The organism is Actinoplanes sp. CA-051413, assembly GCF_050955795.1.
GTDB lineage: Bacteria > Actinomycetota > Actinomycetes > Mycobacteriales > Micromonosporaceae > Actinoplanes.
Genome location: NZ_CP192100.1, coordinates 9,087,766 through 9,541,326 on the forward strand (window position 1 = coordinate 9,087,766; position 453,561 = coordinate 9,541,326).

General features: G+C 71.2%; 413 protein-coding genes, 3 tRNA genes, 3 pseudogenes and 1 riboswitch (2 of these 420 cut by a window edge). Of the genes and pseudogenes, 171 read left to right on the forward strand and 248 right to left on the reverse strand.

Annotated elements, in window-relative coordinates; all coding sequences use genetic code 11:
- The 4 genes in view from ACQP2Y_RS42920 to ACQP2Y_RS42935 are tightly spaced (at most 27 nt apart) and all read left to right on the forward strand, a layout consistent with a single transcriptional unit that may run on beyond the window.
- Positions 1-1,326: the 3' portion of a hypothetical protein gene (locus ACQP2Y_RS42920; protein WP_433722161.1), read on the forward strand. 96 nt of this gene lie to the left of the window's left edge; the window shows 1,326 of its 1,422 coding nt (coding positions 97-1,422); its start codon lies beyond the left edge, outside the window; its stop codon occupies positions 1,324-1,326.
- Positions 1,323-2,435: a type VII secretion-associated serine protease mycosin gene (mycP, locus tag ACQP2Y_RS42925; protein ID WP_433722163.1), complete on the forward strand. Its 1,113-nt coding sequence runs from the start codon at positions 1,323-1,325 to the stop codon at positions 2,433-2,435. The genes ACQP2Y_RS42920 and mycP overlap by 4 nt, the downstream gene beginning before the upstream one ends.
- A 27-nt stretch (positions 2,436-2,462) precedes the next feature.
- Positions 2,463-3,083, forward strand: coding sequence for a Maf family protein (locus tag ACQP2Y_RS42930; protein WP_360814875.1), 621 nt, complete (start codon positions 2,463-2,465; stop codon positions 3,081-3,083).
- The gene (locus tag ACQP2Y_RS42935) at positions 3,080-3,736 is read left to right on the forward strand and encodes an O-methyltransferase (protein WP_433722166.1); all 657 of its coding nucleotides are present in this window, start codon (positions 3,080-3,082) and stop codon (positions 3,734-3,736) included. Before ACQP2Y_RS42930 ends, ACQP2Y_RS42935 begins: the two co-directional genes overlap by 4 nt.
- Before the next feature lie 25 nt (positions 3,737-3,761).
- Here the strand turns inward: ACQP2Y_RS42935 and ACQP2Y_RS42940 are convergent, their stop codons facing one another.
- From ACQP2Y_RS42940 to ACQP2Y_RS42950, 3 genes are all read right to left on the reverse strand, one after another.
- Positions 3,762-4,517 carry an ABC transporter permease gene (locus ACQP2Y_RS42940; RefSeq protein WP_360814881.1) on the reverse strand — a complete coding sequence of 252 codons (756 nt, stop codon included), beginning with the start codon at positions 4,515-4,517 and terminating at the stop codon, positions 3,762-3,764.
- 3 nt (positions 4,518-4,520) lie between these two features.
- Positions 4,521-5,471: an ATP-binding cassette domain-containing protein gene (locus ACQP2Y_RS42945; RefSeq protein ID WP_433722168.1), complete on the reverse strand. Its 951-nt coding sequence runs from the start codon at positions 5,469-5,471 to the stop codon at positions 4,521-4,523.
- Between the two features lie 84 nt (positions 5,472-5,555).
- Positions 5,556-6,128 carry a PadR family transcriptional regulator gene (locus ACQP2Y_RS42950; RefSeq protein ID WP_433722170.1) on the reverse strand — a complete coding sequence of 191 codons (573 nt, stop codon included), beginning with the start codon at positions 6,126-6,128 and terminating at the stop codon, positions 5,556-5,558.
- A 66-nt stretch (positions 6,129-6,194) separates the two neighbouring features.
- On the opposite strand from ACQP2Y_RS42950, the gene ACQP2Y_RS42955 reads away from it, so the two are divergent.
- Positions 6,195-7,934, forward strand: a complete 1,740-nt coding sequence (locus tag ACQP2Y_RS42955) for an acetyl/propionyl/methylcrotonyl-CoA carboxylase subunit alpha (protein ID WP_433722172.1) — start codon at positions 6,195-6,197, stop codon at positions 7,932-7,934.
- 40 nt (positions 7,935-7,974) lie between these two features.
- Here the strand turns inward: ACQP2Y_RS42955 and ACQP2Y_RS42960 are convergent, their stop codons facing one another.
- The gene (locus ACQP2Y_RS42960) at positions 7,975-8,556 is read right to left on the reverse strand and encodes a TetR/AcrR family transcriptional regulator (RefSeq protein ID WP_433722174.1); all 582 of its coding nucleotides are present in this window, start codon (positions 8,554-8,556) and stop codon (positions 7,975-7,977) included.
- A gap of 56 nt (positions 8,557-8,612) precedes the next feature.
- Between ACQP2Y_RS42960 and ACQP2Y_RS42965 the strand changes: the two genes are divergently transcribed.
- Positions 8,613-9,056 carry a DoxX family protein gene (locus ACQP2Y_RS42965; RefSeq protein WP_433722176.1) on the forward strand — a complete coding sequence of 148 codons (444 nt, stop codon included), beginning with the start codon at positions 8,613-8,615 and terminating at the stop codon, positions 9,054-9,056.
- Between the two features lie 245 nt (positions 9,057-9,301).
- Here the strand turns inward: ACQP2Y_RS42965 and ACQP2Y_RS42970 are convergent, their stop codons facing one another.
- From ACQP2Y_RS42970 to ACQP2Y_RS42980, 3 genes are read right to left on the reverse strand one after another with little or no spacing between them, the layout of a single operon-like run.
- Entirely contained in the window at positions 9,302-10,174 is an 873-nt protein-coding gene (locus ACQP2Y_RS42970; RefSeq protein WP_433722178.1) for a transglutaminase family protein, read from the reverse strand.
- Positions 10,171-11,112, reverse strand: a complete 942-nt coding sequence (locus ACQP2Y_RS42975) for an alpha-E domain-containing protein (protein ID WP_360545372.1) — start codon at positions 11,110-11,112, stop codon at positions 10,171-10,173. Before ACQP2Y_RS42975 ends, ACQP2Y_RS42970 begins: the two co-directional genes overlap by 4 nt.
- Positions 11,106-12,695 (reverse strand): circularly permuted type 2 ATP-grasp protein, encoded by a 1,590-nt coding sequence (locus ACQP2Y_RS42980; RefSeq protein WP_433722181.1) that lies wholly within the window; start codon positions 12,693-12,695, stop codon positions 11,106-11,108. Before ACQP2Y_RS42980 ends, ACQP2Y_RS42975 begins: the two co-directional genes overlap by 7 nt.
- 428 nt (positions 12,696-13,123) lie before the next feature.
- On the opposite strand from ACQP2Y_RS42980, the gene ACQP2Y_RS42985 reads away from it, so the two are divergent.
- Positions 13,124-13,888 carry a DedA family protein gene (locus ACQP2Y_RS42985; protein WP_433722183.1) on the forward strand — a complete coding sequence of 255 codons (765 nt, stop codon included), beginning with the start codon at positions 13,124-13,126 and terminating at the stop codon, positions 13,886-13,888.
- A 138-nt stretch (positions 13,889-14,026) separates the two neighbouring features.
- Here the strand turns inward: ACQP2Y_RS42985 and ACQP2Y_RS42990 are convergent, their stop codons facing one another.
- On the reverse strand, positions 14,027-15,427 hold the full coding sequence (locus ACQP2Y_RS42990) for an NAD(P)H-quinone dehydrogenase (protein WP_433722185.1): 1,401 nt from the start codon (positions 15,425-15,427) through the stop codon (positions 14,027-14,029).
- A 107-nt stretch (positions 15,428-15,534) separates the two neighbouring features.
- Between ACQP2Y_RS42990 and ACQP2Y_RS42995 the strand changes: the two genes are divergently transcribed.
- Positions 15,535-15,996 (forward strand): gamma-glutamylcyclotransferase, encoded by a 462-nt coding sequence (locus ACQP2Y_RS42995; protein WP_212994286.1) that lies wholly within the window; start codon positions 15,535-15,537, stop codon positions 15,994-15,996.
- A gap of 3 nt (positions 15,997-15,999) precedes the next feature.
- Here the strand turns inward: ACQP2Y_RS42995 and ACQP2Y_RS43000 are convergent, their stop codons facing one another.
- Genes ACQP2Y_RS43000 through ACQP2Y_RS43015 form a run of 4 tightly spaced genes read right to left on the reverse strand, consistent with a single transcriptional unit; the run spans position 16,000 to position 19,375 of the window.
- Complete coding sequence (locus tag ACQP2Y_RS43000; RefSeq protein WP_433722188.1) at positions 16,000-16,950, reverse strand: GNAT family N-acetyltransferase; 951 nt, start codon at positions 16,948-16,950, stop codon at positions 16,000-16,002.
- A gap of 40 nt (positions 16,951-16,990) precedes the next feature.
- Complete coding sequence (locus tag ACQP2Y_RS43005) at positions 16,991-17,728, reverse strand: SCO6745 family protein (protein ID WP_433722190.1); 738 nt, start codon at positions 17,726-17,728, stop codon at positions 16,991-16,993.
- Between the two features lie 41 nt (positions 17,729-17,769).
- Complete coding sequence (locus ACQP2Y_RS43010) at positions 17,770-18,738, reverse strand: hypothetical protein (RefSeq protein WP_433722192.1); 969 nt, start codon at positions 18,736-18,738, stop codon at positions 17,770-17,772.
- 1 nt (position 18,739) lies between these two features.
- Complete coding sequence (locus tag ACQP2Y_RS43015) at positions 18,740-19,375, reverse strand: MBL fold metallo-hydrolase (RefSeq protein WP_433722194.1); 636 nt, start codon at positions 19,373-19,375, stop codon at positions 18,740-18,742.
- Positions 19,376-19,484: 109 nt separating this feature from the next.
- On the opposite strand from ACQP2Y_RS43015, the gene ACQP2Y_RS43020 reads away from it, so the two are divergent.
- Positions 19,485-20,588, forward strand: a complete 1,104-nt coding sequence (locus ACQP2Y_RS43020) for a DUF4349 domain-containing protein (protein WP_433722196.1) — start codon at positions 19,485-19,487, stop codon at positions 20,586-20,588.
- A gap of 133 nt (positions 20,589-20,721) precedes the next feature.
- Here ACQP2Y_RS43020 and ACQP2Y_RS43025 read toward each other — a convergent pair whose 3' ends face one another.
- Together ACQP2Y_RS43025 and ACQP2Y_RS43030 are read right to left on the reverse strand one after the other, a co-directional pair.
- Positions 20,722-21,981 (reverse strand): amidohydrolase, encoded by a 1,260-nt coding sequence (locus ACQP2Y_RS43025; RefSeq protein ID WP_433722198.1) that lies wholly within the window; start codon positions 21,979-21,981, stop codon positions 20,722-20,724.
- Between the two features lie 190 nt (positions 21,982-22,171).
- Positions 22,172-23,743 (reverse strand): acyl-CoA mutase large subunit family protein, encoded by a 1,572-nt coding sequence (locus tag ACQP2Y_RS43030; protein ID WP_433722200.1) that lies wholly within the window; start codon positions 23,741-23,743, stop codon positions 22,172-22,174.
- Positions 23,744-23,971: 228 nt separating this feature from the next.
- Here ACQP2Y_RS43030 and ACQP2Y_RS43035 point away from each other — a divergent pair, with 228 nt between their 5' ends.
- The gene (locus tag ACQP2Y_RS43035) at positions 23,972-25,924 is read left to right on the forward strand and encodes a protein kinase domain-containing protein (protein WP_433722202.1); all 1,953 of its coding nucleotides are present in this window, start codon (positions 23,972-23,974) and stop codon (positions 25,922-25,924) included.
- 27 nt (positions 25,925-25,951) lie between these two features.
- Positions 25,952-27,601 carry a phospho-sugar mutase gene (locus ACQP2Y_RS43040; protein ID WP_433722204.1) on the forward strand — a complete coding sequence of 550 codons (1,650 nt, stop codon included), beginning with the start codon at positions 25,952-25,954 and terminating at the stop codon, positions 27,599-27,601.
- 36 nt (positions 27,602-27,637) lie between these two features.
- Here ACQP2Y_RS43040 and ACQP2Y_RS43045 read toward each other — a convergent pair whose 3' ends face one another.
- The 3 genes from ACQP2Y_RS43045 to ACQP2Y_RS43055 are packed head-to-tail and all read right to left on the reverse strand — an operon-like array spanning position 27,638 to position 33,847.
- Positions 27,638-28,318, reverse strand: coding sequence for a GOLPH3/VPS74 family protein (locus ACQP2Y_RS43045; protein ID WP_433722206.1), 681 nt, complete (start codon positions 28,316-28,318; stop codon positions 27,638-27,640).
- The gene (locus ACQP2Y_RS43050; protein ID WP_433722208.1) at positions 28,315-31,749 is read right to left on the reverse strand and encodes a CDP-glycerol glycerophosphotransferase family protein; all 3,435 of its coding nucleotides are present in this window, start codon (positions 31,747-31,749) and stop codon (positions 28,315-28,317) included. The genes ACQP2Y_RS43045 and ACQP2Y_RS43050 overlap by 4 nt, the downstream gene beginning before the upstream one ends.
- Positions 31,742-33,847 (reverse strand): bifunctional glycosyltransferase/CDP-glycerol:glycerophosphate glycerophosphotransferase, encoded by a 2,106-nt coding sequence (locus ACQP2Y_RS43055; protein ID WP_433722210.1) that lies wholly within the window; start codon positions 33,845-33,847, stop codon positions 31,742-31,744. Before ACQP2Y_RS43055 ends, ACQP2Y_RS43050 begins: the two co-directional genes overlap by 8 nt.
- A 121-nt stretch (positions 33,848-33,968) precedes the next feature.
- On the opposite strand from ACQP2Y_RS43055, the gene ACQP2Y_RS43060 reads away from it, so the two are divergent.
- Positions 33,969-34,514, forward strand: coding sequence for an acyltransferase (locus ACQP2Y_RS43060; RefSeq protein WP_360817296.1), 546 nt, complete (start codon positions 33,969-33,971; stop codon positions 34,512-34,514).
- A 48-nt stretch (positions 34,515-34,562) separates the two neighbouring features.
- Here ACQP2Y_RS43060 and ACQP2Y_RS43065 read toward each other — a convergent pair whose 3' ends face one another.
- The 3 genes from ACQP2Y_RS43065 to ACQP2Y_RS43075 form a co-directional block, all read right to left on the reverse strand.
- Entirely contained in the window at positions 34,563-35,846 is a 1,284-nt protein-coding gene (locus ACQP2Y_RS43065) for a nucleotide sugar dehydrogenase (RefSeq protein ID WP_360817299.1), read from the reverse strand.
- Positions 35,847-35,873: 27 nt separating this feature from the next.
- Positions 35,874-37,448 carry a glycosyltransferase family 2 protein gene (locus ACQP2Y_RS43070; RefSeq protein ID WP_433722213.1) on the reverse strand — a complete coding sequence of 525 codons (1,575 nt, stop codon included), beginning with the start codon at positions 37,446-37,448 and terminating at the stop codon, positions 35,874-35,876.
- Positions 37,449-37,565: 117 nt separating this feature from the next.
- Entirely contained in the window at positions 37,566-39,680 is a 2,115-nt protein-coding gene (locus ACQP2Y_RS43075; RefSeq protein ID WP_433722215.1) for a glycosyltransferase family 4 protein, read from the reverse strand.
- A 100-nt stretch (positions 39,681-39,780) separates the two neighbouring features.
- Between ACQP2Y_RS43075 and ACQP2Y_RS43080 the strand changes: the two genes are divergently transcribed.
- From ACQP2Y_RS43080 to wecB, 3 genes are all read left to right on the forward strand, one after another.
- The gene (locus ACQP2Y_RS43080) at positions 39,781-40,422 is read left to right on the forward strand and encodes a class I SAM-dependent methyltransferase (RefSeq protein ID WP_433722217.1); all 642 of its coding nucleotides are present in this window, start codon (positions 39,781-39,783) and stop codon (positions 40,420-40,422) included.
- Between the two features lie 14 nt (positions 40,423-40,436).
- Positions 40,437-41,123, forward strand: coding sequence for a hypothetical protein (locus ACQP2Y_RS43085; protein ID WP_433722219.1), 687 nt, complete (start codon positions 40,437-40,439; stop codon positions 41,121-41,123).
- Positions 41,124-41,272: 149 nt separating this feature from the next.
- Positions 41,273-42,364: a non-hydrolyzing UDP-N-acetylglucosamine 2-epimerase gene (gene wecB / locus ACQP2Y_RS43090; protein WP_433722221.1), complete on the forward strand. Its 1,092-nt coding sequence runs from the start codon at positions 41,273-41,275 to the stop codon at positions 42,362-42,364.
- Positions 42,365-42,412: 48 nt separating this feature from the next.
- Here the strand turns inward: wecB and ACQP2Y_RS43095 are convergent, their stop codons facing one another.
- The 7 genes from ACQP2Y_RS43095 to upp form a co-directional block, all read right to left on the reverse strand.
- Positions 42,413-43,003, reverse strand: a complete 591-nt coding sequence (locus ACQP2Y_RS43095) for a hypothetical protein (RefSeq protein WP_433722223.1) — start codon at positions 43,001-43,003, stop codon at positions 42,413-42,415.
- Positions 43,000-44,376: a glycosyltransferase gene (locus ACQP2Y_RS43100; protein WP_433722225.1), complete on the reverse strand. Its 1,377-nt coding sequence runs from the start codon at positions 44,374-44,376 to the stop codon at positions 43,000-43,002. The genes ACQP2Y_RS43095 and ACQP2Y_RS43100 overlap by 4 nt, the downstream gene beginning before the upstream one ends.
- Positions 44,373-44,924, reverse strand: coding sequence for a hypothetical protein (locus ACQP2Y_RS43105; RefSeq protein WP_433722226.1), 552 nt, complete (start codon positions 44,922-44,924; stop codon positions 44,373-44,375). The genes ACQP2Y_RS43100 and ACQP2Y_RS43105 overlap by 4 nt, the downstream gene beginning before the upstream one ends.
- A 32-nt stretch (positions 44,925-44,956) precedes the next feature.
- Positions 44,957-46,153, reverse strand: a complete 1,197-nt coding sequence (locus tag ACQP2Y_RS43110) for a glycosyltransferase family 4 protein (protein ID WP_433722227.1) — start codon at positions 46,151-46,153, stop codon at positions 44,957-44,959.
- The gene (locus ACQP2Y_RS43115; protein ID WP_360822632.1) at positions 46,153-47,160 is read right to left on the reverse strand and encodes a Gfo/Idh/MocA family protein; all 1,008 of its coding nucleotides are present in this window, start codon (positions 47,158-47,160) and stop codon (positions 46,153-46,155) included. The genes ACQP2Y_RS43110 and ACQP2Y_RS43115 overlap by 1 nt, the downstream gene beginning before the upstream one ends.
- On the reverse strand, positions 47,157-48,263 hold the full coding sequence (locus ACQP2Y_RS43120) for a DegT/DnrJ/EryC1/StrS family aminotransferase (RefSeq protein ID WP_433722229.1): 1,107 nt from the start codon (positions 48,261-48,263) through the stop codon (positions 47,157-47,159). The genes ACQP2Y_RS43115 and ACQP2Y_RS43120 overlap by 4 nt, the downstream gene beginning before the upstream one ends.
- Before the next feature lie 302 nt (positions 48,264-48,565).
- On the reverse strand, positions 48,566-49,198 hold the full coding sequence (gene upp, locus ACQP2Y_RS43125; RefSeq protein WP_433722231.1) for a uracil phosphoribosyltransferase: 633 nt from the start codon (positions 49,196-49,198) through the stop codon (positions 48,566-48,568).
- 62 nt (positions 49,199-49,260) lie between these two features.
- Here upp and deoC point away from each other — a divergent pair, with 62 nt between their 5' ends.
- The 5 genes from deoC to ACQP2Y_RS43150 all read left to right on the forward strand — a co-directional run bounded on the left by deoC (position 49,261) and on the right by ACQP2Y_RS43150 (position 55,915).
- The gene (gene deoC, locus ACQP2Y_RS43130) at positions 49,261-50,211 is read left to right on the forward strand and encodes a deoxyribose-phosphate aldolase (RefSeq protein ID WP_360822638.1); all 951 of its coding nucleotides are present in this window, start codon (positions 49,261-49,263) and stop codon (positions 50,209-50,211) included.
- A 4-nt stretch (positions 50,212-50,215) separates the two neighbouring features.
- A complete protein-coding gene (locus ACQP2Y_RS43135; protein WP_433722233.1) occupies positions 50,216-51,649 on the forward strand; it encodes an aldehyde dehydrogenase family protein in 1,434 nt (477 codons plus the stop codon).
- A gap of 37 nt (positions 51,650-51,686) precedes the next feature.
- Entirely contained in the window at positions 51,687-52,538 is an 852-nt protein-coding gene (locus ACQP2Y_RS43140; protein WP_433732319.1) for an aldehyde dehydrogenase family protein, read from the forward strand.
- A 92-nt stretch (positions 52,539-52,630) separates the two neighbouring features.
- A complete protein-coding gene (locus ACQP2Y_RS43145) occupies positions 52,631-53,551 on the forward strand; it encodes a DNA primase (RefSeq protein WP_433722235.1) in 921 nt (306 codons plus the stop codon).
- Between the two features lie 24 nt (positions 53,552-53,575).
- Positions 53,576-55,915 carry a transposase gene (locus tag ACQP2Y_RS43150; RefSeq protein ID WP_433722237.1) on the forward strand — a complete coding sequence of 780 codons (2,340 nt, stop codon included), beginning with the start codon at positions 53,576-53,578 and terminating at the stop codon, positions 55,913-55,915.
- A gap of 749 nt (positions 55,916-56,664) precedes the next feature.
- On the opposite strand, the gene ACQP2Y_RS43155 is transcribed toward ACQP2Y_RS43150, so the two are convergent.
- The 5 genes from ACQP2Y_RS43155 to ACQP2Y_RS43175 all read right to left on the reverse strand — a co-directional run bounded on the left by ACQP2Y_RS43155 (position 56,665) and on the right by ACQP2Y_RS43175 (position 63,341).
- A complete protein-coding gene (locus ACQP2Y_RS43155) occupies positions 56,665-57,252 on the reverse strand; it encodes a GTP-binding protein (RefSeq protein ID WP_433732321.1) in 588 nt (195 codons plus the stop codon).
- 1 nt (position 57,253) lies between these two features.
- Positions 57,254-57,628, reverse strand: a complete 375-nt coding sequence (locus tag ACQP2Y_RS43160) for a DUF742 domain-containing protein (protein ID WP_184998576.1) — start codon at positions 57,626-57,628, stop codon at positions 57,254-57,256.
- A gap of 92 nt (positions 57,629-57,720) precedes the next feature.
- Entirely contained in the window at positions 57,721-58,125 is a 405-nt protein-coding gene (locus tag ACQP2Y_RS43165; protein ID WP_014447580.1) for a roadblock/LC7 domain-containing protein, read from the reverse strand.
- Positions 58,122-61,826, reverse strand: a complete 3,705-nt coding sequence (locus tag ACQP2Y_RS43170; RefSeq protein ID WP_433722241.1) for a sensor histidine kinase — start codon at positions 61,824-61,826, stop codon at positions 58,122-58,124. The genes ACQP2Y_RS43165 and ACQP2Y_RS43170 overlap by 4 nt, the downstream gene beginning before the upstream one ends.
- Positions 61,827-62,273: 447 nt before the next feature.
- Positions 62,274-63,341: an adenosine deaminase gene (locus ACQP2Y_RS43175; protein ID WP_433722243.1), complete on the reverse strand. Its 1,068-nt coding sequence runs from the start codon at positions 63,339-63,341 to the stop codon at positions 62,274-62,276.
- A gap of 26 nt (positions 63,342-63,367) precedes the next feature.
- Between ACQP2Y_RS43175 and ACQP2Y_RS43180 the strand changes: the two genes are divergently transcribed.
- The gene (locus ACQP2Y_RS43180) at positions 63,368-64,177 is read left to right on the forward strand and encodes a putative RNA methyltransferase (RefSeq protein ID WP_433722245.1); all 810 of its coding nucleotides are present in this window, start codon (positions 63,368-63,370) and stop codon (positions 64,175-64,177) included.
- A gap of 6 nt (positions 64,178-64,183) precedes the next feature.
- Here ACQP2Y_RS43180 and ACQP2Y_RS43185 read toward each other — a convergent pair whose 3' ends face one another.
- The 12 genes from ACQP2Y_RS43185 to trpS form a co-directional block, all read right to left on the reverse strand.
- Positions 64,184-64,861 (reverse strand): DUF4272 domain-containing protein, encoded by a 678-nt coding sequence (locus ACQP2Y_RS43185; protein WP_433722247.1) that lies wholly within the window; start codon positions 64,859-64,861, stop codon positions 64,184-64,186.
- Between the two features lie 6 nt (positions 64,862-64,867).
- Positions 64,868-66,145, reverse strand: coding sequence for a thymidine phosphorylase (locus ACQP2Y_RS43190; RefSeq protein ID WP_433722249.1), 1,278 nt, complete (start codon positions 66,143-66,145; stop codon positions 64,868-64,870).
- Complete coding sequence (locus tag ACQP2Y_RS43195; RefSeq protein WP_433722251.1) at positions 66,142-66,855, reverse strand: cytidine deaminase; 714 nt, start codon at positions 66,853-66,855, stop codon at positions 66,142-66,144. Before ACQP2Y_RS43195 ends, ACQP2Y_RS43190 begins: the two co-directional genes overlap by 4 nt.
- A 57-nt stretch (positions 66,856-66,912) precedes the next feature.
- Positions 66,913-68,181, reverse strand: a complete 1,269-nt coding sequence (locus ACQP2Y_RS43200; RefSeq protein ID WP_433722253.1) for an ABC transporter permease — start codon at positions 68,179-68,181, stop codon at positions 66,913-66,915.
- Between the two features lie 5 nt (positions 68,182-68,186).
- Entirely contained in the window at positions 68,187-69,389 is a 1,203-nt protein-coding gene (locus tag ACQP2Y_RS43205; RefSeq protein WP_433732324.1) for an ABC transporter permease, read from the reverse strand.
- A gap of 131 nt (positions 69,390-69,520) precedes the next feature.
- On the reverse strand, positions 69,521-71,062 hold the full coding sequence (locus ACQP2Y_RS43210; RefSeq protein WP_433722255.1) for an ABC transporter ATP-binding protein: 1,542 nt from the start codon (positions 71,060-71,062) through the stop codon (positions 69,521-69,523).
- A gap of 191 nt (positions 71,063-71,253) precedes the next feature.
- Positions 71,254-72,348, reverse strand: coding sequence for a BMP family lipoprotein (locus tag ACQP2Y_RS43215; protein ID WP_433722257.1), 1,095 nt, complete (start codon positions 72,346-72,348; stop codon positions 71,254-71,256).
- A 195-nt stretch (positions 72,349-72,543) separates the two neighbouring features.
- A complete protein-coding gene (locus ACQP2Y_RS43220) occupies positions 72,544-72,825 on the reverse strand; it encodes an SCO4848 family membrane protein (protein WP_433722259.1) in 282 nt (93 codons plus the stop codon).
- A gap of 36 nt (positions 72,826-72,861) precedes the next feature.
- The gene (locus ACQP2Y_RS43225) at positions 72,862-73,251 is read right to left on the reverse strand and encodes a hypothetical protein (protein WP_433722261.1); all 390 of its coding nucleotides are present in this window, start codon (positions 73,249-73,251) and stop codon (positions 72,862-72,864) included.
- A 7-nt stretch (positions 73,252-73,258) separates the two neighbouring features.
- The gene (locus tag ACQP2Y_RS43230; protein WP_433722263.1) at positions 73,259-74,179 is read right to left on the reverse strand and encodes a YihY/virulence factor BrkB family protein; all 921 of its coding nucleotides are present in this window, start codon (positions 74,177-74,179) and stop codon (positions 73,259-73,261) included.
- A 73-nt stretch (positions 74,180-74,252) separates the two neighbouring features.
- Complete coding sequence (locus tag ACQP2Y_RS43235; RefSeq protein ID WP_433732327.1) at positions 74,253-74,795, reverse strand: 2'-5' RNA ligase family protein; 543 nt, start codon at positions 74,793-74,795, stop codon at positions 74,253-74,255.
- Positions 74,792-75,817 carry a tryptophan--tRNA ligase gene (trpS, locus tag ACQP2Y_RS43240; RefSeq protein ID WP_433722265.1) on the reverse strand — a complete coding sequence of 342 codons (1,026 nt, stop codon included), beginning with the start codon at positions 75,815-75,817 and terminating at the stop codon, positions 74,792-74,794. The genes ACQP2Y_RS43235 and trpS overlap by 4 nt, the downstream gene beginning before the upstream one ends.
- A 152-nt stretch (positions 75,818-75,969) precedes the next feature.
- Here trpS and galE point away from each other — a divergent pair, with 152 nt between their 5' ends.
- From galE to ACQP2Y_RS43255, 3 genes are read left to right on the forward strand one after another with little or no spacing between them, the layout of a single operon-like run.
- Entirely contained in the window at positions 75,970-76,947 is a 978-nt protein-coding gene (gene galE, locus ACQP2Y_RS43245) for a UDP-glucose 4-epimerase GalE (protein ID WP_433722267.1), read from the forward strand.
- A gap of 13 nt (positions 76,948-76,960) precedes the next feature.
- Positions 76,961-78,106 carry a galactokinase gene (galK, locus tag ACQP2Y_RS43250; protein ID WP_433722269.1) on the forward strand — a complete coding sequence of 382 codons (1,146 nt, stop codon included), beginning with the start codon at positions 76,961-76,963 and terminating at the stop codon, positions 78,104-78,106.
- Positions 78,107-78,150: 44 nt separating this feature from the next.
- On the forward strand, positions 78,151-78,348 hold the full coding sequence (locus tag ACQP2Y_RS43255; protein WP_433722271.1) for a hypothetical protein: 198 nt from the start codon (positions 78,151-78,153) through the stop codon (positions 78,346-78,348).
- A gap of 42 nt (positions 78,349-78,390) precedes the next feature.
- Here the strand turns inward: ACQP2Y_RS43255 and ACQP2Y_RS43260 are convergent, their stop codons facing one another.
- From ACQP2Y_RS43260 to ACQP2Y_RS43340, 17 genes and pseudogenes are all read right to left on the reverse strand, one after another.
- On the reverse strand, positions 78,391-79,383 hold the full coding sequence (locus ACQP2Y_RS43260) for a glycoside hydrolase family 43 protein (protein ID WP_433722273.1): 993 nt from the start codon (positions 79,381-79,383) through the stop codon (positions 78,391-78,393).
- The gene (locus ACQP2Y_RS43265) at positions 79,377-81,527 is read right to left on the reverse strand and encodes a family 43 glycosylhydrolase (protein WP_433722275.1); all 2,151 of its coding nucleotides are present in this window, start codon (positions 81,525-81,527) and stop codon (positions 79,377-79,379) included. The genes ACQP2Y_RS43260 and ACQP2Y_RS43265 overlap by 7 nt, the downstream gene beginning before the upstream one ends.
- Positions 81,528-81,531: 4 nt before the next feature.
- On the reverse strand, positions 81,532-82,359 hold the full coding sequence (locus ACQP2Y_RS43270) for a carbohydrate ABC transporter permease (protein WP_433722277.1): 828 nt from the start codon (positions 82,357-82,359) through the stop codon (positions 81,532-81,534).
- A 3-nt stretch (positions 82,360-82,362) separates the two neighbouring features.
- Positions 82,363-83,301, reverse strand: a complete 939-nt coding sequence (locus tag ACQP2Y_RS43275) for a carbohydrate ABC transporter permease (protein WP_433722279.1) — start codon at positions 83,299-83,301, stop codon at positions 82,363-82,365.
- 5 nt (positions 83,302-83,306) lie between these two features.
- Complete coding sequence (locus ACQP2Y_RS43280) at positions 83,307-84,641, reverse strand: ABC transporter substrate-binding protein (protein WP_433722281.1); 1,335 nt, start codon at positions 84,639-84,641, stop codon at positions 83,307-83,309.
- On the reverse strand, positions 84,638-86,149 hold the full coding sequence (locus ACQP2Y_RS43285) for an alpha-N-arabinofuranosidase (RefSeq protein WP_433722283.1): 1,512 nt from the start codon (positions 86,147-86,149) through the stop codon (positions 84,638-84,640). Before ACQP2Y_RS43285 ends, ACQP2Y_RS43280 begins: the two co-directional genes overlap by 4 nt.
- Positions 86,150-86,265: 116 nt before the next feature.
- Positions 86,266-87,270: a LacI family DNA-binding transcriptional regulator gene (locus tag ACQP2Y_RS43290; RefSeq protein ID WP_433722285.1), complete on the reverse strand. Its 1,005-nt coding sequence runs from the start codon at positions 87,268-87,270 to the stop codon at positions 86,266-86,268.
- 127 nt (positions 87,271-87,397) lie between these two features.
- Entirely contained in the window at positions 87,398-88,696 is a 1,299-nt protein-coding gene (gene cysN / locus ACQP2Y_RS43295) for a sulfate adenylyltransferase subunit CysN (RefSeq protein WP_433722287.1), read from the reverse strand.
- Positions 88,696-89,607 carry a sulfate adenylyltransferase subunit CysD gene (gene cysD / locus ACQP2Y_RS43300; RefSeq protein WP_433722289.1) on the reverse strand — a complete coding sequence of 304 codons (912 nt, stop codon included), beginning with the start codon at positions 89,605-89,607 and terminating at the stop codon, positions 88,696-88,698. Before cysD ends, cysN begins: the two co-directional genes overlap by 1 nt.
- Before the next feature lie 45 nt (positions 89,608-89,652).
- Positions 89,653-90,540 (reverse strand): 3'(2'),5'-bisphosphate nucleotidase CysQ, encoded by an 888-nt coding sequence (locus ACQP2Y_RS43305; protein ID WP_433722291.1) that lies wholly within the window; start codon positions 90,538-90,540, stop codon positions 89,653-89,655.
- 19 nt (positions 90,541-90,559) lie between these two features.
- A complete protein-coding gene (locus ACQP2Y_RS43310; RefSeq protein ID WP_433732329.1) occupies positions 90,560-91,960 on the reverse strand; it encodes a sugar transferase in 1,401 nt (466 codons plus the stop codon).
- A 539-nt stretch (positions 91,961-92,499) separates the two neighbouring features.
- Positions 92,500-93,087, reverse strand: a complete 588-nt coding sequence (pth, locus tag ACQP2Y_RS43315) for an aminoacyl-tRNA hydrolase (protein WP_433722293.1) — start codon at positions 93,085-93,087, stop codon at positions 92,500-92,502.
- Between the two features lie 76 nt (positions 93,088-93,163).
- Positions 93,164-93,799 carry a 50S ribosomal protein L25/general stress protein Ctc gene (locus tag ACQP2Y_RS43320; RefSeq protein ID WP_433722295.1) on the reverse strand — a complete coding sequence of 212 codons (636 nt, stop codon included), beginning with the start codon at positions 93,797-93,799 and terminating at the stop codon, positions 93,164-93,166.
- Between the two features lie 322 nt (positions 93,800-94,121).
- On the reverse strand, positions 94,122-95,102 hold the full coding sequence (locus tag ACQP2Y_RS43325; RefSeq protein WP_360545503.1) for a ribose-phosphate diphosphokinase: 981 nt from the start codon (positions 95,100-95,102) through the stop codon (positions 94,122-94,124).
- Positions 95,103-95,135: 33 nt separating this feature from the next.
- Positions 95,136-96,610, reverse strand: a pseudogene (gene glmU, locus ACQP2Y_RS43330) (bifunctional UDP-N-acetylglucosamine diphosphorylase/glucosamine-1-phosphate N-acetyltransferase GlmU); the annotation flags it as partial.
- Between the two features lie 121 nt (positions 96,611-96,731).
- A tRNA-Gln gene (locus ACQP2Y_RS43335) sits at positions 96,732-96,802 on the reverse strand.
- Between the two features lie 38 nt (positions 96,803-96,840).
- Positions 96,841-97,716: a helix-turn-helix domain-containing protein gene (locus tag ACQP2Y_RS43340; RefSeq protein ID WP_433722297.1), complete on the reverse strand. Its 876-nt coding sequence runs from the start codon at positions 97,714-97,716 to the stop codon at positions 96,841-96,843.
- 104 nt (positions 97,717-97,820) lie between these two features.
- On the opposite strand from ACQP2Y_RS43340, the gene ACQP2Y_RS43345 reads away from it, so the two are divergent.
- Positions 97,821-98,513, forward strand: a complete 693-nt coding sequence (locus ACQP2Y_RS43345; RefSeq protein ID WP_433722299.1) for a TetR family transcriptional regulator — start codon at positions 97,821-97,823, stop codon at positions 98,511-98,513.
- A gap of 4 nt (positions 98,514-98,517) precedes the next feature.
- Here ACQP2Y_RS43345 and ACQP2Y_RS43350 read toward each other — a convergent pair whose 3' ends face one another.
- From ACQP2Y_RS43350 to rsmA, 5 genes are all read right to left on the reverse strand, one after another.
- Positions 98,518-98,985: a DUF4383 domain-containing protein gene (locus tag ACQP2Y_RS43350; protein ID WP_433732331.1), complete on the reverse strand. Its 468-nt coding sequence runs from the start codon at positions 98,983-98,985 to the stop codon at positions 98,518-98,520.
- Between the two features lie 102 nt (positions 98,986-99,087).
- The gene (locus ACQP2Y_RS43355; RefSeq protein WP_433722301.1) at positions 99,088-100,890 is read right to left on the reverse strand and encodes an ABC-F family ATP-binding cassette domain-containing protein; all 1,803 of its coding nucleotides are present in this window, start codon (positions 100,888-100,890) and stop codon (positions 99,088-99,090) included.
- Positions 100,891-100,897: 7 nt separating this feature from the next.
- The gene (locus tag ACQP2Y_RS43360; protein WP_433722303.1) at positions 100,898-101,845 is read right to left on the reverse strand and encodes a 4-(cytidine 5'-diphospho)-2-C-methyl-D-erythritol kinase; all 948 of its coding nucleotides are present in this window, start codon (positions 101,843-101,845) and stop codon (positions 100,898-100,900) included.
- Complete coding sequence (locus tag ACQP2Y_RS43365) at positions 101,842-102,414, reverse strand: Uma2 family endonuclease (RefSeq protein WP_433722305.1); 573 nt, start codon at positions 102,412-102,414, stop codon at positions 101,842-101,844. Before ACQP2Y_RS43365 ends, ACQP2Y_RS43360 begins: the two co-directional genes overlap by 4 nt.
- Positions 102,411-103,310, reverse strand: coding sequence for a 16S rRNA (adenine(1518)-N(6)/adenine(1519)-N(6))-dimethyltransferase RsmA (gene rsmA / locus ACQP2Y_RS43370; protein WP_433722307.1), 900 nt, complete (start codon positions 103,308-103,310; stop codon positions 102,411-102,413). Before rsmA ends, ACQP2Y_RS43365 begins: the two co-directional genes overlap by 4 nt.
- An 81-nt stretch (positions 103,311-103,391) precedes the next feature.
- On the opposite strand from rsmA, the gene ACQP2Y_RS43375 reads away from it, so the two are divergent.
- Entirely contained in the window at positions 103,392-103,811 is a 420-nt protein-coding gene (locus ACQP2Y_RS43375; protein ID WP_433722309.1) for a hypothetical protein, read from the forward strand.
- Here the strand turns inward: ACQP2Y_RS43375 and ACQP2Y_RS43380 are convergent, their stop codons facing one another.
- Positions 103,812-104,723, reverse strand: coding sequence for a TatD family hydrolase (locus tag ACQP2Y_RS43380; protein WP_433722311.1), 912 nt, complete (start codon positions 104,721-104,723; stop codon positions 103,812-103,814).
- A gap of 77 nt (positions 104,724-104,800) precedes the next feature.
- Between ACQP2Y_RS43380 and ACQP2Y_RS43385 the strand changes: the two genes are divergently transcribed.
- Positions 104,801-105,835 (forward strand): hypothetical protein, encoded by a 1,035-nt coding sequence (locus ACQP2Y_RS43385; RefSeq protein WP_433722313.1) that lies wholly within the window; start codon positions 104,801-104,803, stop codon positions 105,833-105,835.
- A 31-nt stretch (positions 105,836-105,866) separates the two neighbouring features.
- On the opposite strand, the gene ACQP2Y_RS43390 is transcribed toward ACQP2Y_RS43385, so the two are convergent.
- Both ACQP2Y_RS43390 and metG read right to left on the reverse strand, forming a co-directional pair.
- Entirely contained in the window at positions 105,867-107,069 is a 1,203-nt protein-coding gene (locus tag ACQP2Y_RS43390) for a PKD domain-containing protein (protein ID WP_433722315.1), read from the reverse strand.
- A 155-nt stretch (positions 107,070-107,224) separates the two neighbouring features.
- Positions 107,225-109,021, reverse strand: a complete 1,797-nt coding sequence (gene metG, locus ACQP2Y_RS43395; protein WP_433722317.1) for a methionine--tRNA ligase — start codon at positions 109,019-109,021, stop codon at positions 107,225-107,227.
- A gap of 109 nt (positions 109,022-109,130) precedes the next feature.
- Between metG and ACQP2Y_RS43400 the strand changes: the two genes are divergently transcribed.
- A complete protein-coding gene (locus ACQP2Y_RS43400) occupies positions 109,131-110,504 on the forward strand; it encodes a hypothetical protein (RefSeq protein WP_433722319.1) in 1,374 nt (457 codons plus the stop codon).
- On the opposite strand, the gene rsmI is transcribed toward ACQP2Y_RS43400, so the two are convergent.
- Positions 110,494-111,339: a 16S rRNA (cytidine(1402)-2'-O)-methyltransferase gene (gene rsmI / locus ACQP2Y_RS43405; protein ID WP_433732333.1), complete on the reverse strand. Its 846-nt coding sequence runs from the start codon at positions 111,337-111,339 to the stop codon at positions 110,494-110,496. The genes ACQP2Y_RS43400 and rsmI overlap by 11 nt on opposite strands.
- Positions 111,340-111,364: 25 nt before the next feature.
- On the opposite strand from rsmI, the gene ACQP2Y_RS43410 reads away from it, so the two are divergent.
- The 3 genes from ACQP2Y_RS43410 (at position 111,365) to ACQP2Y_RS43420 (ending at position 117,050) form a co-directional block, all read left to right on the forward strand.
- Positions 111,365-113,011, forward strand: a complete 1,647-nt coding sequence (locus ACQP2Y_RS43410) for a dolichyl-phosphate-mannose--protein mannosyltransferase (RefSeq protein WP_433722321.1) — start codon at positions 111,365-111,367, stop codon at positions 113,009-113,011.
- A gap of 704 nt (positions 113,012-113,715) precedes the next feature.
- Positions 113,716-114,618, forward strand: a complete 903-nt coding sequence (locus ACQP2Y_RS43415) for a hypothetical protein (protein WP_433722323.1) — start codon at positions 113,716-113,718, stop codon at positions 114,616-114,618.
- The gene (locus ACQP2Y_RS43420) at positions 114,615-117,050 is read left to right on the forward strand and encodes a bifunctional polysaccharide deacetylase/glycosyltransferase family 2 protein (RefSeq protein ID WP_433722325.1); all 2,436 of its coding nucleotides are present in this window, start codon (positions 114,615-114,617) and stop codon (positions 117,048-117,050) included. The genes ACQP2Y_RS43415 and ACQP2Y_RS43420 overlap by 4 nt, the downstream gene beginning before the upstream one ends.
- A 92-nt stretch (positions 117,051-117,142) precedes the next feature.
- Here ACQP2Y_RS43420 and ACQP2Y_RS43425 read toward each other — a convergent pair whose 3' ends face one another.
- The 4 genes from ACQP2Y_RS43425 to ACQP2Y_RS43440 all read right to left on the reverse strand — a co-directional run bounded on the left by ACQP2Y_RS43425 (position 117,143) and on the right by ACQP2Y_RS43440 (position 120,095).
- Positions 117,143-118,366, reverse strand: a complete 1,224-nt coding sequence (locus ACQP2Y_RS43425) for a GAF domain-containing sensor histidine kinase (RefSeq protein ID WP_433722327.1) — start codon at positions 118,364-118,366, stop codon at positions 117,143-117,145.
- A gap of 141 nt (positions 118,367-118,507) precedes the next feature.
- Positions 118,508-118,873, reverse strand: a complete 366-nt coding sequence (locus ACQP2Y_RS43430; RefSeq protein ID WP_360545537.1) for a VOC family protein — start codon at positions 118,871-118,873, stop codon at positions 118,508-118,510.
- A gap of 78 nt (positions 118,874-118,951) precedes the next feature.
- Complete coding sequence (locus ACQP2Y_RS43435; protein ID WP_433722330.1) at positions 118,952-119,713, reverse strand: phosphodiesterase; 762 nt, start codon at positions 119,711-119,713, stop codon at positions 118,952-118,954.
- Positions 119,714-119,792: 79 nt separating this feature from the next.
- Entirely contained in the window at positions 119,793-120,095 is a 303-nt protein-coding gene (locus ACQP2Y_RS43440) for a GNAT family N-acetyltransferase (RefSeq protein WP_433722332.1), read from the reverse strand.
- Positions 120,096-120,212: 117 nt separating this feature from the next.
- On the opposite strand from ACQP2Y_RS43440, the gene ACQP2Y_RS43445 reads away from it, so the two are divergent.
- The 3 genes from ACQP2Y_RS43445 to ACQP2Y_RS43455 all read left to right on the forward strand — a co-directional run bounded on the left by ACQP2Y_RS43445 (position 120,213) and on the right by ACQP2Y_RS43455 (position 126,530).
- A complete protein-coding gene (locus ACQP2Y_RS43445) occupies positions 120,213-121,181 on the forward strand; it encodes an aldo/keto reductase (protein ID WP_433722334.1) in 969 nt (322 codons plus the stop codon).
- A 232-nt stretch (positions 121,182-121,413) separates the two neighbouring features.
- Complete coding sequence (locus ACQP2Y_RS43450; protein ID WP_433722336.1) at positions 121,414-123,957, forward strand: hypothetical protein; 2,544 nt, start codon at positions 121,414-121,416, stop codon at positions 123,955-123,957.
- Positions 123,957-126,530 (forward strand): FG-GAP-like repeat-containing protein, encoded by a 2,574-nt coding sequence (locus ACQP2Y_RS43455; RefSeq protein WP_433722338.1) that lies wholly within the window; start codon positions 123,957-123,959, stop codon positions 126,528-126,530. Before ACQP2Y_RS43450 ends, ACQP2Y_RS43455 begins: the two co-directional genes overlap by 1 nt.
- 58 nt (positions 126,531-126,588) lie before the next feature.
- Here the strand turns inward: ACQP2Y_RS43455 and ACQP2Y_RS43460 are convergent, their stop codons facing one another.
- The 9 genes from ACQP2Y_RS43460 to ACQP2Y_RS43500 all read right to left on the reverse strand — a co-directional run bounded on the left by ACQP2Y_RS43460 (position 126,589) and on the right by ACQP2Y_RS43500 (position 147,451).
- Complete coding sequence (locus ACQP2Y_RS43460; protein ID WP_433722340.1) at positions 126,589-128,211, reverse strand: glycosyltransferase family 39 protein; 1,623 nt, start codon at positions 128,209-128,211, stop codon at positions 126,589-126,591.
- Positions 128,212-128,770: 559 nt separating this feature from the next.
- Positions 128,771-130,441: an RICIN domain-containing protein gene (locus ACQP2Y_RS43465; protein ID WP_433722342.1), complete on the reverse strand. Its 1,671-nt coding sequence runs from the start codon at positions 130,439-130,441 to the stop codon at positions 128,771-128,773.
- Between the two features lie 588 nt (positions 130,442-131,029).
- Entirely contained in the window at positions 131,030-140,908 is a 9,879-nt protein-coding gene (locus ACQP2Y_RS43470) for an RHS repeat-associated core domain-containing protein (RefSeq protein ID WP_433722344.1), read from the reverse strand.
- Between the two features lie 435 nt (positions 140,909-141,343).
- Positions 141,344-141,417, reverse strand: a tRNA-Ala gene (locus tag ACQP2Y_RS43475).
- Between the two features lie 79 nt (positions 141,418-141,496).
- A complete protein-coding gene (gene sepX / locus ACQP2Y_RS43480; protein ID WP_433722346.1) occupies positions 141,497-142,267 on the reverse strand; it encodes a divisome protein SepX/GlpR in 771 nt (256 codons plus the stop codon).
- Positions 142,268-142,419: 152 nt separating this feature from the next.
- Positions 142,420-143,061, reverse strand: a complete 642-nt coding sequence (locus tag ACQP2Y_RS43485) for a GNAT family N-acetyltransferase (protein ID WP_433722348.1) — start codon at positions 143,059-143,061, stop codon at positions 142,420-142,422.
- Positions 143,058-144,368, reverse strand: coding sequence for a molybdopterin molybdotransferase MoeA (locus tag ACQP2Y_RS43490; protein WP_360545551.1), 1,311 nt, complete (start codon positions 144,366-144,368; stop codon positions 143,058-143,060). The genes ACQP2Y_RS43485 and ACQP2Y_RS43490 overlap by 4 nt, the downstream gene beginning before the upstream one ends.
- Entirely contained in the window at positions 144,365-145,279 is a 915-nt protein-coding gene (locus ACQP2Y_RS43495; protein WP_433722351.1) for a UTP--glucose-1-phosphate uridylyltransferase, read from the reverse strand. The genes ACQP2Y_RS43490 and ACQP2Y_RS43495 overlap by 4 nt, the downstream gene beginning before the upstream one ends.
- A gap of 51 nt (positions 145,280-145,330) precedes the next feature.
- Complete coding sequence (locus ACQP2Y_RS43500; protein WP_433722353.1) at positions 145,331-147,451, reverse strand: diguanylate cyclase; 2,121 nt, start codon at positions 147,449-147,451, stop codon at positions 145,331-145,333.
- An 81-nt stretch (positions 147,452-147,532) separates the two neighbouring features.
- Here ACQP2Y_RS43500 and ACQP2Y_RS43505 point away from each other — a divergent pair, with 81 nt between their 5' ends.
- The 3 genes from ACQP2Y_RS43505 to ACQP2Y_RS43515 all read left to right on the forward strand — a co-directional run bounded on the left by ACQP2Y_RS43505 (position 147,533) and on the right by ACQP2Y_RS43515 (position 149,464).
- Positions 147,533-148,138, forward strand: coding sequence for a 5-formyltetrahydrofolate cyclo-ligase (locus ACQP2Y_RS43505; protein ID WP_433722355.1), 606 nt, complete (start codon positions 147,533-147,535; stop codon positions 148,136-148,138).
- A gap of 68 nt (positions 148,139-148,206) precedes the next feature.
- Entirely contained in the window at positions 148,207-148,611 is a 405-nt protein-coding gene (locus tag ACQP2Y_RS43510) for an FmdB family zinc ribbon protein (RefSeq protein ID WP_433722357.1), read from the forward strand.
- A gap of 397 nt (positions 148,612-149,008) precedes the next feature.
- Positions 149,009-149,464 (forward strand): hypothetical protein, encoded by a 456-nt coding sequence (locus ACQP2Y_RS43515; RefSeq protein ID WP_433722359.1) that lies wholly within the window; start codon positions 149,009-149,011, stop codon positions 149,462-149,464.
- 171 nt (positions 149,465-149,635) lie between these two features.
- Here the strand turns inward: ACQP2Y_RS43515 and ACQP2Y_RS43520 are convergent, their stop codons facing one another.
- Positions 149,636-149,818 carry a hypothetical protein gene (locus ACQP2Y_RS43520; protein WP_433722361.1) on the reverse strand — a complete coding sequence of 61 codons (183 nt, stop codon included), beginning with the start codon at positions 149,816-149,818 and terminating at the stop codon, positions 149,636-149,638.
- Between the two features lie 56 nt (positions 149,819-149,874).
- On the opposite strand from ACQP2Y_RS43520, the gene ACQP2Y_RS43525 reads away from it, so the two are divergent.
- Positions 149,875-150,207 carry a translation initiation factor 2 gene (locus ACQP2Y_RS43525; protein WP_360545565.1) on the forward strand — a complete coding sequence of 111 codons (333 nt, stop codon included), beginning with the start codon at positions 149,875-149,877 and terminating at the stop codon, positions 150,205-150,207.
- A 160-nt stretch (positions 150,208-150,367) separates the two neighbouring features.
- Here the strand turns inward: ACQP2Y_RS43525 and ACQP2Y_RS43530 are convergent, their stop codons facing one another.
- Complete coding sequence (locus ACQP2Y_RS43530; RefSeq protein WP_433722363.1) at positions 150,368-150,847, reverse strand: DUF2231 domain-containing protein; 480 nt, start codon at positions 150,845-150,847, stop codon at positions 150,368-150,370.
- Between the two features lie 203 nt (positions 150,848-151,050).
- On the opposite strand from ACQP2Y_RS43530, the gene ACQP2Y_RS43535 reads away from it, so the two are divergent.
- Entirely contained in the window at positions 151,051-151,473 is a 423-nt protein-coding gene (locus tag ACQP2Y_RS43535) for a Fur family transcriptional regulator (protein ID WP_433722365.1), read from the forward strand.
- A 39-nt stretch (positions 151,474-151,512) separates the two neighbouring features.
- Positions 151,513-152,373 carry an oxygenase MpaB family protein gene (locus tag ACQP2Y_RS43540; protein WP_433722367.1) on the forward strand — a complete coding sequence of 287 codons (861 nt, stop codon included), beginning with the start codon at positions 151,513-151,515 and terminating at the stop codon, positions 152,371-152,373.
- Here the strand turns inward: ACQP2Y_RS43540 and ACQP2Y_RS43545 are convergent.
- The 7 genes from ACQP2Y_RS43545 to ACQP2Y_RS43575 form a co-directional block, all read right to left on the reverse strand.
- Complete coding sequence (locus ACQP2Y_RS43545) at positions 152,365-153,198, reverse strand: RecB family exonuclease (RefSeq protein ID WP_433732335.1); 834 nt, start codon at positions 153,196-153,198, stop codon at positions 152,365-152,367. The genes ACQP2Y_RS43540 and ACQP2Y_RS43545 overlap by 9 nt on opposite strands.
- 89 nt (positions 153,199-153,287) lie before the next feature.
- On the reverse strand, positions 153,288-153,905 hold the full coding sequence (locus ACQP2Y_RS43550) for a MarC family protein (protein WP_360545573.1): 618 nt from the start codon (positions 153,903-153,905) through the stop codon (positions 153,288-153,290).
- Between the two features lie 51 nt (positions 153,906-153,956).
- On the reverse strand, positions 153,957-154,823 hold the full coding sequence (locus ACQP2Y_RS43555) for a PHP domain-containing protein (RefSeq protein ID WP_433722370.1): 867 nt from the start codon (positions 154,821-154,823) through the stop codon (positions 153,957-153,959).
- A 43-nt stretch (positions 154,824-154,866) separates the two neighbouring features.
- Positions 154,867-155,730, reverse strand: coding sequence for a PH domain-containing protein (locus tag ACQP2Y_RS43560; protein ID WP_433722372.1), 864 nt, complete (start codon positions 155,728-155,730; stop codon positions 154,867-154,869).
- Positions 155,731-155,739: 9 nt separating this feature from the next.
- Complete coding sequence (locus tag ACQP2Y_RS43565; protein WP_015625668.1) at positions 155,740-155,898, reverse strand: hypothetical protein; 159 nt, start codon at positions 155,896-155,898, stop codon at positions 155,740-155,742.
- A gap of 129 nt (positions 155,899-156,027) precedes the next feature.
- Positions 156,028-156,651: a DUF6758 family protein gene (locus tag ACQP2Y_RS43570; RefSeq protein ID WP_433722374.1), complete on the reverse strand. Its 624-nt coding sequence runs from the start codon at positions 156,649-156,651 to the stop codon at positions 156,028-156,030.
- Positions 156,652-156,796: 145 nt separating this feature from the next.
- Complete coding sequence (locus ACQP2Y_RS43575) at positions 156,797-157,534, reverse strand: TrmH family RNA methyltransferase (RefSeq protein ID WP_433722376.1); 738 nt, start codon at positions 157,532-157,534, stop codon at positions 156,797-156,799.
- A 464-nt stretch (positions 157,535-157,998) separates the two neighbouring features.
- On the opposite strand from ACQP2Y_RS43575, the gene trxA reads away from it, so the two are divergent.
- From trxA to ACQP2Y_RS43595, 4 genes are all read left to right on the forward strand, one after another.
- Positions 157,999-158,361, forward strand: a complete 363-nt coding sequence (gene trxA, locus ACQP2Y_RS43580; RefSeq protein ID WP_212986446.1) for a thioredoxin — start codon at positions 157,999-158,001, stop codon at positions 158,359-158,361.
- A 127-nt stretch (positions 158,362-158,488) separates the two neighbouring features.
- Entirely contained in the window at positions 158,489-160,453 is a 1,965-nt protein-coding gene (locus ACQP2Y_RS43585) for an intein-containing Rv2578c family radical SAM protein (RefSeq protein ID WP_433722378.1), read from the forward strand.
- Positions 160,454-160,482: 29 nt separating this feature from the next.
- A complete protein-coding gene (locus ACQP2Y_RS43590) occupies positions 160,483-160,890 on the forward strand; it encodes a CoA-binding protein (RefSeq protein ID WP_433722380.1) in 408 nt (135 codons plus the stop codon).
- Between the two features lie 89 nt (positions 160,891-160,979).
- Positions 160,980-161,489: a DUF4190 domain-containing protein gene (locus ACQP2Y_RS43595; protein WP_433722382.1), complete on the forward strand. Its 510-nt coding sequence runs from the start codon at positions 160,980-160,982 to the stop codon at positions 161,487-161,489.
- Positions 161,490-161,536: 47 nt separating this feature from the next.
- Here ACQP2Y_RS43595 and ACQP2Y_RS43600 read toward each other — a convergent pair whose 3' ends face one another.
- On the reverse strand, positions 161,537-162,484 hold the full coding sequence (locus tag ACQP2Y_RS43600) for an SDR family NAD(P)-dependent oxidoreductase (protein WP_433722384.1): 948 nt from the start codon (positions 162,482-162,484) through the stop codon (positions 161,537-161,539).
- A 159-nt stretch (positions 162,485-162,643) separates the two neighbouring features.
- On the opposite strand from ACQP2Y_RS43600, the gene ACQP2Y_RS43605 reads away from it, so the two are divergent.
- A complete protein-coding gene (locus ACQP2Y_RS43605; protein WP_433722386.1) occupies positions 162,644-163,132 on the forward strand; it encodes a DUF4190 domain-containing protein in 489 nt (162 codons plus the stop codon).
- A gap of 44 nt (positions 163,133-163,176) precedes the next feature.
- On the opposite strand, the gene ACQP2Y_RS43610 is transcribed toward ACQP2Y_RS43605, so the two are convergent.
- Positions 163,177-163,812 carry a hypothetical protein gene (locus ACQP2Y_RS43610; RefSeq protein ID WP_433722388.1) on the reverse strand — a complete coding sequence of 212 codons (636 nt, stop codon included), beginning with the start codon at positions 163,810-163,812 and terminating at the stop codon, positions 163,177-163,179.
- A gap of 63 nt (positions 163,813-163,875) precedes the next feature.
- Complete coding sequence (locus ACQP2Y_RS43615) at positions 163,876-164,811, reverse strand: DMT family transporter (RefSeq protein ID WP_433722390.1); 936 nt, start codon at positions 164,809-164,811, stop codon at positions 163,876-163,878.
- Positions 164,812-164,943: 132 nt separating this feature from the next.
- Here ACQP2Y_RS43615 and ACQP2Y_RS43620 point away from each other — a divergent pair, with 132 nt between their 5' ends.
- Positions 164,944-165,642: an HAD family hydrolase gene (locus tag ACQP2Y_RS43620; protein WP_360545595.1), complete on the forward strand. Its 699-nt coding sequence runs from the start codon at positions 164,944-164,946 to the stop codon at positions 165,640-165,642.
- Between the two features lie 72 nt (positions 165,643-165,714).
- A complete protein-coding gene (locus ACQP2Y_RS43625) occupies positions 165,715-166,212 on the forward strand; it encodes a hypothetical protein (RefSeq protein WP_433722393.1) in 498 nt (165 codons plus the stop codon).
- Between the two features lie 160 nt (positions 166,213-166,372).
- On the opposite strand, the gene ACQP2Y_RS43630 is transcribed toward ACQP2Y_RS43625, so the two are convergent.
- The gene (locus ACQP2Y_RS43630; RefSeq protein ID WP_433722395.1) at positions 166,373-167,245 is read right to left on the reverse strand and encodes a PhzF family phenazine biosynthesis protein; all 873 of its coding nucleotides are present in this window, start codon (positions 167,243-167,245) and stop codon (positions 166,373-166,375) included.
- 33 nt (positions 167,246-167,278) lie between these two features.
- On the opposite strand from ACQP2Y_RS43630, the gene ACQP2Y_RS43635 reads away from it, so the two are divergent.
- The 3 genes from ACQP2Y_RS43635 to ACQP2Y_RS43645 are packed head-to-tail and all read left to right on the forward strand — an operon-like array spanning position 167,279 to position 170,277.
- Positions 167,279-168,586 carry a magnesium transporter MgtE N-terminal domain-containing protein gene (locus tag ACQP2Y_RS43635; protein ID WP_433732337.1) on the forward strand — a complete coding sequence of 436 codons (1,308 nt, stop codon included), beginning with the start codon at positions 167,279-167,281 and terminating at the stop codon, positions 168,584-168,586.
- On the forward strand, positions 168,583-169,107 hold the full coding sequence (locus ACQP2Y_RS43640; protein WP_360822910.1) for a DUF1003 domain-containing protein: 525 nt from the start codon (positions 168,583-168,585) through the stop codon (positions 169,105-169,107). Before ACQP2Y_RS43635 ends, ACQP2Y_RS43640 begins: the two co-directional genes overlap by 4 nt.
- Positions 169,108-169,128: 21 nt before the next feature.
- Positions 169,129-170,277: an Mrp/NBP35 family ATP-binding protein gene (locus tag ACQP2Y_RS43645; protein WP_433722397.1), complete on the forward strand. Its 1,149-nt coding sequence runs from the start codon at positions 169,129-169,131 to the stop codon at positions 170,275-170,277.
- 3 nt (positions 170,278-170,280) lie between these two features.
- Here ACQP2Y_RS43645 and ACQP2Y_RS43650 read toward each other — a convergent pair whose 3' ends face one another.
- Positions 170,281-170,694, reverse strand: a complete 414-nt coding sequence (locus ACQP2Y_RS43650; protein WP_433722399.1) for a preprotein translocase subunit TatB — start codon at positions 170,692-170,694, stop codon at positions 170,281-170,283.
- Positions 170,695-170,773: 79 nt separating this feature from the next.
- On the reverse strand, positions 170,774-172,039 hold the full coding sequence (locus ACQP2Y_RS43655) for a S1C family serine protease (protein WP_360822919.1): 1,266 nt from the start codon (positions 172,037-172,039) through the stop codon (positions 170,774-170,776).
- Positions 172,040-172,299: 260 nt separating this feature from the next.
- Between ACQP2Y_RS43655 and ACQP2Y_RS43660 the strand changes: the two genes are divergently transcribed.
- The gene (locus tag ACQP2Y_RS43660; RefSeq protein ID WP_360822922.1) at positions 172,300-172,908 is read left to right on the forward strand and encodes an O-methyltransferase; all 609 of its coding nucleotides are present in this window, start codon (positions 172,300-172,302) and stop codon (positions 172,906-172,908) included.
- On the opposite strand, the gene ACQP2Y_RS43665 is transcribed toward ACQP2Y_RS43660, so the two are convergent.
- Both ACQP2Y_RS43665 and ACQP2Y_RS43670 read right to left on the reverse strand, forming a co-directional pair.
- Complete coding sequence (locus tag ACQP2Y_RS43665) at positions 172,898-174,334, reverse strand: leucyl aminopeptidase family protein (RefSeq protein WP_433722402.1); 1,437 nt, start codon at positions 174,332-174,334, stop codon at positions 172,898-172,900. The two genes, ACQP2Y_RS43660 and ACQP2Y_RS43665, sit on opposite strands and share 11 nt — an antisense overlap.
- A gap of 76 nt (positions 174,335-174,410) precedes the next feature.
- Entirely contained in the window at positions 174,411-174,578 is a 168-nt protein-coding gene (locus ACQP2Y_RS43670) for a DUF3117 domain-containing protein (protein ID WP_015625691.1), read from the reverse strand.
- 292 nt (positions 174,579-174,870) lie between these two features.
- Here ACQP2Y_RS43670 and ACQP2Y_RS43675 point away from each other — a divergent pair, with 292 nt between their 5' ends.
- From ACQP2Y_RS43675 to ACQP2Y_RS43685, 3 genes are all read left to right on the forward strand, one after another.
- Complete coding sequence (locus ACQP2Y_RS43675; protein WP_433722405.1) at positions 174,871-175,683, forward strand: PaaX family transcriptional regulator; 813 nt, start codon at positions 174,871-174,873, stop codon at positions 175,681-175,683.
- Positions 175,680-176,468 carry an enoyl-CoA hydratase-related protein gene (locus ACQP2Y_RS43680; protein ID WP_433722407.1) on the forward strand — a complete coding sequence of 263 codons (789 nt, stop codon included), beginning with the start codon at positions 175,680-175,682 and terminating at the stop codon, positions 176,466-176,468. Before ACQP2Y_RS43675 ends, ACQP2Y_RS43680 begins: the two co-directional genes overlap by 4 nt.
- Before the next feature lie 128 nt (positions 176,469-176,596).
- On the forward strand, positions 176,597-177,394 hold the full coding sequence (locus ACQP2Y_RS43685; protein ID WP_433722409.1) for a S1 family peptidase: 798 nt from the start codon (positions 176,597-176,599) through the stop codon (positions 177,392-177,394).
- Positions 177,395-177,461: 67 nt separating this feature from the next.
- Here ACQP2Y_RS43685 and ACQP2Y_RS43690 read toward each other — a convergent pair whose 3' ends face one another.
- The 5 genes from ACQP2Y_RS43690 to ndhC form a co-directional block, all read right to left on the reverse strand.
- The gene (locus tag ACQP2Y_RS43690; protein WP_433722411.1) at positions 177,462-178,019 is read right to left on the reverse strand and encodes a hypothetical protein; all 558 of its coding nucleotides are present in this window, start codon (positions 178,017-178,019) and stop codon (positions 177,462-177,464) included.
- A 340-nt stretch (positions 178,020-178,359) separates the two neighbouring features.
- Positions 178,360-178,950 carry a DNA-3-methyladenine glycosylase I gene (locus ACQP2Y_RS43695; RefSeq protein WP_433722413.1) on the reverse strand — a complete coding sequence of 197 codons (591 nt, stop codon included), beginning with the start codon at positions 178,948-178,950 and terminating at the stop codon, positions 178,360-178,362.
- Positions 178,951-178,984: 34 nt separating this feature from the next.
- A complete protein-coding gene (locus ACQP2Y_RS43700; protein ID WP_433722415.1) occupies positions 178,985-179,482 on the reverse strand; it encodes an SRPBCC family protein in 498 nt (165 codons plus the stop codon).
- Complete coding sequence (locus tag ACQP2Y_RS43705; RefSeq protein WP_433722417.1) at positions 179,479-179,997, reverse strand: DivIVA domain-containing protein; 519 nt, start codon at positions 179,995-179,997, stop codon at positions 179,479-179,481. Before ACQP2Y_RS43705 ends, ACQP2Y_RS43700 begins: the two co-directional genes overlap by 4 nt.
- Positions 179,998-180,080: 83 nt before the next feature.
- On the reverse strand, positions 180,081-180,458 hold the full coding sequence (gene ndhC, locus ACQP2Y_RS43710) for an NADH-quinone oxidoreductase subunit A (RefSeq protein ID WP_360545627.1): 378 nt from the start codon (positions 180,456-180,458) through the stop codon (positions 180,081-180,083).
- 274 nt (positions 180,459-180,732) lie between these two features.
- On the opposite strand from ndhC, the gene ACQP2Y_RS43715 reads away from it, so the two are divergent.
- Both ACQP2Y_RS43715 and ACQP2Y_RS43720 read left to right on the forward strand, forming a co-directional pair.
- Positions 180,733-182,511, forward strand: a complete 1,779-nt coding sequence (locus tag ACQP2Y_RS43715) for a 2-oxoacid:acceptor oxidoreductase subunit alpha (RefSeq protein ID WP_433732339.1) — start codon at positions 180,733-180,735, stop codon at positions 182,509-182,511.
- Positions 182,504-183,550, forward strand: coding sequence for a 2-oxoacid:ferredoxin oxidoreductase subunit beta (locus tag ACQP2Y_RS43720; protein WP_433722419.1), 1,047 nt, complete (start codon positions 182,504-182,506; stop codon positions 183,548-183,550). The genes ACQP2Y_RS43715 and ACQP2Y_RS43720 overlap by 8 nt, the downstream gene beginning before the upstream one ends.
- Positions 183,551-183,699: 149 nt before the next feature.
- Here ACQP2Y_RS43720 and ACQP2Y_RS43725 read toward each other — a convergent pair whose 3' ends face one another.
- On the reverse strand, positions 183,700-184,905 hold the full coding sequence (locus tag ACQP2Y_RS43725) for an IS110 family transposase (RefSeq protein ID WP_433722421.1): 1,206 nt from the start codon (positions 184,903-184,905) through the stop codon (positions 183,700-183,702).
- A gap of 353 nt (positions 184,906-185,258) precedes the next feature.
- Positions 185,259-186,275, reverse strand: a complete 1,017-nt coding sequence (locus ACQP2Y_RS43730) for a potassium channel family protein (RefSeq protein ID WP_433722423.1) — start codon at positions 186,273-186,275, stop codon at positions 185,259-185,261.
- 187 nt (positions 186,276-186,462) lie between these two features.
- Here ACQP2Y_RS43730 and ACQP2Y_RS43735 point away from each other — a divergent pair, with 187 nt between their 5' ends.
- Positions 186,463-186,966, forward strand: coding sequence for a phospholipase (locus ACQP2Y_RS43735; RefSeq protein ID WP_433722425.1), 504 nt, complete (start codon positions 186,463-186,465; stop codon positions 186,964-186,966).
- 94 nt (positions 186,967-187,060) lie between these two features.
- On the opposite strand, the gene ACQP2Y_RS43740 is transcribed toward ACQP2Y_RS43735, so the two are convergent.
- Both ACQP2Y_RS43740 and ACQP2Y_RS43745 read right to left on the reverse strand, forming a co-directional pair.
- Positions 187,061-189,763 (reverse strand): adenylate/guanylate cyclase domain-containing protein, encoded by a 2,703-nt coding sequence (locus ACQP2Y_RS43740; protein WP_433722427.1) that lies wholly within the window; start codon positions 189,761-189,763, stop codon positions 187,061-187,063.
- 1,462 nt (positions 189,764-191,225) lie between these two features.
- Positions 191,226-191,447 carry an FmdB family zinc ribbon protein gene (locus ACQP2Y_RS43745; RefSeq protein WP_433722429.1) on the reverse strand — a complete coding sequence of 74 codons (222 nt, stop codon included), beginning with the start codon at positions 191,445-191,447 and terminating at the stop codon, positions 191,226-191,228.
- Positions 191,448-191,797: 350 nt separating this feature from the next.
- Here ACQP2Y_RS43745 and ACQP2Y_RS43750 point away from each other — a divergent pair, with 350 nt between their 5' ends.
- The 3 genes and pseudogenes from ACQP2Y_RS43750 to ACQP2Y_RS43760 all read left to right on the forward strand — a co-directional run.
- Complete coding sequence (locus ACQP2Y_RS43750; protein ID WP_433722431.1) at positions 191,798-193,603, forward strand: lytic murein transglycosylase; 1,806 nt, start codon at positions 191,798-191,800, stop codon at positions 193,601-193,603.
- Positions 193,604-193,663: 60 nt separating this feature from the next.
- Positions 193,664-194,707: a GNAT family N-acetyltransferase gene (locus ACQP2Y_RS43755; protein ID WP_433722433.1), complete on the forward strand. Its 1,044-nt coding sequence runs from the start codon at positions 193,664-193,666 to the stop codon at positions 194,705-194,707.
- 92 nt (positions 194,708-194,799) lie between these two features.
- Positions 194,800-197,142: pseudogene (locus tag ACQP2Y_RS43760) on the forward strand (lamin tail domain-containing protein); the annotation flags it as partial.
- 12 nt (positions 197,143-197,154) lie between these two features.
- On the opposite strand, the gene hemB reads toward ACQP2Y_RS43760, so the two are convergent.
- From hemB to ACQP2Y_RS43800, 8 genes are all read right to left on the reverse strand, one after another.
- On the reverse strand, positions 197,155-198,144 hold the full coding sequence (gene hemB / locus ACQP2Y_RS43765) for a porphobilinogen synthase (protein WP_433722435.1): 990 nt from the start codon (positions 198,142-198,144) through the stop codon (positions 197,155-197,157).
- A 260-nt stretch (positions 198,145-198,404) separates the two neighbouring features.
- A complete protein-coding gene (locus ACQP2Y_RS43770; RefSeq protein WP_212986481.1) occupies positions 198,405-199,991 on the reverse strand; it encodes a uroporphyrinogen-III synthase in 1,587 nt (528 codons plus the stop codon).
- Positions 199,988-200,917 carry a hydroxymethylbilane synthase gene (hemC, locus tag ACQP2Y_RS43775; protein ID WP_433722438.1) on the reverse strand — a complete coding sequence of 310 codons (930 nt, stop codon included), beginning with the start codon at positions 200,915-200,917 and terminating at the stop codon, positions 199,988-199,990. The genes ACQP2Y_RS43770 and hemC overlap by 4 nt, the downstream gene beginning before the upstream one ends.
- Entirely contained in the window at positions 200,914-202,209 is a 1,296-nt protein-coding gene (locus ACQP2Y_RS43780; RefSeq protein WP_433722440.1) for a glutamyl-tRNA reductase, read from the reverse strand. The genes hemC and ACQP2Y_RS43780 overlap by 4 nt, the downstream gene beginning before the upstream one ends.
- Complete coding sequence (locus ACQP2Y_RS43785; protein WP_212986484.1) at positions 202,206-202,946, reverse strand: redox-sensing transcriptional repressor Rex; 741 nt, start codon at positions 202,944-202,946, stop codon at positions 202,206-202,208. The genes ACQP2Y_RS43780 and ACQP2Y_RS43785 overlap by 4 nt, the downstream gene beginning before the upstream one ends.
- A gap of 257 nt (positions 202,947-203,203) precedes the next feature.
- A complete protein-coding gene (locus ACQP2Y_RS43790; protein WP_433722442.1) occupies positions 203,204-203,845 on the reverse strand; it encodes an HAD family hydrolase in 642 nt (213 codons plus the stop codon).
- 9 nt (positions 203,846-203,854) lie between these two features.
- Positions 203,855-204,103 (reverse strand): glutaredoxin family protein, encoded by a 249-nt coding sequence (locus ACQP2Y_RS43795; RefSeq protein WP_433722444.1) that lies wholly within the window; start codon positions 204,101-204,103, stop codon positions 203,855-203,857.
- A complete protein-coding gene (locus tag ACQP2Y_RS43800; RefSeq protein ID WP_433722446.1) occupies positions 204,100-205,611 on the reverse strand; it encodes an AMP-binding protein in 1,512 nt (503 codons plus the stop codon). The genes ACQP2Y_RS43795 and ACQP2Y_RS43800 overlap by 4 nt, the downstream gene beginning before the upstream one ends.
- Before the next feature lie 308 nt (positions 205,612-205,919).
- On the opposite strand from ACQP2Y_RS43800, the gene ACQP2Y_RS43805 reads away from it, so the two are divergent.
- Together ACQP2Y_RS43805 and ACQP2Y_RS43810 are read left to right on the forward strand one after the other, a co-directional pair.
- Positions 205,920-206,867 carry an ECF subfamily RNA polymerase sigma factor, BldN family gene (locus ACQP2Y_RS43805; protein ID WP_212986488.1) on the forward strand — a complete coding sequence of 316 codons (948 nt, stop codon included), beginning with the start codon at positions 205,920-205,922 and terminating at the stop codon, positions 206,865-206,867.
- A 181-nt stretch (positions 206,868-207,048) separates the two neighbouring features.
- Positions 207,049-208,203, forward strand: coding sequence for a DUF5667 domain-containing protein (locus ACQP2Y_RS43810; RefSeq protein WP_433722449.1), 1,155 nt, complete (start codon positions 207,049-207,051; stop codon positions 208,201-208,203).
- A gap of 81 nt (positions 208,204-208,284) precedes the next feature.
- On the opposite strand, the gene ACQP2Y_RS43815 is transcribed toward ACQP2Y_RS43810, so the two are convergent.
- The 5 genes from ACQP2Y_RS43815 to ACQP2Y_RS43835 form a co-directional block, all read right to left on the reverse strand.
- Complete coding sequence (locus tag ACQP2Y_RS43815) at positions 208,285-209,313, reverse strand: lysophospholipid acyltransferase family protein (protein ID WP_433722451.1); 1,029 nt, start codon at positions 209,311-209,313, stop codon at positions 208,285-208,287.
- Positions 209,310-210,398 carry an NAD-dependent epimerase/dehydratase family protein gene (locus tag ACQP2Y_RS43820; protein WP_433722453.1) on the reverse strand — a complete coding sequence of 363 codons (1,089 nt, stop codon included), beginning with the start codon at positions 210,396-210,398 and terminating at the stop codon, positions 209,310-209,312. Before ACQP2Y_RS43820 ends, ACQP2Y_RS43815 begins: the two co-directional genes overlap by 4 nt.
- Before the next feature lie 69 nt (positions 210,399-210,467).
- Complete coding sequence (locus ACQP2Y_RS43825; RefSeq protein WP_007465623.1) at positions 210,468-210,569, reverse strand: 30S ribosomal protein bS22; 102 nt, start codon at positions 210,567-210,569, stop codon at positions 210,468-210,470.
- A 177-nt stretch (positions 210,570-210,746) separates the two neighbouring features.
- A complete protein-coding gene (locus ACQP2Y_RS43830; protein ID WP_125803603.1) occupies positions 210,747-210,959 on the reverse strand; it encodes a helix-turn-helix domain-containing protein in 213 nt (70 codons plus the stop codon).
- A 187-nt stretch (positions 210,960-211,146) separates the two neighbouring features.
- Positions 211,147-212,067 carry a proline dehydrogenase family protein gene (locus ACQP2Y_RS43835; RefSeq protein ID WP_360545662.1) on the reverse strand — a complete coding sequence of 307 codons (921 nt, stop codon included), beginning with the start codon at positions 212,065-212,067 and terminating at the stop codon, positions 211,147-211,149.
- A 79-nt stretch (positions 212,068-212,146) separates the two neighbouring features.
- On the opposite strand from ACQP2Y_RS43835, the gene ACQP2Y_RS43840 reads away from it, so the two are divergent.
- A complete protein-coding gene (locus ACQP2Y_RS43840) occupies positions 212,147-212,683 on the forward strand; it encodes a CGNR zinc finger domain-containing protein (protein ID WP_433722457.1) in 537 nt (178 codons plus the stop codon).
- Here the strand turns inward: ACQP2Y_RS43840 and ACQP2Y_RS43845 are convergent.
- Positions 212,670-213,491 carry a sugar phosphate isomerase/epimerase family protein gene (locus ACQP2Y_RS43845; RefSeq protein WP_433722459.1) on the reverse strand — a complete coding sequence of 274 codons (822 nt, stop codon included), beginning with the start codon at positions 213,489-213,491 and terminating at the stop codon, positions 212,670-212,672. The two genes, ACQP2Y_RS43840 and ACQP2Y_RS43845, sit on opposite strands and share 14 nt — an antisense overlap.
- A 141-nt stretch (positions 213,492-213,632) precedes the next feature.
- Between ACQP2Y_RS43845 and ACQP2Y_RS43850 the strand changes: the two genes are divergently transcribed.
- Positions 213,633-214,478: a hypothetical protein gene (locus ACQP2Y_RS43850; RefSeq protein ID WP_360547075.1), complete on the forward strand. Its 846-nt coding sequence runs from the start codon at positions 213,633-213,635 to the stop codon at positions 214,476-214,478.
- A 38-nt stretch (positions 214,479-214,516) separates the two neighbouring features.
- The gene (locus ACQP2Y_RS43855) at positions 214,517-215,962 is read left to right on the forward strand and encodes a cellulose binding domain-containing protein (protein WP_433722461.1); all 1,446 of its coding nucleotides are present in this window, start codon (positions 214,517-214,519) and stop codon (positions 215,960-215,962) included.
- 39 nt (positions 215,963-216,001) lie between these two features.
- Here the strand turns inward: ACQP2Y_RS43855 and ACQP2Y_RS43860 are convergent, their stop codons facing one another.
- From ACQP2Y_RS43860 to ACQP2Y_RS43870, 3 genes are all read right to left on the reverse strand, one after another.
- Positions 216,002-216,409, reverse strand: a complete 408-nt coding sequence (locus tag ACQP2Y_RS43860) for a hypothetical protein (protein WP_433722463.1) — start codon at positions 216,407-216,409, stop codon at positions 216,002-216,004.
- A gap of 101 nt (positions 216,410-216,510) precedes the next feature.
- Entirely contained in the window at positions 216,511-217,194 is a 684-nt protein-coding gene (locus ACQP2Y_RS43865; protein ID WP_212986497.1) for a response regulator transcription factor, read from the reverse strand.
- A 30-nt stretch (positions 217,195-217,224) separates the two neighbouring features.
- A complete protein-coding gene (locus tag ACQP2Y_RS43870) occupies positions 217,225-218,526 on the reverse strand; it encodes a sensor histidine kinase (protein ID WP_433732341.1) in 1,302 nt (433 codons plus the stop codon).
- Between the two features lie 216 nt (positions 218,527-218,742).
- On the opposite strand from ACQP2Y_RS43870, the gene phoU reads away from it, so the two are divergent.
- Positions 218,743-219,390 carry a phosphate signaling complex protein PhoU gene (gene phoU, locus ACQP2Y_RS43875; protein WP_360545673.1) on the forward strand — a complete coding sequence of 216 codons (648 nt, stop codon included), beginning with the start codon at positions 218,743-218,745 and terminating at the stop codon, positions 219,388-219,390.
- A 69-nt stretch (positions 219,391-219,459) separates the two neighbouring features.
- Here the strand turns inward: phoU and ACQP2Y_RS43880 are convergent, their stop codons facing one another.
- Entirely contained in the window at positions 219,460-220,218 is a 759-nt protein-coding gene (locus ACQP2Y_RS43880) for a phosphoglyceromutase (protein WP_360545675.1), read from the reverse strand.
- A gap of 133 nt (positions 220,219-220,351) precedes the next feature.
- Here ACQP2Y_RS43880 and ACQP2Y_RS43885 point away from each other — a divergent pair, with 133 nt between their 5' ends.
- Positions 220,352-221,776 (forward strand): MDR family MFS transporter, encoded by a 1,425-nt coding sequence (locus ACQP2Y_RS43885; protein WP_433722466.1) that lies wholly within the window; start codon positions 220,352-220,354, stop codon positions 221,774-221,776.
- A 223-nt stretch (positions 221,777-221,999) separates the two neighbouring features.
- Positions 222,000-222,710, forward strand: coding sequence for an SAP domain-containing protein (locus ACQP2Y_RS43890; RefSeq protein ID WP_433722468.1), 711 nt, complete (start codon positions 222,000-222,002; stop codon positions 222,708-222,710).
- A 264-nt stretch (positions 222,711-222,974) separates the two neighbouring features.
- Here ACQP2Y_RS43890 and ACQP2Y_RS43895 read toward each other — a convergent pair whose 3' ends face one another.
- From ACQP2Y_RS43895 to mshA, 3 genes are read right to left on the reverse strand one after another with little or no spacing between them, the layout of a single operon-like run.
- Positions 222,975-224,246 (reverse strand): MFS transporter, encoded by a 1,272-nt coding sequence (locus ACQP2Y_RS43895; protein ID WP_433722470.1) that lies wholly within the window; start codon positions 224,244-224,246, stop codon positions 222,975-222,977.
- Positions 224,247-224,278: 32 nt separating this feature from the next.
- Positions 224,279-224,776, reverse strand: coding sequence for a YbjN domain-containing protein (locus ACQP2Y_RS43900; protein WP_433722472.1), 498 nt, complete (start codon positions 224,774-224,776; stop codon positions 224,279-224,281).
- On the reverse strand, positions 224,770-226,074 hold the full coding sequence (gene mshA, locus ACQP2Y_RS43905) for a D-inositol-3-phosphate glycosyltransferase (RefSeq protein ID WP_433722474.1): 1,305 nt from the start codon (positions 226,072-226,074) through the stop codon (positions 224,770-224,772). Before mshA ends, ACQP2Y_RS43900 begins: the two co-directional genes overlap by 7 nt.
- A gap of 143 nt (positions 226,075-226,217) precedes the next feature.
- On the opposite strand from mshA, the gene ACQP2Y_RS43910 reads away from it, so the two are divergent.
- Positions 226,218-226,979: an SDR family oxidoreductase gene (locus ACQP2Y_RS43910; protein WP_433722476.1), complete on the forward strand. Its 762-nt coding sequence runs from the start codon at positions 226,218-226,220 to the stop codon at positions 226,977-226,979.
- 4 nt (positions 226,980-226,983) lie between these two features.
- Complete coding sequence (locus ACQP2Y_RS43915) at positions 226,984-227,778, forward strand: class I SAM-dependent methyltransferase (protein ID WP_433722478.1); 795 nt, start codon at positions 226,984-226,986, stop codon at positions 227,776-227,778.
- A gap of 6 nt (positions 227,779-227,784) precedes the next feature.
- Here the strand turns inward: ACQP2Y_RS43915 and ACQP2Y_RS43920 are convergent, their stop codons facing one another.
- The 3 genes from ACQP2Y_RS43920 to ACQP2Y_RS43930 all read right to left on the reverse strand — a co-directional run bounded on the left by ACQP2Y_RS43920 (position 227,785) and on the right by ACQP2Y_RS43930 (position 231,866).
- Positions 227,785-229,458 carry a DNRLRE domain-containing protein gene (locus ACQP2Y_RS43920; RefSeq protein WP_433722480.1) on the reverse strand — a complete coding sequence of 558 codons (1,674 nt, stop codon included), beginning with the start codon at positions 229,456-229,458 and terminating at the stop codon, positions 227,785-227,787.
- Positions 229,459-229,694: 236 nt separating this feature from the next.
- Positions 229,695-230,096, reverse strand: coding sequence for a response regulator (locus tag ACQP2Y_RS43925; protein ID WP_433722482.1), 402 nt, complete (start codon positions 230,094-230,096; stop codon positions 229,695-229,697).
- 72 nt (positions 230,097-230,168) lie between these two features.
- A complete protein-coding gene (locus ACQP2Y_RS43930) occupies positions 230,169-231,866 on the reverse strand; it encodes a S8 family serine peptidase (protein ID WP_433722484.1) in 1,698 nt (565 codons plus the stop codon).
- Positions 231,867-232,097: 231 nt separating this feature from the next.
- Here ACQP2Y_RS43930 and ACQP2Y_RS43935 point away from each other — a divergent pair, with 231 nt between their 5' ends.
- Together ACQP2Y_RS43935 and ACQP2Y_RS43940 are read left to right on the forward strand one after the other, a co-directional pair.
- Positions 232,098-232,322, forward strand: a complete 225-nt coding sequence (locus ACQP2Y_RS43935) for a DUF7455 domain-containing protein (protein WP_360833109.1) — start codon at positions 232,098-232,100, stop codon at positions 232,320-232,322.
- Between the two features lie 79 nt (positions 232,323-232,401).
- Complete coding sequence (locus ACQP2Y_RS43940) at positions 232,402-234,213, forward strand: PAS domain-containing sensor histidine kinase (RefSeq protein ID WP_433722487.1); 1,812 nt, start codon at positions 232,402-232,404, stop codon at positions 234,211-234,213.
- Between the two features lie 7 nt (positions 234,214-234,220).
- On the opposite strand, the gene ACQP2Y_RS43945 is transcribed toward ACQP2Y_RS43940, so the two are convergent.
- The 3 genes from ACQP2Y_RS43945 to ACQP2Y_RS43955 all read right to left on the reverse strand — a co-directional run bounded on the left by ACQP2Y_RS43945 (position 234,221) and on the right by ACQP2Y_RS43955 (position 237,503).
- Positions 234,221-235,003, reverse strand: a complete 783-nt coding sequence (locus ACQP2Y_RS43945) for an SRPBCC family protein (RefSeq protein ID WP_433722489.1) — start codon at positions 235,001-235,003, stop codon at positions 234,221-234,223.
- Positions 235,004-235,077: 74 nt separating this feature from the next.
- A complete protein-coding gene (locus tag ACQP2Y_RS43950) occupies positions 235,078-235,830 on the reverse strand; it encodes a hydrolase (protein ID WP_433722491.1) in 753 nt (250 codons plus the stop codon).
- A gap of 113 nt (positions 235,831-235,943) precedes the next feature.
- Entirely contained in the window at positions 235,944-237,503 is a 1,560-nt protein-coding gene (locus ACQP2Y_RS43955; RefSeq protein ID WP_433722493.1) for a methyl-accepting chemotaxis protein, read from the reverse strand.
- A 211-nt stretch (positions 237,504-237,714) separates the two neighbouring features.
- Between ACQP2Y_RS43955 and ACQP2Y_RS43960 the strand changes: the two genes are divergently transcribed.
- Positions 237,715-238,563, forward strand: coding sequence for a peptidoglycan DD-metalloendopeptidase family protein (locus ACQP2Y_RS43960; RefSeq protein ID WP_433722495.1), 849 nt, complete (start codon positions 237,715-237,717; stop codon positions 238,561-238,563).
- A gap of 137 nt (positions 238,564-238,700) precedes the next feature.
- On the opposite strand, the gene csrA is transcribed toward ACQP2Y_RS43960, so the two are convergent.
- The 5 genes from csrA to flgN are packed head-to-tail and all read right to left on the reverse strand — an operon-like array spanning position 238,701 to position 242,258.
- Complete coding sequence (csrA, locus tag ACQP2Y_RS43965; RefSeq protein WP_433722497.1) at positions 238,701-238,952, reverse strand: carbon storage regulator CsrA; 252 nt, start codon at positions 238,950-238,952, stop codon at positions 238,701-238,703.
- A 48-nt stretch (positions 238,953-239,000) separates the two neighbouring features.
- A complete protein-coding gene (gene fliW / locus ACQP2Y_RS43970) occupies positions 239,001-239,399 on the reverse strand; it encodes a flagellar assembly protein FliW (protein WP_433722499.1) in 399 nt (132 codons plus the stop codon).
- A 41-nt stretch (positions 239,400-239,440) separates the two neighbouring features.
- Positions 239,441-240,373: a flagellin gene (locus ACQP2Y_RS43975; protein WP_433722501.1), complete on the reverse strand. Its 933-nt coding sequence runs from the start codon at positions 240,371-240,373 to the stop codon at positions 239,441-239,443.
- A gap of 8 nt (positions 240,374-240,381) precedes the next feature.
- Complete coding sequence (gene flgK / locus ACQP2Y_RS43980) at positions 240,382-241,773, reverse strand: flagellar hook-associated protein FlgK (RefSeq protein WP_433722503.1); 1,392 nt, start codon at positions 241,771-241,773, stop codon at positions 240,382-240,384.
- Complete coding sequence (gene flgN / locus ACQP2Y_RS43985) at positions 241,773-242,258, reverse strand: flagellar export chaperone FlgN (protein WP_360545721.1); 486 nt, start codon at positions 242,256-242,258, stop codon at positions 241,773-241,775. The genes flgK and flgN overlap by 1 nt, the downstream gene beginning before the upstream one ends.
- A 249-nt stretch (positions 242,259-242,507) precedes the next feature.
- On the opposite strand from flgN, the gene ACQP2Y_RS43990 reads away from it, so the two are divergent.
- The 30 genes from ACQP2Y_RS43990 (at position 242,508) to ACQP2Y_RS44135 (ending at position 270,323) form a co-directional block, all read left to right on the forward strand.
- Positions 242,508-243,635, forward strand: a complete 1,128-nt coding sequence (locus ACQP2Y_RS43990) for a flagellin (protein WP_433722505.1) — start codon at positions 242,508-242,510, stop codon at positions 243,633-243,635.
- A 144-nt stretch (positions 243,636-243,779) separates the two neighbouring features.
- Positions 243,780-245,246 (forward strand): flagellar filament capping protein FliD, encoded by a 1,467-nt coding sequence (gene fliD, locus ACQP2Y_RS43995; protein ID WP_433722507.1) that lies wholly within the window; start codon positions 243,780-243,782, stop codon positions 245,244-245,246.
- 14 nt (positions 245,247-245,260) lie between these two features.
- Positions 245,261-245,653, forward strand: a complete 393-nt coding sequence (gene fliS / locus ACQP2Y_RS44000; RefSeq protein ID WP_433722509.1) for a flagellar export chaperone FliS — start codon at positions 245,261-245,263, stop codon at positions 245,651-245,653.
- 5 nt (positions 245,654-245,658) lie between these two features.
- Entirely contained in the window at positions 245,659-245,982 is a 324-nt protein-coding gene (locus tag ACQP2Y_RS44005) for a hypothetical protein (protein ID WP_360817874.1), read from the forward strand.
- Positions 245,983-246,167: 185 nt separating this feature from the next.
- Entirely contained in the window at positions 246,168-246,515 is a 348-nt protein-coding gene (flgB, locus tag ACQP2Y_RS44010) for a flagellar basal body rod protein FlgB (protein WP_360545731.1), read from the forward strand.
- 5 nt (positions 246,516-246,520) lie between these two features.
- On the forward strand, positions 246,521-246,916 hold the full coding sequence (locus ACQP2Y_RS44015; protein ID WP_360545733.1) for a flagellar basal body rod protein FlgC: 396 nt from the start codon (positions 246,521-246,523) through the stop codon (positions 246,914-246,916).
- A gap of 2 nt (positions 246,917-246,918) precedes the next feature.
- Entirely contained in the window at positions 246,919-247,254 is a 336-nt protein-coding gene (gene fliE, locus ACQP2Y_RS44020; protein ID WP_433722512.1) for a flagellar hook-basal body complex protein FliE, read from the forward strand.
- Position 247,255: 1 nt separating this feature from the next.
- Positions 247,256-248,857: a flagellar basal-body MS-ring/collar protein FliF gene (gene fliF / locus ACQP2Y_RS44025; protein ID WP_433722514.1), complete on the forward strand. Its 1,602-nt coding sequence runs from the start codon at positions 247,256-247,258 to the stop codon at positions 248,855-248,857.
- Positions 248,858-248,899: 42 nt separating this feature from the next.
- Positions 248,900-249,925 (forward strand): flagellar motor switch protein FliG, encoded by a 1,026-nt coding sequence (fliG, locus tag ACQP2Y_RS44030; RefSeq protein WP_360545739.1) that lies wholly within the window; start codon positions 248,900-248,902, stop codon positions 249,923-249,925.
- Positions 249,909-250,583 (forward strand): FliH/SctL family protein, encoded by a 675-nt coding sequence (locus tag ACQP2Y_RS44035; RefSeq protein ID WP_433722517.1) that lies wholly within the window; start codon positions 249,909-249,911, stop codon positions 250,581-250,583. Before fliG ends, ACQP2Y_RS44035 begins: the two co-directional genes overlap by 17 nt.
- 13 nt (positions 250,584-250,596) lie before the next feature.
- The gene (locus ACQP2Y_RS44040) at positions 250,597-251,904 is read left to right on the forward strand and encodes a FliI/YscN family ATPase (RefSeq protein WP_433722519.1); all 1,308 of its coding nucleotides are present in this window, start codon (positions 250,597-250,599) and stop codon (positions 251,902-251,904) included.
- A 90-nt stretch (positions 251,905-251,994) separates the two neighbouring features.
- Positions 251,995-252,669 (forward strand): flagellar export protein FliJ, encoded by a 675-nt coding sequence (locus tag ACQP2Y_RS44045; RefSeq protein ID WP_433722521.1) that lies wholly within the window; start codon positions 251,995-251,997, stop codon positions 252,667-252,669.
- The gene (locus tag ACQP2Y_RS44050; RefSeq protein ID WP_433722523.1) at positions 252,666-253,619 is read left to right on the forward strand and encodes a transglycosylase SLT domain-containing protein; all 954 of its coding nucleotides are present in this window, start codon (positions 252,666-252,668) and stop codon (positions 253,617-253,619) included. Before ACQP2Y_RS44045 ends, ACQP2Y_RS44050 begins: the two co-directional genes overlap by 4 nt.
- Positions 253,620-253,646: 27 nt before the next feature.
- Positions 253,647-255,671 carry a flagellar hook-length control protein FliK gene (locus ACQP2Y_RS44055; RefSeq protein WP_433722525.1) on the forward strand — a complete coding sequence of 675 codons (2,025 nt, stop codon included), beginning with the start codon at positions 253,647-253,649 and terminating at the stop codon, positions 255,669-255,671.
- Between the two features lie 83 nt (positions 255,672-255,754).
- Positions 255,755-256,246, forward strand: coding sequence for a flagellar hook assembly protein FlgD (locus ACQP2Y_RS44060; protein WP_433722527.1), 492 nt, complete (start codon positions 255,755-255,757; stop codon positions 256,244-256,246).
- A gap of 3 nt (positions 256,247-256,249) precedes the next feature.
- On the forward strand, positions 256,250-257,449 hold the full coding sequence (locus ACQP2Y_RS44065) for a flagellar hook protein FlgE (protein WP_433722529.1): 1,200 nt from the start codon (positions 256,250-256,252) through the stop codon (positions 257,447-257,449).
- A 284-nt stretch (positions 257,450-257,733) separates the two neighbouring features.
- Positions 257,734-258,027, forward strand: coding sequence for a flagellar FlbD family protein (locus ACQP2Y_RS44070; protein WP_433722531.1), 294 nt, complete (start codon positions 257,734-257,736; stop codon positions 258,025-258,027).
- The gene (locus ACQP2Y_RS44075; protein ID WP_433722533.1) at positions 258,027-258,815 is read left to right on the forward strand and encodes a flagellar motor protein; all 789 of its coding nucleotides are present in this window, start codon (positions 258,027-258,029) and stop codon (positions 258,813-258,815) included. The genes ACQP2Y_RS44070 and ACQP2Y_RS44075 overlap by 1 nt, the downstream gene beginning before the upstream one ends.
- Positions 258,816-258,817: 2 nt before the next feature.
- Positions 258,818-259,834 carry a flagellar motor protein MotB gene (locus tag ACQP2Y_RS44080; RefSeq protein ID WP_433722535.1) on the forward strand — a complete coding sequence of 339 codons (1,017 nt, stop codon included), beginning with the start codon at positions 258,818-258,820 and terminating at the stop codon, positions 259,832-259,834.
- A gap of 20 nt (positions 259,835-259,854) precedes the next feature.
- A complete protein-coding gene (locus ACQP2Y_RS44085) occupies positions 259,855-260,322 on the forward strand; it encodes a flagellar basal body-associated FliL family protein (protein WP_433722537.1) in 468 nt (155 codons plus the stop codon).
- 109 nt (positions 260,323-260,431) lie between these two features.
- The gene (locus tag ACQP2Y_RS44090; RefSeq protein WP_433722539.1) at positions 260,432-261,364 is read left to right on the forward strand and encodes a flagellar motor switch protein FliM; all 933 of its coding nucleotides are present in this window, start codon (positions 260,432-260,434) and stop codon (positions 261,362-261,364) included.
- A complete protein-coding gene (fliN, locus tag ACQP2Y_RS44095; RefSeq protein ID WP_433722541.1) occupies positions 261,361-262,113 on the forward strand; it encodes a flagellar motor switch protein FliN in 753 nt (250 codons plus the stop codon). Before ACQP2Y_RS44090 ends, fliN begins: the two co-directional genes overlap by 4 nt.
- Positions 262,114-262,116: 3 nt before the next feature.
- Positions 262,117-262,539, forward strand: a complete 423-nt coding sequence (gene fliO / locus ACQP2Y_RS44100) for a flagellar biosynthetic protein FliO (protein ID WP_433722543.1) — start codon at positions 262,117-262,119, stop codon at positions 262,537-262,539.
- Position 262,540: 1 nt separating this feature from the next.
- On the forward strand, positions 262,541-263,392 hold the full coding sequence (gene fliP, locus ACQP2Y_RS44105; protein ID WP_433722545.1) for a flagellar type III secretion system pore protein FliP: 852 nt from the start codon (positions 262,541-262,543) through the stop codon (positions 263,390-263,392).
- Complete coding sequence (locus ACQP2Y_RS44110; RefSeq protein ID WP_433722547.1) at positions 263,389-264,153, forward strand: flagellar biosynthetic protein FliR; 765 nt, start codon at positions 263,389-263,391, stop codon at positions 264,151-264,153. The genes fliP and ACQP2Y_RS44110 overlap by 4 nt, the downstream gene beginning before the upstream one ends.
- Positions 264,154-264,156: 3 nt before the next feature.
- Entirely contained in the window at positions 264,157-265,248 is a 1,092-nt protein-coding gene (locus ACQP2Y_RS44115) for an EscU/YscU/HrcU family type III secretion system export apparatus switch protein (RefSeq protein ID WP_433722549.1), read from the forward strand.
- 77 nt (positions 265,249-265,325) lie between these two features.
- Positions 265,326-267,368: a flagellar biosynthesis protein FlhA gene (flhA, locus tag ACQP2Y_RS44120; protein ID WP_433722551.1), complete on the forward strand. Its 2,043-nt coding sequence runs from the start codon at positions 265,326-265,328 to the stop codon at positions 267,366-267,368.
- Positions 267,346-268,941, forward strand: coding sequence for a hypothetical protein (locus ACQP2Y_RS44125; protein ID WP_433722553.1), 1,596 nt, complete (start codon positions 267,346-267,348; stop codon positions 268,939-268,941). Before flhA ends, ACQP2Y_RS44125 begins: the two co-directional genes overlap by 23 nt.
- A 3-nt stretch (positions 268,942-268,944) precedes the next feature.
- Entirely contained in the window at positions 268,945-269,202 is a 258-nt protein-coding gene (locus tag ACQP2Y_RS44130; RefSeq protein WP_433722555.1) for a hypothetical protein, read from the forward strand.
- A gap of 71 nt (positions 269,203-269,273) precedes the next feature.
- Positions 269,274-270,323: a sulfotransferase family protein gene (locus tag ACQP2Y_RS44135; protein WP_433722557.1), complete on the forward strand. Its 1,050-nt coding sequence runs from the start codon at positions 269,274-269,276 to the stop codon at positions 270,321-270,323.
- Here ACQP2Y_RS44135 and ACQP2Y_RS44140 read toward each other — a convergent pair.
- The 12 genes from ACQP2Y_RS44140 to ACQP2Y_RS44195 all read right to left on the reverse strand — a co-directional run bounded on the left by ACQP2Y_RS44140 (position 270,276) and on the right by ACQP2Y_RS44195 (position 279,328).
- Positions 270,276-270,674, reverse strand: coding sequence for a DNA glycosylase AlkZ-like family protein (locus ACQP2Y_RS44140; protein ID WP_433722559.1), 399 nt, complete (start codon positions 270,672-270,674; stop codon positions 270,276-270,278). The two genes, ACQP2Y_RS44135 and ACQP2Y_RS44140, sit on opposite strands and share 48 nt — an antisense overlap.
- Positions 270,671-270,871, reverse strand: coding sequence for a DNA glycosylase AlkZ-like family protein (locus ACQP2Y_RS44145; protein WP_433722561.1), 201 nt, complete (start codon positions 270,869-270,871; stop codon positions 270,671-270,673). The genes ACQP2Y_RS44140 and ACQP2Y_RS44145 overlap by 4 nt, the downstream gene beginning before the upstream one ends.
- A 252-nt stretch (positions 270,872-271,123) precedes the next feature.
- Complete coding sequence (locus ACQP2Y_RS44150; protein ID WP_433722563.1) at positions 271,124-271,609, reverse strand: hypothetical protein; 486 nt, start codon at positions 271,607-271,609, stop codon at positions 271,124-271,126.
- Between the two features lie 7 nt (positions 271,610-271,616).
- A complete protein-coding gene (locus ACQP2Y_RS44155) occupies positions 271,617-271,979 on the reverse strand; it encodes a response regulator (RefSeq protein ID WP_433722565.1) in 363 nt (120 codons plus the stop codon).
- Positions 271,976-272,452, reverse strand: coding sequence for a chemotaxis protein CheX (locus ACQP2Y_RS44160; RefSeq protein WP_433722567.1), 477 nt, complete (start codon positions 272,450-272,452; stop codon positions 271,976-271,978). Before ACQP2Y_RS44160 ends, ACQP2Y_RS44155 begins: the two co-directional genes overlap by 4 nt.
- Entirely contained in the window at positions 272,449-272,826 is a 378-nt protein-coding gene (locus tag ACQP2Y_RS44165) for a response regulator (protein ID WP_433722569.1), read from the reverse strand. The genes ACQP2Y_RS44160 and ACQP2Y_RS44165 overlap by 4 nt, the downstream gene beginning before the upstream one ends.
- A 15-nt stretch (positions 272,827-272,841) precedes the next feature.
- Complete coding sequence (locus tag ACQP2Y_RS44170) at positions 272,842-273,687, reverse strand: CheR family methyltransferase (protein WP_433722571.1); 846 nt, start codon at positions 273,685-273,687, stop codon at positions 272,842-272,844.
- The gene (locus ACQP2Y_RS44175) at positions 273,684-274,874 is read right to left on the reverse strand and encodes a protein-glutamate methylesterase/protein-glutamine glutaminase (RefSeq protein WP_433722573.1); all 1,191 of its coding nucleotides are present in this window, start codon (positions 274,872-274,874) and stop codon (positions 273,684-273,686) included. The genes ACQP2Y_RS44170 and ACQP2Y_RS44175 overlap by 4 nt, the downstream gene beginning before the upstream one ends.
- A gap of 16 nt (positions 274,875-274,890) precedes the next feature.
- The gene (locus ACQP2Y_RS44180) at positions 274,891-275,763 is read right to left on the reverse strand and encodes a hypothetical protein (RefSeq protein WP_433722575.1); all 873 of its coding nucleotides are present in this window, start codon (positions 275,761-275,763) and stop codon (positions 274,891-274,893) included.
- Positions 275,763-276,200: a chemotaxis protein CheW gene (locus tag ACQP2Y_RS44185; RefSeq protein ID WP_125812421.1), complete on the reverse strand. Its 438-nt coding sequence runs from the start codon at positions 276,198-276,200 to the stop codon at positions 275,763-275,765. The genes ACQP2Y_RS44180 and ACQP2Y_RS44185 overlap by 1 nt, the downstream gene beginning before the upstream one ends.
- A gap of 1 nt (position 276,201) precedes the next feature.
- Positions 276,202-278,544: a chemotaxis protein CheA gene (locus ACQP2Y_RS44190; RefSeq protein ID WP_433722578.1), complete on the reverse strand. Its 2,343-nt coding sequence runs from the start codon at positions 278,542-278,544 to the stop codon at positions 276,202-276,204.
- An 85-nt stretch (positions 278,545-278,629) separates the two neighbouring features.
- Positions 278,630-279,328 carry a response regulator transcription factor gene (locus ACQP2Y_RS44195; protein ID WP_360545800.1) on the reverse strand — a complete coding sequence of 233 codons (699 nt, stop codon included), beginning with the start codon at positions 279,326-279,328 and terminating at the stop codon, positions 278,630-278,632.
- A gap of 223 nt (positions 279,329-279,551) precedes the next feature.
- On the opposite strand from ACQP2Y_RS44195, the gene ACQP2Y_RS44200 reads away from it, so the two are divergent.
- Together ACQP2Y_RS44200 and ACQP2Y_RS44205 are read left to right on the forward strand one after the other, a co-directional pair.
- A complete protein-coding gene (locus ACQP2Y_RS44200) occupies positions 279,552-280,265 on the forward strand; it encodes a sensor histidine kinase (RefSeq protein WP_433722580.1) in 714 nt (237 codons plus the stop codon).
- 119 nt (positions 280,266-280,384) lie between these two features.
- Positions 280,385-280,897 (forward strand): CAP domain-containing protein, encoded by a 513-nt coding sequence (locus tag ACQP2Y_RS44205; RefSeq protein WP_433722582.1) that lies wholly within the window; start codon positions 280,385-280,387, stop codon positions 280,895-280,897.
- A 4-nt stretch (positions 280,898-280,901) separates the two neighbouring features.
- Here ACQP2Y_RS44205 and ACQP2Y_RS44210 read toward each other — a convergent pair whose 3' ends face one another.
- Positions 280,902-281,987: a UDP-N-acetylmuramate dehydrogenase gene (locus tag ACQP2Y_RS44210; RefSeq protein ID WP_433722584.1), complete on the reverse strand. Its 1,086-nt coding sequence runs from the start codon at positions 281,985-281,987 to the stop codon at positions 280,902-280,904.
- Between the two features lie 66 nt (positions 281,988-282,053).
- Between ACQP2Y_RS44210 and ACQP2Y_RS44215 the strand changes: the two genes are divergently transcribed.
- The 3 genes from ACQP2Y_RS44215 (at position 282,054) to ACQP2Y_RS44225 (ending at position 285,444) form a co-directional block, all read left to right on the forward strand.
- The gene (locus ACQP2Y_RS44215; RefSeq protein WP_360545808.1) at positions 282,054-282,815 is read left to right on the forward strand and encodes a maleylpyruvate isomerase family mycothiol-dependent enzyme; all 762 of its coding nucleotides are present in this window, start codon (positions 282,054-282,056) and stop codon (positions 282,813-282,815) included.
- Positions 282,816-282,995: 180 nt separating this feature from the next.
- Positions 282,996-284,423 (forward strand): GH1 family beta-glucosidase, encoded by a 1,428-nt coding sequence (locus ACQP2Y_RS44220; protein WP_433722587.1) that lies wholly within the window; start codon positions 282,996-282,998, stop codon positions 284,421-284,423.
- Positions 284,424-284,427: 4 nt separating this feature from the next.
- On the forward strand, positions 284,428-285,444 hold the full coding sequence (locus tag ACQP2Y_RS44225) for a LacI family DNA-binding transcriptional regulator (protein ID WP_433722589.1): 1,017 nt from the start codon (positions 284,428-284,430) through the stop codon (positions 285,442-285,444).
- Positions 285,445-285,450: 6 nt separating this feature from the next.
- Here ACQP2Y_RS44225 and ACQP2Y_RS44230 read toward each other — a convergent pair whose 3' ends face one another.
- A complete protein-coding gene (locus ACQP2Y_RS44230; protein ID WP_433722591.1) occupies positions 285,451-286,260 on the reverse strand; it encodes an EI24 domain-containing protein in 810 nt (269 codons plus the stop codon).
- Positions 286,261-286,271: 11 nt separating this feature from the next.
- A complete protein-coding gene (locus tag ACQP2Y_RS44235; protein ID WP_433722593.1) occupies positions 286,272-286,733 on the reverse strand; it encodes a hypothetical protein in 462 nt (153 codons plus the stop codon).
- Between the two features lie 152 nt (positions 286,734-286,885).
- Between ACQP2Y_RS44235 and ACQP2Y_RS44240 the strand changes: the two genes are divergently transcribed.
- Positions 286,886-287,920 (forward strand): PKD domain-containing protein, encoded by a 1,035-nt coding sequence (locus tag ACQP2Y_RS44240; protein WP_433722595.1) that lies wholly within the window; start codon positions 286,886-286,888, stop codon positions 287,918-287,920.
- Between the two features lies 1 nt (position 287,921).
- Here ACQP2Y_RS44240 and ACQP2Y_RS44245 read toward each other — a convergent pair whose 3' ends face one another.
- From ACQP2Y_RS44245 to ACQP2Y_RS44280, 8 genes are all read right to left on the reverse strand, one after another.
- Positions 287,922-288,812, reverse strand: coding sequence for an alpha/beta fold hydrolase (locus ACQP2Y_RS44245; protein ID WP_433722597.1), 891 nt, complete (start codon positions 288,810-288,812; stop codon positions 287,922-287,924).
- Positions 288,809-289,132: a DUF2516 family protein gene (locus tag ACQP2Y_RS44250; RefSeq protein WP_360545822.1), complete on the reverse strand. Its 324-nt coding sequence runs from the start codon at positions 289,130-289,132 to the stop codon at positions 288,809-288,811. The genes ACQP2Y_RS44245 and ACQP2Y_RS44250 overlap by 4 nt, the downstream gene beginning before the upstream one ends.
- Before the next feature lie 86 nt (positions 289,133-289,218).
- Positions 289,219-289,665 carry a hypothetical protein gene (locus ACQP2Y_RS44255; RefSeq protein WP_433722599.1) on the reverse strand — a complete coding sequence of 149 codons (447 nt, stop codon included), beginning with the start codon at positions 289,663-289,665 and terminating at the stop codon, positions 289,219-289,221.
- On the reverse strand, positions 289,662-290,192 hold the full coding sequence (locus ACQP2Y_RS44260) for a helix-turn-helix domain-containing protein (protein WP_433722601.1): 531 nt from the start codon (positions 290,190-290,192) through the stop codon (positions 289,662-289,664). The genes ACQP2Y_RS44255 and ACQP2Y_RS44260 overlap by 4 nt, the downstream gene beginning before the upstream one ends.
- Before the next feature lie 69 nt (positions 290,193-290,261).
- Positions 290,262-291,197, reverse strand: coding sequence for an asparaginase (locus ACQP2Y_RS44265; protein ID WP_433722603.1), 936 nt, complete (start codon positions 291,195-291,197; stop codon positions 290,262-290,264).
- Complete coding sequence (locus tag ACQP2Y_RS44270) at positions 291,194-292,027, reverse strand: 3-keto-5-aminohexanoate cleavage protein (protein WP_433722605.1); 834 nt, start codon at positions 292,025-292,027, stop codon at positions 291,194-291,196. The genes ACQP2Y_RS44265 and ACQP2Y_RS44270 overlap by 4 nt, the downstream gene beginning before the upstream one ends.
- Positions 292,028-292,054: 27 nt before the next feature.
- Complete coding sequence (locus ACQP2Y_RS44275) at positions 292,055-293,116, reverse strand: YgfZ/GcvT domain-containing protein (protein WP_433722607.1); 1,062 nt, start codon at positions 293,114-293,116, stop codon at positions 292,055-292,057.
- Entirely contained in the window at positions 293,113-293,511 is a 399-nt protein-coding gene (locus ACQP2Y_RS44280) for a Fur family transcriptional regulator (protein WP_360547078.1), read from the reverse strand. Before ACQP2Y_RS44280 ends, ACQP2Y_RS44275 begins: the two co-directional genes overlap by 4 nt.
- A 62-nt stretch (positions 293,512-293,573) precedes the next feature.
- On the opposite strand from ACQP2Y_RS44280, the gene ACQP2Y_RS44285 reads away from it, so the two are divergent.
- On the forward strand, positions 293,574-294,365 hold the full coding sequence (locus ACQP2Y_RS44285; RefSeq protein ID WP_433722609.1) for an aminotransferase class IV: 792 nt from the start codon (positions 293,574-293,576) through the stop codon (positions 294,363-294,365).
- An 88-nt stretch (positions 294,366-294,453) separates the two neighbouring features.
- On the opposite strand, the gene ACQP2Y_RS44290 is transcribed toward ACQP2Y_RS44285, so the two are convergent.
- The gene (locus tag ACQP2Y_RS44290) at positions 294,454-295,053 is read right to left on the reverse strand and encodes an FABP family protein (protein ID WP_433722611.1); all 600 of its coding nucleotides are present in this window, start codon (positions 295,051-295,053) and stop codon (positions 294,454-294,456) included.
- The gene (gene mtfM / locus ACQP2Y_RS44295) at positions 295,050-295,154 is read right to left on the reverse strand and encodes a small membrane protein MtfM (protein WP_281420991.1); all 105 of its coding nucleotides are present in this window, start codon (positions 295,152-295,154) and stop codon (positions 295,050-295,052) included. The genes ACQP2Y_RS44290 and mtfM overlap by 4 nt, the downstream gene beginning before the upstream one ends.
- A gap of 14 nt (positions 295,155-295,168) precedes the next feature.
- Here mtfM and ACQP2Y_RS44300 point away from each other — a divergent pair, with 14 nt between their 5' ends.
- The 3 genes from ACQP2Y_RS44300 to ACQP2Y_RS44310 are packed head-to-tail and all read left to right on the forward strand — an operon-like array spanning position 295,169 to position 296,699.
- Positions 295,169-295,543, forward strand: a complete 375-nt coding sequence (locus tag ACQP2Y_RS44300; protein WP_360545838.1) for a DsrE family protein — start codon at positions 295,169-295,171, stop codon at positions 295,541-295,543.
- Positions 295,544-295,585: 42 nt separating this feature from the next.
- A complete protein-coding gene (locus ACQP2Y_RS44305) occupies positions 295,586-296,101 on the forward strand; it encodes a SigE family RNA polymerase sigma factor (protein WP_433722614.1) in 516 nt (171 codons plus the stop codon).
- A complete protein-coding gene (locus ACQP2Y_RS44310; protein ID WP_433722616.1) occupies positions 296,082-296,699 on the forward strand; it encodes a LytR C-terminal domain-containing protein in 618 nt (205 codons plus the stop codon). The genes ACQP2Y_RS44305 and ACQP2Y_RS44310 overlap by 20 nt, the downstream gene beginning before the upstream one ends.
- Here the strand turns inward: ACQP2Y_RS44310 and ACQP2Y_RS44315 are convergent.
- From ACQP2Y_RS44315 to ACQP2Y_RS44345, 7 genes are all read right to left on the reverse strand, one after another.
- Positions 296,696-299,518 (reverse strand): RICIN domain-containing protein, encoded by a 2,823-nt coding sequence (locus ACQP2Y_RS44315; protein ID WP_433722618.1) that lies wholly within the window; start codon positions 299,516-299,518, stop codon positions 296,696-296,698. The two genes, ACQP2Y_RS44310 and ACQP2Y_RS44315, sit on opposite strands and share 4 nt — an antisense overlap.
- A gap of 124 nt (positions 299,519-299,642) precedes the next feature.
- Positions 299,643-300,506 carry a hypothetical protein gene (locus ACQP2Y_RS44320; protein WP_433722620.1) on the reverse strand — a complete coding sequence of 288 codons (864 nt, stop codon included), beginning with the start codon at positions 300,504-300,506 and terminating at the stop codon, positions 299,643-299,645.
- A 69-nt stretch (positions 300,507-300,575) separates the two neighbouring features.
- Positions 300,576-300,905, reverse strand: a complete 330-nt coding sequence (locus tag ACQP2Y_RS44325) for a DUF1416 domain-containing protein (protein WP_360814592.1) — start codon at positions 300,903-300,905, stop codon at positions 300,576-300,578.
- A gap of 2 nt (positions 300,906-300,907) precedes the next feature.
- Positions 300,908-301,756 (reverse strand): sulfurtransferase, encoded by an 849-nt coding sequence (locus tag ACQP2Y_RS44330; protein WP_433722622.1) that lies wholly within the window; start codon positions 301,754-301,756, stop codon positions 300,908-300,910.
- 172 nt (positions 301,757-301,928) lie between these two features.
- Positions 301,929-302,057, reverse strand: a complete 129-nt coding sequence (locus tag ACQP2Y_RS44335; protein WP_360545852.1) for an Ms5788A family Cys-rich leader peptide — start codon at positions 302,055-302,057, stop codon at positions 301,929-301,931.
- Between the two features lie 18 nt (positions 302,058-302,075).
- Positions 302,076-302,864 (reverse strand): LmeA family phospholipid-binding protein, encoded by a 789-nt coding sequence (locus ACQP2Y_RS44340; RefSeq protein WP_433722625.1) that lies wholly within the window; start codon positions 302,862-302,864, stop codon positions 302,076-302,078.
- A gap of 65 nt (positions 302,865-302,929) precedes the next feature.
- A complete protein-coding gene (locus tag ACQP2Y_RS44345; protein ID WP_433722627.1) occupies positions 302,930-303,949 on the reverse strand; it encodes a hypothetical protein in 1,020 nt (339 codons plus the stop codon).
- A 322-nt stretch (positions 303,950-304,271) separates the two neighbouring features.
- Between ACQP2Y_RS44345 and ACQP2Y_RS44350 the strand changes: the two genes are divergently transcribed.
- A complete protein-coding gene (locus ACQP2Y_RS44350; protein WP_203770153.1) occupies positions 304,272-304,994 on the forward strand; it encodes a winged helix-turn-helix transcriptional regulator in 723 nt (240 codons plus the stop codon).
- Positions 304,991-305,857 (forward strand): mycothiol synthase, encoded by an 867-nt coding sequence (gene mshD, locus ACQP2Y_RS44355; RefSeq protein WP_433722630.1) that lies wholly within the window; start codon positions 304,991-304,993, stop codon positions 305,855-305,857. Before ACQP2Y_RS44350 ends, mshD begins: the two co-directional genes overlap by 4 nt.
- Before the next feature lie 10 nt (positions 305,858-305,867).
- On the opposite strand, the gene ACQP2Y_RS44360 is transcribed toward mshD, so the two are convergent.
- Complete coding sequence (locus ACQP2Y_RS44360) at positions 305,868-306,323, reverse strand: universal stress protein (protein WP_433722632.1); 456 nt, start codon at positions 306,321-306,323, stop codon at positions 305,868-305,870.
- Positions 306,324-306,327: 4 nt separating this feature from the next.
- On the reverse strand, positions 306,328-308,034 hold the full coding sequence (locus tag ACQP2Y_RS44365) for an MFS transporter (RefSeq protein WP_433722634.1): 1,707 nt from the start codon (positions 308,032-308,034) through the stop codon (positions 306,328-306,330).
- A gap of 349 nt (positions 308,035-308,383) precedes the next feature.
- Here ACQP2Y_RS44365 and pstS point away from each other — a divergent pair, with 349 nt between their 5' ends.
- From pstS to pstB, 4 genes are read left to right on the forward strand one after another with little or no spacing between them, the layout of a single operon-like run.
- Complete coding sequence (pstS, locus tag ACQP2Y_RS44370) at positions 308,384-309,475, forward strand: phosphate ABC transporter substrate-binding protein PstS (RefSeq protein ID WP_433722636.1); 1,092 nt, start codon at positions 308,384-308,386, stop codon at positions 309,473-309,475.
- A 47-nt stretch (positions 309,476-309,522) separates the two neighbouring features.
- Positions 309,523-310,608: a phosphate ABC transporter permease subunit PstC gene (pstC, locus tag ACQP2Y_RS44375; RefSeq protein WP_433722638.1), complete on the forward strand. Its 1,086-nt coding sequence runs from the start codon at positions 309,523-309,525 to the stop codon at positions 310,606-310,608.
- A gap of 32 nt (positions 310,609-310,640) precedes the next feature.
- Entirely contained in the window at positions 310,641-311,687 is a 1,047-nt protein-coding gene (pstA, locus tag ACQP2Y_RS44380) for a phosphate ABC transporter permease PstA (protein ID WP_433732344.1), read from the forward strand.
- 16 nt (positions 311,688-311,703) lie between these two features.
- The gene (pstB, locus tag ACQP2Y_RS44385; protein ID WP_433722640.1) at positions 311,704-312,480 is read left to right on the forward strand and encodes a phosphate ABC transporter ATP-binding protein PstB; all 777 of its coding nucleotides are present in this window, start codon (positions 311,704-311,706) and stop codon (positions 312,478-312,480) included.
- Here the strand turns inward: pstB and ACQP2Y_RS44390 are convergent, their stop codons facing one another.
- Positions 312,481-313,242, reverse strand: a complete 762-nt coding sequence (locus tag ACQP2Y_RS44390; RefSeq protein WP_433732346.1) for an NUDIX hydrolase — start codon at positions 313,240-313,242, stop codon at positions 312,481-312,483. It lies immediately after the preceding gene.
- A 102-nt stretch (positions 313,243-313,344) separates the two neighbouring features.
- Between ACQP2Y_RS44390 and ACQP2Y_RS44395 the strand changes: the two genes are divergently transcribed.
- Complete coding sequence (locus ACQP2Y_RS44395) at positions 313,345-314,334, forward strand: Gfo/Idh/MocA family protein (RefSeq protein ID WP_433722642.1); 990 nt, start codon at positions 313,345-313,347, stop codon at positions 314,332-314,334.
- Here ACQP2Y_RS44395 and ACQP2Y_RS44400 read toward each other — a convergent pair.
- The 5 genes from ACQP2Y_RS44400 to ACQP2Y_RS44420 all read right to left on the reverse strand — a co-directional run bounded on the left by ACQP2Y_RS44400 (position 314,324) and on the right by ACQP2Y_RS44420 (position 318,624).
- Positions 314,324-315,202, reverse strand: a complete 879-nt coding sequence (locus ACQP2Y_RS44400; RefSeq protein WP_433722644.1) for an RNA polymerase sigma-70 factor — start codon at positions 315,200-315,202, stop codon at positions 314,324-314,326. The two genes, ACQP2Y_RS44395 and ACQP2Y_RS44400, sit on opposite strands and share 11 nt — an antisense overlap.
- The gene (locus ACQP2Y_RS44405; protein WP_433722646.1) at positions 315,199-315,789 is read right to left on the reverse strand and encodes a carboxymuconolactone decarboxylase family protein; all 591 of its coding nucleotides are present in this window, start codon (positions 315,787-315,789) and stop codon (positions 315,199-315,201) included. Before ACQP2Y_RS44405 ends, ACQP2Y_RS44400 begins: the two co-directional genes overlap by 4 nt.
- 72 nt (positions 315,790-315,861) lie before the next feature.
- The gene (locus ACQP2Y_RS44410) at positions 315,862-316,869 is read right to left on the reverse strand and encodes an anion permease (RefSeq protein ID WP_433722648.1); all 1,008 of its coding nucleotides are present in this window, start codon (positions 316,867-316,869) and stop codon (positions 315,862-315,864) included.
- Between the two features lie 3 nt (positions 316,870-316,872).
- Positions 316,873-317,499 (reverse strand): DUF47 domain-containing protein, encoded by a 627-nt coding sequence (locus tag ACQP2Y_RS44415; protein WP_360545882.1) that lies wholly within the window; start codon positions 317,497-317,499, stop codon positions 316,873-316,875.
- A gap of 156 nt (positions 317,500-317,655) precedes the next feature.
- Positions 317,656-318,624 (reverse strand): hypothetical protein, encoded by a 969-nt coding sequence (locus ACQP2Y_RS44420; protein WP_433722650.1) that lies wholly within the window; start codon positions 318,622-318,624, stop codon positions 317,656-317,658.
- A gap of 111 nt (positions 318,625-318,735) precedes the next feature.
- Between ACQP2Y_RS44420 and sigJ the strand changes: the two genes are divergently transcribed.
- Positions 318,736-319,620, forward strand: coding sequence for an RNA polymerase sigma factor SigJ (sigJ, locus tag ACQP2Y_RS44425; RefSeq protein ID WP_433722652.1), 885 nt, complete (start codon positions 318,736-318,738; stop codon positions 319,618-319,620).
- Here sigJ and ACQP2Y_RS44430 read toward each other — a convergent pair.
- A complete protein-coding gene (locus ACQP2Y_RS44430) occupies positions 319,603-320,109 on the reverse strand; it encodes a DUF402 domain-containing protein (RefSeq protein WP_433722654.1) in 507 nt (168 codons plus the stop codon). The genes sigJ and ACQP2Y_RS44430 overlap by 18 nt on opposite strands.
- A gap of 20 nt (positions 320,110-320,129) precedes the next feature.
- Between ACQP2Y_RS44430 and ACQP2Y_RS44435 the strand changes: the two genes are divergently transcribed.
- Both ACQP2Y_RS44435 and ACQP2Y_RS44440 read left to right on the forward strand, forming a co-directional pair.
- Positions 320,130-322,199: an ATP-dependent DNA helicase gene (locus ACQP2Y_RS44435; RefSeq protein ID WP_433722656.1), complete on the forward strand. Its 2,070-nt coding sequence runs from the start codon at positions 320,130-320,132 to the stop codon at positions 322,197-322,199.
- Between the two features lie 114 nt (positions 322,200-322,313).
- Positions 322,314-325,061, forward strand: coding sequence for a transglycosylase domain-containing protein (locus tag ACQP2Y_RS44440; protein WP_433722658.1), 2,748 nt, complete (start codon positions 322,314-322,316; stop codon positions 325,059-325,061).
- A gap of 6 nt (positions 325,062-325,067) precedes the next feature.
- Here the strand turns inward: ACQP2Y_RS44440 and ACQP2Y_RS44445 are convergent, their stop codons facing one another.
- Positions 325,068-326,408, reverse strand: a complete 1,341-nt coding sequence (locus tag ACQP2Y_RS44445) for an AI-2E family transporter (RefSeq protein WP_433722660.1) — start codon at positions 326,406-326,408, stop codon at positions 325,068-325,070.
- Positions 326,409-326,524: 116 nt separating this feature from the next.
- On the opposite strand from ACQP2Y_RS44445, the gene ACQP2Y_RS44450 reads away from it, so the two are divergent.
- Entirely contained in the window at positions 326,525-326,821 is a 297-nt protein-coding gene (locus tag ACQP2Y_RS44450) for a GroES family chaperonin (RefSeq protein WP_433732348.1), read from the forward strand.
- Between the two features lie 18 nt (positions 326,822-326,839).
- Here the strand turns inward: ACQP2Y_RS44450 and ACQP2Y_RS44455 are convergent, their stop codons facing one another.
- Together ACQP2Y_RS44455 and ACQP2Y_RS44460 are read right to left on the reverse strand one after the other, a co-directional pair.
- Positions 326,840-329,314 (reverse strand): PrsW family glutamic-type intramembrane protease, encoded by a 2,475-nt coding sequence (locus tag ACQP2Y_RS44455; protein ID WP_433722662.1) that lies wholly within the window; start codon positions 329,312-329,314, stop codon positions 326,840-326,842.
- Between the two features lie 84 nt (positions 329,315-329,398).
- Positions 329,399-330,607, reverse strand: a complete 1,209-nt coding sequence (locus ACQP2Y_RS44460; RefSeq protein ID WP_433722664.1) for an FUSC family protein — start codon at positions 330,605-330,607, stop codon at positions 329,399-329,401.
- Between the two features lie 31 nt (positions 330,608-330,638).
- Between ACQP2Y_RS44460 and ACQP2Y_RS44465 the strand changes: the two genes are divergently transcribed.
- Positions 330,639-331,286 carry an HD domain-containing protein gene (locus tag ACQP2Y_RS44465; RefSeq protein ID WP_433722666.1) on the forward strand — a complete coding sequence of 216 codons (648 nt, stop codon included), beginning with the start codon at positions 330,639-330,641 and terminating at the stop codon, positions 331,284-331,286.
- On the opposite strand, the gene ACQP2Y_RS44470 is transcribed toward ACQP2Y_RS44465, so the two are convergent.
- The 3 genes from ACQP2Y_RS44470 to ACQP2Y_RS44480 form a co-directional block, all read right to left on the reverse strand.
- Positions 331,270-331,539 (reverse strand): DUF4031 domain-containing protein, encoded by a 270-nt coding sequence (locus ACQP2Y_RS44470; protein WP_433722668.1) that lies wholly within the window; start codon positions 331,537-331,539, stop codon positions 331,270-331,272. The two genes, ACQP2Y_RS44465 and ACQP2Y_RS44470, sit on opposite strands and share 17 nt — an antisense overlap.
- Positions 331,536-333,335 (reverse strand): glycerol-3-phosphate dehydrogenase/oxidase, encoded by a 1,800-nt coding sequence (locus tag ACQP2Y_RS44475; protein ID WP_433722670.1) that lies wholly within the window; start codon positions 333,333-333,335, stop codon positions 331,536-331,538. Before ACQP2Y_RS44475 ends, ACQP2Y_RS44470 begins: the two co-directional genes overlap by 4 nt.
- A 148-nt stretch (positions 333,336-333,483) precedes the next feature.
- A complete protein-coding gene (locus tag ACQP2Y_RS44480) occupies positions 333,484-334,320 on the reverse strand; it encodes a winged helix-turn-helix transcriptional regulator (protein ID WP_433722672.1) in 837 nt (278 codons plus the stop codon).
- A 25-nt stretch (positions 334,321-334,345) separates the two neighbouring features.
- On the opposite strand from ACQP2Y_RS44480, the gene ACQP2Y_RS44485 reads away from it, so the two are divergent.
- A complete protein-coding gene (locus ACQP2Y_RS44485) occupies positions 334,346-335,608 on the forward strand; it encodes an MFS transporter (protein WP_433722674.1) in 1,263 nt (420 codons plus the stop codon).
- A gap of 11 nt (positions 335,609-335,619) precedes the next feature.
- Entirely contained in the window at positions 335,620-336,621 is a 1,002-nt protein-coding gene (locus ACQP2Y_RS44490; protein ID WP_433722676.1) for a GNAT family N-acetyltransferase, read from the forward strand.
- A 1,002-nt stretch (positions 336,622-337,623) separates the two neighbouring features.
- On the opposite strand, the gene groL is transcribed toward ACQP2Y_RS44490, so the two are convergent.
- Positions 337,624-339,246: a chaperonin GroEL gene (gene groL, locus ACQP2Y_RS44495; protein WP_433722678.1), complete on the reverse strand. Its 1,623-nt coding sequence runs from the start codon at positions 339,244-339,246 to the stop codon at positions 337,624-337,626.
- Positions 339,247-339,587: 341 nt separating this feature from the next.
- On the opposite strand from groL, the gene ACQP2Y_RS44500 reads away from it, so the two are divergent.
- Both ACQP2Y_RS44500 and ACQP2Y_RS44505 read left to right on the forward strand, forming a co-directional pair.
- Positions 339,588-340,106, forward strand: coding sequence for an N-acetyltransferase family protein (locus ACQP2Y_RS44500; protein WP_433722680.1), 519 nt, complete (start codon positions 339,588-339,590; stop codon positions 340,104-340,106).
- A complete protein-coding gene (locus ACQP2Y_RS44505) occupies positions 340,106-340,597 on the forward strand; it encodes a hypothetical protein (protein ID WP_433722682.1) in 492 nt (163 codons plus the stop codon). The genes ACQP2Y_RS44500 and ACQP2Y_RS44505 overlap by 1 nt, the downstream gene beginning before the upstream one ends.
- Here the strand turns inward: ACQP2Y_RS44505 and ACQP2Y_RS44510 are convergent.
- Both ACQP2Y_RS44510 and thrC read right to left on the reverse strand, forming a co-directional pair.
- Positions 340,536-341,480: a GNAT family N-acetyltransferase gene (locus ACQP2Y_RS44510; protein WP_433722684.1), complete on the reverse strand. Its 945-nt coding sequence runs from the start codon at positions 341,478-341,480 to the stop codon at positions 340,536-340,538. The two genes, ACQP2Y_RS44505 and ACQP2Y_RS44510, sit on opposite strands and share 62 nt — an antisense overlap.
- Before the next feature lie 239 nt (positions 341,481-341,719).
- Positions 341,720-343,000, reverse strand: a complete 1,281-nt coding sequence (thrC, locus tag ACQP2Y_RS44515; RefSeq protein ID WP_433722686.1) for a threonine synthase — start codon at positions 342,998-343,000, stop codon at positions 341,720-341,722.
- Between the two features lie 11 nt (positions 343,001-343,011).
- Positions 343,012-343,151, reverse strand: a riboswitch (SAM riboswitch).
- 202 nt (positions 343,152-343,353) lie between these two features.
- On the opposite strand from thrC, the gene ACQP2Y_RS44520 reads away from it, so the two are divergent.
- The 6 genes from ACQP2Y_RS44520 to ACQP2Y_RS44545 all read left to right on the forward strand — a co-directional run bounded on the left by ACQP2Y_RS44520 (position 343,354) and on the right by ACQP2Y_RS44545 (position 348,980).
- The gene (locus ACQP2Y_RS44520) at positions 343,354-343,932 is read left to right on the forward strand and encodes a DUF4956 domain-containing protein (protein WP_433722688.1); all 579 of its coding nucleotides are present in this window, start codon (positions 343,354-343,356) and stop codon (positions 343,930-343,932) included.
- A complete protein-coding gene (locus tag ACQP2Y_RS44525) occupies positions 343,929-344,786 on the forward strand; it encodes a polyphosphate polymerase domain-containing protein (RefSeq protein ID WP_433722690.1) in 858 nt (285 codons plus the stop codon). The genes ACQP2Y_RS44520 and ACQP2Y_RS44525 overlap by 4 nt, the downstream gene beginning before the upstream one ends.
- Positions 344,765-346,468 (forward strand): carbohydrate-binding domain-containing protein, encoded by a 1,704-nt coding sequence (locus tag ACQP2Y_RS44530; RefSeq protein ID WP_433722692.1) that lies wholly within the window; start codon positions 344,765-344,767, stop codon positions 346,466-346,468. Before ACQP2Y_RS44525 ends, ACQP2Y_RS44530 begins: the two co-directional genes overlap by 22 nt.
- Positions 346,469-346,567: 99 nt before the next feature.
- On the forward strand, positions 346,568-347,557 hold the full coding sequence (locus tag ACQP2Y_RS44535) for an ATP-binding cassette domain-containing protein (protein WP_433722694.1): 990 nt from the start codon (positions 346,568-346,570) through the stop codon (positions 347,555-347,557).
- Positions 347,554-348,561: an ABC transporter permease subunit gene (locus ACQP2Y_RS44540; protein WP_433722696.1), complete on the forward strand. Its 1,008-nt coding sequence runs from the start codon at positions 347,554-347,556 to the stop codon at positions 348,559-348,561. Before ACQP2Y_RS44535 ends, ACQP2Y_RS44540 begins: the two co-directional genes overlap by 4 nt.
- Positions 348,562-348,599: 38 nt before the next feature.
- A complete protein-coding gene (locus tag ACQP2Y_RS44545; protein ID WP_433732350.1) occupies positions 348,600-348,980 on the forward strand; it encodes a DUF3263 domain-containing protein in 381 nt (126 codons plus the stop codon).
- Here ACQP2Y_RS44545 and ACQP2Y_RS44550 read toward each other — a convergent pair.
- Complete coding sequence (locus ACQP2Y_RS44550; RefSeq protein WP_433722698.1) at positions 348,977-351,190, reverse strand: AAA family ATPase; 2,214 nt, start codon at positions 351,188-351,190, stop codon at positions 348,977-348,979. The genes ACQP2Y_RS44545 and ACQP2Y_RS44550 overlap by 4 nt on opposite strands.
- Positions 351,191-351,268: 78 nt before the next feature.
- Between ACQP2Y_RS44550 and ACQP2Y_RS44555 the strand changes: the two genes are divergently transcribed.
- Genes ACQP2Y_RS44555 through ACQP2Y_RS44565 form a run of 3 tightly spaced genes read left to right on the forward strand, consistent with a single transcriptional unit; the run spans position 351,269 to position 355,667 of the window.
- On the forward strand, positions 351,269-351,973 hold the full coding sequence (locus ACQP2Y_RS44555) for a hypothetical protein (RefSeq protein ID WP_433722700.1): 705 nt from the start codon (positions 351,269-351,271) through the stop codon (positions 351,971-351,973).
- 47 nt (positions 351,974-352,020) lie between these two features.
- Positions 352,021-354,816, forward strand: a complete 2,796-nt coding sequence (locus ACQP2Y_RS44560; RefSeq protein ID WP_433722702.1) for an alpha/beta fold hydrolase — start codon at positions 352,021-352,023, stop codon at positions 354,814-354,816.
- The gene (locus ACQP2Y_RS44565) at positions 354,813-355,667 is read left to right on the forward strand and encodes an ABC transporter permease (protein WP_433722704.1); all 855 of its coding nucleotides are present in this window, start codon (positions 354,813-354,815) and stop codon (positions 355,665-355,667) included. The genes ACQP2Y_RS44560 and ACQP2Y_RS44565 overlap by 4 nt, the downstream gene beginning before the upstream one ends.
- Before the next feature lie 54 nt (positions 355,668-355,721).
- Here the strand turns inward: ACQP2Y_RS44565 and ACQP2Y_RS44570 are convergent, their stop codons facing one another.
- The 4 genes from ACQP2Y_RS44570 to ACQP2Y_RS44585 all read right to left on the reverse strand — a co-directional run bounded on the left by ACQP2Y_RS44570 (position 355,722) and on the right by ACQP2Y_RS44585 (position 359,199).
- Entirely contained in the window at positions 355,722-356,279 is a 558-nt protein-coding gene (locus tag ACQP2Y_RS44570) for a DUF305 domain-containing protein (protein WP_433732352.1), read from the reverse strand.
- Positions 356,280-356,302: 23 nt separating this feature from the next.
- Positions 356,303-357,094 carry a lytic polysaccharide monooxygenase gene (locus ACQP2Y_RS44575; RefSeq protein WP_433722706.1) on the reverse strand — a complete coding sequence of 264 codons (792 nt, stop codon included), beginning with the start codon at positions 357,092-357,094 and terminating at the stop codon, positions 356,303-356,305.
- A gap of 90 nt (positions 357,095-357,184) precedes the next feature.
- Complete coding sequence (locus ACQP2Y_RS44580; protein ID WP_433722708.1) at positions 357,185-358,516, reverse strand: sensor histidine kinase; 1,332 nt, start codon at positions 358,514-358,516, stop codon at positions 357,185-357,187.
- Positions 358,513-359,199, reverse strand: a complete 687-nt coding sequence (locus ACQP2Y_RS44585) for a response regulator transcription factor (protein WP_433722710.1) — start codon at positions 359,197-359,199, stop codon at positions 358,513-358,515. The genes ACQP2Y_RS44580 and ACQP2Y_RS44585 overlap by 4 nt, the downstream gene beginning before the upstream one ends.
- 110 nt (positions 359,200-359,309) lie before the next feature.
- Between ACQP2Y_RS44585 and ACQP2Y_RS44590 the strand changes: the two genes are divergently transcribed.
- Positions 359,310-359,840, forward strand: coding sequence for a DNA mismatch repair protein MutL (locus tag ACQP2Y_RS44590; protein ID WP_433732354.1), 531 nt, complete (start codon positions 359,310-359,312; stop codon positions 359,838-359,840).
- A gap of 4 nt (positions 359,841-359,844) precedes the next feature.
- Here the strand turns inward: ACQP2Y_RS44590 and ACQP2Y_RS44595 are convergent, their stop codons facing one another.
- Positions 359,845-360,630 carry a DeoR/GlpR family DNA-binding transcription regulator gene (locus ACQP2Y_RS44595; protein WP_433722712.1) on the reverse strand — a complete coding sequence of 262 codons (786 nt, stop codon included), beginning with the start codon at positions 360,628-360,630 and terminating at the stop codon, positions 359,845-359,847.
- 188 nt (positions 360,631-360,818) lie between these two features.
- On the opposite strand from ACQP2Y_RS44595, the gene ACQP2Y_RS44600 reads away from it, so the two are divergent.
- From ACQP2Y_RS44600 to nagA, 3 genes are all read left to right on the forward strand, one after another.
- On the forward strand, positions 360,819-361,742 hold the full coding sequence (locus tag ACQP2Y_RS44600) for an SIS domain-containing protein (RefSeq protein WP_433722714.1): 924 nt from the start codon (positions 360,819-360,821) through the stop codon (positions 361,740-361,742).
- Between the two features lie 81 nt (positions 361,743-361,823).
- A complete protein-coding gene (locus ACQP2Y_RS44605) occupies positions 361,824-362,705 on the forward strand; it encodes an ROK family protein (protein WP_433732356.1) in 882 nt (293 codons plus the stop codon).
- Positions 362,705-363,799 (forward strand): N-acetylglucosamine-6-phosphate deacetylase, encoded by a 1,095-nt coding sequence (nagA, locus tag ACQP2Y_RS44610; protein ID WP_433722716.1) that lies wholly within the window; start codon positions 362,705-362,707, stop codon positions 363,797-363,799. Before ACQP2Y_RS44605 ends, nagA begins: the two co-directional genes overlap by 1 nt.
- 6 nt (positions 363,800-363,805) lie before the next feature.
- Here nagA and ACQP2Y_RS44615 read toward each other — a convergent pair whose 3' ends face one another.
- The 3 genes from ACQP2Y_RS44615 to ACQP2Y_RS44625 all read right to left on the reverse strand — a co-directional run bounded on the left by ACQP2Y_RS44615 (position 363,806) and on the right by ACQP2Y_RS44625 (position 367,013).
- Complete coding sequence (locus ACQP2Y_RS44615) at positions 363,806-364,756, reverse strand: hypothetical protein (protein WP_433722718.1); 951 nt, start codon at positions 364,754-364,756, stop codon at positions 363,806-363,808.
- Between the two features lie 94 nt (positions 364,757-364,850).
- Positions 364,851-365,594: a phosphatase PAP2 family protein gene (locus tag ACQP2Y_RS44620; RefSeq protein WP_433722720.1), complete on the reverse strand. Its 744-nt coding sequence runs from the start codon at positions 365,592-365,594 to the stop codon at positions 364,851-364,853.
- Between the two features lie 15 nt (positions 365,595-365,609).
- Positions 365,610-367,013, reverse strand: coding sequence for a trypsin-like serine peptidase (locus ACQP2Y_RS44625; protein ID WP_433722722.1), 1,404 nt, complete (start codon positions 367,011-367,013; stop codon positions 365,610-365,612).
- A 112-nt stretch (positions 367,014-367,125) separates the two neighbouring features.
- Here ACQP2Y_RS44625 and ACQP2Y_RS44630 point away from each other — a divergent pair, with 112 nt between their 5' ends.
- Entirely contained in the window at positions 367,126-368,379 is a 1,254-nt protein-coding gene (locus ACQP2Y_RS44630; RefSeq protein ID WP_433722724.1) for a DUF4032 domain-containing protein, read from the forward strand.
- A 9-nt stretch (positions 368,380-368,388) separates the two neighbouring features.
- Here the strand turns inward: ACQP2Y_RS44630 and ACQP2Y_RS44635 are convergent, their stop codons facing one another.
- Positions 368,389-370,173, reverse strand: a complete 1,785-nt coding sequence (locus ACQP2Y_RS44635) for a potassium channel family protein (protein WP_433722726.1) — start codon at positions 370,171-370,173, stop codon at positions 368,389-368,391.
- 118 nt (positions 370,174-370,291) lie between these two features.
- Between ACQP2Y_RS44635 and ACQP2Y_RS44640 the strand changes: the two genes are divergently transcribed.
- The gene (locus tag ACQP2Y_RS44640) at positions 370,292-371,230 is read left to right on the forward strand and encodes a hypothetical protein (protein ID WP_433722728.1); all 939 of its coding nucleotides are present in this window, start codon (positions 370,292-370,294) and stop codon (positions 371,228-371,230) included.
- 65 nt (positions 371,231-371,295) lie between these two features.
- Here ACQP2Y_RS44640 and ACQP2Y_RS44645 read toward each other — a convergent pair whose 3' ends face one another.
- Positions 371,296-374,577: a S8 family serine peptidase gene (locus tag ACQP2Y_RS44645; RefSeq protein WP_433722730.1), complete on the reverse strand. Its 3,282-nt coding sequence runs from the start codon at positions 374,575-374,577 to the stop codon at positions 371,296-371,298.
- Positions 374,578-374,805: 228 nt separating this feature from the next.
- On the opposite strand from ACQP2Y_RS44645, the gene ACQP2Y_RS44650 reads away from it, so the two are divergent.
- Complete coding sequence (locus tag ACQP2Y_RS44650) at positions 374,806-375,285, forward strand: MSMEG_6728 family protein (protein ID WP_433722732.1); 480 nt, start codon at positions 374,806-374,808, stop codon at positions 375,283-375,285.
- On the opposite strand, the gene ACQP2Y_RS44655 is transcribed toward ACQP2Y_RS44650, so the two are convergent.
- The 3 genes from ACQP2Y_RS44655 to ACQP2Y_RS44665 form a co-directional block, all read right to left on the reverse strand.
- Positions 375,282-376,469, reverse strand: a complete 1,188-nt coding sequence (locus ACQP2Y_RS44655; RefSeq protein ID WP_433722734.1) for a low temperature requirement protein A — start codon at positions 376,467-376,469, stop codon at positions 375,282-375,284. The two genes, ACQP2Y_RS44650 and ACQP2Y_RS44655, sit on opposite strands and share 4 nt — an antisense overlap.
- On the reverse strand, positions 376,466-376,894 hold the full coding sequence (locus ACQP2Y_RS44660) for a GNAT family N-acetyltransferase (RefSeq protein WP_433722736.1): 429 nt from the start codon (positions 376,892-376,894) through the stop codon (positions 376,466-376,468). The genes ACQP2Y_RS44655 and ACQP2Y_RS44660 overlap by 4 nt, the downstream gene beginning before the upstream one ends.
- A 14-nt stretch (positions 376,895-376,908) precedes the next feature.
- A tRNA-Thr gene (locus tag ACQP2Y_RS44665) sits at positions 376,909-376,982 on the reverse strand.
- A 174-nt stretch (positions 376,983-377,156) separates the two neighbouring features.
- Here ACQP2Y_RS44665 and ACQP2Y_RS44670 point away from each other — a divergent pair.
- Positions 377,157-378,239, forward strand: a complete 1,083-nt coding sequence (locus ACQP2Y_RS44670; RefSeq protein WP_433722738.1) for an ABC transporter ATP-binding protein — start codon at positions 377,157-377,159, stop codon at positions 378,237-378,239.
- Positions 378,240-378,287: 48 nt separating this feature from the next.
- Here the strand turns inward: ACQP2Y_RS44670 and ACQP2Y_RS44675 are convergent, their stop codons facing one another.
- The 5 genes from ACQP2Y_RS44675 to ACQP2Y_RS44695 all read right to left on the reverse strand — a co-directional run bounded on the left by ACQP2Y_RS44675 (position 378,288) and on the right by ACQP2Y_RS44695 (position 388,553).
- Positions 378,288-381,443 (reverse strand): Hsp70 family protein, encoded by a 3,156-nt coding sequence (locus ACQP2Y_RS44675; RefSeq protein WP_433722740.1) that lies wholly within the window; start codon positions 381,441-381,443, stop codon positions 378,288-378,290.
- A 57-nt stretch (positions 381,444-381,500) separates the two neighbouring features.
- Complete coding sequence (rlmB, locus tag ACQP2Y_RS44680) at positions 381,501-382,628, reverse strand: 23S rRNA (guanosine(2251)-2'-O)-methyltransferase RlmB (protein WP_433722742.1); 1,128 nt, start codon at positions 382,626-382,628, stop codon at positions 381,501-381,503.
- The gene (gene cysS, locus ACQP2Y_RS44685) at positions 382,628-384,043 is read right to left on the reverse strand and encodes a cysteine--tRNA ligase (protein ID WP_433722744.1); all 1,416 of its coding nucleotides are present in this window, start codon (positions 384,041-384,043) and stop codon (positions 382,628-382,630) included. Before cysS ends, rlmB begins: the two co-directional genes overlap by 1 nt.
- An 89-nt stretch (positions 384,044-384,132) precedes the next feature.
- The gene (locus tag ACQP2Y_RS44690; RefSeq protein WP_433732358.1) at positions 384,133-385,488 is read right to left on the reverse strand and encodes a class II fumarate hydratase; all 1,356 of its coding nucleotides are present in this window, start codon (positions 385,486-385,488) and stop codon (positions 384,133-384,135) included.
- 41 nt (positions 385,489-385,529) lie between these two features.
- Positions 385,530-388,553, reverse strand: a complete 3,024-nt coding sequence (locus ACQP2Y_RS44695) for a BTAD domain-containing putative transcriptional regulator (protein ID WP_433722746.1) — start codon at positions 388,551-388,553, stop codon at positions 385,530-385,532.
- A 379-nt stretch (positions 388,554-388,932) separates the two neighbouring features.
- Here ACQP2Y_RS44695 and ACQP2Y_RS44700 point away from each other — a divergent pair, with 379 nt between their 5' ends.
- Positions 388,933-389,454: a hypothetical protein gene (locus ACQP2Y_RS44700; RefSeq protein ID WP_360820954.1), complete on the forward strand. Its 522-nt coding sequence runs from the start codon at positions 388,933-388,935 to the stop codon at positions 389,452-389,454.
- A gap of 23 nt (positions 389,455-389,477) precedes the next feature.
- Here the strand turns inward: ACQP2Y_RS44700 and ACQP2Y_RS44705 are convergent, their stop codons facing one another.
- From ACQP2Y_RS44705 to ACQP2Y_RS44715, 3 genes are all read right to left on the reverse strand, one after another.
- Positions 389,478-391,145: a fumarate hydratase gene (locus ACQP2Y_RS44705; protein ID WP_360820956.1), complete on the reverse strand. Its 1,668-nt coding sequence runs from the start codon at positions 391,143-391,145 to the stop codon at positions 389,478-389,480.
- 59 nt (positions 391,146-391,204) lie between these two features.
- Entirely contained in the window at positions 391,205-392,521 is a 1,317-nt protein-coding gene (locus tag ACQP2Y_RS44710) for a hypothetical protein (protein WP_433722749.1), read from the reverse strand.
- Positions 392,522-392,584: 63 nt separating this feature from the next.
- Positions 392,585-393,070 (reverse strand): Lrp/AsnC family transcriptional regulator, encoded by a 486-nt coding sequence (locus tag ACQP2Y_RS44715; protein WP_360820962.1) that lies wholly within the window; start codon positions 393,068-393,070, stop codon positions 392,585-392,587.
- An 88-nt stretch (positions 393,071-393,158) separates the two neighbouring features.
- Between ACQP2Y_RS44715 and hppD the strand changes: the two genes are divergently transcribed.
- The 4 genes from hppD (at position 393,159) to hisC (ending at position 397,471) form a co-directional block, all read left to right on the forward strand.
- Positions 393,159-394,313 (forward strand): 4-hydroxyphenylpyruvate dioxygenase, encoded by a 1,155-nt coding sequence (hppD, locus tag ACQP2Y_RS44720; protein WP_433722752.1) that lies wholly within the window; start codon positions 393,159-393,161, stop codon positions 394,311-394,313.
- A 10-nt stretch (positions 394,314-394,323) separates the two neighbouring features.
- Positions 394,324-395,010: an RDD family protein gene (locus ACQP2Y_RS44725; RefSeq protein WP_433722754.1), complete on the forward strand. Its 687-nt coding sequence runs from the start codon at positions 394,324-394,326 to the stop codon at positions 395,008-395,010.
- Between the two features lie 794 nt (positions 395,011-395,804).
- Entirely contained in the window at positions 395,805-396,398 is a 594-nt protein-coding gene (locus ACQP2Y_RS44730) for an RDD family protein (protein ID WP_433722756.1), read from the forward strand.
- Entirely contained in the window at positions 396,395-397,471 is a 1,077-nt protein-coding gene (hisC, locus tag ACQP2Y_RS44735) for a histidinol-phosphate transaminase (RefSeq protein ID WP_433722758.1), read from the forward strand. The genes ACQP2Y_RS44730 and hisC overlap by 4 nt, the downstream gene beginning before the upstream one ends.
- A gap of 5 nt (positions 397,472-397,476) precedes the next feature.
- Here hisC and ACQP2Y_RS44740 read toward each other — a convergent pair whose 3' ends face one another.
- Together ACQP2Y_RS44740 and ACQP2Y_RS44745 are read right to left on the reverse strand one after the other, a co-directional pair.
- A complete protein-coding gene (locus ACQP2Y_RS44740) occupies positions 397,477-399,723 on the reverse strand; it encodes an ABC transporter permease (RefSeq protein ID WP_433722760.1) in 2,247 nt (748 codons plus the stop codon).
- Positions 399,717-400,442: an ABC transporter ATP-binding protein gene (locus ACQP2Y_RS44745; RefSeq protein ID WP_433722762.1), complete on the reverse strand. Its 726-nt coding sequence runs from the start codon at positions 400,440-400,442 to the stop codon at positions 399,717-399,719. The genes ACQP2Y_RS44740 and ACQP2Y_RS44745 overlap by 7 nt, the downstream gene beginning before the upstream one ends.
- A gap of 155 nt (positions 400,443-400,597) precedes the next feature.
- On the opposite strand from ACQP2Y_RS44745, the gene ACQP2Y_RS44750 reads away from it, so the two are divergent.
- Complete coding sequence (locus tag ACQP2Y_RS44750; RefSeq protein ID WP_433722764.1) at positions 400,598-401,746, forward strand: sensor histidine kinase; 1,149 nt, start codon at positions 400,598-400,600, stop codon at positions 401,744-401,746.
- 72 nt (positions 401,747-401,818) lie between these two features.
- Positions 401,819-402,574 carry a response regulator gene (locus tag ACQP2Y_RS44755; RefSeq protein WP_433722766.1) on the forward strand — a complete coding sequence of 252 codons (756 nt, stop codon included), beginning with the start codon at positions 401,819-401,821 and terminating at the stop codon, positions 402,572-402,574.
- Here ACQP2Y_RS44755 and ACQP2Y_RS44760 read toward each other — a convergent pair.
- Positions 402,483-403,685 (reverse strand): MFS transporter, encoded by a 1,203-nt coding sequence (locus ACQP2Y_RS44760; RefSeq protein WP_433722768.1) that lies wholly within the window; start codon positions 403,683-403,685, stop codon positions 402,483-402,485. The genes ACQP2Y_RS44755 and ACQP2Y_RS44760 overlap by 92 nt on opposite strands.
- Positions 403,686-403,733: 48 nt before the next feature.
- Between ACQP2Y_RS44760 and ACQP2Y_RS44765 the strand changes: the two genes are divergently transcribed.
- Entirely contained in the window at positions 403,734-404,846 is a 1,113-nt protein-coding gene (locus ACQP2Y_RS44765; RefSeq protein WP_360546013.1) for an ROK family protein, read from the forward strand.
- 75 nt (positions 404,847-404,921) lie between these two features.
- On the opposite strand, the gene ACQP2Y_RS44770 is transcribed toward ACQP2Y_RS44765, so the two are convergent.
- From ACQP2Y_RS44770 to ACQP2Y_RS44790, 5 genes are read right to left on the reverse strand one after another with little or no spacing between them, the layout of a single operon-like run.
- Positions 404,922-405,707, reverse strand: a complete 786-nt coding sequence (locus tag ACQP2Y_RS44770) for an SMP-30/gluconolactonase/LRE family protein (protein WP_433722770.1) — start codon at positions 405,705-405,707, stop codon at positions 404,922-404,924.
- Positions 405,708-405,717: 10 nt separating this feature from the next.
- The gene (locus ACQP2Y_RS44775; protein ID WP_433722772.1) at positions 405,718-406,842 is read right to left on the reverse strand and encodes a PQQ-binding-like beta-propeller repeat protein; all 1,125 of its coding nucleotides are present in this window, start codon (positions 406,840-406,842) and stop codon (positions 405,718-405,720) included.
- Between the two features lie 15 nt (positions 406,843-406,857).
- On the reverse strand, positions 406,858-407,316 hold the full coding sequence (locus ACQP2Y_RS44780; RefSeq protein ID WP_433722774.1) for an SRPBCC family protein: 459 nt from the start codon (positions 407,314-407,316) through the stop codon (positions 406,858-406,860).
- 38 nt (positions 407,317-407,354) lie between these two features.
- Positions 407,355-408,479, reverse strand: coding sequence for a fumarylacetoacetase (gene fahA, locus ACQP2Y_RS44785; RefSeq protein WP_433722776.1), 1,125 nt, complete (start codon positions 408,477-408,479; stop codon positions 407,355-407,357).
- Positions 408,476-409,321: a hypothetical protein gene (locus ACQP2Y_RS44790; protein WP_433722778.1), complete on the reverse strand. Its 846-nt coding sequence runs from the start codon at positions 409,319-409,321 to the stop codon at positions 408,476-408,478. Before ACQP2Y_RS44790 ends, fahA begins: the two co-directional genes overlap by 4 nt.
- A 77-nt stretch (positions 409,322-409,398) precedes the next feature.
- Between ACQP2Y_RS44790 and ACQP2Y_RS44795 the strand changes: the two genes are divergently transcribed.
- Positions 409,399-410,553: a homogentisate 1,2-dioxygenase gene (locus ACQP2Y_RS44795; protein WP_433722780.1), complete on the forward strand. Its 1,155-nt coding sequence runs from the start codon at positions 409,399-409,401 to the stop codon at positions 410,551-410,553.
- 55 nt (positions 410,554-410,608) lie between these two features.
- Here the strand turns inward: ACQP2Y_RS44795 and ACQP2Y_RS44800 are convergent, their stop codons facing one another.
- Positions 410,609-411,853, reverse strand: coding sequence for a chitosanase (locus tag ACQP2Y_RS44800; RefSeq protein WP_433722782.1), 1,245 nt, complete (start codon positions 411,851-411,853; stop codon positions 410,609-410,611).
- A 285-nt stretch (positions 411,854-412,138) separates the two neighbouring features.
- Here ACQP2Y_RS44800 and ACQP2Y_RS44805 point away from each other — a divergent pair, with 285 nt between their 5' ends.
- From ACQP2Y_RS44805 to ACQP2Y_RS44830, 6 genes are read left to right on the forward strand one after another with little or no spacing between them, the layout of a single operon-like run.
- On the forward strand, positions 412,139-413,326 hold the full coding sequence (locus ACQP2Y_RS44805; RefSeq protein WP_433722784.1) for an ROK family protein: 1,188 nt from the start codon (positions 412,139-412,141) through the stop codon (positions 413,324-413,326).
- A gap of 37 nt (positions 413,327-413,363) precedes the next feature.
- Positions 413,364-414,689, forward strand: a complete 1,326-nt coding sequence (locus tag ACQP2Y_RS44810; protein ID WP_433722786.1) for an ABC transporter substrate-binding protein — start codon at positions 413,364-413,366, stop codon at positions 414,687-414,689.
- A gap of 3 nt (positions 414,690-414,692) precedes the next feature.
- Positions 414,693-415,610 carry a carbohydrate ABC transporter permease gene (locus ACQP2Y_RS44815; protein ID WP_360821231.1) on the forward strand — a complete coding sequence of 306 codons (918 nt, stop codon included), beginning with the start codon at positions 414,693-414,695 and terminating at the stop codon, positions 415,608-415,610.
- Entirely contained in the window at positions 415,607-416,488 is an 882-nt protein-coding gene (locus ACQP2Y_RS44820; RefSeq protein WP_433722788.1) for a carbohydrate ABC transporter permease, read from the forward strand. The genes ACQP2Y_RS44815 and ACQP2Y_RS44820 overlap by 4 nt, the downstream gene beginning before the upstream one ends.
- The gene (locus ACQP2Y_RS44825; protein WP_433722790.1) at positions 416,485-417,741 is read left to right on the forward strand and encodes a 6-phospho-beta-glucosidase; all 1,257 of its coding nucleotides are present in this window, start codon (positions 416,485-416,487) and stop codon (positions 417,739-417,741) included. The genes ACQP2Y_RS44820 and ACQP2Y_RS44825 overlap by 4 nt, the downstream gene beginning before the upstream one ends.
- A complete protein-coding gene (locus tag ACQP2Y_RS44830) occupies positions 417,738-418,751 on the forward strand; it encodes an N-acetylglucosamine kinase (RefSeq protein ID WP_433722792.1) in 1,014 nt (337 codons plus the stop codon). The genes ACQP2Y_RS44825 and ACQP2Y_RS44830 overlap by 4 nt, the downstream gene beginning before the upstream one ends.
- A 287-nt stretch (positions 418,752-419,038) precedes the next feature.
- On the opposite strand, the gene ACQP2Y_RS44835 is transcribed toward ACQP2Y_RS44830, so the two are convergent.
- The 5 genes and pseudogenes from ACQP2Y_RS44835 to ACQP2Y_RS44855 form a co-directional block, all read right to left on the reverse strand.
- Positions 419,039-420,130 carry a hypothetical protein gene (locus tag ACQP2Y_RS44835; protein WP_433722794.1) on the reverse strand — a complete coding sequence of 364 codons (1,092 nt, stop codon included), beginning with the start codon at positions 420,128-420,130 and terminating at the stop codon, positions 419,039-419,041.
- Between the two features lie 49 nt (positions 420,131-420,179).
- On the reverse strand, positions 420,180-420,659 hold the full coding sequence (gene ispF / locus ACQP2Y_RS44840; RefSeq protein WP_433732360.1) for a 2-C-methyl-D-erythritol 2,4-cyclodiphosphate synthase: 480 nt from the start codon (positions 420,657-420,659) through the stop codon (positions 420,180-420,182).
- A 13-nt stretch (positions 420,660-420,672) separates the two neighbouring features.
- A complete protein-coding gene (locus ACQP2Y_RS44845; RefSeq protein ID WP_433732362.1) occupies positions 420,673-421,389 on the reverse strand; it encodes an IspD/TarI family cytidylyltransferase in 717 nt (238 codons plus the stop codon).
- A pseudogene (locus tag ACQP2Y_RS44850) lies at positions 421,366-421,812 on the reverse strand (IspD/TarI family cytidylyltransferase); the annotation flags it as partial. The gene ACQP2Y_RS44845 and the pseudogene ACQP2Y_RS44850, both read right to left, overlap by 24 nt.
- Positions 421,813-421,870: 58 nt before the next feature.
- Positions 421,871-422,356, reverse strand: a complete 486-nt coding sequence (locus ACQP2Y_RS44855) for a CarD family transcriptional regulator (RefSeq protein ID WP_026206027.1) — start codon at positions 422,354-422,356, stop codon at positions 421,871-421,873.
- A 341-nt stretch (positions 422,357-422,697) separates the two neighbouring features.
- On the opposite strand from ACQP2Y_RS44855, the gene ACQP2Y_RS44860 reads away from it, so the two are divergent.
- Positions 422,698-423,462: a hypothetical protein gene (locus tag ACQP2Y_RS44860; protein WP_433722797.1), complete on the forward strand. Its 765-nt coding sequence runs from the start codon at positions 422,698-422,700 to the stop codon at positions 423,460-423,462.
- Positions 423,463-423,797: 335 nt separating this feature from the next.
- Here ACQP2Y_RS44860 and ACQP2Y_RS44865 read toward each other — a convergent pair whose 3' ends face one another.
- The 4 genes from ACQP2Y_RS44865 to ACQP2Y_RS44880 all read right to left on the reverse strand — a co-directional run bounded on the left by ACQP2Y_RS44865 (position 423,798) and on the right by ACQP2Y_RS44880 (position 427,264).
- The gene (locus ACQP2Y_RS44865; RefSeq protein WP_433722799.1) at positions 423,798-424,256 is read right to left on the reverse strand and encodes a DUF6023 family protein; all 459 of its coding nucleotides are present in this window, start codon (positions 424,254-424,256) and stop codon (positions 423,798-423,800) included.
- Positions 424,257-424,265: 9 nt separating this feature from the next.
- Positions 424,266-425,318, reverse strand: coding sequence for a type III polyketide synthase (locus tag ACQP2Y_RS44870; protein ID WP_433732364.1), 1,053 nt, complete (start codon positions 425,316-425,318; stop codon positions 424,266-424,268).
- Positions 425,319-425,381: 63 nt separating this feature from the next.
- Entirely contained in the window at positions 425,382-426,542 is a 1,161-nt protein-coding gene (locus ACQP2Y_RS44875) for an acyl-CoA dehydrogenase family protein (protein WP_433722801.1), read from the reverse strand.
- Positions 426,539-427,264: a methyltransferase domain-containing protein gene (locus tag ACQP2Y_RS44880; protein ID WP_433722803.1), complete on the reverse strand. Its 726-nt coding sequence runs from the start codon at positions 427,262-427,264 to the stop codon at positions 426,539-426,541. Before ACQP2Y_RS44880 ends, ACQP2Y_RS44875 begins: the two co-directional genes overlap by 4 nt.
- A 46-nt stretch (positions 427,265-427,310) precedes the next feature.
- On the opposite strand from ACQP2Y_RS44880, the gene ACQP2Y_RS44885 reads away from it, so the two are divergent.
- From ACQP2Y_RS44885 to ACQP2Y_RS44910, 6 genes are all read left to right on the forward strand, one after another.
- Complete coding sequence (locus ACQP2Y_RS44885) at positions 427,311-428,147, forward strand: UbiA family prenyltransferase (protein ID WP_433722805.1); 837 nt, start codon at positions 427,311-427,313, stop codon at positions 428,145-428,147.
- Between the two features lie 81 nt (positions 428,148-428,228).
- Entirely contained in the window at positions 428,229-428,996 is a 768-nt protein-coding gene (locus ACQP2Y_RS44890; protein ID WP_433722807.1) for a hypothetical protein, read from the forward strand.
- A gap of 39 nt (positions 428,997-429,035) precedes the next feature.
- On the forward strand, positions 429,036-430,457 hold the full coding sequence (gene radA, locus ACQP2Y_RS44895) for a DNA repair protein RadA (RefSeq protein WP_433722809.1): 1,422 nt from the start codon (positions 429,036-429,038) through the stop codon (positions 430,455-430,457).
- Between the two features lie 100 nt (positions 430,458-430,557).
- The gene (disA, locus tag ACQP2Y_RS44900) at positions 430,558-431,742 is read left to right on the forward strand and encodes a DNA integrity scanning diadenylate cyclase DisA (protein ID WP_433722811.1); all 1,185 of its coding nucleotides are present in this window, start codon (positions 430,558-430,560) and stop codon (positions 431,740-431,742) included.
- A gap of 13 nt (positions 431,743-431,755) precedes the next feature.
- Positions 431,756-432,187 (forward strand): DUF6924 domain-containing protein, encoded by a 432-nt coding sequence (locus ACQP2Y_RS44905; RefSeq protein ID WP_433722813.1) that lies wholly within the window; start codon positions 431,756-431,758, stop codon positions 432,185-432,187.
- Entirely contained in the window at positions 432,184-432,711 is a 528-nt protein-coding gene (locus tag ACQP2Y_RS44910; protein WP_433722815.1) for a GNAT family N-acetyltransferase, read from the forward strand. The genes ACQP2Y_RS44905 and ACQP2Y_RS44910 overlap by 4 nt, the downstream gene beginning before the upstream one ends.
- 6 nt (positions 432,712-432,717) lie before the next feature.
- Here the strand turns inward: ACQP2Y_RS44910 and ACQP2Y_RS44915 are convergent, their stop codons facing one another.
- The 3 genes from ACQP2Y_RS44915 to ACQP2Y_RS44925 form a co-directional block, all read right to left on the reverse strand.
- Positions 432,718-433,503 (reverse strand): adhesin, encoded by a 786-nt coding sequence (locus ACQP2Y_RS44915; RefSeq protein WP_433722817.1) that lies wholly within the window; start codon positions 433,501-433,503, stop codon positions 432,718-432,720.
- Positions 433,504-433,584: 81 nt separating this feature from the next.
- Positions 433,585-434,136 carry a peptide deformylase gene (locus ACQP2Y_RS44920; RefSeq protein ID WP_360825718.1) on the reverse strand — a complete coding sequence of 184 codons (552 nt, stop codon included), beginning with the start codon at positions 434,134-434,136 and terminating at the stop codon, positions 433,585-433,587.
- The gene (locus ACQP2Y_RS44925) at positions 434,133-434,636 is read right to left on the reverse strand and encodes a glycine cleavage system protein R (RefSeq protein WP_360546064.1); all 504 of its coding nucleotides are present in this window, start codon (positions 434,634-434,636) and stop codon (positions 434,133-434,135) included. Before ACQP2Y_RS44925 ends, ACQP2Y_RS44920 begins: the two co-directional genes overlap by 4 nt.
- 18 nt (positions 434,637-434,654) lie before the next feature.
- Here ACQP2Y_RS44925 and ACQP2Y_RS44930 point away from each other — a divergent pair, with 18 nt between their 5' ends.
- Complete coding sequence (locus ACQP2Y_RS44930; protein WP_360546066.1) at positions 434,655-435,557, forward strand: A/G-specific adenine glycosylase; 903 nt, start codon at positions 434,655-434,657, stop codon at positions 435,555-435,557.
- On the opposite strand, the gene ACQP2Y_RS44935 is transcribed toward ACQP2Y_RS44930, so the two are convergent.
- The 12 genes from ACQP2Y_RS44935 to ACQP2Y_RS44990 form a co-directional block, all read right to left on the reverse strand.
- A complete protein-coding gene (locus ACQP2Y_RS44935; RefSeq protein WP_433731979.1) occupies positions 435,554-436,468 on the reverse strand; it encodes an IS5 family transposase in 915 nt (304 codons plus the stop codon). The two genes, ACQP2Y_RS44930 and ACQP2Y_RS44935, sit on opposite strands and share 4 nt — an antisense overlap.
- 200 nt (positions 436,469-436,668) lie before the next feature.
- Complete coding sequence (locus ACQP2Y_RS44940) at positions 436,669-437,241, reverse strand: DUF4291 domain-containing protein (RefSeq protein ID WP_433722820.1); 573 nt, start codon at positions 437,239-437,241, stop codon at positions 436,669-436,671.
- A gap of 97 nt (positions 437,242-437,338) precedes the next feature.
- On the reverse strand, positions 437,339-439,861 hold the full coding sequence (locus ACQP2Y_RS44945; protein WP_433722822.1) for an ATP-dependent Clp protease ATP-binding subunit: 2,523 nt from the start codon (positions 439,859-439,861) through the stop codon (positions 437,339-437,341).
- A 355-nt stretch (positions 439,862-440,216) separates the two neighbouring features.
- Positions 440,217-440,570 (reverse strand): histone-like nucleoid-structuring protein Lsr2, encoded by a 354-nt coding sequence (locus tag ACQP2Y_RS44950; protein ID WP_433722824.1) that lies wholly within the window; start codon positions 440,568-440,570, stop codon positions 440,217-440,219.
- Positions 440,571-440,703: 133 nt separating this feature from the next.
- Positions 440,704-442,215: a lysine--tRNA ligase gene (lysS, locus tag ACQP2Y_RS44955; protein ID WP_433722826.1), complete on the reverse strand. Its 1,512-nt coding sequence runs from the start codon at positions 442,213-442,215 to the stop codon at positions 440,704-440,706.
- A 52-nt stretch (positions 442,216-442,267) separates the two neighbouring features.
- A complete protein-coding gene (locus ACQP2Y_RS44960) occupies positions 442,268-443,026 on the reverse strand; it encodes a type III pantothenate kinase (RefSeq protein WP_212987869.1) in 759 nt (252 codons plus the stop codon).
- Positions 443,027-443,143: 117 nt separating this feature from the next.
- Positions 443,144-443,995 (reverse strand): carboxylating nicotinate-nucleotide diphosphorylase, encoded by an 852-nt coding sequence (nadC, locus tag ACQP2Y_RS44965; RefSeq protein ID WP_360819432.1) that lies wholly within the window; start codon positions 443,993-443,995, stop codon positions 443,144-443,146.
- Positions 443,992-445,638 (reverse strand): L-aspartate oxidase, encoded by a 1,647-nt coding sequence (locus ACQP2Y_RS44970; protein ID WP_433722829.1) that lies wholly within the window; start codon positions 445,636-445,638, stop codon positions 443,992-443,994. The genes nadC and ACQP2Y_RS44970 overlap by 4 nt, the downstream gene beginning before the upstream one ends.
- A 62-nt stretch (positions 445,639-445,700) precedes the next feature.
- Positions 445,701-446,636 carry a septum formation family protein gene (locus ACQP2Y_RS44975; protein WP_433722831.1) on the reverse strand — a complete coding sequence of 312 codons (936 nt, stop codon included), beginning with the start codon at positions 446,634-446,636 and terminating at the stop codon, positions 445,701-445,703.
- A 92-nt stretch (positions 446,637-446,728) separates the two neighbouring features.
- Positions 446,729-447,157, reverse strand: a complete 429-nt coding sequence (panD, locus tag ACQP2Y_RS44980) for an aspartate 1-decarboxylase (protein ID WP_433722833.1) — start codon at positions 447,155-447,157, stop codon at positions 446,729-446,731.
- Positions 447,154-447,990 (reverse strand): pantoate--beta-alanine ligase, encoded by an 837-nt coding sequence (gene panC, locus ACQP2Y_RS44985; protein ID WP_433722835.1) that lies wholly within the window; start codon positions 447,988-447,990, stop codon positions 447,154-447,156. Before panC ends, panD begins: the two co-directional genes overlap by 4 nt.
- Positions 447,987-448,874 (reverse strand): Rossmann-like and DUF2520 domain-containing protein, encoded by an 888-nt coding sequence (locus tag ACQP2Y_RS44990; protein WP_433722837.1) that lies wholly within the window; start codon positions 448,872-448,874, stop codon positions 447,987-447,989. Before ACQP2Y_RS44990 ends, panC begins: the two co-directional genes overlap by 4 nt.
- Positions 448,875-449,021: 147 nt before the next feature.
- On the opposite strand from ACQP2Y_RS44990, the gene ACQP2Y_RS44995 reads away from it, so the two are divergent.
- A complete protein-coding gene (locus ACQP2Y_RS44995) occupies positions 449,022-449,999 on the forward strand; it encodes an SAM-dependent methyltransferase (protein ID WP_433732366.1) in 978 nt (325 codons plus the stop codon).
- Complete coding sequence (locus tag ACQP2Y_RS45000) at positions 449,996-451,138, forward strand: NADH-quinone oxidoreductase subunit D (RefSeq protein WP_433722839.1); 1,143 nt, start codon at positions 449,996-449,998, stop codon at positions 451,136-451,138. Before ACQP2Y_RS44995 ends, ACQP2Y_RS45000 begins: the two co-directional genes overlap by 4 nt.
- Positions 451,139-451,141: 3 nt before the next feature.
- Here ACQP2Y_RS45000 and ACQP2Y_RS45005 read toward each other — a convergent pair whose 3' ends face one another.
- Both ACQP2Y_RS45005 and ACQP2Y_RS45010 read right to left on the reverse strand, forming a co-directional pair.
- Positions 451,142-453,229, reverse strand: coding sequence for a hypothetical protein (locus tag ACQP2Y_RS45005; protein WP_433722841.1), 2,088 nt, complete (start codon positions 453,227-453,229; stop codon positions 451,142-451,144).
- A gap of 123 nt (positions 453,230-453,352) precedes the next feature.
- A protein-coding gene (locus ACQP2Y_RS45010) for a glycine betaine ABC transporter substrate-binding protein (protein ID WP_433722843.1) crosses the window boundary here: on the reverse strand, positions 453,353-453,561 show its final stretch. The gene runs 790 nt beyond the window's last position; the window shows 209 of its 999 coding nt (coding positions 791-999); its start codon lies off the right edge, out of view; the stop codon is at positions 453,353-453,355.

Consider the following 453,561-nt stretch of genomic DNA (forward strand, 5'->3'; position numbering starts at 1 on the left):
GAGGCGCACTATCAGGTGGTCGGCGGCTGGAGCAAGACGGCTGATCTGACGCTCGCTCACCTCGCTCAGGTCCGGGTGTACCGCGACAATCTGGCGAGCGTGTGGCCGCCGTCGAAAAGCCCGGCCGCGGCGGCTTATATCGCCCGCCTCGACAAGCTGATGGCTGATCTCCAGGCGACTCATGACGCGGCGTCGGCAAATTACACGGCTTTTTCGACGGTGACGCTGACGCTGAGTTTGGCCCGGCAGAAGCTTGAGGCGCTGTACGACAAGTACGAGAGCAACGCCAAGCAGAATTTTGTCTGGCAGCAAAAGCGGGATGCTGCGGCGGCATCGCCTAAGCCGTCGCCTACGCCGACGCCTTCGCCGTCTCCGGGGCCGTCGCCTACGGCTCAGACTCCGCCGGTGTCGGCGGCGGCGCAGGAGGAGCTGAACCGGCAGGCTCGGGTCATCATGTACGACCTGAGCAGCACGGTGTTGAGTGGGCAGGCGGCCCTCCAGAAGCCAAAGCCTTATCGTCCTGGCCAAGACGGATACGGCGAGGACAATAACGGCCAAACTATGGATGGAGGCGGCGGCGGCTTCGCCACTCCACCGATCATTCCGCCGCCCGGCGGAAGTGGTGGCGGATCCTCAGGGGGATCAGCCATTCCCAATACGTCATCCCACGTCACCCCGGTGTCGCCGACACCGCACACTCCGGTGGGTAGTGGCCCTGTTACCGGCGGCGTCGGCGCCGGCGCCGGCCCGATCCTGGGCGGAGTCGGTAATCCGCCGGTCATCACGCCGCCCAATCCGGGCCTCCAGCCTCCGGTTCCGACACCCACTCCTCCCGGGCCTGGCCCAGTGCCAGGACTCATTGGAACTCCAGGTGCGAGTGGCCTCCTACCGACCAGCGGGCCGCTGCCGAACGGCACGGGAGCGCCACGAACAGGCCTCGTCAAGCCGGGAATGCCTGGCGGCGCCGGCCGCATGACGATGCCGTCGGGAGGCGTCATCGGCGCCAACCCGGGCAGCGGGATGATCGGGCAGATGCCGACCGGCGCTCAGGGCGGTCGTCCGCCCGGCGCGGGTCGAGTGAATCCCGTCGGTGGAGTCATCGGCCAGCAGGGTGGCGCTCCGCAGGGCCGGGGCGGTACACCAGCCCACGGTATGCCGATGCAGAACGGGCAGGGACGCCCGTGGGGTCGACGCCAGGAAGGCGAGCAGGAGCGCTGGGATCCGGACAATCCGTGGTCGACCGAGGAAGGCGTCGATCCGGTCGTTCTTCCGCCGGACGATTTCGGCCCTATTGATCCGGGTCCCGCTATCGGTTATCCGAGATGAGACGACAACTAATCGCTTTGTTTGCGGCGGCGCTGGCGGGAGCTGGCGCCGCCGCTTACGGGACGCCCGCATTCGCGGACGTCCGGAACGACCAATGGCATCTGAGCTATCTGCATATAGATCAAGCGCATCGCATCAGTACCGGAAAAGGCGTCACTGTCGCCGTCATTGACTCGGGTGTGGCGAAGCACCCCGACCTCACCGGCGTTGTAAGTGGCACGGACATGCTGAAGCCCGGGGGTGACGGGCGGACAGATGCGACAGGACACGGCACCAGCATGGCTGGCCTTATTGCCGCCCATGGCAACAGCCGTCAGCGCGCGCTGGGCATCGCTCCCGACGCAAAGATCCTGCCGATACGCGTGCTTGGTCAAGGCAAGACCATCATCAGCCTCGGCCCTGCTATCCGGTATGCAATTTCACACGGCGCCAAGGTCATCAACTTGTCCCTTGGTGGCCAACTCGACCCGGACGACCTGGCAGGCGTCAACGAAGCTGAGGAAGCCGACGTAGTAGTCATCGCGTCGGCTGGCAATAAACCCGATGCCGTTTCCATCTCAGCACCGGCCTTTCTTGAAAGCGTGGTCGCTGTAGGTGCGGTAAACCGCAGCGGCAAGCAGGCGAAGATTTCGGTCTCGGGAAGTGCACTCGACCTCGTCGCGCCCGGGGAAGACATCACGAGCACCAATCGCGAAGGCGGCTACAACGTCCGCCAAGAGGGCACATCCCATGCCGCGGCCATCGTCTCCGGGGCGGCCGCGCTGATTCGTAGCAAGTACCCGAACATGAGCGCCGCGGAGGTCGTTGAGCGGCTTGAGTCCACAGCCGTCGACAAGGGTGCGCCCGGCGTTGACCCCGACTACGGCCACGGCATCATCGACATCGTCGCCGCGCTCAAGGGTCCCGCCTCCTCCACCCCACCGTCATCCGCCGCTCCCGCCCCCACGACAACCACCGCCGCACCAGCCCCGACCCCCGCCCCCCAGGCAGAACCCGAGCCGGCCAGCAGCAACACCCCGCTCATCATCAGCGGCGTAGCCGTCCTCATCGCCTTGGGCGGCTTAGCCGCCTTCCTCCTAGCGCGCCGTCGCTCCCACCCGCGCTCCTGATCATCCGGGCTTGTAGCGTTGACTCCCGTGCAGACCGACATCGCCCCTCGCTTGGTGCTTGCTTCCGCCAGCCCGGCCCGGCGCGCCCTGCTCGCCGCCGCCGGGATTGACGCGACCGTGCAGGTCAGTGGCGTTGATGAGTCCGTAGTAGAGGCTGACAACGCCGCGGATCTCTGTCTTGCGCTTGCTCGGATGAAGGCGCGGGCTGTCGCCGCCACGCTGCCCGCCGATCCTGACGTTCTGGTGCTCGGCTGTGATTCCGTGCTGGCCTTCGACGGGGAGATTCTCGGGAAGCCGCACAGTCCGGCCGAGGCCACCCGGCGCTGGCATGCCATGCGGGGGCGGTCCGGTGTGCTGCACACCGGGCATCACCTCACCGACCTGGTCAGTGGCAAACAGGCCGAGGAAGTCGGCGCGACCGTGGTGCATTTTGCCGATGTCACCGATGATGAGATCTTGGCCTACGTCGCCTCGGGCGAACCCCTGCATGTTGCCGGGGCGTTCACCCTGGACGGCAAGGGTGGTGCGTTCGTCGAGCGGATCGAAGGGGATGCCGGCAATGTCATCGGTTTGTCGCTGCCGCTGCTCCGGCGGTTGCTCATGAGCTTCGGGCTCACCGTTCCCCAGCTGTGGAGGGCGCAGCCGTGAGTTTCAAGGAGCTTCCGCTCACCCCTGAGCTGCATGACTACCTGCTGAGTCACAGCACGCCGGCCGACGAGGTCACCACTGATCTCATCGCCGAGACGCGGGCTGTGGTGGCCGGGCATGCCAGCATGCAGGTCGCGCCCGAGCAGGCCGCGTTTCTGCGGTTGCTGACGTCGCTTCTCGGCGTACGGAATGCGGTTGAAGTGGGCACCTTCACCGGGCTGTCCGCGCTTTCCATCGCGCGGGGTCTCGCCGAAGGCGGGAAGTTGGTCTGTTTCGACATCTCCGAGCAGTTCACCCGGCTGGCGCACCGCTACTGGGAGCGGGCCGGAGTCGACGACCGGATCGATCTTCGGATCGGGCGGGCCACCGAGCGGCTCAAGGAGCTGCCCGAGGAGCCCTATCTCGATCTGGTCTTCATCGACGCCGACAAGGGCGGCTACATCACGTACTGGAACGAGCTGGTCCCCCGGGTGCGGCCCGGCGGCGTCATCCTGGTCGACAACACGCTGTGGTCGGGCCGGGTCGTCGACCCGCGCAGCGAGTCGGACCGGTTCATCACCGGCTTCAACGACGTGGCCCGCAACGACCCGCGCGTCGAGCTGGTCATCCTCCCGATCGCCGACGGCCTGACCATGGCCCGTCGGCTCCCCTGAGGAAGCCGGCGAGCCCAGAGAACGGTCAGCGCACGCTGCGCGCGAACAGCCGAGCTGCCCAGGTCAAAGCCAGCGCGGCGAGGGCGGCCATGATCAGCAACCCCTGCCAGACGGCCGGGGCGCCCAGGTTGCCCAGGAACAGAGCCCGGACCCCGTTGACCGCCCACGAGAACGGGTTCCAGTCCGCGACCGCCTGCAACCAGCCAGGGGCGAAGGTCAACGGCAGCAAGATCCCGGACAACAGCAGTACGGGCTGAGCCACCGTGTTCATCAGCGGCGCCAGCGCATCCTCGCTCTTGACCGCCAGCGCCACCCCGTACGACAGCGCCGAGGTCATCAGCGAGATCAGGGCCAGCATCAGGTACGCCAGCAGCAGGTTGCCGATGAACACCCGCAGGTCGAAGGCGAGCGCCAGCAGCGTGATGATCACCGCCTGGGCCAGCAGGGACACGGTGTCGCGCAGTGACCGTCCCAGCAGCAGGGCGAACCGGCTGACCGGGGTGACCCGGGAGCGCTCGATCACCCCCGCGCGCAGCTCGGCGATCAGGCCGAAGCCCTGGAACAGACCACCGAAGATGGCCAGCAGCACCAGCAGGCCGGGCACGAAGATCTCGTACGCCTCGGCGTTGGTCCGCACGCCCAGCGCCGGCTTGAGCAGCGGCGCGAACAGCAGCAGGTACATCACCGGCTGGAAGATGCCGACGAGGATCCAGACCGGGTTGCGCAGCAGCAGCTGCATCTGCCGCTGGAAGATCAGTGAGGTGTCGCGTACCAGTTTCACAGCTCAGCTCTCCCGCAGCGATCGGCCGGTCTTGGTCAGGAACACGTCGTCGAGGCTGGGCCGGTGCAGCTCGATCGTGCCCAGCGGCACCGAGGCGCCGTCCAGCGCGCGCAGGATCAGCGGGATCGCGGTCGCGCCCTCGTCGACGTAGAGCCGGACGCTGTCCTCGTGGGTCTCCAGCTTGTTGACGAAGTCGGCCGAGCCCAGCACTTCGGCCGCCCGCGCCGGTGACGCCACCCCGACCCGGACCACGTCGCCGGAGATCTCCCGCTTGAGCGCGGCCGGCGTGCCCGAGGCGACGATCTCGCCGTTGTCCATGATCGAGATGCGGTCGCAGAGCGCGTCCGCCTCGTCCAGGTAGTGCGTGGTGATGAAGACGGTCATGCCCTCGGCGCGCAACCGGCGGATCTCGTCCCACATGTGGGCGCGGCTCTGCGGGTCGAGGCCGGTGGTCGGCTCGTCGAGGAAAACCACCTTCGGCTCGTGGATGATGCCGAGCGCGATGTCGACCCGGCGGCGCTGGCCCCCGGAGTAGGTCTTGCACTTGCGGTCGGCGTACTCGCTGAGCTGGAAGCCCTCCAGCACGCGGGCGGCCCGTTCGGTGGCGACTGACTTCGAGATGCCGTAGAGGCGGGCCTGCAGGACCAGCTCCTCCCGGGCGGTGGAGTCGTCCCAGGTGCTGCCGCCCTGGGCCACGTACCCGATGCGGCGCCGGACCTCGCCCGGGTCCGTGCGCAGGTCGGCGCCCGCGATGGTGGCCTCGCCGCCGTCGGGCTGGATGAGGGTGGCGAGCATGCGCAGCGTCGTGGTCTTGCCGGCGCCGTTCGGGCCGAGGAAGCCGAAGATCTCGCCCTCGTCGACGGTCAGGTCGACGCCCCGGACGGCGTCGACGGTTTTCTTCTCGCGGCCCTGGCGGGACGTGAAGGACTTCCGTAGCCCCCGCGTTTCGATCATGGTGACCCCCAGTCGTAGGCAGGCGGACGCCCGCCACCGGTCGTCAGGCAGCGTAGGACCGGTCCACGCAGTAGTCAAACTTGATTAATCAGTGATCACCGCCGAGCCGGGAAAATACGGCTCGTCCTTCTCGATCCGTTTCGCGGTGCGCTCACACCAGCGGATCTCCGCCTCGGCCCGCTCGATCTGCAGCTCCCACATCCAGCTCACGTAGACCGGCTTGTTGTCGGCCCAGTCGGCGCCGATGAGGGCCTGCAACTGCGTGATGCCCGCGCCGAGCTGGACCGCGCGGTTGCGCAGGGCTGCCGCGGCCTCGGTGCGCGGGAGGGCGGGCAGGAACGAGAAGGCGGCCATGAACGGATCCGGCGGCGTGGCGAGGGACCACCAGTTGCCGCGCAGCAGCGACTGGAACTCGGCGATGCCCTTCTCGGTGATCTCGTACGTCGTGCGGGCCGGCCGCGCCCCGACCTGCTCGGTCGCCACCTCGCGCAGCAGCTCCTCCTCGGCCAGCTTGCGCAGCGCGTGATAGATCGAGCCGGGCTGGACGTTGGCCCACTTGTCGGCGCTCCAGCTCAGCAGCTCACGGCGTACGTCGTAGCCGTGCACGGGCTGCATCCACTGGACCAGACCGAGGATCATCATGCGGGTCGCCGACATATCTCACAGGTTAATAGCCAAACTTGACTGAGCGGCCCGCCGGTCCCGGACGATAGGCTCAGCCCCGTGCGCAAGGTACTGATCGCCAATCGCGGCGAGATCGCCGTCCGTGTCATCCGGGCCTGCAAGGACGCGGGCCTGACCAGCGTCGCCGTCTACGCGGACGCCGATCGCGACGCGCTGCCCGCGCGACTCGCCGACGAGGCGTGGGCGTTGGAGGGCGAGACCGCGGCAGAGACCTATCTGCGCATCGACAAGCTGCTCGACGTCGCCGCCCGCAGTGGCGCCGACGCGATCCACCCCGGCTACGGTTTCCTGTCGGAGAACGCCGACTTCGCTCAGGCCGTACAGGATGCGGGTCTGACCTGGATCGGACCGACGCCGCAGGCGATCCGCGACCTGGGCGACAAGGTCACCGCGCGGCACATCGCGCAGCGGGCCGGCGCGCCGCTGGTGCCGGGCACGCCCGAGCCGGTCAAGCACGCCGACGAGATCATCGAGTTCGCCCGTGAGCACGGCCTGCCGGTCGCCATCAAGGCGGCGTTCGGCGGCGGCGGCCGCGGCCTCAAGGTCGCCCGCACGGCCGAGGAGATCCCGGCGCTGTTCGAGTCGGCGACGCGCGAGGCGGTCGCCGCGTTCGGCCGCGGCGAGTGCTTCGTGGAGCGTTACCTGGACCGCCCCCGGCACGTGGAGGCGCAGGTCCTGGCGGACACCCACGGCAATGTGATCGTGGTCGGCACCCGCGACTGCTCCCTGCAGCGCCGCCACCAGAAGCTCGTCGAGGAGGCCCCGGCGCCGTTCCTCAGCGACGACCAGCGCGAACGGATCCACACCAGCGCCAAGGCGATCTGCCGCGAGGCCGGCTACCACGGCGCCGGCACGGTCGAATACCTCGTCGGCCAGGACGGCACCATCTCGTTCCTCGAGGTCAACACGCGGCTGCAGGTCGAGCACCCGGTCAGCGAGGAGACCACCGGCCTCGACCTGGTGCGCGAGCAGTTCCGCATCGCCGACGGCGCGCGGCTGCCGTTCACCGAGGACCCGGTCCCGCGGGGGCACTCGATCGAGTTCCGGATCAACGGCGAGGACGCCGGCCGCAACTTCCTGCCGGCCCCGGGCCAGGTCACGAGCCTGACCTGGCCGTCCGGCCCGGGCGTGCGGGTCGACGCGGGCGTCGAGGCCGGCAGCGTCATCGGCGGCAACTTCGACTCCCTGCTCGCCAAGATCATCGTGACCGGCGCCGACCGCACCGAGGCACTGCAACGCGCCCGCCGCGTGCTCGACGAGACGGTCATCGAGGGCATGGCCACGGTGCTGCCGTTCCACCGCCTGGTCGTGCGCGACCCGGCCTTCGTGGACTTCACCGTGCACACCAACTGGATCGAGACCGAATGGGCGGGCGGCGTCCCCGCCTTCACCCCGGTCCCGGTGCCCGACCAGGATCAAGAGAGAGAAACCGTCGTGGTCGAGGTCGGCGGCAAGCGCCTGGAAGTGCGCCTCCCGGCCAACCTTTCCGGTACGCGCACAGTCACCCCAGCCCGCCCCCATGCTCGCCGCTCGGGGTCCGGAGCCCAGGCCGCAGGCGCAGGCGGCGCGGCCGCGCTGGCCGCCCCGATGCAGGGCACGATCGTGAAGGTCGCAGCCCAGAACGGCGACACCGTCTCGGAGGGCGACGTGATCGTGGTCGTCGAGGCGATGAAGATGGAACAGCCGCTGCAGGCTCACCGGGCCGGGACGGTCTCGGGTCTGTCCGTCGAGGTGGGCGCCACCGTGACAGCCGGCACGACGATCTGCGAGATCGCCTGACCGGCTCACCCGGCGCGGTCACGCGAACCCCTTCATCGGCTCAGCCGGCGGGGGTCAGGTGTCGGAGCACGGCGCGGGCTGCTTCGTCGGGCAGTTCCGGCATGTCCGGCAGGGCGCCGCTGAGCCACAGCGTCGCGAAGCCGTGCGCGAGCGACCACGCCGCCAGCCCGGTCTCCCGCACGTCCGCGCCGGCCTGACCATCCGGCAGGTCAGCGACCCCTGAGTAGAGCGCAGCGCTCGACCTGTCCCGCGCGGCCAGCAGCGCCGGGTCCTCCGCGTGGTAAAGATCCGGGCGCCACATCACCTCGAAGTGCGCCCGATGCGTCGTCGCGAACCGCACGTAGGTGACGCCGAGCTCGAGGAAGCTGCCCGTCGCCGCCCGGGTCTCCCGCAGCGCCGCCGCGAGCAGGTCGAAGCCCTCCGCCGCCAGCGCCGTGAGCAGCCCACGCTTGTCGCCGAAGTGATGAGCCGGCGCGGCATGCGAGACACCGGCCCGCCGGGCGAGGTCACGCAGGCTCAGCGCCGCCGGACCCTCCTCGGCGATCGATTCAGCAGCGGCGGCCAGCAGCGCGCGCCGCAGATCCCCGTGGTGGTAGCTCATGTCACCAGCATAACTTTCCATTGACAAGATGCGAGCGGTCGAGAAATCTTGGCAGCGACAAGTTTGGAGGACATGCGATGGCACCCCTGTTCACTCTGTTCGCCGGCACGCTGCTGGCCCGTCTGCTCGGCCTGCTCGGCGTGGACGCGCTCGACGGCTGGCTGCCCGCGCTGCGGGTGGGGCTGGCCCTGATGTTCGTGCTGACCGGCCTCGCCCACTTCGGCCTCGGCCGGCGCGCGAGCCTGGTCGCCATGGTCCCGCCGCGCCTGCCCCGGCCGGAGCTGCTGGTCACGGTCACCGGAGTCCTGGAGCTGGCCGGCGCCGCCGGGCTGCTGCTGCCAGCGACCTACCGGCTGGCGGCTGGATGCCTGGCGCTGCTGATGCTGGGGATGTTCCCGGCCAACGTGTACGCGGCCCGGCACCACGTCGAGCTGGCCGGCAAGCCCGCCACGCCGCTGCCGCTGCGCACCGCCTTGCAAGCGATCTTCGTAGCCGCCGCGCTCACCGTGGCTCTGGCCTGAGCGCCGGGCCTGGGCCGAGCCGCGCCGGGCTTGAGCCGAGCCGCGCCGGACCTGATCCGGGTCGCGTCTGGGCCGGGCCTGAACCGGGCCGCGTCTGGGCCGGGGCCTAAGCCGGGCCGCGCCTAACCGAGCCGCGCCGGGCCGCGCCGGGCCGGGCCGGGCCGGGCCGGGCCGGGCCGGGCCGGGCCGGGCCGGGCCGGGCCGGGCCGGGCCGGGCCGGGCCGGGTCAGCGGAGCCGGGCCGGGTCAGCGGAGCCGAGTAATAGTCACCTCGACGGCCTGACCCGTACTGGCCGGCCCCGCGTACACGCCCTTGAGTGGCGGCACATCGCCGTACTCCCGGCCCCGCCCGACCACGACATGGCGCTCCCCCACCGGCACCCCGTTGGTCGGGTCGAAGGCCGTCCACCGGCCCACCCACCACTCCACCCACGCGTGACTCTGACCGACCACACTGTCCCCGATCGCCGCCGACGGCTTCGGGTGCAGGTAGCCGGAGACGTAACGGGCCGGCAGCCCCATCTCGCGCAGCAGCCCGACGGTCAGGTGGCTGATGTCCTGGCAGACACCTTTCCGCTGCTCCCAAGCGTGCAATGCGTCGCTCTGCACGCCCGTGGCACCGGGCTGATAGGTGACCTCACCGCGCACAAATTCACAGACCGCCAGCGCGGCAGCATGCGGTGTCGCGTGCGCAGCGCGGATGTCCGCCGCGATCCCGGTCAGCTCGTCGTTCAGGCCGGTGCGCTTGGTGCCCAGCAGCAGCTCGTACCAGCGGTCGACGTTCTCCGGCACCGCCAGCTCGTCCCAGGCCGCGCCTTCGCCCTGCTCGATCAGGTCGCCCGGCGGCAGCGTCTCCACCGTGGACGTCGCCGTGACGGTCAGCGCTTCGTGCTTGGCGTGCACGTCGAAGGCCGTGACCACCGTGCCCCAGTAGTCCTCGTAGCGGTACGTGCGCGCCGGCGGCCACACCTCGACCCGAGCGTCCAGCACCGCCTGGTGGGTTTCGTTGCGCGGCCACATCCGGGCCTCGTTGTAGGACGACGACACCGGCCCGGCGTAGTCGAACCCGCTGCGGTGCTGGATCTTCAGCCGCCAGCTGTCCACCAACGGGATGCTCACGCGACCACCGCTCCCCGGACCCAGTTGACCGCCGTCGTCTGGCGGAAGTAGCGCCGCGAGACGGCCTCGTTGACCTGCGAACATGTCTTCTCCAGGCTGGCCAGCACCGGCCCGAGGTCGTCGATCAGCTCGTCCGCGCCGCGGAACTCCAGGTTGGTGCGGGCCCGGCCGACGATCCGCTGCGCGTCCGTCGCCACGCCGGCCCGGCCGGGGTCCGGCTCCAGGTCGGCCAGGCAACCCTCGGCGGTGGACAGGGCGGCGAAGACCGAACGCGGAAAAAGCCGGTCCAGCAGCAAAAATTCCGCCGCGTGGCGGTCGTCCAGCGATCCCCGGTACGTCCGCAGAAACGTTTCCCAGGCCCCGCTGGACCGCAGCAGCGTCAGCCAGGACGGAATGCTCCCGCCGGCGCGCTCGTGCGTACGCAGCAGCCGCGCGGTCATGTCCACCCGTTCCACGCTGCGGCCCAGCACCAGGAACAGCCAGCCCTCGTCGCGGCTCATGGTGGCGTCGGTCAGGCCGGTCATCACCGCGCACCGCTCCCGCACCCAGCGGAAGAACGAGTGCACCCCCTGCTGCTCCACCCGGCGGCGCGCGTTGGGCAGGCCGTGCCAGGTCGAGTTGAGGCACTCCCACATCTCCGAGGAGACCGTCTCGCGGGCGCCTCGGGCGTTCTCCCGGGCCGCGGCCAGCGCGCCGACCACCGAGCTGGGGCTGCGCTCGTCCAGGCCGAGCAGGCCGACCACCCGGGCCGCGGTGAACGGCTCGTCCTCCATCGGCATGCCCATCACCGCGAGCAACGACCGGCAGGCCTGGTCCTCGCTGGTCCACGGGTCGGCCAGGATGCGCTGCAGGTGCACGTCCAGGATCCGGGCGGTGTCCTCGGCGCGCTCGACGTAGCGGCCGATCCAGTAGAGCGACTCGGCGATCCGGCTCAGCATCGCGGCCCTCCCTGCTGTTGTTGCTGCTGTTGCTGCTGCTGCTGCTGGGAGTCGGCGGCGCCGGCGCCCGGGCCGGGCTCGGGGCTGGACGCCGAGGGCAGCGGCGCCGGGTCGGCCGCCAGGTGCGGCACCTCGAACGGTGAGGTGTCGTCGGCGTCGGCCAGCACCCAGGTGTCCTTGGAACCGCCGCCCTGGCTGGAGTTCACGACCAGAGCGCCCTCGGGCAGCGCCACCCGGGTCAGGCCGCCGGGCAGCACCCAGATCTTCTCGCCGTCGTTGACCGCGAACGGCCGCAGGTCGACGTGCCGGCCGCGCAGCCGGTTGCCGATCAGCGTCGGCACCATCGACAGCTTCACCTCGCGCTGGGCGATCCAGCCCCGCGGATCGGCGACGATCTTCGCGGTGACCTCGGCCAGCTCGGCCGCCGTGGCCTGCGAGCCGATCACGATGCCCGCGCCGCCGGCCCCGTCGACCGGCTTGAGGACCAGCTCACCGACGCGCGGCAGCACCTCCTCCAGCACCCCGGGTTCGTCCAGCCGGTACGTGTCCACGTTGGGCAGCAACGGCTCTTCGTCCAGGTAGTAGCGGATCAGGTCGGGCACGTACGTGTAGAGCAGCTTGTCGTCGGCGACGCCGTTGCCGACCGCGTTGGCGATGGTGACCCGCCCGGCCCGGGCCGCGTTGAGCAGGCCGGCCACGCCGATCACCGAGTCGGCCCGGAAATGCACCGGGTCGAGGAAGTCGTCGTCGATCCGCCGGTAGATGACGTCGACGCGCTGCTCGCCCGCAGTGGTCCGCATGGCCACGTCGTTGCCGACGCACACCAGGTCGCGGCCCTCGACGAGCTCGACGCCCATCTCCCGGGCGATCAGGGCGTGCTCGAAGTAGGCCGAGTTGTAGACGCCCGGGCTCAGCACGACCACCGTGGGATCGGTGACGCCGACCGGGGCAGCGGCGCGCAGGGCCCGCAGCAGCATGCTCGGGTACGACTCCACCGGCAGGATCCGGGTGGCGGCGAAGACCTCGGGCAGCACCTGGGCCATCGCCCGGCGGTTCTCCATCACGTAACTGACCCCGGACGGGATCCGTACGTTGTCCTCCAGCACCCGGAAGGCGCCCTGCTCGTCGCGGATCAGGTCGACCCCGGCGACGTGGATCCGTACGCCGTTGGGCGGGTTGATCCCGGCCGCCGCCCGCAGGAAGTGCGCGCTGGTGGCGATGATCCGCCGCGGCACCACGCCGTCCGCGAGCACCTGGCCGGCGCCGTACACGTCGGCGAGGAACGCCTCCAGCGCGCGGATCCGCTGCGCGACGCCCAGCTCGACCGTGCGCCACTCGGCGGCCGCGATGATCCGCGGGACGATGTCGAGGGGAAAGGGTCGTTCGACGCCCTTGAGCGCGAACGTGATGCCCTGGTCCAGGAAGGCCCGGGCCAGCACCTCGGCACGAACGCCCAGCTCAGCGCTCGACAGCGGCTGCAGCGTGGCGTGCAGGGCCTCGTAGGTCTCGCGAGGCATGCCGAGCTCGCCGAACATCTCGTCCCAGCCGGGGCCGAGGCGGTACTCCTCGAAAAGATCCGCCATGGCCTGACCCTACGGGCGACTCGTTGCGCGGGGGTAACAGTGGTCACGCCCACTTCACGGGCGGCCGGCGGAGACATGTGGGGCGGGCCGCCGGTACGGGACCTACCGACGGCCCTGGCGCAGTCAGCCCGCGTGCAGCCGGGCCGGCGCCGCTCGCCCGAGACACCGAGAACGGGGGACCCGGCGTATCGGGGACTGCACCAAGGCTACGCGTGCGCGGCCCGCACCAGAAGCGGCTATCCGTACCTAGAACGCCAGAGATTGGCAGAAATGCCTCGCGTCACGGACCACACCGGCAACGTCCAGCCCGTACCGTGGCGGGCATCACCCTTAGCCGGGCCTGATCAGGGAGCATCCTGTACTCAGCTCATTCTCAGGGGCGCCCACGGAGAATGCCGTGAGCCCTGGAGCCGCGAGGTGGCCGACCGATGACCGATTTGTTGACCGTGATGGCAACACCGGCATGGGCGTACCTTGCGCTTTTCGGATTCCTCGCCGTCGATGCGATGGTCCCGGTGGTGCCGATCCAGGCCATCATGATCACGTCCGGCGCGCTCACCGTGTACGGCAACCTGAGCCTCCCGCTGGTCATCGCGGTCGGCGCCCTGGGCATGTTCACCGGCGACACGATCGCGTTCGTGCTGGGGCGCACCGCCGGGCACGTCGGCGGCCACTGGCTCAGCGGACGGCTGAGTGCTTTACGACAACGCTTCGCGCCCCGTAACGAGCACGCGGAGAAGCCGGAGTCGAAGACCCGCCGGGCCGCCGAGCGCTTCACCCGCGGCCTGCGCAAGCCCGGCCCGCTGGTGCTGCTGCTCTGCCGGTTCGTCCCCGGCGGCCGGATGGCGGCGGGTTACCACGCCGGCCGCAGCGGCTATCCGATCAAGCTCTTCGTGATCTACGACGGCGGGGCGGCACTCTGCTGGGCCACCTACGGCGGCCTGGTCGGCCACGTCGGCGGCACCGCGATCACCCAGTCGGCCTGGCGGCTGTTCGCGATCGCCGCGTGTGCCGCACTGATCTTCGGGACGGCGGGGTGGATCCTGGCCCTCTTCGGCGGCCGCAAGGACAACGCCGAAGAGATCAGCGAGGACGAGCCAGCCGACGACGACGCGGCGCCGAGCCCGGACGACGAGCGGGCGAGCACCGGGGACGCGTCGCCGCCGGACCGCCCGGTCCACCTGCGGCACTAACCGCACCCCCGGCCACCAAGCCCGCGGCCACCCAAGCCCGGCCGCCAACCTCCCGGCCGCCCAAGCCCGGCCCGCCCAAGCCCGGCCGCGGGCCCCGGGCCGCCCTGGCCAGCGGCCGGAACGCCCCGGCCGCGGCGCCTACTGCAGCTCGTGCAGCATCAGCTGGCGGGCCGCCTCGGCGATCGACCCGGACAGCGACGGGTAGATCGTGATCGTGTGGGCCAGCTGGTCCACCGTCAGGTTGTTCTCGATCGCCATCGTGATCGGCAGGATCAGTTCGCTGGCCTTGGGCGCCACCACCACGCCGCCGACGATCTGGCCGGTGGCCGGGCGGCAGAAGAGCTTCACGAAGCCGTCCTTGAGGCCGGCCATCTTGGCCCGGGCGTTGCCGGTCAGCGGGAGCATGACCTGGCGGGCGGGCACCTTGCCGGCGTCGACGTCGTTCTGCGAGACGCCGACCGTGGCCAGCTCGGGGTCGGTGAAGACGTTGGCCGAGACCGTCCGCAGGCGCAGCGGCGCCACGGCCTCGCCCATGGCGTGCCAGACCGCGATCCGGCCCTGCATGGCGGCCACGCTGGCCAGGGGCAGCACGCCGGTGCAGTCGCCGGCGGCGTAGATGCCGGGGACGTTGGTGCGCGACACCCGGTCGACGGTCACGTAACCGCCGTTGGCCACGTCCACGCCGTACTCGCGCAGGCCCAGGTCGGCGGTGTTGGGCACGGCGCCGACGGCCATCAGGGCGTGCGAGCCCTCGACCGTACGGCCGTCGGAGAGCGTGACCAGCACGCCGTCGCCGGTGTTGACCACCGTGTCGGCGCGGGACTGGTTGAGGATGGTCATGCCGCGCTCGCGGAAGACCCGTTCGATGGCCATGGCGGCGTCGGCGTCCTCGTGCGGCATCACCCGCTCGCGGCTGGAGACCAGCGTGACCTGCACCCCCATGGCCAGGTAGGCGCTGGCGAACTCGGCCCCGGTGACACCCGAGCCGATCACCACCAGGTGGCTGGGGAGCTCGTCGAGGTCGTAGACCTGGCGCCAGTCGAGGACGCGCTCGCCGTCGGGCACCGCGGTGGGCAGCACCCGCGGGGTGGCGCCGGTGGCGATCAGCACCGTCGTGGCGTCGACGGCGTATTCCGTGCCGCCGGCCGGGGTGATCAGGACCTGGTGGGTGTGACCCAGCGTGTCCTCGCCCATCCGGGCCCGGCCGGTCACCACGTCCACGCCGGCCTTGATCAGCTTGGCCTGGATGTCGCCGGACTGGGCCAGCGCGAGCCGCTTCACCCGGTCGTTGACCGCCTTGGCGTCGACCGTGACGCCCTCCAGGCCGGCCGAGCGGATGCCGAAGCGCTCGTTGTGCCGGTAGCCCGTCACCACCTCCGAGCTGGCGATGAAGGTCTTCGACGGCACACAGTCGGAGAGCACGCAAGCGCCGCCGGCCCCGTCGGCCTCGACGAGGGTGACGTCCGCGTCGAGTTGTGCGGCGACGAGCGCCGCCTCGTACCCGCCCGGCCCACCGCCGATGATCACGATCCGGCTCACGATAGTCCGACCTCCATTGCAGTGTTTTGTCGTTTTCGTGCCGCAGATGTGCCGACACGCACACCTCGTATTCTCCACCACCGGCCGTCCGGGCTATCGTCATCGCCGTGGGTCACTACGCCGCGTACGGTTCCAACCTCGATCCTGCCCGGATGCGGGCCTACTGCCCGCACTCGCCCATGGTCGGCGTCGGGTGGGTGGAGGGCTGGCGCCTGACTTTCGCCGGCGAGGGCGACATGGGCTGGGAGGGCGCGGTCACCACGATCGTGGAGTCTCCGGGCGACCGGGTCTTCGTGTCGCTCTACGACGTGCACCCGTGGGACGCCGCCCAGCTCGACGAGGTCGAGGGGGTGACCGCGGGTGCGTACCAGAAGCTCACCGTGCGTGTCTCCACGCTCGAGGGCGAGTTCAGCGCCTGGGTCTACGTCTTCGACGGCTACGAGGGCGGCATGCCGACGGCCTGGTATCTCTCCGAGATCGCCAACGCGGCCGAGAAGGCCGGCGCGCCGGACGACTACGTGGCCGAGCTGCGCCAGCGGCCCACCCGCACCGCCTCGCCGGAGCTGTAGGCCCTACACCGTCCGCTGGTAGATGTTGGCCTCGTAGAGGGGCCACATCCCGACCGCGCGGTACAGCCGCGCGGCCTCGGTCGGGTTGGCCAGATCAACCCCCAGGCCGGCCGTCGTGCGCCCCTTGGCCGCATAGGCCGCGAAAGCCCGGTGCAGCAGAGCCGCACCCACACCCCGCCGACGGTACGGCCGCAGCACCGCCAGCGACCGCACCCATCCGCCGTTGTCCTCGGCGCTGGAATCGGACGACTGGAGCACCCCGGCCCACTGACCGTCGACCTCACCGACGAACCACTCGTCCCAGGCGACGCTCGCCTCGCCGGCCACCTGCTGCCGCCAGGTGTCGTAGCCGGTGGCGTCGTGGTCGCTGTCGCGGAACGCCTCCTCGATGGTGGCGTGGAACCGGCGCAGCTCGGCCTCGTCGTCGTGGCGCAGCGGCCGGACGGCGACACCGGGCGCAGGCTGTGACACGGTGACCGGGCCTTCCAGCGCCATGGACATCCGCGCGTGCTGCTTGACGAAGGCAAAACCGGCGTCGGTGAGCGCCGAGATCCACGGCAGCTCGGTCGGGACCGCGCCCGCCCGGACCGCGTACGGGTCATGCCCGAACTCCCGGCCCCGCTCGACGACCCGGTCGAGCAGCAGGGCGAGCAGCGGGCGCAGGGCGGGCACCCCACGCTCGGGCCACACGTAGACCTCGATGAACTCGCGCGCGCCACCCGAGGGGTTGTCCGGGTACGCCCAGCCGACGATCTCGCCGGCGGCGTCCAGCGCCACCCAGCAGTCCCGGGCCGGATCGGTGTGCGGCATGGTCAGCGCCGCGCGCACCTCCTCGGCGGTGTAGTCCGGCTCACCGACCGCGGCGATGTCGCTCGCGTGGGTCAGCCGGAGAAGCTCCGGCACGTCGTCCAGGGTCGGCCGGCGGGTACGCCAGCCCTCGGGCAGTTCCGTCACCCGGAAATCTGAGCACAGCGGCGCGGCGCCACCAACCGTTTTACCGGCTCAGCCGGTGCGACAGCGAGGTCAGCAGGCCGATCAGCTCGATCCGCTCGGCCCGGTCGAGGCGCGCGTACGCCTGCCCGGCCAGCGAGTCGGCCACCGACTCGGCCCACATGAGCCGCCGCACGATCGGCCCCGGCGACGGGTACGGCGGCTGCCAGCCGAACGCCACCGCGTCCGTCTCACCGTCCGGGCCCGCGATGATCGCCTCCAGTGGGGTGAGCCCGCTGGCCCGGACCGCCACCACGTGCACGCCCAGCCGGTGCTCCTGCAGCAGGTGGAGCATCACCGCGGCCTGGGCACCCGCCGTGGCGTCCGGCACCGGCATCGCCCGCCACGCCGCGAACAGGGTCAGGCCCGCGGCGTCCACCGCCTCCACGACCCGCTTGGCCAGCTCCAGCAGCCTGGCCAACCGCGGGAAGCCACCGAGCTCGTCCACACCCCACCGGCACAGCTCGTGCAGGTGCCAGGTGGCCACCTCCACCGGTGGCGTCGTCTTGGCCGCGGCCTCCCAGCCGTCGGTCACCGCCTCGGGGGCGATGAAGCCGATCGCCGCGGCGACCGTCTCCGGGCGTACGTCGCCGAGCGCGCCGGCCCGGGCCGACACGTGGTACGCCCACCCGGACAACCCCATCAACCGCGCACGGCGCAGCGTCTGCGGGGACTCGGCGAACGCCCCGACGAGGTTGGCGAGTCCCGGCTTGGCGTTGGCGGCTGCCTGTTCGGGGGTCACCTGAGCGATTCTGCTCCCCCTGACCGGTTCGTGAAAATGGCCTACTGATCCGGTTCATCCGCGTCGAGATCCTCCAGGGCCGCCTCGACGTCCCCGACCTCACGCCGCGCGGCCGACGCGTCCCGCTCCGCCGAGCGCCGCGCCAGCTTGCGCCGGGACACCTCGGCCTGCGCCACGATCCGCTGTCGTTCCAGCTCAGCGAGCTGTTCCTCGATCTCGTCGACGGCGTGGGCGGCCTCCTGCTCGGCCGTCTCGGCGCGTTCCAGGCGGGTGCGGGTCTTGGCCTCGGCGGCCCGGGCGGTGGTCAGCCGGCGTTTGAGTTCGCGGCGCCGTTCCGCCCGTTCCTGCCGGGCTTTCTCGGCCGCGCGGCGTTTGCGCTCCTCCAGCGCCGTGGGCCGGGCGGTCCGTTCGGGCTCGGCGGCGACAGCGAACGGGTTCGGCGGCGCCTCGTCGTCCTCGTCCTCGTCGTCCTCTTCCTGCTCGTCCGGCTCGTCGGCGGTGACCAGGCGCAACCGCGGGCGGGGCACCTCACCGAAGCCGGCGTACGTGGCCGCCTTGACCAACCGTCCACTGCGTACCTGCTCGGCGATGTCCGGCTCGGCCAGGGCCGCGGTCAGCGTCGCCTCGACCTCGGCCATCGGCAACTTCACCGTACGCAGCCCCGGGTCGTCCTCCACAGCGAGCTTCTGCGCGGCGTTGACCAGGGCGGACACCACCTGCCGGCGTTGCGTGGAGAGCTCGCGCAACTGCTCACCCTGCAAGCTGCGCTGAGCCGAACGCAGCGCGGTGGACAGCTCCACCAGTTCGTCGATCAACTCCGGGCGGCGCAGGGCGAGCAGGTTGACCAGCCAGGCCGCCACGGTCGGCTTGCGCAGCGCGGCCAGCCGCTTGGCGGTCTCCTTGTCGCCGGCCCGCTTCGCCTCGTCGATCGCGGCGGCCCGGCCCGCGACGAATCCCTCCGGCGGCGCCTCGTAGAGCGCCCGGATCACGTCCTCGGTGCTGGTCGGCACGTCAGTCCAGCGTCGTGCCGGGCGCGACGCGGGCGTACCGGGTGCCGCCGAGGCGTTCGAGGTGGCCGTCGGAAACTTTCGCGCCGGTCTCGGTGAGCAGCGAGTCGTGCAGCGCGAACGCCCGGCCCGGCTTGACCGCGCGGACGAACTCGATCGCCTCGCTCAGCTTGAGCCAGGGCGCGTTGAGCGGCACGAACAGCGTGTCGACGTGCTCGTCGGGCGCGGTGAACGAGTCGCCGGGGGTGTAGAGCGAGCCGGAGTCGTCGGTGATCAGGAAGCCCAGGTTCGCGATCCGGGGGATCTCGGGGTGGATCACGGCGTGCTGCCCGCCGTACGCCCGGACGGTGAAGCCCGCCGCGGTGAACTCGGTGCCCGCCTCGACCGGGGTGACCACGTCGGCGAAGGCGGTCAGCTTGGGCAGCACGTCCGGGTGGGCGTAGACCCGCAGGTCAGGCCGTTGGGCCACGGCATCGGCGAGGCCGTCGACGTCGAGATGGTCGAAGTGCTCGTGGGTGATCAGGACAGCGTCGGCGCCGGTCAGCGCCGACCGTTCGCTGAACGCCCCCGGGTCGACGACCAGGACGGCGTCGCCACCCTCGAGACGTAGACAGGAATGCGTGAACTTCGTGACGCGCACGTGAGCCCTCCGGTGCCGAATCGTGACCGCTCATCTCGCAGTCTGCCGGAACCGGCCCCCGCGCGCCGCACGTCCCAGGGGGCAGACCTCAACGGGGAACGGAGTATCCATGCGTGCTCGACGAAGGATCACCGCGGCGCTCAGCGCTGCCGGACTGGCCGTGACACTGGCTCTCGCCGGTTGCAGCGGCGACGGCGCGGACGACAGCGCCTCGTCGGCAGGCAGTGCCCCTCAGCTCGGCGAGCCGGCACCGGCCGAGGCTCCCGCGAAGGGCGAAGCGGACACCGCCGAGCGCGGTAAGGATCAGGCAGCCGAGGCGCCCGACCTGCGCGTGGACCAGCGCTCGATCGTCTACACCGGCGCCATCACGGTCCGCGTCGAGGACGTGAACATCGCCGCAGCCCGCGCCGCCGGCATCGCGACCGGGGCCGGCGGCTTCATCAGCGGCGACAAACGCAACAGCGGCTCCGGCTCGCAGGACGCCACCCTCGAGCTGCGCGTACCGGCCGAGAAGTTCAACCCTGTGGTAACCCAGCTGGCCGAGCTGGGCCACGAGGAGCAGCGCGGCATCAACACCGAGGACGTCACCGAGCAGACGATCGACCTGGACGCCCGGATCGCCACCCAGCAGGCCCGGGTGGACAGCGGCCGCAAACTGCTGGCCCAGGCCAAGTCGCTCAACGACCTGGTGATGCTGGAACGGGAGGTGGCGACCCGCGAGGCGGACCTGGCCTCCCTGCAAGCGAAGAAGCGCCGCCTGGCCGACCTGACCGCGCTGTCGACGATCACGTTGGTCCTGCTCGACCCCGACGCCGTGGCAGCCGAAGAGGAAGAGGGCGCGCCCGGCTTCCTCGCCGGTCTCCAGAACGGCTGGAAGGGCCTGCTGGCGTCGCTGGGGGTCGTCCTGACCGTGCTGGGCTGGCTGCTGCCCTGGCTGATCGTGCTGGCCCTGCCGGCCTGGGGAATCATCTGGCTCTACCGCCGCAACCGCGCCCGCCGCCCGGCCCGCACCCCACTGCCCCCGCAAGGCATGCCGGCCTACGCAATGGCCGGCCCGGCGCCGACCTACCCACCCCGCACCCAACCGGCCCAAACGCAGCCGGCCCAGCCCGCCCAGACCCAGCCGGCCCAGCCCCAGCAGCCGTCCTCCACCAGCAAGGACGCCCTGCCCAAGGACGCCCCGCCCAAGGGTGAGGAGAAGTCCGGGGAGTAAGGCCGGAAAAAGCACGGACCTGGCAGGGTGAGGGTGGCCGTCCATGAGCCGCTAGGCGATTGGCCACCCTCGCCCGGTCCCCGCGGGAGCGACGGTCAGTTATCCGCACGGACCGTGGCAATGAAGTTGGATCTTAAAAAGCGCCCGTCGACAAGGCTGCCAACGCGGTGTGGACCATCACGCGCACCCCGTAGCCGATGCACTTCTCGTCGACGTCGAAGTTCGAGGTGTGCAGGTCGTATTTGACCTCGGAGCCCGGCGTGCCCGTGCCGAGCCGGATCATCGCGCCCGGGACGTTGTCCAGGTAGAAGGCGAAGTCTTCGCCGCCCATGCTGATCTCGGCCTCGACCACGCGGTCCGCGCCCAGCGCCGCGCCGGCCGCGCCCGCGATCACCGCGGCCGCCATCCGATCGTTGATCACCGGCGGCACGCCGCGGTTGTATTTGACCTCGACCTCGGCGCCGGTCGGGGCGACCACGTCGCGGATCAGCTTGGTGATCAGCTCGGGGGCTTCGCGCCAGGCTTCGCGGTTGAGGATGCGGACGGTGCCGCGGACGTAGCCCTCGCCGGGGATCGCGTTGAACGCCTCGCCGGCCTGCACCGCGCCCCACACCATGGAGACGCCCGCGCGGGGGTCGACGCGCCGGTCCAGCAGGGCGGGCACGTCGACGATGACCCGGCCCAGCGCGTGCACCAGGTCGGCGGTCAGGTGCGGCCGGGCGGTGTGCCCGCCGGGGCCGGTGAGGCGCACTTCGACGGTGTCGGCGGCCGCCGTGAACGGGCCGGAGCGGACCCCGACCAGGCCGGCCGGCAGCTGCGGGTAGCAGTGCAGCGCGAAGATCCCGACGACGTCCTTGAGCGCGCCGGAGGCGATCACCTCGGGGGCGCCGGAGGGCACGTACTCCTCGGCGGGCTGGAAGATCAGCCGCACCCGGCCGGGCAGCTCGCCCTGCTCGTTGAGCTGGGCCAGGGCCAGACCGAGTCCGAGCAGGACGGTGGTGTGCACGTCGTGACCGCAGGCGTGGGCGACCTTGGCGACCGTCGAGCGGTACGGCACGTCCTTGGTGTCCTGCAGCGGCAGGGCGTCCAGGTCCGCGCGGAAGGCGATCACCCGGTCGCCCTCGCCGATGTCGCAGATCAGGCCGTTGCCCTTGGGCAGCAGCTGCGGGGTGAGGCCGGCGACAGCCAGCTCACGCGCGATCAGGGCGGCGGTCTCGAACTCGGCGTTCGACGGCTCCGGGTGCGCGTGGATGTGCCGCCGGATGGCCACGAGCTCGGCGCCCCGGGCGGCCAGCCAGCGGTCCAGCTGGCCGGGCAGCGGGTCGGCGCCGGGCAGGGGCCCCGGGAAAGGGGCCTGGGGTGAGCTGTCGGGCACGGTCAATGCACTCGTCACGTCGGATTCTCTATCGCTCTCGTCATTTGAACCGGTTTCCGCAACGCGCGAAAGCTTAGACCTGTTCCGGTGACGCTGTGCAACGTCATTCCCGTATTGATCGTCTCGCGCTGTGTTACCAATGCCCTGATAAGAGCGCTGTGCGGGCGCCATCTCCTACAACGGGTGACAATTACCGGAGGTGACGCTTCTAAAAGTGTTCCACGGGCCGGTACACGCCCCACACCCCGCGCAGCGTGGTGCAGACCTCGCCCACGGTGGCACGCAGCCGCAAGGCCTCCCGCATCGGCGGCAGCACGTTCTCGGTGCCCTCGGCCGCCTTGCGCAGGTCGGCCAGCGCCGCCTCGACCGCCGCGGAGTCCCGCTCGGCGCGCAACTTCTCGAGCCGGGCGGCCTGGTCGGCCTCGATGGCCGGGTCGACGCGCAGCGGCACGTACTTCTCCTCCTCGTCGCTCGTGAAGCGGTTCACCCCGACGACCACCCGCTCGCCGTTGTCGATCTGCTGGGAGATCCGGTACGCCGAGCTCTCGATCTCCTGCTTCTGGAAGCCCTGCTCGATGGCGTCCACCGAGGACCCGTAGCTGAACACCCGCTCGATCAGCGCGGTCGCCGCCGCCTCCACCTCGTCGGTCATAGCCTCGATGACGTACGAGCCGGCGAACGGGTCGACGGTGTCCACCAGGCCACTCTCGTAGGCCAGGACCTGCTGGGTGCGCAGGGCCAGCCGGGCCGACTTCTGGGTGGGCAGCGCGATGGCCTCGTCGTACGCGTTGGTGTGCAGCGACTGGGTGCCACCGGCCACCGCGCCGAGCGCCTGGATCGCCACCCGGACCAGGTTGACCTCCGGCTGCTGGGCGGTGAGCTGCACGCCGGCGGTCTGGGTGTGGAACCGCAGCATCAGCGACTTGGGATTCTTCGCCCCGAACTCGTCGCGCATGATCCGGGCCCACATCCGCCGGGCGGCGCGGAACTTGGCGATCTCCTCCAGCAGCGTGGTGCGGGCGACGAAGAAGAACGACAGCCGGGGCCCGAAGTCGTCGACGGCGAGCCCGGCCGCGATCGCCGCGCGCACGTACTCGATGCCGTTGGCCAGGGTGAACGCGATCTCCTGGGCGGGCGTCGCGCCGGCCTCGGCCATGTGGTAGCCCGAGATGGAAATGGTGTTCCACTTCGGGATCTCGGCCCGGCAGTAGGCGAACGTGTCGGCGACCAGCCGCAGCGACGGCTTGGGCGGGAAGATGTACGTCCCCCGGGCGATGTATTCCTTCAGGATGTCGTTCTGGATCGTGCCGGTCAGCGCCGCCCCGGGCACGCCCTGCTCCTCGGCCACCAGTTGGTAGAGCAGCAGCAGGAGCGAGCCGGGCGCGTTGATCGTCATCGACGTGGAGACCTTGTCGAGCGGGATCCCGGCGAACAGCTGCCGCATGTCGTCGATCGAGTCGATGGCCACGCCCACCTTGCCGACCTCGCCGTGCGCGATCGGGTCGTCGGAGTCGTAGCCCATCTGGGTGGGCAGGTCGAAGGCGACGGACAGGCCCATCGTGCCGGCGGCCAGCAGCTGGTGGTAGCGGGCGTTGGACTCCACCGCGGTGCCGAAGCCGGCGTACTGGCGCATGGTCCACGGGCGCTGGGTGTACATGGTCGGGTAGACGCCCCGGGTGTACGGATAGGCACCGGGCTCACCGAGCCGCTCGTCGACGTCCGGGGCCACGTCGTCGCGGTGGTACACCGGCTTGATCTCGAACCCGGATTCTGCGTTCACAAGGGCGATCCTAAAGCAGCGTTAAGCGCTGGAGAGCCTTCAGCCCGGTTGGATGGGGTGAGGGATTTTGCACTCAGCGTCCGAAAAGTTCCACCGTACGCGACAGGGTGGCTACCCACGGTCGAGTTCCACAGAACACCCTTCCAGCGACTTTCCGAAATGGGGTGGGAACCGGCAAGATAGCGGAGTTGGCCGACAGCCCCTACACCCCCTTCGGTGGCATCTCACGTGACTCAGATTCCGACCTGGAGCGGTGGCAACTCTGCTCCGACCAGCGGACGCGCAGCCCCGGGCACGCTCATCGGCGGGCGGTACACACTTCGTGCCGCGGTCGGGCACGGTGGCATGGGCACGGTCTGGCGGGCAGCGGACACGCTGCTGCGCCGTGACGTAGCCATCAAGGAGGTCATCCTCCCGCCCGGCCTGGCGCCCAGTGACCGCGACTCGATGTACGAACGCACGATGCGCGAGGCCCGCGCCGCGGCCGCCCTGCAGCACCCGGCGGTCGTGCAGGTCTACGACGTGGTGCACGAGAACGGCCGGCCGTGGATCGTCATGGAGCTGCTGGAGGCGCGCAGCCTCGCCGACATGGTGATCGAGGACGGCCCGGTCAATCCGCGGGTGGTTGCCAAGATCGGCATCGCCCTGCTGGGCGCGCTCGAGGTGGCGCACGCGCACGGCGTGCTGCACCGCGACGTCAAGCCGGCCAACGTGCTGATCTGCACCGACGGCCGCTGCGTGCTGACCGACTTCGGCGTCGCCCGGATGCCCACCGACGTGCAGCTCACCACGCCCGGCATGGTGCTCGGTTCGCCGCACTTCATCTCGCCCGAGCGGGCCATGGGCAGCGACTTCGGGCCGCCCAGCGACCTTTTCTCCTTGGGTGTCACGCTCTACACCGCGATCGAGGGCCGGCCGCCGTTCGACAAGGGTGACCCGATCGAGACGATGCACGCCGTCGTCGAGGACCCGCCGACCCCGGCCGTCCGCGCCGGCTCGCTGACGCCGGTGTTGATGGGCCTGCTGGAGAAGGACCCGGCCCGCCGCTTCGACGTGCCGACCGCCCGGACGATGCTGCGCCAGCAGCTCGCCGGCCCGCTGGCCAGCAAGGCCCCGCCGCACATGATGACGGACCCGTACTCGGTGGTCCCGTCGCAGCGCCCGCCGGCGGCCGAGACCCAGCCGATCCCGCCCGCGCAGCCGAAGCCCTCCGGCCAGATCGGCGGCCGGGCCATGCTCGCGCCCGGCGAGTCGCTGACCGGGCGCCTGGCCGAGCTCAAGCAGGGCAGCGGTGGTGGCCGGCGTCGCGCCGCCGAGGCCGCCGCGGCCAGTGCCCCGACCGGGGCCTACCCGCCTCCGCCGCAGATGGACAACGACCGGACCAGCGTGATCCCGCCGTCCGGGGGCTCGGAGAGCGACGAGACCAGCGTGCTGCCCCCGCGCCGGCAGTGGGACGGTGCCCGCGCGGCCCGCGACCCCCTGCCCGGCACGGTGGTGACCAGCCCGGCGGCCAAGCGCCGCGCGATGATCGACAACACGGTCGCCACCGTGCGCCGCACCACCGACAAGGCCGTCACGACGGTGAAGGGCTGGCCGCGCAACACGCAGCTCGCCGCCGGTGGTGGCGCCCTGGCCGTGGTCGTGCTGCTGGTGCTGGTGTTCTCCCTGACCGGCGGCGACGACCCCGGCACCCCGCCCGACCAGCCGCCCGCGGCCAACCAGGTGGTGCCGGCCTCGTTCGCCACCCAGGACTACCGGGGTGACAAGGCCGTCACGGTCAAGGTGCCCAAGGCCTGGGACCGCGCCGCGACCGGCAACTGGGTCGACTACATCAACCCCGAGGACAAGTCGACGAAGGTCCGGGTGCTGGTCGAGAAGGGTTCGATCGCGCCCCGCAAGTTCGCCGACACCACCGCGCCCGGCACGCTGAAGAAGTCCAAGGCCTGCCCGAAGCCGTTCAAGCACCTGGGCACGACCGACGTCGAGATCTCCGGGCTGCCCGCCGCCCAGTTCGAGTACACCTGCGGCGAGGGCGACACCATGCGGCACGGGATCTGGCGGCAGACCACCACCGACGGCAAGATGTACTCCTTCTACCTCACCACCACCGAGGCGAAGTTCGCCGACAGCAAGCAGTACTTCGACGAGATGGCCAAGACCTTCGCCCTCAAGTCGAGCTGACCCGCCGGGCCGTGCTATCCACAGAGCATGGCAACTGACGATCTCCGCGGGCTGGCCGAGACCTGGCTGGCCGACGATCCCGACCCGGCCGCGCGTGACGAGATCCGGGAGCTGCTCGCGCGGCTCCCGGAGAGCGCCGACGAGCTCGCCGACCGGTTCGCCGGCCCGCTGACCTTCGGCACGGCCGGGCTGCGCGGCCGGCTGCGGGCCGGGCCGAACGGGATGAACCTCGCGGTGGTCACCCGCGCCGCGGCCGGCCTGATCGGCTGGCTGGGCGCGCAGGGCGGGCAGGGACCGCTGGTCATCGGGTACGACGCCCGGTACGGCTCCCGCGACTTCGCCGAGCAGACCGCCCGGGTGGCCACGGCGGCCGGGCGCGCGGCCCTGCTGCTCCCCCGCCCGCTGCCGACGCCGGTGCTGGCGTACGCGGTGCGGCAGCTGGACGCCGTGGCCGGGGTCATGGTCACCGCCAGTCACAACCCGCCCCAGGACAACGGCTACAAGGTCTACCTGGGCGCTCAGCTGGGCGGTCCGGCCGGAGCCGGCGCGCAGATCGTCCCGCCCGCCGACGCGGGCATCGAGGCTGCCATCCAGGCGGTCGGGCACGTGGCCGAGGTCCCGCTGGGTGAGCCCGGCACGGTCCTCGACGAGACGATCGTCCAGGGGTACGTGGACAGCGCGGCCGCCGTCGTCGCCGCCGGTCCCCGTGACCTGAAGGTGGCGTACACGCCGCTGCACGGGGTCGGTGGCAAGGTGCTCGCCGCGACGTTCGCCGCGGCCGGTTTCGCCGCCCCGGCCGTGGTCGCCGAGCAGGCCGAGCCGGACCCGGCGTTCCCGACTGTCGCGTTCCCCAACCCGGAGGAGCCGGGCGCGATGGACCTGCTGCTGGCCCTGGCCGGGCAGACCGGCGCCGACCTGGCCATCGCCAACGACCCGGACGCCGACCGGTGTGCCATCGCGATCCCCGGCACCGAGCCGGGCAGCTGGCGGCCGCTGAGCGGGGACGAGCTGGGTGTGCTGCTCGCCGACCACCTGATCCGGCGCGGCGTGCCGGGCACGTACGCCACCACGATCGTCTCCTCGACGCTGCTGCGGGCCCTCTGCACCGCCCGGGGCGTGCCGTACGCGGAGACCCTGACCGGCTTCAAGTGGATCGTCCGCGGCGCCGAGGAGCTCGCGTACGGCTACGAGGAGGCGCTGGGCTACTGCGTCGCGCCGGGGCTGGTCCGCGACAAGGACGGCATCACCGCGGCGGTGACCGTGGCCGACCTGGCCGCCACGCTCAAGGCCGAGGGGCGTTCGCTGGCCGACCGTCTCGACGAGCTGGACGCGGAGTTCGGGGTGCACCGCACCGGGCAGGTCTCGCTGCGGGTCGAGGACCTCGGCCTGATCACGAGCACCATGGCCCGGATCCGTCAGGACCCGCCGAAGAGCCTGCTCGGCGACCCGGTGACCGAGGTCGAGGACCGGCTGCCGGACGCCGACGTGCTGACCCTGCGGACGGCGCGGGCCCGGGTGGTCATCCGGCCGTCCGGCACCGAGCCGAAGCTCAAGGCGTACCTGGAAGTGGTCGAGCCGGTGACCGACGGTGACCTGACCGCCGCCCGGTCACGTGCCGTGGCCGCGATGGACAGCGGGCTGCGCCCGGAGATCTCCGCCGCGCTCGGCCTGGCCTGAGTCGACCGGGGCCGCGGGCGGCCCCGGTCCCGCTCGTCAGACCTTCGGGGCACCCAGCGCCGTGATGATCGCCCGGCTCAGGGTGGCCACCACCAGGGCGACGCTCGGGCGCACGATCGAGTCCTCGAGGTTCATGGAGCCGGAGAAGCCCGCCCCGCTGGCGATCTGCTCCAGCCGCTGGTGGGCCCGGGCGGCCTCCTCCGGCGGGAGCCGCAGGGCCGGCTCCATCCGGGTCGCCACGAGCAGCGTGGCCAGGGCCGCGGTCCGCTCGTCCGGCGGGGCGTCGGTGATCAGCGCCTCGGCCAGCCGCTTGCGGATCTCCGCCTCGAACGCGGGGTCCGCGGTCGGATAGCGGTGCACGTGGATGTGACCCATCTGGGTCTCGTCCACGTCACGCACCACGCCCCGCTCGATCAGGTCCTGCAGGACCCGGTTACGGAGGTTGTGGCGCAGCCGCTGCACCCACTGCGCGGGGGTGTGCGGGTCGTCCGCGGCGGCTTTGGCGAGCACCAGGTCGGCGATCGGGTCGCCGATCGGGGTCGGGTCGTTGACGACGAGGTTGCCGTTCACGTAGGCGATCCGGCCGGCCAGCGCGAGGTCCACCAGCACGGCCGCGGACATACCGAGGTCGAGCCCGATGCGGGAACCGGTCGCCTTGCCGGTCTGGTCGTCGTACGCGAGGAGGAGGAGTTCCTCAGCGAGCGCGATGGAGGTCATGGCAAAACGATAGTGGCCTCAGTCACGTCACCTCCACTGCCACTCCCCTTTCGGCCGGCCGCGAGCAACCAGTCGACCAGCCGCTCGGCCGCCCGGCCGTCCCGCGCGGTCGCATATGTCTCCGCGAACGCCTTGGCTGCCCCCGCGTGTTCGGCGGCGACGGTGTCGAGTGCACCCAGCGCCGCGGCCACCTCGGCGGAGGTGCTCAGCAGCGGCCCGGGAGCCACGGTGCCGAGGTCGACATTGAGCCCCGGAGAAGCCTGGAACTCCGCCAGGTCGGGCACGTGGAGCAGGGCCGGCCGGCCGGTGACCGCGAAGTCGGCCAGCAGGGTCGAGTAGTCGGTGATCAGCGCGTCGGCAGCCAGCAGCAGCTCGCCCACCTGCGGATATCCCGACACGTCGAGCACCCCGGGCACCAGGCCCAGCACGTCGTCGCCGAGCGCCGGATGCCGGCGGACGAGCAACGTGTGGCCGGGCGGCAGGGCGGCCACGACGGCCGGCAGGTCCAGCAGCTTGCCGGGGTCGCTCCAGCCCCGTTTGCGCCAGTCCATCGGGCGCCGGGTGGGTGCGTACAGGATCAGCCGGGTGTCGGCGGGCAGCGCCAGGCGCGCGAGCACCGCGGCCCGGGCGGTCTCGGCGTCCATGGTGGTGAGCAGGTCGTCGGCCGGGCGTCCCCACTCCAGGACCGGGCCGCCGAACCGCAGCTCCCGGCGCAGCACCGGGGTGGCCGAGGGGCCCGGCGACGCCAGGGCCGTCCAGCTCGCCGCGTCGGAGTCGAGCTGGTCGATCAGCTCCTGGCCGAGCGGGTGGGCGACCGCCGTGGCTCCGGAGCGGGCGATCGGCCAGCCGCCGGCCAGCCGGAGTACCACCTGACCGTCGGCCGGGCGGAACCAGCGCGGCAGGTCGTCGTTGGTGACGATCCAGCGGCTGGTGGTCAGGGCGGCGTACCAGGCCTCGCTGCCGTGGGTGACCGGCTCGGCGCCGGACGGCACCGGCTGGCCACGTTCGACCGTCCAGTGGGCGGCCGGGGCCTGCGGCCGGCGGGTCAGCTCGGCCAGCAGAGCGGCCGGGTCGTCGGCGAAGCGCCGGCCCGGTGCGGCGTCGAAGAGCACCGCGTCCCGCAGGGCGGGCCGGGCACCGGGCGAGGCGTACGCGGCGCGCAGACGGTCCTGCTCGGCCGGGTCGGGCTCGGGGGTCTCGACGACCAGGACGGTGCGTTCCTCGCCGGCCGAGCGCAGCACCGTGCGTACCCCGTCGGCGGTGGTCGCCGAGGTCGGCAGGCCCGCGGTGACCGCACCGGTGAAACCGAGGCTGGCGATGGTCAGGTGGTGCACCCCAGCGGACCGGAACGACAGATCCCACATGCCCGCCACCAGCGGCAACGGTCCGGCGAGGCCGGGCATCGCGGCCGGGTCGACGACCGCCTGCCAGCGCCCGTCCACCGCCCGCAGCGGCAGGCTGAGGTCCTTGCGGCGGCCGCGCAGCCGGAGCAGCAGCTCCCCCTCGATGTCTTCCGGGCTGTCACCGCTGAGCACGAGGGCACCGTCGGGACGCCAGCCGGCGGACGTCACCACCGGGCCGGCCGGGCGGGTGCGCAGGAAGACGTGACCAGCGGCCGAGACGGCCGTGTAGACCTCGTCGGTGCCCCGCACTGTCCGCAGCGGCTCGTAGCCGTCGTCGGCGACGAGCTGGACCGGCTTGTCCCGGACGACGATGTCGATCTGGAAGCGCTGGGCGTACAGGCCGGCGGCGTGGTTGTCGTCGGTGACGTCGAGGCCGATGCCGGCCAGCGGGAGGCGCGCGGTGAAAGCGAAGCCGTCCGGGACCGGGCTCACCTCGGCCGGCACCCGGTGCGTGACGATGCCACGGACCCGGCTCAGCTCGATCCGGACCGGGCCCGCCGGGCGGCTGCGCAGCATGCCCCGCAGCACCAGATCGTCGCCGTCGCGGTGGCTCGCGGTGAGCCAGCCGTCCGACTTGCTGATCCGCAGCCGCAGCCGGCCCTTGGTCTCGATCGGGGCGACCCAGACACCGGGCTCCAGCTGCTTGCGGGGCAGCGGATCGCTCCAGCCCTCGGGCATCCGCAGGCCCGCGCGGCGGACCGTGATGCCGCGGGCGGCGGCGACCGCGACCGTCCAGCTGCCGCTGCGCCAGACCTTGCCGTTGCGCATCACGGCCGGATCGATCGAGACGGTGAAGCCCGCGGCCTGCTCGGCCGGGCGGGCCTCGGGATCACGGTGGGCCCGCGCCCGCAGCGGGAGGCGGCGCCGGCCGCCGTCGCTGGAGAGCCACAGCAGCCGCATCGAGCCGAACCGGCGCGGCGGGCCACCGGGCACGTAGGCGTAGCCGGTCAGCTCCAGACGGCCGTCGCGCCAGACCAGGCTGCGGACCGCGGACTCCAGCGGGCGCTGCGATGCCGCCCTGGGCTTACGGAAGCCGCGGTCGATCAGCTCGACCAGGTCGTCGAGGCGGCGGTCACGGATCAGCTGCCAGTGCTTGCGGACCTTGGCCGGCTGCCGGTCGACCGCTCCCGGGTCGAGCTCGGCGAGATAATCCGTGGCCAGCTGCATGAACGTCTCGCGGAACTCCGGCGAGGCCGCCGGCAGGAACCTGAGGTAGCTGCTGAGCTTGTCCCATACCGCCTGTTCCTCGTACACCCGGCGGAGCTCGTCCTGGCCGGCGTCCGTGAGCAGCTTGCGGGTCAGCTGGACAGAGAAGAAGCGGTCGACCAGGTTGCGCAGGTCGTTGTTGGACTGGGTGATCGAGCGGACCGCGCCCTCGCGGACCCGCCAGAAGTAGATCGGCTCGTTGACGACCGCGACGCTGGTGGCCAGGGCGTGCGCCGGCACGGTGACCGGCACGTCCTCGAAAAGCCGGCCGACCGGGAACTCGAAGCCGTGCGCGTCGTAGAAGGAGCGGCGGTACAGCTTGTTCCAGATCGTGCGGTCGCGCAGCAGCTCCGGCCGGCGGGTGACGTGCGTGTTCAGGTCGGTGGTGGCGATCGCCTCGTTGTGCGGCGCCCCGCGGTACGCGCCACGCGAGGAGTACCGCCGTACGGCACCGCTGGCGAAGTCCGCGCCGCCGGCCAGCGCCTGCACCAGCAGCTCGTACGCGTGCGCGGCCAGCACGTCGTCACTGTCGACGAAGGCCAGGTATTCGCCCCGCGCGGCCGGCACGGCCACGTTGCGGGCGGCGCTGAGCCCGGCGTTGGCCTGCCGGATGAGCTCGAACCGGGGATCCGCCGCCGCGAACTCCGCCGCGACGGCCGCGGACCCGTCGGTGCTGCCGTCGTCGACCATCAGCACCTGGAGGTCGGCGTAGGTCTGCGCGCGCAGCGAGTCGAGGCAGTCACGCAGGAAGGGCTCGACGTTGTAGATCGGCACAATGACGCTGACCAGCCCGGGGACCCGCTCGGACATCGGCTCAGACATCGGCGAACACCCGCCGGACCACGCGCTCGGCGGCGTGGCCGTCCTCCAGGGCGCAGAACCGCGCCCGGAAGCGGGCCCGGGCCGCGGTGGCCTCGGGGCTGTCCACCTGGCCGGTGCGGAACGCGGCCACCAGCTCGTCGAACGTCCGGGTGAACGTGCCCGGGTGCTCGGTCTCCAGGTCGAACGTGACGCCGCGCACCGCCCGGTAGATCTCCCAGTCCGGCGCGAAGATGATCAGGGGGCGGTCCAGCACGGCATAGTCGAACATCACCGAGGAGAAGTCGGTGATCAGCGCGTCGGCGGCCAGGTAGAGCGTCTCCACCGTGGGGAACGCGGACACGTCGGTGACTCGCGGGTGCAGGGCCGGGAAGCCGGCCAGGCCGTAGAAGTAGTGGCCGCGCAGCAGCACCCGGGTGTCCGGGCCCAGCGCCTCGGCCAGCGCGTCGACGTCGAGCACCGGGGTGAAGGTCGCGTGCCACTCGCGGTGGGTCGGGGTGTACAGCACCACCCGCTCGCCGGGCGCGATGCCGAGCTCGGCGCGGGCCGCCGCGACGTCGGACTCGGTGGCCCGGGCCAGCCGGTCGTTGCGCGGATAGCCGGTCTCCAGCGTCTCGCCCCGGATCGGGAACTGCCGGTCCCAGAGCAGGGTGGTGTGCCGGTTGGCGGTGATGCTGAAGTCCCACTTGGCGATGTTGCGGCGCATCCGCTCGGCGTTGAAGCTGACCGTGGAGGCCGGGAACTTCGGCTGGTCGAGGCCCATCGTCTTGAGCGGCGTGCCGTGGTGCGTCTGCACGTGGACCGCACCCGGCCGCTTCACCACCTCCGGCGGGAAGGTGGCGTTGTTGATCAGATACTTGGCCCGGGCGATGGTGCGGTAGTAGGCCCGGCTGCCGGCGATGACGTGGTCGACGCCCTCGGGCAGCGGCCGGTGCCCCCGCTTGACCACCCAGACGCCACGGACGCCGGGGGCCAGCTCCTTGGCCTTCTCGTAGATGGCGGCCGGGTTGCAGGCATAACCGCGATACCAGTACGCGGCGTACACGGCCAGGCTCTCGTCGATCGGGCGGCGCAGCTGCCACTTGTAGTACCAGCGCAGGGCCGGCTTGCGCAGGCGGGCTTTGGCCGTACGCGGCACCCGGCGGACCGAGCGCGCCACGCCGGCCACGCCGCGCAACGCCCGGTAGGCGGTGAAGGAGTCAGCAGCGAGCAGCTTGAGCCGCAGCCCGGCGGCACCACCGGGACGGGCGGCGGCCCCGGCCTCGTGCTTGCGCAGCAGGTCCGACACCGCGGTGAACATCGCCCGGCGGGCCGAACGCGGCGTACGGGTGTCGTCCTCGACGATCGTGAGCAGCTCGGTGACGGCCCGGTCCAGCGCGCGCCGGCGCAGCTTGGGAGACGCGGTGGCGACCACGGGACGGCTCAGCGCGTCGTCGTACTGCACCACCGCGTCGGCGTGCCGAGGCGAGCGGGTGGTGCGGATCGAACCGTCGCGGTCCAGCCGGCGGATGTAACAGGCCGGCTCGAAGGTCGTGACAGTGCCCGCCTCGGCCAGCACCGCGTACGCGAAAGCCACGTCCTCGTACCAGCCCGGGCGGAAGCGGATGCCGGAGTCGAGCAGGAACTGCCGGCGCACGATGAGCGCGCCGAGCGGAGGGGCTGCCCGGGTCAACGCTTCAGCACCGGTGGCCGCGGACTCCGGCGTACGCCAGCCGGACACCGACCTGTTCCACCGTTCCCGCGCGGCCCCGACGACCAGCACGTCCGGCTTCTCCTCGCGCAGCCGGGCCTCCACCGCGGCGAGCGCGCCGGGCACGATCCGGTCGTCACCGTCGACGAACCAGACGTACTCGCCGGTGGCCTGCTCCAGGCCGGCGTTGCGGGCCGGGCCGGGGCCGCCGTTGGTCGTGAGGTGCACCACAGTCAACCGGGAGTCGCCGGCGGCCCGCTCGTCGAGGACCTCGCCGCTGTGATCGGGCGACGCGTCATCGACGCCGATCACCTCGGCGTCCACCGTCTGCTGATCGAGGACCGAGGACAGCGCCTCGGCGAGATATCCCTGAACGCTCCACGCGGGAACGACGACGCTGATCATGGTCATAGCGGTGCGCGGGCCGTCCGTACGAGGTCTGGAGAGGAGAACGCCCAGATTAGCACCGGCGAGATTCCGGAATTGTTTCCCCGATTTCGGCTGCGCGCTCCTCAGGGCTCACACTGCTCTGATGGATCACACCCACAATGACACCGATGCCGCCGGCGCCCGGCCGCCGTTCGTGCACCCCTCCGCGGACGTGGAGGAGGGTGCCACGCTCGGCGCCGGCACCAAGGTCTGGCACCTCGCGCACGTCCGCTCGTCCGCCGTGGTCGGCGACGACTGCGTGATCGGGCGCAACGTCTACCTCGACGCCAACGCCGTCGTGGGCAGCCGCGTCAAGATTCAGAACAACGTCTCGGTCTACCAGGGCGTGACGATCGAGGACGAGGTCTTCGTCGGCCCGTGCGCGGTCTTCACCAACGACCTGCGGCCGCGGGCGCAGAACCCGGACTGGAAGATCACCCCGACGCTGGTCCGGCGGGGCGCCTCGATCGGCGCGAACGCCACGCTGATCTGCGGCATCGAGGTCGGCGAGTACGCGATGATCGCGGCCGGCTCGGTCGTGACCAAGGACGTCCAGCCCTACCAGCTGGTGGCGGGCAACCCGGCCCGGCCCAAGGGCTGGGTCGACGAGAGCGGCGAGATCGTCAGCCGCGAGATCGAGCGGGGCTGAGCGGCCGGACGTTGCCCGGGGCGGCCGGAGCCGCCCCGGGACCGCACGTCAGCCGCCGATGACGATCCGGCGGATGCCCTCGAGGCGCTCCGGGTCGGTGGTGCGCCGGCCGTCGACGATCACCTTGACGCCGGGCAGGTCCGCGGCGGTGAGGCTGCGGTACTCGGCGTGGTCGGCCTGCACGACCGCCGCGCCCAGCTCCTCGCCGTTCCACGGCGGCAGGCCCAGGGCGGTCAGCTCGGCGGTGGAGTACATCGGGTCGGACACGTAGGGCTTCGCGCCGCGGCGCCGCAGCTCCTCCACGGCCGGGAAGACGCCGGAGAACGCCGTCTCCTTGACCCCGCCCCGGTAAGCGGCCCCGAGCACCAGCACGCCCAGCCCGTCGAGGTCACCGACCGCGGCGGCGAGCAGGTCGACCGCGTACGCCGGCATCGCCGCGTTGGCCTCGCGGGCCGAGCGGACCACCGTGGCCGACGGGTCGTTCCACAGGTAGAGCCGCGGGTAGACCGGGATGCAGTGCCCGCCGACCGCGATCCCGGGCCGGTGGATGTGGCTGTACGGCTGGGTGTTGCAGGCGTCGATGACCAGGTTGACGTCGACGTCGATGGTGTCGGCGTACCGGGCGAACTGGTTGGCCAGCCCGATGTTGACGTCGCGGTAGGTGGTCTCGGCCAGCTTCGCCAGCTCGGCGGCCTCGGCCGAACCGAGGTCCCAGACGCCGTTCGGGCGGTCCAGGTCGGGCCGGTCGTCGAAGTCGAGCACGGCCTCGTAGAACTCGACACCGCGCTGGGCCGACGCGGCGTCCACGCCGCCGACCAGCTTCGGGTACTTGCGCAGGTCGGCGAAGACCCGGCCGGTGAGCACCCGCTCGGGGCTGAAGACCAGGTGGAAGTCGCGCCCGGCGACCAGGCCGGAGCCCTGCTCCAGCAGCGGCGCCCAGCGGGTGCGGGTGGTGCCGACCGGGAGGGTGGTCTCGTAGCTGACCAGCGTGCCCGGGCGCAGGCCACGGGCGATGTCGCGGGTGGCGGACTCCATCCAGCCGAAGTCCGGCACGCCCTCGCCGTCGACGAACAGCGGCACCACCACGACCACGGCCTCGGCCTCGGCCACGGCGGCCGCGGTGTCGGTGGTGGCCGTCAGCAGACCGGCGTTGACCGCCTGCTTGAGCTTGACATCGAGGTCGGCCTCACCCGGGAAGGGCACCAGGCCGTCGTTGACGGTGCGCACCGTCGGCTCGGAGACGTCCGCCCCGATCACGGTGTGCCCCTTGGACGCGAACTGGACGGCGAGCGGCAGCCCGATCTTGCCCAGGGCGACGACACAGATCTTCATGCTGGGGTACATCCTCCTTGGCGCGGGTCAGCGCTTGGGGCGGAGCCGGCGCGCGAGACGGCCGGCGATCCGGCGGGGGGTGACGGTGGTGCTCACGACGTGCAGCCTGGCCTTCTCGTCGAGCTCGGCGCCGACGAGGTGAAAACGTAGGCCACGCCGATGGAGGATACGCGTCGCCCGCGAGAGGTCGAACGCGGTCACCGGAAGACTGTACGACTCGCCGCGGGTGGTCCAGCTGAAGCGCACGCGCCGGCGCTGCCGCCGCTTGGTCTGCCCGGCGACGATATCGTCGATCGTCAGATAGCCCAGGACCCGGGTGCCGCCGTCGTCGTCGTTGGCTGACTCGGTGAGGGTGGCCGGGAGGTCACCGGCCGTCACCTGCGGGGCCGGGCCGTCGCCGCTGTTCAGGTTGGGCAGGGACGTGAGCCAGCCGACCAGCAGGGCGCGCCGGCCGTCCGGGGTCCGGCCCCAGCGCACGTCGGCCGGGCCGGTCTGGTGGACGAGCTGGCGGACGTGCGAGGTCGCGTCGAACCACTCGTCGGGGAAGCCGAGGGCCGGGTCCCGGAAGCCGGGGAAGTTCAGGTAGTAGCGCTCACCCTCGGCGACCACCGGTGACAGGCCGTGCTCGGCGAAGTGCTTCGCAACGGTCAGCAGGTCCTGGACCGTGCCGTACTGGGCGATGCTGAGCGGGATCCGGTGCCGCACGTCCAGGTCGGCCCGGATCTCCTCGGTCAGGTACGTGTCCGCCAGCTTGCGGACCCCCTCCTGGACGCGGATCCGTTCCTCCTGGTCCGCCTCGAGGAACCGCTTGCCCAGCAGCTTGCCGAGCTCCCAGGTGAAGTGCCGGCGCAGCACCGCGTCCCGGGCCTGCGGGTCGGTGATGACGTCGGCGACCGTGTCCATGATCAGCGCGGCGTCCTGCACGAAGCCGGACAGCGAGGTGCGGTACGTGATGTTGCTGGAGTCCGTGCGCCGCACCGCGTAGTAGAACTCGTAGTCGGCGCGGACGGCGATCCGCCGGGCCGCCATCACCGCGCGGATGGTGAACGGCTGGTCACTGCCGGAGCGCAGCTCCTCCGGATAGCGGATGTGGTGCTCCTCCAGCAGGGAGCGGCGGAACAGCTTGGTGTTGGACAGCGCCCAGGGCAGCGCCGAGTTGACCAGCGTGATGTCGTCGCGGTTGCCCGGGGCGAAGACGGCCTGGTTGACCACCCGGCCGCCGGCGCCGACCAGGCGGCCCAGCACGATGTCGGCCTCCAGCTCGTCGGCCGCGGTGACCAGCCGTTGCAGCGCCTCGGTGCCGAGGTAGTCGTCGGCGCCGAGGAAGAAGACGTACCGGCCGGTGGCCAGGTCCAGGCCGCGGTTGCTCGGGCCCGCCGGACCGCCGGAATTCTCCTGGTGCAGCACCTTGAAGGTGCCCGGATACTCCGCCGCCCAGCGGTCCAGCTCGGCGCCGCTGCCGTCGGTGGACCCGTCGTCGATGGTGAGGATCTCCAGCCGGTCGATCCCGATGCTCTGGTCGACCAGCGAGCGCAGACACTCCGTCAGGTACGGCATCGTGTTGTACACGGCCACCACAACACTGACGTCGGGCCCACCCACTACGCGCCTCCCCGGCACCTCAAGTCTGAAAGACGACGGGAGTCTATGACACCCCCGCTCGCCCGTACCGCTAGAACCTCTTCGCTAAGCAGGCGTTTCCTGCATTATGCCGATCGGTTACTTTCCCGGCCCCGTACCGCTGCCGGGCACCTGATCGAGGGACCCGGTGACGACCACGCCGGGGTGACCCGCGACGAGGCGGCCGGCCAGCTCCCGGGCGACCGGCCCGGCGGCCACCACGTAGCGCGCCCGGGCCAGGTCCAGACGCGGCAGCTCGCCGCGCAGCTCCGACCAGAGCGCGTCGGAACGCTTGCGCACCCACCGGGGACCGATGAGGACGGCCTCCGCTTTGCGCGCACCGCGGCGATGCAGCCGGCGGGCGCGGCGCAGCAGCACCTCCCAGCCCGGTTCCGGCCGTCGGCGGGCCACGTTCAGCAGACCGTCGACAACTTTTCCCGGTGCCTTCCGGACAACGACATCCTCGGCATGCCGGATGCGCTCGAGGCCGGCGCCGGCCCGTAAGCGGTGCACGGTGACCCCGGCTCCGCCCGTGATGCCGTCCACCGTGGTCAGCACGTCGATCTGCGCCCCGGCGGCGACCGCATGCGGCAGCGCCGCACGCACCCGCGCGGCGGCGGTGGCGTCGGTGACGAGCACGACGATCCGGTCGCCGGGCGTGAAGGCCGGCTCGGTGACTCCGGTGATCGGCTCGTGGTACCACCGTTGCAGCTGGGCGGCGACGGCCGTGGTGCCGTACCGCTCCCGCAGGGCCTCCCGCGCGGCCGCGAGATCAAGCTGCGGCAGCTCCTTGACCAGCTCGTCGAACGCCTCGGCGACCCGCTCCGGCGGGCAGTCCACCTCGACCAGCCGGCCGGCGACGCCGGACAGGCCCGCCATCGTCTCCCGCGGTCCGTCGCTGGCGGCCACCAGCACCGGCAGCCCGGTGGCGACCGCCTCGACGACGGTCATGCCGAACGTCTCCTTGCTGCTCAGGTGCACCAGCAGATCGTGGTCGTGCATGAGCGCGGCGACCTGATCCGGCGGCACCGGGGCCAGCAGCCGGACCCGGCCGGCCAGCCCCAGCTCGGCCGCGCGGTGACCGAGCTCCTCGGCCAGCGGGCCGGACCCCACCATGGTCAGCGTCCGGGACGGATCCGCGGCCGCAGCGATCGCAAAGGACTCCAGCAGGCCCCGTACGCCCTTGTGCTCGATCAGCCGCCCGACGTAGAGCCACCTCTTCAGCTCGGTCACGGGCTCGGGACGGACCGCGAAGCCGGCGAAGTCGATCGGGTTGGGCACGACCTGGACCTTGGCGGCGTGCTGGGGGAACTCGGCGCACAGGTAGTCGCGGAGGCTGCCACCCACGCACAGCACCACGTCGGCCCGGTTGAGCATGGCGGCGTACCGGCTGCGCACGCCGGCCCTGCCCAGCACCCGCGGGAGGAAGGTGGCGTGCTCGGTGACCACGACGCGGGCCTCCGGCCGGGCCAGCGCGGCCGCCACAGCACCTCCGTAGAGACCGGTGTGGGCGTGCACGACCGGCGCCTCGATCCGGCCGGTCGGCAGCGCGGCCCGTACGGCGCGCACGTGGGCGTCGATCCACTGCGGGTAGCCACCGGTGGTCAGGCTCGGCACCGCCACCCGGCACAGCTCGCCCTGCGGCGTGTCCCGGACGACGACCAAGCCGGCCCGCGCGGCCAGCCGGTCGGTGACCGCGTCGACCGCGTCCGGCGACGCCTCCGCGCGCGGATAGAACCAGCCCTCACTGTGCAGGGTCGAGACCGTGCCCGCGCCGGAACGCACCGCGTCGGTGGTAGCCCGGACGAAGGCGCCCGCGAAGTCGTCGTTCGGGCCCGGATACCACGGGGTCACGACGGCGAGGTCGGCCGGCTGCGGCCGGCGGCCGCGCTCGGCGTCCGGCTCGACGGTGACCGTGACGTCGCGCCGCCGGCGTCCCACGCCCCAGGCCGCGACCAGTGCCGGCACATCGCCGGCCACCACGGCGGCACCCGCCGGCAGAGCGCTGCCCGCCAGCAACGCCGCGACAGCGCGCCGGTCCGGCAAGCGGCGCAGCTCCACTCCGGGCGGTGGCTCGACAGCGGACCAGGCCGGTCCGTCGAGCACGACCAGCGTCACCGCGGCACCGTTGGCGGCCGCCTGGGCGCTCAGCCGTAGCGCTGCGTTGATCCGCCGGCTGCCGAGCGCGAGGTAGACCACGGTCCGGCGCGACATCCAGCCTCATTTCTCCGAAGTTGATGACCGCGGCCCGCACCGAGGTACTACTCTGCGCAGGTTGGCGTCACCTGCTCCCGCTGCGAAAGTGGATCATGTCATGACGCTTCTCACCGACGCGGAAGCCTCGAAGTACTGGAACGAGCGCCACCAGCAGGAGACCGATCTGCGGTCGGGCGGCGACATCTCGTTCGACGAGGCGACCAACTATATGTTCTACCAGCGTCGGCTCACCATGCTCATGGACCGCGTCGGTCTGCACAACAACCCGGTTGCGCCGATGTACCTGCTCGACGCGGGCTGCGGCAAGGGCTACTTCAGCCGGGAGCTGGCCAAGTTCGGTCACCAGGTCGACGGCATCGACGGCAGCGAGGCGGCCATCGCGCACTGCCGGGAACTGGGCGGCGGCCCCCGATACCACCGGACCACTCTCTCCGGCTGGCGCACGCCCTGGCTGTACGACGTCGTCTTCACCGTCGACGTGCTCTTCCATATCCTGGACGACACGGAATGGGCCCGTTCCACCCGCAACCTGGCCTCGCTGGTCCGGCTCGGCGGCAAGCTCGTCATCGGCGACTGGGGCGAGGACGGCGACCACGTGTACGGCAACTACCAGGTGGTCCGCGGGCGGGACAAGTACCTGCCGTTGCTGGACGCCTGCGGCCTGCGTTTCGACGGCTGGGAGCCGTACCGCTTCCGGCGTAGCCCCATCGGGCTCTACACCTTCACCCGCATCGGCTGAGGATCGGCGTCAACATGCTCATTCACGAACTGCTTCCCCTCGTCGGCGATGTGACGACCGTCGTGGAGGTGAGCGAGAACGGCGAGGCCCTCCGCGAGCTGCTGCGGGCCCCGGCCGAGGCGTACCGGGCGTACGTGCCCGACGGCGGGAAGATGGACGCCGGCACCGTGGTGACCGCCTTCCTGGGTCCCGAGCCCGAGGCCCACGTCGACGTCGAGACGGTCGCCCCGGCGCTGCGGGAGCTGCCCGTCGGCGGCCGCGCGCTGCTCCTGCTCGGCTGGCCGGTGCCCGCCCTGCCCTACCACCGGCTGCTCGACGAGCTGGTCGCCGCGGGCTGCCAGGTGCTCCAGGTCGTACCGCTGGACAAGGTCTCGCGGCACGGAGCGCATTGCGCCGTCCTGACCGCGCGGGTCGACCGCCTCGCGCCGCTGCGCACGCACCTGACGGACACGCCGGTCGTGCTCGACGGGGAGAGCCCCGACCTGCGCGCCCTGCTGAGGCTCACCGGTGAGTTCGTGTTCCAGGACCTGCTCAGCCGGCCGCTGCGCAGCAAGCTGGCCGACGCGGCCGACCGGATCAAGGCGCAGGACCAGCGCATCCGGCAGCTGGAGAAGGAGGTCGCGGCCCGCGACGCCACGATCGCCAAGGCCGAGAGCCGGCTCGCCCGGGCTCGCAACGACATCGCCGACCTGCGCGCCTAGACCCCCGTGCGGGTCGGCACCACGGTCGTGCAGGGCGAGCGCGCCGTCCCGCCCGAGGCCTCGTGCCCGGAAGCCTGACCCCGGCCGGGCATGTAGGGTGGCCGTCGAACTCGACCAGCCGGTTTCCTGATCCCACGGAGAAGACTGCGATGAAGGTTTTGAGCATTGTCGGCGCCCGGCCACAGCTGGTGAAGCTGGCGCCCATCGCGCAGGCCTTCGCCGGCACCGGCCACCAGCACGTGATCGTCCACACCGGACAGCACTACGACGTCAACCTCTCGGACGTGTTCTTCACCGGGCTCGGCATCCCCGACCCCGACGTGCACCTGGGGGTCGGCTCGGGCAGCCACGGCGTGCAGACCGGCGCGGTGCTCAGCGCCATGGACCCGGTGCTGGAGCGGGAGAATCCGGACTGGGTGCTGGTCTACGGCGACACCAACTCGACGCTGGCCGGCGCCGTCGCCGCGGTCAAGATGCACATCCCGGTGGCGCACCTGGAGGCCGGGCTGCGCTCGTTCAACCGCCGGATGCCGGAGGAGCACAACCGGGTGCTCACCGACCACGCGGCCGACCTGCTGCTCGCCCCCACCGAGGAAGCGGTCCGCCACCTGCGGGCCGAGGGCCTGGGTGACCGGACCGAGCTGGTCGGCGACGTGATGGTCGACGTCTGCTACCGCGTCCGCGACGACGTCCTGGCCGGCAAGCACCCCGCTCCGGCGCTGCCCGACGGCATCGACCCCGCCCAGCCGTACCTGCTGGCCACCCTGCACCGCGCGGAGAACACCGACGACCCGCGGCGGCTGTCGCAGCTGCTGGGCGCGCTGGCCGAGCTGCCCGTACCGGTGGCGCTGCTGGCCCACCCGCGGCTCGTGGCCCGGGCCGAGGCGCAGGGCCTGAAGCTTCAGCAGGGCGCCGTGCACGTGGGCACGCCCCTGCCGTACGCGTCGATGGTGGCCGCGGTGCTCGGCTCCGCGGGCGTGGTCACCGACTCGGGCGGCCTGCAGAAGGAGGCCTACCTCCTGGGCCGGCCGTGCACGACCCTGCGCACCGAGACCGAATGGGTCGAGACGCTCGAGGACGGCTGGAACCACCTCGTGACGGATCCGGCCGGCCTCGGCGACACCTGGACCGCGCTGGCCACCCGCCCCGCCCCGCAGGCCGAGCGGGGCAACCCGTACGGCGACGGCGCCGCGGCGAAGCGGGTCGTCGAGGTGCTGGCCGAGCGTTTCGCCGCTCGCTGACCCACGGAAAAAGGGCCCCCGCTCGGGGGGCCCTTTTTTGCGTTTCAGCTACTTGTCGCCGACGTACGGCTTGCGGTCGAGGGCCGTCGTCGTGCGGACCCCCGGGTAACGCCGCGACAGCCGCCAGGCCAGCGGCACCGCCGGCTGGTCGGCGGCCACGATCCGGTCGGCCCGGGCCAGATCCAGCTCGGCGAGCCGCTGCTGCCCCTTGCGGGACAGGATCAACGGACGCATGACCTTGAACGTCGGCCAGAACATCTTCTTGTGGATGCCCTTGGACACCCGCGACTGGGCCCGCCGGGTGAGCGCCAGGCCGGCGTCCACCTTCTTCAGCGCCGGCCGGCCGACGGTCAGCGACCGCGCCTTGCCGAACGCCTTCGCCGGCAGGGTGAACAGGACGCCCCGCTCGATCCGCCGGATCGTGACGTCGGTCGCCTCGACGTCGAACACCCGGTGGACGCGCACCCGCGGATCGAGAGCGGCCTCCTCCGTGCTGCTGTTCTCGGCCACGAGCAGGTCGATGTCGACCCCGGCGTCCACCAGGTCCTGCACATAGGACCGCACCCTCGTCCTCAGCTTGTAGCTGAGGGCGAGGATGACGACGCGAGGCCGGGTCACCGGGTCGGCTGGCGTGCTCACGACGACAACTCCTGAACGGTCGAAGATCGGACGAAGGCGCGCATCCGGGTCTCCAGCGGCTCGAGCAGCGTGTCCCGCTGGAAGGTTTCGGCGTGCCGGCGGGCGGCCTCGCGCACCTCCGGACCGGCCTCCCGAGCCGCCTGACCGGCCTCGATGAAGGACTGCGCCAGCTTCTCGGGGTCGAGGCTGTCGGCGTGGAACCACAACGGATAACCCTCGAGCACCTCACGGGCCGCGATGTCCGGCGCGTGCACCGAGACGATCGGCCGGCCGGTGGCCATGTACTCGAAGATCTTGCCCGAGGTGACGTACCGTCCACCGGCGGCCAGGAACACCAGCACGTCGCTGTCGGCGTAGACCGTGGACACCTCGGTCTTGGACACCGGCCCGCGCAGCCGCAGCCCGGCGTCCGTGGCCGGATCGATCCGACCCGCGGCGTCCAGGCCGAGCCGGGGTAGGAAGCTCGAGTGGCTGTGCCTGAAGAAGCCGAGGTGACCGAAGATGTTGAGCTCAGCCTCGGCCAGATCCGGATGCGTGCGGGCGATCCGGAAGGCCTCCGCCATCTCCTCCACCGGCTGATGCGTGGTCACCGTGCCGAGATAGCCGAACTTCAGCGGACGCTGCGGAGCCGTCGTCTCCACCGACTCGGCCGAGGGCAGCTCCAGCAGATCCGGGTCCCAGCCGTTCGGCACGACCATCATCCGGTCGGCCGCCTGCGGATAGCGCTCGGCGTGCCAGTCACGCAGGGCGTTGTTGACGAAGACGGTCGCCGCGGACTTGCCGATCACCCGGCGCTCCCACTTCCACGTCGGGTGCCTCGGCGGATAGGCCGGCTCATCCTTGAACAGGTCGAGGGTCCAGGAGTCGCGGTAGTCGATCACGTACGGGATCTTGGCCAGCTTGCCGATCGCCCAGCCCGCGGCGAAGGCGGAGAACGGGTTGCCGGTGGCCAGCACCGCGTCGAACTTCTCCCGCCGGTGCAGCTTGAGAGCCCTGGAGACCGACGAGCGAGCCCACGAGACGTACTGCTCGGGGAACTGCTTGGCCTCGCGCCACTCGAAGAACTTCTTGGACACCGTGGGCATCGTGCCGCGGAACCAGCTCATGTTCTGCAGCTCGTGCTCCCACCGGAAGGTGTCCAGCTCGGGCCGCTCGACGGTGATCCGCGGGTCGACGGTGTCCATCAGCTTCTCGTCGGTGGAGCCGATCACGTCGTACAGGAATCCCAGCGGCGCGGCGAAGACCGTGACGTCCCAGCCGGCGCGCGTGAAATGGTTCGCCGTCGCCCGGGCGCGGTAGACACCGCTGGCCCGCGACGGGGGGAAGTAGAAGGCGAGATAGAGCAGGCGAGGACGCCGTTCGCTAGCGGTCATACCTTGTCCTCATGGTCCACAGTTTCCCCTTGATGCCCTGGGCTGGTCACCTGGTCGATACGGAAGGCGATACGCGGCCGGTGGCGCCCGGCCGCGGCGAGGCGCTGGGCGACCGGGAACGACTGCGGGTCCGTCACCACGAGCGTGTCGAACCGTCCCCACCGGCGGCTGAACTCGGCCAGGGGGCGGTCTCCGGCGTCTCGCCACAGCCGACCGTACAGGGGCAGGAAAACCCGCCGGTGCAGCGGGCGGCCGATGCGCCGGTCGTACGCCGACACCAGCCGCTTGCCGCGGCGGCCCCCGACGCGCCGCAGCAGAGACTTGGGCGCCCGGTCGAGGACGAGGCGCTCGGCGGCGAGCGGCCAGTGCCCGCGGCCCAGCCGGGCCAGCTCGACGAGCTCCACGCCGGCGGGGAACTCGTCGCCGGCCCAGGCCTCCGCCTTGTCGACCAGCACGACGGGACGTTCACCCGCCGCCGCCAGCGTCCGGGTCTCCTCGGTCACGGCCAGCCGCCGGTTGGCACCCAGGGCAAGGAAAAGAACTCGCATGATGCTCCAGAATGCCGTCGGTCGGATCAGGCTCAGGGCCGGGACTGCGGGGCGAACCAGGCCTCGTGGTGCTGACGGGCCACCGCCTGGTAGCCGAAGCGGTCGGCCAGGACGCGGCGGGCCCGGTCCAGGTCCATGCCGTCGGGGAACCGGTCACGCAACTGCTCGTACCCGGCCACGATGGCCGCGCTGTCCTCTTCGACCTCGATCAGCTGCCCGGCATCGGACTCGATGCCGGCCAGCGTCTGCTCGGGACCACCGCAACGGGTGACGATGACCGGCATACCGGCCGCGGCCGCCTCGATCACGACGACGCCGAAGGTCTCGTAGCGGCTCGGGTGCACGAGCACGTCGTGCTCCCGCATGAGGCTCAGGGCCTCCACGGGCGACAGTGCGCCGGCGAAGGTCACCGCCTCGGCCACACCCAGCTCCTCGGCCCGCGCGGCCAGCCGGCCGCGCAACTCACCCTCACCCACCAGAGTGAGGGTGAGAGCCGGCTCCTGCCGGCGGCAGGCGGCGAACGCCTCGAGCAACCAGGTGACGCCCTTGCGCTCGATCAGGCCGCCGACGAACAGCCAGCGGTGCAACGTCTTTACCGGCTCGGCCCGCGGGGTCGCGAAGTCGATCGGGTTGGCGATCGGCCGCAGCTTGTCCGCGTGCTCGGGGAAGGCCGTCGTGAGCTGCTCGCGCAGCTCGTCGCCGACCACGAAGAAGGCCTCGCAGGCCGCCAGTACCTCGGCGTAGCCGGCGTGGCCGTCCGGCTCGGCGAGCATCCGGTCCAGGAACGTGGCGTGCTCGGTGACGAACAGCCGGCTGCCGGGCCGCATGTTGCGCAGGGCCGGCAGGCCGCCGAGCAGGCCGACGTGCGCGTGCACGACCTCGGCGTCGAGCGGCCGGCCGCCGAGCGCGACCTTGAGCGCGTCGGCGGCGCGCTGGGCCTGCTCCGCGAACGGCAGCGCCCGCGGCATGGGCACCGGCACAGTGACGAGATCGGCCCCGCCGACCGTCTTGCTGGGGACCCCCGCCGCCGGCATCAACGCGCGGAACGCCGCGGTGATCTCGGCGTCCTGCTCCGCCGAGAGCCGAGCCACCCAGCTGTCGCAGTGGTACACGGTGAACGACGTGGTGCCGGGTGCGGTCGCCTCGGTCATGGCCTGGACGAACGCGCCGCGGAACGGCAGCTGGGAGCTGGGATACCAGGGCGTGACGACGGCGACGGGGCCGGACATCACGCCCGCTTCGCGGGGATCACGACCGTCGTGCCGCTGGTGGCCGAGCGGAGCACAGCCTCCGCGACCTCGACCGTACGCATGCCCTGGCGCAGCGTGACGATGTCGCTGTCCTTGCCCTCCACGGCGTCACGGAAGCGCTCGTGCTCGACGAGCAGCGGCTCCCGCTTCGGGATCGCGTACCGGACCATGTCGCCCTCGGCCACCCCGCGGAACGCCCGCAGGGCCTCCCACTCGGTGTCCACCGCGCCGTTGGCGTAGAAGGTGAGGTCGGCGGTCAGCGTGTCGGCGACGAAGCTGCCCTTGGCGCCGGTGATGACCGTGGACCGCTCCTTGAACGGGCTGAGCCAGTTCACCAGGTGGTTGGCCATCAGGCCGTCGCCCAGCGAGGCCACGGCGGAGACCATGTCCTCGTGCGGGCGGCCGCTGCGCGACACGGTGCGCGCGGAGACGTCGAGATACTCGTGCCCGGTCACCCAGGCGGTGAGGTCGATGTCGTGGGTGGCGAGGTCCATGACCACGCCGACGTCGGCGATCCGGCCCGGGAACGGGCCCTGGCGCCGGGTGACGACCTGGTAGATGTCGCCGAGCTCGCCGGCCTCGAGCCGGGTGCGCAGGCTCTGCAGCGACGGGTTGTACCGCTCGATGTGACCGACCGCACCGACCAGGCCACGGCTCTCGAACGCCTCGACCAGCTTGCCGGCCGCCTCGACCGACGGGGCCAGCGGCTTCTCGATCAGGGCGTGCACGCCGGCCTCGGCCAGCCGCAGCCCGATCTCCTCGTGCAGGGCGGTCGGGCAGGCGATGACCGCGTAGTCGAGCTGGAGCGCGAGGAGCTGCTCCAGATCGGTCACGACCGGCACGCCGTGCGGCGCCACCGCGTTCGGGGCCGGGTCCAGCACGCCGACGAGCTGCACGCCGTCCAGCAGGTTGAGCACGCGGGCGTGGTTGCGCCCCATCGCACCGAGACCGATCAGGCCCGCGCGGAGTCCGCTCGGCGCGCTCATGCCTTCGCCGCCACGGTGTTGACGCCCTCGACGATGCGGTCGAGCTGCTCCTGGGTCAGGCTCGGGAACACCGGCAGCGATACGACCTCGCGGGCCGCGCGGTCGGTCTCCGGCAGCTTCCAGTCGCCGACCTGGCCGTCCTCGTTCAGGTACGGGCGCAGCTCGTGGATCGGGGTCGGGTAGTAGACGGCGTTGCCGATGCCCAGCTCCTTGAGCCCGGCCTGGAACGCGTCCCGGTCGCCCTGCACCCGGACCGTGTACTGGTGGTAGACGTGGCGGGCGCCCGCGGCCACCGGCGGCACCGTCACACCGGTGAGGTTGGCGTCGAAGTACGCGGCGTTGGCGCGGCGCTTCTCCGTCCAGGCCTCGAGCTGTCCGAGCTGGACGCGGCCGATCGCGGCGGCCACGTCGGTCATCCGCATGTTGGCGCCGACGATCTCGTTCTGGTAGCGCGCCTCCATGCCCTGGTTGCGCAGCAGGCGCAGGGTACGGGCGAGCTGGGCGTCCCCGGTGCTGATCATGCCGCCCTCGAGGGAGTGCATGTTCTTGGTCGGGTAGAAGCTGAAGCACCCGGCCGCGCCGAAGCTGCCGACGGGCTTGCCGTCGAGGGCCGCGGCGTGCGCCTGGGCGGCGTCCTCCACCACGGCGAGGCTGTGCTGCTCGGCGATCTGCATGATGCGGTCCATCGCGGCCGGGTGGCCGTACAGGTGGACCGGCATGATCGCGACGGTGCGCGGGGTGATCGCGGCGGCGACCGCGTCCGGGTCCAGGCAGAAGCTGCCGGCCTCGATGTCGGCGAACACCGGGGTGGCGCCGACCAGGCGGACCGCGTTCGCGCTGGCGGCGAACGAGAACGACGGGACGATGACCTCGTCGCCCGGGCCGAAGCCCAGCGCCATCAGCGAGAGCTGCAGCGCCGACGTGCCGGAGTTGACGGCCACGCAGTGCCGGCCGCCGACGACCTCGCCGAACTCGGCTTCGAAGGCGGCGACCTCGGGGCCCTGCACGACCATGCCGCTGCGCAGGACACGAACGGCGGCCTCGATCTCGGCCTCACCGATGACCGGACGAGCGGGCGGAATGGCGTCCTGCAGCCCAGACATGGGCGGTCCTCCTGTGTACACGTGGCTGATGCAACGCCGGGAGTGAGCATGTGACGTGGCTCGACGGCACCGGCACGGCGCTTGGCGGCCGGAACAGTACCTTACCGAGACGTGAGATCGCCTACCGTACGCATCGGCCGCAACCATCACTGACGTGCCATAGGGCTACCAGAAACGCCCGCCGCTTGTCACTTTCCGTGAGCTGTTTCGCAGTTCGATCGGGAAATAGCCGCCGGATGTCTCGGGCTGTGATTTGTCCCCCACGCCGCGCTACCGGCGACGTTCATCAGGATTTCATCCCTTCAGAACCGCGGCATGCCGCCGAACTGGCGGTCGCCCGCGTCACCGAGGCCGGGGACGATGTACATCTTCTCGTTGAGGCCCTCGTCGATCGAAGCGGTGACCAGTCGCAGCGGCAGGCCGGAAGAGCGCAGCCGCTCGATGCCCTCCGGTGCGGCGAGCACGCAGCAGACGATGACGTCGGTGCAGCCCCGGTCGACCAGCAGCTGGCAGCAGTGCACCAGGGAGCCGCCGGTGGCGAGCATCGGGTCGAGCACGAGCACGGGCAGCCCGGCGAGGTCACCGGGCAGCGACTCCATGTACGCGCGCGGCTCGTAGGTGGCCTCGTCGCGGGCCAGGCCCACGAAGCCCATCGACGACTCGGGCAGCAGCGCCAGGGCGGCGTCGGCCATGCCCAGGCCGGCCCGCAGTACCGGCACGATCAGCGGCGGGTTGGCCAGCCGGGTGCCCTGGGTCGGCGCCACCGGGGTGCTGACCGGGAACTGCTCGACGGCGAAGGTGCGGGCGGCCTCGTACACGACCATGGTGGTCAGCTCGTGCAGGGCGGCGCGGAAGGCTCCGGAGTCGCTCTGCGCGTCACGCATGACGGTGAGCCGGGACTGGGCCAATGGATGATCAACGACGAGTACGTCCACGCCGATCAACCTACCGGGGTTCCTCAAGATCAACTGTCGGTGGGCCGCGTAGAATCCCTCTCATGACTGCGACAGCGACGTCGAGGCTGCCCAACGTGCCCGGTTCCGCCTTCAATCTCCGATCTTTCCTGCACGGACTGCCCGGGGTGGACAAGGTCGGCGTCGAGGCGCGGGCGGCTGCCCTCGGCACCCGGTCGGTGAAGACCACCGCCAAAGCGGCGGCGATCGACCTGGCCATCCGGATGGTCGACCTGACCACCCTCGAGGGCGCCGACACCCCCGGCAAGGTCCGGGCCCTGTCGGCCAAGGCGCTGCGCCCCGACCCCTCGGACCCCACCTGCCCCAGCGTGGCCGCCATCTGCGTCTACCCGGCGATGGTCCCGGTCGCGGCCGAGGTGCTGGCCGGCTCCGGCGTGCACCTGGCCAGCGTGGCCACGGCGTTCCCGTCCGGGCAGGCCCCGCTCGACGTCAAGCTGGCCGACACCCGCGACGCCGTCGCCGGCGGCGCCGACGAGATCGACATGGTGATCAGCCGGGGCGCGTTCCTGTCCGGTCGCTACGACTTCGTGTACGACGAGATCGTCGCGGTCAAGGAAGCCTGTGGGTCCGCCCACCTGAAGGTGATCCTGGAGACCGGTGAGCTGGGGACGTACGACAACGTGCGCCGCGCCTCCTGGCTGGCGATGCTGGCCGGCGCCGACTTCATCAAGACCTCCACCGGCAAGGTGCCCGTGGCCGCGACGCTGCCGGTGACCTTGGTCATGCTCGAGGCGGTCCGGGACTTCCGGGCCCAGACCGGGCGCCAGGTCGGCGTCAAGCCCGCCGGCGGCATCCGCACCACCAAGGACGCCATCAAGTACCTGGTGCTGATCAACGAGACGGTCGGCGACGACTGGCTCGACCCGGACTGGTTCCGCTTCGGCGCCTCCTCGCTGCTCAACGACCTGCTGATGCAGCGGACCAAGCTCACGACCGGCCACTACGCCGGCCCGGACTACTTCACGCTGGACTGAGGCCATGTCTTTCCTTGAGTACGCCCCGGCCCCCGAGTCCCGCTCGGTGGTCGACATCGCGCCGTCCTACGGCCTGTTCATCGACGGCGCCTTCGTGCCCGCCTCGTCCTCCGGAGGGGTCTTCAAGACCGTCAACCCGGCCTCCGAGGAGGTCCTCGCCGAGGTCGCCTCGGCCGGGGCTGAGGACGTCGACCGGGCCGTCGCCGCCGCCCGCCGGGCCTTCGGACCCTGGTCGGCCCTGCCCGGCGCCGAACGCGCCAAGTACCTCTTCCGGATCGCCCGCATCGTCCAGGAACGCTCCCGCGAGCTGGCCGTGCTGGAATCCCTGGACAACGGCAAGCCGATCCGCGAATCCCGCGACGTCGACGTGCCGCTGGTCGCCGCGCACTTCTTCTACTACGCGGGCTGGGCCGACAAGCTCAAGTACGCGGGCTACGGCTCCGACCCCCGGCCGCTGGGCGTCGCCGCGCAGGTCATCCCGTGGAACTTCCCGCTGCTGATGCTGGCCTGGAAGATCGCGCCCGCCCTGGCCGCGGGCAACACGGTCGTGCTCAAGCCGGCCGAGACCACCCCGCTGTCCGCGCTCTTCTTCGCCGACATCTGCCAGCAGGCCGACCTGCCGCCGGGCGTCGTCAACATCATCACCGGCGCCGGCGAGACCGGCCGCACCCTGGTCGAGCACCCCGGCGTCGACAAGGTCGCCTTCACCGGCTCCACCGAGGTCGGCCGGCAGATCGCCCGGTCCGTCGCCGGCACCAGCAAGCGCCTGACCCTCGAACTGGGCGGCAAGGCGGCCAACATCGTCTTCGACGACGCGCCCATCGACCAGGCGGTCGAAGGCATCGTCAACGGCATCTTCTTCAACCAGGGGCACGTCTGCTGCGCCGGGTCGCGGCTGCTGGTCCAGGAGTCCGCGTACGACGAGGTGCTCACCGCCCTCAAACGCCGGATGGCGACGCTGCGGGTCGGTGACCCGCTGGACAAGAACACAGACGTCGGCGCGATCAACTCGGCCGCGCAGCTGGCCCGCATCCGCGAGCTCTCCGACGTCGGCGCCGCCGAAGGGGCCGAACGGTGGTCACCGCCGTGCGAGCTGCCGGCCCAGGGCTTCTGGTTCGCCCCGACGATCTTCACGGGCGTCACCCAGGCGCACCGGATCGCCCGCGAGGAGATCTTCGGACCGGTGCTGTCGGTGCTGACCTTCCGCACCCCGGACGAGGCGATCGAAAAGGCCAACAACACGCCGTACGGTCTGTCGGCCGGCATCTGGACCGAGAAGGGCTCACTGATCCTGGCGATGGCCGACAAGCTCCGCGCCGGCGTGATCTGGGCCAACACGTTCAACAAGTTCGACCCGACGTCGCCGTTCGGCGGCTACAAGGAATCCGGTTACGGCCGCGAGGGCGGCCGGCACGGCCTGGAGGCGTACCTTGCCTAAGTCCCCGTCCCCCGCCAAGGCCGCCAAGGCCGCCAAGATCTCCGGCGACGCCGCCGCGCCGGCCGCGGACTTCCCACGGGCCGGTCGGCTCGCGGTGCGCAAGACCTACAAGCTGTACATCGGCGGGGCTTTCCCGCGCAGCGAATCAGGACGGACCTATCTCGTGGACGGCGACAACGTGGCCCTCGCCTCCCGCAAGGACGCCCGCGACGCCGTCGTGGCCGCCCGCAAGGCGCAGCCGAAGTGGGCCGGCGCCACCGCCTACAACCGCGGCCAGGTGCTCTACCGGATCGCCGAGATGGTCGAGGCGCGGCGCGACGAGTTCATCGCGCTGGGCGTCGCGGCCGGCGAGCTGGACGCGGCCGTCGACCGCTGGGTCTGGTACGCGGGCTGGTCCGACAAGATCGCGCAGGTGCACGGCAGCGCCAACCCGGTCGCCGGCCCGTACTTCAACATCTCCGCGCCCGAGCCCACCGGCGTCGTCGGCGTGGTCGCCCCGGCCTCGTTCCTCGGGCTGGTCAGCGTCGTCGCGCCGGCGATCGTCACCGGGAACACGGTCGTGGTGCTCACCGCCACGCCACAGGTCGCCGTCACCCTCGCCGAGGTGCTGGCCACCTCCGACGTCCCGGGCGGAGTGGTGAACATTCTCACCGGGCACGCCGCCGAGACCGCGCCCTGGCTCGCCTCGCACGACGACGTCAACGCGCTCGACCTCACCGGCGTGGCCGATCCCGAACTCGCCACCGAGCTGGAGCGGTCCGCGGCCGGCAGCCTCAAGCGGGTCGTCCGCCCGCCGGCCGACACGCCCGACTTCACCGCCGATCCGGGACTGCGGCCGATGACGGCGCTGCTGGAGACCAAGACGGTCTGGCATCCGAAGGGTTTCTGACCTCGGTCGGTCTCCTTTCAGGAGCGCACACTAAGGTGTGTGCCCAGACTCACCCGTCCGAACAGCTCGCTTGAACCAACCCGGAGGTCACCGTGACCAGCCAGTCGCCCGAAGAGGGCTCGACGGTCAAGGAGGAGAAGGCCGTCGTCAAGGACGGGCTCTCCGGCCGTGAGCTGTGGGACGAGGTACGAATCTCGCCCGTCGAGATCGCCATGCCGGGCGGCGTGGGGCTGACGCTGCGGGCGTACCGGCTCGCCTCGGAGCTCACGCCGACCGAGATCGAGACCGACGAGGACGACCCGTTCGACGCCCGGGAGCGTGCGGCCGCGGCCCGCGCTGCCGAGGAGGACGGCGTCATCGTCGACGACGAGTTCGCCGCCCTGGTCGCCGAGGGTGACGCGGGCACGAAGTCGGAGCGCAAGTCCGACGGCACGGTCACCACCGAGGACGGCGATGTCGTGGCCGAGCCCGACGCGGCCGACTTCGCCGACGAGCCGGAAGAGGCTGCTGAGGCCGAGGAGGAGGACGAAGAGGTCCCGATCTTCCTGAGCCACCGCGGCAAGCTGCTCACCTTCAAGACCCCGGAGTCGCTGGTCTCCTTCATTCGTTCGGGTGCACCGCACGACCTGGCCCAGCTCGACACGTGGCCGACCGTCGTGGAACGGGTACAGTCGAGCGACATCGACCCGGCGCAGGACGACCGTTACGAGCTGGACCTCGTGGTGGAGAACCTGCGCGGTGGTCACGACACGTGGGATCTGCCGCTGCTGATCGCCGCCGGCGAGGTGGCCCGGGACCTGGGTCACGCTCTGCGCCTCAAGCCCGTGATCCTGGCCTTGGCGCCGGGATCGCCGCTCGACGACCTGGACGAGTCTCTCCGGTCGGCCGAGAGTGGCGGAATGGGCGGTTTCTTCGGACGGCGCAAGCTGCGTAAAATCGGGGCGCAACAGGCGAGTCTGGGTTGGCGCTCGATTATCGGCAAGATCTCTGCCGCTGTGGACTGGCGCGACTGACCCCTCAACAGGGACCATCAGTCCTTGGCCGAATACAGCACTCCCGGGGAGGAGGACGACGCCGTGGCGCTCGTGCGCGTGTACTGCGGTCTGGCGTCGGCTGATGAGACGGTGCGGACGGCCTCGGCCGGCTCGCAACTGACCATCGCCGTGGTGGACGACACGGGAAGGCTGCTCGGCGTCCACGAGATCAGCGACGACCCGGGGGGCTATGCCCAGCTCGGCACGCTGCTCGTGGAACGGACGAGTGGCTTCGCGGACGCCGCGGTCGCCGCCGACAGCGACGACCACATGGTCACGTCGCTGCTGACCGCAGCCGGCCGTCCCCTCGCCGTCGCCGACGACGACTCAGCCGACGACTTCGCCGAACGGTTCGCCGACGACGACTCCCCCGAGGAGATGTCGGCCTCACCGGCGGCCCGTCGCGCCGTGGGCCTTGCCCGCGCGCTGCAGGCCGGAGCCCTCGCGGCAGCCACCATCCCGGCGCCGCGCGAGCTGCTCAGCTACAAGCCGGTGCTCGCTGCCCACGTCGCGATGCTCAACGGCCGGCACGCGGCTGCCACATCGCTGCGCGAGGTGCTGCGCGAGCTGTATCCTGCGGCGCTGCGGGCGTACCCGGATCCGGCCCATCCGCTGGCCCTCGCCGTGCTGGACGCGCTCCCGGAGCCCGGCCGCCTCACCGGCCGCGGTCACGACAGTGACCAGGTCGCCGAAGACGTGGCTGCGGAGCTGACCCGCGCCGGCGCCGGCACCGACGACCAGGTCGTCGCCGCTGTCACCGCGCTCGTCGTGGCGATCAGCGAGTCCCCCCGCCGCGGCGGGATCAACAAGTCTCTGTCGTCGGCCGCAGCCGACACCGTGCGGCACGCGATCGGCGCCGTCCGGTCCTGCGACTCCGCCTGCGAGGCCATGGTCGGCACGCTCGTCGCCCGCGTGACCCCGCAGTCGCTGAGCGGCAGCCCCGGCCGCCGCCAGGCCGGTTCCCGCCGCGCCGCCGAGAACCAGCGCTCCACCGAGACCGGCACCCGGATGCCCCGCCCGACGGACACGGGCACCCGCCTGCCCCGTCCGGTGGACACCGGCACCCGGATGCCCCGCCCCGCCGCTGCCGACACGGGCACCCGCCTGCGTCCGGCAGAGACCGGCACCCGGCTGGGCCGCCGCAACCGTCCCGAGCCGGCCGCGGCGAGCCACGCTCCCGCGATGCCGCGCCCGCTGACCAGCCCGCCCGTCGCGCCCGAGCCGGTCATGCCACCGCCGCTCGCGCCGCGTCCGGTCACCCCGCCGCCGGTTGCTCCGGCTGCCGCGTCGGGCTTGCCCAGCCGTACCCCCGATCCGGGCCCGGCCAGCCGGCCCGTCTCGGTCCCGCCGCCCCCGCCGGGCATGACGCCGATCGTCCCGGGCTCGCGCCCGTCGTCGGTGCCGCCGGCGGACAGCGGCCAGCCGTTCCGCCCGACCCTGACCAACGCGGCCATGACCAGCGCCCGCGCCGAACGCCAGCGCACGGTCATCCCGCCCCGGGCCAACACCCGCAACGGACAGCCGGCCGCGAACGGCGCGACGGACTACTCGCTGCCGATGCCGGCCCAGCGCTCGACGCAGGAGACCCCGGAGCCGGGCTCCCGCGCGAACTGGCCGCTGCTGAACAACAGCGACGAGGCAGCGGCCACGCCGCCGCCCGCCGCGGTGAGCAGCCCGCCGTCAGACGGCCGGGTCCGCCCGCCGTGGCAGGACATGCCCCAGGAGCCGCCGTCCCTGCGCCTGGTGGAGTCGGTGCTCAACGGCCTGACCAACACCCCGGCCGACGTGACAGCGATCACCGAGCCGCCACCACTGCGCCTGGTCGACGACCGTGGCGGCCGCAACGGCCGAGCGGCAGCCCGCCGCACCACCCTGACCGCCCTGGACCGCAGCACCTCACCCCCGGTCCCGGCCGAAGGCGACGGCGACCTGCTGATCTTTGCGGCGGCGCGGTCGGCCTGGTTCACGGGCCACGACGAGGAAGCCTCGACAAACCTGGACTGGACGAACCCGTCCGACACAGGCTGGCGCGCGGCGGAAAAGGCAGCGACCCCGTCGGTGGCGGCCGAGACGTCGGCCGGCCTGCCGAAGCGGGTTCCGCAGGCCAACCTGGTTCCGGGGTCGCCGCTGCGTGAAGAGCGCCCGCTGCGAATCGTTCGGGATGCGGCGAGCATCGCGGCGCACACCACGGGGTACTTCCGGGGGTGGCGGCGCGGCCAGGAGATCGGCGGGTACGCGATCGGTGGGCGACCGGGCCGTGAGGCGGCCGGTGGCTGGGACTTCAGCCGGGATGGCGGCGGCCAGCAGGAGGACTACCGGAACGCTGGGTATCGCAGCAGCTGACAGCTCGCTTTGACGGAACGGCCACGCCCTCCTGTGGGGGTGTGGCCGTTTTGCTGTGTGGGCGCTTTGCGTTCGGGAGAGCTCGCTGCGGGGGCGCCTGGAGCGTCACGATCAAGGGGCTGGGTATCGGGAGGCTTGGCGGAGCCGCCCGGTGGACGTCTCGGCGGGGCTCCAAGGACCGGCAGCTTCGCACAGCTCGGCCCCCGCGAAGCCACGCACGGCTCCCCTCCACGCCCCAGAGGGCCGTCGGGCTGCCTGGTAGGCCCCAGGCTGGCCTGGTGTAGGGCCTTGACCCGGTAGGGGCCGAGCTGGCCCGGGGCGGGGCCCGAGCTAGCCCGGCAGGGCGCCGGCGGGCCAAGCCGACCTCGTAAGGCAAGGCGGCCGGGCAAGGCGGCCAGGCAAGGCGGCCAGGCAAGGCGGCCAGGCGAGGCGGCCAGGCGAGGCGGCCAGGCGAGCCGGGCGGACCTGGCAAGGCTGGGCGGCCTGGCAAGGCGCGGCGCGCAGGATAGCGGCGGCGGGCGGGCGACTCAGCCTCGCCGGGGGGCCTGAGCCATCAGAAGAAGGACCCAGCAGCCGCGCTCCGGGTTGCGGTGGCCATACGCCGGACCGCCGCCACGTGCGCGAGGTGGCGACCTCAACCCCGACGCTCCGGCCAGGCGCAGCGAGGAAGCCCACCGGCCACCCCCGAAACTGCTGCGGGCATGCAAAAGTCCCGCTCTGTCGGACAGAGCGGGACCTTCAGCAGCCTGTCAGGCCGGCGCTACCGCACGCGAGCGACGCATAGTCAGCACATACTCGACCAGCGAGATCAGTACGTTCTTCGTCGACTCACGGTTACGGGCGTCGCAGCTCACCACGGGTACGTCGCTGGAGATCGCGAGCGCGTCGCGAACGTCCTGGGCGTTGTGGTACTGCATACCGTCGAAGCAGTTTATGGCGACCAGGTACGGCAGCCGTCGGTGCTCGAAGAAGTCGATGGCGGCGAAGCAGTCGGCGAGCCGACGCGTGTCCACCATGACCACCGCACCGATGGCTCCCCTGACCAGCTCGTCCCACATGAACCAGAACCGCGTCTGGCCAGGCGTGCCGAACAGGTAGAGGATCAGATCCCGGTCGATGCTGATCCGGCCGAAGTCCATTGCCACCGTGGTCGTCGTCTTACCCGGCACCTGCCGGTTGTCGTCGACACCAACATCGGCGGAGGTCATGATCGCCTCGGTGGTCAGCGGGGTGATCTCAGAGACCGACCCCACCAGCGTCGTCTTACCGACGCCGAAACCACCGGCGATGACAATCTTCGCCGATGTCACACGCCCGGCGGCCGGCCGGCGCGACATGTCAGAGCCTGCGAAGTCCACTCAGCACCCTTTCCAGCAGTTCCGTACCCACCGCATCGGACTCATCATCAAGCGATGTCGGCTCGTACACCGCGACCAGGCCATCGGTGGCCATGTCCGCGACGATCACTCGAGCCACCCCGAGCGGCAGTTGCATGCGTGCGGCGATCTCGGCCAGCGACTGCACTCTGCCGCCGTCGCACATCGCCGCGATGTACTGGTGTTCGCTCCCGCCCCTGCCCGCTCCGGTGGAGCGGCCACGCACGGTGGTCTCGACGAGCGCTTCCAGCGCGATTTCCAGCTTCGGCCGGGTCCGGCCACGGGTCACGGCGTACGGTCTGACCAGTGCTCCGGTCGGCTCATCGCGTTCGGGCATCGTCACCGCTCACCCCATCCCTTGGCCCATAGAAGTGTCTCTTGTCGTCAAGCTTTTGGACAGATGCCGGACGGAGCCGGCGGACCATCCGTTCAGCCGAGAACTCCGGCCGCGGACCGCGGCGCGGGCGTGAGCGCCTCGCCGACCCGGTCGACCAGGAGCGCCATCTCGTAGCCCACCTGACCGACGTCGCAGCTGCGGGCTGCGAGCACGGCGAACGACGAACCGTCGGAGATCGACATCAGGAAGAGGAACCCGTTGTCCATCTCGACGACCGTCTGCAGCACCGCACCACCCTCGAAGCACCTCGCGGCGCCCTGAGTGAGGCTGACCAGGCCGGAGGCGATAGCCGCCAGCTGGTCGGCGCGGTCACGCGGAAGGTCCCTGGAGGCCGCGAGAAGCAGACCGTCGGCGGAGACCGCGATCGCGTGCGCCACCCCGGGAACGCGGTCGGCAAAGTTGGCGAGCAGCCAACCCAGATCCTGCGTACTTGTCATGCTTCATGCTCCTTGCCAGCCTGCGAGGACTGCTGCCCTCCCGGAGTCTCCTCCGGGTTGGTCGAATTTTCCTTCGTGCGACCCCGCTGCACCCCGCGATGGTAGGCGGACAGGAGCCCGCGAACCGCCTCGGGTGTGCGGCGTTGTACGGAGGTCTCGGCCCGGTCGACGCCACCCGGCACGAGCTGTGCCATCGGCGTGCGGCGCGGCAGACCTGCCGTCGTCGTGGTGTCGACCGGCATCTCGGCCGCCTTGCGGGCGGCCTGCCAGCCGTCGTCCGCGGCGGTCTGCCACGGGCTCGAGACGGCGCCGTTCAGTGAGCTGTTGCCGTTTCCGTTCGCCGCGACTGCGCCGACCGGGGCCGGCTCACGGTCGCCGCGGGACTCCGGGGAGGCCTGCTGCGGCACCCCGACCGAGCGCGCCGGTTCCCCGGTGGAGAAGCGCTGGGTGGTGACCACCGAGTCGGCGTTGTCGTCGTTCGACGGCGCCGGGGTGGCGGCGGGGGCCTGCTTCGCGGGTGCCGGCTTCGCGGGCTCGCTGGGCCGGGCCGTGGTGAACCAGGCCGACTCGAGCTCGCGGAAGATCGGCAGTTCCATGGTCTCGTCGGCGAACTGCGCCTGCGTTTCCCCGGACTGTCGTTGCCGCGCCGCGGCCTGGGCGGCGGCGATCTGCGCGGCGGCGGTCGCCTGAGCGGCGGCTGCCTGCGCGGTCGCTGCCTCGTGGGCGGCTGCGGCGGCCGCGGCCGACCGTTCCGCCTCGGACTGCGGCGTGGCGTTCTGCGGGTTGGTCGGGCGGGCAACCTGGGGCTGCGAGCTCGAGGCACCGCGGTCGGAGCGGTAGCGGGGCAGCTCCGCCGTCATGTCCAGGGCGGCCGCGAGGCTCTCCGGGACGTGCGGGGCGCTGCTGCTGCCGGACTCGCGCTCCGCGCTGACCGGGGGCCAGGCGGGCGGGGCCGGAGCGGCGGCCGACTGCGGCGCGGGCGGCGCCGAGCCGGGCCTGTTCTGGCCGGGCTGCTGACCCTGGTACGGCGGTGCGGAAGCCGGCGGGGCCGACGACACGGGCGGCGCGGAGACCGGCCGGCCACCACCGTACGGCGGGGCGGACGGCACCGGCGGCGCGGACACCGGCGGCACCGGGGGCGCGGAGACCGGCGGCACGAACGTGCTGCGGCTCTGCGACTCGGGGTTGGCCGGCAGCTGACGCGGGATGGTGTGGCCGTACGAGCCCGTGTCCTCGGGCCGGTAGGCGTCACCACCGTTGCGGCGCTGCGGCAGCCCGTCGGGACCGCTGAAACCCTGCGGGCCGGCCGGCGACTGCGGCCGCGGCGGGATCGGCTCGTTGCTGCGCGGGCCGTGGAAGCCGTTGGCCCCGTTCGAGCCGTTGCCGGAGCCGTTGGCGCCGCCGCCGAAGCCGTTGCTGGGGCCACCGAAGCCGTTGCTCGGACCGCCGAAGCCGTTGCCGTTGCCGGCGGGCTCGAAGCCGTTCGAGGGGGCGCCGGTCAGGTCGGACCAGGCCGGGACCGAACGGTTGCCGTTGCCACCGGCGCCGAGCATGCCACCGGCGGGCATCGGCGGGTTCGGGTCGAACGGACGCCCGGTCGGGTAGCCACCGCGACCGTTGGAGCTGCTCTCGAGGGCCAGCGGCGGCTCGGTGTACGCGTTGCGCGCCGGCTGGTCGTACGGGTTGGCCCCGGGCTGCAGCCGGTTCGCCGCCGAGGCGGAGACCATGACGCTGGCCGGCAGGCCCACGTCGGCGACCGTGCCGCGCTCGGTGTCGGCCGGGCGCAGCTCGACCTTGACGCCGTGCCGGTTGGCCAGGCGGGCGACCACGACCAGGCCCATCATCCGGGAGACGGCCACGTCCACCATCGGCGGCTGGGCGAGCCGCTCGTTGAGGTCGCGCAGCTGCTCGCGGCTGATGCCGATGCCGCGGTCCTCGACCGAGAGCACCGCGCCGTCGCCCAGGCGCCGGGCCTCGACGATGACGTGCGAGTTCGGCGGGGAGAACGCGGTGGCGTTGTCGAAGAGCTCGGCGACCAGGTGGACCATGTCGTTGACCGCGTGCGCGGACACCTCGATGTCACGGTCGATCATGCCGAACTCGATGCGGGTGTAGTGCTCGACCTCGGACTGCGCGGCGCGGAGCACGTCGATCAGAGCCGCCGGCTCCCGCTGCACACGGGTCGAGTCGGCACCGGCGAGGACCAGGAGGTTCTCGTCGTTGCGGCGCATCCGGGTGGCGAGGTGGTCGAGCTGGAAGAGCTCGGCCAGCCGGTCCGGGTCCTCCTCGCCGCGCTCGAGGCGGTCGAGGTGGCCGATCAGCCGGTCGACCAGGATCTGCGAGCGGCGGGCCAGGTTGACGAACATCGTCGAGACGGAGGACCGCAGGGCGGCCTGCTCGGCCGCGGTGCGGACGGCTTCCAGGTGGACCGCGTTGAATGCCTCGGTCACCTGCCCGAACTCGTCCCGGCTGCGGACCGGCAGCGGCTCGGCGACCTGGTCGGCCACCTGGGCCGGGGTCAGCGAGCCGGTCAGCGCGGGATCACGCAGCCGCTCGACCGCCTGGGGCAGGCCGAACTGGGCGACGTTGAGGGCACCTTGGCGCAGCTCGCGCAGCGACCGGGCCATCGAGCGGGCGACCAGCCAGGCGAAGATGATGGCCAGCAGCAGCAGGCCGAGCAGGACGCTGGTCTCGACGAAAACCTGGGTCTGCACGTCGTCGCGGATCTCGGTGGCCTGCTCCACGACCTGGCTGTCGAGGCGGTTCTCGACGTTGCGGAACAGGTCGTTGTAGCCCTGCATCGCCGCTTCCCACTGGGGGCGGTTGAACGGGATGGAACTGGAGTTGTTCGGGGCCAGGCCCTGCAACGGGATGGTGAGGTTGGTGGCGGCGCGCTCTGCCGGCCCCCTGACGGTCCGGTCGAAGAGTGCCTCGTCCTCGTCGGTCGCGACCTGGCGCATGTTGGCGTCGGAGATCGCAAACCCGGTGTCGGTGAGCAGGAACTTGCGCCGCAGGCTGGGGGTGAAGTTCCCCTGGCCGAGGACCTCGAGGCCGACGGCGCGCTGCTGGGAGATGTAGTCCTTACCCCGGGCGACGGCGGCGACGACCCGCAACCGGTCACTGAGGTCGGTGTCCTGGGCGAGCTGCGCGGACGCGTCACGAACGTTCAGCAGGTCGATGATGACCTTGTCGTAGCTGGTCCTGATCTCCTCGATGTTGAAGTCGCCGTTGGCGGTCTTACTGCGGATCGAGGGGAGCTCGAGCAGGTTGCTGTCGAGTCGCTTGAGCAGGATGTTGACCTGCTCCGGAACCTCGTCGAGCGCGGCCTTCTGCTGCGAGTACGGCAGCTTCGCGGCGTCCACCTTCGGGTGCTCGGCCTTGTAGGCGGCGTCCGCGGAGGCACGGTCGGGCGTGCTCTTCTTGGTGGTCGCGATCATCACGCCGTAGGCGCGCTCGTTCTGCAGGTGATCGACAAGACCACCGGCGGCCTGCGACAGCACCGACAGGGTGCGGGCGCGCTCGGCGTCACTGGCCTCGTTGATGTGGTCGATCAGGCCGCTGGTGCCGACGACGACAGTCGCCAGCGTGGGCACGAGCATGATGAGCCCGAGCTTCGACCAGATCGGCAGATCCCGCAGCCGGCCGGCCGGCCGTCCGAGACGCGACATGACAGCGTTCGCCGTCTTGGGGCGCTTGCTCACGTCACCGTCCTCCTGATTCGGACCCGGCCATCGGATCACCGGGCACCGCACACGGCCGACTCACCGGGTCGGGCCCCCGAGATTCCATCACGACGAGTGTCAAAGAGAAAGAGCAGCCTGACCCGGACCGTTTGTGTGATGCGATGTTGCGTCCGAAGAGTTGGACATCGCCGGTCAGTCATCACTGCTCGTATAAGGGCGCTTCTCTTTGAGTCACTCGCTCCGAGCGGTGCCACGGGGTTCCCGCACACACCGATCGGACCGGATCCAGCTTCGATCGCGGCAGCACAGACGATTGCTCGCACAGGAGCCGACGGCAAGGCAAGATGCCGGATTGTGCAGTGTTTGAGACAGCACTCTGTCCGAAAGGATGAGGCGGCTGGCCGAATCGCCAGTTTCGCGAGACGAAAGTACGGACGTGTCGCCAATGCCGCTTAAAAGCGGACTTTAGGCCAATAACTTCGCGTACGCCGGCTTGATCACATCGTTGATGATCGCCAGCCGCTCGTCGTACGGGATGAACGCCGACTTCATCGCGTTGATCGTGAACCACTGCAGTTCACTCCAGCCCCACCCGAAGGCCTCGGCCAGCAGCGCCATCTCGCGCGACATCGACGTACCGCTCATCAGCCGGTTGTCGGTGTTGACCGTGACCCGGAAGCGCAGGTCGTGCAGCAGCCCGATGGGGTGCTCGGCGATCGACGGGGCCGCGCCGGTCTGCACGTTGGACGACGGGCACAGCTCCAGCGGGATCCGCTTGTCCCGCACGTACGACGACAGCCGCCCCAGACTCGTCCCGGTGATGTCGTCCACGATCCGCACGCCGTGGCCCAGCCGGTCGGCGCCGCACCACTGGATCGCCTGCCAGATCGACGGCAGCCCGAAGGCCTCGCCGGCGTGGATGGTGAAGTGGAAGTTCTCCCGCTGGAGGTATTCGAAGGCGTCCAGGTGCCGGGTGGGCGGGAAGCCCGCCTCCGCGCCGGCGATGTCGAAGCCGACCACCCCGGTGTCGCGGTACCGCACCGCCAGCTCGGCGATCTCCTGCGACCGGGCGGCGTGCCGCATCGCGGTCAGCAGCGTGCCGATCCGGATGTGGTGACCCTGGGCGGCCGCCTCGGCGCAACCCTCGCGGAATCCGGCGTGCACCACGTCGACGACCGCGTCCAGGCTCAGGCCGCGCTCCAGGTGCTGCTCCGGGGCGTACCGGATCTCGGCGTAGACGACGCCGTCGGCGGCCAGGTCCAGCGCGCACTCCTTGGCCACCCGGTGCAGGCCTGCCTCGGTCTGCATCACCGCGACGGTGTGCGCGAAGGTCTCCAGGTAGCGTTCCAGCGACCCGGAGTCGGCCGCGGCGACGAACCAGTCCCCCAGCCGGGCCGGGTCGGTCTCGGGCAGGTCGTGCCCGATCTCGGCGGCGAGCTCCACGATCGTGGCGGGCCGCAGCCCACCGTCGAGGTGGTCGTGCAGCAGGGCCTTCGGGGCGTTGACGATGTCGGCGTGGGTGATGGCGACCATCAACAGATGCTAGAGGGAAGCAGCGGATGATCGACGGAGCATTGCCGTACCTGCGCTGCCCGGTGTGCGGCGAAGGGCTGGCCCGGACCGGCGACCAGGCCCTGCGGTGCCGCCAGGGGCACAGCTTCGACATCGCGCGGCAGGGCTACGTGAACCTGACGGCGGGCCGGTCGCCCCATCCGGGCGACTCGGCCGAGATGATCGCGGACCGGGCGGCCTTCCTGGCCGAAGGCCATTACGCCTTCATCGCGGAGGCGCTGGCCGAGACGGTACGGGCGGACGACGGTCTGGTCCTCGACGCGGGTACGGGCACCGGCGACTACCTGGCGCACGTCCTCGACGCTCTGCCGCCCGTCCCGGGACTCGGCCTCGACGTGTCGAAGCCGGCCCTGCGCCGCGCCGCCCGCGCCCATCCCCGGGCCGGCGCCGCCCTGGCCGACCTCTGGCGTCCCCTTCCACTGGCCGACGCCTCGGTCTCGGTCCTGCTGAACGTCTTCGCCCCGCGCAACGGCCCGGAGTTCCACCGGGTCCTGCGCCGCGACGGCATGCTCCTGGTCGTCACCCCGGCCCCGGAGCACCTCCGGGAGCTGGTGACCGCCCACAGCCTGATCCGGGTCGACCCGGCCAAGGCCGACCGGGTGGCGCAGACCTTGGGTCCGAGCTTCCGTGCGGAGGTCACGACCACCCACAGCCGCCGACTCAGCCTGACGGCCACGGAGACCCGGACCCTGATCGGGATGACCCCGAGCGCCCGCCACGTCCCCCTGGACAAGATCAGGGCAGCGGAGCAGACCGTCACCGCGGCGGTGACCCTGACCGTCTACCGGCCGGTGTAGTTCCGCCTAGACGGAGAGGTCGACCTCTTCCCACTCCGGCGGCTCCTCGTGGTACGGCCCCACGAACACCACCCCCCACTCGAGCGCCCACCTGCGCTGCCCGATGGCGTTGCTGTCCATCTCCCCCGGCACCGGCACGCCGGCCTTCTCCGCCTCCTGGAACGCCCAGTCCAGGCAGTAGTAGAGGTCGAGCAACACCGCCGCCTCGATCGGGTCCCGCGGCGCCACCAGCGCCCGCGACCGCCACCGGTCGAACAGCTCCCCGCCGGGCAGGTCCGGCATCTGCTGCATCAGCCTGTCCTCGGGCGGCTCGGTCGGGTCCAGGTGCCGGCTCAGCCCCAGCAGCCAGGCCAACGCGAACACCGCGTCGTGGTGCAGCACGAAGGACCGGTGGTCACCCTTGCCGCCGGCCACGAACTGCCACTCCGGCGGTGTGACGAAGTCCACCAGGTGTGAGCTGAGCAACCAGGTCATCGCCGCCTCGGTGGGCATGCCGAAGCAGCGGGCCACCACCACGTGCAGGACCGCCGCCCGGGCCTCGATCTCGGCCGTCGCGCGCAGCTCCACACCGTCCCCCGGCTCCCAGACCAGCGGGAACGCCGGTGGCGGCAGCGGCAGGCCGAGCCGGTGCAGCTCGTCCAGGCTGGCGTCGCGCACCGCTCGGGGATCGGGGGCGGCCTTCATGACCGATCAGGCTATGCGGTCGATCAGCAGCGGTGCGGGGGCGGGCGCGCCCGGCGCGATCCGGACCGCGCCCTCGGCGGTGGCCAGCGCCGCCGGGATCCGGCCGGCGTCATCGGTACGCAGTTCGAGCAGCACGTCACCGGCCCGTACGGTGTCTCCCGGGCGCACCTTGAGCATGATCCCGGCGCCGAAGCTCACCGGGTCCTCCTTGCGGGCCCGTCCCGCGCCGAGCCGCCAGGCGGCCAGGCCCACGTCCAGCGCGTCGATGCCCGCGACCACACCGTCGGTGCCGGCGCGCAGCACCTCGGTCTCGCGGGCGGTGGGCAGCGCCGCGTCCGGGTCGCCGCCCTGAGCCCGGATCATCGCCCGCCACGAGTCCATCGCCGCGCCGGACCTGAGCACCTCGGCCGGGTCGGTGTCCAGGCCGGCCGCGGCGAGCATCTCCCGGGCCAGCGCCAGGGTCAGCTCCACCACGTCGGCGGGGCCGCCACCGGCCAGCACCTCCAGCGACTCCTGGACCTCGATCGCGTTGCCGACGGCCAGGCCCAGCGGGGTGTTCATGTCGGTCAGCAGGGCGACCGTCCGGACGCCGTGCGCGGTGCCCAGCTCGACCATGGTCCGGGCCAGCTCGCGGGCGGTGTCGACGTCCTTCATGAACGCGCCGGTGCCGACCTTGACGTCGAGCACCAGCGCGCCGGTGCCCTCGGCGATCTTCTTGCTCATGATCGAGCTGGCGATCAGCGGGATGGCCTCGACCGTGCCGGTGACGTCGCGCAGGGCGTACAGCTTGCGGTCGGCGGGGGCGAGCCCGTCGCCGGCCGCGCAGATGACCGCGCCGACGTCCTGCAGCTGGCGGACGAACTCGTCGTTGCTCAGGGCCGCCCGCCAGCCCGGGATCGACTCGAGCTTGTCGAGGGTGCCGCCGGTGTGCCCGAGGCCGCGCCCGGAGAGCTGCGGCACGGCGGCGCCGCAGGCGGCGACCAGCGGGGTCAGCGGCAACGTGATCTTGTCGCCGACGCCGCCGGTGGAGTGCTTGTCGACGGTCGGCCGAGAGACGGCCGACAGGTCCAGGCGCTCGCCGCTGGCGATCATCGCCGCGGTCCAGCGGGCGATCTCCGCGGGGGTCATCCCGCGCAGCAGGATGGCCATGGCGAGCGCGGACATCTGCTCGTCGGCGACGGCGCCCCGGGTGTACGCGTCCACGACCCAGTCGATCGCGGCGTCGGAGAGCACCCCGCCGTCGCGCTTGGTCCGGATGACGTCGACCGCGGCGAACTCGCTCATGGTTGCCCCCACTTGGTTCCGATGCCTTCCGGCGGCTCTCCCTCGCCGGCCCAGGACAGGCCGCCCTCGGCGTCGACGACCACGACCCTGGGGGTACGGGTGAGCCCCCAGGTCACCGCCGCACCGGCGGTCGCGAAGTTCGGCCCCTCCTCGAGGACACCCTTCTCCGCCTCGGCCTCACCGGGACTGCCGGCCGACCGCTCCCAGTAGCCGGTCCACACCTGCTCACCGCCGGAGAGGTCCGGGTGCACGAACACCGTCCCGCGGCCGCGCCACTTGGCCAGCTGGGCGGGCACGGCCGGCACCGCGGACGGCCCCGTGACCTTCTCGATGTCGTCGGGCCCGAACGCGTTCGGCAGCAGCTCCGCCATCCGCAGCGGCCGGGGCAGCGCCTCCACCAGACACTCAGCCCCGCCGTGCTCGTACAGCAGCTGGCGGCAGCGGCCGCACGGCATCAGCGGCAGGCCGTTGGCGTCCACGCACGAGACGGCCACCAGCCGGCCCCCGCCGGTGGCGTGCAGCGAGCTGACCAGGCCGCACTCGGCGCAGAGGCCGACGCCGTACGACGCGTTCTCCACGTTGCAGCCGACCACGACCCGGCCGTCGTCGACGAGCCCGGCCACCCCGACCGGGAAGTCGGAGTACGGGGCGTAGGCGCGGCGCATGGCCTCGATGGCGGCGGCCCGCAACGAGCCCCAGTCGATCTCCATGCCGCCGATTCTGCCCCACCACCGTTCCGGCCGGTCGCGGCTCCCCTGAACGGCCGGTCAGCTCTTGATGTAGGGCTGCCCGTCGGCGGCCGGCGCGCGGACCCGGCCGACCAGTCCGGCCACCGCGATGATGGTCGCCAGGTACGGCAGCATGTTGAGGAACTGGCTCGGCACCGAGCTGCCCGCGACGCTGAGATACGTCGCCAGCTTCTGCGCGAAGCCGAAGAACAGCGCCGCTCCGAGCGCCCCGAACGGCGTCCAGCGACCGAAGATCAGCGCCGCCAGCGCGATGAAGCCGGCGCCCGCCGTCATGTTCTTGTTGAAGCTGCCCGTCGCCACCAGCGTGAAGTAGGCGCCACCGGCACCCGCGATCACGCCGCCCAGCAGCACGTTGAGGTAGCGCAGGCCGCGTACCCGGATGCCGACCGTGTCGGCCGCCGTCGGGTGCTCGCCGACCGCCCGGGTCCGCAGGCCCCAGCGGGTCCGGGTGAGCCCGAAGTGGATCGCGAAGACCAGGATCAGGGCCAGCCAGACCAGCAGGTTGGTGTCGAACAGGACCGGGCCGACGACCGGGATGTCGGCCAGGCCGGGGATGCGCCACTCGGGCATCCGCGGCGGCTGGTTGTACGACTGGGCGTCGGTCTGCATGAGCCGCTCGTAGAGGAAGCCGGTCATGCCCAGCGCCAGCAGGTTGAGCACGATGCCGACCACGACCTGGTCCACCAGGTAGCGGATCGCCAGCACGGCCAGGATCGCCGCGATGAGCACGCCGCCGACCGCCGCGCTGAACAGGCCGGCCCAGACGCTGGTCGCCATCGTGCCGACCAGGGCCGCGCCGAACGCACCCATCAGGAACTGGCCCTCGATGGCCACGTTGACCACGCCGGAGCGTTCACCGAGCACGCCGGCCAGGGCGCCGAGCACCAGCGGGACCGCGAGCTCCAGCGTGCCGCTCGCCGTGTCGACCAGCGGCAGGAACTTGCCCGCCACCTGCCAGCACAGGAACGACAGCACGAAGCCGAGGATGCCCAGGCTCAGCACGGAGGTCTGGTAGCGGCGGGCCAGCCCGGCCAGCAGCACCGCGCCCGCGGCCACCGCGACCAGGCCGAACAGGATCGTGCCGAGCTGGCCGTTGATGGACAGCGCCGCGCCGGCGGCGTCCTCACTGAGGGTGAACCTGGCGGTCTTCGAGGGGGCGAGCGGCCCGAAGATGGCCGTCGCGATCAGGCCGATCAGGACCACACCGACCCCGAGCCGCCGCTGCCGGTCCCAGAACCGGGCCGGGGCCGCGGTCTGTGTCAGGTCCTCCACTGTCGCCGTCGACACCGGGGTCACCAGCCCTTCGCCATCGATGCGCCGAGCCGCGCGGAGCGGGCGGCCCGCAGGTGGAAGATCGCCTTCACCAGGGCCGGAGCGGCGATGAAGATGACGATCAGGGCCTGGAGCACGGTCACGAGCTCCAGGGAGATGCTCGAGAACGACTGCATCCGGTTGCCGCCGGCCCGCAGCGCGCCGAACAGCACCGCGGCGGCCAGCGTGCCCCACGGCCGGTTGCGGCCGAGCAGGGCGACCAGCAGGCCGTCGAAGCCGATGTTGCCGGCCACCTGGGTGGTCAGCGCGTGCGCGGTGCCCAGCACCTGGGTCGCGCCGCCGAGCCCGGCCAGGCCACCGGCGGTGACCATGAGCAGGGTGTACGTGCGCGCGACGCTGATGCCGGCGGTGCGGGCGGCGGCCGGGTTGGCTCCGACCGCGCGCAGCTCGAAGCCGAACGCCGACCGGTTGAGCAGCCAGGCGACCGCCGCGGTGGCCAGCACGGCCAGCACGATGCCCAGGTTGACCCGGACCTCACCGCCGACGGCGGGGAGCTGCGCCGAGGAGTCGACCGGCTCGCTGATCGCGTCGCTGCGCCCGCTCTGCTGGATGCCCTTCTGCAGGATCAGCCAGCTCAGGAACAGGTTGGCGGTGTAGTTCAGCATGATCGTGACGATGACCTCGTGGGCGCCGGTGCGGGCCTTGAGGATGCCCGGCACGAAGCCCCAGAGCGCGCCGCCGAGCAGCCCGGCGACGAGCGCGGCGATCAGGTGGATCACCGGCGGCAGCGGCAGCAGGAAACCGGCCAGCGCGGCGCAGATCGTGCCGACGACCGCCTGGCCCTGGCCGCCGATGTTGAACAGGCCGCCGCGGAACGCCAGCGCCACCGACAGGCCGGTGAACACCAGCGGGGCCGCGTACGTCAGCGTCTCGGAGATCGGGAAGACGACCTGGCGCCAGGTGCCGGTGCCGTTGCTCCAGGCGGTGATCGCGGCCGGGTCGACGATCGCGCCCTTGAACAGGTCCGCGTAGGCGTTGCTGACCACGGTCCAGCTGGCGTTGAGCGCGTCGCCGGGCCGGGCGGTGAAGTACGAGAACGTGTCCAGCACCGCCGGGTCGGACACGATGATCAGGATCGCGCCGATGACCATGGCCATGACGACCGAGAGCACGGTCACGGTGACCGTGTTGGCCGACCACAGGTTGTGCAGGAAGTGGCTCAGGAAGGAGTCGTCGTCGCCCGGCTTCCTGTCCGGGGCGGCGGCCGGCTTGTCCTGCACGCCCGTGGCGACAGCCGGGTCCGCGGCCGGCTCGTCGGCCGGCTTCCGCGGTGCGCCGACCGGTTCGTCGGTGGTCACTTGGTCCCCTTCTCTGCGGCCCCGTCGCCGTCCGCGGCCGGTCCGGTGCCCGGCTCGGTCACCGGAGCGGCCGGCGCCGCGGCCGAGGGGTCCGTGATGCCGGCCATCAGCAGGCCGATCTCCTCGCGGGGCGTGTCCGGCGAGACGATCGCCAGGATCCGCCCCCTGTACATGACGGCGATCCGGTCGGCCAGCGCCGCGACCTCGTCCAGCTCGCTGGAGACCACCAGTACGGCGGTGCCGACGTCCCGCTCGCGCACGACGCGGCCGTGGATGAACTCGATCGAGCCGACGTCCACGCCGCGGGTCGGCTGCGAGGCGATGAACAGCCGCAGCGGCCGGGACAGCTCCCGGGCCACCACGACCTTCTGCTGGTTGCCGCCGGAGAGGGTGCTCACCGCCGCGTCCGGCGAGGACGTACGGATGTCGAACTGCTCGACCCGCTCGCGGGCCGCCGCGGCGACCGCCGCCGGGTTGAGCCGGAAGGCGTTGCCGTACGGCGCCCGGTCGTACTGGTCGAGCACCAGGTTCTCGGCGACGGTGAATTCCTTGACCACGCCGTCGAGACTGCGGTCCTCGGGCACGTAGCCGACGCCGGAGCGCAGGATCTGCTTGGTGGTCATGCCGGTCAGGTCCTCGTTGTCGACCTGGATGGTCCCGGCCCGCGGCTCGCGCAGGCCCATCACGGCCTCCACCAGCTCGGTCTGCCCGTTGCCCTGCACGCCCGCGATGCCGAGCACCTCACCGGCCCGCACGACCAGGTCGACGCCGTCCACCGCACGTACGCCGCGGTCGTCGTCGACGATCAGGCCGGAGATCTTGAGGACCTCCCGGCCGGGCTCGGCGGGGGCCTTGGTGACCTCCAGGTTGACCGCGCGGCCGACCATCAGGGCGGCCAGCTCGTCCTCGGGGGTGTCCGGGGAGGCGGTGCCTACAGTCCGGCCGCGGCGGATCACCGTGATCCGGTCGGCGATCTCCTTGACCTCTTTGAGCTTGTGGGTGATGAAGACGATGGACTTGCCGGCGGTCGCCAGGCTGCGCATGACGGCCAGCAGCTCGCCGGTCTCCTGCGGGGTGAGCACCGCGGTCGGCTCGTCGAGGATCAGCAGGTCGACGTCGCGGGTCAGCGCCTTGACGATCTCGACCCGCTGCTGGGCGCCGACCGGCAGGTTCTCCACCAGGGCGTCCGGGTCGACCGGCAGGCCGTAGCGCTCGGAGACCTCGAGCACCTCGCGCCGGGCCCGGCGCCGGTCCAGGAAGCCGGCCCGCGCCTTCTCCGCGCCGAGGGCGATGTTCTCCGCCACGGTGAAGACCGGTACGAGCATGAAGTGCTGGTGCACCATGCCGATGCCGGCCGCGATGGCGTCGCGGGGGCTGCGGAAGGTCCGCGCCACGCCGTCGACGAGCACCTCGCCCTCGTCGGGCTGGAGCAGCCCGTAGAGCTGGTTCATCAGGGTGGACTTGCCCGCGCCGTTCTCACCGAGCAGGGCGTGCACCTCGCCCGGTTCGACGGTCAGGTCGATGTGGTCGTTGGCCACCAGGTCGCCGAAGCGCTTGGTGATGCCGCGCAGTTCGAGTCTCAGCGGAATCTCCTGCAGACGAGAGGCTGGTGATCAACGGGGGGACGTTAGCAGCCTGAGCAGAGCCGCCGCGCAGGCCGCGGGGGTGGACCCCACGACCGCGCGGCGGCCGGATTGCTAGCTCGTGACCCGGTGGCCCGGGAAACGGATCACTTGGGGGCGTTGGCCGACTCGACCTTGACCGTACCCGCGATGATGTCCGCCTTGAGCTTCTCGACCTCGGACTTGAGGCCGGCGTCGACCTTGCTGTCGAACTGGTTGTACGGCGCGATGGAGACACCGTTGTTCTCCAGCGTGCCGAGGTAGCCCGGGGTCGCCGCGAGCGGCTTGCCGGAGGCGCCGTCCGCGACAGCCGTCTCGACCGCGTCGGTGATGTTCTTGACCACCGTGGTCAGGAAGACGTCGCAGTACTGCTCGGCGCTCTTGCAGCCGTCCTGGTCGACCCAGATGACCGACACCTTGCCGCCGGACGCCTTGGCGACGTCCGCGGTGCCCAGGCCCGTGCCGCCGGCCACCGGCATGATGACGTCGGCGCCCTGCGAGACCTGCGAGTTGGTGATGGTCTTGCCCTTGTTCTGGTCACCGAAGTTCTCGGCGAAGGTGCCGTTCTGCTTCGCCTTGTCCCAGCCGAGCACCTGGACGCTCTTGCTCTTCTGCTTGTTGTAGTACGCCACGCCGTCGGCGAAGCCGTCCATGAAGACGGTGACCGGCGGGATCTTCAGGCCGCCGTAGGTGGCCACCTTGCCGGTCTTGGAGTAGCCCGCCGCGACGTAGCCGGCCAGGAAGGCCGCCTGCTCGGTGGCGAACTGCATCGGGAAGACGTTGGTCGCGCCCGCGATGCTGCTGTCCACAATGCCGAACTGCTGGGTCGGGTTCTCCTTGGCCACCTTCTCGGTGGCGCCGCCCATCAGGCCGCCGACCGAGAGGATGAAGTTGCACTTCTGCGTGACGAACTGCCGCAGGTTGGGCTCGTAGTCGGCCTCGGCCGTCGATGCCACGTACTTCGGGTCGACGCTGCTCTGCGCCTCCTTGGCGGCCTGCAGGCCGGCCCACGCCGAGGCGTTGAACGAGCGGTCGTCGATGCCACCGGTGTCGGTGACCATGCACGCCTTATATGCCGCGGCGGCGCTGCTCGCGCCGCCACTCGGGGTGTCGTCCGGGGCGTCGCCACAGGCAGCGGCGGCGAGCGAGAGCCCACCCGCCGCGAGAATCGCAACGATTCGCTTCCCACGTACTGGGCGCAAGACGCCCTCCTTCCACAGCGCACCGGCACTTCGCGGTGCGTCTCAGGTCGGGAGCGTAGCCGCAGGCCACGGCGGCGTCAGGAAATCGGACCGGACTGTTGGCGCACCGTTATCTGGCCGCGACCGGCCGGGCTCCTGAACGCCGCTTTAGCAAGGCTGGGGCGGGAAATGCCCGGTTGCCCGAGTAACCCGCCGTTAATCTTTCGGCGGCACCGGACCTACGGCCGCGTTTTCTTCGGCGCGTCGCGGCGCGGGGGCCGCCGCGCGCCAGGCCCGGACCCCCAGCACGCCGACCGTCGTGCCGATCACGAGCGACGCGGTGATCAGCAGTGCGTGCACCCAGAGGAACGACGTCGGGCTGCCGCCGGTGAACGACCGGTCGTCGCGGTAGATCGCCAGACCGAACCGGGGCCAGATGAGCCACGTCCAGACACCGACCAGGACCAGGAACGCCGACCACCGTCGCGAGAGCACCACGACACGAGTATGCCCGCCCGGCCGGCGGGCTCCCGGTCAGCCGCCCGCGGTGAGCTTCGCGGCGATGCGGGCGAAGCCGGCGCGGACCTCGGCCTCGGACGGTGGCCGGCCCGGCGTCGTACGCAGCGGTCCCTCGCTGTCCAGGTCGGTCGCGGTGGTGTCGATGTCCTGGCCGGAGCGGGCCAGCTCGATCTCCGCGCGGATCGCGTCGGCGTCGGCCAGCGGCAGCAGCGGTTCGACGACCGCCATCAGGTCCTCGTCGGCCACCACGGCCTGGGCCAGCGCGAGGGCGTGCGGGCGCTCGTACGGTCCGCAGACCAGCGGCTCCCATTCCTCTTCGTCGTCCAGCGCGCCGATGGTGATGATCCAGGGCAGGTTCGCCACCGGCGAGTCAGGCGGCAGGTGCAGTGTCACGAGGGTCCCCACCCGCTCATCATTCCGGGCGGTGGTGCCGAATCCAGGTGTTTTGCCCCACCGGAGCAGTTTTATCGTCAGCTGACAGGTCCACCACGCGACCGTGCGGGCTGGTCGCCGCCCAGGCCGCGCCGAACAGCAGCAACTGGTTGAAGACGTACAGGTAGACCAGCACGCCGACCGCGCTGGCGACCAGGCCGTACGCGGGATTGCGCTCGACCAGGCCGAGCAGCGAGCGGCCCACGGTGTTGAGCAGGGTGATGCCGATGCCGACCTGCAGCACCGGCGGGGCCATCCGGCGCGCGGTCATCCGCAGCCGCGGTACGGCGGCCAGCAGGGCCGCCGCCAGCAGCATGTTGATGCCCAGCGTGAGGATGAGGCTGACCACCGCGCGCAGGAACGACACGTGCCCGCCGGCCAGCCACTCCAGCAGGGACTCCAGGCCGTAGACGGCGAACACGGAGATGCCGAGCAGCAGCAGGATCCCGATCATCACGAGCAGGTCGACGGCCTGGCGGACGCCGATGTAGCCGGGCTGCTCGTTGAGCCGCCAGATCAGCCGCTGCGAGGAGCGGATCGCCTCCACCCAGCCGATGCCGGTGAACACCAGGCCGACGATGCCGACGATGCCGACGGTCCGGCCGCTGGCCACGATCGCCTCGACGTCCAGGAACGGCAGGTTCTCCCCGAGGAAGTCCTGGACGATCTGGAACAGCCCGGTGTTGCTGTTGACCAGGAAGCCGAAGATCGAGTAGCCGATCAGCGCCAGGGCGAAGACCGCGAAGAAGCCGTAGTAGGCGATGGCCGCGGCGAGCCGGCCGCCCAGTACCTCGTCGTAGCGCAGCAACGCACGGCACAGGTGGTCGAAGTACCGCGAGCGGTGCCGCAGGGCCATGATCCGGGACTCGACCGCGGCGTACGCCCGGTCGATGGCGTTCACGCCGCCGACCGTACCCAATGCGGCGGGGTCTGTCCGCGCAGGCCCGGGCGGGTCCTCCGGCGGGCCGGGCTGGTTAACGCAGGCCGCCGAGCGGGTAGTCGCGCCGGCGCTGCCAGGGGCCCTCGCCACCGTGCGAGAAGAGCGTGAAACCGCCGACGTCGAAGCGCGCCGAGAAGCCGGCCAGATCCTCGAAGACCGCGTCGAGCGCGTCGCTCGGCACGTCCTGGGCCACCGTCACGTGCGGGTGGTACGGGAACCGGGTGTCCCGGTTGATCGCCTCCGACGCGGTGATCGCGGCGGCCAGCAGCTCGCACTCGCTGATGCCGACCGCGAGGGTCACGAAGACCACCTCGGTGACCGGCCGGAACGTGCCGGTGCCGCGCAGGTGGATGGTGAACGGCTGCTGGGCCGAGGCGACCGCCTCGAGGTGCTTCTCGACGTCGGCCAACGCCTCGGTGCGGATCTCGGTCGGGCCGAGCAGGGTGACGTGCGCCGGCGTGTACGCCGCCTGCGGATCGCCCGCCGCGCCCCGGCGGCGGGTCAGCTCCGAGCCCCACGGCTCGGGGATGTCGATCGCGACGCCGATGCGCGTCGTGCCCTCGGCCACGCGGGTCAGACCTCGCGCGCCGGGCTGAGGAAACCGAGGTGCTGGTAGGCGTTGGCCAGCGTGACCGCGGAGACCGCCCGGGCCTTGTCGGCGCCGACCGCGAGGACCTTGTCGAGGTAGCCCGGGTCCTCCAGGTAGGTGCGGGTGCGCTCCTGGACCGGCTTGACGAACTCGACGAAGACCTCGGCGAGGTCCTTCTTGAGGTCGCCGTAGCCGCGGCCGTCGTACTCCTCGAGCAGTTCGTCTATGGTCCGCTGGGTCAGCGCCGCGTACATGGTCAGCAGGTTGCTGATGCCGGGCTTGTTCTCCTCGTCGTAGAGGATCTCGCGGCCGGTGTCGGTGACCGCCGACTTGATCTTCTTGGCCGACCGGGCGGGCTCTTCGAGCAGCTCGAGGATGCCGTTGGGCGACGACGCGGACTTCGACATCTTCGCGGTCGGGTCCTGCAAGTCGGTGATCTTGGCGGTGTCGCGCACGATGTACGCCGCCGGCACGGTGAAGGTCGGGCCGAACCGGGTGTTGAACCGCTGGGCCAGGTCGCGGGTGAGCTCGAGGTGCTGGCGCTGGTCCTCGCCCACCGGCACGGCGTCGGCCTGGTAGAGCAGGATGTCCGCGGCCTGCAGGATCGGGTAGGTGAACAGCCCGACGCTGGTGGTGTCCGAGCCCTGCTTGGCCGACTTGTCCTTGAACTGGACCATCCGGCCGGCCTCGCCGAAGCCGGTGATGCAGCTCAGCACCCAGGCGAGCTGCGCGTGCTCGGGGACGTGCGACTGCACGAAGAGGGTGCAGCGCTCCGGGTCCAGGCCCAGGGCGAGCAGCTGCGCGACCGACAGACGGGTGCGGTTGCGCAGGGCCACCGGGTCGTGCCCCATGGTGATCGCGTGCAGGTCCACGACGCAGTAGAAGGCGTCGGCGGTCTCCTGCATGGCCACCCAGTTACGGACCGCGCCGAGGTAGTTGCCGAGGTGGAAGGAATCGGCAGTCGGCTGGATGCCGGAGAGCACCCGGGGACGGTGGTCGGCGTCGGACATGAGCGCCATTGTGTCAGCTTCGCGGGGCTTTCCGTCAAACGCCCGGCACCGGATTGTCTGATGTTTGAACGTGTTGACTTATGAGCGTTCTTGGTGGAAAGCTATTCTGGAGACAGCGCGTCCGTCCAGCATCCGCTACGAAAGGTCACGACGTGAAACTGCTCGTCACGGGAGGGGCCGGATATATCGGCAGCGTCACCAGCCGGCTGCTGCTCGACGCCGGTCACGAGGTCACCGTCCTGGACAACCTCAGCACCGGCTTCCGGGAGGCGGTCGCGCCCGACGCCACCTTCGTGCAGGCCGACATCGCCGAGGCCGGCAGTGTGCTGACCCCGCAGGCCGGCTTCGACGCGGTGGTGCACTTCGCGGGCCTGATCGCCGCCGGCGAGTCGATGGTCAAGCCCGAGCTGTACTGGGACCACAACCTGATCCGCTCGCTGGCGTTGCTGGACGCCGTACGCAGCGCCGGGGTGCCGCGCATCGTCTTCTCCTCCACCGCCGCGGTCTACGGCAACCCCACCGAGCTGCCCATCACCGAGTCCGCGGTCAAGGCCCCGACCAGCACGTACGGCGCCACCAAGCTGGCCTTCGACTACGCGCTGACCTCCGAGACGTTCGCGCACCGGCTGGCCGCGGTCTCGCTGCGCTACTTCAACGTGGCCGGCGCGCTGATCCGCCCCGACGGCACCGCCGTCGGAGAGCGGCACGACCCGGAGACCCACCTCATCCCGATCGCCCTGCAGGTGGCCGCGGGCAAGCGGGAGAAGCTCCAGCTCTTCGGCGACGACTACCCGACCGCCGACGGCACCTGCGTGCGCGACTACATCCACGTGGAGGACCTGGCCCGGGCCCACCTGCTCGCGCTCGACGCGGCCACCCCGGGCGAGCACAAGATCTACAACCTGGGCAACGGCAACGGCTTCTCCAACCGCCAGGTCGCCGAGGTGGCCCGCGAGGTCACCGGGGCCGAGTTGCCGGTCGAGGTGGCGCCGCGACGCGACGGTGACCCGGCCAGCCTGGTCGCCTCGTCGCAGCGGGCCCGCGACGAGCTCGGCTGGGTGCCGGAGAAGGACACGCTGACCGACATGATCGGCGACGCGTGGGCGTTCTACCGCAGCCACGTCGCGTGATCTGATCATGGACATGACTGTTGCATCCTCCGCGGCGCAGGCCTTCCGCGACGCCTACGGCGCCGAGCCCACCGGACTGTGGGCGGCGCCCGGCCGGGTCAACCTCATCGGTGAGCACACCGACTACAACGACGGCTTCGTGCTCCCCTTCGCGCTGCCGCAGCACGTGGTCGCGGCGGCGTCCCCGGCCGAGGGCCCGGACTGGACGGTGTGCTCGACCTTCACCGAGGGCTCGGTCTCGTTCGGCGCCACGCAGCCCGGCGGCGTCGAGGGCTGGGCCGGTTACGTGGCCGGCATCGTCTGGGCCCTGCAGGAGGCCGGCTTCGACGTGCCGCCGGCCCGGATCGCGTTCGCCTCGGACGTGCCCGTGGGCGCCGGGGTCTCGTCGTCCGCCGCCCTGGAGTCGGCCACGCTGACCGCCCTGGTCGAGCTGGGCGGGCTGGAGCTGCCGGTGGCCGAACGGCCGGCGCTGGCCCAGCGCGCGGAGAACGTCTACGTCGGCGCGCCGACCGGGATCATGGACCAGTCGGCCTCGATCCGCTGCACCGAGGGCCGGGCGCTGTTCCTGGACTGCCGGTCGCTGGCGGTCGAGCAGATCCCGTTCGACCTGGCGGCCGACGGCCTGGCCATCCTGATCATCAACAGCAACGCGCCGCACCAGCACGTCGACGGCGAGTACGGCGCCCGCCGCAAGTCCTGCGAGGAAGCCGCCCGCATCCTCGGCGTCCCCGCCCTGCGCGACGTGACTCCCGACGGCCTCGACGCGGCGCTGGCCCGGCTCGACGACGACGTGACACGCCGCCGGGTACGCCACATCGTCACCGAGAACCAGCGGGTCCTCGACACGGTGGAGCTGCTGCGGTCCGGCCGGATCCCCGAGATCGGCCCGCTGATGACGGCGTCGCACGCCTCGATGCGCGACGACTTCGAGATCACGGTGGCCCAGGTCGACGTCGCGGTCGAGGCGGCGCTGGCGGCGGGCGCGTACGGGGCCCGGATGACCGGCGGCGGCTTCGGCGGCTGTGTGCTGGCCCTGATCGACGCGGACCGGGCGGACGAGACCACGGCGGCGGTCGAACGCGCGTACGCGGAGCACGACTTCACCGCACCGACCACCTGGTCGGCCGTCCCCGGCCCGGGGGCTGCCCGCCTGCCCTGAGCCGCGGGGGTGTCAGCGGTCGCGCAGCGGGTATGGATCCGGTCATGACTGCGCAATCCGAACCGAACCAGCCGAACGAGTTCGGCTTCGCCGGGGACGCCACCGCGCCGCAGCCCGAGCCCGAGCGGGACCCGGCCGACCGGGTCGACGCCGAGCGGGTCGCGGTGCCGTCCGACGACCTCACCGGAGCCCTCTCCGACGGCATCGAGAACGCGACCCAGAGCGACGACGCGAAGGACTGACGACAAGTCACCGGGCGGGCCCGAGAGCCCGCCCGGTGCTGGTCACCTGGGCAGGGGCTGCGGCTCGGCGTTCGGGCCGCGTACGACCGGCCGGCCGTCCACCCAGTCGACCCGGTCCAGCCAGAGCTGGCGGCCCGGGGCGACGCTGCCGATCGCCTCCGGCGGCCACGCGTGGTAGAGCAGCCAGGTCTCCCCGGCCGGCGTGGTGACCAGGAAGCTGTGCCCGGGACCGGCCGCGGCCGGTGTCGTGCGCAGGATCGGGTTCTCCGCAGCCTTGCGGCACGGCCCGAGCGGGCTGTCGCACTCGGCGTAGCCCACGGCGTAGACGTCCTTGTCGAAGGCGTTCGCCGAGTAGAACAGGAACAGCTTGCCGTCGTGGCGGACCAGCTGCGGCGCCTCGATGACGTGGTCCTCCCAGCCGGCGTCGTTGGTCAGCAGCCGGACCGGCGCGCCCACCAGCGACCGGCCGTCCGGGCTCAACCGGCTGCCGTAGAGGTGGGTCGGCTCCCCGATGTGGTTGCCGTCGTTCTTCCAGTGCAGCCAGAGAGCGCCGTCGGCGTCGGCGTACGGGCTGGCGTCGATCGAGCCACCCTCGTCGGCCTGGCAGATCAGCGGCTTGGCCGCGTCGTCGACGAACGGGCCCTGCGGCGACTCGGCCCGGGCGACGCCGATGCACTGCAGGTTCGCCGCCGTCGACCGGGCCGTGTAGTAGAGCAGGTAACCGCCGTCCGCGGCGATGACCTCGGGCGCCCACGTGTTGCCCCGCTCGGCCCACTGGCCCACCTCGGGCAGCGCGTCCCCGGCCGGGGTCCAGGTGACCAGGTCCGGCGAGGTCATGACCGGCACGTTCTGGCTGGTGTTGTTGGTGCCGTAGGCGTACCAGGTGCCGTCGGCCAGGATCGCGCCCGGATCCGGGAAGTTCTCCAGGTACACCGGGTTGGTGAAGGTGGGCTGGGCCACGGTCGGCTCCTTCGTGCCGCCGCATCCGGCGGCGAGCATTCCGATGGACAGGATGCTGATCAGGCGCCTCACCACCGGCGGAACCGCAGGTAGTCGAAGGACGCGGTGACGGCCGGCTGGGCGCCACCGTGGGCGATCAGCCCGATCCGCGGCTGCGAGTCCGCGGGCAGGGTCCACACGCCGCCCCAGGTCCAGGTACGGCCGTCCCGGCTCACCCCGGCCCGGTACTCGTGCTCCCCGTTGACCTTGTCGACGTGGTGGGCCAGCCGCAGCCAGGTGGTGGTCAGGCCGGGGGTGCCGGCGATGGTGCCGCCGTACGAGGTGGTGCCCGCGTACGGGATCTCGTGGCCGAACTCGACCTGGCGGGTGTTCCAGATGGCCACCGCGGACAGCCGCGCGAACTCGTCGTCCCCGGCGTACGCGATGAGCCCGGCCTGCTGGTAGTTGCGCACCGAGTCCTCGCCCAGGTCCAGGGTCAGTTTCGTCTCGGCGATCCAGCTGCCGTCCGGTGCGTCGCGCAGCAGCACGCCCGCGTTGTTCGAGGTGCCGGTGAGGTCGGCGTTCTGCACCGGCCAGCGCAGCGCGCCCCCGCTGACGGTCGCCGCCGGGTCGGGCCGCACGAACGTCCAGGCCGGGCTCAGCGCCGAGCCGGTGAAGTCGTCGGAGTACCCGGCCAGCACGCGCCCGGGCTCGGGCACTGCGGCCGCCCGGCGGACCGGTTCGGCCAGTGGGCCCACGCTGACGTTGTCCAGTTCGGCGGTGGTCGCGGCCGTGACACCGACGACGGTCCGGTCGCCGGCCCGTCCGGTCGCCACGGTGGTGTCGTCGAGCGTGGCGGTGAGCCGGCCGTCGCGGACTTCCACGACCAGGTGGTGCCAGGCCGTCGCGTCGAAACCGGCCGGCAGCGCGGTCCGGCGGGAGCCGACGACCAGGGCGTTGCCCGAGATGCGGACCGCCGTGGAACCGATCGTCAGGCCGGCCGGGCCGCGGACGTCGGCCTCCGCGCGCAGGTCTCCCCGCTGCGGCGACCGGGCGAGCAGCGTGCCGGATCCGCGGAGCCGGCCGTTCACCGCCGCCCACTCGCCGTCGGCCACCCGCCACTGCCGAGGGGACAGGGTGTCGAAGTCGTCCTGCAGCGGCGTACGGGTGACCGGCGCGGCCACCGGCCGCTCGGACGCCCACTCGCCGGCCCGCACGGTCGGCCAGCCGCCGATCCAGTCCAGGCGGTCCAGCAGCATCGGCCGCTCGTTGATCCCGAACGGCTCGTCCAGGTACGGGTCGGCCCGGTCGATGGCGTGGTACGCGAGCCAGTCCTGGCCGGCCAGGTCGGTGATCAGCCCGTTGTGGCCGGTGCCGACCCACTTGTTGCCGTTGGGGGCGACGACCGGGGTGCCACCGGCCCGGGACACGTCCAGCCGCAGGCCGTCGCGATCGGTGAACGGCCCGCGCGGGTCACGCGAGCGTCCCGCCGACACCGAGTAGCCCGTGGTCGGGCCGGCGCAGCAGTTGGCTGAGGAGGCGAACAGGTAATACCAGCCGTCGCGGCGGACGACGTACGCGCCCTCGAACTTGTTGTCGATCGCGACCCGGGTCGCCGTACCGGTGATGTGCAGGCCGTCCGCGGACAGCTCGCTGACCCAGATGCCGCCGAAGTAGCTGCCGTAGTAGAGGTAGCTGCGGCCGTCCGGGGTGGTGAGCAGCGCCGGGTCGAAGGTCCACAGCCAGCCGCCGTCGCCACTGGGCCGGGGTGCGACGACCGGCTCGTCGGCGAAGGTCCACGGGCCGGTCGGGGTGGGCGCGGTGGCCGCCCCGATCGCCGACCGACCGGGGCCGTCCCGGGTCTCCGTGACGGTCACGTACATGACCCACTTGGCGCCGATGCGGCGCACGTCAGGGGCCCAGAAGGCGGTGTTGTCAGCGGCGAACGCGGGGCGCTGGCCCTCGGCGAACGCGTCACCCACGTACGTCCACGACACCAGGTCGGTCGAGCGGGCGGTCGGGATCCGGTGGAAGACCTTCTCGCCCTCGCGCAGCGGGTCGGTGGTGCCGTACGCGTACCAGAAACCGTCGTCGCCCCGCACGACCATCGGGTCGGCGAACGTGTCCGCGAAGGACGCGGAGACGGGGTTGGTGTAGGTCTGCCGCTGCGGCGCGGCCTGCGCCGCAGCGGGAGTGAGCAGCAGAATCGCCGCGGCGAGCGCGGCCGTGCACCGTCGCATGAGATCAGCCCTTCAGGCCGGACCGGGAGACACCCTCGATGATGTAGCGCTGGCTGACCATGAACAGGATCAGCGCCGGGATGCTGGCCAGCGCGGCGCCGGCCATGATCACCGGGTAGTTGATGTTGTAGGCGCCCTGCAGCGTGCCCAGGCCGGGCGGCAGCGTGAAGTTCTCCGGGCTGAACAGCGTGTAGACCGGCCAGATGAAGTCGTTCCAGTTGGTCAGGAAGCTGATCACGGCCAGGGTGGCCAGGGCCGGCTTGGACAGCGGCAGGATCACCTTGGTGAAGATCTGCCACGAGTTGGCCCCCTCCAGCAGCGCGGCCTCCTCCAGTTCCCGGGGCAGTCCCAGGAAGAACTGCCGCAGGAAGAAGACCCCGAAGGCGCTGGCCGCACCGGGCACGATCAGCGCCCAGAGGCTGTCCAGCCAGCCCAGCCGGTCGATGATCAGGAAGTTCGGGATGATCAGCGTGAAGATCGGCACGAAGAGCGTCCCGATGATCAGGGCGAAGACGATCTTCTTGCCGCGGAACTCCATCCGGGCCAGCGCGTAGGCGGCCATCGACGCGACCACGAGCACCAGCAGCGCCTGTCCGCTCGCGGCGAGCAGGCTGTTGAGGAACCAGCGCAGCACGGGCGTCTGCGAGTCGCCGGTGAACAACGTGTCGTACGCGCTGGTCGTCGGTTCCGCCGGCAGGATCGTGGGCGGCACCCGGGTGGCCTCGTCAGCGCTCTTGAACGAGGTGGTCAGCATCCACACGATCGGGGCGATGAAGACCAGGCTGAGCAGGCCCAGCAGGGTGTACCAGGCGATACCGCGGATTCGGCCCATGGCTCAGTCCTTCTCCCGGAACAGGCGGAAAGTGATCATGCTGACCAGCAGCAGGCCCAGGGTCAGCAGGTAGCTCATCGCGGCCGCGCTGCCCATCCGGTAGCTGCGCAGGCCCTCCTCGGCGATGTACATGATCGCCGTGCGGGTCTCGACACCCGGCGCGCCCTGGGTGATCAGGTACGCCTGGCCGAACATGTTGCTGGAGGCCAGGATCGTGTTGATCACGATGAACAGCAGCACCGGCCGCAGCCCGGGCAGGGTCACGTGGCGGAACTCGGCCCAGCGGCCGGCGCCGTCCACCTTGGCCGCGTCGTAGAGCTCCCGCGGGATGTCCTGCAGCCCGGCGAGGTAGATGACGGCGTTGAACCCCAGCGTCCACCACACGGTCACGCCGACCAGTGAGATCCACGCCCAGGGCAGGCCGGTGGTCCAGGCCGTGTCGCCGGGCAAACCGATGGCGCCCAGCATGGCGTTGATCGCGCCCAGGTTCGGGTCGAGCAGGAAGCGCCACAGCACGCCGATGACCGCCACACCCAGCACGTACGGCGCGAAGTACACCGCCCGGAAGAAGGTGCGGCCCTTGAACGAGCGGTTCAGCAGCAGCGCGATCGCCAGCGGCACGGTGACCAGCAGCGGCACGCTGAACACCGTGAAGATCGCGGTGGCCTGCATGCTCTGCCAGAAGAAGTCGAACACCGGCGACGCGCTGTCGAACAGCGCCTGGTAGTTGTCCAGCCCGACGAAGGGCTTGCCGGGCAGCAGGTAGTCCCACTCGTGCAGGCTGATCCAGAGCCCGTAGCCGGCCGGCACGAGCGTGAAGGTCGTGAACAGCAGCGCGTAGGGCAGCAGGTACAGGTATGGGGTGACGCCCGACCCCCGCCTCGGCGCCCGGTTCGCGGGCGCCGAGGTCGAGGTGGTGGCCGTCTCCAGCACGTCCACCATGGTGGTCAGCCGCCGTACTTCTTGCGGTTCTGCTCGAGGATCTGGTTGGCCTTGGCGGCCGCGTCGGCCAGCGCCTTGCCCGGCTCCTTGCGCAGCAGGATCGCCTCGTTGACCGCGGTGTCCACGGTGGCCAGGGCGTCCGGGATGCCCGGCACCGACGGCGGGAAGTGCAGGTTGTCGATCTGGGTGCCGATCGCCGCCTGCTCCTTGAGCGCCGCGAAGTCGGGGCTGTCGCGGATCTCCTTGCGGGCCGGCACCTGGCCGCCCTTGGCCCACTCCAGCGACTGCTGGCTGATGTAGTTGATGAAGACCTTGCCGGCCTGCAGCTTGTTGGCGTCCTGGGTGCGCTGCTTGAACTGCACGAACTGGTGCGAGCCGGCCCACGCGGCGGGCTGGGTGCCGATCTGCGGCAGCGCCGAGACGCCCCACTCCATGCCCTTGACCCCGCGCAGCGTGTTGATCGTCCAGATGCCGTTCCAGTTGAACGCGGCCTTGCCGTTCTGCAGGGCGATCAGGTCGGCGTCCTGGGCCACGTTCTTCGGGCTGTAGCCGTTCTTGACCAGGCCGGTGAGCCAGGTCAGCGCCTGCACGCCGGGCTGCTCGGCGAACAGCGGCTTGGTCGCCTTCTCGTCGAACAGCTGGCCGCCGAACTGCCAGGTCAGCGCCTCGAACTGGAGCGTGCCGGTGAACGGGAACGGGGTGGCCCAGTGCCCCTGGACGCCCTTGGACTTGAGCTTGTCCAGGGCCGCCATGTACTCCTCGTTGTTGGTCGGCGGCTTCTCCGGGTCCAGCCCGGCCGCCTGCAGGACCTTCTTGTTCCAGAACATGCCGAGCGGGTGCACGTCCAGCGGGATGGCGTAGCGCTTGCCGTTGTAGACCGCGGCCTGCCACACCGGCGGCGAGAAGTCGCTCTCGTTGAGCTGGAGCGACTTGGCCAGGTCGTCCAGCGCCAGGATCACGCCACGGGCGGCGTTGGTGGCGACCTGGTCGACGTGCATGATGCCCAGGTCCGGGCCGTTGCCGGTGGACACGGCGGCGGGGACCTTCTGGTAGTAGTCGGCCCACTCGTACACGTTCATCGTGACCTTGATGTTGGGGTTCGCGCTGTTGAACTTGTCCACCAGCGACTTCATCACCGGGCCGTCGCCGCCGGTGAAGCCGTTCCAGAAGGTCAGCGCGACGTTGGGACCGGTGTAGTTGGTGGCCGCGGGCTGGGCGTTCTCGCCACCACCGCCGACGACGGGATTGGGTCCGTCGTCACCGCAGGCGCCGAGCATGACGGCGCCGCCGGCGCCTACGCCGAGCCCGAGCAGGCCGCGGCGGGTGAGATGTGGTTTCACGGTTTCTCCTCGGGGGTGAAGCTCAGGGCGTGCCAGGAGACAGGGGGAAGCAGGACGGTGGCGCGGCCACCGTCGAGGGCAGGCATTTCTTCGGTACGGGGACGGACGCGATCAGGAGCAGCGGCGGTGTTGCCGATGGACGGGTCGTCCTCGGCGAGCCGGATCCACTGTCCCGGGCGCAGTCCGGGAAAAGCCCGCAGGTCGATGTCCAGCGGGACAGCTTCGGTGCCGCGGTTGACGGCGAAGACGGCGAGCCGGCCGGTGCGCTCGTCGAGGGTGGCGACCGCGTCCACCGCCGGTACGTCGCCGTAGCGGCCGGTGGACATGGTCGGTGACTGCACGCCCGCCCGCAGCACGGTGCCGTGGGCGAGCCGGGCGGTGTGGGCGAACGGGTGGTAGATGGTCTGCCGCCAGGCGGGGCCGCCGGGCGTGGTCCGGATCGGCGCGATGATGTTGACCAGCTGGGCCTGCGCGCCGACGGTGACCCGGTCGGCGTGGCGCAGCATGCTGATCAGCAGGTTGCCCACGACCATCGCGTCGGTGACGGTGTAGTCGTCCTCGATGAGCGCCGGGGTGTCCTCGATCGGCCGGTCCTCCGGCTCGGTGAAACGGGACTGGTACCAGACGTTCCACTCGTCGAGGGCCAGGTTGATCCGCTTCTGCCGGCGAAGCTTGGCCCGTACGTGGTCGGCCGTGGCGACGATGTCGTCGATGAAACCGTCGAGGTTGACGGCGGCGGCCCGGAAGCTCGCCTCGTCCTGGCTCTCCGGGTCGTAGTAGCTGTGCAGCGACAGGTAGTCGACGTGGTCGTAGGTCTGCTCCAGCACGGTGGCTTCCCACGCGGCGAAGGTCGGCATGTCCGCCTTGGAGCTGCCGGCGGCCACGAGCTGGATGGTGGGGTCGACCCGCTTCATGGCGTGCCCGGCCCGGGCGGCGAGGCGGCCGTACTCCAGCGCGGTCAGGTGGCCGATCTGCCAGGGCCCGTCCATCTCGTTGCCCAGGCACCAGAGCCGGATGTCGTGCGGGCGGGCCACGCCGTGCTTGCGGCGCAGGTCGGCGGCCGCGGTGCCGTCCGGGAGGTTGCAGTACTCGACCAGCTCGGCGGCCTCGGCGATGCCGCGGGTGCCCAGGTTGACCGCCATCATCGGCTCGACCCCGGCCAGCTCGGCCCAGCGCATGAACTCGTTGAGCCCGAACGCGTTGCTCTCCAGCGACCGCCAGGCCAGATCCAGGCGCCGCGGCCGGTCGCCGACCGGGCCCACCCCGTCCTCCCAGCGGTAGTTGGAGACGAAGTTGCCGCCCGGGTAGCGCACCAGCGTGACGCCCAGCTCGCGGACCAGCTCGAGCACGTCGGTGCGCAGCCCGTCGGCGTCCGCGGCGGGGTGGCCGGGCTCGAAGATGCCGGTGTAGACGCAGCGACCCATGTGCTCGACGAACGAGCCGAAGAGCCGCCGGTCCACCGCACCGATGGCGAAGGCGGGGTCGAGGGTCAGCCGAGCCTTGTCCACGTAGCGCTCCTGTCCGCAGGTCTTGTGTGCCGCCTCACACTGTTTACAACGTTGGAACCAACGTTGTAAAGAGGTCGTCACACGGTCGTTACCTGGGACGATGCGATTTGTGGTGCTTAGCGGGAGTCTCGCCCTACGGTGCTCTCCCGGGCAACCAGCCGGTGGCTCACCCGGAGCTCACGCGGCGGGCCCGCGGCGGCCGCACCCTCGCCGAGGCGCTCGGCGAGCAGGTCCACGGCGAGCTCGGCGATCCGGCCGAGGTCCGGGGCGATGGTGCTCAGGGTCGGCGTGCTGAACCGGCCGTCCTCGATGTCGTCGAAGCCGATCACCGCCACGTCGCCGGGCACCGACCGACCCCGCTCCAGCAGCGTGCGGATGGCCCCGAGGGCAAGCAGGTCGTTGAAGCAGAACACCGCGTCGGGCGGCCGCGGGCCGTCCAGCAGCCGGGTCATCGCGGCGGCACCGTCGGCGCGGTGGAAGCTCTCCACCTCGGCGACCAGCGCCGGATCGGCGGGCAGCCCGGCCTGCTCCAGCGCCGCGCGATAACCGGCGAGCCGCTGCTGCGCGGTCACCGCCGACGGGAAGTCCTGCGCCCCGATCGCCGCGATGCGCCGGCGCCCCGACCCGGCCAGGTGCCGCGTCGCGTCGGCCGCGGCGGCGGTGTTGTCGATCGCGACATGGTCGGCCGGGCCGTGCGACACCCGCTCACCGAGCAGCACCATCGGGGTCTCGTCACCGCCGCGCGCCAGCTCCTCACCGGCCAGGGCCAGCGGGCTGAAGATCAGGCCGTCGATCGCGTGCCGCCGCAGCCCGGCGACCAGGTTGCGCTCCCGCTCGGCGTGCCCGTCGGTCTGGTCGATCAGCACGGTCCAGGACCGGCGCTCCGCCGCGTGCACGATCCGCCCGGCCAGCTCGGCGAAGTACGGCGACTGCAGCTCGGGCACGGCCAGCGCGATCACCCCGGACCGGCCGCTGCGCAGCTGCCGGGCCGCCATGTTCGGCTTGTAGCCCAGGGCGTCGATGGCCTGCTGCACCCGGGCTCGGGTCTCCGGGGCGACGTGCACGTAGCCGTTGACCACATTGGAGACGGTCTTGATCGACACGCCTGCTTGTGCGGCCACGTCCTTCAGACCCGGAGGCACCGGCCTCGCCCACTCTCATCGCCCGGCTGCGCCCGGACTATACAACGATGCAAACCGCCCCGTCCCGCCCTTTCCGTACGCGGGCCGGGGCGTGCACCGTCGTCCGCTACTGGGCCTCGATGATCATGCCGGCGCCCACCGTACGGTTGCTCGACTCGTCGATCAGGATGAAGCCACCGGTGGTGCGGTTACGGCGGTACTCGTCGGCGAGCAGCGGCACCGTGGTGCGCAGCTTGACCCGGCCGATCTCGTTCAGGCCCAGCTGCGGCGCGTTCTCGTCGCGGTGCAACGTGTTCACGTCGAGGCGGTACTGCAGGCCACGGACCACCGCGCGGGCCGTACGGGTGGTGTGCTTGATCGTGTATTTCGCACCGACCCGCAGCGGGGCCGTCTCGTCCATCCAGCAGATCATCGCCTCGACGTCCTGGGCGACCGTCGGCGCGTTGTGCGGCCGGCAGATCATGTCGCCCCGGGAGATGTCGATCTCGTCGGTCAGCCGGACCGTCACCGACATCGGCGGGAACGCCTCGTCGACCGGACCGTCCGCGGTGTCGATGGCGGCGATCGTGCTGGTCATGCCGGACGGCAGCACCATCACCTCGTCGCCCGGCTTGAGCACGCCCGAGGCGACCTGGCCGGCGTACCCGCGGTAGTCGGTGATGTCCTTGGACTGCGGCCGGATCACGTACTGCACCGGGAACCGCACGTCGACCAGGTTGCGGTCCGAGGCGATGTGCACGTGCTCCAGGTGGTGCAGCAGCGACGGGCCTTCGTACCAGGGGCTCTTCTCCGAGCGGGAGGCGATGTTGTCGCCCTCCAGCGCCGAGATCGGGATGACCGTCAGGTCCGGCGCGTCGAGCTTGGCCGCGAACGAGGTGAACTCGTCGGCGATCTTCTCGTAGACACCACGGTCCCAGTCGACCAGGTCCATCTTGTTGACGCAGAGCACCAGGTGCGGCACCCGCAGCAGGCTGGTCAGGAACGCGTGCCGGCGGGACTGCTCGACCAGGCCCTTGCGCGCGTCCACCAGGATCAGCGCCAGGTCGGCCGTCGAGGCGCCGGTGACCATGTTGCGGGTGTACTGGATGTGCCCGGGGGTGTCGGCGATGATGAACTTGCGCCGCGGCGTCGCGAAGTAGCGGTACGCCACGTCGATGGTGATGCCCTGCTCCCGCTCGGCGCGCAGGCCGTCGGTGAGCAGCGCCAGGTTGGTGTATTCATCACCGCGCGCGGCGCTGACCGCCTCGACCGCCTCGAGCTGGTCGGCGAAGATGGTCTTGGTGTCGTAGAGCAGCCGGCCGATCAGCGTCGACTTGCCGTCGTCCACACTGCCCGCGGTGGCGAACCGCAGCAGGTCCATCGGACGGGCCGTCGCCTCGTCGGGCTCCAGAACTGCCTGACTCATCAGAAGTAGCCTTCCCGCTTGCGGTCTTCCATCGCGGCCTCGCTGACCTTGTCGTCGCCCCGGGTGGCACCGCGTTCGGTGATCCGGGTCGCCGCGACCTCGTCGATGACCTTGTCGACCGTGTCGGCCTCGGACAGCACGGCGGCGGTCTGCGACGCGTCGCCGACGGTGCGGTAGCGCACCCGGCGGGTCTCGACCGTCTCGCCGTCCCGGGGCACGATGAACTCGTTGACCGCGTAGAACATCCCCGCGCGCTCGACGACCTCACGGTCGTGGGCGTAGTAGATGCTCGGCAGCGCGATGCGCTCCTTGGCGATGTAGTGCCAGACGTCCAGCTCGGTCCAGTTGGACAGCGGGAACACCCGGATCGACTCGCCGGGGTGGTGCCGGCCGTTGTAGAGCGACCACAGCTCGGGCCGCTGGTTCTTCGGGTCCCACTGGCCGAACTCGTCGCGGAAGCTGAACATCCGCTCCTTGGCCCGGGCCTTCTCCTCGTCGCGGCGGGCGCCGCCGAAGAGCGCGTCGAAGCGGTACTTCTCCACCGCGGCCAGCAGCACCGGGGTCTGGATCCGGTTGCGGGTGCCGTCCGGCAGCTCGCGCACCAGGCCGGAGTCGATGGCCTCCTGCACGCTGGCGATCACCAGGTTGAGACCCAGCTCGCCGACCCGGGTGTCGCGGTACTCCAGCACCTCGGGGAAGTTGTGACCGGTGTCGACGTGCATGACCGGGAACGGGATGCGCGCGGGCGCGAACGCCTTCTCCGCGAGGCGCAACATCACGATCGAGTCCTTGCCGCCGGAGAAGAGCAGCACCGGCCGCTCGAACTCGGCCATGACCTCACGCATGACGAAGATGCTCTCGGCCTCGAGAGCGTCGAGATGCGAGACGCGATAGGGCTTCGTCTGGCTCATGGGTTCCAGACCTTTCCGGTGTCGGCCGAATTCATCCGGGAGGGATTATGGGAGGTGTCGCTGCAACGCTGCGAGCAGACGGGGCGCAAGGTCCTTGCGACAGACCACCAGATCCGGCAACTTCGGATCGGCCTGGTTGTATTTCAGCGCAGTTCCGTCGATACGGGAAGCATGCAGTCCAGTGGCCGACGCCACAGCCACCGGGGCGGCACTGTCCCACTCGTACTGGCCGCCGGCGTGCACATAGGCATCGGCGTCCCCGTTGATCACTGCGGCGATCTTGACCCCGGCCGATCCCATCGGGACCAGCTCGGCGCCGATGTCCTCGGCCAGGGCGGTGACGAACGCCGGCGGGCGGGTGCGGCTGGCGGCGATCCGGATCGGTCCCCCGGTCGCGGCGGCCAGCGGCAGCGGCGGGTACGCGGGCGGCTGGTCGGTGGCGAACGTCCGGTGCTGGGCCGGCATCGCGACCGCGCCGGCGGCCAGGCAGCTGGGCCGGGAGCAGTCGGCGGTCCAGAGCGCCACGTGCACGGCCCAGTCGGTGCGGCCCTCCTCGGAGAACTCGCGGGTGCCGTCCAGCGGGTCGATGATCCAGACCCGGGAGGCGTCCAGGCGGTCCGGGCGTACGGCGTCGTGCCGGTCGTCCGCCCACGCCACGCGGGAGTGGTCGTCCTCCTCCGAGAGCACGGCATCCGCCGGACGCCACCGGGCGAGCTCGGCCCGCAACAGGTCGTGCGCGGCCTTGTCACCGGCGGCCTTGAGCAGCTTGCCGTCCGCGTACCCGACTTCCTCGCGGACCTGGAGCAGCACCTGGCCGGCCCGATCCGCCAGCCAGCGCGCGAACGCGGCGTCGATGACCGGCGGCGTGCCACCGTCACCGGCGGGCTCCCGCTGACCGGCTATGCGCGCCGACGTCCCTGTCTGCTCGCTCATCCAACCGCTCCCTGTCCGTTCAGTAGGCCCCTGACGACCGGACCACGGCCGTCATGGTGCGCAAAAGGATCACCAGGTCCAAGCTGAGAGACCAGTTCTCCACATAGCGAAGGTCCAGCCGTACCGTCTCCTCCCACGACAGGTCCGATCGTCCGGAAACCTGCCACAGGCCCGTCATGCCGGGCTTGACGGCAAGACGGCGGCGCACGTCGTCGGCGTAGACGGCAACCTCGGACGGCAGCGGCGGTCGCGGCCCGACCAGCGACATCTGCCCGGCGATCACGTTCAGCAGCTGCGGCAGCTCGTCCAGGGACAGCCTCCGCAACCACCGGCCGACCGGGGTCACGCGCGGGTCGTCGCGCATTTTGAAGAGCACACCGTCGTGCTCGTTGAGATGCCGGAGCTCGGCCAGCCGGGCCTCGGCGTCGACGTACATGCTGCGGAACTTGAAGATGCGGAACTCGGACCCGTCACGCCCGACCCGCACCTGACGAAAGAGTACCGGGCCGCGTGAGGTCACCCGGACGCAGAGTGCGACGGCCAGCAGCAGCGGACCGAAGAGAACGAGCAGGGCCAGGGCCCCGACCCGGTCCACGAGGTCCTTGACGATCCGCGCGCCACCGTGCAGCCGCGGGTGCTCGACGTGCAGCATCGGCAGCCCGTCGAACGGCCGGATCGTGGTGCGCGCCCCGGCCACGTCGATGAGCGCGCTCGCCACCACCAGGTCGACCTCGTCGCGCTCCAGGCGCCAGGCCAGCCGGCGCAGCGCCGCACCGTCCAGCTCCGGGCAGCTCAGCACCACCACGGTGTCCGCGTCGGCGGCGTCGACCGCGGTCGCGACATCGTCGAACGTGCCGAAGACCGGCAGGTCGATGACCCCGTCGTGGTCCGGCGGCAGGCACGCGCCGACCACCTCCAGCCCGTGGTACCGCTCCCGGCGCAACTGCCGGGTGATGCCGATGACCGACAGCTCGTGGCCGACCACGATCACCCGGCGCAGCCGCTCGCCGCGGGACCGGGCGATGTGCAGCCGCTTGCGCAGGGCGAAACGCAGGACCACGGCGGAGACCATCGCGGTGGGCAGCGCGGCCAGGACGTAGGACCGGGCCAGATCAAGATCGAGCGCGTACGACACGACGGCCACACCCGCGATCAGGCCGACCCCGCCCCGGAACACCCGCTGGTACTCGTCCGTGCCGACGAACAGGAAGCGGCGCTCGTACGCCCGGCTCACCACCAGCACCGCCAGCAGGGCCAGCGGCAGCAACGCCGACAGCCACAGGTACGACCGGTTGTAGGTGGTCACCTCGTCACCGAAGCGCAGCCCGAAGGTCACCGCGCCCGCCGCGATGCCGGCCAGCAGGTCACACAGGACCAGGGCGCGTACGTACTGCCGCTCCCAGCGCTGGCGCCGCGACATCGCCGCATGCCGCCCCCGGACCCGCACGAACGGCCGGTTCGCGGGGCGGGCCGCGGCCGAGCGGTTCGGCTCGGCCGACCAGTGCCGCTCGACGGCCCGGTTGCGGGCCCGGCCGGCGGGAACCCGGCCACCGGCCCCGGCCAGCGGCGGCGCGTTGTCGGCCACGTCCTCACCGGCGTCGTCACCGGTCGATCGGGCCGGCGACGGGATCTTGCTGTTGCGGGCCCGATACGGCGACGGCCGGTGCGGGCGGGGGCCGTGGTTGCCGGGCGGATGGTTGGCCGGACCGTAGTGCTCCGGCGGCTCCGACGGGACCACGTCACGGCGCTGCACCGTCGGCAGTACCACCGTCGGCTCACCCAATGTCGCCTCGTGGCTCTCGGAGAGTTCCTGCCGCACCCGAACCTCCCCCGTACCGCGTGGTGTCCGCACACCGTTTGGGTGCGCTACGTGACCAACGCGCTAACCGGGGGAGGCGTCACGGGACCGATAGACGGACAAAACAGTCTAATGGATCTGTCCGTTCTGGCCGTATCCCTTCAGCTTCCGTGGTATTTGTTCTGCGCCCACTCGACACCCTCGAGCACCACGGCCTCCACCACATCGGCCCCTCGATCGACCAGGAACTCCAGCTCTTTGCGCTCCGCACCGGCGAAATCCGACAGCACATAGTCCGCGGGATCCTGGCGCCCCGGCGGCCGGCCGATGCCGAACCGGACCCGGGCGTACTCCTTGGTGCCCAGCGACTTCGACATCGAACGCAGCCCGTTGTGACCACCCTCACCGCCGCCACGCTTCACCCGCACCTGCCCGTACGGCACGTCCAGCTCGTCGTGCACGGCCACGATGTTGTCCACCGGCACCTTGAAGAACTGGGCCAGCGCCACCACCGGCGCCCCCGACAGATTCATGAAGGTCAACGGCTTGGCCAGGATCAGCTTCGGGCCGCCGAAACCCAGCCGGCCCTCCGCCACCTCGGCCACCGCACGCTTGGGCCGGCCGAACTTGCCGCCCACCCGCGAGGCCAGCAGGTCGGCCACCATGAAACCGACGTTGTGCCGGTTGCCCGCGTACTCCCGGCCGGGATTGCCCAGGCCGACCACCAGCCAGGGTGCGTCCTCGGTCATCAACCTCTCCTTACGACAACAGGGAAAGTGCCGACGGCACTTTCCCTGCAGATCGCGGTTCTCGGGTGGTGCTGGCTCAGGAGGCAGCTTCCTCGGACGACGCCTCGGCTCCGGCGGCCTCGGCCTCACCGGCGTCGGCGGAGTCACCCTCGAGCTGCTCGGCGGTCTGCGCCGCGGTCACCATCGCCAGCACGAAGTCGGCGTCGACGGCCAGCTCGGTGCCCTCGGGCAGCGTCACGTCGCCCGCGGTGACCTGCGAACCGGCCTCCAGGCCCTCGATCGAGACCTCGAAGCCGCTGGGCAGGTGCATCGCCTCGGCGGTGACCGCCAGGGTGTTGGACTCGTTGACGATCAGCGTGTTGCGGGCGGCCTCGCCGACCAGCGTCACCGGGACGTCGACCTGGACCTTCTCGCCACGCTTGACGATGATCAGGTCGACGTGCTCGTACGTCTCCTTGATCGGGTCACGCTGGATCGCCTTCGGCAGGGCCAGCGTCGCGCCCGTGCCACCGACGACGTCGATGGTGAAGACCTGGTTGAGGCCACCGTGGCGGATCGCGGCGGCGAACTCACGGGCGGGAAGCGCGATGTGGACGGGGGCTTCGCCGTGTCCGTACAGCACGGCGGGCACCAGGCCGGCCCGGCGCGTGCGGCGGGCACCACCCTTGCCGAACTCGGTACGGGGCTCGGCGCTGATCTTTACCTCGGACACGGGGATACTCCTGAAAACGTTGGAACGGGCGGCGTGAGAAGTCGGCGGGCTGCGGGCAATCGGCGCTCGGCGAAGGGGCGCACGGGCACGGGCCCGGAGCACCGCGTCGATCACGGTGCCTCAAGCGAACTCTGCAAACTGCAGCAGACCGCGTGGCACCCTCGCCGTGGCAACCGCACCAGCTTACCTGCCACTGCTACGGGCGGACCGGCGGGTCCCGCCGGATCACTCTCCCTGCGGAAATTTCACCCGCACGAATGCAACTTGCATCGCCGATCAAGCCACTTCCCGCCACAAACCGGACGCCGGCCGGCACGAGCCGTCAGCTCAGCCCACCGAACAAAGTGGTGACGGAGCCGTCATCGAAGACCTCCCGGATCGCCCGGGCCAGCAGCGGCGCGATCGACAACACGGTGATCTTGTCGAGCTGCTTCTCGGCCGGCAACGGCAGCGTGTTGGTCACCACGAGCTCACTGATCTGGCTGTTCTTCAACCGCTCGGTCGCCGGATCCGACAGCAACGCGTGCGTCGAGGCCACGATCACATCGGCGGCCCCCGAGTCGAACAGGATGTCCGCGGCCTTCGTGATCGTGCCACCGGTGTCGATCATGTCGTCGACGATGAGGCACACCCGGCCCTCGACCTCGCCGACCACCCGGTTGGCCACCACCTGGTTCGGCTTCAACGGGTCCCGCGTCTTGTGGATGAACGCCAGCGGACAGCCGCCCAGCCGGTCCGTCCACCGCTCCGCCACCCGCACCCGGCCCGAGTCCGGGGCCACGACCGTCATCGGCCGGCCCTCGAACTTCTTGATGATGTGCTCGGCGAGGATGTCCATCGCGAACAGGTGGTCCACCGGGCCGTCGAAGAAACCCTGGATCTGCGCGGTGTGCAGGTCAACGGTGAGGATCCGGTTGGCCCCCGCGGTCTTCAGCAGGTCGGCGATCAGCCGCGCGGAGATCGGCTCCCGGCCGCGGTGCTTCTTGTCCTGCCGCGAATACGGATAGAACGGCAGCACGACCGTGATCCGCTTCGCCGACCCACGCTTCAACGCGTCGACCATGATCAGCGTTTCCATGACCCAGGTGTTGATGCCCTCGGTCATCGACTGCACCACGAACGCGTCCGAGCCGCGCACCGAGTCCTTGAACCGGACGAAGATCTCCCCGTTGGCGAACTCGTACGAGTCGGAACGGGTCGGCGCGACGCCGAGCACCTGCCCGATCTCCTCCGCCAGCTCCGGGAAGCCCCGGCCGGAGAAAAGCATCAAACTCTTACGGTTCTCCGCGACGATGCTGCCCATCGGCTCGTCCGCTCCCGTGCAATCGAGGGGGTTGTCACCTGAAGTATCACCCGCGGCCGGACCGGCGCCACGAACGGCGGCCCGGTCGTGGGATGCCTCACCCCAGCTTGCGCCGGTTACGCCCCGGTGTCCTCAGTCTCCGGCTTCCCGGCCCGATCCGCAGCCTCGGCCGAAACGGTGCCCGGCCGCTTGCGCGCCACCCACCCCTCGACGTTGCGCTGCGGCGCCCGGGTGACCCCCAGATTGCCCGCCGGCACGTCCTTGGCGACCGCGCTGCCGGCGGCCACATAAGCACCCGGCCCGATCTCCACGGGAGCGATCAGCACGGTGTCGCTGCCGACAAAAGCGGCCTCGCCCACGGTGGTGTGATGCTTGTTGACGCCGTCGTAGTTGGCGAAGATCGTGCCCGCCCCGATGTTCGCCTTCGGGCCGATCGTCGCGTCACCCACGTACGTCAGGTGCGGCACCTTGGCCCCGGCGCCCAGCTCGGCGTTCTTCGTCTCGACGAAACCGCCGACCTTGGACTTGCGGCCCAGCCGGGTCCCCGGCCGCAGGAACGAGAACGGGCCCACCGTGGCATCCGGCCCGATCTGCGCGCCGATGGAATGCGTCCGCAGCACCGTGGCCCCGGCCGCGACCACCGTGTCGATCAGCGTCGTGTCCGGCCCGATCACCGCGCCGGTCGCCACCGTCGTCGAACCCTGCAACTGCGAATTCTGATCCACCACGGCATCCGGCTCGAGGGTGACGGTCACGTCGATCCAGGTCGTCGCCGGATCGAGGATCGACACCCCGGCCTGCATCCACTCGGTGTTGACCCGGTCCCGCAGCAGCCCCCGCAGCCGCGCCAGCTCGGCCCGGTCGTTGCACCCCAGGGTCTCCAGCGCGTCGGCGGCCACATGCACCCCCACCGCGTGCCCGACGGCCGCGAGCAGCCCGAACACGTCGGTCAGATACTCCTCACCCTGATCGTTGTCGGTGGAGAGCTTGCCCAGCGCTTCCCGCAGCAACGCGGCGTCGAACGCGTAGATGCCGGCGTTGACCTCGCGCACGGCCCGCACCTCGGCGGAAGCGTCCCGCTCCTCCACGATGCGCTCCAGGTTGCCGGCGTCGTCCCGCACGATCCGGCCCAGCCCGGTCGGATCGGGAACCTCGGCGGCAAGCACGGTGGCGCCCCGGCTCGTCGACTCGTGCGCGGCGACCAGCGCCTCGACGGTGCCGGGCCGCAGCAACGGCACATCGGCGTTGAGCACGACCACGGTGCCGATGGCCTCGGGAATGGCATCCAGGGCGATCCGGACGGCGTGCCCGGTGCCGTTCTGCTCGGCCTGCAGGACCGGGGTGGCACCGGGGGCGATCTCGGTGAGGTGCGCGCGGACCTGGTCGGCCTTGTGCCCGACAACCACGACGGTGCGGGAGGCGCGCGCGGCCTCGGCGGCGTGCAGGACGTGACCGAGCAGGGTGCGCCCGAGCAGCGGATGCAACATCTTCGGCGTGGCGGACTTCATCCGCTTGCCCTCGCCGGCGGCAAGAACGACAACGGTACGGCTCCGGGCCTGGCTCACGCGGACTCCATTGATCGCAGTGGCTGTGCAGAACGCGGCGCCGACTCAACCGCGGATACAAGAGCTCCCGAGAGAGGATTCGAACCCCTATAATCACCACCAAAGGGTGACGTCCTGCCCTTAGACGACTCGGGAGGGCAAAGCGGACATAACCGTGAGGTCATGTTCGCGGGCTACATCTTAACCTCTTCGATCGAGGCCATCGCGGCGGCGATCCCACCCATCAGACCTTCGACCTTCCAGTAGAGGGCGCGCGAGTCGGGCACGTCCACCACCAGACAGCCACGATAAGGGTCTCCGACGTTGTGCCGCACGGTGGACGGATTGTGCGTCTTCAGGGTCGGACGCCGGAAAATCTCGAACGGCACCCCGACCACGTCGGCCCACCACCGGCCCGCCGCCTCCGCGTCGGCGGACTCGTGGATGCTGACGCGATATCTGAGCGCCTGCCGATCCTCACCCCACAACTCGATGAACCGCAGAAACAAGCGGATCAGCACGGGGTCACTGTTGATGAAGGTGAGCCGGCATCTGTTCGGCTGCCAGGGCTTGGCTTTGGTGCCCTCGCACCAGTAGGCCACCGCGCCGAGCAGCCTGACCTCCCGATCGGAAAGCTCGTCGACGCACTTCGCCTCGTCGGCGTTGATCGCCGCCCGGTCCGCGTCGCGCTGCTTGCGCAGCGGTTCCCACCGCGTCTCGGCGACCCGGCGCGAATGCTCCCGGCGGCGTTGCCGGGCCTGCTCGCTGGTCTCGTCGAGCGGCAGATGCCTGACCCAGAGGTAGGCCGTGGACTTGGCGACGGACAGCGCCTCGGCGATCTCCGGCACTGTCGCCCGGGCCTGCCGCATGACGACCGCCCGGGCGCGCAGGTCGTCCCGGGCGCGCGGCCGGCGGGTCCATTCCGGAGTGGGCTCGTTCCGCAGCCAGGTGGCCATGGTGTCGCGGCTGACGCCGAAGTGCTGTCTGAGCTGGGCCAACGACATCCGGCTCCCGGCCCTCAGGCGCCGGGCCTCCCCGGCGCGCGGGTCTTCCTCAAGAGGTGTGCGCATGTCGATATCTTACTAGTCGTCCGACTAGTTGTCGTGCGCCTCATCGATGGCCGGCCGTCCGCGCGGGACCATGGACACCTCGGGCAAGCTGACAGGATGGCCGGGTGACAGACCAGAGCGAGCCAGGCCAGGAGCCGCGCGCCCGGCGCGCCTCTCGCGCCGCCGCCGCGTCCACCAAGGGCACTGCCCGGGTTCGCATGCCGGCCGCGCAGCGGCGTGAGCAGTTGATCGCGATCGGCCGCCAGCTGTTCGCCGAGCGCGGCTTCGATGCCACGTCGATCGAGGAGGTCGCGGCCCGCGCGAAGGTGTCCAAGCCGGTCGTCTACGAGCACTTCGGCGGCAAGGAGGGCCTGTACGCCGTGGTCGTCGACCGGGAGGTGCGGGCGCTGCTGGACCGGATCACGGGGGCGTTGACCGCCGGGGATGCGCGGGAGTTGCTGGAGCAGGCGGCGCTGGCGTTGCTGGACTACATCGACCAGGAGCCGCACGGTTTTCAGGTGCTGGTGCGGGAGTCACCCGTGTTGTCGCCGGGCGGCAACTTCTCCAGCGTCATGAATGATGTCGCGCACCAGGTGGAGCACCTTCTGGCGGCCGAGTTCAAGGCGCGGGAGCTGGATCCGAAGTTCGCCGAGCTGTATTCGCAGGCGCTGGTCGGCATGGTGGCGCTGGTGGGTCAGTGGTGGCGCGAGGCCCGCAAGCCGAAGAAGGAGATGGTGGCGGCCCATCTGGTCAATCTGGCCTGGAACGGGCTCTCCCACCTGGAGGCGAAGCCGGCTCTGACGACGCGGTCCCGGTGACCGGTCAGGCGGACTGCGACTGGCGTTCGCGGGCCTGGCGCGGCGGGCTGGCCTGCTCCGGCGGGGCGACCTTGCTGTAGTACGCCGCCATGATGAGCACCAGGCCGAGCAGGTAGGTGACGACGACCGTGGAGATGCTGAAGTTGAGGAAGTTGGCGTCGGTGCGGATCGCCCCGAGCTCGTAGCTGCCGATGACGAGCAGGCCCCAGCCGAAGTACTTGTCGATCACGGTGTCGGAGTTGCGGCCGATCACGGTGGCGATGAGCACGATGGCGCCGACGAGCACGCAGACCAGGGACCAGAAGAGGTTGGTCTCCTGGCCGAGCACGCGGTCCTCGCCGTTGCCGAACAGGCCCTCATCGGCGGTGACGATGGCGCCGAGGACGCCGAACAGCACCAGGTAGGCCCCGGTCAGCGCGCCCAGAGCGCGGTAGATCGGCCGCAGCGGGTGGTTGACCGGATTGTGTCCCATGGTGTCCGTCTCCAACGTCGGGTGGTGTCGTAGGAGATTCTCGCGCATCGCCGGAGCCGGCGCAGGGGCACCCCCGGATCATGGTCGCCCCGGGGGTGCGGGTCAGCTCTCGGGTACGCGTTCGGCGAGCTCGAGCCAGGCTTCCTCGACCTGGCCGCGTTCCTCCTGCACGGCTTTGAGCTGGGCGTCCAGTTCCATGATCTTGTCGTAGTCGCTGCCGTGCACGGCGAGGCTCTCGTTGATCTTGAGGATGCGCTCGTCGAGCTTGGCCACCTGGCGTTCGAGCCGGGACAGGTCCTTGCGGGCGGTGCGCAGCTCGGCCGCCGACATGCCGGACGTGGCCGCCGGGGCCTTGCCGCCGGCGGTCAGCAGCTCGCCGGGCGGGGCCGCGGGGTTGCCGGCCCGGGACAGGTATTCGTCGATGCCGCCGGGCAGGTGCACCAGCCGGCCGTCGCCGAACATCCCGTACGCCGTGTCGGTCACGCGTTCGACCAGGTAGCGGTCGTGGCTGGCGACGATCATCGTGCCCGGCCAGGAGTCGAGCAGGTCCTCCAGCGACGCCAGCGTGTCGGTGTCGAGGTCGTTGGTGGGCTCGTCGAGCAGCAGCACGTTGGGCTCGGTGGCCAGCAGCCGCAGCAGTTGCAGGCGCCGCCGCTCGCCGCCGGAAAGGTCGCTGACCGGGGTCCAGATGCGCTTGTCGGTGAAGCCGAAGACCTCGGCGAGCTGGCCCGCGGAGAGCTCCCGGTCGCCGAGCTGCACGCGCCGGGCGACCTCCTCGACCGCTTCGAGCAGCCGCAGGTGCCCGGGCAGCTCCCGCAGCTCCTGGGAGAGGAAGGCCGCCTTCACCGTCGAGCCGGTGACCAGCCGCCCGCCGCCGGGCTTGGTGAGCCCGGCGAGCAGGCGCAGCAGGGTGGTCTTGCCGGCGCCGTTGGCGCCCAGGATGGCGATCCGGTCGCCCGGACCGACCTGCCAGGTCAGCTTCTGGAAGATCGGCTTGGGGCCGGCGTGCAGGGTGACGTCCTCCAGGTCGTAGACCTGCTTGCCGAGCCGGGTGGTGGCCAGCCGCTGCAGGCTCACCTGGTCGCGGACCGGCGGCACGTCGGCGATCAGGGCGTTCGCGGCGTCGATCCGGAACTGCGGCTTCGAGGTGCGGGCCGGCGGGCCGCGGCGCAGCCAGGCGATCTCCTTGCGGAGCAGGTTCTGCCGGCGGGACTCGACCGCGGCGGCAACGCGCAGGCGCTCAGCCCGGGACAGGGTCCAGGCCGCGTAGCCACCCTCGTACGCGTAGACCTGCTCGTCGACGACCTCCCAGGTCGCGGTGCAGACGGCGTCGAGGAACCACCGGTCGTGGGTGACCACGACGAGCGAGCCGCGCCGGCCGAGCAGGTAGCGGGCCAGCCAGTCGACGCCGGCCACGTCCAGGTGGTTGGTGGGCTCGTCGAGGATGAGCAGGTCGGACTCGCGCACCAGCAGGGCGGCCAGTGCGACCCGGCGGCGTTCGCCACCGGACATCGGCCCGACCGGGCTCTCCAGACCGAGGTGGCCCATGCCGAGACCGGTGAGGATCTCCCGGACGCCGGCGTCGCCCGCCCACTCGTGCTCGGCGCCCATGCCCTCGCTGAGCCAGGCGGTGCCCAGCACGACATCGCGGACGGTCGCCTCGGGGGCGAGCGTCAGCGTCTGCGGAAGTGCGGCGACGCGCAGGTCACGGCGGTGCGTGACCCGGCCGGAGTCCGGCTCCTCGAGCTTGGCGAGCATGCGCAGCAGGGTGGACTTGCCGGCCCCGTTGAGGCCGACGATGCCCACCCGGGCGTCGTCGTCCAGCCCCAGGGAAACGTCGGTAAGCAGCTGACCGGCGGCTCCGTAGCCCTTGTTCACCCGGTCCAGATTGATGATGTTGGCCACGATGCCTCTAGGTTACCCGGGCTCCCGGCATCGGTCCCCGCGCGGTGAGGGCGGTGCGGCACACGCCGGCCTCGTTGAGGCGGGCCGCGACCCGTTCGGCGTGCGTGCCGTCGGTGGCGAGGAACACACAGGTGGGTCCGGAGCCGGAGACGATGCCGGCGACCGCGCCCGCGTCGTAGCCGGCCTTGAGCACGTCGGCCAGGGCCGGGCGCAGCGACAACGCGGCCGGCTGGAGATCGTTGGCGAGCGCGGCGCCGAGTACCTCGGGTTTGCGCTGGCGCAGGGCGCCCATCAGCTCGTCCGCGCTCTCCAGGGCTGCGGGCGGCCACGGGCTGTCGCGCAGGCGGTCGAGCTCGCGGTAGACCTCGGGGGTGGACAGGCCGCCGTCGGCGATGGCGACCACCCAGTGCCAGGTGGTCGGCCGGGCCAGGATCGGGCTGACGGTCTCGCCGTGCCCGGTGCCCAGGGCCGTGCCGCCGTGCAGCAGGAACGGCACGTCCGAGCCGAGCTCGGCGCCGATCTCGGCCAGCTCGTCCTTGCTGTAGCCGGTCCCCCAGAGCAGGTCGCAGGCGAGCAGGGTGGCGGCCGCGTCGGCGCTGCCGCCGGCCAGGCCGCCGGCGAGCGGGATCGACTTGCGCAGGTGCAACCGGGCATACGCGGGTACGCGCGCCTTGGCGGCCAGCGCCCGGGCGGCCCGCATGATCAGGTTGCTGTCGTCGAGAGCGAGCTCACCGGCGCCCTCGCCTTCCATGGTCAGCGCGAGGGTGTCGCCACGGCGCGCGGTCAGCTCGTCGAACAGGCTGATCGCGTGATAGACCGTGTTCAGCTCGTGGAACCCGTCGGCGCGCAGCGGACCGACCCCGAGGTGCAAGTTGATCTTCGAGGGCACGCGGACCTTCACCGGGCCGGCGAACCGGCGGGGCTTGTCGTCGTCCGGCCCCCACGCCTCCGTCACGGAGTGATGTCCGCGATCGGCAGCCGAATCTCGAACGGCGCCGTCAGCACCAGCTCCTCCGCTGAGTCGGCGACCAGCTCGTAGCCCTTCTTGCCGAGGTCATAGGCGAAGACGTGCACCGGGTCGTGCTCGATCCGCCAGAAATGTGTGACACCCGCCGCGGCATACTCGACGGGTTTCTGCATGCGATCACGCTTTCTCGTGCTGGGCGACACCACCTCGACAGCGATGGCAACCTGTGCAGCATCGAAGAAATGACTGTTCGCCACTGGCTCGCGGAGCAGAACAACATCGGGTTCAAGCGAGTTCTTGAATCCCGTCGCCACGCCGAGCGCCGTGCCTGCCCGGTACCCGGCAGGTGCGTGCCGACGAAACCACAGCCACAACAAATTGCCGATGTCCTGATGAGCGAGACTCGGTGAGGGGACCACGACCATGACTCCATCGTTGAGCTCGACTCGAGGAGCATCATCCGGCAGATCCAACACGTCCTCGACCGTGTAGTTCGCCGCGCGCTGCCTGATCGGGTCCGGGGTCCACATGACGTGGCCCGTGGGTTCCGCCGTCATGAGTCCACCTCCTCGTGCCGCCTGCCGGACGCGCTGAGCTTACCGCCGTACCCCGGGCCGGTGGCGGCAGCCGCGATCGCGGCGAACTGCTGCACCGAGAGTGACTCGCCCCGGGCCTGCGGGCTGACCCCAGCAGTGACCAGGACCTTCTCGGCCTCGCCGGCGCCGCCGGCCCAGCCGGCCAGCGCGGCCCGCAGCGTCTTGCGGCGCTGGGCGAAGGCCGCGTCGACCACCTGGAAGACCGTCCGGCGGTCCACGCCGGCGGGTGGGGTGCGGGCCGCGAACGCGACCAGGCCGGAATCCACGTTCGGCACCGGCCAGAACACCGCAGGCGGGACCTTTCCGGCCGCGCGCGCCTCGGCGTACCAGGCGAGTTTGACTGACGGGACGCCGTACACCTTCGAGCCGGGGCCGGCCACCAGCCGGTCCGCGACCTCCTTCTGCACCATCACCAGGCCGCCGCGCAGGGTCGGCAGCTCGGCCAGCAGGTGCAGCACGACCGGCACTGCCACGTTGTACGGCAGGTTCGCCACCAGCATCGTCGGCGCGGGGAGCAGTTCGGCCGCGCGGATCCGTAACGCGTCGGCGTGGTGCACGGTCAGTTTGGCGACATCGGCCCGTTCGGCCACGGTCGCCGGCAGCGCGGCGGCGAGCACCGGGTCGAGCTCGACGGCGTGCACGTGCGCGGCCGTCCCGAGCAGTCCCAGCGTCAGCGAGCCCAGCCCGGGTCCCACCTCCAGGACCACGTCGTCGCTGGTCAGTGCGGCTGCGGCGACGATCCGGCGGACCGTGTTGGGGTCGTGCACGAAGTTCTGGCCGAGCTTCTTGGTCGGCGCGACGCCGAGGCGCGCGGCGAGCTCCCGGATCTCCGCCGGGCCGAGCAGTGCGTCAGCCATGAGGTCAGAGCCTACGGCCGCCGGGGAGTGACGGGACGCCACGGGGCAGCGGTGACCGGCCGGACACGGTAGAACGAGGTCATGACGGAGCTGCTCGAGCTGCGCGGCGTGGTGGAAGCCGCCCCGGACGACGTCGCCGGTGTACTGCTCGACGCCCGGCCCGGTGGGCGTTCGCCGCTGGCTGCGACCGGCTCCGCGACGCCGGCCCGGGGCGACGAGTTCACTGTCACGCTGGAGGGCAGCACGATCACGGTGACCCTCGACCGCGCCGCCCGTTCGATCGCCCAGCAGGGCGAATGGTGGTATCGCGGCGTCACCAGCGTCGAGCCGCACGAGCGCGGCTCGCTGGTGCTCTACCGCATCTTCAACGTGGCGCCGGGGCACCGCTGGGCGGTCCGGTTCGTCTCCCGGGGGCCGCTGGCGGCGGCGCCCACGGCGTTCGCGAAGGTGCTCGGCGGGCTGGGCGAGCAGCTCGACTGCGCTGCCTATCCGCTGGCCTGATCAGCGCCACGGCCCGAAGGCGCGCTCCCCGTTGGCCGAGACGGCCGCGCAGAGCGCGTCCAGGTCGGTGCCGGTGGTCCCGGCCAGGGCCCGCATGGTGAGCGGGATCAGGTACGAGGCGTTGGGCCGCCCCCGGTACGGCACCGGCGTCAGGTACGGCGCATCCGTCTCGACCAGCAGCTGCTCGGGCGGGGTGAGGGCAGCCGCCTCGCGCAGGTGACCGGCGCTGGCGAAGGTGACCGTCCCGGCGAAGCTGAGCAGGTAGCCGCGGCGCACGCACTCGGCGGCGAAGTCGGCGTCGCCGGAGAAGCAGTGCAGCACCACGACCTCCGGGGCGCCTTCCTCGTCCAGCACGCGCAGCACGTCGGCGTGGGCCTCGCGGTCGTGGATGATCAGCGGTTTGGCGTACCGCTTGGCGATGGCGATGTGGGCCCGGAAGCTGAGCTCCTGGGCGGCCCGGCCGTCGTCGCCGGTGCGGAAGGTGTCCAGGCCGGTCTCACCGAGGCCGCGGACCCGGGGCTGGGCGGCGAGGGCCTCGATCTCGCGCAGTGCCTCGTCGAGGTCGGCCAGCCGCGGCGCCTCGTTCGGGTGCAGGGCGACGGCGGCCAGCACCGACGGGTTGCGCTCGGCCAGGGCGGCGCTCCACACCGAGGACGCCACGTCGACGCCGACCTGCAGCAGCCGGTCCACACCGGACTTGGCGGCGGCGTCGATCAGGGCCTGCACCGGGTCGTCGGTGCCGGAGCCGCCCGGTCCGGAGCCGCCGGGCACGCCGGCCTCGTGCACGGTGATGTCGAGATGGGTGTGGCTGTCGAAGACCGGAACGGCCAGTGGCTCCGGCGCGGGCGGGAACTCACCCGCGCGCCGGGCGGCCCGGGCTTTACGCGATTCGGATGGCTGAGAACTGTTCATCGCTGTCCAGGATCACACAGCACCACGGGTAACCCGGCGTTCATCCTGAGTACACCCGCCGGGCCTAGTTTGCTCTGGTGACCGTGACCGGTGAGGCCGCCGACGTCGGTACCGACCCCCTCGAGCCGCCGCTGACGGCTCCGCTGCGCCGCGACCTGACCTGGGAACGGGTGCAGTCGATGGCCCAGTCCGCCGGTCACCGCGACGACGTGGTGCTGCAGCGGATCCGCGCCACGGCCGCCGTACGCCGCGGCACCCGGATGACCAAGGTGCTGTCCGCCGCCCAGTTCGCCGGTCACCTGGCCGGCTGGATGCCGTACGGCTTCTGCTACCGCGCGTGCGACATCGCCCACCTGCGCCGGCCCGATGAGCTGGCGTTGCTGCGCACGGACGGGGCCGGCGACCCGCAGGTGGCGTACGCGCTGCGCTGGCGCGCGGTCGACCCGAGCGACTACGAGATCCCGATGGGCGCCGTCCAGCCGGGGCTGTCCGCCCTGCCGGCCCACTCGCGGATCGGCCCGATGGTGCTGGGCACCGGTTTCACGCCGAGCACCGACGACCTGATCCCGGAGTTCGTCACCGCGGACTTCGCCGACCTGCCGCTGCCGGCCAACGCGCAGCTGCTGGCCTACCCGGGCACCGGCGACGAGGTGGTGCTCTACACGTACCAGCCGGAGCAGCACGGCTGGTTGCGGCTGGCCGGCCCGCGCTGGCGGCACCTGCTGGAGGGGCTGCCCGGGGTGAGCCCGGACCGCGAGTACGTGCCGTGCACCGACGCCGGCTCGGCCCGGCTGATCGGGCGGATCAACGATCACGAGTACCAGGCCATCGCCGACCCGCCGGAGGAGTTCCGGGCCCGGGCGCTGACCCGCGCGGCCCGCTATCCGGTGACGACGCTGAGCCGCCGGGCCGAGAAGGCGCTGTGGCGCGATGTCCCGTGCTGGGTGTTGCAGCGCGACGACAGCTGGGCCCGGCTGCGGCTGGTGCGGCCCGACGCCGACGCGGTGGCCGCGGTGGGTGCGCGCTGTTACGAGCGCGGCGTGTACGAGGTGTGGGCGCCGATGCGGGAGCTCACCGATCACCACATCGCCGAGTTGCCGTACCAGCTGTAACGGGGCCGGCCCCAGCCGGCCCCGTTCCACATCAGCTGCGGGTGATCTTCGCCTTGACCGTGGCGAACTTGCCCCAGTTGCTGGACACGTCCTGGGTCGACGCGTCGACCCACAGGGTGCCCTTGGCGACGCCCTTGAGCCGCAGGCTCCACTTGCCCTTCTTGGCCTTCACGTAGTGCGCCACGCAGTACTTCTCGGCCTGCGCGTCGGTCTTGACCAGCTTCCACGTGTTGTTCGAGCTGTAGCAGTAGAACTTGCTGCCGGTCAGGCGGGAGGCGAACACCGCGACGCGGTACACGCCGGAGCCCTTGTCCTTGGCCGTACCGGTGGCGTACTTCCAGCTCTTGATCCGGTTGCTGTTCTTCGGCTTCTTGACGGTGGTGGTGGGCTTCCAGCCGTCCTGCTTGACCGTGACCTTGCCGACCACGATGGCCGACGAGGCGCCGTACTTGTTGTAGAAGGTCGCCCGCGACGTGACGGATCCCTTGATGTAGCTGCCGTTCTTGCGGGTGTAGTAGTAGAGCCAGGCGCTCTGGTTCTTGCCCGTGAGCGTCTCCACCCAGCCGTCGCCCTGGTCGAAGACGATCTTCGTGGTGCCGTTGGGCACGTTGGAGAAGGTGACCGAGAACGGCTCGTGCGCCCAGACGGTGGTCTTGCTGAACTTGAACTTGCCCGGCGTCGTGATGGTGACGGTCGACGTGGCCTTGCTGCTGTTGCCGGCGGCGTCCTGGTAGGTCACCGTGACCGTGAACTTGCCGTTGGCGGTGTACTTGTGGGTGTACTGCGCCGTGTCCGCCGCCAGCGTGGTCGACGTGCCGTCACCCCAGGTGGCGGTGCGGGTGACCTGCTCGGCGGGGGTGGTGTCGTCGGTGACCGCACCCTGGGTGAGGCTGACCGACTGACCGATCCACAGCGCCCGCGAGTTGAGCGCGAACTTGCCGACCGGGGCGGCCGTGTCGGCCGGGTCCGGCACAGGCTCGACAGTGTCCGTCGGGTCCGGCGCGGGCTCCACGGTGTCGGTCGGGTCCGGCGCGGGCTCCACGGTGTCCGTCGGGTCCGGCGCGGGAACGGTCGGGTCCGGCGTCGGCTCGTCCTGCACCGACGCGGCGTCCGTCGACCCCGGCTGCGGGGCAACGGGTTCGGCCGAGGCGGGCCCGCCGACCAGACTGCCACCGGCCACCAGGGCACCGCTGATCGCGAACGCCAGCAGCGGACGCGTGAGACGTGAGTTCATCAAGCTCCTTCGAGGGGAAGACCGCACGAAGGAGAAGCGTCACCGGTACGGCGACAGCGTCAGAACGCCGCCGTACCGATGAAACGCTTGCGTATCCCCCGTGGCTCGCGCCGAAGGTACCCGACAACCACAAGGTTGATCAATCCGATAAAGGGTCAGGAACCCAGGCGCTCGAGCTCCTCCTCGACCACCGAGGGGTCCAGCTTGCGGAAGACCGGCTTCGGCGCGGCCAGCGGCGTGCCGGCCACCAGCGGCACCGACTCCCACCGGGCGCCGACCGTGTAGTCGCCGGTGAGGACCGGATAGCCCGGGCCGCCGTCGAGGTCGTCGACCTCCACGATGGACGGCATCGGCGCGTGCACCCCGGTGCCGCCGAGCAGCTCGTGCACCTTCTGCGCGGAGTGCGGCAGGAACGGGGTCAGCAGCGTGTTCAGGTCGCTGATGGCCTGCAACGCGGTGGCCAGGATGGTGCCCATCCGCGGCTTGGACGCCTCGTCCTTGAGCTTCCACGGCGCCTGGTCGGAGAGGTACTTGTTGGCCTCGGCGACCAGGCGCATGGCCTCGCCGATCGCGGCCTTCTGCCGGTGCTTGCCGATCAGCTCACCGACGCTGGTGAAGCCCGCACGCACCGAAGCGAGCAGCGTGAGGTCCTCCTCCTGCGGGTCGGCGAGCGGCGGGATGGCGCCGAAGTTCTTCGCGGCCATCGAGATCGACCGGTTGACCAGGTTGCCCCAGCCGGCGACCAGCTCGTCGTTGTTGCGCCGGACGAACTCGGCCCAGGTGAAGTCGGTGTCGTTGGACTCCGGGCCGGCGGCCGCGATGAAATAGCGCAGGGCGTCGGCGTCGTAGCGCTCCAGGAAGTCGCGGACGTAGATGACGACCTTGCGCGACGAGGAGAACTTGCGGCCCTCCATCGTCAGATACTCGCTGGAGACGACCTCGGTGGGCAGGTTGAGCGTGCCCAGCGAGCCGGGCCGGCCGCCCTTGTCACCCGCGCCCGAGTAGCCGAGCAGCAGCGACGGCCAGATCACCGAGTGGAAGACGATGTTGTCCTTGCCCATGAAGTAGTAGCCGAGCGCGTCCTTGCCCTGCGCGTCGGCGGACCACCACTGCCGCCACGCCTCCGGGTCACCGGACCGGCGGGCCCACTCGATCGACGCCGACAGGTAGCCGATGACCGCGTCGAACCACACGTAGATGCGCTTGTCCGGGCGGTCCCGCCAGCCGTCGAGCGGGATCGGGATGCCCCACTCGAGGTCCCGGGTGATCGCCCGCGGCTGCAGGTCGTCGAGCAGGTTGCGGGAGAACTTCAGCACGTTGGGGCGCCAGCCCTCCCGCGCGTCCAGCCACTTGCCCAGCGACTGGGCGAACGCCGGCAGGTCGAGGAAGAAGTGCTCGGTCTCGACGAACTGCGGGGTCTCGCCGTTGATCCGGGAGCGGGGGTTGATCAGCTGCTCCGGGTCGAGCTGGTTGCCGCAGTTGTCGCACTGGTCGCCGCGGGCGCTCTCGTAACCGCAGATCGGACAGGTGCCCTCGATGTAGCGGTCCGGCAGGGTGCGGCCGGTGGACGGCGAGATCGCGCCCAGCGTCGTCTTGGCGACGATGTAGCCGTTGGCGTGCAGGCCGGTGAACAGCTCCTGCACGACGGCGTAGTGGTTGCCGGTGGTGGTCCGGGTGAACAGGTCGTAGGACAGGCCGAGGCCGTGCAGGTCCTCGACGATCACCCGGTTGTAGCGGTCGGCGAGCTCACGGGGCGTCACCCCGTCCGCGTCGGCCTGGACCTGGATCGGCGTGCCGTGCTCGTCGGTCCCCGAGACCATGAGCACGTCGTGCCCGGACATCCGCATGTACCGGCTGAAAACGTCGGAGGGCACCCCGAAGCCGGAGACATGACCGATGTGGCGCGGGCCGTTGGCGTAGGGCCAGGCGACCGCGGCGAGAACGTGACTCATGGGTACCAAGCGTAGTGACCTCGGCTGCCGGCCTGCGGGCCGCCCTTTTTGTCCCGACACGCCCTACATCTCCCTGATCGCCGCCGGAAGCCGTAGTCCAATGGGAGTCATGACGGGTGACGCGCCACAGCCTGGGGAAACATCCCGCGACGACGGCAGCCCGTGGTCGCACGCGGACCCCGCCTCTCCCTGGTGGCGCGCCGACGACCAGGACGCCGCCGATCCCCGCGCCCAGCGCCGGCGGACCACCCCGGCCACCGCTGCCGCGGCTGCGTCGTCCGCGACGCCGACCCTGGACCCGCCGCAGGCGGCCCAGCACACCGGCGAGGCCGAGGCCCACCGGGCCGGCGCCGAGGACGTACGCGCGGCCCTCACCGGCGAAGCCCCCCGCCAGGCGACCGCCGAGCCCGAGGTCCGCGAGCCGGCAACCCCGCGACACGCCCAACCCCAGCCGAAGCCGCTCGAGCAGAAGCAGCCCACCCCCGCCAAGGCCGGGGACGCCCGCCCGGAGAGTGACAAGGCCACCGAGCAGAACCACGACCGGGTGGACGCCGAGCGCTTCAACACCACCGGCGAAGGCACCGTCTACGCCACCCGCAACCGGGTCCGCCCCGCCGAGCCCGAGCGGGAGACCACGATCGTCGACGCGCTCGCCGCCGTACCGGTGGAGCCGACGCAGGCCGAAACCCCCGAGGTGATGGTCCTGCCGGAGCCGGACCGCAACCGGCCCACCGTGGCCCTGGACCGCAACGCGGTGCCCGGCCAGCCGGCCTCCGGGCTGTCCCGGCTCGGCCGCACCCGGCACGATCCGGCCCGGGCCGACCGGGCCCTGCAGGACCGGGTACGCCAGGAGCGCACCGCCGCGCTGCTCGAGACGTCCCCGTTCTGGAAGGCCGAGGAGGAACGCCGCGCGCTGTCCGCACCGCCGGCCGAGGCCCACGAGAAGGTCACCGAGGTCCGGCAGCGGGCCCGCCGTCGCGCGCCGGAGCCTCGCCGTCCCGCCGCCGGTCTGTTCGGGCTGCTCGCCCTCGGGCTGATCGCCGCCTTCTTCGCCTGGGTCAGCGCCGAGCCGTTCTGGCTGGCCGTCGGGCACGGCGACCGGGGTTCCGCGACGGTCACCCGGTGCACCGGGTCGGGGGTCAGCCAGCGCTGCACCGGCCAGTTCACCGCCGCGAACGGCACCTACCGGGTGGACCGGCTGGCTCTGTTCGGCATCGAGCCGGCCCGGCAGGCGCCCGGGACGAGCGCGCCGGCCCGGATGGTCAGCAGTGACAGCCGACAGGCGTACGTGGGTGACACCGGCGTGCTGGTGCACCTGCGCTGGGCGCTGAGCTTCGTGCTGGTGCTGCTCTGCGGCCTGGGTATCGCCGCGCTGACCGGGGCCCGGCGGCTGGAGACGGCCCGCGCGCGACGTGGGGCGCTGCTGGTCAGCCTGGCCGGTCCGCTGGTCCTGCTCGCCGGTTTCCTCTACGTCACTTACTGACGGTGTGCACGAGCGCGTACACGTCGCGCTTGCGCAGCCCGTACATGTCGGCCACGGCCTGGATCGCGTCGCGCCGTGACTCGCCCGCGGCCTCGCGCTCGACGACCGCCGCGCGCAGATCCTCGTCGGCCGGCCGCTCGGCCGGCCCGGCGGGCGCCCCCGCCACCACCACGGTGATCTCCCCGCGCGGTTCGGCCTCGGCCGACCAGGCCGCCAGCTCGCCCAGCGGGCCGCGGCGGATCTCCTCGTAGGTCTTGGTCAGCTCGCGGCAGACCGCCGCCTCGCGCTCGGCGCCGAACGCGCCCGCCAGGTCGGTCAGCGCCGCCGAGATCCGGTGCGGCGCCTCGAAGAAGACCAGCGTGCGGGGCTCGGCGGCGAGCTCGCGCAGCCGGGACCGGCGGCCCGAGCCGCTGCGCGGCAGGAAACCCTCGAAGCAGAACCGGTCGCTGGGCAGCCCGGAGAGCGCCAGGGCGGTGGTCACGGCGCTGGGTCCGGGGGCGGCGGTGACCGGGAAGCCGGCGTCCAGCGCGGCCCGGACCAGGCGGTAGCCCGGGTCGGAGACGCTGGGCATGCCGCCGTCGGTGACGACGGCGACGACCGCGCCGTCGCGCAGGGCGGTGACCAGATCGGGGGTACGGCGTTCCTCGTTGCCCTCGAAATACGACACGATCCGCCCGGCCACGGTGATGTCCAGGTCTCTGGCCAGGCGCAGCAGCCGACGGGTGTCCTCCGCGGCGACCACGTCCGCGCTCGCCAGCACCTCGCGCAGCCTGGTGGACGCGTCGCCGACGTTGCCCAGCGGCGCGCCGACCAGCACGACCCGGCCCGTACCCATCTCCGCCACCCGGGAAGTCCATCACATGAAGACGCGCGGGCGCCGAGCGCCGTGGACTTGTCCCGCAGCCTACGATCGCGGGGTGACTTCGGCGACAGCTGAGACAGAGATCAGCGCAGACATCCCTGCGGACGAGCCACCGGACGCCACGGCGGCCACGGGCGCCGGGGGTGTGCCCGACTCGGTGCGCCGCCGGCTGGCGACCCTGGACCGGTGGTGGAACCCGTACTCGTGGCTGGTCACCGGGGTGATCGTGGCGATCGCGGCGATCCTGCGCCTGGTCGGGCTGAGCCGGCCGAAGGGGTACATCTTCGACGAGGTCTACTACCCGACCGACGCCTGGGACATGCTCCAGCACGGCGTGGAGTGGGACGAGAAGACCAACGGCCCCGCGTACGTGGTGCACCCACCGCTGGGCAAGTGGCTGATCGCGCTCGGCGAGAAGGCGTTCGGCAACAACGAGCTGGGCTGGCGGATCTCGGGGGCGATCGCCGGCACCCTGATGATCCTGATCCTGATCCGGATCGCGTACCGGCTGTTCCACTCGATCGTGCTGGCCGGCATCGCGGGCCTGCTGATGACGCTCGACGGCTTCCAGCTGGTGCTGTCGCGCACGTCCCTGCTCGACATCTTCCTGGGGCTGTTCATCCTGGCGACGTTCGGGGCGCTGGTGCTGGACCGCGACCATTACCGCCGGCGCTGGCTGAGGGCCCTGGAGAACGGCTACGACCCGGCGACCGCCCGTGGCCTGCCCCGCGTCTTCCCCTGGTGGCTGCTCGCGGCCGGGGTGCTCTTCGGGCTGGCCTGCGGCGTCAAGTGGAGTGCGCTGTTCTTCGCGCCCTTCTACGGGCTGCTGGTGATCGTGTGGCGGGCCCAGGCGCGGCGCTCTGCGGGCGTACGCCGCCCGGTGCGGCGCGGCCTGGTCGGCGACCTCGGTTACCTGGTGCTGAGCTTCGTGCTCACGATCATTTTCTACCTGGCCTCGTGGACCGGCTGGTTCGTCACCGACACCGGCTACTTCCGGCACTACCGCGAGGCGAACGGGCTCAGCGAGCCGCCGATCCTGGGCCCGCTGCTGAACCTGCTGCACTACCACTCCGAGGCGTACAACTTCCACAGCGGACTGACCGACCGGCACGTGTACCAGTCCTGGCCGTGGCAGTGGCTGCTGCTGGGCCGCCCGGTGGCGTTCTACTGGAACGGCAACGGCAGCTGCGGGGCCCCGAGCTGCGCGGCGGAGATCCTGCTGCTGGGCACGCCCATTCTGTGGTGGTCGTTCCTGCCCGCGCTGGGCGCGCTGGTCTGGTTCGGCATCGCCCGGCGGGACTGGCGGGCCTTCGCCATCGGTACGGGCGTGGTGGCCGGCCTGCTCCCGTGGTTCTACTTCGCGGTGGCCGACGGACGGACCATGTTCGCCTTCTACGTGCTGCCGGCGCTGCCGTTCCTGATCCTGGCCGTCGTCTACGTGCTCGGCGCGATCATGACGCCACCGGAAGGGACGGCCACGGGCGCGGGACGCACGGACAGACAGCTGGTCGGCACGGTGGTGGCAGGCGTCTATGTGTTGCTGGTCGCGCTCTGCTTCGCGTACTTCTATCCGATCTTCGTGGGGCAGCTGATCCCGTACGCCGACTGGTCGGCCCGGATGTGGCTCGGCGGTCGCTGGATCTAGGGTCTGTCCGGCCGGTCATGGCGACGCCGAGCCGAGGTCCAGGTTTCGCGTCGCAAGTGGGCCGGGCGGTCGAATACCGGGTTTGTATTCGGCCGTTCGGACCGCGCCGCGAGGCGGAAGCTGGGCCCGGCGCAGGCCGCCATGACCGGCCGGACAGACCCTCGGCCGGAAACGCGAAAACGCCCGTCGCGGTCAGCGGCGGGCGTTTCTCGTGCGTGCTTCCAAAGACAAGGCGCGCGCCCCGATCGCCTGCCACGGGGGAAGCGGGCGATAGAGGCGCGCATGAAGAAGCTTAACGACCGCCGATGGCGGACACAACGGGTGGACTTACTCAGTTACCGGGAAACTTGGCGCAGGTCGTCATCGGACTGTGACCAGGCGCGTACGTCGCGTCCGCCTGAGACAAAAAGGACATAGCGCTATATTGGTTTTAATGGTGCTTATCCGCTGGTGAAAACCATTCGGATAATGGTCCGGACGACAGTCGGGAATGCGACAGGAAATCGTCGGCAAAAACGGCGTAACCTTTGCTCCCGGCGCCATTGTCCGCAGGTCAGCAAGACCTCCGGAAATGCCACGCACACCATCTTCAGCAGGTCAAACGTGAAGGCTCACCGTTTCGGCTGATTCCGGTCCCACGTTCGGCGGTCATCAGAACCGGTGACTGCCGTCAAGATCGCCGGAGATGTTCCTAAGCTCGCCGCGTGACATTGCAGGAGCCCCAAAACCCGCCAATCGCCGACGTCGACATGCCTGACACCGAGGTGATCGTCGTCGCGCATCCCTCGCCGGTGTTCGTGGACTCGACCGGCCGCCGCAGTCGCATGCTGCGCCGGGTCGCGTACGGCTTCGGTGCCCTCTGCATGGTCTACGGGGGGCTGATCAGCGTCAGCCTGGCCGGCGGACCGGTCAGTTCGAGCGCCGTCCTGCCCCTGCCCGACCTCGCGGACGGCAAGGACGAGGAGGACCTCGTCGTGGCCCGGCCGAGCCCGACCCCCGAACCGGTCGTCACCGCGACCAGCGCCCAGCCGATCCTGGAGGTCCTGCCCCGGCGCGGACTGCCGGTCAGCGGGCCACGGCACGCGCGGGCGGTCACGCCGCGCGGCACCGCCAGCTCCCGGCCGGCCCGGACGCCGGCGCCCGGGCCGACGACGACGAAGACCCCGGTGAAAGGGCCCCCGCCCAAGCCGGTCGAGTCGACGACCACCACACCGACCACCACCGTCGAACCGACGGAAACCGCCGAACCGACGACGCCGCCTCCGCCGCCGGTCGCGCCGGTGCCCCCGAAGCCGCCGGCCCCGCCGACCATCCCGCAGACCGGCAGCGGCAGCGGCGGCCAGGGCGGCGGCAGCGGCAGCAGCGGCAGTGGCGGCAGTGGCGGCAGTGGCAGCAGCGGTGGCCAAGGCGGTGGCAGCGGCAGCTCGGCGGACGAGCAGCCCGGGACGAAGGCGCCCGCCGAGCAGGAGCCCGTCCCGCCGGCCCCGCCCGCGGTCAAGGTCGCCGTCAAGATCGCGCCCGTGGTCGCTGTCCGGGCCGAGGTGGCCGTCGCCCGCGACGCCGAGCCCGCCGAGGAGCCGGAGCCCAGCGACCAGGACACGCCGTGACCCGCCCACCGGGCCGCCGCAACCGCAACCGCGGCCGCTCCCGCCGCCGGCTGCTGCCCCGCCCCCGGGTCCTGCTCGGCACGCTGCTGATCAGCCTCTTCGTCGGCGTGCTGGTGGTGCAGGCCTACATCAACGCCGAGTTCACCAGCGACCACCTCGAGTCCGAGGTCGGCGACCAGGAGGGCGTCCCGGCCGCCATCCGCAACGGTGGACCGATCATCAACACCACCGGCGGCCAGGAGAGCTCCAACCGGCTGCCGGAACGCACCATCGCGCTGACCTTCGACGACGGCCCCGACCCGGCGTGGACGCCGAAGGTCCTGCAGGTGCTCAAGGAGAACGACGCGCACGGCACGTTCTTCGTCGTCGGTTCCGAGGTGGCCCGCAATCCCGAGCTGACCCGGAAGATCACCGCCGACGGCAACGAGCTGGGCCTGCACACGTTCACCCATCCGAACATGCAGCGGCTGGCCCCGTGGCGGCGCACCTTCGAGCTGTCGCAGACCCAGGTCGCCATCGCCCGCGCCGCGAACGTGCACACCAACCTCGTGCGGTTCCCGTACTCCTCGAAGCCGCAGGCCATCGACGAGGTGAACTGGCGGATCGTCAAGGAGGCGGGCAAGCAGGGCTACCTGGTCGTGGTCAACGACCTGGACAGCGAGGACTGGCAGCGCCCCGGCGTCGAGCAGATCGTCGGCAACGCGACCCCGAAAGGCGACACGTCCGCGGTCATCCTGTTCCACGACGCGGGCGGCGAGCGGTCCCAGACGCTGGCGGCGCTGCGGGTCTTCATCCCGATGATGAAGGCGCGCGGCTACCGGTTCACCACGGTCACCGAGGGCCTGAACCTGTCCATCGCGGACCAGCGCAAGGACGCAGCCGCGGCGGTGCCGCTGCTGCCGGTCAACCCCGAGGCCAGCAGCACGGACAAGCTGCGCGGGACGGGACTGCTCTGGACCGTACGGCTGGCCGACGGCCTGGTGTGGGCCCTGGCCGGACTGTTCCTGGTGGTCGGGCTGCTGACCATCGCCCGTACGGCATTGCTTCTCGCCCTCGCCACCCGGCACGCCCGGCAGCGCCGCAAGCCGGGCTGGTCCTGGGGTCCGCCGGTCACCGAACCGGTCTCGATCATCGTGCCCGCCTACAACGAGAAGGAGGGCATCGAGGCCGCCGTCCGGTCCCTGGCCGGCGGTGACTACCCGGACATCGAGGTGGTGGTCGTCGACGACGGTTCGACCGACGGCACCGCCGCGATCGTCGAACGGCTCGGCCTGCCCAACGTGCGGGTCATCCGGGTGCCCAACGGCGGCAAGGCCAACGCCCTCAACACCGGGATCGCGCTGGCCCGGCACGACATCATCGTCACCGTTGACGGCGACACCATCTTCGAGCCGGACTCGATCCGGATGCTGGTGCAGCCGTTCGCCAGCCCGGCGGTGGGCGCGGTGGCCGGCAACGTCAAGGTCGGCAACCGGGAGACGCTGGTCGCGGCCTGGCAGCACATCGAGTACGTGATCGGCTTCAACCTCGACCGCCGCCTGTACGAGGTGCTCAACTGCATGCCGACCGTGCCCGGCGCGATCGGCGCCTTCCGCCGTGCGGCGCTGGCCCAGGTCGGCGGGATCAGCGACGAGACGCTGGCCGAGGACACCGACGTGACGATGGCGCTGTGCCGGGCCGGCTGGCGGGTCGTCTACGAGGAGCGGGCCAAGGCCTGGACCGAGGCGCCGGCGACGCTGGAGCAGCTCTACCGCCAGCGGTACCGGTGGAGCTACGGGACCATGCAGGCGATGTGGAAGCACCGCCGGGCGCTGACCGACTCCGGCGACTCGGGGCGCTTCGGCCGGGTCGGGCTGCCGTTCCTGGCCCTGTTCGGGGTGGCGCTGCCGCTGCTGGCCCCGGTCGTCGACATCATGCTGCTGTACGGCCTGGTCTTCTGGGAACTCAGCGCGACGATGATCGCCTGGGGGCTGATGCTGGCCCTGCAGCTGTTCACCGCGGCCGTGGCGTTCCGCTTCGACAACGAGTCGCTGCGTCCGCTGTGGCGCCTGCCGCTGCAACAGTTCGCGTACCGGCAGCTGATGTACCTGGTGTTGATCCAGTCCGCGGTGACCGCCATGACCGGCGGCCGGCTGCGCTGGCACAAACTGCACCGCGCCGGACTCACCGGTGCGCGCGACCTCGCCGCGGAGGCCCCGATGATCCCCTCGATCCCACCCGCCGGGCCCAGCCAGGGCATCGCCCCGGCCGTCGACACCTGGCCGCCGGTGCTGGGCCAGGTCAGCGACCCGCACCATCCGGCGACGGGCCGCGCCACCGCCCGACCGCCGGTGCCGAGTCAGGCACCGGCGCCCTGGGAACCCGAAGACCTGCCGTCAGCCGGCTCGCCCCCGGGCGGCGGTTCCGGCCCTGTGGTTACCCGCGGGGCATGAGAAAAGGGTCCCGCACCCGCCCGAACTGCAGCCGGGCGGGTGCGGGACCCCGTCGTCGTTCTGGCCTGCTGTTTTTCAGGCCGTGCTCCGGGTCAGGCGTCGACCAGCTCGCGTTCGGCGAACGGGAAGACGACGTGCAGCGAGGTTCCGTCACCGGGGCGGTCGGAGAGCGCCACCGTCGCGTGGTGGGCGTCGAGGACCCGCTTGGCGACGGCCAGACCCTGGTCCGGGCCGTGCAGGACCGCCGGGTTGGCGATCGCGCCGTAGTACAGGTGCGGGAACAGGTCAGGGCGCATCCCGTCCGGCATGTCCATGTCGTCGAGCCGCACGGTGGGACCGGACTCGATCTCCGTGCCGACCCGGACCCGGCCACCGGTCGGTGTGTACTTGACCGCCGCGAACAGCAGGTGCATGAGGACCTGCTCCAGGCGTACCGGATCCGCGATGATCGGCAGCGACGGGCCGCCGGCCTGGTTGAGGATCCAGATCTGTTTGGTCGCCGCGATCGGCCGGATCGCCTCGACGGCCCGCTGGGTCAGCCGGGTCAGGTCGATCTGGCGCATGTGCAGGCTGTCCGCGCCGCTGCCGACCTCGGCCATCGAGCCCAGGTGGTCCAGCAGGTCGCTGAACCCGCGTACGTGCGCCGCGGTGGCCCGGCCGACGAGGTCGGCCAGCTCGGCGTCGTGGTGGCCGGTGTGGCCGAGATCGGCCAGGTACGACCGCATCAGCCGCAGTGGCGCCCGCAGCTCCCCGCCGACGAGGCCGGCCAGGTCGTCCTTGCGGCGTTCCAGCTCCTGCAGGCGGGCGGTGGTGTTGGCCAGGGCGCTCGCATACCGGCGCAGCTCGAGCTGCGAGGTGACCTGCCGGGCCAGCGCCCGCAGCGCCTGCACCTGCTCGACGTCGAGCTTGCGGGGCTGGGAGTCCATCACGCACAGGGTGCCGAGGGCGAAGCCGTCGCTGGTGATCAGCGGCGCCCCGGCGTAGAACCGGATGCCCTGGTGTGAGCCGGCCACGGGATTGTCGGCGAACCGCGGGTCGTCGCGGACGTCGGGCACCACGAGCACGTCCTTGCCGAGGATGGCGTGACCGCAGAACGACAGGTCGCGCGGCGTCTCGGTGAGATCGGTGCCGATCTTGGCCTTGAACCACTGGCGATCGATGTCGATGAGGCTGACCAGCGACATCGGCACGCCACAGACCGTCGAGGCGAGCTTGACGATGTCGTCGAAGTCGCTCTCGGGGGCGGTGTCGAGCACGTGCAGTTCGTAGAGGGCGGCGAGCCGGTCGGCTTCGTTGCCGGGCAGGGGTGCTGGCATGACTGTCACCTCCTGGAGACACTCCAGGAATACCACCCGAAAGTAGCAATGCGCCCTTTTTGCCAGCTTCCGCTGCCGGTGGGCGGGCTCCGCTCAGGCCGTCCTCCGCTCAGGCCGTCCTCCGGTCAGGCCGTCCTCCGCTCAGGCCGGACGGTGGCAGACCGCCTCGATGTTGTTGCCGTCCGCGTCGAAGGCGAAGGCTCCGTAGTAGTTGGCGTGGTATTCCGGCCGCAGACCCGGCGGTCCGTTGTCCACCCCGCCGGAGTGCAGCGCGGCGGCGTGGAAGGCGTCGACCGCGGCCCGGTCCGGCGCGGTGAAGGCCACGTGCACCCGGTGCGACGGCTCCCGCAGGGCCAGCCAGAAGAACGGCTTGCCGCTGTCGTCGCCGAAACCGACCAGCTCGGGCTCCTGCACCAGGACCTTGACCCCGAGCGGGCGCAGCGCGTTTTCGTAGAAGTGCCGACTGTCGTCGATGTGGTGCACCCCGAGGACAACATGGTCGATCATGGTCAGCCCCTCTCCCAGCCCACCTAGACCGTATCTCCGGGGTACGACATTCCTTGATCCCCGTGCGCCGAGCGGCAGTCAGTATGCGCCGAGCAGAGCAGCGGCGTGACTGACCTGCACGGTGTGGGTAACGCAATCATCACCCTCGATCATGTGCAACAGGAACCCGGTGGGCTCGGCCAGATAGCCGGGCGGCGCGTCGGAGTTGAGCAACAGCCCGGTCTGCCGCCACAGACTCGGCGCGACGGTGAGCACGCTGCCGGCGAAGGCGGCGGTGATGGGCCGGTGCACATGCCCGGCCATCACCCGGGCGACATTGCCGTGCCCGGTGACGACCTCGCGCAACGCCTCACCGTCGAGCAGCCGCATGCCGTCGAGAAACCGGATGCCGACCGGCATGGGCGGATGGTGCAGACCGATCAGAGCCGGTACGTCAGGCCGGCGCCGCAGCATGTCATCGAGCCAGGAGAGCTGAGCGGCACCGAGCCGCCCGGCCGGCGAGCCCTCCACCAGCGAATCCAGAGCGACGAGGGTGAACTCGGGATAATCGACCGCGTAGTAGGGCTGGCCGCCGAAAACATCGAGCAGCGGCCCGCGGCAGTCATGGTTGCCGGTCACCAGGTGCAACGGCAGCGGAAAATCGCCGATGATCTCCTTGAGCGCCACGTACTCGTCGGGCCGGCCGTGATCGGTGAGATCGCCGGTGATGACGACACAGTCGGGCCGCGGGTCGAGTCCCATGACCCGGGCGAGAGCCAGCTGGAGGCCGGTGGCGGGCCCGGCCCCGAGCGCCCCGGTGGTGATGTGCGAGTCGCTCAGCTGAGCGATGAACGTCGTCATGCGCCCATGATCCGGCGCAAGTGGCGCCGGGCAACCGATCGGTCGTAACTCCTACAGCGTCAAAAACAGGACGCCATTTCTATTTCACCTTGCGGGTCGACCGGGCCACGATCGCCTCGTATTCGGGATGCTTCTCCAGCCACCCGCTCAGGAAAGGGCAGATCGGCACGACGGTCCGGCCCTTGCTCCGCGCGTCGTCCATCGCCGCCCGGGCCAGGGCCGAGCCGACGCCCTTGCCCTCGAACTGCGGATCGACCTTGGTGTGGGTGTAGGCGATGATGCTGCCGGTCAGCTGGTAGGTGAGCACACCGGCCAGCGCGTCCGCCTCGTCATGGGCCTCGAAGCGCTCCCGCTCGGGCACGTCGGTCACCGTGAACGTCATCCTGACATCCAAGCACGGCCGGTGCCGGACGGGCACGGGACTTCAGTCCACGTGCACAGTCGGCGTGGAAGGCTCAAGCTGAGCCACGACGGCACACCACCGCGGGAGAGGCAGCACATGGAATACACCCGACTCGGCCGCACCGGCCTGCGCGTGAGCCGGATCGGCCTGGGCTGCATGAGCTACGGCGACCCGGGCGCCGGCATGCACCGGTGGACGCTGGACGAGGACGCGGCAGCCGTGTTCTTCCGGCAGGCCGTCGAGCTGGGCGTCACGTTCTGGGACACCGCGAACGTCTACCAGGGCGGCACGTCGGAGGAGTTCGTCGGGCGGGCGATCAGCCGGTTCGCCCGCCGCGAGGACATCGTGCTCGCCACCAAGGTCAGCGGAAAAATGCATGAGGGACCGGGCGGCAGCGGCCTGTCCCGCAAGGCGATCCTGGAACAGGTCGAAGCCTCCCTGCGCCGGCTCGGCACCGACTACATCGACGTCTACTACCTCCACCGCTTCGACCCGGAAACACCGGCCGAGGAGACCATGGCGACTTTGCACGACCTGGTGACCGCGGGAAAGGTCCGCTACCTCGGCGCATCCTCGATGTGGGCGTGGCAGTTCGCCAAGATGCAACACACGGCCACCCGGAACGGCTGGACGACCTTCGCGGCGATGCAGGACCAGTACAACGTCCTGAAGCGCGAGGAGGAGCGGGACATGATCCCGATGTGCCTCGATGAGGGTGTGGGGCTGACCCCGTACTCCCCGCTGGCGAAGGGCCGGGCGACCCGCCCGTGGGGCGAACAGACGGCCCGGTCATCGTCGGACACCGTCGCGACGTCATTCGACCGCGACGCCGACAAGCCGGTCGTGGACGCCATCCAGAAGGTCGCGGAGGCCCGCGCTGTGCCCATGGCCCAGGTGGCGCTGGCCTGGGTCCTCGCCAAGCCGGTCGTCTCATGCCCGATCGTGGGCGCGACAAAGCCGAACCACTTGAAGGACGCCACGGCGGCGCTGGCTCTCACGCTGACAGAAGATGAGATCGGCGACCTGGAGAAGCCGTACACCCCTCAGGACAACTACTGGTGGTGACCCGTACGCGCCGATGATCTCCCGGCCCTGAGCGTGATCCTGGCCACCGCCACGGTCATGGGCGCTGGTGGCCGGCGGCAACTCGGCAACGTGCCCCCACGGCGCCGCCCGCACATGGCATCCTCATCGGTCGATGGCGGCGCACCGGGCGGCCGTCCACAACACGGGGGATGGCATGGCGCACACCCGACGGTCCATTGTGTTATCGATAGCCGCTGTCACAACAGTGTTCGTGGCGCCCGGCTCTCCGGCTCTGGCCGCTGCCACCTGCGCGCGGGCCAATCCGTTCCAGCACGCGTCGCTGACACCCGCGACCTACACCGCCAACGCCAAGTTCGGCGCCGCCTCGGTGGCCGCGGACTTCAATGGCGACACATTCGCCGACCTGGCGGTCGGCGCGCCCGCCGATCTCGTCGGCACGCTGGCGGCCGGCACGGTCTCGGTCTATCTCGGCTCGGCGACCGGGCTCGGTGCCCCGCGCCGGCTCTCGCAGGCGAATGTCGCCGGATCGGGCGTAGAGGCGGGCGACCGCTTCGGCGCCGCACTGGCGGCCGGTGATCTGAACGCCGACGGCAAGGCCGACCTCGTGGTCGGCTCGCCCGGCGAGGCCATCGGCACCCTCGCGAACGCGGGTGCGATCGCCGTCTTCGACGGCACCGCCACCGGCCCCGAAGCCAGTGCGACCTCCTACAACCAGTCTCAGCTCGGCGGCACCGCGGAGGCGAACGACCAGTTCGGCGCGGCGCTGGCGATCGGCAACTTCGCCAACGACGCCCGTCCCGAACTGGCGATCGGCGCGCCCACGGAGGCGCCCGGCAGCAGCACAGCCACGGGCGGCGAGGTCACTGTGGCGAAGTGGCAGACCGACAAGTACGTACTCGGCTGGCTGCTCGATCAGACCAAGGTGGCCTCCGCGATCGAGGCCGGCGACCGCTTCGGGGCCGCGCTGGCCGCCGGCAACGTCACCGGTGACGGCAAGGCCGATCTGGTGGTCGGCTCGCCCGGCGAGGACATCGACATATCCGGTACGGCTCAGACCGACGCCGGCTCGGTGAGCGTCTTCCCCGGTGCCGCGACTGCCTTCGCGGCCGGCTTCAACAAGAACCAGAGCGGCGCGGAGAACGAGAGCGGCGACAACTACGGCGCGGCGCTCGCCGTCGGCGACTTCAACAAGGTCAACGGTGCCGACATCGCGATCGGGGTGCCGGGCGAGACGGTCGCTGTCAACGGCACGAACGTCAAGTCGGGCTCGGTCTCGGTGGCGGTCGGACCGGTGGCCGCCGCGTCCACGGCCTGGCGGGCCGAGGAGCTGCAGACCGGCGAGGCGTCACACGCCGGTGACCGCTTCGGCGCGTCCCTGGCGACCGGCGACGTGAACGCCGACGCGGTCACCGACCTGCTGGTCGGCGCGCCCGGCGCGGCCAAGAACAACGTTGCGAACGCCGGCGCGGCGTTCCTGTTCCCGGGTCTGGCCAACGCGACCGGCTCGCTCCAGCCGGCCCGCACTGTCCAGCAGACCGACCTGCTGTCCGCGAACGAGGCCAGTGACGAGTTCGGCAGCTCGGTCGCGCTCGGCGACTTCGACGGCAACGGCCGCGCCGACGGCTTCATCGGCGCCCAGGGTGAGGTGGTCGGCAGCAACCCGCGGGCCGGCGCCGGCTCGGTGGTACGCGACCTGCTGCCGCCGCTGACCAACCGGCCGATCGAGGCGTACGCACCCACCGCGGCCCTGCAGTCCGCCCCCGTCGGAACGGCGCTCGCCCCCATCCGGTACGCGTACGTCGACAACCTGGGCGGCCCGAAGATCGGCGTGCAGCCCGACCCGGACAACGTCAACAGCCCGGTCTGGGACGGTGCGAGCTCGCTCGAAGCGGTGTTCACCGGCAAGCCGGCGATCGGGCAGACCGCTGACGGCAAGGGTGTCGTCGCGGTCCGCTCCACCCGGGGCGAGGTGTGGATCCGTACGCAGAACTCGGCCGACAGCAGCGCGGCCTGGGGATCCTGGGTCAACTACGGCGGTTCCGGCATCACCGGCATCACCATGGCGACGCTGGACAACGGCCGGCCCGCGGTGATCGGTATCGGCGCGACCGGTGAACTGGCCGTGCTGCCGCAGGCGGTCACGGGCCGGTTCGGCGCCTGGCAGGGCACCGGGGTCGCGGGCCTGACCGGCGACCCGGTCGCGGTGGCCGTCGCGGGTGGCACCCGGATCTTCGCCCGGGACACCGACGGCAACGTGCACACCGCCCTCTACGCCGGGCTCACCCTCACCGGCTGTGGTCCGGTCGGCGACGCGGTCATCGCGGGCAGCCCGTCGGTCATCGTCTATCCGGGCAGTCGCCTGCGGGTCTTCGCGACCACGCCGGACAAGCAGATCGTCACCATCGGCCAGGACGTGAACGGCGCCTTCGACCCGACCTGGACGACTGTCCCGGCGACCGGGGTGGCGGGCCCGCCGGCCGCGGTGCTCGACCCGGTCACCGGCCGGATCACCGTCGCCGTCCGGAACGACGACGGCGCGATCTGGGCGGTCACCGAGACCGTGCAGGGCAGCAACACGTACGGCGAGTGGAACGAGATCGGCCAGAACGCGTACACCGACGTCACAGCCGTGCCGTACACCGGCGGCAACGGCGCCACCTACCTGTTCACGTACCGCGATCAGAACAACGTCCAGCGGGTCCTCACCGTCAACCCGGCGGCCCGCGCGGCGCTTTCCAAGGCCGGTTCCATCCGGACCTTCACCGAGAAGACCCTTCCCAAGACAGGAAAGTAATGGTTCAGCACGCCAGACACCTGGCCCGCCTCCTCACCACGACGACCCTGATCTCGTCCACCTGCGCGCTGGCGCTCGCCGCCGGGGCCGACTCGGCCGCGCTCGCCGCTGCCGCCTGCGCGCCGGCCAACGGCTTCGCCGCCCAGACCCTCACCAACACGGCCAAGGCCAGCGGGTCCTTCGGCGCCTGGTCGGTGACCGGTGACTTCAACAAGGACGGCTACGCCGACGCCGCCATCGCCAGCCCGGGTGCAAGCGTCGGCGGCACCGTGGCCGTCTACCAAGGCTCCGCCACCGGCCTGACCCTCCAGCGCACGCTGAACCCGCCGCCCACGGCCAACGGCGAAGACTTCGGCGGCGCCCTGGCGGCCGGGGACTTCAACGGCGACGGCTACGAGGACCTGGTGGTGGGTTCTCCGGGTTACCAGTCCGACGCCGGTCTGGTCCGCCTCTTCAAAGGCTCCGCCACCGGCATCTCGCAATTGGGCCCGGGCACCAGCGACCAGCTCATCAGCGCGGAATTCGCCGGGGACACCACCGAGGCCGGCGACCGGTTCGGCTCGGTGCTGGCGGCCGGCGACTTCAACGGCGACGGCAAGGACGACCTCGCCATCGGCGCCGACGAAGAGGCGCCGTCAGGCAGCACGGTGCGCTCCGGCGAGGTCACCGTGCTGACCGGCAGCACCAGCGGCGTGGTCCGGGGCTGGATCATCCGGCAGGGGCTGCTCGGCCAGACCGCCAAGGCCGGCGACGAGTTCGGCATCTCGCTCGCGGCCGGTCAAGTGGTCGGTGACAGCAAGGACGACCTGGTCGTGGGCGCCCGCGGAAAGGACCTCGGCACCGACACGGATACCGGTGCCATCTTCATCCTGAACGGCGCCGGCAACAAGACCACCTCCGACCCGATCTTCCGCGGGCAGGGCACCAACGCGGACGAGCCCGGTGACAGGTTCGGCACATCGGTGGCGATCGGCGACTTCAACAAGGACGGCAACCCGGACCTGGCGGTCGGGGTCCCCCTGGAGTCGTACACCCAAGCCACCAGGCGCGGCATGGTAGACGTGCTCAACGGCCCGATAACCGCGACCTCGCCCGCCAACGTGCTCCGCCCCGATGACGTGGTCGACTCGGCCGACGACCTCGACCGGTTCGGTGTCGGCCTGGTCGCCGGCGACATGGACCGCGACGGATGGTCCGACCTGCTCGTATCGGCCAGCAACGCACCGGGCAGCGGACACGCCGGCGCCGGCCGCGTCTCGCTGTTCAACGGCAACCGGTCAGGCGCGCTGCGCCCTGAGCGGACCATCGTGCAGCGCGACGTGAACGCGACCGACGGCACGAACGACTATTTCGGCTCCGGTCTCTCGGTGGGTGACTTCGACAAGGACGGCCGCACCGACGCAATCATCGGTGCGTTCGGAGAGACCCGCAACGGTCTCGCCTCCGCGGGAGCCGCCTATGTTCTCGACGATCTCAATCCCGCTACCAGCCGCACGGTCGAGCAGTACGCACCGTACGCCGGTCAGCAGACTCCGGCCACGACCGGCCAGTTCGGGCCGATCCGCTACGCCTACGTGGACAACAGTGGCGGCCCCCGGCTCATCACCCAGGTCGAGCCGCAGAATCTCGGCAGCGCGGTACGCGACCCCGAGGGCCCCCTGGACGCCATCCTGACCGGCCGGCCCGCGGTGGGCCAGACGTCCGACAAGAAGGGCGTGACCGCGGTCAGGTCGGTGACCGGTGACCTGTGGATGCGCACCGAGGTGAACGCGGGCGAAACGGCCTGGGGCCCGTGGGTCAACCACGGCGGCCCGGACCTCACCGGCATCGCGATGGCCACCCAGGCCAATGGCCGGCTGGTGGTCTTCGGCATCGGGTCCCGGGGCGGCCTGTACATCCTTCCGCAGCTCGCCAACGGCAAGTTCGGCGCCTGGCAGAGCACCAGCCTGGGCAACCTGACCGGGACTCCGGTCACGACCCCGGTCCCGGACGGTACGCAGCTCTTCGTGACCGACGCGGACGGCACGGTGCAGACGGCGCTCTGGACCGGAACGGCCCTCACCGGCTGCGCTGCCGTCGGAGACCGGGCCATCGTCGGCACGCCGGCAGTCGTGAGCTACCCGGGCAGCCGCCTTCGCTTGTTCGGCACCACGGCGGACGGCGCGCTGATCACCATCGCCCAGGACTTCTCCCTGGCGTATCCGTCGACCTGGTCGACGGTGCAGGAGAGCGGCGTGACCGGCTCGCCCGCCGCGGTCTTCAACCGCAACGCCGGACGCGTGACGGTGCTCGCCCGCAACACCGACAACCTGATCTACAGCACCACCGAGTCGGCGCAGACGGGCGGCGAGTTCGGGCAACCGATCCAGGCGTCATCGATCGAGAGCCGGACCGACGTGCTCGCGCTGCCGTACACGGCAACCGGTAACGAGGCGTTCTACTTCGCCTACCGCGACGTCAACCAGTCGGAGGTCATCCTCATCGGGAGCTATCCGACCGCGGCGGCCCTTCGGGCCGGAGAGCTGGCCTTCACCGTCAAGAAGATGCCCAAGCAGACCGCACCCAAGAAGTAGCGCTGTCCGGTGGACCAGGCTGTCTCGCGCGGCCTGGTCCACCGCGGTCAGGACCTTCTCACCTGCGGTAGATGAAGATGGCGTGGCCGACGTCCTCGAGCCGCTCGCTACTGCTGATCAGCTCGTCCAGCTGCTGTCGACCCGCGGCCGGAGTGCAGACGTTCCAGTTCAGGCACGTGGTCGACACCACGATCAGGCCGTGCACCTCGCTCGCGGGCACCTTGAGCGGATTCTTCGCCCGGATCCCGTAGTAGGCCGGATCACCCCGGCCCTTGTAGAGCAGCCACACCGGCTCACCGGGGTACTTCTCAGCCAGCCGGTCGCCGGTTCGAGCCAGATCCTGACCCCAGTCGACATTCGAGTCGGTGAGCCGCAGGTAGGTCTTGTCCGGGCCGCCGAACGCCTCATTGGAGTACGGCAGGTAGTACGGGAAGGTCCGTAGCGAGCTCACCGCCACGAAGGCGACGAGGACAACTGCCACGAGCGGCGCCCACCGAGCCCGGTAGGCGACTACGCACCCGGCCGCGACGGCCAGGAAAACCGGCATGAAAAGCGCGTACCGCACCCCGAAGTCCCGTGCCCCGCTCATGGCCACCAGCAACAGCACAACCGCCGGCACGATCACGTACGGCGCGGCCGGACGAAGCCGGCGGACGGCCAGCATCGCCGTACCACCCGCCAGCCACAGGGCGAGCATCCCCAGCGGCTCCTTGATCAGCAGGGCAGTGGGCAGGTAGTACCACTTCGACCCCTCGTAGACCTCGCCGAGGAGAAACCCGGGGAACTTCGTGTCCTCGAAGGAAAGCTGCAGGCGCATTCCGTCCCGGAAAGGCCGGGGAAACGGCAGCCAATCGACCACGTGCGCGGTCAGCCCGTGGATGACCGGCAGGTCGGGGGGCGTCGTCCAGTGCAGGCCCGGGTCGACGATCAGATACGTCGCCCATACCGTGATTATCGAGATCACGATGACGCCCGCAGCCGCGCCGACGCCCGCAGCGAGGAGCTGAACCACCTGACGTCGCTCGATGGGACGACCAAGCTGGTGGGCCCGACCGGCATGCCAGACCGACAACACGGCCAACAGCGCCATGACCGGGAAAGCCGGTAGAGCGCTCATCTTGGTGGCCAGGGCGGCGCCGAGCGCCAGGCCGGCGAGCGGCAGATAACGGTACGGCCGGTTCCTGGCTCGCCACAGCAACCAGAGCGTGGTCAGCAGGAAACCGGTGGTGAGCAGATCGAGCGTTGCCAGCGATCCGTGCGCGATGATGTCCGGCGAGAACGCGTACAGGCCGAGCGCGACCAGGCCGGCGGCGCTGCCCGCAAGGTCCCGAGCAAAAGCGAAGACGACCAGCCCGAACAGCAGAGTCAGCACGATCACCGGCAGGCGGGCCAGGAAGAGCAGCCGCTGAGCATCGTTGCCCTGCTGATACAGAACGTTTCTGCCGAGCCCCCACTGGTCGCCCTCGAAGGCGGAATCGATGCGCGCGTCGGCGAAGACCAGCCCGGTCGCCATGACCAGCTTGGCCAGCGGCGGATGTTCGAAGTTGTACTCCAGGCTGCGCTGCTGCAGGTAGACGATGCTTGAGGCGACATAGACCGGCTCGTCGACGATGGGCGACTGCTGCCGGGCGGCGGTCACCATCGCGAACGCCATCTGGCCGAGCATCACCAGGGCGAGCACTGTGAAGACCCACGGGCGGTAGCGGTGGGCCTTCCCAGGGTGACCTGCTGCTCCATCGGCGCTTGACCGCTGGGTCGGTACGCTCGTCGGGCCGGCGGCCGTATCTGTGCCGGCAGCGAGCATTGCGGACCGTTCCTGCGTCATGCGCCTTCAAATCCCGTCTCGTGTCCGGACCGACGACGGCAGTCCCACTGACCTCCGAAGTGAGACGGCATCGGCACCTCACGATGCTCACCGGCTCCGGGGCATTCGCCGACCGGGACGATCGTAGACCAAGGTCATCGATGGACAGCGAGGCCGCCGCTCCACCGTTCCCGCCCAGAACCGCCTGCGGGCTCAGTCCGCGACAGACATCAGCTGATTGATGGTGATTAATCACGTTGCCATCAAACACGGTATATGTGTCTCAAGAGGATATTCATCACCGGCTCGACAAGGACGACAATCCGACCGGGCACGCGGCGTCCGTCCGTCGGCGACGTACGTGGCATACGCAAACCGGGTGATGCGGTGCTGAACCTGCCAGCACCGCATCACCCGGGTCGTCTGTGTCTGCCGCCTACTTCGGCGGGGCGGGCAGGCGGTTCTCCTTGAAGGCCGGCTTCGACGCCACCTTCGCGGCACTCTTCGCGGCACTCTTCGCGGCCCGCTGGGCGGCCGTCCCGCTGAGATCGGCGCTCACGAAGAACGGCTGCTCGTTGAGGTCCCGCACCACCCAGCCCCAGGCCGGAAGGGCCAGGCCCCCGTCGGAGGGCCTGATGAACGTCAGGATCGTGGGGTCGGTGACCACAACCCGCTCGAACGGCGTCCGCCAGTCGGCGAACGTTCCCGAGGCCTGCGCGGTCTCGTAGGTCATGTGGATCAGACCGTCGGCGCCCCGGGCCACGATCGCCGCCGACCCGGTCGCGTCGTCCATGACGGTCGCCGGATCGCCCGCGGCGGCGAAGTCGCCGACCTGCGTCCAGCTGGACGCGAAGACGTCCGTGGCCGTCTCAGTCTTCGTGAAGATCAGACCGTCGGTGTCGCGCACCACGACACGGGTCCGGTAGCCCGGGAACACAGCCGCGGCGATCTTCCCGGTGAACTTCTCGGCACCGAGGCTCACCCAGTCGGAGAGCAGACCGTTGCGGTAGGTAGCCGTCACGACCGAGCCGCTGGTGTTCAGCGCGAACAGCCGCAGCCCGTCGCGGATCGTCACCACGGTCGGTTCGCCGGTCAGGTTGCTGCCGCCGACCTGCCGCCACGCCGCGTACGGCAGGTTCGTACCGTCCTGCGGCAGGTGCCACAGGCTACCGCCGACGAGGGCGAAGGTGACCAGCTTGCCGTCCGGCAGCTTGCCGACGACCGGCTGGCCCGCACCGGCACCGCCGACGTCCTGCGCGGTGGTGAAGGTGTCTGTGTCATTGCGGGTCTGGGTGGTCAACCACAGATCGCCGTCCTCGGCGTTGCGCGCAGCGACCTGCACCCGGCCGTCGGCCTGTGCACTGACGACCGCGTGCCCGGCGTACTGCTCCAGGCTGCCGGCTGACGTGTAGACGATGTTGCCGAAGTTGCTTGGATCCGGCTGGTAGGCCCGCCGCAACCGGCCGCCGTTGTCGAGGTAGGAGTACACGATCGGACCGGCGACCGCACCCGTCGGCTTGCCCTGGGCCGCAGCCATCGGCGACGACGTGACGACCGCCGCCGGAACCGGCGCCGGCGAGGCGGCCGGCGGGAAGTAGAACTGATCGTTCGTCGGCGTCGTCGCAGTGGTGCAGGTGTAAATGATCAGCGGGAGGTTGTTGTCCGCGGTGCCCTTGCTGACGTTGAGGCACAACCCGCTCTGCTTCGACACGATGCGGAAGGTCGGCTTGCCGACCACCGGCACGAACGACCAAAGGTTGTTCGGGGACGTGTTGTTGCAGGTGTACTGCACGACAGGGGTGCTGGGAGCGACCAGGCCGCCCTTGACGTTCAGGCACATGTTCGAGTGATTACCGATGATCTGGTACTGCCCCGCGCCCATCGCCCGCACCCGGAACTTGTCGTTCGCGAAGGAGTCGCCGCACGTGTACTGCAGGATGGGAGCGTTGATCGCCACGCTGTCATGGTCGACGTTCAGGCACTTGTTGGTGTTGGCGACCTTGATCTGAATCGCCGCCGCCGGCGTGATCGCCGCCGATGCGGCTGACCCTGCCGTCGCTGATCCTGCGATGGCTATGGCCAGAGCAATCACCGCTCGGGTGGCCATCACCCCACGATTTTTTCGCACCAATTCTCCCCCGTTAACCGTCGGGCTTCCGACGATCCGACCCATTGCTTTTCATTGAGCCCGCGACCGCAGCGCGGAGCTACATGTATCGCTATACTCCCTCGCTTTGCGATGTCCCCCCCACGGTGCCGAGCCACCAGATGTCATGGGTGGTTGCCGCCGCGCCAACGCTATCGATTTCTAGTCGCATATTGTCCCCGAAATCCAACACCAGCCCTCCGTCCGCCAAGACGGTTGAACTTCCCAAAGTCCGGTTAAGCAGTTGGCACAGTTTCAATAGCCCGGACTCCAGCTCATCCGAATCCAGGTCGAACCGATAGCCGCCAAGAATCCAACTAGTGTCCAAGAAAAGCCGCGTCTCTGCAGACCTCTCAGGCGAGCTGTCATACATCGTGACGAACAGCCACGCCTGGCGGATTCCAACTTCGGTTACGAAGGAATCCGATCCTGGCAGCTCTTCCCTACCTGTCACTTCTCGACCACCAATTAAGCTCGACTCCGCCGCACTCAACGATCAGCATGGCACCCTCTCCGCGTAACACCCAATCAGCGTTCCACCTCGGAAGCCTAGTCGAGATCAACGTGGGAGCGATTTCGAACGTACTCTCTTGCATTCCCGGTAAATCCCCTGGGAGGCTGAGGCGGTCGACCACTGAAGGGGTTGATGGCATTGCCGCTACTATTTTCGAAAGATGCGCGCAAACCAGCATATCTCGTTGGCTGCATTATTCGAACGGTGTCTCCGTTCGGGAACGTATAACCGACCCCGGCAGAGCGAGTCGGGAAGGTGCTAAATCCAGCCTCTCCAGCATCGACCGCCGCCTGCAATCCCCCTTGCAGTCTGGATGCACTCAGCGGCACGGTAGTGCCATTAGCGTCGGCCATGAAGGTCGGCCTCGGAGCAGGTCCGTATGGTTCCGCTGCCATTGACGGCGCAGGGGTATCACCATTGCCGCAGTTGTGGACGAGAACCGGGGTCTTGTCGGCGACCACATAGAACGTGTGAAGGCCGTCGACAGTGAGGTTGTGGACCCGCTGCGCCTGAGCGGTCCATGTCTTGACTGCTTTGACTTGGATGCGCGTTCCCGCACCGGTCCTCAGCATCGAACCGGATGCGAGCTTCCCTGCCTCCACCCATTTGTGCAGGCGAGGCACCCAGAACGGGTGACCAGCCGTCGCAGTGACAGATGCGGTCTTGGTGCCCCTCTTGCCGTCGGTGTCCACCGTGAGCTCGACCATCGGCTTCTCGCCGACGGCGACGATCAGGGCGGTCACCCTGCGCTTTTCGGTCTTCCCAGTGGTCGGATCGGTGGCCAGGACCCAGTCGCCGAGCTTGACATCCTCGATCTTCTTCGTTCTGCCGTTGGCCATCAGAACGGCAGTCCCCGGAGCGAAGCTGTTCGGCACCAGCCCGCGCTTGCACGAAGCACCCGCGGACTCCACGGCCTCGCGACCGGCCGAGCTCGCCCCCCGGTTCGCCAGCGCCTTGCCGACCAGCCCACCGACCTCGGTGCTGCCGAACGACTTGAACGTGCTCACCGCAGCCGTGCTACCGGCCCGCACCGCGTTCCGCACGCCGCCGCTGATCAGGCCACGCACCGCGCCGGTGACCGCTGAGCCGCCGACCGCCGACAGCGGGCCCATGATCCCGCCCAGGACGCCGCCCATGACCGCGTTCGCGGCCATCTCCTTCCAGGTCTTGCCCCCCTCGACCCAGTCGCTCACCAGCGACCCGACCGCACCCGCCGCCGCCGCGCAGGCCACCGCGCCCACGCCCGTCACACCGATCGCGATGCCGCAGCCGATGCCGACCACCGTGCCCGCGATGGCGCCGGCGATCATTGCCTTGTTGTCGACGACCCATTGGCCTGCGGCCTGCACCCCGCTGACGACGGCGTTGCCCACGGACGTCGCGGTCTTGTACAGCGCGTCAGCCGCGCTGCTCATGTCCTGGACGACCGAGTTGAAGCTCTGCACCATGCTGGCCGGTAGTGACGCCGAGATGCTCAGCTGCATCGTGCTCAGCGAGGCCAGCACCGCGGTCCCGATCCGCTTGAGCGAAACGTTCTTCACCGCGTTGCGGATCGCCGACTTGGCCCTGGTCTGCACCGCGACTGCCGCTCGATGGATCTCGGCTGCCTTCTGCGCGGCGTAGTCCCTGGCCCGCTTCAGTGTCGGCTGGACGTAGCGCTCATAACTGCTGCGCAGTGCCCGGCCGACCGTGCGCAGGCCCGACGCGACCGAGTTGACGATGGCCGTGCCGATGCGCTTGATGCCGGACCAGGCGGCTCGGGCCTGCGAGGCGAGCCAGGAACCGGCGTAGCTGACCGCGCGGGTGGTGTAGTTCCACGCCGTGCTGGCCACGCTGGTCACCTTGTTGATGGCCTTCTTGCACCAGCCACAGGACGGCCAGTTGCCGGTCGGGTCGTTGTTCGACATGGGGTTGCCGGCGCCGTACGTGTACTTGTTCGCCAGGATCGAGTCGCCCTGCGAGTAGTTCACCGTGTCGCGGGAGGTGAACGTGCCCGTGCCCGGCTCGTACCAGCGGGCGCCCATGTTGACCTGCCCGGTGTCCGGGTCGGTCCAGTCGCCCTGGTAGCCCAGGTTGGACTGCGCGCCGGCCTGGGCGGTCCGCTGACCGTACGGGTCGTACGCGGTTGAAGCGGCCAGCTTCGACAGGTCGCCGCCCGAGTCGAACGACGCGACCACGTCGTCGTGCTCGTCCGACACCGTGATCCGGGTGTTGTTCTCGCTGTCCTCGACCGCGAGCAGCTCACCGGAGGGTCCGCGGGCGAACTGCTCCGAGCCGTCGTTCACCGGGTCCGGTTCGAAGCCGGCGTACCCGAATCCCTTGCCCGCCCGGTTGATCACCCGGTTGAGCCCGTCGTACACGTAGGCCTGACCCTCCGAGCTGACCAGGCGGTCGAACGCGTCGAACGAGTACGCCTCGGTGAGCCCGGAGCTGGTCCGGGTCGCCATCGACCCGCGCGGCGTGTACGTGTACGTGTAGTCGCTGTCGCTGAGCAGACGATTCCGCTCGTCGTACCTGGCGGTCTTGGCGCCGGCCTTGATCCGGTTACCGGAGTCGTCCCAGGCGTAGTCGACCGTGCCGGAGGTGGACGTCCAGGAGGTCATGCGGCCCGCGTCGTCGTACCCGTAGGTGTTGTCGCCCGCGCCGGCCGTGCCGACTGTGTCCTTGCCGATCAGGTGGTCGTCTTTGTCGTAGCGGTAGGCGATCTTCGCCACCTCGGCGTTCGCGCTGTTCTTCAGCGTGTCCGAGGCGAGCCGGCCGAAGTCGTCATAGCCGTACGTGCGGCCCCGTCCGGCGCCGTAGTCGACCTTCTCCAGCAGACCGGCCGCGTTGTAGCCGAGTTTCTGGGTGACGCCCGACGCCGCGTCCTGCATGGTGTCGATGCGGCCCGACTTGTAGCTGAAGGTGGCCGAGCCGACCGCGTCGGTGCGGGTGGTGACCTGGCCGTCGGCGTCGTAGACGTAGCCGGCGGTGCCGGACTGGCCGGCCGCGCTGAGCAGGTTGCCCCGGTCGTCGTAGTCGTAGGTGTTGGCACCCGAGTTGGAGGTGACGGCCTTGACCCGGCTCTCCAGGTCGTAGGTCATCCCCCGCTTGACCGCCGTGCCCGCCCCGCTGCCGGTCTCGGCGGTCATGCGGTTCGCGGCGTCGTATTCGCGGACCCGGGTGACCCCGCCGGGCGCGGTCAGCCGGTCGGCGTTGCCGTTCAGGTCGTAGCCGACGGTCCAGGTGCGGTCCCCCAGGGCCGGGTGCGCCGAGGTGGACGGCTCGATCACCGTCTCGGGCAGGCCCAGGCTGTTGACGGTGTAGTACGTGGACAGTTGCCGGCCGTCGGTGTAGCGGGTGCGGTTGCCTGCGGCGTCGTAGCCGAACGACGTGGTGATGCTCTCGGTGGCGCTCTTCGGCTCGACCTGCTCGATCAGGTGGTCGAGGGGGTCGTACTTGAACGAGACCGTCTTCTCCAGCGCGTTCGTCCGGGTCTTGACGTTGCCGCTCTCGTCGTAGGTGAACCGCTCGCGCCGCAGCTCCGTCCCGGCCGGGCTGAGGTCCATCTCCGCGGTGACCTGGCCGAAGCCGTCGTAGTCGCGGCGGGTGGTGCGGCCGGCGCCGTCGGTGTCCCGGACGGTGTTGCCGAACGCGTCGTAGCCGTACTTCGTGGTGACCTGCGCGGGATCGGTCTTGGTGAGCAGTTCCCCGATCTTGTCGTAGGTCATCGACGTGATGAGGCCACCGGGCGACCTGGTCTCCACGACGTTGTCGGCGTCGTCGTACTTCATGGTGGTGGTGAAGGTGTTCGCCAGAGGCTTGCGCTCGAACGTCGTCGCCGTGATCTGACGGTCGAGATCGTCGTAGGTCGCCTCGACGCGGATGCCGGTCGGGCTCACCGAGGACAGCAGCTTGCCGGTCCGGGTGTACGTGAATCTGCTGACCGCGCGCTCGTCGTTCGTCGACCCCGGCCGGTCCTGCTCGACGACCCGGTTGAGCCGGTCGTACTTCAGACGCGTCACCGCGCCGCGGGCGTCGGTGGTCTCGACGGGGTTGCCCAGCGCGTCGTACGACGTCTTGGTGATCGGCGCCGCGCCCGAGGTGGGAGCGCCGGCGGGCGTGTACATCGGACCCGTGACCTCGACCACGCGGCCCATCCGGTCGTACCGGCTGCGGCTGACGTTGCCGAGGGCGTCGCGGGAGGCCACGACCTCGCCGAACGCGTTGTAGCCGGTGGTCACCGTCGGGTTGGCCGCAGTGGCCGCGGCGCCACCGCTCTCCACCTGCACGCGCGGGGCGATCGTCTGGATCCGGTCGCCGTTCTCGTCGTACTTGTGGGTCGTGGTGTACGCGGCCTTGTCGGCCCCCGCGACGTTGCCGCGCGGCTCGGTGCTGGTCAGCGCCAGGCCCCGGCTGTCGTACGTGTACGACGTGGTGCGGACCTGGGAGCCGTCGACCACCTTCTCGCTCTCGAGCTGGCCCTTGGCGTTGTAGGTGTTGGTCGTCTGGATCTTGAGGTTGGCCACCACCGGCCAGGGCACGTTGACCGCGGTGCCGGTCTGGACGGTGCTCGTGACGTTGCCCAGGGTGTCGTAGGTGAACGCGGTCGAGCGGTTGAGGCCGCCCGGGTCGAACGTCGTGGAGTCGTTGCGGCCGAGCGCGTTGACGGCGTTGGTAACCACCTTGAGGCCGTTGTTGGTGGCCTGCCTCGTCAGGTTGCCCGCGGCGTCGTACGTGTTGTCCTGCAGCACGTAGTCGCGCTTGGTGCCGTTCGGGTCGTGGAAGTCCTTCAGGACGATCTTCGCCAGCAGGTCGTCGTCGAAGTAGGTGTACTCCATGCGCCGGCCCATCGCGTCGACCTGGGCCGCCATCCGGCCGCCGTAGTCGTACGCGTACGCGTTCAGCACGATGTAGCCGAGCTTCTCGTCCTGCGGCTTGCCGCCGTCCGGGTCACCACGCCAGTCGTAGAGGCGCACCTCGGCGAGGGCGTTGCGGGCGGTGAAGGCGTACTCGTAGTGGTTGCCGTTGCCGTCGACCACCGACGTCCGGTTACCGAACTGGTCGTAGCCCTCGGACTGCTCGTCACCCTCAGGGTTGACGGTGCGGACCTGCCGGTTGTACTCGTCGTACTCGATGCTGGTGACCCGCTCAGGCTCAGCGGCGTCCAGCGCGTCCTTGACCACCGTCCTGGTGACGTTGCCGTCCACGTCATAGGTGTTGGTCGTGACCGCCTGGTGCTTGGAGCCGTCCACCGCGTTGCTGGTCACCGGGCCGGTGGTGGTCAGCAGCCGGCCCATGTCGTCGTACGTGTACGTGGTGACCACGCCGTCCGGGAACGAGTCGGACTTCTCCTTGTCCTGGATCTTGCGGCCGAGCACGTCGTACGTCGACTCGGTGACCAGGCCGGACGGCGTCGTCGTCGAGGTCAGGTCGCCGGAGGAGTTGTACTTGAACCGGGTGACCCGCCTCTCGGTGTCGGTGACCGTGGCCGGCAGGCCGGGCGGCGTGAACTCGCCCACCGGGTTGAAGGACTGCTCACCGCCCGTGGTGTAGGTCGTCTTGGTGGCGGCGAAGTCCGGACCGGTCTCGGTGTCGACCTCGCCACTGGTCGTGTATGCGGTCACCGTGCGGTACCGGGTGTCCGTGTCGCTCGTCGACCGCGGGTCGCGGACCTCGGTCGGCAGGTCGTTGACCGGATCGAACGGGTTGGTCGTCGACGGCGTCGTGTACTTGGTGTACGTCGTCTGGCAGTCGCCCTGCTTGCGGCACGACGTGCGGGACGTGACGTTGCCCCGGTCGTCGAAGGTCAGCTGGACCGAGTGGCCGTTCTCGTCGACGATCCGGTCCTGCCGCCCCTTGAGGTCATAACCGAAGGACCGCACGACCATGCCGCCGAGCTCCGCCTCGGTGAACACCGGTCCGCCGGCGCCACCCGGGATGACGGTGCAGAACTGCGGGTCGCCCGGGTCCGGGGAGGTGCACACCTCACTCGGCGACGGGGTGGGCGTCGGCGACGGGGTGGGCGTACGGTCCTCCGGCCGGGTGCTGATGCCCAGCGGGGAGCCCGAGCGCAGCATCCGCCCGCTCAGCGCGTCGTACTCGTACAGGTAGGGGCGGTCGGCCGGGTCGAGCACCGACACACCGCGGCGCAGGTCGGTGTCGCCGCCGAAGACGGTGGGCAGGCCGATCTTCCAGGTGCCGCCGTTGCCGTCGGTGTACTCCTTGACCCGGTCGGCCGAGGTGTCGTACGCGACCTCCGAGGCGATCTTGCCGCTCGGCAAGGTGGTCACCGCGAGCTGGTCGGCCTTGAACTTGCCGAGGTTGTAGTGCGCCTTGACGCTCTTGTCGCTGAGCCCGTGACCGTAGACGGCGACCTCGTCCAGCGAACCGTTGAGGGTGCGCTTGGCGGCGGTGCCCCAGCCGGGCCAGGAGGCCGGCGAGGTCGCCCAGGCCGCGCCGGCCTGGTTGAAGGTGAGCAGGCTGTGGTCAAGCACACCGTCGGCGACCGGCTTGCTGATCTTGCGCTCACCGTCCAGGTAGAGCGTCTGCACGTCGGCAGTCACCGACATGACGACGTGGTGCCACTGGTTGTTGCGGAGATCGCCGGACACCGTCATGGGGTTGGGAGTGGCCGACGTGGTCTTGAACTGGCCACGGAGCTGGCCGTTGGTGTCCACGTAGAGCAGCGGCACACCGGTGGTGGGGGTCTGGTCGACCGCCTTGTCCTGGTAGCCCAGGAGCGGGCCGCCGCTCTGCGATCCGGAGATCTTGAACCACAGCTCGACCGCGGTGTCGCGGCTCCGCTTCACGATGCCCTTGGGCAGTTCGACGACCGAGGTGGAGCCGTTGAACAGTGCCGCCGTGTTGTCCGTGCCGGCGAGCGCGCCGGCCTCCTCGAACTGCACGTTACGGGCGACGCCGGCGTCCTTGCCGAGGTTGTTCAGGATCTCGCTGCCGGCCGCCGAGGCTTCCTTCTTCTCGCCGAGGCGCCAGAAGGAGTCCGGGTCGCTGTCCAGCACGCCGCCGCGGTAGTGCGAGCCGTCGGCGTACGAGTAGGAGGTGCACGAGACGTTGCCCGGCGAGCAGACCGTGGTGAGCTTGTCGCCGTCGTACGCGTACGTCCAGGTGAGCTTGCGCCCGTTGACCGCGTCGGTGGAGACGCTGGTGATGTGCTTGCCGGCCGGGTCCCAGCCGATCGTCAGGGCGCGGCCGGGCAGGCTGTTCTGGGCCAGCTTGGCCTGCATCTTGGCGATCTTGCCGTTGTTGACGTCGACGCTGAACTCCACCGTCCGGGAGAACTTGTCCTTGATCCGGACGAGCCTGCCGCTGGGCGCTCCATCGAACTGGTAGACGGTGGCCGCCGAGTCTTTCAGCGAGAACAGGCCGGTGGCGCTGTCCCAGCTCAGCTGCGCGTTGCGGCCGGTCGGCGCGGCGTAGGTGTTGTCGGCGTTCTTGCCGAAGCGCACCTGCTGGCCGTCCGGATAGGTGATCAGGACGTTGCCCGAGCCGTCGGTGTCCGTGGTGGCCTTCATGTCGATCTGGCTCATCCAGCCGGTGCCGAAGGCCAGGTCGGTGCGCGGGTCGAGGCTGTTGTAGGTACGCACGATCTTGACCGGGGGCCCGGCCGCGGCAACCGTCGCGTCGACCGCACCGGTGCTGTAGTTGCCGATGTCCGGGTCGAAGTCGCGTTCGGTGCTGCCGAACGGCGCGTTGGCGATCCGCGAGGTGATCTCCGGCTGCGGGATCGCGGTGACCAGCGTGGCGTAATCGGTGATGACCTCGTCGGCGTTGTCCTTGATGAAGGAACGCCAGAGGTAGGGCGTACTCCACTTGAGCTTGCCGGCGGGAATGGTGAAGGCCTGCTTGGCCTGGTACGCCGTCGTCGTGCAGCCGGTCGGCTTGGCGTCGCTACCGACCGCGCAGTACTCGAACTTGTACGTCAGGCTGGTCTTGGGCGGGGCGTCCAGGTCGGTCGCCTGGGCCCAGAGCTGTGGGGTCAGAGTCGGCGACTGGTAGCCGTTCGGGGGGAACAGGTCTTTGACGACCGGGGCGATGTTCTCCACCCGCAGCGCGATCCGGGCGGGCGGCACGTTCTCGTCGGTGAAGACCACCTTGCCGTTGGCGGTGGCCATGCTGAAGTCGATGAGGAACTCACCGATCGGCAGGGCGCGGATGGTCGCCTCGATGGTCGCCGACTTGGTGCGCGCCAGGCCCGCGGCCGGCAGGCTGCCCGCGGTGTACTGGCCGACCTTGGCCTGGGTGCGGGCGTTGTAGACCCGGTAGATCAGCCGGTAGCCGCTGGCGGTCCAGTCCATCGCGCTGGTGTTGGTCACCGTGATCTTGACCTTGCCGGCCTGGTTCTGCAGCACGGCGGGCTTCGGCGTGGGGTCCGGCATCGCGTACTTCGCGTTGTACGGCGTGTGCGTCACGTACATCTTCGGCGGGTTGGCGGTGCCGGTGCCGGCGATGACCTTCCACGCGCTCTCGTCCGAGACCGGCGCGCGCAGCGAGATGCCGTTGTTGGCCTTGCTGCCGTTGACCCAGCCCTGGACCAGGTCCCGGCCCTTGCTGCCCAGGTTGATCACTGTGCCGGTGACCGGGCAGGGCGAGGTGGACTGGCCCAGCGCCACGTAACCCTGGGCGAATGTCGCGCTGCCGATCGACGAGCCGACGTTCGGGCCCGGGTAGCTCTGGTTGGTCGCGCCGCTGGTCCACGACTCGGTGACCGGGTGGACGCTGAGCTGGCGCGGCTTGCAGGAGGGCGCCTGGTAGGCCGCGAAGCTGACCTGGGCGCTGAAGATGGTGTGGTTGCGCAGTTTCGTGACCAGGTCGGGGAACTTGAGGTAGGACGCGGACGACTTGCCGTCGCGGCGTCCGACCAGCAGGTCGCTGCCGCCGCCGTGCGACGAGCTGCCCTGCACGACCAGGCTCTCGGTGGCGGCGCCGTCGGCGAGCACCGGCGGGTCGAGCCGCACCGGGTACGCCCGGCCGGCGGCGCCCAGCCACCCGGCGTCGGCGGTGACCTGCAGGGCCGGCACGCCCTCCTGGGTGACCAGGCGGTACTGCACGTCGTGCGAGATGGCGCCCTCGGCGTCCACCATGTAACCGGCCGGGATCGTGGCCCGGCGCACGCCCGCGGTGTCGGTCAGCACGACCTGGTCACCGTCCACCGCCGCTTTGAGGCCGGTGAGGCGCAGCGGGAAGACGAACTTCGTACGAGCCTCGGCGGAGCCGAGCACCAGGGTCTCCTTGACCCCGCCGGGCTGCGCCTGCAGCTCGATGTCGACGCCGGGCCAGGCACCGCGATATACCGCCGTGTCCTTGGTCACCTCGCCGGTCACCGCACGGGCTTCCGCCGCGCCGTAGGCGAGCACGCCGCCGCCGGGCAGCGTCGCGCGCACCAGCTCGGCCGCGTCCGCGCGACCGGCCAGCCGCAGGTCGACCGAGTCGGCGCTGCGCCGCCAGCCGCTCGCCGCGTCGCCGGCCAGGTTGGAGTCGATCGGCGCCCAGGTGCCGTCGGCCTTGCGGTAATTCACCGCGGCCGAGGAGAACTCGGTCGTCTGGGTGCCGTCCACGTTGTCGTAGGTGCGCTCGTGGGCTGCCCGGGCGCCCGCCACCTCACGGCTGGTACGGGTGTCGAAGCCGGTCACCTTGGCGACGGGCGCGGCCTTCACCTGGGCCGCGTTGGCCGGCGCGACGGGCGCTTTCATCACCGGGTAGCGCGAGCGCAGCGACGGCGGCCGATAGGTGTTGCGCGGCCCGTCGGCCACCGGGTTCAGCCCGGAGGCATTGCCCCAGCGCTGTTCCGGCGCCGGCTGGGCACGGTGATTGGTCACCCCCGCGATCGGTCGCGGATTGGTGAGTACCGCCTCGGTGCCCTGCTGCGCGTCGCACGCGGCCATGACCAACGCCAGGCCAAGACCGACGGTCACCCGGATCAGGCGCGCACGCTGCGCACGCCTGCGCCCGGCGGGACCGCTGGAGATTTTTCGCGCACGCGAATACCAGCTCTGCCGCATCGTTTCATTCCCCCGTGAGACACCGGCCGATCCATCGATCGGCACAGCTGCGTTGAAGCCCGGTCAAGATGTCATCGGTCGATGGATGATCGCAACCCCTCCGGCGGGGCCGGTTTGCGGCCGACTTGACGACCGCCGCAGCCTGGAAGCCTTGCTAGATCACCTGAAAACCCCGGACCGGCAGCCGCCGGCGCAGCGATGAGCGCAAATGTGACATGCATCTCACCGATAAGGTCGCAGATCTACGGGTACGCGCAGTCAGCCGATATCGGGATGCGGGAGCAATTCCAGAAACGCAGAACCGAAAAGGCCCTGACCAGCATTCTGCTGTTCAGGGCCTCAGTGGGGTGGAGCTGTGGGGATTTGAACCCCAGACCCCCTCGATGCGAACGAGGTGCGCTACCAGACTGCGCCACAGCCCCCCGGTCCCGTAGGACCGCAGCAAGGCTAACAGGTCGGCCCAGCCCCCTGCGAATCACCCTCCGCGGCGCGCCGGGGAGATCATTTCGGGCCGCGGCCGCCCGCCTCGTACGGCCGTCCGCGCAGCCCGCCGCCCCGGCGGTACGACACCGAGCCACCGTTGACCGCGGCCGGCAGATCCGACGGGTCGCGGTCCAGGCCCATCGCTGCCCGCCGTACGGCTTCCTTCTGGGCTGCCAGCCGACGCTGCGCTTCTCTTCGTGCCGCCGCCCTGCGCGCCTGCTCCCGGCGTACCTCTGCTTGTCTTGCGGCCAGCCAGGCCGCTTCCCGGGCCTCGACGCGGCGCCGGTGCCGGTCCGCGATCGCGCGGTTGCGCAGGTGCACCAGGTAGATGGCCAGCAGGGTGCCGGTCACCGCGAAGCTGATCCAGAAGCCGGGGCCGACCGCCAGTACGCCGATCAGTTCGATCACGTTGAGCAGCAGCAGCGCTGCGAAGACGCGGCGCCGGCGGACCACTGCTGGGGTCTGGCGACGGACCGGGGGGCGACGGACCGGCCGGCGGGCCGGTACCAGGCGGAGTTTGCGGGCCGGGGGCGCCGACACGGGGGCGGCCGACACCGGGGTCGGGTCACCCGTTAGGGTCCGCGACGTAACCAGATACTGGCGTCCGGGGTTGACCGGTCGGCGTCCGGGCACAGTGCGGAGCCGACGGCGGCGCTGCAGCACCCGAGCCGTCGACGACGCCCGCTCCGCCGCGAGGCGCTCGGTGGCGTCGTACCGGCGTACGAGCGCCGGTGCGAGGGCGAGCAACCCGGCGGCGGCGAGGACGGCGAGGAGCACCGAGGTCGGCACCCTCACCCCTCCCGTCAGCCTGCGGTGCCCGGGCCGGTGGCTCCGGGCACACAAAAGTCCTAATCTCCCCGAGGCTACGCACGGGAGTCACGATTTAACGGCACGCCGCGCCGGGGACGTACCGTCGTGATGATCAAATAAGTTCTGACGGGCTACTGGGCGTTGGCTCGCAGGCGCCGCCAGCGGGCCACCAGGCCGCCCTCGGCCGCGACCTCTTCGCTGGTCATCGCGTAGCCCAGGTGGTCGCGCCAGGCACCGTCGATGTGCATGTAGCGCGGGTGGTACGCCTCTTCGCGGAAGCCGAGCTTCTCCACGACGCGCCGGCTGGGGCCGTTCTCGGGGCGGATGTTGATCTCGACCCGGTGCAGGCCGCCGGCGCCGAACGCGTGGTCCACGGCCAGCGCGAGCGCGGTCGGGATGACGCCGCGGCCCGCCACCCGCGAGTCCACCCAGTAGCCCACGTACGCCGAGCCGAACGCCCGCCGCACGATGCTGCCCAGGTTGATGTGCCCGACCAGCCGCTCGATGCCGTCCTCGCGCAGGCAGACGGCGAACGGCATGCTGTCGCCGTGCCGGGCGGCCCGCTTCATGTCGCGGTAGACGTACAGGTAGGCCCGGGTGGAGTTCATCTCCGCCCACGGGCCGGGCGGTGCCGACTCCCACGGGCTCAGCCATGCCTGGTTGGCGATCCGAACCTCGGACCAGGCCCGCGCGTCACTGCGGCGGTACGGCCTGAGCAGCACGGATCCCTCCGCCAGGACGGCAGGCCATCCGGGCGTGGACCCCAGCATCATCGCCTCCGGTCGAGCAGCAACACGTCGACGGTCGACCCGGCTGCCGCCGCGGTGACCCGCTCCCCGAGCACCAGCAGACCGTTGGCCTCGGCGAGGCCGGACAGAGTGTACGGCCCTCCGGCGAGCGGCTGCACAGTGTAGCCACCGCCGCGCCGTTCCGCGACGTGTGCCGGGCGGAACTCCCGCAGCCCGCCGGGTGACGACACGGTCTCCAGCAGGTGCGCCTTGACGCTGGGGCGGAACACCGGTTCCGAGCCGGCCAGCAGCTGGATGACCGGCCGGGCCAGCACCTCGAAGCCGATCAGGGCGGCGCCGGGCTCGCCGGGCAGGCAGACCACCGGGACCTCTTCGCCGCCGACCGTGCCGAAGCCGAGGGTGGCGCCCGGGCACAGGGCGACGTCGGTGAACTCGACCGTGCCCCGGCCGTGGTCGCGGCGGGACAGCACCCGGCGCAGCATGTCGCCTGGGCCGGTGCCCGTGCCGCCGGTAGTGATGATCAGGTCGGCCCGCAGGGTCTGGTCCTCCAGCAGGCCGCGCAGGCCCTCGGGGTCGTCGTCGCAGATGCCGATCCGGTACGCGAGCGCGCCGGCCTCGACAGCGGCCGCGGTCAGCGCGTGCGAGTTGGCGTCCACCACCTGTCCGGGCTGGCTGGGCCGGCCCACGTCGACGAGCTCGTCGCCGGTGGCCACCACGACCACCCGGGGACTCGGCCGGACCACGACGTGCCCGATCCCGGACGCCGCGAAGACCGCCACCATCGCCGGGGTCACGTACGAGCCCGCGGATGCCAGCACCCGGCCGACGGGCAGCTCGTCGCCCGCCCGCCGGACGCCGGATCCACGCTTCGGGGCGTGCAGGATCTCCACCGCCGCCATGCCCTGGTCGGTCCAGTGCACCGGCACGACCACGTCGGCCCCGATCGGCAGCGGCGCACCGGCCGCCACCGAGAAACACGTGCCGGGGGTCAGCCGGACCGGCCGCCAGCTGGCCGCACCCAGGTCACCGACGACGTTGAGGCGGACCGGGCGCGGACCGCCCTCGAACGCCCCGAACGACGGGTGCGAGCCGATCCGTCCCGCGGCCGCGAGATCCTCCCAGCGGGCCGCATACCCGTCGATGGCCGCCTGGTCGAAAGCCGGGTACGGGTGCGGCGCCAGCACGTCGTTGGCCAGCACGTTGCCGTGGGCCTGGGTGAGGTCGAGGTCGAGCGGAGGCAGCGCCCGCAACCTGCGCAGCACACTGCCCAGGTATTCGGCGAGAGGCATCAGCTCGTTGGCGGCCGCCTCGGCATCGGCCGTAGCGGTCATCCCTTGGCACCGCCGGCGACGAACTCGGCCAGCCAGGCGCGGAACTCTTCGCCGAGGTCCGCGCGCTTGGCCGCGATCTCGACGACGGCCTGCAGGTAGCCCAGCGGCATCCCGGTGTCGTAACGGTGGCCGCGGTAGACGATGCCGTGCACCGGCGTGCCGGAATCGAGCAGTGCCGCCATGGCGTCGGTGAGCTGGATCTCGCCGCCGCTGCCGGGCTTGGTGTTGTCGATCGCGTCGAAGATCGTGGCCGGCAGGATGTAACGGCCCAGTACGGCCAGGTTGCTCGGGGCGTCCGCCGGGGCCGGCTTCTCCACCAGGCCGGTCACCTCGACGATGTCCTCGCCCAGGTCGGACGGGCGCACCGAGGCGATGCCGTAGCGCGACGTCTCCTCGGGCTTGACCTCCATGAAGGCCAGCACGATGCCGCCGGTGCGGGCCTGCAGGTCGAGCATCGACGGCAGCAGCGGCTCGTCCTCCTCGACAAACTCGTCGCCGAGCAGCACCGCGAACGCGTTGTCACCGATGTGCGAGGCGGCGACGCCGACCGCGTGACCCAGGCCGAGCGGCTCACCCTGACGGCAGGTGTAGATATCGGCGAGCTCACTGGTGCGGCGGACCGCGGCCAGCCGCTCGAGGTCGCCCTTCTCCTCCAGCCGGGCCTCCACGTCGGGGCGCCGGTCGAAGTGGTCGACCATGGAGGTCTTGCCCCGGCCGGTCACCAGCAGCACGTCGGTGATCCCGGCCGCGGCGGCTTCTTCCACGATGTACTGCAGGACCGGGCGGTCCACGACGGGCAGGAGCTCCTTGGGTACGGCCTTGGTGGCCGGCAGGAAACGCGTCGCGAGTCCGGCCGCCGGAATGACAGCCTTCACCGCCCGACGGCCGCTCGCATGGGCCTCTGTCGTCATCTGAGGGGTCACCGCACCTTCGCTCAGTTCATGCCCGGACATGCCGCGAGACTATCGGCCACGGGCCTGTCGCGGCGGTTGTGGCCCGCCGGGCGTGCCCGGCGGCACGACGTCTGGACCCGCCGCCTGATCGAAATGCCCCTCCGGTACACCCGCCGAAACCACGGGATCCGTCACAGTTGCCGCGGGCACCGGCGCGGACTCGGCCAGCCGATAGGTGTCTCTCCCCGCATTCTTCGCGGCGTAGAGCGCGTCGTCAGCCGCATCGAGAACCTGCTGCGCGGTCGTACCGTGCTCGGGGTAGACGGCGATGCCGATCGAGACGCTGATCGCGACCCGGTCGACCGGCTGCCCGGTGGCCGTGTCCTGCCGGCGGGGATCGATCGGCACCGGGATCTCCCGGACCGCGGCCCCCAGGCGCTCGGCGACGATCACCCCGCCGTACGCGTCGGTCTCCGGGAGCAGCACCACGAACTCCTCGCCGCCCTGGCGGAACGCGACGTCGACCTCGCGCAACCCGATCCGGATCCGCCGGGCGAACTCCCCCAGCACGGTGTCCCCGGCGGCGTGCCCGTACTTGTCGTTGACGTCCTTGAAATGGTCCAGGTCGAGCACGAGCACGGTCAGCATCCGGCCGAAGCGGCTGGCCCGTTCCACCTCGCGGCGCAGCGACTCGCGCAGGTAGCGGTAGTTCCAGAGCCCGGTGAGCGGATCGGTGAGCGACAGCCGCTGCGCCTCCTCGTGCATCCGGACGTTGTGCACGGCCACCCCGGCCTGCCCGGCGAAGGTCCGCAGGGTGAGCAGGTCGGCGTCGTCGAAACCGTCGCTGCCGAGCCGGTCGTACAGGGCCAGCACACCCAGCGTCGCCGGCCGTCCGGAGATCAGCGTGTCGCCAGGCACGAGCGGGTCGCCGACGGTGGCCGGGGCGCAGATCGGCACGGCCACGTACGTCCGGCACGCCGGCTCGTCGAGCGTGCCCCCGTCCGGCCCGCACTTGCCGCGCCGCGGCTCGCCGCTGGCCGCGACCGCACCGAGGATGCCCGTGCCCAGCGGCACCCGCAGCGCGGGCAGCTCGGCCTCCGGCACGTCCCAGCGGCCGGTCAGCCCTTCGGCGCAGCGGGCCACCAGCCGGCCGTCGGCCGGGTCGATGAGCAGCACGACGCCGGCCCGGGCCCCGGTGGCCGACAGCGCGGTCTGCAGGATGACCTCCAGGATCCGGTGCAGGTCGTGGGTGCTGGACAGAGTGTCACCGAGGATGGCGAGATGGCCGCGGAGCTGGTCGCGGCTGGCGGTCAGCGCCTGCACGTACGCCTGGAGCTCGCGGGTCATCCGGTTGAAGGTGCCGGCGAGCCGGCCCAGCTCGTCGTCGCGGCCGACCGGCACCCGGGTGCCGAGCTCGCCGTCGGCCACCTTCGCGACGGCCCGGACCAGTTCCTCCAGCGGCCGGGTGGTGGAGCGGGCGAGCCGGCGGGCGACGATCATCGCCACCCCGGCGACCAGGACGACACCGGCCAGGAGCAGCGCGTACAGGCCGACGGAGCTGTTCTGGCGCACGGACACCACCAGCGGCAGCGGCTGGCCCGGCTCGACGGGGACCGCACGCAGATAGTGGCGGCCGCGTGCGGTGACGTCACCAGGCAATGCGGCGGCCACGGCCCGGCTCACGGCGGCCGATTCGGAGCTCAAGGCGGGACCGGCGCCGGGACTGTCGCCGGCCAGCAGCGTCACCTCGGCGCCGCAGGACGCGGCCAGCCGGGCCACGAACCCGGCGTCCAGCGCCTGCGCGGCCGCCACGGTGACCTGCCCCTGCCGGGCGCGCGCGACGATGGCGGTCACGCTGCCGCCGGTGGCGGGCGCCTGACAGTCGCGCTGACCGCCGGGGTCGCTCGCCCCGATCCGGATCCCGGAGGCCAGCCCGCGCGTGACGAGCTGGTCCGCGGCGGGTCGCCGGTCCGCCTCCGGCAGCACGGCGACGGCGTCGGCGGCGGCCTGCAGCTGCCGGCACATCGCGCCGATGGCGGTACGCACCGTCGTCGCGGCATGATCGAGTCGCTCGACCGTCCGGTCCCGGCTCACTGTGGCGACGGTCATGCCGACGAAGAAGGATCCGAGCAGAACCGGACCGAGCACGACCGCCAGAAAAGCAGTAGTGAGTCGGCCACGCAGAGTCACACGTCCTCCTGGAAGTGGCCTTCTTTGGAGCGATGCTGACATAGTGTGCGCCGTTTGCCGGTTTCTGAAAGGGGGTGTTGCATGCCGGATTTCGCCGGTGGAGCGGAAAAACCTCGGCCCGGGAAGATTGCGCTACGCGATCAGCTGCTCGCAGCGCGTAAATCCCTAACCCCGCAAACCCGCGCGAAGGCCGCGGCCGCGATCCAAGCCGTCCTCAAAGATCTCGTACGCGCACAGTCCCCCACGATGATCGCGGGGTATGTCCCCCTGGCGCCGGAACCCGGCGGTCCCGACCTGCCCGAGGTCCTGGGCGACCGGCTCATCCTCCCGGTGCTGCTGCCGGACAACGACCTCGACTGGGTCCGCTACGAGGGGCCGGACACGCTGCGGCCAGGCCCGCGAGGCCTGCGGGAGCCGATCGGGCCCCGCCTCGGCGTCGACGCGATCACCCAGGCCACCCTGCTGATCGTCCCCGCACTGGCCGTCGACCGCAGCGGCATGCGCCTGGGTCGTGGCGGCGGCTCCTACGACCGCGCGCTGGCCCGCGCCGGACGGGCGTACACGGTGGCTCTGCTGCACGACGGTGAGCTGCTGCCCGAGGTGCCGGCCGAGCCGCACGACCGTCGTGTGCACGCCGCCATCACACCTGCCGAGGGTCTCAGCGACACCGCGGACTGGACGAAATAAACTCCGATGACGGAGCATTGGCACTCCTAGACGGCGAGTGCCAAGCCATTGAGCAACACGGAGGACCAGTGCCCACGTACCAGTACGCCTGCACCGAGTGTGGTGAACAGCTCGAGGCGGTGCAGTCCTTCTCCGACCCGGCCCTCACCGAGTGCCCGAACTGCAGCGGCAAGCTCCGCAAGGTCTTCAACTCGGTGGGCATCGTCTTCAAGGGTTCCGGCTTCTACCGCAACGACTCCCGCGCCGGGAACGTGAGCGCCGAGAAGTCCGCCGCGCCCGCGGGCGAGAGCAAGTCGGACTCGTCGTCCTCGACCCCTGCCGCTACGCCGGCCGCCGCGGGCTCGAGCTCAGGTTCCTCCGGGTCCAGCTCGTCCGGCTCGGGCTCCTCCGGGTCCAGCTCGTCGGGCTCGGGCTCCTCCGGGTCCAGCTCGTCGGGCTCCAGCCCGGCCAAGTCGGCGACGTCCTCCTCCTAGCACGACCGGCTCAGAGCTGGGCGGTTGTCCACATCCCGGGGTTGTCCACAGGGCGGCCCCGGGATCTGCTGTGTTCGGCCTAGCGTCCTGATCCCTGGCGCCGGTGTCGACGGTGCCCTGGGAGGGGCAGGAGGCGGCTATGCGCGGCAGAGGTCGCCGGGAGCCCCGGCTGGATCCGGTTCGCTGGCGCCGGCCCGGGCGGGCGACCTTGCTGCGGTCGGCGGTCGTGGCGGTTCTGATCGGTACGGCGGCGGTGGTGATGTGGGCTCGGCCCGGTGCCTGTGAGCCCGGCCGGGCCGGGTGCGATGCCTGCGCCGGACCCACGCCCGAGCCCGGCGCCCGTCGGCTGGGCACGACGAGCGACAGTGAGCTTCCCGCCTTGACACGGGTCTCAGCCGTGCGCACTGCCGAGGTCCAGGAGCCGGTCATGGCATATGAGCCGACGCTGGATCCGGCCGCTGTTGCCGAGTGTCGCGCTGCCAAGGTTGCCGGGACCGCGACGGCACGTGGCCCCGCCGGCCTTTCGCCGCCGGCCGCCAGAGCCCCCAACCGGTCCGACGGGCCGCCGGGGGCCATCGCAGTGCCATCGGGCTCGATCGGTGTGCCGATCCGCCTGGCCGAGCCCACCGCCTTGCGGCTGATCCACCCCGGCGACCACGTCGACGTCTTCCGGCTGTCCAGCACCGGCGAGAGCCCGCAAGCCATCGCCTCGGCGGCCCTGGTGCTCGAAGTCACCGGAGCCGAGGATCCCACCAGCGGTGGTTTACTCCTCGCGCTGACGCCCGCCGACGCCCGGCGGGCCGTGACCACGCCCGGTGGTGGCTATGCCGTTCTGATCCGCCCTGACGGGTAGTCGTTCTGCTCCGACCCGACGGGCAGTCGCATCCGCCCGGCCCGACGGGCACTCGGCCCGCCCGACGGGCAGCCGTTTCGGTCCGGCCCGACGGGCACTCGCCCTGCCGGACGGGCGGTCGTTTCGACCCAGCCAGTCGGGTAGTCGTTTCGGCGCGGCCCGGCGGGTAGCTCAGCCCCAGTGCGGCGGGCGGTCCTCAAGCAGGCGATCGTCGTTCGAATCGTCCCTGCCGAAGCCCCAGCCGCGCTCGGTGTCGTCGCGGGTCTGCTCGGGCAGCAGCGGCGTCTCCTCGGGCTCGAAGTCGACGGTGCGCTCGGCGTCGGCATCGCGTTCAGGCTCGTCCAAGATGTCCACGCTACGAGGGTAAGCCGCGTCGCGTGCGCTGTCGGTACCCGAGGGATGTAGCGTCGATGAACGTGAGCGCCCCGACCGGATCCGACGACGACGCGTACTGGCAGCGCCCGGATGCCGAGCCGGAGCCCTTCGGCGCCGGCCGCCCGGCCCCGGCGCCCGATCCCGCCCCCACCTACCAAGGCCCGCCCCGAACGCCACCGCCGTCGCCGCACTGGCAGCCACCGGTGGTGCGACAGCCCCCGCCGCCGCGCACGATGCCACCGCAGGACATGGACGCGCTCGACGAATCCGAGGGCTCGGCCCGCACGGTGACCTACGGCATCGGCCTGGTCGTCGGCGCGATCGCCCTGATCCTGATGTGCCTGCTCTGCGCCCGCGTCCTCTTCTGACGCGAAGACCGGCTCAGCCGGCCTTGACCTGAGTCCAAGCCGGGCCACGCCCGGCGGAAGGTCCGCCAGACGGAATACGGCCGGCCTGGAGCGCAGCCCTGGCCGGAGCGCGGGCACCGCTCCGGCCACCACCCCACATGGCGGCCGGAGCGGCGGATCGTCAGGACCCCGAGCCCCACACTGCCTGGGCCCCGGAGTCCCCGGTCCTGAACACGTAATAGCCGGAAACCGCCGCGAGCGCCACCATGATCACCGTGAGTCCCAGGTCCGCTGCGCGAGGTAGTGGGCGTTCCGTCCGGCGCAGGGTCAGGAAAACCATGATCAGAGTGACGACGCCGAGGCCCAGCGAGAAGTAGAACGTCAGCTCGCCGTACCCCATGTGGTCGTCGATCGCCGCCAGTGGCGGGCCGCTCATGCCGTCCGCCACCAGCCGATCACGGAGCGCTTCGCCCGACTCCGTGGCCACCCAGGCCGTCAGCGGCGCGGCGACCGCCAGCAGCACCGCCGCCCAGCCGACCCGTGACCGCCAGCGGGGCAGCACCCCGTACACGATGGCCGTCAGCGCCAGCAACGGTACGAAGACCACCGCCGCGTGGATCACGAGAGCGTGTACGGGCAGGCCGTTGATCTGATCGAACACGGTCACCTCCTTCTGTCGCACGGGATCCGGTCCGCCAGACCAGAACTCTCTGACGACGCAAACATCCCCCCTGTGTGCGCCTACGCGCAGTGGACCATTCCGGTTCACCGTTGCGCGCCCCGGTGTTCAGAAAACATGAATCGGTGCCTGACCCGGCAGATGAACCGGTTGAGTACGCACGCCTCCCGTGCTGTCATGGTGTGATGACGACCGGTGAGCAATTGCTGCGGGCGACCGGGCTGCGGGTCACGCGGCCCCGGGTGGCAGTGCTCGATGTGCTGACCCAGGGCGGTCACCTGGAGGTCGAGGAGATCACCCGGCAGGTGCGGGACCGGCTCGACTCGGTGTCCACGCAGGCCGTCTACGACGTTCTCGGCGCTCTGTCGCGGGCCGGGCTGGCCCGGCGGATCGAGCCGGCCGGCAGTCCCGCGCGGTTCGAGGCGCGGGTCGGCGACAACCATCATCACGTCGTCTGCCGCAAGTGCGGGACGATCGAGGACGTGGACTGCGCCATCGGCGAGCGACCCTGCCTGGATCCGAACGCCAGCCACGGCTTTGATGTCGACGAGGCAGAGGTCACCTTCTGGGGTCTGTGCCCGGCCTGCCGACCAGAAGCTTCTGTCTGAACCTGTTCAACTTCGGCTTCCGCGTGGCACGCTGGAGGCATGGACAGCAGCCCGGACATCGGACTCTTCGGCCCGGATTCGGTCACGTGGAAAGTGCACAACGAACCGATCGTGACGATGGGCGGCCTCCGCTCCCTCTACCTGCAGGCGCTGCACCCGCGCGCGGTCGCGGCCGTCGCACAGAATTCCGGCTACAAGGCCGACCCGTGGGGCCGCTTCAACCGCACCTCCGAGTACGTCGGCACCGTGCTCTACGGCAGCACCGACGAGGTGGAACGGGTCGCGAGCCGGATCAGGCGCATGCATTCCCGGATGACCGCGACCGACCCCCGCACCGGTGAGCGCTTCCGCATCGACGAGCCGGAACTGCTGCGCTGGGTGCACGTCGCCGAGGTGGAGTCGTTCCTGTCCACCGCGCGCCGCGCCGGCCTGAAGCTGACCGACGACGAGGTCGACACCTACTACACCGAGCAGCTCAAGGCCGCCGAGCTGGTCGGCCTCGACCCGGCGACCGTCCCGAGCACGGCGGCCGAGGTCGCTGCCTACTACGAGGAGATGCGCCCGCAGCTGGGCATCACCCGCGAGGCCGCCGAGACCGCCCTCTTCCTCACCGTGCCACCGCTGCCCGACTTCTGGGGCAACCGCGCGCTGCGGCTGGGCTTGAACTTCGGGCCGGCCCGTCTGGCCTACTTCGGCGTCGCAGGCACGGCAGTCGCTTTGCTGCCGGCCTGGGCCCGCAAGATGTACGGCGGCCTGGGCCTGCCCACCACGGACCTGTCCGCCGACCTCTCGGTGCGCGGCCTGCGTCTGCTGCTGTCCGCCCTCCTGACCACCGTCCCGGAGCAGTACAAGATGGCTCCGCAACGCCGTGCCGCGCTGGAACGGGTCGGCCTAGCCTGACGCCCGTTCGAGGTGCTCGACCGCGGCCCACGGCTCCTTGGCCGCGACCTCCTGCCCCGCCGGGCACGTACGCCGGAAGTCGCACCACCCGCAGAGGCTGCCCGGATTGGTGGGGAACTCGGCGTCCGGATCCGCCCCGGCCGCCACCGCCTTTTCCGCCGCGATGATGTCGCGGGCGGTGTCCTCGGCCCGCGCCACCTGCCGGGCCAGGGACTCCTCGGTGTGCTCGTGCGCCGCGACCGTGCCCGTGGGCAGGTGGTGCAGCTCGACCCGGTGGCACGGCCGGCGGAACACCCGCTGCGCCGCGTACGCATAAAGGGCCAGGGCCTGCGAGCCGCGGGCGTCGTCGGCGTCCAGCCCGGACCGGCCGGTCTTGTAGTCGACGATGACCGCCTCCGGCCCCTGCTCACCCTGCCGGGAGTCGATGCGGTCGGCGCGACCGTTGAAGGCCAGCACCGCCGTCTTCGTCGCCACCACCCGCTCCACGCCCAGCGGCTCCTCCACCGGATCGAGACCGGCCACATAGGTGTCGAGCCAGTCGAGGGACCTGCGGTAGGCGATCCGCTCCTGCTCGACGTCGCGGTAGCCCTCGCGGACCCAGGTCGCCTTGAGCAGCGTGGGCAGCGACTCGCGGACCCGGCGGTCCGGTGGCACGGCATACCAGTTCTTCAGAGCTGTGTGCACGCTCGCGCCCAGGGAGTTGTGCGCCCAGGGCGGCCCCTTCGGCGGGGACGGGCGGTCGACGTAGGTGTAGCGGTACCGCCGGGGGCAGTCCGCATACGAGCCGAGCTTGCTCGGCGTGCAGACGAAGAGCCGCTCGGGCATGCCGGCGAAGCCCAACTGCTCGGGCACCGCGGCCGATCGGGGGGAAGTCCTGGGCACCCGGTAATCCTGCCAGCACCCTGTGACAAGAATCAGGCCGCGGCCGTGTACAACTCCACGAAGGCCGCGACCGCGTCCGCGATGAGCTGCACCGCGATGGCCGCCAGGAGCAGACCGGCGATGCGGGTGAGCACCTCGATGCCGCCGGGGCGCAGCAGCTTGACGATGCCGCCGGAGAAGCGCAGCACCAGCCAGACCGTCATCATGACCGCGAGGATGCCGAGGCCGATCACGGTGTAGTCGTTCAGCCCGTCCGCGCGCTGCACGAACAGCATGGTGGCGACGATCGCACCCGGGCCGGCCAGCAGCGGCGTGCCCAGCGGCACCAGGGCCACGTTGGTCGTGCCGCCCTGCTCGGAGGGCTCGTCGGTCTTGCCGGTCAGCAGCTGCAACGCCACCAGGACCAGCAGCAGCCCGCCCGCGCCCTGCAGCGCGGGCAACTGGACGTGCAGGTAGTCGAGCAGCGTCTGGCCGGCCACCGCGAAGATCACGATCACGCCCAGCGCCAGCAGCACCGCCTGGGTGCCGGCGCGCGTGCGCTCCTTGGCGGGCAGCGTGCCGGTCAGGGCCAGGAACACCGGCACCATGCCCGGCGGGTCGACGATCACCAGGAGGGTCACGAAGACCTCGCCGAACAACTTCAGATTCACGGGATCAACCTAGGCGCCCGCGCGGAACGATGCCCTGAACTGCGGCGACCGTCACCCCAGCACAGGAACGCCGCTCGCGGCCGCGACAATCTGCTCGTACGCGGAAGGGTCGGTGGTGAAAGCACCCAGCCGGACCGTCTTGTGGGTGCCGTGGAAGTCCGACGAGCCGGTGACGACCAGGCCGAGCTCCTCGGCCAGCGCGCGCACGTGAACGCGCTGCGCGACCGTGTGGTCCTCGTGGTCGGCCTCCAGGCCGAACAGACCCGCGGCGGCCAGCTCCACGATCAGTTTGTCCGGCACGATGCGGCCGCGCACGGTCGCGTTCGGGTGGGCGAAGACCGGCACTCCGCCGGCGGCCCGGACGGTCCGCACGGCCTCGAAAACGTCAAGATCGGCTTTGGGTACGAAGTAGCGGGCGCCCAGCCACCGGGAAGCGAACGCCTCGCTCGTGGTGCGGACCAGCCCGGCCCGGATCAGCGCCTGGGCGATGTGCGGCCGCCCGACCGATCCGCCCGCCGCGTAACCGCTGACCTCGGGCCAGCTGATGTCCACCCCGTCCGCGCGGAGCAATCCGACGATCTTCTCCGCGCGCTGCTCCCGGTCGCTGCGCAGCCGGATCAGGTCGGCGGCCAGGGCCGGATCCTCAGGATCGAAGAGGTACGCCAGCAGGTGCAGCGGGATGGCCGGCTCCACGCCGTACCACCGGCAGGAGAGCTCGGCGCCGCGGACCAGTGCCAGACCGGGCGGGCGCGCCGCCTCGGCCGCCGCCCAGCCGCCGGTGGTGTCGTGATCCGTGATGGCCATCACGTCCAGGCCGGCCCGGGCACCCGCGGCCACCAGCTCGGCCGGGGTCAGCGTGCCGTCGCTGGCGGTCGAATGGCAGTGCAGGTCGATGCTGGGCCGGTCGATTCTGGTCACCCGAAGACGCTACCGGGTGGCCGCCGCGCAGCACTGAGGAGCGTCAGGCGTCGTCGCCCGCGTCACCGTCCTTGCCCAACCGGGCCTCGACCGCCTGCGGCTCGTACATCTCCTCGACGACGCGCAGGTACAGCTCGTTGGGGTTGGGCAGGTGCTTGACCTCGCGCAGCGCCTGGTCCTGACCGGCCGACTCCAGCACGAACGTGCCGTAGCTGAGCATGCGGCCCAGGGCGGACTGCTCGTACTTCATGTCGGTGACCCGCAGCAGCGGCATCATGGCGACCTTGCGGGTGATGATGCCGTTGACCACCATGACCCGCTTGTTGGTCAGGATGAACCGGTCGAAATACCAGTCGCCGACCTTCCAGGCGACCCAGCCCATGACGCCGAGCCAGATCAGCACGGCCGCGGTGACCAGGCCGTCGATCTCCTGGCGGGTCAGGAAGCCGGCGAGGTAACCGAGCAGCAGGGTCGAGCCGATGCCGACCAGCAGCGGAGTGGACAGATGGATCCAGTGCCGCTTCCACTCGCCGCGGTAGCGCTCGGTCGGGAAGAGGTAGCGGGAGACCAGTGTGGTCGGCTCGTCCTCCAGCGGCAGCACCCGGCGGGGTCCACCCGGGACACCGGAGCCCTCCCCGCCTAGGCCCTGGAGCTCTTCCTCGGTGAAGACGGGGGCGTCGTACTCACCCGGGTCGCGGTACTCCTCGTCGCGCGGATCGCTCCCGTAGCCCGCGCTCGGCGAATAGCCGGCGTCGGGTGAGTAGCCGGGGCCGGCTGATGCCACGCCCCGGCGGTACTCGGGACCGTCGTCGCGAAACGCCGGATCGTTGTAGCCGAAGGTGTCGTCGTCGTCGCGAGGGCGGCGCGCACCCTCGTCTTCAGGTTGCCGCGGCTCGCCAGGACCCATCAGGTGATGTTAAGCGACGAGGTTGGTGAAGAACGTTCCGAAACCACGGGCGATGTCCCCGATGGTGTCGCCCAGGGACTCGAACACCGCGGCGGCCGAGTTCGGGTTGAAGGCGATGAAGAAGATCAAGAATGCGATGCCAAGCCAGGTGAGAACCTTCTTGATCATGGCGGGCCTTCTCCTCCGTTGCGGGTGACGGTCATCGCCGCGGCAACACTCACGGTATCAGTTCAACTGCGCTCTGTGAACATTGTGCCCGAAAAGCCGATGGCGTTCCCGCAGGTCAGGCCTTCGAGTTCAGGCCTTGCCGTGCAGGTACGGGCTCGGCGCTCCGTACACGAGCTCGGGCGGCACCCCGTCGGACAGGTCGTGCAGGACGACATGCTCGGCCAGGAAGTAGCCCGCGCTTGCCGGCCACGCTACCGCATAGAGCCACATTCCTTTGGCTTCACTCACATAGGCGCTGCGATCTTCCGGAGACTTCACGCACCACAGTGGAGTCGGGTGCCCGCCGACCCTGATCTTGGCGTGCGGGCCGGCGTGTCCACCCGCGTCACACTCGCCCAGGGCCCGGGTGATCAGGTGGCCGGGATCGATGCCCGGGATGCCGGCGAAGCGGGTCCCCAGCCCCACGCCCGGCTGCTCGGCGATCAGCACGAGGTCGGCCGGGCCACCGCCCAGCGGGTCCGGGCCGCTGCAGGACAGAGCCGTCGCCCGTACGCCGGAACGCTCGTCGCCCGCCCAGCCGACACCGGTGACCATCCACCCGGGCGGCAACGGCCACGGGCACCACAGCGGCATGTGGTCGACCGTGGGCGCCACCCGCCGCCGCACGCTGTCGAGGATCTCCGGGCCGATGTGCTCCGCCACGTGGAACGGAGAGACGTCGCCACAGTTGTCGCAGCGCCAATCACTGTGCATCAGGTCCGGCGGCCGGACCTGCGCAGCACAACGGGGGCAACTCACTGTGACACCCACCCTCTTAAGGTGGGGCCCGGCCGGGTCGCCGTCAAGCGAATCGGCAGAACCGGGTCAAGCCGTTCGCCCACCGGGCCGTCCGCGATGATCACCCGGGCGGAGGACCCGCGTGGGCGCGTACCCAGGAATGCATCGCGATGCCGCTCGCCACGCCCGCGTTGATCGAGCGCGTGGAGCCGTACTGGGCGATCGAGAAGAGTGCGCTGCACGCGGCGCGGGCGGCAGCGGAGAGCCCGGGGCCCTCCTGGCCGAAGATCAGCACGCATTCCCGCGGCAGGGTGACCGTCTCCATCGGGCGCGAGCCCGGCAGGTTGTCGATGCCGATGATCGGCAGCCCCGCGGCCGCCGCCCAGGCGGCGAACTCCTCGATCGTCGGATGGTGCCGCACGTGCTGATAGCGATCCGTGACCATGGCGCCCCGCCTGTTCCACCGCCGTAGGCCGACGATGTGGACCTCGGCGGCGAGGAAGGCGTTGGCGTTGCGCACCACGGTGCCGATGTTGAAATCGTGCTGCCAGTTCTCGATCGCCACGTGGAAGCCGTGCCGGTGCCGGTCGAGGTCGGCGACGATGGCCTCGCGGCGCCAGTAGCGGTACCGGTCGACGACATTGCGCCGATCGCCCTGCGCGAGCAGCTCGGGGTCGTAATGATGGTCTGCGGGCCAGGCACCGGGCCAGGGGCCGACGCCGACCTCGAGCTCGGGCTCGGACTCCGCCTCAGGACCGGCCGGGCTGAGCGGCGCGGCCGCGCTGAGCGGTGCCGCTGGACCCGACGGCGCCGCCGGGCTCAAGGGTGCGGCCGGGCTCAAGGGATCTTCGGCGGTCATGGTCGAGCAGGCTATCCAGGGGCTCGCGGGCCACACCTGGGGGGAGACGCAATGAGCGGCGGGGCCCTCCCCGGCACCCGCCGCCCACGCTCTGTTGAGAAAGAGTTTGCCTTACCCTCCGTATCGATGTGAAGGGTTCCCAACAGTGAGCCAAGTCACATTTAACTTTGTTACCTATTACCTTCGGTGGTTACCTCGTCGTTATCAAGCTGCGGTAGGCGGTCCTCAGACCGGGTATCGAGGCAGCCTGATGCGCAAACTGGACGACACACGGTTGTTCACAACTGAGAGCGCTCTCCCTACTTTGGGTTACGCTGAGTCGCTCAAGGTCCACGCCGCGACCGCAAAAGGTGCCTCAGACCACGTGTCGCCGGCGCCGACGGCGGGAATCACTGGAGACGTGAGCAGGTTGGACCGCACGTAGGCCAATTTCCCGTGGCCTTTTTCCCGTGGACGGAGAGATCATGGCGACCGTTGCGCTGACCACAGAGAATTTCGACGAGGTGACCGGCAAGGACGGCATCGTCCTGGTCGACTTCTGGGCCAGCTGGTGCGGGCCCTGCGTCCGCTTCGCGCCGACGTACGAGCGTTCCTCGGAGAAGCACACCGAGATCACCTTCGGCAAGGTCGACACCGAGGCCCAGCAGGAGCTGGCCGCGAAGTTCGACATCCGCTCGATCCCGACGATCATGGCAGTGCGCGACGGCGTCATCGTCTTCTCGCAGCCCGGCGCCCTCCCCGAGTCCGCGCTGGAGAGCCTGATCGAGCAGGTCGAGAAGCTCGACATGGACGACGTGCGCAAGCAGCTGGCCGCGCACAACCACTGACCCGCGAGGTCACCGGCGCCGCGGACCTTGAAGGTCCGCGGCGCTTTCGTGTCCGGCCACACTTCTTTCCGGTACGGCTTCCCGGTGCGGGTAGACAGTGGATCGAACATGTGTTCGAATCTTCGCCATGCGATGGTCACACCTGTCGGCCCCGGCCGGCGACGACTCGCTCCCGGACAGGGCAGCGCCGGCGGCCCCACCCCTGCCACTGGCGCTGCCCGGCGCGACCGTCCGCACCTTCGACACGCCCGGGTTCGCCGGCATGACGTTCTACGAGATCCGGGCGAAGTCCCTGATCAACAAGGTGCCCGGCGCGTCCCGGGTGCCCTTCGAATGGACGATCAATCCCTATCGGGGCTGCTCGCACGCCTGCTCCTACTGCCTGAGCGGCGACACCCCGATCCTGCTGGCCGACGGGTCGACCCGCCCGCTGTCGCAGGTGCAGGTCGGCGACGCGGTGCTGGGCACGATGGGCGCCGGCCCGCACCGGCGCTATGTGCCGACCACGGTGCTCGACCACTGGACCACCAGCAAGCCGGCCTTCCGGGTCACCCTGGCCGACGGCACCCGCCTGGTCTCCAGCGGTGATCACCGCTTCCTCACCGACCGCGGCTGGCGGCACGTCAGCCCGGCCGAGCCCGGTCTCCCGGCCCTCGCGGTGGGCGACCGGCTGTCCGGCGTGGGCGGCTTCGCCGACGCGCCGAAGGAGTCCCCCGACTACCGCACCGGCTACCTCTGCGGCCTGGTCCGTGGCGACGCCGGGGCCTTGGCCGGCGCCCGGGAGAGCGACGCCTGGATCCGCGCGGACTCCTATCTCGAAGACATCCCGATGCACGTGGCGCTGCGCTGGCCGGAGCTCCCGTCCGGCAGCTGGTATCGCGGCTTCCTGGCCGGCGCGTTCGGCGCGACCGGCTACACCGACCGGCTGGCCGTCGTCTTCACCAGCCGCGACCAGGGCTTCCTGGACCGGATCACGGACGCCCTGACCCACCTCGGCCTGCCCAGCCGCCGCCCGCCGCACCCGCAGCTCGGCGAGGTCTACTCCGTCGAGGTCGCCCGCGACCTGTGGGCCGCCCTGCGCTTCCGCCACCTGACCGGGGTGAGCGGGGCACCGCTGGACGCGGCCGGGGTCGGGGTGCGCAGCGAGCCGCAGCTCACCGTGGCCGACATCGAGGACCTGGGCCTGACCCTGCCGCTCTACGACATCACCACCGGCACGGGCGACTTCATCGCCGACGGCGTGGTGAGCCACAACTGCTTCGCCCGCAACACCCACACGTACCTCGACCTGGACGCCGGCCACGACTTCGACTCCAAGGTGGTCGTCAAGGTCAACGCGGGTGAGCTGGTCCGCCGCGAGCTGGCCGCCCCACGATGGTCCGGCGCGCCCATCGCCATGGGCACCAACGTGGACGTCTACCAGCGCGCCGAGGGCCGCTACCGCCTGATGCCGCCGATCCTGACGGCCCTGCGCGACTTCGCCAACCCGTTCTCGATCCTGACCAAGGGCACGCTGATCCTGCGCGACCTGGAGCTGCTGCGGCAGGCGGCCACGGTCACCGACGTCAGCCTGTCGATGTCGATCGGCTTCGTCGACGAGCGGATGTGGCGGGCCGTCGAGTCCGGCACCCCGAGCCCACGCCGGCGCCTCGACGCGGTGGCCCGCCTGACCGACGCCGGCTTCTCGGTGGGGGTCCTGATGGCCCCGATCCTTCCCGGCCTGACCGACTCGGACGAGTCCATCGAGGAGACCGTCGCGGCCATCGCCGCCGCCGGCGCGGCCAGCGTCTCCCCGCTGGTGCTGCACCTGCGACCGGGCGCCCGCGAGTGGTACGCGGCGTGGCTCACCCGTGAGCACCCCGAGCTGGCGCCGCGCTATCGCGAGCTGTTCCGGACCGGCTCGTACGCACCGCAGTCGTTCCAGAAGGAGATCGGCGCGCGGGTGCGGATGGCAGCCCGGCGGCACGGACTGCACCGGGCGGCGATGGGCGAGGCCCGCACGGCCGGCGCAAACGTGGCACCGGCGGCGGCATACGGAGTGACCGGCACGACTGTCCGTGAAGCTGAGCCCCAGCAACTGACCCTGCTGTGACCCGGCCGCGCCTGGCTAGAGTCGGGGGTATGAGGAGTGCACAGCAGATCCTGGCCGAGGCGAACGTCATTGCCGTGGTCGGGGCCTCTCGGGATCCGCACAAACCGTCGCACACCGTGCCGTTGCAGATGCTCCGGTACGGGTGGCGCATCATCCCGGTCAACCCGTTCGTCGACGAGATCTTCGGGGTCCGCACCGTGCCCACGCTCGCCGACCTGGACGAGCCCGTCGACCTGGTCGACATCTTCCGGCCCGCCGCCGACGCGCTGGAGATCGTGCGGCAGGCCGTCGCCATCAAGGCGCCCGCTGTCTGGTTGCAGACCGGCATCGTCTCCGCCGAGGCCCGCCGGATCGCGACCGAGGCCGGGATGGACTACGTCGAGGACCGCTGCCTGGCCGTCGAACGGGCAGTCGGTCAGCTCACCAAGTTGTCCTGAGCCGATCCGGCAGGTCGGATACCCTGCGTCGGGTCCCCTCGACTACGCCCCGGCTAGTACCGTGCCGGGGTGAACGAGGAGGACCTCTGATGACTTACCCGCCGCCCGGTGGTACGCCGGATCCATATCAGCCCCAGCAGCCCTACGGGCAGCAGCCGGGTTACGACCCCAGTTCGCCCTACTCGCAGGACCCCTATGCGGCTCCTGCCAGCGGCGCGCCGTCCAGCGGGCAGCCGTACGGGCAGCAGCCGCCCTACGGTGCCCCGTCCAGCGGACAGCCCTACGGCCAGCCGCAGTACGGCCAGCAGCAGCCCGGCTACGGCCAGCCGTACGCGCAGCAGCCCTACACCCCGCAGGCGCCGACCAACACCATGGCCATCCTGGCTCTGGTCTTCGCCTTCGTGTTCGCGCCCGCCGCGATCGTCATGGGGCACGTCGCCAAGAAGCAGATCCGGCAGACCGGCGAGTCCGGTGAGGGCCTGGCCACCGCCGGCCTCTGGCTGGGTTACATCTTCACCAGCATCTACGTGCTGATCTGTGCCTTCTACATCGTCGTGGCGATCTTCGCGATCGGCTCGTCCGGCACCACGACCTACTGACGTACGGCCGCCCGGTGGACCAGCGTCCACCGGGCGTTCCGGCGTGCTCAGCGAAACTCTGCCTCGCGAACGCTGTTGCCGCCGTCGACCACGAGCATCTGCCCGGTGATGTACGACGCCGCGGGCGAGCACAGGAAGGCGATCGCCGCCGCCACCTCGTCCGGCGTGCCCGGGCGCCCGATCGGGGTGCCGAGGCCCTGCTTGATCTCCGTGACGGTGGACGCGGCCGTGTAGATCGTGCCCGGCGCCACGCAGTTGACGTTGATGCCGTCGGCCACCAGCTCCATCGCCAGCGCCCGGGTCAGGCCGACGACGCCCGACTTCGCCGCGGCGTAGGCGGCCTCGGTGGGCAGGGCGTTGATCGGGCCCGCGGTCGCCGCCAGGTTCACGATGCGGCCCCAGCCCTGCTCCGACATGCCGCCCACGAACGCTCGGCTGCACAGGAACGCGGTGCTCAGGTTCCGGTCGATCTCGGCGCGCCACTCGTCGTACGTGAGCTGGGCGACCGGGCGCAGCACCTCGGGGCTGGTCCGGCTGGCCAGGCCCGCGTTGTTAACCAGCACCTCGACGTCACCGAGCTGGTCGAGGACCGCGTCGGCGAGCGCACCGACCTCGGCCTCGTCGGTGAGATCGGCCACGAAACCGGTGACCCCCAGCTCGGACGCGCGTTCGTGGATGCGCCGCGTGGTCGACACGATCGCCACCCGGGCACCGAGGTCGCGTAGCCGGCGCGCGGTCGCGTACCCGATGCCGTCCGGGCTGCCGGCGCCGGTGACCAGCGCGACCTTTCCGTCCAGGCGCATTGTCACGGGGCCCTCCTCCGGCTCGGTCACGGGGTCGTCCTGGGCGGAACCGGACTCGGCGACCGGATCGGGCCCCAGGTCCTGCTCAGGCTCGGAACTGGGCGCGGCAGACCGGGGCCGGCGGCCGGCCGCCGGGCGGGTGGCGTCCCGCCTCGAGCGGCTGCCGCTGGCGGTACGGGCGTCGAAGACCATGCGGCGATCCTGCCCGCTCCCGCGAGCCGGGGCAAACATCGGACCACCGTGGCGCGCGGCGACCGCACACCGCGCACAACCAGGCACGCGGTGTGCGCGGCGCCGTGACACGGCCGCCTATTCTGGCGGGCGCAGATGCAGCGCCGGACGGAGGCAGTCATGACCTATCCACCGCCGCCCGGACCGGACGGCACCTATCCGCCACCACCGGATCCGCCGATCCAGGCGTATCAACCGCCCCCGCCCAACCCGCAGCAGTACGGCTACGACTACCCGGCACCCCAGATCCAGGGGTACGGCGTCCCGCCCGCGCCGGGTTACGACTACGGCAACTCCGGCAGCCCGTACTCCCAGCAGGGCTATCCGTACGCGCCGGCCCGGCCGACCGAGGGCCTGGCGATCGCGTCCCTGGTCGTGTCCTGCGCCGGGGTGGCCGGCCTGTGCCTCTGGTCGATCGGCGGGCTGCTCGGCATCGTCGGTGCGATCCTCGGCCACGTGGCCCGCAGCCGGATTCGCGCCACGGGTGCGGGCGGGGCCGGCCTGGCGCTGGCCGGCATCATCGTCGGCTGGGTCGTCACCGCGATCGCGGTGCTCGGCATCGCCGTCTTCGTCATCTTCCTGGTCAGAGACTCCGGCAGCACCTACTGAGAGCTGCTGAGGGGCTCAGCCGCCGGGTTGAGCTCGCTGAGGGCTCAGCCGCCGGGCTGGGGCGCGGTCGGCACGCCGGGCTCGGCCAGCGGGACCACCGGGCCCTGCTCGACGAAGATCAGCGGCGCGGTCCGCCCGTAACGCCGCGGCATGGCCTCGCGCGCCCGCTCGACGTCGCGGGTGCCGATCTCCACGCCCCGGCCGTCGTGGCGGGCCACCACGCTGGAGATGCGGACGCCGTCGGCCTGCCACGCATCGAGGTCGGCGACGATCCGGTCGTGCCAGCCGGTGAGCTCGGCCAGGCTGTGCGCCGTGTCGCGGACCACGATGCAGGTGTCCTGGGCGCTCTGCCGGATGAAGTCGTCGAACGCGGCCGACGGCACCCGGTGGACGATCGCGCGTACCCGTTCCTGGTCGACCTCCAGACCGGCGTAGCTGCCGGCGTGCTCGGCGCGGCCACCCGCGTCGATGCGGGCCATCGCCGCCTCCAGCTCCGGGGGTGTCGCCGGCAGCACCCGCCCGCCCATCGTGACGGTCGCCGGGCGGCGGGAGAACTCACAGCCGGCCGTAATCCAGCCTCCGGTCAGGCCGGGCTCGGGGATCTCCGGCTCACCGCAGGAGCTGGTCACGAGCACCGCCCCGAGCAGCAGGCAGCAGAGCCGGTATCGACAGCGGCGCATCTCATCCCACCTCTCTACCGCGCGCGGCGGTAGTTCGCCAGGTTCAACGAGGAGAGCCGGGCGTCAGCGCGGGGTGGGATCCGCCACGTCGGCCAGCGAGGCCGTGGTCCGGCGCCGCTCCCGGCTGCCGCCGAGCACCACGACAGCCACCCCGAGCATCAGCAGCGCCAGCCCCGGCAGGGCCACCAGCCGCGGTGTCTGCCCCAGCCAGGCCCAGGCCAGCAGGGCCGCGCCGGGCACCTCGAGCAGGATCAGCACGCTGACCTTGGTGGCCGAGGTCCGTTCGAGGGCGTAGTTGAACATCGAGTGCCCGAGCAGCTGGGCGCCGACCACCAGAGCCAGGATCGCCGCCCAGGTGCGGCCGTCGTAGCCGTGCAGCTCCACCCTGGCCACCAGGCAGACCACGAGCAGGATCGCCGCGCAGGTGCCGTAGCAGACCCAGGTGTACGTGGTGGTGCTCAGCCGGGACCGGGCCCGTTCCCCGAACGCCGTGTAGATCGCCGCGGCGATCGCGCCCAGCAGGGCCAGGACATCCGCGAGGACGGCCTGCGCCGAAACGCCGATGTCGAGTCCGGTCGCCCAGACCGTGCCCGCCACGGCCAGGCCGATGCCCGTCCAGCCGGCCGCCGACGGGCGCCGGCCCTGCGCCATCGCGATCAGTCCCTGCCAGACCGGCTGGGTCGCGACCAGCGCCGTGGCCGTGGCCACGGACCCGAGCTGCACGCTGGGCATCCAGGTCGCGAAGTGCAGCGCCAACGCCACCCCGGCCAGGACCGCGAAGAGCCCGGTGCGGCTGCGCAGGGTCGCCAGCTCCGCCCGGCGCGGGCCGGCTGTGATCGGCGTCAGCGCGGCGAAGGCCAGGCCGTTGCGCCAGAACGCCACGGCCAGCGCCGGAGCCGCCACGAAAGCGATCAGTGGGGCCGAGGTCGAGACGGCGAGGACCGCCACGGCCAGGGCCGCCCCGGTCAGCCACGGAGGCCGTTCGCGGGGTGACTGCATATTCATCCCTCGCCGTCGCTTCTTGCATACCTACACATCACAGTTTGTCGACCTCAGTTGAGCGGAAAGTGAGCCAGTCGTTACGCTCGCCGCCGATGCATTTCCGTCAATCCCTCAGGAGAGTGGTTTTCGATGCCCGCGTTCCAAGCGGTCGTGTTCGACTTTTTCGGCACGCTGACCCGTTCCGTGCGGAGGGGGCCCCAGCACGCCGACATCGCTCGGGCGCTGGGCTGTGATCCCGACGCGGTGCTGAGCGTCCTGGATCGTACGTTCCAGGTCCGGGCCCGCGGTGATCTCGGGTCGGCCGAGGCGACTCTGCGCTGGGTGACCGAGCAGGCCGGGGGCCGGCCGCGTACCGCCCAGCTGCAGGCCGCGGTGCCGGCCCGGGTCGATGCGCTGAAGGCGGACACGCGGCTGCGTGCTGACGCGGAGAGCGTTCTCCGGGCCGTCAAGCAGCGTGGCCTGCGCACCGCGCTGATCAGCGACTGCACCCACGAACTGCCTGCCTTCCTGCCGAGCATGCCGATCGCCCCGCTGCTCGACGTGAACGTCTTCTCCGTCGAGGTCGGCCGGTGCAAGCCGGACCCGCTGATCTATCTGGAGGCGTGCTGGCGGATGCGGGTGGCCCCCGAGGACTGCCTGTACATCGGTGACGGCGGCAGCCGCGAACTCACCGGGGCCGCTGCTGTCGGGATGACCGCCGTCCGGCTGGCGGCTCCCGACCTGGCCGACCACTTGGTGTTCGACGCGGACGATGACTTCGCCGGGCCCAGCGTGCCGTCGCTGACCGCCGTGCTGGATCTGCTTGATCCCGTACCCGCCCTGACCTGATTGCATGCAGGATGCATCAAGCCCTCGCGGACGCGGCCGGGCGCCGGCCGGGCCGCGTGCGAGGATGACCGGGTGACGACCGAGCTCGTGGCTGAGGCGATCAAGAAGGCCGGCATCGCCTGGATCAACGCACCCGGCGGCCCGTCCCTCGCCCTGTGGGTCATGCCGCTCGACGGCGCACTCATCCTGGTCTGCGGCCCCGGCGAGCAGGCCGCACCCGGTCTGGCCGAGGCGAGCCGCGCCTCGGTGCGCCTGCGCGGCGACAACGGCGGCCTGATCGTGATCGTCGAAGCGCAGGTCGAGCGGCTCACCCCGGGCTCCGAGGAGTGGACCGAGATCGCCCCGCAGCTTGCCGGCAAGCGCCTCAACGCGAGCGGCACCGCTGAGGAACTGGTCGCGCGCTGGGCCGAGACCGGCTGCGCGGTCCTGCGCCTGACTCCGGTCGACGAGCCCGTCGCTGCCCCGCACCTGCCGACCGGCTCGCAGGCGGAGCCGCCGCGCGAGACCCCGGCGCGCATCAAGGTCCGTCGCCCGTTCCGCCTGCACCGCGTACGCAAGCGCAAGCCGTAGGCGGACCGCCCGAAAGACCAAGGTCAAGGGCTTGCTGTCCCAGGTCCGTCGGGGTGCGAGCCGTCGCTCCCGCGGGCCCCGGGCGGGCCCGGCCAATCGCCTGGCGGCTCATGAACGGCCGAGCCCACCCTGCCGGCTGCGTGCTCGCAAGACCCGGCGGTCAGCCCACGAACGGTGGCACCTTGATCTCGCCCTGGGCCACCGGGATCACATGGCCGGAGACCGTGGCGAGCGTCGCCGCGCCACCCGTCGCCGTCACCGTGCACTCCAGCAGGGACGGCCGGTGCATCTCGATGCCCTGATGCACCGTGTACGACGTCGTCCCCTCCTCCGGCAGCCAGCCCCGGGCCACCAGCCACACGCCCAGCCCCAGGGCCGCCGAGCCGGTCGCCGGGTCCTCGGGCACCGACACACCCGGGCAGAACACCCGCACGTACGCCGTCCGCACGGCCTGCTCCCAGGCGAAGACGCTGATGCCCGTCACGCCCAGCGCGCGGGCTCGCGCCGGGTCGGCCCACGCGCGGGCCAACGCTTCCCGACGCACCGGCAGGAACACGAATTCCAGTCCGCAGCCGGCCGCCGCCGGTTCCGCCGCCGCCCCGGCGAAGTCGTCCGCCGTCAGGCCCACCAGATCCAGCAGGTCCCGGGCCGGCAGCGGCGCGCCCAGCGTCGGCTTGCCGCCGGTCAGCGTCGCCACGTCCGAGCCCACCGTGATGGGCAGCATCCCGGCGCCGCACTCCTGCACCACCTGCCCCGGCTGGGCCAGGCCGCGCCGGACCGAGGTCACGGCGGCGCCGACGCTCGGGTGGCCTGCGAACGGCAGCTCCGTCTCCGGAGTGAAGATCCGCGCCCGGTACGTCGCACCTGCCGTCGACGGCAGCACGAAGACTGTCTCCGAAAGGTTGAACTCCCGGGCCAGTGTCTGCATCTGGTCGCCGGCCAGCGCCTCGGCGCCGAAGACCACGGCCAGCGGGTTTCCGGCGAAGGGGCGGTCGGTGAACACGTCGACGATCTCGTACGCCACGGTAGACATGGTTCGACGCTAACTTAGGCTGGTGCGGTGACCATGGGGAGCAGGGTTTATCTGGCGCGGCTCGCGGCGCTGCCCGTTTTCGACCCCAACGGCGATCGGGTCGGCCGGGTGCGCGACGCCGTGCTGCGGTTACGCACCACCAACAGGCCGCCGCAGGTCGTCGGTCTCGTCGCCGAGATGGCGTTGCGCCGCCGCATCTTCCTGCCGATCGGCCGGGTGACCTCGATGGACGCCGAGGCCGTCGTGCTCAGCACCGGCATGCTCAACCTGCGCCGGTTCGAGAAGCGGCCCAACGAGCTGCTGGTGCTCGAGGAGGTGCTGGACCGGCGGGTCACGGTCGAGCCGGAGGACCGGCAGGGTCCCGGCACCACCGGCACGGTCGTGGACCTGGGCATGGAGCTCAACCGCAACAACGAGTGGCTGATCACCCGGGTGGCCGTCCGCCAGCACACCGGCCGGCTGGCCCGGCGCGGGCACACGTACCAGGTGGAGTACGACCGGATCCGCGGCCTGGTCGGGCCGACCGACACCCAGGGCACCTCCAATCTCGTCGCCCTGCTCGAACAGATGCGGCCCGCGGACATGGCGAACGCCCTGCAGGATCTCGCCGACGCACGGCGCAACGAGGTCGCCGCGGCGCTGAGCGACCGGACGCTGGCCGACGTGCTCGAGGAGCTGCCGGAGCACGACCAGGTGGAGATCCTGATCCAGCTGGACCGGGAACGCGCCGCCGACGTCCTGGAACGGATGGACCCGGACGACGCCGCCGACCTGCTCGCCGAGCTGCCCCAGGCCGAGCAGGCCGTGCTGCTCGACCTGATGGAGCCGGAAGAGGCGGCGCCGGTGCGGCAGCTGATGAGCTACACCCCCGGCACCGCCGGCTCGGTGATGACCTCGGAACCGGTGATCCTCACCCCGGACACCACGGTGGCCGAGGCGCTGGCCCGGATCCGCGAGCCGGAGCTGTCCCCGGTCGTCGCCGCCCAGGTCTTCGTGGCCCGGGCACCTTCGGCCACCCCCAGCGGCAAGTATCTCGGCATGGTCCACTTCCAGCGGCTGCTGCGTGAGCCGCCCTCGTCGATCCTGGGTGGCCTGATCGAGACGGACATAGATCCGCTGACGCCCGAGACCAACCTCACCGAGATCACCCGGCGGATGGCGACCTACGACATGGTGGCGATGCCGGTGGTCGACACCGCGTACCGGCTGGTGGGGGCGGTGACCGTGGACGACGTGCTGGACCACTCGCTGCCGCGCGACTGGCGTGACCGCGACGCCCAGGACGCCAAGGACGAGGCCGAGGCGCTGCTGCGCCAGGCCCACCCGGAGACGGGCTCATGACCGAGCCGCGCCGGGACCGTCTCGACCAGCCGATCGAGCCGGGCCGGGTCCGCCTGCCCCGCTTCGACCCGGAGGCCTTCGGACGCTGGTCGGAGAGCATCGCCCGGTACATGGGCACGGCGAAGTTCATCGTCTACATGACGATCATCATCGGCGCCTGGTTCGCCTGGAACACCCTGGCGCCCAAGGACATGCGCTTCGACCCGTACACGTTCACGTTCCTGACCTTGATCCTGTCCTTGCAGGCTTCCTACGCCGCGCCGCTCATCCTGCTCGCGCAGAACCGCCAGGCCGACCGGGACCGCCTGACGATGGAGGAGGACCGCCGGCGCGCGGCGATGCAGAAGGCCGACACCGAGTATCTGGCCCGCGAGATCGCCTCGCTGCGGATCGCCGTCGGCGAGGTGGCGACCCGCGACTTCCTGCGCTCGGAGCTGGCCCGGCTCGCCGACGAACTCGACGAGGCTGCCCATCGACGGCAGAAGCTGGAACGTAAGGAGTGGGAGGAGGAGCGGACCTGAGTGCGACGTAGCATGGTCGTCATGTCCGCACCAGCCCCCACCATCGAGGACGCGATCCAGGCGGCCCTCGCCACCGTCGACGATCCCGAGATCCGCCGCCCGATCACCGAGCTCGGCATGGTCAAGGGCTTCACCGTCGCCGGGTCCGGTGTGAAGGTCGAGCTGCTGCTCACCGTCGCCGGTTGCCCGCTGCGCGACAAGCTCACCAACGACATCACCGCCGCGGTCACCGCGATCCCCGGGATCACCACCGTGGAGATCGACTTCGGCGTCATGACCGAGGAGCAGCGCAAGTCCCTGCAGGCCACGCTGCGCGGCGGCGGCGAGTCCGCCGAGCCGGTCATCCCGTTCGCCCAGCCGGGTTCCAAGACCCGGGTGTACGCGGTGGCCAGCGGCAAGGGCGGCGTGGGCAAGTCCAGCGTCACGGTCAACCTGGCCGCCGCCCTGGCCCAGCGCGGGCTGTCGGTCGGTGTGGTCGACGCCGACATCTACGGCCACTCGGTGCCCCGCATGCTCGGCGTCGAGGGCCGGCCCACCCGGGTCGAGGACATGATCATGCCGCCGCAGTCGCACGGCGTGAAGGTCATCTCGATCGGCATGTTCACCTCGGGCAACGCCGCCGTGGTGTGGCGCGGGCCGATGCTGCACCGGGCCCTGCAGCAGTTCCTCGCCGACGTCTTCTGGGGCGACCTGGACGTGCTGCTGCTGGACCTGCCGCCGGGCACCGGTGACGTGGCCATCTCGCTGGCCCAGCTGCTGCCCAACGCCGAGATCCTGGTCGTGACCACGCCGCAGATGGCCGCGGCCGAGGTGGCCGAGCGGGCCGGGGCGATCGTCCAGCAGACCCACCAGCGGCTCGTCGGCGTGGTGGAGAACATGTCCTGGCTCGAGCTGCCCGACGGCAGCCGCATGGAGGTCTTCGGTGCCGGTGGCGGCCAGACGGTGGCCGACTCGCTGACCAAGACGGTGGGCGCCTCGGTGCCGCTGCTGGGTCAGATCCCGCTGGACACCCGGGTCCGCGAGGCCGGCGACGCCGGCACGCCGGTGGTGCTGGCCGACCCGGAGTCACCGGCGGCCAAGGCGCTGGACGCGGTCGCGGACCGGCTCGCCATCCGGCGGGAGTCGCTGGTCGGCAAGCCGCTGGGCCTGCTGGTCAACGCCCGCAAGTAGGGCCTACGTAGCGTCCAGATCGAATCTGCGCGGCGCCGGGGTGGACTTCTCCACCGCGGCGCCGTTGCTCTGTGCCTTCAGGTCCGCGGCGGAGGCGACCTCGTCGAGGTCCGATTTCACGCCGTTCAGGTCGCTCTTGACGTCCTCGAAGAGGCCCTGCAACGGCTTGCGGATGGCCTGCTCGTCGTCCTCGCTCAGCAGATGCTTGCGGATGAACGCCTTCGGGTGCAGGTCCTGCAGCTGGATGTCGGTGCCCAGCTCACGGCTCAGGTCGGTGGTGGCGTTCTGGGCCATCGCCCGCAGGCCGCGCAGCATCCGCAGGCCGTCACCGATCACCTTGGGCAGGCGCTCACCGAAGATCAGCAGCGCGAGCATCAGCAGGGCGCCGATCTCCCACCAGTTGAGGTTCTCGAACACGCGCGGACCTCCCTCGTCGCGTACCTGAGCAAGAGTACGCACGCACTCTGTGTCTGCGCCGCCCGCCCATGAGGACGGTTCACTTCGCGTCGGCCGCCAGGGTCACGGAAGCCGTCTGGGTCTTGGTGCCGCGCCGGTATTCCACGGCGACGACCGATTCCGGGGCGTACTTGCGGACCAGCGCGATCAGGTCGGTGCCGTCCTCCAGCAGGTGACCGTTGATCTTGGTGATCACGTCGCCGGACTTCAGCCCGGCCGTGGCCGCCGGACCGGTGGGCTGGACCGAGCGCAGCCGGGCCCCGGACGAGCCCGCGGAGCCGGAGGTCCCACCGGTGGAGACCTCGGCGCCGATCACCGTGCGGCGGGCCTTGCCGTGGTCGATGATCTCGCGGGCGACCCGCATGGCCTGGTTGATCGGGATGGCGAAGGCCAGGCCGATGTTGCCGGCCTCGGTGTCGCTGCCGCCGACGGACCGGATCACCGAGTTCATGCCGACCACCCGGCCGGCCGCGTCGACCAGCGGGCCACCGGAGTTGCCCTGGTTGACCGCCGCGTCGGTCTGGATGGCCGCGTAGTAGCGGACCGTGCCGCCCGGGTCGCCGGCCTGAATGGTGCGGTCCAGGGCGCTCACGATGCCGGAGGTGACGGTGTTGACCAGAGCCAGCGGCGAACCGAAAGCGAGCACAGGGTCACCGACAGCAATGGAGTCCGAGTCGCCAAGTGAGACAGCCGTCACACTCTTCTTTGCGACTTTGATCACTGCGATGTCCGATTCGGGGTCCCGCCCGACCACGGTCGCCGAGGCAGTGGAGCCATCGCTGAAGGACACCGACATGGAATCGTTCGCGCCCTCGACCACGTGGTCGTTGGTCACCACGTAGCCGTCGGGGGAGATCACGAAGCCCGAACCGATCGCGCCGGTGACCCGGACGGTGACCACGCTGGGGAGCACCTGCTTGGCCACACCGGCCAGCGAATCGGGGGCCCGCTGGGCTGCCGACGGGGCGGCCAGCGGCGTGCCGCCGAGCTGGGTGCCGCCGCCGACGCCGCTGCGGGTGGCGAACACGAAGCCCAGCGTGCCGCCGAGACCACCGGCCAGCAACGCGGTGACCAGGCAGATGAGCAGCACCGGGGTCATCGACCGGCGCGGCGCGTCCGGATTGACGACAGGCTCGGGCTGCGGCCCGGTGCTGACCGGGGCGGTGGGCACGACCACCGCCGACGGTGCGTACGGATCCCGCCACGGATCAGTCAGCGCGTCGGACCACCACGGCGACCCGGCCGACGCTCCAGGCGTTGCGGACGGCGGCGGTTGAGGCTGGCGCCAGTTCCAGCCGTCGGTCACGTCGGTGCCTCCCCTGGTCGGTACCGGAGCGCCGGGCTCCGGCATCCAGGATGACACGGATCGGTGGAGATCATCCGGTCAGTGGGACCCCGGGCCCGGGCCCGCCGCTTTCCGCCGCCGAAGTCCCGGTGCGCGAAGGGTGAGCATCGCTCTACGCTCATACCCGATGTGCACCGGTTCCGGACTGCGCATCCCCTCTCCAGACGGAGGTCGTCATCGTCACCGCAGCCCGATCGTTCGGCGCCCCGACCGCGCAGTCGGTGCAGTTCACCGAGGCCTACGCCGCCGAGGACATCGTCCTGCAGACCGCCCGCAACCTCGCCCACGAGGTCGGCCTGGCGGCCGTCTCCCCCGGCGCGGGGTCCGTGCTGAGCGTGCTCGCCGCGGCGGGCAGCGCCAAGGCGGTCGTCGAGATCGGCACCGGTACGGGCGTCAGCGGCGTCTGGCTGCTCCGCGGCATGCGCGCGGACGGAGTCCTGACCACGATCGACGTGGAGAACGAGCACCAGCGCATCGCCCGGAGGATCTTCCAGGAGGCGGGCTTCGCGGCGTCACGGACCCGGATCATCACCGGCCGCGCGCTGGACGTGCTGCCCCGCCTCGCCGACGGCGTCTACGACCTGATCTTCGTGGACGCGGACGCCACCGAGTTCGGCGCCTGCGCCGACGCCGCCCTACGGCTGCTGCGCCGCGGCGGGATCCTGGTGGTCAACGGCGCACTGGCCGGCGGCCGGATCAGCGACCCCTCGGCCCGCGACGTCGACACGATCACGATCCGCGAAACGGTCAAGGCCGTCCGCGAGTCGGAGGAATGGATCCCGGCCCTGATCCCAGCCGGCGGCGGCCTCCTGACCGCCGTCAAGCGCTAACCAACCACCGCAACAGGGTTCGGGTGCCCCAGCCGGTGGCGCCGCTGGTGAGGTCGCCGTCGTCCGCGGCGGCCCAGCTGGGCGCTGACATGTCGATGTGGGCCCAGCGGTCCAGGTGGTCGCCCAGGAACTCGCTCAGGAACAGCGCCGCCACCACCGAGCCCGCGCCGCGCGCCGGTGAGCTGTGCCGGTCGGCGATGTCGCTCTGCAGGTATTCCAGGTAGTCGCCGGGCAGCGGCAGGCGCCACATCGCCTCGCCCGCGGCAGCTCCGGCGGCTGCCAGCGCCGCGGCGAGCTCGTCGTTGTGGCTGTACAGGGCCGCGGTGCGCTTGCCCAGGGCGACCGCGTTCGCGCCGGTCAGCGTGGCCAGGTCGACCACCACGTCCGGGTTCAGCTCGGCCACGGCGTACGCCAGGGCGTCGGCCAGGACCAGCCGGCCCTCGGCGTCGGAGTTGGTGCTCTCGGAGGTCGTGCCGTCGTACTGGGTGATGACGTCGCCCGGCCGGTAGGCCGAGCCGCTGATCGCGTTTTCCGCCAGCGGCGCGAGCGTGGTGACGCGTACGGGAAGGTGCAGATCGGCGGCACCCAGGGTGGCCGCGACGACGGCTGCGGCCCCGCTCATGTCCTTTTTCATCAGTTTCATGGCGTCGCGGCTCTTGATCGAGATGCCGCCGGTGTCGAACGTGATTCCCTTGCCCACGAGGACCACATGGCGGGACGCACCGGCCGGCTGCCAGCTCATCTCCAGCAGCCGGGGCGGGCTCGCGGAGCCGGCGCCGACGGCCAGGATGCCGCCGAAGCCCTCCGCGGCGAGCTGCTCCGGCTCGCGGACGGTCACCGTCAGGCCCGGGCGTGTCGCCGCCTCGGCGACGATCTGCGCGGCGAACCAGGCCGGGTTCTTCACCGAGGCCGGCATGTTGGCCAGGTCGCGGGCGAGCCAGGTCGCGGCGGCGGTCACCCGGGCTGTCTCGAGGCTCTGGGCGTAGCTGCCCGGGTCGTCGACCCGGATGGTGAACTCGGTGCTCCGGGGCCCGGTGGGGGCGTCCCGGAAGCGGTAGGAGCCGAACCAGAGGCCCTCGGCCAGCCCACGCAACGCCTCGGCGGGGACGCCAGGGCCCAGCTCGATCTGCACCTGCTCCTCGGGGCGTACGGCTCGGGCGATCGCGGCGCCGGCGGCACGCCAGCCGGCCTCGTCGCCGGGGCCGACCCCGGCCAGCAGAACTCTCGCGGGTCGCCGCGTCGGGCGCGGCAGCGTCTGCACCGCGCCGGGTCGTCCGGGATCATCCGCGCTGCTCAGCAGGGCGAGGACCTCGGCTTCCAGCTCGGCGCCGGCAGCGCCGGCACCCGTCGGCAGGCCGTCGGCGCCGACCGCGAGCACGCGGGTGGAATCGTCGGCGGACCCGGGCGTCAGCCTGATCGCGAACACTGGAGGATGACCTTTCCGCAAGACGTGGAAAGCCCGCCGGTACGGCAGGTACCGTACCGGCGGGCCACGTGAAACGTCAGCCGGCGATCGCCTTCAACGCGTCACCAAGCGCGTTGGCCTCGTCCGGAGTCATCTCAACGACGAGACGGCCACCACCCTCCAGCGGGACGCGCATGACGATCCCGCGTCCTTCCTTGGTGACCTCCAGCGGACCATCGCCCGTCCGCGGCTTCATCGCCGCCATCTTGTCTCCCCTCAGACCTACATCAGGGTCGCGGTGGGTTACCCCACAGCCACTTCGTCAACGCACCGTGCTCAGCCCCACGGTGCGCCGTACCTCGTATCCGACCGGCGGAGTCGCCCCCGCTGGACCGACCCGAGACCGCAGCGCTGCGAGCCTCGCCCGACGTCACGCGACGTGGCCCACCGTGCCGATCAAACATTTTCCCTGATGAACACCGGCGAACCCAAACCCAGCCCGGGCTGATGTGACAGCGTCTAGCATATCGCCTTTCAGGCTGTCACAATGTGCGGTCATGCAGGCGCGGTCGGCACTCTTCGACCTCTACGGCGACTATCTGCGCCCGAGAGGCGGCCGCGCGCCGGTCGCAGCCCTCGTCAAACTGCTCGCACCGGTCGGCATCGCCCCGCCCGCGGTCCGCACCGCGGTCTCCCGGATGGTGCGTCAGGGCTGGTTGCACCCTATGCGACTGGTCTCCGGCCCGGGCTATCTGCTCACCCCGAAAGCTGCGCGCCGGCTCGACGAGGCGGCGGCCCGGATCTACCGGACCGGGCGCAACGGCTGGGACGGACGCTTCGATCTCGTTCTCACGCACGCCCCGGTCCCGCGCCGGGAAGCGAAACGACTGACTTTTCTGGGGTACGGCATGTTGGGCGAGTTGGCCTGGGTCGCCCCGCGCGCCACGGACGAGGTCGACACCGTCCTGGCCGATGCCGGGGTCGGCTACGAGCGGTTCAGCGCCAGCCACGCGGCCGGCTCACCGGGAGCGGCCGAGGTGGTCGGACGCGCCTGGGACCTCACCGAGATCGGCCGGGCGTACGAGGACTTCATCGCCACTCAGCGCCCGATCGTCACGGCGGTCAACGCCCGCAGTTCCGACGAGGAGGCGTACGCGGCCCGCTTCCAGCTCGTGCACGCCTGGCGCTCGTTCCTGTTCCGCGACCCTCAGCTGCCCCCGGCCCTGCTGCCCGCCCGCTGGCCCGGCGCCAGCGCGGCCACGTTCTTCGACCGGCACGCGGCCCGGTTGCGACCGGCCGCCGACCGCTACGTGGAGAGGTGCCTGGCGTCGGTGTCACGAGGCGGACGTGTGGGATTCTCAGACTCATGACGGACTCCTTGCTTGTCGACCGCACCGACGCTGTCGTCACCCTCACCCTGAACCGGCCCGACGCCATGAACGCCCTCGACGTGGACCTCAAGGAGGCCCTGCGGGACACGCTGGCGTCGATCGAGACCGACCGGTCCATCCGGGCGGTCGTGCTGGCCGGGGCGGGCAAGGCCTTCTGTGTGGGCCAGGATCTCCGCGAGCACGCCCGCGACCTGGACAAGGGCGCCACCGAGCTGGACACCGTGCGGCAGCACTACAACCCGATCGCGCAGCGGCTGGCCAGCCTGCCCAAGCCGGTGGTCGCGGCGGTCCGGGGCACGGCGGCCGGGGCGGGCGCGTCGCTGGCGCTGCTGGCCGACTTCCGCATCGGCGGCCCGCGGACCACCTTCCTGATGGCCTTCGCCAACGTCGGCCTGGCCGGCGACACCGGGGTGAGCTGGTCGCTGCCGCACATCGTGGGCCGCGCCCGGGCGCTGGAGTTGCTCCTGCTGGCCCAGCCGGTGCGCGCCCAGGAAAGCTTCGACTACGGCCTGCTCACCCAGCTGGTCGACGACGACGAGCAGGTGCTGCCGACCGCGCAGGAGCTGGCCGCCCGGCTCGCCGCCGGCCCGACGGTGGCGTACGCGGCCATCAAGCGCGAGCTCTCCATCGGTACGGCCGGCTCGCTCTCCGACGCGCTCGCCGCCGAGGCCCAGGCGCAGGCGATCTGCGGGCGTACGGCTGACCACCAGGCGGCGGTGACGTCGTTCGTGGCGAAGGAGAAGCCGGTCTTCGAGGGCCGGTGATCTTCCTGCGAGGTAGCGCCGACGGTATGAGTATTTCGGGATACCCGCATCAATGCAGGTAAATGTTTGACTTCCCCCATCGAGATGAGGTGCAGCCGCAGGGCGCATCTCGGGCTGGGGAGGTCTGGATGGCAAGGTGGCGCAGGATCCTGAGCGGGGCGGCAGCCGCTCTGACGGTGGCCGCGATGGGCAGCCTGATGCAGTCGTCGCCCGCGGCGGCCGCCCCCGACGGCCCGGACATGGTCGTCGGCGGCACCACGGCCACGCAGGGTGAGTTCCCGTTCATGGTCCGGCTGTCGATGGGCTGCGGCGGCGCGCTCTACAGCCCGACCCTGGTGCTGACAGCGGCCCACTGCGTGAACGGCACCGGCACGAACACGTCGATCACCGCGACGATCGGTGTCGTCGACCTCCAGTCGACGAGCAAGGTCACCCGCAAGTCGAACTACGTGTACCGGGCCCCCGGCTACAACGGCAACGGCAAGGACTGGGCGCTGATCCGCCTGGCCAGCCCGGTGACCGGCTTCGCGACCCTGCCGATCGCCAAGACCACCGCGTACGACTCGGGCACGTTCACGATCGCCGGCTGGGGTGCCGCGACCGAGGGCGGCGGCCAGCAGCGCTACATGCGCAAGGCGACCGTGCCGTTCGTCAGCGACACCACCTGTAACTCCAGCACGATGTACAACGGCCAGATCATCGCCAGCAACGAGATCTGCGCGGGCTACGCCGCCGGCGGCGTGGACACCTGCCAGGGCGACTCGGGCGGCCCGATGTTCCGCCGCGACTCGGCCAACGCCTGGGTCCAGGTCGGCATCGTCAGCTGGGGCGACGGCTGCGCCCGGCGCAACAAGCCCGGCGTCTACACCCAGGTGAGCTACTTCGCCGCGACGATCGCCTCGGCGGCCTCGAGCCTCGGCGGCTGATCCTGAAGGACAGACACGCGAACGGGCCCGGAGCTTGCCGCTCCGGGCCCGTTGCGCTGTGCGCCGATCAGTCGTCGTCCTCGTCCTCTTCCGGGTCCTGGTTGGCCTGCTCACCCAGCACGAACGCCTGCATGGCCAGCTCGTCGCCGGACGGCGAGACGAACGTCGGCAGCTCGGCCGGGCCCAGCTCCAGCACGTACGACCAGAACTGCCGCACCGCCTCGGCCGGGGTGGCGGCCTCGATCGGCAGGTCCAGGCTGACCAGCCAGGTCTGCCGGTCCGGGCCGGCGTTCAACCGGGCGGCGAACCGCTCGTACTGCTCCTCGTCGATCTCGGCGACCGGCTCGGCCAGCTTGAGCTCACCGGCCGGCACCGGCTCGTCGAAGGACCGCCGGGTGTAGGTGACGGCCAGCTCGGGCACGCCGTGCGCACCCCGCCGGGCCGGCACCCCGTCGACCACCCCGAGCGCCACCACCTGCGGCGCCTGCTCGTCCGCGACCAGCAGGACCCGGTCGCCGGCCGCCGGTTGCACGCCGGCCAGGCCCGCCACGGTCAGGGTGTCGTGATGGAACAACCGCTCGGTCGCCCACCGATCCGCTGGAATGATCACCGCCCACTGCGCCATACGCACCATCACATCACGAGCGCCCGGACCACCCGGCGCGGGCTCAGACGGGGAGGGTGCAGCTGTCGCTCACGCTGCCGGTCCCGCACGACAAGCGGGCCGAGGGCGCCGGGTGCCGGGCCTGGCACTGAGGAGGTCGGCGCGACGCCTGAGCGGGCCGCTGACGGCCGCACGGGACTGCGATGACCTCGGGGCCTGACTTCGCGAGCGGAAGCCCGCACACGCCCGCTGATCAAGCGTGGGCGCTGATAAAGCGTGACGAGGCGCCGCACGGCTGCGGCTCGGGCCGTCCGGAGCGCAGCCGCCCCGTCCGGAGGCCCCGCGCGGCACAGCCCGCCGGTCAGGGGCGGACCGGCGGGACGAAGCAGCCGGCCAGGTGGTCGTCGACCATGCCGGTCGCCTGCATCAGGGCGTAGGCCGTCGTCGGGCCGACGAACTTGAACCCGCGCTTCTTCAGTTCCTTGGCCAGCGCGATCGACTCCGGCGTGGTCGCCGGGACGTCCGCGCGGGTCGCCGGGCGGGGCCGGGGCGGCGGCGCATAGGACCAGAGCAGGGCGGCCAGGCCGTCCGGCAGGTCGGCGGCCACCCGGGCGTTGTGCAGGGCCGCGTCGACCTTCATCCGGTTGCGGACGATGCCCGGGTCCGCCATCAGCCGGGTCGCGTCCGCCTCGGAGAACGCGGCGACCGCCGCAATCGAGAAGCCCGCGAACGCCGCCCGGAAGGCCGGGCGTTTGCGCAGGATGGTGATCCAGGAGAGCCCCGACTGGAACGCCTCCAGGGTCATCCGCTCGAACAGCGCGTCGTCACCGTGGACCGGGCGGCCCCACTCGAGGTCGTGGTAGGGCAGGTAGTCGGGCGTGCTGCCGCCCCATCCGCATCTGGCCCGGCCGTCCGCCCCGACGACCAGGCCCGCGGCGGTCACGTCTGTCATGCCGGAAACCGTACGAGGTCCCTGTGACAGAAAATCAGGGCAGGCGGCCCTGCTCGACCAGGCGGCCGAACTTCTTGAGCGCGCCCTTGAGGCTGAGCTTCGAGCCGGGCCAGATCACCGGCCAGGCCAGCTTGGCCGCGGCGCCGCCGGGCAGGTGGAACCACTCGTGCATGACGACCTGGGTGCGGTCGCCGGCCATCGCCGTGCAGCGCATCGCGCCGGGGCCGCGCAGGATGTTGCCGCAGTGCACCACGCGGACCTCGTACGGCGCGTCGACCCGCACCACCCGCATCTCGTCGCGCAGCGCGGCCCCGCCGACCCCGGTGATCGCCTCGATCAGGCTGCCCTCGCCGCCGTCGCCCTCGACGATCCGCACCTTGGTGAACGGGATCCACTCGGACTGCCGTTCCCAGTTGGTGAACGCCGCGAAGACCCGGGGCGCGGGCGCGTTGACGATGACGGTCGCGGTGACCTCGCCGGTGCCGGGGACCGCGGCGTCGCCGAGCCCGTCGACCGGCCCGGGCGCACTCACCGGCTCTCCGCCGGTTCCTCGTCACCCGCCGGCCGGGCAGGCGCCTTGTCCCCGGCGGCCGGCTCGGCGGCGGCGGGAGCAGCGGCAGGGGCGGGTGCGGGCTTGTCGTCCGGGGGCGTGACGTCGGGGACCACAACCGGCTCCGGCGGCGGCGGGGCGATGGCGGCCTCGCGGGCCCGGCGCAGCACGTCCGCGTCGGCCGTACGGCCCTCGCGCAGCGCGGCGACCTCGGCCTCCAGCACGCCGATCAGCTCGCCCTTGTAACCGATGTCATAGGCGGCCCGCTGCAGCGCCTGGTCGACCTGGGACATCCGGTAGCCGCGGAACGCGGTGTCGAACCGGGTCCGGAACACGTCCTCCTCGCCGAGCGGACGGTCGCTGGGCAGCGGCAGGGACTTGCCGTCCGGCTCGACCGGCGTCAGGCCGGGGTCCCCGCCGCTCACCATGACGGTCACACCGAAGACGATCGCCGCGACGACAAGCGCCACGACGACGAAGAGGAGAAGCTGGCCCATGGGCACGATCGTGGCACGACCGCTGCGGGTGTGCGAGCCCGCCACCCCGCCGGGCCAGAAACGCCCGGGTTGATCGAGGGACGTCAGGTCCAGGTGAGGATCTTCTTGCGCCAGGCGTACACGATGCCGAGCGCGAGAACCGCCACGAAGACGCCCATCTCGGCGACGGTCACCAAGCCGAATCCGGGGCGGTCGAAGACGACCGCCCACGGGAAGAGGAAGACCGCCTCGACGGCGAAGAGCACATAGAGGTACGCGTACACGTAATAGCGGATCTGGGCCTGCGCCCAGTCGCCACCGACCGGGTCGACGCCGCTCTCGTAGGTCAGCCGCTTACCCACCGGCTCGGCCGGATGGGCGGGCCTGAGCAGCTTGTTCGCCCCGAACGCGCCGACGAAGACCAGCACGCCGGCGGCCAGCACCAGCCCCAGCGTGGCGTACGAACCCAGATAGCCCTGCACGGCCGCAGCCTAGCGAACCGAAGGGTGGACTCGGGTGGCTCAGGCAAGCCTTACCTGGCTACTGTGGTCAACGGTCTGAAGTCGGACACGCCCCGCGCCCCGCGGCGGTAAGGAGCGCCGACGTAGGCTGGAAGTGACTATTGCGGGCCGGCTCATCGACGTGCGTACCCGCCGGCCGGCTCCTTCAGGAGGTTGGAACGTGGGCGCTCCCGCGAAGCGTGTCGAGCAGCTCGATCGTGTGGTCATCCGGTTCGCCGGGGACTCCGGTGACGGTATGCAGCTCACCGGTGACCGGTTCACCTCGGAGACCGCGCAGCTGGGCAACGACATCTCGACACTGCCGAACTTCCCGGCGGAGATCCGCGCACCAGCCGGCACCCTGCCCGGCGTCTCCAGTTTCCAGGTGCACTTCGCCGACTACGACATCCTGACCCCTGGCGATGCGCCGAACGTCCTGGTGGCGATGAACCCGGCGGCGTTGAAGGCGAACGTGGGTGATCTGCCGCCGGGGGCGGACATCATCGTCAACACTGATGAGTTCACCAAGCGGAACCTGGCCAAGGTCGGCTATGCGGTCAGCCCGCTCGAGGACGGTTCGCTGGACGGTTTCGCGTTGCACCCGGTGGCGTTGACGTCGATGACCGTCGGCGCGTTGGCTGAGCTGGGGGTGGCGAAGAAAGACGCCGAACGGGCCAAGAACATGTTTGCTCTGGGTCTGTTGAGCTGGATGTATTCGCGGCCGTTCGCGTCCACGATCCGGTTTTTGGAGCGGAAGTTCGCCAAGCGGCCGGATCTGGTCGCGGCGAACAAGGCCGCGTTCCAGGCGGGCTGGAACTTCGGGGAGACGACCGAAGACTTCGCGGTGCGGTATGAGGTGAAGCCGGCGAAGATGCGGCCGGGTACGTACCGCAACATCACCGGCAACGCGGCGTTGGCGTTGGGCCTGGTCGCGGCGGGGGTGCGGGCGAAGCTGCCAGTCTTTTTGGGGGCGTATCCGATCACTCCGGCCTCGGACATTCTGCATGAGTTGTCCAAGCACAAACGGTTCGGTGTGACCACGATGCAGGCCGAGGATGAGATCGCCGCGATCGGCGCCGCGCTGGGTGCCTCCTACGGCGGTGCCCTCGGGGTCACCACCACCTCCGGCCCGGGCGTGGCGCTCAAGGGTGAGACGATCTCCCTGGCCATTGCGTTGGAGTTGCCGCTGGTCATCGTCGATGTGCAGCGGGCCGGACCCTCGACGGGGATGCCGACCAAGACCGAGCAGGCTGATCTGAACATGGCCCTGTACGGCCGGCACGGTGAAGCACCCTTGGCGGTGATCGCGCCGAAGTCGCCCTCGGACTGTTTCCACGCGGCGATCGAAGCCGCCCGGATCGCGCTCATGTACCGCACGCCGGTGATCCTGTTGTCGGACAACTACGTGGCCAACGGCTCCGAGCCGTGGCTGCTGCCGGATGTCAACGATCTGCCGGACATCTCGGTGGCGTATACGACCGAGCCGAACGGCGACGACGGGCGGTTCCTGCCGTATCTGCGGGACCCGGAGACCATGGCCCGGCCGTGGGCGATCCCGGGCACCCCGGGGTTGGAGCACCGGATCGGCGGGTTGGAGAAGGCCGACAAGACCGGTGACATCTCCTACGACCCGGCCAACCACGAGTTCATGGTCCGCACCCGCGCCCAGCGCATCGACTCGATCCCGGTCCCCGACATCGAGGTCGAAGACCCCGACGAGAACTCCCGCGTCCTGGTCCTCGGGTGGGGTTCGACGTACGGGCCGATCGGTGCCGCGTGCCGGGCCCTGCGCCAGCGCGGCCTGCCGATCGCCCAGGCCCACCTGCGGCATTTGGCGCCGCTGCCGGCCAACCTCGGTCAGGTGCTCGCGGGGTTCGACAAGGTGGTCATCCCGGAGATGAACCTGGGCCAGCTCGCCCACGTCATCCGAGCCAAATATTTGATCGACGCGGTCCCCTTCAACCAGGTCAGTGGTCTGCCGTTCACGGCCGCGACGCTGGAGAACATGCTCGAGGACGTGGTCAAAAATGGCTAACAGCACGATCCCCCTCACCCCGGTCAAACTCACCGGCAAGGACTTCAAGTCCGACCAGGAAGTCCGCTGGTGTCCCGGCTGCGGCGACTACGCCATCTTGGCCGCGGTCCAGCAGTTCATGCCCGAGCTGGGTATTGCCCGGGAGAACACGGTGTTCGTGTCCGGGATCGGCTGCTCCTCGCGGTTCCCGTACTACATGAACACCTACGGAATGCACTCCATCCACGGCCGCGCCCCGGCGATCGCGACCGGGTTGTCCGCCTCACGGCCCGACCTGAGCGTGTGGGTCGTCACCGGTGACGGTGACGCGTTGTCGATCGGCGGGAACCACCTGATCCACGCCCTGCGCCGCAACGTGAATTTGAAGATTCTGCTGTTCAACAACCGGATCTACGGCCTGACCAAAGGTCAGTACTCACCGACTTCCGAACTCGGCAAGATCACCAAGTCGACGCCGGCCGGGTCGGCGGACTCCCCGTTCAACCCCCTGTCCCTGGCCCTGGGCGCGGAAGCGACGTTCGTGGCCCGGACCATCGACTCCGACCGCAAGCACCTGCAGTCGGTGCTGCGGGCGGCGGCCCAGCACCAAGGGTCGGCGTTCGTGGAGATCTACCAGAACTGCAACATCTTCAACGACGGCGCATTCGAAGTCCTCAAAGACCCCAACACCCGCGACGACCACCTGATCCGCCTGGAACAGGGCCAGCCGATCACCTTCGGCGCGCAGGACCAGTACTCGGTGGTCCACCCCGCCGGCGCTTTCGGCCTGTCGGTGCGGGACAGTGCTGAACTCGGCGGCGAAACCCCGGTCGTGCACGACGCGACCGTCGACGACCCGGCTTATGCGTTCGCGCTGTCCCGGCTGTCCGGCTCGGACCTGGGCACCACCCCGATCGGCGTGTTCCGCAACGTCGAACGCCCCTCCTACGACGAACTCATCCAGAAGCAGCTCGAAGACGCCAAGGCCCAGGTGACCGGCACCCCGGACGAAATGCTCAGCGACCTGCTCAACACCGGCGACACCTGGACCATCCTGTAACTCCGGCTCACGCATCAAGATCGGCTCAGGCCTCCGGGCCCGGGCCGATCTTGTCTTGTCCAAGCACGGACCTGGCAGGGTGAGGGTGGCCGTTCATGAGCCGCCAGGCGATTGGTCACCCTCGCCCGGTCTCGGCGGGAGTGCCTGTGTCAACCAACCGGTTGTGGATCTTGTTGGAGGAGGGTTTGCAGGGCGCGATGTTGGGCTGGCTGGTAGGGGGTGTGGGTGGTCCAGCATCGGTAGATCACGGTGAGCCAGGCACGGGCCAGGATCCGGACGGCGTGGTTGTGGTTCTTCCCTCGGGCGCGGGCCTGGGCATACAGGTGCGCGGCCCAAGCATTGTCGCGGCGGCTGTCGCCGGCGAAGTCACAGACCGCGTCACGCAGTTGTCTGTCGACAGCCCAACGGAACGCCACGATGCGGGAGTTGCCCGACTGCCGCGTTGACGGGGTGACCCCGGCCAGCCCGGCCAGGGCGGCGGCGGTCGGGAACCGGGCCCGACAGTCTCCGATCTCGGCGAGCAGCCGGGCGGCGCGCACGGTTCCGGCCCGCGGCAGACTCGTGAAAATCGCCGCGTCGGGATGCGCAGCGAGTGCCACAGCGATCTGCTGTTCGAGGGCCTCGATCTGGGCCATGACCGCATCCAGGGCGGCCAGGTAGGCACGGGTGATCCCGGCCAGGGCCTGCCCAGCCGAGCCGGTGACACCCGGGACCGCGGCCCGGAGCCGCTGCAGCAGCACGGCCGCGGGTTTGCGGGTGTAACGCCGCCCGCGCAACCACGCCGCGAGGTGGTCTTCGGTGAGGGCGTCCACAGCGTCCTGGGTGCCGAAGTCGGCCAGAAACGCCCGCGACACCGGCGCGTCCAGCTCGGCGAACAACCCCACCACGGCGGGCAGGACCGTCAGCAGATGCGCCCGCAGCTGATTCGCCACCGCAATCCGATGCCCGACCAGGTCCTTGCGGGCACGCACCAACGCCCGCAACGTCTGGGTGTCGGCCCGGTCAGCAATCAGAGGTGTGAGGCGGCGCCGGTCGGTGCGCACCACATCGGCCAGCACGAACGCATCAAACCGGTCGTCCTTGTTACCGGCCGAGCCGTACCGGCTGCGCAACGCTTTGACCTGCGACGGTGCGATCACGAACACGGTCATGCCGGCGGCCAGCAGGGCGGTGACCAGCGGCCCGTCACCACGTTCGATCCCAACCCCGCTGACCTGCGCGCCGGTCAACACCGCGATCAGCGAGGCGATCCCGGCCTTGTCATGCCCGATCGTCAACCGCTCGATCACCTTGCCGTCGACGTCGATCAGACACCCAACGTGATTGTTTTCGGCCCAGTCGACACCGGCGAACACCACTCGCGCCGCCGGACCGGGCTCAGGCACACTCATAGGTGCTTCTCCTGCTGCTCAAACTCAGTAGGACCAAGCATCTGGTGGTCCCGGGGACCGTCACTGCCGGACGCTCAATTGAGGGCGCTCAACGGCGCAGTAACCCTGTCGCCAGTCGAGACGTCCCCGGACCGCCAGACCTCGCTGACACTCCCGCAAGCCCTCACACCGGGGGCAGCAACGGTGGGCGATGGCCTGACGAACCCAGATGCCGCCCGGCCCTGACGGGCCGGACGGCATCCATGGTCCAGCAATGAGCGACGTCCAGTGACATGCAACCAGGCACGACATGGCTTTGATCTTGATTTGGAAAGCGATCAGACGGCTACGCCGACGCCGCTGTTCTCCTCGTCCCGGATGTAGATCAGCATGTCCCCGGTGTCGATGGTGACCGACTGCTGGCCGCCCAGCGGCAGCACCTTGCCCCGGCGGATGAGCGCCACCACCAGCGTCTGCAGCTCGCGCGGGTTGCGGCCGACCTCGTCGCGCTCCGCGGACCGCATGGCCAGCGCCATGCCCTGGCCGGGGGTCAGCAGATCCTCGACCACGTCGATCAGCGGCGGCGTCGTCGTGGTCAGGCCGAGCAGCCGGCCGGCGGTCGACGACGACACGATGACGTGGTGGGCGCCGCTCTGCTTGAGCAGGGCCGCGTTCTCCTGCTCGCGGACCGCCGCGATGATCCGCACCTGGCCCGCCGTCAGCTGCCGCACCGTGAGGGTGATCAGGACGGAGGCCTCGTCGCTGTCGGTGGCGATGATGACCGACTTGGCGTTCTTGACGTCCGCCTCGAGCAGCACCGCCGAGCGGGTGGCGTTGCCCTCGATCGCGACCAGGCCGTTGGCCCCGGCCTGGCGCAGGGCCTCGTCGCGGCTCTCGACCACGACGATGCGGGACTTGTCGTAGCCCGTCTCCAGCAGCGCGCTGACCGCGGCCCGGCCCTTGGTGCCGTAGCCGCAGACGATGATGTGGTCCTTCAACTTGCGCCTCCACCGGGTGACCCTGATGTTCTTGCGGTACTGGTCCGTGAGTACCTCGAGGGTCGTGCCGACCAGGATGATCAGGAACAGCACGCGCGCCGGGGTGATGAACACGATGTTCACCAGGCGCGCGTCGGGCGTGACCGGGGTGATGTCGCCGTAGCCGGTGGTGGAGAGCGACACGACCGCGTAGTAGAAGCAGTCGAGCAGGGTCAGCCCGTCCTCGTTGAGGTCGCGGTAGCCGTCGCGGTCGATGTAGATCACCAGCACGGTGAGCAGCACGAGGACCAGGGCGGCAACCACCCGCACGGCGAGCGCCCGCAGTGGTCCCTGTCGGACCAGAGGTAATCGGATCACTGAACGGCCGCCTGCACGTTCACACCATAGCGGCCGGGTCCCACACCGTTTTTCAGGACAGCACATGACAGGCCCGCTGCGGAATACCCACCGGTAAGTTGAGGCATCGTTAAGGAAAACTCCATTGATCGTCTTGTATCTAGAAAGCTGTCGATCCAAGACTGGCGGCCTACCGCTGGAGGTTTCGATGAAACGGTCCGTCCGCCGTACCCTCGTCGTCCTGATCTCTGCGCTGGCCCTGCTGGCTCCCTCCGTGGCGGCCTCGGCCGCCGCGGACAGCAAAGCCACCGTCCTCTCCCGCTGGACCCAGACCGCCGCGTCGAGCAGCACCGCCTGGAACGACGCCCGACTCAACCGCGCCCCCTGGGCCAGTTACGGCTTCGACTGGACCACCGACTACTGCTCGTCCAGCCCGGACAACCCGCTCGGCTTCAACTTCTCGCTGTCGTGCTGGCGCCACGACTTCGGCTACCGCAACTACAAGGACCTGGGCGCGTTCCCGGCCAACAAGGACCGGCTGGACGACATGTTCTACGCCGACCTCAAGCGCAAGTGCGCCACCTACAGCACGGTGACCCGGCCGGCCTGCTACAGCCTGGCCTGGACCTACTACCAGGCCGTGAGCATCTTCGGGTCGCTCGAAGCCGTCAACCCGTCCGACATCGACCGGGCGCGCGAGCTGGTCGAATAGCCGGCCGGCCCCGGGTCGGCCGGTGCGGCCGGCCCCGGGTCGGCCGGTGCGGCCGGCCCCGGGTCGGCCGGTGCGGCCGGCCCGGGGTGGGTCCTCAGCCCAGGGTCTGGGCGAAGCGGGCCGAGCCGTGTTCGAGGTCCGGATGTTCGACGGCCAGCGCCATCGCGACGGCCCGGCCGAAGCCGGTCTCCGCCCCTTCGGCGTAGGCCGCGTCGAAAGCCGCGTCGCCGAGCATACGCCTCAGCGCGGCCTGCTGCCCGGACCAGAAGCCACCGAACTGGGTCGCCCGGCACGCCCCCCGCACCGATTCCGCGCCCCCGAACAGGACAATCGCGGTGTCGGGGTCGCCGCCGATGGCACACCGCACGGCGATGGCCGCGACGGCGTCCGCGGCGGCGCCCCGGAAGCCGTGCCGCAACCGCGAGCGCAGGGCGACAACCAGGTGGTCGTGCGCGGCGACCAGGTCGCGGCGGCGCAGGGCCACCATCCCGAGCAACCAATCGACGGTACGGCTGCCACGGTCCTCCGGCCGTCCCGCCTCCAGCTGACGGGCACTGCCGAGCAGCTCTGCGGCCTCGTCCAGGGCGTCACGCCGCCACAGCAGCTCCGCGAGGGTGACCACCGCAGGCAGTGCGGCAGCCGGCACCCCGGTGCGTTCGGCCCGGGCGATGACGTCGCGGCACACCTGCTCGGCCTCGACCGTCCGGCCGGCCTCCACGAGCGAGAGCCGCTGCCCGGAGATGGCCCGGACCAGCAGCGCCGGGTGGCCCACCCGCCGGGCGATGTCCTCGGCCCGGTCCAGGAAGCGGGTGCGTTCCTCCCGGTCGTCGGCGAGTCCGGCATGGACCAGGTACGCGGAGGCCAGCTCGACCGGGTCGATCCGCTCGCCCCGCTCGGTGAACTCGCCGTCGATCCGCCGGTAGAGCCGGAAGAGCAGGTCCCGTCCGTCGCGCGCCCGGCCGTGCTCGCGCCACCACGGAGCCAGCGCCCCGGCGAGCCGCAGCCCGGCCCGGACACTGCCACCGACGGCGGACCAGCGCAGGGCGGCCTGCCACTCCTGCACGTACGGCGCCAGCTCGGTGAGGGAGACGGTCCGCGGCTGCCCGTCGGTGTCGACGGCGACACCGTCGAGGGTGTGCAACGACCAGTCGACGTGCCGGTCCCGGGCGGCCTGTTCCTCCCCCGCGGCGGCGAGCCGGCGGGTCGCGTACGCCCGGACCTGCTCGGACATCTGATAGCGCGGCCCGGCGACGACCTCGAGGAGGGACCGGTCGGCCAGCTCCGACAGGGCGCCGAAGGCGTCCTCGCCGGACCACTCCACAGTGCCGAGCTCGACCGGGCCGGCGAAGACGGCCAGCCGGCGCAGCAGCCCCGCGGCGCCGTCGCTGAGGCCGCGGTACGACCAGTCGAGGTTGCTCGTCAGGCTGCCGTGCCGGCCGGGCTCGGACCGGCCGGCGTCGAGCGCGGCGATCGGGTCGTCCAGGCGGGCGGTGAGCTGGGCCGCGGACAGCAGCCGCAGCCGGTCGGCGGCCAGCTCGATGGCCAGCGGCGCACCGTCCAGCTTGGCCGCGATCCGGGCCAGCTCGGCGGCCTCCCCGGCCGGACCGGGCCGGCCGCCCCGCGCCGCGACGGCCCGGGCAGCCAGCAGAGCAGCGGCGTCGGCCGGCGCCAGCTGCGGGATCCGCCAGACCAGTTCACCGGGTACGCCGAGCGACGTGCGCGAGGTGGCGAGGACGTCGAGCCGCCGGCAACTGGCCAGCAATCGGCGCACCAGCTCCCGCGCGGCGTGGTGCCGGGCCTCGCAGGTGTCGAGGATCAGCAGGGTACGGCCCTCGGCGCAACGCTCGATGAGGCTGTCGAGCAGGGGACGGGCCGGCTCACGCCGCACACCTATCACGGCGGCCAGCGCCTCGGCCGGGTGCTCCTCGGCAAGATCGACAAGCCAGATGCCATCCGGGTACGCCGCCCGCAGCTCCTCGGCGGCGGCCACGGCGAGCCGGCTCTTACCGGCCCCGCCCGCCCCGGCCACGGTGACCAGGCGGTGCGTAGAGATCAGTCCCTTGAGCTCGGCGATCTCACTCTGCCGCCCGACGAACGGAGTGACAGCGGCCGGCAGGTTGTCCACAGGCGCGCCGGGAGTGCGCGGCCGGGGGAAGTCACGTTCGAGCCCGGGAGCGACAAGCTGGAAGAGCCGCTCGGCGTCGTCGAAGCCACGCAACCGGAACGGGCCCAGGTCGAGCAGGTCGACGCTTTCGATCAGCGGTGCCTGGGGCGCCCAGTGTTCCCGGTGCTGCTGCCGTACGCCGCCGGCCCCGACACCCACGAGCTCCGCATTGCTGGGAACCAGGTCGGGCGACCAGGTGGAAACGGCCAGCGCGGTCGCCTCGGAGCAGAGCACCTGACCACCGTGCGCAGCCGCGGCAACGCGAGCGGCGCGATGCACTACGGCGCTCGTGTACTCACCGGCGACCGGAACGGCCCAACCGGTGTGCAGGCCCATCCGAACGCGCGGCGCGGCGTCGGCACTCGGCCACGGGTACGCGGCGAGTGCACGCTGTGCTGCCACACAGGCGGAGACGGCAGCGGCGGCGTCCCGGAACGCCACGAAAAAGGAGTCACCCTCAGTGAAAAGCTCGGCGCCGGCGTAATTACTCAGCGCTGCGCGCACGACGCCACGATGGGCATTGAGCACACGGCCATAACCTTCGCCGAGCATCCGGGCGAGCCGCGTGGACCCCTCGATGTCCGTAAACATGAAGGTCACAAGCCCGCTCGGCAGCTCGGTCCGTCCCGACACGGTGAGAACCTCCGCCCCCTTGGGAAGTCGCGCTTCATGCTGCCGTACCGCAATCACACGGCACATCGTAGGAACGGTCGGTAACCGCCCTCCCGCCACGGCCGACCCCGCAAGGGCGACCCACGGTAGGGGTCATCGACGGTCACGCACGGCACTACGCGTGACGTAACGACGAGGTTCACGTTCTGGTTGCGCCGCAGTCGGTCAATTCCACCGACCCGTTCGGACGGCCCCGCAGGAGTAGCCCTTTGTGCGACTCCAGAGGTCACCCGACGATCACCACAGTGTTACGCCGCGGGACCGGCCACAGTCGACTGAAATAGCAGATGCCGGTGGGGGGCTCGGTGATACGTCGAGGTGGAAATAGGTGTGGGCTCGTGTGCGGCTGCCTCATTCTGGGCCGGGGCCCGGGCCGGGCCGGGTCGGGTCGCTGGGGCGGGTTGTGGGCTTGGGGTTGTGGCCACTCGGGTTTTTGCGCCGTTGTTGAGCTTTCTGGGTTTTGGGTGGTTGGTGGGTCGGCCTTGCCGGTGGCGGATGGGGTGACGGACGTTCTGTCCGGGTCTGGTGATTGGGCTGCCTCTGCGCGGCTCCGGCGGCAAGTACGCCGGCTCGGACGACGACATCCGGGGTGTTTGTTCGGGTCGGGCGAGGCCGGTTGATTTGCGAATCGGGCATGGGGAGCCGGTCGGGCCTTCCAGGCTGGTGGTTCCGGCGCGGGCTGCCGCTCGCCGGCTGCCCGGATTGTGCTTCCGGCGCGGGTGGCCGGTCAGGCCGCCCTGGTCGCGGTTTCAGTGCGGCGTGGTTCAGCGCGGACAGCCGGTCCGGTCGTCTCGGGTGATTTTGGGTGGTCGAGCCAACCAGCTTTGGATCCGTCGCGGGCGGCCGGTCAGGCTGCGCCGGGCGTTGGTTCCGGCGCGGGCAGCTGGTCCGGTGGCCCCAGGTTCTGGTCCGGCGTGGGTGGCCGGTCCGGTGGCCCAGGCTCTGGTCCGGTGTGGGTGGCCGACCGGGCTGGGCCGGGCGTTGATTCCGGCCGTCGGCAGCCGGTCGCGCCACCAGGGTCGCGGTCGCGCGCGGGTAGCCGGTCGGGCTTGCGCCAGGCGTTGATGCCGGCGTGCGCAGCCGATCAAGCCACCCAGGTCGCAGCCCGGCGCGGGTGGTTGGTCAGACCGCCTCGGTCTTGGTTGAGGCCGGCACCAGTTGTGCCGACGGGCGGGCGGCCTCGACGTCGGCAGGTGGCGGTCTAGATGTGGCCGTCCCGGTCGGGGACTTGCCTCGGCGCTGCCGGGCCGCCGGCAGGAAGCTGGATGCATGCTGCTGTCACGGCAGGCCGCCACCGCCGACGGCGGGCAGGATGCAGCCTGCTGCCGCCAACCAATCCGCCTTCATCGGCAGCGAGCCGGGTGCAGCCGCTGCCGCCTGACTCGGCGGGCCTAAACGCCGGGCAACCCCGGGGCTGGGCCTTTCAGCAGCCGCAGGCGCCGCCGCAACAGCCTCCGCCTCCACCTCCACCTGATTGGGGTGCGGGCATGGTGCCGCTGCGGCCTGTCACGGCGACTGTGGACAGGAGTTTTACGGTGTCGGCGTGACCCTGGGGGCACGTCGCGGGGGCGGCGGATTCGGCCATCGGCCGGTTCAGCTCGAAGGTGTCGCCGCAGGCGCGGCAGCGAAAGTCATAGCGCGGCATGGAGACAGAGTATGGCTCCGCTGTGACAGTTCGTCGCCCTGGTTGGCTGGGCTGTGGATGACGCATCGGGCGAGGTCCATGGGCGCCGGGGGTCGCTGTCGCCCGGTAGTGTCTTTTGGGTGGCGGATGGGCAGGACAGATCCCCGAAGCGGCGCGGGCAACGGCCTCCGGCGCCGCATCTTGACGGGCCCCTTGGTAGCTCCGGTGCGGCGCCTGAGGAGGAGTTTCCGGCGGCGGGCTCGATCGGGGGCGATGATGCCGGGCGGGCGGTTGGTCAGTCCGGCGAGTCGAGCTCCGGGGCGGCGGCGTCCGACCCTGCGTCTGACAAGTCGGACTTGGCTGCTGAGAGGGTGACCGATCGCCCGGGCGGCACATACCAGCCGAGCGTTGTGGCGACCGGTGCCACGGGTGGCACATACCAGCCGAAGGTCGTGGCAACCGGCGCTTCGAGTGCTGCGGCTGCCGGGCCGGGAACAGGCACCGGCGATGCGACCAAAGAGGGCGAGAACGCCGGTAGTTCCACAGCACCGCCGAGCGGCGGCGCCGCACCGGCTACGGGCGCTGCGACAGGGGCATCGGCGGAAACGGCAGGCAAGGCAGAGGTGAAGGCCGGGCCGGAGCAGGAGGCCGGCGACGGCAAGGCGGCCGCCGGGCCTGCCGCGGAGGGCAAGGCTGCCGACGGCAAGGCTGCGGACGGCAAGGCTGCGGACGGCAAGGCTGCGGACGGCAAGGCTGCGGACGGCAAGGACAAGGATTCGGCCGCGACGGCCGAGCCCGACGGGGAGAAGCCCGCCGACGCCACCACAGCGGCCGGCGCTCTCAGCGGCGGCGAGCCGGCGGATAAGACCAAGTCCGGCTACAAGCCCTACTCCGCCGACAAGGCCGCCGGAACCGACAAAGCCGCGGAGACCGACAAGGCAGCCGGGACCGACAAGGCAACCGGGACCGACAAAGCCGCCGGGACCGACAAAGCCGCCGGGACCGACAAAGCCGCCGGGACCGAGAACGAAGTTCCCCCCGGAGACAAGACGGACAAGGGCAGCACTCCCCCGGACAAGGCCGCCGCTGAAGGCAAGACCGCCGCCGGCAGCAAGGCCGACGACAAAGACGAGGCCAAGGACAAAGACGCAGCCGAGGGCAAGGCCGGGAAGGACGGCAAGCCCGGGGACAAGACCCCGAGCACAACCACCCCCACACCAGCCGCCGCCTCGCAGGGCCGCGCCACCCGGGTGCTGCGCCGGGCCAACCCCGTACGCGTAGTGCGCAGCACCGCCCGCAGCACCTCAGCCTGGGCCAAACGCCCCAGCGGCCGCCTCATCCTCCCCGCCATCATCGCCGTCCTGCTTCTCGGCGCCGCCGGGACAGCCGGTGCTTATCTCGTACCGCGGGCTTTGCAGTCTGTGCCGACGCCCAGCGTGACGCCCGGTTTCGGCCTTGACGCCGACGCTTCGGCCGGGGCTTCTGCCGGGGCGCTGCCGGGGCCCGGCGGCTTGCCCAGCGCTTCCGCCCCGGTCGTCGGCGGCGTCGTGCCGGGCACCCAGCCCCCCGTCGGCGGCGCGGTCGGCGGCGCCCGGCCGGCCGATGTGCTGGCTTCCTGGGCGCAGGACACCGGCACCCGGGCCGGCATTCCCGTTGTCGCCGTGCAGGCTTACGGCTACGCCGAGCTTGTGGTCGCCCGGACCACCCCGAGCTGCCATCTGAGCTGGACCACGATCGCCGCCATCGCCAAGGTGGAGTCCTCGCACGGCTCCGCCAACGGCGCCGTCCTCAATGTCGACGGGTCGGTTGCTCCGCCGATTTTCGGGTTGCCGTTGGACGGTAAGGGTGGGCGGCAGGAGATCCGGGACACCGATCAGGGTGCGCTCGATGGTGATTCGCAGTTCGATCGGGCGCTGGGTCCGTTGCAGTTCATCCCGCAGACCTGGAATTCGATCTCTGTCGGCAATGGTGTTGATGCCGACAACAATGGTGTTTCCGATCCCAACGACATCGACGACGCCTCGCTGGCCGCGGCCAAGTATCTGTGTCAGGGCGGGCGCGACCTCGCCCGGCCGGATGCCTGGTGGGACGCTATTTTGACGTACAACGCGGTGCGGCCGTACGCGCAGAAAGTGTTCAATGCGGCCAACGAGTACGGGCAGCGCAGCCGGGTCTGAGCGACAACCCACAGTGACGGGTCGCGTACATTTGTCCATCCGGCACTTCCCTGAAGGTCCATGTACCGGCAAGCTGTACGGGTGAGGGTGCGTGAGTGGGATCCCCGGACCGCGTCGGCGGGGGAGATCCGATCGCTCGTGGAGACGTACAACGCGGTGCTGGCTGCCGATCTCCCCGACGATCCACCGTGGCAGGACGTCCAGGTGGTCGACTACCTGGCCGAGACCATGCCCGGTGAGCGCCGGATCAGCTGGGTCGCCGAGGACGACCGGCTCGCCGAGGGCGAAAGCACCATCTACGGCCACGTGAGTGTCCTGCTGCTCGGCGACATCGGCGTGCTGGAGGTGCTGGTCCATCCCGACCTGCGCCGCCGCGGCCTCGGCCAGCAGCTTGTCGGGGTCGCCGCGCGCCGCGCCTATCTCGAGGGTTTCTCCTCCATCGGGGTCGAGGCCATCGGCGACACCCCGGCCATCGCGTTCTACGAGGCGCTGGGCTTCGAGCAGGAGTATGTGGAGACCCGCAGCGTCCTGACCCTGTCCAGCGTGGACTGGAACGCCCTGCACGCCATGGCCAACGGCATCAGCGCCGGCTACCGCGTCGAGTACCACCCCGGTGGGCCGCCGGCCGACCTGCTGGAGCCGTACGCGCAGGCCAAGCTGGAGGGGCAGGACGGTGACGACAACGACCTGGATCTGCGGCCCAGCTCGTCAGATCCGCAGCGGCTGCGGGACAGCCTCAACACCCTGCACCGCCGGGGCCTGAAGCCGTACATCGTGCTGGCCATTCACGAAGCGTCCGGCGCGGTTGCCGGGTTGACCGAGGTGGTCGTGCCCGCACAGCATCCCGAACGCGCCGACCAGTACGACACGATCGTCGTCCGCGAGCACCGCGGTTACGGCATCGACCGGGCGATCAAGGCCCGGATGCTGTTCGAGCTGCGGTCCGCCGAGCCCGGCCTGCGCGAGGTGCAGACCTGGAACGCGCAGCACAACGAGTCCATGCTCAAGGTCAACGCGGAGCTGGGCTTCCAGTCCGACCGGGACTGGTACGAGTACGGCGTGGACGTGGGTCAGCTGGTGCAGAGACTCGAGCCCACCGACTGAGCTGTGGAGGCTCCGTGCGCTACCGCCGCTTCCTGCCCTTGCTCACCGTTCCGCTGCTGACCGCCGCCCTGTTCCCCGGTGTGGCCCGGGCCGCCGACGAACCGCTGACCGTCGGCGCTGTGCAGGGCCCGACGACGGACGCCGAGAATCCGCGCACCGACCGGTCACCGCTGGCCAACCCGTCCGGCAACGGCACGAGCAGCGTCCTGTACGACGTACGCGGGGTCATCACCCAGCGCACCCTGGCCCGCACCGCCGCGGGCGCCGACCAGCACGGCTTCTTCCTGCAGAGCCGCCGGGGCACCGACAACGGCGACCCGGCCAGCTCCGACGGGATCTTCGTCTTCATGGGCGCCTTCACGTCGCTGATCGGCGGCTATGTGCCGGCCGTGGGCGACGAGATCGTGGTCCGGGCGCGGGTGTCGGAGTTCTTCTCGCTGACCCAGCTCTCCGGCGCCTCGCTGGTCACCACGCTGGCCGAGGGCGTCCCGCTGAGCGACGTCCAGGTCGACGACGCGGCGCCGCCGGGCGAGCTGGCCGCCGCGGACCGCTTCTGGGAGCGGCACGAGGGCATGCAGCTGCGGGTCCGCGACGGCGCCGGGGTCGTCGCCGGGCGCAATGTGTTCAGTGGCACCGCCGACTCGGAGATCTGGGTCATCGACCGCGACGATCCGCTGCTGGACCGGGCCGACCCGTACGCCCGGCGGGTCTTCCGCGACGCGCACCCGCTGGACAATCTGCCCGGCACGGTCGACGACGGCAACGGCGACCGGGTGCTGCTCGGCACCATGGGCGTGAAGGCGACCGCGGGCGACAGCAGCGTCCTGCTGCCACCGGCCAAGACCTTCGACCGGCTGTCCGGCGACGCGGTCGGCGGCCTCTACTACTCCTTCAACAAGTACGGCATCCAGCCGGCCACCGCCGCGTTCACGCCCGGGGCGGACCCGTCGCGGAACAACCCGCCGAAGGCCGCCGCGCGCAGCACCGAGTTCGCCGTCTCGACGTACAACGTGGAGAACCTGTACGACTTCCGCGACGACCCGTTCGACGGCTGCGACTTCACCGGCAACACCGGCTGCCCCGGCGTCAGCCCGCCCTTCGACTACGTTCCGGCGAGCGAGGCGGCGTACCGGGAGAAGCTGGCCGACCTGGCCGACCAGATCGCCGCCGGGCTGCACTCCCCGGATCTGATCCTGGCCCAGGAGGCCGAGGACCAGGACATCTGCACGGTCACCGGCGGCGCCCTGACCTGCGGCGCGGTCAACGACGCGGACGGGCAGCCGGACACCTTGCAGGAGCTGGCCCTGACGATCAAGGGCAACGGCGGTCCGGCGTACGCGGCCGCGTACGACCGCACCGGCGCCGACGCGCGTGGGATCACCGCCGCGTTCCTCTACCGCACCGACCGTCTCTCGCTCGCCCCCGCGACCGCAGCCGACCCGGTGCTGGGCGCGGCACCGCAGGTCACCTACCGCGGCACCCCGCTGGCGAGCAACGCCGACGTGTCCAACCCGAAGGCGCTGAACGCGGTGCTGCCGGCCGACGTGGACAGGTCGACGGGTGTGGACGGCTCGAACGTCTTCACCCGGGCGCCGCAGGTCGCGCTCTTCGACATCAAGGCAGCGCCGGGTGCCACCGAGCGGTTCCAGCTCTGGGCGGTCAGCAACCACTACTCGTCCGGGCCGGACACCCGGGTCGGGCAGCGCACCGAGCAGGCCGCGTACGGGGCGGCGATCACCACGGCGATCGAGGACACCCACGCGCACGCGCGGATCGCGTACGGCGGTGACCTGAACGTCTTCCCGCGACCGGACGACCCGGTGCCGACGGCTCCGGGCGACCAGCTCGGCCCGCTCTACGAGGCCGGGCTGCACAACCTGTGGGACGACCTGGTGGCGGACGCACCCTCGTCGGCGTACTCGTACGTCTTCGAAGGCTCGGCGCAGACGCTGGACCATCTCTTCGTCAACGACGCCCTGCACGGCGACCTCATCGAGATGCGGGCGGCGCACCTGAACGCCGACTGGGCGGCGGCGGACGAGGGGAACGGCTCGAAGGGCTCCAGCGACCACGATCCCCAGGTCGCCCGCTTCCACTCCCGGGCGGCGCTGTCGGTGGCGGACGCGAGCGTCGTCGAGGGAGACAGCGGCACCACGTCGCTGGTGTTCCCGGTGACGCTGTCCCGGCCGCTGAGCCGGGCGGTGACGATCTGTGCGAGCACGGTGCCGGGGTCCGCGTGGGTGGGAATCGACTTCACGCCGTACCTGGGCTGCCGGGTCGTGCCCGCGGGCACGACCGGTCTCACCTTCCCGGTGCAGGTCCGGGGTGACCGGTGGAAGGAGTCGGACGAGAAGCTGACGCTGGTGGTGGCGGGCCTGGCGGGCATCCGGCTCGCGGACGCCCGCGCGACAGGCACGATCCAGAACGACGACTGACGGGTACGGCGGTCAGTAGCGTTCGCGCAGCAGCTGAGCGGCCTCGGTGGCCCAGTAGGTCAGCATGATCTGGGCCCCGGCCCGCTTGATCGAGGTCAGGGTCTCGAGCATGACGCCCTGCCGATCGATCCAGCCCTTCTCCGCGGCCGCCTCGACCATCGCGTACTCGCCGGAGACCTGGTAGGCGGCGACCGGCACGTCGACCCGCTCCCGCACGGCGGCGATCACGTCGAGATAGGGCAGCGCCGGCTTCACCATGACCATGTCGGCCCCCTCGGCGACATCCAGCTCGACCTCGCGCAGCGCCTCCCGGACGTTGGCCGGGCTCTGCTGGTAGGTGCGGCGGTCACCCTGCAGGCTCGACTCGACGGCCTCCCGGAACGGGCCGTAGAAGGCGCCCGCGTACTTCGCCGAGTAGGCCAGCACCGAGACGTCCTGGTGACCGGCCTGGTCGAGGGCCTTGCGGACCACCCCGATCTGGCCGTCCATCATCCCGGAGGGGCCGACGACGTGCGCCCCGGCCTCGGCCTGGGCGACACCCATCCGGCCGTAGATCTCCAGGGTGGCGTCGTTGTCGACCGTGCCGTCCGGGGCGAGGACGCCGCAGTGCCCGTGCGAGGTGAACTCGTCCAGGCACAGGTCGCCCATGACCACGGTGGCGTCGCCGACCTCGGCGATCAGGTCGCGGAGGCCCACGTTGAGGATGCCGTCCGGGTCGAGGCCGGCCGAACCGGTCTCGTCCTTGTTGGCGTTGTCCGGGACGCCGAAGAGCATCAGGCCACCGACGCCGGCCGAGACGGCCTCGTGGGCGGCCTTGCGCAGCGACTCCCGCGAGTGCTGCATGACGCCGGGCAGCGAACTGATCGGCCGCGGCTCGGTCAGGCCCTCTTTGAGGAACAGCGGCAGGATCAGCTCGGCCGGTGCGACCCGGGTCTCCTCGACCAGGCGCCGCAGGGCGGCGGTACGGCGCAGACGCCGCGGACGCACATCGGGGAACGCCATGCTCACTCCCTCAGCCAGGCCGGCCGCGTGAGCCGGCGGAACCGGGCCGGTCGGACAACCGCCCCGGCCAGGCCGGCAACAGCGCCGGTCCGGCGAAAACCCAGCCGGCGCGGGGCCGGCAAAGCTACGGACGGACCCGAGGGCCCTCCGGCAATGCTACGGACCGGTTCTGAAGCGGCGCTGTATTGGCAGCGGCCCGACCCGGGAACGGCCCAAGCAGTGCGGCGGACCGGCCCGTCACCGGGCCGGTCCGCGTCAGATCAGCGGAAGCGCAGGGCCGTCGGGCCCTGGACCTTCGAGCCGCGGCGCTGCTTGGCCGGCATCGCCGCCAGCTTCTCGCGCAGCTCCACCGCGTACGACGCCAGGGCCTCGACCAGGTCGGGGACCGATGCGTGCTGCGGCTGGACGTCGACGCGCAGGCCGAACTCCGTGGCCGTCTCGGCCGTCTTCGGGCCGATCACCGCGACGACCGTGCGGGCGTGCGGCTTGCCCGCGATGCCGACCAGGTTGCGGACCGTCGAGGACGAGGTGAACAGCACCGCGTCGAAGCCGCCCGACTTGATCGCGTCGCGGATGTCGGCCGGCGGCGGGGCCGCGCGGACCGTGCGGTACGCCGTGACGTCGTCGACCTCCCAGCCGCGCTCGATCAGGCCCGCGGCCAGCGTCTCGGTGGCGATGTCGGCGCGCGGCAGCAGCACCCGGCCGACCGGGTCGAGGATCTCGTCGTGCGGCGAGAACTCGGCCAGCAGGCCCTCGCTGGACTGGTCCCCGGCCGGGATGAGCTCCGGCTGGATGCCGAACGCGCGGACGGCGTCGGCGGTCGCCTCACCGATGCAGGCGATCTTGACGCCGCCGAAGTGGCGGGCGTCCAGGCCGTGCTCGGCGAACTTCTCCCAGACCGCGCGGACCGCGTTCACCGAGGTGAAGACCACCCAGGCGTACCGGCCGTCGACCAGGCCCTTGACCGCGCGTTCCATCTGCGCGGGGGTGCGCGGCGGCTCGACGGCGATCGTCGGCACCTCGCACGGGATGGCCCCGTACGCCCGCAGCCGGGCACTCATCGCGCCCGCCTGCTCCTTGGTGCGCGGGACGAGGACCTTCCAGCCGTACAGGGGGCGGTTTTCCCACCAGCTCAGCTTGTCGCGCTGGGCGACCTCCGCGCCGACGGTGAGCACCACCCGGCCGGTGAAGCCGAGCGCCGCAGCGACGAAGCTGTCCACCGACGAGGTCGTCGTGTACTGCGTCTCGCCGGTGCCGTCGCCGGTCACGCCGACCGGCGTGCCGGGCTCGACGCCCGCGGCCAGCAGGCCGTCGCGGACGGCGGCGAGGTCACCGGCGTCCACGGCGACCGCGAACGAGCCCTTGACGGCGGCCGCGGCCAGCGCGTCGAAGTCGAGCGCGGTGACGTCGTCGATGTCGGCCGCGGTGCGCACGCCGGGCAGCGGCACACCCGCGTAGGTGGCCACCCCCTCGGCCTGGCCCAGGCCGGGCACGACCTCGAAGTGCACGGCGGTCCGGGCGACGGCCTGGACCTCCTTGACGACGGCCTCGTGACCGAACGGGTCACCGGCGACCAGGTGCACCGCCGACAGGCCGGACTTGGCCGCGGAGAGCAGCACCTTGGCGACGTCGCCGGGTGCGCCCTCGGCGGGGCTGAACTGGGTGTCGCCCTTGGCTTCCGCCCGGATGGCCGCGAGCAGCGACTCGGGCACCCCACGGTCGTAGACGACCTGGTCGGCGTCGGCGAGGGTGTCGTGAGCCCGGCGGGTCAGCAGGCCGGGATCGCCGGGTCCGGCGCCGACGAAAGCGATACGCCCTGCGGACTTGCGGGCGGTGCGGGTGGTCATTCTGTGCTCCCCATCAGGGTGTCGGCGCCGTTGTCGAGGAGATCGGCGGCGAGTGCCTTGCCGATCTCCGCCGCGTCGGCGGGCGTTCCGGTGCGCGACAGCCGGACAGCTCGGGCCCCGTCCGGGCTGATCACCGCACCGCGCAGGTAGATCTCGTCGCCTTGCTCGCCTTCGGCGAGCTCGGCGTGTGCCGCGACCGGTGCGGAGCAACCGGCCTCGAGCGTGGCGAGCATCGCCCGTTCCGCCGTGACGGCGGCGCGGGACGGTGCATGATCGAGTGCGGCCAGCAGCTCGACCAGGTCTGCGTCGTCGGATCGGCACTCGATCGCCAGCGCACCCTGGGCGGGGGCGGGCAGCATGAGCATCGGGTCCAACGTCTCCGTGATCTCGGCGGCCCGGCCGAGACGCACCACGCCGGCCCGGGCCAGGACAACCGCGTCGAGGTCGGCCTCGGGACCGAGCACCCTCGCGATGCGGCTGTCGACATTGCCGCGGATCGGCGTGACCTGCAACTGTAGGCCCAAAGCATGCAGTTGCGCGATTCGGCGCACCGCGCCCGTGCCGATCATGGCGCCCGGCGCCAGCTCCGCGAGGGTCTTGTTGTCCCGGGCGATGAGCGCGTCACGCGGATCCTCGCGCTGCGGGATGGCCGCGATGTGCAGGCCCGGGTGCTGGGCCGTGGGCAGGTCCTTGTACGAGTGGACGGCGAAGTCGATCTCCTTCGCCGTGAGCGCGTCGCGCAGCGCGGAGACGAAGACCCCGACGCCGAGCTGAGCGACCGGCGCGGCGGAGCGATCACCGGCTGTGACGATGCGCACGAGCTCGACCGGGCGGCCGGTCGCGGCGGTCAGCGAGTCGGCCACGAGCTGGGACTGGGCGAGCGCGAGGGCGCTGCCCCGGGTGCCGAGGCGCAGCGGTGTGCTCACGCTTGTCCTCCGATCTCGGGTACGGCGTCGGCCTTGGTGGCGTGCGGGACGTCGAGGTCGAACAGCTCCCGCAGCAGGGCCGCGTACTGATCGCCGCCGGGCTCGGCGGCCAGCTGACGGACCCGTACGGTCGGCGAGTGCAGCAGCTGCTGGACGACCCGGTGCAGGGTACGGGAAACGTCGGCCCGCTGCTCCTCGGTGAATTCCGGCCGGCGCGCGGAGAGCTTGCGCAGCTCGGCGCTGACCACGTCGTCGGCGCGGGTGCGCAGGGCGGCCACGGTCGGCGCCACCTCGGCCCCGCGCAGCCAGGCGAGGAAGTGCTCGACCTCGGCGGCGACGATCTGCTCCACCGCGGCGGTCTCGGCGGCGGCCGGCAGGGTGCGCCGGCTCGTGGCCAGGCTGTCGATGTCGACCACGGTGACGCCGGGCAGCGCGCCGACCTCGGGGGCCACGTCGCGCGGCACGGCCAGGTCGAGCACCACCAGCGGCTTCTCCCGGCCGGCCAGGGTGGCGGCGGTCAGCACCGGCTCGGTGGACGCGGTGGCGCAGACCACGATGTCGGCCGCGGCGATGGCCTGCTCGAGCGCGTCGAAGGGGACCGCGGTGGCGCCGTACGCCTCGGCGAGCCGATCGGCCCGGGCCGCGCCGCGGTTGGTGATCTGCAACGGCCCGACGCCGGAACGGGTCAGCGTCGCCACGGAAAGCGCGCCCATCGCACCGGCCCCGACCACCAGCCCGGTGCGCCCGGTCAGGTCGCCACCGAGGGTCGCGGCGGCCACGTCGAGGGCGGCGGTGACGACACTCTGCCCGGCCCGGTCGATGCCGGTCTCGGCGTGCGCCCGCTTGCCGACGCGCAGCGCCTGCTGCATCAGCTCGTGCAGGAGCCGGCCGGCGGTGTCCGTCTCGGTGGCCGCGTGGTACGCGTCGCGGAGCTGGCCGAGGATCTGCGCCTCGCCCACGACCATCGAGTCGAGGCCGGCCGAGACCCGGAACGAGTGGCGCACGGCCGCCTCGTCGTAGTGCACGTACAGGTGGGCGGCGAGGTCCTTGGCGCCGATGCCGGACTGCTCGGCGAGCACGTTGCAGACGTCGCCGAGGCCGCCGTGGAAGCCGGAGACGGCCGCGTAGATCTCGACGCGGTTGCAGGTGGACAGGACCACGGCCTCGCCCACGTACGGCTGCGCGACGAGCTTCTGCAGCACGGCCGGGATGTCGGAGCGGGCGATGACGAGGCGTTCGAGGGTGTCGATCCCGGCCGTCCGGTGGGACGCGCCGACACTGAGCAGATTCACGACCCGACCGCCTCCTGGTTGCCCGCCTCCGGTGAGCGCCCGCCGGGAATCGCGGTCAGCGACGCCTTGCGGTGCTCGTGGAAGGAGAGGATCTGCAGTTCGATGGCGAGATCGACCTTGCGCACGTCGACGCCCGCCGGGACGGACAGCACGCAGGGCGCGAAGTTGAGGATGCTGGTGACCCCCGCAGCCACCAGATCGTCGGCGACGGCCTGCGCGGCGCCCGCCGGGGTGGCGATCACGCCGATGGTGATGCCCTCCTCGACGACGGCCTGGCCGAGCTCGTCGATGTGCCGCACGGTCAGGCCGTTGAGCGGCTTGCCGACCTGCTCGGCGTCGGCGTCGAACAGCGCCACTATGCGGAACCCGCGGCTGGCGAAGCCGTCGTAGCCGGCCAGCGCGTGGCCGAGGTTACCCACGCCGACAAGCGCCACGGCGCGGCGCTGGTCCAGGCCGAGGATGTACTCGATCTGGTCGATGAGCAGGGCGACGTCGTAGCCGACGCCGCGGGTGCCGTACGACCCCAGGTGGGAGAGGTCCTTGCGCAGCTTGGCCGAGTTGACCCCCGCCGCCGCGGCGAGGCCTTCGCTGGAGACCGTTTCGGAACCTGTCTCGGCGAGGTTGTGCAGGGCGCGAAGGTACTCCGGTAGCCGCGCGATCGTCGCCTCCGGAAGATCCGGGAAGGCCGGGACTGCGCCGGTGGTGGCCGGCGTGCTTCCTTGACGCTGCTGACTCATCTGACTCCGTGCCGACGAGGCGAACCTACGGTGAGCCCTGCTGCAGGTCCTGGACCGGTGACGCCTGCTGGGACCGGCTGTGATAGCGGGGCTCGTCGGAGTCACAGAGTAGGCGCTTGTGAAGGCGTGCACAAATCGCGATCTTGATAGCGGAACTGGACAAAGATCGAGTCGGCGTGTTATCCGCCGGCTCTCTGCCGAGTATTACCGCTCGCCACCCGGGTATGCCAATGACGTCGACATTCCGACGACGAGTATCACAGCGTCTGGGCGAGACGCACCGCATCGACCAGGGTGTCCGTCACCGGACGGCCGCTGGCCCGCAGCCGGGCCGGCTCGGTGAAGCCGCCGGTGTAGAGCACGCACGCGCCACCAACGGACTCGGCCGCCTCGGCGTCGTCCAGCGAGTCGCCGATCAGCACCACCTGCTCGCCGGGGATGCCCAGCTCGGCCAGGTGCCGCGCGAGGTGGCCGGCCTTGAGCCCGCCGTCGACCTCGGTGGGCCGCCCGTCGATGCGGGTGAACATGCCGGCCAGGCCGTAGGTCTGCACCGCGGGCACCAGCTCGTCGTGGAACCACATGCTCAGCAGCGACTGGCTGCCCGGCCAGGCCTTGATCGCGGCCTCGGCGTCGGCGGCCAGCGAGGTGGTGGTCAGCCCGACCCGGTACGCCTGGTGGAAGATCCGGTCGAGCTCCTCGAACTCCTCGGCGTCGACCGCCCGGCCGAGGATCTCGGCGTAGAACTCGGCGACCGGGCGGCGGAAGCGCTGCCGGTGCTCGTCGGCGTCGACGCTGCGCCCGCCGACCGCCCGGAAGGTGTGATTGGTCGAGGAGACGACCAGCGACAGGTCGTCGAGCAGGGTGCCGTTCCAGTCCCAGACAAGGTGAGTTCGAGCCACCGCGCGAGATTACAGGCGGGGGGCACCCGCTGGTCCACCCAAATCCCGCAACAGGCGATCTTCCTCGACGCGCCAGTAGCCGTGCTCCTTGCCGTCCAGCAGCACCACCGGCACCCGGTCGCCGTAGTCGCGTTCCAGCTCCACCGAGTCGGCGATCTCGACCCGGGTCCACTGTCCGGGGGCGATCCGGTCCAGGGTCTGCTCGGCCACCTCGCACAGATGGCAGCCGTCCCGGCTGATCAGAGTGATCCGGGTCATCGGAGTGCTCCCTTGCGTACCTTGCCGATGGCCGAGTGCGGCAGCTCGGTGACCAGCTCGATGCCGGCCGGCAGCTTGAACCGGGCCAGCTGGGCGGCGCAGTAGACCTGCAGCTCGGCGGGGGTGGGCGGGGGGTCGAGGGCGGGCACGACGTAGGCGTACGGGGCCTGCCCGGTCAGCTGGTCGGGGATGGCGATCACCGCCGCCTCGGCCACGGCCGGGTGCGCGTCGAGCACCCGTTCGATCTCGGCCGGGTAGACGTTGAAGCCGTTGACCAGGATCAGCTCGCCGATCCGGTCGACCAGCACGAGGTCGCCGTCCGCGTCGGCGTACGCGATGTCGCCGGTGCCCCACCAGCCGTCGGCGTCCGGGCCGTCGTGAGCGTCCGGCCAGTATCCGGAGAAGAGGTTCGCGCCGCGCACAACGATCTCCCCCGGGTCGGTGCCCGCGCTGACCTCCAGGTCGAGATCCAGCTCCGCATCCTCCTGGACGTCCGCGACGAGCCCGTCGCGCCACAGCACCTCGCCGTCGGCCGTGCGCAGCAGCAGGGACACCCCGGGCAGCGGGCGGCCGATCGAGCCGGTCTTCTCCCGGTGACTGACCGCGGTCGTGGTGAGCACCGGGGCGGCTTCGGTCAGGCCGTACCCGATCAGCACGGTCTTGCCGGTCGCGGCCGTGAAGGCCGCCGCGTCGGCCGGGTCGAGCGGCGCCGCGCCGCACACGGCCGTCCGCACCGCCGCCAGGGCCTCGCGTGCGGCGGGCTCGCGCGCCCACGCGGCATACATGGACGGCACCCCGATCACGGCCGTGACCTGGTGTTTCGCCATCAGGGAGAGGGTCGCCGCCGACTCGAAGCGGTCCACCAGCACGCCGCAGGCGCCGTAGTGGGCGATCGCGCCGAGGCCCGTGTTCAGCCCGTAGGCGTGGAAGAACGGGATGGCCAGCAGGACCACGTCGGTGGCGCTCAGCACCGGGGGCTCGATGAGCGCGAGCTGGTCGTGATTGGCGGCGAGCGCACGGTGGGTGAGCATGGCGCCCTTCGGCCGCCCGCTGGTCCCGGAGGTGTAGAGCAGGACCGCGAGGTCGTCGGCGGCGGGCGCGGGGTGCGGCGCGTCCGCTCCCCCGGATGCCAGCTCCCGCACCGGTACGGCTACCCCCTCGGACAACCGCAACCGGCCCAGCACCGCATCATCGGCAACGACCCGGGCGGCCGAGCTGTCGGTCAGCGCGAAGGTCAGCTCGTCGGCGGTGTAGCCGGGATTGAGCGGCACAGCGACCAGCCCGGCCCGCAGCACCGCGAAGTACGCGACGGCGAACTCGACGGTGTTGCCCAGCACCAGGGCCACCCGATCGCCCGCGGCGGTGCCGGCGGCCAGCCGAGCGGCCCCGCGCGAGACGCGTTCGTCCAGCTCAGCCCACGTGACGACGGTGTCGCCGGCGATCAGGGCGGGGGCGTCGGGGCGCTGCCGCGCGGATGTGCGGACCGGGTCGCGCGCGCTGTTCTCCACGACGCCCGAGTCTGGCACAGAAGACCCTCGATCGGGTGGCCGGACGGCGGGTCCGGACCCCCTTTCGAGGTGTCCTACATGGTGACAGATGTTCCTGATGTGCACTCTGCGCCACTTCGGAGTAATTTCGCACAGCGCACACAGTGTGCGACTGCCTGTGGTCAAGCTCCGCAATACTTCCCGTCTGTGTAACGGAGTCCACATCTTGGGTGAGGTTGGCCTGCCCTTTAACGGCCGACCCACCCCTTTTGTTGTGGATCCGGTTCTGGACACCCCTCATCGACGGCCCGCCGGGTCAAGGAGGCGCAGTGAGTCATGTGTACGCCGGCGATCCGTACAGCCGTGATGTGTTCGCGGCGCGTCTCGCGCTCACGGAGGGCCTGAGCGCCCTCCGCCGGGGCATCGACGGCACGATCGCGCACGCGATCCGCAGCGACGGACCCAAGCGGACCCGGAACCGGCCGCACATCAACGAGTCCCCGAGCCGGCACCTGCCCCCGACGGGGAACGCCAAACCGGGCAGCGGGCGGGTAGCCGTACCGGGCCGCCCGGCGCAGCCGCCGCAGCAGGCCGGGCCGGACCGCCGGGCCGGGACGACCGACGAAACGGTCGTGGTCCCGACCCAGAGCACCACCGGGCCACCGAGCGAGGCCGAACCACCGAAGTATCCGGCGCGTCCGGATCCGGGTGACGCCGCCGCCGAGGTGTGGGCCCTGGTCGAGCGGGCCCAGGCCGGCGAGTCGGCCGCCTTCGGCCTGATCTACGACCGGTACGTCGACACGGTCTTCCGGTTCGTCTACTTCCGGGTCGGCAACCGCCAGCTCGCCGAGGACCTCACCTCCGACACGTTCCTGCGGGCCCTCAAGCGGATCGGCAGCTTCACCTGGCAGGGCCGTGACCTGGGCGCCTGGCTGGTCACCATCGCCCGCAACCTGGTCGCCGACCACTTCAAGTCGGGCCGCTACCGACTCGAGGTGACCACCGGCGACGTGCTGGACGCCGACCGCGAGGACCGGGGTCCCGAGGGCAGCCCGGAGGCTGCCGTCGTCGACCACATCACCAACGTGGCGCTGCTCACCGCGGTCAAGCAGCTCAACCCCGAGCAGCAGGAGTGCATCGTGCTGCGCTTCCTGCAGGGCTTCTCGGTGGCCGAGACCGCGCAGACCATGGGCAAGAACGAAGGTGCCATCAAGGCACTGCAGTACCGGGCCGTCCGGGCACTGGCCCGGTTGCTGCCCGAAGGGTTCCAGTGGTGACGGCAATTCACCGTATGTCGATCTCTGTGAGCCTCGCCGCCCTGCTGACACCCGTAACCGGGCCCGCCCGTCGCGCGTTTGTCCGGATGCGACCAGTGGTGGGCCGTCGGCCCGCCGGTTCCGTCGCGACCGCCGGCAATCTCACCGGCGAATCAGTCACGAGCGAAGGGAGGTGCCCGCGATGAACTTGAACATCTTCGATCGCCGGAGCGCCGAGCGCTTCGCGGAGCTGCTCGACGAGACCAACGGCGGCCGTCGCCATCACACCCGGGGGCAGGCCGACGAGCAACTCGCCGAGCTGGTCGCCATCGGGCACAGCCTCTCCGCGGCACGGTCCGGGGTCCACGTGGATCCCGAGTTCCGCACCGGCCTGCGAGCGATGCTCGTGGCCACGGCCGAGCGGGACGGTATCGGCGCGACCGCCACAGCCACCGAGCAGGAGCCGGCCGAGCCGGTCCGCAAGATGCTCGGCAAGACCGGCCGCCGGATCCGTGCCCGCGGTGCGATCGTCATCGGCGTCGCCGCCGGTGCCATGGCCGTCTCGGGCATCTCCGCAGCGAGCGAGAACGCCGCACCGGGCGACGCCCTGTACGGCGTCAAGCGCTCCACCGAACGAGCCCAGCTGGCCATGGCCGGCTCCGACGTCACCCGGGGTCAGCTGTCGCTGACCTTCGCCCGCAACCGGCTCGCCGAGGCGGCCGCGATGAAGGGTGACAACCCGAGGTTCCAGCAGGTCCTCGGCGACATGGACAACGACACCCGCCAGGGCGTCAAGCTGCTCACGTCCGCCGCCGTGGCCCGCAAGGACAAGACCCCGTTGACCTCGGTCGACACCTTCGTCGAGAACCAGCGGCGGGTGCTCAACCCGCGGCTGGACCGGCTCAGCCCGGACAACCGGGAACGGGCGCAGACCTCGATCAAGCTGCTCGACTCGGTGCGCGAGCGGGCCAAGGACCTGCGCGCCGGGCTCGCCTGCGACACGGTGACCCAGTCCGGCGGCGACGCGATCGGTCCGAAGCTGCGCGACTGCACGACCGGCGCCGCCACCACCTCCCCCGACGAGCAACCGTCGGGTCAGGGCCAGCGGGAAGCGACGACCGGCAGCGGCAACAAGGGCGACGCCGGCAAGAAGGCGAAGCCGAAGGACACCGGGGAGCCCACGGTCGGCCCGACCCACGGCGGCAAGGCTGTCCAGCCCGACGCCGAGGTGCCGGCGACCAGCACTCCGGCGGAGACCCCGGAGCCGCTGCTCACCGAGGACCCGGCCGGTGTCGTCCCCGACGACGAGGACAAGGGCCTGCTCGGCGGGCTGCTGGGGAACATCTTCGGCAGCTGACGGAGCTGAACAGGTAGGGCCTTAACGTGGCGAGGGGCGGTGTCCGACTGCGAAAGTCGGGGCCGCCCCTCACTGCACATGCTACAAGCCGAACGGGTCCGGGCGCTTCTCCAGAAGAGTGTGCAATGTGGCCTGGATCGTCTCGCGGACCTCATCGGCCAGGTTGTAGACGACCATCGGATCGTCGGCGTACTCGGTCAGGTGCGCGGTCGGGATCGGCGGGCAGAACTCGATCAGCCACTTGCTGGGCAGCGGGACCAGGCCCAGCGGCCCGAGCCACGGGAACGTCGGCGTGACCGGGAAGTACGGCATGCCGAGCAGCCGGGCCAGCGGCTTGAGGTCGGCCAGGATCGGATAGATCTCCTCGGCACCGACGATCGCCACCGGCACGATCGGGGTGCCGGTGCGCAGCGCCGCCGAGACGAAGCCGCCGCGGCCGAAACGCTGGAGCTTGTAACGCTCCGAGAAGTGCTTGCCGATGCCCTTGAAGCCCTCGGGGAAGACCCCGACCAGCTCGCCCTCGCTCATCAGGCGCTCGGCGTCCGGGTTGCAGGCCACCGTGGCACCGGCCTTGCGGGCCAGCTCGGACAACACCGGCAGGCGGAACACCAGGTCGGCGCCGAGCAGCCGCAGATGCCGGTCGCTCGGGTGCTGGTCGCGCAGGGCGACGGTGAGCATCAGCGCGTCCAGGGCGAGCGTGCCGGAGTGGTTGCCGACCACGAGACCGCCGCCGGTGTCCGGCACGTTCTCGATGCCGAACACCTCGGTGCGGAACCAGTCGCGGTAGAGCACCTTGAGCATCGGCTGGAAGACCGCGTCGTTGAGCTCGGGGTCGAAGCCGAAGTCGTCGACCTCGTACGCCCCGGCCAGCCGCCGCCGCAGGAAGGCGAGCCCGTTGGCCACCCGCTGGTCCCAGACGTCGATCGGGCCCGGCTGCGGCTCCGGCTCGGGGGCGCTCGCCTCGATCTGGGCCGGCGCGTGGCCGTTGGCCGCGGGCAGGACCCGCCGGCGACCCGGCCGGTTGCCGTTCAAGGGCTTCGGCGCCCGGGCCGCGGGCAGCTCGAAGTCCGCGTGCCCGGGCAGCGCGGCGTGATACTCGTCCTGGGTCATGAGGATGCGTGCTCCTGGTCCTGCGTCGCGGCGGCCCGGACCCGGCGGATGCCGTCGAGGATCGCGCGCTCGGCAGCGGCCAGCCGGTCGGCGTTCAGCGCCTGGCCGGTGCGGTGACCGTGGATGAAGTCGTCGAAGGCGGCCGCGGTCGTCCGCGGGCTGAAGCCGAACTCCTTGACCAGCCGGCTGGTGTCGACCACCCGGCCGTGCACGAACAGGTCGATCTGGTCCAGGCCGATCTGACCGACGCCGACGTTGCGGGCCAGCGCGGCGACCGAGGACAGCGCTCCCTCGGGCAGCGGCAGGGAGATCCGGCCGGCCCGGCGTACGGCCTGGGACAGCGCCAGCACGCCCGCGCCGGCCACGTTGTACGTGCCGGGATGGTCCTCGACCACCGAGCGGTGCAGGATCTCCAGCGCGTCGTCGACGTGCACGAACTGCAGCCGGGCGTCGCGGCCCAGCACGGTCGGGATCACCGGCTGCGCGAAGTAGCGGGTGAGTGAGGTCTCGGCGGTGGAGCTGAGGAACGGCGCGAACCGCAGCACGGTGGCGGCCACCTCGGGCCGGCGGCGGCGGAACCCACGCACGTAGCCCTCGATGTCGAGGATGTCGCGCGCGAAGGAGCCCCGCGGGACGGCCCGGGGCTCGGTGTCCTCGGTGAAGACGGCCGGGTCGCGGAACGAGGCACCGTACGCGGCCGTGGAGGAGCGCACCACCAGCTTGCGCAGCCGGTCGGCCCCCTGGGCGGCGGCGAGCAGCTGCATCGTGCCGATGACGTTCTGCTCTTTCATCGCCGCGCGGCCACCGCTGTGCGGATCGGGCGCGCTGGTGACCGCCAGGTGGACGACCGCCTCGGCACCGAGCTCGGCGATGGCACCGCTCGCGGCGCGCGCGTCAGCCTGGATCAGCTCGACGTCCGCCAGCAGGCCCGCGAGGGCGGGCGGCGGATCGAGCGGATCCAGGCCGATGACACGTTCGACACGGGGATCCGCGGCGAGCCGGGCGGCGACCCGGGCACCGAGGAATCGGCTGACCCCGGTGACCACGACGACCCTCGGCGGGGCCGCGGGAGAAGACGTCACCACGGGCGCGCCTTTCGCATGCGGCGGTGAGGAAGGCAAGTGACCGGGCCGGGCATCACACCCGGCCGGACATCACTTGCCGAGACGGCGACGCTGGACGCGGGTCTTGCGCAGCAGCTTACGGTGCTTCTTCTTCGCCATACGCTTGCGACGCTTCTTGACCACGGAGCCCATACGAAATGCCTCTCGAAACCATGTGGGGCCGGTCCCTGCGCACCCGCAGGCACACCCGACCGAGCTTGACGGCGGCCCGCCCCGCACCGGCGCCGAACAGGAAGCGCACAGGTGTCACGGGGGCGGACCGCTCCAGCGTAGCGGCCCGGCCGGGTAGGGACCAACACGGCCCCATGGTCACGCCGTTTGGCTGAAGGCTCCCCGCAGGTACGTGTGGACAGCGTGCTCCGGCACCCGGAACGAACGACCGACCCGTACGGCACTGAGCTCGCCGCCGTGCACGAGCCGGTAGACGGTCATCTTGGACACCCGCATCAGGGCGGCCACCTCGGCCACGGTCAGGAAGCGCACCTCGGCGAGGCGCTCCTCGGCTTGGGCTGGACCCGTCATCTCCTCGCACCGATCCTTTCGCAGGCGCCTCCGCCGCGGCCGTCAGGCCGTGCGCCGCGGTGGGCGGGCGCGCGTGTCATCAGTACGGTATCGAGACTCCTGTGATCAAGGCGATGCGTTCCGTGAAATAACCACAAAAAGTCAAGCCGACACGCCTCTTGTGGCGTGTTCTCCCCCGAAAGGTGACTTACTTCTTGCTGGTCAGGGCCTTGCCGAAGAACGCCACGTTGGCCGGGCGCTCGGCCAGGCGGCGCATCAGGTAGCCGTACCACTGGTCGCCGTAGGGCACGTAGACGCGCATGGTGTGGCCGGCGGCGGCCAGCCGGGCCTGCTCCTCCGGGCGTACGCCGTAGAGCATCTGGAACTCGAACTCGTCGGCCGAGCGGTCGAACCAGCGGGCCCGGTCCTCGGCGATGGCGATCAGCCGCGGGTCGTGGGTGGCGATCATCGGGTAGCCGTCGCCTGACATCAGGATGTTGAGGCAGCGCACGTACGCCTTGTCCACGTCGAGGGCGGACTGGTAGGCGACCGACTCGGGCTCCGCGTACGCGCCCTTGCACAGCCGCACCCGCGAGCCGGTGGTGGCCAGTTCCCGGCAGTCACCCTCGGTCCGGCGCAGGTACGCCTGCAGGACCGCCCCCGTGCCCGGGTGGTCCTTGCGCAGCTCAGCGAGGATCTCCAGGGTCGAGTCGGTGGTGGTGTGGTCCTCGGCGTCCAGCGTCACCGTGGTGCCCGCCGCGGCCGCCGCGGCACAGATCTCCTGCGCGTAGCCGAACGCCATCCGGTCGTCGACCTTCTGCCCCAGCGCGGACAGCTTGACGCTGACCTCGGCCGCCGGGGTCAGTCCGGCACCGCTGAGCCGGCCCAGCAGGGTCAGATACTGGTCGCGGGTGGCGGTCGCCTGCTCGGCCGTCAGCGTGTCCTCACCCAGATAGTCCAGGCTGATCGCGAGGCCGTCGTCGGCGAGCTCCCGGCTCGCGCGCAGGGCGTCGTCGACACCGGCGCCGGCCACGAACCGGCGGACGACCCCCTTGCTGACCGGGGCGGAGGAGATCAGCCGCTCCATCCGGGACGACCCGGCGGCGGCGAGAAAGACGGAACGGAGCATGCGCCGAGCGTATCGCCCGTCCTCGCAACCCTCGCGGTAGAGCTGTCTTTGTCCTTCACGGTGCGGCTACGGTTGTCGGGTGAACTTCGATGCGTACGCGCGTACGGCCGTCGAGCTGGTGAATGCCGGGCTCGGCGACCTCGATGGTCTCCGGGCGCTGTTCAGCGAGGAGCAGGCCTGGATGCGGGACGAGGTGGGCGAGAAGGACCTCGGGGTCTTCCGCCGGGCCCAGCGCCGGCTGCGCGACGTCTTCGAGTACGGCACCACCGGACGCGACGCCGACGCCGTCACCGAGCTGAACGCGCTGCTGGAGGCGTACCCGGTGCAGCCGCGCATCTCCGGGCACGACGCGTCCGACTGGCACATGCACGTCACCAGCCGGGGCGCCTCGGTCAGCGCGGAATACCTGGCCGGCGCGGTGTGGGGCCTGTCGGTCTGGCTCTGCGAGTACGGCAGCGCCCGCTTCGGCATCTGCGCCGACGAGCGCTGCGGCAACGTCTATCTCGACACGTCGTCGAACAACTGCCGGCGCTTCTGCTCGGAGCGCTGCGCGACCCGCTCGCACGTGGCCGCGCACCGGGCCCGCAAACGCGCCGCGACCCTCACCCCCGCGTAGCGGCCGGGGTCGCCGTCGCGGCGGGCGCCAGGTGGTGCCGGGCGAAGGCGAGCGACTCGCGCAGGTCGGCCTCTCGGACCGCGCGGCTGGTCACCTTGCGGGTGGAGACCTCGAGCGCCACCGAGCCCTGGAAGCCCCGCCCGGCCAGCGACTGCAGCAGCTCGGCGCACGGCTGATTGCCCCGCCCGGGCACCAGGTGCTCGTCGCGGCCCTCGCCGGTGCCGTCGCCCAGGTGCACGTGCTTGAGGCCCTGGCCCATCCGGTCGGCCAGCTCCATCGAGTTCGTCCGCGAGGCTGCGGCGTGCGACAGGTCCAGCGTGTACGCGTCGTAGCCCGCCTCGGTCGGATCCCAGCCCGGCACGTACGGCACGAAGGTGCGCCCGGCCATCCGGACGGGGTACATGTTCTCGATCGCGAATGTGATGTCCGGGTGGCGCACCTGGAGCTTGGCCAGGCCGCCGGCGAAGTTGCGGGCGTAGTCACGCTGCCAGGTGAACGGCGGGTGCACGACCACGGTCGGCGCGCCCAGGGTCTCGGCGAGCTGGGCGGCCCGGTCGAGCCGCTCCCACGGGTCCGGGCTCCACACCCGCTGGGTCACGAGCAGGCACGGCGCGTGCACCGACAGCACCGGAACCTCGTAGTGATCGGCGAGGCCCTGCAGTGCGCCGGCGTCCTGGCTGACGGCGTCCGTCCACACCATGACCTCGACACCGTCGTAGCCCGCAGTCGCCGCCATCTCGAACGCGGCAGCGGTCGGCTCGGGGAAGACGGAGGAGCTGGACAGGAGTACGGGGACACGGGAAGTCACCCGTCAAGCGTAGACCCGTCCGGCACACCCGCCAGTTCCCAGTCGGGATATAAACGGGCGAAACGCTCCGCCGCACGAGGGTTTACCACCCGCACGCGTACGCTGTCGCAGGTGAGTCGCCGCACCCAGATACGCATCGTGATGGACGAGGCGGCCGCCGCCCGTGCCCGCGAAGTTCCGCTCGACTTCCCCCGGGAATGGCTCGAGTTCACCGACCCCGCCGACGACCAGCACGTGGTCCGGGCCGACCTGACCTGGCTGCTGTCCCGCTGGACCTGTGTCTTCGGTTCCGCCTGCCACGGCATCGTGGCCGGCCGGGCCCAGGACGGCTGCTGCTCGCACGGGGCGTTCTTCACCGACGCCGACGACGAGGCCCGCACCAAGAACGCCGCGGCCAAGCTGACGCCCGAGACCTGGCAGCACTACCGGCGCGGTTTCAAGAACTACACCGCGATGGACACCATCGACGGCGAGAAGCCGGCCCGCCGGACGGCGACCCAGTCCAAGGACGGGCCGTGCGTGTTCCTCAACGACGCCGACTTCGCCGGGGGTGGTGGCTGCGCGCTGCACGCCCAGGCGCTGCGCGACGGCGTGCACCCGCTGACCTACAAGCCGGACGTCTGCTGGCAGCTGCCGGTGCGCCGCGAGCAGGACTGGACGAAGCGGCCCGACGGCACGAAGTACCTGCTGTCCACGCTGACCGAGTTCGACCGGCGCGGCTGGGGTCCCGGCGGGCACGACCTGGACTGGTGGTGCACGTCCTCACCGGACGCGCACGTCGGCACCGAGCCGATGTTCAAGTCGTACGCGCCCGAGCTGATCGCGCTGGTCGGCCAGGAGGCGTACGACGAGCTGGCCCGGCTCTGCGACATCCGCCTGCAGTCCAAGCTGGTCGCGCCGCACCCGGCGACGGTCGCGGCGGAGGCGGCCCGGGCGCCGAAGAAGCGCGGCGGACGTGAGCCGGCGACGCCGCCCCAGGCGAGCTGACCATTGACGGGAGTCCATCAGTTAATTTAACTAACTGAATGTCCCCCCGACTTCCCCTGCTCGTCAGCACCCTTGCCCTCGTGGCCGGCGGCACCGCCGTCGCTCTCGCGCCGGATGCGCACGCAGCCGGTGCCGCCTTGTCCGCCACCTTCGTCCAGCCGTCGAGCTGGAACACCGGCTACGGCGCCGACTACGTCATCACCAACACCGGCGATGCCACCGCCACCGGCTGGACCGTGGAGTTCGACCTGCCCGCCGGCACCACGGTGACCAGCTCGTGGAGCTCGGTGCGGGCCAGCACCGGCAACCACCACCGGTTCACGAACGTGTCGTGGAACGGCACGGTCGCGCCCGGTGTCACGGTCAGCTTCGGCTTCAACGTGGCGGCTCTGGGCGTACCCCTGGGTTGCACGATCAACGGCGCACCCTGCACCGGCGGCACCGCCCCGACCACCGCCCCGACGCCGCCGGCCACGACCGCACCACCCACGCCCCCGCCCGGCACGACCCCGCCGGCGACCGGCCCGATGGTGGATGTCAGCACCGCTGACCAGCTCAGTGCCGCCCTGGCGGCCGCCCGGCCGGGCCAGACGATCCGGCTGGCGTCCGGCACCTACAGCGGCGCGTTCCTGGGCCGGGCGGTCGGCACGGCCGCCGCGCCGATCACCCTGACCGGCCCGGCCACGGCGATCCTGACCAACCCCGAATCGTCGGGGACCAACCCGGGCTGCTCGGTGCCGGCCGCCGGCTTCGACCCGGGCTACGGCTTCTGGCTGTACGGGGCCGCGTACTGGAAGCTCAGCGGTTTCACGGTGACCGGCGCGACCAAGGGCATCATGATCGACGCCTCCCCGCACGTCACGATCGACGGCGTCTTCGTGCACGACATCGGCGACGAGGGCGTGCACTTCCGGCGCTCGTCGGCGGACGGCGTCATCCGCAACTCCCGGATCGAGCGCACCGGCACCACCCAGCCCCAGTACGGCGAGGGCATCTACCTGGGCTCGGCCAACTCGAACTGGTCCTGCTACGGCAACACCGGCGGCATCGACGCCTCGGACCGGATCCAGGTGCTGAACAACCGGGTCGGCCCGGACGTGGCGGCCGAGCACGTGGACGTCAAGGAGGGCACGGTCGGCGGCGTGATCCGCGGCAACACCTGGAACGGGCAGGGCATCGCGGGCCAGAACTCGGCGGACTCCTGGCTGGACGTGAAGGGCAGCAACTACTTGATCGAGAGCAACACGGGCACGTTCAGCGCGCCGGGCGTCTTCGCGAACGGCTACGAGACGCACAACCCGACCGCGGGCTCCGGCTGCGGCAACACGTGGCGGGACAACCGCAGCGACCTGGGCGGCGTCGGCAAGTGGGCGGTCAACGTGACGTCGACGTCCAAGTGCGCGGGCAACCTCAACGTGGTCCACGCCTCGAACACGGTCACCGGGGCGACCAGCGGCCTGACGAACATCGCGGTCACCCCGTGACAGGAACGGGCGCCGGCCCTCAGACCGGCGCCCGTTGCCTCACAGGTCGGCGAAGTTGTCGAACCCGATGGTCTTCAGGACCTCGGTGCGCACGTCCGGGCACTCCGCCTTGGTCTGCACGTCGAGCTCGGTGTCCGGCGGGACCAGGCCCCGCTCCTGATAGAAGCCGAACAACTCCACGGTGACCTGGGTCATCGCGGCGAACTCCCCGCCCGCCGCCTTCCAGCGGGACACGTTCTTCTCGAGAAAGGCGCACAGGTCGGAGGCTGAGACGGTCTTGCTGTCTCCCGCGGGCGTGGCCGCCGCCCCGGTAGTGGTGGCCGCGGCGGTCGGCGCTGCCCCGGACGACGAGCCGGTGTCGGAGCCGCCGCAGGCAGTGCCCGATACGGAGAGAAGGCCGGCGACGGCGATCGACAGCACGGTCCGCCGCAAAGGGAAGGAATTCATGAGCACCTCGGTTCAGGCCCGGCGCAGCGTGCTCGCCCGCCGTGGTGACCTGAAGCTATCGGCTGGTCACACCCTCCACATCGCACGTTCGTGCCACCGGCCTACGGCTCGAACTTGTACCCCAGACCCCGGACCGTGACGATGAAGCGGGGCGCGGACGGCTCCGGCTCGACCTTCGACCGCAGCCGCTTCACGTGCACGTCCAGGGTCTTGGTGTCGCCCACGTAGTCGGCGCCCCAGACCCGGTCGATCAGCTGGCCCCGGGTCAGCACCCGGCCCGCGTTGCGCAGCAGCAGCTCCAGCAGCTCGAACTCCTTCAGCGGCAACTGCACCGACGAGCCGTCCACCGTCACCACGTGCCGTTCCACGTCCATCCGGACCGGGCCGGCCGCCAGCGTCGGCGTCGTCACCTCCGCCGCCTCAGCGCCCTGCCGGCGCAGGACCGCGCGGATCCGGGCGACGAGCTCGCGCGGCGAGTACGGCTTGGTGACGTAGTCGTCGGCGCCGATCTCCAGCCCGACGACCTTGTCGATCTCACTGTCCCGGGCCGTCACCATGATGATCGGTACGGCGGAACGCTGCCGCAGCTGCCGGCACACCTCGGTGCCGGACATCTCGGGCAGCATGAGGTCGAGCAGGACGATGTCGGCGCCGGTCCGGTCGAACTGCGTCAGGGCCGAGGTCCCGGTCGCCGCGACCGACACCTCGAAGCCCTCCTTGCGCAGCATGTACGACAGGGCGTCGGAGAACGACTCCTCATCCTCGACCACGAGCACGCGAGCCAATGGGGGTTCCTTCCTTGAAGGGCGGCCTGGTCAGGCCGAAGGGAGCCCGGCCGGGCCGGACTCGATCTCAATCGCCGCCGGTAACGGCATGGGGGTTTCCGGGGGGCGCGCCGGTAGGCGCAGGGTGAACGTCGAGCCACCACCAAGTGTGCTCGACACCTCGACACGGCCGCCGTGGTTGGTGGCGATGTGCTTGACGATGGCCAGGCCGAGGCCCGTGCCGCCGGTCGAGCGGGAACGGGCCTGGTCGGCCCGGTAGAAGCGTTCGAAGATCCGGTCGACGTCGTGCGGGGCGATACCGATGCCCTCGTCGGTGACGTCGATCTCGATCCAGTCGTCGTCCTGGCGCATGGCCAGGACGACCTTGGTGTCCTCGCCCGAGTAGGCGATCGCGTTCTCGACGAGGTTGGTGACCGCGGTGGCCACCTGGCTGTCGCTGCCGTACACGGTCGCGCCCTTGGGACCGGTGTAGACGACCTCGATGTGCTTCGCCGACGCCGTGGTGCGGGTCCGATCGACGACCTCGGCGATCACCCAGTCCAGGGCGACCGGCTCCGGGGCGGGCAACGGTTCGGCGCCCTGCAGCCGGGTCAGTTCGAGCAGTTCGTTCACGAGCCGGCCCATCCGGGCGGACTCGTGATGGATGCGCTCGGCGAACCGCCGGGCCGCGATCAGGTCCTCGGAACGGTCCGCCAGCTCGGCCTCGGGCAGCTCGGTCGCATCCAGCAGGGCCTCGGCGAGCAGTTGCAGCGCGCCGATCGGGGTCTTGAGCTCGTGACTGACGTTCGCGACGAAGTCCCGGCGGACCCGGGCCAGCCGGTGCGACTCGGTCACGTCCGCCGCCTCCACCGCGACGTGCGTGGAATTGAGGGCCACCGCGCGCAGGTGCAGCCCCAGCGGCGCCTGGGCCCCGCCGGCGCGGCCACGCGGCAGGTCGAGCTCGACCTCGCGGCGCACGCCGGTGCGGCGGACCTGACCGGCGAGGGTACGCAGAATCGGATGGGCCGCGATCGTCCCCGGAGCACCACCGGAGCGCAGCAGCCCCATGGCCCGCGCGGCCGGGTTGACCAGCACCGGCTCGTCCTGCGCGTCGAGCACCACCACGCCGACGCGCAGCGAGTCCAGGCTCTTGCGGCCGAGGCCCTTCATGCCGTGCTTGCCGAGGCGCTCCTCGTCGATGTCGATCTTTCGTCCCCCCTCGGTCGACCGGGCCGCGGCCGGCTTCTTGCGGGTCACGGTCACCGGCGGCCCGGTCCGGCCGCGCCGGGACAGCAGGAACCCGGCCACCCCGCCGAGGGCGAGGGCGACGAGAACGAGGGCTGTGCCGAACACCGGATCCACGCTGCGATCGTAGGGTCATTGTTTACCTGGACCGTACGGCTAACCGGACAAAACCGGCGCGCTTCGAACAATGTTCACCACCAGGCCCGGCGTCGTTCACCGCCGTTCATGTTCAGGCCGCCGCGCCCGCCTAGCCTGGGCCCCGCGAGTCCAGCTCAACCCGGCTGCCACCGGTTCGCCGGCAGCCCCGAACCCCGGGACGAAATCATGCGCGAGGAGTTTCAGGCCGACCTCACCGAGGTCAGTCGCCTGCTGGTGACCATGGCGGAATCGGTCCGCGCCGCGATGCGCAAGGCGACCACCGCCCTGCTCAAGGCCGACCGGGAGGCCGCCGACGCGGTGGTGGCGCGCGACGCGGAGGTCGACGACATCTACCGCCAGGTCGAGGCCAAGGTGGCGGACACCATCGCCCGGCAGGCGCCGGTCGCGTCCGACCTGCGGATGGTCATCACCGCCCTGCACATCTCGGCCGACCTGGAACGGATGGGCGACCTGGCCGAGCACGTGGCCAAGACCGCCCTGCGCCGGCACCCGTCACCGGCGGTGCCGGCCGAGCTGCGGCCCGTCTTCCGGCAGATGGCCGAGGTCGCCGACCGGATGGCCGACAAGATCACCACGGTCCTGGCCAGCCCCGACGCCGACCTGGCGGCCGAGCTGGAGAAGGACGACGACGCGATGGACGACCTCGAACGCGACCTGTTCAAGATCCTGCTGCACGACGACTGGCCGTACGGGGCGGAGACCGCGATCGACGGCGCGCTGCTGGGCCGCTTCTACGAGCGGTACGCCGACCACGCGGTGAACGCGGGCGAGCAGATGATCTACCTGATCACCGGCAAGCCCGTCCAGCACTGACCCACGAACGCGAAAAGGCCGGGACGCCACGGGGGCGGCCCGGCCTTTCTGCTGTCAGTTTGCCGGAGGTCAGCGGCCCTGGTTGGCGACCGCCGCGGCGGCCTCCTTGGCGACCTCGGGGTCGAGGTAGGCGCCGCCGGCGGTGACCGGACGCAGGTTCTCGTCCAGGTCGTAGCGCAGCGGGATGCCGGTCGGGATGTTCAGCCCGGCGATCGCCTCGTCGGAGATCTGGTCGAGGTGCTTGACGATGGCGCGCAGCGAGTTGCCGTGCGCGGTGACCAGCACGGTCCGGCCGGCCAGCAGGTCCGGCACGATCGCGTCGTACCAGTACGGCAGGGCGCGCAGGAGGACGTCCTTGAGGCACTCGGAGCGGGGCTTGAGCTCCGGCGGCAGCTGGGCGTAGCGCGGGTCGGCGAACTGCGAATACTCGTCGCTGTCGTCGATCGGCGGCGGCGGGGTGTCGTACGAGCGGCGCCAGAGCATGAACTGCTCCTCGCCGTACTGCTCCTTGGTCTGCTTCTTGTCCTTGCCCTGCAGGGCGCCGTAGTGGCGCTCGTTGAGCCGCCACGAACGGCGCACCTGGATCCAGTGCCGGTCCGCGGCGTGCAGCGCGATCTCGTTGGTGCGGATCGCGCGGCGCAGCAGGCTGGTGTGCACGACGTCGGGCAGCAGGCCGTGCTCCTTCAACAGCTCGCCGCCCCGCCGGGCCTCCTGCTCACCCTTGGCCGTGAGGTCGACGTCGACCCAGCCGGTGAACAGGTTCTTGGCGTTCCACTCACTCTCACCGTGCCGCAGCAGCACAAGGGTCCCCACAGTCATGCCCTCCATCCTGCCGCAGCCCGGACCGGCGCGTGCGCCGACCCTCAGTGGCGACCACCACGTGGAAACCCGGCTGCGCCGCCAGACCCCGATCAGTAGGTTGTAAGGCTGTAAGAGTGTTGCGGTGCTTACGGGGGTCAGCGTGCGCGAGTGGTTACAGCAGGCAACGGGCGGTCTGCCACGACAGTTCTGGTTCCTCTGGACCGGCACTCTGATCAACCGCCTGGGCGCCTTCGTGGTGATCTACCTGGCCATCTACCTGACCCAGGCACTGCACTTCAGCCAGAGCCAGGCCGGACTGGTGCTGGGCGCGTACGGGGTGGGCGGTGCCGTCGGCACCATGACCGGCGGGGTGCTGGCCGACCGCTGGGGCCGGCGCCCGACGCTGCTGACCGCCCAGTTCGGCGCCGCGGCCCTGATGCTCACGCTCGGCTTCGCCGAAGGCTTCTGGCAGCTGGCCGCCGGGGCTCTGCTGCTCGGCGTCTTCGCCGAAGGGGTCCGCCCGGCGTTCCAGGCCATGATGATCGACATCGTGCCGGACCGGGACCGGATCCGCGCCTACTCATTGAACTACTGGGCGATCAACCTCGGCTTCGCCAGCGCGGCCATCCTGGCGGGCTTCGCCGCCCAGTTCGACTACCTGCTGCTGTTCATCGTGGACGCGGGCACCACCCTGGTGACGGCGGTGATCAGCCTGATCTTCCTGGCCGAGACCCGGCCGGCCCGCACCGCACAACCGGCCGAGGCAAGAAGAACCCGCGGCGGCCCCGGCCTGGGCACGGTCTTCCGCGACCGGGTCTTCGTCGGCTTCCTGCTGCTCAACTTCTTCGTCGTCCTGGTGATCATGCAGCACATGTCGACGCTGCCGATCTCGATGAGCGCCGACGGCCTGAGCCCGGCCACGTTCGGCTGGGTCATCGCCATCAACGGCCTGATGATCGTGGCCGGCCAGCTCTTCGTCCCGAAACTGATCGACGGCCACGACCGCACCCGCGTCCTGGCCCTGGCCACCCTGATCATGGGCGTGGGCTTCGGCCTGAACGCCTTCGCCGGAACCGTGGCGCTGTACGCGGTGTCGGTGGTGATCTGGACGCTGGGCGAGATGCTGCAATCGCCGTCGAACTCGGCGCTGATCGCGGAGCTGTCGCCGGCCGCTCTGCGCGGGCGGTATCAGGGGGTGAACTCGCTCTCCTGGTCGGCTGGGTCGGCTTTGGCGCCGATTGTGGGGGGCTTTGTGCAGCAGCACCTGGGGAGCACGGTGCTGTGGTTGGGGTGTGCCGGGATCGGGATCGTGGTGGCGGCGGGGCAGATCGCGTCGGGGCCGTCCCGCGAGCGGCGGGTGGCGGCTCTGCGCACAGCCACGCAGCCAGCCGAGCCGGCATCGGCACTCGCGACGTCACCTGCCACCGGGACCGGGCCGGCATCGTCGGCGTCACCCGCGGCCGGGCCGGCAACATCGGCGTCACCCGCGGCCGGGCCGGCCGGACCACCGCCGTCGACGGGCGAAGTCCGGCACGAGGAGGACACCACGCCCCCCGCGGAGATCAGGGTGCCCGCCCGCGACTAGGTCAGGCGCCGCCGGGCTTTCCGGCAGGCACCGACCTGGCGAACGAACCGCGGCACCGGCCACGGAACTCCTGTCACGATTCCAGCGCCACGCAACCGCGCCCGGCGTCCAGCTCTCGGCCTCGATCGGGATCTGGAGCCGCCCGGGTGTCCGCGAAGCCGTCCGGGGGTACGGGTATCCGATCGACGCAGCTCTACAACTGATCTCGAGAGGATGACACCGCGTGGCAGCCACCAAGTCCGCCAAGAATCCGACGGCGCACAACGACACCCCGAACACACCCCAGGTACGCGAGGGTGCGATCGCCAAGATGAAGGTCGCCGAACTGCGGCAGAAGCTGCGCACCCACGGCGTCAAGGACACCGCCGAGCTCAAGAAGCCCGAGCTGGTCAAGAAGCTCATCAAGGCCGAGGTCGCCGCGACCAAGAAGAGCACCTCGACCAAGAAGACGAGCTCGGCCAAGAAGAGCACGTCGGCCAAGGCGAAGAGCAAGAACCCGACCCCGGGCAACGACACCCCGAACACCCCGGATGTCAGTGAGAGCGCCATCGCCGCGATGAAGGTCGACGGGCTGCGGCGCAAGCTGCGGGGGCACGGGGTCAAGGACACCGCCGAGCTCAAGAAGCCCGAGCTGGTCAAGAAGCTCATCAAGGCCGAGGTCGCCGCGACCAAGAAGAGCACCTCGACCAAGAAGAGCACGACGGCCAAGAAGAGCACGACGACGAAGAGCAAGAACCCGACCTCGGGCAACGACACCCCCAACACCCCGGACGTCAGCGAGAGCGCCATCGCCGCGATGAAGGTCGATGATCTGCGCCGGCGGCTGCGGGGGCACGGCGTCAAGGGCACCGGCGAGTTGAAGAAGCCGGAGCTGGTGCAGCGGCTCATCAAGGTCGAGACGGCAGGCGCCCGGAAGAAGGCCTCGAAGAAGTAGGGACGAACGGCAGACGGCCAGCAGTCGACAGCCGGACGACCGAGGCGGGCATCATCCGTGAGGGTGAAGTTGCCAGGTGTGACGGTTCAGACAGATGGCAGACAGCCAACCCGCTTGTGGCCCTTGACCGGCCCAACTAGCGTGGTCGATGGACGCCGAGCCGTCAGTTCGGGGAACGGGTCGGCCCTTCGGGGCCACCGCGGATCGGCGTTCGGGGACGGGTGGCATCAGCCGTTGGGGGACGGCGTTACCCGAGACCGGCGGTTAGTGCGGGCGACGCCTATGGGGATGGGTGTCGCCCGCCGCCGCCGGCGCCGTCAGCCTCACGGCATTCACTCTTCGTTCGCGGCTCGGGCCCGCTGCCAGATGCAGAATCGCGGCGACGACCCCCACGGCAGCGACGATCAGCCAGTGCGCCGGGCCGAAAGCTTGCAGGCTCACCCCGCCAAGCGCCGGCGCCAGGAAAGCCGCCGCCGGGAAGGTGAGGAAGAACACCGCCTGGTAGCGCCCGCGCAGTTCGACCGGCGCCAGCTCCGAATTGATCTCCGCGTTCGGCGGCGCGGCCAGCATCGAGCCGACGGTCCAGATCGCCGCCGCCACCAGGTAGCCGCCGAGCCGGTCGGCGAACGTCAGTGTCGCGAAACCCACCGCCATCACCGCCACCGCCGTCGCCAGCACCCGGTCCTTGCGGTGCCGGTCGATCAGCCGCGGCACGAACAGCTGGCCCACCACGATCAGCGCCCCGCCCAGCGCGGTCACCAGTCCGTAGCTCGACGGGCTGAGCCCGTCGTCGCTCATCGCCAGCGGCACGATCGTGCTGGTCTGGGCGTACAGCAGCGCCTGCAGCAGAGTCAGGCCGACAAAGACCAGGAAGATCCGGTCGGCCAGGACCGTGCGCATGCCCGCGCCGGTCGGCGCGGCCGACGGCGGCCGCCGGCTGAGCGTCTCCGGGACCTTCCAGGCGATGAGTACGCCGGTGAGCAGAGTCGACGCCGCGTCGATCAGGAACAGCCCCAGATAGCTCCACTCGGCCAGCAGCCCGGCCAGCAGCGACGCCCCGGCCAGGCCCAGGTTGAACGCCCAGAACTGGAGGTTGAACGCCCGGGAGCGGCGCTCGGCGGGCACCACGTCGATGATCGCCGCGACGAACGCCGGGCCGGGCATCGACTGGGCCAGCCCGAGCAGCAGGCCGAGCCCGGCCACGAACCGCAGATCCGTGCTCACCGCCAGGGCGACCAGCAGCGCGGCGGTGGCGAAGTGTGAGGCCAGCAGCGTGGGGCGACGGCCCCAGCGGTCGGTGAGCATCCCGCCGAGCAGGGTGCCGGCGACGCCGCCGATGCCGTACCCGCCGACGATGAGGCCGGCCAGTGCCGGGCTCGCGCCGCGCTGGGCGGTGAGATACAGGCTCAGGAACAGCACGGCGAAGCCGCCGACCCGGTTGATCAGCAGACCGGTCCAGAGATACCAGTACGTCGCGGGCAGTCCACCGGCCGCGTCCGTCCACCACTTGCGCCCGGTCGGCACCCGGTCCCCCAACTGGTAACGCTCTTAACAGTTACCGCTTCAGGTTAGCCGGGGGTTTCCTTGTCGGCGAGGTGGGCGAAGGCCTGGAGGTTGGCCAGCGACTCGCCGCGCTTGACCCGCCACTCCCACTCGCGCTTGATCGACGAGCCGAAGCCGATCTCCAGCATCGAGTCGAAGGACTCGTCGGCGTACGTCAGCACCGCGCCCAGCAGCCGGTCCAGCTCGTCCTCGTCCAGGCCTTTCAGCGACACCCGGCCGGTCAGGTAGACGTCGCCGGCCGCGTCGATCGAGAAGCTCACGCCGTACATGCGGGCGTTGCGGCGCAGCAGCCAGGCCCAGAGCTCCTCGCTCTGCTCGTCCGGGTGGCGCATCACGAACGCCTCGATGCGCAGGGCGTGCTCGCCCACGATGAGGTTGCAGGCCGTCTTGAGCTTGTGCGTGCCCGGCAGTGTCACCACCCACGAGGCATCGCCGGTGGACTCGCACTCCAGCTCGCGTTCCGCGCAGACCCGCTCGATCAGCGCGCCGATCTCGGTCACCATGAGAACGAGCCTGCCAGGCGGGCCTCGATCAGCGCACGGTGCTCGGTCACCGCCTCGCGGTAGACCCGCAGCAGGCCGTCCGCGGTGCGGTCCCAGGAGAAGTTGGTGGCGTGCCGGACCGCACCGATCGACAGCCGCAGCCGGCGGGCCGGTGCCAGCAGCAGATCGGCCAGCACCCGGGCCCAGGCGACCGGGTCGTGCCCGTCCACCAGCACTCCGCTGACGCCGTCGGTGACCGCCGTGACCAGACCACCGACGGCCGCCGCGACGACCGGCGTGCCGCAGGCCTGGGCCTCCAGCGCGACCAGCCCGAACGACTCGTTGTGGGAGGGGACGGCGACCAGGTCGGCGGCCCTGTACAGCGCGGCGAGGGCCTCGCCGGTCTGCGGCGCCACGAAGCGCACCTTGTGCGAGACGCCGAGCGAGCCGGCCAGCTCGATCAGGGCGGTGGGCCGGTCCAGGCCGCTGCCGCTGGGGCCGCCGCAGATCACCACGGTCACGTCCTCGTCGCGCAGGGCCGGTGCGGCCAGCGCGTTGATCAGCACGTCCGGGCCCTTGAGCGGCTGGATCCGGCCGACGAAGGCCACCACGTACCCGCGTTCGGGCAGGCCGAGCCGGCGGCGGTCGGCCGCCCGGGTGGAGCGGGGTCGAAAGCGGTCCAGGTCCACGCCCGGCTGCACCACGGTGAGCCGGGTCGGGTCGGCGTCGTAACAGCTGACCAGGTCCTGGGCCTCGAACCGGGTGTTGGCCACCAGCCGGTCCGCCTCGGCGATGACCTGCTCCTCGCCGATCACCCGGGCCTTGGGCTCGGGGCGGTCACCGGCGGCGATGAACCTGTTCTTGACCTTGGCCAGGGTGTGCGCGGTGTGCACGTGCGGGACGCCCCAGCGTTCCCGGGCCAGCCAGCCGACCTGCCCGGACATCCAGTAGTGCGAGTGGATCAGGTCGTACGCGCCGGGCGGGCGCGCGGCCTCGGCCCGCAGCACGCCGTTGGTGAAGGCGCAGAGCTGCGACGGCAGCTCCTCCTTCGACAGGCCCTCGAACGGGCCGGCGGTGACATGGCGCACAGTCACGCCCGGCGCCATCTCGACGACCGGCGGCAGCTCGCTCGACGTGGCGCGGGTGAAGATCTCCACCTCGACGTCCCGCTCGGCCAGCCGCTTGGACACCTCGACGATGTACACGTTCATGCCACCGGCGTCGCCCGTGCCCGGCTGCTCCAGTGGCGAGGTGTGCACGGAGAGGGTGGCGATGCGCCGGGGGGTCGGCCAGGGGCCTGCAGCCCGCAGCTCAGCCACGTCGTGTCCCTTCGCGAAAGCAGTGGAACGTAACGGGGAACTGTTACGCCGTCGTTCATCTTCCCCATCCACCGGCCCTCAACCCAACGCCAGGAGGCCGGGGGTGACCCAGCTCTCCTGCCGCGGTGAGGCAGGATCAGAGGATGGTGCAGAAGAAGATCGCCGTCGTCACTGGGGCGTCCAGCGGCATCGGCGCGGCCACCGCACGCCGGCTGGCCGCCGAGGGCTTCCACGTGGTGGCCGCCGCGCGCCGGGCGGACCGGCTGGAGAAGCTGGTCGCCGAGCTCGGCGCGGACGCCACCGCGGTGGTGTGCGACATCACGTCCGACGCTGCCGTGGATGCCTTGGCGGCGGCGGTCGACGAGCTCGGTGCGCCGGTCGCGCTGCTGGTCAACAACGCGGGCGGGGCGCGCGGGATGGACCCGGTCGAGGCCGGCTCGGTCGCCGACTGGCAGTGGATGTACGAGGTGAACGTCCTCGGCACGCTCCGGGTCACCAAGGCACTGCTGCCGGCCCTGGAAGCCAGTGGCGCGGGCACGGTGGTGACCGTCGGGTCGACCGCGGCCTTCACGGTCTACGAGGGCGGCGCCGGTTACACAGCGGCCAAGCACGCGCAGAACGCCCTGGTCGGCACGCTGCGTCTGGAGCTCGCCGGGCGGCCGGTGCGGGTCATCGAGATCGATCCGGGCATGGTGCGCACCGAGGAGTTCTCGCTCAACCGCCTCGGTGACCCGGCCAAGGTCGACGCGATCTACGCCGGGGTGCGCGAGCCGCTGGTCGCCGAGGACATCGCGGACTGTGTCGCCTGGGTCGCCACCCGGCCGCAGCACGTCAACGTCGACCGGCTGGTGGTGCGCCCGATCGCCCAGGCGGCCCAGCACAAGGTGGCCCGGGAGCAGAGCTGACGCCATGAAGCCGGTCGGTGCGGTCACCCGGGGCACCACGAACCCCAACCGGCTGCGCCGGGTGGACAACTTCATCGCGTACCGCTGCGGGGAGCTGCTGACCCGCGCGGCCGCACCGCTGGTCGTCGATCTGGGCTACGGCGCGACGCCGGTCACGGCGGTCGAGCTGCGCGGCCGGCTGGCCGCGCAGGTCCGCCCGGACATCGCGGTGGTCGGTCTCGAGATCGATCCGGTACGCGTGAGCGACGCCCAGCCGTGGGCGGACCCGCCGCTGCTGGAGTTCCGCCGGGGCGGCTTCGAGCTGGCCGGCCTGCGCCCCCAGGTGGTCCGCGCGTTCAACGTGCTGCGCCAGTATCACCAGGACGAGGTGCCCGCCGCGTGGGCCACCATGACCGCCACCGGCGCCCTGCTGGTCGAGGGCACCTGTGACGAGCTGGGCCGGATCGCCACCTGGGCGGTGGTCGGCGCGGACGGGCCGCAGACGCTGACCCTGTCGGCGCGACTGTCCGATCTGGACCATCCGGCCACCTTCGCCGAACGCTTGCCCAAGGCCCTGATCCACCACAACGTGCCCGGTTTCCCGATCCACGACCTGCTGCAGACCCTGGGCGCAGCCTGGGACGCGTCGGCCACGCCGTTCGGTCCGCGGCAACGGTGGCGGGCCACCGTCGAGAAGTTCCGCGAGCAGTGGCCCGTGTTGCCCGGTCCGGCCCGGTGGCGCCGCGGCGAATTGACTGTGCCCTGGCCCGGACAGCCGACCGGGCCGGCCCGCGAACGGACCGGCCCGGCACCGGGTTGAGCGACGTCACTTGCCGATGGTCACCTTGAACATCGGGTCAGCGGCGACCTTATTGAACGCGGTGAGGCTGCTCGGCATGGAGTTCACCGAGATGTCACGGTCGCCCTCGTCGTCGCTGGCCGTGTCGAAGTAGACGACAGCTTTGATCGCCGGGTGGGCCTTGAGCTCGGGGACGACCGAGGCGAACGCGGCGGACTTGTCGGTGACGGTCGCACGGCGGTGGTACATGCCCCACTCGGCCACCATGATCGGCTTGGTGGGGTGGTTCTGCACGGCCCAGTCGTACCAGCCGAGGCCGCCGCCGGTGGGCTGCCGGTCGAGGATGTCGCCCATGTCGCCGTAGTGGTAGTAGCCCTTCTCCACGCTGACGTAGGAGTCCAGGCCGACCCAGTCGACGTACGCGTCGCCCGGGTAGAGGTCCTTCCACCAGGACTGGGCCATCCACTTCTCGTTGCCCATGTAGGCGAGCACGTTGACGGCGTTGGTGACGCCGTTGGCCCGCAGCCGGGTGATCACGTGCCGGTACATCGCGGCGTAGTCCTTGGCGGTCATGCCCGACGCGGCGGTGGTCTGCACGTCGTTCTCCGGCTCGTGGTGCAGCGCCAGGAAGAACTTCTGCTGGAAGTTCTGCTTGACGTACGCGGACCACTTGTCGATCCGGGCGTCCTGCTGTCCGGCGGCGACCTTGGCCCAGGTCGAGTTGTAGGCGACCTTCCAGTTCAGCAGCAGCACCCGCGGGCGCTGCGGGTCCTGGGTCATGGCGATCTCGGCCTTGGTCGGGAACTGCTCGTCGCCCTTGTGGTACTGGTGGAAGATCGTCGCGGTGCGCCCGGTGAGCGTCTCCCAGGTCTTGAGGGCCTCGTCGCGCGGGGTGTCGGTGAAACCACCGGCCGCGGCACCCCACAGCACGCCGCAGGACGGTACGAGCAGCGCACCGGTGACGCACTCCGCCGGCGGCGCCGTGGTCGGCGGGACGGTCGTCGGCGGAACGGTGGCCGGCGGGACGGTCGTCGGCGCCGTGGTCGGCGGGACGGTGGCGGGCGGGGTCGTCGGGGCCTTGGTGGGCGGAGTCGTCGGGGCGGTGGTGGTGGTCGTGGCGCGCTTGACCGTCAGGACCAGCTCCGGGCCACCGGCGGTGGTCGTGCCGTACTCGATGGCGCGCAGCCGGGTGACGCCGGTGGTGGCCGCCGACTTCAGCGCGAACGCGTAGGTACCGGCCTTCGTGACCACTTTGGAGACGTCGAAGCGCAGGGTGGTGTCGGTGAGCTTCGGCTTGATCGAGGCCACCAGCGGGCCGAGGACCGGCGCGTTGGTGGCGGTGAGCTTCTGCTCCGACCACCCGCTCGCCACCGAATGGACGCTGAGCGTAGCGGTGACCGGCTTGCTCTCCACCGGCAGCCGCAGCTCGGCCGCGGTGACGGTGGCACCCGCGGCGACCTTGGGCGCGAACTTCACATAGGACAGCCGGGTCTCCCCGGACTCCTTGCCGATCACCAGCTTGTCGGCCGAGCCGAAGTTCACCGTCCGGCGGGTGCTGGACGTGTAGGCGTCGTCGGTGCTGTAGGTGGTCGTCGTCTCGGTTGTCGTCGCGGCGTTCGCCGTACCGGTCAGCGCGACACCCGCGCCGGCCACCACCACACCCGTCAGTGCGACTCCGATCGTCCTGCGCCTGGCCGTCACGTCGTTCCCCCTGTATGTCAAACAATTGCTGTCTGACATTCAGGTTCGGCGCGGGCGGGTGCCGGCCCGGATCGCGAACGGGTGCAGGCCGGGAGCCGCGCCACAGTGGACCCTCTGGCGGCAGGAGCCCCAGCGGATGAAGGGCTTTGCGGCCGACGGCACCTCCACCGTTCGGCCGAGGCCGGAACGCAGAAAACGCCGCCGGAGCAGCTCCGGCGGCGTTCTCGTTCAGGTCGTCACACGGTCGGTGCCCGCTGGTCGAGGATCGAGCGCAGGGCCTCGAGCAGCAGATCGGCGGTGAACGGCTTCTTGACCAGCAACGCGTCCGGGTCGATCAGGCCCTTGGTGACGGCGATGTCCTTGGGCAGGCCCGAGATGAACACGACGCCCATCTCGGGGCGCAGCCCGGTCGCGGTGCGGGCCAGCTCGCCACCCGAGTCGCCGGGCAGGTTGAGATCGGTGACCAGCACGTCGATCACCCCGGGATGGTCCTGGCAGACCGCGACAGCCTGCTCGCGGTCGCCGGCCACCAGGGTGGCGAAGCCGCGGCGCTCGAGCATCCGGCGCATGATGTCCCGCAGGTCCTCCTCGTCGTCGACGACGAGGACCGTGGGGCGCTCCTGCGTGGCCTCAGTCATGGCGGCCTCCTTGGCTCTACTCACGAAACACGCTATCGGCGCGGCGCCGCACCGGTACGGCTTTCCGAGCTTTCAGAGCGTCAACTTCCACTTGTCCAGAATTCCGGTCGTGGTGCCGAAGGAGTCCTTGACCTGCAACGTCCACGTACCGTTGCGCGACGTACCGGGCACGTTGATCGGGTACGTCTGGGCCAGATTCGCCACGGTGTCCGTCTTGTCGGCCTGCTTCAGCGTGTACTTCGTGCCCCGCGGGCTCACCAGCGAGACGACGAGCGAACCGCGGTAGCCGTGCGCGACGGTCACCGTCACGCTGGAGGTCGACGACGCGGTGCCGGTGCAGCCGGAGATGCTGACGCTGCTCGACGCGGTGCCGTACTTGCTGATCCGCACGTCCGTCCCCATGGTGAACGGCCCGCACGCGGTGACCGGCGCACTCGTGGTGGGGGTCGTCGTGGGCGGGGTGGTCGTCGGAGCGGTGGTCGGGGCGCTCGTCGGGGCCGTCGTGGTGGGGGCCGTGGTAGGCGTGGGGCTCGGGGTGCCCGCGGTGGCGTTCAGCCAGCTGGTGTTGAGCAGCTTGTTGACCGAGCCTGTGCCCGGCGAGGTCACCTTGTCCACCGACGCCTTCGTGGTGAGGGCGGTGAGCACCTGGGCCGGCGTGGCCGCCGGGTCGGCGCCCAGCACCAGCGCCGCCGCGCCCACCACGTGCGGGGCCGCCATCGAGGTGCCGCTCATCGTCTGCGTGCCGGTGTCCGACGAGTAACCCGCGGACGTGATCTTGGCGCCCGGCGCGAAGATGTCGAGGCAGGAGCCGAAGTTGGAGAACGAGGCCCGGGCGTCGGTGCTTTCGGTGGCGCCGACCGTGATCGCGTTGGGCGTGGCCGCCGGCGAGTAGTTGCAGGCGTTCTTGTTCTCGTTGCCGGCCGCCACCGCGTAGGTGACCCCGGAAGCGATGGACTTGGTGACCGCGGCGTTGAGCGCGGAGCTCAGCGTGCCGCCGATGCTCATGTTGGCCACGGCCGGCTTGACCGCGTGCGTGGTCACCCAGTCGACGCCGGCGATGATCGCCGAGTACGAGCCGGACCCGGTGCAGTCCAGGACCCGTACGCCGACCAGCTTGACGTCCTTCGCGACGCCGTACGTGCGGCCGCCGATCGTGCCGGCCACGTGGGTGCCGTGCCCGTTGCAGTCCTGCGCGGTGGCGTCCTTGTCGATGAAATCCCAGCCGTGGCCGGCCCGGCCACCGAACTCGGTGTGGCTGGTCCGGATCCCGGTGTCCAGCACGTACGCGGTCACGTTGGCCGCGGAGCGGTAGGTGTAGGTCTTCGACAGCGGAAGCGCGGGCTGGTCGATGCGGTCCAGGCCCCAGGTCGGCGCGTTCTGGGTGTCGGCCATCCGGACGGTGGCGTCCTGCTCGACGTAGTCGACGGCCGGGTTCGCGGCGAGCCGGCGGGCCGCGGTGGCCGTCATGGTGGCCTGGAAGCCGCGGACGGCCGAGAGGTAGTTGGCGCGGACCTTGCCGCCGTACCGCTTCACGAGGGACCGGGAGGCGGAGGTGACCTGGGCGGCCGCCGCCGTACCGGGCTTGAGCACCACGATGTAGCTGCCGGCGATCGCGTCCGCGGTGGCCGCCGCGCGGATCGGGCCGGTGGGCAGGGCGGTGGGCGTACCAGCGAGGGCCGAGCCGGCGACGCCGGTCACTGCGGCCGCGGTGGCGAGGCCGGCGGTCAGCGCGAAGCGCGCGGTGCGGCGCCGGCCGTCGTTGCGAGTCATTCTGGGTTCCCTCCCGTTAAGCCACAGGCGAACGACTTCACCCGCGTGACGGGGTATGGCCGTGGCGTCTGAGGGAAAGGTTGACGACGGGACAGAGTCACCAGGGACCTTGCCGGTTGCGCCTCAGTTGCAGGGCCCCGAACGACCCCCCGAGGGCTAAGGCGCCCTTCCGGCGGGCCGAAGTACCCGCTGTCAGGACCGCTGCACCGCCACCGAGCAAGGAGAGCGATGATGACCACCATGCTGTCGCCCGAGATCGTCACCGTCCCGTCCCTGGTCGACCGCTGCGACAGCTGCAGCGCGGCCGCCAAGGCCGAGATCGCCCTCAGCAGCGGCGGCTCGCTGGTGTTCTGCGGGCACCACGCCAACAAGCACGCCGACCGGCTCGTGCTGGTCGCGGCCAAGGTCACCGTCGAGGACGGCTTCGAGTGGGCCGGACAGTCTCACTCGGCGTGACCACTTGATCCCATCCGCCGCGATATGATCACTCCCTCACACTTGGGCGGAAACGCCCATATTTAGAGGGGTTCCACCGGTGCAGATCGCGGCGCAGGACGTGGGCAGGCTGTCCCGGATCCTCGCCGGGTGCGCCGGTGTCGCGGTGGCCGTCTTCGGCGCCCTGAACCTGCTCACCTCGTCCGCTGGAAAGAACACCCTGACGTCGAGCCCGGCGGCCGCACTGCTGGCCGCCGGGCTCGCTCTGCTTCTGCTGGCACCGACCCGGTCGACGCCGGTGTCGCGCGTCACCGCGTACGTCCTGGCCGGCGTGGCCGCTCTGCTGGGAGCCGCCGCCCTGGCCCGGCATCCGGCGGCGGCCGTCGCCACCCTGCTGACCGGGCTCGCCCTGACCTGCATCGACGTACGGATCCGCCGGCCCGGTGAGCAGTCCCGGTTCCGGATCGCCGATCCCCTGCTGGCCGGGGCCACGATCATCGCGCTGGTCGCGCTCGTGCCGCGGATGTTCGCGCCGACCTTTCCGGACGGCGGTGGGCCGGACAGTGTGATGACGCCGTACGACGCCGGCGCCCTGCTCACGCTGGCGCTGGGGGCCATCCTCGCGCGGCCGGAAGCCGGTCCGTTGCGTACCGCGGCGGCCGCCGGACCCGGCACCAAGATCCGGCACACGCTGCCCGCGGTGATCGCCGTACCGGTGGTCGCCGCGCTGATCAGCGCGCTGGCGGTGCGCACCGGGATCAGCCGGCCCGCGGCCGCGATCAGCACCGGCGCGATCCTGGCCGCACTCGCCGTGCTGGCCCTGATCGGCTTCCTGGTCCGCTCGCTGGAGGGCGCCGACCGCCAGCAGCGGGAGCTGGTCGCCGAACTGCGCGAGCGCCGGGAGTTCGCGGACACGCTGCTGCAGTCGATGAACGAGGCAGTGATGGTGCTCGACGCCAACCACCGGGTGATCGACGTCAACCGGCGCTGGCGGGAGCTGACCGGGCACAGCGAGCCGCTCGCCCCGGATCCGGCCCCGCTGCCGCCGGCCGGGACCGGCGACTGGCTGGTCCGGCACGCCGACGGCACGGACATCCCGGTGCTGGCCACCATGGCGCCCATCCCCGACGCCGACGGGCGGCCCCGGGCCTACGTGGCCACCTACGTCGACATCACCGACCGCAAGCGGGTCGCCGACGAGCTCCGGGAGCGGGCCGGCGAGCTGGAACGCAGCAACGAGCAGTTGCGGGAGTCGAACGCGCGGCTGGCCGCGGCGCTGGCCTTCAAGAACGACCTGACCTCGATGCTGACCCACGACGTGGCCCAGCCGATCAGCTCCATCGCGAGCCTCTCCGAGCTGCTCAGCGCCGACTGGGCCGAGCTGGACGAGGACACCCGCCTCGAGCTGACCACGAAGATCGACAAGAACACCCGGCGGCTCGTCAAGATGATGAACGACCTGCAGCTGCTGTTCCGGCTGGACACCGGGGCGGTCACCGCGCGGCGGACCCCGGTGCCGGTGCGGGAGGTCGTCACGGCGGTGGCGGCGGAGCTCAAGTGCGGGGCGGACGTGGCGATCGAGATCGACGAGGACCTGGCCGCGCTGGCCGACCGCCAGCACCTCTGGCACGTGGTGCACAACCTGCTGGGCAACGCCCTGAAGTACGGCGATCCGCCACTGGTGGTCAGCGCCTGCCCCGCCGGGGAGTCGATCGAGCTGGTGGTGCAGGACCGCGGCGCGGGGATCCCCGAGGAGCTGGTGCCGCAGCTCTTCGACCGGTTCATGCGCGGCGCCGGGCTGGGCCTGTTCATCGTGCGGCACCTGGTGGAAGCCAACCGGGGCTCGGTCCGCTATGAGCGGGCCGAGCCCCGGGGTGCCCGTCTGGTGGTGACGTTCGAATCGGCGCGGTGAGCCGGCGTCACCAGTCGTGGTCGCCGCCGCGTTCCTCCTCGTGGATGATGCCGTCGCCGCGGACGTCGCGGGAGCCCATCGACCGGCCGCCCATCGGGGCGGCGCCGCCGCTCACCGACCGCGAGCCGCCGATCCGGCGGCCGGGGGCCAGCACGTCGTCCAGGTCGGCGGCGCTGGTGATGCCCGGGGCCGAGGTGATGTCCACGTCGGTGCCCGCGTTGGCGTTGCTGAACTCGCCGGCGCTGGTGCCCCAGCCGGCCCCGGGATGCGGCCGGCCGCCCCGGGCCCGGGCGGCGACCGAGGCCGGTGACGCCGGGTTGGCCGGCACGCCGGCGAGCTGCTTCGAGCTCGCCCCGCGCAGCTGCAGGTCACCCAGCTTGCCGGTCTCGATCAGGCCCTTGAAGGTGTCCAGGTCGGCCTTGAGCCGCCGGCGCAGGGTCTCCTGACCGTGCCGGTCGCTGGGCAGCAGGAAGGCCACGTCGGCCTCGAGCTGGGCGACGATCTGGGTCCGGGTCTCACCCATCGGCCGCAACGTGATCGTCTCGGCGAGCAGCGGTCCCTCGGTGGTCGCCCAGGAGACCCGCTCGTCCAGGGAGCGCTCGGTGATCTGGGCGTCGAACTCCCGGCGATGGCCCTCGACGTCCATGATCCAGTGGGTCTGGTCGTCGCCGATCCGGGTCACCCGCTGCACACCGGTCATGAACCGCGGATAGTTCTCGAACGTCGCGATCTGCTCGTACACCGCGTGCAGTGGGGCACCGATCTCGACGGCCTGCTGAACCATACTCATGGCATCTCTCCCATGCTGAAGTGCTGGCATGACTGAGAGTACGTACGCGATTACAGGCTGCGGCCGGTTTCCGATCAGACCCGGCGCAGGTACTGCCACTGGCCGACCTCGCCGGCGTACCGGGCGTCACTCGCCGCCACCAGGGACACACCAGCCTCCCGCAGCGTGGCCGCCACCAGCGGCGACGGGCCGCGCCAGGCCTCACTGATCTCGACCGCCGTACCGGTGACGAGGCAGGCGGTGGCGAGCGCTGCCAGCATGTCCCGGGTCACCGCCGACTCGTCGATGCCGACCTGGCTCAGCAGGCTCAGCGGCCGGGCGAGCTGCGCCGGCGCGTACCGGGAGGCCCGGTCCATGCCCTTGATCGTCGCCGTCACCACGATCTCGGCGACCTGCTCCGGGGTGAGTTCACCGGTGGCGAGCTGGGCCCGCACATCACGCGGGAGCGCCGGGCCGGAGGCCAGCGGCAGCCTAGACACGGCCACCGACACCGCCTCGAGGTGCCCCAGGTCCCCCGGCCAGGCCAGCCAGCCGTCGCGCTGGACGACCTCGACCTCGGCGGCGATGCGCAGGTTCAGCTCGGTGCGCCGGCGGGCCCGGCGGATGGTGTCCGCGTACGCGGGCAGCCACGTCGTCTCGGGCCCCACCTGGTCGGCGAAGGTGACGGAGGTCAGCCCGGCGTGGTCGGCGGCGGAGACGATCAGGCCCACGCTGTCCCGGCCCGCCGCGAACCCCGTGTGCACGTGGGCGTCGGCCCGCAGATCAAGGGCGGACGCCGGCGTGGCGAGGGTGGTGCCGTCCATGACCGATTCACGCTCTGCACCCACGATGACTCCCGAGACCGATTCCCGCCGGACGAGCTCTTCTCGCCCTGGGGATTACGGTGCGGCCCCGGTGTTGTGGACCGGGGCCGCGCCAGGTGCAGTCAGGGTGCGTCCGGTCAGAGCCGGAAAGCGCCCACCAGAGTGCGCAGTTGCTCGGCTGTCCGGGCCACCTCTTCGCTGGCCTGCCGGGTCTGGGTGACGCCGTGCACAGCGGTGGCGCTGGCGGTGGAGACGTCGGAGATGTTCGCGGCGATCCGGCTGCTGCCCGACGCCACCTCGCCGATGCTGCGGCTCATCTCGCCGGTGGTCGCGGTCTGCTCCTCGACGGCGCTCGCGATCGTCGTCTGGAAGTCATTGATCTTGGCGATGACCTCGCTGATCCGGCTGATCACATCGACCGCGCCGCTGGTGTCCTGCTGGATCGCGTTCACCCGGGAACCGATGTCCTCGGTGGCTCGCGCGGTCTCCTGGGCCAGGTCCTTGACCTCGCTGGCCACCACGGCAAAGCCCTTGCCCGCGTCGCCGGCCCGGGCCGCCTCGATGGTCGCGTTCAGCGCCAGCAGGTTGGTCTGCTCGGCGATCGAGGTGATCAGCTTGATCACGTTGCCGATCTCCGCCGAGGACTCACCGAGCTGCCGGATCGTCTCCGTGGCCTGCGCGGCCTCGGACACGGCGACCGCGGCGATCTGCGCGGCCTCGCTGGTGTTGCGCGAGATCTCCCGGATGCTCAGGCCCATCTCCTCGGAGCCCGCGGCCACCGTCTGCACGTTGCGGGAGATCTCCTCGGCCTCGCTCGACGCCGAGGAGGTCTGCGCGTCGGTGTCGTGGGCGGCGTCGGCGATCTGCCCGGCCACGGCCGACAGCTCGGTCGCCGAGCTGGCCAGGGTCTCGGCCTCCTGGCCGATGGTGGTGAGCGAGCGGTGGATCGACTCGACGGCGGCGTCCAGCCCGGTGGCCATCCGGCCGAGCTCGTCCCGGGTCGTGATGCCGCTGCGCCGGGTCAGGTCACCCTGCTGCAGGGCCTCGATGATCTCGCCGAGCCGCTGTACCGGGCGCAGGATCGACCGGGCGAGGGGAATGGACAGCCCGATCAGCAGGAGCAGCCCGACGAGACCGACGATCCAGGCCGCCCGCTTGGTGTCGCTCACCGCGTCGGCCATGACGGCGCGCTCCTCCTGGGCGGAGGCCGTCACCTTCTCGTTCAGGGCCCCGAGCTGGTCGTCCACGGCGTGGTTGCGCTCGGCGATCTGATCGGTGTTCGGGGCGGCGGTCGCGCCCGGGGTCAGGGACTGCTGGACGAAGCCGGTGATGAAGGTGCCGAAGTCGTTGACGTCCGGCCGGATCCCGCCGAACTCGGTGGCCAGGGCACCGGTCAGCCCGCACGACTCGACCCCGTCGGCTGCCTCGGTGGCCGAGACCACGTCGTCGGCGACGTCCTGGGTGACGTCGTGCTTGAGGGCCGACCGGTACGCGTCGACCTTGAGCTCACTCTGCCGGGTGTCGAGGTGGTTCAACGCCCCGAGGCAGGCCTCCAGCGTGCGTACGTCGTCGGACTGGCTGACGACCCGGTTCTGCCCCTGCACCGTGATCGTGGCCAGGGCGAGCAGGGCCAGCACACCGACGAGCACGATAAGCGTCAGACGCTTGGCGATGCCCATTTCCGTCAATCTCGACATCTACGTCCCCCTCGAAGGCGACCATGTGCCCGAGCGTCCGGGCTCCTGGTGCGGCGGTAATTCCATCTTCAAGGCGGATCGGCCCATCCGCGCCGGTTTTTATCCATTTGCCGCAACTGTTCTGCACTGGCGGAGCACCGGAACCGGCATCCCGCGCTCGGCAGCCTGGCCTGAACGAGCGCGCGTCCCCGTACGGCCGAAGGGAAACCCCATGAAACGACGACATCAGCGCACCGCCCTCGCCCTGCTCGCCGCGGTCGGCACCGTCGGCGGCACACTGACCCTCAGCCCCGCTCCCGCCGCCGCGGCGGGCACCGCGGCCAAGATCGCCGGCACCGGCAAGGTCGTCACCGGGGGAACGCCGCTCAACGCGCGCAGCGCCCCGTCCGCGGGCAGCCCGCGGATCGGCACCATCCGCAACGGCGCCACCGTCTCGATCGTCTGCCGGATCGCCGGGCAGTTCATCAGCGGGACCGTGACGAACACCGGCTACTGGGACCGCCTGGCCGACAACAGCTACATCTCCGACGCGTACGTCCAGCGGGGCTCCTTCACCATCCCCAAGTGCAGCGCGGCCGCGCCGGTGTCGGCCGTACCGCTGCCGCCCGTGTCGGGCACCTGGATGCTTCCCGTCGCCGCCGGGCTGGTCAGCGGCTTCCGTACCACCGGCCGCCCAGCCCACGACGGCGTCGACCTCGGCGCCACCCGCAACACGCCGATCCGCGCGGCCACCGCCGGCACCGTCATCCGCGTGGTCTGCAACGTCTCCAAGGGAAGCTGCGACGTGGACGGCAGTTCCGCCCTGCGCGGCTGCGGCTGGTACGTCGAGGTCCAGCACGAGGGCAACCTGGTGACCCGGTACTGCCACATGGTGCGGCGCCCGGCGGTCACCGTCGGCCAGAGCGTCCCGCGCGGCGCGATCCTCGGCTACGTGGGCACGTCGGGCGCGTCCTCCGGCCCGCACCTGCACTTCGAGGTGCACGCCGGTGCGCCCGCGACCCGGGAGAACGCCGTCGACCCGATCGCCTTCTTCAAGACCCGCGGCCTGTCCATCCGCTGATCCCGGCCCATCCGCTGATCCCGGCGCCGCCGTCCACCCGGGCGGCGGTGCCGGACCGGCCCGGAAACCGTTGCCGGGCAGGCCAACGGGCCGGACTCCCACAGGGAGCCGGCCCAGGTTGGTACCACAATGGAGGGTCAGTCGCCCGGCGGCTCGACGCCGGCCGGACGCAACATCTCGGTCACCGCGCGGACGGCCGCCTCGTCGGGCGACGCCGCTTCCCGGTTGACCGCCTGCAGCTCCTGGTACACCTCTTCGCGGTGCACCTGGACGCTGCGCGGGGCGTTGATACCGATCCGGACGACATCACCGCGCGTCTCGAGCACGGTCACGACGACGTCGTCGCCGATCATCACGCTCTCGCCGGCCCTCCTGGTCAGCACGAGCATCGCGGCAGTCCCTTCTCCATCCGTGGACAGGACACCTGAGCGAGTCCGTCAGTACGCCTGGCGCATGACGGCGCGCACCGGCATGTCAGTGCCGGACAGGACGACCTGCATGGCCCGGCGGCTGTCCCGGTCCACGATGATCGGGGCCAGCAGATTGGCCGTGGTCTCCTGGACGCCCGCGGTGATGACGACCATGACCAGCAGCCGGTCCGGGTCCTTGGTGTTCAGCGCGGCGAAGACGTCGTTCTCGATCTCCGGCGCGTAGTCCGGGAAGAACGGCTCCGGCGGGGCGACGAGGAATCGCAGGTTCGGGTCATCGACAGACGTGAAAGCGTAGAGCAGGCCGTTGTCGTTCAGCCGGACCAGGACGAATTGCCGATGGGCCGGAAAGCCGGGCATGGGAACGGCCATGTCGATGATCGGCATGTTCAGCTCGGTGTCGGTCACGGATGCCCCAATCGGTCGGGACGCGGTGCGAGTAGTCATGGTCACCTCAGGAAATCGATGAGCGAGGGTTGAATAACCTTGGCCGTGGCGGCCAGGGCAGCCTGGTACGAGGTCTGCTGAAGCTGCATATCCATGATGGTTTTCGGCAGATCGATGTCCTCGATGTCCGACAGCTGCGAGGTCACGGACAACAAGCGGTCCTGGGCCGATTCCTTCATCTGCGTAATCCGATTATATCGTGAGCCGATCTCGGAAATGGCCGATTTCAGTTTGTTGCCGGCCTTGTCGAGGCTGGTGAGGTCGTGCTGCAGGGCGGCGTTGTCACCGGAGCGCAGATGCGCCGAGACGTTTTCCAGGACCCGGAACAATCCGGTGGTGTCGGCACTGACATCGGTGTTGTCGCCGAACGCCTCCGGGCCGGTCATGTCGACCCGCACTTTCACATTGGAACCGACCGTGCGCGACACACTCGTGCGCGAGGCATCGGCCGGGTCGTACGCATTCCCGGTGAAGCCGCCGTCCTTGTCATAGGCCACCGGCTCGGTGGTGTTACCGCCGAACACCGGCCGATCGAGATAGCGGGTGTTCGCATAGGACACCAGCGACTCGCGGATCTGGTCGATCTCGGTGGCCAGCGCCTCGTTGGCCTGGGCCCCGTTCGTGGTGGAGTTCAGGCCCTGCACGGTCAGGTCCCGGGCCCGGTTGACCAGGGTCGACGAGCTGCCCAGGGTCTGTTCCAGGGTGCCGAGCCAGCCCAGGCCGTCGTCGGCGTTGCGGGTGTACTGCTGGCTGGTGCGCGTCTCGCCCCGCAACTGCAGGGCCGAGACCGTGCCGGCCGGCGAGTCCGACGGCCGGTTCAGTTGCTTGCCGCTGGACAGCTGGTCCTGGATCTTCGCGCCCTTGGCGATGTTGCGCTGGAGATTGGCCAGCACCCGGGTGTGGATGCTGCCCTCGGTGACTCTGCCGCCGATCATGTCTACCCCTACCTGCCGACCAGGCCCGTACGGTTGATGAGCTGGTCGAGCATCGAATCGATCGTGGTCAGGACCCGGGACGCCGCTTCGTACCCGCGCTGGTAGGTGAGCAGGTTGGTCATCTCCTCGTCGAGATTGACCCCGGACTCGCCCTCGCGCGCCGCGTCGATCTGCTCGGTCACCACGGCCTGGATCTCGGCCCGCCGGGTGGAGCCCTGCGAGGAGACCCCGAGCCGGCCGATCATCGACTGGTACTCGCGGTCCGGGCCGTCGGCCGCGTCGCCGATGTCGGCGATGGCGTCGGCCACGGAGTTGTCCAGCGTGCCGTTGGTGCCGGCGACCGCCACCTTGTCCGGGTCCTCGATCAGGACGGTGACCGAGCCGTCGGGCTTGCGGCCGAAGAAGTCCAGACCCGTGCTGCCGTCGACGCTGAAACCGTCGCGGTGCTTGGCGTTGACCGAGTTGATCAGGTTGTCGGTGACCGAGGTGAGGTCGCCGGACAGCCCCGGGATGATGGTGGTCATCGTGTCGACGGAGGCGCCCATCTTGCCGCCGGCCTGGACCGTCGAGCCGACGTCGTCCTTCCAGACCAGCCGCACCGGGTCGCCGCCGGTCAGCTGGTCCTGCAGCCGCTTGGCGCCGGTGACGTCGAGCTGGCGGGTCGTGGTCCCGGTGACCAGGGTGGAGCCGCCGATGAAGACGTCCATCCCGCCGTTCTCCCGCTTCGCCGCGGTGGCGCCGGTGAGCTCGGAGAGCTTCATGGCCAGCAGATCCCGCCGGTCCTCCAGCTCGTTGACCGTCAGCCCGGAGGCGTTGGCCATGATGATGCTGTCGTTGAGCTGGGCGATGGACCCGGCCGTCACGTTCACGTCGTCGACGTAGGCCGCCATCTGGGTGCGGTCCTGGCTCCACTGCCGGGACAGCGAGTCCTGGGCGGCGTTCAGCTGGTCGGCCACCGTGGCACTCTGCTGGATCAGGGCCGAGCGGGGCGCGGAGAGCTGCGGGTTGTTGGAGACGTCGTTCCAACCACCCCACATGTCGCGGAGCTGGGCCGCCAGGGCGGTGTCGCTCGGCTCGGCGAAGGCGTCCTCGATCGAGGTGTAGGACGCGCTCTGAGCGCTCAGGTACGAACTCGCGCCGTGCTCCGTCCGGCCCCTGTTCTCCAGGTACTCGTCGCGCAGGCGCTGGACGTCCGAGACGGCGACGCCGGTGCCGAGGCCGTCGGTCTTCGCGTACATGGCCGGCGAGAGGGAGCCGACCTGGGACTGCATGCCGACCCGCTGCCGGGTGTAGCCCTCGGTGTTGGCGTTCGCGATGTTCTGACCGGTGACGTCCAGCCCGCGACGCTGCGCGTAGAGGGAGGTCAGTGCGGTGTTGATCCCGCCGAAACTGCTGCCCATCAGATCGCCTCATCCACCAGGCTGGGGCGGCGCACGCCGCCGCTGACGGTTTTCCCTTGCGGGCTGTACGTTTCCACGGTTCCGGCGAACGCGAGCATGGTTTCGCGAGCTGCGCGCTGACCGGCGGTCAGCAGCTCACGGTTGGACTCCGCGATGGCCCCGATCTCCGAGGTCAGCGTCAGGAACGCCTTGCGGTGCTGGTGCAGCAGGTCCGACCAGGGCGCCGGCGCCGCGTCCGCGAGCTGCCCGAGGGACGCCTCGGCGTTGAGGCCGAGCTCCACCGCGACACCTTGCGCGTAGGCGGCCCGCACGACCTCGGTCTGGCGGATCTGATCCAGCACCACCTCCACCTCGCGGGTGGCGTGCGCGAGCCAGCGGGACCGGTTCGAGGCGAGCAGCAACTGCTCCTCCTCGAGCTTGAACAACAGGAGTTCCAACAGCTCCCGCGCACGCCACAGGACGCTGGACAGGTCAGTCAGACTCACCGGCTCCTCCTCTCCCGCGGCAGGAGTCCCTCCCGCTTCACCGGACAAGTCGGCACTCGCTGGGCGTCTCTGAGGACTTGAGCGCCTTCGGGTTGCGAATCGGGTCCCGGCCGGATCCGGCCCCGGAAGAAGTTCTGAACAAACTTCGGATACCCCTCAGGACGCACCGTGGCCGACCGATCACTGATGGCGTAAGCACAACGGCTCACGGACGGGCCGGTCAGGACCCCACTCAAGGAGGAAATTCAAATGGGTCTTCGTATCAACCAGAACATCGCTGCCCAGAACGCCTACCGCAGCCTGTCGGTCTCCGACAACCAGATGTCGAAGTCGCTGGAGAAGTTGTCGTCCGGCTTCCGGATCAACCGGGCCGCCGACGACGCCGCGGGTATGGCGATCAGTGAGGGTCTGCGCAGCCAGGTCGGTGGCCTCAAGGTCGCCGTCCGCAACGCGCAGGACGGTGTCTCGGTGGTGCAGACCGCTGAGGGTGCGCTCAACGAGGTGCACTCGATCCTGCAGCGCATGCGTGACCTGGGCGTGCAGGCCGGTAACGACTCGAACAACGACAAGGCCCGGGCCAACATCGCCACCGAGGTCTCCAGCCTCAACGACGAGCTGAAGCGGATCGGCGACTCGACCAACTTCAACGGCACCAAGCTGCTGAACGGCAACGCGACGCCGCTGAAGTTCCAGGTCGGCGCCGACGGTGACGCGAACAGCCAGATCGCGGTCGACCTCAGCTCCATCGACGTCACCGACATCGCGGCCAAGCTGGGCGGCAACTCGAAGTCCTTCGACGTGCTGACCCCGACGGACGTCGCCGGCAACATGAGCTTCAACATCACCGGCAGCGCCGACCCGGACGTGACCGTCGACCTCGGCACCGCGGGCGACCACAAGACCGTCCAGGACGTGGCCGACACGCTGAACAACAACTCCGGGTTCGCGGAGAAGTTCGCGGCGTCGGTGGACAAGGACAACAAGCTGGTCGTGACGTCGAAGACGGGTGACACCGCGGACGTGACGTTCACGGCGGCCACCGGCGTCGCCGACGACCTCACCGCGAACACGGCCGGCATGCAGTTCAAGACGGCGGCGGACGCCCAGAACGCCGTCAACCTGATCGACTCCAAGATCGAGCAGGTGTCGACGGCACGGGCGAAGCTCGGTGCGTACCAGAACCGCTTCGAGCACACCATCGCCAACGCCAACGTCGCCGTCGAGAACCTGTCGGCGTCGGAGAGCCGGATCCGTGACACGGACATGGCGCAGGAAATGATGTCCTACACCCGTTCGCAGATCCTCACCCAGGCCGGCACCGCGATGCTGTCCCAGGCCAACCAGTCGCAGCAGGGCGTGCTGTCCCTCCTGCGCTGATCCGGCCGGTGAGGCGTCGCACCCCGCGGCGAATCACCACGGGAACAGCTCAGTCAACGGCTCTGACAACCGAATAGACGGGCGGTCGGCGATATCGCCGGCCGCCCGTCCAGTTCCAGCCCCACAGACGGAGGGATCAGCGCGATGGCCAGTATCGACGGCCTGATCAGTGGCATGAGCACCACGGACACGATCAACCAGCTCATGCAGGTCGAGGCGGCCCCGCAGACGGCGCTGAAGAGCAAGGTCAGCACGGTCAACAAGGTCGTGACCGCCTACCAGAGCGTGAACAGCAGGCTGTCCAGCCTCGCCGCCGCGGCCGGCGCGCTCGGCAAGAGCGACACCTGGGGCGGCATGAAGGCCACCTCCAGCTCCAGCGCCGCGGCGATCTCGGCCCAGTCCGGGGCTTCCGCCGGCTCGCTGAGCTTCCACGTCGACCAGCTCGCCGCGACCCGCCTGCAGACGTTCAAGGACGCGTCCGTCACCTCGATCACCGACGCCGACGCGGCGCCGGTGATGAGCAACGACTCCTTCGACATCTACCTCAAGGACGGCACGAAGAAGCCGCTCACGCCGACGGACCGGTCGCTGCAGGCGGTCGTGACCGCCATCAACGGCGAGGCGGAAGCGCCGTACAAGGCGTCGGCCGTCCAGATCGCGCCGGGCCGGTACACCCTGCAGCTCACCGCCAAGGAGAGCGGCGCGGACGCGGCAGCGAAGATCGACAACCTTCTCCCCGAGGGTCTCGACCTCGGTTCCTCCACAGTCACGATCGACGGCCGCGACGCCGTGCTGACGGTCGGCGAGGGCAACGGCGCCTACGCCATCAACTCCACGACCAACACCTTCGCCGACATTCTGCCGGGCGTCACCGTCACCGCCGCGAAGGCGCAGGCCCCGGGGGACGCGCCGGTCACCGTCGACATCAGTGCCGACGTCGAGGGCATCGCCACCAAGGTGCAGGCCCTGGTCGACAACGTCAACGTGGTGTTGAACGAGCTCGCCTCGCAGAGCAAGATCAAGTCTGCTGACGCCGCCGCCGGCCCACTCGTGGGCGACGCCGCGATCCGCAAGCTCCGCCAGGACATCCTGGGCGCCGTCTCGAGCGGCGCGCCCGGACTCGGCGCGAACGACACGACGGCCAGCTTCAAGGAAGTCGGCATCTCGATCAACCGGGACGGCACGCTCGCCTTCGTGAAGGACGCCTTCCTGAAGACCTACAAGGCCGATCCGGCCCGGGCGGAGAAGTTCTTCGACTCGTACACCGACGTCACCAGCGCCAAGGGCAACGGCACGGAGGGAACCTTCCAGCCGGGATTCGACACCGCGAACGGGCTCGGCCGCAAGCTGGAGGCGCTGGCGCTGATCGCCAGCGAGGGCGTGAAGGACCCGGACAACCCCAACAAGACCCCGCAGGGCACCATGCAGGCCCTGATGGAGCGCAACACCAAGACCATCTCCAGCCTCAACGACCAGGTCAGCGAGTGGGACGTCCGGCTGGAGCTGCGCAGGACCGCGCTGCAGAAGCAGTTCTCCTCCCTCGAGGTGGCCCTGGGCAAGATGCAGCAACAATCCTCCTGGCTGGCGGGTCAGCTCGCCGGTCTCGGCTGAACGGAGCGCACTCCATGACCAACCTCTCACCGGCCATGCGTGAGCGTTACCTCGCCGACGTCGCTGCCACGGCCTCGCCGGCCAAGCTGCTGCTGATGCTCTTCGACCGTCTGGTGATGGACCTGGTCCGCGGCGAAGAGGCGCTGGCCGCCGGCAACCGGTCCGCGGCCAACACGCACCTGCTGCACGCCCAGGACATCGTCACCGAGCTGCACGTCTCGCTGAACCTCGACGCCTGGGACGGAGCTGCCGGCCTGGCCGCGCTCTACACCTTCGTCGAGACCGAACTGGTCAACGCGAACGTGCGGGGCGACGTGACCAAGGTGAGTGCCATCCGCGGACTGATGGAGCCTCTGCGCGACACCTGGCGCGAGGCCGCCATGGCCGCGGCGGCGGCCGAGGGGTGATCCTGATGGCCGACGACTGGCGCCAGGCCTGGATCGCCGCCCTCGACGAGCTCGAGGCCGACGTCGAGGCCGTGGAAAAAATGATCTCGGAGGAGCACCGCAGCCAGGAGCTGCCGGCCGCGACACCGTGGGCGCCACCGCCGGGCCTCGGCCCGCTGCCGCTGGATCTCCGCCCGAGGGCCGACTTCATCCTGACCCGCCAGCTGGAGGCGGCGCGCGCGGCCGCCCTCGCGATCACCGCCAACCGGCGGCAGACCGCCTTCGCCGCCCGGGTGGAGGTCGGCACGGCCGGCAAAGGGATTCCCACCTACATCGACTGCGCCATCTGACCCACCAGCACCAGCTCTGTCACAACCCGGGACCCCGGCAGGGGTCTCGGGTTGTTGTGTGCAACCCACCAGCAACCGTTTCGGACTCAGCGGATCGGCCGACGGGCCGAATCGGAGAGTACGAGCAACGGATTGCTCCGACCTATCGCCAGGGACAGGCACCTCCTCCGCAGAAGGGAACTGCCGTGTTCGACGACGTCGCATCGTCCTCGCTCCGCGTCGCAGTGGCCGGCCTGTCCGCTCGGCAGAACGCCATCGCCAACAACATCTCCAATATCGAGACCCCCGGCTACCAGGCTCGTAAGGTCAAGTTCGAGGAGGCGCTCAGCAGCGCCGTCGCTCACGGCCAGTCGCCCTCGACGGTCTCGCCGAGCGTGCAGAACTCGCTGGAGCCGACGCGCCTGAACGGCAACAACGTCAACCTCGACGAGGAGACGCTCTCGCACATCGACACGACGATGCGCTACCAGCTCACGCTGCGCGCCCTCGACGGCAAGTACGGACTGATCCGCGACGCGATCAAGGGGGCCTGAGCCAGATGAGCACCTTCAACGCGATCGGCACCGCCGCATCCGGCGTCACCGTCTACCGCAAGTGGCTGGACGCCGTCTCGGACAACATCGCCAACATGGACAACGTCAGCAAGACGTCCGACAAGGCCTTCCAGGCGCGCTACGTCGTCGCCCAGGAGGCCCAGGACGGCAACGGCGCCCAGGTGGGCGGCATCGCGTACGGCAGCGCGGAGGGTGTGCTGGCGTACGAGCCGGACAACCCGATGGCCGACACCGAGGGCTACGTGCGCCGGCCGGACATCGACCTCGGCAGCCAGATGGCCCAGCTGATGATGGCGCAGCGCGCGTACCAGGCGAATCTCTCGGTCGTGGACCGGGCCCGGGAGTCCTACCAAGCGGCGATCCAGCTCGGGAAGGGCTGACCATGACCTCTCCGATCAGCGCGCTCGGCGCGGTCAGCGGCCTCAGCGGCATCGGCGCGGTCTCCGGCGTCGACGGTGTCGACGGCGCGGGCACGACCAAGGCTGTCACCGGTCCGAACACCGACTTCGCGGGCATGCTCTCCAAGGGCCTCGAGAGCGTCCAGGCCTCGCAGTCCAAGGCCTCGGACCTGGCCGTGCAGGTCGCCAACGGCACGCTGCAGGACCCCGCCCAGTACACGATGGCCTCCACCGAGGCCGCGCTGGGACTGCAGCTGACCATGGCGATCCGCAACAAGGCTGTGGAGGCCTTCCAGGAGATCATGAGGATGCAGGCCTGACATGAGCGACCGACTCCCCGCGCCCGTACGCAAGGCCGGTGACACCTTCAAGTCCTTCACCCCGGGACAGAAGGCCGTCACCGTCGCCGCTGTGCTCGCTCTGCTCATCGGCGGCTACTTCTTCGCCACCTGGGCGTCCAAGCCGTCGTACTCCGCCCTGTTCAGCAACCTGTCGAGCAAGGACGCCAGCGCGATCGTCGAGTCGCTGCAGAAGACCGGCACGGCGTACGAGCTGAGCAACGGCGGCAGCACCATCCTGGTGCCCAAGGACCAGGTGTACGACCTGCGCCTGCAGCTGTCCGGCGAGGGCCTGCCCGGCGAGTCGGACACCGGCTACGCGCTGCTGGACCAGCAGGGCATCACCACCAGCGACTTCATGCAGCACACGAACTACCAGCGGGCGTTGCAGGGTGAGCTGGCCAGCACGATCAAGTCGATCGACGGCGTGGAGGCGGCGACGGTCAACCTGGTGCTGCCGCAGAAGGACGTCTTCGCCGACGACCAGAACAAGACCACCGCCTCGGTGCTGGTGCAGTCCGCGGCGAACAAGCCGTTGACGGCCGAGAAGGTCCGCGCGATCGTGCACCTGGTCGCGTCGAGCGTCGAGGGTCTCGACCCGGAGCAGGTCACCGTGGCCGGCGCCGACGGCAAGATCCTGTCCACCGGCGGCGGCGCCGCGGTGGCCACCGGCGGTGACAGCGGTACGGAGTCACAGACCGTCGCCTTCCAGAACCGCCTCAACTCCTCCCTGCAGAACATGCTCGACAGCGTCGTCGGACCCGGCCACGCCGTGGTGACCACGACCGCCGAGCTCGACTACGACCAGACCGAGACGACCACCGAGCGCTACGCCTCGGACCCGTCCGTCGCCGCGTTGTCGGAGAGCATCAGCCGCGAGGCGTACAACGGCAACGGCAACGGCACCGGCGGCGTGCTCGGCCCGGACAACATCCAGGTGCCCAACGGCGCGACCAGCAGCAACGGCGCCGGGCAGTACGAGAACAGCAACACCGTGCGCAACAACGCCGTCAACAAGACGACCGAGGCCCGCAAGAGTGCCCCGGGCAGCATCAAGAAGCTGAACGTGGCCGTTTTGCTGGACAGCACGACTGCCGGCGCGGTGAACTCCGCCGACGTGCAGGCGCTGGTCAGCGCCGCGGCCGGGATCGACGCCACCCGCGGCGACACCATCGCGGTCAGCGCCATGCCGTTCGACACCAGTGCCGCCACCGCCGCCAAGGACGCGCTGGCCGCGTCCGCCGCCGCCGAGCAGTCGGCCAAGCAGACCTCCCTGATCAAGACCGCGGCGATGGCCCTGGTCGTGCTGCTCCTGATCTTCCTCGCCTGGCGGGCCAGCCGGCGGGCCAAGAAGCGCAAGGCGCTGACCCCGGCTGAGCTCAAGCACCTCGAGGACATGCAGTCCGCGCTGGAGCAGCAGCGGCTGGCACAGCTCAACGCGGCGATCCCCTCGCCCGCGATCGAGGCGGCGAACGCCGACCTGGAAGCCCTCGAGGAGCGCCAGCGCGAGATCGAGCAGATGGTCGAGGACCAGCCCGAGGAGATGGCCGCGCTGCTGCGGGGCTGGCTCGCCGCCACCCGGTAGCCGTCCCGCAATGTCCACCCCCTGGTTCAAGGAGGAACCGCGTTGACCACACCCGGGCTGACCACGACGTCGATGACCGGTCTGCGCAAGGCCGCCATCCTGATGGTCCGGATGGGCAAGGAGTACTCGACCCGGGTGCTCGCCAACATGAAGGAGAACGAGGTCGAGGAGATCTCCGCGGAGATCGCCCGGCTGGGCAAGCTGGAGCCGCAGGTCGTCGGCGACGTCATCGACGAGTTCTACGCCCTGGCCACCACCAAGCACGCCGGCGCCGGCGGCATGGCCTACGCCCGTGAGCTGCTGGAGGCCTCGCTGGGCACCGAGCGGGCCCAGCTGATCCTGGACCGGCTGCAGGCCTCGATGACCGACATGCCGTTCAACTTCCTCAGCCACGCCGACCCCCGGCAGCTGCTCTCCTACGTGCAGTACGAGCACCCGCAGACGATCGCGCTGGTGCTGGCCCACATCCCGTCGGCGCTGGCCAGCTCGATCCTGTCCGGGCTGGCGCCCGAGGTGCAGTCGGACGTCGCGCACCGGATCGCCGTCATGGACCGCACCTCGCCGGACGTGATCCGGCAGGTGGAGGTGGCTCTGCAGCGCAAGCTGTCCACCGTGCTCCAGCCGGACGAGCTCTCCACCGTCGGCGGCCTGGACCCGCTGGTCGACATCATCAACCGGGCCGACCGCACCACCGAGCGCCTCATCCTCGAGGCCCTGGAGGCGCGCAACCCGGAGATCGCCGAGGAGATCCGGCGGCGGATGTTCATGTTCGAGGACATCGTCAACCTCGACGACCGCTCGGTGCAATTGGTGCTGCGCCAGGTCGAGCCCTCCGACCTCGCCACCGCGCTCAAGGGCGTGGCCGAGGAGGTCCGCAACAAGGTCACCCAGAACCTCTCCGAGCGGGGCCGGGAGAACCTGCTGGAGGAGATCGACCTGATGGGCCCGGTCAAGGTCAAGATGGTCGAGGAGGCGCAGACCAAGATCGTCGCGGTGATCCGCGCGTTGGAGGACTCTGGCCAGATCGAGATCCAGCGTGGTGGCGAGGCCGATGAGCTCATCGACTGACGACGGGCCGGTGCTGCGGGGCAGCGTCGCCGAGGCGGCCACCGCGGCCCGTTTCGGCGTGGACCTGCGCCGCGGCGTACCCGAGGACAGCGCGCCGGTCGAGCGGGCCAAGCAGCAGGCCCGGACCACCGGTTACGCCGAGGGGTGGGCGCAGGGCCAGCGGGCCGCGGCGCTCGCCGCCGAGGCGGCCGCCGAGCGGGCCCGGGCCGTGGAGCAGGCGCACGACCAGCGTCGTGCGGCCGCCCTGGCCCAGGCCGTCAACGCGCTGGGCCGGGCCGTCACCAACCTGGAGACCCAGCTGATGCCCACCCTGCACGAGCTGCAGGAGGCGGTGCTGGCGCACGCGTTCGAGCTGGCCGAGGCCATCGTCGGCCGGGCCATGGACGACCCGGAGGGCCGGGCCGCGGCCGCGCTGCGGCGGGCCATGAACGCCGCGCCCGAGCAGGGCGACATCGTGGTGAGCCTGCATCCCGACGATTTCCGCAATCTCGTCGGTACGGCAACCGACGCCGACTACAACTACGAGGGCCGGCCGGTACATCTGCGGCCCGAACCGGCGTTGCACCTCGGCGACGCGGTGGCCGAAACCGGCACCACGACCGTCGACGCCTCCATCGCCGCCGCCGTGGCGAGAGCGCGGGCCGCGCTGAGACTGTGAGAGGCCCCAACCGGTGACCGACGTCTTCCGTAATCGCATCAACGCCGCCCTGACCGCCGCCCAGCCGCTGAGCCGCGGCAAGGTCACCGGCGCGGTCGGCCTGCGGGTGACCGTCAGCGGGCTGGAGGCCCGGGTCGGCGAACTGCTGCAGATCGGCGAGGGTGACGAGGCCGTGCTGGCCGAGGTGGCCGCGATCGACGGTGAACGCCTCTCCTGCCTGCCGCTGGGCCCGATCGCGGGCATGAGCACCGGCAGCCCGGTGGTCTCCACCGGCGGTCCGCTGCGCGTCGCGGTCGGCCCGGATCTGCGCGGCCGCATCCTGGACGGCCTGGGCCGCCCGATGGACGGCGGCCCGCCGCTGAAGGGCGAGATGGTCAGCATCGAGGCCGCCCCGCCCTCGGCGATGGAACGCCAGCTGGTCGACGCGCCGATGCCGCTGGGCGTACGGGTGCTCGACACGCTCGTGCCCTGCGGCCGCGGCCAGCGCATCGGGATCTTCGCCGGTTCGGGCGTGGGCAAGAGCACGCTGATGTCCATGATCACCCGGGGCACCACGGCCGAGCTGAACGTCGTCGCGCTGGTCGGCGAGCGTGGCCGGGAGGTCCGCGAGTTCATCGAGCACGACCTCGGCCCCGAGGGGCTGGCCCGCTCGGTGGTGGTGATCGCCACCTCGGACACGCCGCCGCTGGTCCGGCTGCGGGCCGGCTCGGTCGCCACCCGGATCGCCGAGTACTTCCGCGACGAGGGCGGCGACGTGCTGATGATGATGGACAGCGTGACCCGCGCGGCGATGGCCCAGCGCGAGGTCGGCCTGTCCGTCGGCGAGCCGCCGGCCACCCGCGGTTACCCGCCGTCGGTCTTCGCGATGCTCGCCTCGCTGCTGGAACGGGCCGGGCCCGGCGCCCGGGGCAGCATCACCGGCCTCTACACGGTGCTGGTCGAGGGCGACGACCACAACGAGCCGATCGCCGACGCGGCCCGCTCGATCCTGGACGGGCACATCGTGCTCGACCGCAAGCTGGCCACGGCCGGGCACTTCCCGAGCATCCAGGCGCTCGACTCGATCTCCCGGGTGGCCAACCGGATCACCACCCCGGAGCAGAAGAGCGACGCCGCGGAGCTGCGCCGGCTGATGGCCGCCCACCGCGACGTCCGCGAGCTGGTCGAGATCGGCGCGTACGTGCCCGGCACGAATCCGGACGCCGACCGGGCCACCGCGATCTGGCCGCAGATCACCGCCTTCCTGCGCCAGGGCCTGGACGAGAAGGCCGGCGCGGCCGAGTCGTGGCAGGCGCTGCGGCAGCTCATCGCCGCCTCCTGACGGGTGCAGCTCGGGTGCAGGCGCTCAGCCGGTCCGGGCCCGGGCCGACCGGAACAGTGAGGGAGTCGCCTCGACGCATCGGGAGGTCTCGTGAATCGCCTGTTCCGGCTCGGACCCGTCCTGCGGGCCCGCAAGGCTCAGGAGGACGCCGCCAAGGGCGCTGTCATCCAGTCCCGCCAGGAGATCCGCGACGCCCAGGCGCTCGTCAAGCGCCGTCAGCTCGACCTGGCCGGCGCGGACGCGCCGACCGAGGGCACCGCCCGGGCCATGGTCGCCTCGATGGTGGCCCGCCAGTCGATGGCCGCCACCCTGTCCGGCGCGCACCGGATGGTCGCCGACGCCGAGGACCTGGCCCGGGAGAAGCAGGCCGAACTGGCCGACGCGGCCAAACGGCGCCGGGCGGTGGAGTCGATGGCCGAACGGCACGCCGAGGCGGTCAAGGCCCACGACCTGCGGACCGAGCAGCTCGCCATCGACGAGATGGCCGTGACGGCCAAGGCCCGCAACGCGGCCCGGGGCATCGACGCGACCAGCGAGGAACGGGCCAACACCCTGCGCCACGGCAACGGCACCGCCGCCGACCGGGAGGACGTCGCCCGGGAGACCGCGAACTCGGTGGCCGCCCGGCGGCCCGCCGTCGACCTGGCGAACGCCCGGCAGGCGATCGACGCCGCCCGGGCCACACTTTCGCTTGCCGCTAAGCGCGACGACGAAGCCGCCGAACTCACCGACGAGGGCAACGCCGACGACGGGAGCCGCGCATGATTGGTGTCCAGGGAGTCATGTCCCGCATCTCCGAGCTCAAGTCCCAGCTCGGGATCGCCCCACCAGCCGCGCCGGATGCCGCCTTCGCCAACGCACTCACCAAAGCCACCGGCACCACGGGCACCACCGGTGTCACCGGGCAGGCCGTGGTCGACGCGGCGAAGAAGTACCTCGGCACGCCGTACGCCTTCGGCAGCACGAACGCCGCCAAGGGGCTGGACTGCTCGGCCCTGGTGCAGAAGGCGTACAAGGACCTCGGCATCGACCTGCCGCGCACCTCGGGCGAGCAGGCGCGGGCCGGCACCAAGGTCGACAGCATGCGCGACGCGAAGCCCGGCGACATCCTGGCCTTCGACAAGCCGGTCGACCACGTCGCCATCTACGTGGGCGACAACAAGATGATCGCGGCGCCCAAGCCCGGCGACCACGTCAAGATCCAGTCGGTCTACGAGACGCCCACCCACATCCGCCGGGTCGTCGGCACCGACGTCGCCGCCCGCGCCGCCACCGGCGCCGGGGCCGCGGCCGCCGTACGCCCGGCCAGCCTGCAGAACTCCACCTCACTGGCCGGCGTCCCGTACGCGGACATGTTCCTCAAGGCGGGCGCGAAGTACGACGTCTCGCCGAAGCTGCTGGCCGCCGTGGCCAAGGTCGAGTCCGGCTACAACCCCAAGGCCGTCAGCAAGGCCGGCGCGCAGGGCCTGATGCAGCTCATGCCGGCCACCGCGCGCGGTCTCGGCGTCGACAACTCGTTCGACCCGCAGCAGGCCATCAACGGTGCCGCGAAGCTGCTCTCCAGCCACCTCAAGGAGTTCAAGTCGCTGCCGCTGGCGCTGGCCGCGTACAACGCCGGCGGCGGCAACGTGCACAAGTACGGGGGCATCCCGCCGTTCGCGGAGACCCAGGCGTACGTGCCCAAGGTCCAGAAGGCGCTGGCCGCGCTCGGCTGAGCGCCGTACTCAGAGGGGAACCGCCGCATGACGAGCTCCGTCACCGGGCCGGACCGCAAACCGACGACTGACGCCGGGCGCCGTACGGGCCCCCGAGCGGGTGAGGGCGCGGACGCCTTCGGTTCGGCGCTCTCGGCCGAACTGGACCGGGCCCCGGCGGACCAGGCCCAGCACCGCGCGGACCGGCAGCGGCAGCACCAGGCGAGCCAGGCGGCGCAGAGCCGGACGGCGCAGCAGCGGGCGCAGGACCAGGCCGCGTTGCACCGTTCCGCGGCCGCGAACCGGGCGGCGCTGGGGCAGGCCGAGTCCCGCTCGGTCGACGCCCGGCTGCAGAACCGCGCCGCCCAGCACCGGGCTGTGCCCAACCGCGCCACCGACCAGCGTGCCGCGCCGCAGCGGATGTCACCGGCCAGGCCGGCCGCGCAGCGCACCACTGTCGAACGGCCCGCCGCCGAGCAGCCGGAGGCTCGACCCACGCCGCCTCGGGCGGACGAGCTCCGGCCGCAGCGCGAGGAGGTCGAGGGCACGGCGGGGCAGCAGGCCGCGCGCCGGGAGCAGGCCGCCGCCGGGGAAACCCGGCCGGTGGCGACGGAGTCAGCTGACACCGAGTCAGTGGAGACCGAGCCGGTGGAGACCGAGCCGGTGGAGACCGAGACCACCGGGCCGGTACCGCCGACACCCCCGGCCGTGCTGGCCCAGGCCGCGCTGCCCGCCATGGGCCCGGTGCTGACCGCACCGGTCACCACCGAGCCGACGGCAACACCCGCCGTCACGGCTGCATCGGCAACGACAGCCGCATCCACCGCCACCCCCAGCACCGCTACACCGGGCACCGCCACCCCCAGCACCGCTACACCCAGCACCCCCACACCCAGCACCGCCACCCCCAGCACCGCGGCCGCCGGGCAGGCGCAGGTCGCTCCGGCAACGCCGGGGACCGACGCCGGCGGCGCGGCTGGGACCGGCGACGCCAGCGGCGCAGCTGGGACCGGCGGCGCGGCTGGGACCGGCGGCGCGGCTGGAGCTGGCGCGGCTGGGGCCGGCGGCGCGCAGGTGACCGCCTCGACGCAGGCCGAGGGCGAGGCCGCCACGCAGACCGGCATCTCCGGGACCGCACCCGCCCCGAGCAACGCCACCCAGACTCCGGCTCCGCAAGCGCAGCCGACCGCCACGGCCACTCCTGCCACCCCGGTGGAACCCAGCACCACGCAGGTCGCGGCCGAGGGCGCCGATCCGGCAGCTCCGGCACCCGCCGCAGCCCCACCTGCCACCACCACAGCCGTCACTCCGGAGACCACAACTGCTCCGGTCACGGAGGCTGCTCCCCAGGCCGCCGACACTCCCATCACCGACACCGAAGCTGCCAAGACCGACGCGGCCACGACCGACGCCCCCCAGGCCGAGGCACCTCCGCTCGGCGAACAGGCGAGCACCGGCGGCGACACCGCCGGGCAGAACCCGGACGGACAACAGCCGGGCACCGGTACGAACACCCCGCCGCCGCCCACCACCGCACCGGGTACCGAACAGCCTTTCGCCGTACCCGGAAATGCCGGAGTGGCCCCGGCCGCACCCGCCGCACCCACCGCCCCGGTGGCGGACGCCCCGCCGCCGGCCCCGGCCGCACCCAGCCCGCAGGCCACCCAGCTCGCCGCCCGCATCATCCCGCTGCGGCTGGACGCGGACGGCGTGCACCGGCTCACCGTCAACCTGCACCCCGCCGATCTGGGCCCGGTGCAGGTCGTCGCCGAGATCCGCAACGGTGAGATCAACGTGCAGCTGTCCAGCTCGACCGACGCGGGCCACGAGTCGCTGCGCAACGCCCTGGACGACCTGCGGCGCGAGCTCCAGCAGTCCGGCTTCGGCAACGCCTCGCTGGATCTGCGTCAGGGCACCGGCCAGGACCAGGCGCGGCAGCAGTTCGCGTTCATGGGCAGCAACAACGGGACCCGCGGCGGGAACGGCGGCGACACCGCGGAACCGGCTCCCGTACCGGCCGAGACCAGTCCCCCGCGCACCAATGGCAACAGCCGCCTCGACATCCGGGCCTGAGCCGAAACAGGGGCTAAGTGATTCGGCGAACCCGCCGAAACTGAGGGCGAGGGCCACCGACTCGAACTCTGGAGGACTTGTTCATGACGTCACCGATCGGCGGAAACGTCAGCAAGGAATTCGACGCCAAGAATGTCACCTCGACGTCGATGTACACGAACAAGACCAAGACGGACGCCGGCACCAGCAAGTCGGTCGCCGATCAGGACACGTTCCTGAAGCTGCTGGTGGCGCAGCTCAAGTACCAGGACCCCAGCAACCCGGCCGACTCGACCCAGTTCCTGGCCCAGACGGCGCAGTTCACCCAGGTCGAGAAGCTCGGCCAGATCGCCGACATGATGCAGGCCCAGCAGTTGATCGGCGCGAGCGCGCTGGTCGGCCGCACGGTCACGTATCAGGACGCGAACGGCATGACCCAGACGGGCGTCGTCACCAAGACGAAGCTCAACGGAGACAGCGAACCGACGCTCGTGGTCGGGAACACGGATGTGCAGCTGTCCAAGGTCACGGAAGTCCAGCAAACCGCAACCGGACCAGCGACAACCACCGATCCCGCTACCCCGAAGGACACCTGACCTATGCTGCGTTCCCTCTTCTCCGGCATCAGCGGCCTGCGCGCGCACCAGCAGATGATGGACGTCACCGGCAACAACATCGCCAACGTCAACACCACGGGTTACAAGTCGAGCCAGACCGTCTTCCAGGACACGCTCTCGCAGATGGTCAACGCGGCCGGCGCCCCGCAGAACGGCGCCGGTGGCACGAACCCCGCCCAGGTCGGCCTGGGTGTGCGGACGGCCAGCGTCAACGCCAACTTCAGCCAGGGCGCGGCGCAGACCACCGGCAAGTCCGGCGACATGATGATCCAGGGTGACGGTTTCTTCATCACCAAGAGCGGCGGCGAGACGGTCTACACCCGGGCCGGGTCGTTCACCTTCGACGCCAACGGCTCGCTGACCACGCCCAACGGCCAGATCGTGCAGGGCTGGAGCGCCGACGGGCAGGGCAGTGTCAACGTGGCGGGCGCGCCCGGGAACATCAAGCTGCCGATCGGCATCAGCCTGGCCCCGGCGGCAACCTCGAAGTTCACCCTGACCGGCAACCTGTCGTACGAGGCACCGATCGATCCCACGGGTGTCGCGCCGGGAAGCTCCAAGGTGATCCCCATCCCCGTGATCGACGCGAACGGGGCCTCCAGCTCCCTGAACGTGACGCTGACCAGGTCAGGCCAGGACGAGTGGACCGCGTCGACGCCCTCGGGCACACCGGTCGCCATCCCGTTCGTCAACGGCAAGCCGAACGACGGCACCGTCCCGGTCACCAGCATCGTGCTCGACGGTCTCACCGTCGACATCACCGACATCACCCAGTACAGCGGCAACACCGAGGCCCGGGTGAGCGCGTCGGACGGTTCCGCCGCCGGCATCCTGAGCTCCTACACGGTGTCGAACACCGGCCAGATCGTCGGTGTCTTCTCCAACGGCCTGAAGCAGACGCTGGGTCAGCTCGCGCTGGCCAACTTCAACAACGTCAACGGCCTGGAGAAGATCGGCGACTCGATGTTCCGCAGCACGGTCAACTCGGGCCTGGCCCAGGTCGGCTCGGCCGGCTCGGCGGGCCTCGGCCTGATCACCAGCGGCGCGCTGGAGATGTCGAACGTCGACCTGGCCCAGGAGTTCACCAACCTGGTCATCGCCCAGCGCGGCTTCCAGGCCAACAGCCGGATCATCACCACCTCCGACGAGATCCTGCAGGAACTCGTCAACCTCAAACGGTGAATCGGATGCATGGTCCGGCTTAGGCGGGGGCTGAGCAGAAGCACCGGCTTAGGCGGGCTGAGCAGAAACACCGGCAAAGGCCGGGGTCTGAGAAGAAATACCGGCTTAGGCCGGGGCCGGGTACGTCTGCCGGCCCCGGCTTCTGTCTGTTCCGAGGAATTGCGTGTGGTCGCACCTCAATGGTGACCGTTGCGCGCTCATCGGCAACCGGGACCAGGCCGAAGTGACTAAGGACGGGCCATGGACGGCCCACCAGCCAATGAGACGCCCCAAGGACGGATGTCGTGATTCTCGTAACCCGCCTCAACGGAGCCGTGTTCGCCCTCAACCCCGACCTGGTCGAGCGTGCCGACTGCACGCCCGACACGGTCATCACGCTGGTGGACGGCACCAAGTACGTCATCGCCGAATCGGTGCCCGAGTTCATCGACTCGGTGCGCCACTACCGCGCCTCGCTGATCGCCCAGGCGAGTCGCATCGAGTCCGAGCCGGCCCTGCTGGCCGAGCCCGGGCCCGCTGACCACGACGACGAGACCGCTGCGACGAACGTGCTGCAGCTGCACCGGAAGGACCGCTGATGGACCTCGCCACCATCCTTGGTGTAGTCATCGCACTGGCCATCGTCTTCACCGTGCAGATCCTGGAGGGCGGCAGCCCGGCCTCCATCATCCTGATCCCGTCCATGCTGCTGGTCTTCGGCGGCGCGTTCTGCGCCGGCATGGCCGGTGGCGTGCTCAAGGACGCCCTCGGCGCCGGCAAGCTGCTGCAGAAGGCCTTCCTGGCCAAGGTGACGCCGCCGAACAAGCTCGTCGACGACATCGTCAAGCTGGCCGAGCGGGCCCGCCGTGAGGGCCTGCTGGCCCTCGAGGACGCGGTCAAGACCGTCGAGCACCCGTTCCTCAAGCGTGGCCTGCAGCTGGCCATCGACGGTACGGACCCCGAGGAACTGCACGACATCCTGCACGCCGAGGTCGGCGCCAAGAAGAAGGCCGACAAGGCCGGCATGAAGATCTTCGAGAACATGGGTGGCTACGCCCCGACCGTCGGCATCATCGGCACGGTCATGGGCCTGGTGCACGTGCTCGAGAACCTCGACAAGCCGGAGACGCTCGGCCACTCCATCGCCGCGGCGTTCGTCGCGACGCTCTGGGGCGTGCTGTCCGCGAACCTGATCTTCCTGCCGATCGCGGCCCGCCTGACCCGGCTCTCCGGCATCGAGGCCGAGGAGATGGAGCTGGTCATCGACGGTGTGCTCGCGATCCAGGCCGGTTCCAACCCGCGCCTGGTCGCGCAGAAGCTGCGCAGCCTGCTGCCGCCGGACGCCGCCAAGGCGGCCGAGGCCGCGTCCACCAAGAAGGCGGCCTAGGGATGAGCTCGGGCGGCGGGGGGCGTAGGAAGAAGGGCGGCCACGAGGAGCACGAGGAGCACGTCAACCACGAGCGCTGGCTCGTGTCGTACGCCGACATGCTCACGCTGCTGTTCGTCCTGTTCGTGGTGCTGTTCAGCATGAGCAACGTCGACAAGAAGAAGTTCGCCGAGCTGGCGGCCGGCCTCTCCGAGGGCTTCGGTGCCTCCAGCGTCGCGATGACCGGCAACGTCTCGAACCTGGAGGGCGCCGGGCAGAGCACCAACGTCGTCCCGATCGACCCGGGCACCAACCCGGGCGACGGCGGCAGCGGCACGGAGGGCATGACCAAGGAGCAGAAGGAGGCGGTGCAGCGGGCCCTGCTCGCCGCGAGCCGCAAGGAGGCCTCGGCCAACGCGAAGGCGGCGACCAAGGAGGCCGAGAACCTCAAGGAGATCGAGCGGAAGATCGCCGACGCGCTCGAGGCGGCCAAGCTGCTCAACCAGGTCAAGTTCACCATCAACGAGCGCGGCCTGGTGGTCACCGTGGTCACCAACGAGGTCGTCTTCGCCGGCAACCGGGCCGAGCTGCGGGCCGGCGGGCGCAAGATCCTCGACGCCATCGCGCCCACGCTGGCCAAGCTGCCGAACAACATCGAGGTCGATGGCAACACCAACCAGCTCAAGGCGACCACAACGTACTACCCCAGCGGCTGGGAGCTGTCCGCGGCGCGGGCGTCCACCACCGTCCGGTACCTGATCGGGCACGGCCTGCCCAAGGACCGGATGAGCGCGGTGGGCTTCTCCGACACCAAGCCGCTGATCGACCCCAAGGACCCACGGGCGGTCACCATGAACCGCCGGGTGGACGTCGTCGTGCTCACCAAGCTCAACGCCGAGCAGGCAGCGCTGCTGCCGGCGGCAGCGGGCGACGACGCGAAGCTGCACACCGGAACTACCACCAAACAGGCTGCCGCGGAGGCTAAAGCCACCGCCGGCACGACCGAATCAACCACCGAGTCCACCACCCCGCACGACTGACCACGACAGGAGGAGTTCCGATGAGCAAGGACGACAAGGACGCTACGGCGGAAGCGCCGAAGAAGAAGTCCAAGAAGATGCTGATGATCATCATCCTCGCCGTGGTGCTGCTCGGCGCGGGCGGCGCCGGCGGATGGTTCTTCTTCCTCAAGGGCGACGCGGCCGAGGCCGCCGAGCCCGAGCCGGTGAAGGGCGCCGTCGTGGCGATCGAGGACACGATGACGATCAACCTGGCCGACGCGCACTACCTCAAGCTCGGGTTCGCCCTGCAGATGACCGAGGAGGCCGGCGAGGAGGAGGTCGACCTCGCGGAGGCCCGGGACCTGGCGATCGACAACTACACCGGCAAGGAGCTGGCCGAGCTGGAGACCGAGAAGGGCCGGCTCAAGGCCAAGGAAGAGCTGCTCGAGAAGATCGAGAAGGCGTACAACGTCGACGACAAGCACCTGGTGATGGGCATCTACTTCACCTCCTTCGTCACCCAGTGACCCCCGCGATGGGCAGGTCCGCTTCCGGCGGACCTGCCCATTTCGCGTAGCCGGGCACAAAGCACGCCCGGCGGCTCAGCGGTTCCGCAACCCGGCCGATCAGGACGACGTGACCACGTCTCCGACCCGATCCCCCGGCAAGATGGCCCGGCGCGGCAACGCCGGCCCCACCACGTACGACTTCCGCAAGCCGATCAAGCTCTCCCGCGAGCACATCCGCACGCTGCAGATCGCCTTCGAGACGTACGCGCGCAGCTGCGGAACGCTGTTCACCACCCGGCTGCGCGTGGTCAGCAGCGTGTCGCTGGTCTCGATCGAGCAGCTGAACTACGACGAGTACATCTCCGGGCTGGCCAACCCCACTGTGATCGCGATCGTCTCCATCGAGCCGCTGTCCGGCACGGTGCTGCTGGAGCTCGCCTCCTCGGCCGCGATGACCGCTATCGACCATATGCTCGGTGGCCCCGGCGGCGCCCAGCCGGAGCGGCCGCTGACCGAGGTCGAGATGCCCCTGCTGCGCGGGCTGATGGAACGGATGCTCGGCGAGCTGCGGTACGGCTTCGAGCAGCTGGTCGACATCTCCCCGAAGCTCAAGGAGATCGAGTACAACGCCCAGTTCCTGCGCGCGCACCAGCCGGGCGACGCCGTGGTGATCGCCTCGTTCGAGGTGAAGATCGGCACCGAGGAGTGCGTGGCCAGCATCTGCCTGCCGTTCAGCACCATCCTGCCGGTGCTGGAGAAGCAGGAGACGATCGAGCTCACCGCGGCCGAGCGGATGGTACGCGACACCTCGCTGCGCAACCTCACAGCCGGACTTTCCGCGGCGCCGATTGACGTAGCTGTCCGATTCCAGCCCATTCGCATGCGTACCGATGACATTGTGGATCTACGACCCGGTGATGTCGTGCCGCTGGCCCACCCGACCAGCGTGCCGCTCGAGGTCACCGTCAACGAGACCGTTTTCGCACACGCAGTTCCCGGTAACCAGGGTGCCCGGCTCGCCTGCCTCGTCGTGCCGTCGCCCAAGGAGGAGCGCCGATGACCGCGCCCACGATCACCGATCCCCAGCTCGCGCTGGTCCGCAGCGCTGCCGAGGCGGCCCTGGCCGTGCTCCCGACGAGCCGTGAGCTGCTGGTCGGCGCGCCGGTGAGCGCGCGCGCCGACATGCTGACCACCGGGCAGGCCGTCACCGCCAAGTTCAGCGGGGCGGCGACGGGTGAGGTCGTCGTCGTGGTCGGGCAGGACCTGGCCGATGCGCTGAAGGAGAGCCCGCTCGGCGAGCTGGACCTGACCGCGGCGGTCCGGCCGGCGCTGGAGGCCGCGGCCCGCGCGTTCGGCCCGGTGGTGCTCGACCCGGGTCAGCTCATGGAGTCGGGCGTGGCGCTGAGCGCGATCGCCGCCAAGAACGACGCCGTCGCCGTGCCGCTGCTGGACGGTGGCGACATCCGGGCGGTCATCGCCATGACGCTGACGCCGTGGCCGTCCGACGGGGCGCCCGGTGGCGTGGCCCGCCGGGGCGAGGGTGGTGTCGCGCCCATGCGGGGCGGGCTGGACATGCTGCACGACGTCGAGATGGAGGTCTCGGCCGAGCTGGGCCGCACCCGGATGAGCGTGCGGGAGCTGCTCTCGCTGATCCCGGGCGCGATCGTGGAGCTGGACCGGGCCGCCGGCAGCCCGGCCGACCTGCTGGTCAACGGCCGGTTGATCGCCCGCGGCGAGGTCGTCGTCATCGACGAGAACTTCGGCATCCGGATCACCGAGATCGTCGCTCCCGGCAGCGAACGGGAGTAACCCTTGTTCGAGCTCGTGCTGCGGATCGGCTTCTCGCTGCTGGTCGTCTTCGGCCTGATGTGGGGACTGGCCAGGGTGGCGCGGCGCGGGGGCGTGGGCCGGCGCGGGTCCGGCAACCTGTCGGTGCTCAACCGGCAGTCGCTGAGCCGCGGCTCGTTGGTGGCGGTCGTCCAGGTCGCCGACCGGGCGCTCATCCTCGGCGTCACCGACACACAGGTCAGCCTGCTGGGCGAGACCGACCTGGACGCGTTCGGGCACGAGCCGCACGTCCGGCCCGAGCCGGTGGTCGAGGCCGACGGCGTGCTCCCGGCGGTGCACCCGACCGTGCTGCCGCATCACGGCGGCAAGCTGGACGGCTCACTGCTGTCCCCGCGGACGTGGAGCTCAACCCTGGATTTCCTGCGCGACCGGACGACGAGGCGCTGACATGTGGCGTCGTACCCTGCTGATCCTGCTCTTCGCGCTCGGCGCGCTGGTGCCGGCCGCCGCGGCACAGGCCGCGCCGCCGCAGCCCACGCCCGCGCCGGCCGCCGTCACGGTCGGCTACGAGCTGCCGCGCGCGCCGGGCCCGACGGCCCCGGTCGCGCCCACGGTGACCCCGAGCGGCGGCAGCATCAACTTCAACATCAACGGTACGAATCCCGACGGCAGCAAGCCGGCCTCCTCGCTGGTGATCGTGCTGGGCCTGACCCTGCTCTCGGTCGCCCCGGCGGCGCTGCTGCTGTGCACCTGCTTCACCAAGGTGTTCATGGTCCTCGGGATCACCCGCAACGCGCTGGGGCTGACCAGCCTGCCGCCCAACCAGGTGCTCGCCGGGCTGGCCCTGTTCATCAGCCTGTTCATCATGAGCCCGGTGGTGTCGCAGGTGAACGAGGTGGGCGTGCAGCCCTACCTGGCCGGTGACAAGACCCAGACGCAGGCGTTCGCCGACGGGGTGCAGCCGCTGCGCGAGTTCATGCTCAAGAGCACCCGCGAGGACGAGCTGGCCCTGCTGATCAAGGTGTCCGGGCAGGACAAGCCCGCGACCCCGGCCGACGTGGAGCTCACCACGCTGATCCCGGCGTTCGTGCTGTCCGAGCTGCGCGCGGCCTTCATCATCGGCTTCGTCATCTTCATCCCGTTCCTCATCATCGACATGGTCGTCTCCGCGTCGCTGATGTCGCTGGGCATGATGATGCTGCCCCCGGTGACCGTGGCGATGCCGTTCAAGCTTCTGCTCTTCGTGCTGGTGAACGGCTGGGGGCTGATCATCACGGCGCTCGTGGGGTCGTACCAATGAACTGGGACCTGCCGATCTCGGAGCTGGTCGCGATCATGCTGGGCGCGGCCCGGGCCGGCGCGTGGCTGATGCTCTGCCCGCCGTTCAACTCCCGGCTCATCCCGGGGCAGGTCAAGGTGCTGCTCTCGATCGGGCTGGCGCTGCCGATGGCGCCCTACCTGACCACCTCGGTGCCCACCATCCAGACCTCGGCGATCATCGCCAGCTCGGTGCTGCAGGTCTTCGTGGGCGCGGCGCTGGGCTTCATCACGTACCTCTTCTTCGCCGCGGTGCAGGCGGCCGGTGACCTCCTGGACGTCTTCGGCGGCTTCACCCTCGCGTCCGCCTACGACCCGTTGTCGCAGAACCAGAGCTCGGTCTTCGGGCGCTTCTACAACCTGGTGGCGGCGACGCTGCTGTTCGCCAGCGACGGCCACCAGCTGGTGCTGCGGGGGTTCCTGCAGTCGTACAAGACGCTGCCGCTGGACGCGAGTTTCTCGCTGGAGACGCTGAGCCGGCTGCTCACCACAGGGATCGGCGAGATGGTGGTGGCCGCGGTGCAGATCGCCGGTCCGCTGATCGCCGTGCTGTTCCTCACCGACGTCGCGTTCGGCCTGCTCAACCGGGTGGCGCCGGCGCTGAACGCGTTCCAGCTGGGCTTCCCGGCGAAGATCTTCCTGCTGCTGACCCTGTCCGGGACCGCCATCGCGGTCCTGCCGCGGGCCCTCGACACCCTGATCGACAAGGCTGTCACCGCGGTCGTCCGGTTGAGCGGGGGGTGATCCGTGGCCGGCGAGAAGACCGAACAGCCCACTGCCCAGAAACTCAAGAAGGCCAAGGCGGAAGGTCAGATCGGGCGCAGCCAGGACATCGGCGCCTGGGTCGGCATGCTGGCCGCCAGCATCGTGCTGCCGCGCACGCTGGGTTCGACGATGGAGCACTCGCGGGAGCTGATGGCCAAGGTCCCGGACGTCATCGCGGACCCCGATCCGCAGGTGGCCATGGGCATCCTCAAGGACGGCCTGATGAGTGCCGCCTGGGCCGTGCTGCCGCTGGCCCTGACGATGATGGCGGTGGGCGTCGCCGCGGCCGGCGCCCAGGGCGGCATCCGGGTCGCCACCAAGCTGTTCATTCCGAAGTTCAACCGGCTCAACCCGCTGCCCGGCCTCAAGAAGATGTTCGGTATGCAGTCGCTCTGGGAGGGCACGAAAGCCCTGGTCAAGACCGGGGTGCTGGGCGGCGTGCTGTACATGACGATGAAGGACATCGTGCCGCTGCTGATGACCGCGGGTCAGTTGCAGATCGGCTCCCTGCTCGGCGTCATCAACGACGCCGTGCTGTCGCTGATCCGGGCGGCGGCGGTGGCCGGCATCGTGATGGCCGCCGCCGACTACTTCGTGGTGCGCAAGCGCACCAACAAGCAGCTGCGGATGAGCAAGGAGGAGGTCAAGCAGGAGCACAAGAACACCGAGGGCGACCCGCACGTCAAGGGCCAGATCCGGGCCAAACAGATGGCCATGGCCCGCAACCGGCAGATGGCCGACGTGCCGACCGCCGACGTGGTGCTGGTCAACCCGACCCACGTCGCCGTCGCCCTGCGGTACGAACCGGAGCGCGGCGCCCCGCGGGTCATCGCCAAGGGCCAGGGCAACACCGCCCAGAAGATCCGCGAGCTCGCCGCCGAGCACCGCATCCCGATGGTGCAGGACGTGCCGCTGGCCCGGGCGCTGGAGCACAGCGTGGAGGTGGGCATGGAGATCCCGGCCGAGTTCTACGGCACGGTGGCCAAGGTGCTGGCGTTCGTGATGAGCCTGAAAGCCAAGGGATCGGCGGCCGGGGTCCATCGCAACCCGAACCCGACCCCGGCGGCCGCATAGGACCATAGCCACAATCTGGGAGATTTACTCACATCACGCGCGCCACTGCGGGAGTATCAGCAAGTGGAGGGGGTGCTGTGAAGAACCGCAACCTCAGCAAGCTCGCCGTACCCCTCGGGGTCATCGGCATCATCGTCATGATGGTCGTGCCGCTGCCGACCTTCCTGCTCGACCTGCTCATCGCGCTCAACATCACCGGCGCCCTGCTGATCCTGCTCGTCGCCATGTTCGTCCAGCGGCCACTCGACTTCTCCGTCTTCCCGGCCCTGCTGCTGGTCGCCACCCTGTTCCGGCTGGCGCTCAACATCAGCGCCACCCGGCTGGTGCTGCGCGACGGCGACGCCGGCAAGGTCATCCACGCGTTCGGCAGCTTCGTGGTCGGCGGCTCCCTGGTCATCGGCCTGGTGATCTTCATGATCCTGATCATCGTGCAGATCGTGGTGGTCACCAAGGGTGCCGAGCGGGTCGCCGAGGTCGGGGCCCGCTTCACCCTCGACGCGATGCCCGGCAAGCAGATGGCGATCGACGCCGACCTCAACGCCGGCCTGATCGACGAGGCCGAGGCGAAACAACGCCGCGCCGACGTCGCCGCCGAGGCCGACTTCTACGGCGCGATGGACGGTGGTTCCAAGTTCGTCAAGGGTGACGCCATCGCGGCGATCATCATCACGGTCATCAACCTGGTCGGCGGCTTCGCCATCGGCATGCTCCAGGAGGGCATGTCGCCCGGCGAGGCGATGAACCACTACAGCCTGCTGACCGTCGGCGACGGCCTGGTCTCGCAGATCCCGGCCCTGCTGCTCTCGGTGGCCACCGGTCTGATCACGACCCGCTCGGCCACCACCGGCGACATGGGCAGCAGCGTCACGGCCCAGCTCAGCCAGAACAAGCTGGCCCTGCGCATCGCCGGCGGCGCCGCCCTCGGGCTGTGCGTGATCCCGGGCCTGCCCAAGATCCCGTTCCTGCTGATCGGCGGCACGGTGATGCTGATCGCCCAGCGGATCAAGGACCCGGAGCCGGAGGTCGCCGGCACCCCGTCGGCCGAGCTCGAACGCCCCGCACCGGACTCCCCCGAGCAGCTGCTCGGCGAGATGCGCGTCGACCCGCTGGAGCTGGCCCTCTCGCCCGACCTGGTCGACCTGGTCGACTCCAATGGCGGCGACCTGCTGGACCGGGTCCGGGCCCTGCGCCGCAAGATGGCCCTCGAGCTGGGCATGGTGATGCCGCCCGTGCGCACCCGGGACGACCTGGACCTGCCGCTCTCCTCGTACGCGATCCGGATCAGCGGGGTCGACGCCGGCACCGGCCAGGCCCCGCCCGGCACCGTGCTGGCGATCGGCGACGGCCTGCAGGCGCTGCCCGGCCGGGCCGGCGTCGAGCCGGTCTTCGGGCTGGCCGGCAAGTGGGTCCCGGCCGAGCTGCACTACCAGGCCGAGCTCTCCGGCGCGACGGTCGTGGACCGGGCGTCCGTGATCATCACCCACCTGGCCGAGATCGTCCGGCAGAACGCCAGCCGCCTGCTCGGCCGCGAGGACGTGCGGTCGCTGACCGAGATGGTCAAGCGCACCCACCCCGTCGTGGTCGAGGAGCTGACGCCGTCGCTGCTCAGCCTGGGCCAGATCCAGCGGGTGCTGCAGGCGCTGCTCGACGAGGGCGTACCGATCCGCGACCTGGTCCGGATCTTCGAGTCGCTGTCGCTGCGGGCCAAGGTCTCCGTCGACCACGACGGCCTGGTCGAGGCGGCCCGGGCCGCGCTGGGCCCGGCCATCGCCGCCCAGTACGCGGCCGGCGGCCGGCTCACCGTCATCACGCTGGAGCCGATGCTCGAGCAGGGCCTGCTCGAGTCGCTGCGCCCGAGCGAGACCGGTGCCTTCATGGCGATCGACGGCATGCGGGCCGAGGCCATGGTCACCGAGGCGGGCCGGCTGGTCGAAGCCGCCGAACAGCAGGGCATCACCCCGGTGCTGGCCTGCTCACCGCAGCTACGGCTGCCACTGATGCGTCTCCTGCGCGCGGGTTCCCGCCGGGTGCAGGTGCTGTCCTATTCCGAGATCTCTGGTTCCACCGCACAGATCGAGACCATGGGGGTGGTGAACGGTGCCTACGCGGGTGCTGCTTGAGGGGCCGGCCATCGAGCCGTTGCTGGCGCAGGTGCGCGACGAGTACGGCTCATCGGTCCGGATCATCTCGGCCGACAAGGTCCGTAGCGGTGGCTTCGGCGGTTTCTTCGCCAAGCAGCACTACGAGCTGTCGGTCGAAGTGCCGGACGCCGACGAACGTGATGTACCACGCCGGCCACCGGCGGCCGAGGAGCCGCCACAGACGCTGGAACAGTTGCTGGCCCGCGCCGAGTCCCGGGACCGGATCGCGCCGGACGGCCCGACCGTCACGGACCGGCTGACCGGTCGGGACGCGGGGATGGGGGACGCCGAAGCCGCAGTCGGCCGGCCCGGGCCGGGTGCCGGTCAGCTGGGCGGCCAGTTGGGTGCCGGTCAGCCGGGCGCGGCCGGGCGGGCCGCGGCCGATCCGGGCGCCGCTTTCGCGGAGCTGATGGCCGGCCTGGACAAGGCCGACACCAACCCGTGGGGCCGGCCGGGGCCACGTCCCAAGGCCACCGAGGAGGACCGGCCGGACGGCCCGACGGTACGGCCGTTCCGCCCGGCCCAGGCCACCGGCTCCCCGGTCAACGGCGGCGGCTCCGGCAGCACGCGGCCGCTGCCGCCCGTACCGTCGCTGGCGGAGCTCATGGGTGGTCTCGGGGTGAACGACGCGCCGGCCTTCCCGACGAACGCCGCCGCCAACCGGGCCGCGCAGAATCCGGCGCCGCCGCGTACCGCCGCCGCGGCGTACGGGCTGGTGCCGACCTCGCCGGCGCCGGCCGGCAACGGGCTGGCCGAGACGCTGGCCGGGCTCGGGCTGGGGGTGCCGGCGACCGCACCGGCGCCGACTGTGCACGCGACGACGACGGCTCAGCCGCCGGCGGTGCTGCGGCAGTTCCAGGGCGATCCGGTGCAGCTGAACCTGATGAAGGTCGGCATGCCGGAGGAGATGGCCGCGCAGATCGTCGGCGGGGACACGTACGCCGGGGTGCTCAGCGTGCTGGCGTCGCGGCCCGGCGCACCGCCCGTGCCGGACGCACCCGGCGAGATCCTGGTGCTGTGCGGGGATCTGGACCACGCCCTGCCGATCGGCCGCAAGCTCTGCGAGCAGGCCGGGATCGACCAGGCGCACCTGATGCTGGGCGGGCCCACCGCGGCCGGCACCGGGATGCACTCCTCGCGGGTGCTCGGTGACCCGCCCGCCGCCGCGGGCAAGGCGGAACGGCTGCAGAGCGCCGACCACGCCTGGATCGTGGTGGTCGACGCACCGGTCGGCGGGACGGACCCGATCTGGGTCAGCGACATGTGCGACGCGCTGGGCGCCACGGCGGTGTGGGCGGTCGTCGACGCGACCCGCAAGACCGCCGACACGGCCCGGCACCTGCGGACGCTCGGTGAGGTGGAGGCGCTGGTGGTGCACAGCGTCGACATCACCTCGGACCCGGCCACCGTGCTGGGCCTGGACCTGCCGATCGTCTCGCTGGACGGCAAGCCCGCCACCCCGCACGCCTGGGCCGCGATGCTGTGCGCCCGGATCGCCGCGGACGTGGTGCCGATGGCCGCTCTCCCGCGGCGGCCCGCCCGGGGCAGGTAGTCCGTGATCCGTCCCTCCGTCCTGCTGTTCGCGCTGCTGATGAGCGCACCGGCGCTGTACCGCTATCTCACCGACGAGGTCGACATCAGCCAGGTGCTGATCCGCTTCCTCATCGCCGTGCCGATCGCCGCGGTCCTGCTCGCCGGCCTGCGTTTCGTCACCGCCGGGTACGGCAGGACGGAGGAGCCGGGCACACCCACGATGCCGACGCCGGGATCGCCCGATTCGTCGGGCTCTGCGGGGATTCACGACACGCCTTGACCGTTCGTTAACAATTCCGTTTTGTTGGCATATGTTACCTCCGGTGCTCGACTGCCCACCGGAGGTGAACTGTGCCCGCTGACCGCCCGGTCATCGTCGTCGGCTGCCCGCGCTCGGGCACCACGATGCTGCAGCTCATGCTGCACGCCCACCCCCGCATCGCGATCCCGCCCGAGACCCGGTTCGTGCTGAGCGTGTACCGCGAGCGCCGCGACTTCGGCGACCTGGCGGTGCCGGCCAACCGGCGCGCCCTGGCCCGCCGGATCGTCGACCACCAGGAGACCCGCTTCTGCGACCTCGGCCTCGACGCCGAGGACGTGGCCGAGCGGATCACCGCCGGGCCGGGCACGCTCGGCTCCGCGCTGGGCACGGTCTTCCAGCAGTACGCGGCCCGCTTCGGCAAACCGCGCTGGGGCGACAAGCGACCGGCCTACCTGCACAACATCGACATCCTGCTGCGGCTCTTCCCAGACGCGCAGTTCATCAACATCGTCCGCGACGGCCGGGACTGCGTGGCCTCGCTGAAGGAGATGTCCTGGCACCGCAAGGACATCTACGCGACGGTCGCGGCGTGGGCCCGGGCCGTCGACGATGCCCGCCGGGCCGCCCGGCGCCTGGGACCGCGGCAGTGGCACGAGGTGCGCTACGAGGACCTGGTGGCCGATCCGCACGGCCGGCTTGCCGCCATGTGCGCGTACCTGGGCGAGGAGTACCACCCGGCGATGGCCGAGCCGTCCGCGGTGGCGCAGGTGGCGGTGCCCTCGTTCAAGACCTGGCACGCGCTGACCCACGCCCCGGTGACCACCCAGCGGGTGCAGAGCTGGCAGACCCGGCTCGACCCGGAGGAGATCGCCCTGTGCGAGGCGGCGCTGGGGTCCCGGCTCGTGGCCAGCGGGTACGAGGTGTCCGGCACGGTCCGCCCGGCCCCGGCCGAACTGCTGCGCTACGGCTGGACCGCGGCTCCACAGCGGCTGGTCCCGGCCCGGCGCGGTCTGAGCCGGGCCGCGAGCCGGCTGCGGCCCGGCCGGGGGCTGGCGTACGTGCCGGGAATGACGCTTACACAGCGGATGGCGTCAGAGCCGCACGAGACGAACGGCCGGGTCGACGCCGGCCAGCCGTGACAGCTCGGCACCTTCCCGGCACACCTCGGCACGTTCCGCCGCGCTCAGCGGGGCGAACAGCCGCACCTCCAGCACCCCGGCCCTGATCTTCCACAGGCCCCGCACCATCCCGTCGACCGTCAGCGCGGCGTCCGCCACCAGGTACGGACGCCGCTCGGCGGCCACGATGCGGGACCGGTCGGCGTGACCGAACAGCACATTGTCGAAGCCGGGCAGGAACCGTACGGGTGCCGGCACGTCCGCTCCCGGGCGCGGCGCGTCCGGCAGGTCGAAAAGCTCGACGCCGGAGTCATCGCGAAAGACGCGCAGCCGCGGGCGCAACGCCTCGAAGACCTCGCGCAGCCGGGTCATGCCTGCATGTCCCGCGCCGACGCGGGACCGAACGCGGCCAGATAACGCCGGACGAGTTCCTGGACGTCCCGGATCTCCAGCGGGCGCCCCAGCAGTCGCTCGGCGTGCGCGAAGGGGTGGCGCCCCGCCGGCCCCAGGTGCCGTCGGGCGCGGGATGCACGATCGGCAGCAGCCCCTGCACGGACCGAGCCAGCCATTGCGGATCGCACTCCGGCCACCGCCGGACCAGCGCCCGGCCGAGCTCGGGTCGCGTCAGGGTCCGGGCGCCCAGCACGTCACGGGCCACCGCGGCCAGCTCGGCCGGCGCGATCCCGGCGGTGTGCCGCCCGAACGCGCCGCGCTGCCAGACGTCCAGCATGGGCTGGAGCAGCGGCCGCACCCAGAGCTGACCGTTTCCGGCGCGGGGATCTGCTCGTGAGTGCCGAGCAAGTGGATCCCCGCGCCGCTGCCTAGACGAGAGAGAGCGACAACTTTCCCTTGCCGTAGCGGGCCACCTCGACGGTCAGGTCCAGGCGCTTGCCCAGGGCCAGCAGGTGCGCACGGGCGTCGTTCGGGATGTCCATGCCCGGGTAGATCACCTGGTAGAGCTTCACGTGCGGGGCGCCCTCGCGGTTGAGCAGGCTGGTCAGCACGTTGCAGAGCTCGAAGACGTTCTCGGCCAGGTTCGGGAAGAGCTTCTTCTCCTCGATGCTGTCTTCCGCGGCGCCGGCCGGGAGCAGGCCCAGGGCGGCGCCGGCGTTGGCCGCCAGCGCCAGTTGCATGCCCAGGACCGCGTAGAGCTGCTGCGACGTGTCCGCGTAGACGGCGATCACGGCGGTGGGCAGGTCGGCGGCGGTCATGGGGTCGCCTGGCGAGACGTTGACGTCGCGGCCGAGCAGGTCCTCGAAGAGATTGCGAACGGTGAGGGCGACGGGGATAACCGAGGTGTCAGACATAGCTATATCATCCCAAAATAGGAGAGAAGACCTCGTCAAAACGTTCCGCAGTGAACGGCTTGACGATGAAGAAAGCGGAACCGGCGGCCTCCGCCGCCTGCTGCATCTCGGCCGTGCACTCCGAGGTCACGAAACCGAACTTCACGTTGTTGCCGGCTGCCCGCAGTTGCTGCAGCACCTCGATGCCGGTCATCTCCGGCATGTTCCAGTCCGAGATCACCAGGTCCGGCTTCTCGGCGACCGCCATGTCCACGGCCTGCTTCCCGTCGGCCGCCTCGACCAGGTCGTGGTCGCCGAAACCGGCCTGCCGCAGGGTCCGGGTGACGATCTGGCGCATCACCCGGCTGTCGTCCGCGATCAGGATCTTCATGCGCTTGCCTCCTGCTTCACGCTCTGCCACATCGAGATGGACACCGGCTCGCCGTCCCAGATGCCGTACAGGCCGCTGATCCGTTCGGCTGCCGGGTAGTACGAGGCCGTGTCGGGCGCCAGCACCACCGTCGGCAGCGACAGGAAACAGCCGGCCGGCAGCATCGCCTTGACGTTGCCGCCGACGATGTTGGCCAGTTCGCCGAGCACGTCGGAGATGTCCTCCTGGGCGACCTCGTCGGGCTCCATGGCGAGGAAGGCCGCGGCGGCCTTCCGGGCGGCGTTCTGCGAGGACGCGTAGACCAGGTGGCCGTGCCAGGAGCCGGTGATCGACACCGTCGAGTGCACCTCCGACACCTGTTTCACGTCACCGTGCGGCACCAGCGGGCTGACCCCCTCGGGGTCCAGGTACGAGACCCACACCTGCTCCGCCATCTCGGCGAGGTCTCCCTCAGTCACCACGGGTTCGCTCATGAGTTCGCTCCGGTCGGGACGAGGCCCAGCAGGGCCAGCTTTTCGATCATCGCGCCCTCGGTGAAGGGCTTGATCACATATTCGTGGGCGCCCGCGGCGAGGGCCCGGACGATCTGGCTCTGCTCGCTCTCGGTCGTGACCATGACCAGCGTCATCTCGCGCAGCCGGGGTTCGGCCCGCACCTTCGTCACGAACTCGAGCCCGTTCATGTTGGGCATGTTCCAGTCGATGAGGGCCAGCTCCGGCACCTCGGACATCGTGGCCAGCAGATCGAGGGCCTCTTGGCCGTCACCGGCCTCGACCGCCTCGAAGTTCAGCTTGGCGACGATGCGCTTGAGAATCATCCGCATCGCCCGGGAATCGTCGATCACCATGGCACGCACCGCAGCTCACCCCTTCCTCGCGGTACCGGCCGGCACCGCGCTCCGCACTCGGTAGGCAGAGGTCCGGCCGGCCGCCACCCGTTCGTAGTTGTCGTCGATGCCGATCGTCGTCTCGGCGGCTCCGAGGAACAGCCAGCCGTCCGGCCGCAACAGCCGGGCGACGTTGCGCAGCACCGACTTCTTCGTCGCGACGTCGAAGTAGATGAGCACGTTGCGCAGGAAGATCACGTCGAACGGCGGCAACGCCGGCAGGGGCGCGGTGAGGTTCATCAACTTGAACGACACGTTGCGCCGCAGTCCCGGGGTGACCCGCCAGTGCGCGCCGGCCCGCTCGAAGTACTGGACCAGCTGGGTCGCGGGCAGTCCCCGGTTGACCTCGACCTGGCTGTACTCGGCCGTCTCGGCCCGCTTGATCATCTCGGTGGAGATGTCACTGCCCATGATCTCGTACGACCACCCCGCCGGCAGGTTCTCCTGCAACGTGATCGCGAGGCTGTACGCCTCCTGACCGCTGGAGCTGGCCGCCGACCACAGCCGCAGCTTGCGGTTCGTCCCCCGGGCGCGGACCAGCTCGGGCAGCACCACGTCGGTCAGCGCGGAGAACGGTTCCCGGTCCCGAAACCACGACGTCTCATTGGTGGTCAGCGCGTCGATGATCCGGCGCTGGTCCTCCGGGTTGGGCCGGCGCTGCATATTGGCCAGGAACTCGGCCACACTGGCCGCGCCCACCTGCCGGGCCACCGGGATCAGCCGCGCCTCGACCAGGTACTCCTTGCCCGGAGCGAGGACGATGGCCGCCTCCCGGCGGACCAGGGCCGAGACGAACGCGAAGTCGGAGGCCGAAAGGGTCATCGGGTCACCGCCGTCGGACGCGCGACGCGACCGGTCTGGACCCGCTGGATCAGTGCGGCCGCGATCCGGTCCAGCGGCAGGATCTCGTCCGCCAGCCCCGCGCCGACCACGGCACCGGGCATGCCCCAGACCACGGAACTGGCCTCGTCCTGCGCCAGGATTTCGGCACCTGCCTCACGCAGCACCTTCGCACCACCCCGTCCGTCGTATCCCATGCCGGTCAGCACCGTGGCGAACGCCGAGGCTCCGAAGAGCGCGGCCACCGAACGGAACATCACATCGACCGCCGGACGGCACGAGTTCTCCGGCGGCGCGCCACTGAGCTGGGTCAGCGTCGCGGTGCTCCGGCGTTGCAGCACGAGGTGCTTGTCGCCGGGAGCGATGTAGACGGTGCCGGGCGCGAGCTCCATGCCGTCGCCCGCCTCGACGACGCGCAGCGAGGTGCTGCGGTCGAGGCGCTCGGCGAACATCCGGGTGAAGACCGGCGGCATGTGCTGGGTGACCACGATCGGCACCGGCAGGTCGGCGGGCAGCGCCTGCAGCACCTTGGTGAGCGCGTCCGGGCCGCCCGTCGAGGAGCCGATCGCCAGGATGTCGACACGGCCGGGTGCGCCCGCGCGGCGTACCGGGCGGGCCGGACCGGCTGCCGCGGGACCGGCGGGCCGCAGCGGCGCCAGACCGGGACGACCGGGCACCGGTCCGCCGGGCCGTCCGGCGGGCGGTGGGCTCAGTCCTGGCCGGCCCGGCGTCGGGCCGGGCCGGGCCGGCGGGCCGGGTGGCGGGCGACGGCCGGCCAGCGCATGGATCTTCGGTACGAGCTGCTCGCGCACAGCCGCGATGGATTCCGCAATGGACCCGACGTTGCTCGGCTTCATCACGTAGTCGGTGGCACCGGCGGACAGCGCCTCCAGCGTCGCGCTCGCCCCGGCGGCCGACAGCGTGCTGAACATGATCACCGGTAGCTGCTTGTGCCGCTTGCGCAGCTCACGCACGGCTTCGATGCCGTTCATCTGCGGCATCTCGATGTCCATGGTGACCGCGTCCGGCTTGAGCTGATCGATCTTCGCCTGGGCCAGCAGGCCGTTGGCGGCGGTGCCGACCACCTCGATGCCGGGCGCGCCGGTCAGCGAGTCCACGATGAGCCGGCGGACGACCACGGAGTCGTCGACGACCAGGACTTTGATCATGAAATCACCGCGCCCTTCACCCGAGCCACGCCGGGCCGAGCGCCGCGACCACCGGCGCGAGCAGCCGGTGGGCCGTGGCGGTGTCCAGCAGGTCCCGGACGACGAGGGCCTGCACCGCGCCGCTGAGCATGTTCCACACCCCGCCCGCGCGATCGGCCAGCGGAATCGCCGCCGTGTCGATCGCCTGCACGAGCAGCATCTGGGCGGCCGCGGCGGTCCGGACCCGGTCGGACAGGTACGCCGCCCAGGACGCCGAGTGCACCGCCGGGGACCACCCGCCGGCGTTGCGCCGGGCGTCCTCCGCGGACTGCAGCAGCCGGGCCAGGTCGTTCGCCCGGATCGAACGCAGCCGGTCCAGCAGGGCCGACACCGCGTAGTGGTGCGGGCCCAGGTCGATCGGCTTGCCCGCGGGCAGCTTGCGCAGCGCGGACACCCAGCCGGCGCCGAGCATCCGGCGGGTCGAGTCGTCCAGCACCTCCCGCAGATAGCTGGCCACGGCCGCGTCGCAGAGCAGGGCCGTCGCCGAGGCGGCGTCCTCGCTCTGCTTGGCGTCGCGCCCGGCGCCCTGCCAGGTCCAGGCCATCACGTCGTAGCGCAGGCAGGTGAGCAGCGAGTCCACCGACCCGATCGGGGCCCGCTCGACCAGCGCCAGCGAGCTGGCCGGGTCGTCGGCCTTGAGACCCTTGAGCGTCGGCATCTTGCGGGCCGCGCTCTCCACCTCGACCCAGAGCGGCCCGCGGACACCCTCGTCGGGCAACCGCTCGGCCAGCACCGGCAGGTCCCCGACGCTGAGGCGCAGGGCGCGCAGCAGCACCTCGGCGGTCGCCGACCCGCCACCGAGGCGGGTCAGGTCGAAGCCGAGGACGGGGGCGCTGACGAGGCTGTACATCAGGTGGTGGCTCGATAGGTGTCGACGGCCTGGTTCACGTCCAGGGCCAGCATCAGCCGTCCGTCCATCTTGAAGGTGCCGGTGACCAGCTCCCGGGTCGGGCCGCTGAGCGTGTCGGGCGGGCCTTCGAAGGCCTCGTCGTCGAGGTCGACGACCTCGCCGATGCGGTCCACGAGCAGGCTGACCGGCTCGCCGTCGCCGCGCAGGATCACGTTCATCACCGGGCCCTGCATGGCCTGGCGGACCAGGCCGAGCTGCACCCGCAGGTCGACCGCGGCGATCACCTGGCCGCGCAGGTTGAACAGGCCGCCGACGGCCGGCGGAGCCAGCGGTACGGGGGTGTACTCGTTGTAGGAGAGCACCTCCTGCACCGTGTGCACCTCGACCCCGAACAGCTGGTCGGCCACCTCGAAGGTGGCGAACTGACGACTCGCCATGTCAGGCCTCCACCAGCATCTCGTCGGCCACCTCGGTGTAGAAGTTCGGATCGGCGGCCAGGATGGCCCGGCGCACGTCCAGCAGCTCGGTCACCCGTTGCTGGATGACCGCGGTGCCGATCAGGCCGTCCTCCTCCGCCTCGCGGCGCGCCGTCGTGGAGTTCTCCGCGATGTCGACGATCCGGTCGACGACCAGCGCGACGCTGCGCTCGCCCTCGCTGTAGACGACCACGGACACGGTGTCGCCCTCCTCCACCTCGCTGTACGCCCCGAGCAGGTGCGACAGGCGCACGAGCGGCAGGATCTGGCCCCGGTACTGCACGACCTCGCGGGAACCGGCGTGCTCGATGCGGTCCCGCGGGAACTCCTCGAGCCGGGTCACCGCGTCCAGCGGGATCGCCACCCGGCGTTCCCCGACGGCCGTGACCAGCAGGCGCTCGCCGTTGGCCGGTCCGCCACTGGCCCGCGAGGTGCCGACCAGGTTTCCCCGGTCGGACTCGGCGGTCAGCTGCGAGCGCCGGGCCAGCGACGAGACGTCGAGGATCAGGCCGACCTTGCCGTCGCCCAGGATGGTGGCGCCGGCGTACAGGCCGATGTCCTTGAACCTGCTGTTGAGCGCCTTGACCACGACTTCCTCGGTGTTCAGGACGCGGTCCACGACCAGGCCGAAGCGGCGGCCGTCAGCGTGCAGCACCATGATGTAGACACCCTGGTCGCCGCCGACGTTGAGGCCGAGCGTCCGGTCCAGGCGGACCAACGGGAGCAGCTTGCCGCGCAGCCGGTAGACCGGCGCGCCGGAGGCGTACTCGATCTTCGTGGACTGGCCGTCGATGAAGACCAGCTCCAGCACGGCCACCTGCGGCACCACGTAGCGCTGGTCGCCGCAGTCCACGGTCAGCGCCTGGATGATGGCCAGGGTCAGCGGGATGGTGAGGCGCCAGACCGTACCCTCGCCCAGCGTCGAGTCGACGCTGACCGCGCCGCCGATCCGCTCGATGTTGGTCTTGACGACGTCCATGCCGACACCGCGGCCGGACACGTTGGTCACCTTGGCGGCGGTGGAGAAGCCGGGCTGGAAGACCATCGCCATGATCTCGCGCTTGTCCATCGTGGCGACCTGCTCGGGGCGCAGCAGACCCTTCTCGATCGCCTTCGCGGCGATCCGGTCCACGTCGATGCCGGCGCCGTCGTCGGCCACATCGACCGCGACGTGCCCGCCCTCGTGGTACGCCCGCAGCGTCAGCGTGCCGACGGCCGGCTTGCCCGCGGCGACCCGCTTGTCGGCCTCCTCGATGCCGTGGTCCACCGCGTTGCGCACCAGGTGCGTCAGCGGGTCCTTGACGGCCTCCAGCAGGCTGCGGTCGAGCTCGGTCTCCTTGCCCTCCATCACCAGCTCGACCTGCTTGCCGAGCGACTGGCTGAGGTCCCGGATGACCCGGGGCAGCTTGGACCAGATGTGCTCGATGGGCTGCATCCGGGTCTTCATGATGCCCTCTTGCAGCTCACTGGTGATCATGCCGAGTCGCTGGGCGACGCGGACCAGGCCGGAGTCGCCGGTCTCCATCACGCCGCGGACCAGCTGGTTGCGGGCCAGCACCAGCTCACCGACCAGGTTCATCAGGCCGTCCAGCAGGTCGACGTCGACCCGGATCGCGCTGTCCGCGACGCTGCGCTTCGGGGCCTGCTGCTGCAACGCCTCGTTGACCGCGGCGGGCTGGGCCTTGCCCTCCTCCAGCAGGATCGCGCCGAGCTTGCGCTCGTCCCCCTCGAGCTGCTGCTGCAAGGCGGAGCCGACATCGCTGGGCGCCGCGGCGCCGGACTCGACGAGCATCTCGCCGAGCGGCTTCCGCTGCCCCTCCACGGGCTCGGGCGCCGCACGCACGGGCTTCTCCTCCAGCGGCTCCGGCTCCTCGGCGGGCTCGGCGGCCGCGGCGGGCGCCGCCGGTGCGGCGGCCTCGGGCGCGTTCATCTGCGCGTGTACGGCGGTGATGATGCTGTCGACGTCGACGTCACCCTCGTTGCCGTCCTGCTCGATGGCCTCCAGCAGCGACCGGACCCCGTCGATCGTGGCCAGCAGGGTCGTGATCGTGGTCGGCGTGACCGGCTGGACCCCGTCCCGCAGCCGCGAGAGCAGCGACTCGCCGGCGTGGGCGAGTGTCTCGAGCCGGCTGAAGGCCAGGAATCCACTCGTTCCCTTGATCGTGTGGATGGCCCGGAAGATGCGTGAGATCAGATCACGCGATCCCGGTTCCTGTTCGAGGGCGACGAGATCCCGGTCGATCTGATCCAGGTTCTCGTGGCTCTCCATCAGGAATTCGCCGACGATCTCGCCAAGGTCTTCCACGGACTACCTCCTGCTCGGTTCCCATGCTGCTCATCGACCTCCTGGCTCCTCACCTGAGGACACCAGGACTGCTACCGCCGCGGGCTCAGCTGTCACCACCCGGCCGCCGATAGCGGTAACCGAAGCCGCGCACGGATTCGATCGGGGAATCCTCGGGATCCGTCCAGCCGAGCTTGCGGCGCAGCCGCAGGACCGCGAACTTGACCCGTTCCTGGCCGATGCCGGTCGGGTCGTCCCAGGCCTGGGTCAGCAGCTGGTTCGGGCTCAGCACCGCGCCCGCGTGCCGGACCAGCGCGTTGAGCAGCCGGAACTCGGTCGGGGTGAGGCGCTTCTCGTCGCCCTTGACGTAGACCCGGCGTTTGGTCGGGTCCAGGTGCACCAGGCCGTCGTCGTAGATCTGGCTGGCCCAACTGTTCTGTGCGCCGTTCGAGCGGCGCAGCAGGGCCTCGACCCGGGCCAGGAGCTCATTGTTGGCGAACGGCTTGGTGAGGTAGTCGTCGGCGCCGCCGCGCAGCCCGCGTACCTTCTCGGCCTCCTGGCCGTGCGCGGTCAGCACCAGCACGGGGACGTCCGAGACGTCCCGCAGCCGTTCGAGCACCTGCCAGCCGTCCATCTCCGGCAGGCCGACGTCGAGCACGACCAGGTCGGGATGCTCGGCGTAGGCCTCCTTCAGACCGGTACGGCCGTCACCGGCGTGCGCCACCTCGTAGCCGGCCCGGCTGAACAGCAGCCGCAGGGCCAGCGCGATGTCCGGGTCGTCCTCGACCACGAGCAGCCTGCTCATGCTCCCACCACCATGACCCCCCAACGCTGCGTCGCCAGACGCGGCTGCCCGGGCCGGCACGGCACATGCCCGGCATCGGTCAGCGTCTTGCTTGCGCCCCCCGCGACCGCGGGCGGCGAAGATGAAATGTCCAAAACCACGATAGCGTGACGTGTCGGTTCATATACGGAAAGTTATAGTTCAGCGTGCGCTTCCGCTTCCGGGGCCGATCGGTGGACAACCGATGAGCCCCGCTCCCGCTCCCGCGACCCCGACCCTGTCGGGCGGCGCGCTCCAGCCCCGCTTCCTCACCGTCATCTCGCACGAGCTGCGGACGCCGCTGACCACCATCGCGTCGTTCACCGAGAGCCTCGACACCGACGACCTGGCCCCGGCCGAACGCTCGGTGGCGCTGGCCGCCGTACGGCGCAACACCGACCGGATGCTCACCCTGGTCGAGGACCTGATGCTGGTGACCCGGCTGCAGACCGGGGACCTGGAACTGCGGCCGACCCCGGTGGACCTCGGCGCGCTGATCCGGGAGGCCGCCGAGCTGCTGGCCAGCCGGGAGCCGTACACCGCGGCGACGGTGCGGGCGGGCACCGGGCCGGCGTTGTCGGCGGACGCCTCGCTGCTGCGGGACCTGTTCTATGCGGTGGTCGGCACAGTGGCCAGCGGAGCCGCCGACCGGTCAGCCACGGTCAGCGCCGAGGCCGGGGCCGAAGGCTGGACCGTGCACGTCACCGCGCGGCAGGCCGAGCAGCTCACCGACGAGCACCTGATGGCCGGGATGCTGGCCACTCCGGAACCGCCGCACCGGCGGCGCAGCACCGCCGTCTGGATGCTGCTGGCGGAGGCCATCGCGGCCCGGCACGGCGGCTCGGTCCGGCTGACCTTCGCCCCCGAAACGGGCGCCGGTGCCGAGATCGGGCTTCCCCTGACCATCCCCTCAGACTGACACAGACCTCGCACCGGCCACCCGGAAACGGTCAAAGAAGGGACGTACCTCCAAAAAGCCGGTCCGATTACGATGCCGGGCGACAGGCGCCCGGCCGTGGACCGGGAGGCAGCACCTTGTTGGAATCCGTACGTCGTCTCGCCCTTGTCGCGGCCGCGCCGATCGCCCTGCTCGGGCTGACCGCCGCGCCGGCGCACGCCGTCACCGCGATCCCCGCGACCGGCCCGGCGCGGACCGCCCCGACGACCTCACAGGTTCTCGGGGCCGAGGTGGTCACGCTCACCAACGAGGAACGGGTCCGGAACGGGTGCCCGGCGCTCACCGTGGACGAGGAACTGACCGTCGCGTCCGTACGGCAGAGCCACTACATGGCGGCCACCGGGGACTTCGGCCACTTCGGCTGGCGCGGCTCGACCTTCCTGACCCGGTCGCGGGCGGCCGGCTACCACGCCGTGGCAGCGGAGAACGTGGCCTACGGCTTCTCCAGCTCGGCCGAGGTGATGGCCGCCTGGATGGCCAGCCCGCCGCACCGCCGCAACATCCTCAACTGCGACGTGAAGTCGTTCGGCGCCGGTGTGCAGCAGGCCGTGAACGGCACCTACTACTGGACGCAGGTCTTCGGCTGGCGCTGAGCCGTCAGAGCGAGCAGTTGATCAGGACCGGTTCGGGATGCAGGACGACACCGAACCGGTCCCGTACGCCGTCACGGATCTCGCGGGCCAGCTCCAGCAGGGCCGTCGTGGTGCCGCCGCCGCGGTGGGTCAGGGCCAGGGTGTGCTTCGACGAGATGGCCACCGTGCTGCCGCCGTACCCCTTGGCGAAGCCGGCCTTCTCGATCAGCCAGGCCGCCGGCACCTTGACCGTGCCGTTCGGGGCCGGCCAGCTCGGCGGCTCGCCCGCGTCGACCAGCCGGTCCTGCACCCGGGCCCACTCCTCGGCGGACAGCACCGGGTTGGTGAAGAACGAGCCGACCGAGCGGGTGTCCGGATCCTCCGGGTCGAGCACCATGCCCTTGCTCGCGCGCAGCTTCAGCACGGTCTCGCGGACCCGCGCGGCACTGACCCGCTCACCGACCTCGACCCCGAGGTGCCGGGCGAGCTCGGTGTAGCGGATCGGCGCCGACTCCGCCGACTCGGCGAGCCGGAAGTCGACGTCGAGGACCAGCCAGCGGTCGCTGTGCTTGAAAATGCTCGACCTGTACGCGAAACCGCACTCCGGCAGCGACAGCACCCGCATCTCGTCCTCGTGCCGGTCGTAGACGTGCACCGCCTCGATGGTGTGCGCGACCTCCTGGCCGTACGCGCCCACGTTCTGGATCGGCGTCGCGCCGGCCGAGCCCGGGATGCCGGAGAGCGCCTCCAGGCCGGACATCCCCCGTTCGAGGGTGTCCGCGACGAGGTCGTCCCAGGGCTCACCGGCGGCCACCCGGACCAGCGCGCCGCGGGCGTCCCGGTCGATCAGCCGGACGCCCCGGGTGCGCAGCAGCAGCACCGTCCCGGGGAACCCCTCGTCGGAGATCACGACGTTGCTCCCGCCCGCGAGGACCAGGACCGGTTGCCCCTTTCGGGCAGCACCCCGTACGGTTGACACCGCTTCGTCCGGTTCGGACACCACGGTCAACGTGCTTGCCGGACCGCCGAGGCGTAGCGTCGTGTACGCCCCCAGCGAACTGGCATGCGCAGCGGATGCGTCGGTTGGGTGGTCAGCACTAACGTCAGGCACGACGTTCACCCTAGGCCGCGGGCCCGGGGTGGGAACCGGTGGACCTCCTCGAGCGGGAGAAGGCTGATGAACAGGCTGCACGCGACCAAGGACTTCTGGCTCGCCGCCCTGCGCGCGGACGGGCCGGCTTTCCAGGACGCCGTCACCGAGACGGGTCCCGACGCCGTCGTGCCCTCGTGTCCCGGCTGGACGGTCGCCGATCTCACCGAGCACCTCACCGTGCTGCTGCACTGGGTGCGTGAGCTGACGCCGCGCGGCGTGGTCGACCGGCCCGCCGACCGGGTCGTCCCCGAGCCGCGGCCCCCGTGGCCGGAGGCCCTCGACGGCCTGCGCCGGGAGCTGACCGGCACGATCGAGACCCTCGACGCGCTCGACCCGGACTTCCCCAGCTGGACCTGGCCGGCCCAGGCCCGCAAGGCCGGCTTCTGGCAGCGCCGGATCGCCCACGAGGTCTCCGTGCACCGCTGGGACGCCGAGTCCGCGGCCGGCCGGGCCACCCCGATCGAGACCAAGCTCGCCGCCGACGGGGTCAACGAGGTGCTCGACACCTGGCTGCCCGCCGGCCGCCGCAAGGGCCCCACCGACCTGCACGGCGTTGTGCACCTGGTGGCCACCGACGCCAGTTACGAATGGTTCGTCCGGCTCCGCGGCGCGGGCATCGCGCTGCTCGACACCGGCACCATCCTCGACAGCGACGACCACCACGCGCGGGCCGAGGCCAGCGGCACGGCCAGTGACCTTCTGCTGGCTCTGATGGGCCGGATCGATCCGGACAATCTGGTCGTCACCGGCGACCGTCGCCTGTTCAGCGCATTGCAGGCCGGTTGAGCATCTCGTCCCCCGAACGGGATTCCGCAACTTTCGGATAGCTCCCGGAAAGGTGAATGGCTCTACGCTGTACCGGTTAAGGGCGATCGCTTCCGGTCGCCCGTCAGAGTCCCGCCGCTGATCAGACCGGTCGGCGCGGCCCGGCACGGCAGCGGCGGATCATGCAGGGAGCGGTGAAGGATGACGGCAACCGTCTCGGTGGAATCGAGCGAGGATCCGCTGGCATCGGGGGTACGGTTCCCGGACGGCTTCGTCTGGGGCGCCGCAACGGCGTCGTACCAGATCGAAGGCGCGGTGAACGAGGACGGGCGCGGCCCGTCCATCTGGGACACGTTCAGTCGCGAGCCCGGCCGGGTGCACGCCGGGCACACCGGTGACGTGGCCTGCGACCACTACCACCGGTATGTCGAGGACGTCGCGCTGATGGCCGACCTGGGCCTGGCCTCGTACCGGTACTCGATCGCCTGGCCGCGCATCCAGCCCGACGGCACCGGCCCGGTCAACACCCGGGGCCTGGACTTCTACGACCGGCTGACCGACGAGCTGATCGGCAAGGGCATCGACCCGGTGGTCACGCTCTACCACTGGGACCTGCCGCAGAGCCTGCAGGACCGGGGCGGCTGGACCGTCCGGGACACCGCCGAGGCCTTCGCCGAGTACGCCCAGATCATGCACGCCCGGCTCGGCGACCGGGTCCGCACCTGGACCACGCTGAACGAGCCGTGGTGCTCGGCCTATCTCGGCTACGCCAGCGGCGTCCACGCTCCCGGCATCCGGGACGCGGCGTCGGCGTTCAAGGCGGTGCACCACCTGCTGCTCGGCCACGGCCTGGCCGCGCGGGCGCTGCGGGAGGCCGGCGCGCAGAGCGTCAGCATCACCCTCAACCCGTCGGCCGTCTTCCCGCTGGACGAGAACAACCCGGGCGACGTCGACGCCGCCCGGATCGTGGACGGCCTGAGCAACCGGATCTTCCTCGACCCGCTGCTGCGCGGTCGGTATCCGGACGACATGCGCGAGCACATGGCCCGCTTCACCGACCTGAGCTTCATCCGCGAGGGTGACGAGGCGATCATCAACGCGCCGATCGACGTGCTCGGGATCAACTTCTACACCCCGTCGTACGTCTCGGCGAAGCCCGGCCAGCCGGCCTCGCCCGACGCACCCGGCACCGAGGGCATCGCCTTCCGCAAGCCGGTCGGCCCGATCACCGACATCGGCTGGCAGATCGAGCCGGCCGCGCTGACCCGGCTGCTGGACCGGATCCACCGGGACTACCCCGGTACGCCCATGATGATCACCGAGAACGGCGCCGCGTACCCGGACGGCCCGGCCGAGGACGGGCAGATCCACGACAGCAACCGGATCGAGTATTTCGACGGGCACCTGCGCGCCTGCCTCGATGCCATTTCCCACGGCGTTGACCTTCGGGGATACTTCGCCTGGTCGTTGATGGACAATTTCGAATGGGCCGAGGGGTACGCCAAGCGGTTCGGCATCGTGCACGTGGACTACACCACGCAGCGCCGGGTGCCCAAGGACAGCGCACGGTGGTACCAGGAGGTGATCCGGCGTAACGGTCTCACCGACCAGGGCCGGATCGGGGAGTGAGCTGATGGTGACGCGGGAGCGACCGACCCTCGAGGCGGTGGCGAGGCGCGCCGGCGTCTCGAGGGCGACCGTCTCCCGCGTCGTCAACGGGTCGACCACGGTCGCCGTGGCGATCCGCGAGGCAGTGCACCAGGCCGTCGCGGAGCTGGGCTACGTGCCCAACCAGGCTGCCCGCAGCCTGGTCACGCAGCGCACCGAGTCGATCGCGCTGATCCTGCCGGAGACCGCCAACCGGGTCTTCTCCGACGACCTGTTCTTCCCCGCGGTGATCCGCGGCGTGAGCATGGAGCTGGACGCGGCGGACAAACAGCTCGTGCTGATGATGGCGGGCTCGGCCGCCAGCCACGACCGGGTCGAGCGGTACGCGATGGCCGGTCACGTCGACGGCGTCATGTTCGCCTCGATGCACGGCGCCGATCCGCTGCCCGGCGCCCTGGCCCGGCTCGGCATCCCGGTGGTGTGCAGCGGCCGCCCGATGACCCCGGCCGAGCTGCCGGTCCCCTACGTCGACGTGGACCACGTCGGCGGCGTGGGCCAGGCCGTGCGCCACCTGATCAGCACCGGCCACCGCCGGATCGCCACCATCGCCGGGCCGCAGGACATGATCGCCGGCGTCGACCGGCTCACCGGCTACCAGGAGACCCTGCGCGCCGCCGGGCTGACCGAGCACGTGGCCTTCGGCGACTTCACCCGCGACTCCGGGCTGCGCGCGATGCGCCGGCTGCTCACCGAGGATCCGCAGCTCGACGCGGTGTTCGTGGCGTCGGACATGATGGCCCACGGCGCGCTGCAGGCGCTCAAGGACGCCGGCCGGCGGGTGCCGGCGGACGTGGCGGTGGTCGGCTTCGACGACTTCGAGATCAGCCGGCTCAGCGACCCGCCGCTGACCACGGTCCGCCAGCCGATCGTCGACATGGGCCGCACGATGGCCCGGCAGATGCTCGGCCTGGTCAACGACAAGCAGGACGTCCCGGACGCCGTGGTGCTGCCCACCGAGCTGGTGGTGCGCGCCTCGGCCTGAGGGTGCTCAGCCCTCGATCGGCAGGCCCAGCACCTTGCGGGAGAGCAGCGTGCCCCCGACGACCGCCGCCGGCATCAGCAGCACGGCGCCGAGCGGGATGAGGAAGCAGGCGAAGACCGCGACGCCGAAACCCAGCGCCGTCGCCCGGTCGCCGCGCAGAGCCGCCCGGCGGTGCCGCAGCCGCCGCCCGCGACGCTGGAACGGGACCCCGGTCAGCTCCACCGCCAGCAGCCAGCCGGCGACCGCCCCGCCGACCACCGGGACGACGGTCTGGCCGACCACCGGGATGAAACCGGCCGCGAACAACGGGATGCCGAAGAGCACCGACAGGCCGATCAGGCGCAGCGAGTCGACCAGGCTCCGGGCCAGCGAACGGCCCAGCGACACCTCGACCTCGTCCGGCACACCCCCGAAGCGGTCCTCGACCATCCCGGAGATCTTCTCGTAGAACGGGTCGCCGATCAGCAGCGTGACCGCGGTGAAGGTGAGCACGCCGATCAGGCCGCTGAGCCCGATCAGGGCCGCGCCCGCGACGATCCGGAGCACGTCCCGCCCGGCGGCCGACCAGTCGTCGGCGAACCAGGTGACCCCGGCCGCCAGGTCGTCGATGAAGACGATGAGGGTGATCAGCAGGGCCGCGTACAGCACGCCGGAGATCACCGCGGGCAGCAGGCCGAGGCCGAGCATCCGCGGATTGCGCAGGACCAGGCCGAGACCCCGGGGCAGCAGGCCGGCCCCGGTGGCGAACCGGCGTACGGCGCCGCCGGTCGCCGCGGCGCCCCGGCCGGCCGCGGACCGCAGGTGAGTGTCATCCACGTTGCGGGAGCTTAGGACCTGCGGACCAGCCCTGCTCCGCCGAGGCCGAAGTCCGGTGCGGCGCTGCCGGACGGCACCGTCGCCGACGGGCTCGGCGGCGTGCTGACGATCTGGGTGGGCGTGGGCACCGGCGGCAGCAGCGTCAGGGTCGGATCCGGTGAGCCGGACGTGACGATGACGGCCGGCGTGGACGCGCTCGGCGCCGTACTGGCGGCGGGCGCGCCGGGCAGACCGGGCAGCGAGGACTCCACCGCCACCGGCTCGGGCGGCCGGGGCGACCAGTCCAGCACCGGTGAGGTGGTCGCCGTGGTGGCCTTCGGGGGTGGCGCGGCGCCGATCCCGCCGGCCCCGCCGGGTGCGCTCACCGGCGGTGGGGCGGGGGGCGGCGTACCGAGGGTCCAGCCGACGGTGACGGCGAACGGGAGGCCGAGGGCTACGACGCTGAAAAAGATGGATCTGGGGGAGTACCGCACGTCCTCAACACCGGATCAGCAGCCCGAAAAGTTACGGCGTAGCCGGATTCGCCCCGAAGTACCGCCCCGGGAACAGCTTGATCGACGACGATCCGGCCCGGTACTGTCCATCGGCTCACATCGAATGCGAGCACTTTTCCACGGGGAGATTCATGAATACCGGACGACCTCGCGGTCTCGCCGCGATGCTCACCCTCGCGCTCGGGGCCGGCACGGTGGCCGGCGCGGGTCTGCTCGGCTCGCCCGCCTGGGCCGCCGGCGGGCTGACCGGCACCTACACCCTGGACAGCACCAGCATCTGGACCGGTCAGCAGGTCACGCTGACCGAGGGCGAGCTGGTCGACGAGACCCCGGAATCGGTCGCGGAGCGCACGGTCGACTGGGGCGACGGCTCGCCCGTGCAGACCCTGGCCGCCGAGGCCAGGAAGGCGACCCACAAGTACGCCGCGGTCGGCAGCTACCCGGTCAAGGTGCAGCTGAAGGACACCGACGGCGAAGGCACCGCGACGATCACCAACGCCACCACGACGGTGCAGGTGACGACCGCGATCGGCAGCTACAAGTTCAACGTGGCGTCGAACTGGACCTGGGAGGACGGCGGCGCCACGGCCAAGCTGCTGCTCTCGGGCATCCCGGCCGCCGCGACCCGGGTGTGGGTGGACTGGGGTGACGGCAAGACCAGCCTGCTCGGCCCCACCACCGGCTCGACGACGCACTACTACCCGGTCGGCACGCACACCGCGCGGATCACCCTGGAGAACGCCCAGGGCAAGACGACGCCGGTGACCACCCGGGCGTACACGGTGAAGGTCGACTACACCGCCCCGAGCAGCACGCTCACGGTGCCGCGCAAGCCGGCCCGGGCCTCGTACTGGAAGACGATCCAGGGCACGGCCAAGGACGGCCAGATCGGCATGGACTCGGTCGGCGTGCAGCTGTGGAAGTGGACCGCCACCAAGGACTACTACTTCAACTTCTCCACCCGTAAGTGGGTCCGCTACACCCCGGGTAAGACGAAGATCCCCAGCGCGGCCGTCTCCTGGCGCGGTGTGGACGCCAAGGGCGTCTGGAAGGTGCCGGTGCCCGGCCTCTCGAAGGGCTACTCCTTCGAGGTCGACTACGTGGCGGTGGACCGGGCCGGCAACGACAACGGCTGGAAGTACCGGGTGCAGAAGCTCACCAGCTGAGTCACTCCGCGTTCAGGAAGGTCGAGATGCGCTCGCGCAGCTCCTTGCGATGGGTCCACAGCAGCGTGGGCCTGTCGTAGACCTGCAACTCCGCACCCGGCAGCAGGCCGGCCAGGCGTTCCGCGACCGACACCGGGTGCACGTCGTCGCCGACACAGCCGATCACCAGGGCCGGGCCCCGGAACGCGGCCAGCACCGACTCGTCGGGCACCGCGGGGGCACGCCACAGCGTGTCCAGCTCCGGGGCCAGCCCGTCGGTCAGCAGCTGCTCGACGCGGTGACGCAGATAGCTCCAGCCCGTCGGCGTGTTACGCACCGCCGGCGGCAGCTCGGGCTCGACCGCCTCGGCGACCAGTGCGGCCTCGCCGGACTCCACCGCGGTGAGCAGCCGGGCCAGCCGCGCCTCGGCCACCGGCGGCCGTACGCCGTCCAGCGGCGCGGGCAGATAGAGCACGATCCGCTCGAAGCGCTCGGGAGACTGCGCGAGCAGCCGGCACAATGCGCCCGCGCCCATGCTGATGCCCAGCGCCCGGGTCGCCCCGGCCCGGTCGGCGACGGCCCGCAGGTCGTCGGCGAGGTCGGCGAAGCTCCACGGGCCGGGCGGTGCGTCGGAGCGGCCGTGCCCGCGGAAGTGGAAGAACACCCGGCGGCCGAGGACGCCGCTGCCCAGCGGGCGGGTCCCGGCGATGTCGCCGGCCAGCCCGTGCGCGAAGACGGTGACCGGCTCGCCGACGCCGGTGACGAGCTGTTCGAGCCGGCCGCCGTGCGGGGTCTCGATGAGCTGGGTCGGCGGCATCGGCAGGGTGGGCCGGCCGCTGCGGGGCGCGCTGGGCCCGGGGCCGGAGCTCCGCGGGCCGCCGTCCGGAGGCGGCGGCCAGCGGAGGCGCTTCACCAGAAGCCCTTGCCGTCCGACAGGTCACGCAGGCCGGGCCGGACGTCGAGCAGGTAGATGAGGGCGGCCGCGACGCCGATGAGGCCGAACAGGCCGGTGGCGCCGCCGCCGACGCCGAGCAGCGTCAGGATGATGCAGACCGCGAGGATGGCCAGCCAGGCGCCCTTGGGCAGGGTGCCGATGGCCTGGAATCCGTCGCCGCGCTGGGTCACGCAGTGGATCAGTGCGACTGCCTGCACCACCAACGACAGGATCAGGACGGCGAACGAGATGAGGCTCGCGACGTCGTCGTAGAAGATGGGTGTCGCGCTGTAGGCCATGACCGCCAGTCTATGCCGCGGGCCCCGGCTGACGCCGAGGCCCGCTGATCAATCAGTCGCAGGTCGTTACTTACTTGTCGCCGGCCCTACTTCTCGGTGGCCGGGCGGGTGACGCGCTTGCGCGGCTTCGGGGCCGGGGCAGCCTCGACAGCCTTCGGCTCCTCGGTGGTCTCGATGTCGGCGTTGACCACGTCGGCGGCCTCGACCACACCGGTGCCGACCACGCGCTCGCCGTGGGCGACCAGCGAGGTGTAGACGGCGAGAGCCCGCTCCTGCGCGGCCTGGGCGAACGCGACGGCGCCCGCGGCGGCGGTCTCGCGCAGCTTGTCGAAGTCGGTGCTGCTCGCGGTGCTCTTCAGCGTGGTGGCGGTGCTGCTCGCCGTGTCGTTCGCGGTGCGCAGCGAGGCGACCGCGCGGTCACCGAGCTCGGTGACGACGGCCGGCAGCTTGCGCAGCTGCTGGTAGGCCAGGTCACCGGCGCCGGCGGCGGCGTAGAGCGGAGCGGGGAAACGGGTCTTGGTCTGCTCGGTCATGACTTCTCCTCGGGCTTGGTGGTCTTGGGTGCGGGGGCGGCGCCGCCTTCGACGACTGCCACGTCCTGGACGACAGCCCGTAGGGCTTCGTCCTCGTCCGGCACGTCCGCGGCCGGCACACCGTCGCCGGGTGTGCCTTCCCCGGGCGTGCTCTCGTCGGGCGGGGTCGCCGCCGGCGTCTGCCGGGCGGTCTCGTTGCGGAACGTCTCGTAGATCTGCGACAAGGACTGCTTCTGCGCGATCGTCAGCTCGGGATCGGCTGCGATGGCGGCCAGCACCCCCTGCTGGCCCTCGCCGTCGAGCAGGCCGGCCCGCAGGTACATCGCGGGGGTCGACACCCGCAGCGCGCTGGCCAGCTGCTGCAGCACCTCGGCGCTGGGCTTGCGCAGGCCGCGCTCGATCTGGCTGAGATAGGGATTGCTCACGCCCGCCCGGTCGGCGAGCTGCCGGAGCGAGATCTTTGCGGTCTGCCGCAGGTCACGGATGAATTCACCGATGTCCTGGGGCAGATCCTTGGGTGCGGCCATGCATTCGACGGTAGCCGGAGGTGCTAGCTGTTGCAAGCAAAACGCTAACAATAGCTAGCGTGAACCCGGTCACCAGGCTGAGCGGACCTCTCCGACCTTGACCCCACCGCCGAGCACCGGCACCGTCTCCAGCTCGTCCAGCACTGGCGCGGAGACGCCGAGCCGGCGCAACGCGGACACCAGCACCGGCATCCGGGCCCGCATGGCGCCGTCCGCGACCTTGATCGCCACCGCGCCGAGACCCTCGACAGCCACCGCCACCACGCCCTCGGCCCCGCCCTTGGCCAGCAGCCCGGGCACGCCGTGCATCAGCCGGGTGTCGTCCTGGCCGGTGCCCGCCACCAGCTCCGGGTCGGCCCGCATGGTGTCGGCCACCAGCCGCTCGAAGGAGGTCGGCGGCGCGTCCACCAGCCGCTGGAAGCCCCGCGCCAGCGCGGTCAGCGACACGGCGAACACCGGCGCACCGCAGCCGTCGATGCCGGTGGCGGCGATCGGCTCCCCGGCCAGGTCGCTCACCGCCGCGGCCAGCGCCACCTGGAGCGGGTGCTTGGCGTCCCGGTAGTCCGCGAGCGACCAGCCGTTGACCACGCAGGTGGCGAGCATCCCGGCGTGCTTGCCGGAGCAGTTCATCAGGACCGGGGAGGCCCCGCCGCCGTCCCGCAGCACGATGTCGCGCTCGTCCTCCGAGAGCGGCAGCGACGGCGGGCAGCGCAGCGCGGACTCGTCCAGGCCCGCGGTGGCCAGGATCTGGCGGACCCGCGCCACGTGGAACGACTCGCCGAAGTGGCTGCCGCTGATCAGCGCGAGATCGGCCGGGTCGGCGGTGCGCAGGCCGGCCCGCAGCATGCCGACGGTCTGCAGCGGCTTGTTGGACGACCGCGGGAAGAACGGGTTGGTGACGTCACCGGCCGCCGCGATCGTTGCGCCGTCGGCGTCCAGCACGACCACCGAGCCGTGGTGCACGGACTCGACAAAACCCGAGCGCACGACCTCGGCGAGGATCATCGGGCCACCATCCCGAGCAGCTCACGGGCCTCGGCCGTGGTCAGCGGCGGGCGCTGGGCCAGCTGGGCGAAGCCGACTGCGCGGGCCACCAGCTGCATGTTCGACTCGACGGGACGGCCCTTCGCGTACGTGACGGTGTCCTCCATGCCGACCCGCAGGTGCCCGCCCGCCGACAGGGAAGCCAGCATCACGGGGATCGTGCTGCGGCCGATGCCGGTGGCCGAGAACGTGGTGCCCGCGGGCAGGTCCCGGATCGCCTGGTGGCACGCGACCAGGGCGGCGGCGGTGCCGGGCATGCCACCGGGCACGCCCATCACCAGGTCGACGTGGACGTGGCCGCCGTACGGCAGGCCGTGCTGGGCGAGCAGGCGCTGCAGGGTGGTGAGCTGGCCCAGGTCGAAGATCTCGTACTCGGGCACGATGCCTTTGTCCTGCATCCGGGTGTGCAGGTCGACGATGAACTCCCAGCGGTTCAGGAACACGCCGTCGCCGAAGTTGACCGTGCCCATCGTGCAGGAGGCCATCTCCGGGCCCGCATCCAGCACGGCCAGCCGGTCGGCCTCGGGATCGGTCACCGCGCCGCCCGAAGAGAGCTGCACGATGAGGTCCGTCGACTGCCGCAGCGCGGCCACGGTCTCGCGCAGCCGGCCCTGGTCCAGGGTCGGCTCGGCCGCGTCGTCGCGGATGTGGACGTGCACGATCGCGGCGCCGAGCGCCTCGCACTCCTTGGCGGTGGCCACGAGCTCGTTGATCGTCACCGGCAGCGCGGGTACGGCTGCCTTACTGCTCTCCGCGCCGGTGGGCGCGACAGTGATGAGGGTCCCGGTCATGCCGCGATCCTGCCATGCCGCCCCTGCTCAGGAGATGTCGATGGCCGCGGCCGACTCCCCCACCAGCAGGGCCGCGTCGTCGGCGACGTTGCGCTTGAGGACGGCCAGCGCGATCATGCCCAGCTCGTGGTGGCGCACGGCGGTGCCGACGAAGCCCACGGCCCGGCCGTCCAGCATCACCGGCGTGCCCTGCGCGGGCGGCTGGTCGGTGGCGATCCCGTCGAGGTGCAGCAGCACCAGCCGGCGCGGGGGCTTGCCCAGGTGATGCACCCGGGCGATCGTCTCCTGGCCCCGGTAGCAGCCCTTGTCGAGGTGCACGGCCGGCGCCACGAGGCTCGCCTCGGACGGGATGGTCCGGTGGTCGGTCTCCCAGCCCAGCCGTGGCACCCGGTGCGCCACCCGGACCGCCTCGTACGCCCACAGCCCCGCCTTCGGCACGTCGGCCAGCAGCGCGAGCACCTCCTCCAGCGAGGAGCGCGGCACCAGCAGGTCGACGCCCAGCGGCACCCGGCGCGCCAGGGCACCGGAGCCGAACGGCCGCACGTCGTAGAGCGTGGTCGGTGCGGCCGGCACCGCCCCGGCGGCGAACTTGGGGCCGGGCACCTCGAAGATCCGCGGCTCGGCGAGCTCCACGCCCAGGTGCTCCCGCGCGGCCGCCACGGCCTGGGGCCCGACCAGGGACAGCACCGCGATCTCGGCGCTCGCGTCGCGCGGCTCGACCTTGGTGAAGAAGCGCATCATCTCGAGGTATTTGAGCAGGCCGGCGCCGGCCCCGGGCTCGGTGTCGAGCCAGGCGGTGGTGCCGTCCTCGGCGACCAGGGCGTGCTGCTCGACGTGCCCGTGCGGGGAGAGCACGAGCAGCTCGGTGCCCTGCCCGGCGCGCAGGTCGCTGAGGTGCTGGGTGGTGAGGGTGTGCAGCCAGCTCGCGCGTTCCTCGCCCGGCACGGCGAGCACGTCGCGGTTGGAACGGTCGACGAGGCCGACGGCGGTGTCGAGGGTGCGCTGCTCGCGCATCGGGTCGCCGTAGTGGGCCGGTACGCCGGCGTCGGCCGACGTGGGCTCCAGCTCCTCGATCAGGACGGTGGTCATGGCTGCTCCTTGCAGTCGCCGCAGACGCCGAACAGGGACACGTGGCCCACGTCGACCCGGAAGTTGCGGTCCCGCTGCAGCTGCTCGGTCACCGGCAGCATCACGCCCGGGTCGACCTCGTCGATCGACCCGCAGTCGCGGCAGACGAGATGGACGTGCTGGTCCTCGCCGGCGCGGTGGTACGTCGGGGAGCCGTGCGACAGGTGGGTGTGGCTCACCAGCCGGAGGTCCTCGAGCAGCTCGAGGGTGCGGTAGACGGTGGTGATGTTGACGCCGGCGGCCCGCTCCCGCACGGTGTGGTGGATCTGCTCGGGGGTCGCATGGCCCAGCTCGTGCACCGCCTCCAGGATCAGCTGGCGCTGCGGAGTCAGTCGCAGGCCGCGCTCCCGGAGCATCTCGGCGAGGGAAGAGGAGGACACGGTACGAGCATAGTTCGCACGGCATACCCTCTTCTCTGGTGAGCGACAGCTTGATGGTGATCCCCGGCTCAGGTGAGCTGAGCCCGCTGGACCGGGGCGTGCTGTACGGCGAGGGTGTTTTCGAGACGCTGCACCTGCGCCCGGACGGCCCGTGGCTGCTCGACGCCCACCTGGACCGCCTGGCCCGGTCGGCGGCCCTGCTCGAAGTGCCGCTGCCGCCGCGCGCGGAGCTCGCCGCCCTGGCCGCCCGAGCGGCGCAGGCCTGGACCGGTGGTGAAGGCGCCCTGCGGCTGATCGTCACCCCGGCGACGTTCTACGCCACGGTCGGCGCAGTGCCGGCCACCGCCCGCCGCCAGCGCCGGGAAGGCATCAAGCTGATCACCGCGGACCTGGGCGTGACGTCCCGCCCACCCTGGTCACTGGCCCCGGCCAAGACCATCTCGTACGCGGAGAACCTCGCCGCCACCCGCTGGGCGAGAAGCCAGGGCGCCGACGACGTCCTCTGGCTCCGCGCCGACGGCCACGCCCTGGAAGCCCCGACGGCCAGCCTGATCTGGCTCACCGGCGACACCCTCTGCACGGTCCCCGCCGCCGAGACCGGCATCCTCCCCGGCACCACAGCCGCCCACCTGCTCAACCAAGCGCCGGAGCTGGGCCTGCACGCGGAAGAACGCATGATCACCGCGGCGGAGCTGGGCGCCACGGACGCGATCTGGCTGGCCAGCTCCCTGCGCGGCCTGGCCGAGGCGCGCAGCCTCGGCGGCGCCGAGCGCGCGGCGTCACCGTGGACGCCGCGCCTGCTCACCCTGCTCGGCTTCGACGGCTCCTGACCGAGCACGGACCTCGCGTTCGGCGGGAGCGACGGTCAGCACCATGCAACCAGGCACGACCGTAATTTGACCTTGATCTTGTTGAAGCTCAGCCGCCGACGCGGAGGAGCCTTGCCGACAGGTGCGGCACCAACGTCTCCCCCATGCCGGACATCTCGTGGGCGTAGAGCAGCGCCCCGTCGACGATGCCGAACAGCCGGTGCCCGGCCGTGACCTCCAGGGCGGACGGCGTCCGGACGACCGCGTCGGTCACCATCTCCAGCCGCGTGCCGCTGACCCGCCCGATGTAGAGCTCCATGACGCCGTCCGGCGTCATCATGGTGGCTTCCATCTCGTCGCCCGGCCGGTCGTTCACCAGCACGGGCCGCCACCAGCCGGTCTCCCGGTCGGCCATCCGCACCGGCTTGGAATCCGCGTCCAGGATCCAGATCCGCGACTCGTAGGCCAGGAACGGCCGCCCGTCGTGGCTGATCCGGACCTCCTGCGCGAAGTCGAAGTCCTCCGGCGCCGGGAAGCCGCCCTGCCCGCGGCCGCGCCACAACCCGATGAACGGCAGCAGCCCCAGCAGCGCCGGGTGCAGATCCGGCCCCTGCCGCAGGTCGTGCGTCTCCTCGTACGGGTACGCCTCCACCGGCGGCGCGTTCAGCCAGGGCGGCGGGCCCAGCGGGTTTTCCGTCTCACTGCTCACCAGCGTCCCCTTGCAATGCGCATCGCCAGATAGCCCAAACCGCCTGCCAGCCCGCCGAACCCGGCGACCAGCAGACTCACGAACCCGATCTCGGTAACCATGACCGGCCCATCCTATGCTGACCCGCATGGCCCGCTTGCTCGTCGTCAAGGCAACCGCCGGCGCGGACGCCCCGGAGCGCTGCTCGCAGGCGTTCACCGTGGCTTCGACCGCGGCCGCGTCCGGGGTGGACGTCTCGTTCTGGCTGACCGGTGAGTCCACCTGGTTCGCCCTGCCGGGCCGGGCCGCGCAGTTCGAGCTGCCGCACGCCGCTCCGCTGCCGGACCTGCTCGACCTGCTGATCGGCAGCGGCCGGGTCACCGCCTGCACGCAGTGCGCCGCCCGCCGGGAGATCGGCCCGCAGGACGTCCTGCCAGGCATCCGGATCGCCGGCGCCGCGGTGTTCGTCGAGGAGATCATGTCCGACGGCGCGCAGGCGATCGTCTACTGACCGGGATGCAACCGGCCCTGCCGCTGCGGGGTGTACTTGGTCATGCAACCCAGCACCGCTGACTTCGACGCCTTCTACCAGGCGAGCGCCCGGCGCGTCGTGCTCTACCTGTACGCCGTCTGCGGCGACCTGGCCGACGCGCAGGACCTGGCCCAGGAGGCGTACGCCCGCGCCTGGCAGCACTGGCCGAAGGTCTCCGGTTACGACAACCCGGAGGGCTGGGTCCGTGCGGCCGGGTGGCGGCTGGCGGCGAACCGGTGGCGGGGTCTGCGGCGCCGGTGGGCGGCCCAGGCCCGGATGGGTCCGCCCGAGCCGGCGGCGGCGAGCCCGTCACCGGACCGGGTGGCTGTGGTCGCCGCCCTGCAGCAGCTGCCGGCCGCCCAGCGCCAGGCGGTGGCCCTGCATTACCTGTTCGACATGTCGGTCAGCGACATCGTGCTGCACACCGGCGCCCCCGCCGGCACCGTCAAAGCCCGGTTGTCCCGGGCCCGCACCGCGCTCGCCGAGCTGCTCGGCGAGCACCCCCAGGAGGTCAACGATGTCGCGTCCCGTTCGTGAGCGGATCGCCGAGCTCGAGGCGGACGTCGAGCAGTTGCGGCTGGCGCCGGCGGCCGCCGTCCGGGCCCGGGGGCGCAGCCGGATCCGTCGCCGCCGGGCCGGCACCACAGCGGCGCTCGCCGTGGTGGTCGCCGCGGGCGGCTTCGGCCTCACCTCGCTGACCCGCGATGACCCGGCCCCGGTGGCCACGCTGCCCGCCGCCCCGTCGTCCAGGTGCTCGTTCCCGATCGACCTCACCCTGCCCGACGACCCCGCCGCGGTGGTGATCGACGTGGTCGGTCGCTCCGAGCGGACCGCTCCGGTGACCATCGAACTCAAACACCGCGGCTTCGCGGCGACCGAGCGGAAGTCGTTCGATCCGGATGCTGACAACTCGGGGCCCGTGGCGGTGCTCCGGTACGGTCCCCAGGCGGTCGGCGCCGCCACGGTGGTGCGTGCGCTGGTGCACGGCGACGTCGTCATGAAGTTCCTGCCCGACCGGGGCAGCCGGACGATCGACCTCGTGGTCGGGGCCGACTTCGACCGGCTGGCCACCACGACCGAGGTGAACATGGCCCTGGTGGAATTCGGCGAGCCGACCCGCCCGCCCGGCTGTTAACCCGGCACGATCCGCCAGCGCTGGTTCGCCCCGCCCAGGTCCGCCCACTGGGTGACGGCCGCACCGTCGGCCGTGGACTGCCCGGAGACCTCCAGGACCTTGCCGCTGTGCCGGGCGACCAGCGCGAACGTTCCCGAGCCGGACCAGGCGAGCCGCCACTGCTGGTTGGTCCCGCCGAGGTAGTCCCACTGGGTCACCCGGGCGCCGTCGGTGGTGGCCGCGCCGCTGACGTCGGCGCACTTGCCGGTCAGGTTGCTCACGATCCGGAAGTGGCCGCCGCCCACGTCCTCGAACTTCCAGACGTGGTCGGCGGTGCCGGTCGGCGGCCACTGGGTGAGCTGGGCGCCGTTGGCGGTGGACATGTCCTGGATCGCCAGCACCTTGCCGGTGTGGGTCACCTGGAGCTTGACCGTGCCGTCCGGGATCAGCTGCCAGTTGTGGTCGGCGGTGCCGGTGTCGGCGTACTGCACCACGTTGGCGGAGTCGGCGGTGGACATGCCGGCCACGCCGAGCACCTTGCCGGAGTTCTTGTTCCTGATCCGCAGGTGGCCGTCGCCGTTGTCGACGAGCTGCCACAGGTGGTCGGCGGTGCCGTTGTCGTCGTACTGCACCACCTGCGCCGAGTCCGCTGTGGACATCCGGTCGACGCCCAGCACCTTGCCCGAGTTCACGCAGCGGATCCGGACGTGGCCGTCGCCGTTGTCGACCAGCTGCCACAGGTGGTCGGGGGTGCCGCTGTCCGCGAACTGCACCACCCGCGCGCTGTTGGCCTGGGACATCTGGTCGACGCCGAGGACCTTGCCGCTGTGCTGGTTGCGGATCCGGAAGGCGACGCCGGGCGGCACCCACGGCCGGCCGTCACCGATCGTCGGGAACGAGGTGATGCGCAGGCGGGCGGCCCCCATCGGGATCAGGGTGATGGTCTCCACCGGCTCCGCGGACGGCGTCGGGCTGTCCTGCAACGGTGTGACGATCTCGTCGCTGTCGGCCGTCCAGGCGGGGATCTTGCGGGCCGGCGTGGTGATCCTGATCGGCGCGGTGGCCGGGGTGAACGGATCGGCCACGTCACCCAGGCCGGTCGTGACGGCGAAGGACGTCGCGCCGTCGAGCCCGTAGTTCCACGGGGAGCCGGGCCGGACCTCGCTGGTCGGCCAGGTCTCCGTGCCGCCCGTGCGGGTCCACTGCTCGGTGACGGCCAGCGAGAAGGTCAGCGCGCCGAAGTCGACCGAGACGCTGTCCTGCATGGCGGTCCAGGTGCGGACCCGGGTCCGCATCGGCAGGCGCAGCACGACCCGGTCGCCGTTCTGCCAGGTCCGGCTGATCTTCGCGTACGTCGGACCGGCGGCGACGACCGCAGCAGCGCCGTTGACGGTGAGCGTGGGGTCGGTGCACCAGCCGGGAACCCGCACGTACAAAGGGAACGCGACACTGGCCGGGGTGCTGACGGTGTACGTGATGGTGTCGCCGAACGGGTAGGCCGTGTCGGCGACGATCGTCACCGCCGTACCCCCGGCGACCGCGGCGGTGACCCGCGACGGGCCGTGCAGGTTGGCGACCAGCCCGGCGTCGGGGGTGGCCGCCCACATCTCCTCGACGTAGTACGGCCAGCCCATCCCGTAGTTGTGCGGGCAGCACCGGTAGTTGTCGATGCCCAGCATGTACGCCTGCATCGGGAAGCCGTTCTGGAACTGTCCCTGGCTGCCGGTCCGGTCGCGCAGCGCGATGCTGTTCGCGCTGGTGATGTAGTGGATGCCGCGCTGCTTGGGGTCCAGCGCCGCGGGCAGCGAGTTGAACGCCAGGTCCTCGACCCGGTCGAACCAGACCGGGTCGCCGGTGATCCGGCCGAGCATCTCGTGCCCGGCCATGAACTCGACGATGCCGCAGGTCTCGAAGCCCTGCCGGGGGTCGCCGAAGCCGGGCCGGGCGTTCTCGTCACCGGCGAACCCGCCGCCGGGGAACTGCCCGTAGCTCTTCATGATCAGGTCGTAGTCGGCGTAGCTGGCCTGCCGGTGCGCAGCGTCGCCGGACAGCACGGAGAAGACGGCCGGCTCGCGGAAACCCTGGGCCAGGTTGACGTTGTGCAGCGACGGCAGGTTGTTCAGATAGTTGGCGGAGTTCGCGTGGATCTTGCGGGCCAGGTCGAGCAGGAACGCGTCGCCGGTGCGGTTGTAGGTCCAGAACACCACCTCGAGCGTGTCGGCCCACCGGTAGCTGCCCCAGCTCTGCGAGAAGACGCTGGTCGGGCAGCCGTTGACGTAGCGCAGGAAGCGGGTCAGGAAGGGCACGACCCGGGTGTCGCCGGTGAACTCACCGAAGGTGCGGATCGCGTGCAGCATCGGCATGTGCGGCCACAGGTCCGGGCCGTTGTCCAGGCTCGTCCGCAGGCGGGTGGGGCCGAAGTAGCCGTCCGCTGCCTGGGTGGCCAGCACGCCGTCGATCCAGCGTTTCGTCTCCGCGATGACCCGGGTGTCGCCGGTGACGTAGCCCAGGCTGCTGAAGCCCTTGAGCCAGTACGGCACCTCCTCCCAACCGCCCAGCTCCGGACGGATCCAGCCGGTCTCGTCGTACCGCAGGAAGTGCGAGACCTCGGGCAGCCGCCCGTTGAGGCCGTCGAGCTGGTGGGCGAGCTGGGTGGCGAGCCAGCCGCCGGCCCGGGTCCGGCCGGGCGTGAGCCGCAGGAAGGCGTCGGGGCGCAGCGGCGAGCGGTTGACGACGTAGCCGGGCGCGGCCGCTCGGGCCGGCGCTGTCGTGCTGAGCTCGGTGGCCGCCGCGACGGCGGGCACAGCGAGGGTTCCGGCCAGGAAGGTACGACGGTCCACAGCAGCCTCCGGGTGGGCCAGGGCGTGCAGTCATGGTGGATTATGTGCGATTGCTTGCGTTACGTGATCGTAAAACATTGATTCACGCAAGTAAATAGATCGGCCGCGCTCGATGGAAAGTTTGTTAACGACAGCCGGTGGTGGCGTCCACCCGGGCCCGGCCCTCGCTGTCGCTGACCACCATCGACACGTTTCCGGCCCGGTACGCCCACGCGTGCGGGTCGGACTGCACCACCACCGCCCCGGCGACGACGCCCCGCAGAGCTCGCCCGAGATCTGCGGGTGCGGACAGCTCGTCGGCGGTGACCGTACGGGCGACGCCGCCACTCGGGCAGCTCACCTCACTGCTCGTGGCCTTCGCTGCCGTAGCCCCCAACGCCCTCAGCGCGGCAGTGAACGCCTGCGGCACTTCGGTGGCCGCCACGGGCGCCGGATCGAGATCCACCCCGTCCGCCAGCGGCCGGCATCCCGTCGAGACCAGCAGCGTGAAGGCGGAGGCATCCGCGTCGGCGGTGGTGTCGACCCCCACGAACTCACCGGCGTCGGCCCGCAGGCCGTAGCGGGTGCGGGCCTCGTTGTGCCGGGCCGTGGCCGCGTACCCGGCCGGCAACGCCCGGGCGATCGCCTGCAGCACGCCGGGCACCTGACCCGGCTGGACTCGGACGGTGATCTCCCGGCTGGCCTCGACACCCTCGCGCACCGGCGTGAGGGCACAGTCGCGGTCGAAACTCAGCTCGCCCAGCGTGACCACCCGGTCGGCGGCGTCGGCCGCGTCCAGCGTCACCCCCGTGGCCCGCTGCAACACGGGCAGGGCCGCGGCGATGTCCCGCTGCTCCGGCACGGTCGGCGGATCATTGCGCACGGACCAGACGGCGAAGCCGGTCAGCACCACCGCCCAGGCCACCACCACCCCGGTCAGCCACCAGCGCCGCCGGGGCCGCCGGGCAGCGGAAGGCGGGGCGACAGGGTGGTACCCGGGGGCGGTCACGGCAGCCATGCTCGCACGACGAAAGGCGGGACCCGGTGCGGGTCCCGCCTTTCGTGAACAGAGCGTGGGTCAGGAGCTGACGCTGAGGCCGACCTCGTTGACGCCGCGGGTCGCGTCCACGGCCAGGTCGCCGTTGCCGTGCCGGGACAGGGCGCGCAGCGTCCACGAGCCGGGCGCGGCGAAGAAGCGGAAAACGCCCTGCGGGGACGTGACCACCTCCGCGGTGAACTCGCCGGTGGAGTCGAGCAGGCGGACGTACGCGCCGCCCACCGCCTCACCCTCGGCGTTGCTCACGACGCCCGTGATGACGGTTTCCTTCTGCAGATCGACACTGGCCGGGATGGGAGCCGACTGGTCGGGCGCGGCGCAACCGTCCGCGATGTTCGCCGGAGTCGTCATGGTCACGCCTCTCCCGGCTCGTCGCCGAGCGCGATCGGCACGCCGATGAGCGAGCCGTACTCGGTCCAGGAACCGTCGTAGTTCTTCACGTTCTGCTGGCCGAGCAGCTCCTTGAGCACGAACCAGGTGTGCGAGGAACGCTCGCCGATGCGGCAGTAGGCGATGGTGTCCTTGCTGCCGTTCAGGCCGGCCTCGCCGTAGATCTTGGCCAGCTCCTCGTCGGACTTGAAGGTGCCGTCCTCGTTGGCCGCCTTGCTCCACGGCACGCTGATCGCGGTCGGGATGTGGCCACCGCGCTGCGACTGCTCCTGCGGCAGGTGCGCCGGGGCCAGCAGCCGGCCCGCGAACTCGTCGGGGCTACGCACGTCGACCAGGTTCTTCACGCCGATGGCCTGCACGACCTCGTCGCGGAAGGCGCGGATCGACAGGTCCGGGGCGGACGCCTGGTACTGCGTCGCGGCCCGGTTCGGGACGTCCTTGCTGTACGGGCGGGCGTCGAGCTCCCACTTCTTGCGGCCACCGTCGAGCAGCTTGACGTCGCCGTGCCCGTAGAGCTTGAAATACCAGTACGCATACGCCGCGAACCAGTTGTTGTTGCCGCCGTAGAGGATCACGGTGTCGTCGTTGGCGATGCCCTTGCCCGACAGCAGCTTGGAGAACTGCTCCTGGTTGACGAAGTCCCGGCGCACCGGGTCCTGCAGGTCGGTCTTCCAGTCGATCTTCACGGCGCCGGGGATGTGGCCGCCGTCGTAGGCGGTGGTGTCCTCGTCGACCTCGACGAAGACGACGCCCTGCGTGTCGAGGTTCTTCTCGGCCCAGTCGGCAGAGACGAGTGCGGTGTCGCGACTCATCGGAGTACTCCCTTGGTCAGGTGAGATGGGGGTGAGTCGGCGCGCGGAGATTCGGTCGCACCCCGCGCGGGACCCTTGCGGTACGGATCACGTTGGGTTGGGTGCGACGGCGCCACTGCCGGGCGGGGAGAATCAGATGAAGATCAGATCCTGCGCAGCGTGAATGGCCCCGTCAGATGACAGGGCGACACAGGCAGGCGGCCACGCGGCACAGGTCGACCGCGCGCCTTTTGGTGAGCAGAGGGCTCATGAACGCGACCTTACCAGCGGGTCCACGGCTCGGAACACCGTCGACCACCATCCGGGATTGAGGCAGGGGTCACAGACCGCCTGAACTCAGTGACACGTTGCTGGCTCCGGTGGTCACGTACAGGCCGTCGGCGCGCGGCTCGACCTTCTGCACCTTCAGGCCCAGCGGCAGGGCCGGCACCTTGAGATCGAAGGCCAGCTGCTTCACGTAGTTGTCGACCAGGGTGCGCACCAGCGGAATGTTCGGTAGGCCCTCGGCGGTCACGTCGGCGAAGGTGACACTGACGACGCCGTCCTTGACCACCAGGTTCGCCGTACCGGTGGTGTTGAAGGTCTGGCCCAGCGCCTCGAACGGCGCGGCACCGATCAGCTTGCCGTCCCGCTCGCTGAGCTTGAGACCCTTCTGGCCGATCAGGTCGGCCAGGTCGGGATAGCTCAGCGTGCCGACGCCGGTGACCGTGGCGGCCACGATGTCGCCGTTGCCGGTGCGCACGGTGTCCAGCGGCGCGTTCACGTCCTTGGCCCGGATGTCGAGCCGGTCCATCTTGATGTTCTTGCCGTTGCCGGCCGGCCCGGAGAAGTTGTTCAGCAGGATCTTGATCTCCTGGTACTTCCCGGCCAGGACCTGGGTCAGGAACGGCACACCCTCGATGGTCACGTCCGGCTTCTCGGCCGTGGCCTTCTGCTCGGTGAGCTGCTGGGCGACCCGGTCGCCGATCTCGCGCTCGGCGTAGGAGGCGCCGAACCGGTCGGCCACGACCAGCGCCCCCAGGATGATGAGCAGCAGCACCACGAAGGTGATCAGCAGACGCCGACCCCAGCGCTTGCGCGGCCGCGCGGACCCGTACACCTCAGCCACTACGGCCTCCCGTTCACGTCAGGATGGGGCACGGTATATGCCCGATGCGAGCTCTCCGGACACCCTCAACTGAGGAAGAAGGCCGTCAGGACGTACGCACCGGGCAGGGCCAGGGCGAACGCACCCAGCGGGCCCTGCATGTGCCGGGCCACCCAGAAGGTCGGTGTGTCACCGGCCATCCGGCGGCCCACCTCCGAATAGTTGACCGCGAGATCCACCAGCATGGCCACCCCGGCGGCGACGAAGCCCAGCAGGGCACCCTTGGCCGGCGTGAACGGCAGCACGAGCACACTGCCCAGCGCGGCCGCCGCGAGAGTGCCCAGCATGGCCCCGGCGATGATGCCGCTGGCGCCGCGGGGCACCTGCGGCGCGATCCGCGGCCGCGGGAAGAAGGCGTCGACCAGATGCGCGACCAGCACCGACACGGCCACCGCGGTCAGGCAGACCAGCACCGCCTGGGTGCCGACCGGCTTGCGGGTGAGCACGATCAGCTGCGCGAACGAGACCACGCCGACCACGATCAGCAGCGTGCCGCTCAAGGCGTCGCGCACATGCATGCGGTCGCTGGGACGGATGAACTGCCCGGCCACGGCCACCGCGTAGCCGGCCGCCGCCACCACGATCAGCGGCAGGATCCCGGCGGACTCGCGGTTGACCGCCAGATAGTCGGCCACCAGGGCGGCAGCCACGCAGACCCCGGCGACCGTGCCTACCGCGGGCGGCCGGATGGCCATCGTGAAGGCCAGGATGAAGAGCAACTGCACCCCGAAGACCACGATCGCGTACGGCAGGCGCGCGTCCGGTCCGGAGGTCTGCGCCCCCAGGATCAGCCCCACGCCGAGCAGAGCCGCGAAGCCGGCGATCGCCACCGACAGCTGGCGGCGGACCGGGACCTCGGGGATCTCCTCCTCGATCTCCTCGGCATCGTCCTCGTCCGGTTCGCCGCCACGGGCGCCGATCCGGGAGGCGGGCTCGGGGGCGCCGGCGTAGAAGCCGGACGACGACCGGCCCGGCGCCGACCGGGCGATCTCCCGGGAGACGTCGTCGTCCCAGGAGTCGTTGTCGCGCGGCGCGGAGGGAAGCACGCCTGCGATGGTGCCAGACCCGGGGCCGATCGCGCTCATCGCGGCGCGGTCATCTCATCCGACACGGGCCGGCAACATGGGCGCGCTCCCACGGAGCCGGCGTCGCAGGTCGGGTAAAAGGCTGGTTACGATCCGGCCGTTCGGCCACCTCGGGGGCGTAGTTCACATCACTTGGCGATCCGACCAGGGCTTTCCGCGTGCTGCATCGGTTAAGGTATTCGCAGCCCACCCGTCGGTGACGCCGGGACAAGTCCTACCGGTGGCGCAGCCCTGAGCTGCGCAGACCGGGTCACCCGAGCGGCCCCGTGCCGCGAGGATCGAGGTGAGTGTGGAAATCCTCCTGTTGGTGACGGCACGTGCTGGTGAGCCCTCCGCCGTGCTTCCCGCGCTGGACCTGCTGCCCCACTCCGTGCGCACGGCGCCCCGCGACGTGCGCACTCTGGTGTCCGGGCCGAGCCCGGACGCCGTGCTCGTCGACGCCCGCTCGGAGCTTTCCGAGGCCCGTGCGACGTGCCGGATGCTGCACGCGACCGGCATCGGTGTCCCGCTGATGGCAGTGGTCACCGAGGCCGGCCTGATCGCCCTCAACGCCGACTGGGGTGTCGACGACGTCATCCTGGCCAGCGCGGGTCCCGCCGAGGTCGAGGCCCGGCTGCGCCTGGCGGTCGGCCGGCTGACCAACGCCACGGCCGGGGCCGGCGGCTCGATCCGGGCCGGCGAGCTCAACATCGACCCCGACACCTACGCCGCCAAGCTCAAGGGCCGCCCGCTCGACCTCACCTACAAGGAGTTCGAGCTGCTCAAGTTCCTGGCCCAGCACCCGGGCCGGGTCTTCACCCGCGACCAGCTGCTGCGCGAGGTCTGGGGCTACGACTACTTCGGTGGCACCCGGACGGTCGACGTGCACGTGCGGCGACTGCGCGCCAAGCTCGGCTCGGAGTACGAGTCGATGATCGGCACCGTCCGCCAGGTGGGCTACAAGTTCGTGGTCCCGCCGAGCGGCCGGCAGCTGCCCGACAACGAGCCCGTGTCCCTGCCCGTATGACCGAGGTCCGCTCCCAGGACCGGCTCTCCCCCGCCGAGGCGGCTGACGTGCTCACGTTGGCCGCCGCGGCGGACGAGGCCGACGGCGTCCACCCCCTGTCGGAGGACGGTGTCCTCGGCCTGCGCGGCTCCGGCCGCACCCACCTGCTCGTCTACGCGGACGACACCCTGGCGGGCTACGCCTACCTGGACGGCACGTCCGGCGAGCTGGTGGTGCACCCGAAACACCGGCTCCGCGGCTACGGCACCGCCCTGCTGGCAGCGGCCGGTCCCGGCCCTCTCCAGTTCTGGGCGCACGGTGACGAGCAGGCCGCCCGCGCCTTCGCCGAGAAGGCCGGCTTCTCCCGTTCCCGAGTGCTCTGGCAGATGCGCAGGTCCCTGAGTGACCTGCCCGAGGTGCCACTGCCCGAGGGCGTCTCCGTGCGGACCTTCGTGCCCGGCGCCGATGACCAGGCCTGGCTGGGCGTCAACTCGCGGGCTTTCGCCCACCACCCTGAGCAGGGCCGCTGGACGGCGGACGACCTGCGGCTGCGCTTCGGCGAGCCGTGGTTCGACCCGGCCGGTTTCCTGCTGGCGGTGGACCCGGCCGACGACCGGCTGCTCGGTTTCCACTGGACGAAGGTGCACCCGGCCGAGGGCGGCGAGCCCGCGATCGGTGAGATCTACGTGCTCGGCGTCGACCCGGGCGGTCATCGCCGCGGGCTGGGCGCCGCCCTCAGTGTGGCCGGCCTCCGGCATCTCGCCGGGCTGGGCCTGGCCGACGTGCTGCTCTATGTGGACGAGTCGAACACCGCTGCGGTCGCGCTGTACCGGCGGCTGGGTTTCGAGATCCACTCCACCGACGTGATGTACAGCCGCGACTGACCACTGATGGTCAGGGGACGACCGTGACCGGCCAGCGGCCGCAGCGGATCAGCCGGACCGCGAGCGAGCCCGCGATCCGGTGACCCACGCTGCGTGACGAGCCGACTATCACGGCATCCGCGCGGACCTCGTCGGCCACCTCGCTGAGCACGGTGAGCGGATCGCCCTGGCGGGCCTCCAGCCGGGCGTCGACTCCCCAGACCTGCGCCTGTCTGTGCAACTCGGCTCGGAGCTGGGCCTCGATCTGGTCCTGGGTGTCCAGCTCGGCCCGGGTGGCCAGCCCGGTGGGGTCCGCCAGCGTGAGCAGGGCGCCCGGGGCACCGCGGGCATAGACGACCACGAGCCGGGTGTGCTGGCGCCGGGCCAGGCCGGCGGCGTACGCGGCCGCGCGCAGTGAGGTCTGCGAGCCGTCCACGCCGACGATGATGGCGTGCGGTCCGTCCGTGCCGAACTCGAAGCCGGACACCTCGTCACACGCCGCGGAGCTCAGGCAGCGTGGCGGCTGTGAGCCGGCGCGGGGTCTCGTCCGGCGTGACGAGCACGACGGTCGAGGCCGCCGCGCGCGTCAGGGCCGCGGTGAAGCTGCCGTCGGCGAACTGGGCCGCCGGCCCGCGCGGCGAACGTCCCACCGCGATGGTCCGGGCCTGCACGTCCGCGGCGTGCGAGGCCAGGGCCCGGCCGGCCGCGGCGTGGTCACCGACGCTGGTCAGCAGCATCCCGGTGGCCGCGACCCCCTGGTCGGCGAGCCGGCGCAGGTGGGCGGTGACCGCGGCACGAGCGCTCTGCTCGTCCTCCGGCTCGATGGCCAGTTCCTCGATCACGACGGTCTCGCGGACCCGGACCACTTCGAGCGGGGCGTCGAGGTCCCGGGCGAGCACCGCGGCCGCGTCCACGATCGCGTCCGCGTCGGCGGTGGCCCCGACCGCGACGACGACCGGCCGGGCGTCGGCGGGGACCACGGAACCGACCGGCACGAACGGCGCGACTGCCTCGCTGTCCCCCGACTCGGCCGCGGTGACCAGCTTGTGGCCGGTGGCGAGCACGACGATGGCCAGCAGGAACGCCACGCCGCCCAGGTAGAACGGGACGCTGAGGTCGAAGCGGTCGGCCAGCTTGCCGGCCACGAACGGGGCCAGGCCGCCGCCGATGAAGCGCACGAAGCCGTACGCGGAGGAGGCCACCGACCGCTCGACCGGCGCGACCAGCATGACCGCCTGGGTGGTCAGCGTGTTGTTGATACCGATGAAAGCGCCGCTCACGATGACGGCGACGATGACCGTCCGCGGGGTCGAGACGCCGGCCGCGATGACCGCCATGACGATGGCCAGCGCGGCCATGTTGGCGTAGAGCACCTTCGCGGTGCCGAAGCGGGCCTGCAGCCGCGGGGCGAAGAAGACACTGAAGGCGGCAACCAGCAGTCCCCAGCCGGTGAAGACCAGGCCGAGCTGGTGGGCGTCCAGCTCCATCGGGTACGGCGCGTAGCCCAGCATGGTGAAGAAGCCCCAGTTGTAGAGCAGCGCCATGATGCCCATGGTCAGCAGCCCGCGGTGGCGCAACGCCTTGAGCGGCGCGGTCAGTGACGTGGGCTGGGCCGGCCGGGGCAGCGAGGGCACGAACGCGATCGTGGCGATCATCGCGATGGCCATCAGCACCGCGACGCCGAAGAACGGGCCGCGCCAGCTGATGCTGCCCAGCTCGCCGCCGAGCAGCGGGCCGACGGCGATGCCCAGCCCGAGCGCGGTCTCGTAGAGGATGATCGCGCCCGCGAAGCCGCTGGTGGCCGAGGCGACGATGACCGCCAGGCTGGTCGCGATGAACAGCGCGTTGCCCAGCCCCCAGCCGGCCCGGAAGCCGACGATCTGGCCGACGGTGTCGGAGGTGCCGGCCAGCGCGGCGAAGACGACGATGATGCCCAGCCCGACGACCAGCGTGAGCTTGGGCCCGATCCGGCTGGCCACGGCGCCGACCACGAGCATCGCCACCGCGGTCACCACCAGGTAGCTGGTGAACAGCAGGGACACCTGGCTCGGCGTGGCGTGCAGGTCGTTCGCGAGGGCCGGCAGGATCGGGTCGACGAGCCCGATGCCCATGAACGAGATGACACAGGCGAAGGCCACCGCCCAGACGGCGCGGGGCTGCTTGAAGGGATTGGTCGCGGGTCGGTGCGGTGCGGTCATGGGGGCTCCCGGGGGTCTCACCATATAGCTGCATTATGCAGCTATCGGCTTGGCGGGGACCAGTAAGCCGCCTCACACCGGCGTCGTCCCACGCGTCCCGAGCCGGTCACTCGGGCCCGAAAGAGAACACAAAATAACGGACTTATACGGCGTCGTGCCCTCGGTTCACTTAACGGACAACCCTTCCTCAGCCAAAGGCTACGAACCGGCGCAGACCTGTTCACCCTGCGTTCACTTATGCCCGGGGAGCCGGTCACCTCGCGCTCTTAGCTTTCCGGGTGTGCCGATGAGAGTTCGGCCGGCCGGGACTACGGAGCCCGGAGTTGTTATTCATTCGAAGGGAAACCCGTTGAAGCTCCAGCGGTTCTACGTTGCCGGCATTGCCTTGACCGCCTCGGTCGCGCTCGCGGCATGCGGCTCTGACAACACCGACTCGCCTGCCGCCGGCGGTGCCTCGGCCGCCTCCGCGAACTGCGCGGCCGGCGACCTGACGGCCCAGGGTTCTTCGGCGCAGAAGAACGCCATGGACGAGTGGATCAAGGCCTACCAGGGCCAGTGCTCGGGCGCCAAGATCGGCTACGAGGGCACCGGCTCCGGCGCGGGCATCCAGGCGTTCATCGCCGGCACCGCCGACTTCGCCGGCTCGGACTCCGCCCTCAAGCCCGAGGAGCTGCCGCAGGCCGACGCCAAGTGCCCCGGCGGCCAGGCCCTCAACCTCCCGATGGTGATCGGCCCGATCGCGGTCGTCTACAACCTCGACGGCGTCGAGAACCTCCAGTTCTCGCCGGCCACCCTGGCCAAGATCTTCGCCGGCAAGGTCACCAAGTGGGACGACCCGGCGATCAAGGCGGAGAACGCCGACGCCAAGCTCCCGTCGACGGCGATCCAGGCCGTGCACCGCTCCGACGAGTCGGGCACCACCGACAACTTCACCAAGTACCTGAGCAAGACCGCCGAGGCGGACTGGACCTTCAGCAACGCCAAGGCCTGGAAGGCCCCGGGCGGCGTCGGTGCGGCCAAGTCGGACGGCGTGGCGACCGCGGTGAAGAGCACGGTCGGCGCCATCTCCTACGTCGAGCTCTCCTTCGCGGAGAACAGCGACCTGAAGAAGGCCAAGATCAAGAACGGTGCGGGTGAGTTCGTCGAGCTGAGCGGCGAGAGTGCCGGTAAGACCATCGCCGGCGCCAAGGTCAAGGGCACCGGCAACGACCTGGCCCTCGACATCGACTACGCCACCACCGAGGCCGGCGCGTACCCGATCGTCCTGGTCACGTACGAGATCGCCTGCAGCAAGGGCAGCGGAAAGGCCGCGGCCATCAAGGGCTTCCTGAGCTACACCGCCAGCACCGGTGGCCAGTCCGCGCTCGCCGAGCTCGGCTACGCCCCGCTGCCGGAGGCAGTCCGCAGCAAGGTCGAGACCTCGGTCGCGGCCATCTCCTGATCGCCCTCGGCGCCCCTTACCCCCACTAGACGACAGCGAGCGAGCGAATGGGTGACTACCCCTCCCGCTCGGCGAGCACCGAAGCCGGCGGATCGAGCGTGACAGCACGTCACGCCCGGTCCGCCGGCGGCGGCCTATCGCCGATCCCTCCCGATGATCTCGACGGCAGCCGCCCGCCGCTCGGTGGTGGGGGCGCCCTGCCCAGGAAGGCCCGGTTCTCGATGGAGACCGGCTTCCGGGCCCTCAGCACGTCCGCCGGCGCGATGGTGCTGGTCATCATCGTCGCCATCGCGATCTTCCTGATCTCGAAGGCCGTGCCCGCCCTGCAGGCCAACACCGAGAACTTCCTGACCTACAAGGCCTGGTTCCCCAACGACGCCGAGCCCAAGTTCGGCATCGCGGCGCTGGCCTTCGGCACGGTCCTGACCTCGATCATCGCGCTGATCGTCGCGGTTCCCATCGCGCTGGGCATCGCCCTGTTCCTCTCGCACTACGCGCCCAAGCGGCTGGCCAACCCGCTGGGCTTCATCATCGACCTGCTCGCCGCGGTGCCCAGCGTCGTCTTCGGCCTCTGGGGCCGGGACGTGTTCCGGGTGCCGGTGCAGGACTTCTCGGTCTGGCTGAACAAGTACTTCAGCTGGCTGCCGATCTTCGGCGGCGACGGCCCGTTCGGCCGGTCGATCCTGCTGGGCAGCCTGGTGCTGGCCATCATGGTGCTGCCGATCGTGACCTCGCTGTCGCGCGAGGTCTTCCAGCAGACCCCGCTGATGAACGAGGAGGCGGCGCTCGCCCTGGGCGCCACCAAGTGGGAGATGATCCGCACGGCTGTGGTGCCCTACGGCAAGCCCGGCGTCCTCGCCGCGATCATGCTGGGCCTGGGTCGCGCGCTCGGCGAGACCATCGCCCTCGCCCTGACCCTGGGCATCGTCTTCAACATCTCGTTCAACCTGATCGAGAGCGGCGGCAACAGCATCGCCGCCAACATCGCCAACACGTTCGGCGAGGCCAACGCCACCGGCCGCGGTGCGCTCATCGCCTCCGGCCTGGTGCTCTTCGCCATCACCCTGGTCGTCAACATGGCAGCGCGGGCGATCATCTACCGCCGCCGCGAGTTCCGGGACAGTGCCGCATGAGTCTTTTGGAGAAAGAAGTCCCCGGCGTTGTCATGACGCCGGACAACATCCGGTCGAAGAAGCTGCCGCTGGTGGTCGACCTGGGCATCGCCGTCGTCGCGCTGCTCGTGTCCGCGGCGGTCGTGCTCGGCCTCGGCCTGGGCAACTGGGTCCTCGTCGTCGTGGTCGGCATCGTGTTCTACCTGGCCGGGCTCTTCGCCGCGGCGACCCGGGTCGAGGGCCGCCGCTCGGCCCGCAACCGGCTCTGGAAGACGCTGATCTACGCGGCCTGCATCCTGGCGATCCTGCCGCTGGCCTCGGTGGTGTGGACGCTGGTCTCCAAGGGCGCGGCCCGCCTGGACGGCGACTTCTTCGGCAGCTCGATGAACAACATCGGCGCCCGGGACCCGAACGGCGGCGCGTACCACGCCATCATCGGCACCCTGGAGCAGGTCGGCATCGCCACCCTGATGGCCGTCCCGCTGGGCGTGCTGGGCGCGATCTACCTGGTCGAGTACGGCCGCGGCAAGTTCGCCCTGACCGTGCGCTTCTTCGTCGACGTCATGACCGGCATCCCGTCGATCGTGGCCGGCCTGTTCATCCTGGCGTTCTGGGTGCTGATCGTCAGCCCCTGGTTCAACAACGGCGTGCCGCGCTTCTCCGGCTTCGCCGCTTCGCTGGCGCTGACCGTGCTGATGTTGCCGACCATCGTGCGGTCCACCGAGGAGATGCTGCGGCTGGTGCCCGGGCCGCTGCGCGAGGGCGCGTACGCGCTGGGCGTCCCGCAGTGGAAGACGATCGTCAAGGTCGTCCTGCCGACCGCGCTGCCCGGCATCGTCACCGGCGTCATGCTCGCCGTGGCCCGCGCCGCCGGCGAGACCGCCCCGGTGCTGCTGGTGGCCGGTGGCGCCGCCGCGATCAACTTCGACCCGTTCGCCGGCAACCAGTCGTCGCTGGCGCTGTACGTGTACCAGCAGGCCGGCGACGCCTCCCGGTACGCCCCGGACCGCGCCTGGACGGCGGCACTGACGCTGGTCGCCCTGGTCCTCATCCTGACGATCGCGGCGAAGCTGCTCGCCCGCCGCAACCGGCTGACCTGACAAAGAGGTGTCCCCCATGGCCAAGCGCATCGAGGCGAGCAACGTCTCGTCCTACTACGGCTCGTTCAAGGCGATCGACAACATCTCCATGACCGTGGAGCCGAAGACGATCACCGCCCTGATCGGCCCGTCCGGTTGCGGCAAGTCGACGTTCCTGCGGTCCATCAACCGCATGCACGAGGTGCTGCCGAACGCCCGCATCGAGGGCCGGCTCACCATCGACGACCAGAACATCTACGACGCCGACGTCGACGTGACCGCCGTACGCCGGATGATCGGCATGGTGTTCCAGCGCCCCAACCCGTTCCCCACGATGTCGATCTACGAGAACGCGGTCGCGGGCCTGAAGCTCAACGGCGTCAAGAAGAAGTCCCTGCTGGACGACGCGGCCGAGAAGTCGCTGCGGTCGGCCAACCTCTGGGACGAGGTCAAGGACCGGCTGGCCCGCCCGGGCGCCGGTCTCTCCGGTGGTCAGCAGCAGCGCCTCTGCATCGCCCGCACCATCGCGGTGCAGCCGCAGGTCGTGCTCATGGACGAGCCCTGCTCGGCGCTCGACCCGATCTCGACGCTGGCCATCGAGGACCTGATGTTCAAGCTGAAGGACCAGTTCACGATCATCATCGTCACGCACAACATGCAGCAGGCGGCCCGGGTCAGCGACAAGACCGGCTTCTTCTCGATCGAGAAGACCGGCGACCCCGGCCGGCTCATCGAGTACGACGACACGCAGAAGATCTTCAGCAACCCGACGCAGAAGAAGACCGAGGACTACATCACCGGCCGCTTCGGCTGATCACATGTGCAGCACGCCGCCGTCTTCCGTCAGCTCCACCCGGGGCATGACGGGAGCGGCGGCGTCGCGGTCCGCTTCCGCTCGCAGCACATCATCAATACTTTGATACGCGCACAGATCGTTCAGCATCACCCGCGTAGGTGGCAGCATGGCCAGGCCGTTGGCGGCCGCCGGGCTGATCCACATGGTCCGGTCAGCCTCACCGGAGACGTCCCGCGCCGTCTGGGCCGGCGGCAGGGCCGCCACGAAGAACCAGGTGTCGAAGCGCCTCGGCTCGAACTCCGGGGTGATCCACCGGGCCCACGGGAAGAGCAGATCGTCCCGCAGCCGCAGGTCCCGCCGGTCGAGAAGCTCGGTCATGGTCAGCTCCCGCCGCTGCACCGCGACCCGGTCGGCCTCCCAGTCGTCGCCGCTGACGTCGCCCACCAGCTCATCACCGGCCGGGCCCGCGAGCAGGACTCCCGCCTCCTCGAAGAGTTCGCGCGCCGCCGCGCCCACGACGGCCTTCGCCTCCGGCTCGGGGACGCCGAGGCGCTCCGGCCAGTCGCTCCGGATCGTCCGCGGGAGGTCGTTACGGTCGACGCCGCCGCCCGGGAAAGCGTGCAGGCCGCCGAAGACCATCGTCGACGCGCGTCTGAGCACGTACACGTCAAAGGCCTCCGCGGCCGGGCGCAGGAGCACGACGGTGGCCGCCGGGCGGGCCGGGGCCGGCGGGCCGGCGAAGTCGCGGGCCCGCTGCAGCATGGCCGCCGGCAATGGCATCGATTGGCTCACCCACCGATCCTCTCCCATCCGACCACCCCACCCACCACCCGAAGCACGACTGAAGGCCGGATTTCCGCGGCAAACGATACGGTGGCGATCATGACCGAGAAGAACGTCCGCTGGGGGATCCTGGGCACCGGCGGCATCGCCGGCACCTTCGCGTCCGACCTACCGCTCGTGCCCGGTGCCGAGCTGGCCGCCGTCGGGTCCCGTACCGGTGCGGCCGCGACCGCCTTCGCCGAGCGGCACGGCTTCGCCCGCGCCCACGGGTCCTGGGCCGAACTGGCCGCCGACCCCGACGTCGACGTGATCTACGTGGCGACCCCGCACGCGTTCCACCTCGACGCGGCGCTGGCCTGTCTCGCCGGCGGTAAAGCAGTGCTGTGCGAGAAGCCGATGACCCTGGACCACGCGTCGTCGGCGCGGCTGGTGCGGGAGGCCGGCAGCCGGGGCCTGTTCCTGATGGAAGCCATGTGGATGCGCTGCAACCCGGCCGTCCGGCGGATCGTCGAGCTGGTCACCGAAGGCGCGATCGGCGAGATCACGGCGGTGCACGCGGACTTCGGGCTGCAGGGACCGTTCGAGGCGACGCACCGGCTGCGGGACCCCGCGCTGGGCGGCGGCGCCCTGCTCGACCTGGGCGTCTACCCGCTCAACCTGGCCCACCTGATCCTGGGCGCGCCCGCGACCGTGCACAGCTGGGCGCGACTGACGGCCGAGGGCGTGGACGACAACACCGGCATGCTGCTGGGCTACGACTCGGGCGCGGTCGCGGCACTGACGTGCAGCCTGGTCGGCGAGACCCGTAACGCCGCCTCGATCACCGGCACGCTCGGCCGGATCGACCTGCCACAGGGCTTCTTCGTGCCCCGCTCGTTCCGGCTGCACCGGGCGGGCGCGGAGCCGGAGGAGATCAGCTACCCGTTCGAGGGCAGCGGCTACCAGTACGAGGCGGCCGAGGTGCAACGCTGCCTGACCGAGGGCCTGCTGGAGAGCCCGCTGATGCCGCACCGGACAACCCTGGAGATCATGACCCTGATGGACGGGGTCCGGGCGCAGCTCGGCGTGGTCTACCCGGTCACCGGCTGAGCCGGGCCTCGGCTCCGAGCCGGGCCAGCTTGTCCGGGTTGCGCACGGCGTAGATGCCGGTGATCCGACCGCCGTCGAGCACGAAGCTCACCGCCGTGTCGAGCTCGCCGCCGAGGTCGAAGCGCATCGCCGGCGCGCCGTTGAGCCACATCGGCAGCACGGTGAAGTCGCCGCCGACCTCGGCCAGGCTCGCCAGCAGCGGAGCCACCCGCCGGGCGGCGACGATCGGGCGGCGAGCAGCGGCGACGACCCCGCCACCGTCCGACACCAGGACGACGTCGGGCGCGAGCACGTCCAGCAGCCCCTGCAGGTCGCCGTCGCGGACCGCGACCCGGAACCGCTCCACGACGGCCACCTGCTCGGCCCGGCTCACCCGCACCCGCGGCCGCCGCGCGGCCACATGCTCCCGGGCCCGATGGGCGAGCTGCCGCACGGCCGCGGCCGTCTTGCCGACCGCGGCCGCGATCTCCTCGTACGGCAGCTCGAACACCTCACGCAGCACGAACACCGCCCGCTCGGTGGGTCCGAGCGTCTCCAGCACGGTCAGCATCGCGAACGAGACGCTCTCCGCGAGTTCGACGTCCTCGGCCACGTCCGGGCTGGTCAGCAACGGCTCGGGCAACCACTCACCGACGTACTCCTCGCGCCGGCGGGCCAGCGTCCGCATCCGGTTGAGGGCCTGCCGGGTGACCACCCGCACCAGGTAGGCGCGGGGGTCGCGAACCTCGCCCCGGGCCCCGGCGTCGAGGTCCGCCCACCGCAGCCAGGTCTCCTGCACGACATCCTCGGCGTCGGCGGCGGAGCCGAGCATCTCGTAGGCGACCGTGAACAGCAGGCTGCGGTGGGTGAGGAACGGGTCGTCGGTCATGTCCGCGAGGCGGTGCCGCTCGGCTGAGCCATGGGGGCCAGGCCGCACGACGCCGACAGCCCCTCGGTTTCGATGCCGAGTGCGACGTTCGTGCGCGCGGCCTGGTTGGCGAAGGCGATCCACACGGTGAGCTCGATCATCGCCGGCGGGCCGAGCCGGGCGAGCAGGCGGGCGGAAAGCTCGTCGGTGACCGTCGGCGGGGTCTGCGACATCGCTTCGGCGTACTCCAGCACGTCGCGCTCCAGCGGCGTGAAGACGTCCGACTCCCGCCAGCGCGGCACCTGCTGGGCCTTGACCTCGTCCAGGCCGTTGTTGTGCGCCTGGAAGTAGCCGAGGTCGAGGCAGAACGAGCAGCCGACCAGCGCGGCGACCGCCATGTGGGCGTACGACTTGAGGTCCTCGTCGCACTCGTGCCACTTGGCGGCCTTGCGGCCCATACCCATGCTGGTGCTGAGCACCTGCCGGTGGTGCCACATCACTTCGAGGGCCTCGGGCACCTGGCCGAACATCTTGCGGCTGAACCTCTTCAGCACGGCGCCGTAGACACCGGTGATCTCAGTTCTGGGGACCCTGGTGTGACCGGTCATGTCTCCTCCTCGGTGTCGATGACATGAAGACACCGAGGAGGACCACTCTGTGACAGCGCACGCGGGAAGGGCTCAGTTGAACAGGGGCCGGACCGCCAGGTAGATGACGCAGGCGAGGGCGCCCGCGGCCGGGAACGTGATGATCCAGCCGAGCACGATGTTGCCGGCCACGTTCCAGCGGACGGCGCTCAGGCGCTTCGTGGCGCCGACGCCCATGATCGCTGAGGTGATCGTGTGGGTGGTCGAGATCGGGGCGTGCAGGACCAGCGCGTTGAAGTAGAGCACCGAGCTGGCCACCGTCTCGGCCGCGAAGCCCTCCGCCGGGCCCAGGTCGATGATCTTGCGGCCCAGGGTGCGGATGATCCGCCAGCCGCCGGCGTAGGTTCCTGCGGCCAGGACCGCCGCCGAGGTCCAGAAGACCCACCACGGGATGTGCGTCGCGTCGCTCTGGAAGCCGCCGGTGTAGAGCGCCAGCACGATGATGCCCATGGTCTTCGCGGCGTCCTGCATGCCGTGGCCGACCGACATGAAGGCGGCCGAGACGGTCTGCGCGTGCCGGAAGCCGCGGTTGAGGCGGCCCGGGTTGCCGCGCCGGAAGATCCAGGAGATCGCGATCATCACCGCGAAGCCGAGGACCAGGCCGACGACCGGCGAGGCGACCATCGGGATCAGCACCTTCTCGGTGATGGTGTCCCATTCGATGGTGGCGTCGGCGGCGAAGAACGTCGCCCCGACCAGGCCGCCGAACAGGGCGTGCGACGAGGACGACGGCAGGCCGAAGTACCAGGTCACGAGATTCCAGCAGATGGCCGCCAGCACACCGGCGAAGACCACGCCCAGGCTGGGGATGCCGGTGGGCAGCTTGACCAGGCCGTCGCCGACCGTCTTGGCCACGCCGGCGCCGAAGTGGGTGCCGATGAAGTTGCCGACCGCGGCCATCGCGAGCGCGACACGCGGGGTCAGGGCCCGGGTGCTGACGCTGGTGGCGATGGCGTTCGCCGCGTCGTGGAAACCGTTGGTGTAGTCGAAGGCCATCGCGGCGATGATCACCGCGAGCACTGCGACGAGCTCGGCGGACAAGGCCTAGGACTCCTTGACCGTGATGGTCTCGACGGTGTTGGCCACCCGCTCGAAGGCGTCGCAGGCGTCCTCGAGCTCGTCGGCGACCTCCTTCATCTTCAGCACCGTGAGCGCGTCGTACTCGCCCGAGAAGAGCCGGACCAGCAGCATCCGGTACGCCCGGTCGCCGTCGTTCTCCAGCCGGTTGATCTCGATCCAGTACTCCTCGAGATTCTTCATCGTGCGCAGCCGCGGCATCGCGTCGGCCGTGATCTTGGCCTGCTGGTCGAGCACGGTGACCAGCTCGTGCATCTCGCGCGGCAGCGACGGCAGCTCCGTGAGGCCGTACAGGTAGAGCAGGTTGCCGACCGCTTCGAGGTGGTCCATGACGTCGTCGAGCTGCGAGCCCAGCGAGTAGATGTCCTCGCGGTCGAACGGCGTGATGAAGGTCGAGTTGATCTTCTTGTACAGCTCGTGGGTGATCTGGTCGCTGTCGTGCTCGACGTCGGTCAGCCGGTCGCTGACCGACTGCACGTCCACCCCGGGCAGAGCCAGCTCGTTGAGCAGCTCGGTGCCGCGCACGAGGTTCTGGGCTGCCCGGGTGAACAGCTCGTAGAAGGCGCCCTCGGTGGGGCGGAAGGAGAACTTCACGGCGCGAACCTCGTTTGCGGGTGGACGGGGTCTGGCGAATTCGAGGGAATGCTAGGTAATGCCTCCCCGGGTTCCGAGCCCGCCTACCCCTGCTCAACAGCAGTTCAGTGCTCGTTCACTTGCTGTTCACCTGGAACGTGCACTTATCCGGATGTTTCAGACGACTGGCGCGATGTCCGGTCGCTGATTGGTGGCTCGCGGGGCCGGGGCGCTACGGCGGGTCACTAGTCCGGGCGTCACTCGCGGTGGCACGTGCCGGTGCACCGGATGCCGGCGCAGGTGCCGGGCCAGCCCCACCTGGTCACTGTCGGCGATCACGTCCACGCCCGCCTCGCCCAGCTCGGTCCAGACGGCCTGCCGGGCCTTGCGGGAGCCGGTGGGCAGGCCGGAGATGCGCACCGTACGCCCGTCCTCGTGCGCGGACCGGACCAGCGCGTGCAGCAGGTGCCGTTCCTCGGCGGAGATCGGCTCGCGGCCGTCCCAGCCGAACCGGCGGCTCCACGGCTCACTGATCATCGGCACCAGCGCGGGCGGGGCCGACGTGGAGCCGATGTCGTCGAAGGAGCCGTCGGCGAACGCGTACCGGCGGGTCTGGGTGGCGAGCAGGGCCCGCACGTCCACGATGCCGGTGATGGCGACCGTGACGGCCCCGGGGTCGAGGCGGCCGTCGACGCAGCGGCTCAGCAGCGGGGCATGGTCGCGCAACTGCTGGTCGAGCATCCGGTACGCCCGCAGCAACGTGTCCGCGTCCCGTACCGGCCCGGTGAACTCGACCACCAGCCGGAACGGCACCCGCTGGTCCCGGCAGAGCCGCCCGCCGCGCGCCTGGGCCCGGGTGAACAGCGGGGTGAGCACCATCCGGCGCAGCGTACGACCGGGTTGCGGCTGCCCCGAGCCGAGGAACAGCTCCCCGTGCGGGCCCGGGCGTACCGGGACGGTGAGACCGGCCAGCCCGCGGCGCAGCACCCCGGGCAGCGGGTCCTCGGCCTGGTTGGCGACCAGGGCGTGCCCGGCGGGGAGGTACGGCCTGGGCCGGCGAGCCACTGCGACGCCGAGTGTCGCCGCACCGGTGGCTCCCGCCACTCCGGCCAGCCCGCCCAGCAGGGTCGCCACGTCGTTCGCCACCGTCTGCCCCCGCCCCCCGCAAACGCGAAATAGGACCAAATGCTCTTATCGCGTTTACCACTGTGTCACACGTGACACCTGTGACCGGGCAATGTCCTTCAGAATTCCCCCATGCCGTCGGACGCTTTCGAAGCTGAACGCCCCCACCTGCTGGCCGTCGCGTACCGGATGCTCGGCAGCCGTGCCGAGGCCGAGGACGCCGTCCAGGAGGCCTGGCTGCGCTATCACAAGGCGCGGGCCGGTGGGGAGATCCACGACCTGCGCGGCTGGCTGACCACCATCACCGGCCGGATCTGCCTGGACGTGCTCAAGTCGGCCCGGGTCCGCCGCGAGGCCTACCCCGGCCAGTGGCTGCCGGAGCCGATGGTGTCCCGGCTCGACGACCCGGCCGAACGGGTCACCCAGCGCTCCGAGGTCAGCCTGGCGCTGCTCGTCGTGCTGGAGAAGCTCACCCCCGAGCAGCGCGTCGCGGTGGTCCTGCACGACGCGTTCGGGGTGCCGTTCGACGAGGTCGCCGCGGTGCTCAACACCAGCGTCCCGGCGGCCCGTCAGCACGCCTCCCGGGGCCGGCGGGCCGTCGCCGAGGGCCAGGCCCGGCACACCGCGGACCTGCCTGAGCAGCGCAAAGTGCTGGACGCGTTCCTCGCCGCGGCCGCTTCCGGCGACCTCCAGGCCCTCGCGGCCGTGCTCGCGCCCGAGGTGGTGGCGATCGGCGACGGCGGCGGCGTGGTCAACGCCGGCCTCAACCCGGTCGTCGGCCTGGACCGGGTGGCCCGCTTCTACATCGGCATCCTGAGCCGGCGGGCCCGCGACTACACCGACGTCACGGTCGAGCCGGTCCTGGTCAACGGCGACGCCGGCGTGCTGGTCCGGGGCCGCTACCCGGACGGGCGGCCAGTGCTCTTCGTGCTCACGGTGGCCGTCGCCGACGGCCGCGTCACGGCCGTCTACAACCAGCTGAACCCGGCCAAGCTAGGCTCAGTCGACGACCGCTGAGAGCCATTTCCGGTACGTCGAAGCGAAGGGCTCCGAGCCGTCGCCCAGGGCCACGAACAGGCGCCCGGCGGCGGCCCGGGCCTCGGCCACCAGCTCGTCCGGATAGCCGAAGCGCACCTGATGGTCGGCGAACTCGTCCTCGTCGCGCAGCTCGATCACCCCGGTGTCGCGGCGCCGCGAGACGTCCAGGTCCAGGTCGACGATGTGCACGGTGTCACCCTCCCAGCGGGCCGGGGTGGTGATGTCGCAGTAGACCTCGCTGGTGCGCGGCGGCGGGTTGAACATGCCGGTCCACCACGCCCGGTGCGGGATCAGCAACACGAACGGGATCTGCTCGACCGACGGCAGGCCGTGGTAGACGGACGCCGTGCCGCGGGTCACTCCGACCCAGACGCCCAGCTCGTCCTCGTTGAGCCGGCGGGCCGGGTAGTCGCGGTGGGCGGAGCCGTCGTACTTGGTGTAGACGACCCGGACCATCTCGCTCGGCATGACAAGACCCTAACGGTGACATGGTTTCGTCGGTGGTGGCGGGTACGGTCTCGGACGTGACTGCCGCGACCCGCAAGAAGGCAACCGCTTCCCAGCTTCTCGCCGCCGCCGTCGGCGCTGTCCCGGGCGGCTCCTCCCGGCCCGGGCAGGAGGAGATGGCCGCGGCCATCGAGCGAGCCGTCAAGCAACGTGAGCATCTGTTGGTGCAGGCCGGCACGGGCACCGGCAAGTCGCTCGCCTACCTGACGCCGGCCCTGCTGGTCGACGGTCCGGTCGTGGTCTCCACCGCGACCCTGGCCCTGCAGAACCAGCTCGTCGAGCACGATCTGCCCCGGCTGGCCGACGCGGTGGAGCCGGTGCTGGGCCGCCGCCCGACCTTCGCGGTGCTCAAGGGCCGGCACCACTACCTCTGCATGGCCAAGCTCGAGCACGCCGACGAGGAGACGCCGACCGACACCCTCTTCGACGACGCGCCGCCGCGCGCGACCCAGTGGCTGGGCGAGGCCGGCAAGCTCGGCAAGCAGATCCTGCGCGTGCAGGCCTGGGCGGAGAAGACGAAGACCGGCGACCGCGACGAGCTGGACCCGGGCGTCGACGAGACCGCCTGGCGGCAGGTGTCCATGCCGGCCCGCGACTGCGTCGGCGCGGCCCGCTGCCCGTACGGCGCGGAGTGCTTCGCCGAGGCCTCGCGCGTACGCGCCCGCGAGGCGGACATCGTGGTGACCAACCACAGCCTGCTCGCGGTCGACATGCTGGCCGAGCGCAACATCGTCCCCCCGCACAAGCTCCTGATCGTCGACGAGGCGCACGAGCTGGCCGACCGGGTGTCCTCGGCGGCGCAGGCCGAGCTGACCCCGGAGGCGGTCGAGCGGGCGTCCCGGCGGGCCAAGCCGCTGGTCTCCCCGGCCGCGGCCGAGGCCCTGGCCGAGGCGGCCGACGCGCTGACCGTCGGCCTGAGCGACCTCCCGGCGGGCCGGCTGACCACGGGCCTGCCCCCACTGTTGCACCAGGCCGTCATGCTGATCGAGTCGGCCACCCGGGCCGCCCTGGACGCGATCGGTGACGTCAAGAACGACGACCCCGACCCGGTCCGCAAGCAGCAGGCCAAGGCCACCCTGGACGACATCTCGACCACCGCCCAGCGACTGCTCACCGAGGACCGGTACGACGTGGCCTGGGTCGAGAAGTCCGACCTGGGCAACGGTCGCCGCGCCCTGGTGGTGGCCCCGCTCTCGGTCGCCGGCACCCTGGCCACCAACCTGTACGACGAGCGCACGGTGGTCGCCACCTCGGCGACGCTGACCCTGGGCGGCCGCTTCGACACGGTGGCCCGCTCGCTCGGGCTGCCCGCCCCGGCCCCGGTCCCGGCGGCCCGCTCCGGCGCCGGCCTGACCGCGGACGCGCCGCCGGTCTCCGGCGACGGCTGGAGCTCGCTGGACGTCGGCTCCCCGTTCGACTACCCCCGCCAGGGCATCCTGTACGTCGCCGCGCACCTGCCCCGCCCGGCCGCCTCCGGGCTGCCCGACCCCGCGGGTGAGGAGCTGCTCAAGCTGGTGGAGGCGCTCGGCGGTCGCACGCTGGGCCTGTTCTCGTCGCGCCGCGCGGCGACCCAGGCGGCCGAGCTGCTGCGCGCCCGCACCGATCTGCCGGTGCTGCTGCAGGGTGAGGAGTCGCTGCCGATCCTGGTCCGCAAGTTCCGGGAGCAGAAGGAGAGCTGCCTGTTCGGCGTGATGTCGCTGTGGCAGGGCGTGGACGTTCCCGGCGACGCCTGCCAGCTGGTGGTGATCGACCGGCTGCCGTTCCCGCGGCCGGACGAGCCGCTGGCCGCCGCCCGCGCCGCGGCCGTGGACGCCACGGGTGGTTCCGGCTTCGCGTCGGTCAGCGTGCCGATCGCCGCGGTGCGCCTGGCCCAGGGGGTGGGCCGGCTGATCCGCTCGACCGGGGACAAGGGAGTGGTCGCCGTGCTCGACTCCCGCCTGGAGACGGCCCGCGGCTACGGCGCCTTCCTGCGTAAGTCCCTGCCCCCGTTCTGGTACACGACGCGCCCGGAGGTCGCGGTCGGCGCTCTGCAACGTCTGGCGAAGTCCTGACCGCCCGTACCGCTGCGACTACTTTCCTCCGATAAGCAACAAAACAACCGTCTCATCCGTCTACTGGGCAGGTGTTGATCGACACCGCCGTGGACGTCGAAGGGACCCCGCTTCATGACGGACGCCGCCGATCCGAAGCCGATCTCGCATCGCAGGCGTTTCAAACTGCCGCGGTGGGCCCGTCGTCTGGCAGCGGCCGTCGCCGTCGGCGCGGTGGCGATCAGCGCCGGTGCGGCGGGGTACGTGGCGAGCGTCGACCTGCCCCCGGATCCGGTGCCGCCACAGGCTTCCGTCCTGTACTACAGCGACGGTCGCACGGTGCTCACCCGCATCGGCGCCACCGACCGCACCGACGTCGGGCTGAGCCAGGTCCCGGTGCCGGTCCAGCGGGCGTTCCTGGCCGCCGAGGACCGCAGCTTCTACGACCACGTCGGCGTCTCCACCCGCGGAGTGCTGCGTGCACTGTGGGCCAACGTCTTCCACGACAGCGGTCAGGGCGCGTCGACCATCACCCAGCAGTACGTGCGGAACGCCTACCTCACCCAGGACCGCACGGTCAGCCGCAAGGCCAAGGAGTTCGCCCTCGCGTTGAAGGTCGAGCACCGGTTCAGCAAGGACGAGATCCTCCAGCGCTACCTCAACACCATCTACTTCGGCCGCGGCGCGTACGGCATCCAGGCCGCGTCCCACGCCTACTTCGGCACGACGGTCGACCGGCTGACCGGCTCCCAGGGTGCTGTGCTCGCCGCGCTCATCAAGGACCCCACCCGCGGCGACCCGGCCGTCGACGCCGAGTGGGCGCAGACCCGGTGGCGGTGGATCCTGCGGGCCATGACCGAGCAGGGCTGGCTGCCCGCCGGCGAGGCCGACCAGGCAAAGTATCCGGCCGTTGCCAAGGAGTCGGTCACCGCGAACAGCATCGGCGGCGCCGCCGGGCTGATCGCCGACCGGGTCGAGGACGAGCTGGTGCGGGCGGGCATCAGCCGGCAGCAGGTGCGCACCGGCGGCCTGCGGATCACGACCACGGTCGACTTCACTGCCCAGGGCGCGGCCTCCGATGCCATGGCTGCCGCGCTGCGCGGACAGCCCAAGGAGCTGCGGACCGCCCTGGTGGCGGTCGACCCGGCCAGCGGCGGGGTACGCGCCTACTACGGCGGTGACCGTGGCCGCGGCTACTTCGACGACGCGCTCGCCGCCCGCCCGCCGGCCTCGACCATCAAACCGGTCGTCCTGGCCGCCGCCGAGGAACGCGGCATCGGCTTCCAGTCGCTCTACAACGGCAGCTCACCACGCCTGTTCCCGAGCCGGCAGGGCGTGCCGCTCTACAACCAGCGCAACCTGCAGTGCCCGGTCTGCCCGCTCGACCAGGCGATGGTCCACTCGCTCAACACGCCGTTCTACGCGCTGGCCGAACAGATCGGCCCGGACACCATCCGGCGCCTAGCCCACCGGCTGGGCGTGCCGGAGAAGTACGGCAAACAACCGACCATGGTGGACGTCGCCGGCGATCCGGCTCCCGGGCGTACCCGCCCCGACATCGCCCTCGGCCGGTATCCGGTCGCGCCGGCCGACCTGGCCACCGTCTACGCCACCCTGGCGGACGGGGGCCGCCGCCGGGACCGGCACTTCGTCGAATCGGCCATCAACGGCAAGGGCGCGGTGCTGCACCTGTACGCGGCAAAGCCCGAGCGCGTGCTGTCCGGTGCCGTGGCCGCGGACGTGCAGACCGTGCTGTCCAAGGTGGTGGCCAAGGACGGCGAGGTCGCCGGGGTCGACGCGGCCGCCAAGACCGGCTCCCAGCAGTGGGGTGACACCACCGACTCGTCCGACGCGTGGACGGCCGGCTGGGCCCCGGGACTGGCCGCGGTGACGTGGATCGGCCGGGACAAGCCGGGACCCATCCGCGAGAAGAACGGCACTGCCATCAACGGCGACGGCATGCCGTACCGGATCTGGAAGTCTTTCCTGGCCACCGCCCTGCGGGGGCAGCCCGCCCGGGCGGTCAACCGCCCCTCGCACGTGGGCCGGCTGGAAACCACCGACCTGAGGTCGCTCGGCGCCGCCATCAAGGCGCCGGTGGGTGCGGTCTTCCAGGGGCCGCAGCAGGGCGATCAGGTCGACAAGTCCAAGGCGACCGGCTCGTGGCAGCAGCGGGTCGAGCGGCTGACCAAGGTGCTCGACAGCTACGCCGCCACAGTGCCGGAGTTCTCCGTCGCGGTGACCGAACGCCGGACCGGGCGCCGGTTCGACTATCACGGCCAGCGGCAGCAGGAATCGGCCAGCATCATCAAGGCCGAGCTGCTGGCCGCGTTACTGCTCAAGGCCCAGGACGACGGTCGCAAGCTGACCAAGGCCGAGAAGCGCCGGGTGACGAAGATGATCCGGGCCAGCGACAACAACGCGGCCACCAAGGTGTTCGACGCGGTCGGCGGCGCCGACGGCCTGCGCGCGGCGGGTGAGCGACTGGGCCTGACCGGCACCGACCCGGACGAGTCCTGGGGCCTGACCCGCACCACGGCGAACGACCAGCTCAAGGTGCTCGCCGCGGCGTCGGACCCGGACGGCGTCCTGAACGAGGACTCCCGGGAGCTGATGCTCGACCTCATGTCGTCGGTGAACGCGGACCAGAAGTGGGGCGTCAGCGCGGCGGCTCTGCCGGGCGAGCGCGCCGCGCTGAAGAACGGCTGGGTTTCCCGTACGGCCGAGGACAACCGCTGGATCATCAACAGCATGGGCCGGATCACCGGTACGGACACCGACACCGCCGTGACCGTGCTGTCCCACGGCCACACCGACAAGCAGGCCGGCATCGACGTCGTCGAGCACGTGTCCGCGCTGACCCGCAGCTACCTGGGCTGGTGACGAGGCTCAGGGTGCGGTGGTGGTGCCCACGGCCGGCACCACCACAGCGTCCGGCGGCGCCTCCGGGCGTTGGCGGGCCAACCGCCGTACCCCGGTGTTGAGGACCGCGATCAGCGGGACCGCCACCAGGGCGCCGATGATCCCGGCCAGCACCACGCCGCAGGCGATGCCGATGATCACGACCAGGGGATGGATCGCCACCGCGCGGCCCATGATCAGCGGTTGCAGGATGTGGCCCTCGACCTGCTGGACCAGGATCACCGCGCCCAGCACGATCAGAGCGATCACCCAGCCCTGGTCGACCAGCGCGACCAGCGCCGCGACCGCACCCGACACGCTCGCGCCCACGATCGGGATGAACGCGCCCAGGAACACCAGCGCCGCCAGCGGGAACGCGAACTGGACCTTGAGAATGACCAGCGCCAGGCCGATGCCGGCGGCGTCGATGAAAGCCACCAGCACGGTCGCACGCACGTAGGAACCCAGCGTCGACCAGGAGGCGTCACCGGCGTCGGCCAGGCTCCAGCGGGCGTTGACCGGGAAGAGCCGCACCAGGAAACGCCAGATCTTGCGGCCGTCACGCAGGAAGAAGAACGTCGCGAAGAGCACCAGCAGCGTGCCGGTGAGCACCTCGAACAGAGTGGCCGCGGTGGCGAACCCGGTCGCGGTCAGCGACGACGTGTTCGCGTTGATCCAGTTCTGGGCGGAGTCGATGGCCTGGTTGACCTGCTGGTCCGACAGGTGCAGCGGGCCGGTGCGGGCCCACTCCTGGATCTGCCGCACCCCGCTGATGGCCTTGTCGGTGAGCTCACCCACGCCGTCCACGAACTGGTTGACGACCAGCGTCAGGGTGCCCGCGACCGCGGCGATGCCGCAGATCAGCACCAGGAAAGTCGCCAGCGACGGCGGCAGCCGGTACCGGCGCAACCAGCCGACAGCCGGCGACAGCAGCGCCGAGAGCAGCAGGGCGATGGCGAGCGGGATGACGACGATGCTGACGATGCCGATGAAACGCAGCAGCACCCAGCCGACGACCCCGACGATGATGAGCCGCCACGACCAGGCGGCCGCGATCCGCAACGAATGCGGCACCTCGGCATCGTCCCGGCTCGACGTCGACCGATGATCAACCGGCGGATCCGGCGCCGGCAACTCGAACCCGACATCCCGATCGTCCGGTGCCGGATCATGCTCCGTACGCGCCAGCCGGACCGACTCCCGCCCGCTGTCGTACGCACGACGCAGATTCGCCCGGACTCGCTGCAAGCGGCTCAACCGCAGACCCCCTCGTCCGTCGTCACGCCGGTCCCACCGTAGTGCAGACCCGCCCCCGGACCCGGTCACCACCCTCGACCGGCCCTCGACCGGCCCTCGACCGGGCTGAAGGGCGTCGGGATCAGGGCCGGGCGTACCGTCCTGTCGTGAACACCGACACCCGTACCGAGGCCGGGCTGCCCATCCGGATGTTGCACGACCGCGTCCTCGTCCGCCTCGACGGCGGCGACGGCGAACGCCGCTCCAGCGCCGGCATCGTCATCCCGGCCACCGCATCGATGGGCCGCCGCCTGTCCTGGGCCAAAGCCGTCGGCGTGGGCCCGAACGTCCGCTCCATCGTCGTCGGAGACCGGGTCCTGTTCGACCCGGACGACCGCTCGGAGGTGGAGCTGCACGGCAAGGAGTACGTGCTGCTGCGGGAGCGGGACGTGCACGCCGTTGCCGCGACCCGGGTCGAGTCGGACGGCACCGGGCTGTACCTGTAGGTCCGGCGGGCTTGGGGGTCAGTGCTGCCGGGTCTCCGGCGGGTTGGCGTCGCCGGTGGCCGGGTCGTTGGACTGGGTCGGGTGGTGTCCCGGCTGGTCCTGGGCCTCGTGGCCCTCGTGGCCGGGGTGGCGCTGGTCGTGACCCGGGTCCTGGCTTTGTGTCGGGGCCGGGCCGTAGGCCGGTGCGCCTCCCGGCTGCTCGCCATAGCCAGGCTGCTGGCCGTAGCCAGGCTGCTGGCCGTAGCCAGGCTGCTGGCCGTAGGCGGGAGGCTGGCCGTAGGCGGCCTGGCCGTGGTCCGGCTGCTGGCCGTAGCTGGGCTGGCCATAGCCGGGCGGGGGGCCATAACCGGGCTGTGCGTGACCCGGCTGCGAGCCTTGGCTCGGCTGGGCGTGACCCGGCTGCAGGCTGTAGCTCGGCGGGCCATACCCAGGCTGGCCGTGACCGGACTGGCCTTGATCGGATTGCTGGCCGTAGCCAGTCGGCGGGCCATACCCAGGCTGGGCGTAACCCGGGTGCGAGCCGAGGCCGGGCTGGCCCTGTTGCGGGCCGTAGCTGGGCTGGCCGTAACCGGGCTGCGGCCCGTAGCCGTTGCCATCCGGCTGGCCGTAACCAGCGCCGTAACCGGGCTGACCGAAGCCTTGCTGTCCATAGCCGGACTGCGCGGCACCAGGCTGGGTGTACCCGCCTTGACCAGAACCCGGCTGCCCATAGCCACCCGAGCCCGAAGCTGATTGCCCGTAGCCGGGCTGGCTCGGACCAGCCTGGCCATAGCCCGCCGGACCGTAGCCCGGCTGACCGCCCTGACCGGGCCCCCCATAACCCGCCGGACCGAAGCCGGGCCGGCCATAACCGGCCGGCGCGCCGTACCCGGGACCGACCTGACCAGGTCCGCCACCGTAGCCAGGCGCGGCATAACCCGGCGGCATCCCGTACCCGCCGGCCATCACCGGCATCGGAGGCAGCCGCACCGGCACCGGCACCACCGGCTCAGCCGGAGCGTTCACCGTGCGCGTCACCCCGTCCGGGAACGCGATCTGGTAGCTGCTCCCGTTCCAGAACGCCTGCGGCATCTGCGGGTCCCGCCCGACGAACACCGACCGATAGCTCGAGATGGCCGTCAGCAGGCGCTGTTCCTCCTCGAGGGCCCGCTGCTGGTCGTCCGGACCGCCACTGTGCAGACCCCGCTGCATGCCGTCGCGCAACAGCGCCAGCTTTGTCGACGCCGCCTGGAAGCCGCGCATTGCGCGTACCCCGGTGTCGCCGGCGACTCGCTTGGCCCATTGGCGGGCCGAGTGCCGGCGGCCCAGGGAGCCGAGCGTCGCCACCTCCGGCGGGGACAGCCAGCCGGCACTCACGTAGCCGGGCAGGATGCGCTCGCTGAGCCGGCCTTCCCAGCTGCGCAGGGCGATGGCGAAGCCGACCACCAGGAAGAAGAACGGGACCATGAAGCCGAGGTAGCCGTACAGCATGATCAGGGTTTCGCCGGTGGCGACCGACAGGGTCGGCAGCAGGTTGAACGTGCCGTGCAGGATCATCGCGAGCAGCAGGCCCGCGATCGGCGCCAGCCACTTCACCCGGCGGTCCGCGGAGCGGGCGGACAGGCCCAGGCCGATGCCGGTCATCGCGGTGAACAGCGGGTGCGCGAAGCCGGTGAAGATGATCCGCACGATGAAGATCAGGAAGAGGTTCTGGATGCCGGTCGCCGGGCCGTACTGGTCGGCGCCCGACGCGTAGCCGTGGCCGCCCAGGTAGAGCACGTTCTCGACCATGGCGAAGCCGAGCGCGGAAAGGCCACAGTAGACGATGCCGTCGGTGATGCCGGACCATTCGCGGCGGCGGCGCCACAACAGCAGGATCGGGCCGAGGGCCTTCATCGACTCCTCGATGAACGGCGCCACCAGCACCGCCACCAGCGCGTCGGGCAGGCCGATCTTGTCGAATCCCCAGGCAGCCAGCGAGTTGACGCCGATCGCGACCAGCGTGGCCACGGCCGAGCCCCAGGCGAAGCAGAAGATCAGGTAGCGGCTCGGCTCGGGCTCGTACCGGTCCAGCCAGAGGAAGCAGCCGACCAGCACCGGGACCGGCAGGATCGCCGCGCCCAGGCCGATGGCCAGGCCCTTCGGGCCGTTGCTGAAGCCCAGGATGATCAGCATCACGATCGCGCAGATCGCGATGAAGGTGATCACCAGGGTCAGCGGCACCCAGCGCGGAACCCTCGACCGCCGGCGCGGCATCTTGTCCAGGGCAGCGGGATCCGGCACACCGACCGGCGCATCCGGCGCGACAGCGACCGCGCCGGCAGACACATCACCCCCGCCGGAACCAGAACCGACCGAGCCGGAACCAGCGGAATCCAGACCGGCCGAACCGGGACCAGCAGAATCGGGACCGGCCGGGCCGGAGACCGGCGCAGCGGGATCGGGCGCCGGGGAGGCCGGAGCCGCGGAGGTGGGTGCCGGGTCGGGCGACCCGCCGTGAGCTACGTCGGCCATGTCGCCCAGCGTAGCCACCCGGACCGTGCCGGGCAGGCCCGCGGCGGCGGAAAGAGGATCAAGAGCGGAAAAGGGCCGGATATCTCAGGACGGGCCGCGTCCGGAGCCGCCGGGCCGGGACCGGCCGGCGCTCTTGCGGGCGGTACGCCCCCGCGCCTGCCAGCCGACAGCCCGCCGCACCAGCCGGGGTGCTTCCGCGTACTCGATGCCGGTGGCCCGGAGCAGATCCGAGACCGTGGTCCGGACCTGCGCGACGACCACCCCGCCGGAGAAGCCGACGCCCTCGTCGTACGCCCGGCCGGATTCCGCCGCCGCCCGCAGCGCCCGTTCGCGGGTGGCGATCGGCTCGGCGCCCTTGGCCCATTCCTGGCGGAGCAGGTCCACCGCGTCGCCGAGCAGCGTGATCGAGGTCGGCAGGCATTCCGGGATCTGCTCGCCGTCGCCGAGGGCCGTCATCACCCGCCGGGCCAGTACGCGGACATTGCGCAGCGCGTACGTCACGTGGTCCGCGCCCTCGACGTACTGGCTCAGGGCGCCGCGGGCCCGCCAGCGGGCCGGGGCGAAGGCCACGTTCTCGCTCGCCGCGGTCGCGGCCTGGTCGAAGCCGGTGAAGTTCGCCTCGGCGGTACGCAGCTGGTCGAGGGCACCGCCCACCGCGCCGGCGTCCCCGGACTTGAGGCCGTCGGCGATCGCGTGCAGGCCGTCCGCGAGCGCCTGCAGTGCCGGGTCCGCGGCCCGGCGGATCACGGTCAGCGGGTTCAGTGGCAGCAGGACGGTCATGACGGCCAGCCCGACCGCGCCGCCCACGAGCGCGTCGAAGAAACGGGTGTACGGCAGCCCGGTGCTCGGTGTCGTCAACGTCGCGACCAGCACCGCGGACGAGGCGGACTGCACCACCAGGGGCGTACCGCCGCCGACAGCCGCCGCGGCCGTGATCGCCAGGACCACCACCAGGCCGACCTGCCACGGCCCGGTGCCGATCAGCAGGATGATGCCGTCGCCGATGCCGATGCCGATGGCCACCCCGACGACCAGTTCGACGGTGCGCCGGGCGCGCTGGCCGACCGACGAGGCGAGGGTGATGACGGCGGCGATCGGTGCGAAGAACGGGCTGGGCCGGCCGATCACGTCGTGGGCGATGAACCAGGCGATGGCGGCGCCCAGCCCGGCCTGCGCGGCGAGCGGGAAGCCGGCCCGTACCCGGGACCAGCCGGCGCCGATCCCGGACCGGGACCGACCACGCAGCTCGGCGAGAACCGCGGCCAGCCCCCGCTGCGCCTCCACCTCCGTCATGGTGCATGACCCTAACCGCAGGCGTGTCAGGATGACCGTCGTGACAAATCTTGTGCAGCGGTGGGTTGCGGCCGCCCGGGGTGCCGGGGCGACCGCCGGCGACGCGGATCTCGGCGCGGCCGGCGAGTATCTGCTGACCCGCTGGTCGGAGCCGCAGCGGCAGTACCACACCGTGGCGCACCTGACCGCGGTCCTCGACGTCATCGACCGGTACGCCGAGCTGGCGCCGGGCGCGGACCGGGTGCGGCTCGCGGCCTGGCTGCACGACGCGGTCTACGACCCGCGGGCGCTCGGCGACGCCAACGAGCGGGACAGCGCCGAGTTCGCGGCCGGGCTGCTGGCCACGCTGGGTGCGCCGGATGAGGTGGCGGCGGAGGTGGCCCGGCTGGTGGGGCTGACCGCCGGGCATGCCACCAAGGACGACGATCCCGACGGCGAGCTGCTCTGCGACGCGGACCTCGCCATCCTGGCGAGTGACTCGGACGCGTACGCGGCGTACACGGCCGCCATCCGCCGGGAGTACGCGCACGTGCCGGACGACGCCTTCCGCGGCGGCCGGACCCAGGTGTTGAAGGCCCTGCTGGAGCTGCCGTCGATCTACCGGCACGCACCGTTGCGGTCGGCGTGGGAGGACAGGGCCCGGGCCAACCTGGAGGCCGAGCTCAAGACCCTGAGCTGAGGTGCTTGGGCCGGCGCAGACCGGCCGCGCGCAGCCGGGCGGAGACCTCCCGGGAGCGGACCAGCGTGGCGCCGAGCCACAACGCCATCGGGAAGCGGACGTCCGGGATGTCGTAGTGGTCACGGTCGAACGCGCGCCGGGGTGCGCCCAGCATCTCCGCGAAGGCGTGCAGCTCCTCGTACGAGATGTCGCTGACCAGGTGCGACCAGAGCCGGCCGCGGGCCGGCCAGCGCGGCTCGTCGACGAGGATCAAAGTTCCACTTCGAGCAGGTCGGTGCCGCGGTCGGCGGCGTAGCCCCGCACGTCGGGCACGCCGAGCCGGGCGGCGTCGGCGGTGAGGTCGTCGGGCATCTTCTGCGACTGCCGCTCGGCCTCGACCCGGGCCAGGTAGTGCTCGATCTCCCGGGAGCGCACGGCGGCGTCCCAGCCGAGCGCGTCGCCCATCACCGCGGCAGCGTGGGCAGCGGTGTCGGCGCCGCGGTGCGGGGTCTCGAACGAGATCCGGGTGCGGCGGGTGAGCACGTCGTCGAGGTGCAGGGCGCCCTCGGCCTGGGCCGCGTACGCGACCTCGGCGGCGAGGTATTCCGGGGCGCCGGCGAGCGGGGTGGCCAGCGCGGGGTCGGCCTCGATCATCGCGAGCAGGTGGACGGTGAGGGTCCCGTACCGTTCCAGCAGGTGCTCGATCACCCCGGCGGTGACGCCGTGCCGGCGGGCGATGTCGAGCCGGTCCCGCCAGGCGGCGGCGAAGCCGTCGGCGCCGAGCAGCGGAAGCTGATCGGTCCGCGAGGGCTGCGCCGAACCGCCGAGCCGGCGCACGGCCCGGTCGATGACGTCGGCGGCCATGACCCGGTACGTGGTGTATTTGCCGCCGGCGACGAGCAGCAGGCCCAGCATCGGCTCGACCACGGCATGCTCGCGGGACAGCTTCGAGGTGGAGTCGGCCTCGCCGGAGAGCAGGGGCCGCAGCCCGGCGTAGACGCCCTCGATGTCGTCGGCGGTGAGCGGCCGGTCCAGCACGGTGTTGACCTGGTCGAGCAGGTAGCGGATGTCCCGGGCGGACGCGGCCGGGTGCGAACGGTCCAGCTCCCAGTCGGTGTCGGTGGTCCCGATGATCCAGTGCCCGCCCCACGGGATGACGAAGAGCACCGAGGTCGGCGTGCGCAGGATCAGCCCGGCCTCGCCGGTGATGGCCGACCGCGGCACGACCAGGTGGACGCCCTTGGAAGCGCGCACCCGCAGACCGGGCCGGACGCCGACATCGCGCAGCATCCGGGACATGTCGTCGCTCCACACGCCGGTGGCGGCGACAACAGTGCGGGCCCGTACCTCGAACTCCGGCGAGTCGGGCGACTCCAGATCCCGCACCTTGACCCCGACGACCTCGCGCGCCTCGCGCAGGAACCCGGTGACCCGGGCGCTGGTGACCACGGCGGCGCCGAGGCTGGCGGCGGTGCGGGCCAGGTTGACCACCAGGCGGGCGTCGTCGACCTGGCCGTCGAAGTACCGGATCGCCCCGGTGATCTTGTCAGCGCGCAGGCTGGGGAAGAGATGCCGGGCGCCGTCGCGGGTCAGATGCCGGTGCAGGGGCATGCCGCGTCCGCTGCCGAAAACCCCGGCGAAGACGTCGTAGGCCGCGACCCCGAGGCCGTAGTAGGCCCGCTGCCAGACCCGGGCCGCCGGCGAGGCGGCCGGCAGCGGCACCAGGATCGGCACGGGCCGCACCAGGTGCGGGGCGAGCCGGCTGGTCAGCAGCCCCCGCTCGGTGAGCGCCTCGTGCACCAGGTGCAGCTCGAGCTGCTCCAGATAGCGCAGGCCGCCGTGGATGAGCTTGCTGGACCGGCTGGAGGTGCCGGCGGCCAGGTCACGGGCCTCGACGAGGGCGACACTCAGGCCGCGCGAGGCGGCGTCCAGGGCCGCGCCGGCACCGGTGACCCCGCCGCCGATGACGAGCACATCGAACTGCTCGTCCCGCAACCGCCGCAGGTCTGCGGTGCGGCGGATGGGCGAGAGCCGCCCGGCGGCATAGCGGGAGACGGAAGGAGAGCGCACAACCCCCACGGTAGCGCTGCCGGGTGTCCCCCCGGCGGGTGAAAAGAGATTGGCAAGATCAAATTCGGACGATCAAGACTTCAGGTCGTAGGTCCGTGCGGATAACTGACCGTCGCTCCCGCCGATTGCGAGCTGCGTGCTCGCAAGATCAACTGCGGGCCCGGACCGCGCTCAGCATCTCGGTGACCGAGGCGGCCGGGTCGGTGATCGGGAACTGGACCCTGCGGATCGTCGCCGTCGGGTCGGCCAGCAGGGTCAGGCGCTTGAAGCGCTCCTCACCCGACGCCCGGAAGGTGGGCAGGCGCAAGCTCGCGGCCAGCTTGACGTCCTGGTCCGACAGCAGCGGGAACGGCAGCTGGGCGTGGGTGGCGAAGGCTTCCAGCTGGTCCGGGCGCTGGGTGCTGATGCCACGGATCTCGGCTCCCGCCGCGATGAAGTCGGCCGCTCTGGCCGCGTACGTCATGGACTCGAGGGTGCAGCCGGCCGCGCCCGGGATCTCGCCCCAGCCGGGCGGATAGCCCGGGGTGTCCGGCGCGAAGGCGCCGGGGAAGAAGTAGAGGACCGTCCAGGTCTCCAGGCGCAAAGCCGGGATCCGCCGGCCGATCAGGCCGTGCACGCGGCTCGCTTCCGCCGAGGTCGGCGCCGCCGTCGCGGTGAGTGAGCCGTCACCGAGCACGTGCCGGTCGCCCCACTCCTGGAGAGCGATCAGCACCGGCAGCAGGCCCTCGCCCTTGGGCGTGAGCAGGTAGTCGTGGCGAGGGGGGTGCTCCGAATACGGCTCCCGGCGCAGCACTCCGTGCTCGACCAGCGCGGCCAGGCGTTCGGTCAGGGCGCGCCGGCTGACCCCCAGCGAGCGCTGCAAGGCCTCGAACCTGGTCACACCGCCCGCGATGTCACGGACCACCAGAAACGTCCACCAGTCCGTGAGCACGCCGAGGGCCTGCTCGATGCCGCAGTCGGCATCAACGAGTTCGACCCTGCGCACGTCCTCCACTATAGTCCGTTCCAGAATGGAACTTACTCGAACGGGGGCGGGGACCGTGAGCGTGTTCTGGCGGTGGTGGACGGCCGGCACCAGCAGTGATCTGGGCTCGGCCGTCGGCGGGGTGGCCCTGCCGCTGACCGCGCTCGCGGTCCTCGACGCGACCCCGTTCGAGATGGGCCTGATCGCCGCAGCCGGTTATGTGGCTTGGCTGGTGATCGGGCTGCCCGCCGGGGTCATCGTGCAGCGGCTACCGCTGCGCGGCACCCAGGTCGGGGCGGATCTGGTCCGCGCGCTCGCAGTCGCCTCCATCCCGGCGGCCTGGTGGCTGGGCGTGCTCACCGTCGCCCAGCTGGTCGTCGTCGCCCTGGTCCTCAGCTTCGCCCACGTCGTCTTCTTCGTCGCCAACACCACGTTTCTGCCCGAGATCGTCAGCCGCGACCAGCTCCAGTCGCGCAACAGCCTCACCTCCGGCACCCACGCCACCACCCAGCTGGCCGGGCCGTCGCTCGGCGGCCTCGCGGTGCAGTTCCTCGGCGCGGTGCCGACGCTGCTGATCGACGCGATCAGCTATCTCGTGTCGGCGGCGCTGCTGCGCACCCTGCCGGCCCGGCGGGGGCACCGCCCGGACCGGCCCACCCCGATGGGCGCGATGATCCGCGAGGGCTGGGCGTACGTGACGAGGCACCCGATGATGGGCCCGGCCATGTGGTCGGCCACCGCGTCGAACTTCGTCAACGGCGCCTACCTCGCGCTCTTCCCGCTCTACCTGGTCCGCGAACTGCACGCCCCGGTCGCGGTCGTCGGCCTGCTGCTCGCCGTCGACGGCGTGGGCACCCTGATCGGCGCGGCGCTGACGACCCGGGCCACCAACGCTCTCGGCACCGCCCGGGGACTGATCATTCTGGGCTTCGTGGAGGCCGCTGCCGCCTTCGTCATTCCGGCCGGCGCCGGCTGGGCGGCGTACCTGGGCTTCACCGCGGGCGTGCTCGTCTTCGCCGCCACCGGGTGCGTCTTCAGCGTGACCACGCGCACGTACCGGCAGATCGCGAGCCCGCCGGAGCTGCTGTCCCGGGTGATGGCGACGGTCCGGTTCGTCTCCTGGGGCGCCATCCCGGTCGGCGGGCTGGTGGCGGGTGCGCTGGCCGGGCCGCTCGGCGCCCGGACCACCTTGCTGATCGTCGCGGTGGCCGCGGTGGCTGCGCCACTCGCGCTGGTGTTCTCCCCCGTACGCGGGCGCCGGGACCTGATCGAGCCGACCACGCCGGAGCGGGAGGCGGTCGTTGGGTAGGTTCGGCGGTTGTGGACAGCGAGTTCTGGATCTCCGAACTGACCGACGACGACGTACCCGCCGTGGTGGCGCTCTGCCGGAGCGCCCTGGACCTGCCCGAGGACGCCGCCGAGGCCGCGGAGATCGTGCTGCGCCTGCGCGAAACCACCGGCACTGATGGTTGGTCGGCCACTCCCCGCAGAATCACCGGCTTCATCGCCCTGCGCTCAGCCGGCGCGGGCGCCGCCGCTCTTTCCGGGGAGCCGGTGTCGGTGACCGGCGGCCGGGTGATCGGGGTGGTGCTGGGCTCGGTGTCACACCGGGACCGCTCGATCGGCCACGTCGACCTGATCGCCGTGGACCCGGAGGAACGCCGCCGCGGCGTGGCCCGGGCCCTGGTGTCCCGGATCGAGGGCGCCCTGGCCGGCCTGGGCGCGGGCGACGTCGTCATCGCCGGCAACGCCCCGTACTACGCCTGGCCAGGCATCGACGTGCGCTACACCCCGGCAATCTGCGCGGCGATGGCCTTCGGCTTCGAACAGGACCAGCCCGCCTGGAACATGACCGTGGACCTGACAACGGAAGCCTCCGGAGCCGCACCGGGAGCAACGGCCGAGGACGAGGCCCTGCTGGCCGGCGAAGGCATCACCATCCGCCGGGCGGGTGCCGAGGACGTCCCGGCCCTGGTCCGCTTCACCCTGGCTAACTTCGGCGAAGGCTGGGCCGGCGAAATCACCCACTCGGTAGGCCGTGACCAGGCCGGCTGCCACCTGGCCCTGGCCAAGGACGGGGCAATCCTGGGCTTCGCCGCCTACGGCTCGTCCCGCCCATCCTGGTTCGGCCCGATGGGCACCGCACCGGCCGCCCGCGGCTCGGGAATCGGCGCCCTGCTGCTCCGCCGCTGCCTCGCCGACCAACGAGCCGCCGGCCACAACCAAGCCCAGATCGGCTGGGTCGGCCCCCTCCCGTTCTACGCGAAAGCAGTAGCCGCCCGAGTAGAACGCGTCTTCCTCCTCTACCGCAAACAGCTCTGAAGCAGCTGCCAGGCCAGCCACCCCCCACCGGCGACCCCGCGGTGCACGCCCCCGCGAACGAAGCAGCTCCTAAGCAAAATGGCGGCGCAAGACGGACCGTCGTGCAGACAAGCGTCGCGCGGCCGGGTGGCTGGCGAGGCGGGACCCGCATAGGCAGCTTGACGCGCAGATAAGCAGCCGTGCGAGCCGAGAGGGTCTGGCGGGCCGGAGGGCCCGCGGAGCGGAAGGGCCCCGCAAAGCGGAAGGCCGCGCGAGGTGAACTGTCGCGTTGACAAGCAGCCGAGCAAGGCGGGAAGCCACTCGATGCGGGCAGGCCACCCAAGGCGGAGGCTGGCCCAAGGCGGTCTGTCGTGCAGACAAGCGGCCGCGCGAGGCGAGGGGTCCGACGAGACGGAACGCCCGCCAAGCCGAAGGGCCCCCGCAAGACGGCAGCCAACACCAGGTGAGCGGAGGCCGCCCAAGGACGGCCAGTCGTGCACACAAGCAGCCGCGTGAAGCAAGGAATCCGACGAGACGGAACGCCCGCCAAGCCGAAGGGCCCCCGCAAGACGGCAGCCAACACCAGGTGAGCGGAGGCCGCCCAAGGACGGCCAGTCGTGCACACAAGCAGCCGCGTGAAGCAAGGAATCCGACGAGACGGAACGCCCGCCAAGCCGAAGGGCCCCGCAAAGCGGAAGGGCCACACGAGCCGAACCGTCGCGTTGACAAGCAGCCGCACAAGGCGGGAGGCCGCACGAAGCGGAAGGCGGACGGTCGCAAAGGCGGACCGTCGTGCAACCAGCAGCGGCGCCAACGTGAGGTCTCACTAGCGAAGATCCCGCGGAGTGGAAGGCCGCGCGAAGCAGCAAGCCGGACCACAACGGGCTTGGGGGCGGGGGATGACCCACGCAGATATCAAGCTTGACGGGCTGCGTGGGTCATCCCCCGCCCCCAAGCCCCACCACGCACACAGCAAAGGGCGGGCCGCAAAGCGACCCGCCCCTGCAAACAAAAGCGAAGGACTTAGAAGTCCATGTCCCCGCCACCCGGAGCACCGGCCGGAGCCGGGTTCTTCTCCGGCTTGTCAGCCACAACAGCCTCAGTCGTGAGGAACAGCGCAGCGATCGACGCGGCGTTCTGCAGCGCCGAGCGGGTGACCTTGGCCGGGTCGATGATGCCCGCGGCCAGCAGGTCGACGTACTCGCCGCTCGCGGCGTTCAGGCCCCAACCCGCTTCGAGGTTGCGGACCTTCTCCACCACGACGCCGCCCTCGAGGCCGGCGTTGACGGCGATCTGGCGCAGCGGGGCGTCCAGCGCGACCTTGACGATGTTCGCACCGGTGGCCTCGTCGCCCACCAGGTCGAGCTTGTCGAACGCGGACTTGCCGGCCTGCACGAGCGCGACGCCACCGCCGGGGACGATGCCCTCTTCGACGGCCGCCTTCGCGTTGCGGACGGCGTCCTCGATGCGGTGCTTGCGCTCCTTGAGCTCGACCTCGGTGGCCGCGCCGACCTTGATGACCGCGACGCCGCCGGCCAGCTTGGCCAGGCGCTCCTGCAGCTTCTCGCGGTCGTAGTCGGAGTCCGACTTCTCGATCTCGGCGCGGATCTGGTTGACCCGGCCCTGGATCTGCTCGGCATTGCCGGCACCGTCGACGATGGTCGTCTCGTCCTTGGTGATGACCACCTTGCGGGCCTGGCCCAGCAGGCTCAGGTCGGCGGCGTCGAGCTTGAGGCCGACCTCTTCGCTGATGACCGTGCCACCGGTGAGGATGGCGATGTCGTCGAGCATGGCCTTGCGGCGGTCACCGAAGCCCGGGGCCTTGACGGCGACGGACTTGAAGGTGCCACGGACCTTGTTGACGACCAGGGTGGCCAGGGCCTCGCCCTCGACGTCCTCGGCGATGATGATGAGCGGCTTGCCGCCCTGCATGACCTTCTCGAGGACGGGGAGCAGGTCCTTGACCGCGGAGATCTTGCTGTTCGCGATGAGGATGTACGGGTCGTCGAAGACGGCCTCCATGCGCTCGGCGTCGGTCATGAAGTACGCCGAGATGTAGCCCTTGTCGAAGCGCATGCCCTCGGTGAGCTCCAGCTCGAGCCCGAAGGTGTTGCTCTCCTCGACGGTGATGACGCCTTCCTTGCCGACCTTGTCCATGGCCTCGGCGATGATCTCGCCGACCGTGGAGTCACCGGCGGAGATGGAGGCGGTGGAGGCGATCTGCTCCTTGGTCTCCACGTCCTTGGCGAGCTTGCTCAGCTCGTCGGAGACAGCCGTGACGGCCGCCTCGATGCCCCGCTTGAGGGCCATCGGGTTGGCGCCGGCCGCGACGTTGCGCAGGCCCTCGCGAACCAGGGCCTGGGCCAGGACGGTCGCCGTCGTCGTGCCGTCGCCGGCCACGTCGTCGGTCTTCTTGGCGACCTCCTTGACCAGCTCGGCGCCGATCTTCTCGAAGGTGCCCTCGAGCTCGATCTCCTTGGCGATCGACACACCATCGTTGGTGATGGTGGGAGCGCCCCACTTCTTCTCGAGCACGACGTTGCGGCCCTTGGGGCCGAGCGTCACCTTGACGGCGTCGGCGAGCTGGTTCATACCACTCTCGAGGCCGCGACGAGCTTCCTCGTCAAATGCGATGATCTTGGCCATACGGCTTTGTCCTCCTGGACATTCGCGGCGCCGGGCCGGTCCGGCCCGCTTTCCGCACGTTGAGAACCATGCGGACGTCACCACCTGGCGATGTGACGTCCTCAGGCCGAGCCGGATAGCCCGCGACGACCGGTCCCGTGCCCCGGCACCGATGGCGGTGCCGCAGCCGTGACCCCACCGTCCCGACCTGCTGGCACTCACATGGCGCGAGTGCCAATCACTTGTTTAGCACTCTGCTGGGGCGAGTGCAAGCAGAACGGACCGCCCGCACGGGTGCCCGCGGCGGTCGTTTATCGGCGTCCGACTTGCCCCCACCTGGGCGACGAGGTAGGCAGAGCAGCATGACCAGCACTGTCGCGCCCACCATGACCGTGCACCGGGTCACTCCCGCGGACGCCGGCCGGATGCGCGCGCTGCGGCTGGAGATGCTGGCTGACAGCCCGCTCGCCTTCCTGGAGACCCTGGCCCAGGCCGCGGCCCGGCCGCACGCCGACTACCGGCGCCGGATCGCGCAGGCGTCGACCGGCGGCCAGCTGGCCCAGTTCGTGGCCGATCCCGGGGGCCGGCTGATCGGTCACGCGGGCGGCACGGTGCTGCCGGAGGATCCGCGTGCGACGGTCGTCTTCGCGGTCTACATCACACCGGCCCAGCGCGGCCGGGGCGTGCTGCGCGAGCTGGTCGAGGCGGTGGCCGAGTGGTCGGTGGCGATGGGTCGCGGTGAGCTGATGCTCGAGGTCGTGGTCGGCAACGACCGGGCGGTCCGGGCGTACGAGCGCCTGGGCTTCGAGGACACCGGCGTACGGGTGCCGCACCCGATCGTCCCGGGTCTGCTGGAGTTGCAGATGCGCCGGCGGGCCTGATGGGCGCCGGGTGGCCTCTGGCCCGCACGGTGCTGACCGCCGTGAACGGCACCACGCTGGTCGGCCTGGGCATCGCCGCACTGACGGGCACCAAGGTGCGCCGCGGCCCCGGCGGCATCCTGATCGCGGAGGGCTACTGCCGCAAGGCGCCCCCGGCGACCTGCTTCACCATCGGCTCGGTGATCATCACCCGGCGTACGGCGGAGTGGCTGCTGGACGAGAGCCGCGCCGCGCTGCTGGCCCACGAGAGCCGGCACGCCGGGCAGTACGCGGTGCTGGGCCCGCTGTTCTGGCCGGCGTACTGGCTGTCCTGCGGCTACTCGTGGACGATGACCGGCACCTACGGCACGCGTAACGCCTTCGAGCGGCATGCGGGCCTGGAGCACGGCGGCTACCGGGTGGCCCCGCTGCGGCCGGGGCTGCGCCGGTTCAGACGGTCAGCTGCCACTGGGTCCAGCGATCCACCGGCCGGAAGCCCATCGCCTGGTTGATCCGGAGCATGTGCTCGTTCTCCTCGGCGTTGGAGGTGTCGATCGCCCGCAGGCCGGGGCGGGCCGTACGCGCGTACCGCAGGTTGTGGTTCTTGATCGTCAGCCCGAGGCCGTGCCCGCGGTGGTCCGGGTCGACGATGGTGATGTTCTGCCAGGCGTGCCAGTCGGTGTCGTTCTCGCTCGCGATCATCGTCCAGGCGACGAGGCGTCCGCTCTCCTCGTGCACGGCGCCGGTGTGGAACGTCGTACGCCTCCGGATGCGCAGGGTCTCCTCGGCCGCACGGACCCGGGCGGCGTCCACTTTCTCGGATTCCACGGCCAGTTCACCGGTGGGCGCGTCCTCGTTGAGGCGGCTGTCCAGGTAGCCGATGTCGTCCAGCAGTTCCTCGGGCGCCTGGTCCGTCCATCGGACGAGCCGGTAGCCGGCCGCCGTGGGGCTGTCGTCGGGCAAGGGGCCTTTGATGTCCAGCCGGCTGCGGATCTCCACCAGGGCCGGGATCGCGCCTGCGGCTCGCGCGAAGGCGTCGGCGTTCACGGCCTCACTGATCAGGTGCCGGCGGCCGAGCTCCGTCGCGCGGCGCACCGCGTGGGAGAGCAGGGCCCGGCCGGTGCCCCGGCGGCGGTGGTCCGGGTGGACGAACAGCTCGACGATGACGTTGGCCAGGTTGTCGAGCTGCGGCAGGTACAGCTCGAGGTGGCCGGCGGGGGTCCCGTCGTGGACGGCGAGGTACTGCTCCGCCTGGTTGCCCGGCCACGGGTGCCGCAGCCGGGTGCAATAGGTCTCGAAGGAGCTGAACGGGATGTCGGGGGCGTCCGCTTCGGCGGCGGCCCGGTCGATCTCGTAGGCCGCCCGCTCGTCGGTGAGGGGAACTATCCGCAGCATCCCGACAGCCTGCGCCGCCGGCCATCTGACCGCGACTGAGATTTGGTCGGGAGGACGCGCGCACAGCGCCTCCGGCACTGGGTCGTTGGGCCCCCAGGAGATTGTCGCCAAGCTCGAAGGTGGGGCCACGTACGGCGTCGCGTCCTCCCGCGTAGAGCATCCTGCCGAGCCGGCGACCCCCGCGCAAGTCCTCGCGGGTAGGAATTCTCGACGTTAGGCAGAGTGCTGACTACCGTGTGTCACCCGAGCAGGCCGGCATCCCGGGCGCCGCGGAGGGACGGCTTGATCCGGTGGGTGGGTCCGACCTGGCCCGCGACGGCGTCCAGGGTCTTGAGGCCCTCGCCGGTGTTGTAGACGACGGTCTCCTTGTCCGGGTCGAGCTTGCCGCTGGCCACCAGCTTCTTGAGCACGGCCACGGTCACCCCGCCGGCGGTCTCGGCGAACACGCCGGTCGTGCGGGCGAGCAGCTGGATGGCGTCGCGGATCTCGTCGTCGTCGGCGTAGTCCATCCAGCCCCCGGTGCGGGTCACGGCCTCGATGGCGTACGCGCCGGCGGCCGGGTCACCGATGTTCAGCGACTTGGCGATGCCGGTCGGCTTGACCGGGATGATCTGGTCGGTGCCGTTGTGCAGCGCGGTGGCGATCGGGTTGCAGCCGGCCGACTGGGCGCCGAAGACGGTCCAGCCGCCCTCGGGGGCCTCGACCAGGCCGATCTCCACCAGCTCGGTGAACGCCTTGTCGATCTTGGTGAGCAGCTCGCCGCTGGCCATCGGCACGACCACCTGGGCCGGGATCCGCCAGCCGAGCTGCTCGGCCACTTCGTAACCCAGAGTCTTCGAACCCTCGGCGTAGAACGGGCGCACGTTCACGTTGACGAAGGCGGTGTCCTCGAACTCGTCGGTCTCGACCAGCTCGCCGCAGAGCCGGTTGACGTCGTCGTAGGAGCCGTCGATGGCGACCAGCTCGCCGCCGTACACCGCGGTGGTGATGACCTTGCCCTGCTCCAGGTCGCCCGGGATGAAGACGATCGAGGGCACCCCGGCCCGGGCGGCGTGCGCGGCCACGGAGTTGGCCAGGTTGCCGGTGGAGGCGCAGGCGAAGCGGGTGAAGCCGAGCTCGCGGGCGGCGGTGAGGGCCACCGAGACGACCCGGTCCTTGAAGGAGTGGGTCGGGTTGGCCGAGTCGTCCTTGACCCACAGCGGGGCCCGCAGGCCGACCTCGGCGGCCAGCGCGGCGGCGCTGACCAGCGGGGTCAGGCCGGGGTTCAGGGTGACGCGGGTGGCCGGGTCCTGGCCGGTGGGCAGCAGGGCGGCGTAGCGCCAGATGTTGTGCGGGCCGGCTTCGATCTGCTCGCGGGTGACCGCGGCCAGCGCGGCGGCGTCGTACGCGACCTCGAGGGGACCGAAACACTCATAACAGGCGTGCTGCGCGGCCAGCGGGAACTCGGCGCCGCAACCACGGCACACGAGGGCACGGGCGGGGCTGGTGGACTGGCGGGGGGCGTCGACGGTGGACGTCACAATGAGGCTCCTTCTCATCTTTCCCCCGGCGTCGGTGGACGCGCGTGGGGACGGAATTAGCACCTGCCACACGCTGGGCCTCGCCATCGAGACATGTGTGGTGGTTGCCGGGGCGTCATCGGGCCGTTCCCTCAGCCCCTCTGGATGAGGTATTCAGTTGTGTCCCTCACCTTACGGCGTGGGCGGCCAAAGCGCTGCCAAGCATCCCGAGGTGTGAGCTTCAGCTCCCGGGCACGCAGCCCGTTGATCGATACACATCAATCGATTCACAGCAATCTCTGAGGTTGGAACGCGCTCTCCGGCCCTACTGTCCATTGAAAGTTATGGATTTGTTGGCCGGATGGAGGACCCCCGTGCTGTATGCGATCGATCTCGTCGCGGTGTCCGTGCTCGTCTTCGGGCTCTACTTCCCCCGGCACCGCCGCCGTGACCTCGTCGTCGCGTACCTCGGTGTCAACGTCGGCGTGCTGGCCGTGGCCGGCTCGCTCAGCTCGGGCACCGTCGGAGCCGGGCTGGGTCTCGGGCTCTTCGGCGTGCTCTCGATCATCCGGTTGCGCTCCACCGAGCTGGACCAGCACGAGGTGGCCTACTACTTCTCCGCGCTGGCGCTGGGCATCATCGGCCCGCTGGGCGGCGGTGCGGTGTGGCTGGCGCCGGCGCTCATGGCGCTCATCCTCGTGGTGATGTTCCTGGGCGACCATCCCCGGCTGTTCCGCGGCTACCGGCGCCAGGTGCTGGTCCTCGACTCGGCGATCACCGACGAGGTGGCCTTGGTCGCCCAGCTGGAACAGGTCCTCGGCGCCCGGGTGCACGCGGTCGCCGTCGAGCGGGTCGACCTGGTCAACGAGACCACGGTGGTCGAGGTCCGGTACTCGCGGGCCCGCTCGGTGGCCGGCACCCGCGTGGCTGCGACGGCCGGAGCCCGCCCGTGACCGCCGCGCCGGCCGCGCCGCCGCGGCTGGAGGGACTGGCCGGCCTCGGCCCGATCGGGCTGGCCGAGCTCACCGCGCAGGCCGAGCTGCAGGTCAGGCGGGACCGCAAGTACGTCCTGCCGCTGAGCGAGCTGGCCACGCTGCTGCCCGCGCTGGGCCGCGACACCCGGATCCTGGACATCGACGGCATCCGGCTGTTCCGCTACGCCTCGGTCTATTTCGACACTGCGGACCTTCTCTGCTTCCGGCTCACCGCGCTGCGCCGGCGCCGCCGGTTCAAGGTCCGCACGCGGACCTACCTGGACTCCGGCACGTGCCTACTGGAGGTCAAGACCGAGGGGGTACGCGGCGGCACGGTCAAGACCCGCCTGGCGTACGAGCGGCAGCACCACGACGACCTCGGACCCGGCCGCTGGTTCGTCGACGCCGTTCTCGAGGACCTGGACGTCAGCGGCCTGGTCTTCGCCCCGGCGCTGGCCACCCACTATCTGCGCAGCACTCTGTATCTCCCGGCCTCGCAGAGCCGGGTGACCATCGACATCGACCTGTCCTGGACCGGGCCGGGCCGGGCCGCGCCGGACCTGAGCCTGCCTGACCTGAGCCTGCCCGGCATCGCCGTGGTCGAGACCAAGACCCGGGCGGCGGCCTCCGAGGTCGACCGCCTGCTGTGGGCCCGGGGTCACCGCCCGGCGTCCATCTCCAAGTACGCCACCGGCCTGGCCGCTCTGCGCCCCGAGCTGCCGTCCGCCCCGTGGCGCCGGCTGCTGCGCCGGCACTTCCACCCCGCTGCCCCGGCCTGCCCCGCGCCGGCCGCCGACCGAAGGACCGAGACATGCACCGTTCCCCCGTCCTGACCGCCGCGCTCGCCGGCGCCCTGGCCCTCGTACCGGGCGCCGCCGCCCGGGCCGCCGACCCGGTCGTGCTCGCCGCGGGCCCCGCCGCGGCGCAGGCGCTGGCCGCCAACGCCCCCGACCACGACGACCCGGCCGACCACGTCTGGAGCGAGTCGGCCGTCGCCGCGGTGACCCTGACCGGCTCCGGCGCCACGTCCACCAGCAGCGGCGTCTCGATCAGCGGCAGCACTGTCACGGTCACCGCCGCCGGCACCTACCGCTTCACCGGCTCGCTCACGAACGGGCGGATCGTGGTCAACAGCACCGGGGCCGGCCTGGTACGGCTGATCCTCAACGGGGTCACCGTCGCCAACTCGGGCACCGCGCCGCTCTCGGTGGTCGCGGCCGACGAGGTCATGGTCGTGCTGGCCGACGGCACCGCCAACCGGCTCACCGACCCGGCGACGTACACGACCGCGGTGAACCCGAGCGCCGCCCTGTCCAGCGCGGCCGACCTGACCATCACCGGCGCCGGGGCGCTGACCGTCACCGGCAACGCCGCCGACGGCATCGCCAGCGACGACGGCCTGGTCATCGACTCGGGCACGATCACCGTCACGGCCAAGGACGACGGCGTCCGGGGCCAGGACTACGTCGTGCACACCGGCGGCACGCTGGGGGTCACGGCCGGTGGCGACGCGATCAAGTCCGACGAGACGACCGACGCCACCGAGGGGTACGTCTACCTGGCCGGCGGCGCCCGTACCCTCACCGCACCCGCCGGTGACGGCATCAGCGCGACCACCGACATCATCGTCGCGGGCGGCAGCCTGACCGCGACGACCGGCGGCGGCAGCACCACGGCCCCGGGCACGACCTCGACCAAGGCCGTCAAGGCCGACGTCAGCGTGGTCGTCAGCGACGGGCAGCTCAACCTGAACGCGTCCGACGACGGGATCAACTCCAACAACCTGATCACCGTCGACGGCGGCACGCTGACCGTGGCCAGCGGCGACGACGCGGTGCACGCCGACACGGCCCTGACCGTCTCCGCCGGCACTGTGACCGTGACCAGGTCGTACGAGGGTCTGGAAGCCATGCGGACCACGCTCGCCGGCGGCATCGTGACGGTGACCGCGACCGACGACGCCGTGAACGCCGCCGAGGAGGGCGTCAACGAGATGCAGGTCGCGCCCAACGCCTTCATCAAGGTCACCGGCGGCACGGTGACGGTCAGCGGCGGCACGGACGGTCTCGACTCCAACGGCATCCTGGCCATCTCCGGCGGGACGGTCATCGCCAACGGCTCGCCCACGCGCGGCGGTGGCGAGGGTGGCCTGGACTCCAACGGCGCGCTGACCATGACCGGCGGGTCCATCCTGGCCACCGGCCTGACCGCGTCGACCAGCGCGCTGCCGTCCGGTGGTCAGGCGTGGGTGGCGTACTCGTTCAGCGCGAACCAGCCGGCGGGCACGATCGTGCACCTGGCCACCGCCTCGGGCACCCAGCTCGCCTCGTTCCGCAGCACCCGGGTGCTCAAGGGTGTGCTCTTCGACCTGAGCTCGCTGACCCGCGGTACGTCGTACCGGATCTACACGGGCGGCTCGGTCTCCGGCACCGACGCGGGCGGCGGCCTCTATCTGGGCGGCACGCTCTCCGGCACCCAGGTCGCCTCGGTGACGGCCGGCAGCGGCCGCGCCTGAGCTCTCCCCGGATCGGCCGTGACCCCGCCCCTGGTCCCCCGGGCGGGGTCACGGCCCGTTTCCCCGGGAACAGTGGCGGAGAGTGATTAGGGTGACGGCGTGAATGCTGTCCTCGAGATACAGGGCCTGCGCAAGACCTATCGCAGCCGCAAGGGGGTGCGCAGGGCGCTGGACGGCTTCGACATGGTCGTCGAGGCCGGTCAGGTGCACGGCTTCCTGGGGCCCAACGGCTCCGGCAAGACCACCACGCTGCGTACGCTGCTCGGCCTGATCCGGCCCAACGGCGGCCGGATGGCCCTGCTCGGCCGGGAGGTGCCGCAGGCCCTGCCCGAGGTCGCCGGCCTGGTCGGCGCCATCGTGGAGAGCCCGCAGTTCTTCGGCAACTTCTCCGCCCGCGACACTCTCTCCCTGCTCGCCGACGCCGGCGGCGTCGAGCGGGTGCGGGTCCACGAGGTGCTGGAGCTGGTCGGGCTGCGGGACCGGGCCACCGACCGGGTCAAGACCTACTCGCTGGGCATGAAACAGCGCCTCGCGGTCGCGTCCGCCCTGCTCAAGAACCCGCAACTGCTGATCCTGGACGAGCCGGCCAACGGCCTGGACCCGGGCGGCATCCGGGAGATGCGCACGCTGATGCGCAACCTGGCCGAGTCGGGAATGACCGTGGTGCTCTCCAGCCACATCCTCGGCGAGATCCAGCTCATCTGCGACTCCGTCACGATCATCTCGGCGGGGCGCCGGGTGGCGGCCGGTGGCGTCGCCGACGTGCTGGCCCAGCACGCCACCTCCTCGGTACGGGTCCGCGTCGAGTCGCTCGCCGACCTGACCGGCTCGGCCGGGGCGCTGCGCGAGATCGGCGCCCAGGTCGTCGTCGAGCCGGACCACCTGATGGTCAGCGGCATCGCGCAGCCCGGGGCCATCACCCGGACGCTCGCCGCCCGCGGCGTCTACGTCAGCGAGCTGGCCCCGGTCGCGGTCGACCTGGAGAGCGTCTTCCTGGAGCTCACCGGCACCGCGCCGGTTGAGGGCGAGCACCGCCAGGTCGACGAGTCCGCGGCTGCCCCGGCGATCAACGGCGGGTGGGGACAGTGAGCCTCTACACGGCGGAGACCCGCCGGCTGACCAAGCGCCGCTTCACCCGGTTCTTCGTGCTCGGCACGCTGCTGGTGCTGGCCGCCATCGTGGCCGGGATGTTCTTCACCAACCACAAGGCGTCGCCCGAGCGGCTCGCCGCCGCGCAGGCCGAGGCCGACAGCCAGTACCAGTCGGCCGTGCAGCAGGCGGCCAAGGAGACGACGGACTGCCAGGCGGCCCAGGGCACGCCGGCGGCGCAGAACTATCCGCCCTGCGACCAGATCTACCAGCCGGTCCGGGACGACTTCCGCGCCGAGTGGTACATGGACCCGACGTTCAACTTCCGCGAGCAGTTCGGTTTCCTGGTGACCGCGCTCGCCGCGCTGCTGGCGGTGACGGCGTTCGTGATCGGCGCGACCTTTGTGGGCGCCGAGTGGAGCAGCGGCGGCATGATGAACCTGCTGCTGTGGCGGCCGCGCCGGCTCCAGGTGCTGGGCACCAAGCTCGGCGCGCTGCTGGTGAGCCTGGCCGCGTTCACAGCGGTGGTCTCCGCGGTGTGGACCGGGCTGTTCGTGCTGATCGCGCAGCTGCGCGGCACGCTGGCCGGGATGACCTCGGGCGCCTGGCAGTCCATCCTGCTCATGGAGCTGCGCGGGCTGGTGCTGGTGCTGGCGGCGGGCGCGGTGGGCTTCGGCCTCGCGTCGCTGGGCCGGCACACGGCGATGGCGCTGGGTGCGGCGATCGGGGCGATCATCGTGTTCCAGTTCGGCCTCGGCACCGTGCTGACGCTGGCCAAGGTGCCGTTCGTGGAGGCGTACCTGGTGCCGGTGTGGACCCAGGCCTGGATGGACAAGTCGGCCGTGGCGACCGACTGGGACTCGTGCGACTACTCCAGCACCTCCGGGTGCGAGCCGGCCACGGTCACCATCACCTGGCCGATGGCCGGCGGAGTGCTGGCGGCGGTGGTGCTCCTCGTTGTGGGGGCAGCCATGTGGACTATGCGTAGCCGAGACATTACTTAAGGTAGCTTCGGCTGCATCGGCACTCACGGACGGCGGGGATCGCCGGCTGCCACTATGCTGACGATCCCCTTCGTACATCTGTGCGTGCTCTCCCACCGCCCAGGAGCGCCATGCAGCCCGACGCCTCTCTCAACCAGCAGCACGTCCCCGCGCCGCGCGAGGAGACCCCGGCCGAACCGGCCGAAGCGCCCGCCCTCACCGAGCGCGAGGTGCAGATCCTCGCGTTCGAGAGCAAGTGGTGGAAGCACGCCGGCGCCAAGGAGCAGGCCGTCCGCGACGCCTTCGGCCTCTCCTCGACGCGCTACTACCAGCTCCTCAACGGTCTGCTGGACAACCCGGCGGCGCTGGCCCACGACCCGGTCCTGATCGGCCGGTTGCGCCGGCTGCGCTCGACCAGGGCCCGCACCCGCCGCCGCTAGCCCGGCGCGTGTGTGGAGGCATAGGCCTCCAGCCACGCGACCTGCACCGGATCCAGCGAGGCCCGCACCCGCTTGCGAGCGGTCGCCACGTGCGCGGCGGTGACCGTCGAGGCGTCCAGCGACTCCCGCATCGCCGACAGCGCCGCCTCACGGATCAGCGCGGCACAGTCCGCGGCGGAGAAGCCCTCCAGCTCGGCGCCCAGCTCGTCCAGGTCGACGGCGCCGTCCAGCGGCACGGACTTGGCCGAGGCCCGCAGGATGGCCGCGCGGGCCTCGCCGTCCGGCGGCGGCACGAAGACCAGCCGTTCCAGCCGGCCCGGCCGCAGCAGCGCCGGGTCGATCAGGTCGGGCCGGTTGGTCGCGCCGATCACCACCACGTTGCGCAGCGACTCCACCCCGTCCAGCTCGGTCAGCAGCGCGGCCACGACCCGGTCGGTCGTGCCGCCGTCGGTGGACTGGCCGCGGGTCGGCGCCAGCGCGTCCACCTCGTCCAGGAAGACCAGGGTCGGCGCGGCCTCACGGGCCCGGCGGAAGAGCTCCCGGACCGCGCGCTCGCTCTCGCCGACCCACTTGTTGAGCAGCTCGGCACCCTTGACCGACAGCACGTTGGCCTTGCCGGTGCCGGCGATCGCCTTGACCAGATACGTCTTGCCGCAGCCGGGCGGGCCGTAGAGCAGGACACCGCGCGGCGGCTGGACCCCGAGCCGGGCGAACGTGTCGGGATAGGTCAGCGGCCACAGCACCGACTCGGTCAGGGTCTGCTTCACCTCGGCCATGTCACCGACGTCGTCCAGCGTGACCTGGGCGACCTCCAGCGTCGACTCGGCCATCGAGGTCGGCCGGATCACGTCCAGCGCGCCCTCGAAGTCCGTCATGGTCACGGTGGGCGACTCGGCTTCCTTCTGGCGCAGCGCGGCGCGTACCCCGGCCTCGCGGGCCAGCGCACCCAGGTCCGCGGCGACAAAGCCCGGGGTACGCCCGGCGATGTCGTCCAGTCGCACGTCCTCGGCCAGCGGCATGTCCCGGGTCAGCACCCGCAGCTGCTCGCGCCGCATCGCCGCGTCCGGCAACGGCACCGCCAGCTGCACAGCCAGCAGATCAGGCGCCCGCAGCCCGGGGTCCACCGCCTCCGGACGGCTCGTCGTGCACACCACCGCGCCACCGGAACGCAGCAGCTCACCCAGCACCTGCCGGAACACCGTGGCCAGCGGGCCGGGCTCATCGCGCGGTGCGAGCGCCTCGACGTCCGCGATCAGCAGCACCGTCGGACCGTCCGCGCGAGCGTCCCGGGCCAGCCCACGCAGCCGGGCCGCGGCGGAGTCGTTGGTCAGCGCCGCCAGCTCCGGACCCCAGACCGCCAGCACGGTCGCGCCGACGTTCGCGGCGACCGCGCGCACCAGCGCCGACTTGCCCGAGCCGGCCGGACCTGTGACCAGCACACCGAGCGACACCGTGGTGCCCAGCCGGCCGAGCACCTCACCGTGGTGGAAGCCGAGGTCCAGCAGCTCGATCAGCTCCTGGGCCTGGGTACGCAGCCCGGGCAGGTCGTCCAGGCTGGGCGGCGGCGTCTCCGGATCGGTGGAAGCGGGCTGCCGGGCCGCAGCGGCCGTCGGGGCGGGCTGGTCCCGTACGGACGAGAACTCCCCGTCCTGCCACCCCACCACCGTGTCCATCGTGACCAGAACGGCATCGGCGTCCTCGACCGCGACCACCGTGAGCAACGTGCTGGTCCAGGCGTATCCGACCCGGTTGGCCAGGCTGCGCCGGGCGGCCTCGACCAGCGACCGGTTGCCCGCGTCCAGCAGCACGTCCTGCGGCAGCAGCGAGACGTTGTCGCCCGCAGTGACCACCTTGCCCAGCAGGGCCAGGCGCAGCATCTCCGGCGACACCACCGCGACGATCTCGGCCGGGCCGGTCAGCGTGACCCGCCGGGCCTGGACGACCGGCACGGGCGTCACGGTCACCTGGCCGCCGTCGCGCAACCCCAGGTTGCCGATGATCAGATCGTCGGCGTAGAGCAGGGCCCGGCTCGCTGTCGGCTCGGCCCGCGCGGCGAGACCCGCGGTGGTCCGCCGGCCGGCCAGGCGCAGCGGATCGCCCGGATTGATGGCGAGCGCGGCCATCACCTCGGGGTGCAGGCGGACGATGCCGCGCCGCGCGTCGAGGGCCGCCGTCCGCTGGGTCACGGTCAGCGTGAGGTCGTCTGGCACCGGGGAGGCCTCCGTTTGGACGAGGGGACTAGGTTGACACGCTAGCCGCCGTACGCCGCCCGGGGAGGCACCACCGCGATGAGGCTTCGTCACGCCACTTTGGCCGTTGTCACGCTGACCCTGCTGGGGGTCGCCGGGTGCGGTGACGACTCCGACGACAAGGCGCCCGCCGCGCAGGCACCGGGCGCCTCCGCGGGACCGTCCGCCGACGGCGGGCTGGGTGGTCCGGGAGCCTCGGCCGCACCGGGTTCCTCGGCTGCTCCGGGCACGTCACCCACCGAGGGCACGTCCGCCGCGAAGCCACCGAAGAAGGGCGGCGGGGCCGCGCAGGGCCCGGCCGGCAAGCCCGTGGTCTCCCCCGACGTGCTGACCGCCGCCGGGATCGGCCCGTACCAGGTGGGTGTCCAGCAGCGTGAGCTGACATCGGCCGACCTGGTGGGCAAGGTCACCAAGACCAAGGACACCTGTACGACGGCCAAGGGCCTCAGCGAATACCACTCGCCGGCCCTGGCGTTCACCGGCGGCAAGCTCCAGCGCCTCACCGTGACCAGCCCGAAGGTGGCCACTCCGAAGGGCGCCAAGGTCGGCACCGGCTACGCGAACCTCAAAGGCATGTACCCCGGCGGCAAGCAGCTCGACGACTGGGTCGGCGCCAGCGGCTGGTACGCGGTCGACGGCGGCAACGCCCTGCTGTTCCGGATCAAGGACGACAAGGTGACCGCGATCGACGCCGGTGCGGGTCCGGCCGTGCAGTTCTTCTACACCGACAAGCAGGGCTGCTAGGCACGTTCACAGCTCCCGCTCAGCGGCCCGCGGCTAGCGTGGGCCGCATGTCAGCCCTCACGACCCGGCTCCGCCGTGCCCTGCCCCGAGTGACACGGCGGCGGGTGGTGGCCGGATCGGTGGCCCTCGTCCTGATCGCCGCCCTCATCGGCTGGGCCGCGCTGCCCGAGCGCCACTCCTGGACGGCGGTGGACCAGCAGCTGACCGTGCTCTCCGGCCCGTCCGGCAATGAGCCGATCGACCTGGACACCCGGTTCTACCTGCCGTCGGGCGACGACGACGTGCCGGCGGTGCTGCTCGGTCACGGCTTCGGCGGCAGCAAGGAGTCCGTCAGCGACGACGCGGAGTCCCTGGCCGACCGCGGGTACGCCGTCCTGACCTGGACCGCCCGCGGCTTCGGGCGCAGCGGCGGCGAGATCCACCTGGACAGCCCGGACTACGAGGTCAAGGACGCACAGCGGCTGCTGGACTGGCTCGCCGCCCAGCCGCGGGTGCGGACGGATGCGGCCGGGGACCCCCGGGTCGGCGTGGTCGGCGGCTCGTACGGCGGCGCGCTGGCCCTGCTGCTCGCCGCCCAGGACCCCCGGGTCGACGCGATCGTCCCGCTGATCACCTGGAACGACCTCGGCAAGGCGTTCTTCCCGCAGTCCGCGACCGGGGTCACCGCCCCCGGCGTCTTCAAGAAGAGCTGGGCCGGCCTGTTCTTCGGCAGCGGCTCGGGGCCGCTCGGAGCCGGCGGCGGCTCGTCGCCCCTGGCCGGCGGCGGCACGCCGGCGGTTCCACCCGCCCGCCCGGCCGACCCCGCCTGCGGCCGCTTCGCCGCCGACGTCTGCGCGGCGTACCTGAAGATGGCCACCACCGGCACCCCGGACGCCGCGACGACCGCGCTGCTCCAGCGCTCCAGCCCGGCCCCGGTGCTCAACAACATCAAGGCACCCACGCTGCTCATCCAGGGCGCGGTGGACACGCTGTTCCCGCTCTCGGAGGCCGACGCCAACGCCAAGGGCATCGCGGCGACGGGCACCCCGGTCCGGGTCGCCTGGTTCACCGGCGGCCACGACGGCGGTTCGGGCCCGCAGACCGACCAGGACCGCACCAAGTTCCTCACCGCGCAGTGGCTCGACCACTACGTGAAGAAGGACGGCGCCACCCCGGCGAACAGCTTCACCTACTCGCGGGTGGCCGGCTTCAGCGCGCTGGACCGGGGGCTGGTCACCAACGGGTACTCCGACCCGGCGTACCCCGGCCTGACCGGCACCGGCCGCGCCGAGGTCACCGTCAGCGGCGACGCCCAGCAGATCGCCAACCCGCCGAACGGCAACCCGGGCGCACTGTCCTCCCTGCCCGGCGTGGGCGGCCAGCTCAGCTCACTGCTCGGCAGCGTCGCCGGTGACCTCGCCGGCCAGCACGCCGAGTTCGACTCGGCCCCGGTCACGGACGCCATCGAGGTGGTCGGCGCGCCCACCGTACGGCTGCGGGCGGCCTCACCGACCGGCTCGGCGACGCTGTTCGTCAAGCTCTACGACGTCGACCCGAACGGCACCGCCACCCTCAGCGGCGGCCTGATCGCGCCGGTCCGGCTCACCGGGCTGCCCACCGACGTGAGCACGGCCCGGCCGGTCACCGTGACGTTGCCCGCGATCGTGCGCCGGATCGACGCCGGGCACACCGTCCGGGTCACGGTGGCGACCTCCGACCAGGCGTTCCTGACGCCGCCGGACCCCACGACCTACACCGTCGCGGTCGAGCCGGCGGTCAGCCTGCCCACGGCGGTGGGCACGCCGATCGCCAACCCCCAGGTCGTCTGGCGGTACGTGCTGCTGGGCGTGCTCGCGGTCATCATCGCCGGGCTCGTCGTGGTCCTGGTCGTGCGCCGCCGCCGGCTGCGCCGCCACGAGGCCCCGACGGTCGACGAGTACGCCGAGACGCCGCTGGTCGTGCGGGGCCTGCGCAAGGCGTACGGGGACGGTTTCGTCGCCGTCGAACGGGTCGACTTCACCGTCGAACGTGGCCAGGTCGTCGGCCTGCTCGGCCCCAACGGCGCGGGCAAGACCACCACGCTGCGGGTGCTGATGGGCCTGACCATGCCGACCGAGGGCGATGCGCTGGTCTTCGGGCACCGGCTCGAGCCCGGCTCACCGGTGCTGTCCCGGGTCGGCGCGCTGGTCGAGGGGCCGGGCTTCCTGCCGCACCTGACCGGGCTGCAGAACCTGCACGCGTACTGGCAGGCGACCGGCCGGCCGGCGGCGGACGCCCGCTTCGACGAGGCGCTGGAGATCGCCGGGCTGGGCGATTCGGTGCACCGCAAGACGAAGAACTACAGCCACGGCATGCGGCAGCGGCTGGCCATCGCCCAGGCGATGCTGGGCCTGCCCGAGCTGCTGGTGCTGGACGAGCCCACGGACGGGCTGGACCCGCCGCAGATCGCCGAGATGCGCCGGGTCCTGAAGCGCTACGCGACCGACGGCCGGGCGGTGCTGGTCTCCAGCCACCTGCTCGCCGAGGTGGAGCAGACCTGCACGCACGCGGTGGTGGTGAACAAGGGCCGGATCGTCGCGGCGGGACCGGTCGACGACATCGTCGGCGAGAGCCCGTCGGTGCAGCTGGAGGTGTCCGACGTACCGGCCGCCGAGCTGGTGCTGGCCGGGATGAACGTGCGCTCGGTGACGCCGGAGGGCACTTCCGGGCTGATTGTGGACATGAACGGCACGCCGCGTACCGAGGTGGTGGCCTCGCTGGTGCGCGCCGGGGTCGGGGTGGACCGGGTGGTGCCCCGGCGGCGCCTGGAGGACGCGTTCCTGGCCCTGGTGGGCGACAACTCGCGGGGAAGTGGAGACCGATGAGCGCGGCTGCGACGGGCTACCGGGCGACGGCCACCATGCCGTTGCTGGCCGAGGTACGCCGGCAGGCATCCCGCCGCCGGACCCAGCTGGCCCTGGGCTTCATGGCCCTGCTGCCGGTGATCATCCTGCTGGCGTTCGAGTTCGGCGGGGACGGCGACGACGACAACGGCGGCGGGGCGTTCGCCAGCCTGGTCGACCTGGCCACCTCGGGCGGTCTGAACTTCGCCCTGTTCAGCATCTTCGTGTCGGCGGGCTTCCTGCTGGTCGTGGTGGTCGCCCTGTTCTGCGGCGACACGGTGGCCAGCGAGGCGAGCTGGGGCAGCCTGCGCTATCTGCTGGCCGTCCCGGTCCCCCGGGCCCGGCTGCTGGGCGTGAAACTGGTCGTGGCGCTGGGCTACTCGCTGCTGGCCCTGCTGACCCTGGCCGGCACGGCCCTGCTGATCGGCACTTTGCGCTACGGCTGGCATCCGCTGGGCAGCACGGTGGCAGCGGAGATCCCGGCCGGTGAGGGCGTGCTGCGCCTGCTGGCGATCCTCGGCTACCTGGCCGTGGTCCTGCTGGTGGTGGCCGGCCTGGCGTTCCTGCTGTCGGTCCTGACGGACGCGGCCCTGGGCGCGGTGGGCGGCGCGGTGCTGCTCTGGATCCTGTCCGGCATCCTGGACCAGATCACGGCACTGGGCTCGATCCGCGACTTCCTGCCGACCCACTACAGCGACGCCTGGCTGGGCCTGCTGTCGACCCCGATGCAGACGGACGACGTGGTGAAGGGGGCCATCTCGGCGGTCTGCTACGCGACGATCTTCTGGTCCCTGGCGTTCTACCGCTTCACCCGCAAGGACATCACTTCCTGAACGCGAAGCGGCGGCCCACCCCGCCAGGTGGACCGCCGCTGGTTCTCGGGTGCCTCAGCTGTTCATGAGCTGGAGCATCTGCTTGATCTGGTCGGCCCGGGAGGCCTTGACCCGGTCGGCGAAGGCCTTGGCCTCGGCGTTGCTGCCCTTGGTCGTCTCCAGCTGGGCCATCTCCACCGCGTTGTGCTGGTGGGCGACGAACAGGTTCAGGAACGCCGTCTCGAAAGCCGTGCCCTTGGCGTCCTGCAGAGCCGCGATCTCCTCGTCGCCCGTGGCCGGGAGGCCACCGTGGTCGGCGTGGGCGCTCGGCGCGTGGTCCACCTTGGTCGGTGCCGACCACTGCTCCAGCCAGCCGGTCATCAGCTTGACCTCGTCGGCCTGGGTGACGTCGATCGCCTTGGCCAGGGTGCGGATCTCGGTGCGCCCGGCGCGCTTCTCGGCCAGGCGGACCATCTCCAGGCCCTGCTCGTGGTGCGCGACCATCATCTGCAGGTACATCACGTCGGTGGCGTTGTGGCCGCCCTCGGCCTGCACCGCCGCCTGGGCCGCGACCTCGGTCACCGGCGCTTCCTTGGCCGTGCCGCAGGCGCCGAGCAGCAGGGCGCCCGCCATCAGGACTGTCGCGTAGCGGTACTTCACAGCGGCAGCCAGAGGGCGAGGGTGTAGATGGACGGCTCCCAGCTGCGGATCGACGAGTGCGACTGCCGGCACTGGTAGGTCTTGCCCTCGTAGGTCACCTTGTCGCCGGTGCGGTACGCGACGCTTGGCGCCCACTTCTTGCCGTCCTCGGCGATCGGGACGGCGGGAGCCTTGGTGGTGGCGGTGGGAGCCGCAGTCGGAGCAGTGGTCGGCGCGGCGGTGGTCGGCGCCGTGGTCGGCTTGGCGGTCGGTGGCGTCGTGCCTCCGGAGCCGCCGCTGCCGCCCACGTTGAGGTCGATGCAGCTGTAGAAGGCGTTCGCCGTGTCGCCGATGTTCCAGACCGCCAGCACCTTCTGCTTGCCGGGGAACGCGCTCAGGTTGATGTTGTGGGTGACCACCGCGTCGGGCTGCGCGTTGCCGCCGTCGACCGTCGCGACTTTCTTGTCACCGATGAAGTATTCCCAGTTGCTGGTGCGGTGCCGGGCCGTCATCACCCAGGTGAAGGTGACCGTGGACCCGACCGCCTTGGCCGGCCAGTTACGGCTCTCGTCGGAGAGCACCGAGAAGCCGGCCACGCCGCCGTCACAGGACCGCAGGCCCTTGGGGCCCTCGACGCTCTGCGGCTCGAACTGGATCTGCCCGCAGTTGGCGACCGCGCCGGACGCGCACAGGGCCTGCCGGCTGGGCGGGGCGGAAACGTAGCCGTGCGCGAGGGCGGGCGCCGCACCGACCAGCGTCGAGCCGAGTGCTCCGAGTGCCACCAGCGGATAGGCGATGGACCTGCGCATCGTCTTGGTCTCCCAACGTGTCGTGCGGTTCGGACAGCGGGAAACGTAACGAGGCTTTCCATAAAGAAGCCTTAAAGGCAACGGAAACAATCATGAAGCGGTGCCGCGCCGGCGACGACCCGCCGGGCGCGGGGCTGCCACGGCCCGCTCTCCTTCCGGTACGGGCAGCAGCATCGCGATCCGGGCCCCGCCCAGCGGCCCGCGCTCGATCATCAGCCGCCCACCGGCCGCCTCGGCGACCCGGCGCACGATGTCCAGCCCCAGCCCGGACGAGCCGGCCCCGCTGACCCCGCGGCGCACCGCGGCGGCCGGATCGCTGATCCCCGGTCCGGCGTCGTCCACCAGCAGCCCCGCCTCGGAGACGGTCACGCGGAAGGCCACGCCCTCCGGGGTGTGCGCGAAGACGTTGCCGAGCAGGGCGTCGACGGCCAGGATCAGCTCGCTGCGGGGCAGCGGCACCGGTACGGGATGATCACCGCCCACCACCTGCCAGGGCCGCGCCTGGTCCTCGGCCAGCGCCGACCAGAAGGCCAGTCGCTCGGCGAGCACCTCGACCAGGTCGGACTGCTGGGCGCCGCGGGCCTCGACGCCGAGCCGCGCCCCGGCGATGATCGCCTCGAGCTCCTCGTCGAGCATGTCGCAGGCCTGGCGCATCCGGTCCGCGATCAGCCCGGGCGGCATGGCCTCGGCGTCCAGCCGCAGCGCGGTCAGCGGCGTCCGCAGCCGGTGCGACAGGTCGGCCGCGAGCTCGCGTTCGGCGTCCAGCAGCCGGCGCAGGTCGCCGGCCATCGTGTTGAAGGCGACGGCGGCGTCCCGCAGCTCCGGCGGCCCGGACGGGGTGACCCGGGCGGTGAGCTCACCGGCGCCGAGGCGGCGGCTGGAGCCGGCCAGGTCCCGGGTCGCGCGGACCAGCCGGCTGCCGAGCCGGTCGGCCACCAGCGTCGAGCCGGCCACCAGGGCGATGGCCAGGCCACCCAGGGCGAACCAGGCCGGCCACACCCCGCGCCGCATCGCCTCCTCCGGGACGTAGACCTCGATGACCACGGCGCGGCCGTCGCTGAGCACGCTGGGCTGCAGGTAGGCGACGCCGCCGGCCGCGGGCGCGGTCACCGGCCGGCGGTAGGAGGTGGCTGACGCGACGTCCGCGGCCGTCACGTGGGTGGCCCCGACCGGGGCGATGCCGGGCAGGTGCACCGCGAGCCGGCCCGCGCTGCCGGCCACCGTGCTGGCGACGGCGCTGGTCAGCAGCTTGGGATCGGCGTCCACGGCGAGGGCGGCGACCATGGCCGCGGCCTGCTGGCGGGCGTCGCCGATGGCCCGGTCGTGGGCGATCTGCCGGGTCGCGAAGGTGAGCGGCACGAGGAAGGCCAGCGCGACCATCGACGTGATGGCCAGCGCGAGCCGGTTCAGCTCCCACCTCATTGGGGTTCGACCATCATCACACCGACCCCGCGCACGGTGTGCAGGAACCGGGGCGCCGCGGCCGTCTCGCCGAGCTTGCGGCGCAGCCAGGAGATGTGCACGTCGATGGTCTGCTCCTCGCCGATCCGCGACTGGTTCCACACCTCGGTCAGCAGCTCCCGCCGGCTGACCACCTGCCCGACCCGTTCGGCCAGGTACGTGAGCACGTCGAACTCCCGCCGGGTCAGCTGCAGCGGCTTGCCGTGCAGCGACGCCTTGCGCTGCCGCGGGCTGATCGTCAGCTCACCGACGGTGATGGTGTTGGGCGTGGTGTCGGCCGCCGCCCGGGTCCGCCGCAGCACCGCCTCGATCCGGGCCAGGATGTGCCCGCCGGAGAACGGCTTGGTCACGTAGTCGTCGGCGCCGGCGCTGAGCAGCGTGATGATGTCGGCCTCGGCCCGCCGGGCGGTGGCCACGATGACCGGCACGTCCGAGACCTGCCGCATCATCCGCAGAGCGTCCGTGCCGTCGATGTCGGGCAGGCCCAGGTCGAGGATCACCAGATCGGGCCGCTCCTGGGTGAGGATCCTGAGCGCCTCCGTCGCCTGGCCGACCGGCCGCACCACGTGTCCCGCGTCGGACAACGCCCGGGTCAGGGCGGCCGTGATGTAGCGGTCGTCCTCGACCAGCAGAATCAGCGCCATGGCGACACCCTAGAACCAAGTGGGATCATGGTCGCGTGCGATCTCCCCTGGCTCCCGTGCTCGGCTGGTGTGCCGCGACCGTCACCAGCGTGGCGCTGGCGTCGGTGGCCATGCTGCCGGTGCTGCGCACCGCGACGCCGGACGAGAGTTCGCTCGTCTCGGTGGATCAGCTGCGCGACTCCGGGCAGGCCGGGCCCTCGCCGCTGCCGCCGCCCAGCACGTCCCCCACCGCGGAGCCCGAGCCGGAGCCCAGCGCCACGACCACCAGGACGCGGCGGCCGACCTCAGAGCCGGCGCGCACCTCGGCCACGCCGTCCCCGCCGCGGACGACTACCACCACCGCTCCGGCCGAGAGCACCACCACGACCGAGGACGGCTGGACGGTGACCACGGACGGTGACGGCAGCAAGTCGTACGTGCGCTCGTTCCGGGTCGAGGGCGGCTCGGCGGTGATCCGGGTGACCGAGGACAACGTCAAGGTGGTCACCGCGACGCCCAGCGACGGCTTCTCGGTGGCGACGGTGCAGAACAGCCCGGACAACCTCGCGGTCTACTTCAACGAGGTCAACCACAGCTTCATCATCCATGTGGCCTGGAACATCAACAAACCGTTCGCCGAGGTCAGCGAGATCGGCGAGTAGCGGCTCAGGCGCAGACGACCTCGACGCCCGCGTCGCGGAAGCCGGCCAGCAGCTCCTCCGGTGCCCCCGAGTCGGTGACCAGCGTCTCGACCTTGCTGATCGGGCAGATCCGGGCGAAGGCGTGGCCGCCGAGCTTGGACGAGTCGGCGATCACCACGACCCGCTTGGCCCGGGCGACCATCAGGCTGTTCATCGCCGCCTCGCCCTCGTGGTGGGCCGCCGCGCCGAGCTCCACGTCGAGCGCGTCCACGCCGAGCAGCACGATGTCGAGGGTGACCTCCTTGAGCAGCGCCCCGCCCAGCGGGCCGACCAGCTCGAAGGACTGCGGGCGGACCACACCGCCGGCCACCACGATCTTCATCCGGGAACGGACCAGCAGCTCGTTGGCGATGTTCAGCGCGTTGGTCACCACGGTCAGCTGGGCACCGTCGCCGCTGGTGTTGAGGTCGGGCCGGACCGCCAGGGCCCGGGCCACCTCGGTCATCGTGGTGCCGCCGTTGAGCCCGACCACGGTGCCCGGCACCACCAGGTTGGCCGCCGCCTCGCCGATGCGCTGCTTCTCCGCCGAGTGCTTGGCGCTCTTGTAGCGCAGCGGCAGGTCGTAGGAGACGCCGTTGGCGACCGCGCCGCCCCGGGTCCGGGTGATCATCTGCTGCTGCGCGAGCTGGTCGAAGTCGCGGCGGATGGTGGCCTGCGAGACGTCGAGCCGGCCGGCGGCGTCCTCGACGCTGACCCGGCCGCTCTCGGCCAGTAACTCGAGCAGGGCATTCCACCGCGCGTACCGGTCCACCCGAGCTCCCTGCTGCACGTTTCGTGATAAGAGTGTGCACATTAGTGCGCGAAACCTCACGAAGCAAAGAGCGTGCCTGCTCGAACACGCTCCGGTGGTTGCGGATGCGCAGACCTTCCACGCAGAATGACGCTCGAAATACCGGTGAACCGAGCGCATCTGCGCAGGCGATTGTAGGGAAAACTGCCATGAGTCACGTCAAGGTGGAGATCGCCAGCCAGCCCGACTGCTGGCTGCAGGCCGCCAAACTCGCCGACTCGCCCGGCCTGCCCGGCAGGGGCGAACGGGTCGCGGTCGTGGGATGCGGCACCTCCTGGTTCATGGCGAAGGCCTACGCCGCCCTCCGGGAGCAGTCGGCCCTCGGCGAGACCGACGCCTTCCAAGCCTCCGAGTTCCCGCTGGGCCGCAGCTACGACCGGGTCGTCGCGATCACCCGTTCCGGCACGACCACCGAGGTCATCGAGCTGCTGGACGCGCTGGACGGCCGGACGCCGACCACCGTCATCACCGCCGACGGCGCCGAGCCGGCCGCCGCGGTGGCAAAGGACGCGGTGGTGCTGGACTTCGCCGACGAGCTCTCCGTCGTGCAGACCCGGTTCGCCACCAGCACCCTGGCGATGCTCCGGGCCCACCTGGGCGTCGACATCGAGCCGATCGCCGCCGACGCCGAGGTCGCCGTCCGCCTGCCGCTGCCCGTGCACCCCGCGCTGGCCCAGCAGATCACCTTCCTCGGCCGCGGCTGGACGATCGGGCTCGCCGAGGAGGCTGCCCTCAAGTGCCGCGAGGCCGCGGCCTGGTGGGCCGAGGCGTACCCGGCGATGGACTACCGGCACGGACCCATCTCGATCGCCGGCCCCGGCCGGGTGGTCTGGGCATTCGGTGAGATCCCGGCCGGCCTGGCCGACGACGTGGAGGCGACCGGCGCCGCGTTCGTGCACAGCCGCTACAACGGCGGCTACGCCGCGCTGGGCAGCTGGTGCGGCGGCCGGGCCCCGCTCGACCCGATGGCCGACCTGGTCGTGGCCCAGCGCGTCGCCGTGCTGCTGGCCACCAGCCAGGGGCTCGACCCCGACCACCCGCGCAACCTGACCCGCTCGGTCGTCCTCACGTGAGCGCCCGCCCCGGCCCACGCGGCGAGAGGTAGCACCGTGAGTAACAACGTCGTGGTGGCGCTGGATGTCGGCGGCACCGGCATGAAGTGCGCCCTGGTGCGGCCGGACGGCACGGTGCACCACGCCGAGCGGCACCCGACGCTCGCGGCCCGGGGACCCGAGGCGGTCACCGCGAACATCCTCGACGTCGCCGCCGGCCTCGCCGACCGGGCCCGCGCGGACGGGCTGACCCCGGTCGCCGCCGGTGTCGCGGTGCCCGGCGTCGTCGACGAGGAGACCGGCACCGCTGTGTGGTCCAGCAACGTCGGCTTCCGCGACGTACCGCTGCGGGCTCTGGTCTCGGACCGCCTGGGCGTGCCCGCCGCGCTCGGCCACGACGTCCGGGTGGGCGGCATGGCCGAGGCCCGCCTCGGCGCGGGCCGCGAGGAACGGCACGTGCTCTTCATCGCGATCGGCACCGGCATCGCCGCCGCGCACGTGGTCGACGGCAAGGCGTTCGCGGGCGCGCACGGCGCGGCCGGCGAGGTCGGCCACGTCATCGTGCGCCCCGGCGGCCCGCCGTGCGGCTGCGGTGCCCGCGGCTGCCTCGAATCGGTGGCCTCGGCGTCCGCGGTCGGCCGCCGCTACGTGGAGCTCTCCGGCATCACCGGGGTCACCGCCTCCGACGTCGTCGCCCGCGCGGCCGCCGGCGAGGAGCTGGCCCGGACCGTCTGGACCGAGGCCGTCGAGGCGTTCGCGGACGGCCTGCTCACCGCGCAGGCGCTGTACGACGCCGGGATCGTGGTGCTCGGCGGCGGGCTCGCCGAGTCCGGGGAGGCCCTGCTCGCCCCGCTGCGGATCGCCCTGGACGCCCGGATCACGTTCCACCGGATGCCGCGGATCGTGCGCGCGGCCCTCGGCGACACCGCGGGCTGCCTCGGCGCGGCCCTGCTGGCCCTCGACACCCTGGAGGCAGGCTCTTGATGGAAATCAGCGGCCGCGTCGTCCGGCCCGGGGCTGTGGTCCCCGGGTACGTCGAAGTGGACGGGCCGACGATTCTGGACGTCACGGAACGGGGCCACCCCGGCGACGACATCATCGTCCCGGGCTTCGTGGACCTGCACTGCCACGGCGGCGGCGGGCACACGTTCACCCAGGGCGACCCGGCGGCGGCCCGCGCGGCGGCGGCCTTCCACCTGCGGCACGGCACCACGACGATGCTGGCCAGCCTGGTCAGCTCCCCGTACGAGCTGATGCGCGAGGCCACGACGGCGTACCGGCCCCTGGTCGCCGACGGCACGATCGCCGGGGTGCACTACGAGGGCCCGTACCTGTCACACACCCGCTGCGGTGCGCAGAACCCGGCCTTTCTGCGCGAGCCGTCGCTGGAGGAACTGACCGCCCTGGTCGAGCTGGGCCAGGGCGCGGTCCGGATGGTCACCATCGCCCCCGAACTGCCCGGCGCCCTGGACGCGGTGAAATACCTGACCGGCCACGGGGTCGTCGCGGCCCTGGGACACACCGATGCGACGTACGAGCAGACCCTGGCCGGTGTCGCGGCCGGCGCGACCGTCGGCACCCACCTGTGCAACGGCATGCGCCCGGCCCACCACCGCGAACCGGGCCCGATCATCGCCCTGCTGGACTCCCCCACGATCGTCTGCGAACTGGTCGCCGACGGCATCCACCTGCACGACGGGATGCTGCGCTTCGCGGCCCACGCGGCCGGACCGGACCGCACGGCACTGGTCACCGACGCGATGGACGCGGCCGGGATGCCGGACGGCCGCTACGAACTGGGCGGCCAGGAGGTGACGGTCGCCGACCGGGTGGCCCGGCTGGTCCGCGACGGCTCGATCGCGGGCAGCACGCTGACCATGGACGCGGCGTTCCGGCAGGCGGTGGGCGCGGGGCTGGACCTGCCGGCGGCGGCGGAGATGGCCGCGACGACACCGGCCCGCGTCCTGGGCCTGGCCGACGAGGTGGGGGCGCTGGAGGCGGGGCTGCGCGCGGATCTGGTCGTGCTGGCGCCGGACCTGACCGTCAAGCGCGTGATGCGCGCCGGCGCCTGGCTCTGACCGGCGTCACTGCAGCGGGAACGGTTTGCCCAGCGGTCTCTGCGCGAGGTCGTTCAGCACTTTCCGGCAGTCGATGTTGTGCGAGACGTACGGGTTGCCCTGCAACGCCTCGAACAGCGGGCGGTCCCCGTGCAGCTGGTCCGCCTCGTTGTGGCAGGTCAGCCGGAACTGCACCTGCGACTGCGGGATGCGCATGATGTACCGGGTGTCGGCGTGCAGGACCGTCACCCACTCCTCGTTCTCGTCGATCGGGTAGCCGACGAAGCGGTTGGCCGTCTCGATGGTCAGCTCATCGGCCCGGACCTGCTTGTTCTGGGTGGACACCACCGCCGGGTCCGTCACCTGGAAGGCCTGGGCCGAGACCCACGGCACGTCGAGGCTGAAGAGGAAGAGACCGGCCATCGCGCCGGCTCCCAGGTAGACGATGGACAGCCCGCGCAGGCCGGACAGGATCCGGCGGCGGCGCCGGCCCAGCTCGCCGGGCAGGTCCGCCCACACCCGCCGGTAGCGCCGCATCACCATCTCCAACCAGACCGCCGCCAGCAGCACAGCCACCCCGCGCACCAGGTAGGTCAGCGGTGAGGCCAGCGCCGTCAGGATCACCACGATCGCGATCAGGGGCCAGAAGGCCGGCCGGATCCGGTCGCGGAACATGACGGCGAACCAGGCCGTGCCGAGCGCGACGGCCGGCAGCACGTAGTACGCGTAGATCGTCACCGTGCCCAGCGCCACCTGACTCGGCGTCGCGACGAGCAGCGCGGTGGTGGTCGTGAGCGAATAGTGGGCGACCCCGTACGACTTGATGATGAACAGCAGCAGCAGGAGCGCCGACCCCACCGCGACCACGTCCCGGAATTCCGGGCCGGACCGGGGGTCAGGATCGCGGTGCACCCTCGAACGCGGACGGGAGAGGACTGCGGCCGGGTGGTCGACGGGGCGGGCGTGGCGTCGGGACATCCTGGGAAGCGTCATCGCTGAGCTGTCCTCTCGAACCGCTAACGGGTCCTGACGCCTCAGAGGGTAGGGCAACTACGCAATCACCAGTGTCCGGTTACTGCGGGGCCTGGAGCCCGGCCGGGCGGTCGATGCCGCGGGGCAGCCCGGGCAGCGGGATCGTGTCCCACGGGATGCGGGCCAGCAGCCGGGTCAGGATCAGGCCGAGCAGCAGTCCGGCCACCGAGTCGGTGATCCAGTGGAAGGCCAGCCAGGTCGTCGTGCAGAAGACGATGGCCGGGGGCAGTACCCGCAGCGCGAGGTACGCCCGCGGCGGCAGCACCGGCCGGTCCAGCGACCGCAGCAGCCCGTTGAGCAGCACCGCGATGACGCCGTACCAGGCCAGCGCGTTCGCCACGTGCCCGGACGGATAGCTCATCGCCTCGATGCCGGAGGCGTGGGCGTTGAACAGCACCAGCCGGTCCGGGCCGTCGAAGGCCGGGGCCGCGCGGCCCAGCCAGATCTTCAGCGGGCCGATCGTGACGTAGGTCAGCACGAACACCGCGGCGAAGACCAGCAGCGGCCGTACCGAGCGCCGCCGCCAGGCCACCAGCCCGGCCAGCAGCAGCGCGACCGGCATCAGCACCTGGCCGCCCTGGCCGAGGTAGTTCAGCACCCGCAGCAGCACGTAGAGCGGCGTCGGCCGGTGCGTACCGGCCCAGTCGGCCACCCGCTCGTCCAGGGTCAGCAGGTGACCACGGGCCAGGGCGACGGTCAGCACGACGAAGCCGGCCAGCAGGGCCAGGTCGAGCAACCAGGGCAGCCGGCCTCGTTTCGTCACTGTCGCCGCCGGAGCCCGCATGGCGCATACGGTACGTCAGAGATACGACTTGATCTTGGCGTTCAGCAGGTCGGCGCGGACTCCGGAGTTCGGGCAGCCACCGAAGTGATGCAGCGCCACGACCCGGTTGGTCTTGCGGGACAGCACCGGGCTGCCGCTGGATCCGCCCTCGGTGTCGCAGTAGTACGAGACGTCCGAGTCCGCGGCGTACCCGTCGAAGGCCGGGTCCGCGACCGCGCAGGTGCCGGCCCGGGCACCGTTGCGCCCGGCGATCCGGGTCGGCTCGCCGGCCGGGTGCTGCGGCACGTAGAGCTCCTGACCCTTCGTCGGCCGGGCGGTGTCCAGGCTCAGGTAGCCGAACTTCTGCACCGCGCGGAAGTTCTCCACCGTGAAGAGTGTGAAGTCCAGCACGTGCTCGGTGGCCAGCACCTTGTCGCCCCAGACCTTCGTGGGCTTGAAGACCTCGAAGCCGCCACAGGTCGCGCACTGGTAGTTGAACCACACCTCGGTCTCGTACGCGTTCGCCGAGTTGTCGAAGCAGTGGTTGTTGGTCAGCATCCGGTTCTTGCTGCCGACCCGCCAGCCGGTGCACAGCTCGGTGCCGTTGATCAGCAGCCGGGCGATGGCCTTGGAACGGGTGTAGGCCACCGGGTCGGCCGAGCGGTAGCAGACCGCGTCCTTGCTCTCGTCCGAGCCGCAGACCGACTCCTCCCGGCCCGTCCGCCCGGGGGCGGTGAGCTGGGACTCCGGCACGCGCGCCTGCTCCTTGCGCGAGTAGCCGCGGGCCACCTGGTCCACGTTCACACCGAGCCGGCCGAGCAGCGAGCCGACCAGGTTGCCGCCCCCGCGGTGCATCTCGACGACCGCGGTGTCACCGGTGATCGACATGGCCCAGCGGTCGGTGGACACGCCGTCCAGCAGCCGCGGCGCGTCGTACCGGTAGGACTCGCGGCCCTTGCCGTCGGAGACCGTCACGTAGTCGCCCGGCAGCATCGCCATGCGGCTGAAGTGCACCTTCACGTAGGAGGCCCGCGGGTAGTGGAAGACCTCACGTTCCGGGGCGCCGTACCCCAGCAGTTTGTCGATCGACAGCAGCTCGCCGACCTTCTGCCGGCCGTCGCCGCCCTTGGCCGTGGCGGACTCGGCGGTCCGGCCGCCGGGCTCGGCCGGCGAGGCCGACGCGGACGCGCCGGCCTGCGGCTTCGTTGTCCGGGCGTCTGCCTCAGCGGCCGGGCTGCTGCTCGGAGTCCCGGCCGTGCCGGTCGCGGCCGCGGGCTGCTGCGCAGCGACGGGGGTACGGGCTGACGCCGCCTCCTGCCAGGAGCCGACCGGGCGACCCTCGTCCGCCGAGTACTTCCAGGCCGCCGCACCGGCAGTGCCGGCCAGTGCCAGGGCCGCACTCGCCCCGACGACGATGCTCACCGCGCGTCGCAAATTCACTCCTGCCCCTCGAGTCACATCGCCGACATACGAAACAATCCGGCGATCTCGCTTCTGTGTAACGAGCCACGTGCGGCAGCGACGTGCGCCCCGCAGCGTGCACACTGGGCTCGTGCGCATCACGTCCGCCCTAGTCGACCCGGCGCTGCTGGACCTGCCGTGGAACGTGCCGCTCGAGGAGTGGCCCGCGTCCCACCTGGTCGCGCTGCCGCAGGGCATCTCGCGGCACATCGTCCGCTTCGTCAAGCTCAACGAAACCGTCTACGCCCTCAAGGAGACCCGGGAACGGATCGCCGAGAAGGAGTACGACCTGCTCCGCGCCCTGGAGCGGATCGACTTCCCGGCGGTGGAGGCGGTGGCCATCGTCAACGACCGCCAGGACGACGACGGCGAGCCGCTGGAGTCGGTGCTGATCACCCGGCACCTGCAGTTCTCGCTGCCGTACCGGGCGTTGTTCTCCCACACCCTGCGGCCCGAGACGATGAACAGGCTGCTCGACGCGCTCGCTGCGCTGATCGTGCGGATGCATCTCATCGGCTTCTCGTGGGGTGACTGCTCGCTGTCCAACACGCTGTTCCGGCGTGACGCGGGCGCCTTCGCGGCGTACCTGGTCGACGCCGAGACGGGCAACCTGTACCCGAAGCTCTCCGAAGGCCAGCGCAGCGAGGACATCGAGATCCTGCGGCTCAACATCTTCGGCGAGTGCCTGGACCTGCAGGCCGCGGAGCTGCTGCACGAGGCGATCGATCCGGAGGCCGTGGTCGACGACATCGTGGCCCGCTACGAGCGGCTGTGGCACGAGGTCACGTACGAGCAGGAGGTGCGCCGCGACGCCCGGCACGACATCGAGGGCCGCATCCGCCGGCTCAACGAGCTGGGCTTCGACGTCGCCGAGGTCGACATGTCCACGGTGGACGGCGGCTACCGGGTCCGGCCCAAGGTGGTGGACGCCGGCTACCACACCCGCCGGCTGCTGCGCCTGACCGGCCTGGACGCCGAGGAGAACCAGGCCCGGCAGTTGCTCAACGACCTGGACGCGTACCGGGCGGAGTCGGACCTGGTCGACGAGCAGCAGGCCGCGCACCGCTGGCTGACCGAGGTCTTCGAGCCGGTGGTCCGGGCGGTGCCGACCAACCTGCGCCGCAAGCTGGAGCCGCAGGAGATCTTCTCGCAGATCATCCAGCACAAGTGGCTGCTGTCCGAACGGGCCGGCCGGGACGTGGGCATGGGCCCGGCCGTGCAGTCGTACCTGACCGACGTGCTGGCCCACAAGCCGGACGAGCAGGCGGTCCTCGGCGTCGAGGTGAGCGCCCTGACCGACGACGAGCCGGTCAGCGAGGACGTGGACGCGCCGATCACGCTCTGACCTGCCGCCCTAGGGGGTCTCGTCGAGCACCGTCGGCTCGGCGGGCGGCGTCGCGTGCTCGACCAGCGCCCGCAGGCCGGCGCGCCGGGCCACGATCATTACCCGGTCGCCGGCGGCCAGGATCCGCCGCGGGTCCGGCGCCCAGTCCACCCACTCGGAGCCGGCCGCGGCCAGTCCGATCACCCGGACGCTCAGCGGCCGGTCGGCCTGGCTCAGCGTCGCCCCTTCAAGCGGGGACCCGGCGTAGACCTGCACGCCGGCCACCAGCAGCGCGTGCCGGTCGACCGGGATCGTGGCGAGCACGTCACGGTCCAGCATCGCCGCCGCGAACGCGGGCGCGGCCAGCCGGGACACGCTGCGCGAGCTGTTGATGTTGAAGGCGGTCTGCACCCGCTGGGCGAAGTCGTCGTCGAAGAGCCGCAGCACCACCCGCAGGTCGGGGCGCACCGCGCGGGCGTTCAGCGCCGCCTGCAGGTTGGTGACGTCGTCGGTGGAGACGACGACCAGCGCCTTGCTGGTGGCGATGGAGGCCGCCCGCAGCGTCTCCTCCCGCGCCGCGTCGCCGATGATGAAGGGCACACCCAACTGCTCGGCGACCTTCGCACCCCGGGCGTCGGCCTTGCGGTCGATCGCCACCACCTGTACGCCGAGGTCGACGAGCTGGCGCAGCACCCGGGTGCCCACGTTGCCGAGGCCGACCACCACGATGTGATCCTCGTGCCCGGCCGCAACCCGCCCGCTGGACAGCGCCAGCCGGGCGTTCACCATGCCCTCGACCACCGCCGCCGTGATCAGCGGCAGCAGCGCCAGCCCGGCGATGGTCAGCACCAGCTGCGCGGCCTGCGCGACCCCGTTGCGCTGCATCTCCACATCGGACGAGCCGACCACTGTCAGCAGCGTCACGTAGATGGACTTCCAGAAGCCCTTCACGTCGTCTTCCGCGTGCACCAGCACCGCGCCGGACACGGCGGTGATGACCAGGGTGGCCAGCACGGCGATGCCGAGCTTGCGGCTCAGCGCCGCGCGCAGCGCCCGGCCCATCACCCGCAGCGGGCGGCGGCGCCGGCGGGCCCGGACCAGGCGCTGGGCGGCGACCGTCTGACCGGCGGGGCGCCCGGTCGCCTCGGCCAGCACCAGGTCGGTGGGGCGCTCGGTCTCCGGCGCTGGATCGGCGGGCAGCACGTCGACCCGGCCGGCGCCGTCCGCCGCCGTCAGCGCGCAGACCACGTGCTCGGCCCGGACATCGGCGCGGCGGGCCACGTACAGGGTGCGGCCGGCCAGGCGGACGTGGGTCGGTGCCACCTCGCCGAGGGACGCGGCCACGAACGCGGGAGCGGCCATCGCGGCGTCGGAGAGCACCGCGCAGTCGGCGAACAGGCGGCGGACGCCGTACCCCAGGCCGGTGTTGAACATCCGGATCACCAGCCGCAGGTCGGGCTCGACGGCCTGGGCGCAGAGCGCCGCGTGCAGGTTGACCACGTCGTCGGGCATCACCAGGGCGAGCGCGGCTGCGCCGGCCAGCCCGGCCGAGCGGAACGTGCGCTCGTCGAGACGGTCGGCCCGGATCACCCGTACGCCGCGCAGCGTGGCCAGGTCGGGCACGTCGGCCCGGAGCCGGGCCGGGACGATCACCGTGAGCCGGATCCGGTGCCCGGCGTTGGCCAGCTCCTCGGCGACCGTGTAGACCAGCGCGTCGGCGCCGCAGACCACGAAGTGCGGGCGGGTGTCGGCGTTGCGCCGCAGCCGTGAGACCAGGGATCGGCCGGGTGGTTCGCGGGCTGGTTCGACGGCCATGGCCGCATCGTAGCCAGCGGATCATCGCTGCTTGACCCCGTTGCTCCCCGAACCCTCCATGCAGGCCACTCGTTGGCCTTTCCGACCGATTGGTCCGAGTTCATGCTGGAGGAGATCGATGCGCAAGTGGTTCTACGCCGGGGCGGTGGTCGGCGGTTTCCTGCTGCTCGGCGCGGCACCCGCGCAGGCTGATGTGGTCCCGGCACCGGCCGGCGGACTGCTGGGCTCGCTGGGCGGCGGCGCCACCCAGGGGCTCGGGCTGGACCCCGCGGGTGGACTGAACCTGGCGAGCCCGCTGGACGGCTCGTCGCTCATGGACGTCAAGCCGGGGCAGAACTCCGCCGACCTCACCGGACCCGCGTCGGGTCTGGCGGCGCAGGACCAGGCCCGTACCCGCGAGGCGGACGAACCCGCCGGCCGCCGGCCGGTCGGCGGCTCGGCCCCGGCGGACCTGCCGGTGATCGGCGGACTCACCGGCGGCTCGTCCGGCGGCGGCCTGGGTGGCGGCGGCCTGGGTGGCGGCAGTCTGGGCGGCGGCAACCTGGGCGGCGGAGCATCCCGCGGCACGGGCGGCGGCCTGACCGGCGGCGGGCAGGGCGGCGGTCTGCCGACCGGCAGCCTGAGCAACCTGATCCCGGCCAACCTGCTCGGCGGCGGCCTTCTCGGTGGCGGGCTCACCCCGGACGGCCGTACGGCGTCGGCCGAAGCGCCCCGCGAGTCGGCGCTGTTCGACGGTGGCGTGCCGCTGCTCGGTGGCCTCGGCGGGCTGTTGCCGGCCAACGAGACGCCGCGCACCCTCCCGGCGACCGGCGACGACACGCCCACCGGCATGCCGGCCGGCGGCACGGACGTCGACCCCACCCTGGTCGACCCGGCCCCCGGGCAGCCCTCCGATGGGCCGACCGGCGACGACCAGGCGGCCGGCCCGGCCGCGGACCAGCCGATCGACGACCCGCGCCTGCACGAGGAGCCGGTCGACGACGAGGCCGGCGGCAAGAAGCGGTCCTTCTCGGACGGTGGCCGGCCGATCGCCGGCGAGGACGAGGACTTCCGGTAGGACCCGGGACAAAAGCACGAGCCCGCCCCCGGTCAGCGCCGGGGACGGGCTCGTGGTGTTGCTGTTTAGTTGACCGCGCCGATCGAGACGGTGCCGCGGCCGACGACCGCACCCTCGTCCGTGATCAGCGTCATCTCACCGAACAGGCTGCGACCGGCCGCGGGCGCTGCCGTGGCGGTCACCGAGCCGGTGACCTTGGCCGTGGCACCGTTCGCGAGGTTCAGCACCGTGGCCGGCACCGTCATCGCGCCCAGCGCCGGGCTCAGGAACACGTCCCGGTAGTCGTACTGCGTGCTGCCCGAGGGCACCGCGTAGCCGTCCACCACGACCGTGTACGTGCCGGCCGCCGGGTTCGGGATCGACACCGACTCCTCCGAGTCACCGTCGGCCGACTGCGCGACCTGCTCGCCGTCGAGCAGAACCGTCAGGTCCAGGTCGGCCGCAGCGTCGCTGACATTGCCGATCGCCACGTCAAGGCGCTGCGCACCGGCGGGCACGTCGACCGTGTATTTCTGGCTCGCCCCGTCCTCGATCGTCGGCCGCTGCGAGAGCGCGCTGCCGAGCGGACCGCCGGTGGCGGTGAGCCGCAGCGGACCGAAGTTGTTCTTGACGGTCCAGGTGACCGGCGTGGCCGCACCAGCCGTGACGCTGGGCAGCTCGATCGTCGCCGGCTCCACCGTGACGCCCTGCACCTTGGCGGTCAGCTCGTACGGGTTGCGCAGCGACGGCGAGGTCCGGCGGGACTCCACCTCGAGCTCCCACACGCCCGGCATCGGGTTCTCGTACGCCCGCTCCTGCGGCTTGCAGGCGGCCGCGTCCGAGAAGTTGGTGTAACACGCCGTGCTGGCCGTGCTCTCCACCGGAACGCCCCACGGGTTGATGGCGATCCAGCGCGTCTGCGAGCCGGTCGCGATGCCGGACAGGTCGACCTGCAGGGCGCTGGCCCCCTCGGGCACGGTGATGAAGTACGAGTTCGACGAGTTGCGCTCGACGGAACCCTCGACGGTCATGTCGTACGCCGGCTTCTTCGGCGCCACGCTGGTGACGACCGTGTTGAGCACCTCGAAGTCGGTGACCGACGTCTTCGGGTCGTCGACCTTGAGGATGGCGCTGTTCAGGCCCTCAGCCGGCGTCACCTGCACGGAGACGTTCACGGTCTTGTTCAGCGGCAGCGAGACCGACGACTGCGAGCGGAACGACCGCTTGTCGCCGGCCCAGGAGAGCCGGTGCGTGACCGAGCCCTTCGGACCCGACGTACGGGTGAGCTTGACGGTGTAGCTCTTCGACTGACCGGCCTTGAGGCCGCCGGCACCGCTCGCGCAGCGGTTGTAGATGCCGGTGCCCTGGTTCGGGGTGTCGAAGTCGGCCGAGAAGGGCGTGCAGACCGGCGCGGACGAGGTGTACTTGCGCGCCTCGACCGTACGGGCCAGCAGCGCCCAGGTGCCCGGAACGTCCATCAGGCCGTTGCCCTGACCGGCGACCGAGGTGTCCGCGAGCTGGTCGGCCGAGGTGTAGAGCGCCCGGCGCAACTGGGCCGGGGTGACGTCCAGGTCGGTCGCCCTGGCCGCGGACAGCAGCAGTGCGGCGCCGCCGGTGGCCTGCGGGGAGGCCATCGAGGTGCCGTTGAACATCGCGTACCCGGTCGGCAGGCTGTAGCCGGCCTCCGCGATGGCCGGCTGGTCCAGCCAGGTGTTGACGGTGGAGATGGCCGAGCCCGGCGCGGTCAGGTTGGGCTTGAAGCCGCCGTCCTCGCGGGGGCCGCGCGACGAGAAGTTGAACAGCGCGTTCTTCTTGCTCACCACGGAGCCGTAGTTGGCCAGCCAGGTCTCCTTGCTGACGCTGGCCGCCACGCTGACGACGTCGGTGGCCACCGACGGGTCGCCGATGGTGTTCACACCCGGGCCGGAGTTGCCGGCCGAGATGAACAGCTGCACGCCGTAGTCCTTGATCAGCTTGTCGTACAGCTGGGCGCGGGCGTTGTTGCCGTCGTTGAGGGCGGGCAGGCCGCCGATCGACATGTTGACGACGTCGACGTGCCGGTTGACGACCAGGTCGACCATGCCGGTGGTCAGCGCGGCCGCGGTGCAGCCGCCGCCCCAGGAGCAGGCCCGCGCGGAGACGATCTTGGCGCCGGGTGCCTGCCCGTCCAGGTTGGTGTTGCCCAGCATGTCGTTGGCGGCGGTGATGCCGGCGACGTGCGAGCCGTGCGCGTCCTCCGGGATGCCGATGTTGACGTAGTCGACCGTGCCGAGTCCGAGCGCCGAAGCGTCGACGTCCTCGCGGTACTCGACCACGAACGGCATGCGCTCGGCGATCGCGGTGGCCGGGTTGTCGGTGCCGAAGTGGCCGACGTCGAACTTCTCCTTGTACGGCCGCATCACGGCGTCGTCGGTGAAGTCGCGGTTCTGGTTCGTGTCCACCCGGATGTCGTGGGTGACCGGGTTGTAGAGGATGCCGAACACGTCGGTGGTGTCACCGTCGCGGTTGACGTCGCCGCCCGGCTCACTGGCCGCGGTGATCGCTTCGGTGAAGCGGTTGACCTTCCAGGTGCCCGCGGGCGCCGTCCAGGTCGCGCCCAGGTACGTGAACGTCGGGCCGGCCACCTCGGTGGCCATGGCCCGCCAGGTCGCGTCGCCCTCGGTCACCGGGTCGGTCGCGGTTACCCAGTCGACGATCTTGCGCTCGCCGGTGGTGGTCTTTTGCAGCGCCGGGTGCTCCAGCTCGACGCCGGAGTCCATGATGCCGATCGTGACACCGCGGCCGTCCCAGGTCGGGTGCTGCTTCTTGAACGCGACGGAACCGATCTCGTTCGTCGGCATGTACGGGTTCGCGGCCGGCGTGGTCGCGCCCGGGCCGGGAAGCGTCGCAGCCTGCGCGGCGCCCTTGGCGGCACCGCGGCTGCCCGCCTCCGGGTCGGGGAGCTTGACGACCTCGTCGAGGTCCACGGCCGAGATGCCGGGCAGCTTCGCGGTCTTGATCACCTTGGCGGTGGGAACCGAGGCCAGCACGTAGCCGACCTTGTCGTAGCGCTGGGCGACCGTACCGCCGAGCTTCTTGACCTCGGCCGCGACGTCGGACGCCTCGCCGGACTCGGTCGAGATGATCAGGGTGACGTTGCGGACGCCGCTGCTCTCGGCCTTGGCCAGCAGCTCGGCGTCGTGCGAGTCCAGCTCGTCGGTCGGGCCGTCCTTGGGGGTGGCCGGGTCCGCCACCGGGGCGGGAGCGGGTGCCCGCAGGGGTGCGGCATTCGCGGGTGCGGGGCCGCTCAGCGCGGCGGCGCCGACGACCACGCCCGAGGCGAGCAGCGCGGTGAGTGTGCGCCGGCCCCGAGAAGATTGTTGTCTCACGTACGGGTCCTCCGAGGAGATGGGCGCTCGGGGGGTACGAGCACCTCTCCGCGGATCGTGGAGTTCACACGCTTCGATGTCACTACGGGAGGACGCATCGTGACGAGGACGTGACATTCAAGATTGTGCATGAAAACCACATGTCCACGGAAGATCTGCGGCGCGAAACCCGTTGTACCGTAAGACATCCTGCTTCGAACCAGGACTTCAAGGGCGGATCATCAACGGATGCAGACATTCCTTCCCTACCCGGACTTCCTCGCCAGCGCTCACGCTCTGGACCAGAAACGGCTGGGCAAACAGCGGGTGGAGACCGTGCAGGTGCTGCGCGGGCTGACGCTGCCGACGTACGGCTGGCGCCACCACCCGGCGGTGAAGATGTGGATCGGCTACGAGGAGGCGCTCGTCCGGTACGGCCTCGACATGTGCGAGGTCTGGATCTCCACGGGTCGCGCCGACACCACCGCCGCCACGATGCGGGCGGACGTCGCCGAGGCCCGAGGCATCACGGTGATCCGCACCCAGGAGGAGCTGGCGGCGGCCGGCGAACTGCCACCCTGGCTCGGCGACGAGGCGCTGCACCTGAGCCACCGGTCCGCACTGTTCCGCAAGGACCCCGACTTCTACCGGCCGCTGTTCGGCGAGGTCCCGGCCGACCTGCCGTACGTCTGGCCGCCCTCGGACCGGGTGCGCAACGGCGCCGGCTAGCTTCCTGACTCGATCCGGTCCGGCACTCGGCGGCCGACAGCCACCGTGATCGCCACCAGCACCACCAGCAGCCCCGCGATCACGAACACAGGCTTCGGCCCGAACGGCGCCAGCAACGCCAGCACGGCCACCGCCGGATAAGCCACCACGAGCGCCCCCTGCTGGTGCGGGCGGATGTGCAGCAGCCAGACGAAGAACAGATAGAGCGCCACCGGTACGGCCAGCGCGAACCCGGCCGTGACCCCCGAGATGTGCGCATGGTGGGTGGCGTAGTCGACCGCCACCGCGATGCCGACCCCGGCCGCCGCGGCCGACCCGAAGATGAAGTAGTGGCCGTAGCCCCACAGCATCCCGGCCCGCAGCGAGGTCAGCAGCCCCTGCGCCGAACGGTCGAAGTACAGCCACCACAGCGCGAAGACGACGACCAGCCCGGCCACCGCGATCGACACCAGGTCGGCGACGTACTCGCCGGTGTCCAGGCCGGTGCGGATCGCGATCGTCGCCGCCGACACCGCCTCGCCCAGCATGATGATCGTGAACAGGCCGTAGCGTTCGGCGATGTGGTGCGGGTGCCAGGTGGTCGGGCCGCCCGGGGCCCGCTCGGCGATGATCGGCACGAGCAGCTCGGCGACGACCAGCACCAGGAACGACGGCGTGCCCCACTCGTCCGGCAGCGCCAGCCGCAGCAGCCAGAGAACCTGGACGACGGCGATGCCGGCCGCGTACAGCAGTGCGGTGGCCCGGCGCTGCCGATCGGCGCGGGCGGCCCGCAGCCACTGCGCCACCATGGCCAGCCGCATGATCACGTAGCCGATCGTGATGCCGACGTAGTTGCCGTCGTCGAACGCCGAGGAGACGCCGGCCGCCAGCACCAACGCGCCGGCGATCTGCACGAACGAGGTGATCCGGTAGACGTCGTCGTCGGTGTCGTACGCCGACGCGAACCAGGTGAAGTTCATCCACGCCCACCAGATGGCGAAGAAGACCATCAGGTAGCTGGTGACCCCGTCCCACACGTGGTTCTCGGAGACGGCGTGATGCAGCGGCACGGCGGCCTGCGCGACCGCGACCACAAAACAGAGGTCGAAGAAGAGCTCGAGCGGGGTGGCGACGCGGTGGTTCTCGTCGGCCGACCGGGCCCGCATCGGCGTCAGCCAGCCACGCCGTGCCTCGGTGAACGTCATGGTGCCCCGTCTCCCACAGTGAGATCCCAGTTCAGCAGCACGAACGGCGTCTGCTCGGTGGCGCCCGCCCGGCGGTAGGTGGCCTGCGCGGCCTCGTTGTCGACCTCGGTCGCCACCCACATGCCGTAACAGCCGCGCTCGCGGGCCAGCTCGGCCAGCGCCCGGACCAGGGCCGTGCCGACGCCGAGCAGCCGGGCGTCGGGCAGGACGCCCAGCTCGTACACGAACATCTCGGTGCCTTTGTCCGGATGGGTGGTCTCCACCCCGGAGATCATGCCGACCGGGCGGTCGCCGAGATAGGCGAAAAGCAGATGGTGGTCCGGCTGAGCGAGAAACTTCTCCGTCGCGGCCGCCAGCGGCGGCCCGTCGAAAAGAGCTGCCGCGAGGTGTACGGCCGCGACGTCCACGACCCGCTCGATGCGCATGGCGCCACCCTAGGAGCCCCCGGTCGGAATCGAACCGACGACATCCTGTTTACAAGACAGGTGCTCTGGCCAACTGAGCTACAGGGGCGCGGGCATCAGCATACCGGTTGCCGTCTGACAGGCCGAAACGCCCTTTACCGGGCGCTCGCCTTGGCAGTTGCGGAAAAAAGACCTACGGTGACCAGCGTGTGGCTCACCACACTGTTCCTCCCACTCGGATCGTCCGGCACGTTCCTGCCGGTGGAAAGGAAGTAGATTCACCATGGCTACGGTCACGTACGACAAGGCGTCCCGGATTTATCCCGGACAGGAGCGCCCCGCGGTCAACGAGCTCACCCTCGAGGTCGGCGACGGCGAGTTCCTGGTCCTGGTCGGCCCCTCCGGTTGCGGTAAGTCCACCAGCCTGCGGATGCTCGCCGGTCTCGAGGATGTGGACCGCGGTCGCATCCTGATCGAGGGCAAGGACGTCACGAACCTCCCCCCGAAGTCGCGTGACATCGCGATGGTGTTCCAGAACTACGCCCTGTACCCGCACATGTCGGTGTACGAGAACATGGCGTTCGCCCTGAAGCTGCGCAAGACCTCGAAGTCGGAGATCGACCGCCGGGTCAAGGAAGCCGCCCAGCTGCTCCAGCTCGACGAGTACCTGAGCCGCAAGCCGAAGGCGCTCTCCGGTGGCCAGCGCCAGCGTGTCGCCATGGGCCGCGCGATCGTGCGTGAGCCGCAGGTCTTCCTCATGGACGAGCCGCTGTCGAACCTCGACGCCAAGCTGCGCGTGCAGACCCGCTCGCAGATCGCCACCCTGCAGGCCAAGCTCGGCATCACCACCGTCTACGTGACCCACGACCAGGTCGAGGCCATGACGATGGGCCACCGGGTGGCGGTCATGCTCGACGGCGTGCTGCAGCAGTGCGACACCCCGCGGGCGCTGTACGACAAGCCCGGCAACGTCTTCGTCGCCGGCTTCATCGGCTCCCCGGCCATGAACATCAAGACCGTCGGCCTGATCGAGGGCGGCGCGAGCTTCGCGGAGCTGGCCGTGCCGCTGACCCGCGAGCAGGTCGCGGCCGCGCAGGGCAACGGCAAGGTGACCATCGGCTTCCGCCCCGAGGCGACCGACCTGGTCGCCCCGACCGCGGGTGGCCTGCCGATCGTCGTCGACCTGGTCGAGGACCTCGGCTCGGACGCCAACGTCTACGGCCACGCGGCCCTCGAGGGCAGCTCGGAGCGGTTCGTGGTCCGCACCGACCGGCGCAACATGCCGACCATGGGCGAGACCGTGTTCATCAAGCCGCAGACCGAGAGCGTGCACGTCTTCAACGCCACCACCGGCGAGCGCATCTGAATCAGCTAGTCAGCGAACGGGCGGTCCCCTCGGGGGCCGCCCGTTCGGCTATTCGGCGGCGAACCGCTGGATGATGAAGTCCGCGTCGGCGACACAGGCCAGGTGGCTGGTGTCCCAGGCGCAGGTCGAGGACCGTACGTCGGCCAGCGACCCGAGCGGAACGGCCTTGTCACCGACGTGCTCGCCGGCCAGCGCGGGATCGTCCGCGGAGGTCGACAGCGCCTTGGAGAACTGCAGGGTGTTACCGGCGTCCAGCCGTCCGGCGACCCCGGCCCGGGTCCAGGCGATCCGCCCATCGGATTCGACCAGGCTGACCTGCGCCGGCGACGTGTTCTGCGGGACGAGCACTGCTTCGCCGACCGCGACCAGGTCCTCGGCGTTCGCCACGGCACGCCGCCACACCACCCCGCCATCCGCGGCGTTGATCGCCACCACCTGAGCGGTCTTGGCGTCGGAACCGGTGGTCTCGGTCAGGCAGATCCGGTCCGCGCCGCACGGCGTCAGATGCTCAAGCCGCGAGTTCGTGCTCGGCGGGGTGTAGAGCAGCTTCGGCTCCAGCTTCTTCAGGTCGTAGGCGAACAGCCGGTGCGCATCGGTGGACTCGGCCACGATGAGCCGGCCGTTGTGCGCGATGACCTTGTCGTCGGTCTGCGCCACGCTCTGCCGCGGCCCGGCCACCACCTCACCGCTTGTGGCGTCTCTGACCTGCGCAGAGTCGTCGGCACCGATCTGCACGATCCGTTCGTCGTCATCAAAAGGCTCGGCGAACGCAACCCCGTCGGTGCCGGCGGGACCGGCGAAGTCATCCTCGGTCGTGACGGCGACGACCTGGGTGGTGGTCTGCCCGTACTCGCTCTTGGGGTTCCGCTTCTCCCACACACCCTTGCCGGTACGCGGATCAAGCCCGAGCAGCCGGCCCTCGCGGCGGTCGATGAGAACCACCCGGTCCCCGGCGAAAAGCACGTTGTCGTAGCCGTCCATGGCCCGTTCCCAGCGCTTCTTACCATCGTCCGCATCGAGCAGCACAACCCGCCGCTGCCCGGTGATCGAATCAATGCCGGTGATGGCGACAACGGCGTCGGGAATGGTGAAGAAGAACTCCCAGCGATTGGCGGACCCGGCGGCCGTGCTGGTCCAGGCGGTCTTACCGGTATCGGTCGCCGCCGCGACAACCCCGAGCGTGTTCGTGTCATCGGCGCTGGCGAAATAGGCCCGGCCGTCCCGCAGCGCGGCGGCACTGAAAGCGGAACTGACCGGCACGGCGGGCTTGATCCGGTGCAGATCGGCGAGCGGCTCGTAGTCCAGCGCCGGATACCCCGGCCAGAACAGCACGACAACGGTCGCGGCGGCCCCCAGCACGACGGCCGTCACGGCCGCGACAATCCAGACCAACTTCCGCTTGTACGCCGGGAGCTTGGCTCGCGCCCCCGGTTCGGGATCGGGATGCGTGGACGCCAGCCACGACGGGGCACCCGGTGGTGTCGCAGCGCCCGAGACCGGGGCACCGGACACCGGATGGAGCACGGGTCCGCCCGCGTTGCCGAAGGCGGCTGCCTCACCGGTCGCCCAGGGATCAACGGGCTCGGCGTACTGCGGCTCCGCGCCCGCTGAGCCGCCGCCGGCAACCATGGCAGGCGGCTTGGCGTGGGGCGGCGGGGCAGCGGACGGCTGGGGGTGTTCCGGCGGGGCAGCGGACAGCTGCGGGTTTTGCGGCGCGGCAGCGGACGGTCCGGCCGCGGGGACTGCGGCGGGCGAGGCTGCGGCCACATCCGTCTCCGTGGAGATCGGCGCAATGGCGTTCAGGTGCATAGCTTCGGTGCCGAGAAGCGCGGGCCCGGAAGTCCCGGCAGCGGGCGCGGGATGGGTCATGGTGTCGGTGATCGGCGGCACCGCCGCCGGACGCATCGGCGCAGCCGGGGTCGCCGCGTTGTCCGGCGTTCCGGCACCCACCGGCGCGGCTTGCACCCCCGAACCATCGGGCGCCCCAGCCTGGACCGCCCCATCATCCGGCGCGCCGCCGCTCACCGGCTTCGCCCCGGCTTCCGCGTTGTCCTGCCTTGCCACGTCCACCGGCTCCGCCGGGGCCACCGCGTCGTCGGCCGCGGCGACCGCGATGATCGCGCCCTCCGCCACCGGCAGCTCCGGCTGTTCCAGCACCGTAGGCGCGATGCCCAGCTCCCCGTGCAGCAGCCGGGCCACCAACGGCACCCGCGAAGACCCACCGACCAGGAACAACCCGGCCAGCTCGGTCGGCGCCACCCCAGCCGCCCGGATCACGACGCCGGCCTCAGCCACCCCGCGCCGCAGCAACGGCCCCGCCGCGGTCTCGAACTCGTCCCGGGTCAGATGCGCCGCGTGCTCCACCCCCGGCACCGGCACCGGAGCGAGGGCCGTTCGAGACAGCATCTCCTTCGCCCCGCGAACGTCCTCCCAGAACTGCCGCCGCGCCCGCCACTGGGCCAGCGTGACCGGCTCGACCAACGCCGCCCACGCGCCCGGCTCGCTGCCACTCAGCTCAGCACCGAGATGCTCGACCAGCGCCGCATCAAGATCGAGTCCGCCGAGGTCGTCGATCCCGCCGGACGCAGCGACCGCGAACCGCGGCAGCCCCTCCGGCGTAACTCCCTCGTTGCGGACAACGGCGATGTCCAGCGTGCCGCCGCCAAAATCAAAGACTGCCAACGCCGATCCGACCGGCACCGGGCGGCGCAGTACGTCCACGAAGTAACGCGCCGCCGCGACCGGCTCGGGCAGCAACTGCGTGGCCGGCGGCCAACCGGCTCGGGCCAGCGCGGTCGTCAGCACCTCGCGACGCCGGGCGCCCCAGGCCGCCGGATAGGTCAGCACGGCCGCCGGCAGGAAGCCGGTGGCCGCGACGGCCTCCCGGGCCACCGCGCCGAGCAGCGCCGCCAGCAGGTCAGCCGTCGGCACCTCGGTGTCGCCGAGCAGGACGGTCTCCGCGTCGACGTGCCGTTTCGGGTTCGGTTCCAGCCGGCCCGGCTCGGCCTGACCGAGCCGGACCGCGTCCCGGCCGACGTGCAGCCGGCCGGTTGTGTCCAGGTAGACCGCCGACGGCAGCAGCGGCTGGCCGTCGAAGAGCAACGGCCGGGTGCGGCCGTCGGGCCGGCGCAGCATCGCCACCGTGTGCGACGTGCCGAGGTCGACGCCGAGCAGCCAACCGCCGCGCGCCATGCCGTCGGTCATGCCCTGCTCCTCCGCGCCACGGTCCACTCGGCCCGTCACGTTACAGGCAGGCCGCGACTACCCGTAGATGCGGCGGCGGGACACTTCGGCGAGGGTGACCGCGGCGGCGACGCTGGCGTTCAGCGACTCCACCTCGGACATCATCGGGATGCTCACGCGCAGGTCGCAGGTCTCGCCGACCAGCCTCGACAGGCCGCGGCCCTCGGAGCCGACGACCACCAGCAGCGGGCCGACAGCGACCTCGAGCTGGTACAGGTCGGTCTCGCCGTCGGCGTCCAGGCCGATCGCGGTGAAACCGGCCTGCTGGGCGGCCTTGATCGAGCGGGTCAGGTTGACCACCTGGGACACCGGCACCCGTGCGGCTGCGCCGGCGCTGGTGCGCCACGCGGTCGCCGTGATGCCGGCCGCCCGGCGCTCGGTCATGAAGACGCCGTGCGCACCGAACGCGGCCACCGAGCGGATCACCGCGCCCAGGTTGCGCGGGTCGGTCACCCCGTCCAGGGCCACCAGCAGCGGCGCGGTCTGCTCCATCGCCGCGGCCACGAGGTCGTCGAAATTCTCGTACGCGAAAGGAGGCACCTGCAGCCCGACGCCCTGGTGCAGGACGCCGCCGGTCATCCGGTCGAGCTCGAGCCGGCTGATCTCCAGGATCGGGATGCCCCGGTCACCGGCCGTGCGGACGATCTCGACGACCCGGTCATCAAGATCGATGCCCTGCGCCACGTAGAGGGCCGTCGCCGGGATGGACGCGCGCAGCGCCTCGTTCACCGGGTTGCGGCCGAGCAGCAGCTCGGGACCTTCCCGGGTCGGGTTGGACTTGCGTCCGGGGGCGATCCGGGGACCGGTGCGGCCCTGCGGGCGGTTGCCCCGCTGCTGGGCCGGCCGGCCGGAGGTGCCCCGGCCGCCGCCGCGACCCCAGGTGGTGTCCTTGGTGCCCGGGACGCCGACCTTGGGCGCGCGGCCCTCGGCGGCGGCGGCGCGCCGCTCTTTGTCCTGCTTGCGCGCCGTCTTGTCGGGCAGCTTCTCGGTGCCGGAGTAGCCCTTGTGCCAGGGCCGCTCGTCGGCGGGCAGCGTCTTGCCCCGGCCCTTGAGGCCCGAGCTCGACCTGTTCTTACCGCCGGAGCCGGCAGTGGCGCCCTTCTTGGCCGACACGCGCTTGCTCACATTGAACGAATTACCCGGCATCAGTGCTGCTCTCCTACCGTCCAGCGCGGCCCGGCCGGAGTGTCCTCCACCTGAACTCCCGCGTGTTTCAACTGGTCGCGGACCGAGTCGGCCGCCGCCCAGTCCTTGCGTGCGCGCGCCTGTGCGCGCTGCTCGAGTGCGAGCGCCACCAGCGAGTCGACGATCGGCTTGAGGTCGCCGCCCTCGTCGCCGCTGCGCCAGGCGTCGTCGAGCGGGTCCAGCCCCAGCACGCCCAGCATCGCCCTGACCTCGGTCAGGGCGGCGCGCACGCCGGTCTCGTCGCTCGCGGCCAGCGCGGTGTTGCCCTCGCGGATCGTGTCGTGCACGACGGCCAGCGCCGCCGAGGTGTTCAGGTCGTCGTTCATCGCCGCGGCGAAGGCCGGCGGCACGTCCTTCGGCCGGCCGGAGCCGACGACCTCGACCGCCCGCTGCACGAAACCCTCGATCCGGCGGTACGCCGTGGCGGCCTCTCGCAGCGCTTCGTCGGAGTAGTCGATGCGGGAGCGGTAGTGCGGCACGCCCAGGTAGTAGCGCAGCTCGACCGGGCGGATGCCCATGGCCAGCACCGCCTGCACGTCGATCACGTTGCCCAGCGACTTGCTCATCTTGGCCTCGCCGAGGTTGAGCAGCGCGTGGTGCACCCAGTAGCGGGCGAACGACAGCCCGGCCGAGTGCGACTGGGCGATCTCGTTCTCGTGGTGCGGGAAGGTCAGGTCGAGGCCGCCGCCGTGGATGTCGAACTCGGCGCCGAGGTAGCGCCGGGCCATCGCGGAGCACTCGATGTGCCAGCCGGGCCGGCCGCGGCCCCACGGGGAGGCCCAGGACGCGTCGCCCGGCTCGTCGGCCTTGACGCCCTTCCACAGGGCGAAGTCGGCGGGGTGGCGCTTGCCGCGTTCGGGTGCCTCGCCGGCGGAGAGCATGTCCTCCGGGCGCTGCCCGGACAGCGAGCCGTACTCGCGGTAGCTGGGGACGTCGAAGTACACGTCGCCGGTGCCCTCGGCCGACACGTACGCGTGCCCGAGCTCGATCAGCTCGGCGATCAGCTCGTGCATCTCGGTGATGTGCCCGGTGGCCAGCGGCTCGTACGTCGGTGGCAGCACGTTGAGGGAGCGGTAGTCGGCGTCGAGGACGAGCTTGTTCGCGTACGCGATCGCCCAGAAGGGGCGGCCCGTCTCCAGCGACTTCACCAGGATCTTGTCGTCCACGTCGGTGATGTTGCGGACGAAGGTCACGTCGAGGCCGATGTGCAGCAGCCAGCGCCGCAACACGTCGTAGTTGACCGCGGACCGCAGGTGACCGATGTGCGGCACCGACTGGACGGTGAGGCCGCACAGGTAGATACCGACCTGACCGGGCGTCATCGGGACGAAGTCCCGGACGGATCGGGTCGCGGTGTCATGCAGGCGGAGCGTCACCGTACAAGGGTACCGACCTCCGCCACGAAGTAACCTCCCGCCCGAGTGACGCCGGGCGGGGGGTTATCCACAAGCTCGTCCACAGCCGCTCAGGGGCGGGTCATCCGGAGCACGTCGAGGGCCGTGTCGAGCTGCTCCTCGGTCAGCGTGCCGTTCGTCACGTGACCGCGCTCGATGACGACGGCGCGGATGGTCTTGTCCTCCTTGAGGGCCTGCTTGGCGATCGCCGCGGCCTCGTCGTAGCCGAGGAAGCGGTTGAGCGGCGTGACGATGGACGGCGATCCCTCGGCGTAGCCGCGGACCACCTCCTCGTTGACCTCGAGCCCGTCGATGCAGCGGTCGGCGAGCATCCGGGCGGCCGCGGCCAGCAGCTTGATCGACTCCAGCACGTTTCGCGCCATCACCGGCAGCATCACGTTGAGCTCGAAGTCGCCCTGGGTGCCGGCGAAGGCGACCGCCGCGTCGTTGCCGATGACCTGGGCGACGACCTGGCGGACCGACTCGGGCACCACCGGGTTCACCTTGCCCGGCATGATCGACGAGCCCGGCTGCAGGTCGGGCAGGCGCAGTTCGCGCAGGCCGGCCCGCGGTCCCGAGCCCATCCACCGGATGTCGTTCACGATCTTGTAGAGGCTGACCGCGACGACCCGCAGCTGCCCGGACGCCTCGACCAGCGCGTCCCGGGCGCCCTGGGCCTCGAAGTGGTTGCGCGCCTCGCTCAGCGGCAGCCCGGTCATCTCCTTGAGCAGCGAGATCACCGCGGGCGCGAAGCCGGGCGGAGTGTTCACCCCGGTGCCGACCGCGGTGCCACCCAGCGGCAGCTCGGCCAGCCGGGGCAGGGTGTCGGTGAGCCGGTCGATGCCGTTCTGGATCTGCGCCGCGTACCCGGAGAACTCCTGACCCAGGGTGACCGGCGTCGCGTCCATGAGGTGGGTGCGGCCGGACTTGACGACCTGCGACCAGTCGTTGGCCTTCGCGCTCAGCGCGACCACGAGGTGGTCCAGGGCCGGGATCAGGCTGCTGGTCATCGCCTCGGTGGCGGCCAGGTGGATCGACGAGGGGAACACGTCGTTGCTGGACTGCGAGGCGTTGACGTGGTCGTTGGGGTGCACCGGCCGGCCCAGCGCCCGGGTCGCCAGCTCGGCGATGACCTCGTTGGTGTTCATGTTGGACGACGTGCCGGAGCCGGTCTGGAACACGTCGATCGGGAACTGGTCGTCGTAACCACCGTCGGCGACGTGCGCGGCGGCCGCCACGATGGCCTTCGCCAGGTCGTCCTCCAGCACCCCCAGCGACGCGTTGACCTGCGCGGCCGCGCCCTTGATCTGGGCCAGGGCCCGGATGTGCGCGGGTTCGAGCCCGCGTCCGGAGATCGGGAAGTTCTCCACCGCCCGCTGGGTCTGCGCCCGCCAGAGGGCGTCGGCCGGGACCCGGACCTCGCCCATGGTGTCGCGTTCGATCCGGTAACCACTCTCGTCAGTCGTCGTCACGCTTCCATCCTGCCCCCGCCGGCCGGGGTCCGCAGTTGATCCTGGCCACTGTCGAGCTCCGCCAGCCGCCGCTCGACGTCGTGGCGCTCGGGCACGCCCATCCGGGCGAACATGGTCAGCGCCTGCTCCAGGAGCCGTCGGGCGGACCCGGCATCACCCTGCGCGAGATGGACCGCGGCCCGGCCGGACAGAGCCAGTGCCCATTCGTACGGGAACCTGGTGCGCGCCAACCGCAGCGCGTCCTCGCAGCTCTCCGCGGCACCGGCGACGTCGCCGACCGCCAGCAGGAAGGCACCGCGGTGGACGCGGTACCAGGCCCCGTACCGGTGGTGACCGATGCGGTCGACGACCGCGATGGCCTGTTCCACCTGCTCGATGGCCGTCCCGGTGTGCCCCTCGGCGTGGTCCAGCTGGGCCAGCTGGCCGAGACCCTCGGCCTCACCGATGGTCCATCCGACCGAACGGCTCAGCCGCAGCGCCGCGGTGAGCATGCGTCGGGTGGTGGCGGCGCCGGCCAGCCCGGCCTGCCACTTGACCCGGGCAATGTGGTGCAGGCTCGATGCGACGCCCACGGTGTCTTCGGTCGTGGTCGCCAGCTGCAACCGCAACCGCAGGTGGTGCAACGCCGGCCCGAACCGGCCGAGCCGGGCGTGGCCGGCCCCGACAGCACCGTGTTGCAGCCCCGCGTGCACCCGGTCGGACGGAACGCTCAGGCCGATGCGCAGGGCCTGCCGGCTGCATTCGATCATCTTGTCGAAGCGGCCCTCGGACTCGTAGATGACGGCCAGATTGCCCATCGACCGCACGGTGTTGACAGCGTCGATCCCACGGCTGAGCCGGATCGCGAGCTCGAGCAGACCCCGGGCCTCGTCCCGGCGCCCGAGGCGCTGCGCGGACGAGGCGAGATAGTTCGCACTGATCGCCACCGCGGAGTCGTCGCCCAGCTCCCGCGCGGCCTCGAGTCCGCGGCGCAGCAACGCGTCGACCTCCGTGACGTAGCCCCGGGTGTAGAGGAAACGCCAGGCCGCCCGGGGCAGCCGCCACACCAGTTCCGGCTGGTCGGCGGCCATCGCCGCGTCGGCGAACGCGGCCAGATTCGGCCGTTCCCGCTCCAGGTGGGCGATGGGATCCTCGAGGGCGGCGGCCAGGTCCGGACGGCGCGGCGTGGCCGACCCCAGATCCACTGCCACGATGGCGCGCTGCGGTCCGTCGTTCGCGGCGAGGAACGCGTGCAGATGGAAGTCGAGCAGGCGCCCCACGGCGTCCCGGCGCTCGGCCGCGGACAGCTCCGCCGCGAGCATCTCGGCGTACTCACGGAGCAGATCGTGCAGCCGGTACACCTCCGGCTCGGGCTCCTCCACCAGGTGCACGTCGAGCAGGTCGTCCAGCAGGTCGCGGGCGGACGCCAAGGACTCGTCCGCGAGGGCCGCGGCGGCGAGCGCCTCGAACCGCTCACCGGGGTGCAACCCGAGCAGCCGGAACATCCGCTGGGCCCGTTCCGGCAACTGCCCGTACGACAGGGCGAACGCGCTCGCGACCGTACGGTCCTCGGCAGCCAGCTCGGGCAGCGCCGCGTCGCCCAGCCGGCGCAGCAGGTCGGCGACCTGCCAGCGGGGCCGGTGGGCGAGCCGGGCACCGGCGAGCCGGATGGCCAGCGGCAGCCGCCCGCAGCGCCGGACCACCTCGAGGGCGGCCTCGGGCTCCGCGGCGACCCGTGCCCCGACGATCCGCGCCAGCAGCGCCACCGCCTCGGCGTCGTCGAGGACCGGCAGCGACTCGGGCTGCACACCGTCGAGCCCGGCCAGCCGGCGCCGGCTGGTGATCAGCACCAGCGTGTTGCCGGACGCCGGCAGCAGCGGCAGGACCTGGGCCGTCGAAGCGGCGTTGTCGAGCACGACGATGGATCGGCGGGTGGCCAGCTCACCGCGCCACAGCCGGACGCGCTCGTCCAGGTGGTCGGGGATGTGGTCGGCCGGCACGCCCAGCTGCCGGAGCAGCGTCACGAGGGCCGCCTCGGGCAGCAGGGGCCGTTCATCGCTGTGACCCTGCAGGTCGACGAAGAGGCTCGCATCGGGGAAACGGTCCCGGAGCAGCCCGGCGAGGTGGACCGCGAAAGTCGTCTTGCCGCTGCCCGCCATCCCGTCGATGACCCGGACGGCCGGCACCGGATCAGCGCTGTCCATGGTCGCCAGCAGGCGGGCGGTCAGCTCGTCCCGGCCGGTGAAGTCACCGACCACCCGCGGAAGGCTGTCCACCGCTTCCGGACCGGGCGCGGGGGGCCGCGGGGCGGCCGGCTCACCGAGCAGGATCCGCCGATGCACTTCCTGCAGCGCCGCACCCGGCTCGATAGCCAGCTCCTCGCGTACGAGGTCGCGGAAGCGGCGGTACTCGGCCAGGGCTCCGGCCTGCCGACCGGCCCGGTGCAGCGCCAGCATCAGTTGCGCGCGCAGCCGCTCCCGCAACGGGAACCGCTCGACGAGCCCGGTCAGCTCGGCGAGCAGATCCGGGTCCCGGTCGGCGGCCAGGTCCAGGTCCACCCGGTCCTCGACGGCCGACGCGTACTGCTCGTCGAGCACCGCGCCGCGCTGCCGCACCGCCGGCACGTCCAGGCCCGTCAGCACCGGCCCGCGCCAGAGGCCCAGAGCTTTCCGGAAGAGTTCGCGACCCGCCACGGTGTCCCCGCCCGCGGCCACGGCCCGGGCCTGACTGATCAGCCGGATGAAGACAGCGGCGTCGAGGTCTTCCTCCCCGCAGCCGATGCCGTAGCCGGCCGGGTCGGTGAGGATGACGTCCGGCCCCAGAGTCCGGCGTAGCCGGGACACACAGGTCTGCAGCTGACCGCGCGCCGTCACCGGTGGCCGATCCGGCCACACCGCGTCGATCAGCTCCTCGAAGCCGACGATCCGGCCCTGGTGCAGCAGCAACATGGCCAGCACCACGCGGTCGCGGCCGGCGGTTATCGCCACCTCACGCCCGGCGGCGGTCACCGACAGCGGTCCCAGGATGCGGAACCTCAGCACGTGCGCCACCGCCGGCTGACCCGACGGTCGGCGCGGGCCGCACGCAGGCCTGGTCGCACAGGAGGTACACCTCATCTCCGCAGGTCGATCGGCATCGACCATAGCCGAATCCCACTCGCGGACCGGCCCCCGCCGAGAGTGGAACGACAGCGGAACGAGAGCACCGCACGGCAAGCTGTGGGACAGGCCGTTCCGCTCCGATGTCCTACATCGCCCCAGAGGAGCGGAACGGCCCACAAACGGGGGTGTTCAGCTCGTCCGCGACATCGTTGCGGACGAGCTGTTCGCGTTCCCGCGCCGGACGCCGGTTGGACGTCACCCGGGCCGGAACGTATCGTCGCCAGGGGTTTGGACTTCCCCGACGAACAGGATCTTTGTCATGCGAACCGCCCTCACCGCTGTCTCTCTCGCCTGCGTGCTGCTCACCGCGGCCGCCTGCAGCAGCGACGACAACGGCGCCGAGCCGATCGCCGAAGCACCTGTGGCGGAGGCGCCCTCCTCGGTGACGAGCACCGTGCCGGAGCCGGACTACGAAGCCAGCGACCGCAAGGTCTGCGCGACGCTGACCAAGGTCTTCGACGCGGACGTGGCCCAGTTCGGCACCGCGATGGGCAAGATGATCGCCTACAAGGAGGCGAAGCAGACCCCCGAGGCGGAGCAGGCCCGCAAGTCGGCCAGCAAGGAGCTCAAGGAGGTCGCCGCCAAGGTGCGCCAGGCGACCGCGGACGCCGAGAACCCCGAGCTCAAGCAGGCGGGCGCGGTGTCGGCGACGAAGTTCGCCAAGAGCGCCGACGACAAGGCCCTCTTCGACAAGGTGAAGACCACGAAGGACCTGGACCGGACGCTGGCGACGAAGATGCCCGACTGGATGGACCCGGTCGCCGGCCTCTGCGGCAGCTGAGCGCCGAGGCTGGACGGCCGGCCTTACCGCCGGCCGATGCTCAGCACCGGCTTGGTGACCTCGGCGAAGAAGTCGTTGCCCTTGTCGTCCACGACGATGAAGGCCGGGAAGTCCTCGACCTCGATCTTCCAGACCGCTTCCATGCCGAGCTCCGGATACTCCAGGACCTCGACGTGGCGGATGCAGTCCTGGGCCAGCCGGGCCGCCGGGCCGCCGATCGAGCCCAGGTAGAAGCCGCCGTGGCTCTGGCAGGCGCTGGTCACCTGGCCGGAGCGGTTGCCCTTGGCCAGCATCACCAGGGAGCCGCCCGCGGCCTGGAACTTCTCCACGTAGGCGTCCATCCGGCCGGCGGTCGTCGGGCCGAAGGAGCCCGACGCGTAACCCTCGGGGGTCTTGGCCGGGCCCGCGTAGTAGACCGCGTGGTCGCGCAGGTACTGCGGCATCGGCTCACCGGCGTCGAGGCGTTCGGCGATCTTCGCGTGCGCGATGTCGCGGGCGACGACCAGCGGGCCGGTCAGCGAGAGCCGGGTCTTGACCGGATACTTGCTCAGCTCGGCCCGGATCTCGGCCATCGGCCGGTTCAGGTCGACCCGGACGACCTCGTCGGTCTCCAGGTTGTCGTCGGTCACGTCCGGCAGGTAGCGAGCCGGGTCCGGCTCGAGGCGCTCCAGCCAGACGCCCGAAGGGGTGATCTTCGCGAGGGCCTGCCGGTCGGCCGAGCAGGAGACCGCGATCGCCACCGGGCAGGACGCGCCGTGCCGGGGCAGGCGGATCACCCGTACGTCGTGGCAGAAGTAACGGCCGCCGAACTGTGCGCCGATGCCGAAGTCGCGGGTCAGCTCGAGGACGGCCGCCTCCAGCTCGACGTCGCGGAAGCCGTGCGCGGACATCGAGCCGGCCCGGGGCAGGTTGTCCAGGTACTTCGCGCTGGCCAGCTTGGCGGTCTTGAGGGCGTACTCGGCGCTGGTGCCGCCGATCACGACCGCGAGATGGTACGGCGGGCAGGCCGACGTGCCGATCAGGCGCAGCTTCTCGTCCAGGAACTCCATCATCCGCGCCGGGTTCAGCAGCGCCTTGGTCTCCTGGTAGAGGTACGACTTGTTGGCCGAGCCGCCACCCTTGGCCATAAACAGGAACTTGTACGCGTCCGGCTGGCCGCCCGGGTCCTCGGCGTAGAGCTCGATCTGGGCCGGCAGATTGGAGCCGGTGTTGCGCTCGTCCCACATCGTCAGCGGCGCGAGCTGCGAGTAGCGCAGGTTCAGCCGGGTGTACGCCTGGTAGACGCCTTGGGCGATGGCCTGCTCGTCGGTGCCGTCGGTCAGTACGTGCCGGCCGCGCTTGCCCATCACGATCGCCGTACCGGTGTCCTGGCACATCGGCAGCACGCCGCCGGCCGCGATGTTGGCGTTGCGCAGCAGGTCCAGGGCCACGAACCGGTCGTTCGGGGAGGCCTTCGGGTCGTCGATGATGGACCGCAGCTGGGCCAGGTGGGCCGGGCGCAGGAAGTGCGCGATGTCGTGCATAGCCTCGGCCGTCAGCAGCGTGAGCAAGCTCGGGTCGACGGTCAGGAACCGCCGGCCGCCGGGCCCCTCGACCACGTCGACACCCTCGTCGGCCAGGAGTCGGTACTCGGTCAGGTCGTCACCCGTCGGCAACAGTGGCGAGTACGAGAAAGCGGCGGCTCTGCTCATGACGGGCAAGCCTAGGCCAGCGCCCGTGCGAGGCGCGAACCAGCACGGTCACGGGTCGATCACTGTGCGGGCGACGAGCCGAACGGCAGGTACGCCATGTCCCGCCCGGCGACCAGGATCAGGCCGCCCGGTCCCACCGCGAAGACCTTCGCATCGGTACGCGCTTCGGTCAGCACCCCACCGGTACGCGGGCTCAGCGCGATCACCCGGGCCGGCTTGCGCTGGGCCACCACAGCCGCGTACGGCGTCAGCGCGGCCTGCGTGTCCGCGGTGATGCCCCGCCGCCAGGCCACCTTGCCCCGGCCGAACGACCGGGCCACCAGCGTCCGCTTGTCCTCGGTGCGGACCAGCGCGTACTGGTCGTCGACGGCGAGGACGTCCTGCCCCTGTTCGCCCCGCCACAGCACCCGGCCGTCGTGCGCGGAGATCAGCTCGCGGCGGCCCACCGGGTCGACGCCGAGGACGACCTCGTCCCCGCCGGCCGGGTCGCGTTCCTGCTTGCAGGACGAGCCGTTGTCGGCGGTCCGCAGGTTGAGCCCGTCCCGCTGCCAGACCGGCCGGCCGTTGGGCGGGTCGTGCGCGACGACGCCGTAGTAACAGGTGCCGTCGCGGGCCTCGCCGGTGACCGTGAGGACGCGGCTGCCGACCACGGCGACACGCTGGTCCCGGGCCGGGGTACGGGTCTGCACGACCCGGCCCTGGGCGGTGTCGATCACGTCGATCTTGCCGTCGCCGGGCAGCCCGACGAGGTTGGGCAGCCGCCTCGGCCCGGCCGCCCGGCTGTCGATCTGCGACGAGCTCAGCGGCTGCGTGTCGGGCAGGTCCGGGTTGGCGGCGTCCAGCACGAAGCCGATGCCGGGAGTGCCGATCGTCCACATCGGCTTGCTGCCGCGCGGCTCCCAGGCGCTCAGCTCGCACTCGCCGGCCTTGGGGCAGCGCAGGTCGAGGACCGCGTCGGCGTAGGTCCACACGGCGGTGGCCTGGGTGTCACGGCGGCGGACCGCGCCGGTGGCCGGGTCCAGGACCTCGTACCCCTTGGTCAGCAGGCGCCCGACGACCACGACCGCGTCGCTGTCGCCGCCGGCGACACCGGCCCAGTCGGCGTCCGACTTCCAGAGCCGGACCCCGGCGGTGATCCCGTACGCCTCGACGGACGTTCTGTATTCGACGACGACAGCGCCGCCGCTGATCGTGACGCTGCGGGGTGAGCCGCCGATGGGGGTCTGCCAGGTGGCGACGCCCTCGGCGATCGGGTCGCTCTGGTTGATCCAGGACCAGATCTTCGGGAACGGGTTCCACACGCCGGTGGTGGCCAGGACGACGACGACCACGACGCCGACCAGCGCGTAGCCTTTCGCCGACCCGCCGGAAGCCACGTCGGACACGGTAACGAGATCGACAGGCCTCGACCGCGAGCCCGAAAGGCCCGTGTCGCGGGCTTATGCCCGGCTTGCCGCCCGGACCAGCGGCATGGTGCGGTACGGGATCTGCTCGGCCAGCGCGATGATGGTCGACGCCCGCAGGATCCCCTCGTAGGTGACGATCTCGTCGATGACCCGTTGCAGGTCAGCGTTCGAACGGGCCACGATCCGGCACATCAGGTCCCCGCTGCCGGTGATCGTGTGCGCCTCGAGGACCTCCGGGATGTCCGCCAGGTGCGCGGTCACCGCCGGGTGGCCGTACCGCTGGCTGATCTCCAGGGTGACGAAGCTCATCACGCCGTAGCCGATCGCGGCCGGCGACACGTCCGGGCCGAAGCCGCGGATCGCGCCCCGCGCGATCAGCTTGTCCAGCCGGGCCTGGACCGTGCCGCGGGCCACCGCCAGCCGGCGGGAGAGCTCCAGCACCCCGATCCGGGGCTCCGCCGCGAGCAGCGCGAGGAGCTTGCCGTCGAGCGCGTCCAACTGCACATCTTGTCCAGCCATAGTGCTTCAGCACTCTACCGAATGTGCAGACTGACCAGCAGCAGATCCAACTATTGCCCAGCAGGCGACGGAGGGCCAGCCTCTGGACATGACGCAGATGTTGGAAACCGCCACCGAGACCGTCGACGTTTTCCCCGTCAAGGGCGTCGACCACCTCCAGTTCCTCGTGGGCAACGCCAAGCAGGCCGCCCACTACTACTCGACCGCCTTCGGGATGACCTGCGTGGCCTACCGCGGTCCCGAGCAGGGCTTCCGCGACTACGCCGAATACGTGCTGGTCAGCGGCTCGGCCCGGTTCGTCATCACCGGGGCGGTGCACGCCGGGGCGCCGCTCGCCGGGCACGTCACCAAGCACAGCGACGGCATCTTCGACATCGCGCTGGCCGTGCCGGACGTGGACGCGGCGTACAAGCACGCCCTCTCGGCCGGCGCCACCTCGGTCAGCGAGCCGCACGACCTCACCGACGAGCACGGCACCGTCCGGCTCGCCGCCATCGCCGCGTACGGCGACACCGTCCACACCCTGATCGACCGCTCGAAGTACGACGGGCCGTTCCTGCCCGGCTTCGTGGCCCGCGGCCCGATCGTCGACCGGCAGCCCGCGATCGACGCCGGCCTGCAGCCCAAGCGCTTCTTCCAGGCGGTCGACCACGTCGTCGGCAACGTCGAGCTCGGCAAGATGGACGAGTGGGTGGCCTTCTACGGCCGGGTGATGGGCTTCACGAACATGGCCGAGTTCATCGGTGACGACATCGCCACCGACTACTCCGCGCTGATGTCGAAGGTCGTCGCCGACGGCACCCGCAAGGTCAAGTTCCCGCTCAACGAGCCGGCCGTGTCGCAGCGCAAGTCGCAGATCGACGAGTACCTGGAGTTCTACGGCGGCCCCGGCGCCCAGCACGTCGCGGTGGCCACCAACGACATCCTGGCCAGCGTCGACGCGATGCGGGCGGCCGGCTGCGAGTTCCTCGACACGCCGGACTCGTACTACGACGACCCCGAGCTGCGGGCGCGCATCGGTGAGGTGCGGGCCCCGATCGAGGAGCTGAAGAAGCGCAAGATCCTGGTCGACCGGGACGAGGACGGCTATCTGCTGCAGATCTTCACCAAGCCCGTGCAGGACCGCCCGACGGTCTTCTTCGAGCTGATCGAGCGGCACGGGTCGCTCGGCTTCGGCAAGGGCAACTTCAAGGCCCTGTTCGAGGCCATCGAGCGGGAGCAAGAGCTGCGCGGAAACCTGTAACACTGTCTCCGTGACGCAAGCGAACGACGACGCCGCGGCCGCGGCCGGCCCGCCCACCGGTGAGCCGGTCCGCGCCCCGGTGCCGCCGCAGGCCGGTGGCCCGCCGGTATACCCCCCGCCGACCCCCTACGGCCCACCCCAGCAGTACGGGTGGCGCCCACCGCCCGTGCCGCTCGCGCCCGACGGCCGGCCGCTGGCGGACTTCGGCACCCGGCTGCTCTCCCACCTCATCGACACCTCGATCCTCACCGGCATCGCGATGGTGATCTTTCTCCCGGTGCTGGTCGGCGCGTTCTTCGTCCTGATGCCGGATCTCGCCGACCCGGTGACCGGCACGACGACCAGCGTGACGCCCGACGAGGTGATGGCCGACTTCTTCCTGCCGCTGCTGCTCATCGAGCTGGGACTGGTCCTGGTGCTGCTCGCTGGCTACTACATCTACTTCGTCGAGATGATGTACCGCAGCGGCCAGACACTCGGCAAGAAACTGATGAAGATCAAGGTCGTGCCGTTCGAACCGGGCGCGACGCTGACCCGCGGCATGGCCGCGAAGCGGTACCTGATCGAGTTCCCGGCGGGCATGGTCGTGCCGTTCTTCTACTACGTCGACGGCCTGTGGCAGCTGTGGGACAAGCCCTACCAGCAGACCCTGCACGACAAGGTCGCCAGGACCGTCGTGATAAAGGTTGCGCCATGACTTCGCTGCCCGCCGGTTGGTACAAGGACCCGGCCGACCCGACAACCCAGCGCTGGTGGGACGGCGAGGGCTGGCTCGGCAAGGCCCTCCCGGCCGACGTGACGCCGCCCGACGGCCCGCCGCCGGCCGAGGAGCCTGAGCCGGCCGCACCTGCGGCTCCGGGTGGGGCTGTGTCGGCTCGTGCTGGTTCGGGCGGTTCCGGTGCGGCGCCGGGCTCGTCTGGAGGGCCGGGCGCTTCCGGGCAGCAGAAGCCGGGATCGCCGGCGGCCGGGCCGCCTGCCGGCTGGGGCGCTCCGCCGCCTGGCTATGGGCCACCACCGCCCGGCTGGACGCCACCGCCGGGCTGGACGCCACCTGCCGGAAACCAGCCGCCCGCCGGACATCAGCCGCCCGCGGGATATCAGCCGCCGCCCGGATGGACGCCCCCGCCGGGGTACGGCCAGCCGCCGCCTGGCTGGACGCCACCGCCGGGCTACGGCCAGCCCCCACCCGGCTGGACGCCGCCGCAGGGCTGGGCGCCCCCGCCCGGCTGGACGCCGCCGCCTGGTTCTCCGCCTCCGGCGGACCTGCCCTCAGCGGGCCCTCAAACCCCTGGGAGTCCCTCCTCCTCGCCGGGCTCCCCAGCCGCTGCGGGCTCACCGCCATCGACCGGAAATCAGCCTCCGCCGGGATGGGCGCCGCCCCCACAGGGGTGGGCTCCGCCACCTGGCTGGGCTCCGCCGCCCGGTTGGGTCCCGCCCCCGGGCTGGGCCCCGCCGCCCGGCTGGGTGCCCCCGCACGCCTACGCCTACCAGGTGCAGGCCCGCCCACACGGCCGCCCCCTGGCCGGCCTGGGCCGCCGCCTCGTCGCCCGGCTGATCGACATCGTCGCCGTGCTGATCCTCAACGTGCTGGTCAACGGCTGGCTGGCGTACCAGTGGTGGCTCGAGGTCGAGCCGATCTTCCGCGCCACCATGGCCGACCCGTTCACCAGTCCGCAGCCCGCCTCGGCCCGTTCCAGCTATCTGATCCTGACCATGCTCGTCATAGCCACCGCCCTGTGGTTCGCCTACGAGGTGCCGGCGCTGGCCAACAGCGGCCAGACCCTCGGTAAGCGGCTGCTGCAGGTCAAGGTCGTGAAGCTGGAGAACACGGAACCGCTCGGCTTCGGTCGCGCGTTCGGCCGGTGGGCCCGGCTCGGCATGTGGACGCCGCTGTGGAGCTGCTACGGGCTGGGCTTCGTGGCGCAGCTCGTCGACTCCGGCTCGGTGCTCTTCGATCAGCAACTGCGCCAGGCCCTGCACGACAAGTCGGCCGCGACCGTGGTCGTCGCCGTGCCACCCGGCCATCGGGAGCAGCCCGTGAAGGCGCCCGAGAACGCCGACGACTCCACCGGAGGGAAGAGATGAGCAGGCTGACCCGCGCCGACCTGGAGGCGCTGCCGGCGTACGTGCCCGGCCGCAGCGTCGCCGACCTGGCCCGTGAGCTGGGTATCGCCGAGGCGATCAAGCTGGCCAGCAACGAGGTGCCGTTCGGGCCGCTGCCCGGCGTACCGGAGGCGGTGGCGGCGGCGATGACCCAGTCGCACCGCTACCCCGACATGGGTGTGCTGGAGCTGCGGGACCGGCTGGCCGAGCGGTACGGCGTCAGCCCCGACCGGATCGTCACCGGCTGCGGCTCGGTGGCGCTGGCCGAGCACCTGGCCAAAGCAACCTGTCTGCCGGGCGACGAGATCGTCTACTCGTGGCGGTCGTTCGAGGCGTACCCGATCATCTCGGCGGGGGTGGGCGCGACCAGCATCCGCGTGCCCAACACCCCGGGCCACGGCCACGACCTGGCGGCGATGGCCGAGGCGATCACCGACCGGACCCGCCTGGTGCTGGTCTGCAACCCCAACAACCCCACCGGTACGAGTGTGCGCAAGGCGGAACTGGACCGGTTCCTGGACGCCGTACCGTCGGATGTGCTGGTGGTCCTGGACGAGGCGTACCGCGAGTTCGTCACGGACGACCAGGTCCCGGACGGCCTGGTGACCTACGGCGACCGGCCGAACGTGGTCGTGCTGCGCACGCTGTCCAAGGCGTGGGGCCTGGCCGGGCTGCGGATCGGCTATCTGGTGGCCCAGCCGGAGGTGGCCGCGGCGATCCGCAAGGTGCTGACTCCCTTCTCCACCAGTCTGGTGGCCCAGGCGGCGGCGCTGGCCGCGCTGGACGCCGAGCAGGAGGTGGTCCGCCGCTGCGCGCTGGTGATCAGCGAACGGGAGCGGGTCACCGAGGCGCTGCGCAAGCTGTACCCGGACGTTCCGACCAGCCAGGCGAACTTCGTCTGGCTGCCGCTGGGCGACCGGGCGATGGCCTTCGGCGCGGCGTGCGAGCAGCGGGGCGTGATCGTCCGGCCGTTCCAGGGCGACGGTGTCCGCATCACCATCGGCACGCCGGAGGAGAACGACGCTCTCCTGGCGGCCGCCGAGGCGGCTCTCTAGCTGCTTCACCTCGAGGGCCGGGCGCGCAGGGCGGACGGGGTGCTCGCCACCAGAGCGAGCACGAGACACGCGGCGACGATCGCCGAGATCAGCGGCCAGGGCACGATCACGCTGATCTCGGCGCCGACCTGGGCGGCCAGGGAGCCGGCCGAGCCGAGCAGGGCCAGCATCGCGGTCGCGCCGCCCAGCAGGGACCCGATCGTCACGACCAGGGTCGACTCCAGGGCCACCGTGAGGGCGACCTGGCGTGGGGTGGCTCCGGCCAGGCGCAGGACGCGGTAGTCGCGTACGCGGTGGCGGGTGGACATGAGCAGGGTGTTGGCCACGGCCAGGGCTCCAGCGCCGGCGGACATGACCAGCAGGAGCAGCGTGAACGACCAGACCAGGCGGTCCTCCTCGGCGTCGGCCCGTTCGGCGTACGTGGCCACGGAGACGAGCTCCGCCCCCGGTGTGGTGGCGGCCGTGGCGGTGAACGCGGCCGGGGCCAGCGCTGATTTGTCGTGGTCCCGGACGACGTCACGGGCCAGCACGAGCTCCGCCGGGATCGGCCCCGCCGGTGCTTGGCCGGTTATCCGGAGCGTTTCCAGCACCCCGTCCGCGTAGGTGAGCGTGACACTGTCGCCGAACTTCTCGGCCGCGTCCGGGCTCACCAGCGCGGTGCCCGGCGACTGAGTGGGCAGCCCGAGGGCCGTGACCGACGCGCCGGCCACGTACACGTGGGTCGGTAGCGGCGCGCCGGGCGCCGCGGCGTCGGTCAGACCCGGCGTGCCGTTCGGGATCAGCACTGTTCCGGTGTCCACGGTGGCGGCCCGGCGGACCGCGTAGGCCGCTGTCGAGGTCTGGACTGTGCCGGTGATGAAGACCCCGAAGGCCACGGTGAGCAGCACCGGCGCGGCGGTCGAGGCCGTGCGCCGGACCCCGGTCAGGGCACTCTCGCGGACCAGCGATCCGGTGATGCCGGTGACCGGCCACAGCAACAGCCGGACCAGCAGCGGTACGACCGCGGGAGCCAGCAGGGCCGCCGCCACGACCAGCGCCATGGCACCGAGTAGCGCGAACTGCGCCATGTCAGTGACGTCCGCCGCGGTCGCGGTGTAGACACCTGCGGCGGCACCGATCGCGGCTGCCGTCAGGCCGGCGACCCAGCGCGAGCGGGACATCGGCCGGTCCTCGACCTCGGCCACCCGCAGGGCCTCCAACGGGCCGATCCGTGATGCCCGGCGGGCGGACGCCGCCGCGCCGAGCAACGACACCAGCGGCCCGGCGAGGAACGCCACGGCCAGGGCCCACGGCTCCCAGTGCACGGTGAACCCGACCGGCTGGAAGCGCGCGTCGACCAGGAACCCGTCCAGCACCAGCGCCAGCACCACGCCCAGCACCACGCCGACCGTTGCGGCCACCCCGCCCACCAGCAGGGCCGACCGGTACAGAGTGGATCGGATCTGCCGCGGCGTCGCACCGACCGCCCGCAGCAGCCCGATCTCACGACGGCGCTGGTTGACCCCGAAGGCCGCGGTCGAGGCGACCAGGAACACGCAGGCGAAGCCGGCCAGTGCCACGGTCGCGGTCAACACCTGCGTGCCGATCCAGCGCAGGCGGGCATCGGCACGTGGTTCCAGAGCCCCACGCCCGGCGCCGGTCAGCACCGTTCCGGCGCTCCCGACGACGGCACGCACAGCGGCCGGGTCGGGATCGCCGCTGAGCCCGATCGCTCGGACCCCCGGTTGCAGCCGGGCCGCGACGGTCTCGGCCACGAGCACCGCCGAGCCCTCGACGTGGCCGGTGACCCGCCACGAGGCCGGCCCGGTCGCGGTCAGCACAGTGACCTCGTGGCCGATCGGCACCCGCAGATCACTGCCGACGACCACGTCCCGCTCCCCGGTCGGTGGCGTCCCCGCGACCAACCGCGCCGCGCCTGCGCTCCAGCCGTACCCCGTGGTCAGGCCGGGGACCGGCCGCCCGGAGCGGACCGGCTGCGCGTAGAACGGCCGGTCCTGCACGACGGCCGTCACGCCCGGCAGCTCGCCCAGCCGATCCGCCAGCTCCTGGGCCGTGGCGGCGGGCCAGGGCACCGGCTCGGCGAAGAACTCGGCCGGATTCGTCGCGGCCGGGCTCTGCACCACGACACTCAGCTCCTCGAACCGGTCCGGAACCCGGGGCCGGGAAGACGTCCAGAGCAGCAGCGCCGCCGCCACGATGGCCGTGCTGAGCACCACGGCGACGAACGTGCCCAGCCAGTCGCGGGTCAGCACGCCGACTCCAGCGTGGTCATCCGGGCCGCGATGGCACCCGCGTCGGCCCCGGTGAGCTCGCCGGCGAGGCGGCCGTCGGCCAGCAGCAGCACCCGGTCGGCCATCGCCGCGGCCACCGGGTCGTGGGTCACCATGACGATCGTCTGGCCGTGCTCGTCCACCAGCGCGCGCAGCAGGTCGAGCACCTGCCGGGAGGTGCGGGTGTCGAGCGCGCCGGTCGGTTCGTCGGCGAACACCACGGCCGGGCGGGTGATCAGCGCGCGGGCGATCGCCACCCGCTGCTGCTCGCCGCCGGAGAGCTCGCTCGGGCGGTGCCGGGCCCGGTCGGCCAGCCCGACCGCGCCCAGTGCGGCGGTCACCTCACCGGCGGCCGGGCGACGGCCGGCCAGGCGCAGCGGCAGAGCCACGTTCTGCGCCGCGCTGAGCGACGAGACCAGATTGAACGCCTGGAAGATGAAGCCGACCCGGTCGCGGCGCAGCCGGGTCAGCGCTGTCTCGTCCAGGTCGCCGAGCGGTGTGCCGGCGATCGAGACGACACCGCCGGTCGGGCGGTCCAGCCCCGCGGCGCAGTGCAGGAGCGTCGACTTCCCGGAGCCGGACGGCCCCATCACGGCGCTGAACGTCCCCGGCGGGAAGTCCACGTTCACGTCGTCGAGGGCGAGCACCTGCCGGGTGCCCGAGCGGTAGATCATCCGCACGTCGCGGAGGGAAACGGCCATGGCGAAAACAATGTCGGCTCCGCTGCGGCCCGTCGTCATGCTCAGGACGACACCTGGAGTCCTCCTTGGGCAGGACGGCCGGCCGCCGCTTCATCCTCAGGTATGACGACTCAGGGACGACGACCCCGCAGCCCGGCGCCGCTAGGGTCGGGAACGTGCCTGCCCCACCCTTCCTGCTCTGGCGACCCGGCCCGGTCCAGCGGCGCATCTTCGACGCCGTCCTGGCCGCCGCGGTCACGCTCGTGTGCCTGCTGTCGGCTGTCGAGTCACCGGCCGCGGGCCCCCACGAGTCCGCCTGGGTCACCCTCGTCGCAAGTCTGGCGATGGGTGCGCCACTCGCGGTCCGCCGGCTCGTGCCGCTGGGTGCCGCGGCGGTCGTGCTGAGCGCGGCGGCGGTCTGCCTGGCCACCGGCCTGGTTCCGGACTTCGCTTTCCCCGGGCCGGTGCTGGCGGCGGGCATCGCGCTGTATTCGGTCGGTGCGCATGTTCCCGGCCGCCGCGCGGTCGTGACCCTGATGGCCGGGGCCGCCCTGGTGGCCGCGGCCACGGTGGTCGCCGACGACTCCGCCGACGGTCCGGGGTCCTTCGAGGTGGCCCTCGTGGTCCTGGTGTTCGGCGTCTGCTGGCTCCTCGGCTGGACCCTGCGCGAACGCCGGGCCCATGCGGCCCGGACGGCCGCGCAGGCGACCAAACAGGCGGTGACCGAGGAGCGGCTGCGGATCGCCCGCGAGATCCACGACATCGTCGGGCACAGCCTCACCGTGATCGCGGTCAAGTCGGCGATCGGCAGCCACGTCGCCGCCGAACGGCCGGCGGAGGCGAGCGCCGCCCTGGACGTCATCGCGGCGACGAGCCGCAGTGCCCTCACCGAGCTGCGCCGCGCGGTCGGCGCCCTGCGGACCGACCCGGACTTCGCCCCGACGCCGACCCTGGCCGAGCTCCGGAAGCTGGCCGACCGGGCCGCCGAGGCGGGCATCGACGTACGGCTCGACGTGCGCGGCGACTGCGAGGTGCCGGAGGGTGTCGCGCTGGCCGCGGTGCGCATCGTGCAGGAGTCCCTGACCAATGTCGTCAAGCACGCCGGGCCGACCAGCTGCCGCGTCGACGTCGAGGGTGTGCCGGGCGAGCTCCGGGTGGAGGTGACCAACGACGGCACGACGGCCCGCCGGCCGGCCGTCGACGGTGCGGGCCTGACCGGCATGCGCGAACGGGTCGCCATGCACGCCGGAGCGCTGACCGCCGGCCCGCGGGACCAGGGCGGCTTCCGCGTCCGGGCGACCCTGCCCTACGAGCAGCCCGCATGAGCGCCCGGCTGGCGACCCCCTGCGAGCGGCCCGCATGAGCGCCCGGCTGGCGACCCCCTACGAGAGGCCGGCATGAGCGCCCGCAGCGAGCCGATCCGCGTTCTCATCGCGGACGATCAGGCGCTCGTGCGCGCCGGTTTCCGCCTGCTCATCGACGTCACCCCCGATCTCGTGGCGGTGGGCGAGGCCGCCGACGGCAACGAGGCCGTGGCCCTGGCCCGGCGGGAGCAGCCCGATGTCGTCCTGATGGACATCCGGATGCCCGAGCTCGACGGCATCGCGGCGACCCGGCTGATCACCGGCTCGCCCGAAACGCCGGCCACCAGGGTGCTGATCCTGACCACCTTCGACCTCGACGAGTACGTCTTCGCCGCGCTGCGCGCCGGGGCCAGCGGCTTCCTGCTCAAGGACGTGCTGCCGGCCGATCTGGTGGCCGCCGTCCGGGTCGTCGCCGCGGGTGAGGCGTTGCTGGCGCCCACGGTCACCCGGCGGTTGATCACCCACTTCGCCGGGCTGGCGGAGTCGGCGAGCGAGCCCGCCGATTCGCTCACCGGCGTCACGGACCGCGAGCGGGACGTGCTCACCCTGGTCGGCCGGGGCCTGTCCAACACGGAGATCGCCGAGCATCTGCGGCTGAGTCTCGCGACCGTCAAGACGTACATCGGGCGGTTGCTGGCCAAGCTCCAGGCTCGGGACCGGGCCCAGCTGGTGATCGTGGCGTACGAGACCGGGCTGGTCAGACCGCTGCCGGCGCCTGCTCCGGCACCGGGGCGCGCACCGGGAAGGCCCGCCGAGCCGCCAGGACAGTCAGGGCGGCGACCACGGTGAGCACCGCGGCCAGCGCCGGCAGCCACCCCAGCCGGCCCGCGGAGACGAAGCGTTCGCCGAGCAGGGCGCCGCCGCCGATGCCGATCTGGAAGGCGACCACGTAGACGGCCGAGGCGGCGTCGCGGGCCAGCGGTGCGACCCGCAGGATCGCCGCCTGCAGCACCACCGGGATCGCCGTGAAGGTGCCGCCCCAGATCAGCGCGGCCAGCACGGTCGGGGCGGCGCCGAGGACGGGCACGAGCGCGGCCAGCGAGAGGGCCATGAGGACGATGAGCGTGATGAGCAGCGGTCCGGGCCGCCGGTCCACGAAGCGCCCGACGATCGCGTTGCCGATCAGGCCGGCGGCGCCGTATCCCAGCAGCAGGGCGCTCAGGCCGAAGCCCTCCAGCCCGCCGTCGCGGCGCACCAGCGGGGCGATGTAGGTGTACGCCGCGAAGTGCCCGATCACCAGCACCACCGTGCTCAGGCAGACCGCCGCGACCGGCCCGTTGCGGATGATCCGCACCGACGCCTTCAGCCGGGCTCCCGCACGCACGGTCAGGTCCTGGGGCAGCGCCGGCAGCTTCGGCAGCACGATCAGCAGCGCCACCACGCACGCCGCGCCGGCCACCGCCAGCCCGGCCAGGGCCACCCGCCAGCCCAGCCACTGACCCAGGGCCGTACCCAGCGGCACGCCCAGCACGATGGCCAGCGAGTTGCCGAGGAAAACCAGCGCGGTGGCCCGTCCGGCCCGGTCCGGTGGCACCAGCCGGGCCGCCACCGGGGCGATCGTCGACCAGAAGACGCCGTGGGCCACCGCACAGATCAGACGCGACAGGGTGAGGATGAGCAACGAGCCCGCGAAAGCGGCGATGAGCTGGGAGATTGCAAATATCGCCACGGTCACGGCGATGAGCAGATGCCGCGGGATCCGCATGGTGAGCGCGGTCAGCGGGATGGTGGTCAGCGCCGCCACAACGGCGTAGCTGGTCAGCAGTAGGCCCACGTCTGCCTCGCTGACCGCCAGGCCGTCGGCGATCTGCGGGAGCAATCCGACCGGGAGCGTTTCCGCGGTGACGTAGACGAAGCAGGCAGCGCTGAGCACGATCAGTCCACCTCGGTGCTGGCTCACCACACGACAATATGCTCTTGATCCGAGCAAATGAAGGGGGAACGCGCTGTGCCGACGCGCGCAACCGAGCTGCTGCGGGTGGTACACGCCCGTCCTGGCGTCACCCGGGCGGACGCCGCCCGGCTCATCGGCGTCGGCACCGGCGCGACCACCGAGCTGGTCGGCCGCCTCGGGCAGGCCGAACTGCTCGCCGAGGGCCCGACCGCCCCGAGCGGGGCCCGCGGCCGCCCTACGACCGCCCTGATCCCGCACCCCCGCGGCCCGCTGATCGCGGCCGCCTCGATCACCCACGAGTCCTGGCGGGTCGACGTGGTCGAGCTCGGCGGCAGCATCCTGGCCACCGCGGGCGAGGAGCTCGCGGGCCGGGCCGGTGACGAGGTGGTCGCGGCGCTGGGCGCGGCGGTCCGCCGGCTGCGGCACGAGTACGGCGACCGGATCCGCGGCATCGGGATCGCCGTGCCGGGCACCGTCTCCCGCGACCTCATGCTGGACGCCAGCAACCTCGGCTGGCACGACGTCGACCTGGCGGTGGCCTGGCCCCGGGCCGAGATCTTCGTGGCCGGCAACGACGCGACGCTGGCCGCCTCGGCCGAGTCCCGGCGCGGAATGGCCGTCGGTGCGGCGGTCGCCCTGCACCTGCGCATCGAGGCGGGCCTGGGCGGCGCGGTGGTGGACGGCGGCAAGGTGCTGATCGGCGCGCTGGGTGCGGCCGGCGAGTTCGGGCACATGCCGTTCGGCGACCCCGCGGTTCGTTGCCCGTGCGGCGCGTACGGCTGCTGGGGCACCGCCGTGGACGGCTCCGCCCTGGCCCGCCTGCTGGGCCACGAGCCGCCGCGCGACCTGATCACGTACGCCCGGCGGATCATCACCTCGCCGGAGCCCGAGCCGGCCGCTGCCGCTGCGACCGTGGCAACGGCCCTGGGCCGAGGCATCGCGGGCCTGGTCAACGGCCTGGACGCGGACCTGGTCACGCTGGGCGGCCTCGGCGTCGACCTGCTCGCCGCGGCGCCGGAGCAGCTGCTGACCGCGTACGAGGCAGGGCTGATGAGTTTCCGGCGTGCGGCACCGCCACCGGTGGTGCCCGCGCTGCTGGGCGACGACGGCCCGATCGCGGGCGCGGCCGAGGAGGCGTGGACGGCCCTGCTGACCCGGCTGGTCTAGAAACGCGCTGAAAGAGAGCCGGCCGGTGGAACGTGGACACCGGCCGGGTCCGGCCGCGTAACAGCGGGCCGGGGTCTAGAGGGTCACGGCGACGAGCTGGCCGGCCGGCCCGTCCGTGCTCGGGTAGACCGCGGTGACCGCGTACAAGGTGTCGTCACCGACTGCGCACGCGAAGCCGCCGCGGTCCAGCTCGACGGTCCGCAGGATCTCGCCGCCCTCGCGCACCCGCACGCAGCACTTGTTCGGCACGTCGGCGTACCAGACGGCACCCTCCGCATCGATGCAGATGCCGTCCGGGACGCCGGTGCCGAGCGCCGCCCAGGTCCGCCGGTCGCTGAGGCTGCCGTCCGCCGCGATGGTGAAGGCGGTGAGCCGGCCCGCGTACGACTCGGCGACGATCAGAGTGCGATCGTCGGCGGTCACCGCCATGCCGTTCGGGAACTGCACGCCGTCAGCCACCGGCCGGGCCGTGCCGTCCGGGTCGACCACGGCGATCAGGCCCGGGGCCGGCTCCCCGCCCGGGAAGTCGAAGCCGATGTTGTTCACGTAGGCATGCCCGCGGGAGTCGACGGCGATGTCGTTCCACGGATGCGTCCCGCCCAGCGCCGTCAGGTCCGCGTGGGTGACCAGGCTGCCGTCCGGCTCGCGGCGCAGCAGCAGCCCGCGTCCGGTGATCACCAGCAGCCGCCCGTCGGGCAGCCAGTCGATGCAGAACGGGAAGTCGTCGATCCGGGCGACCACCTCGGGCTGGTCGGCGTTCAGCACGACGATCTCCCCGGCGCCCCAGTCGCAGAACCAGAGCCGCCCGTCATGCCACCGGGTCGACTCGCCCATGACCAGGCCGTCCAGCACCACTCGCATGCGGTCCACCCTAGAGCGCAGCGATGACCACCGGGTCCGTCGTGTAGAAGGTCGAATCCGGCTGTAGCCGCTGCACCGCCACATAGCCGTCCGTCAGCTGCCACCCGTCCGGATTCCACGCCTCGACGCGCTCGTCAGGCACGTAGAGCGGGAACGTCGCCCGCTGCGCACCGGTAGCCGCATCCAGCACGATCAGCCGCCGCTCCGGCGTGAGCAGCACAGCCCGCCCGGCCCGGACGCCGAGCACCTGCGCCGCGCCAGCCCACCGCCACACCTCGCTGCCCGCGCGGGAGGCCACCACAGCGCCGCCCGACGCGCTCAGCACCAGGTCGCCGCCGGCCGTGGCGTCCGGGGCGTCTAGGGCGGGAGCCCGTTCCGGTCGCCGGCCGCCGGTCAGCCAGCCCTGGCCGGTCCCGTCGCGCAGGCCGGCGCAGTCCGAGCGGGCCACGTCGCACCCGATCGCGGTGAACGGCCCGGCCGGCCAGCCCCGGACCGGGTTGCCCGACAGCACGTCCCACGCGCCTGAGCTGCACACGTACCGGCCGCCCGCGGTCACGAAGCCGGCGCCGCAGCCGGGCGGCAGAGTCACCGCCCAGCGTTGCGTGCCGTCCGCGCCGGCGCGGGCGATCAGCTGCCGGCCGTCGGTGATCAGCACGCTGGTCCCGGCCGTGTGCAGGCCCGGCGGGGCCCAGACCGCCGCGGAGCCGGTGCGTCCGGTGAAAGGTTCGGCGCCGGGCCCGGCGGCCCACCAGACCTGCTTCCCGGTACGCCCGTCCAGCGCCACGAGCGCACCGTCCGACCACCGGGTGACCACCGTGGCCGCCACCGCGACGATCCCGGTGAGCTGCTCCGGCCAGCGCCGGAACGACCACCGCGGGGTGTACATGGTCTTCGCCTCGACCGGCCCGTCCGCCTTGACCAGGCGCTTGCCCGCGTAGACCCGGACGCTGCCGGCGACGATCAGCGGCGCCATCGTGGTCTTGCCGGTGACGCCGGGCGGCCGGGTGACGGCGACGGGCAGGGCACCGGTGGCCGGCTCGAGGACCTCGGCGGGGGCCAGCACGCGCCAGCCGATCAGGACCGCGGCCGCCAGCACGACGACGGCGGCCGGCACGCGCAGCAGCTTCCCGGTCACCACAGGGACGATAGGTCAGGCGGCAGCGGCCAGGTCCTCCAGGTCACGCCGGAGCGCGCCCTCGACCGTACGGGCTGCCAGCCCGCCGAAGACCAGCGCCAGAAACCGGCCCGCCGGCGCGGTGGGGGTGCCGTCCTGGACCACGGTGACCATCGTGCCGCCGCGGTGCCGGCCCTCGAGCACCGGCACGAACGTGTAGGTCATCCGGTATTCGGCGCCGATGCCGGGCGAGCTGACCACGAAGCGTTGCGGGCTCACGCACTCGTCGACGCGGAACTCCTCGGTGATCTCCGCGCCGTCGGCCATCGTGCGGGTCTCGCGCCATTCGGTGCCCGCGCCGAAGGGTCCCTGGGTGGACAACTCGACGGCGATGACCGTGGACAGCCGTTCGCAGCGGCTCGGCAGGTCGGTGAAGACGCGCCACACGGCAGCCACCGGCGCCTCGACCAACCGTGTCACCGCAACCGTGGACATCCCCGACCTCCCGCCTACAAGGTACGGCGAGTCGTCCCTCAGCGACAGACAGTTCCGGTTACGGACCCCAGCCCGATCGGCGCGCCGTCCACGCCGGGTGCGGTCGCGCTGATCGTGACCGTGTCGCCGTCGAGCAGGAAGCCCCTGGTCGAGCCGTCGTCGAGCTGCACCGGCTCGGTGCCGTTCCAGGTCAGCTCCAGGAACGAGCCGGCTTGGGCGCGCTCGGGACCGGAGACCGTGCCGGAGGCGAAGAGGTCGCCGGTGCGGACGCTGGCGCCGTTGACGGTCAGGTGGGCGAGCTGCTGGGCGGGCGTCCAGTACATCTGGGCGAACGGCGGTGAGCTGACCGTGGTCCCGTTCCAGTCGACCGTCAGGCTCAGGTCCAGGCCGTCGCCCGGGGGCCTGAGGTATTCCGCCGGGACCGGGTCCTGCGCGACTGCCGGCACGAGCGCACCGGACAGCGCTTCGAGCGGCACGACCCACGGGGACACCGACGTGGCGAACGACTTGGCCAGGAACGGCCCGAGCGGCTGGTACTCGAACGCCTGGATGTCGCGGGCCGACCAGTCGTTGACCAGGACCACCCCGAAGACGTGCTCGGCGAAGTCGGCCGTGCTGATCCGCCGGCCCTGCACGCCCACCACGAAGCCGACCTCGGCCTCGACATCGAGCCGCCGGGAGGGCCCGAACTCGCCGGGTCCGAGCTGACCGGCGGGCCGCTCGACCGGGGTACCGGAGACCACGACCGTGCCCGCGCGCCCGTGGTAGCCGATCGGCAGGTGCTTCCAGTTCGGCTGGAGGCCGGGCCGTTCGGGCCGCAGGATCCGGCTGACCTGGGTGGCGTGGTGCTCGGAGGAGTAGAAGTCGGTGTAGTCGGCCACCTCGAACGGCAGGTGCAGCTCGACGTCGGCCAGCGGGATGGCGGGCAGCGTGGGGGCCAGCTGGACGACCCGGGCCCGGATGGCACTCCACAGCGGACGCCCCAGTGCCATCAGCACGTTGAGCGCCGGCTGCCGCAGCGCGCCCCCGGCCAGGATCAGGTCCTGCTCCTCGGCCCGGGACAGGTCCAGCACCGCGTCGCCCAGCCGGACGCCGATCCGCCGCACCCCGTCCCCGGTGCTGAACACGCCGTACGGGAGGTTGCGCAGGTCGAAGAGGGTCACTCGTAGCCGCCGTTGATCAGGCCGAGACGGATGAGCTCCGTCAGCGGCTCCAGCACGTTGAAGGCCCCGAAGCCGACCCACAGCGGCCGTGGCTCGGTCCGGCGCGAGCGGGCCGGCTCGACCAGCGGCACCGGATGCGTCGCGGCCAGTGCCTCGGCGACCTCGGCCACCTCACCGCCGTCGCTGGCCGCCGCCGACGCGACCAGCACGTTGAGGAAGCCGTGGTGGGTGAACCCGGTCTCGGGGTCGGTGTGCCGCAGCGCGTGGCGCAGCCCGGCGGCGAGCTTGAACGGCAGGTTGCGGTCGCGGCAGGCGCAGATGACCGCGGCCAGCTCCACCGGGGTGGGGAACAGCTCGGAGGCGAGCCCGCCGACCCGGAACTTGGGGGCGATCCGCAGGCCGTCGGCGCGCTGGGCGGCCACCGTGTCGAGGCCCGCGAGCAGGCCCCAGCTGAGCGGGATCTCCGCGTACACGTCCAGGTCGGGGGTCTCGACGGCGAGCGCGCCGAGCGCACTCAGGCCGGGCTGCGGGTCCTCGCCGCGGCGAGCGACGGCCGCCTCGACCCGCGCCACGTCGCTGCCGGCGGCCCGCAGCTTGGCGACCACCGCCGGCAGGGCGCCGATCGCGGCGTCGTTGACGACGCCGACGGCGAGGCCGCGGGGAGAGAGATCAAGATGGACGAGCGACGACGGTACGAGCAATGCCCCGATCAGTCCCGAATACCACGAGTCACGGTGTTTGGTATGGGCCGCAAGCGCCTCCGGGGTCCCGATGATGCCCGGCGGCAGCAGGGACGCGTCATCGACGAGTCCTGCGAACAGCGGCGGCACCAGCGTTGACACGAAACTGAACCTAATGGACGCTTCGAGAGGCGGACAACACCGTCCGTAATGTCAGTTTTCTAGGGGTGGTGGCAACGATGCCGTACTACCGCAGCGTCGGGGAGATCCCCCGTAAGCGGCACACCCAGTTCCGCCGGCCGGACGGCGGACTCTACGCGGAGGAGTTGATGGGCCAGGAGGGCTTCTCCTCCGACTCCTCCCTGCTCTATCACCGGTACGCACCGACCGCGATCAGCTCGGCGGAGGTGCACGAGCCACCGGCCAAGAGCCAGTCGCCGAACCTGCCGCTCAAGCCGCGCCACCTGCGTACCCACAAGCTCGACGCCGGCCCGGGCGACGCCGTCCTGGGCCGCCGCCCGCTGCTGGCCAACGGCGACGTCCGGATCGGCTACGTGGTCGCCGACCGTCCGTCACCGCTCTACCGGGACGCCGTCGGCGATGAATGCCTGTACGTCGAGGAGGGCGCCGCCACGATCGAGACGACCTTCGGCGCTCTGCGGGTCGGGGCCGGCGACTACGTGATCATCCCGACCTCGGTGGTGCACCGGATCGTGCCGGACGGCCAGGTGCGGATGCTGACCATCGAGGCGACCGGGCACATCGGGCCGCCGAAGCGCTACCTGTCGGTGCGCGGGCAGTTCCTGGAGCACTCGCCGTACTGCGAGCGCGACGTCCGCGGCCCGGACGAGCCGCTGCAGGCCGAGGGCACCGACGTCGAGGTGTACGTCAAGCACCGCGCGGGCTGGACCCGGCACGTGTACGCCCACCACCCGTTCGACGTGGTCGGCTGGGACGGCTGCCTGTACCCGTGGGCGTTCTCGATCCACGACTTCGAGCCGATCACCGGTCGCGTGCACCAGCCTCCGCCGGTGCACCAGACGTTCGAGGGGCCGAACTTCGTGGTGTGCTCGTTCGTGCCGCGCAAGGTCGACTACCACCCGCTGGCGATCCCGGTGCCGTACAACCACCACAACGTCGACTCGGACGAGATGATGTTCTACACCGGCGGCAACTACGAGGCCCGCCGCGGTTCGGGCATCGAGCAGGGCTCGATCTCGCTGCACCCGTCGGGCTTCACGCACGGCCCCCAGCCGGGCGCGGTGGAACGCGCGATCGGCGCCGAGGCCTTCGACGAGCTCGCCGTCATGGTCGACACCTTCCGCCCCCTGGACCTGTGCGACGCGGCTCTGTCCGTCGAGGACACTGCGTACGCCTGGACCTGGAACAGGTGAGGAAAGGCGGGGGAGCTTGTGGCTCCCCCGCCTTCCTTTCCCCGGAGTGGTTCGACTATCCGATGTGGAAGCTGTCGCCATAGACGGCGAAGTCCAGCGGGGTGTTCAGGTCGAAGTTGCCGTTGCGCAGGAAGACGCGCTGGGCGGTGTCGATGCGCGTGACGTCGGAGTGGGCTTCTTCCTTCTTCATCTCCACGACACGCTCGTCGAGGAAGGCGTTCAGCCACGTGGTCTCGTTGCCGCCCTGCGACGGCGGCTTGGCCAGCTTCAGCGCCCGGCTGCGGATGGACCGCATGCCCTCATAGCCGTGCACCACCGAGGCGTCGTAGTAGGCGAACTGGCCCAGGGCCCGGACCCCATCGGACTTTCCGTCACGCACGGACGGGTTGAAGTACACCCGGTCCCGCTCTGATTCCTGCGCGGCCTGGAACACCGAGTCGGCTGCCGCGGTCTTCCAGTCCCGGGTGAAGTTCGGGTCCAGCCCGGAGTGCGACGAGGTCCCGTTGACGTTGCGCAGCGCCGGCAGGTACTTGGCCAGCACGTTGCCCGGCTTGGTGGCCGTGTACGCCTCGACGAGCTCCAGCATGTCGCCGGTGCCGGAGCAGAAGCCGATGATCCCGGCGGTGTAGCCCCGGCCGTCCTTGATGTCCTCGATGTAGGAGAACTGGGCACGCCAGTTGAGCGAGGAGTTCTCGGCGGCCGAGACGATCTGCATCGCCACGTCCTTCTTCGCCGGGTTGTCCAGGCCGACGCCGCTGTTCGGCGGGGTCGTGGTGGGTGGTGTCGTCGGCGTGGTGGTGCCGCCGGGCAGGGTCCACTTCTGGTTGGCGCCGGTGCCGCAGGTCCAGATCTGCAGCCGGTTGCCGTTCGCGGAGTTGTTGTCGGGCACGTCGAGACACTTGCCCGAGCCGGTGTTGATGAGCGTGCCGCCGGTACCCGCGGTCCACTTCTGGGCGGCCGAACCGTTGCAGTCGTAGATCTGGATCTTGGTGCCGCTGGCCGTGCCGGCGGCGGTCACGTCGAGGCACTTGCCCAGCGCCCGGATCGAGTTGTCGGTGTTGCCGACGCTCCAGGTCTGAGCGCCGGTGCTGTTGCAGTCGTAGAGCTGCACGGCGGTTCCGTTCGCACTGTTGGCGGCGGCGACGTCGACACATTTGCCGCCGAGGCCCTTGATGGCTCCCGCGGTCGCCGCGCTGGCCGGCATGAGGCTGTAGGCGATGCCGGCTGCGGGGATCAGCACACCGCCGAGGGCGTACGCGATCAGCTTCTTGCGGCGGTGCGGTCGTGAGGGGATGGTCATGGCGCTCCTCGTGGGGGTGGAGGCGGGTGGGCGCGCAGGGTTGAGCCATCGATGACGGGCGTTGGGGGTGCCCGTCGCCGAGGCGATGAGTGGTCACGCTAGGTCAGTTAAGTTGATTAATCAATCCCCGTCGATTAATCACTTTTGCCCGCTCCGGGGGTGATTCACCGGGCCGACTTGCCGCCTGGGGGAAACGCAGCGCGACGAAGTATTGACAGCTCAACAGCGGCAGCCCTACGGTCCAGCTAATTGTTAGCTGGTTTGCCAATCAATCGAGGGGGCTCCGTGCCGCGACTGGCGGGATCGTCCAAGCTGCTGCGCGCCATGAACGAGAGCGCGGCGCTCGCCCACCTGCTCGAGCCGGGCCGGCTCACCCGGGCCGATCTGCGCCGGCTCACCGCGCTCTCCACCCCGACCATCTCCGAGGTGCTGCGCCGGCTCACCGACGCCGGCCTGGTGACCGTCGTCGGCTACAACAGCGGCCGCCCGGGACCGAACGCGGAGATCTACGCCGCCAACCCGGACGCAGCGTACGCCGCCGCCGTGTCGGTCCGCGACATCGGCGCCAGCGGGGCACCGTCGGTCGAGGCCGCACTCTGCGATCTGACCGGCGCCGTCCGGGCCCGGATCGCCACCCCGGTCGACTTCCTGCAGACCGATCCCCGCACCGCGCTGGTGGACGTCGTCGCCGAACTGAGCAGTGCAGCCGGCGTCCCGGCCGATCGGGTCCACCACGTGCAGCTCGGCGTGCCCGGCTCGTACGACGTCGGCGCGGCGACGATCCGGCACGTGGACGTGCCCGGCCTGGGCCGGGCCGGCCTGGTCCCGGAGATCGCCGCGGCGCTGGGCACCCACGTCGGCGTCGACAACGACGTCAACCTGGCCGCGGTGGCCGAGCGGCGCCGGGGCGTGGCCCGCGAGGTCGACGGCTTCGCGCTGCTCTGGCTCGGCCAGGAAGGCCTCGGTCTGGCCATCGACATCGCCGGCACCCTGATCCGCGGTGCGCGCGGTGGTGCGGGTGAGATCGGCTACATGCCGCTCTACTCCCCGGATTCCACCCATCGCAAGGTCGACCTCCAGGACCTGTTCGGCGGCGCGGCGATCCTCGCCCTCGGCCAGGACCACGGCGTCTCCGGCGGCACCCCGTACGAGATCGTCGCCGCCGCGGCCGCCGCCCCGGACGCCTCCGGCGAGTTCTTCACCCACCTGGCCGACCGGATCGCGGTCGGCCTGGCCGCCGTGATCGCCGTGCTGGACCCCTCGCTCGTCGTGCTGGCCGGCCCGGTCGCCCAGGCCGGCGGCCAGACGCTGCTCACCGCGGTCAAGGGCGCCCTGCGCCGGGCCGCGCCGCTGGAGAGCACCATCGCCGTCACCACGATCGACGACGACGCGGTCCTGCTCGGCGCCCTCGACGCCGGGCTCACCGCCGTCCGCGAGGCGCTGATCGCCTCGATCCGCGACAACCAAGCCTGATCCCCCTGCTGCACCACCTCTGAGAGGACCCCTCGAAGTGAACAAGCGGATACCTCATGCCCAAAAATCGATCGTCGCCGCCGCTGCGGCCCTGCTGCTGACCGCTGCCTGCACCCCCGCTGCCAAGGAACAGAAGATCGCCGACCCGGGTACGGAGGTGTCCGGCACGGTCGAGCTGTGGCACTTCTTCACCGAGCGCGAGGCCGCCGCCATCGACACGGTGATCAAGGACTTCACCGCCGGCCACCCGAACATCAAGGTGACGGTGAAGCCGGGTCAGGACGACTCGAAGATGACCCAGGCCATCGGGGCCGGCAACGGACCGGACATCGGGCTCTCGTACTCCACCGACATCGTGGGCAAGTTCTGCTCGTCCGGGGCCTGGGTGGACCTGGCGCCGTACATCAAGCGGGACAATGTGGACCTCAACCGGCTGAACGAGACCACGCGCTCGTACACCGAGTTCGGCGGCAAGCGCTGCGCGATGCCGTTCCTGGCCGACGCGTACGGCATCTACTACAACAAGGACCTGTTCGCCAAGGCGGGCATCGCCGGCCCGCCCAAGACCCTCGACGAGCTCACCGAGGACGCCAAGAAGCTCACGGTCAAGAACAAGGACGGCTCGCTCAAGACGGTCGGCTTCCTGCCGCTCTTCGACTTCTACGAGAACGCCGCCGCGCACCTGGCCCCGGCCGTCGGCGCGAAGTGGCTCAACCCGGACGGCAAGTCGGCGGTCGGTGCCGACCCGGCCTGGAAGACCCTGATGACCTGGCAGAAGAGCCTGGTCGACTGGTACGGCTACGAGAACCTGCAGAAGTTCCGGGCCGGCCTGGGTGACGAGTTCAGCGCGGACAACGCGTTCCAGAAGGGTCAGGTGGCGATCAACGTCGACGCCGAGTACCGGCTGGCCTTCCTCAAGGACCAGGCGCCGAACCTGAAGTACGGCGTCGCGCCGATCCCGGTCAGCGACCCGGCCCGGTACGGCGGCGGCTACGTCACCGGCAACATCATGGGCATCTCGAAGAACGCCAAGAACCCCGAGGCGGCCTGGGAGCTCATCAAGTACCTGACCACCGACGACAAGGCCATCGTCAAGCTGGCCAACTCGCTGAAGAACGTACCGACCACCACCGGCGCCATCAGCGACCCCGCGCTGCAGGTCGAGCCCGAGTTCAAGGCCTTCATGGACATCTTCGCCAACCCGAACTCGCTGACCTCGCCGCCGGCCGCGTCCGGGCCCGCGTACCAGGAGACCTTCGGCACCTTCGCCACGAACTGGCAGTCCGGCAAGGTCAAGGACCTGGACGCCGGGCTGGCCGACGCGGACAAGCAGATCAACAGCGTGATGACCCTGGGCGGCTGAGGGATGCGCCTGCGCCGGAACCTGACCGCGTGGTCGTTCCTCGCCCCCGCGCTGATCGGCATCGTGGTGTTCTTCATCTACCCGCTGCTCAGCGCCGTGTACTTCTCGTTCACCAAGTTCGACCTGCTCACCGTGCCCGAGTGGGTCGGGCTGGCGAACTACCGGCGGATGGGTGAGGACCCGTACCTGCTCCAGTCGATCCGCAACACGCTGTGGATGGTCGTGGTGTTCGTACCCGTCCGGATCATCAGCGCGATCGGGCTGTCCATGCTGCTGAGCCAGCTCAAGCGGGGCGCGGGCTTCTTCCGGACGATCTTCTACCTGCCGGCACTGGCGCCGCCGGTGGCCGCCACCATCGCGTTCGTCTACCTGCTCAAGCCGGGCACGGGTCCGGTCAACAACTTCCTGGCCCGGATCGGCATCGAGGGACCGCTCTGGTTCAACTCGCCCGAGTGGTCCAAGCCGTCGCTGGTGCTGCTCGGCCTCTGGGGCATCGGCGACATCATGATCATCTTCCTGGCGGCGGTGCTGGGCGTCCCGGCCAGCCTCTACGAGGCAGCCGCGCTCGACGGCGCGAACGCCTGGCACCGCTTCCGCTACGTCACCCTGCCGACCATCCAGCCGGTGATCCTGTTCGCCACGGTCACCGGCGTGATCTACACGCTCCAGTACTTCGATCAGGCCGCGGTGGCCGGGTCCATCGCCAGCGGGCAGGCCGTGACCGGCGGCGGCATCTCGTCGTCGTTCGGCTTCCCCGAGGGCTCCACGTTCACCTATCCGCTCTGGCTCTACACGGTCGGCTTCCGCTACAACGCGCTCGGCTACGCCAACGCGATGGCTGTCGCGCTCTTCGTGGTCGCGCTCTCCGTGACGGTCATCCTGCTGCGCCGCTCCAAGGCCTTCTCCGGGGAGGAACAATGACGGCTCTGCTGGAACGGCCGGCCGCGGCCGCGCCGCCCACCATCCGACAGGTACGGCGTCAGCACCGGCTGGCGTGGATAGCCCGGCACAGCATCGCGATCGTGCTGGCCATCATGTTCCTGACCCCGGTGGTCTACCTGTTCCTGATCTCGGTGATGACCAGCAACCAGGCCCTGACCAGCGACTACTGGCCCAACACGTGGCACTTCGAGAACTACGTACGGGTCTTCGAGATCACCCCGCTGCCGCGCTACCTGCTCAACACGGTCATCTACGCGGTGTCCGCCACGGTGCTGATGCTGCTGTCCAGCGTGCCCGCGGCGTACGCCCTGGCCAAGCTCAGGTTCCGCGGCCGCAACGTCATGTTCCTGACCGTGCTCTGCGTGATGATGCTGCCCCCGCAGGTCGTGACCGTCCCGCTCTACCTGATGTGGGCCCGGTACGGCCTGACCGGCTCGCTCGCGCCGCTGATCATCCCGATGTTGTTCGGCGACGCGTTCTGCATCTTCCTGCTGCGCCAGTTCCTGCTCACCATCCCGACCGACTACCTGGACGCGGCCCGGGTCGACGGCTGCGGCGAGTGGCGCACCCTGCTGCGGGTCGTGGTGCCGATGGCCCGGCCGGGGATCGCGGCGGCCGCGCTGTTCCAGTTCTTCTTCGCCTGGAACGACTACTACGGCCCGCTGCTCTACACCAGCGAGAACGAGCACGCCTGGACGCTGTCGCTGGGCCTGGCCTCGTTCCACGGTGTCCATCACGTCGACTGGAACCTGGTCACCGCGGCCACGGTGCTGGCCATGGTCCCGATCGTCGTCGTGTTCTTCTTCGCCCAGAAGGCATTCGTCCAGGGCGTCACACTCACGGGAGTCAAAGGGTGAAGATCGCTGTCGTCGGCGGCGGGTCGACGTACACGCCGGAACTGGTGGACGGGTTCGCCCGGCTCGGCACCATGGTGTCGGAGCTGGTGCTGATCGACCCCGCACAGGAACGGCTCGACATCGTCGGCGCCTTCTCGGCGCGGATCTTCCAGCACTACGGCCACCCGGGCAAGGTCACCTGGACCACCGACCTGGACGCCGGTGTCACCGACGCCGACGTCGCGGTCATCCAGTTGCGGGTCGGTGGTCAGGCGGCCCGGATCAGCGACGAGACGTTCCCGCTGGACTGCGGCTGCGTGGGCCAGGAGACCACCGGCGCGGGCGGGCTCGGCAAGGCGCTGCGTACGGTGCCGGTCGTGCTCGACGTGGCCGCCCGGATCCGGGCCCGGGCCAAGCCGGACGCGTGGATCGTCGACTTCACCAACCCGGTCGGCATCGTCACCCGGGCGCTGCTCGACGACGGCCACAAAGCGGTCGGCCTGTGCAACGTGGCGATCGGCTTCCAGCGCCGCTTCGCCCGGATGCTCGACGTGGAACCGGCCGTGGTCGTCCTGGACCACGTCGGCCTGAACCACCTGACCTGGGAACGCGCCGCGTACGTGGACGGCGTCGACCGGCTCCCGGAACTGCTGGCGGCCCACCTGGGCGAACTGGCCGACGAGGTGGACCTGCCACCGGAGGTGCTGACCACGCTGGGCAACGTGCCGAGCTACTACCTCAGCTACTTCTACGCACACGACCGGCACGTCCGGGAGGCCCGCGGAGCCCAGACCCGGGGCCAGCGCGTCGCGGAGATCGAGGCGACGCTGATGGAGATGTACCGCGACCCGGCCCTGGTCGAGAAGCCGGCCCTGCTCGGCGAACGCGGCGGCGCCTACTACTCCGAAGCCGCGGTCGGCCTGATCGCCGCGCTGCACGGCCACGACCCGGACGGCGTCCACTCGGTCAACATCCGCAACAACGGCACGCTGCCGTTCCTGCCGGACCAGGCGGTGATCGAGGTGTCGGCCCGGGTGGGCCGCACCGGCCCGGTGCCCCTTTCGGTCACCCCCCTGGCCCCGGACCTGGCCGGTCTGGTCGCGCACGTCTCCGGGTACGAGGAACTGGCGCTGGACGCAGCGGTACGCGGCGGCCGCAACCGGGTCTACCGCGCCCTGCTCGCCCACCCCCTGATCGGCCAGCACGAGGACGCCGAAGCGCTGACCGGCAAGCTGCTCGCCGCGGGTGCGCAGCACCTGGCCTGGGCTCGATGAACCCGCTGTACCTGGCCGTGGACGGCGGCAACTCCAAAACGGACGTCGTCCTCGGCACGGCGGAGGGCGAGATCCTCGGCTTCGTCCGCGGACCGACCAGTTCCCCGCACATCCTCGGACTGACCGGCACAATCGAGGTGCTGCGGGACCTGATCGCCGCCGCCCGCACCGACGCCGGCCTGACCCCGGGAAGGCCGATCGACCTGGCCGCGGTCTACCTGGCCGGCGCCGACCTGCCGATCGAGGTCCAACGCCTGCACACGGCCATCGAAGCGCAGTCCTGGACCGCGCGGACCATCGTGGACAACGACTGCTTCGCCCTCATGCGCGCGGGCACCTCGATGCCGGACGCGATCGCGGTCGTGTGCGGTGCGGGCACAAACTGCGTGGGCCGGGCCGCCGACGGACGCACGGCAAGATTCCTGGCCCTGGGCCCGATCTCCGGCGACTGGGGCGGCGGCCACGACCTGGCCGACCACACGCTCCGCATGGCCGCCCGCGGCGAAGACGGCCGCGGCGACAAGACGTCGCTGTCGCAGGCGGTCGCGAACCACTTCGGCTACTCGACTGTGGAGGAGGTGAGCATCGCCCTGCACCTCGGCGAGCTGGACCCGGCCCGGGTCCGCGAACTGACGCCGCTGCTGTTCAAGATCGCCACGCAGGGGGATCAGGTGGCCGGGCAGCTGGTCGACCGCCAGGTGACGGAGATCCTGGCCCAGCACCGGGTGGCGGCGACCCGGCTCGGCCTGCTGGAGAAACCGCACGCGCTGGTGCTGGGCGGCGGGGTCCTCCGGGCGCAGCACCCGGTGCTGCACGACCAGGTGGTCCGGGGGGCGGTGACGCAAGCTCCACGGGTACGGGTCGGCGTCCTGGACACGCCACCGGCTGTGGGGGCGGCGCTGCTGGCCCTGGACGCCCTCGGCACCGCCGGCCGGGCCGAAACAGCAGTACGCACAACCCTCGCCGCCACCGAACCCGGCGCCGCTCCCCTTTTCGGAGCCGCAGCCTGAGCCCGGCGCTCACCAGCGTCGGACTGCCCTTACCGGCATCAGGCACCCTCGCCCGCTTCAGGCTGGCCTCACCGGCATCAGGCGCCCTCACCCGCATCAGGGTGGCCTCACCGGCGTCGGGCCTTCCTTAACGGCATCAGGCTGGCCTCACCCGCGTCAGGCTGGCCTCACCTGCATCAGGCTGGCCTCACCCGTGTCAGGCTGGCCTCACCTGCATCAGGCTGGCCTCACCCGTGTCAGGCTGGCCTCACCTGCATCAGGCAGCCCTCACCCGCATCAGGCTGCCCTTAACGGCGTTGGGTCAGAACGACGAGCTCGGCGGCGGCAGCGACAAGCATCGCGATGACCAACGGGATGACGCCGCCGAGCACCGCGAACGCCACCAGGCCCAGCGGCGCCAACGCCGTCGCATAGACCGCGGCGACCAGCCGGCCCGAACCGCGGATCTCGCCGAGAGCAACACCGATGGGAACCGGCAGAGCACGCGTGAGCCAGACCGCGACGGCCACCACGACCACCACCCCGATGACCCCGCCCCACATCCGGGCCACGCCGGTGCTGGCAGTGGTCATCACGGCGGCGAGCACGGCGGCGATCAGCACCCCGTTGCTGCCGTACAGAACGGCCTGCCGGAACGTGTCCGCGACCAGGGCCGAGCGGTCCAGCACCGGCCCGGCCGGCCGGGTGACCGGAGGCGGCGGCAGGGCCGGCACCTCCTCGGCGACCGGCTCCGGAACGGGCAGGGCGGCGTCGGCCAGGCTCTCGAGGGCCAGCGCCCAGCGGCGGCGTTCCAGCCGGACCACGCCGACGTCCTGCTGCGCGTCGCCGATCGTGGCGTCGAGGTCGAGGGCTTCCCCGTACGCCCGCTGCGCCAGGTCGAACAACCGCAGCCGCGCCGCCACCACAGCCAGCACCAGATGCGCCTCGGCATCGGTGGGCGTGAGCCGTACCCCGTTCCACGCGGCATTGAGCGCGTCCTGGCCGTTACGCGCCTCACTCAGCAGGGCCGCCCCGGTGCGCTGCGCGTACGGGTCAGCAGGCCAGACCGCCAGGATGGAAGCCGCCACCTCGGCGGCCTCGCCGAACCGCCGCTCGTCCGACAACGCCATCGCCCGCGCGACCAGCGGCCCCACCGTCCCGGGTGCGGCCGCGACGGCCCGGTCCGCGGCAGCCAGCGCATCCACCGGCTGCGCCGCGGCCAGGTGCACCCGCGCCAACGTGGTCAGCAGCGCGGCGTCATCAGGCGCGGCGGCCAGACCACTGGCGATCTCCCCGACCGCCTCGTCGTAGCGGCCGAGGTCAGCCATCAGGAGGGCCCGCTGCCGGTACTCCTCAGGGGTGGTTTCCGGCTCGGACTGGGACGTGGGCTCGCTCGACACCCATCGAGCGTAGGTCTTCCACCGCGAGATCACCCCGCCCGGGGCAGCCTCACGCCGAATAGATCAGCGCGGTGGCGACAGCAGCAAGCCCTTCACCACGCCCAGTGAGCCCGAGCCCATCCGTGGTGGTGCCGGAGACAGTGACCGGCGCACCGACCGCCGCAGAAAGCACCTGCTGCGCTTCTTCGCGGCGCTTGCCGATCTTCGGCTTGTTCCCGATGACCTGAATCGACACGTTGCCGACCGCGTAGCCATGCTCGGCAAGCCGCCGAACGGTCTCGGCAAGCAACGTCACCCCGGCGGCTCCGGCCCACTCAGGCTCGGCGGTCCCGAAGTTGCTGCCGAGATCACCGAGCCCGGCGGCGCTGAGCAGCGCATCGCAGGCGGCATGGGCGGCGACATCGGCGTCGGAGTGCCCGGCCAGCCCGGACTCACCGGGCCACATGAGGCCGGCCACCCAACAGACCCGCGCCGGATCGAAGGCGTGCACATCGGTGCCGATCCCGACACGCTGACTGGGCGGGCTCACAGAAGTCACCGCGTCAGGCTACGTGCAGCAGCGCCTCGGCGATCACCAGGTCCAGCGGACGGGTGATCTTCATGGCGAGCTCCGACCCGGGCACGCAGGTGACCGGAACGCCCGCCTTCTCGACCATCCCGGCATCGTCGGTATGGGCGCCGAGCCCGGCAGCATGCGCAGCAGCAAGCACATCCCGCCGAAACCCCTGCGGCGTCTGCACACTCCGCAGAACAGACCGATCAACCGTCCCGAGCACAACCTCAACCGGGGTGAGGGTGGGGCTGAGGCCGGCGGAGGCGGCTACGGCGCGGCCGGGGTCGGCAGTCACGGCACGGACCGAGTCGGCAGGGTCCGCAAGATCAGAGGGATCGGCCGGATCAGCAGGGTCGGCCGGATCAGCAGGGTCGGCCAGGTCTGTCGGATCGGCCGGGTCGGCAGGTTCGGCCGGGTCCGCCGGATCGGCAGGGTCCGCCGGATCGGCAGGGTCCGCCGGATCGGCAGGGTCCGCCGGATCGGCAGGGTGCGCCGGATCGGCAGGATCGACGGGGCTCAAGCCGGCAGAGCCAGCAGAAACGACGTTGGCAGGACCGGCAGAACTGAGGCTGGCATAGCTGGCGGAGCCAGAGCTGGCAGACCCGCTGTCGGTAATGCCGAGGCCAGCAGAACCGGCCGAACCAACGCCGGCGCGGTACGCAAGATCGACCGGGTCGACGAAGCCGACCTCTTTGATGGTGTCCACTACCGGCAGAACCGGAATCACCGCCGGCCGCCCGCTCCGAACCGCAGCCGCAACCGACTCGATCAGCTCCGGCGGCGTAAGAGCGCGCGCCGCGTCGTGCACCAGCACGATCCCGACATCCTCCGGTACGACCGCAAGCGCCGCCGCCACCGAATCCTGCCGCTCAGCCCCACCCGCGACCACAGTCACAGGGGCAACCGGAGCAAGCAGCGCGCGCACTGCGTCAACCTCAGGGGCCGGGGCGGCCACGACGATCAGGCGCACCGACGGGGCTGCCGCGATGCGCCGGACCGTGTGCACGAGAAGGGGCTCCCCCGCGAGCAGGCGCAGGGCCTTCGGCCCGCCCGGGCCCAGGCGCAGACCTGCGCCGGCGGCCGGAACGAGGACCGCGACGTCACCGCGAGCATTGAGCTGCGCGGTCACGTCGCGGTCCTGTTCGGCTGCTGTCACCGTGGGGGGTGGTGCTGAGGTGGTGGGAACGTCACGCCTCGGTGAGCACCTTGTCGAGGAGGACTTCCGCCTCGTCCTTGGTGCTCTTCTCGGCGAGGGCCACCTCACCGACGAGGATGTCGCGGGCCTTGGCGAGCATGCGCTTCTCCCCAGCCGAGAGACCACGCTCGCGCTCACGACGCCAGAGGTCACGGACGACCTCGGCGACCTTCAGCGGGTTACCGCTGGCGAGCTTCTCGAGATTGGCCTTGTAACGCCGCGACCAGTTGGTCGGCTCCTCGGTGTGCGGTGCGCGGAGGACGTCGAAGACCTTGCCCAGGCCCTCCTCGCCGACCACTTCACGCACGCCGACGATCTCGGCGTTCTCAGCGGGCACCCGGACAGTAAGGTCGCCCTGGGCGACTCGCAGAACGAGATATTGCTTCGGCTCGCCCTTGATGACCCTAGTCTCGATTGCCTCGATGAGTGCGGCCCCGTGGTGGGGGTAAACAACGGTCTCGCCGACACTGAAAACCATAGGTTCGAAACCCCTTTCGCTGTGTCTAGGGTAACACGCTCAGGCAGCGATGTCCCACCCTGGCCGTGACTGTTAGTGCAGCTCAGAGGCCCTGTGAGCCGTCTTTCTACCGCTTGACATGCGGGCGAAGAGCTGCCTCAGTAACGGAGGGTGACCACGTCGTGACCACTTGACTCAGCGAGTCGGATATTCCGGACCTGAAGCCTTTGCGAGGTCAAGCTTATCGCTAGCGACCGGAACCGCCCACCACTGGCGGTCGAGGGCGTGCTTGGGGGAGGCTGGACGCAGGTCCCCGGCCACGCGAGACTCGTCGGCAGGGGGGAGGGTGAATCGTGGGCAGTATGAGCGACAACGGCGGCAACTGGCCGCCCGATGGCGGCTCCCCTGACGGTCTGCCGGACCTCCCCGAGGAGTGGGGCGTCATCGTCATCCCGGACGACCTCTCCGAGCTTTCCGAAGAGGTCAGCGCCGTCCAGGCCGAGCTGCACCGGTCGCAGGAGCGCACCCGCTGGCAGCAGTTCACCGACCGCCCCGGCATGCGCGTCCTCCGCCGGGTCGGCGCCGCCTGCCTGCGCGCCCCGGTCCTGATCATCTCGATGGCCGTCCTGGTCACCGTGGCCAGCCTGTTCGCCTCGGCCTGGCCCGGGCCGTCCCGCTCACCGGCCACCCAGCGCACCGCCACCACGACCGACGACCGCGGTGACACCCTGCCCGCCCTGGAGCTGATGGGCGGCGACGGCAAGACCGTCCCGCTCCGGGCCCAGTTGCCGGCGGTCGTGCTGCTCACCGACGGTTGCGACTGCGCGAGCCTGGTGGCTGACACCACTGCTGCGGCACCGCCCGGGATCGCCGTGGTGACGGTCGTCGCCGCTCCCGCCGCCGGGCAGACCGGTGGCGCCCCGCCCACGAACGCCGCGCCACAGACTCAGACCAAGACAGTGCGCGCGCTGCGTGACCCCACCGGAGAGCTCCGCGCGGGGCTCCAGCTCGGCACGCCCGACGGCACCGCGGCGGTCCTGTTGGTCAACCGCGGGGGTGAAATCGTCCGCAAGATCGCTCGAACCTTCTCGATCGAGGACTTCCGCCCCGACCTCGCCCGACTCTGACGCTGCGTGACAGCCCCGACCGGGGGGCTGCGGTCGACAGCGGGATGAGGCCGGCAAGATCCGACCGGTAAGTGACGCTTGTCATGAGGCGCAGCAAATGCGAGAGGGCAGCACACGAGGCGTCCCAGCCCGCCCGAGACGGCCCAGCCACATGCGCGACCGGATCAGATCGGAAGGCGGACCAGCTCGCCAACGGGCTGGTTCGCAAGGCGAGTCAGCCGACGAATCGATCAGTCCGCGCGGCACGGATCTGCCCGCGAAACGCACCAGCCCGCGAGACGGACCGGCATGAGGAGCGCAACAGCACAGCGAGGCGGATCAGCCCGCGAGACGGATCAATAGGAGCGGGTCCGGATGACGCGCCAGCGGAAGACCGCGGCGCCCCGGGTCTCTGCCGACACAGCCATGAAGAGGTCGTCCGCCAGACCGACCGTCAGCTCCACCGGCTCCGGCTCCTCCGCCGAACACGGCACCGCCCGCCCCGAATCCTCCCCCGTAGCGCTCAGCCGTACCCGGACCTGGCCATCACCCACGCAAAGCATCGCCAGCGCGTACGCCCCGCCGACCACCGACGTGTTGAGTTCCTTGCGCCCGCCCGCGGCCAGCACCATCGTCTCCGCCCCCGCCTGCCGCGGCAGGTCGGGCAGCAGCCGCTCGACCGTGGCCCGGCCGGCCACCACCGCCGGGTCCTCTCCCACCTCCGGGGCCGCGCGGACGAACCACACGCCCCCGACCAGCAGCAGGACCAGGGCGAACGCGTAGAGCGTCGCGCCCGCAGCCCGGTCCTCTCGCACGCGACAACCCTAGGGTGTGTCGAGCAGGACGCCATAGAGCGTGAGGCCCGGCCCGAACGCCAGCATCACGATCCGGCGCGGCGGCTGTGGCCTGCGCCGCAGCGCGTCCAGGACCAGCAATACCGTCGGGGACGAGCAATTCCCGTACGTCGCCAGCACCTCCCGGGACGCCGTCATCGCCTCGGTTGTCAGTTCGAGCTGTTCCTGCACCACGTCGAGGATTTTCGGGCCGCCCGGGTGCACCGCCCAGCCGTCCACGTCCGCGATCGTCAGGTTGTTGCGGGTCAGCAGGTCGTCGACCATGGCCCGGACGTGCAGCGCCAGTACGTCGGGGACCTGCGGTGACAGGCCCATCCGGAAGCCGAGGTCGGTGACGTCCCAGGTCATGTGGCCGGCTGTGGTGGTGTCCGTGAGCGCGGCGACGTCGCTGACGACGTACCCTCCGGGTTGGCTCTCCGGGGTGAGCACGACGGCGGCTGCGGCGTCCGAGAAGAGCGCGTGCGAGACGATCTGCTGGATGTCCGCCCGCGAATCCGCAGGCTGGATGTGCAGGCTGGTGAGTTCGGCGCAGAGCAGCAACGCCGGGCGGCCACGGGCCGCGACGTAGTCCGCTGCTGTGCCGAGGCCCGGCAGCGCGGCGTAGCAGCCCATGTGCCCGACGAAGAGCCGCTGCAACGACGGTGCCATGCCCATGTCCCGGGCCAGCAGGATGTCCAGGCCGGGCGTCGCGTAGCCCGTGCAGGAGCAGACGGCGAGCATGCCCAGCTCGTCGGCGGCGACTCCGGCCTCGGTGAGTGCCCGGCCGACCGCTTCCTTGGCCAGCGGCATGGCCTCGACCTGGTAGCGGCGCATCCGGCGCTCGGTGGACCAGCCGGAGACGTCCTCCAGCAGCGGGCTGACCGCCGCCTGCCGGGTGCGTACCCCCGAGTTGGCGAAGATCCGCTTCGCCAGTCCGCGACGGCCGCCCGTGTAGTGCTGCGAGAAGAAGCCCTCCCACAGGTCGTCCTGTGCCGCTGCCGGTGGCAATGCCGTACCCAGGCCGGCGATCACTGCCTGACCGATTCTTTTCACTTGTGCCTCCCCAGGCCGAACCCCGCCGACTGGTGCCTTACCCGCGAAAAGCGTTCACCACCGCGGGGCGGAGCCTTGCGAGTCCGGATCACCGCCCAGCGCCTCGACGCCGAGCCAGTCCGCGCACACGTCGGAGGTCGCGGGCTGCAGTGATCCGGCCCGGGCGTCGCGGTAGAGGCGTTCGAGCGGGTGCCCGCGCCGCATCGCCGAGGTGCCCGCCGCCTCCAGCATCGAGGCGGCCACCTCCGCCGCCGTCGTGCCGGCCAGCAGCTTGGCCCGCCACACCCAGCGGTTGGTCTCCGCCTCGCCGGGCTCCTCGTCGACCCGGCGGGCGGCCTCCATGACGGCCAGATGCGCGGCCGCGACAGCCGCGTCCGCGCGCCCGATCCGCGCCCGTACGGCCGGCAGGTGCCCCAGACCCCGGGCGGTGACGTGCTCGACCGCCGCGTCCACCGCCGCCCGGGCCACCCCCACGTAGACCGCCGCGTAGCTGGCCACCATCCAGTGCGGGGCGAGCTGGGCGACCACGAGCGCCAGCCCCTCCACCCCGCCGAGCAGGGCTGTGGTGGGGACGGTGACGTCGATGTGCACGTCGTTGGAACCGGTCGCGCGCATGCCCAGCGCGTCCCAGGTCTGCTCGACGGTCAGGCCCTCACCCGGCGGGACCAGGAACTGCGAGACCTTGTCCGGGTCGGCCGAGCTGCGGGCCGCCACCAGGTACGCGTCCGCGTGCCCCGCCCCCGAGCAGAACGTCTTGGCGCCCTTGATGTGGAAACCCTCGTCGGTCTCCTCATAACTGGTGGTCATCTGCGAGAGCCGGGACCCGGCGCCGCGCTCGCTCATCGCCACCGCGTACCAGCTGCCCTCGGCGGCCGCGCGCAGGTAGCGGTCGCGGGCCTCCAGTGCCTCGGGGGGCAGGCCCAGCGCCTCGGCCAGTTCGTTGGTGACGCCGCCGAGCGCGCCGGTGACCGAGGCGTGCATGTTGAAGATCAGCGCCGTGGCGCCGTTGCCCCGGGCCAGCTCGTAGGCGACCGCCGCGTAGTCGGCGAAGCCCGCTCCGGCGCCGCCCAGCCGCTCGGGCACCATCAGCCCGAACATGCCGGAGCGGCGCAGGTCGGCGAAGTCGGCCGCCGGAAACACACCCTCCCGGTCGTGCTCCGCGGCCCGGGCCGCGAACCGCGGCGCCAGCCGGCGCGCCTCCTCGACAGTCGTCATGCCATCTCCCCCTGTTTGCGGCCCATGCCCTGGTAGACCACTGCGGTGGAACGGGTCGGGATCATCCGGCCCAGCGGACCCGCCCCGGGACCGGTGGGCAGGAACAGCCACCGGATCAGCCCGACCACGCTCGGGCGCAGCCCGCGGACCAGCAACTTGACGCCGTGCTTAGCGCATTCCATGGTCAGCTCACCCGGGTCGACGAACAGGTCCGGATCGTGCAGGCCGACCGGCGCCACGCCGAAGCGCTCGCCGAGCGTGACCGTCAGGAACCGGCCGGTCCGGGTGCCGTTGACCGTGTCCAGCACCAGCAGCCCGCCCGGCCGCAGCACCCGGCACAGCTCGGCCACCGCGGCCTGCAGGTCGGTGACGTGCTCGAGGATCTCGCCGGCGACCACCACGTCGGCCGAGCCGTCGGCCAGCGGCAACGCGGTGATGTCGCCGGTCACCGGGGTCACTCCCCGGGCCGCGGACTGCTCCAGCCCGGCGCGGCGCAGATCGACGCCGACGTGCCGGTAGCCGAGCCGCTCGACGTGCGGGGCCAGCAGGCCGCCGCCGCATCCCGCGTCCACCAGGATCGCCGCCGGGCGCTGCGCCGGTGGCACCAGCGCGCCGCGGGCCCGCGCCAGCCAGTGCAGGATCTCGAAGCCTCCACCCGGCCGCCACCACTCGCCGGCCAGGTCGTCGTACTGACGAGGATCGTTGCGGGGCAGCGGGGGCATGTGATCGAGCGTGGCACGAGTGGGTCACAACCACCACACTGCTTTCATGTTCCGACCCGTCGCTCTGCTCAAGGCCTCCCACCCCGAACCGGGCGGAGCCGTCACGCTGGCCATGACTCTGCTCGCCGTCGGGGTGGGGCATCGGGGCTGGAGCGTGCTCGGCGTCGCCGCCGCCATCGGGGCCACCCAGCTCTCGGTGGGCTGGGTGAACGACTGGCTGGACGCCGATCGGGACCGGGTGGCCGGGCGGACCGACAAGCCTGTGGCCTCGGGGGTGGTCTCCCGCCGTACCGTGGGGGTCGCGGGCCTGGTCGCCTCGCTGGCGATCCCCCTGCTCGGGCTGCCCTTCGGGGCAGCCGCCGCGATCTGCGTCACCCTGGTCGGGATCTTCGCGCTGCTCTACGACTGGCCGCTCAAGTCCACCCCGCTGTCGGTCCTGCCCTACCTCGTGGCCTTCGGGCTGATGCCCGCCTTCGTGGTGCTCGCCCTGCCCGGGCACCCCTGGCCGCCGGCCTGGCTGGTCGCCGCCGGCGCGCTGCTCGGCGGCGGGGCACACTTCGCCAACGTGCTGCCGGACCTGGCCGACGACGCCGCGACCGGCGTCGTCGGGCTGCCGCACCGCCTCGGCGCGACCGGTTCCCAGTTCGCGGCGGCGGGTCTGCTGCTGGCCGCGACCCTCATCCTGGTCTTCGGACCGGACGGGTCGCCGTCGTGGCCGGGCATCGCGGTCGCCGCGGCCGCCGTCGTGGTCCTGCCGCTGGGCTGGTACGCGGGTCAGCAGGCCCTCCGCCGCGGCACCCGGCAGGTCGCGATGTTTCGATCGGTCATCGTGGTGGCACTCCTCGACGTCGTGCTGCTCGTGTTCAGCGGCCGGGTGGTGTGAATGGACGGGTCGCCGTACGCGCCGGATCCACGCCCTCTAGGCTGATCCGCGGAGCATTCTCGAGTTTCTTGGAGGACTGTGATGCGCTCGCCGGGAACCCGCCGCGCCGCTGTGGCCACGGGTGTCGCCACGCTGGCCGCCATCGCGCTCGCCGGCTGCAGCGCTGGTCAGGTCGCCGAGACGGCCCTCAAGAACCCGTCGGTCTACGGCGTGAACGCGCAGAGCTCCGATGCCTCGGTCTACATCCGCAACCTCGCGGTCGCGTACGACGGCACCACCGGCTACCCGGCCGGCGCCGCCGCGCCGCTGCAGCTGGGCCTCTACAACCAGACCAGGCAGGCCATCACCGTCCTGGTCAGCAGCCAGCCGGCCGCCGACACCACGGAGCAGGACACCGTGGTCTCCGCGCGGTCCGTCGGCCTGGTCGGCGGCGCCTCGACGGCGCCCTCCGCGCCGTCGACGGCCATCCCGGAGCCCTCCGGCAGCCGGCCCTCGGACACCGAGGACGACCAGAACAGCAACCAGATCCCCAGCGCGGACCCGAGCACCAACCCGAGCCCAGGCGAGGCGCCCTCGACCGCGCCCACCCCGGCGGGCGCCACGGCACGGCCGGCCCGGATCGAGATCGGACCGCTCGGCGCGGCCACCTTCCTGCCCGCGGACGCCGAGAAGTTGCAGGCCATCGGCCTGAGCGGCAAGCTCGTCCCGGGTCAGTCGATCAACCTGGTGTTCGAGTTCAGCAACGGCGCGCAGCCGCTGGTCCTGCAGGCCCCGATGGCCATCCCGCTGAGCCCGGCGTCGCGGGCGCCCGGCATCGGTCCGGAGGAGAATCTCGGCGAAGGGGAGTAAGTCCCCGGTTTGTCATACCGGCGGGCTAGCGTGACTGGTGTGACGACTTCCCGCACTCCGTCCCGTGCCCGCTCTGAGCCGCGGCCTGCCTATCAGTGCGACGCGTGCGGGCATCAGCCGCCCAAGTGGCTGGGCCGCTGCCCCGAGTGCAACGAGTGGGGCTCGATCATCGAGTCCACCTTGACCGGTCCCGTGGTGTCCGGCCGGGTGGTCAGCTCGCGGATGCCGTCCGAGCCGGCCCGTCCCATCAAGACCATCAGTGCCGCCCCGGCCAAGGCCGTGCCCAGCGGCGTCTCCGAGCTCGACCGCGTGCTCGGCGGCGGCCTGGTGCCGGGCGCGGTGGTGCTGCTGGCCGGCGAGCCCGGCGTCGGCAAGTCGACCCTGCTGCTCGACGTCGCCCAGCAATGGGCCGCGGGCACCAACACCCCTTCGCTGGTGGTCAGCGGCGAGGAGTCGGTCAGCCAGGTGCGGCTGCGGGCCGAGCGGCTCGGCGCCCTGCACGACAATCTCTATCTCGCCTCCGAGAGCGACCTCGGCGCGGTCCTCGGTCACCTCGACGCGGTCAAGCCCGGCCTGCTGATCATCGACTCGGTGCAGACCATCTCCGCGCCCGGCACCGAGGGTGTGCCCGGCGGTGTCACCCAGGTCCGCGCCGTCACCGCGGCCCTGGTGAGCATCGCCAAGGAGCGCGGGGTGGCCACCGTGCTGGTCGGGCACGTCACCAAGGACGGCTCGGTCGCCGGTCCGCGGGTGCTCGAGCACCTGGTCGACGTGGTGCTGCACTTCGAGGGCGACAAGCACTCGTCGCTGCGCCTGGTCCGCGGCGTGAAGAACCGCTACGGCCCGGCCGACGAGGTGGGCTGCTTCGAGATGCACGAGACCGGCATCGTCAGCCTGGCCGACCCGTCCGGGCTGTTCCTCACCCGCTACAACGAGCCGGTGCCGGGCACCTGCGTCACCGTGGCGATGGAGGGCCGCCGGGCGATGGTCACCGAGGTGCAGGCCCTGATCGGCGCCCAGGTGCAGGGCTCGCCCCGGCGCACGGTCTCCGGGCTCGACAGCGCCCGGCTGGCCATGGTGCTGGCGGTGCTGCAGCGCCGGATGGAAAAGATCAAGCTGCACGACCGGGAGGTCTTCGCGGCCACCGTCGGCGGCATCCGGGTCACCGAGCCGTCGGCCGACCTGGCGATGGCCCTGGCGGTGGCCTCCGGCGCGCTCAACCTGGCGATGGCCCCGCACCTGGTGGCGATCGGCGAGGTGGGGCTGACCGGCGAGGTGCGCCGGGTCGGCGCGATCGGTCGGCGGCTGGCCGAGGCGGCCCGGCTGGGCTTCCGCTTCGCCCTGGTCCCGCCCGGGTACGGCGCCGGCGAGGGCGACAGCCCACCCAAGGGCATGCGCGTCGTCGAGGTGGGCGACCTGCAGACCGCGGTGCAGTGGGCAGCCCGGGCGTCAGCCGAATGAGCCGCGCCGCACGCTCACCGGCAGTGACCGTCGATCACGCTCTGGAGCCCCGGCGGAACCGCGGCTCGTTGACCTGGATACGAGTCCGTAGAATGTACAGGTGCCGCTCGACCGCGATGCCTCATCAAACCGCCATGCCAATGGCGCTGCTGCCGGCGTCAACGGTTCGGCAGCCCGTCCGATGACCCCGACGACGCCCGGCCTGACCGGCGGCGGAGTCAGCGGTGACCCGCTGCGCGCCAACCTCGCCCTGATGGCTCCGGGCACCGCCCTGCGCGACGGCCTGGAGCGCATCCTGCGCGGCCGCACCGGCGCGCTGATCGTGCTCGGCTACGACGCGGTGGTCGAGCAGATCTGCACCGGCGGTTTCCCGCTCGACGTGGAGTTCTCCGCGACCCGCCTGCGCGAGCTGTGCAAGATGGACGGCGCGGTGGTGCTCTCCAGCGACGGCACCCGCATCGTCCGGGCCGCCGTGCACCTGATGCCCGACCCCGGCATCCACTCCGAGGAGTCCGGCACCCGGCACCGCACCGCCGAGCGGGTCGCCAAGCAGTCCGGCTTCCCGGTGATCTCGGTCAGCCAGTCCATGCACATCATCGGGCTGTATGTGAACGGCCAGCGGCACGTCCTGGACGACTCCGCGGCCATCCTGTCGCGCGCCAACCAGGCCCTGGCCACCCTCGAGCGCTACAAGCTGCGCCTCGACGAGGTGTCCGGCACGCTCTCCGCGCTGGAGATCGAAGACCTGGTCACCGTCCGCGACGCGGTGGCGGTCGTGCAGCGCCTCGAGATGGTCCGCCGCATCGCCGACGAGATCTCCGGCTACGTGGTCGAGCTGGGCACCGACGGCCGCCTGCTGGCCCTGCAGCTCGACGAGCTGATGGCCGGCGTCGACTCCGACCGCACGCTGGTCATCCGCGACTACCTGCCGACCGGGCGCAAGGCCCGCACGCTCGACGAGGCCCTGGTCGAGCTCGACCTGCTGACCGCCACCGAGATGATCGACCTGGTCGCGGTGGCCAAGGCGATCGGCTACGCGGGCGCCTCCGACGCCCTGGACGCGGCGGTGAGCCCCCGCGGCTTCCGGCTGCTGGCCAAGGTTCCCCGCCTGCCGGCCCAGATCGTCGAACGCCTCGTCGACCACTTCGGCAGCCTGCAACGCCTGCTCGGCGCCACGGTCGAGGACCTCCAGGCGGTGGAAGGGGTGGGCGACGCCCGCGCCCGCGGGGTCCGCGAGGGCCTGTCCCGCCTGGCCGAGGCCTCGATCCTCGAGCGCTACGTCTAGGCTTCGCCTCACCATGACTGCTATCCCCACACCCCTGCCTGCGCCCAACGATCTGACCTCCCTGGTCCTGCGCGCGGACTTCAGCGACGATGCGGCCTGGGACGAGCTGCGGGCAGTGATGCGCAGCGAAGGAGCCCACCGCAGCGCCACCTACGTCAGCGACCCGGCGTACGCGGGGGTGACGATCCAGAACCTGGTGGAGGCGGACGCCGCCGCGAGCGAGGACGACAAGCTGGCGTACCTGTTCCTGGTCGACCAGGTCGCCCTCACCGACGACGAGCACCCGCTGCTCGCGATCGACCTCGCCGAGGAGCCGGGCCGGACATTCCGGGTACGGCCGGCGTCGTTCACCGACGTCTCGGCCAACCTGGCCGTCGGTAACGTGGACTTCGCCGACTTCGCGGACGCCACCGACGACACCGGCACGTACCACGGCTCTGAATGAGCGCCGACCAGCCGGCGGTGCGCTTCGTACGCCTGCCACCCCCGGTCCTCGAGGCGCTGCTGGCCGGCGACCTGGCGGCTGCGCGCACGGCGACCGGCATTCCGCTGTCGAAGTGGTTCCTCAGCGATGAGGTGACCTGGCTGTGGCGCATGCGCCTCGACCAGATCGCGGGGGATCCGACGTCCGCCGACTGGATCGTCCGCGCGGCCGTGTCGGTGCCTGACGGTGTGGTGGTGGGGGCGGGCGGCTTCCACGGGCCGCCGGACAGCGCGGGCATGGTGGAAATGGGCTACAGCACGGACCCGGCTTACCGCAGGCGCGGATACGCGAAAGCCATGGTGACTGAGCTGCTGCGGTGGGCGGCTGGTGAGGAGTCTGTGGTGACTGTGCGGGCGAGCATCAGCCCGCAGAACGTTGCGTCGCTGGCGACCATCGCGGGGTTCGGGTTCGAGCACGTCGGCGAGCAGTGGGACGAAGAGGACGGCACGGAGTTCCTCTACGAACGCCCCGCCCGGCCGGCGTAGATCGACTCAGGCGGTGATGTTGATGGTGACCGGGGCGCTGACCTTGGCGCCCAGCCGGAAGTGCATCTCGTAGACGCCCGCGGCCGGCGCCGTACCAGTGGCCAGCCCGCCCGCGCACTTGTTGGCCTGCTTGCCGTTCCAGGTCACGTTGTATTCGCGTTCCCCGTTCGGCGGGAACGTGCGGACCTCGGAGCCCTTGACGGTGCTGCACGTGTCCGAGGACCAGACCCGGCCGGCGCCCTGGCCGAGGTAGAGCTCCTGGAGGTCCGGGCCCACGTCGCGGGTGCACGTACGGGCCGAGATGTTCTTGATTTTGAGGCGCACCGCCAGCGGGGCACCACGGCGGACTGTCGTAGCGGCCGGCATCGGCGTCAGGGACATCTCCGCGTCGGTGCACACGCCACCGGCTGCCGCCACGTTCGTGTCGGTTGTGCCGCCCTGCGTACCGTCCTGAGTGCCGCCTTGAGTGCCGTCGCCCGGGTTCGCGCCGACGCCGGCCGACGGGTTGGCGCCGGCGCCGCTGGCGGTCAGCTCGCCCGGGTCCGGCAGCGACGGGTTGCCCGCGCCCGGTCCGGGGTCGGTGAAGGACGGCTCTTCCTCGGGGGTGTTCGACGCCGAGGGAGGCGTGAGCGGCGCCTGCGAGGAAGCGCCCTTGCCGCGATTGCTGTTCTTGTCGTCCCCGCCGGAGCAGGACACGAACAGCACGATGACGCCGAGCAGCAGTGCTCCGAGCACCACAGCGCGACGCCGCCAGTACACGGCGGCAGGAAGGGGACCGACCGTCGAACGCATGATGGGTGCACGGTATCCCCGCGAAGAGGGCATGACCGCCGCGACGCGCCGATAATGCGACACCGTCTCGCGCGCTGATCGTTAGAGATAGACCTTGCGCTGGTAGACGGCGTGCGCACCGGCGACCCGGTCGAGGAATAGTTTTCCGGCGCAGTGGTCGATCTCGTGTTGCAGCGCCCGCGCCTCGAACGCGTCCGTGGTCAGCCGCACCGGCTCACCCGTACCCGGAAGGACGGCCTCGACCACCACCCGGCCGGCGCGTTTCACGTCGCCGGTCAGGTCCGGCACGGACATGCAGCCCTCCCGGCCGGGCCGCCACCGGCTCGCCTCGACGACCCGGGCGTTGCACAGCACGAACGTGCCGTGCGCGGTCACCGTCTTCGGATGCTCGGTCACGTCCACGACGAACACCTGCGCACCCACCCCGACCTGCGGCGCGGCCAGCCCGACGCAGCCGGGCGAGACCCGCATGGTGGCGACCAGGTCCGCGGCGAGCTGCACGATCGCCGGGTCGGCCGGGTCGACCTCGGCGCCGGCGCTGCTGAGCACGCCGGCCGGGGCGGTGACCACGGGCAGCACCTTGCCCTCGACGCCGAGCACGTCGGGCTTCCAGTCGGCCAGGGCGTCGCTCACAGGACGTCCGACTCGGCGCGGCGCAGCGTCACCTCGACGCCCAGCTCCTGCGCGGCCACGGCGAGGCGGGCGGCCAGGTCGTCGGCCGCGCCGGGCGGCACGTCGACCTCGGCGATCAGGACGTAGAGCGGGCCGGTCAGGCGGGTGGTGAGGTCGGTGATGTTGCCGCCGGCGGCGGCGACCACCCGGGTGACGGCCGCGACGATCCCGAGCCGGTCGGCGCCGTGCACGCTGACCAGGTACGGCTCCCCCGCCGCGTCCGTGTCCGCCTCGGGAGCCACCGCCCGGACGGTCGCCAGCAGCCCGCTCAGCGGGGCCAGCGCCTTCTCCACATCGTCGGCGGCGGCGCCGGTGCAGATGAGGGTCATCGCGAAGTGCCCGCGCAACCGGGTCATGGTGGAGTCGGACAGGTTGGCCCCGACCCCGGCGAGCGCCTCGGAGACGTCGGCGACGATGCCGGTCCGGTCGGGACCGATGACGGTGATGGCAAGCTCGTTCACTCGGGCATCCTAAGCCGTATGACGCTCGCCGACTCGGTCATCAAGTGGTACGACGCCAACGCCCGCGACCTGCCCTGGCGGGTCCCCGGCACCAGCGCCTGGGCGGTGCTGGTCAGCGAGGTGATGCTGCAACAGACACCGGTGGTCCGGGTGACGCCGGCCTGGCAGGCGTGGATGACACGCTGGCCGGAACCGGCGGCCCTGGCCGAGGATCCCCCGTCCGAGGCCATCCGGATGTGGGGCCGGCTGGGTTATCCGCGCCGGGCGATGCGGCTGCACGCGTGCGCGGTGGCCATCGTGGAACGCCACGGCGGGCAGGTGCCCGACGACCTGGAGCAGCTGCTGGCGCTGCCGGGCGTGGGAATGTACACGGCCAGGGCGGTGGCGACCTTCGCGTACGGGCAGCGTCACCCGGTCGTGGACACCAACGTCCGCCGGGTCGTGTCCCGGGCGGTCGCCGGTGATCCGGACGCGGGGCCGACCACGACGACGGCTGACCTGGCCGCGATGGCGGAGCTGCTGCCGATCGAACCGGCCCGGGCGGCCCGGGCCAGCATCGCGTTCATGGAGCTGGGGGCGCTGATCTGCACGGCCCGCTCACCGCGCTGCCCGGACTGCCCGTTCGAGGCGGTGTGCGCGTGGCGGCAGAGCGGTGCGCCGGCGCCGGCGGGTCCGACCCGGCGGCCGCAGAAGTACGCGGGCACCGACCGGCAGGTCCGGGGGCTGTTGCTGGAGGTGCTGCGGCACTCGACCGGGCCGGTGCCCCGGCAGCGGCTGGACGCGGTCTGGGCGGACGAGGTGCAGCGGGCGCGGGCACTGTCCGGGCTGGTCACGGACGGGCTGGTCGAGCCGCTGGACTCCGACGCGGACCGCTTCGTGCTGGCCGGCGACCACCCACCCCGCTTCCCCCCACTGACCTAGGCCGTGTTTCGTAGGGCGCGGAGCCATTGGTTGATGGCGGCGATGGTGAGGGTGGCTTCGTAGCGCACGGCGAGTTTGTCGTACCTGGTGGCCATGGCGCGGTGTTGTTTGAGCTGGTTGATGCCGCACTCCACGGCGTGACGCAGGCGGTAGGCCTCGGGGTCGAAGGCGGGTGGACGCCCGCCCTTCGACCCTTTGGCCTTGCGGTGGGCGTCCTGGTCGGTCTTGCTCGGAATACACGCTCGGATGTTGCGGGATCGCAGGTGGGCTCGGTTGGCCTTGGACGTGTACGCCCTGTCGGCCAGCACCATGTCGGGCCGGGTCCGTGGCCGGCCGCCACCGGCTCGGGTGACCCGCACCTTGGCCAGCACCGGGACGAACTGCGGGCTGTCGCCGCGCTGCCCGGCGGTCACCACCAGCGACATCAGCTTGCGGCCTTGCTCGCAGGCCAGATGCGTCTTGGTCGTCCAGCCACCCCTCGATCGGCCGAGCCCATGATCGGTGGGTTCTGCCTGCACACCGCCAGGCGGTTCCTTCTGCATCTGGCCGTCTCGACGGGCTCCGGCCGCGTGCTGATGAGCACGGCTGATCGTCGAATCCACGCTCACCGTCCAGCCGATCAACCCCGCCTCATCCGCCTGGGCCTGCAGCGAGGCCAGGACCTGCGCCCAGACGCCGTCACGCTGCCAGCGCCGGAACCAGCGATACAAGGTTTGCCACGGCGGATACACCGCGGGCACGTCTCGCCACGGTGAGCCGGTACGCACCCTCCACCTGATCCCGTCGATGATCAGCCTCATAGTCCATCTGCGCGGCCGATCACGACCTGTTCCCGCAGGCAGCAACGGCTCCAGCGCCGCCCACTGCACGTCGGTCAGGTCATGTCGCCTCGCTGCCGCTACGCTCGGCACGAGGTCTCCGGTGTGAAGTTCTGGCTTGGTCGCTTGAACCAAATACCGGAGACCTCTTCAGTTATCGATCACCGCCACGCCGCAACATCACAGCGCTACGAAACACGGCCTAGCCGCCCGCGGCCAGGCCCCGCCACGGCCGAGCCGTCCACGGCCGGCCGGGCCCGGCAGGGCGGCCGGGGCCGACACGGCCGGGCTGGTCACGCCGCGATGGCCGTCGCCAGGTCGGGCGGGAGCGGGTAGGGCCGTTTCGGCGGCAGCAAGGCCGGGTCGCGGGTGGACTGCACGCGGTGGGCCAGGTCGGTCACGTCCCGGATCGACACCGTCCACTCGTCCACGTACCGCGGGACGGCCTCGCCGCCCAGGCCCAACTGCAGAGACCGGTACGGCAGCGCCCCGAGCTGCATCGAACGCTCCGGGTCCCACTGCACCCGTACGGGACTGCGCCGCACCCGCCGCGACCATTCGGCGCGCGTTTCCCCGCTGCCGATCTCGTAGTGGCTGATGCACGCGTGGGCCAGCGCCCACTCGAACCCGGCCCGGGTGATCTCCACGGCGAGGACACGCTCCTGACCGGGCTTCTCGCCCCAGCCGCAGCGGTACATCATCCACAGGAACGACGGCTTGATCCACGTCATCCGGTCCCGCTTGAACGGCGCCACGATGCGGCCGGCGCGTACGGCCGCGTCGGCGATCTCCGCGCGGTACGCCTGGTAGACGGTGATCGTGTCGGCGGTGTGGACCGCTCGGATCTGCCGTTGAGGTACCTGCATGCGGTTGATGATCGGCCGGGGCGCCGTACCGCGGCCAGTGAATAAACGCGGAACGGCCCGGCGCCGAAGCGCCGGGCCGTTCCAGAAATCGTGCTGCCTACTCCTCGGTCGCGGCCGCGCCGAGGTCGGCGGGCACCGCGTCGGGGACCACGGCGCCACGGTCGGCTCCGGTGAAGGTCAGCTTCGACTTCTCGATGTTCTCCGGGTCGCCCTCGCAGTCCACCACCACGATCTGGCCGGGGCGCAGCTCGTTGAAGAGGATCTGCTCGGAGAGGGTGTCCTCCAGGTCGCGCTGGATCGTCCGGCGCAGCGGCCGGGCGCCCAGGACCGGGTCGAAGCCCTTCTTCGCCAGGTACTTCTTCGCGTTGTCGGTCAGCTCGAGACCCATGTCCTTGTTCTTGAGCTGGGTCTCGATCCGCGCGGTGAAGATGTCGACGATGTGCAGGATCTCGTCCTGGCGCAGCTGGTGGAAGACGATCGTGTCGTCGATGCGGTTGAGGAACTCCGGGCGGAAGTGCTGCTTCAGCTCGTCGTTGACCTTGACCTTCATCCGGTCGTAGTTGCTCTCCACGTCCTCGGACGCCTGGAAGCCCAGCGACACCGCCTTGGCCACGTCCCGCGTGCCCAGGTTGGTGGTCAGGATGATCACCGTGTTCTTGAAGTCCACGATGCGGCCCTGACCGTCGGTGAGGCGGCCGTCCTCCAGGATCTGCAGGAGCGTGTTGAACACGTCCGGGTGGGCCTTCTCGATCTCGTCGAAGAGGACCACGGAGAACGGCTTGCGGCGGACCTTCTCGGTCAGCTGGCCGCCCTCGTCGTAGCCCACGTAGCCGGGAGGGGCACCGACGAGCCGGGACACCGTGTACCGGTCGTGGAACTCGGACATGTCGAGCTGGATCAGCGCGTCCTCGGAGCCGAAGAGGAACTCGGCGAGCGCCTTGGAGAGCTCGGTCTTACCGACACCCGAGGGGCCGGCGAAGATGAACGAGCCCGAGGGGCGCTTCGGGTCCTTCAGCCCGGCGCGGGTACGCCGGATCGCCTTCGAGACCGCCTTGACCGCGTCCTCCTGGCCGATGACCCGCTTGTGGAGTTCGTCCTCCATGCGGAGCAGCCGGGAGGTCTCCTCCTCGGTCAGCTTGTAGACCGGGATGCCGGTCCAGTTGCCGAGGACCTCGGCGATCTGCTCGTCGTCGACCTCGGAGACGACGTCGAGGTCGCCCGCCTTCCACTCCTTCTCCCGCTGCGCCTTCTGGCCCAGCAGCTGCTTCTCCTTGTCGCGCAGCTGCGCGGCCCGCTCGAAGTCCTGCGCGTCGATCGCGCTCTCCTTGTCGCGGCGGACCTGGGCGATGCGCTCGTCGAAGTCGCGGAGGTCCGGCGGTGCGGTCATCCGGCGGATGCGCATCCGGGCGCCGGCCTCGTCGATCAGGTCGATCGCCTTGTCCGGCAGGAAGCGGTCCGAGATGTACCGGTCGGCCAGCGTCGCCGCGGCCACCAGGGCGGCGTCGGTGATGCTGATCCGGTGGTGGGCCTCGTAGCGGTCCCGCAGGCCCTTGAGGATCTCGATGGTGTGGGCCAGCGACGGCTCACCCACCTGGATCGGCTGGAAGCGGCGCTCGAGCGCGGCGTCCTTCTCGAGGTGCTTGCGGTACTCGTCCAGCGTGGTCGCACCGATGGTCTGCAGTTCACCACGCGCGAGCATGGGCTTCAGGATCGAGGCGGCGTCGATGGCGCCCTCGGCGGCACCCGCACCCACCAGGGTGTGGATCTCGTCGATGAACAGGATGATGTCGCCGCGGGTGCGGATCTCCTTGAGCACCTTCTTCAGGCGCTCCTCGAAGTCACCGCGGTAGCGGGAACCGGCGACCAGCGCGCCGAGGTCGAGCGTGTAGAGCTGCTTGTCCTTCAGCGTCTCGGGCACCTCGCCCTTGATGATGGACTGCGCCAGCCCCTCGACGACGGCGGTCTTGCCGACGCCGGGCTCGCCGATCAGCACCGGGTTGTTCTTGGTGCGGCGGGAGAGCACCTGCATGACCCGCTCGATTTCCTTCTCCCGGCCGATGACCGGGTCGAGCTTGCCCTCGCGGGCGGCCTGGGTCAGGTTGCGTCCGAACTGGTCGAGCACCAGGGACGTCGACGGGGCGGCCTCGCCCGCGGCGGCTCCGGCGGCGGCCGGCTCCTTGCCCTGGTAGCCGGAGAGCAGCTGGATGACCTGCTGACGGACCCGGTTGAGGTCGGCGCCGAGCTTGACCAGCACCTGGGCGGCGACGCCCTCACCCTCACGGATCAGCCCGAGCAGGATGTGCTCCGTGCCGATGTAGTTGTGGCCGAGCTGCAGGGCCTCGCGCAGCGAGAGCTCCAGCACCTTCTTGGCCCGCGGCGTGAACGGGATGTGCCCGCTCGGCGCCTGCTGGCCCTGACCGATGATCTCCTCGACCTGCTGCCGGACACCCTCGAGGGAGATGCCGAGGCTCTCCAGAGCCTTCGCGGCAACGCCTTCGCCCTCGTGGATGAGACCGAGCAGGATGTGCTCTGTCCCGATGTAGTTGTGGTTGAGCATCCGGGCCTCTTCTTGGGCCAGGACGACAACCCGTCGCGCTCGGTCGGTGAACCGCTCGAACATGCCCTCGTGCTCCTCACGTGCCGTGCGCCAATGAACTGGCGGGGCCAGCGCACGGGTATCGGTGATACCTGTGCTCTCTCACTCTATCGCCGCCGGGAGACTCTGCTGGGCCCTCGAGCCCTCTGGGGACGTCCTGCGCCGATGTTCTCCCCAACTTCGCACGCTCAACGGCTGTTCCCCACCCTTGCGGAGTACGCGCACAGCGAAATCCCGCGCGCCCGAAGCCCCGTCCACAGCCTGTGGACAACGCTCGTCACCCCTGTGGATAACTTACGCAAGGTCGGCGAAGAGCGCGCGAAAAGCCGAAGGGTCCGTGGCGCTCACGCGCCCCGGACCCTTCGTCAGGCCGATCGGCTCAGCGGCCGGGCCCCTTGGCGTGGAACTCGTCCACGATCTCCTGCGGGATCCGGCCCCGGTCGGAGATGTCCTTGCCGGCCTTCTTGGCCCACTCCCGGATGGCCTTGTTCTGCTCGCGGTCGGCGGTCGCACCGCCGCGGCCGCGGGCGGCCCGGCCGCCGACGACGACCCCGCCGCGCGCGACCTTGGCCCCCGCGCCCACGTACGGCGCGAAGATGTCGCGCAATTTCGCCGCGTTCGACTCGGACAGGTCGATCTCGTACTGAATGCCGTCGAGGGCGAACTTGACGGTCTCCTCGGCGTCACCGCCGTCGAGGTCATCGACCAGCTTGTGAATGATCTGCTTGGCCACGCGCCGTTATCCTTCCGAACACAGGTTCTCTGTTCACCCAATCCCCGTGAACAATAACGCCCGGGCCGCGTGATCCGTCAATGGCGGGCAGCCGATTGCCGCGGTGCCGATGTAAATCGTGTCCCGGTACGCCCTACTCCGGGCGTACCAAGGGGAACAGGATCGTTTCCCGAATGCCCAGCCCGGTGAGCGCCATCAGAAGCCGGTCGATTCCCATTCCCATGCCACCGGCGGGCGGCATTCCGTACTCCATCGAGCGCAGGAAATCCTCGTCGAGCTGCATCGCCTCGGCGTCGCCGCCGGCGGCCAGCAACGACTGCGCGACCAGGCGCTCGCGCTGCACCACCGGGTCGACCAGCTCCGAGTACGCGGTGGCCAGCTCGAATCCCAGGACGTAGAGGTCCCACTTCTCCGTCAGGCCGGGCTCGGAGCGGTGCGCCCGGGTCAGCGGCGTGGTCTCCTCGGGATAGTCGCGCACGAAGGTCGGCTGCTGCAGGGTGTGCTGCACGAGGTGCTCGAAGAGTTCCTCGGCGAGCTTGCCCGGGCCCCACTTCGGGTCGACGGAAAGGTCATGCTTTTCGGCATACCGCTGCAGGCTCGCCAGATCTGTGCGGACGGTCACTTCTTCACCGAGCGCCTCGGACAGAGAACCGAAGAGCGTCACCGAACGCCACTCGCCGCCGAGGTCCAACTCGGTGCCGTCGAAGTGCGTCACGATGTGTGAGCCGGCGGTTGCGTTCGCGGCCTCCTGAATCCACTCGCGCACCTGCTGCTGCATGACGTTGTAGTCGGCATACGCCTGGTACGCCTCGAGCATCGCGAACTCCGGCGAGTGCGTGGAATCCATGCCCTCATTGCGGAAGTTGCGGTTGATCTCGAAGACCCGTTCGATGCCGCCGACCACGGCCCGCTTCAAAAAGAGTTCCGGGGCGATACGCAGGTAGAGTTCTATGTCGAGTGCGTTGCTGTGCGTCACAAACGGGCGCGCGGTGGCCCCGCCGTGCAGCAACTGCAACATCGGCGTCTCCACTTCGAGATAATTGCGCGCGAACAGCGACTCGCGGAGGCTGCGTACCGCGGTCGCCCGGGTCCGGACCATCTCCCGGGCCTGCGGGCGCACGATCAGGTCGACGTAGCGCTGCCGGACCCGGGTCTCCTCGCCCAGCGGGCGGTGCGCGACCGGCAGCGGGCGCAGGGCCTTGGCGGTCATCGTCCAGGACGAGGCGAGCACGGAGAGCTCACCCCGGCGGCTGGTGATCACCTCGCCGGTGATGCCGACCAGGTCACCCAGGTCGACCAGGCGCTTCCACTGCTCGAGGGCCTCGGCGCCGACCTTGTCGAGCGACAGCATGGCCTGCAGCTCGGTGCCGTCACCGTCGCGCAGCGTGGCGAAGCAGAGCTTGCCGCCGTTGCGTACGAAGATCACCCGGCCGGTGATGCCGACCGTGTCGCCGGAGGCCGTGTCGGTGGCCAGCTCGGCGTACTTCTCGCGGATCTCGGCGAGCGTCGCGGTGCGCTCGAAACCGACCGGGTACGGCTCGACGCCCTCGGCCAGCAGCCGGTCCCGCTTCGACCGGCGGACCCGCATCTGCTCGGGGAGGTCCTCGGCGGGGTCAACGGCTGCTGGGGCGTTCTGCTCGGTCACGGCACGACTCTCTGTAGGGGTTCGGGTTGCGGAAGAGCCTACTAAGGCCGGTTCAGACGTTCCGCTCATATACCATCCGCAGCCCGATCAGCGTGATCATCGGCTCGTGCGCGGTGATCGTCCGGCAGGCGTCCTTGACCAGCCAGGCCAGGCCGCCGGTGGCGATGACCGAGCGTACCGACCCGATCTCGGCGGTCATCAGCTCGACGATCCGATCCACCTGGCCGGCCACGCCGTAGTAGAGGCCGGACTGCAGGCACTCCACCGTGTTCTTGCCGATCACCGAGCGGGGCTTGGCCGGCTCGACCTTGCGCAGCTGGGCGGCCCGGGCGGCCAGCGCGTCGAAGGAGATCTCGATGCCCGGCGCGAACGCCCCGCCCAGGAACTCGCCGCGGGCGCTGATCACGTCGAAGTTGGTGGTGGTGCCGAAATCGACCACGATCGAGGGACCACCGTAGAGGGCGTGCGCGGCCAGCGTGTTGACCACCCGGTCCGCGCCGACCTCCTTGGGGTTGTCGATGGCCAGCTGCACCCCGGTCTTCACGCCCGGCTCGACGATCACGTTGGGCAGGTCGCCGTAGTAGCGCCCGAGCATCGTCCGCAGTGATCGCAGCGCCGCCGGCACGGTCGAGCAGGCGGCCACCCCGGTGATCTCCACCGCGTCGCCGGCGAGCAGGCCGCGGAACATCAGCCCGAGCTCGTCGGCGGTGGACCGGGCATCGGTCTTGATCCGCCAGTTGTGGACGAGCTTGTCCCCGTCGAAGGTGGCCAGAACAGTGTTGGTGTTTCCGATGTCAATGCAGAGAAGCATCAAAATCCCGATCGATCGAAGGTACGGGCGTCGGGCTCCACAACCGCAGCACCGGCGACTACACCACACCAGTCTTGGTCACGCCGACCGGGCCGCCCCACCGGGCGGCCCAAGCTCTCAGCGGGGGCGGAGGTCCAGGGCGATGTCCAGGATCGGGGAGGAGTGGGTCAGCGCGCCCACCGAGAGATAGTCCACGCCCGTGCCGCCGTAGGCCCCGACCGTCTCCAGGGTCAGATTGCCGGTCGCCTCCAGCTCGGCCCGGTCGCCGACCGCGGCCACCACCTCGCGCAGCAACTCGGGGGTCATGTTGTCGCAGAGCAGGAAGTCGGCGCCGGCCTCGACCGCCTCCCGGGCCTCGGCGAGCGTGGTCACCTCGACCTGCACCGGCACGTCCGGGAAGGTCGAGCGGACCAGGCGGTAGGCCGCCGTGATGCTGCCGGCCGCGAGCTTGTGGTTGTCCTTGATCATGGCCACGTCGTAGAGGCCCATGCGCTTGTTGGTGCCGCCGCCGACGCGGACCGCGTACTTCTCCAGCGCGCGCAGGCCCGGGGTGGTCTTGCGGGTGTCCAGCACCGTCGCTTTGGTGCCGGCCAGCTCGTCCGCCCACTTGCGGGTGTGGGTGGCCACACCGGACATCCGGCAGAGCAGGTTCAGGGCGGTGCGCTCCGCGGTCAGCAGCGAACGGGTCGGGCCGGTCACCACGGCGAGGACGTCGCCGCGGACGACCCGGGTGCCCTCCTCGATCCGCTGGTCGAAGGTGGCCGTACCGCCGGAGGTGGCCGCGAAGACCTGGGCCGCGACCGGCAGGCCGGCCACCACGCCGGGCGCGCGGGCCACCAGCTCGGCCGTGTCGACCTGGTCGCCCGGGATGGTCGCCTCGCTGGTCACGTCGCGCGGCGGGTCACCGAGGTCCTCGGCCAGCGCCGTGTAGACGACCCGCTCCACCTCGGCCAGGTCCAAGCCCGTCATGCCATCTCCTCGAAGGTCTGGGTGATCGCACCCTTGGCGTCGATCGCGTCCAGCAGGTGCCCGCGCCACTCGTCCAGGGCGTTCGGGTAGTCCTCGCGCCAGTGGCAGCCGCGCGTCTCCCGGCGTTCGGCCGCCGAGGCCACCAGGGTGGCCGCGACGGTCAGCAGGTTGGTGGCCTCCCAGGCCGCGTTGTGCGGGGTGCCGCGCTGCTCGCCGAGGCGGGCCAGCTCCTTGGCGGTGGCCGCGAGCGAGTCGGCCGAGCGCAGCACGCCGGCCCCGCGGGTCATCGACCGCTGCAGGTCGCCGCGGATCGCCGGGGCAACGACCCAGCCGGGCTCGCCGGCCGGCGCCACCGGATCGGCCTGCGGAGGCAGCTCGGCCACGATGTCGTCGGCGATGCGCCGGGAGAAGACCAGGCCCTCCAGCAGCGAGTTGCTGGCCAGCCGGTTCGCGCCGTGCACACCCGTGCAGGCCACTTCGCCGCAGGCGTACAGGCCCGGGATGGAGGTGCGGCCGCGCAGGTCGGTGCGGACGCCGCCGGAGGCGTAGTGGGCCGCCGGGGCGACCGGGATGAGCTCGGTCGCCGGGTCGACGCCGGCCGCCCGGGTGGACGCCACGATCGTCGGGAACCGCTGCTCCAGGAACTCCTTGCCCAGGTGCCGCGCGTCCAGATAGACATGGTCGGCCCCGGTGGCCCGCAGCACCCGGTGGATGCCCTTGGCCACCACGTCGCGCGGGGCCAGCTCGGCCAGCTCGTGCTGGCCGACCATGAACCGCTTGCCGGTCTCGTCGACCAGGTGGGCGCCCTCGCCGCGCAGCGCCTCGGAGATCAGCGGCCGCTGCACCGAGGTCACCCCGGCGGTCATGAACGACGTCGGGTGGAACTGGACGAACTCCACGTCGGTGACCCGGGCCCCGGCGCGCAGGGCCAGCGCCACGCCGTCGCCGGTGGAGACCGCCGGGTTGGTGGTCGAGGCGAAGATCTGGCCCATGCCGCCGGTGGCCAGCACGACCGCGCGCGCCAGGATCGCGCCGACGCCGTCCTCGCTGCCCTCGCCCAGCACGTGCAGGGTGATGCCGCAGGCGCGGCCGTCGGCGGCCCGCAGCAGATCCAGCACCAGGGCGTGCTCGACCAGGCGGATCCACGGGTCGCGGTGCACCGCCTCGTGCAGGGCCCGCTGCACCTCGGCGCCGGTGGCGTCGCCGCCCGCGTGGACGATCCGATCGGCGCGGTGCCCGCCCTCGCGGGTGAGCATCAGCGAGCCGTCGGCGTTGCGGTCGAACTCGGCGCCCATCCGCATCAGCTCGCGGATCCGGGCCGGGCCCTCCTCGACCAGGACGCGTACCGCCGCGGGGTCGCACAGGCCGACCCCGGCGATCTCGGTGTCGAACGCGTGGGCCTCGGGGGTGTCCAGCGGGTCGAGCACGCCCGCGATGCCGCCCTGGGCCCAGCGCGTCGAACCGTCGTCGATGTTGACCTTGGTGACGACGGTGACGTGCAGGCCCGCCTCGCGCAGGTGCAGGGCGGCGGTCAGGCCCGCGACGCCGGAGCCGACCACCAGCACGTCGGTGGTCTCGGTCCAGCCGGGCTCGGCGGCGGCCAGACGGCGGGGTAGCGCCGGAAGGTCGGCAAGATGCGACATGCGCTCAGTCAACATCGCGCGGGCGCGGAAATCACGGGCGGGGCGGCAAGAAGTGCCGGGCGTTACTGGTACTGGACCGGCATGGCCTTGCCGCCCTTGCCCTTCAGCGACGACGTGAGGGTCGTCGCGTCCAGCCACAGGTAGCAGCGCACACCGCGGTCGCCCAGTTCCCAGACGTCGTTCCCGCCCGGCAACGAGATCACGCCGGCCCGGAACTGCAGGTCGTCGTCGTCCGGCACGCCGACGTACGAGGCGATCCGGCTGCGGCACCCGTCGTGGAACTTGTCCCACTGCTCGGTGGTCCGGGGATAGCCGACGTTCCCGGCGTCCCAGATGCCCACGAACTCCGCGTTGTGCTTGGCCGAGCACTCCCGGGCCGGCATCGTGCTGATCTTGCCGTCCTTGTCGAGCAGCACGTTGTAGCAGGTCAGCAGCAGCGGCGAAGCGGGCTCGTCGAGTGCCCCGCGCAAACTGCCGACCCGCTGCACCAGGCCGCCGTCGTCCTCGACCGAGCTGCTCACCAGCACCTCGCAGCGGTACCACCGGGCGCCCCCGGTCCAGGCGGCCCGGGTCGGCTGGGTCACCCCGATCCAGAGCCGGGCGGTACGCCACGGCCCGCCCACGTACGCCGTGGTCTTGGCATCGCAGTTCTTGTACGCCGCCCGCGCCCCCGCCGAGTCCTGCGCCGGCGGGTCGGACGCCTCGGCGGCGGGGCTGGGGTAGGTGCCGACGTACACGGTCTCGGTGCGGTGTTTGAGCTTGCAGTCGACTTCCTCGTACGTCGACCGGGGCCCGAACGTGGCGAAGTTGGCCAGGTGGCACGTCTCCGCGGCCGGGGTGAAGCCGGTCGGTACGCCGATCGCCGCCCAGCCGTCGGTGAGGTCCCCGTCGACGCCGGCCGGATTGCCGCACCCGGCGGCGAGGGCCAGCGTGAGCAGGCTCAGCGCCGCCGCGACCGGCCACCGCCGCGCACGGCGCAGCCGGGGCAGGTGTCGCATGAACCGAGCCTCCCGAGAGCCGGCCGATGTCCGATTTGTCGATCATAGGGCAATCGACCCGACCGGTGCGGCGGCTTGGCGCAGAACCTCGGTCAGCCGGCCAGCAGGGCGCCGTCCGCGCGTACCGGATCACCGGCCATGCCGTCCGCGACCGCGGCCGGATCCGTGCCCAGCTCGATGATCTTGTTGTCCGCGTCCACGTGCACCACCCGCGGCCGGTACGACCGGGCCTCGGCGTCGGTCAGCTGCCCGTACGAGATCAGGATGACCAGGTCACCGGGGTGCACCAGGTGCGCGGCGGCGCCGTTGATGCCGATGACGCCCGTGCCGCGCTCGCCCGGGATCACGTACGTCTCCAGCCGCGCGCCGTTGGTGACGTCGACGATCGCGACCTGCTCGCCGGCCAGCAGGTCGGCCGCCTCCATCAGGTCGAGGTCCACGGTCACCGAGCCCACGTAGTGCAGGTCGGCCTGGGTGACCGTGGCCCGGTGGACCTTGGACTTGAGCATGGTGCGGATCATCGAGCGGCCTTTCCCAGCAGGACCGGAACATTGTCGATCAGCCGGGTGCTGCCGACCTTGGCCGCGACGAGCAGCCGCGCGGGCCCGTCGGTGGGCGCCGGGCCGAGCAGCGGGTCGGTGAGCGACAGATAGTCGACCTGCACGCCGGGCTCGTCGGCGAGGATCTTGCCGGCCGCCTCCAGCACGCTCTGCGCGTCCGTCTGCGCGGCCCCCTCCCGCAGGGCGTGCGACAGCGCCAGGGCCGCCACCCGCTGCTCCGCCGACAGGTAGCGGTTGCGGCTGGACAGCGCCAGACCGTCGGCCTCGCGGACCGTAGGGACGCCGACGATCTCGACGCCGATCTCCAGGTCCTTGACCATCCGGGTGATCAGGGCCAGCTGCTGGAAGTCCTTCTCGCCGAAGAACGCCAGGTCGGCCCGGGTCAGCAGGAGCAGCTTGGCGACCACGGTGAGCATCCCGGAGAAATGCCCCGGGCGGCTGGCGCCCTCGAGGATCTCGCCCATCGCGCCGGCGTTCAGCGTCACCTGCGGCGTGCCGCCCGGATACATCTCGTCGCGGTCCGGCGCGAACACCACGTCGACCTGCTCGGCCCGGCACGCCTCGACGTCGGCGGCCAGGGTGCGCGGGTACTTGTCGAAGTCCTCGTTCGGCCCGAACTGCAGCGGGTTCACGAACACCGTGACGATGACGAAATCGCCCCGCTCCCGGGCGACGCGCATCAGCTGCCGGTGCCCCTCGTGCAGGGCACCCATGGTCATCACGACGGCCACCCGGCCGGTCGCGGCGGCGCGGGCGGCGGCCAGCTCGGCCCGGGTGTGGATGAGCGCGGTCATGAGGGACTCCCTACGGTCGCCTGGGCGAGAACATCCATCAACAGCGTCGCGTCCTGCGGCCGCAGCCGCCCGGCGGCGATGGCCCGGTCGGCGGTGCGCCGGGCGAGTGCGAGATACGCCGGTACGGACTCCGGCGCGATCCGGCTCAGGTGTTTGCCCACGGTGCCCGCGTCACCCCGCGACACCGGGCCGGTCAGCGCGGCATCGCCGAGGCTCAGCGCGTTGTCCAGGGCCGCGTGCAGCAGCGGCGACAGCACCGCCTCGGGGCGCTCGACACCGGCCGCGCGCAGCAGGTCGGCGGCCTCGTTGACCAGCGTGACCAGGTGGTTCGCGCCGTGCGCGAGGGCCGCGTGGTAGAGCGGGCGGGCATCCTCGGCGACCCACTCCGGCACCCCGCCGAGGTCGGTGACCAGCCGAGCGGCGAAAGCTCGGTCGCGGGCGGTGACGCCCCAGGCGATGCCGGGCAGCCGGTCCAGGTCGGTGTCGGCGCCGGTGAAGGTCATCGCCGGGTGCAGCGCGAGGCCGTCGCGATCACCGAGGACCGCCAGGCCGTGCGCGCCCGAGGTGTGCGCCACGACCGTGCCGGAGCCCAGCGAGCCGGTCGCGACCAGGCCGGACACGACGGCAGCGAGGTGATCATCCGGAACGGCGAGCAGCAGCAGATCGGTGGCGGCCCGGGCGACCTCGTCGGCGGGCAGGATCGCGGCCTGCGGCAGGAGGCGCTGGGCGCGCTCCCGCGAGGCGGCGGAGACGGCAGCCGCGGCGACGATCCGGTGCCCGGCGTCCGCCAGGGCGGCACCGAGCACGGCACCCACCCGGCCGGCTCCGACCACACCCACGACCAGGGGGCGAGCGCGCTTTCCGGCGCGCGGCACAGCGCTCATAGAAAGATCCAGTCCTCGTGAAAGGGGTACCGGTCGATCGCAAGTATGCGCCGATGTAACACGCTCGTGACAAGGGCGTGTGAACAACTGCACCGGCCGTTTGCGCCTAGATTGGCAAGCGTGACGAGCCTGGGTTGGCGAGCGGCGATGACCACGGCCCTGTACGGACCGGGCGGCTTCTTCACCCGGGCCACCGAGGGCCCCGCGGACCACTTCCGGACCAGCGTGCACGCCTCCCCGCTGTTCGCCCGGGCCCTGCTGCGACTGATCAGCGAGGTCGACGCCGCCCTGGGCCGGCCGGCCACCCTCGACGTCGTCGACGTGGGCGCCGGCCGCGGCGAACTGCTCGCCGCCCTGCACGCCCTGCTCGACACCGACCCCGCGCACGGCCTGGCCCACCGGGTCCGCTTCGTCGGCGTCGAGGTCGCCGCCCGGCCGGCGGGTCTGCCGGCCGACATCTCCTGGCAGCGGTACGTGCCCGAGCACGTCACCGGGATGCTGCTGGCCACCGAATGGCTGGACAACGTGCCGCTGGACGTGGCCGAGGTCGACACCGAGGGCCGGGCCCGGCGGGTGCTCGTCGACCCCGCCACCGGCGAGGAGCTGCTCGGGCCCGACGTGGACGCGGCCGACCGGTTCTGGCTGAGCCGCTGGTGGCCGGCGGCCCGGCCCGGCGACCGGATCGAAGTGGGCTGGCCCCGCGACGTCGCCTGGGCGGACGCGGTCGCGGCGGTCCGGCGGGGCTGCGCGCTCGCGATCGACTACGGGCACGTGCGGTCGGCGCGACCGCCTCTGGGCACTCTGACCGGGTACCGGGACGGACGGCAGGTGCCGCCCCGGCCGGACGGCAGCACCGACGTGACCGCCCATGTGGCTGTCGACTCGGCCGCGGCGGCTGCCGGGACGGCGTACCGGATCATCAGTCAGCGGGCCGCCCTGCGCGGCCTCGGGATCGGCGGCGGCCGGCCACCGCTGGACCTGGCCCGCAGCGACCCCGCGGCCTACCTGCGCGCGCTGAGCTCGGCCGGCGCCGCCGGCGAACTGATCGACCCGGCCGGGCTGGGCGGGCACTGGTGGCTGCTGCACGAGGTCGGCATCAAGCTCCGTGGGACGATGCTGGCATGAGCGACCTGCGGGAGATGACCGTCGGCACCGGGTCCGGTCTGGACACGGCCGACATGGTGCTCAACATCGGCCCCCAGCACCCGTCCACGCACGGCGTGCTGCGGCTCAAGCTCACCCTCGACGGCGAACGCGTGGTGTCCTGCGAGCCGATCGTCGGCTACATGCACCGCGGCGCCGAGAAACTCTTCGAGGTGCGCGACTACCGGCAGATCATCGTCCTGGCCAACCGGCACGACTGGCTCTCGGCGTTCTCCAACGAGCTGGGCGTCGCGCTGGCCGTGGAACGCCTCATGGGCATCGAGGTGCCCGAACGCGCGACCTGGCTGCGGATGGCGCTCGCCGAGCTGAACCGGGTGCTGAACCACCTGATGTTTCTCGGCTCGTACCCGCTGGAGATCGGCGCGATCACCCCGATGTTCTACGCGTTCCGCGAGCGGGAGACGCTGCAGGCCGTCATGGAGGAGGTCTCCGGCGGCCGCATCCACTACATGTTCAACCGCGTCGGCGGCCTCAAGGAGGAGGTTCCGGCGGGCTGGACGTCCCGGGCCCGTACGGCGATCGACGAGGTGCGCCGCCGGATGCCGGACATCGACCGGCTGATCCGGCGCAACGACATCTTCCTGGCCCGCACGGTCGGCGTGGGCGTGCTGACCGCGGAGCAAGCGGCGGCGTACGGCGCCTCCGGCCCGGTGGCCCGGGCCAGCGGCCTCGACCTGGACCTGCGGCGCGACGAGCCGTACCTGGCGTACGACCAGCTGGACGTGCCCGTGGTGACCCGGGAGGCCGGCGACTGCCACGCCCGCTTCGAGGTGCTGCTGGACCAGGTGTACGTGTCCCTGGACCTGGCCCAGGCCTGCCTGGACCGGGTGGACCAGCTCAGCGGCCCGGTCAACGTGCGCCTGCCCAAGGTGGTCAAGGCCCCGGAGGGCCACACGTACGCGTGGACGGAGAACCCGCTCGGCATCAACGGCTACTACCTGGTGTCCCGAGGCGAAAAAACCCCGTGGCGCCTCAAACTGCGTACGGCGTCGTACGCCAACGTCCAGGCGCTGGCGACGCTGATCCCCGGCTGCCTGGTGCCGGACCTGATCGCGATCCTGGGGTCGATGTTCTTCGTGGTCGGAGACATCGACAAGTAGCGCCTACCAGCCGCCTCGCGGTTCGTGGCTGCGCGGCGCCCAGCCGGGCTGGGCGGCCATGGGGTCGGGGCCGTACTGGTCGGCGGGCCGGCCGTAGGTGTTCGGGGCGGTGCCTTCCGGCTGGTCGGGCTGCGGATATTCGTTGTCGAGCACGAAGCCGCCGGACGGGTCCTGGGCGAAGAACGGCGAATCCGCACGGCCGAAGCCGCTGCTTCTCGGGCGGTCGTCGGCTGTGGGGTCGGGGTAGTCGTAGCCGCCGGTCTCGGGCTGGTCCTGGGCCGTGGGAGCGGCGTAGCCGTAGTGGCCCGGGGTTGAGGTCCACGCCGCGGCCCCGGTTTCGGCGTAGCCGTGGTTCTGGTTGGTATAGCCGCTTTGGGCGCCGTCGAAATCGGACTGCGCGTCAAAGCCGGCTTGGGCATCAAAACCGGACTCGGCGCCATAGCCCGACTCGGCGTCAAAGCCAGACTGGCCGTCAAAGCCGGACCGGGCGTTGAAGCTGGACCGGGCGTTGAAGCCGGACCGGCCGTCAAGGCCGGACTCGGCATTGAAGCCGGACTCGGCGTTGAAGCCGGACCGGCCGTCAAACCCGGACTCGGCGTCGAAGCCGGCTTGGGCATCAAAGCCGGACCGGCCGTCGAAGCCGGCTTGGGCATCGAAGCCGGAGTTGGCGTCGAGGCCGGCTGGGGCGTTGTGGCCGCCCGGGACGGCGTAGCTGCCGGGAACGTCGTAGCCGGCGCCGTAGGACGCGGCACCATGCGCTTGCGGCTCCGGGAGGGCGCTCAGGCCGTAGCGGGCGATGTCCGTGCCTGTGTCAGGGGCCGCATGCCGTCGGGACGGCTGCTGCGCGGCCGGGGTCTCCTTCGCGTAGCCGGCGTCGGCGGTGGCGGGAGCGTCGTATTCGGCGGCTGCCCCGCGCTCGGCCCAGGCCGATCCGGACAGTCCGGGACCGTAGGGGCCGCTGTGCCCGGCCGAGTCGGCGTAGCCAGCGGGGTTTGTCGGTGGCACCACCGCGGCACCACGCTGACGCGGCGCCGCAGCGGCGGGCCGCGCCGTGGCCACTGCTACCGGCGCCGAAACAGCAGCGGCGCCGGAGGCCCTGGGCGCCGACATGGGCGTCACGGCCGGGGCCACGGATGCGGTCGCCACCACCGGCCTGGCGGTGCCGACGGACCCGGAGTCGCGATCCGGATCCGGCAACCACCCACCGGCTTGCGCCTGCCCCGGCGCAGCGGGCGATCCCGGCACCGGAGCCGACGCCCGGCCGCCGATTCGGGCCGCCTGCACCGCGCCGCCCGCGGTCCCCCGCACAGCGCCCGACGCCCGGCCACCGGAACCGACCAGCCCCGCGTCGCGCCCGGTCCCCGGTACCGGCCCACCGGCCCGGGCCACCTGCGCAGCGCCCGCAGCAGCCCCCGGCACGGCGGCCGACGCGCGACCACCGGTCGTGTGCCCAGCCGCCACCCGGCCAGCACCATTCGGCCCGCCACCCATCGACTCAGCGCCCGTCGTTCCCGCGCCCGTCAGCTCAGCGCCCGCCGGCCCGGCACCCATCCGCCCGGCCGCACCCACCGGCCCAGCGCCATTCGGTCCCGCACTCATCCGCCCGGGCGCGACCCCCGGCCCTGCACTATTCGACCCGGGACCCATCCGCCCGGCTGCGACCCCCGGCCCGGCGCCATTCGGCCCGGCACCCATCGGCGCGGCCGCGCCCATCGGTCGCGGTCCCGCCGGGGCCAGCGCCGCAACCGGCGACCCGGCCGCCCGCATCCGCGTCATCTCGTCCTGCAACGCCTTGACCCGCTGGCCCGTCCCCCGGGCGCTGGCCGCGATCTCCTCCCGCAGCTCGTCGCGCATCGCCGTGACCTGGTCCTCGACGTCCATCTTGAGCAGCACCGGATCGTTGCGGACCAGCAGCGCCGCGCCGATCAGGACTACGCAGACGGCGATGAGCAGCACCGCGAAGCGGATCGAGTTGTCGCTGCCGCCGAGCAGCGCGACGAGGGCGGCGACCGGGGCCAGGCCGACGCCGGCCCAGATCAGGGCCGTGAGTAGGCGGGCGTTGGGCGGCGCCTCGGGGTCCCGGTCAGGCATGGTCGCAGATGCTACCGAGAGCGGCAGGCGTCGCGAAACGGGCAGATGCGGGGCATCGCTCTTGCGATGCCCCGCATCCGGGGTGATTCGGTCGGCCGGTGAGGAACCGGCGACAGTCAGTCGTCAGCCGGCGGCCAGGGCGCCGTCCGAGCTGAAGACCAGGCCGACGCTGATGGTGCCCTGCTTGAGGCCGGTCTTCGTGAGCGGGCCGCCCGCGTCGAGCGAGCTGAACTTGCCCGCCTCGAACTTGTAGGTCTCGACGAGGCCCTGCTGGCACTTGGGCCGCTGCGGGCACTCCGGCGGGCCACCGAGGACGGTCGCCGCACCCGAGC

Bases quoted from the DNA above. Each gene is read 5' to 3' on its own strand.
- ACQP2Y_RS44880 (WP_433722803.1), bottom strand. From the start codon at position 427,264: ATGCCCCCGCTGCCCCGCAACGATCCTCGTCAGTACGACGACCTGGCC.
- ACQP2Y_RS43585 (WP_433722378.1), top strand. From the start codon at position 158,489: ATGCGATGGTCACACCTGTCGGCCCCGGCCGGCGACGACTCGCTCCCG.
- ACQP2Y_RS43620 (WP_360545595.1), top strand. From the start codon at position 164,944: ATGCCCGCGTTCCAAGCGGTCGTGTTCGACTTTTTCGGCACGCTGACC.
- ACQP2Y_RS44670 (WP_433722738.1), top strand. From the start codon at position 377,157: ATGGCTACGGTCACGTACGACAAGGCGTCCCGGATTTATCCCGGACAG.
- ACQP2Y_RS43120 (WP_433722229.1), bottom strand. From the start codon at position 48,263: ATGTCTGGGCTGCAGGACGCCATTCCGCCCGCTCGTCCGGTCATCGGT.
- ACQP2Y_RS43180 (WP_433722245.1), top strand. From the start codon at position 63,368: ATGATCGACGGAGCATTGCCGTACCTGCGCTGCCCGGTGTGCGGCGAA.
- ACQP2Y_RS44780 (WP_433722774.1), bottom strand. From the start codon at position 407,316: ATGTCCACGGTTGCGGTGACACGGTTGGTCGAGGCGCCGGTGGCTGCC.
- ACQP2Y_RS44800 (WP_433722782.1), bottom strand. From the start codon at position 411,853: ATGACCATCCCCTCACGACCGCACCGCCGCAAGAAGCTGATCGCGTAC.
- ACQP2Y_RS44820 (WP_433722788.1), top strand. From the start codon at position 415,607: ATGACGGCTCTGCTGGAACGGCCGGCCGCGGCCGCGCCGCCCACCATC.
- ACQP2Y_RS43445 (WP_433722334.1), top strand. From the start codon at position 120,213: ATGGAATACACCCGACTCGGCCGCACCGGCCTGCGCGTGAGCCGGATC.
- ACQP2Y_RS44655 (WP_433722734.1), bottom strand. From the start codon at position 376,469: ATGACGTTCACCGAGGCACGGCGTGGCTGGCTGACGCCGATGCGGGCC.
- ACQP2Y_RS43810 (WP_433722449.1), top strand. From the start codon at position 207,049: ATGAACTTGAACATCTTCGATCGCCGGAGCGCCGAGCGCTTCGCGGAG.
- ACQP2Y_RS44745 (WP_433722762.1), bottom strand. From the start codon at position 400,442: ATGGCCGTTTCCCTCCGCGACGTGCGGATGATCTACCGCTCGGGCACC.
- ACQP2Y_RS43925 (WP_433722482.1), bottom strand. From the start codon at position 230,096: ATGACTGAGGCCACGCAGGAGCGCCCCACGGTCCTCGTCGTCGACGAC.
- nagA (WP_433722716.1), top strand. From the start codon at position 362,705: ATGGAAATCAGCGGCCGCGTCGTCCGGCCCGGGGCTGTGGTCCCCGGG.
- ACQP2Y_RS44400 (WP_433722644.1), bottom strand. From the start codon at position 315,202: ATGACCGACGACCCGTTCCTCACCCACCGCAGCCTGCTGTTCACGGTC.
- ACQP2Y_RS44860 (WP_433722797.1), top strand. From the start codon at position 422,698: ATGAGCGACAACGGCGGCAACTGGCCGCCCGATGGCGGCTCCCCTGAC.
- ACQP2Y_RS44620 (WP_433722720.1), bottom strand. From the start codon at position 365,594: ATGCGGGCTCCGGCGGCGACAGTGACGAAACGAGGCCGGCTGCCCTGG.
- ACQP2Y_RS43675 (WP_433722405.1), top strand. From the start codon at position 174,871: ATGCAGGCGCGGTCGGCACTCTTCGACCTCTACGGCGACTATCTGCGC.
- ACQP2Y_RS44500 (WP_433722680.1), top strand. From the start codon at position 339,588: ATGACCAGCACTGTCGCGCCCACCATGACCGTGCACCGGGTCACTCCC.
- ACQP2Y_RS44560 (WP_433722702.1), top strand. From the start codon at position 352,021: ATGTCAGCCCTCACGACCCGGCTCCGCCGTGCCCTGCCCCGAGTGACA.
- ACQP2Y_RS43595 (WP_433722382.1), top strand. From the start codon at position 160,980: ATGACTTACCCGCCGCCCGGTGGTACGCCGGATCCATATCAGCCCCAG.
- mshD (WP_433722630.1), top strand. From the start codon at position 304,991: ATGACCGAGGTCCGCTCCCAGGACCGGCTCTCCCCCGCCGAGGCGGCT.
- ACQP2Y_RS43975 (WP_433722501.1), bottom strand. From the start codon at position 240,373: ATGATCGGCGGCAGAGTCACCGAGGGCAGCATCCACACCCGGGTGCTG.
- ACQP2Y_RS43795 (WP_433722444.1), bottom strand. From the start codon at position 204,103: ATGACCCGGATCACTCTGATCAGCCGGGACGGCTGCCATCTGTGCGAG.
- ACQP2Y_RS44460 (WP_433722664.1), bottom strand. From the start codon at position 330,607: ATGACGGAGGTGGAGGCGCAGCGGGGGCTGGCCGCGGTTCTCGCCGAG.
- ACQP2Y_RS44250 (WP_360545822.1), bottom strand. From the start codon at position 289,132: ATGGCCTACAGCGCGACACCCATCTTCTACGACGACGTCGCGAGCCTC.
- ACQP2Y_RS43755 (WP_433722433.1), top strand. From the start codon at position 193,664: ATGTACCGGCAAGCTGTACGGGTGAGGGTGCGTGAGTGGGATCCCCGG.
- ACQP2Y_RS44225 (WP_433722589.1), top strand. From the start codon at position 284,428: ATGGTGACGCGGGAGCGACCGACCCTCGAGGCGGTGGCGAGGCGCGCC.
- ACQP2Y_RS44050 (WP_433722523.1), top strand. From the start codon at position 252,666: ATGATTGGTGTCCAGGGAGTCATGTCCCGCATCTCCGAGCTCAAGTCC.
- ACQP2Y_RS42960 (WP_433722174.1), bottom strand. From the start codon at position 8,556: ATGGAAAGTTATGCTGGTGACATGAGCTACCACCACGGGGATCTGCGG.
- ACQP2Y_RS44200 (WP_433722580.1), top strand. From the start codon at position 279,552: ATGAGCCCCGCTCCCGCTCCCGCGACCCCGACCCTGTCGGGCGGCGCG.
- ACQP2Y_RS43165 (WP_014447580.1), bottom strand. From the start codon at position 58,125: ATGACAAGTACGCAGGATCTGGGTTGGCTGCTCGCCAACTTTGCCGAC.
- ACQP2Y_RS43135 (WP_433722233.1), top strand. From the start codon at position 50,216: ATGTCTTTCCTTGAGTACGCCCCGGCCCCCGAGTCCCGCTCGGTGGTC.
- ACQP2Y_RS44110 (WP_433722547.1), top strand. From the start codon at position 263,389: ATGAACTGGGACCTGCCGATCTCGGAGCTGGTCGCGATCATGCTGGGC.
- ACQP2Y_RS44705 (WP_360820956.1), bottom strand. From the start codon at position 391,145: ATGAGCAGAGCCGCCGCTTTCTCGTACTCGCCACTGTTGCCGACGGGT.
- ACQP2Y_RS44015 (WP_360545733.1), top strand. From the start codon at position 246,521: ATGAGCACCTTCAACGCGATCGGCACCGCCGCATCCGGCGTCACCGTC.
- ACQP2Y_RS44755 (WP_433722766.1), top strand. From the start codon at position 401,819: ATGAGCGCCCGCAGCGAGCCGATCCGCGTTCTCATCGCGGACGATCAG.
- ACQP2Y_RS42950 (WP_433722170.1), bottom strand. From the start codon at position 6,128: ATGTCGGCGACCCGCATGATGATCCTCGGTCTGGTCCAGTGGATGCAG.
- ACQP2Y_RS43590 (WP_433722380.1), top strand. From the start codon at position 160,483: ATGAGGAGTGCACAGCAGATCCTGGCCGAGGCGAACGTCATTGCCGTG.
- ACQP2Y_RS44310 (WP_433722616.1), top strand. From the start codon at position 296,082: ATGTCGCGTCCCGTTCGTGAGCGGATCGCCGAGCTCGAGGCGGACGTC.
- ACQP2Y_RS42985 (WP_433722183.1), top strand. From the start codon at position 13,124: ATGACCGATTTGTTGACCGTGATGGCAACACCGGCATGGGCGTACCTT.
- ACQP2Y_RS44140 (WP_433722559.1), bottom strand. From the start codon at position 270,674: ATGACCCGGCTGCGCGAGGTCTTCGAGGCGTTGCGCCCGCGGCTGCGC.
- ACQP2Y_RS43080 (WP_433722217.1), top strand. From the start codon at position 39,781: ATGACGCTTCTCACCGACGCGGAAGCCTCGAAGTACTGGAACGAGCGC.
- groL (WP_433722678.1), bottom strand. From the start codon at position 339,246: ATGGCCAAGATCATCGCATTTGACGAGGAAGCTCGTCGCGGCCTCGAG.
- ACQP2Y_RS43575 (WP_433722376.1), bottom strand. From the start codon at position 157,534: ATGACCGCCGAAGATCCCTTGAGCCCGGCCGCACCCTTGAGCCCGGCG.
- ACQP2Y_RS43990 (WP_433722505.1), top strand. From the start codon at position 242,508: ATGGGTCTTCGTATCAACCAGAACATCGCTGCCCAGAACGCCTACCGC.
- ACQP2Y_RS42980 (WP_433722181.1), bottom strand. From the start codon at position 12,695: ATGGCGGATCTTTTCGAGGAGTACCGCCTCGGCCCCGGCTGGGACGAG.
- fliE (WP_433722512.1), top strand. From the start codon at position 246,919: ATGACCTCTCCGATCAGCGCGCTCGGCGCGGTCAGCGGCCTCAGCGGC.
- ACQP2Y_RS43075 (WP_433722215.1), bottom strand. From the start codon at position 39,680: ATGTCGCGCCGGACCGTGGTCTACCTCGCGCTCGGCAGCCGGCGGATC.
- ACQP2Y_RS44875 (WP_433722801.1), bottom strand. From the start codon at position 426,542: ATGACGACTGTCGAGGAGGCGCGCCGGCTGGCGCCGCGGTTCGCGGCC.
- csrA (WP_433722497.1), bottom strand. From the start codon at position 238,952: ATGCTCGTGCTGACCAGGAGGGCCGGCGAGAGCGTGATGATCGGCGAC.
- galK (WP_433722269.1), top strand. From the start codon at position 76,961: ATGACTGTTGCATCCTCCGCGGCGCAGGCCTTCCGCGACGCCTACGGC.
- ACQP2Y_RS43390 (WP_433722315.1), bottom strand. From the start codon at position 107,069: ATGAACTCACGTCTCACGCGTCCGCTGCTGGCGTTCGCGATCAGCGGT.
- ACQP2Y_RS43525 (WP_360545565.1), top strand. From the start codon at position 149,875: ATGAACGTGAGCGCCCCGACCGGATCCGACGACGACGCGTACTGGCAG.
- hemB (WP_433722435.1), bottom strand. From the start codon at position 198,144: ATGGCGTTCCCCGATGTGCGTCCGCGGCGTCTGCGCCGTACCGCCGCC.
- ACQP2Y_RS43040 (WP_433722204.1), top strand. From the start codon at position 25,952: ATGGCAACTGACGATCTCCGCGGGCTGGCCGAGACCTGGCTGGCCGAC.
- pstB (WP_433722640.1), top strand. From the start codon at position 311,704: ATGGCCAAGCGCATCGAGGCGAGCAACGTCTCGTCCTACTACGGCTCG.
- rlmB (WP_433722742.1), bottom strand. From the start codon at position 382,628: ATGCCGGGTAATTCGTTCAATGTGAGCAAGCGCGTGTCGGCCAAGAAG.
- ACQP2Y_RS43195 (WP_433722251.1), bottom strand. From the start codon at position 66,855: ATGGAGATCGACTGGGGCTCGTTGCGGGCCGCCGCCATCGAGGCCATG.
- ACQP2Y_RS44430 (WP_433722654.1), bottom strand. From the start codon at position 320,109: ATGCCGAGCGAGATGGTCCGGGTCGTCTACACCAAGTACGACGGCTCC.
- ACQP2Y_RS44795 (WP_433722780.1), top strand. From the start codon at position 409,399: ATGCCGTACTACCGCAGCGTCGGGGAGATCCCCCGTAAGCGGCACACC.
- panC (WP_433722835.1), bottom strand. From the start codon at position 447,990: ATGACCGCGCTCATCCACACCCGGGCCGAGCTGGCCGCCGCCCGCGCC.
- ACQP2Y_RS44395 (WP_433722642.1), top strand. From the start codon at position 313,345: ATGACCGAGAAGAACGTCCGCTGGGGGATCCTGGGCACCGGCGGCATC.
- ACQP2Y_RS43935 (WP_360833109.1), top strand. From the start codon at position 232,098: ATGACCACCATGCTGTCGCCCGAGATCGTCACCGTCCCGTCCCTGGTC.
- ACQP2Y_RS43955 (WP_433722493.1), bottom strand. From the start codon at position 237,503: ATGTCGAGATTGACGGAAATGGGCATCGCCAAGCGTCTGACGCTTATC.
- ACQP2Y_RS44075 (WP_433722533.1), top strand. From the start codon at position 258,027: ATGGACCTCGCCACCATCCTTGGTGTAGTCATCGCACTGGCCATCGTC.
- ACQP2Y_RS43645 (WP_433722397.1), top strand. From the start codon at position 169,129: ATGTCCGCACCAGCCCCCACCATCGAGGACGCGATCCAGGCGGCCCTC.
- ACQP2Y_RS43490 (WP_360545551.1), bottom strand. From the start codon at position 144,368: ATGACCGCTACGGCCGATGCCGAGGCGGCCGCCAACGAGCTGATGCCT.
- ACQP2Y_RS44905 (WP_433722813.1), top strand. From the start codon at position 431,756: ATGACTGCTATCCCCACACCCCTGCCTGCGCCCAACGATCTGACCTCC.
- ACQP2Y_RS43610 (WP_433722388.1), bottom strand. From the start codon at position 163,812: ATGCGCCGCTGTCGATACCGGCTCTGCTGCCTGCTGCTCGGGGCGGTG.
- fliP (WP_433722545.1), top strand. From the start codon at position 262,541: ATGTGGCGTCGTACCCTGCTGATCCTGCTCTTCGCGCTCGGCGCGCTG.
- ACQP2Y_RS44565 (WP_433722704.1), top strand. From the start codon at position 354,813: ATGAGCGCGGCTGCGACGGGCTACCGGGCGACGGCCACCATGCCGTTG.
- ACQP2Y_RS43735 (WP_433722425.1), top strand. From the start codon at position 186,463: ATGAAACGGTCCGTCCGCCGTACCCTCGTCGTCCTGATCTCTGCGCTG.
- ACQP2Y_RS43430 (WP_360545537.1), bottom strand. From the start codon at position 118,873: ATGATCGACCATGTTGTCCTCGGGGTGCACCACATCGACGACAGTCGG.
- ACQP2Y_RS43930 (WP_433722484.1), bottom strand. From the start codon at position 231,866: ATGACTCGCAACGACGGCCGGCGCCGCACCGCGCGCTTCGCGCTGACC.
- ACQP2Y_RS44175 (WP_433722573.1), bottom strand. From the start codon at position 274,874: ATGATCAAAGTCCTGGTCGTCGACGACTCCGTGGTCGTCCGCCGGCTC.
- ACQP2Y_RS43825 (WP_007465623.1), bottom strand. From the start codon at position 210,569: ATGGGCTCCGTGGTCAAGAAGCGTCGCAAGCGTATGGCGAAGAAGAAG.
- ACQP2Y_RS44815 (WP_360821231.1), top strand. From the start codon at position 414,693: ATGCGCCTGCGCCGGAACCTGACCGCGTGGTCGTTCCTCGCCCCCGCG.
- ACQP2Y_RS43615 (WP_433722390.1), bottom strand. From the start codon at position 164,811: ATGCAGTCACCCCGCGAACGGCCTCCGTGGCTGACCGGGGCGGCCCTG.
- ACQP2Y_RS43745 (WP_433722429.1), bottom strand. From the start codon at position 191,447: ATGCCGCGCTATGACTTTCGCTGCCGCGCCTGCGGCGACACCTTCGAG.
- ACQP2Y_RS43155 (WP_433732321.1), bottom strand. From the start codon at position 57,252: ATGTCGCGCCGGCCGGCCGCCGGGCGTGTGACATCGGCGAAGATTGTC.
- ACQP2Y_RS43600 (WP_433722384.1), bottom strand. From the start codon at position 162,484: ATGGTCTTCGACGCCCGTACCGCCAGCGGCAGCCGCTCGAGGCGGGAC.
- trxA (WP_212986446.1), top strand. From the start codon at position 157,999: ATGGCGACCGTTGCGCTGACCACAGAGAATTTCGACGAGGTGACCGGC.
- ACQP2Y_RS43465 (WP_433722342.1), bottom strand. From the start codon at position 130,441: ATGGCCACCCGAGCGGTGATTGCTCTGGCCATAGCCATCGCAGGATCA.
- ACQP2Y_RS43425 (WP_433722327.1), bottom strand. From the start codon at position 118,366: ATGCCAGCACCCCTGCCCGGCAACGAAGCCGACCGGCTCGCCGCCCTC.
- fliS (WP_433722509.1), top strand. From the start codon at position 245,261: ATGACCAACCTCTCACCGGCCATGCGTGAGCGTTACCTCGCCGACGTC.
- ACQP2Y_RS44830 (WP_433722792.1), top strand. From the start codon at position 417,738: ATGAACCCGCTGTACCTGGCCGTGGACGGCGGCAACTCCAAAACGGAC.
- ACQP2Y_RS45005 (WP_433722841.1), bottom strand. From the start codon at position 453,229: ATGCCTGACCGGGACCCCGAGGCGCCGCCCAACGCCCGCCTACTCACG.
- ACQP2Y_RS43380 (WP_433722311.1), bottom strand. From the start codon at position 104,723: ATGAACAGTTCTCAGCCATCCGAATCGCGTAAAGCCCGGGCCGCCCGG.
- ACQP2Y_RS43960 (WP_433722495.1), top strand. From the start codon at position 237,715: ATGAAACGACGACATCAGCGCACCGCCCTCGCCCTGCTCGCCGCGGTC.
- pstA (WP_433732344.1), top strand. From the start codon at position 310,641: ATGACGCCGGACAACATCCGGTCGAAGAAGCTGCCGCTGGTGGTCGAC.
- ACQP2Y_RS43860 (WP_433722463.1), bottom strand. From the start codon at position 216,409: ATGAATTCCTTCCCTTTGCGGCGGACCGTGCTGTCGATCGCCGTCGCC.
- ACQP2Y_RS44660 (WP_433722736.1), bottom strand. From the start codon at position 376,894: ATGCGCATCGAGCGGGTCGTGGACGTCGCGGCCGTACACCTCGCGGCA.
- ACQP2Y_RS44995 (WP_433732366.1), top strand. From the start codon at position 449,022: ATGACCACGGCCCTGTACGGACCGGGCGGCTTCTTCACCCGGGCCACC.
- ACQP2Y_RS44180 (WP_433722575.1), bottom strand. From the start codon at position 275,763: ATGTACAGCCTCGTCAGCGCCCCCGTCCTCGGCTTCGACCTGACCCGC.
- ACQP2Y_RS43680 (WP_433722407.1), top strand. From the start codon at position 175,680: ATGACGGACTCCTTGCTTGTCGACCGCACCGACGCTGTCGTCACCCTC.
- ACQP2Y_RS43270 (WP_433722277.1), bottom strand. From the start codon at position 82,359: ATGGGCCGAATCCGCGGTATCGCCTGGTACACCCTGCTGGGCCTGCTC.
- ACQP2Y_RS43535 (WP_433722365.1), top strand. From the start codon at position 151,051: ATGACGACCGGTGAGCAATTGCTGCGGGCGACCGGGCTGCGGGTCACG.
- ACQP2Y_RS43945 (WP_433722489.1), bottom strand. From the start codon at position 235,003: ATGAGTATGGTTCAGCAGGCCGTCGAGATCGGTGCCCCACTGCACGCG.
- ACQP2Y_RS44060 (WP_433722527.1), top strand. From the start codon at position 255,755: ATGACGTCACCGATCGGCGGAAACGTCAGCAAGGAATTCGACGCCAAG.
- ACQP2Y_RS43020 (WP_433722196.1), top strand. From the start codon at position 19,485: ATGCGTGCTCGACGAAGGATCACCGCGGCGCTCAGCGCTGCCGGACTG.
- ACQP2Y_RS43485 (WP_433722348.1), bottom strand. From the start codon at position 143,061: ATGATGCTGGGGTCCACGCCCGGATGGCCTGCCGTCCTGGCGGAGGGA.
- phoU (WP_360545673.1), top strand. From the start codon at position 218,743: ATGCGCGAGGAGTTTCAGGCCGACCTCACCGAGGTCAGTCGCCTGCTG.
- ACQP2Y_RS44590 (WP_433732354.1), top strand. From the start codon at position 359,310: ATGCTGCCGGTGCTGCGCACCGCGACGCCGGACGAGAGTTCGCTCGTC.
- ACQP2Y_RS44585 (WP_433722710.1), bottom strand. From the start codon at position 359,199: ATGGCGCTGATTCTGCTGGTCGAGGACGACCGCTACATCACGGCCGCC.
- ACQP2Y_RS44650 (WP_433722732.1), top strand. From the start codon at position 374,806: ATGCAGACATTCCTTCCCTACCCGGACTTCCTCGCCAGCGCTCACGCT.
- ACQP2Y_RS43915 (WP_433722478.1), top strand. From the start codon at position 226,984: ATGAAGCCGGTCGGTGCGGTCACCCGGGGCACCACGAACCCCAACCGG.
- ACQP2Y_RS43045 (WP_433722206.1), bottom strand. From the start codon at position 28,318: ATGACCTCCATCGCGCTCGCTGAGGAACTCCTCCTCCTCGCGTACGAC.
- ACQP2Y_RS44605 (WP_433732356.1), top strand. From the start codon at position 361,824: ATGAAGTGCGCCCTGGTGCGGCCGGACGGCACGGTGCACCACGCCGAG.
- sigJ (WP_433722652.1), top strand. From the start codon at position 318,736: ATGCCGTCGGACGCTTTCGAAGCTGAACGCCCCCACCTGCTGGCCGTC.
- hppD (WP_433722752.1), top strand. From the start codon at position 393,159: ATGACGCAGATGTTGGAAACCGCCACCGAGACCGTCGACGTTTTCCCC.
- mtfM (WP_281420991.1), bottom strand. From the start codon at position 295,154: ATGGTTACCGAGATCGGGTTCGTGAGTCTGCTGGTCGCCGGGTTCGGC.
- ACQP2Y_RS44945 (WP_433722822.1), bottom strand. From the start codon at position 439,861: ATGTTCGAGCGGTTCACCGACCGAGCGCGACGGGTTGTCGTCCTGGCC.
- ACQP2Y_RS44485 (WP_433722674.1), top strand. From the start codon at position 334,346: ATGGAACTTACTCGAACGGGGGCGGGGACCGTGAGCGTGTTCTGGCGG.
- ACQP2Y_RS43325 (WP_360545503.1), bottom strand. From the start codon at position 95,102: ATGGGCAGCATCGTCGCGGAGAACCGTAAGAGTTTGATGCTTTTCTCC.
- ACQP2Y_RS43720 (WP_433722419.1), top strand. From the start codon at position 182,504: ATGGCTAACAGCACGATCCCCCTCACCCCGGTCAAACTCACCGGCAAG.
- ACQP2Y_RS43830 (WP_125803603.1), bottom strand. From the start codon at position 210,959: ATGACGGGTCCAGCCCAAGCCGAGGAGCGCCTCGCCGAGGTGCGCTTC.
- ACQP2Y_RS44255 (WP_433722599.1), bottom strand. From the start codon at position 289,665: ATGACCGAGCAGACCAAGACCCGTTTCCCCGCTCCGCTCTACGCCGCC.
- ACQP2Y_RS44990 (WP_433722837.1), bottom strand. From the start codon at position 448,874: ATGAGCGCTGTGCCGCGCGCCGGAAAGCGCGCTCGCCCCCTGGTCGTG.
- ACQP2Y_RS44300 (WP_360545838.1), top strand. From the start codon at position 295,169: ATGCTGACCCGCATGGCCCGCTTGCTCGTCGTCAAGGCAACCGCCGGC.
- ACQP2Y_RS43605 (WP_433722386.1), top strand. From the start codon at position 162,644: ATGACCTATCCACCGCCGCCCGGACCGGACGGCACCTATCCGCCACCA.
- mycP (WP_433722163.1), top strand. From the start codon at position 1,323: ATGAGACGACAACTAATCGCTTTGTTTGCGGCGGCGCTGGCGGGAGCT.
- ACQP2Y_RS43110 (WP_433722227.1), bottom strand. From the start codon at position 46,153: ATGTCCGGCCCCGTCGCCGTCGTCACGCCCTGGTATCCCAGCTCCCAG.
- ACQP2Y_RS45000 (WP_433722839.1), top strand. From the start codon at position 449,996: ATGAGCGACCTGCGGGAGATGACCGTCGGCACCGGGTCCGGTCTGGAC.
- ACQP2Y_RS44635 (WP_433722726.1), bottom strand. From the start codon at position 370,173: ATGGCCGTCGAACCAGCCCGCGAACCACCCGGCCGATCCCTGGTCTCA.
- ACQP2Y_RS43160 (WP_184998576.1), bottom strand. From the start codon at position 57,628: ATGCCCGAACGCGATGAGCCGACCGGAGCACTGGTCAGACCGTACGCC.
- wecB (WP_433722221.1), top strand. From the start codon at position 41,273: ATGAAGGTTTTGAGCATTGTCGGCGCCCGGCCACAGCTGGTGAAGCTG.
- ACQP2Y_RS43900 (WP_433722472.1), bottom strand. From the start codon at position 224,776: ATGGTGACCGAGATCGGCGCGCTGATCGAGCGGGTCTGCGCGGAACGC.
- ACQP2Y_RS44700 (WP_360820954.1), top strand. From the start codon at position 388,933: ATGCGAACCGCCCTCACCGCTGTCTCTCTCGCCTGCGTGCTGCTCACC.
- ACQP2Y_RS43910 (WP_433722476.1), top strand. From the start codon at position 226,218: ATGGTGCAGAAGAAGATCGCCGTCGTCACTGGGGCGTCCAGCGGCATC.
- ACQP2Y_RS44185 (WP_125812421.1), bottom strand. From the start codon at position 276,200: ATGGCGAGTCGTCAGTTCGCCACCTTCGAGGTGGCCGACCAGCTGTTC.
- ACQP2Y_RS43265 (WP_433722275.1), bottom strand. From the start codon at position 81,527: ATGCGACGGTGCACGGCCGCGCTCGCCGCGGCGATTCTGCTGCTCACT.
- ACQP2Y_RS43410 (WP_433722321.1), top strand. From the start codon at position 111,365: ATGAAGACGCGCGGGCGCCGAGCGCCGTGGACTTGTCCCGCAGCCTAC.
- ACQP2Y_RS44615 (WP_433722718.1), bottom strand. From the start codon at position 364,756: ATGTCCCGACGCCACGCCCGCCCCGTCGACCACCCGGCCGCAGTCCTC.
- ACQP2Y_RS43190 (WP_433722249.1), bottom strand. From the start codon at position 66,145: ATGAGCGAGTTCGCCGCGGTCGACGTCATCCGGACCAAGCGCGACGGC.
- ACQP2Y_RS43505 (WP_433722355.1), top strand. From the start codon at position 147,533: ATGCCGGATTTCGCCGGTGGAGCGGAAAAACCTCGGCCCGGGAAGATT.
- ACQP2Y_RS43570 (WP_433722374.1), bottom strand. From the start codon at position 156,651: ATGCACAGTGATTGGCGCTGCGACAACTGTGGCGACGTCTCTCCGTTC.
- ACQP2Y_RS44675 (WP_433722740.1), bottom strand. From the start codon at position 381,443: ATGACCGACGGCATGGCGCGCGGCGGTTGGCTGCTCGGCGTCGACCTC.
- ACQP2Y_RS42965 (WP_433722176.1), top strand. From the start codon at position 8,613: ATGGCACCCCTGTTCACTCTGTTCGCCGGCACGCTGCTGGCCCGTCTG.
- ACQP2Y_RS44160 (WP_433722567.1), bottom strand. From the start codon at position 272,452: ATGAGCGAACCCGTGGTGACTGAGGGAGACCTCGCCGAGATGGCGGAG.
- ACQP2Y_RS43455 (WP_433722338.1), top strand. From the start codon at position 123,957: ATGGTTCAGCACGCCAGACACCTGGCCCGCCTCCTCACCACGACGACC.
- ACQP2Y_RS44690 (WP_433732358.1), bottom strand. From the start codon at position 385,488: ATGGGCGAGGTCCGGGTCCCGGCCGACGCCCTCTGGCGGGCGCAGACC.
- ACQP2Y_RS44885 (WP_433722805.1), top strand. From the start codon at position 427,311: ATGTTCCGACCCGTCGCTCTGCTCAAGGCCTCCCACCCCGAACCGGGC.
- flgK (WP_433722503.1), bottom strand. From the start codon at position 241,773: ATGGGCAGCAGTTTCGGCGGGATCAACACCGCACTGACCTCCCTCTAC.
- ACQP2Y_RS44305 (WP_433722614.1), top strand. From the start codon at position 295,586: ATGCAACCCAGCACCGCTGACTTCGACGCCTTCTACCAGGCGAGCGCC.
- fliN (WP_433722541.1), top strand. From the start codon at position 261,361: ATGACCGCGCCCACGATCACCGATCCCCAGCTCGCGCTGGTCCGCAGC.
- ACQP2Y_RS44195 (WP_360545800.1), bottom strand. From the start codon at position 279,328: ATGAGCAGGCTGCTCGTGGTCGAGGACGACCCGGACATCGCGCTGGCC.
- ACQP2Y_RS44890 (WP_433722807.1), top strand. From the start codon at position 428,229: ATGCGCTCGCCGGGAACCCGCCGCGCCGCTGTGGCCACGGGTGTCGCC.
- deoC (WP_360822638.1), top strand. From the start codon at position 49,261: ATGACTGCGACAGCGACGTCGAGGCTGCCCAACGTGCCCGGTTCCGCC.
- ACQP2Y_RS44280 (WP_360547078.1), bottom strand. From the start codon at position 293,511: ATGCTCCGGGAGCGCGGCCTGCGACTGACTCCGCAGCGCCAGCTGATC.
- ACQP2Y_RS43880 (WP_360545675.1), bottom strand. From the start codon at position 220,218: ATGGAGGGCATGACTGTGGGGACCCTTGTGCTGCTGCGGCACGGTGAG.
- ACQP2Y_RS44170 (WP_433722571.1), bottom strand. From the start codon at position 273,687: ATGACCCTTTCGGCCTCCGACTTCGCGTTCGTCTCGGCCCTGGTCCGC.
- ACQP2Y_RS43050 (WP_433722208.1), bottom strand. From the start codon at position 31,749: ATGTCTGAGCCGATGTCCGAGCGGGTCCCCGGGCTGGTCAGCGTCATT.
- ACQP2Y_RS44080 (WP_433722535.1), top strand. From the start codon at position 258,818: ATGAGCTCGGGCGGCGGGGGGCGTAGGAAGAAGGGCGGCCACGAGGAG.
- ACQP2Y_RS44465 (WP_433722666.1), top strand. From the start codon at position 330,639: ATGACCGTCGTGACAAATCTTGTGCAGCGGTGGGTTGCGGCCGCCCGG.
- ACQP2Y_RS43105 (WP_433722226.1), bottom strand. From the start codon at position 44,924: ATGCGAGTTCTTTTCCTTGCCCTGGGTGCCAACCGGCGGCTGGCCGTG.
- ACQP2Y_RS43065 (WP_360817299.1), bottom strand. From the start codon at position 35,846: ATGAAGATCTGTGTCGTCGCCCTGGGCAAGATCGGGCTGCCGCTCGCC.
- ACQP2Y_RS44390 (WP_433732346.1), bottom strand. From the start codon at position 313,242: ATGCCATTGCCGGCGGCCATGCTGCAGCGGGCCCGCGACTTCGCCGGC.
- ACQP2Y_RS44240 (WP_433722595.1), top strand. From the start codon at position 286,886: ATGAATACCGGACGACCTCGCGGTCTCGCCGCGATGCTCACCCTCGCG.
- ACQP2Y_RS44575 (WP_433722706.1), bottom strand. From the start codon at position 357,094: ATGCGCAGGTCCATCGCCTATCCGCTGGTGGCACTCGGAGCACTCGGC.
- ACQP2Y_RS44640 (WP_433722728.1), top strand. From the start codon at position 370,292: ATGCGCAAGTGGTTCTACGCCGGGGCGGTGGTCGGCGGTTTCCTGCTG.
- ACQP2Y_RS44335 (WP_360545852.1), bottom strand. From the start codon at position 302,057: ATGGTGGTCGACGGTGTTCCGAGCCGTGGACCCGCTGGTAAGGTCGCG.
- rsmI (WP_433732333.1), bottom strand. From the start codon at position 111,339: ATGGGTACGGGCCGGGTCGTGCTGGTCGGCGCGCCGCTGGGCAACGTC.
- ACQP2Y_RS44855 (WP_026206027.1), bottom strand. From the start codon at position 422,356: ATGGTTTTCAGTGTCGGCGAGACCGTTGTTTACCCCCACCACGGGGCC.
- pstC (WP_433722638.1), top strand. From the start codon at position 309,523: ATGGGTGACTACCCCTCCCGCTCGGCGAGCACCGAAGCCGGCGGATCG.
- ACQP2Y_RS44150 (WP_433722563.1), bottom strand. From the start codon at position 271,609: ATGTCTGACACCTCGGTTATCCCCGTCGCCCTCACCGTTCGCAATCTC.
- ACQP2Y_RS43275 (WP_433722279.1), bottom strand. From the start codon at position 83,301: ATGGTGGACGTGCTGGAGACGGCCACCACCTCGACCTCGGCGCCCGCG.
- ACQP2Y_RS44580 (WP_433722708.1), bottom strand. From the start codon at position 358,516: ATGAGGTGGGAGCTGAACCGGCTCGCGCTGGCCATCACGTCGATGGTC.
- ACQP2Y_RS44450 (WP_433732348.1), top strand. From the start codon at position 326,525: ATGTTGCACGACCGCGTCCTCGTCCGCCTCGACGGCGGCGACGGCGAA.
- pth (WP_433722293.1), bottom strand. From the start codon at position 93,087: ATGACCGAGGACGCACCCTGGCTGGTGGTCGGCCTGGGCAATCCCGGC.
- ACQP2Y_RS43115 (WP_360822632.1), bottom strand. From the start codon at position 47,160: ATGAGCGCGCCGAGCGGACTCCGCGCGGGCCTGATCGGTCTCGGTGCG.
- ACQP2Y_RS44455 (WP_433722662.1), bottom strand. From the start codon at position 329,314: ATGGCCGACGTAGCTCACGGCGGGTCGCCCGACCCGGCACCCACCTCC.
- ACQP2Y_RS44555 (WP_433722700.1), top strand. From the start codon at position 351,269: ATGAGGCTTCGTCACGCCACTTTGGCCGTTGTCACGCTGACCCTGCTG.
- fliD (WP_433722507.1), top strand. From the start codon at position 243,780: ATGGCCAGTATCGACGGCCTGATCAGTGGCATGAGCACCACGGACACG.
- ACQP2Y_RS43565 (WP_015625668.1), bottom strand. From the start codon at position 155,898: ATGATCAAGAAGGTTCTCACCTGGCTTGGCATCGCATTCTTGATCTTC.
- ACQP2Y_RS44405 (WP_433722646.1), bottom strand. From the start codon at position 315,789: ATGACCGGTCACACCAGGGTCCCCAGAACTGAGATCACCGGTGTCTAC.
- ACQP2Y_RS44275 (WP_433722607.1), bottom strand. From the start codon at position 293,116: ATGACCACCGTCCTGATCGAGGAGCTGGAGCCCACGTCGGCCGACGCC.
- ACQP2Y_RS44570 (WP_433732352.1), bottom strand. From the start codon at position 356,279: ATGGCGGGCGCCCTGCTGCTCGGCGCCTGCGGCACGGCCAAGGAAGCG.
- ACQP2Y_RS43255 (WP_433722271.1), top strand. From the start codon at position 78,151: ATGACTGCGCAATCCGAACCGAACCAGCCGAACGAGTTCGGCTTCGCC.
- fliF (WP_433722514.1), top strand. From the start codon at position 247,256: ATGAGCGACCGACTCCCCGCGCCCGTACGCAAGGCCGGTGACACCTTC.
- ACQP2Y_RS43545 (WP_433732335.1), bottom strand. From the start codon at position 153,198: ATGCCCGAGCGGCTCTTCGTCTGCACGCCGAGCAAGCTCGGCTCGTAT.
- ACQP2Y_RS43705 (WP_433722417.1), bottom strand. From the start codon at position 179,997: ATGGGCCAGCTTCTCCTCTTCGTCGTCGTGGCGCTTGTCGTCGCGGCG.
- ACQP2Y_RS44440 (WP_433722658.1), top strand. From the start codon at position 322,314: ATGACGGACGCCGCCGATCCGAAGCCGATCTCGCATCGCAGGCGTTTC.
- ACQP2Y_RS44145 (WP_433722561.1), bottom strand. From the start codon at position 270,871: ATGGCTGGCTCGGTCCGTGCAGGGGCTGCTGCCGATCGTGCATCCCGC.
- ACQP2Y_RS43685 (WP_433722409.1), top strand. From the start codon at position 176,597: ATGGCAAGGTGGCGCAGGATCCTGAGCGGGGCGGCAGCCGCTCTGACG.
- ACQP2Y_RS44940 (WP_433722820.1), bottom strand. From the start codon at position 437,241: ATGCAGGTACCTCAACGGCAGATCCGAGCGGTCCACACCGCCGACACG.
- ACQP2Y_RS44970 (WP_433722829.1), bottom strand. From the start codon at position 445,638: ATGTCGCATCTTGCCGACCTTCCGGCGCTACCCCGCCGTCTGGCCGCC.
- ACQP2Y_RS44005 (WP_360817874.1), top strand. From the start codon at position 245,659: ATGGCCGACGACTGGCGCCAGGCCTGGATCGCCGCCCTCGACGAGCTC.
- ACQP2Y_RS44165 (WP_433722569.1), bottom strand. From the start codon at position 272,826: ATGGTGATCGACGATTCCCGGGCGATGCGGATGATTCTCAAGCGCATC.
- ACQP2Y_RS43630 (WP_433722395.1), bottom strand. From the start codon at position 167,245: ATGTCTACCGTGGCGTACGAGATCGTCGACGTGTTCACCGACCGCCCC.
- cysN (WP_433722287.1), bottom strand. From the start codon at position 88,696: ATGAGTCAGGCAGTTCTGGAGCCCGACGAGGCGACGGCCCGTCCGATG.
- ACQP2Y_RS44085 (WP_433722537.1), top strand. From the start codon at position 259,855: ATGAGCAAGGACGACAAGGACGCTACGGCGGAAGCGCCGAAGAAGAAG.
- hisC (WP_433722758.1), top strand. From the start codon at position 396,395: ATGAGCAGGCTGACCCGCGCCGACCTGGAGGCGCTGCCGGCGTACGTG.
- ACQP2Y_RS44155 (WP_433722565.1), bottom strand. From the start codon at position 271,979: ATGAAGATCCTGATCGCGGACGACAGCCGGGTGATGCGCCAGATCGTC.
- rsmA (WP_433722307.1), bottom strand. From the start codon at position 103,310: ATGGCTGACGCACTGCTCGGCCCGGCGGAGATCCGGGAGCTCGCCGCG.
- trpS (WP_433722265.1), bottom strand. From the start codon at position 75,817: ATGTCCGACGCCGACCACCGTCCCCGGGTGCTCTCCGGCATCCAGCCG.
- ACQP2Y_RS42975 (WP_360545372.1), bottom strand. From the start codon at position 11,112: ATGCTGAGCCGGATCGCCGAGTCGCTCTACTGGATCGGCCGCTACGTC.
- ACQP2Y_RS43440 (WP_433722332.1), bottom strand. From the start codon at position 120,095: ATGACGTTCACGGTGACCGACGTGCCCGAGCGGGAGCGCTTCGAGGCC.
- panD (WP_433722833.1), bottom strand. From the start codon at position 447,157: ATGATCCGCACCATGCTCAAGTCCAAGGTCCACCGGGCCACGGTCACC.
- nadC (WP_360819432.1), bottom strand. From the start codon at position 443,995: ATGACGGGCTTGGACCTGGCCGAGGTGGAGCGGGTCGTCTACACGGCG.
- ACQP2Y_RS43435 (WP_433722330.1), bottom strand. From the start codon at position 119,713: ATGACGACGTTCATCGCTCAGCTGAGCGACTCGCACATCACCACCGGG.
- cysD (WP_433722289.1), bottom strand. From the start codon at position 89,607: ATGAGCCAGACGAAGCCCTATCGCGTCTCGCATCTCGACGCTCTCGAG.
- ACQP2Y_RS43100 (WP_433722225.1), bottom strand. From the start codon at position 44,376: ATGACCGCTAGCGAACGGCGTCCTCGCCTGCTCTATCTCGCCTTCTAC.
- ACQP2Y_RS43305 (WP_433722291.1), bottom strand. From the start codon at position 90,540: ATGAGCGAGCAGACAGGGACGTCGGCGCGCATAGCCGGTCAGCGGGAG.
- ACQP2Y_RS44715 (WP_360820962.1), bottom strand. From the start codon at position 393,070: ATGGCTGGACAAGATGTGCAGTTGGACGCGCTCGACGGCAAGCTCCTC.
- metG (WP_433722317.1), bottom strand. From the start codon at position 109,021: ATGAGTCACGTTCTCGCCGCGGTCGCCTGGCCCTACGCCAACGGCCCG.
- ACQP2Y_RS43540 (WP_433722367.1), top strand. From the start codon at position 151,513: ATGGACAGCAGCCCGGACATCGGACTCTTCGGCCCGGATTCGGTCACG.
- ACQP2Y_RS44265 (WP_433722603.1), bottom strand. From the start codon at position 291,197: ATGATCCTCGCCGAGGTCGTGCGCTCGGGTTTTGTCGAGTCCGTGCAC.
- ACQP2Y_RS44600 (WP_433722714.1), top strand. From the start codon at position 360,819: ATGAGTCACGTCAAGGTGGAGATCGCCAGCCAGCCCGACTGCTGGCTG.
- ACQP2Y_RS43400 (WP_433722319.1), top strand. From the start codon at position 109,131: ATGACGGGTGACGCGCCACAGCCTGGGGAAACATCCCGCGACGACGGC.
- ACQP2Y_RS43495 (WP_433722351.1), bottom strand. From the start codon at position 145,279: ATGACGACAGAGGCCCATGCGAGCGGCCGTCGGGCGGTGAAGGCTGTC.
- ACQP2Y_RS43085 (WP_433722219.1), top strand. From the start codon at position 40,437: ATGCTCATTCACGAACTGCTTCCCCTCGTCGGCGATGTGACGACCGTC.
- ACQP2Y_RS43060 (WP_360817296.1), top strand. From the start codon at position 33,969: ATGGATCACACCCACAATGACACCGATGCCGCCGGCGCCCGGCCGCCG.
- ACQP2Y_RS44220 (WP_433722587.1), top strand. From the start codon at position 282,996: ATGACGGCAACCGTCTCGGTGGAATCGAGCGAGGATCCGCTGGCATCG.
- ACQP2Y_RS44215 (WP_360545808.1), top strand. From the start codon at position 282,054: ATGAACAGGCTGCACGCGACCAAGGACTTCTGGCTCGCCGCCCTGCGC.
- ACQP2Y_RS43690 (WP_433722411.1), bottom strand. From the start codon at position 178,019: ATGGCGCAGTGGGCGGTGATCATTCCAGCGGATCGGTGGGCGACCGAG.
- ACQP2Y_RS43815 (WP_433722451.1), bottom strand. From the start codon at position 209,313: ATGACCCAGGACGAGTATCACGCCGCGCTGCCCGGGCACGCGGACTTC.
- ACQP2Y_RS44055 (WP_433722525.1), top strand. From the start codon at position 253,647: ATGACGAGCTCCGTCACCGGGCCGGACCGCAAACCGACGACTGACGCC.
- ACQP2Y_RS43695 (WP_433722413.1), bottom strand. From the start codon at position 178,950: ATGACAGACGTGACCGCCGCGGGCCTGGTCGTCGGGGCGGACGGCCGG.
- ACQP2Y_RS43770 (WP_212986481.1), bottom strand. From the start codon at position 199,991: ATGACCACCCGCACCGCCCGCAAGTCCGCAGGGCGTATCGCTTTCGTC.
- ACQP2Y_RS44505 (WP_433722682.1), top strand. From the start codon at position 340,106: ATGGGCGCCGGGTGGCCTCTGGCCCGCACGGTGCTGACCGCCGTGAAC.
- ACQP2Y_RS44910 (WP_433722815.1), top strand. From the start codon at position 432,184: ATGAGCGCCGACCAGCCGGCGGTGCGCTTCGTACGCCTGCCACCCCCG.
- ACQP2Y_RS43635 (WP_433732337.1), top strand. From the start codon at position 167,279: ATGGGGAGCAGGGTTTATCTGGCGCGGCTCGCGGCGCTGCCCGTTTTC.
- ACQP2Y_RS44330 (WP_433722622.1), bottom strand. From the start codon at position 301,756: ATGAGTCGCGACACCGCACTCGTCTCTGCCGACTGGGCCGAGAAGAAC.
- ACQP2Y_RS44770 (WP_433722770.1), bottom strand. From the start codon at position 405,707: ATGCGAGTGGTGCTGGACGGCCTGGTCATGGGCGAGTCGACCCGGTGG.
- ACQP2Y_RS43640 (WP_360822910.1), top strand. From the start codon at position 168,583: ATGACCGAGCCGCGCCGGGACCGTCTCGACCAGCCGATCGAGCCGGGC.
- ACQP2Y_RS44065 (WP_433722529.1), top strand. From the start codon at position 256,250: ATGCTGCGTTCCCTCTTCTCCGGCATCAGCGGCCTGCGCGCGCACCAG.
- ACQP2Y_RS43715 (WP_433732339.1), top strand. From the start codon at position 180,733: ATGCAGCTCACCGGTGACCGGTTCACCTCGGAGACCGCGCAGCTGGGC.
- ACQP2Y_RS44365 (WP_433722634.1), bottom strand. From the start codon at position 308,034: ATGACCGCACCGCACCGACCCGCGACCAATCCCTTCAAGCAGCCCCGC.
- ACQP2Y_RS44930 (WP_360546066.1), top strand. From the start codon at position 434,655: ATGACGCTCGCCGACTCGGTCATCAAGTGGTACGACGCCAACGCCCGC.
- ACQP2Y_RS44975 (WP_433722831.1), bottom strand. From the start codon at position 446,636: ATGCGACACCTGCCCCGGCTGCGCCGTGCGCGGCGGTGGCCGGTCGCG.
- ACQP2Y_RS44325 (WP_360814592.1), bottom strand. From the start codon at position 300,905: ATGACGACTCCGGCGAACATCGCGGACGGTTGCGCCGCGCCCGACCAG.
- ACQP2Y_RS43350 (WP_433732331.1), bottom strand. From the start codon at position 98,985: ATGGGACACAATCCGGTCAACCACCCGCTGCGGCCGATCTACCGCGCT.
- ACQP2Y_RS44035 (WP_433722517.1), top strand. From the start codon at position 249,909: ATGAGCTCATCGACTGACGACGGGCCGGTGCTGCGGGGCAGCGTCGCC.
- ACQP2Y_RS43785 (WP_212986484.1), bottom strand. From the start codon at position 202,946: ATGAGTCAGCAGCGTCAAGGAAGCACGCCGGCCACCACCGGCGCAGTC.
- ACQP2Y_RS44435 (WP_433722656.1), top strand. From the start codon at position 320,130: ATGGTTTCGTCGGTGGTGGCGGGTACGGTCTCGGACGTGACTGCCGCG.
- ACQP2Y_RS43850 (WP_360547075.1), top strand. From the start codon at position 213,633: ATGGACGAGGCGGCCGCCGCCCGTGCCCGCGAAGTTCCGCTCGACTTC.
- ACQP2Y_RS43310 (WP_433732329.1), bottom strand. From the start codon at position 91,960: ATGTCGCGGCGCCAGCGCTGGGAGCGGCAGTACGTACGCGCCCTGGTC.
- ACQP2Y_RS43185 (WP_433722247.1), bottom strand. From the start codon at position 64,861: ATGAAGGCCGCCCCCGATCCCCGAGCGGTGCGCGACGCCAGCCTGGAC.
- ACQP2Y_RS44260 (WP_433722601.1), bottom strand. From the start codon at position 290,192: ATGGCCGCACCCAAGGATCTGCCCCAGGACATCGGTGAATTCATCCGT.
- ACQP2Y_RS43855 (WP_433722461.1), top strand. From the start codon at position 214,517: ATGTCCCCCCGACTTCCCCTGCTCGTCAGCACCCTTGCCCTCGTGGCC.
- ACQP2Y_RS43340 (WP_433722297.1), bottom strand. From the start codon at position 97,716: ATGCGCACACCTCTTGAGGAAGACCCGCGCGCCGGGGAGGCCCGGCGC.
- ACQP2Y_RS43365 (WP_433722305.1), bottom strand. From the start codon at position 102,414: ATGACGGCGGAACCCACGGGCCACGTCATGTGGACCCCGGACCCGATC.
- ACQP2Y_RS43175 (WP_433722243.1), bottom strand. From the start codon at position 63,341: ATGGTCGCCATCACCCACGCCGACATCGTCAACGCCCCGAAGGCCCTG.
- ACQP2Y_RS43375 (WP_433722309.1), top strand. From the start codon at position 103,392: ATGACGGAGCTGCTCGAGCTGCGCGGCGTGGTGGAAGCCGCCCCGGAC.
- ACQP2Y_RS43670 (WP_015625691.1), bottom strand. From the start codon at position 174,578: ATGGCGGCGATGAAGCCGCGGACGGGCGATGGTCCGCTGGAGGTCACC.
- ACQP2Y_RS43835 (WP_360545662.1), bottom strand. From the start codon at position 212,067: ATGCTCCGTTCCGTCTTTCTCGCCGCCGCCGGGTCGTCCCGGATGGAG.
- ACQP2Y_RS43055 (WP_433722210.1), bottom strand. From the start codon at position 33,847: ATGACCATGATCAGCGTCGTCGTTCCCGCGTGGAGCGTTCAGGGATAT.
- ACQP2Y_RS42945 (WP_433722168.1), bottom strand. From the start codon at position 5,471: ATGATCGAAACGCGGGGGCTACGGAAGTCCTTCACGTCCCGCCAGGGC.
- ACQP2Y_RS44530 (WP_433722692.1), top strand. From the start codon at position 344,765: ATGCACCGTTCCCCCGTCCTGACCGCCGCGCTCGCCGGCGCCCTGGCC.
- ACQP2Y_RS44915 (WP_433722817.1), bottom strand. From the start codon at position 433,503: ATGCGTTCGACGGTCGGTCCCCTTCCTGCCGCCGTGTACTGGCGGCGT.
- ACQP2Y_RS43560 (WP_433722372.1), bottom strand. From the start codon at position 155,730: ATGGGTCCTGGCGAGCCGCGGCAACCTGAAGACGAGGGTGCGCGCCGC.
- ACQP2Y_RS44510 (WP_433722684.1), bottom strand. From the start codon at position 341,480: ATGCTGCGGATAGTTCCCCTCACCGACGAGCGGGCGGCCTACGAGATC.
- ACQP2Y_RS44960 (WP_212987869.1), bottom strand. From the start codon at position 443,026: ATGCTTCTCTGCATTGACATCGGAAACACCAACACTGTTCTGGCCACC.
- ACQP2Y_RS44270 (WP_433722605.1), bottom strand. From the start codon at position 292,027: ATGACCGGGACCCTCATCACTGTCGCGCCCACCGGCGCGGAGAGCAGT.